Genomic DNA, 461,373 nt, shown 5'->3' on the forward strand with positions numbered 1-461,373 from the left:
AGTGGCGGGCCAGATAGACCTGATAGGGGTCAATCATGAAATCTTTGCAGAGCACCGGCTGCGATACGCGACCTCGCACCCGTGGCAAAAAGGCAAAATCCCCCTGAAAGAACTTCTCGTCGGTCAGCACCGAGATGGCGGTGGCGTATTTGCCATAGATATCGGCGATCGCCTCCGGGCTGAAGTCATCGCGGATCAAGCCCTTGGAGGGAGAGGCCTTCTTGCACTCCAGAATAAAGCGGGTAGAGCCTGCCTTGAGCGCCCCGACGAAATCCCGATCGCTTGGGGTCAGCGCGCTCTGGAAGCGCTCCAGCGGCTGGGCCAGCTTGCGGGCGGCAACCCACTCCTGCTTGGCCGCCACGATCTTGCCGAGGATGGTCTGGCTGATGGAGGCCATGTTCAGAAAAGCATGGGGGGCGATAAGGTCTGACATCTCGTTATCCTTGCGAAACTGCGAACTGCCGCTCGGGAGTTCTGCATGAGTGCCCTGCGGGCGTTCTGAATGACTGCTGTGCGACATAGTGGCTGACATCATGCCTCCTGATGGCCCGCATCCTGATGGCTCAAAGTAGCCAGCTGAGCGGCCAGATCCGCTGCCTTGCCGCTCGCCAGCACCGCCAGCACCTCGGCCGCCGCGCTCTTGAGATCGGTCGCCTTGCCCGCCATCAGCAGCAGCGGCGCCACATTGGCGGCGATGGCGGCGTTGTGAGCCGGAGTGCCACGCCCCTCCAGAATGGCGGCGGTGATGGCGCGGTTCTCTTCGGGCTCGCCACCCTGAATGGCGCTGACCGGATAGGTCTCCAGGCCAAAGTCAGCCGGGGTGAGCAGAAACTCGCGGATTTCGCCGTCACGGATCTGGGCCACCTGGGTCGGGCCGTGAATGGCAATTTCATCCAGCCCGGCGCCGTGCACCACCATACCGGTTTTCAGTCCCAGAGCCAGCAGGGTTTCGGCGATGGGGCGCACCAGCTCGGGGGCATAGACCCCCATCAGCTGATAGGTGGGGCGAGCGGGGTTGATAAGCGGCCCCAGCACGTTGAACAGGGTGCGGGTCTTGAGGGCCTGACGTACCGGCATGGCGTGGCGCACCCCGGCGTGATACTGGGGGGCGAACAGGAAGCAGATGCCGAGCTCATCCAGGCAGCGGCGCGCCTGCGCCGGGCTCATGTCGAGCTTGATGCCCATTTTGTCGAGCAGATCGCTCGAACCAGACTTGCTCGAGACCGAGCGGTTGCCGTGCTTGGCCACTTTCAGGCCGCAGGCGGCGGCGACCAGCGCCGAAGTGGTGGAGACGTTGATGGTGTTGAGGCCATCGCCACCGGTGCCGACGATGTCGCAGAAGGCATAGTCCGGACGCGGGAAGTCGCGCGCTTCTGCCAAGAGGGCCTCGGCGGCGCCGGCGATCTCCTCCGGCGTCTCCCCCTTGATCTTGAGGGCGGTGAGCAGGCTTGCCAGCACTATGGGGTCCACTTCGCCACGTACTACCTGGCCGAAGGCGTCGCGGGTACTTTCACGGCTCAGAGACTGACCCTGATAGAGGGTGTTGAGATGATGATGCATGTTGGTCTCCTTACCGCACACTGCTAACTGGACGGGTGATGTGGGCGAGCGCCTGGGTCAGCAGACGGGCCCCTTCCGAGGTCATGATGGATTCCGGGTGGAACTGGAAGCCCAGCACCCGCTCATCCTGCTGCTCGATGGCCATGGGCATGCCCTGATAGTGGGCAATCACCGTCAGCTCTTCCGGTACATAGGTGGCGACTAGCGAGTGGTAGCGTGCCACCGGCAGCGGGCTCGGCAGACCGGCGAAGGCGCCGTGGCCGTTGTGCTCAATCAGCGAACGCTTGCCGTGGACGATTTCACCTGCCGCGCCAACGGTGCCGCCGTAGGCTTCGCACAGGGCCTGATGACCGAGGCAGATACCGAGGATGGGCACCTGACCACGGGCCAGTTTGATCAGATCAATCAGGCAACCCGCTTCGTGGGGGGCGCCCGGGCCCGGCGAGAGCACCAGCACGGCGTCCCCTTCGCAGGCGGCGATCTCGCTCATGATGCGGCTGGCCGGCAGGCTGTTGCGGTAGATCCGCACCGGATAACCGAGGGAGCGGAACTGATCTACCAGGTTGTAAGTGAAAGAGTCGAAGTTATCGAGCAGGAAGATATTAGTGGCTGTTGATCCGGTACTCATAGGCTCACGTCCTTATGTTGCTCCTGCTGGGCGCTCAGGGCTTGCAGAGAGGTGCCATGGCTGGCTGCAATGGCGGCCAGCACGGCCGCCGCCTTGGCGCGGGTCTCGTCCGCTTCGGCTTGCGGCTTGGAGTCATAGACCACCCCGGCACCGGCCTGTACGTGGGCCACGCCATCTTTCACAAAGGCGGAGCGGATGACGATGCAGGTATCCATCTCGCCAGCGCCGTTGATGTAGCCGACGGCGCCGCCGTAGCTGCCACGGCGTTTGCCTTCCACCATGCGAATGAGCTCGCTGGCGCGGATCTTCGGCGCGCCGGTGAGGGTGCCCATGTTCATGCAGGCCTGATAGGCGTGCAGGGCGTCAAGGTCGGAGCGCAAGGTGCCGACCACCTTGGATACCAGGTGCATCACGTGGCTGTAGCGATCCACTTTCAGCAGCTCCTTGACGTAGCGGGTGCCGGGCTCCGAGATGCGGGCGATGTCGTTGCGGCCCAGATCCACCAGCATCAGGTGTTCGGCCACCTCTTTCTCATCCTGACGCAATTCGAGCTCGATGCGGCCATCGAGATCCCGGTTGATGCTGCCATCGGGGTTGAAGCCGCGGCGGCGGGTGCCGGCGATGGGGTACATCTCCACGTCGCGGCTGGCGGCGCAGAATTTCACTGCGCTCTCGGGGGAGGCGCCAAACAGGGTGAAGCCCTCATCCTGCACGTAGAACATGTAGGGGCTGGGGTTGGTCTGCTTGAGGCGGCGATAGGCGGCCAAGGGGTTTGGGCAGGGCAGGGAGAAGCAGCGGGACGGCACCACCTGGAAGATGTCGCCACGGCGGATAAAGCCCTTGAGCTTCTCTACCTCGGCGCAGAACTGCTTGTCGCTCTTGTCCACGCTCATGCCGCCGGTCAGGGGCGGGGTGGCCGGGGCCTGCGCGGGGGCCTGCTGGCAGGCGAGCTTGAACTGGACGAGGCGCTCGCTCAGGCGGTGGTATCTGTCTTCCACCCGGCTCTCGTCGCTGTCTCCGCCAAAGATGCAGGCGAGCAGCGCAGTAGATCGCGCGATGTGATCGATGGTGATCAGGGTCTCGGCCACATAGAAGCAGTAGTCGGGGCAGTGGTTGCTCCCTTCCGGCACCTCGGGCAGATCCTCGAAGGAGGCGATCAAGTCATAGGCGAAGCTGCCCGCCATAAAGAGAGCTTCGCTGTTCGCGCTAGCGTCAAGAGGGCCGAGCTGGCAATCGAGCTCCCGTTGCAGGGTGCGTAGCACGTCCAGCACGCTGCTCCCCTTGAGGCGGGAATCTTCGTCCAGCTCCCGATCGGAGGCTGGAAAGTCGAGCTGCAGCTCGCCATCTACCAATGAGCGGGCCACCACGGCAGGCAGGCGCTCGGTCAGCAGGCATTGCAACTGGGCGCCGTTGTCGTTGAGGCTGCGCACCCGCACGGTGCGGCCGCGGCACTCGATGCGCAGGCAGGCATCGACCAGCAGCAGGCTCTGTTTGCCCGCTTTGGAGTCGATTTCGACCGATTCCAGCAGCAGGTTGTTGGGGCGACCCTGGCAGAGCTCGCTGTAGAGCGCCAGCGGATCGGCCACATAGGGGGCGTTGAGTTTGAGGGTATCGAATTCACCCAGAGGAAGGCGATGTGTGGCTGTCATAATGCGTTCCCTTGCGTGTGATGCGGTTTACCGATGTTCATGCGTCTAATCCCTTTAAAGAAAGCCTTGAAAAATGCCATGGAAATTAGGTTGGTTTGGGCGATTTCATCAGGGTCGCCATCGCCAGGTCATTGCGCTTGTTTGAATTCTCGGTTTCATCACAGGTTCATTTGCCGGATAATAAAAAAGCCCGCTGGGGTGAGCGGGCTTTCTCTTTGGGTTCTTAATTCGCTGTCAGATTACAGGTACAGCAACGACCACACGCCCGCATGTCAGGGAGTGTGCCACCACCAGATGGTCAGGATGGACGTCGTTTGCATGATAAAGTCCTGTAAAAAGAGGTTTGCAATGAATTGCCTACAGAAAACGATAAAGCCGCGGCCAAGTCAAGTCGCTTTTAGCCTTCTTTCACTGCGCTGCGACGAACAGTGACCTGACCACGAGAGCGGAATAACCTGATGAGATTCGATCTTCACTGCCATACCACGGCCTCAGACGGAGTGCTGAGCCCCGCCGACCTGGTGCGCCGCGCCGCCGAAAAAGGGGTCGAAGTGTTAGCGGTTACTGACCACGATACCCAAGCCGCGCTTGATGAGGTGCGCTGCACCATCGAGGCCGAGCAACTGCCGCTGCGACTGGTGAGCGGGGTCGAGATCTCCACCGGCTGGGAGCATCACGAAATTCATATCGTGGCGCTGGGGGTGGATGAAAAAAATCCGCAGCTGACCGACTTTCTGGCCGGTCAGCTGGCTCGCCGTGAGGCGCGTGCGCTGGAAATCGGGCGTCGTCTGGAGAAGTGCCTCATTCCCGGCACCTATGAAGAGGCCAAACAGCTCGCCGGTGACGCCGCTGTGACCCGCGCCCACTTTGCCCGGGTGCTGGTGGCGCGCGGGGTGGCCGACAACATGCAGAAGGTATTCAAGAAGTACCTGAGCCGTGGCAATAAAGGCTATGCCCCGGCCGAGTGGCCCGAGATGAGCGAAGCAATCACTGCCATTCACGCCGCTGGCGGGCTGGCGGTGCTGGCCCACCCCAGCCGTTACGATCTCACCGCCAAGTGGATCAAGCGGCTGCTGGTGGCCTTCAAGGCGGCCGGTGGCGATGCCATGGAGGTGTCATTGCCCCAGCAGAGCCCGCAGGAGCGGGCCAATCTGGGTCAGTGGGCCAAGGAGCACGACCTCTATATCTCGGTGGGATCGGATTTTCACTTCCCCTCCAACTGGACCGAGCTGGGCCGCCACCTCTGGTTGCCAAAAGAGGGCATGCCGGTCTGGCTGGCCTACCCCGGTCACTTTGGGCTCACCACCGAGCAACATGCAGAGCTGCTGGCGAGTCGCTAACGGCGTCAGCGAAATCAGGGTGCAAACCGGGCAAGAGGGGATGGCCATCGTGTGGCTGGCCTATCCCGGTCACTTTGGGCTCACCACCGAGCAACATGCAGAGCTGCTGGCGAGCCGCTAATGGCACCAGCGAAGCGGCCACAAACAGGTTAAGGTAGTGTCATGGGTTTTTGACCCGTGACCATACGAGCGGGCAGGGTTTGCTGCCCCCATTGCGAGAACAAGCTATGAGTCAGCATTTTTACGTACATCCGGAAAACCCCCAGGCCCGTCTGATCGGTCAGGCGGTACAGATCATCCAGAACGGCGGCGTGATCGTCTATCCAACCGACTCCGGTTATGCGCTGGGTTGCCAGATGGGTGACAAAGGGGCGCTGGAGCGCATCTGCCGCATTCGTCGCCTCGATGCCAACCACGACTTCACCCTGGTGTGCCGCGATCTCTCCGAGATCGCTACTTACGCCAAGGTCGACAACAGCGCATTTCGCCTGATCAAGAACAACACCCCGGGTGCCTACACCTTCATCTTCAAGGCGACCAAAGAGGTGCCGCGCCGCCTGATGAACGAGAAGAAGAAGACCATCGGCATCCGTATCCCGGACAACAAGATCGCCCAGGCGCTCTTGGAAGCCCTCGGTGAGCCGCTGCTCTCCACCACATTGATCCTGCCGGACTCCGAGATGGCCGAGTTTGACCCGGAAGAGATCTTCGACAAGCTGGGCAAACAGATCGATCTGGTGGTCAACGGCGGTTATCTGGGCGAGCAGCCCACCACTGTGGTCGATTTCTCTGACGACGAGCCGGTATTGCGTCGTCGCGGTGCCGGGGATCCGACTCCGTTTGAGTGATGTCGCTGAACCGGTGACAGTCCCTTCCGTCGAGACGGGTGCTGGCTCCACGCTACCCATCGCGAAAGTCCTGGGGCAGCCCTATCACGAGCTGCCCCAGGACTTGTTCATCCCGCCCGATGCGCTGGAGGTGTTCCTCGATACCTTCGAGGGACCGCTGGATCTGCTGCTCTACCTCATCCGGCGCCAGCAGCTCGATATCCTCAACCTGCCGATCCTGCAGATCACCGCCCAGTACATGGAGTACGTGGAGCTGATGCAGGGGCTCAACCTTGAGCTGGCGGCGGAGTATCTGCTGATGGCGGCCTGGCTGGCCGAGATCAAATCCCGCCTGCTGCTGCCCAAGGCGCCGGAGCTGGAGGATGAAGAGGAGGGGGAAGACCCGCGGGTGACGCTTATTCGTCGCTTGCAGGAGTACGAGCGGTTCAAGGTGGGGGGCGAGCGCCTCAATGCCTTGCCACGAGTGGAGCGGGAGATTTATATCGCCACCGCCCTGCCCCCCGATTTTGGCGCCCTCAAGCCACTGGCGCCCGATGTTTCGCTGGTTGAGCTCGCCCTTTACATGCAAAGTGTGGTAAAACGCGCGACTCATTTCGAACATCACCAGATCCGCCGCGAACAGATCCCGACCCGGGTGCGCATGGCGGAGATCCTCGCCATGCTCACGCTGGGGCAGACCCTGCGCCTTGAGCAGGTGCTGCGCGCCGAAGAGGGGCGCATGGGAGTACTGGTGACGTTTCTGGCCCTGCTGGAGCTGTGCAAGGAGCAACTGATCTGGATCTTGCAGGCAGAACCCTTGGGTCCAATCCATTTCGCATTGGCTGCAGAAGAGAATGAGAAACGTGAACAGACCCATTGAGCGTGCATCCCGTCTGTTGCGTTGCAGCCAGAACCCTTGGGTCACAGTGCATTTCGCATTGGCCGAGCAGAGCGAGGAGGGCAACCGTGGCGCTGCCCACTGAACGACTCAAGACCCTGATCGAAGCTGCGTTGTTCGTGGCCGGTCGTCCGCTCAATGTCAGTGAGCTGAAAAGCAGCGTGCTGGCCGATTATCCGGTGACCAGTCGCTATGTTCAGCTGCTGTTGGCCGAGATCAGGCAAGATTACAACTCGCGAGGGGTCGAGCTCAAAGAGGTCGCCTCCGGCTGGCGCTTTCAGGCGCGTCAGGAGTATGCCGAAGAGCTTTCAAGGCTCTGGAGCGAGCGGGCGCCGCGCTATTCGCGCGCCGTGATGGAGACGCTGACGTTGATCGCCTATCGCCAACCCATCACCCGGGCCGAGATCGAAGCGATCCGCGGGGTGGCGGTGTCGAGCCAGATAGTGAATACCCTGAAAGAGCGTGGCTGGGTGCGCAGCATTGGCCACAAAGAGGTGGCCGGTCGCCCCGAGCTGCTCGCCACCACCAGAGAGTTTCTGGATTACTTTAATCTGCAGAGTCTGGAGCAGCTCCCCGAGCTGGATCCTGAGCTGCAACCCCTGTTGCCCTCGGCGGTGGACGGGGAGAGCGATGCCCGGTGAATGGCGCCCAAGCGTGCCGATTTCACCGAGATATACATTTTTCAACTGTGGCGAGCGCTTCAACCGGCGTTTGTTACAGTTAACCCCGTTGCCCCTCTGACGAGTGGGCAGCGATCAACAATCAGGTAACCCCGATGAGTGAAAAACTGCAAAAAGTGTTGGCCCGCGCGGGTCACGGCTCCCGTCGTGAGATGGAGGCCCTGATCACCGCAGGTCGGGTCAGTGTGGATGGCAAGGTCGCCACACTGGGGGATCGCGTCGAAGTGAACGCCGTGATCCGGGTGGATGGTCACCAGGTCAAGACCCGCGGGGCAGAGGAAGTGATCTGCCGCGTACTGGCTTACCATAAGCCGGAAGGGGAGATGTGTACCCGTCACGATCCGGAAGGACGTCCCACCGTGTTTGATCGTCTGCCCAAGATGGAAGGTGCCCGCTGGATTGCGGTCGGCCGCCTCGACGTCAACACCTCCGGTCTGTTGCTGTTCACCACCGACGGTGAACTGGCCAACCGTCTGATGCACCCGAGCCACGAAGTGGAGCGGGAATACGCGGTACGTGTCTTTGGCGAGATCACCGAAGCCATGCTGCAGCGTCTGCGCAAGGGCGTGCAGCTGGAAGATGGCACCGCCAAGTTCAACAAGATCAAACCGGCTGGCGGTGAGGGTCTGAACCAGTGGTTCAACGTCACCCTGACCGAAGGTCGCAACCGTGAAGTGCGCCGCCTGTGGGAATCCCAGGAAGTGCAGGTGAGCCGCCTGATGCGGATCCGCTACGGCGACGTCAAGCTGGACCGCGGTATCCCGCGCGGCGGCTGGCAAGAGCTGAAACTGCCGGAAGTGAACTACCTGCGCGGTCTGGTCAACCTGCCGCCGGAGACCGAATCCAAGGTCGATCTGCAGCAGGATGGCAAAACCAGCCGTCACAAGCAGGCCGCCCAGATCCGTCGCGCCGTGCAGCGTCACAAAGAGATGCAGGGCAAAGAGCCGCGCGCTCGCGCCACCACCGCCCGTCGCAAGCCGCAAGCCTCTACCCGCAACTCAGGTACCGGCAGCAAGTAAGTGACAATGCGTTGCGAACTGCGTGCTGTCAAAGAGCGCGCAGTCGGCCAATAGAAAGGCCCGCACCAGATGGTGCGGGCTTTTTTTGTATCAAATGATCTTCATCGCTTGAAAAAGGGGAGACTGGCAAGACGTTGAGTGGCATTTCCGTCGGCTGCTTGCCCGCAGACTCGCCGCTGTGGTTGCTCTGCTCCGGTGAGCTTGTTAGCAGACGCCCCGTAAACCCTCGCCCAATCGAGCGGGGATATAAGGGGAGCTAATCTGGCGAGTTCTGCGAGGCTACATACGCCTTGAGTGTTTCGATAGTGGCCCCGCCAGCACTACAAGCAAAATAAGAGCGTGACCACAGCACCCCGCTATTACTCTGCTTTTGCAGGTGTGTATTCAAGATGCGAACGTGGCGACTGCTGATCGACTTCAAATTGTTGACCAGTACGCTTATTGCCAGCTTTGGCGGATAGGCAACCAGAAGGTGAACGTGATCAGCTTCGCCATCCATCTCCAAAACATCGATCTCCAGCTTCTCTGCTGCGGATAAAAATGCGCTGCGCATCTGCTCGATCATGGTGCCATCAAGCAGTTTGCGGCGGTACTTCGTGGTGAAGATTAAATGCACAACTAGCTTGCTGACGGAATGGCGGCGGCGTAAATACCCCTCAAAAGATTCATTGTGTACACTCACTTGAAATACCCCAAACAAAGCCTTATTGTGAGCTTACTTTATATCAGAGCGCCCAATGTGAAAAGAGCCACGAAAGTACGCATTTACCCCACCGGCGAACAAGCGGCATTCCTCAATGCCCAGTTCGGCGCGGTGCGGTTCGCGTACAACAAAGCCCTTCATATTCAGCGGCACATGTTCCAGCGCCACGGGGTTTCACTGAAACCCAAACGCGACTTGAAACCCCTGCTCGCTGTGGCAAAAAAATCGCGCAAATACAGCTGGCTGAAAGAGTACGATTCACAAGCCTTACAGCAGGCGGTGATCAACCTGGATAAGGCATTCGCCAATTTTTTCAACCCCAAGCTCAAGGCCAGGATGCCCACCTTCAAGAGCAAGCGAGGCAGGCAATCGAGCTACCACCCCAATGGCAAAGTGCTGACCGATGCCATCCTGTTACCGAAGATGACGCCCATCCGAGCTGTCATTCACCGAGATATTATCGGCGTGGTCTCCAGCATCACGGTCAGCCGTGGCCCGACAGGGAAATACTATGCCTCCATCCTTTGCGATGATGGCCGTGAGGCTCCCGCCAAGCCCTCCCTCATCACAGAGGTGACAGGCTATGATATGGGGCTGTCCCACTACCTCATTGCGTCGAGTGGCAAAAAGATGGCCAACCCGCGTCATCTTATCAACGCCAGTCGCAATCTGCGGCGAAAGCAAAAAGCACTGTCTCGCAAGAAAAAAGGCAGTGCCAATCGTAGTAAGGCCAAATTACAGCTGGCCGCCCTGCACGAGCGGGTAGCCAATGCTCGCGCTGATTTTCAGCACAAACTCTCTCGCACGATAGTTGACGATAACCAAGCGATCATCGTGGAGACGCTTAAAACAACCAATATGATGAAAAACCACAAGCTGGCCCGCGCCATTGGCGATGCTGGCTGGCATGGTTTTATCATGAGGCTGGAGTACAAAGCCCAAGCGGCGGGCCGCCACCTAATCAAACTCGATCAGTGGTTTGCCAGCTCTAAACCATGTAGTGAGTGCGGCCACAAGATGCCGGATATGCCACTTCACCAGCGACAGTGGGTATGTCCAGCGTGTGGGGCAGAGCATGACCGCGACATCAACGCGGCCATAAACATTCGACAGCAAGGAATATTGGAATTAAAAGCGGCGGGGCTCGCCGTTTCTGCCCATGGAGGCCAGCGTAAATCCGTCAATCTGACGGTAGCGGCCTAAGAAGTGGGAAGCCTCGCCGCTTGAGGCGGGGTGCAGTCACCCTGTGCGGCTCTGATAGAGGAGTGAACGATGAGCAAGGTACTTGATGAGCTGCTGGCGTTGCTGGCGCTGGAAAAAATAGAGGAGGGCCTGTTTCGGGGCCAGAGCCAGGATCTCGGTCTGCGGGCCGTGTTTGGCGGACAGGTAATGGGGCAGGCCTTGTCAGCCGCCAAGCAGACGGTTGAGACCGGCCGTCAGGTTCACAGTTTTCACTCCTACTTCCTACGTCCGGGGGATGTGACCCGTCCTATCGTCTATGACGTGGAGAATATCCGCGACGGCCAGACCGTCTCCACCCGCCGGGTCAAGGCGATCCAGGGCGGCAAGCCCATCTTCTATCTCAACGCCTCGTTTCAGGTGCCGACCGATGGCTTCGAGCATCAGGCGCAGATGCCCACCGGCATCACGGCGCCGGAAGCGCTCAAGAGCGAGCTGGAGCTGGTGCGCCCCTACGAGAACCTGATCCCGGCCTCCCTGCGCGACAAGATCCTCTGCGAGCAGCCCATCGAGATGCGCCCGGTGACCCTGGTCGATCCTATTCGGCCGACGGTGCAGGATCCGGTGCGTCACGTCTGGTTCAAGGCCAATGGCCAGATGCCGGACGATCTACGGATCCACAAATACCTGCTGGCCTACGCCTCCGACTTCAACTTCCTGCTCACCTCGTTGCAGCCGCACGGGGTGTCGTATTGGGAGCCGGATATGCAGGTGGCCACCATCGATCACTCCATGTGGTTCCACCGGGATTTCCGCTTCGACGACTGGCTGCTTTACGTGGTAGACAGCCCGAGCGCCAGCGGCGGTCGCGGTCTGGTGCGCGGCCAATTCTTTACCCGTGATGGCATGCTGGTGGCGAGCACCATGCAAGAAGGGGTGATCCGCCGTCGCGGCAGTTAAGTTGCGCAGCGGAGTCAAAACGGGGTGGCACTGGCCACCCCGTTTTCGTTGCTGCGATGTGCGCGGGCTCTTTGTGCGGGCTCTGCGGGATCAGCCGCCGCGCTGGTATTTGAAGCGCTTCTTGCGCCGGTAGGGATAGACATCCTCGAATACTCCCACCTTGATGTTGCTCTGCAGCATCTTCCAGTAGTTGGCGTCAAACATCTCCTTGTGCAGCTGCAGCATGATCTCCCGCACCTGCGGCTTTTGCAGCAGGAAGGTAGCGAACTCCTCGGGGAAGATGTCGTTGGGGGCCACCGAGTACCAGGGCTCGGCGCTCCACTCATCCTCGGGGTAGCGCGGCGGCGGGATCTGGCGGAAGTTGCACTCCGTCATGTAGCAGATCTCGTCGTAGTCGTAGAAGACCACCCGGCCGTGGCGGGTGACGCCGAAGTTCTTGAACAGCATGTCCCCCGGGAAGATGTTGGCCGCTGCCAGCTGCTTGATGGCGTTGCCGTACTCCTCCAGCGCGAGCCGGGTCTGCTGTTCGTCCGCCTTGTCCAGATAGAGGTTGAGCGGGATCATCTTGCGCTCGGTATAGAGGTGCTTGATCACCAGCTTGTCGTCGCTGATGGTGAGCGCCGACGGTGCCACCGTCTTGAGTTCGGCAAGGAGCTCTGGCGAGATGCGATCGAGGGGAAACTCGAAGTTGGTGAACTCCTGGGTATCGGCCATGCGGCCAACCCGGTCGTGCTGTTTTACCAGCCGGTATTTCGCCTTCACCTGCTCGTGACTCACATCCTTGGGCGGCGTGAACTCGTCTTTTATCACCTTGAACACCACATCGTAGGAGGGGAGGGTGAACACGCTCATCACCATCCCCTTGATGCCGGGAGCGATGATGAACTGATCCCGACTCTGGGCCAGATGGTGGCGGTAGTGGCGATAGAGCTCGGTCTTGCCATGCTTCTGGCAACCGATGGCGTTGTAGATCTCGTAATCGGGCTTGTGGGGCATGATCTGGCGCAGGAAGGCGACAAACAGCGCCGGTTCGCGGGCATAGACCATAAAGTAGGCGCGGGCGAAACCAAACACGATGGAGGCGAGATCCGGCTCGAAGATAACGGTATCCACATAGATGCTGTGGCCGGTGCTGAGCAGGGGCAGGATAAAGGGGAACACCTGATCCTTCACCCGGATCAGTCCCACCAGATAGGCCCCCTTGTTGCGGTAGAACACCTCTTTCAATAGCTCGATGGCGAAGGGCTCGTCATGAAGAATATGCGGGCCGTTCTCGGCAAGATGGCGGTGGATGTCGACAATATCCCGCTGCTTGTCCTCGTAGGGAAGGGTGAAGCTGTAATCCCCCAAAAGCTGGCTCAAGGTCTGCGGCAGATGAGCCAGATCGGTGCGATAGACCCGCAGCAGGGCGCTCAGGTCCGGTTTTTCGCCACGGCTGACAAAGGGGTGGATATAGAGGTTCTCGTCGCGGATATTGCGATGGCGAAAGATCCGCCGATAGACGGAGTTGAAGAAGGACTCCGCCACCTCGAAGTTGTCACAACGGGGCAGCAGATCGCTGAAGGCGCTTTTGACCCGCTTGAGCAGCTCTTGAGTGGCGTGGTGCTCCCCCATCATCTGGCGGATGGAGCTGGCGGTGGCCCCCACATGGTGGTCATAGAGGCGAATACGCTCCCGTCCGGCGAGCTGTACCCCCAGCCAGTCACTGTTCTCGAAGCGGCTCTTGCTGCCCTGAGTTATCTCGAGAAACCGGCTGTAAAACGACTCGAAGCGTTGCAAGATAGTCTCGGCGACGGCCTGTTCCAATGGCTGCTGCATCTCTCTCTTCCTTGTGATCTGTCGGGCCGATAGCGCGAAGGATTGGGTGTAATTTGTTCACACGTCAGGCCACTATGGCAACATTGAAACATCTGTTCAAGTGGCAATTTTCGCGGATAAACGGTAGATTGCGCCCCTGTTTTGGCGATGGTTTAGCGACTGTTTGCCGTCTGTTTGAGAGGCCGTCCGGCCTGTGAGGAAACCCGATGAAGCTCTATTTTGTCCTGGTGGCACCTGCCCGTCCTGCGAATGTGGGGGCGGCTGCCCGCGCCATGAAAACCATGGGATTCGATGCCATGCGACTGGTGGCGAGCCGGGTACACGAAGAGGAGGAGGCGAGCTGGGTGGCCCACGGCGCCCAGGAGATCCTGACTCAGGCCGAAGCGTTCGACACCCTGCCCGAGGCGCTGGCGGACATGGATCTGGTGATCGCCACCACCGCCCGTGAGCGTGGTCGCTACCAGCACTACCTCACCCCGGGGGAGATCCGCGAGCAGATCCGTGCCAAGCCTTCACTCAACAAGGTCGCCATCGTCTTTGGCTGCGAGGAGTCGGGGCTCTCCAACGAGCAGCTGGCCGAGGTCGATCTCATCAGCTATTTGCCCCTCAAGGTGAGCTACCCCTCCCTCAATCTGGGGCAGGCGATCATGCTCTACGCCTACGAGATGAGTCAGCTGATGGATGAGCTGAACGCCGACGGCGGCGCAGTGGTAGCAGAAAATTTTGATAACGCCGGGCAGGTTAGGGTGTTGAAAAGCAAAACAGCAGAATTGCTTGGTGAACTCGGAGTTTCGCAGGATGAAAAACTGCATCAATGGGTGATGGACCGGGTGCCCATGCTGCCGCAGCGGGATTTGAACATGCTCCACCTGCTCTGCAAAGACCTCGCGCGCCGCTTTGGGCGTGAGTAGGAAAGAGGTTTAAGTTGACAGCCCATCGCCCGCCGCGGTATTGCTAAAAGCCAGCTTCGTCAACGAGTGTTCGTCATGCAGTTATTCACCAACGTCATCACCACCACCATTATTACCGGTACCACCACAGGTGGCACTGGGGCCGGTTGATGCGCTGACGAACAAGCACAGAAATCAAAAAAGGCCCGTACCCACCCAGTACGGGCCTTTTTGTTGGATTGGTTTTTAGATTGAATTTCATAGATTTACAGGGAGAGAAAGCGATGAGAGTGTTGAAATTTGGCGGGTCTTCACTGGCCGATGCAGAACGTTTTTTACGGGTGGCTGATATCGCGGTCAACACCCACGGCCAATCTCAGGTAGCCCTGGTGCTCTCTGCTCCTGCCAAGGTGACCAATCATCTGGTGGCGCTGGTGGAGCAGACCAGTCGCGGCATGGATGCCAGTTCCACCCTGTTTGAAGTGAATGGCATCTTCTCCCGCCTGCTGGCCGGGTTGAAGGCGGCCTATCCGGCGCTCGATGACAAGGCATTGCTGGCCCGTCTCACCGCCGAGCTGGATCAGGTGGAGCGGTTGATGCAGGGCATCCGTCTGCTGGGCCTCTGCCCGGACAACGTGCAGGCGCGCATTCTGAGCCGTGGTGAAAACCTCTCCATCGCCTTTATGCACGAGTTGCTGCGGGTGCGCGGTCTGGAAGTGGATCTGATCGTACCGGAAGAGCTGCTGGTCACCGATGGCGGCTATCTGGAAGCTCACGTCGATATCGAAGCCTCCCGCCTGCGCTTTGCCGCCAAGGGGCTGCGTAGCGATTGCCTCTACCTGATGCCGGGCTTTACCGGTGGCAGCGACAAGGGCGAGACCGTGCTGCTGGGTCGCAACGGCTCCGACTACTCCGCAGCCGTCTTGGCCGCCTGTGTCGATGCCGAGTGCTGCGAGATCTGGACTGACGTCGAAGGCTGTTACAGCTGCGACCCCCGTCTGGTGCCGGATGCCTACTTGCTGAAAACCCTCTCCTACAAGGAGGCGATGGAGCTCTCCTACTTTGGCGCCAAGGTGCTGCACCCGAAAACCATCGCACCTGTGGCCCAGTTCCACATTCCCTGCCTCATCAAAAACAGCTTCAACCCGCAGGGGCCGGGCACCCTGATCGGCCCGGAGAGCGGCGACGATGACCTGAAAGTGAAGGCCATCTCCGACTTGTCCGGCATGTGCATGTTCAACGTCTCCGGCCCCGGCATGAAGGGGATGGTCGGTATGGCCGGTCGCATCTTCTCCGCCGTCTCCCGCGCCGGGGTCAGTATCGTGCTGATCACCCAGTCATCTTCCGAGTACAGCGTCAGCTTCTGTATCCACAGCTACGACCAGGACAAGACCCGCAAGGTACTGGAGCGCGAGTTCGAACTGGAATTCAAAAACCAGCTGCTGGAGCCGCTGGATATCATCAGCGATCTGGCGATCATCTCCCTCATCGGTGACGGCATGCGCACCAGTAAAGGGATGGCGGCCCGCTTCTTCACCTCGCTGGCGCAAGCCTCCATCAATATCGTCGCCATCGCCCAAGGGTCGAGCGAGCGCTCCATCTCTGCGGTGGTGCGGGATCGCAAGGTGGCGGAAGCCATCAAGGCGTGTCACCAGAACTTCTTTGGCAGCCAGCAGTTTATCGATCTCTTTGTGGTCGGGGTCGGCGGCGTCGGTGCCGCGCTGGTGGATCAGATTGCCCGCCAGCAGCCGGTACTGGCCGAGCAGGGTACTGGCCTGCGGGTGGTCGGCATCGCCAACAGCCGCCAGATGGCGGTCAACAAGGATGGCCTGAACCTCGCCAACTGGCGGGAACAGCTGGCGGAAGCCCGCGACAGCTTCTCGCTGGAAGGGGTGAAAAAGCTGGTGGAAGATAGCCACATCATCAACCCGGTGATCGTCGACTGCACCTCCTCCGAGGCGGTTGCCGTCCAGTACGCCGACTTCCTCGCAGCCGGTTTCCATGTGGTTACACCGAACAAGAAGGCCAACACCGGTTCGCTCGATTACTACAAGGCGCTGCGCCGCACTGCCCGCCAGACTCGCCGCAAGTTCCTCTATGAAACCAACGTGGGCGCCGGCCTGCCGGTTATCGAGAACCTGCAGAACCTTATCAAGGCGGGTGACAAGCTGCGCGCCTTCGATGGCATTCTTTCCGGTTCGCTCTCCTTTATCTTCGGCAAGCTGGACGAGGGGATGGCCTTCTCCGAGGCGACCAAAATCGCTCGTGGCAACGGCTTTACCGAGCCGGATCCCCGCGACGATCTCAACGGCATGGATGTGGCGCGCAAGCTGCTCATTCTGGCTCGCGAAGCCGGCATGGCGCTGGAGCTCTCCGATGTCGAAGTCGAGCAGGCGCTGCCGCCCGGCTTTGACGTCAGTGGCGACGTGGAAGCCTTTATGGCCCGTCTGCCGGAGGCTGACGGCTGGTTCCGCGACCAGTTCGCCGCCGCCCAGCGTGAAGGCAAGGTGCTGCGCTATGTAGGTTCCATCGAGGGTGGCAAGTGCAAGGTCGCCATCAAGGCGGTCGGTGGCGACGAGCCGCTGTTCAAGGTCAAAGACGGGGAGAACGCGCTCGCCTTCTTCTCCACCTACTACCAGCCGATCCCGCTGGTGCTGCGCGGCTATGGCGCCGGTACCGAAGTGACTGCGGCGGGCGTCTTTGCCGACGTGCTGCGCACCCAGAACTGGAAGCAGGAGCTATAAGCATGAGTTCAGACATGTACCCCTCTTATATGACTGAAGGTGGCAGCGTAGTCGCCTATGCACCCGCCTCCAGCGCCAACCTGAGCGTGGGATTTGATGTACTGGGGGCGGCGCTCGCCCCCGTGGATGGCTCTTTGCTCGGCGATCGGGTGCAGGTAAAAGCGGCTGACGTGCCGTTCGCCCTCTCCGCCGTGGGCCGCTATGCCCACAAGCTGCCGGACGATCCGAAAAAGAATATTCTCCATGACTGCTGGGTCGCCTATGGCGAGGCGCTGGAGAAGCGGGGCCTTAGCCTCAAGCCGCTCGAAATGGTGCTGGAGAAGAACCTACCGGTCGGCTCGGGTCTGGGTTCCAGCGCCTGCAGCGTGGTGGCGGCGCTGGAGGGGCTCAACGCCTTTCACGGCGCGCCCCTCGACGAGCACGACATGCTGCTGCTGATGGGGGAGATGGAGGGCAAGATCTCCGGCTCCGTTCACTATGACAACGTGGCCCCCTGTTATCTGGGCGGCATGCAGCTGGTGCTGGAAGAGCACGGCGTTATCAGTCAGGGCATTCCGGTGTTTGACGAGTGGTACTGGGTGGTCTGCTATCCGGGTACTGTGGTTTCGACCGCCGCGGCCCGCGCCATTTTGCCGGCCCAATATCGCCGTCAGGATTGCCTCACCTATGGTCGTCGCCTGGCCGCCTTTGTCCACGCCAGCTACACCGGGCAGGAGGGGCTGGCCGCGAGCGTCTTGAAAGACGTGATTGCCGAACCCTACCGCGCGGCGCTGATCGAAGGCTTTGCCGAGGTGCGGGCGCAGGCGGCCCAGAACGGGGCGCTGGCCACCGGCATCTCCGGCTCCGGCCCCACCGTGTTTGTGGTGATGAAGGAGCTGGCGCAGGCCGAGCGGATGAAGGATTGGATGGAAGCACATTTCGTGCAGAACGAAGATGGATTTGCCCGGGTCTGCAAACTGGACATGGCCGGGGCACGGGTAACAGGAAGCGAGCTATGAATCTCTACAACATCAAGGACAACAGCGAACAGGTGAGCTTCGCGCAGGCGGTGCGTCAGGGCTTGGGTCGCGAACAGGGGCTCTTCTTCCCCGAACAACTCGAGCCGCTCGCCGATGTGGATGCCCTGCTGGATCTGCCGCTGGCCGAGCGCTCTGCCCGCATCCTGAGCCACCTGCTGGGGGACGAAGTGCCCGCCGCCAAGGTCAGCGAGCTGATCGACGCCGCCTTCACCTTCCCGGCGCCGCTGGTGAAGCTCAAGGATGGCACCTATGCCCTCGAACTGTTCCACGGCCCGACCCTGGCGTTCAAGGATTTCGGCGGCCGCTTTATGGCCCAGTGCCTCGCGGCGTTTCGCACCAACGACAAAATTACCATCCTCACCGCCACTTCGGGCGACACCGGCGCCGCCGTGGCCCACGCCTTCTTCGGGCTGGAGGGGATCGAGGTAGTGATCCTCTATCCCAAGGGCAAGATCAGCCCCTTGCAGGAGAAGCTCTTCTGCACCCTCGGCGGCAATATCCGCACCATCGCCATCGATGGCGACTTCGATGCCTGTCAGGCGTTGGTAAAACAGGCCTTTGACGACGAGGCGCTGAAAAAGGCCATTGGCCTCAACTCCGCCAACTCCATCAATATCAGCCGTCTGCTGGCGCAGGTTTGCTACTACTTCGAAGCGGTGGCCCAGCTGCCCAAAGCTGACCGCGCCAAGGCGGTGATCAGCGTGCCGTCCGGCAACTTTGGCAACCTCACCGCAGGCTTGATTGCCAAGGCGCTGGGGCTGCCGGTGAAGCGCTTTATCGCCGCCACCAACGCCAACGACACCGTGCCGCGCTACCTGAAAACCGGTCAGTGGGAGCCACACCAGACAGTGGCAACCCTGTCGAATGCCATGGATGTCAGCCGCCCCAACAACTGGCCACGAGTAGAAGAGCTCTGCCGTCGCAAGGGCTGGGCGCTGGAGACCCTGGGTTCCGGCATGCGTGACGACGCCCAGACCCGCGACTCCCTTAAACGGCTGCATCAGCTGGATTATCTGTGCGAACCCCACGGCGCCATTGCCTGGGATCTGCTGGGGCAACAGCTGGCCGAGGACGAAGTGGGGGTGTTCCTCTGCACCGCCCATCCCGCCAAGTTCAAGGAGTCGGTGGACGAGATCCTCAATCTCGATGTACCGCTGCCCGGCCCGCTTGCCAAGCATGCCGAACTGCCGCTGCTCTCCGTTAATTTGCCCGCGGAGTTTGCCCGGTTAAGGGAATTTTTGGTTGAGTAAGGCTGGTTGAGCAAGATAGCCGGGTGCTGAATGGCAGCCATAAAAAATCCCCCGATGTCGGGGGATTTTTGTTTTATAAATACAGATCGAATCAGTAACTTAGAGTCTGGATTTGGACACCAACATTTTTGTCTGCGACGTCTAAACAGCGGTTTGTCAGGTAAAAACCGCTCGATTGCCCAACTGTTACTGTTTTCCTGGGGTCAGTATTCATGATTGCAGAGATAGCCAGCCGAGCAGTGGCTGACTCAGAAAGGTGGGTGTCCTAATTTCCTTATTCTGCATTGGGAAAGGTGGCGCTGCGAGTGTGTAATGTCCATATGCTTACTATCTATTTTGAAGGTGTACCTTCAATCCTGAGTGAACTATTAAATATGACACTCTATCAAACTTGTATTCCATAGAGTCTTTTTTTGATATTTTATGTTTGAACCTAACAAAGTTAGTGTCTTTATCAATTAAGCCTATATAGGAGCGTAAAAATAAATCTTCCAATACAGCATCTGCATTCACATCTTTACAATGGCTACTAATTGCAAATTTGGCTACGCCGTAAGGGCAGTTATGCTTGTTGCTAATGTTCTTTAATGCATTAAATATATTTTGAATTTGAGTGTGAGTATAAAAAGACGAAAGCTCATTACTTAGCTCTTTTGCAAGCTCAGATGAATAAATTCCGAGTAAGTTGTTAATGTTATACTTATTTAATGGTAATTCATACCCGCCACTCTCAAGGGGTTTGAAAAATAAAATAAGATCTCTTGGTCTTAAAAATGTATGGTCACATATATATTTAAAAGCTGATTTTTTATTGAAGGCCTCTTCAACGAGACTTGCCCAAGCAGAGCTTTTATTAGGTGTTATATTTGCTGATTTAAACGCGTTCTGTGCTCTTTTCTCAATTAGCTTTTTAAGGCCAAGTTCATCCTCTCGCTCATGCTTTATATATTCTTCCTGATACCAATCTAAAGTGGCTGAATATGATGTAAATATTTTTGCTATATCCGACTCTCTTGGTGAAAGTAATCGTTCAACATCATCCCTTATTAAAATTATTGCTTTTGCAGAGATGTTATTTTTCGCAAATACATTATTGTTTATATACTTTGCTGTGCGAATTAAGTTGACTATAGTGTCTACCGATTCGTCATTTTCAGCATTAAATCCAATATCTAGATCATCGAAGAAAACAACATATGAATTTTCATTTTCTGTGTTTTCTTTTGATGATAAAACGGCTGAAACAACTTGCTCTAAATGTGGCAAAAGTTTGTAGTAAGGGGCTTTTGATTCCTTTATTTCAATCTCTTTTCCAAATTTACCTTTAAAGAATTGTTTGAGCTTGTCGATACTTATTTCGAATTTATATTTTTTTACTAACTCGATAATTTCACCTTTATTGATATCAATGTAACCAGAGTTATTTTTTATAAATTCGTTTAATAATGAAAGGTTTTTGTCGTGTGCTATGGCTTCATTGTTAAAAAAAAGCTTAAGGATGTGAGTGTAAATCAGCCACTTAAATAAATGTTCTTTGCTTTTTGTTATATCATCTGGCGTTTGGCCTAGTTGCACTAAAGTCTCCATATTCACTGTGTCTTGGCGTACGAATGAGCAAAATAAATTGGCGTTATTTTTAGATAAACCATAAGTGTACTCTGCGAACGCGCTTTTACCACAGCCTTTTCTACCGACTAAAATGAATTTCTCATTTGATAGTTCATGAAATAAGTTATGGTGATCTTCATATACATCAAAGAGAGATACTTTTGATGTTGGCAAAGATTCGGCTTCGGCTTCTGGTGCACCAAAATATAGTGAGTTTGGCCTTTGGTTTTGAGTCAGACTTTTAAAAACCACATATACTCCAAAATTAAAAGTTAATGTTAAAACTAAATGGCTGACTAGAATAGAAAAAATGCCAAACTAGGACGGCCACCTTTTTGAATGAGGTGTTACCTCCTCCAAACTCACATTACATCATCACGTATGTTTGGCTTCGCTGTGCTCAGCGCCAACCTACGAACTTCATCAATCACTGTTCAAAACCCACGCTACCGCCCGTGGATTACAGCTTCCAATATGCTCCATTAACCAGCGAGGGCAGCAGCCCATCGCAGCAATAGGCACCGGATGGCTATGATAGGCCAATCGAATCTGGTCTCACCAGTCAAAAAGTGACGTAACTATCAGAAAAATCGCCTTTTTTGCGCTGGCTCAACAAATCGCCCTGACTGGGCACAGGATTCCCATGGCCCTTGATTTTATTGGGGTTGGCTAGTGAGGCAGGAATGGATACGGCTGGCTTGCCGTCGGGGAAGGGCTGGCTGGGCGCAATCCCGCGCTGCCAATCGGCGCTATAGTGCGGGCGATGGTTGCCCTGTGCTCCGCTCCCAAGCTGGCGAGGCGGGGGATCTGCGGCAACAATCAGCTGTTGCAATCACAGCCATTTGCAACACATCGTCATGCAAATATGACCATGCAAACACATCACCAGATAGAGAGGACATCTCCCATGAAGCGTACCATCCTGTTCGGCCTGCTCTGCGGCAGCGTGCTGCTGGCCAATCCAGTCTTTGCCAACGACGCAGCCCAGTTGCAGTGCGAGGCGCAGGCCGCTGCCAAAAAACTTGCGGGCGCCGCCAAGACCAGTTTTATTGGCAAGTGCGTCAAGGGTGCTGCCGCTAAGGAACCAGCCAACGGCAAGGCAGCCCAGTGCGAGAAGGCCGCCGCCGACAAGAAGCTGGCCGGCGCGGCCAAGAACAGCTTTATCCAGAAGTGCGTGAAGACGGGCGCGGCGGTGGATCCGGCGGCCAAGTGCGAGAAGGCGGCGGCCGACAAGAAGCTGGCTGGCGCGGCCAAGAACAGCTTTGTCCAGAAGTGCGTGAAGGATAGCGCCGCCAAGTAAGGCATTTTCTCATCCGGTGTGTTTGCGGGGGCCATCAGGCCCCCGCGCTGTTTGGGGGCACTGATGGCGCAACGCACAAGCCTTGTATCGGGGCGGCAATAGCGACACTATTGACTCCTTTTATGGGTTCCGCAGAGGCGCAGCCATGACCTGCCGTGACCGGACGAGGCGTTGGCGAGCCCTGTTTGTGCGGGATTACGCGCGATAAGGGAGCAAAGCAGGATGATGGAAGGGATGGAATGGCGCTGGCTCAATGAACCGGCCGAGTGGCACCAGACAGACGACGGTTTGCAGGTGGTAACGGACCAGCAGACCGATTTTTGGCGCAGCACCTGGTATGGCTTCGAGCGCCATAGCGGGCATCTCTATGGTTGCGATGTGGCGGGGGAGTTTACCTTTCAGGTCTGCGTCGAGGGGGAGTTCACCACCCTCTACGATCAGGCGGGGCTGATGCTGCTGCAAGACGAGGCGCACTGGCTGAAAGCGGGCATCGAGTACAACGATGCCCAGCCGATGATCGGCAGCGTGCTGACTAATCCGCGATCTGACTGGGCCACCGGTATTTTCTCCGGCAATCCGCGCCGCTTCTGGCTGCGGCTGACCCGGCTGGCCGATTGCCTGCGTTTGCAATACTCCATCGATGGCAAGGTGTGGCCGCTGCTGCGCCTCGCCCCGTTCCCGCCAAGCGAGCGCTGTTTTATCGGGGTGATGTGCTGCACGCCGGAGCGGCAGGGGCTGGCGGTGCGCTTCTCTGATCTGCGACTCACGCCGCCCCTAGGCAAGGCGCTCCATGATTTGAGCTAGGCCAGCGGTTTTGCCTGCGTCATTCAAGCAATAAAAAAGCGCCCGCAGGCGCTTTTTTCATTTGGCTGGTAAAGCCTCAATTAGCTGATCAGGCTGGCCCACAGGTCATATTCGTCGGATTCATCGATCCGTACCTTGACCATGTCCCCCGGCTTGAGGCCGGTTTCGCCGTTGAGGTAGACCAGACCGTCGATCTCCGGTGCATCGGCAAAGGAGCGGCCAGTGGCGCCCTCTTCGTCCACCTCGTCGATGATAACGGTCATCTCCTGACCCACTTTACGGGCCAGCTTGCGGATGGAGACCTGCTGTTGCAGCTCCATAAAGCGCTGGAAGCGCTCTTCCTGAATCTCTTCCGGTACCGGATCCGGCAGCTCGTTGGCCAGCGCCCCTTCGACCGGGCTGTATTTGAAGCAGCCGACCCGATCCAGCTCCGCCTTGTCGATAAACTCCAGCAGCATCTGGAACTCTTCCTCGGTCTCGCCCGGGAAGCCGACGATAAAGGTGGAGCGCAGGGTGATCTGCGGGCAGATCTCGCGCCACTTCTGGATCCGCTCCAGGGTGCGCTCGACAGTACCCGGGCGCTTCATCAGTTTGAGGATGCGCGGGCTGGCGTGCTGCAGCGGAATATCGAGGTAGGGCAGGACCTTGCCATCGCGCATCAGCGGGATGACGTCATCCACGTGCGGATAGGGGTAGACGTAGTGCAGGCGCACCCAGATGTCGAGCTTGGCCAGCTCTTCGCACAGGGCGACCATGCTGGTCTTGACCGGCATGCCGTCGTAGAAACCGGTGCGGTGCTTCACATCGACGCCGTAGGCGGAGGTGTCCTGGGAGATCACCAAGAGCTCCTTTACGCCCGCCTCTTTCAGGCGCTTGGCTTCGGCCAGCACGTCGCCGATGGGACGGCTCACCAGATCCCCGCGCATGGAGGGGATGATGCAGAAGGTACAGCGGTGGTTGCACCCTTCGGAAATCTTCAGATAGGCGTAGTGGCGCGGAGTCAGCTTGACGCCGTGGGCCGGCACTAGGCTGGTGAAGGGGTTGTGGGTCGGCTTGGCCACGTATTTGTGGACGTGACCCAACACCTCTTCATAGGCGTGGGGGCCGGTGATCTCGAGCACCTTGGGGTGGATCTCGCGGATCTGGTTCTCTTTGGCGCCGAGGCAGCCGGTGACGATCACCTTGCCGTTCTCGGCCAGCGCTTCGCCGATCGCTTCCAGCGACTCTTGCACCGCGCTGTCGATAAAGCCGCAGGTGTTGACGACGACCAGCTCGGCATCGTCATAGCTGGGCACCACATCGTACCCTTCGGTACGCAGCTGGGTCAGGATGCGTTCTGAATCGACCAGGTTTTTGGGGCAACCCAAGGAGACGAATCCTACTTTGGGGGCCTGTTTTGTGTTGGACATCGCTCAATCACTCTTAGGTGGCTCTTCTTTAAGGGCGCGGATTTTACCGGAATGGTTAACCAAAAACTATACAGCCAGCATGGCAGAACCGAACAATATCTCCGAGTAGGCAGGATTGGGTTGCACCAACAGCCGGTGATGGCGCGCCCTTGGTGGGGCTATTGCTCCTTTCCTGCAGGCTTGTTACGGGGAAGCTGCTTTGTTGATTTTCCTGTCTATTTCGACTCAATGGCAGCGAGGAGAGTACCGGGAGTCATATACTCCCTGCACGGGGCGGGAGATGATCAACCGGATGATCAACGAGTTTGGTCTCGATGGCATTCACCACACCGATATGCTGACCACTCGCAGCGTCATGCATAACGGGGAACAACAAGAGAGGGGCACCAGCAGGTGCCCCTCTCTTTTATGCGCTTTTCTATTCCATGCGCCTTTATTTTGCCGATGTTGTGTTTGTGGCTATGGCATTCGCGGCCTGATTACTTTTTGGGCGGCGGCGCGCTGATTTGATCGAGGTGATCCGCGCTGGCGCTGGAGCAGCCACAGGGGCGCACCTCTTTATCTTCCCGCTTCTGGGCTAGCTGGTATTGGCGCCACCAGATGATGGTGCCCATGGCCAGGATCAGCACGAACGAGGCGAACAGGCTCAACAACCAGATGGACATGATCTCTTCTCCTTGGTGGTGATGATATGCACGGCGATCGCATCAGTGATGATGGCAGCAACCGCCCTGCTGGCTGGCGCCCTCACTGTCGTGACAACAAGTATGGCCTTGTCGTGAGCTATCTGCCTGCCTTTGATACGTTAACGCCGAGTTAAATATTGTCGATAGCCAAGATCGCCGACTAGCTGTCGGCTTGGCGTTGAGCTGGAAAATTCGTGATGAATTAGCCCGTTAGGTGGCCTGATGATCGCCACGCAGCAACATGACGTAGTGACTGGCGTGTTGACCTGTGCATGATGGCGTGTTGGTCGAGGCGGTTTCCATCGGCGCCAGTTGCAGCGCTATCCCGGATGTGGTGACAAGTTGTTGTAGCTGAGCGTGACCTATCTTGCCGCTTGGCGGCAGGGGGAAGCAGAGCGGTGCGCCCGCTTTGAGCAGGGTCGCCAGCTGTTGCAACAGGGGGACAAGTGTAGCCGCGTCGCTATCAAGCGGGCGGCTCAGCCAGATGCCATCGTAAGGCAGCACCGAGTGCATCTTCGCCAGCGGGCAGACCCGTACTGCTTGTCCGGATTGCTGCGAGGCGACTCTGGCGTCAGCCAGTACCGCTTCACAGGCGGTGACCACATACCCCTCGGCCCGCAGCCAGCACAGATCCTCCCCCGTACCGCACTGACCATTGAGCAGGTGAGCGCCGGGTTTGAGGCGCGCCACAAAGGCAGCCCGGATGCGGGCGTGCTGGTCGTTCAAGGGCTGGGAAGCGGGGAGGGCGTCAGAGTGTGGCACAGGGGTTACCTCAAGCAGGGGGCGCACAGGTTAACAAATCGTGGTCTGACTGCCAAAGCGGGCGGCCAGGCCCCGGTTTGCGGGGGCATATTGGGGTTGTTGGTTGCTGTTAGCGGCCGCAAGCATGGGGCTGGGCCAGCATGGTGAACATGCTCTCTATCAGGAAGGCGGATTCGCCTTGCAGGTCGATCCGCCCCGGAAAGTGGAGCCAGTTGATGATGTAGCCATCCAGGGTGCAGTGGAGCAGGGTGGCGGCGCGCTGCAGATTGAGGTCGGCGGGCAGCTGGCCCCGCCGTACCGCGTTGGCCAAGGTTGTCTCCAAGTCCCGGAAGAAGTTGGCGGACTGGCTGCGGATATGCTCGCGCAGTGAGATGGCTTCCCCCTCCAGCGATTCGAGATTGAACAGGATGGTGAACATCTGCCGCTGGGCCGGATTGTGAATGAAGCTGTGGAGCACCCCTTCGAAGAAGAGGCGCAGTTGCCCCAGCGGATCCGGCTCGTCGGTATTAAGGCAGGCATCGAGCTGGTGGGCGAGGGGGCTGCAGAGCTCCTGCCAGAGCGAAATGAAGAGTTCATCCTTGTTCTTGAAGTGCCAATAGATGGCCCCGCGGGTCAGGTCAGCCGCCCTGGCGATGTCGGTCAGGCTGGTCTTGGCCAGGCCCTGAGCGCAGAACAGATCCAGCGCCGTGCTCATGATGTGGCAGCGGGTTTGCTGCGCCTCTTCTTTGGTTCGTCTGGCCATCGAAATTTGTGCCTCATGCAAGCAAAAAGTCACTTACATACATTTATGAATGTATGTATATTGCCTCATCTTTCGACTATTTACCAACAGGGCCCATGTGGCCCTGATTGTTCATTGACTGGCAAAGGCTCAGGTGTTTCATGCATAAACATATTCTTGCTCGTTCAGTTGGTCTTGCCTTGCTGGCTACAGGCTTGCTGGCAGGTTGTGGTGACAAGGGGGGGGCACCCCAGGGACAGGGCGGCATGCCACCCGCAGCGGTCAACGTGGTGACCCTGCAGAGCAGCCCGCTGATGTTGACCACCGAGTTGACCGGCCGCAGCGCCCCGCTGCGGGTGGCCGAAGTGCGTCCGCAGGTGAGCGGCATCATCCTCAAGCGCCTCTTTACCGAGGGGAGCGATGTGAAGGCGGGCGATCTGCTCTATCAGATCGATCCGTCTGTCTATCAGGCGGCGGTCGCCAGCGCCAAGGCCAATGTGGCCAAAGCCGAGGCCAACGAGCAGAGCGCCCGCCTCAAGGCGCAGCGCTATCAGGAGCTGCTCAAGGTCAAATCCATCAGCCGTCAGGACTATGACGATGCCGACGCCAGCTGGAAGCAGGCCAAGGCGGAGATCATGGCGAGCAAGGCGGCCCTGCGCACTGCCGAGATCAATCTCGGTTACACCCGCATCACGGCCCCCATCAGCGGCCGCATCGGTAAATCCGCAGTGACCGAGGGGGCGCTGGTGACTGCCCAGCAGGCTGACAGCCTGACTTCTATTCAGCAGCTCGATCCCATGTATGTGGATGTGCGTCAGTCTACCGCCGATCTGTTGCGCCTCAAGCGTTTGGTCGCCGAGGGCAAGCTGACTCAGGACGAGCAGAAGGGGACCAAGGTGACCTTCCAGCTGGAAGATGGCAGCACCTATGGCGAAGAGGGCTCGTTGCAGTTCTCCGATGTGACAGTGGATGAGACCTCCGGCATGGTGACCCTGCGGGTGATTGTGCCCAACCCTCATCAACTGCTGCTGCCGGGCATGTTCATGCGCGCCACCCTGCAAGAGGGTGAGCGGGCGCAAGGGCTGCTGGTGCCGCAAACCGCGGTCGCCCGCACACCCAAAGGTGGCGCCAGCGTGATGGTGGTGACCGCTGACAACAAGGTAGAACAGCGCAACGTGCAGCTGAGCCGGATCGTCGGCAGCAACTGGGTGGTGGAGTCAGGGCTCAGCTCCGGCGAGCGGGTGATCGTGGCGGGTTTGCAGAAAGTTCGACCGGGCGCCGTGGTCAATCCCGCTGAGCAGGGTGCCGATGCACCGTCTGCTCAAGCTGCGTCCAACACCCCGGCCAACAAGTAGGATGGAGTAGTCGCCTCATGGCTCGATTTTTCATAGACAGACCCATTTTTGCCTGGGTGATCGCGCTGGTGATCATGCTGGCGGGCAGCCTGGCCATCATCAAATTGCCGGTCGCCCAGTATCCGAGCATTGCGCCGCCCGCTGTCGGCATTTCCGCCAGCTATCCGGGCGCATCCGCCAAAACGGTGGAAGACTCGGTGACCCAGATCATCGAACAGAACATGACCGGGCTGGATCACCTGCTCTACATGTCCTCCCAGTCTGACTCCGCGGGGCGGGTGTCGGTGACCCTGACTTTCCAGCCGGGGACCGATCCCGATATCGCCCAGGTGCAGGTACAGAACAAGCTGCAGCAGGCGATGTCGCTGCTGCCGCAAGAGGTGCAGCAGCAGGGGATCCGGGTACAGAAGACCTCCAGCAGCTTCCTGATGGTCGCAGCGCTCATCTCCAGCGATGGCTCGATGAACAACGAAGATCTGGCGGACTATGTGGTCTCCAACATCAAGGAGCCCCTGAGCCGTCTGGACGGGGTAGGGGATATCACCCTGTTCGGCAGCCAGTACTCGATGCGGGTGTGGCTCGATCCCAACAAGCTCAACCGGGTGCAGATGACCCCGGGGGATGTGCAGGCGGCCATCAAGGCGCAGAACGCCCAGGTGGCGTTCGGCAAGCTGGGTGGCACCCCGTCGGTGAAAGATCAACAGTTTACCGCCACCATCATGGGGCAGACCCGCCTCTCGACCGTGGAGCAGTTCAACGACATCCTGCTGCGGGTGAATCAGGATGGCTCCAAGGTGCGGCTGAAAGATGTGGCCCGGGTCGAGCTGGCGGGCGAAAGCTATGACGCCGAGGCGCGCTACAACGGTCAATCCACCGCCGCGGTTGCCATCAAGCTGGCTACCGGCGCCAACGCGCTGGATACCGCCGAGAAGGTGCGTGCCAAGCTCAATGAGCTGTCGGAGTACTTCCCGGCCAACATGGCGATCGTCTACCCCTACGACACCACGCCTTTTGTGCAGATCTCCATCGAGGAGGTGGTGCAGACTCTGATCGAGGCGATCTTGCTGGTGTTCTGCGTCATGTATCTGTTCCTGCAGAACTTCCGCGCCACCCTGATCCCGACCATTGCGGTGCCGGTGGTGCTGCTCGGTACCTTCGGCGTCATGGCGGCGTTCGGCTTCTCCATCAACACTCTCACCATGTTCGGTATGGTGCTGGCCATCGGCCTGTTGGTGGATGATGCCATCGTGGTGGTGGAGAACGTGGAGCGCCTGATGAGCGAGGAGGATCTCTCCCCGCTGGAAGCAACCCGCAAGTCGATGACCCAGATCACCGGCGCACTGGTGGGGATCGCCCTGGTGCTCTCCGCCGTGTTCGTGCCGATGGCCTTCTTCGGCGGCTCGACCGGTGCCATCTATCGCCAGTTCTCGCTGACCATCGTCTCGGCCATGGTGCTGTCGGTGCTGGTGGCGTTGATCCTGACTCCGGCGCTCTGTGCCACCCTGCTCAAGCCGATGAAACATGGCGAATTTGGTGCCAAGCGCGGCTTCTTTGGCTGGTTCAACCGCGTCTTTGATGCGGGTACCAACCGCTATCAGAGCGGCGTGCGCAAGGTGATCAAGCAGGGCGTGCGCTACAGCCTGATCTACGGCGCCATGCTGGCGGTACTGGCGGTGCTGTTTATGCGGATGCCCACCTCCTTCCTGCCGGAAGAGGATCAGGGGGTCATCATGTCCATGGTGCAACTGCCGGTGGGGGCGACCAAGCAGCGCACCGAGGTGGTGCTGGCGGACATGCGCGACTACTTCCTGAAAAACGAGAAGGATAACGTCGACTCCGTACTGACCGTGGCGGGCTTCAGCTTCGCCGGTAGCGGCCAGAACAGCGGTATGGCCTTTATCAAGCTGAAAGACTGGAGCGAGCGCAACAGCCCGGATCGCAGCGCCAACGCCATTATCGGCCGCGCCATGGGCTATCTGTTCAGCATCAAGGAGGCGCAAGTGTTCGCCTTCAACCTGCCTCCGATCCCGGAGCTGGGTACGGCGACCGGTTTTGACTTCTTCCTGCAAGATCGCGGCGGCATCGGTCACGACAAGCTGATGGCGGCGCGTAACCAGCTGCTCGGCATGGCGGCGCAGGATCCCAATCTGGTGCGGGTGCGCCCGAACGGGATGGAAGATACGCCGCAGCTCGATATCAAGATCGACTACGAGAAGGCACTGGCGCAGGGGCTCTCCATCGCGGATATCAACAACACCCTGGCCACCGCCTGGGGCTCGTCCTATGTCAATGACTTCGTCGATCGTGGCCGGATCAAGAAGGTCTACCTGCAGGCGGATGCCCCCTTCCGGATGAACCCGGAAGATCTCAAACTCTGGTATGTGCGCAACAGTGCCGGTCAGATGGTGCCCTTCTCCGCCTTTGCCAGCACTGAGTGGAGCTTCGGCTCGCCGCGTCTGGAACGTTACAACGGCGTACCGGCGATGGAGATCGTCGGGGAAGCGGCGCCCGGCAAAAGTACCGGTGATGCGATGGCCGCCATCGAACAGATGGTGAAACAGCTGCCGGAAGGGGTGGGCATCGAGTGGACCGGGCTCTCCTTCCAGGAGCGGCAGGCCGGTTCACAGGCTCCTGCGCTCTACGCCATCTCCTTGCTGGTGGTGTTCCTCTGTCTGGCTGCCCTCTACGAGAGCTGGAGCATTCCGTTCTCGGTGATGCTGGTGGTGCCACTCGGGGTACTGGGGGCCATTGTGGCTGCCACCCTGCGCGGATTGGAGAACGACGTCTACTTCCAGGTGGGCCTGCTCACCACCATCGGCTTGTCGGCGAAGAACGCGATCTTGATCGTGGAATTTGCCAAAGAGCTTTATGACAAGGGGATGGGCTTGGGTGAAGCGGTGGTGGAGGCGGCGCGCCTGCGGCTGCGCCCGATCCTGATGACCTCGCTCGCCTTTATCCTCGGGGTGTTGCCGCTGGCCATCAGCTCCGGCGCCGGTGCCAGCAGCCGTAACGCCATCGGTACCGGCGTGATGGGGGGAATGATCAGCGCCACCGTGCTGGCCATCTTCTTCGTGCCGCTGTTCTTCGTGTTGGTGATGCGCTACTTCACCAGCCACCAGAGCAACAAGGTGCGCATGGCGGCAGCGGTTGAGCCAAAAAATGACTGAGCAAAAGCGGGCAATGTGACCCTGAGAGACAGGTCACGAGGTGATAAAGGGGTCAGTTAACGCTGATCGCCAAATGGGGCAACCTGAGCGGTTGCCCCATTTTTTCGTCCAAAAAACAGCAACGTGCTATGATCTGTTCGATATTTAAACGTGGCGTTCATTCGATCACCAAGCATTCACAAACCAGAATCGGTTCTCTATCGAATCTTAATTAAAGCCATCGAGGAAGGCATTTTTTGCTGTGCAGGTTTACCGGAAAAGAGGTAGAATCCGCGTCTTATCGGGCTGATAAACGGTATTGTCTCTGACAAATACAGACCCTCTTTTGTTGTACTGGCAGAAGGAGGTTACAGGGTGATGTACCACCAAGAGATAAAGGGCTGGAGGGCATGATGACCAACAGCAAGCAAAATCCGGTTAAAAGCAGCAAGCTGGGGGCTGTAACCCAGGGGCGGTAGCCATGATGTTTGTCTGATTTTTGTTTAAATTTCAAACGGCGTTGTTGTGTGATCCTGCCTTGGTGTTATATGTGAACGATATGTGCGACAGGCTGATGTTTAGCGTTAGTCAACGCAACGCCGCGCTTCATACCCCCGATATCCCATGTCGTATTCACTTCCTCGCAAGAGAGTTATATCGATGAAAATACTCGTGACCGGAGGCGCCGGTTTTATCGGCTCAGCCGTGGTGCGTCATATCATCAATAACACCACCGACTGCGTGATCAATCTCGACAAACTCACCTATGCCGGCAATCTGGAATCCTTGGCCGATGTATCGACCAGCGAGCGTTATGCGTTTGAGCAAGTGGATATTTGTAACCGCGCCGAGCTGGATCGGGTGTTTGCTCTGCACCAGCCGGATGCCGTAATGCACCTGGCCGCCGAGAGCCATGTCGACCGCTCCATTACTGGCCCCGCCGACTTTATCGAGACCAATATCGTTGGCACCTATATGTTGCTGGAAGCGGCTCGTGCCTATTGGAACGGGCTGGATGAGGTGCGCAAGGCGGCGTTCCGCTTCCACCATATCTCCACCGACGAGGTGTATGGGGATTTGCCGCACCCGGATGAGCTTATGTGTGACATGGCGCGTGACGCAGGACTCGTGACTGGTGATTTGAATTCCGACTCCCGAATCCCGAATCCCGAATTACCGCTCTTCACAGAGACTACCCCCTACGCCCCCAGCAGCCCCTATTCTGCCTCCAAGGCATCGAGCGACCATCTGGTGCGCGCCTGGCGTCGTACTTACGGCCTGCCGACCATCGTCACCAACTGCTCCAACAACTACGGCCCTTATCACTTCCCCGAGAAGCTGATCCCGCTGGTCATCCTCAATGCGCTGGATGGCAAACCGCTGCCTGTCTATGGCAAGGGCGACCAGATCCGTGACTGGCTCTATGTGGAAGACCACGCCCGTGCGCTCTATAAAGTCGTGACGACAGGCGTTGTCGGCGAAACCTACAACATCGGCGGCCACAACGAGAAGCAGAATCTGGAGGTGGTACACACCATCTGCGATCTGCTCGATGAGATGGTACCGCTTGCAGGAACTGCGGGACTCGGGACTCGGGAATCGAATCCCGAATCCCGGATCCCGAATCCCGGTTCCCGCAGCTACCGCGATCAAATCACCTATGTGGCCGACCGCCCCGGTCACGATCGCCGTTACGCCATCGATGCTAGCAAGATAAGCAGTGAGCTGGATTGGCAGCCAGAGGAGACTTTCGAATCAGGCATTCGCAAAACCGTGCAGTGGTATCTGGATAATCAAGCCTGGGTGGCGAATGTACAAAGCGGCGCTTATCAGCAAGGGTGAATTCCAAAGTGGCTATTGCTTAGTAAATCCAGTATTTAAGCAATGGGTATTTGTGATGTGGATGTTGGAGTTTAATTATAAATTAAAGGCCAGACTCCAATTTCATTTATGACTTTAAATACAGATTGGCGCTTAAATTTACATGTCCCTCTTAAGAAAAAATATTCTGCTCTTGTTACTGATGCAAGGAGCTAATTATCTGATCCCTTTAGTGACATTTCCTTATCTGACTCGTGTGCTTGGTGTGAGTCAATTTGGTGTCTACGCTTTTATTTTAACTTTGTCACAATATTTTGTGTTGGTAACTGATTTCGGATTTAACCTCAGCGCATCCAAAAAAATTGCACAGGCTAATGGGGATAAAAAAATAATCAGCGAGGTATATTGGGCAACGATATCGGCAAAATGCTTAATTGGCATTTTATGTGCCTTGATTGTATTAGGGCTTTACTTTTACAATATCGACAATCCTGATTATCATGGTGTGATTTTTATTTTATTTACTATCGTGGGTTCGGTATTTACACCGATCTGGTTTTTTCAGGGGATTGAGAAAATCTCGGCGCTGACGCTAACTAATATTCTTTCAAGAGCCTCGGCGATCCCATTAATTTTGTTATTAGTAAAAACGGCTGAAGATGTAAATTTGGCAATATTAGTTCAGGGGGCTGTAGCCTTACTGGCGGCAGCGATATCACAAGTGTTGGTGTACCGAGTTGGATTTATTATCAAGGTTAGGCTTAGCTTGGCAGCAATATTGGCACAGCTAAAAGACTCATTGCCTTTATTCATTTCAACGGTGGCAATCAGTCTTTATACTATGAGTACGCCCGTGATTCTAAATCTAGTGAGCAATAGTTATGAAATTGGTTTGTACGGCAGTGCCGATAGATTAAGAGGGGCATTAATTGGGCTCTTCTTAGTCATAGGTAGTGCAATCTACCCCAGAATTAATAATTTGTTCGTAACTGACAAAGTGGCGATGTACCAATTACTGCGTAAAATTATCATTGCCAAATGTAGCTTCGCACTCACTATTATTGCTGGTGTGTGGATATTTGCTCCACAACTGGTGGCCTTGTTACTGGGGGCTGAGTTTGTTGCTGCCGCGGATGTGCTGAAAGTTATGTCAGTGCAATTTTTTACGGTATTGATGTCAGTCGCTATTGCGAATTACTTGTTGCTGCCCTTTGGCTATCGTCGTGAATATATGTTGTTACCTATTTTCACCTGCATCTTGCATGCAGGGTTGTGTTTCTTCTTGGCTACAAAATTTGGCGCGATGGGTGGTGCAATATCGGTTACCTTTGTTGAAACATTTACAATGGTAGCGTTAATATACGTGGCATATAGCAAAGGCCTTTTTAAAGGCTTTAAAAGCTAGGGAAAGTGCGAACAAGTCCTTGGTGTGAGATCATGACCCTCACTTGGCATCATGAATGGGGTTCGGAATGCGTCACCAGCTTACCTTCGCGGATTGCGAGTTCAATGGCAAACGCTGCAAAACCCGCAAAGAGATATTCTTGGCCCCCATGGAGGATCTGCTCCCATGATCAAGGATGCTGGGGGTTATCGAGCCCGTCTATCCCAAGGCTGGTTACCCACTCGACATCATGCTCCGCATTCACTGCATGCAGCAGTGGTACAACCTCAGCGACGGCGCCATGGAAGATGCTCTCTACGAGCTTGCCTCTATGCGTCTGTTTGCCAAACTCTCCCTTGACCAGGCCATCCCTGACCGCACTACCATCATGAACTTCCGTCATCTGCTGGAGCAGCATCAACTGGCCCGCCAGCTCTTTGAAGCCGTCAACCAGTGGCTTTCTGACGCCGGCATCATGATGAAGCAAGGCTCGCTGGTCGATGCCAAGAGTGGCCTGACTCACAGCCTGGAGACCATGGCCGCCAACGAGCACGACCTCAATCAGGTGGGGAATCTGCTCCATGGCAAGCTCAGGGAGCTCAAGAAGCATCCTCGAAAAAACAAGGCAGTCATTGCCGTTGAGAGGCTCAAATCCAGCATCCGCGCTAAGGTGGAGCACCCGTTTCGGATCATCAAATGCCAGTTTGGCTTTGTGAAGGCTCGGTTCAAGAGGCTACGCAAAAACGACAACCAACTGGCAATGTTGTTTACGCTGGCGAACCTGTTTCGAGTGGACCAGATGATACGGACATGGGATAGCTGTGCCCAAAAATCGAAATAAGCCTCGAAAATGAGGCGAAATGGTGCTTAAAAGCCCGTTTTTGGCGGTAAAAGTCAAAATTTCGGAGTAATGAGCATTTAAAACTTGGGCACAAGGGGGTCATGATGAAAGTACGACCCACTTGTTCGCACCTTCCCTTATGGGGCGCGGGGTTTCGTAATCTTGCCCTGGAAAGTAAAGAAAGATTTATTTTACTTCACTTTTATAAAGAGATAAAATTTTGTATAAACTAACGGTTATTGTTGCCCTGTATAACGTAAAAGAGTACGTAGTTGATTGTATTAATTCCTTTGTGAATGCAAACCCTCAAAAGAATGAAGTTCGATTAATTATTGTGAATGATGGTTCAACTGATAACTCCAGAGAGTTAATTGAGTCTTTCGAGTCTCACCCTAATATTGTCATTTTGGATAAAGTTAACGGTGGCGTGAGTTCTGCTAGAAATGCGGGGCTGGATTATGCGCTAGGGACAACCGAATACGTTGGATTTTTGGATGCAGATGATCTGCTCTCCCTCGACTATTTCACTGAATTTGATCGGATTTATTTGCAGCATAAGCCGGATATAATCGAATTCAATGCCAACTTTTTTTCAGATTGGCGCACTATTAAATTTGACGTCAGCCAAGGGCATGATGAACTCGCTGATGTTAATGATGCTTTTCTTGCTCGCATTGTAAATAATGGAATGTGGTTTGCTTGGTCAAGAATATACAAGGTCGAGTTATTTGAGCATTTACGATTTTCCAATGGTCGACGTTATGAAGATATGATTTTAGTGCCTTCTTTGTATGTCAGAGCAAAGCAAGTTTATTCGAGTAGTAAGGTATTATATTTATACCGTGCTAATAGTAATGGCATCACCCATAATGGAAAAGCATCGGATGTAGATGATATTCTGTATGCTGTGAAAGTGTTTGGGCTTTTAAAGCTATCTGAAAGTTTTAATAATAAATTTAAGCGAAAAGCATTGAATGTATTGATGCCAATCTTAGTAAATATATCTCACTCAACAATAAAACCAAGTGTTTTTAGAAGAATTTCAGAATCACTAGATGTTAGTACTAACACGGTATTTTTTCTTTATTCAAAAGCAAGTGTAATGAAGCCTATTAAAGATACTGTTAAATTCATCGCTCGCTTTTTCAAGCGTGGATAAATTTGTTCCTGATTACCCATGATTAGCAGCCACCACGAACTATACTGATCTTACATGGCGCGGTTCCCTTTACGTGTGGGTGAGCCGAGTGACTCCGCCAAGCAGCCATGAACAGGATGTATTCGGCTCCTGGTTCACCACTCGAAACCAAGCAAGGTAGTTTTCCAGGTAGTCTGTCCCTACTCCGTGAAATTTGGCCATCCATTCCCGCCAACGACTCACGTAGTTATTGAGGGTCTGGATGTGGAAAACATCATCTTCTACTCGATGATGAGCGCTGGCGATCAACCGCTTATGGATCACGCCCGGCGCGTTCTGTGCAATCGTGCTGTAACTTAGATTGCCATCCGTGCACAGGATTGTTCCCGCCGTGAGGAGTGGTTTTAGGGAAGGTTCGATTTGACTCAAGCTTTTATCTAACAACACAGCATCACTTTCTCGACCATATCGATCTAGCGCGATTAAGAGCGGGACCAAGGGTATATGCCCACGTTTTTTACCCTTCGCGCCCCGGCGTCTTGCTGGACGATCCAGATGACGTCGTCCCTTAAATGATTCGGCTACAAATACCTCATCGGCCTCGACGATCCCGGCCAATTGCTTGGCTCGAGTGGTCAGTGCGTAGCGCAGAAAGCGATGGCGCCAACGAAATGCGGTCTTCAGGTTGATGGCGCACTCTCTGGCTGCGGCTCGCAGCGACAACCCACGACTGAGGCAGTCAGCATAGGCAGCCCACTTGTGCTTGTGATGAAGCCCCGCCAAAGCAGAACCATCCAATTGATTGAATGTTTTGCCGCATGCCTTACAACGGAACCGCTGCTGACCACGAGCACGTCCCCAATGAATGACACGGGAGGAATTGCAACAGGGGCATGCTGCGACAGCCTCGCTCTGGTTTGCCAATGCCTGATGGAGTTGATCACGTTGCAGATGGTGACGAAGTTGTTCCTGGGCGCGTTCTAGTTGGATTGGGTCGAGCTGGGCAAAAGAACGCAGCATTGAGGAAAACGCTTGGCTGTCCATGGCAAGCTCCTTACTCAAATAACCTGAAATAAGTATAACGCTTGCCACCAATACGGCTCTGGAACAGCGCCTCTTACGTACAGTTACTGAGGTGCGAGATCATGGCCAAAAGCAAAGTCCAATTCCAGAAAGGCTACAGCCTGTTTGAGTTTTTCAAGGACTATGGCACTGAAACGCAGTGCGAAAACGCGCTGCTCGCTTGGCGTTTTCCACACGGTTTCGTCTGTCCTGAGTGCGCCAACAAGACCTGTTGTCGCCTGAAAAGTCGGCCACGCGTGCTGCAATGCAATCACTGCCGTCACCAGATGTCATTGACTGGGAACACTATTTTCGCAAACACCAGCTCCCTCTGACCAAGTGGTTTCTGGCAATGCACCTGTTATTGCAGACCAAAACAGGCTTGTCAGCGATGGAGCTAAAGCGCCAGTTGGGCGTCAAATATGACACCGCCTGGATGCTCAAGCACAAGCTGCTGCAAGCCATGAAAGAGTCCGATGACAAGCAGCCCATCAGCGGCATCATTCAGCTCGATGATGTCTACTGGGGTGGCGAGCGCCGTGGTGGCAAACGGGGTCGGGGCGTGGCAGGCAAGACGCCATTTGTGGCAGCAGTGGCCCTGAATAAGGAAGGGCATCCAATCAAGATGCGGATGACGGTGGTCGATGGTTTCAAAACCAAGTCCATTGCGGATTGGGCAAAACGGCATGTTGCCAGTGGTAGCGCGGTGATATCCGATGGATTGGCCTGTTTCAAAGCGGTCAAAGAGGCCAATTGTGAGCACCTGGGTGTTGTCACCGGGGGCAACCTTGATTTGCTGGATCATCCGGCATTCAACTGGGTAAACACGATGATAGGGAATGTGAAGAACTCGCTGCGGGGCAGTTGCCATACGCTCGGAGCGAAGCATTTACCGAGACATCTTGCTGAATACTGCTTCCGGTTTAATCATCGTTTTGACCTCAAGAGCATGTTGGTTGAATTGGGGCATGCAGTCGTGGCCAGCCCTCCGATGCCATATCGACTCTTGAAGCTGGCTGAGGGTCATGGGTAATCAGGATTTATTTTTACAATGTTATTTAGTGGTGAATGTCGACTTTAATAGAGGGGTAGCTAAGATAACTTCAGTGAAAGTTATAGATTAAATGAATTCCTGATTCATGAATTCAGATAATAAATGCAATGTCCATGGTGCATTGGAGAGAAGAGGCCAACCACTGATTCTGGTACGCTTCTTCTCGCCAAAGAAACAAAGCGGTACACCATTAGATACCAGCAGTTGACCGAGGGGCTACGATACCAGATCGCCTGCCTCTATGACCATGGCCTGACGCAGGCTTGCATTGCTAAACGGCTCGGCGTTCATCCATCCACCATCAGTCGTGAGCTGCGTTGTAATCGGGATGAGCAGGGCTACCAGCCGCAACAGGCTCACCTGCGGGCTATGACGCGACGACGGACCAGTCAGAAACGCACGCTTCCCGCGGCTACCATCGACTTCGTGTCCATGGCGTTGGTCGCAGACTGGCCCCCCGAACAGATAAGTGGCGTGGGCAAACTCATCGACTGCCCAGTCAGCCATGAGTGGATATACCGCTATGTGGCACGCGATAATGCCAACGGCGGCACGCTCTACCGATATCTGCGTCAGGGCCATAAACGTTATCGCAAGGGCCGCAACAGCAAGCGCAGCGTCATCCTCAATCCGGTGTCAATTGATGAACGGCCAGCGATAGTTTATGAGCGCAGCCAGTCTGGGAGGTCGATACCGTGCTGGGCAAACAAGGCCGCGGTGCCCTCGTGAGCCTGCTGGAGCGTAAAACCCGACTCTATCTGGTGAGATACGTCCCCAGTAAGATGGCCAGCGCGGTGGCTGACGCCATTATCAACATGCTCACCCACTACCGGGAGCATGTCCATACGATTACCGCCGACAATGGCAGAGAGTGTGTCGAATATGAGCAGGTTGCGGTAGCGCTGGAAGCACAAGTTTATTTTGCCCACCCCTATTGTTCATGGGAGCGGGGGCAGAACGAGAACAGCAATGGCCTACTGCGGCAATACGAAAGGCAGTGATCTGAGCGAGGTGAGCATGGAGGCTCTTGCCGGCTTCGAAAAGCGGCTTAACTTCAGGCCACGCAAATACCTGGGGTTTAGACAACCGCAGGTGGTTTTTGACGAATTGTTCAATACAGCCTGATTTTTAACCGGACGTTGCACTCCAGTGTTGAATCCGCCGTTTCGTAATCTTGCCCTGAAATAGCCACTGAATTGAAATGGTTGCCGAAGGAGAGTTTTGAGTCAGGATTATCCAAGACGATAACTTGGCATATCTCCCAAATAAAAGACCTTGACTGAATTTACCATTGATATATTTGCATGTCCTGCGTGAACTGAACTTGAGATTGGTATTTTTTATATGAAGAATAATATTTTGAGTCTCATTGGTCGTAATAAAGACCTGTTCGTTGATGATATTGGTAAAAATGAACAAAAGCTGTCGGATGTCGTTAGCCAGTCCCGGTTCCTTGTCCTGGGGGGGGCCGGTTCCATTGGTCAGGCGGTGACCAAAGAGATCTTCAAGAGAAATCCACGCAAGTTGCATGTTGTCGATATCAGCGAGAACAACATGGTCGAGCTGGTGCGCGATATCCGTAGCTCATTCGGGTATATCGATGGTGATTTCCAGACGTTCGCCCTGGATATTGGTTCCATTGAGTATGATGCCTTTATCAAAGCCGACGGCGCCTATGATTACGTGCTCAATCTTTCTGCCCTCAAGCATGTACGCAGCGAGAAAGACCCCTTCACCTTGATGCGCATGATCGATGTCAACGTGTTCAACACGGACAAAACCATCCAGCAATCCATCGACATGGGGGTGAAGAAGTACTTCTGTGTCTCGACAGACAAGGCGGCGAACCCGGTCAACATGATGGGGGCTTCCAAGCGCATCATGGAGATGTTCCTGATGCGTCGCAGCGAGCAGATTGCCATTTCAACCGCGCGCTTTGCCAACGTGGCCTTCTCCGATGGTTCCCTGCTGCACGGATTTAACCAGCGCTTGCAAAAGCGTCAGCCCATCGTCGCCCCCAACGACATCAAACGTTACTTCGTGACACCTCAGGAGTCCGGGGAACTGTGCCTGATGTCCTGCATCTTCGGTGAGAACAGGGATATCTTCTTCCCCAAGCTCAGCGAGTCCCTGCACTTGATTACTTTCGCCGAAATCGCCGTGAAGTATCTGGAGCAGCATGGTTACAAGCCGTATCTGTGCAAGGACGAGGATGAAGCCAGAGCCCTGATGGCAAGCCTGCCTGAGCAGGGGATGTGGCCGTGCCTCTTTACCGAGAGCGACACAACGGGTGAAAAAGACTTCGAAGAGTTCTTCACGGACAAGGAAATGCTGGATATGGCCCGTTTCGAGAACCTGGGCATCATCAAGAATGAACCCTCATATCAGAATGATCTGCTGAACCATTTCGAGCAGACCATTGCAGCCATGAAAACAAAACGAGCCTGGGACAAGAAAGAGATCGTCGAGCTGTTCTTCGCCATGATCCCGGATTTTGGTCACAAAGAAACGGGCAAATATCTCGACGGCAAGATGTAAGGAATCGGTATGCATACTCAATTGATACGTTTTATTCGTGATACCTACAAAACCGATGACTTCATCCCTCTTCACGCCCCGACCTTTGCCGGCAATGAACGTCAATATGTGCTCGATACCCTCGAAAGCACCTTCGTTTCCAGTGTCGGTGCCTATGTTGAGCAGTTCGAGCAGCAAATAGCCACCTTTACCGGTTCAGCCCGTGCCGTTGCCACCATGAATGGCACGGCGGCGCTGCATATCGCGCTCTACATGGCAGGTGTGCAGGCAGGCGATCTGGTGATCACCCAGCCCCTGACCTTCGTGGCGACCTGCAATGCCTTGTATCACATGGGCGCAGAGCCCGTGTTCGTCGATGTATCACGCCAGAGCCTGGGTCTGTGCCCCATTGCCCTGGCCAACTGGCTGGAAGAGCATGCCACTCGCACCGAGACAGGTGCGATCCACCAGGCAAGCGGACGCCGCCTCAAAGCTGTCGTGCCCATGCACACCTTTGGTCATCCGGTTGAACTCGATGAGCTTCAGGCTGTGTGCGAGGCGTGGGACATCGCCTTGGTGGAAGATGCTGCCGAGAGCCTTGGTTCCTTCTACAAAGGCAAACATACAGGGACGCTGAGTGCGTTTTCCGCCCTGAGTTTTAATGGCAACAAGATCATCACCACGGGTGGCGGCGGCATGGTGCTCTGCCAGAATGCTGAACAGGGGGCGCGCACCAAGCACATCACCACCACCGCCAAGGTGCCCCATCCGTTCGAGTTCTATCATGATGAACCCGGTTTTAACTACCGAATGCCCAATCTGAATGCGGCCCTCGGATGTGCCCAGATGGAAGCCCTGCCGCAATTCCTAGCGCAAAAGCGGGCTCTTGCCATGCACTACGCCGAGTTCTTCAAGGGACAGGCATGCCAGTTTGTAACCGAGCCTTCCTATGGATGCTCCAACTACTGGCTAAATGCGATTGTCTGTGAAGATCAAACCCAGCGGGATACGTTGCTGAGCGAGCTTAACAAGGCTGGCGTCATGACCCGGCCTGTATGGAAGCTGATGCATCGCCTGCCCATGTTTTCTCATACCTTGCGTGGGGAGCTTAACAATGCCGAATGGTTGGAAGCCCATCTGGTCAACTTGCCTAGTTCACCGATCGAGGTTACATCATGAGAAAAATTGCTGTATTTACAGGTACTCGAGCTGAATATGGACTCTTGTATTGGATTATTAAGGGACTGCATGAGTCTTCTGAAGCTGAGCTTCAGTTGCTTGTTGGTGGAATGCACTTGTCCCCAGAATTCGGCAAAACAATAACGCAAATCGAAATAGACGGTTTTCCTGTAACTGATAAACTGGAATTTCTTTTATCTTCGGATACACCTGTCGGTATTGCGAAATCTATGGGGCTGGCTCTTATCTGCGCTGCGGATGTGTTTGAAAGAGCAAAACCTGATCTATTAGTTGTTTTGGGTGATAGATTTGAATCCATGGCGATTTGTCAGGCTGCGATGGTGGCACAAATACCGATTGCGCATATTCACGGTGGAGAAACAACGGAGGGGCTGATTGATGAGGCTGTACGTCATTCGATAACGAAAATGTCTCATCTGCACTTTACTGCTACTGAAGAATATAGACAGCGTGTTATTCAACTCGGTGAAAATCCCGCGTGCGTATTTAACGTCGGTGCACCGGGAATTGATAGTATAAGGGCATTAGATCTTTTATCGCGTGGAGAATTATCGGAGTCTATTCAGTTTGACCTCACTGACGCTCCATACATGGTTGTAACTTATCATCCAGTGACATTGAGTCGTGATGGTGCAGTAGAAGATCTAAAACAACTCTTGGCTGCGTTGCGTGAGTATACGGAGCATAAGTTTTTGATAACTTACCCTAATGCGGATACTCACGGGCGCGCATTGATTCCATTGTTGGATGATTTTGCACGCGAATATCCAGGAAGGGTGTTGTTAGCTCAGTCTTTAGGACAGTTGAGATATTTGAGTGCACTGAAGCATTGTGATTTGGTAATCGGAAACTCATCAAGCGGTCTTATTGAAGTCCCTACATTCAAAGTTCCAACCATAAATATTGGGGATCGTCAGAAGGGGCGCATTGCTGGAAATTCGGTGATTAGTTGCAATGGTAGCAGAGGCTCAATACAGGGAGCAATCAGGGAAGCTTTGAGTACTTCCTTTAGAGAGAAGTGCCGTAATTCAGTAAACCCTTATGGTGAGGGTGGTGGCTCCAGCAAGATTGTCAATATTATTCTAAGCGAGAATCTGAATGATCTCATTTTTAAATCGTTCTTTGATATTAAGTAGAGTGTGATGAAAGTTGGCTTTATAGGGTGTGTCGATTCGAGTCGAGCAGCACTTAAAACGTTACTTGGTGTAGATGGCTTAACTGTTTCTGCTGTAGTAACTCGTGAGCAATCGACAGTTAATGCAGATTTTTGTGATTTAACAGATCTTTGTTACGTAAATGAAATTCCAGTGCATTTTGAAAATCCAAAAGCGCGTGCTGCGTCTGTTAAGTTTTTAGAGTCTTTTGAGCTTGACGTCATATTTTGCATTGGGTGGAGCTATCTGCTTGACGACAGTGTTTTGGCACTTCCTCGTATAGGGGTTATCGGTTTTCATCCGGCAAGTTTACCCCGTAACCGTGGTCGGCATCCGATTATCTGGGCATTGGCATTAGGCTTGGAAGAAACGGCATCAACTTTTTTTTTGATGGATGCAGGCGCTGATTCTGGACCAATTGCCAATCAAGTCACAATATCAATCGAACCAGATGACAATGCAACGAGCTTATATGAGAAAATTTTGGGGGTATCTAAGATACAGCTCGCGAAGATTTGTGAAGATCTAGTCAATGGAATGGTAACCTTCGAAGAACAAGATCATAGTCAAGCAACATACTGGCGCAAGAGAAATCGGAAAGACGGTATGATCGATTTTCGAATGAATGCTGAACAGATCCATAACCTAGTCCGAGCCTTGGCACCGCCATATCCCGGCGCAGAGCTTATCTTTGGTCAAAAGTCCATCGTCGTTCAAAAAAGTAGGATCGCTTCGGTAAGTTATCCTTTAAACATCGAACCTGGAAAGGTTCTGGATAAAGCTTGCGATGCTCTATTAGTTAAAACAGCTGGCACTGAGGCAATTTGGTTGTTTGATATCGAATGCGGTGATATAGCAATAGGGGATTATTTATGAAAACGGTTCTAGTTGTTGCTCCCCATGCAGATGATGAGACACTGGGGTGCGGTGGCACAATCTTAAAGCTCATCGAGCAAGGCTACCAAGTGCATTGGTTGCTCGTTACTGGGATGACGAAAGAGACTGGATATTCAGTTGCTCAGATCGAATCGAGACGTGAAGAAATTATAAAGGTGTCCAAACAATATGGTTTCAGTGCGACTCATGAGTTGAACTTACCTCCAGCTCGTTTAGAAACCTTAGCTAAGGGAGAGGTGATTAGACCAATTTGTAATGTTATAAACGACATCAAGCCAGAGATTGTGTTCTCAGTTTATCGAAATGATGCGCACAGCGACCATGAAATTGTGTTTGATGCGGTCATGTCGGCAACGAAGTCATTTAGATACCCATTTGTAAAAAAAATCATGGTGTATGAAACGATGTCTGAAACTGACTTCGGTATGAAGCCAGAGGATAGTGGTTTTAGACCAAATGTTTTTATCGATATAGAACCATATTTAGCTAAAAAACTCGATATTCTCGGGGTTTTTGAATCTGAAGTTGGTGACTTTCCTTTTCCTCGTTCAAGGAAAGCTTTGCAATCTTTAGCTTATGTTCGTGGTGCCCAATGTAATGCCGAGGCCGCTGAAGCCTTTATGTTGATCAAGGAAATAATATGACACTTATTATTGCCGAAGCCGGCGTCAACCATAATGGCGACGAAGCACTCGCCGTGGCACTGATCGATGCCGCCCACCAGGCAGGTGTCGATGTCGTCAAGTTTCAGACCTTCAAGGCGGCCAATCTGGTGACCCGCCAGGCCAAGCAGGCCCCTTATCAAATCGCCAACACCGGCAAGGAAGAGAGCCAGTTTGCCATGCTCTCCCGCCTTGAGCTTTCGTTCGATGCCCATCTTCGTCTGATCGCCCATTGCGAGTCTCTCGGTATCGCGTTTTTGTCTACCGCCTTCGATATCGAGAGCTTGGACTTTCTGGTGAACCGGTTGAAGTTGCAGACCCTCAAGATCCCGTCCGGGGAACTGACCAATGCGCCTTTCGTTCTGGCCCATGCTCGCACCGGTTGCGAGTTGATCGTCTCGACCGGTATGGCCACGTTGGCAGAAGTGGAGGCGGCCCTGGGGGTGATAGCCTTCGGATTGACCGCTCCGCAGGATGCGCAGCCCGGTGAGGCCGCCTTCATGGCTGCCTATGCCAGCGAGGCTGGTCAGGCCGCTCTTGCCAACAAGGTGACCCTGCTGCATTGCACGACCGAGTATCCGGCGCCCATGGTGGATATCAACCTCAAAGCCATGGATACCCTGTCGCACGCCTTCTGGTTGCCGGTCGGTTATTCGGATCACAGCCTGGGCATCACCATCCCGGTGGCTGCAGTCGCCCGTGGAGCCTGCCTTATCGAGAAGCACTTTACTCTGGATCGCAACATGGAAGGGCCTGATCACAAGGCTTCTCTTGAACCCGATGAACTGGCTGCCATGGTGAAAGGGATCCGCGATGTGGAGCTGGCACTGGGAGATGGCATCAAAGGGCCTCGCCCGAGCGAGATCAAGAACAAGGAGATCGCACGCAAGAGCCTGGTGGCTGCCTGCGACATTGAGGAGGGCGCCAGCCTCTGTGCCGACAACCTCGCCATCAAGCGCCCTGGCGATGGAATGAGCCCCTATGCCTACTGGCAGCTCCTGGGGCAACCTGCTAAACGTGCCTATCAGGCGGGTGAGCCTATCCGTGAATAAACCGGTCATCGTCCTCGGGGCAGGCGGGCATGCCTCGATGCTGGTCGACATGCTGCGCAGCCAGGGAGTTGTTCCCATCGCCTTGGTTGCGCCCGCCGCAGGTACACCGCGCGCCGCGCTGGTCGATATTCCCCTCTGGCATGATGAGGTAATACTGACCCACCATCCGGATGAGGTGGTGTTGGTCAATGGCATCGGCTCCCTGCCGGGCAACCCGCTGCGCGCCACGCTGTTTGCTCGTTATCGCGCCCTTGGTTACCGCTTTGTAAGCGTCGTCAGCGCACAGGCCATAGTTTCTGACTACGTTGTGCTGGAAGAGGGTGTCCAAGTGATGGCGGGGGCCATCATTCAGGCTGGTACCCGGATAGGTGCCAACAGCATCATCAATAGTGGCGCCATCGTGGATCACGACTGCCATCTGGGGGGCGACAATCACGTCGCACCGGGCGCCGTGTTATCCGGGGGGGTGGTAACGGGTGAGAGAGTCCATATCGGTACGGGAGCTGCTGTGATCCAGGGCATATCAATTGGCTCTGATGCCGTGGTCGGGGCCGGCGCCACGCTGACGCGCCCTCTTGGAGAAAAGCAGATTGCATACGTTGCCCGGGGCAGCGTGATGCCTATCAAGCAGTAAAGGATGGATTGGATGAGCAAAAATTGGGAAAAAGTGGTGTTGTCGCCGGCACACTCGGTGCGTGATGCCCTGGCCGTGATCAATGAAGAGGCACTGCAGGTTTGCCTGGTCGTGGATGACGCGCGGCACTTGCTGGGCGTCGTGACCGATGGCGATGTTCGCCGCGCCATCCTGAACAATGTCTCCCTGACGCAAAGCGTCACGGCCGTGATGAACCCCACCCCCATCACTGTCTCGGCCAAACTGACCCGTGCGCAGTTGCTGGAAACTATGCGAGCGCGAAGCGTTCTTTCCCTGCCGGTGGTCGACGATGCAGGCAAGCTGATTGGGCTGGAAACCTGGGAGCAGGCGGCAAAAACGCCGAGCTATGACAATCCCGTCTTCATCATGGCGGGGGGGTTTGGTACCCGGCTACGCCCGCTCACCGACAGCTGCCCCAAGCCCATGCTCAACGTGGGGGACAAACCTATTCTGGAAACTCTGCTTAGTCAGTTTCTCAAGGCGGGTTTCAAGAACATCTACATCTCCACCCACTATAAGCCCGAGCAGATCACCGGCTATTTTGGTGATGGTTCTGCCTGGGGAGCCAATATTCGCTACGTGCATGAAGAGAGGCCGCTTGGTACAGGTGGTGCGCTGGGTCTGCTGCCTGCCGACATCCCCACTCTGCCACTCATCATGATCAATGGTGACGTGCTGACCACGGTGGATTTCAATCGTCTGCTCGATTTCCACAACAAATACCAGCCTGTGGCCACCATGTGCGTTCGCGAATATGACTATCAGATCCCCTATGGGGTGATCAGCGGAGACGGACACCGCATCCTCGAGATGCAGGAAAAACCCATTCAACGCTATTTTGTCAATGCGGGAATTTATGTGGTCAGTCCGGAATTATTCATGAATGTCCCAAGGCAAGAGCGAATCGATATGCCAACCCTGCTTGAGCAGCAAATCGCCAAGCAGGAAGACGTATTGATGTTCCCCATTCACGAATACTGGCTCGACATTGGCCGTATGGATGACTTCCACAAAGCGCAGCTCGATATCAAGGGGGTGGTTTAATGTCCCTCAAAATTGCAATTATTCCGGCACGGGGCGGGAGCAAGCGTCTCCCTAATAAGAATATTTTGCCCTTGGATGGAAAACCATTGATCGTCTGGACAATAGAGGCTGCTCTGGATAGCCAGCTGTTCGACATGGTATTGGTCAGTACCGATTCTCAGGATATTGCCGATATATCAATAAGTGCCGGGGCTATGGTCCCTTTTTTACGGCCGGTGGAATTAGCCAGCGATACGGCAACTACTAATGATGTTATCAGCCATATGGTGAAATGGGTGGAGGCTGAGCACGATGTTGTTGAACTAGTTGCTCTTCTGCAACCCACATCACCTCTACGTGATGCGGATAATATCAAAGACGCCATGAAGTTGTATGAGGAAAAAAATGCTGCTTCTGTAATTTCAGTGTGTGAGTTGGATCATCCTATTCAATATTGCAATCGCCTTCCTAGTGACCGCAGCATGAATGGATTTATTTCTGTCACAGAAAATAAACGAAGCCAGGAACTAGAGCCTTATTACCGTTTGAATGGTGCTATTTATATTTTCGCTCGTCGCTTTGTTGGCGCCCTATCCGAAATTTATTCGGACGGAGCATTTGCTTATGTGATGGATAAAAACAGTTCGGTTGATATTGACGATGAATTTGATTTCAAAATGGCGAGGTTTATCAAATCTTGTTTCAAGTATTAAATTCATATGTATTTATATTTTCGCCAACAATCTCTCTTTCTAAAAAATGAAAGATGGTTTTTATTTTATAAATTGAGTTTGACATGGGATTATTAAAACGCTCCAGTATCTATTTATTATCAAACATACTTAATGCATTAGTCCCATTTCTGCTGTTGCCGGTATTGACTCGCTATCTGACCCCTGATGAATACGGTCAGATAGCCATGTTTCAGACACTGATCACAGGTCTGGCCGCACTCACGGGGGTAAACGCGGTAGGGGCCGCCAATCGTAAATTCTATGACAAGCATGATTGCTCCTCCCTGGCCCAGTTTAATGGTACCTGCCTGCATATCCTTCTGCTCAGCTCATTGACTCTGGGAGTTTTTTGTTTCTTTCTGTCGACAGAGGTCAGTCAATGGCTGAATATACCTACAACATGGGTATATCTTGCTCTTATTATTTCAAGTGCAAATTTTATTATCCAGTTCAGATTGGGACAGTGGCAAATCAGGGAGAATGCTGTTTCTTTCGGCGTCATGCAAGTCAGCCAAAGTGTCTTGGTATTGATATTGTCTCTGGGCTTGATTGTCGGGTTGCAGCAGGGGGCCTCCGGACGTGTTGATGCGCTCATGGTAACCAGTGTCGTGTATGCTGGATTAGGGCTGCTGTTACTTTATCGGGATCGCTTGCTGGTTTTATTGCCTCTGAAGAAGGCGTTTTTCAAAGAGGCTCTTTCTTTTGGGGGTCTGCTAGTTCCACATGTGGTTGGGATATTCTTGTTGAGCTCGATAGACAGGTTTTTTATCAACCGGCAGTTGGGGGTGGCAGAGGCAGGTATCTATATGCTTGGCGTACAGCTCAGTCTTGGGATGGCTGTCGTATTTGATGCCATCAACAAGGCGCTGGTACCCTGGCTTTTCAGAACCCTGTCGGACAATAACCCTCATCAGTTGCAACGACTGGTCAAGCTCACTTATCTGTTCTTTGTCATTGTTTCCGGTCTGGGGGCCCTTTCATTCATCGTCGGCCCCTGGGTGGTCACATGGGTCGCAGGCGCCGAGTATCAAAGGGCAACAACGGTCATCGGCTGGCTATGCTTTGGGCAAGCCTTTGGCGGAATGTATCTGATGGTGGCCAATTATATCTTCTATGCCAGAAGAACCGGTGCCTTGTCTGCCGTCACTATCTCCACCGGATTGTTGAACATTGCGCTGCTTGTCTACCTGATTGAGCATATGGGCATAGTGGGCGTTGCAATGGCTTTCGCTATCTCGATGTGCATTCGATTTTTTGCCACATGGTGGCTGGCATCACGGGTCAGTGCTGTTTCCTGGCGTATCACCTATAAAAAATAATATTGCAATAAACTCAGCGGGTCTCCAACAATGAATCTTTTTGTCTGTTACACCCATCTCCAGTTGGTTATTGCATCACGCATTATTGCACACCGGAATCTTCTTCCTGACGATGTGGAAATATTTTATATCAGTAAAATAGATAATGATGTCACAAAAAACACACTGCAGGACATGAGAGAAATTTGCGGTAAAGTGACGTTTATTCATATGAAGTTGAAATATCCGCTCTACTTCCCGGCTATTTTCAGACATTTCTTTAAGCGACGCTATGACGCTGTATTTGTTGCATCCATCGATAATGTGTTAATTCATTTTATTCTATCGAGAGTTAGCTTTAATCATCTATTTACATTTGATGATGGTTCGGCAAATATCATTCCTGGCAGTATCTACTATCAATCACAAAAAGTGGGGGTGATAGGAAAGGTTTGTAGAGCAGTATTGATGATACAGTTAGATATGGAATCAATAAAGAAATCCAGTCAATGTCATTATACAATTTACGGTAGCCATAAAAACATCATACCTAGAACAATGAGCATTAATATGTTCTCTTCGGGTGATAAGGATTTTGCTGAGGCTGAAGCCAACACAAAGATAAGTGCTTGTAATGTTATACTCGGATCTGTCTATTCTGATATTTTTTGTTCCGGGGTTGATATAATATATAGTCTGGATAAGTGTTGTCAGGTGGTGAAGGATACTGATAGAGAGACTTTTTATTTACCACACCCAAGAGAAATAAAATATTCTCCACCATCATATCTGAAAGTAATAAAAGCTAGATTTATTGCAGAAAGAGAAGTTTCTGAATTATTAAAGAAATATCAGTATGTACATGTCTATGGTTTTTTGAGTTCTTGTCAAATAAACCTTATTGGGAATGAAAATATAATTAACCATGTCTTTTATTTAAAGAACTTGTCACCTATTTTTAAAGAGGCTATCTCTGGTAGTATTGCCTTAAAGAACATGAATGTTATTCATATCGACTAAGTTATCTGGTTGCGAATTTAAATATGTCATTTAAGTATAGTTGCAATATTGTTAAATATATAGACAATTTATGAGAGTTAGCATGACGCTAAGTTTATTAATTCTTCCATTAGCACTCTTCTTATCCAGTCTGGATACTTATTTTAGAGAACGAGGGTTATTATCTTTGTTGTTATTGGTGATTCTTTTGATTGCCAATAGAAAATCTATGCTCAATAAACGGTACATCCCCATTGTGTGCGTATGCACAATAGTGTTTGTCGTCTATACAGTGTTGGCATTTTTAATGCCATCAATCTATCTTGAAATTAATGCTGATAAAGCGAATTTTTTCTTGAAAATATTTGATAGATTATCTGTTTTAGCTCTTATAATTATTGCCGTGATTGCGTATAACAGAGATAGCTTGATTAAGTCAGTTATTTTGGTAGCAAATGTACATGTTGTATTTTTTATAGTGCAATTCTTTTTCTATTATGCATTGAGAGTGCCTGTAGATTATTTAAGTTTTTTCAGTAATGAATTGGCTCAACGGAATTGGATGGGATTTGGTGGCGAAAATGTATTCAGAGCATCAGGCCTTTACTTTGAACCATCAAATTACGCAGCCTACATGTCTTGCTATATCGCAATATTGATCCTTTTAAAATCGGAAATAAAGGGTTATAAATTTTTATATCCAGTATCAATGATGCTGACCCTCTCTAGCGCAGGTTTTATTATGGGAGCGATATCATTCTTAGCAATTATACTGGCTAAGGATTCTTATGTTTCCAATCTAAAAAAAATATACTTGTTTGTGCTTTTTATGATCGCCGTCACTGCTCTAGCTATTCCACAGATGAGTCGATTCTCAGGGACAGGTGTACAAGACAATGCGAATAGCAATTTGAGAATAATGCTGATTGCCAGCATCATTGAGTCAGCATCCTCATCAACTCTAAAGGCTATTGCGGGTACAGGTATATACTCATATAGTCAAACTATATATGATAAGGAAAATTCAATAGCTGGTCGAGAAATCGCATCAGTGCAAGATGCATCAATGGTAGTTTACTTCTTCATGTGCTTTGGATTGTTTGGTTTGGCTTTTATTTCATGGTTGTTTTTCACTGTGTCAGGATTAGGTGCAAAGTTAGCAATGTTCTCTGTATTACTATCAAAGTTATCGTTTCTATTCCCAATATTCCCATTCTTATTAGTCGCCATAATTCTTACTAAGACATCCGACTTCAATGAGAGGGTATAAATGAAAAATGTATTAGTAGTTATTGATGATATAACAAAGTCCGGTGGCACGGAGAGGGTCGCAACATTTATCGCGAATAGCCTCTCCAATCATCAATATAATGTCAGCATTGTTTCCTTGATGGGCAAGAATACAACTCCCTATTATTCATTGTCGGCTGATGTAAGTTATGATATATTGGATGGGGCTTCACTGATAAATCTGGCGCGTGCATTGTATCAGCATAAAAACGATACCATTATATCCGTCTCTATGGGCAGATTGTCGTTCAAGCTGTCACTGCTACATGCACTGTTGAGATTAAAAGGGAAGCTTATCTTAAGTGAACATATTGCCTATGAGACCTCACCCTGGTGGATTCGTGCTTTAAAACGATTAAGCTATCATCTTGCGGATGAGTTGGTGTTATTGACACAACATGATCAATCCATTCTCGATGGAAAGGTCAAAGCCAATGTGAGTGTTATTTCCAACGCCAGTGCATTTCCGGTGCAAGGTGCAGATAGCCTGGCACAAAAGAAAAAAGTCGTCCTGGCGGTTGGTCGTCTCACCTATCAAAAAGCATTTGATCGTTTATTGCATATCTGGTCTGCTATCGACGATAAAAAGGGGTGGGAGCTGCGTATCATCGGAGATGGAGAGGATCGCGACAAGTTGCAAAAGATTGTCGATGATCATGCGCTTGCTGACACAGCTTCATTGCTCCCCGCGGCCAAGAACATTGACATTGAGTATGCCAATGCGAGCATTCTGGCGATGACCTCCCATTATGAAGGTCTTCCTCTGGTATTGATAGAATCGAAGTCTTTTGGATTGCCGGCGATTGCATTTGATTGCAAAACCGGGCCAAGAGAAATTATCAGCGAAGGTGTTGATGGATTCCTGGTATTGGATGGTGACATGGAGGCATACAAGGACAAGTTGGTCTATTTAATGAACTCGGATGATGCACGAAGAAACATGCAGATCGCAACCTTGTCTGCAGCAGAACGCTATTCACCCGAGATCATTGTCAAACAGTGGATGAGGTTGATATAAATGGCATTTGAATCAGTGTCTATTATCATGCCCGCATATAATTCAGCAAGATATATACGGCATAGTATTGAATCTGTATTGTCCCAATCATTTGGTGATTGGCGCCTCTATATTGTTGATGATGCATCAACAGATGACACAGCGAATGTTGTGGCAGATATTCATGATGATAGAATCGAATATATTCTGCTCAAGGATAATGGTGGTGTAGCCAATGCCCGCAATGTCGGCATTCAATCTGCCAAGGGCAAGTATATTGCTTTTCTGGATAGTGATGATCTCTGGGAAGCGAACAAACTGGAAAAACAAATATCTTTGCTGGAGCAAGGGTATGCTGTGGTGTGTGGCAACTACTCTACTTTTCTGTCTGATGACATTGAATGCCTAGTTTCAGTGCGGACCAGTCAGATGGAGTTCAGCTATGGGGATATGCTTAACAGCAACCGGATAGGAAATCTGACAGGAATATATAACCGCGACCTGCTTGGGACATTTTATCAGGAGTGCTGTGGGCATGAAGATTACTTGATGTGGCTTGCAATAATGAAGGTTGCAAAAAAGGCTGCCTGCGTTCAAGACATCGTTGCTCGTTATAGATTGAGTTCAAACTCATTATCTGCAAATAAATTGATCGCTGCTAAATGGCAGTGGCATATTTATCGCCACAAGTTGTTGTTAAGTTTGCCAGATAGTTTGTATCATTGGCTCAGCTATGTCGTCATCGCGTTGAAAAAACGAATTCGCGAGTAGAATTAGAAAGTTATATATTTATTTGACATTTATTTCGATCTCTGGGGGTAACTTTGTCCTTTCAACGCCGTCACTCACGCTGGTATGAGCGTGTCTTATTTAGCACTCCTGCCCTCTTCATCTTCGGGGCCTTGCTGGCTGTCTGCTTGCCTGCCATCGAACGTTGGGGCTGGATGTTTTGGACCAATGTCGATGCTGTCAGGACCCATACCCTGAGCGGTGCCTTTTTGGCTTTTCTGCTGACCGGGATCGTGCTGCACCGCTTCCTGCGCTACCCGGGGGCCAGTCCGGTTGCCTATATGATCCCCACGGTGACCACCCTCTATGGTGCTCTGGTCGGGCTTCTCTTCTTTCTGCGTCTGCCTTACAGTCGCCAGGTATTGTTTGAGTCGTATCTGGTGGCGCTGCTCTGCTGCTGGCTGGCCTACTTTATCGGCCGCCGTTATCGCACCCCCAAATATGCCTTGCTGCCTTTTGGCGATTATCAAGCTCTGACACAGCACGCCAACGTACAGTGGCGTCTGCTCGACAAACCCGATCTCGGTGCCGTGCGCTTTGACGCCGTGGTGGCAGATCTTCGTGATGAGAAGCTGGCAGGGGAGTGGGAGCGTTTCTTGGCGCGCTGTGCCCTAGCCCATATCCCCGTCTATCACATCAAGCAGATCAGCGAGAGCCTGACCGGGCGAGTTAAAATCGATCATCTTCACGAGAACCAGCTTGGTTCGCTGCTGCCCTCTCCTGTATTTGCTTTCTTTAAGCGAGGCTTGGATATATTGGCCGCTTTGATCGCAATCCCGCTGTTCTCCCCCTTGATGTTGGTGACTGCTATTTTTATCAAGCTGGAGAGCCCGGGCCCCGTGATGTTTCTGCAAAACCGGGTGGGCAAGGGCAACAAGGATTTTTGCATCTACAAGTTTCGCAGCATGTGCAAGGATTCGGAGAAGGGGGGGGCCCAGTTTGCCCGGGATGGCGACATGCGCGTCACCCGGGTGGGCAAGGTGATCCGCAAGCTGCGCATTGATGAGCTGCCGCAGTTTTTCAACGTTCTTAAAGGGGACATGAGCCTGATAGGGCCGAGACCGGAACAGCGCACTTTCGTCGATCAGTTCGAGCGGGAGATCCCTTTCTATATGTATCGTCATATCGTGCGCCCTGGTATCAGTGGCTGGGCGCAGGTGGTGCATGGTTATGCCGCCGATGCCGATGATACCCGCATCAAGATTGAGCACGATTTTTACTACATCAAGCACTTCTCCCTCTGGCTAGATGTGCTGATCGTCTTTAAAACCATTAGGACAATTCTCACCGGGTTTGGTGCTCGTTAAGTGAGTATTGTCTTTCTTGGCGCGGGGCAATTGGCTCGCGCCTTGTCATTGGTAAGTCACCACTCTTCCCCCTGTATTTCTCTGCCAAGAGCCTATTATCCACTGGCTCATGACGATTTATTACGGGGGGCCTTATCGCGTTATCGTCCTGATATCATCTTCAACGCCGTAGCCTATACCGATGTCGCAGGTGCTGAACAAGAGCCTGAACTGGCAATGGCGGTTAATTGCGATAGTGTCGCGCGGCTAGCAGAATTGGCCAAGCAGCATAATGCCTTGCTGGTCCATTTTTCGACGGATTATGTCTTCGATGGTGCAGGTGAGCGCCCTTGGCGGGAATCTGATAAGCCTGCACCGCTCAACGTCTATGGTAAGAGCAAGCTGGCGGGCGAGCAGGCTATTTTGGCCAGCGGTTGTCGCCATTTGATCATTCGCACCAGCTGGCTGCATAGCCCTTGGCGCAATAATTTCCTCAAAACCATGTTGCGTGTGGCACAACGCCGCGATGAGTTGCGAGTGGTATGCGATCAGGTTGGGGCTCCTACTTCGGCGGCACTGCTGGCCGATGTGACAATAAAGGCTATCGCGCGCGTATTGGAAGACCCAGCGTTGGGGGGACTCTATCATGTGGCGGCGTCTGGCGCTGTCAGCTGGTATGATTACGCCCGCTTTATATTTAATGAGGCGTATGCGCTCGGCCTGATAGATAAATTGCCGCTGCTTAAGCCTATTACCAGTGCAGATTATGGCGGTGTGGTCACGCGCCCGCTTAATTCTCGCCTCGAAACCAGCAAATTCCAACGCACCTTTGATCTGGTGCTGCCGGACTGGACTGTCGGTGTAGAGCGGACGTTGGTTGAGATCCTGGCGGCTGGTGATTCGTGATTGGTGGATCGTGACTGGTGACTGGTGACTCGGGATTTGTTGAGCTGTCCCGAATCCCGAATCCCGAATCCCGAATCCCGAATCCCGAATCCCGAATCCCAAATCCCAAATCCCGACCAAGGAAGGTCTGAACGATGAAAACCCATAAACAACTCGATGTGTGGCAGCAAGAGCCATGGTGTTGGTCAAAATGGTCTATGACATCACAGCCAGCTTTCCTCGTGAAGAGATGTTTGGGCTCACTAGCCAGATGCGCCGTGCAGCAGTTTCTATTCCATCCAATATTGCTGAAGGTTGCGCTCGTAGCTCAGCAAAAGAGTACCTGCATTTTGTCGTAATCAGTCGTGGGTCGTTATCTGAACTGGATACACAGATCGACATTGCCATCATGCTAGGTTACTGCGATCAAACAAGCTCAATCGTCATGCAAGTTCAACGAGTGGGCGCACTTGTTGGTGGGTTGCATAAACGTTTAAGAGAACAGATTAAATGAAGATCTGTAGCAGCGAATTCCGAATCCCATATCCCGACTCCCGAGTTACTCGAAAGGGCATCATTCTGGCCGGAGGCTCTGGTACCCGTCTCTATCCGGTTACCATGGTGGTGAGCAAGCAGTTGCTGCCCATTTATGACAAGCCGATGATCTACTACCCACTCAGTACTCTGATGCTGGCCGGTATTCGCGATATTTTGATCATCAGCACGTCGCAAGATACCCCCCGTTTTGAGCAATTGTTGGGGGATGGCAGCCAGTGGGGCCTGAACTTGCAATACAAGGTACAGCCAAGCCCGGACGGGTTGGCACAAGCCTTTATTTTGGGTGAAGAGTTTATCGGTTCAGACCCCTGCGCGTTGGTGCTGGGTGACAACATCTTCTACGGCCACGGTCTGCAGAAACAGCTGGAGGCGGCAGCGGCCAAAGAGAGCGGTGCTACCGTCTTTGCCTACCACGTGCATGATCCGGAACGTTATGGGGTGGTGGAATTTGATAAAGAGGGAACCGCTATCTCTCTGGAAGAGAAGCCACTGGAGCCCAAGAGCAATTATGCAGTGACGGGCCTCTATTTCTATGACAACAGCGTGGTAGAGATCGCCAAGAGCCTGAAGCCATCGTCGCGTGGTGAGCTGGAAATAACGGATCTCAGCAATCACTACCTTGCCGCAGGGCAATTGACCGTTGCCATGATGGGGCGTGGTTATGCGTGGCTGGATACTGGTACCCATGAAAGCCTGATTGAAGCGAGCAACTTTATTCAGACCATCGAAAAGCGTCAGGGATTAAAGATTGCGTGTCCAGAGGAGATCGCCTTTCGCAAGGGATTTATCGATGCCGACCAGTTGCGATCGCTTGCTAACCCACTAGCAAAAAATGGATATGGTCAATATCTGCTTCGGTTACTCGTCACGCAACCGGATCGGGATGTGTAACCTGCAGCGGATTTGCGAGTAGGCGGGGGGCAAGCTACAGCGCTGGCACGCTATTGTGTTGCCAAGCTATTGTTCGGCCAAACAATACGTCAGCCAGCAGTTAGCTGATTTTTTGCAGGGATTGATCAATGCAATATAGTACTACCTCGTTGGCGGGGGTGATGATCCTGACGCCGACCACCTTTTCTGATCATCGCGGCCAATTTCGTGAGTGTTTTCGCCAAACAGAGTTTGAACAGCACTGTGGTTATTATCCGCTGGTGCAAGATAATCTGAGTCGCTCGGTTGGGGGGACGTTACGCGGCTTGCATTACCAACGCAGTCGGCCACAGGGTAAACTGGTGCAGGTTATCAGCGGGACCATTTTTGATGTGGCGGTTGATATTCGACCCGCGTCGCCCACGTACGGGCAATGGCTGGGTTATCGATTAAATGCCGAACTCGGCGAACTTATCTGGATCCCGCCTGGTTTTGCGCATGGCTTTTATGTGCTAAGTGACAGCGCGGATGTTTTTTACAGATGCAGCGATTATTATCTTCCCGGTGATGAAGCATCTATTCATTGGGATAGCCCCACGCTGGCGATAGATTGGCCATTATCTGAGCGATGGCCATTATCATTGTCTGATAAAGATCGTGTAGCGCCCTGCTTTGCAGGCGACCTTTCACTGCGTTCGTCAAGATAAGTTGGGCGCTGTAGTTGCGAGATATTTTTAAACCTTGATAGTCAAGAGAGAACAGATGAACGAAAAAACGCCGGTTATTCCTAATCAGTGGGTACAAGCACCAGCATCAGACGAGATCGATCTGCGTGAGTTGATTCTGGTGTTATGGCGGCAGAAGGTATTGATCCTGCTGGTCACAGTTGTATTTGCTGTTGCGGGTATTGGCTATGCCCTGTTGGCACCCCAGGTTTGGGTCAGTCAGGCCGAGATTAAACAGCCCACCCTCAAGGAGGTGGAATCACTCGAACTCAATATCAACCAGCTGATCAATGCGCAGGTACCGGCAACAGCCTTTGCCTCCTTTGACAAGAAGGCGCTCTACGGTGATTTTGTAAATAGCTTCAACAGTTTTAATAACAAGCATCAGTTCCTGACAGAGAAAGGCTATCTGGATGTCGAAGCTGCGCAGTCAGGGATCACTGACGTGAAAGGCAAGCGGCTGCTGCTCAAGAAGATGACCGAGGGGATTAGCGCCAAAGCACTGGAAAAAGAGAGCGAAGATGTGACCCTATCCTTTGCTGCAGACACGGCGACCGAGGCGAAGCAGCGTCTGGAACAATATATCGATTTCATCCAGCAGCAGGAGTTGACGGCCAAGGTCAAGGAGCTCAACACCATCTGGCAGAACCGGATCAAGACGCTGCAGACCCAGTTTGAGAGCGCTAAAATCGATACCCTAAAGCAGTTGCAAGACGACATCCTGCGTACCGAATATAGCCTGCGTATCACCCAGGCGGCCGGGATCGATGCGCCGGTACAGAATCTGCAAAACCAGGGCAGCTTGGCGATTGACCTCGGTGCCCGCGCCTTGGCCGAAAAGCTCAAGATCCTTAAAGAGATCAAGAATCCCGAGTTTATGAATCCGAGTATTGGTGCGCTGCGTCTGCAACTGAGCAGCCTCCAGGCTATCAAGACCGAGACGCTGCCATTCCAGTCCTTCGCTTACCTGGCCTCGCCGAGCGAACCCCTGAGCCGCGACAAACCCAAGCGCCCCTTGATCGTGGTATTGGCTACCCTGCTTGGTGGCATGCTGGGAGTGGGCATCGTGCTGGTGCGTCATGCGTTTCGCAGGCCGGAACAGGTATAGCCTGATTCATGTACAGGATCTTTAGCGGCAATCAATTGAAATAGATATGAAAAAGGCTTCGTTTGTGATCTGATTTTATCGCCAAACAAAATCAACACGCGCGAAGCCTATGACCATTATCAATGCTAATCACTATCTGGAGCAACTCCCAGCACCGAGCAGGCGTTGCGTTCAGAGACGTTGGCAGGCATCGGCTCATCGAGCAACAGCGTCACGAGGCGTTCTCGTCGAAGTAACTGTTCACCCGCAGGGTATTGACAGGCAAATAATGATACGATCGTCTCTTGATCCACATTTGCTTCTTGTTTGATCCTGCCCATCAGGCAACCTTGTCTTCATGAACAGGAACAACACGCCTCCACCAGGATTGCCGCTCACGCTGGAGCAGGCCAATGAGCTGATTTACAAGCTACTCGACCGTATTGCCGAGCTGGAGGATCGCCTTAATCAACACAGCGGCAATTCATCCAAGCCGCCATCCAGCGATGGCGCAGCGGCCCCACGCTCTGAGCGCAAACGGCCTGCTTCTGGCAAGAAGCGGGGGCACAGCCCGGCCACAAGGGGAGCCGGCGCGAACTGCATCCCCATGATGCCCGGCTGACGACAACGGCTCACTATCCGGCGTCGGAGTGCCTCTGTTGCGGTGGCAACGTCTTGCCTCATGCCAAACCCTACCGCGTGCATCAGGTGTTTGAACTGCCCGAGGTAAGCTACTTCGTCACTGAGCATCGGCTGTTTCGGGGCACCTGCACTCACTGCGTGACCAGTGCCCAGGCTGAGCTGCCCGAGACGATCAGCAGCTGCCAGATGGGCACCCATTTACTCAGTTACATTGCCCTGCAAAGTGGCCAGTTCCATCAGAGCATCAGCCAGATACAGCAGCAGCTTAAACAGCACTTCGGCCTGACCTTCAGTCGCGGTGCCATCAGCGAGGCGCAGGGCCGGGTGAGCGCCATGCTCACCCCCACGCACCAGGCCATCAAGCGGCAGGTGCAGTCGGCAAGCCATATCCATGCCGATGAGACCCGGCACCAGCGCGGTGGCGAGCGGCGCTGGATGTGGTTGGCGCTGAGCAAGATTGCGGTCTGCTTCATGACCGCCTACGGGCGTGGTCAGGATGCCGCCAAGCGGTTGCTGGGTTCTGAACTCGATGGCGTGTTGGTGACAGATCAGTACGCCGGTTACCGCTTCATCGATGCCAGTCAGCGTCAGCTGTGCTGGGCCCATGTGGCGCGCAATGTGGCCGCAATAGCCGATAGCAGTGATGACGTTAATCAGCTAATCGGAGCCCGCCTGGTCCTGCTGGCAGACAGCGTGTTCAGGGCCAGGCACCGATGGGAAAACGGTCTGCTGAGCAAAGAGCGTTATCTGCGAAGGCTCAGGCGATACAGGCAAAACTGGCGCAAGCGGTTGGAATTGGGAGCGTTATGGTGCACCAAGCGTTACCGTGGGCGCTGTGAACTCTTGCTCCGGGATGACGAGATGCTGTGGCGGTTCATGAACGATGATGAGCTCGCCTTGACTAACAACGAGGCGGAGCGAGCCCTGCGCGGTTATGTGCTGTGGCGTAAGGGAAGCTTTGGCGTTTGGTCTCATCGAGGGGAACAATTTCGCCAGCGCATCCTGTCATTGGTGGAGACCGCCAAAAAACTGGGTCGTTGTCCTCAGGAGTGGTTGCGAGCAGTTGTTCGTGCTTGCATCGAGAAAACAGATTACCCCATTCCTGTCGAATTGTGTGTGTCAAGCCCCTGTCGGTGAACGCTTACGTTTATGAATCCGAGTATTGGTGCGCTGCGTCTGCAACTGAGCAGCCTCCAGGCTATCAAGACCGAGACGCTGCCATTCCAGTCCTTCGCTTACCTGGCCTCGCCGAGCGAACCCCTGAGCCGCGACAAACCCAAGCGCCCCTTGATCGTGGTATTGGCTACCCTGCTTGGTGGCATGCTGGGAGTGGGCATCGTGCTGGTGCGTCATGCGTTTCGCAGGCCGGAACAGGTATAGCCTGATTCATGTACAGGATCTTTAGCGGCAATCAATTGAAATAGATATGAAAAAGGCTTCGTTTGTGATCTGATTTTATCGCCAAACAAAATCAACACGCGCGAAGCCTATGACCATTATCAATGCTAATCACTATCTGGAGCAACTCCCAGCACCGAGCAGGCGTTGCGTTCAGAGACGTTGGCAGGCATCGGCTCATCGAGCAACAGCGTCACGAGGCGTTCTCGTCGAACGCATCCAGCAGTGCCAAGGCTTTTTTGGAGCATCAGGCAGCCATCTTTGACGTTGAGCTGCTTACGTAGTCGTTCGCTCTCTTTTTCCAGCTGCTCGATACGCTTCTGTTCAGCGGTCTTTCTGGGTGCCGGGCCGGGAGTAGATTTTTTTAATCCGTCTACTCCTTGCTCAGCCATTTCACGACGCCACTGCTGTAACTGGTTGGAATAGAGTTTTTCGCGTCGCAACAATTCGCCGATCTCACCATGCCTGCAAGCATCAGCTTGCTGGAGGATGGATAGCTTGTACTTGCTGGTAAATGAGCGGCGTACTCGTTTTTCGAGAGCGGGGGCAGGCTCAATCTTGGGATCGACTGGGATCGACTGGGATGACTGGCTTTGGCATGTTCATTCTCCTGAAAGCCCTGATTTATATGTTATCTCAAAATCAGTTGGTTCAGGCTTAGGTTGACACACAGGGGCAGTTACACAGAATTATTTACAGGCTCTAATCTTGCCCTGATAGCGGTAATTTTCATAGCGGTCGCCTCTCTACCATCAGTGGGAACATATTAGCCACATTGGCACGTTAGATGACGTTTGGGGAGGGGCGATCATCCCATTAATACATGAGGAACTTTAATAATGAACGAAAAAATCATCAGGTATCACGCTTGCTTTTTATATGTATTGGCATTTGCCGTTATCTTTTTGTTGCTATTTAGCGTTCAAATTGTGACACCAATGCAATCTGATGATTATAGTTACCTTGCTATGGGAGGAAACATAGATAGATATTTTCATCATTACATTTCGTGGAGTGGAAGAATTTCAGCTGATGTTACAAGTAGCTCTCTGCTTTATTTTTTTAGTAAGAAGTGGTACTCAGCTCTAAACTCTCTAGCACTTACATCTCTCATATTTATGATCTCCTATCTACCAACACATATATCAAATAGGAGATTGGCATTAAGCAATGTGTTCGCGTTCGTTGTTTTGTTTCTTATTTATTGGATTGCCAATACTAACCTTGGTCAGACAACATTTTGGATTGTTGGTTCAGCTAATTATTTGTGGACTAACCTATATATAATTGCATACATTTATTTGTTGGTTTTTTTTGCAAGGCGTTTTTTTGTTTCGCTTGTCGTATCATATTTTTCATTGTTGTGCGTTTTTTGTGTTGGTGCGATAGCTGGGTGTTCAAATGAAAATACTGGCGTATTCGCTTTTCTTTTTACTGTGTTCGCATGGTTTTTATATCGCCGGAATAATAGTGAACTGAGGTCGTCAGTTTTTTTTGTCGGTTCAATAGGCGTTTTATTTGGTTGGATTATTCTTGTTTGCAGCCCTGGCAATGTAATAAGAGCGAACTACTTTAGTGCATGGTACTCACAGTCACTATCTTGGCGTATAGATGAACATGTATACAGCCGGTTTCCTAGTATGATGGAACAATACTGGCTAGTATTTCTAGTCGCTATTCTTGCTATGTTGACAATATTTATTAGTGAGAAAGAGGAAAATGAAACAGGAAGTTTCTTTGCCAAATTTTCAATGTTTTTCTTTTTGTCTGCAATACTTGCAGCCTTGCTGATGGTGGGTGCGCCAGCCATCCCGTCAAGGACTGGAAATGGTTCTTTAGTTTTTTTTCTCATCATGTTGTCATTCATATTTAGCATTCAATCTTGCTATAACGAAAATGCGGCCAAGAATGTTTTTACCTTTTTTATTCTGTCTTTGTCTATTTATTTTGTACCTTCATACAAACTTGTTTATAGCGCTTACAACGAAACTGCCTATCAAGAAGAAGTCAGAAATGATATAATTGAAAGTTCAAAAAGGAACGGTAAGGTAAATATATCAATCCCTGATTTTAACTTCTCTAGGCTCATCAGGAGTGTCGATGCTTTCGACCTTTATCACAACCCTGATGCTATGGGTAAATACTGGGGTGTCAATACCGTAAATGTTTTTAGCATCCCATTCAATTATGGAGCTATTGCGAAAGATAACAATAACTTAGATGTTAATAAGGAAATAGGTTATGGCATGGTTCTGCATAAAATTTATTTATATAAAACACCATCAAAGCCATTCTATAGAAATCAAACTCGCTTAATTTTTGAGCTTAATAAAAACCCACAAGATCTACCTAAAGATATTAAGATATATGTCCATCTAAAGGGGGTTGGCATCAATTCCAAGGCGGATGACTTTGTTAGTAAATACAAGTTTATTAACGCTGACATTGGTCAATCAAAGGGTTATATGATTGGTGAAAAGTACTATGTGGAACAAGGTATCTCGCAAAACATTAATATTGAAGATATTGATGTTGTTGATGCTGGAACATTCAAGTAGCTGAATAGTTTCAGATTGCTGAAGAACCCCCTCTTTTTTCAAAGAGGGGGTTCTTTTTCGGCGCTGTTCTTGTTCTAGAGCCGTATTGGTGGCAATGTTTCTGCTTAACTCCAGAAACTCCGAGGAAAGGAACTTGCCATGGATAGCAATCAGTTTTTTTCACTGTTTCGCTCTTTTGTGCATTTTGACCCCATACAACTGGAGTGCGCTCAGGAGCACTGGTTAATAGAGGCGCCATTGCATTATCGATTAGATGTAGGGATGCGGGAAGATGAATGTCGAATTCGTCGAAAGGAGTCAGGAGAGAGCCTTGCAGTGTACCGCCACATCGCGTTGAGCCTGCTGACGGAAGAAGAGAGTTTCAAGGCCGGGATCAAAAGGAAGCAGAAATGGGCGAACAGAAACAATGAGTATCTTTCGCAAGTCCTTATGGGGCGCGGGGTTTCGTAATCTTGTCCTGATTCCCTGACTAATTAATATGATAGCTTGAGTAAAGCGCCCTGAATATGGTTGTATTAAGCACCATTTTTTTCAGAGCGCTTTTTTTATGCCTACATTTCCGCCCAGCGGGTCATCCGCGCCATCAGCCAATCGGGAAAAGCGAGTGTGCTCTCTCTTTTGGGGGATAAACATACTTTGGCTGGGGATTGGCATGCATTTCTTCATGCACAACCCGGGGGGCGCCGGGCTCTATCTGCCGTTCAACGCCTGGGGCTGGATATTTGCCAGCCTGGTCATCGCCCTCGGCCTGTGGCAGGTGACATTGCGCCTGCGTCTGGTCTTTTCGCCTTTGCAAGCGGGCTTATGGATAGGGGCACTCTTGCTGTTGCTCCCGATGCTCTACCCGGGATTTGCGCTCAAGGATTATGCTATTCCCCGGTTGCTGGGGCTGTTTGCTGGTCTGTTGTTTTTGTTCGCGCTCTATCAATGGCGCTTTCATCGGTTGCAGCGTGATCGCTTGCTCTATCTCATCTTGATGGCGATCGCGATTGAGGCGGTATTGGGGCTGGTGCAGTTCTATCTGTTGACACCGGGTAACTGGATTGGCTATGACACCAAGGCCAATCGTCCTTACGGGATCTTTCAACAGCCAAACGTGATGGCGACGTTTATGGCGACCGGGATTGCTCTCGCCAGCTGGCTGGAGTTGCGTCGCGAGGGTGGGCGCGTGCTGATGGCGCTGCGTTATGGCGTTATTCTGGCAGCGACGCTGTTGCTGGTTGTGTTGCAATCCCGGGTGGGGCAATTAGGCGGCCTGCTAGCCCTGCTTTTACTGGTGCCGCAACTTCATCGCCAGCATCTGTTATTCCGTGTGTTGGCGCTGGTTATTTTTGCGGTGGCCATCGGCCTGTTATCACAATATTGGATGGCGGGAGCAAAGCGCGGGCTGGAGATCTATCAGTCTGGTGGGATGCGGTCTATTTATTGGCCTTATGCCGCTAAACTGATTGCACAGGCCCCCTGGATTGGTTGGGGATACGGCAGTTTTGAATCTGTTTTTCTTCATCACTACATGGCTGATAAAGCGCTGAATCCAGCTATGGTTCAGATTGAGTACAATCTCGACCACCCCCACAACGAATTTCTCTATTGGGCTGTTGAGGGGGGCATTGCACCCATGATCGGCATGGTGATCATGGGCGGCACATTATTATGGCGTCTGGCGAATGTGCGCTGGGTAAATGCCATGGGGCTGCTGGCGCTGGTTACACCAATATTGCTCCATACCCAGACAGAATACCCGCTCTACCACGCGATCGTGTTGTGGTGGCTGTTGTTGACGCTGATTTATATCATCGATACCGAAATCGAAGAGCGCAGCCTTGCGCGTGATGGTGGCGCATCATGGTGGGACATGGAGTGCCGCCCTTGGTTGTTGCTGCGATTTACGGCGATCGTTATTCCGCTGTTGGTTGTTCCTTTTATGCTCACGGCCATTCACACCGCCTGGGTCGTCACCAAATATGAAAGGGGCGGCTATAAAGAGCCGACCTTGCTCCTTGATATCGTCAATCCCATGGCTTGGTTGACCCGAGTCGAGTTTGATGTGAATTCGGTGCGGCTGATGGTGGGGTTGCAGACAAGCAACAAGGCGGAACTGGACGCGTACCTGGCGTGGGGGCAGGCATTCGTGCGTCATACACCACGCGCCAACATATACGCCAATATGGTGATGGCGCTTAATGCATTGGGTCGTACAGATGAAGCCAATGCGCTGCGAGCAGAAGCACTCAAGCTCTATCCAGCCGAGCCCCTTTTAACGGGATCGGCTGCAACGGGAGTGATTACCGATGTTGATCAATCAGGCAAGAATATAACCAAAAATAAATAGTGCTATTTGGCTACATAGAAAGCCAGCCTCTTCACAGAGGCTGGCTTTTTTATTGTTTGCCGGCTGGATCAGCCGTATCTGAACCGTGAGTTTGCTGGTACACATCATAGTGATGGGCATTCGATCTTGACGGTGAAAATTAAGAAAAAAAAGCGCGTTAATATAGAAAAACGGTATGTTGTCGGGAATAGTCCATGCTATTCTGAAAAGGTATCCGTGTAACCGACTTTTTGTGAGGAAATAATGAACGAGTTTCTGAAAGTGCTGCTGAACATTCGTAGTCTACGTGCGGCTATTCGTGAGCTGCCGTTTGAGCAACTGCTAGAAGCTAAAGAGAAGTTTGACCTGGTTTACCAAGAGCGCGCCGATTCTGTTGAGCAGGAGCGTGCTGAACAAGAAGAGCACCAGCGCAAGCTGAATGAATTCACCGAAATGTTGCAGCAGGCTGGTATTGATCCTCGTGAACTGCTGACTATTGCGGCGGCTCCGACTGCTGCGGCTGGTACTGCCAAGAGCAAGCGCGCTCCGCGTCCGGCTAAATACAAGTATGAAGAAGATGGCCAGGAAAAAACCTGGACCGGTCAAGGCCGTATGCCGAAAGCCATCGCCGCTCAAGTTGAGCAGGGCAAAGATCTGAACGATTTCCTGATCTAATTAATCAGGTTCTGCGATTGAATAATGCCGCCCAGTTGTAAAACCGGGCGGCATTATTTTAGGTTCATCGCGTCTTTCCCAGGGTGAGAGCGTGAACTTTTTGTTAACTGACAGTCAATTTCTGGATGCCTGCGGCCAAGACTGCTTCCAAATATTCACTGCTCATACTCGCAATCTTTTGCTTTCGCCGGATGCTTGCTTTCCGTGATGTCTCGGCCCTGAGCATGTTCAGGGCCATATGCCTGATGCACGCTAGGATCTTGGCGGCATCACCACGATCAATCAGCAGGATACGCCACCTCTTCTATCCATCCGTACACCAGAAATCACCATAACTCGGCTTTCACTTACTTACTCGAATTCATGTTTCACTTCACTTCCCACATTCTTCTCACGAATCACCGTATAATGCTGCGCAATATTGGCTCTAAAACTTTCTGGAATAGTATCCCAAACGAGGAGATCGACGCGAAATGGTAATGCGCTTTCTTCCAGTGCTTCTTTGAGCGCAGAGAGGGCATCATGTTGAGTCGGGTCGCTAAAAACCACGAGGTCCAGGTCTGAATGACTACGTGCAGTGCCTTTTGTCCGTGAGCCGAATGCCCATACTTGAACACCAGGCAAGTAATGACCAAGCAAATATGTCAGCTCTGAATATTGTGCTGGGCTGATGTCTAATTCGGTCGTTATTGCCATGTATCCCCACTCATTTTTTGGTACAAAGCAATTGCATCAGCAATAAAATCTGGCACTAGAATCAAACATAGTGCAGCTTTCTTGTCGTCGTAATCATGAGCCGTACCAATCCGGGTATCGGCATAGCGTAGCCACTGTTCTACTGGGGAGATAAACAACAAATTTTCGCCCCCTAAGCGGAAGATCGGTTTAGGACTGTTAGGTACGTCGGGTAAACCTAGCTCGGAGATCAAATAGCGTTTTAGCAACTTCCAGAGCACGTCATAACATGTTTCGAAGCGCTGTATGGTGGACTCTGCAATCCCCTCCTTATCAAGTTCATTAAGCTCGGGGCGTTGTTGGCTGGCGCAGTAATTGAGGTATTGCAGTTCCAGATGCTTGAGGGATTTTTGTAGTTTACTGTAGTCAATCATTGTATCGCGCCTCGTTCTTATGTCAGTGGCAGCACTGAGCTTTTGATATCCAGCATCCAGTGATGCCTGCATGGATGAATGTTATCGCAGGGACTCTTTGAGTAAAGAGAAAGGAATGCGTTCCTGCTCGAGTCGTACTCTGGGCTGCCAGTAGTCCTTGAGTCTTTGAAATACCTGTTGTTCTGCCTCGGTCAGATGGGGGAGTTGATCTGCCGCGTGAACGGTGGCAGCCGGCTCAGTGCCCCATAACGTTCGGCAGGCAAGCAAGGTTTCTTCGTCCATCAGTAGCGAGCGAGCATGTGGGAAATAGCTGCGCAGTTGCGACAGCATGGCAAAGCCGTGGCTGTCGATATCCCCCCAGTAATGAATAGAACATGCGCTGAGCCAGGTGGCCTCTTTGAGCAGTTGCACGCCATACCCCAAGCCGAAGATGACCAACCCATTGCGCACGGGAGGGAACGTCAGGCCGTTTAGCTTGTTTTCGGTGATGAACACCCGATCAACCAGCAGATCGAGTTTAATAAAGTCACTGAGCGTGAGAGTGATATCGCTGGCCCCGCAAAACTCTGCGGCCAGTTGCACGTCCAGTAAGCGAAAACGGATCTGCGGCTCTTCGTACCGAAACCCAAAGCGTCGCTCGAAGCCGTGCTCATTCAGACCGGTTACCCTCTTATCAATGGCCTCTTGCGGCAGCAGCTCATCGAGCAAACTTTTTAAAATGGCCCGGTGTTGTTCGATGAACTTGGTGTCAATGCCAGGTATATCCAACTGGCGTAGGTAGCAGTTCGAGTGTGGATGGGCACACAAGTAGCGACATACAGCGATCAGCGAAGGCCAATACCCATTCTGCTTTTCAAGCTGCCCGGTATTGTCGAGTAGCCAATCTATCAGCTGAGGGAATGCGCCGAGTAGTCGCTCACTCTCATGACAAAAATGACGCCATGCCTGTGCTTGCCCAACAAAGCGTGCCAGCGCCGTCATATCGATGAACTCAATGGCGCAAGGGAGCCGCTGGCGCCCCATGGTCGCAAAGTGGATCTCCTGCTGCTGCAACGTGATGCCGGGCTGATCGGACAGAAGCGCCTGCAACTGAGTGATCTGCTGGTGTAGATCGGCAAAGTTGTGCAGCAGCTCCTTATCCGTAGGGCGAGGTAGTGTCACCGCCAAGGGGAAGACGGCATCTCCTTTCAGCCACGCTCGGTGCAGAGCATGGCTTTGCCACTTTTTCAGCAGCTTTTGTCTTAGCGTCTTGGGGTCGAGCATGTTCAATCTATTCTGCCTCAGACACCATCGTGCTATAGGTGCTCTGGGTTTGATGCTGAGCCAGGCGTTGCCGGTATTCCTCTATGGTCATGTTCAGCAGCATTGAGCGATTCTGTTTTTGATCGACAAAGTGAACGTGGCGGACATAGTGCTCGATCACGTCGAGTTTTTGCAAAGGTGTCACCAGCAGTAATTGCAGCCCCAGTTTTTTAAACAGTTCTAACCCGAAACGGGTACTGTCTTTAGACCCACGGGCAAAGGCCTCATCAATCACCACCAGATTGAAGCGGCGTTCGCTGCGCCCTTCCTCGGTCGGGCTCCCAACCAAGCGGTATTGCAGCAAGATAGCGGCAGCCAGAATCGAGTAAGCCAGCTTTTCTTTTTGTCCGCCTGATTTTCCGCCAGAATCGGAGTAGCACTCTTTCTCGCTGCCATCTTCCCGATATCGCTCGATCACATTGAACAGATGCCAGAAACGCACATCGACCACCTTTTGAGTCCATTTGGGGTCTTGGCGCATTTGCTCTATCAAGGACTTGACCTGCTCGAATTTTTGCTCCGAGTAGAGATTGTCATCAAGCGTATGCTCAACACACTGTTTTAGCCGTTGCTTGAACTCGCGGATCTCCACATCAGAGGAGGAGACTCTGTCGATCTCGATAAAGGTGCCGACTTGGTAGTCCAGGCTGAATAAGGACTGGTTGATCAGCGCGATGCGGGCACCGATCTCTTCTTCGTGTTTGTCGAGCTGGCTACGAAACAGCGCCATGGCACGGATTGTGTCGCGGTTGAGCATCTCTTTGAAGCGAGTTTCGTGGCGAGGTAAATCCTCTTGCTGCAACTGTGTGAGGATCTGTTGGTACTCATGCAGTGCGGCAAGGCTTTTGTCCAGTTCATTGGCATCGTTGGGGAAGCTATAGTGGAACTTGCCCATGGCATCGAGCATCTGCGTCTCTTTCTTACGCCGTTTCTCTTCCAGATGCTGGACGCGGTCATTGAGCTTGCTACGAAGTGTGCTGGACTGATTGGCCAACATATCGATGCGAAGGCCAGTAGTGACGCAATATTCCTGATAAAACAGATCGAGCGTCGGAAAACAGTCTGCACGAACGCCAGGCGCAACACTGGCTAACTGCGCCTCTTTCTCTGCCAGTACCTGAGTGTCTGCCTCGATATTGCTCTGTAGTTTACCCAGGCTCTCCAAAAGGGTATCGCGCTCGGCCCGAAGCCCTGATAGCGATGCGTGAACACGATTCAGCTGTTGCTGCAAGGTGTGCAGCAGATCAGAACTTTGTTCGAGCAGCGTAACCTCATGCTGCAATTGTTCGATTTGTTCACTAAAACGCGGCCAGTTGATCTGCTCAAACCCCAGGGTGAAATCGGCGAGATTCAGTGCCTGGCGGCGCAAATCGCTCAAGGTATGACGACGTAGTTCCAGTTGTCGTAACTGCTGCTGCAGTTTGTTAATGTGCTGCTGCCACTGACTATATTGCTGGGCCAGCAGCTGGATCTTCTCCTTATTGCTCCATCCAAGCACATAACGGCTTTTGTCCTGTAGCGCATGCCTGTCATCCTTCTCATGGCGAGAGGGACCGGATTTAATCTGGCCATTAAGCGTGAGCGCTTTGTCACTTCGGCGAAAGGTGGCCAAATCCTCACAACAGAGATAGTCAAAGCGCTGCAACTCTTTGTGCAGCCAATCGTATTGCTCACATTCCGGTTTGATTTCCAGCTTGCCCAACAATGAGCCCGGCGCTGCAGGCTCGGGCAGATAATCTGCTGGCTGCCGTACCCGATAATAGACGAGGCGACTGCCCAAGTGGGTCTGCTCAACCCATTCGCTGATAGCTGCGTAGAGCCGCTCCGGGACCAGTAGACTCAGGGCAAAATTATGCAGAACGCGTTCAATGGCACCTTGCCAAATCAGCTCCTTGCCTTTCACCTGCAGCAATTCGCCCACAAAGGGGAGTTGCGATTCATCCAGTCCCAACTCGGCACATAACCGTTCGCGAATAGCCAGCTGCAGGCCGGGGATATTGCTTTGCCGTTTCTTCAGTGCAGTCAGCTCATTGCCCAATTGCTGCAGCCGGGTGTCCTGCTCCCATTCCTGCTGCTTGATGGTATCCCGTTCTTGCTCCAGCAGCGTCTGTTCACCCTGCAAGGATTCCGCTCTTTCCTTGGCTGCGGCGAGGTTGCTGATAAAGCACTCGGGATCCAGTGTGTCGGGTAGCGCCAGTGCCATCGTCAGATCACGATAGCTTTTATAATTGTGCCGGGTTGTATCACGCTCCTGACTGAGGCGGCTCATTTCTCCTTGTAACTGCTGCAAACGACTGCCGCCATTTTCCAGGATCTGTTGGTGCAGCGTAGCGACCTGTTGTTCTTGCTCGGTCACCTGCCTATCAATATGTATGCGTTGCAGTACCAGCTTATCGTGCTCTTGGCGGCTGCGTTGCAGTCGCTTCCCATACAGGCTAATGGCGTGTTGCGCCATAAACGCATCCGTTTGCTCCCGGCACAGGTGAACGTGCAGCTTCTCTTGCTCGGTCTGCACAACATCCTCGCCCAATCGGCAGATCGGCTCTAGCAGTTCAACCTTTTGCCGAGCGGCAACGACAGCATCATGTAGACGCTTGAGGTCATCATAGTTGCGCTCCAGCTCTTGGATCAGCACTTCGACATCAGGTTGCGCCAGCATGTTTTGCCGAACGAAATCTGTCACTGAACCGACCGATTTCATCGAAATGGTCTGGTTAAACAGATCCAGCGCCTTGCCATCGCTACCCAGCCCCAGCGCTTTGCAAAAAGCCTGTTGGTAAGGATTGAAGCCCTCAAACAGCTCGCATTTCTCCAGTTGTTTGAGTCGCTTTTTCAGTCCGGCAATCTTGTCACCAAAACCGGTAAAATGGCTGGCAATATCGAGTGGGTGTTCGGCGACCAGAAACAGACGCTTGACCTTCTTTTCGCTAGGCGGCAGCCAGCAGACTTGGGCTAGCGTGACACTCTGTTGCAAGGCACGAGAATGAAATTGGGCCAACAGCACAGTGTAATGATCCTTACCGCGTAAGCCGATAGGGCGAGCCTTGCCGTAGTCATCCTGTTGAGAGGTATAAAATCCGTGAAAGTAGGACTCTAATGAGCGCTCTTTGTCCTCGGCGCCAGCAGCTTTGTTAAAGGCTAGCTTGCGGGTCGGTACCAGCAGTGTCGTCAGCCCATCAACCAATGTCGATTTACCGCTACCGATATTACCGGTCAGCAAACTGTTGTCGCCTTCTACCGTTAAATGCCAGATCTGCTGATCGAACGTTCCCCAGTTGAGTACTTCAAAACGCATGAGTCGAAAGCCCTGTCGGGCTGCGGCCGGCAGGTGGGGTAGGGGACTGGATTGAGCATTCAGGTCGGTATTCATTCTGCCTCCTGATTGTTCATGTCCACAGCCAGTTTCTGTGTTAGCAGCTCATTGAACTCAACGATCTGCTCTGCGGTCACGAAAGCCTTGAGAATGCGTGGTACCTCAAAGTCATCCGGGTGGTTGGGGAGTGCAGATAGAAAGCCCATTTCATCGATTTTTTTGATGAGCGCATCCATGTCACGGCGCTGTTTGACCTCGTTACCAACCTCACGAAAATAAGGCAACAGCCATTGGTGGATTTCCTGGCGGGTGACGATGAGGCGGGGAGCACTCTCCTCACTGTCATGTTCTGCCAGACGCTTGCGCAAACTGACAACCAACAGTGTCTGCGAGAAACTCAAGCTGCGGCGGCTGATAAGCCGGGGCCACTCCTGACTAGGATCATCCCCGTCATGTTCCTGTTGTTTTAAAAAGGCGTAACCCTCTGCCTCATCAATCAGCAATGAGAGCCCCAACTGTTGGAAATACTCACGGATTGTATGCTGCTCGCGTAACAACACTTGCCAGAGATCCCGTTGCCGATGCAGGTAAAGTGGCCCCTTGAGCAGGCGAATGAGCACGGCAGAGCGATCGCGCTGGTTATTCCCTTCCGGCGAGCTGGGTTGATTAACAAGCGACATAGTCATAATTTCCTGACAAAGGTGATAGCTGGAATGCGCAATACCCGCTGCAATTCGGGCTCTGCCTGCCAGTGGATCCGTTGTTCACGAGTGGTATCAACATGAGCTGGGACGGTCTGTTCGCAGGCTAACTTGATATAGGTGAGCACCTCATCGAGTCCGTACTGAATAGGATAACGTTCGATGACTTGAGCAAGCGTTGTCTGACCCTGGTATTCGTTGAGGCACACGTGGATCTGGCGTTGTAACTGCTGTTCATCGATGTGACTCATTTCAAACAGGGTACGCAGATCGACGTCCACATCTGCGGCGACGTCAACGGCAGTACTGTTTAACTGTTCACTTTGCGGGAGTTGGTAAAGGTTTCGGCTCAGAAGCAGTGACAGGGTTGCCTGCTGCTCTGGCAACGCAGCAAAATCAGGGTAACTGCGACTATCGAGCTCCTCCAATTGATGAGCCTTGGCCTCAAAGTCGCGGATAAGCTCCAGAATGCGTCTGTTGTCTTGCGACTGTTCCTGTATATAGCGGCGAAGCTGATCCGTAATCTGTTGGCGGGTGGTGTTGACCTTGGTCCCCGCATCCAGCAAATAGCTGTAAAGGTGGCTGAGCAGCGTATCTTGCTGTATTAACGCTCTGGCCTCATCGTGTGCCAACAAGGACTGTAAATCCTGGCGCATAGCACTGCGCATTTGTGGCGTCATCAGCAGCTCAAAAAATGCGCTAAATGACTGCCCTTCATCTGAGCTGTCGATGACATCCTGATCGCCAAATACCTGATCCAATACCATGCCCTTATGAAGCGCACTTTGGGTGATGGTTTTACGTGTCTCTTTGTCCAGCGAACGGAAATTGGCCTCTACCTGGCGAAAGTCGCCAAGTAGTTGGCGTGACAAGTCGCCAAGCAGAAATAAACGTTCCCGGATCTGTGTCGCGGACATTCCGCTATCTTGCCCCTGCTCTACCGCATTGATGGCTTGCTCGATCTCGGTTTTACGGGCGCGCAGTGTCATTAACTTGGTGGCTGCGTCCTCGGTTGTGCCATGCACCAGATCACCGATAAGCTCTAACAGAAGCTTCAAACGTGACTCGGTGCCGACAAAGCGGCGCCCCTGCATCTCCTCGATCCAGCGTAACGCTTTCTCAATGTCTGGCAGCAGGTCACATTCGGGCTCATCGCTGTGCTGGGGTAAGTATTTGCGCAGGTAACCACACCGGCTGTTTATCCAGTCATCTATATAGGCGCGAGCACTTTTTACAAAGAGATCCGGACCATGGTTGTCTGCAATATCTTGCAGATGGTATTCCAGCAGCGTAACCAGCTCTTGGTAAGGGATCGCCCGGCGGTTGGTGGCCAAAAAGGCCCGGAACAAAAAACTGCCAAGCAGCGCAAAGTGTGGGGAGCGCAATAGACGCAGAGCGACGCTTTGCTCTTTGAAATGCTCCAGAAAGTCAAAGCTGAGATCATGGTTCAACGGGGGCATTCTCCTGCGTGTTGACTGCATCGCCGCTCACGCGAGCGTACTCGCAGCTTTCTCGAAATCATACCATCGACATCTGCCAGCTCGAAACGGTGTAGCGATTGCGGCCACAGGATGCTGGATACACGAATCTACGAACTGCGGGAGCGGTTGCTGGTGATCCGCGGGGCGGAATGTCTGGCGAGAGCCGTGTCTGGTGATGGCATTCCCCACTCTGCAGCAGGGTGGGGAATAGCCGGGTGACGCGTTATCGGGGGGGCACGTTATCGCTGCCACCCAGGGCGCGATAGATTTTGGCGGTGGTGGTGAGCTGCTCTTTTTGCTGGGCCAGCAGGCTTTGCTGGGCATCCCACAGCCGGTTTTGCTCATCAAGCCAGGCCTGCACACCGGTCGCACCCGCCTGGAAGCGAACCTTGGCCAGCCGTTCGGCCTCCTGGGCATAACTTAGCTGCTCCTGCAGATAATCGAGTCGCTGCTGACCATAGTGGCGGGCGGCCAGATTGTCTTCCACTTCCACCAGCGCGGTGTAGAGCTGTTTGCGAAACTCGGTTTCGGCAATCTGGTAATCCAGCGCTGAGCTTTCGATGGCGAGTTGGGTGCTGTGGTATTCGAGGAAGGGGAGGGCAAGGCTGGCTCCCAGCGTACCGACCGGATTTTGCAGCACCTGTGCCAGTCTATCGGATGCGGTGCTGGCACTGCCGGTCAGGGTCAGGCTGGGGTAGAAGCTGGCGCGGATCTCGTCCCCTTTTGCCAGCGTCTTGCGCAGCCGCAATTCGGCCGCTTTGACGTCGGGGCGGCGGGCCAGCAGATCGGCCGGGATACCCACTGCCAGTTCAGGAATGGTCTGGTTTGCAAGGGTTGCGGGTGCATACTCCAGCGGCCCGCTGCTGCGGCCGAGCAGCAGGCGCAGGGCATTGCGAGCCTGCTCCTGCTGCGCCTTGAGGGAGGCCAGCTCGGCCTGTTTGCCTGCCAGTTGCTGGCGGGCCTGCGCCAGATCGAGCCGGGTGATGGCGCCGGCCTGGTATTTGGTCCGGGTCAGTTGTTCGGTGCGCGCCAGGTTGGCCAGCTGCTGTTCCCCAAGGGTGATGGCAGAGCCGAGATAGCCGAGCTGCCAATATTGCTCCAGGGTATTGCCGATCAGCAGCAGCCGGGTGCTGGCGAGATCCTGCTCGCTCGCTGCTGCCTCCCAGCTCGCCTGATCCCGCACCGACGCCAGCTTGCCCCACAAATCCACTTCGTAACTGAGCCCGAGCGAGGGGCCCATGCTGTGGGTCGATGTACCACTCTTCAGATCCTTGTTGCCACTGGCGCCGATAGTACCAGTGATCGAAGGGGTGAGGTTGGTATCGGCTTGCTCGGCGCCTAACTGGGCGTTTTTGAGCTTGAGGGCCGCCACACGCATGTCCGGATTGGCGGCCAGTACCGCGTCGACCAGTTTGTCGAGCCGGGGATCATGAAATTGCCGCCACCAGGGGCCAGCCTGCGCTGCCAGTTGGGCGCCGTCTGCCTGTTGCCATGCGGGGGCGATCGCCAGCTCGGGTCTTTGATAGGTGCTGTGCTGACTGCAGCCGCTGAGGGCGATACAGAGAGCCAGCCAGGAGAGTTTGTGCATTGTTATTCCCTCGCCAGTGCGACAACAGGGTCGAGCCGCGCCGCATTGCGTGCGGGCAGGTAACCGAACAGGATCCCGATGAGTGACGAGCAGCCAAAGGCCATCAGGATGGAGAAGAGCGAGAACTGCATCTTGATGGAGTCCACCAGCAGTGAAAACAGCGCGCCGATGCCTAGCGAGAGGCCGACGCCGAAGAGCCCCCCCAGCAGGCTAACCATCACGGCTTCAATCAGGAATTGCTGCAGGATGTCTGACTGGCGGGCGCCCACGGCCATGCGAATGCCGATCTCGCGGGTGCGCTCCACCACCGATACCAGCATGATGTTCATCACGCCCACCCCACCGACGATCAGCGAGATCACCGCGATGGCCGAGACCATCAGGGTCATGGTGGCCGTGGTTTTTTCCACCGATTTGACGATGTTGTCACTGCTGAAGGTGAAGAAATCCTTCGTGCCGTGGCGCTGGGAGATCAGCTCGTTCACCGCCTGATCGGCCAGTGCCGGTTGTACCCCGTCCTTGACCCTAAGGGTGATCTTGCTGAAATGGTGCTGCGAGATGAGGCGACTCATCACCGCGCTGTAGGGCAGCCAGAGATTGATCGATTGGCTGGAGGGGCCGAAGCCGGTCTCTTGCGAGACCACCCCGACGATACGCACCGGCAGGGTGCCTATCAGCACTACCTTGCCGACCGGATCATCCTGGCCAAGCAGGCTGGTGATGCTCTCCTTGTCCACCACGGCGACAGCGGCACGCTGCTGAATATCTTGCCACTCCAATAAGCGACCACTGACCAGCGTCATCCCCTTCACCTTGAAATAGTCGTTGCCAACCCCGGTGACGCTACCGCTGCTGGTCTTGTTGCGATAACGCAGCTGGCCGGAGCTGCCAATCTCGGGGCTGGCGCCTGCGAGATAGGGCTGACCCAGCAGGGCATCCAGGTCTCCCTGGTTGAGGGTCTGGATACTGGCCCCCTTTTCATCGCCCCATCCCATGCCCGGGAAGATATCGATGGTATTGGTGCCCATCGCATTGATCTGGTCGACCACCTTGGTACGTGCGCCCTGACCAAGGGCGACCACACTCACCACGGCAGCGATGCCGATGATAATGCCGAGCATGGTGAGGAAGGTGCGCATCCGGTGGGCGAGCATGGCATGCATCGCCATGCGTCCCGCCTCCCGATAGCGATCCCAGTCGTGGCCCATGGCGCCTTTATTGGGCGCTATTTTTTTCGGGTCTGCGGCGGTGGTCGGGGCTAATGCGCCCGTTTGGCGCGGGCCGCTGTCTTGCTCTATCCGACCATCCTTGAGGGTGATGATCCGATCGGCGTGGCTGGCCACCTCCATATCATGGGTCACCAGAATGATGGTGTGGCCCTGAGCGTGCAGCTCCTTGAGGATAGCCATCACCTCCTTGCCGCTCTGGCTATCCAGCGCGCCGGTCGGTTCATCGGCGAGGATCACTTCGCCGCCGTTGGCCAGCGCCCGGGCGATACTGACCCGCTGCTGCTGACCGCCTGAGAGCTGACCCGGGGTATGGTGGCTGCGATCGCTAAGCCCCAGCCTGCCTAGCAACTGACGGGCGCGCGTCTGGCGATCCGGGCGGCTGGTACCGGCATAGATGGCGGGGATCTCCACGTTGGCGGCGGCATCAAGATGAGGCAGCAGGTGGTAGCGCTGAAAGATAAAGCCGAAGTGGTGGCAGCGCAGCCGGGCCAGCGCCAACGCATCCATGGTGGCGGTATCCTGACCGCGAAACAGGTACTGGCCGCTGCTTGGGCTATCCAGACAGCCCAGCAGGTTCATCAGGGTGGATTTGCCGGAGCCGGACGCGCCGACAATGGCGAGCATCTCTCCTGCCGCGATAGTGAGGTCGAGGGGGTGGAGCACGGTGACCTCGCTGTCGCCGCTCTGGTAGCGTCGCTCGACCCCTTTCAGCTGGATCAATGGCAGCTGGCTCAGGGGCTCACTCATAGCATCACCGCCATCTCGTCGTTAGCTGTGGGGCTGCCATGATTGAGCAGCACCTCCTCCTTCTCGGTCAGGCCGCTGATCACTTCAATGCGGATCTCGTCTTTCATGCCGGTCTTGATGGTGCGGGTCTCGGTCTGATCGCCCTCCTTGACCAGGGTCACCTCATACTCATTGTCGGCCAGCTTCTTGCCAAGGGCGGCTTGCGGCACAGTGAGTACCTGCTTACGCTCGTCGAGCACTATGGTCACCTGGGTGGTCATCGCCACGCGCAGGGTATGGGCGGGGTTGGGCACATCAAACAGGGCGTAGTAGTAGACGGCTGCATTGCTGGTGGTGGTGCTGGTGGTCGTCTGCTCGTTGATGTTGGTAGGTGCTAACTCCACGGCCTTCAAGGTGCCCTGATAGCGGGTATCCGGATCGCCGATCAGGGTGAAGTAGACCGGCATGCCGGCTTTGACCTTGGTGACATCAGCTTCGGAGATCTGCGCCTTGATCGTCATGGTATCCAGATTGGCCAGTTTGAGCACGGTCGGCACCGTTTGGCTGGCAGCCAGCGTCTGGCCCTGACGGGTCACAATGCTGATGACGGTGCCATCCATCGGCGCCAGGATCTTGGTGTAGCCCAACTCTGTCTTGGCCCGATCAACCTTGATCAGGGCGTTGTCGATATTGGCCTGACTGTTTTGGAGTTCGGCGCGGGTGACCGCCAGCAGTGCTTCGGCACTCTCCAGATCGGCCCGGGAGCTTGCCTCCTGCTTGAACATCTGCAACTGACGTCGCCAGGCGAGTTCGTTCTGTTTGAGCTGTGCCTGCTTGATCTTGAGCTGGGCGCGGTTGCTGGCGAGTTCCGCCTCAGCCGTCTTGAGGTTGTTCTGGGCAATCAGGGGATCGATCTCGGCCAGCAGATCTCCCTGCTTGACCCGATCACCATCCTCAACCGCCAACTTGGTGACCTGACCGGAGACCTGGGCGCCGACATCCACCTGCTCAGCGGCCTGTAGCACGCCACTGGCTAATACGGTCTGGGCAATATCTTCACGAGTGACTTGAGCTGTCAGCATCGCCTTGGGGGGGGGACTGGGCCAGAGTAGCCAGCCGAGGAGCACCACGGCGATCAGGATGGTGATGGCCAGGGTTCTCTGCTTGCGGGTTATGTTCATCTATCACCTGAATGGAAGCGAAAAGGTTGTGCGTGGCGTCTATCCTGCAGCAAAGCTCGGATAAATAACAGCCGCGAAATAAGTAAGCAAAGTTATGGCGTTAACTGTCAATAAGCTGTGGCGGGGATACTCAAGACGCCGGTGTTGTCAGCAAGAGGCGGACGAGATGTAGGTTGGCGCTGAGCGCAGCGAAGCCCAACATGCAGTCGGTAGGTTCGATTAGCCGCCAGGCGTAATCGGACGTTCGCGTAACGCTATCGTCTTGCGATAACGGCCGACCGATTCCCTTTCTGCTGGCAGCAGCTGACGCGCAGGCATAGCCGGACAACAACCGCTCGATCGTCGTGTTGGTTCACGGTAAACGTTGGGCTTCACTGCGTTCTGTACCAACCTACGATTTAACCCGTCGGGTGGTGTAGCGCAGCGAAGCCCAACATGCAGAGTAAGACGTATCCACCTGCAACCGGTTTTCGCGAATGTTTGATTACGCTTCGCTAATCAAACCTACAGCCCTGCGTGTAGCCAAGGCCACGCGGTATCGTGTAAAAAAGCCAATAAAAACAATGCCAGTCAGGATTAACTGACTGGCATTATGCACAGAGGCAGGGCGTTGGAATAGGTGATGGGGCGTGAGGCTCAGGCCTTGGCCAGCAGATCCATCACCCAGGGCAGACCCTGCTTCTTGCGGCTGACAAAGCCCGGGTGGTAGCTGGACTCTGCCGGTACTTTCGGGTGTGCGGTAAAGTAGATGCGGCTGGCAGCCGCAGTCAGGTCAGTCACCATCAGCACGAAGAAGTCGAGCCCTTCGCCTTCAACGCGGTGTGCCATCTCTTGCTGCAGAGTGTCGATCTGGTCGGCAAGCTGTTGTTCGCTGCCCACTTCAATCTGGCTCATGATGAAGTTCAGACCTTCGGCCTGGAATGCTTTCTCATCCTGCTGCAGCAGCTGCGCCGGAGTGAGGCCGCTCAGGTCGGTTTTTGCCATCAGCAGCTGTTGGCCGAACTCGGCCAGTGAGACCTCTGCCAGCGGTGCCAGACGCTCACAGGCGATCTTGTCCTGCTCGGTGGTGGTCGGCGAGGTGAGACAAAGCGTGTCGCTCATGATGGCACCCAGCATCAAACGAGCCTGGCTGCGGGTCACGCTACCTTGCTGACTCAGCAGATCGAAGGCGATGGTGCAGGTGCAGCCGACGGCACGGATCCAGGCATCCAGCGGAGACTGGGTGACCAGGGTGCCGAGACGGTGGTGATCCACCAGACCCAGGACATTGGCTTGTGCCAGTGTGGCAGGCCCTTGTTCCAGATCACTGAAATCCACCAGCCAGACATCTTCCCCGGTCAGATCGTGGGTCAGCAACTCGGGTTCGCTGACGCCTGCCTGCTCCAGAATAAAACGGGTTTCGGTGCGCAGGTCACCCAGACGCCATGGGGTGGCCTGACGGCCCTGGCCATTGAGCCAGTCGGTGATAACCAGCGCACTGCAGATACTGTCGCTATCAGGATTCTTGTGACCAAAAACGTGGATCATAGACAAAGCCTCACAATTGGATACCCATAAAGGGGGGCGACACTATGCGAAATCCGCTGCATGAAGGCAACCGGATCCACGCCCAGGTTGCTGTCAGCTTCGCCTAACTCGCCATTTTATTGATCTGGGCCGGTGATCCTGACGGCTGTGCGAGGTTCACGGTGGGGGATTCGGGATACGATTCACCGTTAGTCGTGACTGGTGACTCGTTACTCGATTCCCGATTCCCGATCCCCGATCCCCGATTCAGCGACGCAGCAGCTCGCGGGCATTGGCCAAGGTATTGTCGGTGATCTGGTCGCCACCGAGCAGGCGTGCCAGCTCATTGAGACGGGCATTCTGGTCGAGCGCATCCATCCGGGTTTCGGTGGTTTTGCCATCGGTATGCTTGCTCACCACCATATGCTGGTGGCCGTTGCCTGCCACCTGAGGCAAGTGAGTGACCACCATCACTTGAGTGGACTCCCCGAGCTGGCGCAGCAGGCGACCCACCACGGCGGCAGTCGGGCCGCTGATCCCCACATCCACCTCATCGAAAATCAGGGTCGGGGTGGAGATCTTGCGGGCGCTGATCACCACGATGGCGAGGCTGATACGCGACAGTTCACCCCCTGAGGCCACCTTGCCAAGCGGCTGGATCGGTTGGCCCGGGTTGGTGGTGACCATAAATTCCACCCGATCTATACCCAGTGGAGAGAGGCTGCTCTGGGCATCGGGGCGCACCTCGATGGCAAAGCGACCATCAGGCATCGCCAGCTCGTGCATGCTGCTGGTCACTTTGGCACCCAGCTCCTGGGCGTAACGCTGGCGGCTCTGGCTGAGGGCTTCGGCGGCCTGGACAAAAGCCTGACGGGCCTCGGCCAGCTCATCTTCCATCCCCTCTAACCGCTCCTCATCGGAGTTGAGGCGAGCGAGATCCGAGGCCAGCTCCTGATGGTGCAGGGCCAGATCCGCCGGTTTGACGTGGTGCTTGCGGGCCAGATTGATCGCCTTGGAGAGACGGGCTTCCAGCTCGTTGAAGCGTTCGGGGTCAAGCTCCAGCCGATCGAGATAGCTGCGCAGTTCGCTGTGACTCTCCTGCACCCCGATCAGCGCTTCGTTCAGCATCTCCAGTACCGGGGTGAGGCGGCTGTCCATGCTGACCAGCCCCTCGGTCCGATCGACGGCCGATTGCAGCAGCCCTGCGATAGTGGTCTCTTCGTTGTCATAGAGCAGATCGAGGCAGGCACCGCACTCCTGCATCAACTCGGTGCCGTTGGCGAGACGCTGGTGCTCCTCTTCTATCTCCTCAAACTCCCCCGGTTGCAGGGCAAATTCGTCCAGCTCCTGCACCTGATACTCGATCAGCTGGCGGCGGGCCTCCCGCTGCTGCTGCTCGGCCTTGAGCCGGTTCAGTTCGTTTTGCAGTTGGCGCCACTGCTGATAGTGCTGGCGCACCTCGTCGAGCAGCAGATGGTGACCGGCATAGCCGTCGAGCAGGGCGAGCTGGTAGTCCGGTTTGAGCAGCATCTGGTGGGCATGTTGGCCATGCACGTTGACCAGCAGTTGGCCCAGATTCTTGAGTTGGGTGAGGGGGACGGGCACGCCATTGATATAGCTGCGCGAGCGCCCTTCGGCGGAGATGACGCGCCGCACGATACACTCACCTTCATTTTCCAGCTCGTTGGTGGCGAGCCAGGCACGGGCGGCCGGGTTGTTCTCTAGAAGGAAGCGGGCGCTGACCTCGCTTTTGTCGCTATCGGGTCGCACCATGCCCGCTTCGGCCCGCTCTCCGAGACAGAGACCGAGGGCGTCGATGGCGATGGATTTACCGGCACCGGTCTCACCTGTGATGCAGGTCATGCCCGGTTGCAGATCGAGTTCGAGAAACTTGACGATGGCGAAGTTGTTGACGGTCAGCTGGGTCAGCATGGTCTCATCCTGTATGGGCCAACATTACTGTGTATGCATCCAGTATATACTGGTTTTTCATACAGTAAAGAGTCGACCCGCAACAGGATGCGCAGGCACGTCAGGTGCGTCTCAGAACAGCTTGCTGCCCCAGCCGAGCTTGTTGCGAAGTACGTGGAAGTAGCTGTAGTCGAGCGGATGCACCAGATGAAGCTGGTGGTGGCTCTTCTTGATGAGGATCTCGTCCCCCGGGTGGACCGCCAGCGTCACCTGGCCGTCACAGCTCACCTGCATGGCATCGTCCTGATTGTCTGGCGAGACCAGCAGCCGCACTTCGCTGTCGGCATCGAGTACGATAGGGCGGCTGCTCAGGGTATGCGGGAACATCGGCACCAGCGCGATGGCGTTGAGCTTGGGGGTGAGGATGGGGCCGCCCGCTGACAGCGAGTAAGCGGTGGAGCCAGTTGGGGTGGCGACTATGATGCCGTCCGAGCGCTGGCTATACATAAAGCTGCCATCGATATAGACCTCGAACTCGATCATGTGGGCGATCTTGCCCGGGTGCAGCACTGCCTCGTTGACCGCCAGATTGCTCGACTTGCGCTCGCCATGGCGATAGACCGAAGCTTCCAGCAGGAAGCGGTGTTCGCTCTTGTAGTGTCCGGAGAGCACCTGCTCCAGCGGCAGCAGATAATCCTGCGGTGAGAGGTCGGTCAGAAAACCGAGGTTACCCCGGTTGACCCCAATCACCGCCACATCGAAGCGCGACAGCACCCGCGCCGCCCCCAGCATATTGCCGTCACCGCCGACCACGATGGCGAGATCGGCCTGCTGGCCCAGCTGCACCAGATCCATCACGTTTTCATCGAGGATGCTCAGGGTCTGGGCGACCCGGCTTTCGACCAGTACCCGAAAGCCGCGGGCGGTCAGGTATTGATGCAGGCCGGTCAGCGTCTGGTTGGCCCCCTCATGGTGGGGTTTGCCAATCAGGGCGATGGTTTTGAAGGGAGAATCCATAGTCTGTCGGGTCTGGGATGAGTATTGCGGGCCAGTATACAGTGCTTTGCTCCGCTTGTGACGCTCTCCCGTGTCACGGGGGCCGCTATCCCCTTGAGTCAACTGGTTAAACGGTGAGCGGCAACCCGGATAAACCGCCGGTTGCGGCAGATCAGCCACCCTGATTGGCCTTTTACCCCTTGAAAGCCGGGGATGCATCCCCATAATAGCGCCAACATAGTCGGTCTGTGGTCGTCCGGTCGCTCAACCAGACGTCAGGGCCCTCATAAGTAACCCCGGAATTGGAGATGTCATGAACCACGAAGAGCAAAAGGTTGAAGCGATGGAGCAAGTGGAAGTCCAGCCAGTCGAGCCGACCGATGTAGACAGTGAAGTGACAGCCGAGCAGGCCCGCATTGCCGAACTGGAAGCACAGCTGGAAACCGCCATCCAAAAGGCGGCGGAAGAGCGTGAACGCGCCCTGCGTACCGCCGCCGAAATGGAGAACCTGCGCCGCCGTACCGAGCTGGATGTCGAGAAGGCGCACAAGTTCGCCCTGGAGAAGTTCGCTGGCGAACTGCTGCCGGTGCTGGATAACCTTGAGCGTGCCATCGAACTGGCCGACAAGGAGAACGACGCTCTCAAGCCGATGATCGAAGGGGTCGAGCTGACCCTGAAATCCATGCAGAGTGGCGTCGCCAAGTTCGGTCTGGTGGCGCTCGACCCGCTCAACCAGCCGTTTGACCCGAACGCTCATCAGGCGATGAGCATGGTGCCGAGTGCCGATGTGGCCCCGAACACCGTGATCGCCGTGATGCAGAAGGGCTACGACCTCAACGGTCGGGTGATCCGTCCGGCCATGGTGATGATCGCCAAAGCGGTCGACTGATTGGCTGTGGGTGCCCGAGCCCGCCCCGTGGCGGGCTTTTTGTTTCGCAGTGCAGCACCCGCTCATGGTGCCCGGTTTCACCGTTGAAGGTGACCGCGCAACCATGACAAAGGGTGTGGTTTTTTAGGGGCGGGGCTTGAAGCTGTGTCTGGCGACCCCATATAGGGTGCAAGGCCGCGGCGGCACAAAAAATTTGATGCCGGGAGCTTGAAAGCCAGATTGGCAGCCCCCACCTAGCCGTTAACGCATTAAGGCGAGTTCCTCGCCAGTTTATTCAAAGTATTTGGAGATTCGTCAAATGGGTAAAATCATCGGTATTGACCTGGGTACTACCAACTCCTGCGTCGCTATTCTGGATGGCGACACTGCTCGCGTGATCGAGAACGCAGAAGGCGATCGTACTACTCCGTCCATCATTGCCTATGCCGATGATGGCGAGATCCTGGTTGGTCAGCCGGCCAAGCGTCAGGCCATCACCAACCCGAAAAACACCCTGTTCGCCATCAAGCGTCTGATCGGTCGTCGTTTTGAAGATGAAGAAGTGCAGCGTGACCTGAAAATCATGCCGTACGCCATCGCCAAAGCTGACAACGGCGATGCCTGGGTTGAAGTGAAGGGCAAGAAAATGGCACCGCCGCAGATCTCTGCCGAAGTGCTGAAAAAGATGAAGAAGACCGCCGAAGACTACTTGGGCGAGCCGGTAACCGAAGCCGTTATCACTGTTCCGGCCTACTTCAACGACGCCCAGCGTCAGGCTACCAAGGATGCCGGTCGCATCGCCGGTCTGGATGTAAAACGCATCATCAACGAACCGACTGCAGCGGCTTTCGCCTATGGCGTGAACAAGGTCAAGGGCGAGCGCAAGGTTGCCGTATATGACCTGGGTGGCGGTACTTTCGATATCTCCATCATCGAGATCGACGAAGTGGAAGGCGAAACCACCTTCGAAGTACTGGCGACCAACGGTAACACCCACCTGGGTGGTGAAGACTTCGACAACCGCGTCATCAACTATCTGGTAGACGAGTTCAAGCGTGAGCAGGGCATCGACCTGCGCAACGACCAGCTGGCTCTGCAGCGTCTGAAAGATGCCGCCGAGAAAGCCAAGATCGAGCTCTCTTCTGCCCAGCAGACCGACGTCAACCTGCCGTACATCACTGCAGATGCCACCGGTCCGAAGCACATGAACATCAAGGTGACCCGCGCCAAGCTGGAATCCCTGGTAGAAGACATGGTGAAAGACTCTCTGGAGCCGGTTCGTGTTGCCCTGAAAGACTCCGGTCTGGCCGTTGGCGAGATCGACGACGTGATCCTGGTGGGTGGTCAGACCCGTATGCCGCTGGTTCAGAAGACCGTTGCCGAGTTCTTTGGCAAAGAGCCGCGTAAAGACGTCAACCCGGACGAAGCCGTGGCCATGGGTGCTGCCATCCAGGGTGCCGTACTGTCCGGTGACAAGACCGACGTACTGCTGCTGGACGTTACCCCGCTCTCTCTGGGTATCGAAACCATGGGCAGCGTGATGACTGCGCTGATCGAGAAGAACACCACCATCCCGACCAAGAAGTCCCAGGTGTTCTCCACTGCCGAAGACAACCAGTCTGCCGTGACCATTCACGTGCTGCAGGGTGAGCGCAAGCGCGCCAGCGACAACAAGTCTCTGGGCCAGTTCAACCTGGAAGGCATCCGTCCGGCACCGCGTGGTCTGCCGCAGATCGAAGTGACCTTCGACATCGATGCCAACGGTATTCTGCACGTCTCTGCGAAAGACAAAGAGACCAACAAAGAGCAGAAGATCACCATCCAGGCCTCCTCTGGTCTGTCTGATGACGAGATCGAGCGCATGGTACGCGAAGCCGAAGCCAACGCGGCCGAGGACAAGAAGTTTGAAGAGCTGGTGCATGCCCGCAACCAGGCTGATGGTCTGGTCCACTCCGTACGCAAGCAGATCACCGAAGCCGGTGACGCCCTGCCTGCTGACGAGAAGAGCAAGATCGAAGCCGCGGTGAGCGAGCTGGAAGCGGCCCTCAAGGGTGACGACAAGGCTGACATCGAAGCCAAACAGCAGGCTCTGCTGGAAGCGTCCCAGAAGCTGATGGAAATTGCCCAGCAGCAGGCTCAGGCCCAGGGCGCAGCCGGTGCTGATGCCGGTCAGTCCTCCTCTTCTGCCAAGGCTGACGACGACGTAGTCGACGCCGAGTTCGAAGAAGTGAAAGACGACAAGAAGTAAGCCCTACCCAGATGGGCGGAGTCCGCTTCGCCCATCGGCTTGGTCAATGAATTCACGGGCGTTGGGTAACCAACGCCCGTCTGCGTAACCACAGGATGAGTATGTCGAAGCGCGATTTCTACGAAGTGCTGGGTGTGGCGAAAGATGCCGATGATCGCGAGATCAAGAAGGCGTACAAGCGCCTGGCCATGAAGTATCACCCGGATCGCAATCAGGGTGATGCCGCATCCGAAGAGAAGTTCAAAGAGGTCAAGGAAGCCTACGAGGTCCTGACCGATGCCAACCTGCGTGCCCGATACGATCAGTACGGCCATGCCGGTGTTGACCCGAGCCAGGGTGGCGGTGGCCACGGTGGCTTTGGTGGCGGCGCTGATTTTGGTGATGCGTTCAGTGATATTTTTGGCGATATCTTCGGCGGTGGCCAGCGTGGCGGCGGTCGTCGTGGCCCGGCCCGCGGCTCAGATCTGCGTTACACCATGGAGTTGACGCTGGAAGAGGCGGTGCGCGGGGTCTCTAAAGAGGTCAAGGTGCCGACTCTGGTTCACTGCGAAGTCTGTAACGGCTCCGGTGCCCACACCGGCAGCAGTGCCCAGACTTGCCCAACCTGCCATGGCTCCGGCCAGGTGCAGATGCGTCAGGGCTTCTTCGCGGTGCAGCAGGCGTGCCCGCACTGTCACGGCCGCGGCAAGATCATCAAGGATCCGTGCCGCAAGTGTCACGGTGAAGGTCGCTACCAGCGCACCAAGACCCTGTCGGTGAAAATCCCGGCGGGCGTCGATACCGGCGATCGCATCCGTCTCTCCGGCGAAGGGGAAGCGGGGGAAGCAGGGGCACCGGCAGGGGATCTCTACGTACAGGTGCACGTCAAAGAGCACGAGATCTTCGTGCGTGACGGCAACAACCTCTACTGCGAAGTGCCCATCAGCTTCACCGCAGCTGCGCTCGGTGGTGAGATTGAAGTGCCGACCCTGGATGGCCGGGTCAAGCTCAAGGTTACTCCGGAGACCCAGACCGGCAAGATGTTCCGCATGCGTGGCAAGGGCGTCAAGTCCGTGCGCTCCGGTCAGGTGGGGGATCTGATGTGCAAGGTGGTGATCGAGACCCCGGTCAACCTCACCGAGCAGCAGAAAGAGCTGCTGCGCCAGCTGGACGAGTCATTCAGCGGTGCCGCTGCCAAGACCCACAAGCCGAAATCGGAAGGCTTCTTCGAAGGGGTGAAACGCTTCTTCGACGATCTGACCAGCTGATTCCAGCCACCCGAATAAACAGAGCCGGCCTTGTGTCGGCTCTTTTTTTGCTCGCCATTTAGTCAGGTTCCGCCCTATTGAGTGGATCGCTGATGAGCGATCTTCCTCACAACTCCCGCCGATTCTCGCTGTACAAATGTTATCCCGCTCACACTGTTGCTGAAACGGTTTAGTTGCCGTATTGAGTTAGCTAAAGCGGTTTAGCTATGCTCTGGCTGTCGATAACAACAGCGCCCGTTCGGGCCACAGAGGACAGGTGAGGAAGATGATGATGTTCAAGAGCAAGTTGGCGCTGGCGGTAGCGCTGGGATTGGGGATGAGCAGCCCGCTGTGGGCGGCAGAGGGCGGTATCGAGGCCAGACTGGCGGCGCTGGAGGCGCGGGTGCAGGCGGCCGAAGCGAGAGCCGTGGCGGCAGAGAGCCGCGCCAGTCAGGCCGAGGTGAAGGCAAGTGCGGCCAGCGAGCAGGCGCAAGTTGCTGACAGCCGTAGCCAGAAGGTGGATGCGAAGACCGCCGGGGCCCAGGGTTTCGAGTTTCATGGCTATGCCCGCTCGGGCCTGTTGGTCAACAGCAATGGCAATGGCGGGCGCGGCGGCCCCTACATCACCCCGGCCGGTTCGGTGGGCGGGCCCGTGGGGCGCCTTGGCAACGAGGATGACACCTACATGGAGGCCAACCTGCTGAAAACCCAGACCTTCGAGGATGGCAGCTGGGCCCGCTACAAGCTGATGCTGGCAGACGGGGTCGAGACCAGCAATGACTGGACCGCCAGCGATTCGAGCCTCAATACCCGTCAGGTGTTTGCCGAGATCGGCAATCTGGCGAGCTTCGATGGCCCCTTCAAGAACGCGGTGCTGTGGGCGGGCAAGCGCTTTGACCGCGACAACTTCGACATCCACTGGCTCGATTCCGACGTGGTGTTCCTGGCTGGTACCGGTGCCGGTGTCTACGACGTGCAGCTGGCCGACAGCTGGAAGGCCAACTTCTCCCTCTATGGCCGCGATTACGGCGACATCAGCGCCAGCGGTCTCTCCGACATCGAGAGCTACATCCTCACCATGAATAACCGCGTCGGCAACTGGCAGTGGATGGTGAACGGTCTCTCGGCCAAGGACAATGACGCCCGCATCAATGACAAGGGGGCGGGCAGCGCGGCGGCGGACAAGGGGGCCCACACCCTGCTGGCCTACCACGCCGACAGCTTCTTCGGCGTGCGTCCGGGGATGAGCAAGGCCGCACTGCTTTACGGTCACGGTCTGGGTGCCGAGGTCAAGGGGCTGGGCTCTGACAGCGAGCTGCTGCCGGATGCCGATGCGGTGCGGGTCGCCGTGTTTGGCGCCACCGATCTCAACTCGCGCTGGCGTTTTGCCCCGGCCCTGCTGGCCGAGCAGAGTCAGGATCGCTACGTGAAAGGGGACGAGTACCGCTGGCTCACCGTCAATACCCGGGTGGCACAGGTGCTGAGCCAGAACGTCGAGCTGGTCTACGAGGCGGCCTGGCAGTACATGGATCTCGATCCCAAGGGTTACAAGGGGCGGCAGGCGGTGAACGGCAACTTCACCAAGCTCACCTTCGCCCCCACCTTCAAGGCGCAGACCGCCGGATTCTTCGAGCGGCCCGAGCTGCGGGTGTTCGCCAGCTGGATGGACTGGTCCTCCGAGCTCGACAACTACGCCAGCGACGATGCCATGGGCAAGAGCAACTTCACCGCCGGTGGCGAGTGGAACTTTGGCGTGCAGATGGAAACCTGGTTCTAGTTCGTTATCCCGATCACAAAAATGGCAGCCGGTGCCGAGATCTGTTGGTTGGCTAAAACGGTTTAGCTGATAATGCCAGCCAACAGAACAGAGTCCGGGTTTGACCGTGGATCCGATGCAGCAGTGGAGTAGCAAGGTGACAAATCGTGTGTGGGTAATGGGGGATGCGGTGGTGGACTTGATCCCGGAAGGGGCGTTGCACTACCTCAAGTGTCCGGGTGGCGCGCCCGCCAATGTGGCGGTTGGCGTGGCACGGCTGGGTGGCGATGCGGCCTTTATCGGCCGGGTCGGTGCCGATCCGTTCGGCCGCTTTATGGCCGACACCCTGTGCGGGGAGGGGGTGAATATCGCTGCGCTGCGGCTCGATCCTGACCATCGCACCTCTACCGTGCTGGTGGCACTGGATGACGAGGGGGAGCGCAGCTTCACCTTTATGGTGCGCCCCAGTGCCGACCAGTTCCTCACTCCGGATGAGTTGCCCCGCTTCGATGCCGGTCAGTGGCTGCTCACCTGCTCCATCGCGCTCGCCAACGAGCCGGTGCGCGGTAGCTGCCTGCAGGCCATGGCAGCTATCAAGGCGGCAGGCGGACGGGTCTGCTTTGATCCCAACCTGCGCCCCGAGGTGTGGGGCAACCCCGCCGAGATGCTGCCGCTGGTGCGTCAGGCCATCGCGCAGGCGGATGTGGTCAAGCTCTCCATCGAGGAGCTGCAACTGCTGAGCGGCGAGGTTGAGCTGGCTGCCGGGCTCGCCACGATCTCTGGCCCGGCGCTGGTGCTGGTGACCCGGGGGGCGGCTGGTGTGGTGGCCCGCCTCGATGGTGAGCTGCTGGAGTGGGTGGGGCAGAAAGTCACCCCGCTCGACACCACGGGGGCGGGGGATGCCTTCGTCGCCGGACTGCTGGCGGCGCTGGCCGGGCGTTCGTCGCTGCCGACCCTGGCCGAGTTGCCCGCCATTCTGGCGCAGGCCCACGGCTGCGGGGCACTCGCCACCACCGCCAAGGGGGCGATGACGGCGCTGCCGACTCGCAGCGAACTGGATGAATTTTTGCGATCAGGCACAAGCGGCTGTTGATCTGCGGCTAGAAGCCCGGCTCGACAGCCCCTACTCTCATGTGACAAGGGCCCGCCAATGTGGCGGGTCATAAGAGGAAGAATATGAATATCAGTGCGATAGCCAAGGATCTGGTGCCCCTGCTCGGGGGCAAGGAGAACATCGTCAGCGCCGCCCACTGCGCCACCCGGCTGCGGCTGGTGCTGGCCGATGACAGCAAGGTGAACAAGGCCGCCATCGACAAGCTGGAGGGGGTCAAGGGGTGCTTTAGCAACGCGGGCCAAATTCAGGTGATCTTCGGTACCGGTCTGGTCAACAAGGTCTATGCCGAGTTCGTGGCGCTGACCGGCACCGGGATGGCCAGCAAGGCGGAGCTGACCGATATGGCGACGGCCAAGCTCAATGTGGCCCAGCGGCTGGCGCGAACCCTCTCCAACATCTTCGTGCCGATCATTCCGGCCATCGTCGCCTCCGGCCTGCTGATGGGGCTGCTCGGCATGGTGCGCACCTACGGCTGGGTCAATGCCGACAGCGCCCTGTTTGTGATGCTCGACATGTTCAGCTCGGCGGCCTTTATCATATTGCCGATCCTCATCGGTTTTACGGCTGCGCGGGAGTTTGGCGGTAATCCGTACCTCGGGGCGACCCTCGGCGGCATTCTCACCCACCCGGCGTTGACCAACGCCTGGGGCGTGGCCGGTGGCTTCAAGACCATGGACTTCTTCGGGCTCGATGTGGCGATGATCGGCTATCAGGGCACCGTCTTCCCGGTGCTGCTGGCGGTCTGGTTTATGTCCCATCTGGAGAAACAGCTGCGCAAGCGCATTCCGGATGCACTGGATCTGATCCTCACGCCGTTCCTGACCGTCATCATCACCGGTTTCGTGGCGCTGCTGTTTATCGGCCCGGCGGGTCGGGTGCTGGGGGATGGCATCTCGTTCGGTCTGAGCGCCCTCTATGAGCAGGCCGGCTGGCTGGCGGGGCTGGTGTTTGGCGGCACCTATTCGCTGATCGTCATCACCGGCATCCATCACAGCTTCCACGCCATCGAGGCAGGATTGCTGGCCAATCCGCAGATTGGCGTCAACTTCCTGCTGCCCATCTGGGCGATGGCCAACGTGGCGCAGGGCGGGGCTTGCCTCGCGGTCTACTTCAAGACCCGTGATGTGAAGATCAGGGCCATTACCGTGCCTGCGGCCATGTCCTGTCTGCTCGGTATCACGGAAGCGGCCATCTTCGGGGTTAACCTGCGCTACATCAAACCCTTCCTCGCCGGTCTGTTTGGCGGGGCCTGCGGCGGCGCCTATGTGGTGGCTGCCAAGGTTGGGATGACGGCGGTGGGGTTGACCGGTATTCCCGGCATGGCCATCGTCCAGCCCATGAGCCTTATTAACTACATCATCGGGCTGGTGATCGCCTTTGGCGCCGCCTTCGCCGCTTCCTACCTGCTCAAGTACAAGGTGGAGTGATGAAGGAAAGTCATCTCCTGAACCAGATTGTCCGGTCGTTGCTGGCCGGACAGCTCAAGGCGGCGGCCGATCCCCATCGGCCCCGCTGGCATCTGGCAGCCCCGGTGGGGCTGCTCAACGATCCCAACGGTTTTATCGAGCATGACGGGCGCTACCACCTCTTCTACCAGTGGAACCCGCTCGGCTGCGAGCACCGCAACAAGGGCTGGGGCCATGTCACCTCCACCGATCTGCTGCATTGGCAGCATGAGCCGGTGGCGCTGTTGCCCACCGAAGCCTATGAGAGCCACGGCTGCTATTCCGGTTCGGCGGTGAGCGACGAGCAGGGGCGCCTGACCCTCATCTACACTGGCAACGTCAAATACCCGGATGGCAGCCGCACCGCCTATCAGTGTCTGGCCCGTGCCGACGGTGAGGGTGGTTTTGCCAAGCTGGGCCCCGTGCTGGATCTGCCCGTTGGTTACAGCGGCCATGTGCGTGACCCCAAGGTGTGGCACGACGGCCAGCAGTGGCTGATGGTGCTTGGGGCGCGCACCCTGGATGACAAGGGCGAAGTGCTGCTCTATCGCGGCGACACCCTGCAAAGCTGGCAGCTGGTAGGCCCCATCGCCGGTAGCGGGCGCGGCGGGCTCTGTGAGTTTGGCTATATGTGGGAGTGCCCGGATCTGTTTGCGCTTGGTGAGCGCCATGTGCTGATCAGCTGCCCGCAGGGGATTGCCCCGGTGGGGGAGGATTATCGCAACCTCTACCAGTGCGGCTGGTTGGCGGGTGACTTCGACGGTGAGCACTTCGAGCACGGGGCTTTTCACGAGCTGGATCGGGGCTTCGAGTTCTATGCCCCCCAGACCACCCAGGACAGTCAGGGGCGGCGTTTGCTGTTTGGCTGGCTGGGGCTACCGGAGGAGAATGAGATGAGCCAGCCCACAGTCGCTCACGGCTGGATCCACCAGATGAGCTGTCCGCGGGAGCTGTTCTGGCAAGATGAGTGGCTCTGCCAGCGGCCGGTGGCGGAGCTGGCGGCACTGAAGGGGGAAATGACCCATATCGAGGGGACACCTGGCGAGTTTACTGGGCTGGCCATCGACTCGGCCTGGCTCGATCTGGATCTGTGCGGTGAGGGGAGCCTCTGGTTCGGCGCCGTGGCCGAGCTGGTGTGGCAGCCGGGGCGCATCACCCTGCGGCGCCAGAATTGGCAGAGCGGCGCATGGGAAACCCGCAGTAGCCCATGGGCTGGCGGGCGGATCACCGTGCTGTGCGACAGCTCCAGTCTGGAGTGTTTCATCGATGACGGCCGCCACAGCCTGTCGGCGCGCTACTTCCCCGGGGAAAAGCCGCAACTTTCATCGGGTAACGGCGATGATGGCTGCAAAATTTGCCTCAATCACTGGCCGCTGGCGGCGTGCCTAGTACAATAGCCCGGTTCTAGTCAGCCGGGAGGCCAGGTGGAGAAGAAGAAACGGATCACGATTGCCCAGATCGCCGAACTGGCGGGGGTGTCCAAGGCGACCGCCAGTCTGGTGCTCAACGGGAAGAGTGCGGAGTACCGCATCGCCGACGATACCCGCAAGCGCATTCAGGCTGTGGCGGATGAGTGCCACTACTTGCCGAGCTTTCACGCCCGCTCCCTGCGCGAGACCCGCAGTTACACCTGGGGCCTGGTGATCCCCGATCTCACTAACTTCGGTTTTGCCCGCATCGCCCGCGCCCTCGAAGCGCACTGTCGGGAGGCGGGCATCCAGTTGCTCATCGCCTGCTCCGAGGATGATCCCGCCCTCGAGCAGCGGGTGGTGGACAACCTCATCAGCCGTCAGGTGGACGGGCTGATTGTCGCCTCCAGCGGCCACAGCGATAACACCTATGCCCGCATTCACGACCGCCTGCCGGTGGTGCAGCTCGACCGCCATATCGGCGAGTCGCGCCTGCCCATGGTTATTTCCGATGCCTGCAAGGCGACCGCCGAGCTGGTGCGGGACATGGCCAGCGAGTGTGGCGAGGAGATCTACTACTTCGGCGGTTTGCTGGATCTCTCCCCCAGTCGTCACCGGCTGGCGGGGTATGAGCTTGGGCTTCATCGCGCCGGTTTGGAAGCCGATGCAGCCCGAGTGCGCCATCGCGACTACCAGCCGAGCTCCGGTTATCAGCTGATGGCCGAGCTGGTGGCCGAGTTGGGGGCGCCCCCCAGGGGGCTTTTTACCGCCTCATTTACTTTGCTGGAAGGGGTACTGCGCTACCTCAACGAGGCGGGGTTGATGGAGACGGGGATGCGGCTGTGCACCTTCGATGATCACGACCTGCTCGACTGCATTCCCATGCGCATCGACTCGGTGGCGCAGGATTGTCCGGCGCTGGCCCGCGCCGCCTTCGAGCTGATGCAGCAACTGATCGCGGGCAATCCCCCGGCGCAGACCGCCCAAGTGATCACCCCCAGGGTGCGCTGGCGCAGTCGCCGCTAGCCACGCCCTGTCACCCTCACCCATCCCATATGAGAAGCCCTGCCATCGCTGGCGGGGCTTTTTGCTGTCTGCGGATGGTTCGTTCCTCTGACCGACAGATCAATCTGTGGTGCTGGTACGCCAGAACACCTGCTCGATATGGGGGGGATGGCCAGCCTTTGTATCAGGGCATCCAGCTCGTCGCCATCGATGGAGGTGGCGAGCAGCACCGCCGAGATCTCCAGATCCCCCTCGCCAAACGGCTCGATATCGAGTTCGCTCAAGGGGTAGTTGGCCTGCTCCAGCATCTCTTCGAGCCAGTGCAGCACCTCTTTTTGATGCTCGCGCTGGGTCAGCGCCGTCACTTTGTAGGTCACTTCGGTGTCGGTATTGTCCACCGGGCGGCGGTTGTTCTGATTGACCAGCGGTCGCAGCAGGGTGTTGGCGGCCAGCACGAACAGGGCGCCCAGAATTGCCTCCATCGCCAGCCCTGCGCCACAGGCGGCGCCGACCGCAGCTACCCCCCACAGGGTGGCGGCGGTGTTGATGCCGCGGATATTGCCCTACTCGCGCATGATGACGCCGGCGCCGAGAAAGCCGATGCCGGAGACGATATAGGCCACCACATGGACCACGTTGTAGTTGCCGCCGTGCAGGTCATAGATACGCTGGGCCAGACTGACAAACAGCGCGGCTCCCACGGCGACCAGCACGTTGGTGCGAAGGCCTGCGGTACGTTGGCGGTACTGGCGCTCCAGCCCGACCAGACTGCCAAGCACAAAGGCGAGCAGCAGGCTGGCCAGGGTGTCGAGCAGGGAGATCATGTCAATTTGTTGCCACATCTTCATGGCGTACTCCTTCTGATAAGCGCTGGCTTGGCGCAATCCATGATGAAACGCCGGGAGGCGGATGGATCAGGGGATGATTGCGTGGATGGCCAGCAGACAAACAAAACGCGGCGTCCCGGGGCGCGAGCATCATCAGATGCCCTGACGCTCAGAGAGGACGCAACAAGCGGGGCCAGCGTGGCTGGCCCCTTTCACTGTGGTTAACGCAGGTGTGCGGTCAGTTGAGTTCGGGATCGCAGTCGATGCGCGGGCGCAGTTGCCAGCGCACCGGATGTGCTACTCCGACCTGATGAACGAACTGCACCAGATAGCGTCGCTGGGGCGGGGTGCACTGCAGGTTGAGCACCAGCTCTCGCCCGCCGCCGCGACCCGGCTTCATCGATTGCATCGGTTGCAGCCCAGCGGGTTGCAGGGTGTGGTTCACCAGAGCCAGCACCTGCTCCATATCGGCGCGATCCTCACAGCGGATCTGCAGCCGGTAGTGGTGCTGACGCGGTTTGCCGCCCAGCCAGCGTGGCAGCATGCCACGGCCGAGCCGGCTCAACAGGGGATGAGCCCGGGTAGCAACAGAACCTGTTGCTACCGCGCGATCCGCAGCCGGTTTGATTGAGATAAAACGCATAGCAGCCTCCTTGTGGGAAGCAGAAACGTAAAAAGGGAGAAGAGGGGAGTGGATTTCCGCTTCTCGCAGGGTTGCGAGCATGCGGCAGAGAAAGACCTGCGGCTAGCTCGCGACCTTGGTACCGACGATGAGGGTCGGTCTACAACTGTCACTTGATGAGTTGCCCACTGATGGTCTCCGCTATTGATAAGAGGCTCGAATGATAGCCGAGGCGGCGGGCAGGGTAAACCCCGCGCCGCTTGCAGCAACATCTTGAAACATAATCGAAAGCCCCGTTTTGCCGCGCAGGGCCGTAAAAAGCAGACCCGGCGAGGGCCGGGTCTGCGGGGTCATTCGGTCTTGTCGATGCCAAGGTATTTGAGCATCAGTTTTTCGTAGATGGGCTCGGTATCGCCCACCTGCATTTTGTGCAGGAAGTACTTCTCGAAGGCGATCTTGGCCAGATGGACCCACTTTCCTTTCTTGAACCAGGCGACGTTGCGCGGCGGGATCTGCGGCATGGCGACGAAGGCGGCACCTGTGTCCCCCATGTCTGCCAGACAGATGGCATTCCACACTGCCTTGGTCACCGGCGGCTGGCCGTTGAGCTCCGCCTTGATGTTGTGGCTCAGGGTGCGCACCATTGCCTCAATCATATAGCCGGTCTTGGGCACCCCGGTCGGTACCGGCGTCTTGTGCGGCGGTGCAATGGCGATGCAGACACCGGCGGCGTAAATCTGCGGGAAGGCGGGGTTGCGCTGGTGTTCGTCGACGATGACAAAGCCGCGGGGATTGACCAGCCCCTCGATACCCCGCAGCGGTGCAATGCCGACAAAGGCGGGCAGCATCATGGCGTGTTTGTAGGGCAGAGTGTGGGTGCGCTTGATGTTGCCCTCATCGTCCAGCTCCTCCACCGTCATCTGGCCATCTTGCGCCGCCACGGTGCGGGCATTGCAGATCCACTGCACGTCGCGCATCCGCAATTCGCTCTCCAGCATCCCCTTGGAGTCCCCCACGCCGTTGAGACCAAGGTGGCCGATGTAGGGCTCGCTGGTGACAAAGGTCATGGGCACATTCTTTCTCACCTTCTTGTCGCGCAGGTGGCGATCGAGGATGAACGCATACTCGTAGGCGGGGCCGAAGCAGGAGGCGCCCGGCATGGCGCCGACAATTACCGGGCCGGGCTCATCGACCAGTGCGCTGACACTGTGGCGGCACTCTTCGGCGTGGGAGAGGGTACAGACGCTGGTGGTGCCACCGGATTCGGGGCCAGCCCCTGCCACCTCGTCAAAGGCGAGGGCCGGACCGGTACAGATCGCCAGAAAGTCGTAACGCAGGGTCTGGCCATCAGAGAGGGTGAGCTGCTGCGCGGCTGGTTGCAGCTCGGTCAGGGCGGCATGGATAAAGCGGATCCCCTTTTTCTTCACATGGGGTTCGATGGGGATCGAGGTCTCCTTGCGCTCCCGCCACTGGACGGCAATCCAGGGGTTGGAGGGGGTAAATTCAAAGTCCGGCTTGTCATTGATGAGGATCACCTCATGCTGCTTGCCCAGTTCGGCCTTGAGTTCGTAGGCGGCAGACATGCCCCCGAGACCCGCGCCGATGACGATTACCGTTGCCATGTTCAGCCTCCTGCGTTTATTACACGCTCATGTGAGCCGGGTCATCCGACCCTGTTATTTAAATCCTATCCGTTTGAGGATCATCGCTGCCGGGCAGAAACCGGTGAAGGCGCTCTGGATCAGGTTGACCCCGACAAAGGCACTCAACCAGACAAAGCCCGGATGAACCCAGGTGGTAAGGATCAGCGAGAGCAGCAACATGCAACCCGCGACGATTCTGACTCCGTTATCTACTGTCATGGTCTTTCTCCTTCTCTACTTTAGATGTTGCTAATTTAGTGTTGTTTTATACAATAGAACAAATATCAGCAATTGCTAATTTACTCTTATGAGCCAATTCGACGAGATGAACAGACATGCGACAGCCGCCGCCTCCCTGCTCAAGGCGTTGGCTCATCCCGAACGCCTGATGGTGCTCTGCCAGCTGGTGGAGGGGGAGAAGGGGGTCGGGGAGCTGCTGGCCCATAGCCAACTCGGGCAGTCGGCCTTCTCCCAGCAGTTGTCGGTGCTCAAGCGCTACGGCCTGATCCGTTCGCGCAAGGTCTCCCAGCAGATCTACTACTCGCTGGTGAGCGAGGCGGCCGCCGATGTGCTGGGGGCGCTGCAAACCCATTTTTGTCACTCGGAAAATAAGGAATCTTGATGATGGAAAGCCAATGGCTGCTCTCTTTGGGCGGTGGCATGCTGGCGGGGCTGTCGGCCCTGATCTTGATGTTGTTCAACGGCCGGGTGGCCGGGATCAGCGGCATTCTGGCCGGTGCGCTGCAACACCGTGCGCCGTGGCGGGTGCTGTTTCTGCTGGGGCTCGGGGCGGGCGCCTGGTTGGCGCTGACTCTGGGTTGGGCCACTATACCCGCATTCACCACCTTGCCCGGCTGGCCCGTTGTGCTGCTGGCCGGTCTGCTGGTCGGGGTCGGTACCCGTCTTGGCAATGGCTGCACCAGCGGCCACGGCATCTGTGGCATGGGGCGGCTCTCCCTGCGCTCCATCGTCGCCACCCTGACCTTTATGGCGGCTGGCTTTATCACCGTCTTCGTCACTCATCATCTGCTGTAAGGGGCTGATTGCCATGAAGTTGCTGACAAGTTTGTTTGCGGGTGTGTTGTTCGGACTGGGGATGGCCATCTCCGGCATGATGGATCCCGCCCGGGTCACCGGTTTTCTCGATCTGGCCGGGGCCTGGGATCCCAGCCTCGCCTTCGTGATGGGAGGGGCCCTGCTGGTCTTTATGCCGGGTTATTTTCTACTGGTGAAACCCCGTCGCCAGAGTGTGCTGGGGGAGCCCATCGTCGCCGTACCGGCTCCCAGACTGGAGCGCCGGCTGATCGGCGGGGCGGCGCTGTTTGGCATCGGCTGGGGGCTGGTGGGCATCTGCCCGGGGCCTGCTCTGAGTCTCATTTCCAGCGGGCAGCCCATGATAATGTTGTTTATAGCGGCCATGGTGGCCGGGATCTTGCTGTTTGACAAAGGACTGGCCAGGGTGCTGACCAAGGCGCCAGCTCGGGGAGTGGATAAGGTGCGCCAGTCCCATACCGCCTGATCCCGTGAAGTGACAGATTACGTCAGGGAAGGAGAGTAATGATGGAAAAGATCCGGTTGCTGGGGATCACCTTATTGGTGATGACATCGCAGGCCATGATATCCCCCCGGGCCTTTGCCGCAGACGGGGAGCCAGAGCCCCCGTTGACAGTGGCGCCACAGCCGGTGACCGACTGGCTGACGCTGGATGGCACTGTCAGTGCCATCAATCAGGGGACGGTGGCGGCCCAGACCAGCGGCCGGGTCTCCCGCATGCTGGTGGATGTGAACGATCAGGTGCAGGCGGGACAGCCGCTGCTGGAGATCAGCGGCAAGGAGCAGTTTGCCGCCGTTTCCGGTGCCGAGGCGCGGCTGGCGCGGGCACAGGCCCAGCAAGTGGAAGCCGAGCGCCAGCTCGCCCGCTTTCAGGCGCTGATTGCCAAGGGAGTGATCACCCGGGCCCAGCTCGACAATGCCCAGGCGACGGATCGCGCCGCCCGCGCCGAGGTGAACGCTGCCGATGCGGCCCTCACTCAGGCCCGCGAGGCCTACGGTTATACCCGCATTCTGGCTCCCTACGCCGGAGTGGTGACCAAACGGCTGGTGGAGTTGGGGGAGACTGTCGCCCCCGGTACCCCGCTGCTCTCCGGCTTCTCTCTCGACACCTTGCGGGTGGAGGTAGAGTTGCCCCAATCCGCCCTGACGCTGGCTCGTGAGCCTGCGGATGTGCAGGTGCTGCTGCCGGATGGCAAGTCTGTTACCCCGGTCAAATTGACCCGCTTTAACTATGCCGACAGCCAGAGCCACGCCTTCAGGTTGCGCCTCGACTTGCCGCCGCAAACTGCCGGGGTATTGCCCGGCATGTGGCTCAAGGTGCAGCTCAAGCAGGGTGAGCGTCAGGTGTTGCAGGTGCCGGATCGCGCCCTGCTGCGGCAAGGGGAGTTCAACGGCGTCTATCTGCAGCAGCCCTCTGGCTGGGCCCTGACGCCGGTGCGGGTCGGCCATTGCATCGAGGGACAGTGCGAGATCCTGGCCGGGCTGCAAGCCGGTGACAAGCTGGCCCCCGATGGCTGGGCGCAGCAGCAGGAGGTGGCCCATGAGTAGCGAGCTGAACGGCAACAGCGGTAGGCTAGGGCCTGCCGGTCGGCTGGCTGCGCTGTTTCAGGGCTCGGCCATCACCCCGCTGCTGGCGCTGGTGGGGCTGTTGCTCGGCCTGTTTGCGGTGCTGGTGACCCCCAAGGAGGAGGAGCCGCAGATCGATGTCACCTTCGCTGATGTCTATATTCCCTTCCCGGGAGCCACCCCGGCAGAGGTGGAATCCCTCGTTACCACCCCTGCCGAGCAGGTGGTCTCCCAGATAAAGGGAATTGATACCCTCTACTCTTTTTCCCAACCCGATGGTGCCCTGCTGGTGGTGGTGTTCAAGGTGGGGGTGAGCCGCGAGCAGGCTATCGTCGATCTCAACAACCAGCTCGACTCCAACCGCGACTGGTTGCCACAGGGGATCGGAGTCGGTCAGCCGCTGGTGAAACCCCGGGGGATCGATGATGTCCCCATCGTCAGTCTGACCTTATGGAGCAAAGAGTGGAACAAAGAGGGGAGCAAGCAACTGGGGGCTCCCGAGCTGACCCGGGTCGCCCATGAGCTGGAGACCGAACTCAAGCGCATTCCCGGTACCCGCGATATTTACACGCTGGGCAGCCAGAGCGCCGTGTTGCGGGTGATGCCGGATCCGGTAGCCCTCAGCGCCCACGGCATCAGCTGGGGCGAGCTGAGTCAGCGCCTTTCGGCCGCCAATCAGGTAGGCACGACACAGGCCATCGAGCAGGACAACAGTGAGATCAAGGTGCAGGTGGGGCAGTTCCTGCAAAGCGAGCAGCAGGCCCGCGAGCTGGTGGTGGGGCTGCACGACGGCAAGCCGGTCTATCTGGGGGAGGTGGCCAGGGTCTCTCTGGGTCAGGAGACTCCGACCAAACGCAGCTGGATGGGGCAGGGGCAAGCCAGTTATCCGGCGGTGACTCTGGCCATCGGCAAGCAGCCGGGTCAGAACGCGGTCGATGTGGCCAAGCGGGTAGAGGCGCGGGTCGAAAGTTTGCAGAACCGGCTTATCCCTGCCGGGGTCGAGGTGACGGTGACCCGGGACTACGGCGTCACCGCCGAGACCAAATCCAACACCCTGATCGGCAAGCTGATTTTTGCCACCACGGCGGTGGTGCTGCTGGTGCTGGTGAGCATGGGTTGGCGCGAGGCGCTGGTGGTGGGCGTTGCCATCGTCATCACCCTGGCACTGGCCCTGTTTGCCAGCTGGGCCTGGGGCTTTACCCTCAACCGGGTGTCGCTGTTTGCGCTGATCTTCTCCATCGGCATTCTGGTGGATGACGCCATTGTGGTGGTGGAGAACATCCACCGCCATCGCGGCCTGGACAAGGGGGCGCTCAAGGATCTGATTCCGGGGGCGGTGGACGAGGTGGGGGGGCCGACCATACTGGCGACCCTGACCGTCATCGCGGCCCTGCTGCCGATGGCTTTTGTCAGCGGCCTGATGGGCCCCTACATGAGCCCCATCCCCATCAATGCCAGCATGGGGATGCTTATCTCCCTGCTGGTGGCCTTTATCTTCTCCCCCTGGCTGGCGAGCCATTTGCTCAAGGGGGAGGCGCACGGGGCCCACGGCGAGGCCAAGGCGGGTCTTTTTCACCGGCTGATGACCCCTTTTCTGATCGGTGATGGCGCCAAGCGCGCCAGACGCAAACTCTGGCTGGTGGTGTTGCTGCTGGTCGGGGCCGCCACCGCCATGCCGGTGGTGCAGTGGGTGGTGCTCAAGATGCTCCCCTTTGACAACAAATCTGAATTTCAGCTGGTGCTCGATATGCCGGAGGGGGCAACGCTTGAACAGACTGAGCGCACCCTGCTGGTGGTCGGGCGGGAGCTTGCCAAGGTGCCCGAGGTGAAGGATTACCAGATCTACGCCGGCAGTGCGGCCCCCATCAATTTCAACGGCCTGGTGCGCCACTACTTTATCCGCAGCGGCGCCAACGTGGGGGATATTCAGGTCAATCTGGTGGACAAGCATGAGCGGGATCGCAGCAGCCACCAGATTGCCCAGTCGGTTCGGGAGCCGCTGCAGGCCATCGCCAGTGCGGCAGGGGGCAACCTGAAAGTCGTTGAGGTGCCCCCCGGCCCGCCGGTCTGGTCCCCCATCGTTGCCGAAATCTATGGCCCGACTCAGGCCGCCCGCGAAGCGGCTGCGCGCGCCGTACAGGCCCGTTTTGTGGCCACGGCGGATCTGGTGGACGTGGATATCTATCTGACCGACCCGCAGCCCAAGTGGCGGCTGGTGGTGGATCGCAGCAAGGCGGCCCTGCTCGGGGTCGATCTCGGGGATCTGGTGAACACCCTCAAGGGCGGGGTGGGTTATCAGGATGCCAGCTGGCTGCAGGGTCACGGCGCCAAGTATCCGGTGCCAGTACGCATCGAGCTGGCTCCCGGTGACAAACGGGATCTGGCGGGCGTACTGGCCCTCAAGGTGCGCAGCCAGAGCGGCCAGCTGGTGCGAGTCTCCGAGTTGGTGAGTCGTCGTGATGAGGTGGCCCCCAGCTATATCATGCACAAGAACATGCAGCCCATGGTGATGGTGGTGGCCGACATGGGTGGCCATACCGACAGCCCGCTCTACGGCATGTTTGCCGCCGGTGCCGATATCGACCTGCCCCAATATTACGTGCAGCAGCCCGACAAGCTGGGGGAGGTAGCGCTGTTGTGGGACGGGGAGTGGAAGATCACCTACGAGACCTTCCGCGATATGGGCATCGCCTACGGGGTGGGGATGATCCTCATCTACCTGCTGGTGGTGGCCCAGTTCCGCTCCTATCTGGTGCCGCTCATCATCATGGCTCCCATTCCGCTCACCCTCATCGGGGTGATGCCGGGTCACGCCCTGCTGGGGGCCCAGTTTACCGCCACCTCGATGATCGGGATGATCGCCCTGGCCGGGATCATCGTACGCAACAGCATCCTGCTGGTGGACTTTATCGAGCAGCAGCGCCGCGCCGGAGTGGCATTCGAGCTGGCGGTGATCGAAGCGGCGCAGGTGCGGGCCAAACCCATCCTGCTGACAGCGCTGGCGGCAATGATCGGGGCCCTGTTTATCCTCGATGATCCCATCTTCAACGGACTGGCCATCAGTCTGATTTTCGGGATCCTGGTCTCCACCTTACTCACCCTGGTGGTGATACCCTTGCTCTATTATGCCCTGCTCTCCCGACGCTCATGACGGGAGTCACTAGCGAAAGGATGCGCGATGAAGAGAGGTTGGTTGTGGTGGGGAAGTGGTGCCGTGGTAGCGGTGGCCGCTCTGGCATGGTGGTGGCGACCACAGCCGACGCCGATCAGACTGGCTGAGGTCGGGCGGGGGGATGTGCTGGTCACTGTGGTCAACACCCGGGCTGGCACCATCAAGTCTTGTCAGCGGGCCGGACTCAGTCTGCCCGGTGGTGGCGTGGTGGAGCAGATCGCCGTCAAGGCCGGAGAGCGGGTGGCGCAGGGAGATCTGCTGCTGACCCTCTGGAGTGACGATATTCACGCCGATCTCGCCCGGGCCCGCGCCCAGCAGGCCCTTGGCAAGACCCAGCGCGAGGAGCGTTGCAGCGAGGCGGCCTACTACGAGCGGGAGGCCAACCGGCTGGCCACCTTGCTGGCCAAAAACCTCACCTCCCGCACCCTCGCCGAGCAGGCCCAGAATCTGGCCGATACCCGCCGCTATATCTGCCGCGCATCCCGTCAGCAGGAGCGGGTTGACGAGGCTCAGGTCGCCCAGGTGGAGGCACGCTTGAGCGAGCGCCGCTTGCTGGCGCCGTTTGCCGGAGTGGTGGCGGAGGTCAACAGCAAGCTGGGCGAATACATGACCCCCTCACCGCCCGGAGTGGCCATGCCCCCCGTTATCGATCTCATCGACGATCGCTGTCTGTATGTCTCAGCACCCATCGATGAGGTGGATGCTGCCCGCCTCAAGGTGGGGCAGTCTGCCCGGGTACTGCTCGACGCCATGCCCGGGCGCGATTTTGCCGCCACCGTCACCCGTATCGCCCCCTATGTGAAGGAGCTGGAGAAACAGGCCCGCACCGTCGAGGTGGAGGCGGCGCTCACTGCCCTGCCCGCCGATGTCCCCCTGCTTATCGGCTACAGCGCCGACCTTGAAGTCGAGGTGACCCGCGCCACCGATGTGCTGCGGGTAGCGGCCAGCAGCCGGGCCGACGATGGCAGTGTGCTGCGGCTGGAAGGGGATAAGCTGGTGCGGGTGGTGCCCCGCTGGGGCGTGGAGAACTGGAACTGGATTGAGGTGGCCGAGGGGCTCGCTACCGGTGATCGGCTGGCAGCCCAGCCCGGACAGATTGTCGGGGAGGGCCCTTTCAGCGCCGCCACGGAGCAGACGGATGAGTGATCTCATTCGCCTTGATGCCGTCAGCCGTCGTTTCACTCTGGGGGGGAGCGAAGTGGCCGCCCTCGATCGCGTCTCTCTGCGAGTTGCCGAGGGGGAGTATCTGGCGGTGATGGGCCCCTCGGGCTCCGGCAAATCGACTCTGCTCAATGTGCTGGGGCTGCTCGATCGGCCCGATGAGGGGCGTTACTGGCTGGGAGGGGAGGATACCGCCACCCTGTCAGAACCGGCGCTGGCCCAGCTGCGTGGCCATCGCATCGGTTTCGTGTTCCAGTCGTTTCACCTGATCTCCCGCCTCACCGCCCGTGAAAACGTCGAGCTGCCGCTGATGCTGTGCGGGATCGCCCCCGCCGAGCGCCATCGCCGCAGCCAGCAGTTGCTGGGGGAGCTGGGGCTGGAGAACCGGGCCGGACACCGCCCTGCCGAGCTCTCCGGTGGTCAACGTCAGCGGGTAGCCATCGCTCGGGCCATGGCCATGTCACCGCGGCTGATCATGGCCGACGAGCCCACCGGCAATCTCGACTCCCGCTCTGGTGAGGAGGTGATTACCCTGCTGGAGGGGCTCAACCGGGAGCAGGGGATCACGCTGGTGGTGGTGACCCACGATCCGCGCCTCGGTGAACGGGCGGGCAGGCGGATCCTGATGAACGATGGCCGCATCAGCACCGATAGCACTCATAGCGGCGGTGGCTGAATGCGGCGACCCGATGTTATCCGCTTTGCCGCCGTGGCGTTATTGCGTCAGCGCTCGCGGGCGCTGGTCTTGATCCTGGCGGTGAGTCTGAGCGTCACCTCGGTGCTGCTGCTCACCGCGCTGGGGGAGGGGGCGAGGCGCTATGTGGCCGACCAGTTCAGCTCCCTTGGCAAGGATCTGCTGGTGATGTTCCCGGGCCGCAAGGAGACCACCGGCGGGCTGCCGCCGGTCACCGGCAACAGTCTGCGGCAGATCACTCTCGATGATATGCACTACCTTGGCCAGCATCAGCCAAACGTGCGGCTGGTGCCGCTGGTGATGGGCTTTGCCGAGGCCAAACAGGGGGCGCGGCTGCGCCAGACCATGCTGCTTGGCAGCAGCAACGGGCTGCGCGATACCCACGGGCTGGAGCTGCTCTCCGGCCGCTGGTTGCCGGGGGATGCCGCAGAGGATCGACCGGCCGTCCTGCTCGGGGCCAAGGTGGCCCATGAGCTGTTCGGTCAGGCCGATCCGGTCGGCCTGTGGCTGCGTTTTGACAATCGCCGCTTTCGGGTGGTGGGGGTCTTCACCAGCCAGAGCAGCAATCTGGGGATGGATATGGCCGAGGCCGCGCTGATCCCGGTCGGTAGCGCCATGCGGCTGTTCAACACCGAGGGGCTGTTTCGGCTGCTGATCCAGCCGCTGGCAGGGCAAGCGGTGCCCCCGCTGGTCAAGCGACTGGAGCAGCTGATGCAGGGGCGTCACGGGGTGCTCGATGTGACAGTGGTGCGCCGCGACGCTATGCTGGCCACCTTCTCCACCATTCTCTCGACCCTCACCCTGGCCGTCGCCGGTATCGGTGCCATCAGCCTGCTGGTCTCTGGCATCATGATGATGAATCTGGCGCTGATCAGCACCCGCCAGCGCACCGGCGAGATCGGCCTGCTCAAGGCGCTGGGGGCCGACAGTCGCCAGATCCGCCAGCTGTTTTTGTGGGAGGCGCTGTTGCTGAGCGGCAGTGGCGCGCTGTTTGGCACTGTGTTGGGCTATGCCTTGGTGGCCCTTGCCGCGCTGATCTGGCCCGGTTTTCCGGCGGCGGTCCCTCTGCTCGCGACCCTCTGCACCATACCGGCGGCCCTGCTGACCGGGCTTTTCTTCAGCTGGCTGCCCGCCTCCCGGGCGGCACGGCAAGATCCGGTCAGTAGCCTGCGCAGCGGGCAATGGAGCGGTGGCTGATGCGCGCCGCCGATCTGCTGTTCTGGTTATGGCGCGCCTTGCTGGCGGGGCGCAGTCGCAGCCTGCTGTCGGCGCTGGGTATCGCCATCGGGATCGCCTCGGTGACCCTGCTCACCGGCATCGGCGAGGGGCTCAGGCTCTATCTGCTCGACAGCTTCTCCCAATTTGGCACCCGGCTGATCGCCGTGACCCCGGGCAAGACCGAAACCGCCGGCGGCCCGCCCGGCATCCTCTCCAGCAGCCGTCCCCTGTTGCTGGAGGATGCCGATGCTCTCGCCAGATTACCGGGTATTGAAGCGGCCCTGCCGGTGGTGCAGGGGCAGGGGGAAGTACGCAGCCGCGGGCTGACCCGCAGTACCGCCATTCTGGGCACCGGTTCGGCTGCGCTCTCCGGCTGGCGACTCACCCTGGTGCAGGGGCGTTTTCTGCCCGCGGACGACAGTGCCATGCCCCGAGCCTATGCGGTGTTGGGTGCCAAGGTGGCGGCAGAGCTGTTTCCCGGTGGCGATGCGCCGGGGAGCCTGCTGCGCGCCGGTGATCGCCGCTTTCGGGTGGCTGGGGTGCTGGCCCCCAAGGGGCAATTTCTCGGCTTTGATCTGGATGACATGATCTATCTGCCCGCCGCTCACGCCCAGGCGCTGTTCAACAAGGAGGGGCTGCAGGAGATCGACGTCATCTATCGCGCCGGACAGACGGAAGCCGATATCACAGCCCAGATCCGGCGGCTGCTGATCGCCCGCCACGGCGCCGAGGATTTCACCCTCACCTCCCAGCAGGACATGCTGACCAGCCTCGACAAGATCCTCTCCATCATCAAGCTGGCGGTTGGCGGGCTCGGCATTATCTCGCTGCTGATCGGGGCGGTCGGCATCTTCAGCATCATGAGCATCGCCCAGCAGGAGCGGATCCCCGAAGTGGGCTTGCTGATGGCGCTGGGGTGTCCGCGACGCCGTATCCTACTGCTGTTCCTGCTCGAAGCCGTGGTGCTTGCGCTGCTGGGCGGGGCTATGGGACTGGCCCTGCTCGGCGGGCTCAAGCTACTGCTCGGATTGCTGGCGGCCGGCTTGCCGCTCACCCTCCATCCTCTCTATCTGCTGCTGGCGCTTGGTTGCAGCGCGCTGGTCGGTCTGCTGGCCGGGGTCGCCCCCGCGCTGCGGGCAGTGCGTCTCGACCCTGTGGTTGCCCTGAGAGGGGAGTGATCCCTACCCAGTTTCTGTTGACACTCGTACCAACAGGACTGGTTGCAAGATGTGTCTCTGCGACTCTCACGATCCTCTGTGCAATCTGTCGGTGTTTGCACAGGGTGGCCGCCCCGTGTTACGGGTTGCGCTGATGGTTCACTTTTAGCACTGAGCGCGCTGTCAGCCAGGATGGGAGCAAGATCACGAAATATAAAGAGGCGCCTCAGGGGCGTCTGCTTGCCAGCCCTTGTCATGGCTGAGACATAATAAAAAGTAGGGCAGGCGATTAGATATTGTCGCTGTTTGCCCCCCTGATACCGGGGTATAACAGCCGCACACTTGCTGTGCTAATGGTATAAAAATGAGTGACTTAGTTTATCTGAAAGACGAAAGCGTCAATGCCGTCCGCCCCGAGTTCTCCAGTCGGTTTGCCACTGTCAAAGCCAACTTTTTCTCGCGCAATCCCGATCTCTGGCCGGTTTTTCGCGAACCCGGCTTTGCCACCCTCAACGAATTTCGGGCTCGTGGCCTGGCCCCGGATGCGCGTCTGAACGCCTGGCCAGATGGCCGCGCTCGCCTCGCCGATCTCTGCGAGACCGTGCCGGTGCCCGCCACCATGCGCATCCCGGGTGAGCCGATGGCCGAGCTGCTGTTCGCTGGCGCCTTGTCGAAGGATTGGGAGAACCCCTCCAGCGTCGAGAACGTCATCACCATGTCGGCGGATCCTGCCATCTACGGTGCCCAGCTGGGGATCCTGGCCAACCCCAATCTGGTCTACTCCGAGTATGCCGGGGTGGCCGAGGAGCTGGAGAAGAAGGTGGTGCGCCAGATAGCGCTGCTGGCGGGTTATGATCCCGAGCGGGCCACCGGTATTTTCACTCAGGGTGGGACCTTTTGTAACCTCTACGGCTACCTGCTCGGCATTCGCAAGAGCCTGCCGGATGCCAAGCAGAAGGGGCTGGGTCACTATCAGGATTACCGCATCATCAACTCCCAGGGCGGCCACTACTCCAACATCACCAACCTCTCCCTGCTGGGGGTGGACATAGAGCACAAGACCATCCGCATTCAGGTCGGCGAGAACAACGATATTGATCTGGTGGATCTCGAGCGCACCCTGACCGCTTGCTTTGCCCTGAAGCACGTGGTGCCGACCATCATGCTGACCATGGGCACCACCGACACCTTCGGGGTGGATAGAGTCAAGCCGGTCTATGAGTTGCGAGACCGGCTGTGCGAACGGTTCGAAGTGGCGGTCAAGCCACACATCCATGTCGATGCCGCCATCGGCTGGTCGATGATCTTCTTCCTCGATTACGACTTTGCTGCCAACCCACTCGCCATTAACAGCGCCACCCTGGCGGGGATCGAGCGCAACGTGGCGCGCTTTGCCGAGCTGAAATATGCCGACTCCTTCACCGTCGACTTCCAGAAGTGGGGCTATGTGCCCTACACCTCCAGTCTGGTGATGATTAAGGATCAGGGCGATCTCAAGGCGATGGAGAATGACCCGGAGAACTTCTCTTACTTTGAGCGGGACATTCAGGGCCAGACTCACTTGCAATCCACCATCGAGTGCTCCCGCGGCGCGAGCGGTCTGTTTGGTGCTTATGCTGCGCTCAACTACATGGGGGTGGAGGGGTATCGCACCGTGCTGGCCCACTGCCTGCAAAATGCCAACTATTTCCGCTTCCGGTTAAGTCAGCTTGGCAACGTCAAGCTGGTGGCGCAGGAGAATCAGGGGCCGAGCGTCGGCTTCAAGATTTACAACCCCGAGTGGGTGAGCGATCCGGAGGCCGAATTCGCCTTCGAGCTGGCTCGCTCCAGCGATCCTGCTTACAAGGCGCGCTTGCAGCGCAACACCGATTACCACCGCAGCCTGTTCAAGGGGCGCGGCAAGGTGGGGCTCTACACCAACTGGGTGGAGGCGGTGGCCCACTCCGAATACGACGCACGGGGCAAGTACTCCTACATCGCCGGGGAGAAGGCAGTCTTTATGAACCCTGCCTGCACCCGCGAACAGATCGATGCCTTTATCGACCATATTCGCGGTTGATGGCGCTCGCGCTGACTGCTGATGGCGGCCAATAGTGCCAGTGGTGGTTGGGGTGTCTCACGCCTACAGATAAACGAAGGGCAAGCCGGTTGGCTTGCCCTGCTGTTTTAACGGTTGTGTGTAACGGCTGTGGTGCTGACGGTGGGAAAACGATGGGGAAATGGCCGGGTTCAGAGGGCCAGCAGTTGCTCATTTTCGACAATCTCGCACCCGGCGGGCAGGGTCGAGAGCACGATCATGGCGTGGGCCACCTGACGGGCCTCGATGGCGCGCCAGCGGGCGAGCTTGCCCACCAGCAGCGGTCGAAACAGCGGGTAGATGGTCTGAAAGATCTGCTCGGAGAGGCGCGGTGGCTGGCGATCCCCCAGCAACATGGCTGGCCGCACGATGGCGAGCCGCGGCCAGGATTGGGCCAGCAGTGCCTGCTCCATCTCCCCCTTGGTGCGCGGATAGAGGACCGGGGAAGATGCGTTGGCGCCCATGCTCGAGACCACGATCAGCCGCTGACAACCGTGGCGGCGGGCCAGCTCGGCAAAGGCGAGTACATAGTCGAGATCGACCCGGCGGAACGCCTCGGCAGAGCCTGCCTCCTTGCGGGTGGTGCCGAGGGCACAAAAGGCGATATCGACCGGGCGGGAGAGGGTGACGCTGGCCAGATCATCAAAATTGACCGGCAGCCAGTGGTGCGCCTCCTTGCCCGGTTTGCGACAGAGCAGGGTCAGTTCAAGTTCGGCAGGCAGTTGCTGCACCAGTTCGCGACCGATCAGGCCGCTGGCTCCGGCAATCAGGATCCGGCTCATGGGGGCTCTCCCTGTGTCATTCGATGATGTTGATCCAATGGTGGCTGCTTATCAGCATCAGTCAATTGGTGGGGCCTTGTTGTTTCTGGCTGGTTTGTTGATCCTCGGGTCGATTAGCGAAGCGTAATCGGCCGACGCCAGCCCCCTCAACCGGCCATTTAGCTCAGGCCGACTATCTCTCCGTTCTCATCGACGTCGATATGAAACTCAGGGAAGGCTGGCTGACAACTGACTCTAGCTCAGACCGACTATCTCGCCATCTTCATCGATATCAATATGACGATAGGCAGGGAGACTGCCCAGCCCCGGCATGGTCATGATGGGGCCCGCCAGCGCATAGACGAACCCGGCACCGGCACAGAGTTTCACTTCGTCGATGGGCACCGCGAAATCGGTCGGCACCCCCTTGAGGGCGGGGTCATGGCTGATGGAGAGCGGCGTCTTGGCCACGCAGATGGGCAAGTGATCCCACCCCTCGGCGGAAAGTTGCGCCAGCTGCTGGCGGGCTCTGTCGGAGAGCTGCACCCCGCGGCCACCGTAGCCGCACTCCACCAAGGTTGCCAGCTTGGCATCGAGGCTCATCTCGTCGGGGTAGAGCAATTTCACCTTGCCGGGCTGATCGCAGGCGGCGACCACGGCGCGGGCCAGCTCGCTGGCACCGGCGCCACCCTGGGTGAAGGCGTTGGAGATGGCTGCGCCACAGGCACCGGCCTGCTGCGCCTCATGGGCCAGCAGCGCCAGCTCGGCTTCGCTGTCGGTGGGGAAGCGGTTGATGGCGACCACCACGGGGACGCCGTAGCGGCGTGCGTTCCGGATATGCCAGGCGAGGTTGGCGCAGCCCTGCTTGAGGGTCGGCAGATCCTCCCCTTGCAGGCTGACTGGCAGCGGCTGGCCCGGGCGGATATCGAGCAGGCCGCTGTTGGCCTTGAGGCCGCGCACCGTGGCCACCAGCACCACACAGGCGGGGGTAATGCCGGATTGGCGGCTCTTGATGTTGAAGAACTTCTCCAGCCCCATGTCGGAGCCAAAACCCGCTTCGGTCACCACATAGTCGGTCAGGCCAAGGGCGATGCGATCGGCGATCACCGAGGAGTTACCGTGGGCGATATTGGCAAAGGGGCCCGCGTGTACCAGCACCGGCGTCTGTTCGGTGGTCTGCATCAGGGTCGGCTGCAGGGCATCCTTGAGCAGCACCGTCATGGCGCCAGCCACTTCCAACTGCTGGGCAGTGATGGGCTTGCCGTGGATATCGCGGGCCAGCTGGATGCGGCCGATGCGCTGGCGCAGGTCTTTAAGATCGCTTGCCAGCGCCAGAATGGCCATCAGCTCGGAGGCGGCGGTGATGACGAAGCGATCGCTGCGTTCCACACCATCGGCGACGCCACCCTGACCGATGGTGAGGTGGCGTAGGGCGCGGTCATTCATGTCGAGAGTGCGCGGCCAGAGGATATGGGCCGGGTCGATATCGAGCCGTGGCAAACCGGTTTTGGCGGTGAACGCATCCCCCAGTTTCTGCTCGTGGAACAGGCGGGCATCGAGGGCGGCCGCCGCCAGATTGTGGGCCGCGGTCAGGGCGTGAAAATCGCCGGTGAGGTGGAGGTTCATCTCCTCCATCGGCACCACCTGGGCGTGGCCGCCACCGGCTGCGCCCCCCTTGACCCCGAATACCGGCCCGAGGCTCGGCTGGCGGATGGTGGCAATGCTGGGCTGGCCGATATGGTTGAGCCCCATGGAGAGGCCAAGGGTGGTCACCGTCTTCCCTTCACCGAGCGGGGTGGGGGTGATGGCGCTCACCAGTACCAGCTTGCCGCTCTGTTTGGGCTGAGACTTGAGCAGGTCGAGGCTGAGCTTGCCTTTGTCGTGGCCGTGAGGGCTGAGCAGGTGCTGGGGGATGGCGAGGCGTTCGGCCAGCGCGTGAATGGAGAGACGGGGGGACTGGCGGGAGATCTCGATATCGCTTAGCATCAGCACCTCGTTGGCATTTCGGGGTAAAATATGCGGCGCAGTCTAGTGGAATATAACGGGTAATCCAATGACGAAAACGATTTTATTTGGCGGGGATGAGGTTCGTCAGAATCCTGTTCTGCTGGATCTCAACGCACTCTATCATCCCCCCAAGCAGCCGATGACGGCGCTGGGAATTGTCAGTGCGCTGGTGCCGTTGTTCGGTTTCGGCTGGCAGGCGATGACCCAGGATCCCGAAACCCAGTTGCGCCACGAGATCCGTAAACGGGTCAACAAGCACAAGACCGACGAGGCAAACCTCATTTTGATCCTGCAGCTGGCCGCCATGTTTGACTGCCCCGAGCTGGAAGTCGCGCTCCCCTATGCCCTCAGTGAGCCGCAGTTGTCGGTGATCCGCGCCCGACTGCCGCGCTGGCAGTTAAGCCTCGAGCAGGAACGTCTGCTAGCCAAGCTCACTCCTGTCGCCGCATCCACCGCCGCCCCCGGCCAGCGCTAGGTTTCAAGCCGGGCCAGCAGGCCGGACATTCAGGTAGTCCCCTCCGCTTTGGCAATCAGGTCGGCGCATCCCACTGTTGTGGGGCGAGATAGCGCTCCTGCACGAACTCGATAAAGCAGCGCACCTTGGCCGAAACGAAGCGGCGGTGCGGATAGACCGCATAAAGTCCCACATCTCCCTTGTCCCACTCCGGCAGCAGGCTCACCAGTTGCCCTGTCCGCAGGGCTTCCCCCACGATAAAGGTGGGCTGCAATATGATGCCCTGATCATCACAAGCGGCGCGGGTCAGCGCCACCCCGTTGTTGGCCCGCAGCGGCCCCTGCGGTCGGATGCTCTGCGCCTCTCCCTTCTGTTTGAAGTGCCACTCCGGCTGGGTCAGGGTGTAGATCAGACAGTCGTGCTGCTTGAGATCCTCGGGTTTTTCCGGTCTGCCCTTGCGCGCCAGATAGGCGGGGCTGGCGCACAGTTCCAGTTTGATGGTGGCCAGCTGGCGTGCCACTAGCGAGGAGTCGCTGAGGTGGCCGATACGCAGCGCCAGATCGAACCCCTCCTCCACCAGCGCCACTCGCCGATCGCTGTACTCGATGTCGAGTTTGAGATCGGGAAAACGCTGGCGAAACAGCGGCAGGGCGGGGGAGAGGTGCAGATAGCCAAAATCCATCGGCACCGAGAGCTTGAGGGTGCCGTTGGGCTGCTGGTTGTGGTGGGTCAGCTGGCTGTGAGTCTCTTCCAGCTCCGCCAGCAGGGCGAGGGAGCGCTGGTAGTAAAATTGGCCCGCCTCGGTGGGATTGACCTGGCGGGTAGTGCGCGACAGCAGCCGCGTGGCGAGGGACTCCTCCAGCTGTTGCATCAGTTTGGAGGCCATGGCGACCGAGATGCCGAGCTGGTTGGCGGCCTTGGTAAAGCTCTGGCACTCCACCACCTTGATAAAGGTGCGCATGGCGACGATCTGGTCCATTTTCCATCCTCAGTAAATAATGTATTTAATAAATCACTGATTATTCATCTTCATAACGAGGTTAGCATTTTAGCCACTGATGTGAACCCCAAGATGAAGGAACGAACGGATGAAAATGACCAAGGCTCTGCTGGCCTCCTGCCTGTTTATGGCCACCCCCCTGATGGCGGCAGATTACGATGTGGATGCGGCGCACACCACGGTGCAGTTCAAGGTGGGTCACCTGGGCTTCTCCGAGTTGGTGGGTCGCTTCAACACCTTCAGCGGCACCTTCAGCATGGATGACGCTAACCCGGCGGCGGCCAAGGCGAGCTTTGAAGTGGATGCCGCCAGCGTCGACTCCAACCACGAGGCCCGCGACAAGCACCTGCGCAGCCCTGACTTCCTCGACGTGAAGCAGTATCCCAAGATGACCTTCGTCAGCTCCGCTTACGAGGGCACCAAGGATAAAGGTGTGCTGAAAGGGACCCTGACCCTGCACGGCGTCGCCAAGGAAGTGGCCTTCGATCTGGTCAAGATCGGCGAGGGCAAGGATCCCTGGGGCGGCTACCGCAGTGGCTTCAACGCCTCCACCACCATCAAGCGCAGTGACTTTGGCGTGAGCTACATGCTGCCCGGCATTCCGGACGAGATGAACATCAACCTGTTTGTCGAAGGCGTGCGCAAGTAATGGGCGCGGCACTACTGCTGCAAACCCTGGCGGCTCCTCTGGGAGCCGCTTTGCTATCGTGGCGCTGGCCGCGACTGGGGTATCTGTGGGGTGCACTGGCGCTCTGGCTGGTGGGATCCTGGCTCGGCGGCCTCTATGGCATGCCGGAAAAGGCGTGGCAGTGGCTGCCGCTGACCCTGCTGGTCCCTGCCATCGCGGCTCAGGTGAACGATCTGCGCGGCTCGCTGCTGCTCTTTGCCGTTATCAGTGCGCTGGTGTGGTGGCAGGGATTGGCCTCTGTGCTGGCCAGCGAACCCGGGATCTGGCTGGCGCTGCTGCCCGCCATCCTCTGGTTTGGCTGGAGCACCTTGCGCTGTGACAGCCGCGAGGGGCTCGGGTTTGCCCTCGGCTTTATCTGGCTGGCGCTGGTGATCGGCATCGATGGCAGTCTGCTGATTGCCCAGCTGGCCGGTGCGCTGGCCGCTTTTGCCGGTTTTCGCGCCCTGCTCGCCACGTTCGTGGGTATCAAGGTGGCTCCTGCCGGACTGGCGCTGGCCCTCGCCTTCGTCCAGATGCTCGCCTGGCAGTATGTGGAGGTGCCGCTGCTGGTGTTGCTGCCGGTCTGGTTGCTGCCGCTGCTGGAGTGGACGTTGCGCGACAAACCGTGGCCAGTACGCTGGGGGGCTCTGAGCCTGCTCGCCGTCGCGGGAACCGGACTCAGCCTGTGGTGGGTGTGGCCTGCTGCTTCTTTGTACTGATTTTTGCATGAGAAACAGGCAATTACAGTCATTTTTGCATACCCGCTCATACTCTTGGCAGATAATGATTGAGCCCCCTATGTGTTTCAGATAAAAAGGATTTTCATTTTATTTGGACACACACAGAACCCGGCCGCGCCGGGTTCTGTTTGCCTGCTTTGCGGCACATAAGGAGGCCACAGTTGCGCAGTCAAGGATCTGAGCATCTGTTTTTTCGCCATTTCACCGGACAGGGACGCATCGATGGTCTCTGCATTCTGCTGGTCACTCACCTGCTGCCCGATCGCCCCCGTTTTATCGAAGCGCTTGCCCAGATTGGGCGGATCGGCGCCATTTTGCCCAAACCGAAATCGGTACACGGCCCGACCCTGGAGTGGGTATCCCAGCACTATCCGGTATTGCCCCTTAACCGGCACTGGACCAATGATCCTGACAGCATCATCCAGCAGATTGTCCCGCTGGTGGCCCACCACGAACGGCTGTTGATCCTCGATATAGGCGGTTACTTCGCCAAAACCCAGGTGATCTTGAGCGAATACTTCGGCCCCCGTTTCCTCGGGGTGGTGGAGATGACCGAGAACGGCCATCAGCGCTATGAGCAGGAGGTGCTGGCGACCCCGGTGGTGTCAGTGGCTCGCAGCCCCCTCAAGCAGGCCGAGGATATCCAGATTGGTCTGAGCGTGGTCTACTCCGCCGAGTCGCTGGCCCGCACCCTCAACCGCACCTTCAACGTCTGCGAAGCCGTGCTGTTTGGTTATGGCAAGGTGGGGCGCAGCATCGCCCGCGACCTGCGCTGCCGCAACCTCCATCTCGGGCTGGTGGAGACCGATGTGCTGCGACAGGTCGACGCGCTCTCTCACGGTTTTCGCCTGATCACCAAGGCCGAGGCCCTTGGCCGCGCCGAGCTGGTGATCTGCTCCACCGGCAATGGCTCGCTGGACTTGGCGGATCTGCAGGCGCTGCGCCCCGGCACCATGGTGGCCTCGGTCACCTCTGCCGACGACGAGTTCGCCTTCTCGCTGGCCCAGTTGCCGTGGTCGAGCGAAGAGGTGTGCCCCCACGTGCTGGCCCTCAACCGGCCGGATGGTACCCAAATCTACCTGCTCAATCGGGGCGAGGCGGTCAACTTCGTCCATGGCGCCGTGATTGGCGAATATGTCTATCTGGTGCTGGCGGAGATCATGGAAGGGATCCGGATGCTGGCGGTAGCCCCTCTTGCTCCCGGCCTGTTCGAGCTGCCAGAATCGGTGATGCGTACCATTGCCCGCCATTGGCTGGCCGATTTTCATGGGGTTGAGCAGCACTGATTTGACCAAACCGGGATCGGCCATTGGGCGACAGGTACGCCACGTCCCGCCATTGTCCGTTTTTTATGGAGTCACTGATGACCGAGTCTGAAACCCTGATCAGCAAACCCCGCATCGAAATCCGCTACTGCACCCTCTGTCGCTGGATGCTGCGCGCCGCCTGGCTGGCGCAGGAGCTGCTCTCCACCTTCGACAGTGAGCTGGGGGAGGTGGCGCTGGTGCCGGCCAGCAAGGGAGAGTTCCGCATTCTGGTGGGCGGGGTGCAGGTGTGGGATCGGGTGGTCGATGACGGCTTCCCCGAGGCCAAGGAGATCAAGCAGCGGGTGCGCGATCTCATCGCCCCTGAGCGGGATCTCGGCCACTCGGATCGCAAGGCGGCCGAGTAACGCCAGATGTGCCGAGCGCCTCGAAAAGGTGTTCAGCATGAGAGAAAAAGGAGAGGGAGGCCATGGCCTCCCTCTCCTTTGTTGTCGTGGTCGGGTCGTGAGGACGACTCGATTAACCGCGCCAGGCCGCGGTGAGGCGCACCAGCTCCACCAGGGTGGCGACCGATTTTTCCATCGATTGCAGCGGGATGAACTCGTGCTTGCCGTGGAAGTTGTGGCCACCGGTGAAGAGGTTGGGGCAGGGCAGGCCCATAAAGGAGAGGCGGGCGCCATCGGTTCCGCCGCGAATGGGCTTGATCTTGGGCACCACGTCAGCGGCCTCCATGGCGGCGCGGGCCAGCTCGACGATGTGCATGTGCGGCTCAATCTGGCTGCGCATGTTGCGATAGCTGTCGGTCAGGGTCAGCTCGATGCGGGCCTTGGGATACTCGGCCTGCAGGGCGGCGACCCGGTTCTGCATCTCAGCCTTGCGCGCGGCGAAATGTTGGTCGTCGAAGTCACGGATGATGTAGTGCAGGCTGGTCTCTTCTACGGTGCCACTCATCTGGGCCAGATGGAAGAAGCCCTCATAACCATCGGTGCACTCTGGCGTCTGCTCGGCAGGCATGGCGGCGTGGAAGTGGGCGGCCAGGGTTTGGCTGTTGATCATGCTGCCCTTGGCGGTGCCGGGGTGGACGTTGTTGCCGACAAAACGCACCGTGGCGCTGGCTCCGTTGAAGTTTTCATACTCCAGCTCGCCCAGCTCGCCGCCATCCACGGTATAGGCCCACTTGGCCGGGAATCTGTCCAGCGGGAACAGGTTGGCGCCACGGCCGATCTCTTCATCCGGGGTGAAGCCGACCCAGATATCGCCACGCGGGATCTCGGGGTGGGCCTGCAGGTGATCGATGGCGGTGAGGATCTCGGCAATGCCGGCCTTGTCGTCGGCGCCGAGCAGGGTGGTGCCGTCGGTGGTGATGAGATCCTGACCCAGATAGTTTTTCAGGAAGCGGTAGTCACGGATGGCGAGCACCTCGTCACCCTTGCCAAGACAGATGTCGCCGCCCTGATAGTTCTCGATGATTTGCGGTACTACGTGCTCCGCCTCGTAGTCAGCGGTATCCATGTGGGCAATCAGGCCGATGGCTGGGGCATCCGGCTGGTTGCCGGGCAGGTAGCCGGTGAGGTAGCCGTGCTCATCCAGAGTGACCTGGGTCAGCCCCAGCGCCTTCATCTCCTCTTGTAGGGCACGGGCAAAGATCAGCTGGCCTTCGCTGCTGGGGCAGGCTGGATTGGTCTCATCGGAGCGGGTATGAAAAGTTACGTAACGCAGAAAACGCTCAAGCAGGGTATCCATTAGTCAGCCTCTAACCGGTTGTGAGCGGCCATTGTGGCCAATCCGTGCGGGGCACTCATTGCGTCAGCGCAGGTTTTTCCCATTTTTTGACGCAAGGTGAGGGCGGGGAATGTGCGGAGCGTGGCGCAACCTCGGGGAGGGGCAGCGCATAAATGTTGTATTTATCGCGATATTTAGGCGCTGGCGGTGGCGGTCAAATGCCCCACAGCTACCGCACCGCAAGGCGTCAGCCCCATCACACCGTTTTCACATACTTTTCAAGGGAAAACCGGGCTGTCGCATAACCTGCGCCATCCCAGAGCCCGCCTGCCCGCCAGCAAGATTTGAGAGGCTTATTAAAAGGGGATTTTGAACACTATTTTTTATTGTCACCGCCTGCGGTAAGTGTGTACACTCCGCGCCGATCCGAAGGTAACCCTGAAGCAGGCCGAGCCGCCAGAAACCGGACCGATCATACGCCTATAGGGCGAGGCACGCAGAAACGACAGACACTGCTGGGGAATGGTTTCTTTAATACCGGTTAGGCTCCGGTATCAGGGAGAACAACAGACTCTCATCCTTCATTTGACCGAGTGGGCCAGCGGCTCATCATCTTCCCTTGTCATGGGCGGTCACTGACGGTGAAGTGGGCTGTGTTGTCGTCGTCTATCAACACGCATGCGTGCTGGCGCCTTCGCTTCTCTTCCTTGGAACCCTCTCCTTCTGTCGGGATCGCTGCCGAATGATGAACTGACGGCGTGGCTGATGTCGTCTGTCATCAAAGTACCGCGGCGCCCCGTTTAAGGTGGCACCGCATACCGTTGAGCTTGATGTAAAGCCACCAGCCCCACATCAAGACTCGTTACTTCCCCAAGATCCACCAGGCAGCCTCAGGCTTGCCGCGATGTGCAAAGCGTTGGTTAGTGTGGCTGCGTCTCGTGATGGCAGCGCCCGCCGCACTTTGCGCTAGATGGTCTGGATGTGATTGAGGGTAACGAAGGCGACTTTGGGTCGCTCATTTGCGAGGCATAGCCCATGACTAACTGGTCCAGCAAGGACTCCTTGAAGGTCTACAACGTTCCCTACTGGGGTGCGGGTTTTTTCAATATCAATGACGCCGGTCATGTGACCGTCGCCCCCGACAAATCACGCCCTGACGCGCATATCGTCATCTCTGATGCCATCGAACAGCTGCGTCAGTCCGGGCTGACCACCCCCGTGTTGCTGCGCTTCCCCGACATTCTCAAGAGTCGGGTCGATGCACTGTTCAACGCCTTTGGTCAGGCCATCGAGAAGTCAGGCTATGAAGGGGACTACCTCTGCGTTTACCCGATCAAGGTAAACCAGCAGCGTCGTGTCATCGAGACCATCAGCCAGTCCTACAGCGACAAGCCCCGGCTTGGCCTGGAAGCTGGTTCCAAACCGGAACTGCTGGCCGTGTTGTCCCATCACCATGAGCAAGGCTCGGTGATCGTCTGCAACGGTTATAAAGACCGCGAATATATCCGCCACGCTCTGCTCGGCAACCTGATGGGCCACAAGGTCTACATCGTGGTGGAGAAGCCCTCCGAGCTGGAAATGGTGCTGGACGAGTCAGCGCGTCTCAACATCAAGCCCAACATCGGGGTGCGTGCCAAGCTTGCGTCCACCGGCTCCGGCATGTGGGAATCGAGCGGCGGCTCCATGTCCAAATTTGGTCTCTCCGCCTCCCAGATCCTGGCGCTGATCGAGCGTCTGCGCGGGCTGGGCAAGCTGGATTGCCTGCAACTGCTGCACTTCCATCTGGGCTCCCAGATCGCCAACATCCGCGACATTCAGGGTGGCATCCGCGAGTGCGGTCGTTTCTACGCCGAACTGCGTCGCCTCGGTGCCAACATCGACGTCGTTGACGTCGGCGGCGGTCTGGGGGTGGACTACGAGGGAACCCGTTCCCAGAGCCACTGCTCCGCCAACTACAGCCTCTCCGAGTACGCCAACAACGTGGTGTGGGGCATCGGCGATGTCTGCCGCGAGTTCGACCTGCCGCATCCGACCATCATCAGCGAGTCTGGCCGAGCCCTGACCGCTCACCACGCCGTGCTGGTCACCAATATCATTGGTGCCGAAGGGGTGGAGATGAATGACATCAGCGCGCCGGATGAAGATGCACCGACCATTCTGCAGAACATGTGGAAAGGGTGGCTGGATCTGCGCAGCGAAGATCCCTCCCTGTTGGAGATCTTCCACGACTCGGTAGCCGATCTGGGTGACGTCAACACCCAGTACACCATGGGCCTGCTCGACCTTGAACAGCGCGCCTGGGCAGAGATGCTGCACCAGAACACCTGTCTGGCGCTCAAAGAGCTGCTCAATCCGGTCAACCGCAACCACCGCGCGCTGGCTGACGAACTGAGTGAAAAGCTGGCGGACAAGTGCTTTGCCAACTTCTCCCTGTTCCAGTCCCTGCCGGATGCCTGGGGTATCGGGCAGGTGTTCCCGGTGATGCCGCTGGCCGGCCTCGATCGTCCGCTCAGCCGTCGCGGCATCCTGATGGATATCACCTGTGACTCCGATGGTCAGGTCGAGCACTACGTCGACGGTCTGGGGGTCGAAAGCACCCTGCCGATGCCGGTGTATGGCGAGAACGAAGAGTGCCACGTTGGCTTCTTCCTGGTCGGTGCCTATCAGGAGATCCTGGGGGATCTGCACAACCTGTTCGGTGATACCCACTGCGCGGAAGTGTGGCTGGACGAGGAAGGCAAGATGGACATTCGCAACGTGGTGCGCGGTGATACCGTTGACCAACTGCTGCGTTACGTCAACATCGACCCGTCCGTGATCCGCGAGAACTACCAGCGCATCGCTTCCCACCCGGCGCTGGACGACGCGACTCGCAAAGCCCTGCTCGACGAGCTGGAGCTGGGTCTGCAAGGCTACGCCTATCTGGAAGACGAATAAGTCTTCGGCTTGACCCTCGCTTTTGAGGGAAAATGAAAAACGGCGCCTGCGGGCGCCGTTTTTGTTGCCGTCTCTTTTCTCTGTCACTGCAGGAGCAAGGGTTGGCTTGTTCCCAAGAGAGGTGATGGGTCGCTATATGGTGAAGCTCCCGCCATTCCCTTGATCTGCATCAAGCCAGCTCCGCGCCGGTTACTCTACGGTCAGGAGTGATGTTGATGGGATGTAACAAAAGGATGTGCATATGGAACTGAAAAGGGACCCGAGATGCTATACCGACGTCTGTATCGACGGTAAGTGGTATCACTACGACCACTGCAGCACCCACGTCTACATGCTGATGGGAGGCGCCGCCCCGAGCCTTCAGCTGGCCTATGAGCCGAGCAGCGAAGAGGAGCTGATCGAGATGCTCCAGCAACTGGGGCGCTTCTGAGTCACTGGGTATCAATGAGGTGACGCTGGTGTTATCTGTGGCTCGCAGGCGGCTTGGTGTGCCTCACATCGCAGACAGTGCGCATCGGGATGTTCTGGATGAGTTGCTCATCAGGGATGCGTGGACAGGCGCGATACCGGGATAATGCCGGGCTCATATTGAGCCCGGCTTGTCAGTGCGCTGTCACAGCACGAAGCTCTGTACCATGGCGCGCAGCTGGTCGGTGAGCTGGTGGATCTGGCGGGCAGCATCGCGGGCGGCGTTGGCCACTTGCAGCGCCTCGTCGCTGCCATCAGAGATGCGCACCACATTGCGTTCGATCTCGTTGACCACGGCGCCCTGCTGTTCGATGGCGCTGGCGATGATGGCGTTGGTATCGACCATCCGATCCACCTTCTCGGTGATGGCGCCGAAGGCTTGTTTTGCCTCCTGCGCCAGACCGACCCCCTCCTGCGCTTCATGGCTGGCCGCCGACATGGCGCTGACCGAGGCGCGGGCGCCGGATTGCAGCTGTTCAATCATCTGCTGGATCTCGATGGTGGCCCCCTGGGTGCGGTTGGCCAGGGAGCGCACCTCGTCGGCCACCACCGCAAAGCCGCGTCCCTGTTCACCCGCCCGGGCCGCCTCGATGGCGGCGTTGAGGGCCAGCAGGTTGGTCTGCTCGGCGATGCCGCGGATCACGCTGATGACGCCGCCAATCTGGCTGCACTGCAGCTCCAGCTGACCGATGCTCTCGGCGGTGCGCAGCACCTCGCGGTTGATATGGTCGATGGCCTTGATGGTGCGCTCCACCACATCCTCGCCCTGACCAACCACGTTCTGCGCCTCTTGCGTCATGCGGGCGGCTTGCAGAGCGTTGCCCGCCATGTCCTGGGAAGTGGCGGCCAGCTCCTTGATGGCGGTGGCGACCTGATGGGTCTCCCCTTGCTGATCGGCAATCACCTCCTGCGAGCGGCAGGTGCGCGCTTCGATGTTGGTGGCGCTCTCCACCACGGTGACGCCATTTTCCCGCACCCGCAACATCAGGGTGCGCAGTGTCTCCAGGGTCACGTTGTAATCCCGGCTGATAGCGGCCAGCTCGTCCTGACCGACGATCTCGATATGCTGGCTGAGATCCTGGGCGTTGACCCGGGCAGCAATATCACGCACCCGCCCCACAGTTTCGCGCAGGGAGAGATAGGCGCCGATCATCAGGTAGAGGTAGAGCAGCAAGCTGGCGGTCAGCGGCGCGGTGACCCACCAGAAGTGGCGTTCGTTGGCGGCCAGACGTTGATGCAGATCTGCCTCCAGCCGCTGGCGCACATGGTCTGCCAGCGCCGTGATGGCGGCATCCAGCCCATCCCCCAGCACCAGCACCTCCTTGCTGGCGAGCTGCACCTGCTGGTCCTTCATCATCTTGTTTTCCAAAGTGTCGACCCCCTGATGGGCCTGCTGCAACAGGGCGTCAGTCTGCTGGCCTAGCTCGGCGCGGTAGGCGGGTTCAATCTGGTAGAGCAGGGTCAGGTCGGCCTCCAGCTCCTGCAGAGTGGCGCTGATCAGGTCGAGACGAAAACGCAGGCCGCTGTAACCTTCCGCCTGAAATAGGCCAAAGTCGGCGATGGTGGCGGCGCGATCCCGCACCTGGGCCAGCAGGTCGCGCAGCTGCGGCAACCGCTCGCTGGCGAGGATCACCATGTAGTAGGTACCGAGCGCCGGATCCTGGATCAGGCTGCTGCTGGCGGTGATGTGCTTGTAGAGGTGGCGTACCTCAGTCAGCAGCTTGTCGTGGCGCAGGTTGCTCTGCTCCACCTCCAGCTTGCTCGCGTCACTCTGCAGGGCGGCCCAGCCCTGCTTGAGGGCATCAAAGGAGGGGTTGTTCTGGCGAGTGTCGGCAAAGGCTTGCAGGCTCTGATCAACTGCTTGTGCGGCAGCCTTGACCTGATCGTCACCGACCGGGTCCACCTCATAGGCGTGACGGGTCACCAGATTGCGATGGGTCAGCAGCGCCTGCTCGATAGCGGGCACGGGGGCAAGATTGACCACCCCCGCCAGCTCCCGGTTGGCCTGCGCGTTGTCATCCTGCAGTTGCCCCAGCAGATTGGTCATGCTGTAGGCCAGTGGCAGCAGCATGAGGCAGGACCAGAGCAGGAATTTGTATTTGAAGGAGAGCTGATTCCCCAACCGGATCGCCGGGTTGAAAATCCATTTCATGTAAGGCCTCGATACCTGATATGCGGGTGTATGCGGGTGTATGCGGTGATGCCTGCATATTACTCTGCGCAGGCCCCCTTGGGGGAGGTAGCATTGCAAGTTGTGATCTCTCTGGCCTTTTGCCTTGGCGCATCCGCAGGCGCAATAGAAAACGGGCCATCCGAAGGAGACTCGTGGTCGATAAGAGGATACCCGGTTACAACCGGCCACTAGACCGCCGACGCTCTGCAAGAAAGAGGCGCAGGAACACGTACTTTTTTGGCAGGGAAGTGGAAAATTGGCACAAATGAAGTTGAATTAAATTCTCATAAAAATACTCATATGAGTGCTTTTGTTAAAATCAAGATGGCGGTTACGGTTTTAATTGAGGCTGAAAGGTGGCTTTTAACACCATTTTTTATCTTTTTGTTGAATGGATAAAATAAAAGACAAATAATCTTGAGCTAAATAAGGCTCGTGATTGCAAAAAAAATTGCACAAACAGGTGTGGCTATATGAAACGCATCATCACAGCGGCACCTGATGCCATCGGTCCCTACAGTCACGGCACGGCTTATGGCGACCTCATCTTCACCTCTGGCCAGCTGCCGGTGTGCAAACAGCAGGGTGGCGTGGTGGAAGGGAGCATTGAAGCCCAGAGCCGTCAGGCGATGGAGAACCTCAAGCATGTATTGGGAGCCGCCGACGGCTCGCTGGATACCGTGCTCAAGACCACCTGCTATCTCGCCGAGAACAGTGATTTTGCCGCGTTCAACGAGGTTTATAAACGGTATTTTCTGAAAGATTTCCCGGCCCGCAGCTGTTTTGCTGTGAAGGAACTGCCGATGGGTGTCAGGGTGGAAGTGGAAGCGATCGCTCATATCGCTCGTTAATGCTGATAAAAAGGTTCAAGTGATGAAGCAAGCGTGGCAGCAGTATCTGCAGATTATTCAACAGGTTGTCAAACCGGCGCTGGGCTGTACCGAGCCCATCGCCGCCGCTTATGCTGCCGCCGTCGCCGCCCGGCAACTGGGCTGCAAGCCCGGTCGCCTCGAGGTCGCGGTGTCGGACAATCTCTATAAAAACTCGATGGGTGTCTATGTGCCGGGCACCGGCAAGATCGGTCTGGCCATTTCGGCCGCAGCCGGTGCCATCGGCGGTAACGCCGATGCCGGGCTGGAGGTGCTGGCCGCGATCCAGCCAGCACAGGTGGATCGTGCCCAGCAGTTGATCGATGCCGGCAAGGTGCAGGTGAGCCGCACCGCCGCCCCCGAGTTTATCTTCTGCCGCGTGACCGTTTATGGCACTGATGACAAGGGTGAAGAGCACAGCGCCGAAGTGACCCTGTGCGGTGGCCATACCCGCATCGTCGAACAGCGCCGTGATGGCGAAGTGACCTTCACCGCCGATCAGAGCCAGGGCGGTGCCACCGGTTCCATCTGCGATGGCGTCGATATCAGCATCGCCGCCATCTACGAGTTCGCCACCCAGGTGGAGTTCGAGCAGATCAAGTTCATCCTCAAAGCCTCGGAGCTTAACGGCAAGCTCTCTGCCGAGGGGATGAACAACCCCTATGGTCTCGAGATCGGGCGCACCATGCAGCAGAACATCAATGCCGGTCTAATCGGCGAGGATGTGATGAACCGCATCGTGATGATGACGGCGGCTGCCTCCGATGCCCGCATGGGGGGCGCGACCCTGCCAGCCATGAGCAACTTCGGCAGCGGCAACCAGGGCATTGCTGCCACCATTCCGGTGATGGTGATTGCCGAGCGCTTTGCGGCCAGCGAAGAGCAGCTGGCTCGCGCCCTCATCATGAGCCATCTGGGCGCCATCTATATCAAGTCCCACTATCCGCCGCTGTCGGCCTTCTGTGGTAATACCGTGACCAGCGCGGCCGCCTCCATGGCCATGGTCTATCTGGCGGGCGGCAGCTTCGAGCAATCCTGCTTCGCCATCCAGAACGTGCTGAGCGACAGTGCCGGCATGGTGTGCGACGGGGCGAAAGCCTCCTGCGCCATGAAGGTGAGTACCTCCTCCGGCGCGGCGGTGCGCGGTTTCCTGATGGCCCTCAACAGTCACTCGGTGTCGGGGCAGGGGATCGTGGCGGGCAATGTGGAGCAGACCATTCGCAACGTCGGCCAGATGGTGAAGGAGGGCATGTCTGCCACAGACAGCACCATTATTGATATCATGTCTGCCTGATGTCCCTGTCGGTTGCTGTACTGCCATCCCTCCGCGTGCAGCAACCCTTGCAAGAAGGTCCCATTGTGAAGCTGCAAGAGTTGAGTCCGAGCGATTTTGAGATCCTCAAGTCGATGGAGAACATAGTGGACGGCATCGCCGCCATGTATGGTCAGCACACCGAAGTGCTGCTGCACAGTCTGGATGCGCGCAATCCGTCGATCGTCAAGATTGCCAACGGCCATATCACCGGTCGCAGTGTCGGCGCCCCCATCACCAACCTGGCGATGATGAAGCTCAAGAGCGGGCAGGATATCTCCAGCCCCTACATGACCAAGTGCGCCACCGGCAAGACGCTGCGCTCCATCACGACAGTGATCCGCAACGGGGAGCACAGGGCCATCGGGTTGCTCTGCATCAACAGCGACATGGATGCCCCGCTGCAATCCGTGCTGCGGACCATGATGCCGGAGTGCATGCATCCCCACGAGAGCCATGCCACCCCGGAGGTGTTCGCCCGCAACATCGATGAGGCGCTCAACAGCACTATCGACACCGTCAGTGCCGAGGTGCGCGGCAACGAGGCTGTGCCCCCGTCCCAGAAGACCCGGGTCATGGTCAACCAGTTGCACGAGCTCGGCATCTTCGAGCTCAAAGACAGCGCCCAGATCGCCGCCCGCCAGCTCGGCATCTCGGTCCACTCCATCTACCGCTATCTGCGGGAGATCAAAAAGGGCTGAGCCCGTCCTGCGCAGAGAGCCTTGCCGATCACGGCCAGGCTCTCCGGCTGGGACGAGCGGCAGGCGCTTGGCGCAGCGCCATTAAAAAGCCGACCCAGAGGTCCAATGCTGATCAGATAAGCACTTTTTTGACTGATTATTCATAAATTAGATTTGAGTTGGGGGGGCAAGGCTGTGTCCAGTCGAGCTTCCTCCAGCCTTTATCCAGCGAGGCTTGCAATAGAAAGAGGGAGGCATCATGCCTCCCTCGCTTTTTCGTCCTGATACTACGTGGACTGGAACTCAAATTCTCTTAAGTGAACAGCATTGGACCCAGAGGTCGGCTTTTGCAATGCAGTGGCAAGATGCCGCTGATCAGAACTCGGCGGTACGCGGAGTACGCGGGAACGGGATCACGTCGCGGACGTTGCCCATGCCGGTCACGTAGACCACCAGACGCTCGAAGCCCAGACCGAAGCCGGAGTGCGGCACGGTACCGAAGCGACGCAGGTCACGGTACCACCAGTAATCTTCCTTGTTCAGGCCCATCTCGGCCAGACGGGCATCCAGCACGTCCAGACGCTCTTCACGCTGGGAGCCACCGATGATCTCGCCAATACCTGGTGCCAGTACGTCCATCGCGGCAACGGTCTTGCCGTCGTCGTTGAGGCGCATGTAGAAGGCCTTGATATCTTTCGGGTAGTTCTTCACTACGACCGGTGACTTGAAGTGCTCCTCGGCCAGATAGCGTTCGTGCTCGGAGGAGAGATCGATACCCCAGGAGACCGGGAACTCGAACTTCTTGCCACAGTTTTGCAGCACTTCGATGGCATCGGTGTAGTCGATCTGGGCGAAGTCGGAAGAGACGAAACGCTCCAGACGGTCGATGGCATCCTTGTCCACGTGCTGGGCGAAGAACTCCAGATCGTCGCGACGTTCGGTCAGCACGGCGTTGAAGACATACTTCAGCATGGCTTCGGCCAGCGCGGCGTTGGCGGCCAGATCGTTGAAGGCCACTTCCGGCTCAACCATCCAGAACTCGGCCAGGTGACGGCTGGTGTTGGAGTTTTCAGCGCGGAAGGTTGGGCCGAAGGTGTAGACCTTAGAGAGGGCGCAGGCATAGGTTTCGGCGTTCAGCTGGCCGGATACGGTCAGAAAAGCCTCTTTGCCGAAGAAGTCTTTGTCGTAGTCCACCTTGCCGGCGTCGGTGCGCGGCAGGTTTTCCATGTCCAGGGTGGAGACGCGGAACATCTCGCCGGCACCTTCGGTGTCAGAGGCGGTGATGAGCGGGGTCGCAACCCAGAGGAAACCCTCTTCGTGGAAGAAGCGGTGGATGGCTTGCGCCAGGCAGTGGCGAACGCGGGTCACGGCGCCAACGATGTTGGTGCGCGGACGCAGGTGGGCCTGTTCACGCAGGTATTCGATGCTGTGGCGCTTGGCGGCCATCGGGTAGGTGTCCGGATCTTCGACCCAACCGACTACCTTCACCTCGGTCGCCTGCAGTTCGAAAGCCTGGCCGCTGCCCTGAGAGGCGGCAACCACGCCGGTCACTTCCACGGAGCAGGCAGTGGTCAGACGCAGCACTTCATTCTCGTAATTGGCCAGGGTATTGGGGACAACCGCCTGTACCGGATGGAAACAGGAGCCATCGGATACGGCCAAAAATGAGATCCCCGCCTTGGAATCACGGCGAGTCCGGATCCACCCTTTGACAGTTTGGGTGGTGCCGACCGGATACTTACCGGCCAGCACATCTACTACGGATGCGTGCGTCATCGAAATATTGTCTCCAGCTTGTTCTTGCAGCGCTATTTGCAACACTAGGGAGTCTGGCCCGGGCACAGATGGCCCACCATGGCAGACTAAGCCGTCAATCTTACCCGCGCGGGTTTGATAAACAAGCAAAAATGTCGGACTCTGGTGGGGTTTTCGGCATGGTTCACTCAACAAGAGTGTCACGGGCGCAGGAGAGGTGGGTGAAAGATCGGCGGCATGGGCCAGATTGGCTGACACGGGTGTTGCAGGGGCTGGTGATGCTCTGCTGGGGCGGCTTTATCGTGCTGCTCTCCCTTTACCACTATGCCCGGCCCGAAATTGCCTACGGTTTTCTGGTCTATGGCGGGATCGAGGTGCGCGATTATTGGGACCCGGCTCTAACCCCCTGGCTGGTCTACGGGCTCTGGAGCTGCTGCGCCCTGACGCTGGCGGTGTTGCTGCTGGAGCGCAAGCGCAGCCGCCGTCGGGATGATGCCCTGCATGTCAATCTGGTGATCCTGTTGCTGGTGCTGATCGCCGGATTGCTCTTCTATTACGTCGGTTGATTGCTCCGCTCAACGGGGCTGACCCGGCTCCTGCCTGCTGGCCTTGGAACGCTTGCCGAGCTGGCGCTCCACGCTGTCGAGCATCTGGTTGTAGGCAACCGCCACCCGGCCAATCTCGTCGCCGTCATCCCCCTCCAGCCGGTGGCTGAAGTCGTGCAAGTCGGTCGCCTCTTCTATGGAGCGGGTCAACTGGTTGAGGGGGCGCACGATCCAGGTGCGGATCACCCAGAGGGTCAGCAGCAGCCCCAGCCCGAAGATGCCGGTGAGAATGAGCGCCGAGGTGAGGATGTTCTGCTCGACCCGGGTAAACAGCGAATCGAGGGCGTAGTCAAAGCGCACCGCGCCGAGCACGGTATTTTCCGGCACCAGATGGCAGCTGGTGCAGTCGGTGCCGCGAAAATCCTTCTTGGCCAGCAGCGGTCGGGTCACCACCAGACGGCTGTGCATGCCATCGTGCACCACCTCCAGGCTCCCTTTGCCCGCCAGCGCCAGCTGGTCATAGTCATCCTTGCCCTGCTCTGCGGGGCGCCCCGGCCCGAACTGTTTGCTCACCGCCTCGCCACGGACGATACGGGCATCCTCCACATGGGCGTGATCGAGAAACTTGCCGCGCAGGGTGTCGCGGGCATCCATCTTGCCGGTCAGCATCAGCATGTTGAGGCCGTCAAAATAGGCTTCGGTCTGCTCACGGCTCTGCTCCTTGATGAGCGTCAGGATAAGATCGCGCTCGCGCACCGCCTGATAGGCGGCGGAGAAGACCAGTACCATGGAGAAGATGAAGAGCAGGAAAAAGTTGATTTTGGCAGCAATGGAGAGGCGCATGAGCAGTCTTTCTTGATGGTAAAACCGCAGCAGTTTACCCCTCTTGGCGCTTCAGGTCTGGTGTGTTGCTCACATTACGGCAAGTGAAACCGCAGTGACGGGGATATAGTTGCCCTCTTTATATATCAAATGCGGGTAGTCAAAAGGGCGGCCGCGATGGCCGCCCGCCGCTTGCCTTAAAACTCGCCCTCGGCAATCGCCTGACTGATGGCGCCGGTCAATACCCTAAGCTCTTCCGGGGTGATGACGAAGGGGGGCATCAGGTAGACCAGCTTGCCAAAGGGGCGGATCCAGGCGCCCAGTTCGACAAACTTGCGCTGGATGCGCGCCACATCCACCCGCTCTTTCATCTCCACCACTCCGATGGCGCCGAGCACCCGCACATCGGCGACCGCCGGGTGCAGGGTCAGCTGCACCAGCTCGGTACGCAGTTGATGTTCGATGGCTCGCACCCGCTCCTGCCACGGCGAGGCCAGCAGCAGATCGATGGAGGCGTTGGCCACCGCGCAGGCGAGCGGATTGCCCATAAAGGTGGGGCCGTGCATAAAGACGCCCGCCTTGCCGTCACAGATGGTGCGGGCGACATGCTCGGTGGTCAGGGTCGCCGAGAGGGTGAGATAGCCGCCGGTGAGCGCCTTGCCCAGACACATGATGTCGGGGCTGATCCCCGCCCAGTCACAGGCAAACAGCTGGCCGGTGCGGCCAAAGCCGGTGGCAATCTCGTCGGCAATCAGCAGCACGCCGAATTCGTCGCACAGGGCGCGCACCCACTGCAGGTAGCGGGGATGATAGAAGCGCATGCCGCCAGCCCCTTGCACTATGGGCTCGAGCGCGATGGCGGCAATCTCCTCGTGATGATCGGCCATGAGCGTCGCCAGCTCCACCACGCACTGTTCATCCCACTCGGCGTGGAAGCGACAGCTGGGGGCCGGGGCGAAGTAGTGCTCCGGCAGGAAGCCCTGGTAGAGCTCATGCATACCGCCATCGGGATCGCAGACGCTCATGGCGCCAAAGGTGTCGCCGTGATAGCCGCTGCGCAGGGTGAGGAACTTGGCTCTGGGCGTCCCTTTGGCGTGCCAGTACTGCAGTGCCATCTTGAGCGCCACTTCCACTGCCACCGAGCCGGAATCGGCCAGAAACACCCGATCCAGACCCGCCGGGGTGATCTCCACCAGTTTGCGGCAGAGCTCGACCGCCGGAGCGTGGGTCAGGCCGCCAAACATCACGTGGGACATCTTGCCGAGCTGGGCGGTGGCCGCTGCGTCCAGTTCCGGCACCTGATAGCCGTGTACGCAAGCCCACCAGGAGCTCATGCCATCCACCAGTTCACGGCCGTCGCTGAGGGTGAGGGTCACGCCCTTGGCACTGGCCACTTCATAGCAGGGCAGGGGGTGAGTGAGGGAGGTATAGGGGTGCCAGATGTGGTGCAGGTCGAATTCTTGATTGGTCATTTGTTGTTCTGTTGTCAATTAGTTTGATCTGGTCGGTGTTGACAGTCTACGCGTGCTCTCTACACTAGCCAACAATTTCAGCCACTTGGCACTGCGCATCACCCTGAGCGCGCGGGCCCGGCGGCGGGTTTTGTAGCTGACCATCCCAAGATGGCGGGCGCAGGATCTCACTAATAACAACCGGAAGCCATGTATGAATGCTCTCACCGCGGGCGGTCACGCCCTTCGTCATGACTGGACCCTCGCCGAGGTTCAGGCCCTGTTTGCCCTGCCATTCAACGATCTGCTGTTTCAGGCCCAGAGTGTCCACCGCGCCCACTTTGACCCGAATGAAGTGCAGGTGAGCACCCTGCTCTCCATCAAGACCGGCGCCTGCCCGGAAGATTGCAAATACTGCCCCCAGAGCGCCCGTTACCACACCGGTCTTGAGGCCGAGCGGCTGATGGAGGTGGAGAAGGTGCTGGAGCGGGCCCGCGAAGCCAAGTCCAATGGCTCGTCCCGTTTCTGCATGGGGGCCGCCTGGCGCAACCCCAAAGAGAAGGACATGCCCTACATCATCCGGATGATTGAGGAGGTGCGCGGGCTCGGTATGGAGACCTGCATGACGCTGGGCATGCTGACCGCCGATCAGGCGGCGCGCCTTGGCGCTGCTGGGCTCGATTACTACAACCACAACCTCGACACCTCGCCGGAGTTCTATGGCGAGATCATCTCCACCCGCACCTATCAGGACAGGCTCGATACGCTGGAGCATGTGCGTGACGCGGGCATGAAGGTCTGCTCCGGTGGCATCGTCGGCATGGGCGAGCAGGCGAAAGATCGGGCGGGCCTGTTGATGGCGCTGGCCAATTTGCCCCGTCATCCCGAAAGCGTGCCCATCAACATGCTGGTCAAGGTGAAGGGAACGCCGCTGGAGGATCAGGAGAACCTCGATCCGTTCGAATTTATCCGCACCATCGCCGTGGCACGGATCATGATGCCTGCCTCCCATGTGCGCCTCTCAGCCGGGCGGGAGAAGATGAACGAGCAGATGCAGGCGATGTGCTTTATGGCCGGGGCCAACTCCATCTTCTACGGCTGCAAACTGCTGACCACCCCCAACCCGGACGAGAACAGCGATATGCAGCTGTTCAAGCGGCTCGGCATTCGCCCCGCCCAGCGCGCCCAGAAGCCGGATCAGGTTCAAGAAGAGGAGTTGCTGGCCGAAGTGAGCCGCCAGAGCGAACCGGCCGAGCTGTTTTATGATGCCACCCGCCCCCGAGCAGAGACTGCGCGGTCATGACTGGCCCTGCTGTAACGGGCCCCTTTGCATTGGGCGCAGCGCTGGCCGGGCGCGAACAGGCTGGCCTGCTGCGCAACCGCATCGCGACCGACGGGGTGAGTGGCGGGCGGCTCGGGGTAGCGGGGCGCGACTACCTCAATTTCTCCGCCAACGACTATCTGGGGCTGGCTGATCATCCCGCCATCAAGGCCGCCTTCAAAGCGGGGGTTGAGCGTTATGGCGCGGGCTCCGGCGCCTCGCCGCTGGTGACCGGTTACAGTCGTGCCCACCAAGAGCTTGAGGAGACGCTTGCTGACTGGTTGGGGTTGGAGGCTGTGCTGCTGTTCAACTGCGGCTTTTCCGCCAATCAGGCGGTGCTCAAAGCCCTGCTTGGCAAGGAGCACCTGCTGTGGCAGGACAAACTCAACCACGCCTCCTTGCAGGAGATGGGCAGCCAGCTCCCCTGCAAGATGAAGCGCTTTACCCACAACGATATGGCGGCCCTTGAACGGCAGCTTGAGCCAAATCGCGGGCTGATTGTCTCGGAAGGGGTGTTCAGCATGGACGGGGATCAGGGCCCTTGGCGCGAGCTCGCAACCCTTGCCGCCCAAAGCGGCAACTGGTTGATGATCGACGATGCCCACGGCCTCGGCGTGCTGGGTCCCGAGGGGCGCGGCACCCTGGCGGCGCAGGGGGTTGTTCCTGCCAGCGTACACATCCAGATGGGCACCTTTGGCAAGGCGCTCGGCGTCGCTGGCGCATTTGTCGGTGGCAGCCACGAGCTGGTGGCGTATCTGGTCAACTTTGCCCGCCACTATGTCTACAGCACCCATATGCCCGCCGCGCAGGCTTGCGCGGTCAGCAAGAGTATCGAATTGGTACGCGCCGCCGATGAGGCCCGCGCCCAGCTTGGTAAACTGATCACCCGTTTTCGGCAAGGGGCGCAGGCGCTGGGCTGGCAACTCGGTGCGAGCGACACCCCCATCCAGCCGCTGCTGGTGGGGGAGAGCTGTGTCGCCCTGCAACTGGCCGAGCGACTGCGGGATCGCGGCGTCTGGGCTGGCGCCATCCGCCCGCCCACGGTGCCGGTCGGTACCGCGCGGCTGCGCATTACCTTGAGCGCGGCTCACCGCGAACAGGATGTGGATCGTCTGCTCGATGCCTTGGGAGTCTGCCCTACAGCGACAACGATTGGGGAGACTCATCATGGCTGAGCGTTTTCAAACGGTCGACAAGGCGCAGCTTGCTCGCCGTTTCGGCGCCGCCGCTCGTCATTACGATGCCCACGCCCGCTTTCAGCAGGAGGTGGGTCAGGCGCTGCTGGGATGGATGCCGAGCAGGCCGGTTGCCACTGATCTGACGGTGAGCGGGCTGGATCTGGGCTGCGGCACCGGCTTTTTCTTGCCCCAACTGGCGAATCGTTGTCACCAGCTGGTTGGGCTGGATCTCGCGCCCGGCATGCTGGCGCAGGCCGCCCTGCGCGGCAGCTGTGCTCGCCTGCTCTGCGGCGATGCGGAGCAGCTTCCTTTTGCCGATAACACGTTCGACTGGGTTTTCTCCAGTCTGGCGCTGCAGTGGTGCGAGCGTCCGGCTCACGCCTTTGGCGAGTTGCTTCGGGTGGTCAAACCGGGCGGCCAGATCTTTTTCTCGACCCTGCTCGATGAGTCGCTCTGGCAGTTGCGGGCCGCCTGGCAGCAGCTTGATGGTCGCGCCCATGTCAATCGCTTCCTCAGCCTGCCACAATTGGAGCAGGCGTTGGCTAGCGCCGGGGTAGCTGCTCCCGAGCTGCGTTGTATCACCTGGGATCTCGCCTATCTTGAATTGCCGCAGCTGTTGCGCGATCTCAAGGGGATTGGGGCCAATCAGGTCAACGATAATCAGGGGAGTGCCGCCCCGGCCGGTCTGAGCGGTCGCGCCAGATTGCAGCAGCTGGCTCAGGCGTATGAGGTGTTTCGCCAGCCCGATGGCAGGCTGGTCGCCAGTTATCGGGTGTGCCTCGGCCGCCTCAGCAAGCCTCGCTGAGCGCCGGGAATCGCAGTGTGTGCAGGGCAGTGTGCCACTCCCTGCCAAGGAGAGAACCGTATGAAATCATTCTTTATCACCGGCACCGATACCGATGTGGGCAAGACGCTGGTGGCGCGCACCCTGCTGCGTGAATTCAGCGCACAGGGGATCAAGTGCGCGGGCTACAAGCCGGTCTCGGCGGGGTGTGCCCGCACCCCGGACGGGCTGCGCAACCTCGATGCCGTCCTGTTGCAGGAGGCGGCAAGCCTGCCGCTGCCCTACGAGGTGGTCAATCCGTTCGCCTATGAGCCGCCGATTGCACCCCACATTGCCGCCAGCGAGGCGCGGCAGCCCATCACCATGCAGGGGCTGAGCGAGGGGCTGCGCAAGATTGAACAGGCCGGGGCCGAACTGGCGGTAGTGGAGGGGGCGGGGGGCTGGTATCTGCCGCTCGATCGCAAGCATCTGCTGTCGGACTGGGTGAAACAGGAGAACATGGCGGTGATTATGGTGGTGGGGGCCAAGCTGGGCTGCCTCAACCATGCGCTGCTCACCTTTGCCGCCATTCGCCACGATCAGCTGCCGGTGGCGGGCTGGGTAATTAATCGGCTCCATGGTTTCATGAGCCATTACCAGGAAAATCTGGACACTCTGAGGGGCTTGCTACCAGCCCCCTTCCTCGGCGAAATTCCGTTTATAAACAATCCGCTTGAAGCCAATTTGCAGGGGCGTCTCGATATCTCGCCGCTACTGTGACGGCATATTCAGCGAACATTCATCGAATCTCCCTAGAATGTCGACATTAACATGAGCAGGTGGGGATCCCGAGTGGTCCCCGGTCATGTCCCTTATCTTCACAAGGAGTCTATATGAAGCGAATTATGCTATTCCTGGTGACCAACCTGGCCGTCATGCTGGTGCTGGGGGTGGTACTCAATATCCTGTTCTCGGTTCTGGGGATCAACAAGTCCAGCATTTCCGGGCTGTTGGTGTTCTGTGCCGTGTTCGGTTTTGGGGGTTCCTTTATCTCCTTGCTGATGTCCAAGTGGATGGCCAAGCGCAGCTATGGCGTCCAGGTCATCGAGCAACCCCGTAACGAGACCGAGCACTGGCTGGTGAGCACTGTGGCCCGTCAGGCTCGCGAAGCGGGTATCAAGATGCCGGAAGTGGGGATCTACGACTCTCCCGAGATGAACGCCTTTGCGACCGGTGCCCGCCGCGACGATTCGCTGGTGGCGGTCTCCTCCGGCCTGCTCTACAGCATGAGCCGTGACGAGGCAGAAGCGGTGCTGGCCCACGAGGTGAGCCACGTTGCCAACGGCGACATGGTGACCCTGACCCTGATCCAGGGGGTGGTAAACACCTTCGTGATGTTCTTTGCCCGCATCGTGGCTGGCGTTATCAGCAACTTCTTCAGCTCCAACAACGAGGAAGAGAGCAGCAGCACCGGCGGTTTTGCCTACATGATCACCGTGTTCGTGCTGGAGATGCTGTTCGGCGTGCTGGCCTCCATCATCGTCATGTGGTTCAGCCGCCAGCGTGAATTCCGCGCCGACGCCGGTGCCGCCAAGCTGGCCGGTCGCGACAAGATGATTGCCGCCCTTGAGCGCCTCTCCCGCGGTGCTGAGCCGCAGCTGGAAGGTTCCATGATGGCCTTTGGCATCAACGGCAAGCGCTCCATGAGCGAGCTGTTCATGAGCCACCCGCCCATCGAGCAGCGCATCGCCGCCCTGCGCAGTTAATCTAGCCAGTTTCTACCAAGCAAAACGGCTGCCTCGGCAGCCGTTTTTTATTGTCCGCGTGTTATCGCGGCTCGATCACCTTATTTGATGACGAGATCGGTGAGCGGCACGGCGCAGCAGGTGAGGATCTTGCCCTCGGCCCGTTCGGCGGCGGTGATGGCGGGGGCATCGGGGTGATCCACCTCGCCCGAGACCAGCGTCTGCTTGCAACTGCCGCAGATCCCCGCGCGGCAGCTCCAGGGCAGATCCACCCCCTGCTTGTGGGCCTGATCGAGGATGGTGCCCTGATTGTTGCCGGCAAATCCCCGCTCGCCGATGCGCAGTTGTACCGCCTGATGGGGGCGGGCCACCGAGAGAATGGCGCCGCCAAAACTCTCCTGCTTGATCCGTTCGGCCGGAACGCCGAGGGCCGCCACTTTGGCGGCCGCATCGGCCATAAAGCCGTGGGGGCCGCAGATAAAGACCTCTTTTTCGGCCAGCCCTTTGACCCGTCGCAGATGCTCATCATTGAGTCGCCCTTGCAGCCCCTGCCAGTGGCTGGCCGGTTGGCTCAGGATCAGGGTAAGAGTCATCCCCTGCTGCGCCATGGCGTGTAGTTCGCTGGCGGCAGGAATGTCCACTTCGCTGCGGCACAGGTGCATAAAGTGAACATCTTCCAGCTCCCCGCGCAGCGCCAGGGTGCGGGCTATCGCCAGCATGGGGGTAACGCCGGAGCCTGCGGATAGCAACAGGAGATTGCGCTCGCGGCCCAGGTGAAACTCGCCAGCGGGATTGGCGGCTAGCAGCCGATCACCCACCTGCAACTGCTGGTGCAGCCAGTGGGAGATGTGGCCACCCTCCACCTTCTTGACACTGATGCTGCAGCGCTCCGGGTGATCCGGCGTGGAGCTCAGGGTATAGCGCCGCTGGATCCGCTCGTGTTTGATATCGAGGCTGATAGGCAGATGCTGGCCCGGCAGGTAGTCGGGTAGCGGCTCACCATCGGCCGCCTCGAACCAGAAGGTCTCCAGATCCCGCGCCAGCGGTTCGCGGGCAATGCAGACCAGCTCGCGTTTTTTGGGGGCCGCGTTGGGGTAGACAGGCGCGCGGGCGCGCTCCAGTACCTCGATCTCGCTACCTGCCTCAATCCAGCCCTCGTTCAGTGCCACCAGATTCTGGCCGAAATAGACCTCGCCATCCTCGCCGCGGCGATAGCGGGTGAGGGTGGCCAGCGGCTCCTTGAGGCCGTTGAAACGATCGGTACCCGGCTCCACCGTGGTCATGATGCAGCGGCTGCAGGGCTTGTCTACCCTGAACTCCACCTCGCCGATGCGGATCCGCCGCCAGCCGTCCTCCTCGAAGGGGCGAGTGCCGCTCGCCACCAGGTTGGTGCGAAACTGGCTCATCTGGTGCAGCGCATCGGATCTCAGATTGAGATCCTCGAGGGAGGCCTGGCTTATCAGCAGCAGCGGGAAACCGTCGGCAAAGCTGACCCGGGTGCCGGTCTTTTCGCGAAAGCGGTCTGACTCTGCGCCGAGCCAGAGCAACTGAACCGTTTCCCCTGCCACCCGGCTTAGCCACTGATCGGCCTGGGGCTGGGTCTGCAGGGCGCTGAAGCGGTCGCCCCAGACCCCGGTGGCCTGCGGCGTGAGACTGAAAGTGCTCTCCTGCAGGATGAGTGGGTCAAGGCCCGGATAGCGCAACTGCAGGCCGCCCTCGATGGGGCTGGCCACGACTTGTTGCAACTGGGGGTGGGTGCGGGCGGTAATGAAGGTGCCGTCCGGCTTGGCCACCATGTAGCGGCGATCCCCGGCTAGCCCCTCCTGGGTGACCTGCGCGCGGGTCAGCGGCATGCCCGCCGTCGACTTGATGGGATAGAGATGTATGCTGACGAGGCTGGGCATGACCGGGTCCTTATGCTGTGACGATTTCAGTGAAGAGGGCAAGATAACGGAGGGCCGCCGCTTGCGGAGCGCGAGCGGTGGCTCCTGCAGATGGGCAAGATGTTACACGGGTCACGTAGTGCACTCCACACCTCATAAAGTGCAACATTTTTTGATCCTGATTCGCTAATCAGTACAAAAAAGCGGCCATTATCGACTCAGTTCCCAGTTTCTAACGCTTTCGCTTCTTCCCTCTCTGGCCACCGTCCGCTTCGGCTACACGGTATCAAGTGCTATCTGAGCGGGCCTGTTACCCAACAAGAAGAAAGCAATGTATGAGCAAACAACTGGACATGACCCCATTGCCGGATCTCACCCTGAAAACGGGAACAGGCCCGGTGCGTACCCGGCTACCCGTCTGGCGGCCGGCCCTGCCACCCTGTAATCACGCCTGCCCGGCCGGAGAAAATATCCAGGCCTGGCTCTCTTTGGCGCAGGCCGGTCGTTTTGAGGCGGCCTGGCAGACCCTGATCGAAGAGAACCCCTTGCCCGCCATTCATGGCCGGGTCTGCTATCACCCCTGCGAGAGCGCCTGCAACCGCGGTCAGGTGGATGAATCCGTCTCTATCCACGCCATCGAGCGTTTCCTCGGCGACGAAGCGCTGGCCCGTGGCTGGCAGCCTGCAACCCCCGCACCTGTTAGCGGCAAGAAGGTGCTGGTGATTGGCGCCGGGCCCTCCGGCCTCTCCTGCGCCTGGCACCTCAACCGGCTCGGCCATCAGGTGGAGATCCGCGAAGCGGGGCCGCTCGCCGGCGGCATGCTGCGTTTCGGTATTCCCGCTTACCGCTTGCCCCGCGATGTGCTGGATCGGGAGGTGGCCCGTATCGTGGCGGCCGGAGTGACGCTGACCCTCAACCACAAGGTGGAGGATGTGCTGCGCGAGCGTGACGAGGGGGGCTTTGACGCCGTCTTTATGGCTATCGGCGCCCATCTGGCCAAGCGGGTCGATATTCCGGCCCGGGAAGCGGGCAAGATCCTCGATGCGGTGAGCTTCCTCGAACAGGCCAGTCTGGCCGAAGAGCAGGGCTTGCCGCCCCCCAAACTGGGGCGGCGAGTGGCCATCTACGGCGGCGGCAACACCGCTATGGACGCGGCTCGCACCGCCCGCCGCCTCGGTGTGGAAGAGGCGATGATCATCTATCGCCGCGACCGGGACCATATGCCGGCCCACGCCTTTGAAGCCTTTGATGCCGAGGAGGAGGGGATCAAGATCAACTGGCTGCGCAGCATTCGCCAGCTCGACAACACCAGCATCGAAGTGGAGGTGATGGCGCTGGATGCCGAGGGCAAGCCGGTGCCCACCGGCAAGTTTGAAACCCTCGAAGCAGACTCCCTGATCCTGGCGCTCGGTCAGGAGGTAGACCTCTCGGTGCTGGAGAATATTCCCGGCGTGCGGGTCAACAAGGAGGGAGTGGTGCAGGTGGCGGGCAACCTGATGACGGATGTGCCGGGTCTGTTTGCGGGCGGCGACATGGTGCCCTCCGAGCGTACCGTCACCATCGCCACCGGCCACGGCAAGAAGGCGGCGCGCCATATGGATGCCTGGCTGCGCGGTCGTCACTACCACAAACCGCTTTCCTATCCATTGGTGGGGCCTGAGCAACTGCAGCTCTGGTTCCAGACCCACGCCCCGGCCAGCAGTCAGCCGGTCAAACCGGCGTGGGCGCGGGACGACTTTGGCGAGATCATCGGCGGGCTGGATGAGGTGGCCGCCCGCTACGAGGCGGCGCGCTGCTACTCCTGCGGCAACTGCTTCGAGTGCGATGGCTGCTATGGCAGCTGTCCCGAGCAGGCCATCGCCAAGCTGGGGCCGGGCAAAGGCTATCAGGTGGATGCCGAGCGCTGCACCGGCTGCGGTGCCTGTCATGACCAGTGCCCCTGTCACGCCATCGAGCTGCGCCAACCGGAGGAGTCCCAATGAAACATGAACTGATCATGGTCGATGGCAACGAAGCCGCGGCCCGGGTGGCGTATCAGCTGAGCGAAGTGTGTGCCATCTACCCCATCACCCCGAGCTCAACCATGGCCGAACTGGCTGACGCTTGGGCTGATGAGAAGCAGACAAACCTGTGGGGCAACATTCCCACCGTGGTAGAGATGCAGAGCGAAGGGGGGGCCGCCGGTACGGTACACGGCGCCCTGCAGGCGGGGGCGCTCGCCACCACCTTCACCGCCAGTCAGGGGCTGATGCTGATGCTGCCCAACATGTACAAGATCGCCGGTGAATTGACCTCGGCGGTGTTCCATGTGGCGGCCCGCTCGCTGGCGGCGCAGGGGCTCTCGATCTTTGGCGACCATCAGGATGTGATGGCTGCGCGCAGCACCGGCTTTGCCATGCTCGCCTCCGGCTCGGTGCAGGAGGCGCAGGACCTGGCCTTGGTCGCCCACAGCGTCACCCTGCAGTGCCGGGTGCCCTTTATCCACTTCTTCGACGGGTTCCGTACCTCCCACGAGGTGAACAAGATCACCGCGCTGCACAAAGATGAGATCCGGGCGCTTATCGACAACGACTGGGTACGCGCCCACCGCGCGCGGGCCCTCAACCCGGATCATCCGGTGATGCGCGGCACCGCCCAGAACCCGGATACCTATTTCCAGTCCCGCGAGAGCGTCAACCCCTTCTACGAGGCGGTACCGGCGCGGGTGCAGCAGTGCATGGACAATCTCGGCGAGCTGACCGGTCGCCACTACCGGCTGGTGGAGTATCACGGCGCGCCCGATGCCACCGATGTCATCGTGCTGATGGGCTCGGGGGCGGCCACCGCTCGCACGACTGTGGATTGGCTCAATCGGCAGGATCGCAAGACCGGGGTACTGGTCATTCGCCTCTATCGCCCCTTCCCGGTGCAGGCGCTGCTCGATGCGCTACCGCAGAGTGTGCGGCGCATGGCGGTGCTAGATCGCACCAAGGAGCCGGGGGCCGGTGGCGAGCCGCTGCTGTTGGATGTGCAGAGCGCCCTGATCGACGGTTTACAGCGCGGCCTTATCAAGCGGCTGCCCTGGCTCAGCGGCGGTCGCTATGGCCTCTCCTCCAAAGAGTTCACCCCCGCCATGTGCGCGGCGGTGTTCGAGGAGCTGGCATCCGATGCGCCGCGCCCCCGCTTTACCGTGGGGATAGTGGATGATGTGTCGGGCCTCAGTCTGGCCTGGCATCCCATCGGTGATCTGGAGCCCGCCAGCCGGGTGCGGGCACTCTTCTTTGGCCTTGGTGCCGACGGTACGGTGGGCGCCAACAAGAACAGCATCAAGATCATCGGTGAGCTGGAGGGCTTCCACGCTCAGGGCTACTTCGTCTACGACTCCAAGAAGTCGGGCTCGCGCACCGTCTCCCACCTGCGCTTTGGCCCTGAGCCCATCGATGCCCCCTGGCTTATCGAGCAGGCGAGCTTTATCGGTTGCCACCAGTGGGGCTTTGTCGAATCGGTGGATCTGCTGGAGTTCGCCGCCGAGGGGGCGACCCTGCTGCTCAATGCCCCCCATGAGCCCGAGCGGGTCTGGGCCGAACTGCCCGAGCGGCTGCGCGCCCGCATTCGCGCCCTCAATATCCAGCTCTACTGCATCGATGGGGATCGGGTGGCCGAGCAAAACGGCATGGGCAATCGCATCAACACCATTATGCAGACCTGTTTCTTCGCCTTGGCCGGCATCTTGCCGCGGGACGAGGCCATTGCGCTGATCAAGGAGAGCATCGAGAAGAGCTATGCCCGCAAGGGGCCCGAGGTGGTCGAGCGCAACTTCGCGGCGGTGGACGATACCCTGGCTCACTTAAGCAAGGTGGCGATCCCGGCCGGTGACGAGCAGATCAGCGACTATCCGCTGCCACTGGCACCGGGTGGCAGCGAGTTTGTCCAGCGCGTCACCGGCGAGATGCTGGCGGGGCGTGGCGATCTTATTCCGGTCTCCATGTTGCCGGTGGATGGCACTTACCCCACCGCCACCAGCCGCTTCGAGAAGCGGGATATCGCCCGCGAGATCCCCATCTGGCACTCCGATATCTGCATCCAGTGCGGCAACTGCGTCTTTGTCTGCCCCCACGCGGCGCTGCGGGCCAAGTTCTACCATCAAGACTGGCTGGAAACCGCCCCCGAGGCAGCCCAGTCGGTGCCCGTCACCGCCAAGGGTTTCCCCGACAGCCGTTACACCTTGCAACTCTACCCGGAGGATTGCACCGGCTGCGGCCAGTGCGTGCAGGCCTGTCCGGTGCGGGTTGGGGCGGATGAGGAACACGAGGGCGAGCGCGCCATCACCATGATGGACAAGGCGCCGCATCTGGCTGGTCAGAAGCAGGCGCTGCGCTGGTTCGAGAGTCTGCCCTGGCCTGCCCGCGAGCGGGTGGATTTCTCCACGGTGCGCGGTGCCCAGTTCCTCGAGCCCCTGTTCGAGTTCTCCGGTGCCTGCGCCGGCTGTGGCGAGACCCCCTATCTCAAGCTGCTGACCCAGCTGTTTGGCGATCGCATGCTGGTGGCCAATGCCACCGGTTGCTCTTCCATCTATGGCGGCAACCTGCCGACCACCCCGTGGGCCAAGAATGGCGAAGGGAAGGGACCGGCCTGGTCTAACTCCCTGTTTGAGGACAACGCCGAGTTTGGCTTTGGTTTTCGTCTCACCGCCGATCAGCATCACGGTCAGGCGGTGGCGGCCCTCGAAGCAATGAAGGGGGAGCTGGGCACAGATCTGGTCGATACCCTGATTAGCGCCCCGCAGCGGCTGGAGTCGGAGATCCGCGCCCAGCGCACCCGGGTGGCGCAAGTGCGCGAGCGGCTGGAAGAGGTGAAATCCGGCAAGGCCCGCGAGCTGCTCTCCTTGATTGATCAGCTGGTGCGCCGTTCGGTCTGGATCATCGGCGGCGATGGCTGGGCCTATGACATCGGCTCAGCGGGGCTCGATCATGTGCTCGCCTCCGGGCGCGATGTGAACGTGCTGGTGATGGATACCGAGGTCTACTCCAACACCGGCGGCCAGATGTCGAAATCGACCCCGCTCGGTGCCGTCGCCAAGTTCGCGGCGGGGGGCAAGACGCTGGCCAAGAAGGATGTAGCCTTGCAGGCCATCTCCTACGGCAACGTCTATGTTGCCCGCATCGCCTTTGGTGCCAACCCGCAGCAGGCGCTGCAAGCGTTGCGTGAGGCCGAGGCCTATCCGGGCCCGTCGCTTATCATCGCCTACAGCCACTGTATCGCCCACGGCATCGACATGGAGTTTGGCCTGACCCAGCAAAAACGGGCTGTGGCCTCCGGTCACTGGCCGCTGATGCGCTACAACCCGGTATTGCGCAGCGCGGGGCAGAACCCCTTCAGCCTCGACAGCCTGCGCCCCTCCATCCCCCTCGCTGAATACCGGCAGGAGGAGACCCGTTATCGGGTGCTGGCCCAGAGCCATCCGGAGGAGGCCGAACGGCTGATGCAGGTGGCACAAAAAGTGGCGTGGCAGAAGTGGGCCACCTACGAGGAGATGGCTACCCGCGAGGCCAGTCAGTTCCATCCGCCGGTGTGAGGATGGGGTTCATTCTGTATCATGTACAGGATATTTAGCGGCAACCAATTGAAATAGATATAAAAAGGCTTCGTTTGTGATCTGATTTTATCGCCAAACAAAATCAACTCGCGCGAAGCCTATAACCATTATCAATGTTAACCACTATCTGGACTGGAGCAACGCTTGGCTCCCGCTCAGCTTGACCCCATTGCCGCCTATGAATAACTCATTGGTTTAAAACGAAAAAATATAGCCTATCTACGCTCTGTACAAAACTTTGATCAGGTGAAAGCCGAACTTAGTGCGCACCGGCCCCAGCACCTTGAGCAGTTCGCCCTTGAATACCGCATCGTCAAAGGGCTTGACCATATCCCCTTTATTGAACTCCCCCAGATCGCCGCTGCGTTTTGCAGAGGCGCAGGTGGAGAAGCGCTTGGCCATCTGGCCGAAGTCGGCTCCCTTCTCGATCTTCTCCTTGATCTCCAGACACTGTTTTTCGGTCTTGACCAGAATGTGCTGGGCACAGGCTTTTTTCATCGGGGCGCTCCTGGGAGTGATGGCGAAGGTTATTAATGCTAAGGGGTGACAAATCGGGGCGCAAGAGTACCCCAATTTGCCACCGGCGTCAGCCCTCACAGCCCGCCGTTTACCGGCGCTCGTCAGCCCTATTGTTGGCGAGCGCGGGTGGCTAGCACGGCGCGGGGGCGAGCTTGCCAGATGATCTCCAGCCCGAGCAGGGCGTAGAGGCTCCAGATGGCCAGCGGATTAAGCCACTCCCCTCCCAGTTGCAGGGTCATCAGGGCGCAACCTGCCAGCAGCAAGGTGATCCCCGGCAGCCGCCAATGGGCGGGCAGCGGGGCCAGCATCGCCATCGCCAGCAGAATACCGAGGCCAAACGGCAGGTTCAGGGCGGTAAAGGCCAGTGCCTGTTGGCCACTCATGCCGGTCAGCAGAGCCAGCAGGGCACTGCAACAGGCGAGAAAGGTGATGAACTCGAGACGATCGGCAATATAGTCAGCCATCTGTTCGCTACGTGCATGCATGATGTGTCTCCTTCAGTTGATGGTTCAAGTGTGAGGGAGGGGCGCTTGCAAAGGCAGCGGGATAATTCGATTGTGCTGAACGAGCAATTCTTAATCACGCTGTGTGGTGGGGCGGGGCGATGCCGACAACCCCTGTCGTGGTGGATTGCTGGCTGTGAGGGATGAGTGTTGAGTGACAAATGAAGCCTGTCTAGGTGGTGAGTCTTGCTCAGGGTGGGTCCGTTCGCCGACATCGAAAAGCGGGGTGTCGCAATTGTCACCAGAATGTGTGATTTGTGGTCAACCTCTTAAAAGATATGGCGAATTGGACAAGTGCGCCGCGCTGTTGCTGACCGATGGCTATGTTAGGATAAGGTTCGCCATTTTTCTGGCGCGCCTTTTTGTGTCACGGCCATGCACCCCATGGCGTGCTGCGCCGCATTCGGGTTTGGCCCGAAAGGGCGTTGGTTTCTTTCACCACAGATTCAGGAATATTGACCTTTGACAGGATGCATTTCATCCCTGCTGGCAGGGCGTTTACTGTCCGGCTCTGCGTTTCGCCGCGGCCTGCGGGTACTGGGCGTGGGCTTGTTGCTGTCGCTGTTGGCCTCGCCCGCGTTTGCCGCCAAGCTCACCTATCAGGTCAAGGGGTTGAAAGGGGACAACAAGGATAACGTTGAAGCCTACCTCAATGCCCTGCCGGTCTATCAGGAGCGGCAATACCGCCCGGCCCGTGCCAAAATCACCGAGAGCGTGCAAAAAGCGCTGCAGGTTTATGGCTACTACCAGCCGAAAATCACCCTGAGCCGTGACAAGAAAACCCCGTCCAACGTGGTGATTGAGGTGGACAAAGGGGAGCCGGTCATCGTCTCCCGCCTCGATATTCTGCTGGAGGGGGATGCGGGCAGCGACGAGCTCTACAGCGCCCTGCTGGACAAGTTGCCCCTCAAAGAGGGGGAGCCCCTCAATCACGCCAAATATGAATCCATCAAGGCGGATCTGGGCAGCCTCGGGCTGGCCCGCGGTTACTTTGATGCCAAGCTGAGCAAGAGTCAGGTCAAGGTGTTCCCGGACAAGGGGACGGCGGAGATCTTCATTTTGTTCGAGTCGGGCCATCGCTACCGTTTCGGCGAGATCCGCTACGATGCTACCCCCGAAGCGCTCCAGCTGATCCGCCCCCTCATCAATATCAAGAGCGGCGACCCCTATCTCGCCATCCGCCTGGCCGAGATGTCGCAGGATGTCTCCTCCACCAAGCTGTTCCGTCAGGTCGATATCAAGCCGGTATTGAGCGAGGCGAGTAACTATCGGGTGCCCATTGCGGTAACCCTGGCTAACCGGGTCGATCACGAAATCGAGACCGGTATCGGTTACGCCACCGACGTAGGCCCGCGGATGAGTGCCACCTGGGAGAAACCCTGGGTCAACCGCTACGGTCATCGCCTCTTTGCCACCGCCAAGGTCTCCCAGCCGAAGGCAGAGCTCAGCCTCGACTACCAGATCCCGGTGGGTAACCCGCTGCGGGACTACTACTCCATCCAGACCGGTTACCAGTACAAGGACAACAACGATACCCGCTCCGATCTGACGACTATCGGTGTACACCGCTGGACGCTGCGACCACAGAGCTGGGATCGGGACGTCTTTATCCGGCTGGAAAACGAGATCTATACCCAGGGCGCCGATGAGGGGAACAGCTTGCTGCTGATCCCCGGGGTTTCCTGGTCACGGCTGCGGGTGCGCGGCGGTCTGGTCCCCGACTGGGGCGATCGCCAGCAACTGACGCTGGAGTTCTCCGACCCCAGATGGGGCTCCGACATCAGCTTTATGCGGGTGTGGGGGCGCAGCAAGTGGCTGCGTACCCTCGGCGATGACCACAGATTCCTGATGCGGGCCGAGCAGGGGGCCATCATAGGTGACAGTTTCTCGCTGGTACCGCCATCGTTGCGGTTCTTTACCGGTGGCGATCAGACGGTGCGTGGTTTTGGTTACGAGACCATCTCCCCCACCGGGCCGGATGGCAAGCTGATCGGTGGCCGCTACACCAGCGTGGCGAGTCTGGAATACAACTACCGCTTCAGCGAGAAGTGGCTGGGGGCCATGTTTGTGGATGGCGGCACCGCCACCACCGATTACAGCGAGCCCTGGAAGATAGGTACTGGCGTCGGTGTGCGCTGGGTCACCCCCATCGGTCAGATCAGGCTGGATCTGGCGGTCGGGGTATCGGAGGAGGAGAAGCCCTTGCGGCTGCATTTCGCATTGGGGCCTGAATTATGATGTTGTCTAATTGCTTTTTTCTTTGGCCGCTGCGGCTGCATCTTTCGCCGGGGTCTGCATTGTGATCTGGCTAAAACGCATTTTTCTCTGGCTGATGGGGCTGGTGTTCCTGCTGCTCATCGGCGTCAGCCTGCTGGGCTTTACCCATCAGGGCAACAAGTGGCTGTGGCAACAGGCCAAAGGGGCGCTGCCCTCCCTCAAGGGGGAGCTGGTGGCCGGTCAGCTTGGCTACGGCTGGACCCTGGAAGGGGCGGGCTGGCAGGATGATCTGGTGGATGTCACGGTCGATCGCGCCGTGCTCGACTGGGATCTGGGCAAGTTGCTGCAGGGCAAGCTCTGGATAAAATCCCTGACGGTGACCCATCCGGTGGTGAAGGTAGCCGACTCTGAACCCGCACCGGAAGAGCCTTCCGAACCCTTTGTCTGGCACCCGCTGCCACTCAAGATCCAGGTCGATAGCCTCAAGGTGGCCGATCTCGATCTGGCGGTGCCCGGCGTGGCAGTGACCCTGGGGTCCCTCGATATCGGCGCCACCCTCAATCGCAAGGGGCTGATTGTACGTGGCCCGGTGCTCGATAACCTGAAGGTGACGCTGGATGATGCGGCACCCGCCAACACAGGGGCCAAATCCGCCAAGCAGCCGGTCGCTAACGAGAAGCAAGCCGGAGCTGCGGTGGCGCGCAACGACAAGGCCAGCGCTAAGACCGTCAAACAGGGCAAAGGGGCGCCAGCAGCAAGCACGGCAAAGGCAGCCCCCATTGTCCTGCCCGCCATTCACCTTCCTTTCCCCATCCAGCTGGAAGGGGTCAGCGCGACTCGGGTGCAATACCAGCAGGGCGAGTTGATCGAAGGGCTCGACAAGCTGCAACTCTCGGCCACCGCCACCGATGATCGCATCGAGGTGCGCGAGCTCTCGCTGCGCCACGCCATGGCCGACCTGGCGCTCAAGGGCCATATCCAGCTCAGTGACGACTACCCGCTGGCGGTGACGCTGGATGCCAAGGCCCGCAAGGGACTGCTGGATGGCGAGCTGCAAGGGGAGCAGGCCACGCTGGCGCTGAGCGGTTCGGTCGGCAAGCTGGGGCTGGCGTTGTCGGCCAAGGGACCGATCGCCGCCAATCTCAAGGGCACTTTGGCCGCGCTCGACCCGGATCTCCCTTTTGAACTGGCCCTCGACTGGAAGAGCCTCGGCTGGCCGCTGCACCATGCTACAAAACAAGCCGCCAAAGATGAGCCGAGCTATCGGCTGGATAAGGGGAGCCTGACGGCCAAGGGCAAGCTTTCCGGCTACCAGTTTGCTCTCAATACTTCCGGCAAGGGGACCGATGTGCCCCCTTTCAAGCTGGCGCTGGACGGGAAGGGGGATCTGGAGCGGCTCAGCAAGATCGCTCTGCAGCTCAACGCTCTCAAGGGGGAGCTGACGCTCGATGGCAAGCTGGCCTGGCACAAGGGGATCGAGTGGCAGGGGACCACCCTGTTCAAGGGGATCAATCCGGCCGAGCTGGTGCCTGAGCTGAAAGGGACGCTGGCCGGGGAGCTGGAGAGCCGTTTCGTGATGAACGAGGCGGGTCACTGGGAGCTGAAACTGCCGACGCTCAAGGTGGATGGCAAGCTCAATCAGTATCCGCTGGCCCTCAAGGGGGAACTCAGCGGTAACGACAAGATGGAGTGGCAGATTCCGGCGCTCTCTCTGCAAAGTGGCCCCAACCAGTTGCAGGCCAAGGGCAGTATCAGTCGCGCCCGGTGGCAGCTCGATGCCAATCTGCAGGCTCCCCAGCTGGGGGGCATCTATCCCGGCCTGAAAGGGGATATCAAGGGGCAGGTGAAGGTCAGTGGCAATCAGCAGACCCCTAAAATCGATGCGGATCTGGCCTCCGAGCGGCTCTACTATGCCGGTACCAACCTGAAGGGCATTAGTCTCAAGGGCAATGCCACGATCGGTGCCAAACCGGCCGGCGAGCTCTCGCTGTGGGTGGCGCAGCTGACACAGGGCGAGACCAAACTCAGTCAGCTGGCCCTGAACCTCAGCGGCGATATCAGTCAGCACCTGTTGACCCTGACCATGAAGGGAGATCCGCTGGCGGCCAACCTCAAACTGGGTGGTGGCGTGCGCGGGGATCACTGGCGCGGAGCGCTCTCAGAGCTGCAACTGAAAACCCCGCTGCGTCGTTGGGATCTGAGCGCCCCCTGGGCACTGGATCTCGATCTGCCGCATCAGCGGCTGGCGTTAGGGGATCTCTGCCTCGGCTCCCAGGGTGCCAGCCTCTGCGTCAAGAGGAGCCAGATCTCCGCCGCGCAGGGCTCCCTGGAGTTTGCCCTGAGCGAGTTTGATCTCAAGCGGTTGCGTCCCTTGTTGCCGGACAACTTCCGCTGGCAGGCAATACTCTCTGCAGACGGCCGTGCCAGCTGGCGTGGCAATCAGCCGACCCTGCATGCGGTGGTGCGCACCACGCCGGGCACCTTTGTCGCCGATGGCCTCAAGACCGACTATCAGCAGCTGGCACTGGCCCTGGATTTCGAACGCCAGCAGGCGGCAATCCGCCTCGATTTTGCCTCGAAGCAGATCGGCAATATCGATACCGATCTGCTGATCAGGGAGCCTGCCGGTCGCGGTCTGCTCGGCGGTCAGCTCAAGTTTGACGATCTCAAGCTCAATACCTTCGCGCCGCTCATTCCGGAGGTGCGCTCCCTGCAAGGGATCATCTCCGCCGATGCCCGTTTCGACGGCACGCTGGCAGCGCCTCTGCTGTTTGGTCAGCTCAACCTGCGTGACGGTGAAGTGCAGACCCACTCCGACATGGTGACCCTGACCAAACTGGTGACCCGTCTCAAGATCGAGGGTAACCGCGCCGAGCTCGATGGCTCCATGCTGGTGGGCAAGGGGCCGCTGGCGTTGGGCGGCTGGCTCAGCTGGGCCAAGATGCCGGTCAGCGGCAGCCTCACCATTCAGGGCAAGGATCTGGAGGCGCAATATCCGGGCATGGGCCGGGTCAGGGTCTCTCCCGATATTGCAGTGTCGCTGGGGGAGGAGACCCGCATTACCGGTCAGGTGGATATTCCTTGGGCGCGCATTCTGGTCAAGAGCCTGCCGGATTCGGCAGTGGCGGTCTCCGACGATGTGACCGTGGTCTATGACGATCTGCCCCCTGCTCCCAAGCAGGCCAGCCTGCCGCTGGCGATGAAGATGGCGATCCGCCTTGGCAACGATGTGAAGCTCGATGCCATGGGGCTGAAGACCAATGTTTCCGGCGGCCTCAATATCCGTCAGGATCCCGAGAAGCCGCTGGCAGGCAATGGCCAACTGGTACTGACCAACGGCCGCTTCAAGGCCTATGGCCAGAACCTGATCATCAAGGAGGGGCGGATCCTCTTCTCCGGTCCGCTGGATCGGCCATTCCTCAACATCGAGGCCAACCGGGATCCCGATACCATCGAGGGTCAGGTGACGGTCGGGGTGCGGGTGACTGGGCCTGCCAGCAAGCCGGAGATCACTGTCTACTCCGAGCCGCAGATGGCGCAATCGGAACAGCTCTCCTATCTGCTGCGTGGCAAAGGGTTGCAGACCGGCGGTGAGGATGGCGGTTTCAACGGCCTGCTGGTGGCCGGTGCGGTGAGCCAGGCCAATGGTGTGGTGTCGAGCATCGGCGAGTCGCTGGGGATGAGCGATGTCTCCCTCGATACCGCGGGCAGTGGCGACAATACCCAGGTCACCCTGTCGGCCTATCTGCTGCCGGGCTTGCAGTTTCAGTACGGGGTCGGGGTCTTCAGCCCCATCGCCGAATTCAAGCTGCGCTACGAGGTATTGCCACGACTCTATCTGCAGGCGATGAGCGGGGTGGCCCAAGCGGTCGATATCTTCTATCGCTTCACCCTGTAACGCGTCGCCCTGTAACAGGGTCGGCTGGAGAGTAAAACGGGAGGCGCAGGCCTCCCGTTTTTATTGCGCGATCGGCCACATTCAAACGGCGATAAAGGCCAGGAGTGCAGAGGAATAACGGATTGGGCAGGCCAGAAATGCGAAAACCCGACACAAGGCCGGGTTTTCTGAATGATGGTGGAGGGAGAAGGATTCGAACCTTCGAAGGCAGAGCCGTCAGATTTACAGTCTGATCCCTTTGGCCGCTCGGGAACCCCTCCACGGGGTATTGCTTTCAACTTGTCGCACTTGAAATGGTGGAGGGAGAAGGATTCGAACCTTCGAAGGCAGAGCCGTCAGATTTACAGTCTGATCCCTTTGGCCGCTCGGGAACCCCTCCACGAGTGCGAGGCGCATACTAACAGATCTTCTGATTTTGGGAACCCCCAAGCAGGATTTTTCCATTAAAAGAAGTGGATTTGTGGCCGATAACCAGTGAAATAGCCATTTTAGAGAGTTATCTCATGCTGCCCAGTTCAATCCGTAATCACCTGCTCGTCGATGAGGGCCAGTTGGGGCAGCGCCTCAACCGTGACCTGCAGCATGGCGATCGGGCGGATTTCCGGTTGCATCTGGCCCTGCTGACCGACGCGGTGGAGGAGCAGCCCTGGTTTGATGCCAAGCCGGCGGCCAGTTCCCAGAGCCGTGACTGGCGTCTGTACTTTGAGCTGAGACCGGCAGAGGTGCTGGTGGCTGAGGGAGCGGGGAGTGACTGCAGTGCCATCAATGAGCGGTTGCAACAGGGGGGAAGCATGGTGGATGTGCGGCTCTGGCTGGCGCTGCAATCGCCGCCGCTGGCGGTCAAGCAACCGTTGCTGGATGAGGCGGTCTACGACAACCTGTCACCGCTGGCGCGGGAGCGGTTGCAAGGAGAGCTGGCCGATATGCCACGCCAGGAGGATCCGCTGGTACTGTTGCCGATCCTCGATCGTTTGCAACAGGGGGTGGATACCCGGTTGCACTGGCTCAGTTGATGGTGCCTGTTCAATGCCGTAACGCAGCGCTGGTCGGGAAATCACAGGCAACAAAAAGGCGGGTGACCCCGCCTTTATGCTCTTTGGAATTTTTAGCCTTGCGGCATGCTATAAAGCGTCGGCTTCATCCGGTTGCGGCTGCTCTTTGAGCGCTGCATTGGCACGACGGGCAATCGGCTTCTCGGTGTGACGGTTGAGTTGGCGCTCCAGTTTTTGCCCCAGTTCGTTGATGGCGGCGTAGAGATCCTCATGCTCTGCCTGGGCAAACAGTTTGCCGTTGGGGATGCCAGCACTGGCTTCGACAATGAACATCAGACGCTCTTTGGAAACAATCACATGGGGTGTGATGAGAGGCACCTGAAGACGTTCGAGCTTTTCAAAACGGGATTCGATGCGCTCGCGGATAGCCGGGGTGATGTCGATGATTTTGCTGGTAATTTCGATTTTCATATTGGCCCCCTTCGGGTCGTCTTGCTTGTGTCTTCACCTTCAGATTACTCATTGGTAAAGATTGAAATGTGATCTTTGTCACATAAACTTCCCTTGGCTATTCAGCAACTTATAAATTGTGATCTTTTCCGGTTTCGTGCCAAAAACAGCTTGAGCTCCATGAAACTGGCAGGCAGTATGACGGGAATAGGATCGTTTCTGTCCCTTCTTGGCAGCACTTCGTGTCGACCTCATGTCCGGTTTCCACTGCTTGATATCGCATGTTTGTACTCTTCCCTCGCAACCTCTGATCTCATGAGCGGATGCAGGGGGCGTTGCTATGCCTGATTGGACATCAAACGTGGTTGGTTGTTGTGTTGGAGTGGTAAATGAAGCAGCAAGCCACGCAAGTCATGTGGTTTTTCGATCGGCAACATGATCAGTGGAGTCTCTCTGATCAGGGGGCCTACCAGCAGTGGCAAGGGGAGGGCAATCATCCCTGGGCCGCTCGCCTGTTACCGGAGGATGAGGCAGGCTTTGCCGACTTTCTCGTCCGGCTTCATGAATCACATTTGCCAGAGCAGTTCATCGGTCATCTGAAAGATGATCAGGGGCAACTCAACCACGTGCTCTGGAGCGGTCAGTTTGTGCCCACCCAGCAGATCTGCTGTGGCTGGCTGGCCACTCTCGACAGTGCCAACAGTGCGGTCTCCTCCCTCAACCTCTCTTTGCCGTTGCTGCAAACCACCCTGCTCACTCAGCTGGCGCAGGCGCTCTCTGCTCGCACCGGGCTCGATTTTTTCAATACCCTGGTCAGCCAGCTGGCCCATATCCTCAAGGTGGATGCGGTCTGGGTGGGCGAGCTGTGCGGTGCCGACCGGGTCAGAGTGCTGGCCGCCGACGGGCTGGTGCAGAAGGACTACCCGCTGGCGGGCTCCCCCTGTCAGGAGCTCTACAAGCAAGGGGCCATCTGTTTCGAGGTGATCGATGCGTCGCAGGAGTATCAACCCTGGCTGGCAGCTGGGCAGACTTATTATGGTCAGCCGCTGTTTGATGCCAGAGGTCAACTTCTGGGTCATCTGGCGCTGCTCTATTCGGCCCCGGCAGATACCAGCAACCTCACTTCGGTGCTCAATACCTTTTCGGTACGGATGGTGGCCGAGCTGGAGCGGTTGCAATCAGATGCCCAGATGAGACTCTCTGCCGTTGCATTCGAGACTCACGAAGGGATCATCATCACCGATCCGGGGTTCAAGATCTTGCGGGTCAACAACGCCTTCAGCCAGATCACCGGTTTTGACAGCCAGTCGGTACTGGGCCTGCATCTGGAAGAGGATCTCTGGCCCAATCTTGGTGGGCTGGGCTACGAGCTCAACACCCTCAGCCGCTGGCAGGGCGAGACCCTGCGTCGCCACGTCGATGGTCGCTCCTATCCCCAGTGGGAGATAGTGACGCCGGTGCAGGATGAAAAAGGGGTGATCAGCCACTTTGTTATCTGCTTTGAGGATATCTCCGAGCGCAAGGCGGCCGAGCGGCGCATCCAGGATCTCGCCTATTACGACGAGCTGACCGGACTACCCAATCGCCGCCAACTGCACGAGACCCTGGTACAGACCTTCAACGAGGCGATCCGCGATGGCCTGATCGGTGCGCTGCTCTTTATCGATCTCGATCACTTCAAGACCATCAACGACTCCCTCGGCCACGCCACCGGCGACTGGCTGCTCAAGGAGGTTGCCGCCCGCCTCAAACGGCTGGTGCGACAAGGGGATTGTCTGGCGCGCCTCGGTGGCGACGAGTTTGTGCTGCTGCTGCCGTCGCTCTCGGCCAGCCCGCCCCAGGCGCAGATGCAGGCCGATATCATTGCCGAGCGGCTTATCACCGAGATTGCCGCTCCTTATACCTATGTGGGACAGGTGCTGCACATCGGCGCCAGCGTCGGCATTACCTTGTTTCCGGATCGGGAGCAGGGGGTCGATGATCTGCTCAAGCAGGCGGACACCGCCATGTATCAGGCCAAGTCCGCGGGCCGCAAGACCCGTCGTTTTTTCGATGCCTCGATGCAGCAGCAGGCGGATCGCCGTCTGCTCATTCACAACGAACTGCGCAATGCCCTCAGTCAGCAAGAGCTGACCCTCTACTATCAGCCCCAACATATGGTTGATGGCGGCGATATCATCGGTGTCGAGGCGCTCATTCGCTGGCAGCCGGCCGGTCGCTCGCTGGTTTCGCCAGCCGAGTTTATCCCCATTGCCGAGGAGACGGACCTGATTGTCGATATCGGCAACTGGGTGCTGCACGAGGCATGCGCCCAGTACGTGCTGTGGGAGGAGAACGGCATCCATATTCCGCAGATCTCGGTCAACGTCAGTGCCAAGCAGTTCCATGCCACCGATTTTGTCGAGCGGATCCACGATGTGCTGGCGCAAACCGGCATGGACCCGGCCCGCCTTAATCTGGAGATCACCGAATCCGTGGTGCTAGGCCACGCCGAGGACACCATCAGCAAGATGACCGACCTCAAAGAGCTCGGCATCAGCTTTGCCATCGATGATTTTGGTGCCGGTTATTCCTCCCTGAGCTACCTCAAGCGGCTGCCTGCCGATGAGCTCAAGATCGATCGCTCCTTCATTCAGGACATCCCGAAAGACGGCGACAACATGGCCATCGTCGAGGCGGTGATTGCCATGGCCCGCCATATGGGGTTCAACGTCACGGCGGAAGGGGTGGAGTCCCGTCAGCAGCTGGAGTTTCTCAAGGCGCAGGGGTGCAGCTTCTATCAGGGCTACCTTGCCTCTAAGCCGTTGCCGGTGCCCTATCTGGAGAAATATGTACAGCGGCTGACCAGACCGGAGCAACTGCGCGAAATACAGCTGAGCGAGGCAGAAAAATAGTCCCAACTCCCCGCTGTAGCGCTGCCCGGCAACGGGTAGAATGAGAGGCAGTAGACCCACCGACACCGGGCGGTGTATTGCCCTCAATGGAGATGTTCAGTGAAAGCTGTATGGGGAATTGTTTTGTCGGCGCTGTTCGTGCCGACCCTGATGGCGCAGACTGCCGACCAGACGCTCTACCGTCAGGCGTATGACGCCGTTCGGGCCAATGACCAGGCCCGTTTCCAGCAAATTCGAGCCCGTTTGACCCATTATCCGCTGCTGCCCTATCTCGATTACTATCAGCTCGCCTTTCGTCCGGGGGCGGCCGATTACAACGATGTGACTCACTTTATCCGCCAGCATGGGGATACCCCCCAGTCCAACCGGCTGGAGCGCAGCTATCTGACCTATCTGGCCCAGAGCCAGCAGTGGTCGCAGTTCTTGCACTTCTATCCGGCCAAGCCGAGCTCCACCGATCTGCTCTGCATGCACTATCAGGCGCTCTATTACACCGGCAAGCCGAAAGAGGCGTTGCAGGGGGCGGGCAAGATCTGGATGAGCGGTCAATCGCGGCCCGATGCCTGCTCACCGTTGTTCCAACTGTGGCAGGCATCCGGTCAGCGTACCCAGGAGAAGATCTGGCAGCGGATGACGCTGGCCTTCGAGGCAGAAAACCCCAATCTGATCCGTCACCTTGGCGCGACCCTGGGTAGCGGTTTGCAGAGCTATGGCGATCAGATGGTGACCCTGTTCGAGCAGCCAGCCAAGGCGATGGACCCGGCCTATTTCAGCAGTAACACCTACTCACGCAAGCTGCTCTCTCTTGGTTTGACCCGCTATGCCAATCAGGAGCCGGAGTCGGTGCTGCGCCAGCTGGCGCTGTTTCGCAGCCGTTTCGGGCTGACCCAGGCCGAGGTGAAACCGGTGGAGCGCGCCATTGCTCGTCGCCTGTTACTGGATCGCGCCATTGCCCAGCGCAGCTGGGTCGACAGCACGGTGAAAAAGCTGGCGGATCCCGACATCACCGAGCTGCGGGCACGACTGGCTATCTGGGAGCAGGATTGGCGTGGCCTCTCCGGCTGGCTGAAGATGATGCCGATGGCCCGTCAGAAAGAGGATCGCTGGCGCTACTGGATGGCGCGCTCCCTTGAAGTACAGGGACAGCAAAAACCGGCGCGGGATCTCTATCTGGAGACTGCCAACCTGCGCGGTTTCTACGGCTTTATGGCCGCCCAGCGCACCGGTGTGCCCTATCGCATGAAGAACCAGAGCGTGGCGAAGAAGGTGCCGGACTGGCGCACGGCCAGCCAGCGCTGGCCGTTCCTGTTGCGGGTGCGCGAGCTGTTGTCGATGAACGAGATTGCGGCGGCCCGCTCGGAGTGGATCCACAACATGGATCGCAACCCGGTGGCCCAGCGCATCGAGTTTGGTCATATCGCCCTCAATCAGGGGTGGCACGAGCTGGCCATTCTCGCCAGCATTCGCGCCGAAGCGTGGGATGCCCTCGACCTGCGCTTCCCGCTGCCGCTCAAGCGAACCTTCTCCCAGATGGCGCAAGAGCGCACCATGAACACCAGCCTGCTCTATGCCATCTCCCGTCAGGAGAGTGCCCTCTATCCGCTGGCCCAGTCGCCGGTGGGCGCGCGCGGCCTGATGCAACTGATGCCGTCCACCGCCAAAGAGACCGCAGGCAAGCTGGGGGTGCCTTATCGCAACGAGCAGCAACTGTTTGATCCGGCAATGAATATTCGTCTGGGGAGCGCCTATCTCAAGCGCTTGCTGGATGTCTATGACGGCAACCGGATCCTGGCAGCGGCCGCCTACAACGCCGGGCCGGGCCGGGTAAAACGCTGGCGTGAGCAGAGTGACAACAAGCCGATGGACGTGTGGGTCGAGAGCATCCCGTATAAGGAGACCCGCAACTACGTCCAGAACGTGTTGTCGTTCGATCTCATCTATCAGCACAAGTTGCAGCAGCCGCTGCGCTTCATGTCAGAGCGGGAGCTCAATCACGCCTATTGAGTCGGGGGCCGCCAGCCGGCCCCTGTTTTCAAATTTCCCTGCCGCCGGGTATCATCGGGTAAGGTTCTGTTACCAAAGGAAACAAGCCCGGTGACCTAGCTCCGGGAATTGCATCAGGCCGCAGGGTATACTCGGGCGTCGGCACCGACAGGTTCCCCCACAATAAAGGAATTGATAGTGGCAACGATTAAAGACGTTTCTCAGCTGGCAAATGTGTCTATCTCCACCGTGTCGCGGGTTATCAACAACACGGCACAGGTAGCACCGGAAAAGCGTGAGGCCGTAGTGGCGGCCATGAAGGAACTGAATTTTCGACCCAACAGTTTTGCCCAGGCACTGGTCAGCAAGCGTTCCAACTGCATTGGCGTGCTGGTTGGCGACCTCTGCGGTGGCCCCTTCTTTGCCCAGATGATGCGTGGCATCGAAACCATGGTCGATCAGGCCAACAAGTTCACCATCGTCATGTCTGGCAACCACGATATCGCGCGCGAGCGTCATGCCATTCAGGCGCTGCTGCAGCGTCAATGCGATGCGCTGATCCTGCACAGCAAGGCGCTCCCGGACGAGGAGCTGAGCGAGCTGGCGGCAGGCTCTACCCCCATCGTTTTCATCAACCGTCAGGTACCTGGGGCGGAAGAGCGCTGCGTTTGGCTTGATAACCAAGCGGGGATCACCACCGCGTGCCAGCACTTGCTGGATGCCGGTCATCGCAACATCGCCTTTATCACCTCCGATGATGAGGAGTTTGTCGATGGTCAGCAGCGGATGGCCGGTTACACCCAGACCCTGGCCAGGGCCGGGATCGCGCTGGAGCCTGCGCTGATTGGCCGTGGCTTTGCCGACGAGAACGGCGGTTATGTGGCGATGTGCGAACTGCTTGCGCGCGGAGTGGCGTTCACTGCCGTGCTTGGTTTCAACGACGCCATGGTGGCGGGGGCGATCTCTTGCCTGCTGGAGCGCGGCTACAAGATCCCGCAGCAGGTGTCGGTGGTGGGGTTCGATGATATTCCCTACGCCCGCTACATCTATCCCAAGCTCACCACGGTACGTTACCCCATCGAGGAGATGGGCAGCCGCGCTGCCGAGCTGGCGCTGCGTCTGCTCGATCACAAGCCGGTGGATGGCCTGGCCCTCAAGTTTGAAGCCCAACTGGTGGAGCGTGAATCGGTCGCCTGACGTGCGCCAAACCGCGAACAACAACGTGGCCCATCGGGGTCACGTTTATTTTGGCTATGTCCCAATTACGTGTTGCATGGGGTGCCCCAGCGCCGCTTGTTAAGCCGCATTCACCTGCTGCCAGCTGGCATGGCTGGTGTAACCGCTGACTGTTGTAACCTAAGAGGGAGCCAGGCTCCCCTTTTCAACATTTGGCATCCTGTCTTCAGCACTGCAAAGTTGCACCATTTACGGCATACATTGCCACGCATCGCCGAAAATTCAGCTCCTTCGCTACTTTAAAGAAGTTTCTACTGGTCTTACCTGAGTAAATCCCTTTGCTTTTCATTTAACAAGGTATTTACATTTGAGTGTCACCAGCATCGGTGACGTTCACAACGGCAAGGAGCCAGTTATGACCCATGTCGACATCCCTTTCCTTCGTTACCTCGATGCGGAAGGGTGCCCGGTCGCCACCTTACCGACCTGGCTGGACAAGGCGATACTGCACACCTTCTACCGCAATATGGTGATGGTGCGCAGCTATGACAAAAAAGCGATTGCGCTGCAACGAACCGGCAAGCTCGGTACTTTTCCCTCCCATCTCGGCGCAGAAGCCGTGGGGATTGGCATTGGTCTCGCCATGCAGCCGCAGGATGTCTACGTTCCCTACTATCGGGACATGCCCACCCTCTATGTGCGGGGCGTGCCGATGGAGAAGAACCTGCAATATTGGGGTGGTGACGAGCGGGGCAGTTATTTTCTCAAACCCGATGGGACTCCCTCTGAAGATCTCCCCATCTGCGTCCCCATCGCCACCCAGATCACCCACGCGTGCGGCATTGCGTCCGCCTTCAAACTGCGTAATCAACCGCGCGTCGCCGTGGTCACCATCGGCGACGGCGGCACCTCCAAGGGGGATTTTCTGGAGGGGCTCAACTGCGTCGGGGTGTGGCACCTGCCGATGGTCATCATCGTCAACAACAACCAGTGGGCCATCTCGGTGCCACGCAAGCTGCAATCGAGCGCCCCAACGCTGGCCCAGAAGGGGATTGGCGCCGGGGTGCGCAGCCTGCAGGTGGATGGCAACGATGTGGTGGCGGTCTACGATGCTGCCCGCAGTGCCGTCGAGCGGGCCCGCAACGGCAAGGGGCCGACCCTGATCGAGGCGGTCAGTTATCGTCTCGGCGATCACACCACTGCCGACGATGCCACTCGCTATCGCGATGGGGCCGAGGTCGAGGCCGCCTGGGCCAAGGAGCCGGTCAAGCGGCTGCGCCAGTTTATGCACAGCCAGGGCTGGTGGGATGAAGAGCAGGAGCAGAGCCTGTTGGCAGAGGCCGCCCGAGAGGTAGATCAGGCGGTCGCCCGTTATGAGGCGATGGCGCCCCAGCCGCCGGAGGCGATGCTCGACTATCACTATGCCAGCCTGCCCGCCGAACTGTTGCCCCAGCGCGAGCGAGTGATTGCCAAGGGGATGAAGCAGGAGGTTGGCCATGAGTGAGATCAGTCTGCTGGAAGCGGTCAACATGGCCCTTCACTACGAGATGGAACACGACCCGGATGTGGTGGTGCTGGGCGAGGATGTGGGGGTCAACGGCGGGGTGTTTCGCGCCACCGTGGGCCTGCGCGATAAGTTCGGTTTCAAGCGGGTGATCGACACGCCGCTGGCCGAGGGATTGATCGCCGGGGTGGCGGTCGGCATGGCGACCCAAGGGCTCAAGCCGGTGGCGGAGTTCCAGTTTCAGGGGTTCATCTTCCCCGGGATGGAGCAGATCATCTGTCAGGCGGCGCGGATGCGAAACCGTACCCGTGGCCGTCTCTCCTGTCCCCTTGTCTATCGCTCACCTTATGGTGCAGGCATTCACTCGCCGGAGCATCACAGCGAGAGTGTCGAGGCGCTGTTTGCCCATATTCCGGGGCTACGGGTGGTGATCCCCTCCAGCCCGAGACGCGCCTATGGCCTGCTGCTCTCGGCCATCCGCGATCCGGATCCCGTGATGTTTTTCGAACCGGACCGCATTTATCGCTCGATGAAATCCGAGGTGGTGGATGACGGTGTCGGCCTGCCGCTGGATGTCTGCTTTACCCTGCGCCCGGGCCGGGATATCACGGTAGTGGCCTGGGGAGCCTGCATTCAGGAGGTGATGCGGGCGGCGAACCTGCTGGCCGAACAAGATATCCAGTGCGAGGTACTTGATCTGGCCACCATCAAGCCGCTGGATATGGAGACCATCCTCACCTCGGTGCGCAAGACCGGTCGCTTGCTGGTGGTGCACGAGGCGTGTGGCAGCTTCGGGGTCGGCGCCGAAATCGTGGCGCGGGTGACCGAGCAGGCACTTCCCAGCCTCAAGGCGCCGCCCAAACGGCTGACCGGCGTGGATGCTGCCGTCCCTTACTATCGCAACGAAGCGTATTACCTCATCACCGAGCAGGATATCGCCGATGCGGCTCACCAGCTGATGGAGAACCAGTGGCTATGAAATTTTTCAAATTACCGGATCTGGGTGAAGGGTTGGCCGAAGCCGAGATCGTCGAGTGGAAGGTGAGCGCCGGTGATACCGTTGCGGTCGATCAGGTGCTGTTGTCGGTGGAAACGGCCAAGGCGCTGGTGGATGTACCCTCTCCGGTGGCCGGGGTGATCGCCCGTCTTTGCGGCGCCGAGGGGGATATCCTCCATATCGGTGCGCCCTTGGTGGAGTTCGAGGGGGGCGAGGATGATGGCACAGTGGTGGGCAAGGTAAGCGCCCATCAGCAACATATCGAGGATCACTTCGTGGTGGGGGCCATTGCCCCGGGTGGCGCGCTGGTACAAGCCATGCCAGTGGTGCGGTTACTGGCACAAAAACTGGGTCTGGATATCGACCGGCTCAAGGGAAGTGGCAGCGGCGGCATGATCACCGAGCTGGATGTTCAGCAGGCATTCGAGGCCCAGCAGAGCAGTGGCAACGAATTCCTCAAAGGGTCACGGCGGGCCATGGCCAAGGCGATGGAGCTCTCTCATCAGACGGTGGTGCCGGTCAGCATCACCGACGAGGTGGACTTGCGTCTCTGGCGCCCTGATGAAGATGTGACAGTGCGCCTTATCAAGGCCATTGGCGTGGCGTGCCGTGCCGAGCCCTCGATGAATGCCTGGTTTGATGGCGAAACCCTGTCACGGCGGCTGTTCAAAGAGGTCAATGTGGCCATCGCGGTGGATTCGAAGCATGGCCTTTATGTGCCGGTGATGGAGAACGTGGCCGAGCGGGAGGGGGCAGATATCCGGCAGGGGCTGGATCGGATGATCGCCGATGTGAAGGCGCGCGCCGTGCCCCGCGAGATGTTGCAGGGGGCGACCATCACCCTCACCAACTTCGGCGCCATCGCAGGCCGCTATGCCAGTCCCATCGTGACACCGCCGCAGGTGGCTATCATAGGGGCAGGCAAACTGTTCGAAAAAGTGGTGTTCATCCATGGCGAAGCACGCCCCGTCAGGGCATTGCCGCTGTCGATGACATTTGACCACAGGGCTTGTACTGGCGGGGAGGCGGCCCGTTTTCTCAGAGCGCTGGTCGACGCGTTGGAAACGGCCACCTTATAACGGTTTGTGCCCTGTCATTGGCAGGGCACAAATTTGTTTGCGTAATCGACAAAGCCACGTATAATCCAAACCAGCTTGAAAGGGCGATAGTTATGTCAATGAATACGATGTTTTACATCTTGTCCTGTTGTTCATAAGTTAATCCCGTTTTTTGAGCTTTATCCGCTGAAAAGCATAAGTAATTATTTTGAATACAGGTTTAAAAGATATGTCTAACATGATCACCGGTACCGTTAAGTTTTTCAACGAAACCAAAGGTTTTGGCTTCATCCAGCAAGAAAACGGCCCGGACGTTTTCGTTCACTTCAGCGCTATTCAAGGTGCCGGTTTCCGCACCCTGGCTGAAGGTCAGCGTGTACAGTTCTCTGTGACCCAAGGTCAGAAAGGCCCGCAGGCTGAGAACGTAACCGCTCTGTAATTTTTACAGAATTTAAGAAAGCCGTGGTACCTATGGTGCCGCGGCTTTTTGTTTATCTAGCTTCCGCTACTGACTTCCATGGTGCTGAATCATGCTGCTATCGCTTCTGATTGTTGCCACCCTGAATCTGACCTCTGACGCGCCGGTACCGGTTCAATCCGCGATGGAAGCACAGGTGATCTGCCAGCAATTTGTCCAGGTTCGGATGGGTGCTGCGCTACAACCCGATGAGGTGATTGCGCGGCTGGTGCCTGATAGGGAAGGGGAGTGGCTGGTGGATGGCAAAGTAAAAGGACCCGAAGGTCCTTTGCTGTTTGCCTGTCATCTTCACCAAGGGAAGCGCTGGGAGCTACTTAACTTTTCGCTCTGGGCACCACTGCCTGTCAAAGCGGTTTAAGTGCAACCAGCAGATGTTGCAGGTGTTCAACCATGGTCATGCCAAACGGGGTGAGATAGCCGCCATCTTCTGCGCTGATGAGCCCCTGTTGATGCAGGCGGGCTGCCGCTTGGCACAATTCTTCAGACATATCGCTGCGTAATTTAATCCCCAAGCTCATGTTGGCCGGATCAAAGCATGCCAGTATTTTCAAATCGTTCACGAATTCGTTAGAAACCTGGTCGATCCCAATCATGGATTTACTCCTTACGCTAAAGATGTATGCAAACTAGCATCCCCGGATCCACTTTAGTGGGCGCTGGCTCAAATTATTGATCTTTGGCTGGATGCCGCGTTTCAAATGCTGTTTTTTTCGGCGTAATCAAATGGTTGGCTGACTGCTTCGCCGAGGGCCGAGCCGGACCAAACGTGATAGGATAGGGCACTTCTTTATATCGGACGGTCTATTGGTGGCTGTTCGCCCTGTTCAAGGTATCGCTCATGGTCAAGATCACTCTGGTATCCCTGCTGCATTCACTTTGTGCCCGCTTTCCTGTCTACCCCGCTGCTTCGTTGACGTCACTGCTGGATGCCCATCAGGGCGAGGTGTGGTTGCCTGCGCGCAAGGGGGCCGACATTGCGCTATTGCGCAAGCATGCCAAGGGGTCTCATGAGCTGGTGTCACTCGATGCAGGCTGGTGTGATTTTGCCGCCAGCGACAGCGGTGATACCCCCGAGCTGGATGCGCTGGCCAACTACGACACCGAGATGATGGATAACCTGCTGATGTACTGGCACAGCGCTGCCAAGATCAACAGCCCGATCACCGATAACCTGTTTGAGCTGCGTCGCGAGGTGGTGGATGAGGCCCACGGGGCCGAACTCGCTGCCGCCTGGGAGCAGCAGCAACAGTTGCGTTTTGAACAGCTGATGGCGATGGTGGCTAATGGCCAGGATCTGCTCTGTTTTGTCGAGGTGGAGTCCGCCTACTGGCTGCGGCAAAAGCTGAGCGAGCAGCCTGATGTGGAGCTGATCACCCCTGCGTTGTAAAAGGGGCAATATGAAGGCTGGTGGTCTCGTTATCGAGGAGGCTGCTCTATCCTTAGGGGCGTCATTGTCCTCCCCATCCGGTGCCAAGGGGCTGCAAGCTGGACAAGCTGACGACAAGATGTGAACATGGCGCCCTTTATCGAGAGAGAGACTTGGCCAATGAGCTATGAACTGAGCGACACCGAGCGCAACGCCGCGCTGCAACTGAACGCTGATTACCGTTACGATCACTTCATCAGCAAGCTGGTCGAGCATGAAGAGCTGTTCGTCCTGACTGACGAGCATGGTGTCATGATGCTGACCACCGACGATGAAGATTGCATTCCGGTATGGCCGCACCCGGAGTACGCCAAGGCGTGGGCCGAAGGCGAGTGGGCCGATTGCAAGCCGCAGTCCATCACCCTCAAGGTATGGCTGGAGCGCTGGGTTGACGGTATGGAGCAGGACGAGCTGTGTGTTGCCGTGTTCCCGACCCCGGATCAGGAAGGCATCGTACTGGAGCCGGCTGACGTGGCTGACGCCATTGCCGAGAAGCAGGCCAAACGCGGCTGAGCACCGCTCGATTCGCAACACCGGTTGCCAACAAAGACCCCGCTATCTGGCGGGGTCTTTTGTTTTAAGGACTTTTGCCGATGGGCTGATGCAATCAGGGCTGGCGATAAGTGGTGTCGATGATAGGCTCGGCCGGGAAAGTCTTGCCGCTCTTGATGGCTGCCCTGGTCTCGGATTTTAGCTCTTCATCAATCCATAGCAGACCGCCATAGCTGTAACCGCTGTTGTCGCCACCGAGGGGCCAGTAGAGCTGCTCGCTCTTTGGGGTTGCGGGCACCTTGGGCAGTTTGATCCAGCGCCAGGCGCCTTCCCGGGTGTAGGGCACCTGATAGGCGGGGACGAAGCTGGCCAGCTCATAGAGCCGCTGCTGGATCTGCCGTGACAGGGCCGCCTTTTTGGCAAAGTCGAACTCCTTGTCGTACTGCTCCACCAGCGCTGTGATGGCGTCGTCATCGATGTTCATGATGTTGTTGGTCTGGGGTTTGTTGGCGTTGATCTTGTGGAAGAACTCCCAATAGGCGGGATAGCGGCTGCCAGCCCAGGCCATCCAGGCGCTCTGGTGCTTTTTCTCCAGCATCGATTTGAAACCGGCCGAGGCATCCATCAGGTTGAGCTCCAGATTGAGCCCCGCCTTCTTGGCCTCTTCCCGCAACAGCGTGAGCCGCTGGGCGTGCTCTGCGGTGGTGTAGGTGATGGCGAGGGTCAGCGATTGCCCCTTGTCGTTTTGCAAAATCCCCTGTGGCCCCACTTTGTTGAACCCGGCCTTGGTAAAGTACTCCCGTGCCAGCTTGGGATCGAACGGACGGGCTTTGAGCTCGCTGTTGGTAAACTCCCCCTGACCCGAGCCATAGCTGTTGAGGCGCTGGTAATCCCCCCTCAGCAGGGTGGTGAGCATTTTGTCGAGGTTGAGGGCATGCTGGATCCCGAGTCGCACATTGAGGTCTTTGAGCAGCGGATCGGCGGTGTTGAGATAGAGCCCCATCGGTGATTGCGGGGTCTGGTTGTAGAACCAGGTACGCGCAATATAACCCTTCTCGAACTCGGCGGTTTTGGTCTTGTCGTGCCACCAGTTGGGCATTACCAGCGGGAAGGTGTCGAGATCGCCGCGCAGGAAGTGTTGCCAGGCGATGTTCATATCCCTGAGCACCTTGATCTCGATCCGCGCGGGATTGAAGCGATGCTGGAAGTAGCGCTCATCATCCCCCCACCAGTTTTCAATCCGCTTGAAGGTGACCGACTTGCCCTTTTTCACCTGATCGAGCTGATAGGGGCCGGTCACCGGCAACACCTTCCAGTTGTACTCCTTGACCCAGTTGGCGGTGAGCGTGATGGCGTGGCTCGGCTCCGGGCTGATGGGCAGTGATTCGAGCAGATCCTGGCGGCTCTTTTCGGTGCCGCTGGTGATGGCCAGGGTGTGATCATCAAACTTGGTGATGTCTGCTATCTGGGTGCTGTAGTAGTTGTTGTACCAGGGGTCGTTGATCTCCTTGCTGCGCATCATCTTGAGGGTAAAGAGCCAGTCATCGGCGGTGACCGGTTGGCCGTCTGACCAGCGCGCCTTGGGATTGATGCGAAAATAGAGGGTCTTGTTGTCGGCGCCGAAGGCCCACTCGTTTGCCAGCATTGGCATGGGGTTGCCGGTGACGGGATGAGTGCTCAGCAGAGGCAGGTTGGTTTCCCGCACGTAACCGGCAAAGCCGCCGTTGGAGTCGGGGCCATATTTGCGCAGGGTCAGGGGAAAGCTGGTCATAAAGGTGCGAAAGGTGCCGCCGCGCTTGGCGGCCGGATCGGCATAGATAGGATCCTGGTTGTTGCTCTCCCACTTCAAGTCAGCGGGCAGCGTGGCACTCCAGCCAAAGGGGCTCCAGCACAGGGTCAGGGTGATGGCGGTGGCGCGAATGATAGGGGAGAGTCGGCGCTCCCCGGCGGTGATGGTCGATGGCATGTCCTTGCTCTCCTGAAGTCTGCTTCCTGCAGATCACACACTGATGATGTCAGTCCCGATGGGGACTGGCTCATCATGAAAATTTTATCCTGTCAGGTCAATGAAATAGCGTAAATTGGCAGATATTCATCATGTCACTCTCCTGGGGGGGGAACCTGCGCAGGGCACCCAGCAGCAGGGGAGTCCCCTCCAGCTCTCACTTGATGGTAACGCGCCTTCGGCCGCTAATTGCAGTGACAAGATGATGAAATGATGGAGAGGAGAGGGTGAAGAGGTGCGGGTGATAAGAATTGACGACTAGACTGGAAAGAGGTGGCCATATTCACTGGCCGCCCTGCAGCCTACCGGAGGTATTCCATGAGCGACCATCTGCTGCTCCCCCATGGTGAAGATCTGCGTCGTGCGGTGCGCTGGCTCAGCGAGCATCACCAGCACGATATCGCCGCCATTGAAGAGGCCAGTCTGCGTTTTGATCTCTCGCCGCTGGATGAGGAGTTTCTGATCCAGCACTGGCTCGACAGCCAGCGGCCATCATGAAGTGTGAGGTAGGGGATTAGAAAAAGTTGGCGAGGTTGATGCCAAACTCTTTCGGGTCGACCGTGTTTTCGATGCTCTCCTGCACCCCTGACTTGGCCAGATCCAGCCACTGTACGTCGAGGTAGTGACGCTGGGTGGCGTGATAGATCACCTTGACCACCGGCTTGAGTGGCTGCTGCTCGTTGCGCTGCATCACGATAGCCAAGCGCTGGTTTGAGAGTTGCACTAGCGTTCCCACCGGATAGACTCCCATGCACTTGATGAACTTGGTGACCAGTTCGGCATCGAAGTGCTGATTGATCCCCTTGAGCAGAATGCGGAAGGCCTGGGTCGGCTGCATGCCGGCTTTGTAGACCCGATCCGCGGTGATGGCATCATAGACATCGACGATGCCGCTCATCCGGGTATAGAGGGAGAGCTGATCCCCCTTGAGTTGCTGCGGGTAGCCGGTGCCATCGAGCCGCTCGTGGTGGTTGGCGGCCACCTCCAGCATGGTGGGGGTGATGCCAGCGGTATTGCTGAGGATCTCGTAACTGTGCACCACATGCTGGCGCATGATGGCGAACTCCTCATCGGTCAGCTTGCCCGGTTTGTTGAGCACCTCGTCCGGGGTCATGATCTTGCCCACGTCGTGCAGCAGGCCACCCAGGGTCAGCTCCTTGAGCACGCTGCGTTCCAGGTCGAGATAGCGGCCGAAGTTGGCCAACAGAATGGCCACGTTCATCGAGTGCTCCATCAGGTAGGCATCCTTGGCACGAATACGGGCCAGACAGAGCATGGCATCGCCGTGGGTGAACATGGTGTCTACCATCTCTTCGGCGACTTCGGCCAGCGGGGTGATGTCGATGGGTTCACCCGCCTTGAGCTGGCGAATGAATTTGCCTTGCAGTTCGCGCGCTTCCTGATAAAGGCGGCGGATCTTCAGCTCCCGCCCTTCGCCGTTGGCAGTGGCCCGGCGTCCCACCTGGGCACTGTTGGCATTGAGGTCGGGGGAGGTAACGGCGTCACTCTCGGCGCTGCCCAGTTTGCTGCGGGCCAGATCGATGCGTACCGTGATCACCCCCTGGCGCACCAGATTGGCAATTTGCGCCACGCTGGTCACCATGCCCATCTGGGCGATCGCCATCCCACCTGTCTGGCTGGCGATAGCGATGACATACATGCCGGGTTTCAGCTGGTTGACGGGAATGACGGGATAGGATGCTTGAGACTTCATGATGGCTTCCTGATGTTTATTATTATCAGTATCGTGCGGATGGGGCACACCGGGGAAGTGTACCATCGGATGACCTGTTCGTCATAATTGGCAACCCCTTAACAGTGGCGTTGTCGCCCCCGCCCGATATAATGACGCCCCTTTACTTGTTGGACTCCGAGGTTGTGAATGCGGCTTGATAAATTTCTGTGCGATTGTTCCGATTTGACCCGCTCGCTGGCAGGCAAACTGATCCGTCAGGGCGAGGTCATGGTAGATGGCATTGTGGTCAAGCAGCCCGCCTTTCATATCAATGAGCAGAGCCAGATCGAGTTTGACGGCGTGCTGCTGACGCTGGAGCAGCGCAACCGCTATTTCATGCTGCACAAGCCGGAAGGTTACGTCTGCTCCAACGAGGATCCGGATCACCCGACCGTCTTCTTTTTGATGGACGAACCCGCCATGGGCAAGCTGCACGTGGTGGGTCGCCTCGACCTCGATACCACAGGGCTGGTGCTGGTGACCGACGACGGCCAATGGTCCCACCGCATTACCTCGCCGCGCCACGAGTGTGCCAAGACCTATCACGTCTGGTTGGCCGATCCGGTGAGCCCGGATGCGATCGCGCTGTTCGCCGAAGGGGTCTACCTGCGTAACGAGACCGATAAAACCCGCCCTGCCCAGCTGGAAATTCTTGCTGAGTGCGAGGCCCGCCTGACCATTCACGAAGGCAAGTACCATCAGGTCAAGCGGATGTTTGCTTCTATCGGCAACAAGGTTGTTGGCTTGCATCGCGAGCGGGTGGGTGGCCTGACGCTGGATGAAGAGTTGGCCCCCGGTGAATACCGCGAGCTGACCGCTGAGGAGATTGCCCTGTTCTGATCAGGGATGGTGCCGGGTGTCAGTGAGTGCTGAAACCCAGCACCAGCGCGGTGCCCAGGGTGGCAATCAGCGCCCCCGCCCAGGCGGCAACGGATGGCCGCTCCCCCGAGTGCCACCACAACAGCGGTAGCAGCAGTACCGGCGTGGTGGAGGAGAGAATCGCCACCATGCCCACCTCGCCCTGCCGCAGCGCCATCAGGATCAGTGTCATACCCAACCCCATCGCCAGAAAACCGTTGGTGGCAATCATGGCGAGGATCTGGCGATTGACCGGTTTGAGCGGCATGGCCAGCGGCAAGCGCCCCAGCCGCAGGACGCAGTGGGCCAGCAGGGCGCTGCCCATCCGGATACCCGATGCACTCACCGCATCCACCTCACCACTCATCATCACCGGCTTGGCGATGATGGCTCCCACGCTCTGACACAGTGCCGCCGTGAGACCAAGGCCAATCCCCAGCGCCAGATTGCCACGGATCTGCTCCCACTCGTTACTGCTACTGCGTCTGCCAAACAGGATCGCCAGCATCACGCCGGCCAAGACCAGCATGGCCCCCAGCAGTCGCCAGCCCGTCAGCTGCTCATTAAAGAGCCACAGCCCAAGCAGAGCGGAAAACAGCGCATGGCAGGAGAAGAGCAGGGCACTGCGTCTTGGCCCCAGCCGGTTCATGCAGGCAAACAGCGCCGTGTCGCCGACGAAGATGCCGACCAGTCCCGAGATGGCGAGCAAGGGCAGGGCGCTTGCGGTGAGGGTTTGCCAGCCACCGGTGAGCAGACTCATGGTGCCGAGCATCAGGCTGACCAGAAACATGCGCCAGCGACTGTAGGCAAATGCGCCGAGATGACGGGCCGGTTTGACCGAAATTAGCGCTGCAACTGCCCATAAACTGGCCGATGCGAGGGCCAGCCACTCATAACCCATAAAAACTCCTGAAAAAATTAACCCGAAAGACTCCATCTCCCGGGCAAGCCCGATACAATACGGGGCGTTTTCGGGGATAACAAGAACGGCATCAGGCATTCATCAGGCGCGCCGTCGGCCTTCCCCTCCTGCAGTGGTTTTATTCGAGGTTTTGTCATGAGGTATGGTTTCTTCCCCAAGCTGGCGCAACGCTGGCTCTCCCCGCTGTTGCTTGCCGTGCTGGCAGGGCCCCTGGCCCATGCCACCACAGTTGAGCAGCAGCCTCTGCTTGCTGATCGGCAAACCCTGGTCAAGGGCAACGGTGCCGAGCCGGAGTCGCTGGATCCGGCGTTGGTGCGCTCCGGTTTTCCGGGGGAGGCAGTACTGGTCGATCTGTTTGAAGGACTGGTCAGCGATGATGGTAAGGGGCATATCGTACCCGCTCAGGCACTGCGCTGGGAGGTGAGTGACGATGGGCTGGAGTGGCGATTTTTCCTGCGACCCCAATTGAAGTGGTCCAATGGCGAGCCGCTGGTGGCCGCTGATTTTGTCTATGCCTGGCGCCGTCTGCTCGATCCGGCCATCAGCTCCCCTTCTGCCGGGTTGCTGCTAGCCACGGGGATCAACAATGCGCAATCCATCTATGCCGGCGCGCTGGAGCCCGACAATCTGGGTATTGAGGCGCAAAGCGACCAGATCCTGAAAATCACCCTGGAGCGCCCTGCCCCCTATTTCCTGCAGCTCATCAGTCAGCGCCCCTTTGTGCCCGTCAATCAGAAGGCGATAGCCCAGTTTGGCAAACAGTGGACCGAGCCTGGCAAGCTGGTGAGCAATGGTGCTTATCGGTTGGCAAGCTGGGCGCCGAACGAGCGGATCGAAGCCGAGCGCAATATCCACTACTGGGATGACATTCACACCCGTATCGAGCGAGTCACCTACCTGCCGATCTCCTCGCAACATGCGGAACGGCTGCGTTATGAGGCCGGTGAAATACAGCTCACCAACAAGGTCTCCCTCGGCTATTACCAGAAGATGAAGCGCGAATCCCCGGAGCGGCTCTGGGGCTTGCCGCTGTTTGGTACCTATCTCTATACGTTCAATTTGAAACGCCCCGAACTGCAGGATGTGCGGGTGCGTCAGGCGCTGTCCATGGCGGTTGATCGACAGCAGCTCATTGGTGCGGTGAGCGGGCATGATGAACAGGCTGCATGGTCGCTGTTGCCGGAGATGCCGGGTTATCCCCGGGTGGTATTGCCTGTGGCGCTTGAGGATATGCCGACCCGGCAGGCCAAAGCGAAAGCCCTGCTGTCAGCGGCCGGGTATAACAGTGCAAATCCACTAACGCTAAGCATTACCTACAACAGCGCCGACACCCACAAGCAGATGGCAATGGCCATTGCCGCCATGTGGCAGAAGCTGGGGGTACAGGTCACCCTCAACAGTCTGGAGTGGGGCGCCTATCAGGTGGCCAAGGATAGCGGTGATTTTCAGGTGGCCAGAAGCTTCCTGTTTGGCGATTACGTGGAGCCGTCAGCCATGCTGGGCAGCTTCCGTTGTCAGGATCTGCGCAACGAGAGCGGCTACTGCAATCCCGAATTTGATCTGCTGCTGGAGCAGGCTGCCAACACGCTGGACAGTGCGAGCCGGGGTGAACTGTACCGGCATGCCGAACAGTTACTGCTTGAGGAGGCGCCGATCCTCCCCCTGTATCATTACAATCAGATGAGACTGGTTGATCCCACCCTGCGGGGACTGCCCAGCCAGAATTTGAAAGGGACGATTGCCACCAAGGATCTCTACTTCAGCCCGCAGTGAGGCGCATTTCATGAAACTTGCCATCATTTCCGACATCCACGGCAGCATCATTGCGCTGGAGCGGGTGCTGACCCAACTTCAGCCCTGGCAGCCGGATCACTATCTGCTGCTCGGCGATCTGCTCAACCATGGCCCGCGCAATCCTCTGCCGGAAGGGTATAACCCGGCCGCGGTGGCCGATCGGCTCAACGAGCTGGCGCCACAGATCATCGCGGTGCGGGGCAATTGCGATTCCGAAGTGGATCAGATGCTGTTGCACTTTCCCATCACAGCCCCCTACAACCAGTTGCTGATCGATGAGCGGCGCTGGTTTGTCAGCCACGGTCATCGTTATCGCCCGGATGAGGTACAACTGCCGGAGGGCAGTCTGTTCCTGAGCGGCCACACCCATGTGCCGGTGCTGGAGTGGCAGGGGGAGCGGGTATTGATGAACCCGGGATCGATCTGTTTCCCGCGCGGCGAGTTGCCTGCCAGTTACGGGAGCTATGAGGACGGGGTACTGCGCGTCAATGCGTGTGAGGATGGGCGGGAATTGCTAGGCCTGGCGCTTTAAAACGAAGATCAAAAATGCGAGGCCTGATAAGAGATGTCAGGCCTTGATACCGTAGGAGCGGGTGCCAGAGCGAGTGTTGCCCTTGGCGTCATAGGTCAGGCTGTTGCGATCGCGCAGCTGACTCAGAAAGGTTGCCAGACGACGGTTGGAGACGATGCTCAATTCAAGCAAGCGACCGTTGAGATCATTTTGTGCCTGGCAAGCATCCAGCTTTGCACGAAGCTGCGCCATCTCATCGGGATAGGCTGCCAGCTGCAGTGCCAGCTCCGGCATCTCTGCCAGCGTTTTGTCCAGGGTTTCTATCGCAGCAAGCAACTGCTGTTTGCGCTCGGTCAGCGCAGGCAGGGCCAGTGCCTGATGCTGCTCGAGCAATCTGAACTCCTCTTCCAGAATGCCTTGCATCTGGCTGAGGTAATCATCTTGGGTGTGCAGTAACGAAGGTAAATCCATCATCCCAGAACTTTGTCCAGATTGGCCTCGAAACTGAACATCTTCTTGGCAACAGCGTCGCTGTTGACCTGATATTCACCACTTGCGACGGCTTTTTTCAGCCGTTCAACCTTGCTCTCATTGCCGGTCGAGGCGGTATTGAGATTTTGTTGCATTTTTTGCAATTGTTGCGCCTCACTGGTCAAGGAGACGGAGTCCAGCTTGACAGTAGCCGCTTTGTTTTCGGGCGATGAGGTGACTGACTTGCTGCCTGTCCCCTGGCTATTAGCGGTATTTTGCAACCGATTATTCGCCAAGTTGTTGATATTGTTGATGGCCATTTTAGTTACCTTCGTCTGCTTTAAGGTTTGCTTACCTGTTTATCGGTGCGGCAGGTCAAAACTTTAGAAAAAAGTTGTCAAGGATCCCGATTTAAAAAGTGACCGATACGGCGCCCACAGCACTGACTTTACCCTCAACGGTTTTGCCGGAGCGGATATTGACGAGTTTGATGATCTCTCCGAAGCTGCCATCTTGCAAGGCTCGGGCCATGGTTTTGATCTGGAAGTTGCTGTTCTCTGCTGTCAGGGTGACCTGATCCCCTTTGCAAACCACACAAACCTGGCTCAAACGGATGGGCTGCCCCGGTTTTAGCTCCCGCTTGCTGCGTACTCCGATAAGAGGGGCGGTGTCAGTCAGGTAGTCTCCGCGGATCAGGGTCTGATCCTGATAGGCCAACACCAGTTGGCTTTCACTCAGCAGATCCCCCTTGGCGATGGGGTTGGTCACCGTGACATAGGGTTTTTGAATACTGACCCGCACCGGGAGATACACGTCCCAAGGTTTGTCTTCCTCACATCTAATGTAAACTGTTGTATTACGGCGAATTTCCATTTTTGCTGGTAAGCTGATAGTGAGCAGATCTTCGCAGCGGGTCAGTGGGAGCCGTTCATCCAACGTGGCAGAAGTGACCTCAGCTCTGGCATCCAATGGCACATCTAACTGGCTGTAAACGAACTCTTGTGCCTTTTCTTGCAGATAAGTCGTGACGTCCGAGGCGTAGCTGGAAGATATGCTGCCAAAAAAGAGGCTGATGAGTAAAAGTCGGTTAATCATTTTCGCTCGTTGGTCGATAAGATAAGTTGTTCACGCATATCACCATATTTAACAACTATGATTGCTTCAGAATCTGTTCGTTGTCACATCGATAGTCTGACGCAATCCATCGCGCATGCATGATTAGTGCCAAGCGTTTTTAGGGAGTGTTTATGGCCAGTATCCTGGACTCGGTCAACCAACGTACCCAGCTAGTGGGGCAAAACCGGCTGGAGCTGTTGTTATTTCGTTTAAATGGACGTCAAAGATTTGGCATCAACGTATTCAAAGTGCGTGAAGTGTTGCAGTGTCCCCCCTTGACCGTGATTCCCAAATTGAACTCCTGCATTCGCGGGGTCGCCCACATTCGTGGCCAGACTATCTCGGTTATTGACCTCAGCATGGCGATGGGCAAGCGTCCGATCGAAGATTTGAGCAAGTGTTTCATTATCATCTCCGAGTACAACCGCTCCATTCAGGGTTTTCTGGTGCACTCGGTTGAACGCATCATCAATATGAACTGGGAATCCATTCTGCCTCCGCCCAAGGGTGCGGGTCGTATCAACTACATGACGGCGGTCACCGAGGTTGATGGCGAGTTGGTCGAAATTCTAGACGTTGAACGCATTCTCAACGAGATCTCTCCGGTCTCCACCGAGGTCAGTCGGGAGTTGGTTGAAGCGAGTGTTGAACACCCCACGCTGGGGCGTCCTGTTCTTGTTGCCGATGACTCCTCTGTGGCACGCAAACAGGTGCAACGTGCGCTTGAGGCCATCGGTGTCGAATGCGTGTTGGCAAAAGATGGCCGTGAAGCATTGAACATGCTATTGGGCATGACCAAAAATGGTCCCATCAAGGATCAGATTGCGCTGGTTATTTCGGATATCGAAATGCCGGAAATGGATGGCTACACCTTCACTGCCGAGATCCGGAATAATCCCAATCTCAAAGATTTGCATGTTATTCTGCATACCTCGCTTAGTGGCGTATTCAACCAGGCAATGGTGCAGAAAGTTGGTGCGAACAATTTTATCGCCAAGTTCCAGCCTGATGAATTGGCCAAGGCCGTACAAAACGCACTCTAATTAAGAAGAACAGCTGCATGAAGACACTTTCGGACGACTTATACAAACAGTTCAGCAACTTTCTGGCAGTACAGAGCGGAATTGTGCTGGGGGATAACAAGCAGTATCTGGTGAAGAGCCGTCTTTCACCTTTGATGGCTCAGTTTGGCATCGAGAGTCTGTCTGATCTGGTTACCCGTGCAATGAGTGTGCGAGAGCGTGACCTGAAAATGGCCGTAGTGGATGCCATGACGACCAACGAGACCCTCTGGTTTCGTGATACCTATCCGTTCCAGCTTCTTACCGACAAGATTTTCCCCGAGTTGGGGAAAAGTGGCCGGCCCATCAAGATCTGGTCTGCTGCCTCCTCGTCAGGTCAGGAGCCCTACTCCATTGCCATGACGGCGCTGGAGCAGCAAATGAAAAAGCCGGGTACCTTGCCAGGTGGCGTTCAGATCGTGGGGACAGATATTTCGACGACCATGCTCAATCAGTGCAAGGAGGGGGTCTACGATAGCCTTGCCCTTGCGCGCGGTTTGTCACCCGAGCGTAAGAAGATGTTTTTTGAACCTTATGGCGACAACAAGATGCGGGTCGCTGAGCGAGTCAGAAAATTGACGACCTTCAGGCCACTCAACTTGCTGGAGAGCTATAGTCTGCTCGGTAAGTTTGACATTATTTTTTGCCGCAACGTGCTTATCTATTTTGCGCCGGAAGTGAAGTCGAAGATCCTCAACCAGTTTGCTGCCAGCCTCAATCCTGGTGGATATCTGATGTTGGGCGCGTCGGAGTCACTGGCCGGGTTAACCGACCGATTCGAGATGATCCGCTGTAATCCGGGGATTGTCTACAAGGTCAAATAGGCCTGACGGCCTTGATATTCGGAGTTTTGCCGGATATTGCCAGTTCACGTAAAGAGGGAAGCGGCCAGCTTCCCTCCTTCTTTATCCACAGTTCTATCTCTCTATTTAACTGCCATCTCCCGCCACTGCAAAAATGGTTGAAACCCAATGGTGGCCAGAAGCGGCCGCCTGGTCGTGGGCACGAGAGGCTTCTGTCGTTTTCGGTCTGAAATGTGCTCATACCCACACCATCGATTTGAGTGACTTGCTTGTGGCATACCTCTTGCTAACAACTTGTACCAAGCAGGAGGTGTGCTATGGCTCTTTCATTTGACAAGGCATTCGGTGTGCATCAACACACGATCAGCGTTCGCGCCAAGCGTGCTGAAGTGCTTTCCAGCAATATTGCCAACGCGGATACCCCGGGCTTCAAAGCCAGGGATATCAACTTCGCTCAGGCATTGCAGGAGGCCCAGTCGCATCAGGGTTTTGGTCTGGCAACGACCAGCGAAAAGCACTTTGCCTTGAATATGGACGCTCCGGGTACCGTGCAATATCGCAACCCGCTGCAGCCGGATACCGGTGACGGCAATACGGTCGATGTGCAGCAGGAGCGCAGCGAATTTCTGCGCAATAGCCTCGAGTATCAAACCTCCCTTGAATTTATGAATAGCAAGATCAGTGGCCTGCTCAAGGCCCTGAAAGGAGAGCAGTGATGAGTTTGTTCAAGGTCTTTGACATAGCAGGCTCGGCTATGAGTGCACAGTCGGTGCGGCTCAACACGGTTGCCAGCAACATGGCCAACGCGGACAGCGTCAGCTCCAGTGTGGAAAATACTTACCACGCCAGGCGGCCAGTCTTTGCCGCCCAGCTCGATCAGGCGATGTCTGACAAGCAAGGCTCGGTCGGGGTTGAAGTGAAGGGGATTGTCGAGAGCAAGGCGCCACTGCTCAAGGAGTACAACCCCAACCACCCGATGGCAGACAAAGACGGCTTTATCTTCAAGCCAAACGTCAACATGGTCGAAGAGATGGCAGACATGATCAACGCTTCGCGCAGCTACCAGACCAACGTACAGGTTGCAGACTCGGCCAAGAAGATGCTGCAGCAGACGCTCCAGCTTGGCAAGTCCTGATAGGAGGGATGCAGCATGGTCGATACAACCAACAATGTGAACGGTATCAGCCGTACCACAACCCAGACGACAGGCACCACTACGACGCCCAAGAAAGAGCTGGATCAAGCTTCATTTATGAAGCTGCTGACCATGCAGCTGTCATATCAGGATCCCTTCAAGCCTGTAGATAACGCCCAGATGCTCTCCCAGATGGCATCCATGTCGACATCCGAGGGGATCAGCAGTTTGTCCAATCAGATGGGTAAGCTAAATGAACAGATGATTTCCAGCCAAGCACTGCAAGCCTCCGCATTGGTGGGACAAAATGTGTTGCTGCAGAGCAGTACGGGCTATTTGGATCAGGAGGGCGCTCTCTCTGGTGTTGTGGCTGTGGGGACATCGAATAAATATTCGGGCATCAAGATAACCGTAGAAGACGAGAAAGGTCAGGTTATCAAGGAATTTCCCCTCGAAGGAGACAAGCAAGGCAACATCGAGATTGCCTGGGATGGCAAGGACAAAGATGGAAACCGAGCAGCGCCAGGGAAATATGTCCTCAAAGCAAGCGGCACCCTGGATGGCAAATCGGAAAGCATCGCAACATTTGCTTATGGCAAGGTTGATAGCGTTGCCCTGGGCAATGCAACAAACCCGACAATGCTCAATGTGAAAGGCCTTGGCAGCACATTGTTGAACAGCATCCTGCAAATTTCAGGAACCAATTCAAACTCGACAGTCACCCCGTCAACAGCATCGATTTAAGGAGCTGGATATGTCATTTAACAATGCCTTGAGCGGTGTCAACGCGGCACAAAAAGACTTGAACGTCACCGCCAACAACATTGCTAACGTTAACACCATGGGCTTTAAAGAGTCCCGTGCCGAGTTTGCGGATGTCTACGCCAACTCTATCTTTGTCAATGCCAAGACTCAGGTCGGTAACGGTGTGGCGACCGGTGCGGTGGCCCAGCAGTTCCATCAGGGGGCGCTGCAATTTACCAATAACGCGCTGGATCTGGCGATTCAGGGGAACGGCTTCTTTGTGACCTCTGATGGCTTGACCAACCTGGATCGTACCTACACCCGTGCCGGCGCCTTCAAGCTCAATGAAAACAGCTATATGGTCAGTAACTCCGGCGGCTATTTGCAGGGGTACGAGATCAATTCTGATGGCACCCCCAAGGCGGTCAGCATCAACGCGACCAAGCCCATCCAGATCCCGGACAAGGCCGGCGAGCCGACTAAAACCTCTTTGGTGGATTCGAGTTTCAACCTGCCATCATCAGCAACGCCGATCGATGTGACAGCAACACCGCTTGATACCACCAACGCTAAGACTTATTCCTCTTCTACCTCAGTAGTCGTATATGACTCACTTGGTGAGCCACATACCATCACTCAATATTTTGTGAAAAAAGGGGACACTCAAACACCTTCACAAGCATTGAATCCCCCTACTTGGGAGATGCATTTGTATGAGGGTACAAAGCCTATTATGCCTGGTGGCACACCAGCCACTCTGACGTTCGGATCTGATGGCAAGTTAACCGGCACGTCGCCTGATCCCATCGTCACCGATACGTTGGGTACACCTGGTGCAGGTGTCATAACTAATGGAGCGGATCCGACCCAAAAGTTTGAGTATCGGTTAGGTACTGTTACTCAATATTCCTCACCATTCGAAGTCAACAAATTGACCCAAGATGGCTCCACCGTCGGCCGTTTGACCAAGGTGGAGATCACCCCGGATGGCATTGTGTCTGCAACTTACAGCAACGCCACCACCGTCAAGGTGGCCATGGTGGCCATGGCCAAGTTTGCCAACTCGCAAGGCTTGACTCAGGTTGGTGATACCTCCTGGCGACAATCCCTGCTCTCTGGTGATGCCTTGCCGGGAACGCCAAATTCGGGAACATTTGGCACCATCAAGTCGTCGGCGCTGGAGCAGTCCAACGTGGATTTGACTTCCGAACTGGTGGACCTGATCACGGCCCAGCGTAACTTCCAGGCAAACTCCCGTTCGCTGGAGGTCAACAGTTCGCTGCAGCAGACCATCCTGCAGATCCGTTAATAGCGCAATGAATGATAATGAGAGGGGGCTTGGCCCCCTCTCTGTTTCTGTCGCGTTCCCGCCTTACTCATCCCCATCTATTTCTGCTGTTGGCACTCTAATTGCATTTCTCCGGTCAGAGTCATCTGTTTGACGGAGAATTCCATGGATCACCTGCTTTATATCGCCATGTCCGGGGCCAAAGAGACCATGAACAGCCTGGCTGTTCGTGGCAACAACCTCGCCAATGCCAATACCACCGGTTTCAAGTCCGATTTCGAGCAGGCCAGAAGCATGCAGGCGTTCGGAGAGGGATTGCCAAGCCGGGTGTTTGCCATGGCTGAACGTCCGGGTCAGAACCTGCAGCATGGCATGCTGATGACCACCGGACGGGATCTGGACGTGGCGGTGGATGGTCCGGGCTGGATTGCCGTACAAGACCCCAAGGGCGGCGAGGCCTATACCCGCATGGGCAATTTGCAGGTCAATGCGACCGGTAATCTGCAGACCTCGACCGGCCTGAATGTGGTGGATGACGGTGGTCAGCCCATCGTGCTGCCGATGCCGATGGAGAAACTCGAGATCAATCGGGATGGCACCATCAGCGGTCGACCGGAGGGGGCTGCCGCCAACTTGCCGGAAGATTTCCAGCGGATCAAGCTGGTCAATCCGGCCGCCGATGCGGTGGAGAAGGGGCAAGATGGTCTGTTTCGCCGCAAGGATGGCCAGAATGAACCCGCCTCGGCCAATGTCGGCCTGATTGCCGGCTCCCTTGAGGGGAGCAACGTCAATGTGGTGGATGAGATGACCAACCTGATCCGGCTGCAACGCCAGTTCGAAACCCAGGTCAAAATCATGAAGACGGCCGAAGAGAATGATGAAGCTCAAACCCAACTGCTGCGAATCAGCTAATCAAGGAGTTACCTATGAATCCCGCACTCTGGATCAGCAAGACCGGGTTGGATGCACAGCAGACCAATATTTCGGTCACCTCGAACAACCTGGCGAACGCCAGCACCGTGGGCTTTAAAAAGTCACGGGCCATCTTTGAAGATCTGCTTTATCAAAACATCAATCAGCCCGGTGGTCGATCCTCTGCCGATACCGAGCTCCCCTCCGGCTTGATGCTGGGGGCGGGGGCCAAGGTGGTGGCGACCCAGAAAAACCACAGTCAGGGTAACGTGCAAACCACCGACAACTCACTGGATTTGATGATCAGTGGTCGTGGTTACTTTGAAATTCAGTTGCCGGATGGCAGCGCGGCCTATACCCGCAACGGTCAGTTCACCCTCAACGATGAAGGGACCATAGTGACGCCGGGTAATGGCTACCCGCTGCAACCGGAAATCCAGATCCCGGAAAACGCCCAGAGCGTCACTGTGGGTGAAGATGGCCAGGTCTCGGTGCAGCTCAAGGGGGATGGCGCCTCGCAGGTCGTCGGGCAGATCAATATCTCCGACTTCGTCAACGCCAGCGGCTTGCAGCCGATGGGTGAGAACATGTTCGTCGAGACCCAGTCCAGCGGTGCTGCCGCGCAGGGGACGGCCGGTGCCGATGGTCTAGGGGTGATCAAGCAGGGGATGCTGGAGACCTCCAACGTCAACGTGACCGAAGAGCTGGTGAATCTCATCCAAGCTCAGCGGGTCTACGAGATGAACTCCAAGGTGCTCTCGGCGGTGGACGGCATGATGTCCTTCCTGATCCAGCGTACCTAATTAGGAGGTGCATGATGAAAGCCGTATGGATGCTGGGATTGCTGGTGCTGGGAGGGTGTAGTAGCACGCCCAATACCCCCAAGCCTGATGATCCCGAGTTTTCCCCCGTCTACGGGGAGTCGGAGCCGGTGTCGGTGCGGCCGACAGGGGCGATTTTCCAGCCAGATCAGGTCAATGGCATCTATTCGGATATCAAGGCGCACAAGGTAGGCGACATCATTACCATCGAGTTGTCGGAGTCGACCTCCGCCTCGAAAAAGGCCAATACCCAGAGTGGCAAGAATAACAAGTTCAATCTGGACCCGGTCAAGTTGGGTGGCGTGCCCGTGACCGCCAGCCCCTATGATCTCTCAGCCTCCATTGCTCAAGACAGCGCGTTCAAGGGCCAGGCCAAGGCGGATCAGAGCAACAGCCTGCAGGGCAATATTTCGGTCAGCGTGGCCAAGGTGCTGCCCAACGGCAATCTGGTGGTGCGTGGTGAGAAGTGGATCATGCTCAACAATGGCAATGAATATATCCGGATCACCGGCCTTATTCGCCCGGAGGATGTGACATCTGATAACAGCGTTTCGTCCCAGAAAGTGGCCAATGCCCGGATTTACTACGGTGGTACCGGCGATCTGGCCAATAGCCAGGAGCAAGGGTGGCTTACCAGCTTTTTCAATGGTCCCTGGTGGCCGCTCTAGGAGATGTTATGAAGTCACTCCGTCTTGTCACACTGCTCTGCTGTCTGCTGCCCTTGGGCGTGGCCAATGCGGCCCGGATCAAGGACATCAGCTCGGTTGAAGGGGTGCGTAACAACCAGCTGATTGGTTACGGTCTGGTGGTGGGGTTGCCCGGCACTGGCGAGAAGAACAACGCCTTCACCGAGCAGACCTTCCGTACCATGCTCAACAATTTTGGCATCAAGGTGCCGGATAACATCAAGCCCAAGATCAAGGATGTGGCGCCGGTGGCGATCCATGCCGACCTGCCCCCCTTCTCCAAGCCGGGCCAGACCATCGACGTGACGGTCTCTGCCATTGGCGAGGCCAAGAGCCTGCGGGGCGGCACTCTGCTGCAGAGCTTCCTGAAAGGGCTCGATGGGCGGGTTTATGCGGTCGCCCAGGGCAGTCTGGTGGTCGGTGGTCTGGGGGCCGAGGGGGCTGATGGTTCCAAGGTGGTGATCAATACCCCGACCGTCGGGCGGATTGCTAACGGTGCAACCGTGGAGCGGGAGGTGCCCAACTCCTTCAGTCAGGGGGACACCATCACCTTCAACCTTAACCGCCCCGACTTTACTACTGCGCGCCGTCTGGCCGATGTGGTCAACGATCTGGTGGGGCCAAATACCGCTCAGGCGCTCGATGCCACCTCGGTCAAGGTCTATGCCCCGCGGGATCCGGGTCAGCGCGTCTCCTATCTCGCCACCATCGAGAATCTGGAGGTGGATCCGGCCAACGAGGCGGCCAAGATCATCGTTAACTCCCGCACCGGCACCATAGTGATCGGCAGTCAAGTCAAGCTCAAACCGGCGGCCATCAGCCATGGCGGGTTGACGGTGACCATCGCCGAAAACCAGCAGGTCTCCCAGCCCAACCCGTTGGCGGGAGGAGAGACGACGGTGACCAACAACTCGACCATCAATGTTCAGCAGGAGCCGGGGCGGATGTTCAAGTTTGATACCGGTGCGACCCTGGACGATCTGGTCCGGGCGGTCAATCAGGTCGGGGTTGCCCCCGGTGATTTGATGGCCATCCTTGAGGCGCTGCAGCAGGCAGGCGCCATCGAGGGGCAACTGGTCATATTGTAACAAGCGGCAAGTGGTTGCCACGGGTGGCAATGAGGTAAGCAAAATGGCGGAGTTTGACAGCAACAGCGGCATGAATCTCGGGATGGTACAGGACATCAAGAACCTGGACCGTCTGCGCCAGATGAGCCAAAGCAAAGAAGGGCAGGCCGAAGCGCTCAAGAGTGCGTCACGCCAGTTCGAGTCAATCTTTACCCAGATGCTGTTTCAGAGCATGCGTCAGGCCAATGGGGTGTTGACTCAGGACAACCCGATGAACAGCAGCTATACCCAGTTCTATGAAGGGATGCTGGATGAGCAGCGAGTTGCTGACATGTCCAGCAAGGGAGGGCTGGGATTGGCTGACATGGTGGCCAAGCAGCTCTCTCCCGAGACCTTTACCCATCAGGATGGACGGGTGCTCAAGATGCCGCAGCGTACCGAACGGACCTACAAACCCTATCAGCCACCCACGGCCGCTGCCGATGATTTGATCGCGGCATCAAAAGTTGGCAAAGATTTTGCTGAAAGAGAAATGACCGAGGGGGTCAAGGAGAGCCACGCACTCACTATGCCCCGTCGACCGCACCGCAGCATTCCGCCCATGGGACGCATGGCCAGCGAAGAGGGCAGTGCCACCGGTAGTGGGGGCAAAGAGTTCGATACACCGGAAGAGTTCGTCAATCGCCTGATGCCGCTGGCCAAGAAAGCGGCCGACAAGCTGGGGTTAAGCCCGGCAGTATTGGTCGCCCAGGCGGCACTGGAGAGCGGTTGGGGCAAGCGGGTGATCAAGGATGGCGAGGGGCAGGTGACCCATAACCTGTTTGGCATCAAGGCCGATCCGCGCTGGGAAGGGCCCAAGGCTGTGGTCAGCACGCTCGAGTATGAGCAAGGCGTCGCCTCCCGCCAGAAAGCGGCATTTCGCTCCTATGAGTCGTTTGAAGAGAGCTTCAACGACTATGTGGATTTCCTCACTTCCGGCTCTCGCTACAAGGGAGCCCTGGCGAAGGTGGATAGTCCTGATCGCTACTTTGAGGCGCTGCAACAGGCGGGTTATGCCACCGACCCGCACTACGCCAGAAAATTGAAACAGGTATTGCGCAGTGACGCCATTGCCCAATACAACGAGATGGAGCTGTAACGTATGGCAAGCGACCTGCTTGGGATTGGTTCATCGGGCGTGCTGGCACAGCAACGCCTGCTGCAGACCACCAGTAACAACATAGTGAACGTCAATAGCCAGGGCTATGTGCGTGAGCGTACGCTGGTGTATACCAATACCATCGGTCTGGGGACCGGTGACATCAAGACCCAGCGGGTAATCAACGACTATATGCAGGGGGAGGTGCGCCGTGATACCTCCGCCTATCATGCCTCCCTGACCCATTATGAACAGCTGGCTGGCGTTGACAGCTTGCTTGGGGATACCAGCAACAGCGTGGGGGCGGCCATCACCTCCTACTTCAAGTCATTTCACTCTGCCAATGAATCGCCTGCCGAGATCGGTGGGCGCAAGGTGGTGATGACGGAGTTGAGTGGCATGGTCAACCGTTTTCATACCCTCTCGGCGCAGCTCGACAAGCAGAGCGATACACTCAACACCCGCATTGAAGATGAAACCAAGCAGGTCAACAGCCTGCTCACCAGCATCAATGATCTTAATCAGGCCATCATCCGCACCCAGGGGTCACCCGAAGAGAACCTGATGCTGTTTGATCAGCGGGATGAGGCGATCCGCCAGCTGTCGGAGAAGATGGATATTCGCACCGTAGCCCAACCCAACGGCAGCATGCTGGTCAATATGAGCACCGGCCATTCGCTGATCCTCGATGGGGGCGTCGCCCAGTTCAAGGTGATTGCAGGAGATCCTGACTCCCGGGATCAGGAGCTGCAGCTGACCCTGGGGGCGAACAAGGCAACCATCGATCACGATACGTTTGGTGGTGCCATGGGGGGGCTGTTCAAGGCGCGTACCGACCTTGAGCCGACCAAGCGCGAACTGGGGCAGCTGGCCGTGGCGATGGCCGATGCGATGAACCAGCAGAACCGCCTCGGGATGGATCTGGATAACGAGATTGGCGGCGATATCTTCACTCTGCCAACCAGCAAGGGATTACCTTACGGTGGCAATACGGGTACCGCAGGGGCTTCGGTCAGTTTTTTACCTGGCAAGGGTACTAATGTTACGCCGTTTGACTATGAAGTTAGATTTAGTGCGACAGGATATGAAGTGTTTTCCTTGGACAAAGATGGAAATGGCACTTCTTTAACGACCGGACCTTTACCTGCCTCTTCCATTTCTATTGAGGATCACGGGATAAAAATCGACTTGACCGGTACTCCTGCTGCCGGTGACAAATTGTTGTTGCAACCGACCAAGAGTGCTGCGGCGGGCCTTGGCCAGCTGATCACCCGACCGGAAGATTTGGCCTTGGCCTCTCCGCTTAAAGCGGAAAAGACCACCAACAATGGCGGCGGGGCTGATATCAAACTGGGTGGCGTATTCAATACCGGTGCGGGGTCAGGTTTTGGTACTAATAGTCTGAGCCCGACAGCGCCTCAGGTGGTCAAAATCGATGCCAGTGGTAACTATCAGGTGTTTCAAGCCGATGGTACCACCCTGATAGGTACGGCCCCCGCGAGCAGCAAGGGACAGAATTTGATGGCTGCCTTGCAACTGCCACCCCCCACTGGTGGACCAGCCTATCCAGACCCGAAACAGGCGCCCGGCTACGAGTTCAGCATCACCGGAACGGTGGATGCCGGTGACAGCTTCAAGCTCAGTTACAACAGCAATGGCTTTGCCGATAACAGCAATGGCTTGGCTCTGGCCGAGCTGCAAAACAAGGATCTGGTGCGCAAGAGCACCAATGGTGGGACGACCAACGACAAGATGACCTTTAATCAGGCTTATTCCGGGTTGGTGATGGAAGTGGGTAACAATACCAGTCAGGCAAAAACCTTGCTTAAGGCCAATGAGTCCAAGCTTATTCAGAGTACCGGCATCTTTGAAAGCGTGTCAGGGGTCAATCTGGAGGAGGAGGCGGCCAATCTGATCCGCTTCCAGCAATCCTATGCGGCATCGGCGCAAATCGTCAGCACGGCCAAAACCATTTTCGATACACTGCTCTCTTCCGTGAGGTAACGCCATGCGCATCACCACCAACATGATCTATGACCGGAATATCTATTCTCTCAACAGTGCCAATGAGCGTCTGAGCAAAGCCTATCAACAGCTGCAAACCGGTAATAAATTTCAGACTGCCGGAGAAGATCCGGCGGGGATGAGCCAGAAGATGGCGCTGACCAAGGAGATCGACCTGTTCAAGCAGTATGGGGTCAATGGCAGCTTGTTGGAAAACAGCCTGGGGCATGAGGAGACGGTATTAACCTCGATCAATAATGCCATGTTGAGTGCCCAGACCCTGATCCAGAAGTCAAATAACGGTTCTATCAGCATGGATGATCGCAAGGCTATTGCCAGCGAGCTGGAAGGATTGCAGCAGCAGATGTTCGACCTGATGAATAGCAAGAACTCGTCTGGTGAATTTATATTTGGCGGCAATCAGAGCAAGACCCAGCCCTATATCAAAGACGCCAACGGAAAATATATTTATCAGGGCGATCCTGGCCAGCGAAATATCCAGGTGTCACCCACAGTACAAATTGCTGCCAATGATTCCGGGCAGGATCTGTTTGAAATTGTGGCGACCAGAAGAACTGCCAGTGCAACCACCGCGAATATCAAGGTTGGCATTGGCGATCAGGGTAATTTTGATAATTTTTTCAAATCCAATTATAACTCGGCACTGCCCAGTAACTCCTATACTGTATCAACCACCATTGGCCCACCGGATACCTATGATATCAAGGATGCCGGTGGCACTACCCTGCAAACAGGTAACTATACTCCCGGCACCAAGATCCCCTTCAATGGTCTCGAACTGACATTGGATCAGCCGGCAGGTGCTGCAGCACAGCAGTTTGATCTCAACCCCCCCGAGAATGACAACGTGTTGAACGGGATGTCAGACTTCATCACTGCTCTGCGTGACCCCAATATTTCAGCCGAGAGTTTTGAGCAAAACGTGGCCGATGCCACCGTTCATATGAAAAATGCCCGCTTGAATATCGATCATGGGTTGGGTGAGCTGGGTGGCCGGATGAACAGTCTCGAGGCGGTAATGGGTTCCAATGAAGGGCTCAGCACCCTCAACGCAGAGGCGAGAGCCAAGGTGTCGGAAGCCGATCTCTATGAAGTTATTTCCGCGCTGTCAAAAGAAGATGCGGCATTGAGTGCCTCGCAACTCTCTTTCAGCAAAATAAGTCGTTTGACGCTGTTTGACTATATCCGCTGATAAAGGCATATCGACAACTGGCGGTGCCGGATGCTGGCAGGTGGGGATCGGCTATTGCGGGGTGAGCCGTTAAAGAACGCGGCGCAACAGCTGACCGTCGCCCACAAAGGGGAGTTCGACAAGCGACCGTCATACCGATTTCCACTGTTTGTGCCGGGTGAGCAAGAACGGCCTTGGGGTGGCTCATTTGGCGCCGAGCGATGGTTTCTTGTGGATAGAAAATTGAAACCGTTTTCAGAAATCCTTTTCAACTGTGATCCGCTTCAAAGCTTTTTCGGGCACCAACCTTTAGCATTGGCTCCAAGAATTAGGGGCTAGCGCTCCCGATTTTCCCGCTGTGGGAGGTAACCGGATGATCCGGCTATTTCCTTCGTTACTTTCGACGGTCATCATGGATGGCCGTTTTTTTTTGAGTTATTTCACGGTAAAGGGTCGAGCCGCTGGCGCTTTACCGTTAAAATTCCGCTTTTGCACTTGCCCGTGAGTCTTAATGTCTGCGTCCACCCTCTCTTCGGATAGTTATGCCCTGCTCGCCACCCTGCAATTGCAGCGCGTTGCCAGTCCCCGTTTGCTGCAAGAACAACTGGCGATGGGCCATGCCCTGCTCGATACACTGACCCGACTGCAGGATGCTGGGTTGGTCAGATTGCGCGGGGAGCAGCAGTGGTGCCTGACCGCCGAGGGGACGCTGGCGCTGATCCTGGGGGTACGTGCCGGTCTCTGCCCGGCGCCGGACTGGAGCCGGGTGCCCTCATTGACTGGGCAGGATCTCACCCATGCGGTGGTGCGCGAGCTCTGTCGTGGCAAGGCGGGGGAGATCCCGACCTATTTCTCGGCCAGCGATCTGCTGACCCTGCTCGATACCCCGGATGCTCACCAGTTGCTGGCGGGCTCCAGCCCCGCCTGGCAGCAACTGCTGCTGGAACACTTCTCGCTGCAACTCTTGCTTGATGCCCCCTATGAAGAGCGCTGGCCGCTGGCCAATGCGCTGGTGCGCTGTGCCCCCGAGGTGCAGGCCCGGGCCAAAGCGTTCGAGGCGGAGTGGCGCTGGCTCTGCGGGGATGGCGAGAGCACATCGCCAACCGGCGAGGGCAACGATGCCGTGCCCGGCTGGCCAGCCCTGCAGGCGCTGGCCCAGCAGCGCCAGAGCGGCCCGCTCGGCGAGCGACTGCTCACCGCGCTGGGTCAGTGGCAGGCCGCCGATGAGGGCGAGGCGGGCCAGTGGCCCCGTTCATTCAGCGCCCTGCTCTGGCTTGGCTGGTTGCAGCAGGCCGATCCCGTCATCGCCAGCGAACAGCGCAAGAAGTGGCAGCGCAGTCTGACCGGTCAATTCCCTCTGCTTGCCGACCTGCTCAGCCAGTGGGCGGGCGATCGCCACGGTCAGGCGGTCGGCCTGTTCGATACCCTGCAACTGCCGGTGGAGGAGCTCCACTGGGGCTATCTCTGGCTCGATCTCTGCGCGCTGGCCCGTCACGGTGCCCAGAGCCCGCAGGTGGCCATGTTGCACAAGTGGGATCTCTCCCATCTGCTCGATGCCGAGCCCCATCATCGCCTGATGGCGTTTTGTCAGGATCTGCTGCGCATCTTGTTGGGCGAGGCGGCCAAAGGGGCGCCCCTGTGCCAGCTGCGCGGCAGTGAGGATAGTGCGCCAGAGAGCAGTGACGAGCAGGATGATGACGGGGACGAGGACAAAACTGCGGCCTCGGCCAGCTGGCTCAACTGGCTGCAGGGGTTGGGACGCTCCAGTGGCGTACGCAAGCCGCAGGAACGGCTGGTGTGGCTGCTGCATGCCGAGGGCCCCGAGCTGGAGTGCAAGATCCAGAAGCTGAGCACCAAGGGGGAGTGGACCGCCGGTCGCCGGGTCGATCCGGCCCTGCTCTCTACCCAGTATGCCGCCATGCTCGATGAGCACGACTGGGCACTGGTTCGCACCCTGCCACGGGTGATGGGACGGCTGCCGCGGGATGTCTGGGCGCCGCTGGCCGATCACCCCCGTTTGTTCAACGCCAAGGGGCAAAAGCTGCAACTGGCCATCAGCGCCCCCCTGCTGCAGGTGGTCGCCACCGAACAGGGGATGAGCGCGCAGCTCTGTCCCGATGCGGCCGCCCGCGGGGCCCATATCATGCCGCTGGCTCAAGATCTGTGGCAGCTGATCCTCACCCCGCAGCCGCTGCTCGACCGCTTGCCAGCGCTCGAATCCATCCCGCTGCTGCCAGCCGAGGGGCTGACCGAGCTGCAACGCACGCTGGACGCCATTCCCGAGCTGCCCTGGCACAGTCAGGTCGAAGGGCTTAGCGGCAACGCCGAACTGGCTCCCTGGCCGGGCATTCCATCGGTGCAACTGGATTGGCAGGATGGTCAGCTGTCGGTCAAGCTGGTCACCCGCTTTGACGATCTGCCGCCCCAGCCCCTTGGCAAGGGTGAGCCCATCGTGCGGCAGGGGATCAAGGCGTACCACTACTGGCAGCGCGATCTCGCGGCCGAGAAGGGGCAGGCCCAACTGCTGCGCAATCAATTGCCCATCGGCCTGCCCGGCAGCGAGTGGCTGCTGCAGGGGGAACAGGCGCTGGCGCTGGTCAATGCCCTGCCCGAGCTGGTGGATGCCGGTGTGGTCATTCACTGGCATCAGGACAGCGCCCGCCTCAAGAGCCTCGATGAAGCGGCCTTGAGCCTGCGCATCGAGCGGCGGCAGGACTGGTTCCAGGTCGAAGGGGCGCTGGCGCTCGATGAGCACCAAATCCTCGACCTACGCCTTATTCTGCGCCAGATGACCCCGGGGCAGCGCACCGTTCAGCTCGACGAGAAGACCAGCCTGATGCTGAGCGACAAGCTGGTGGAGCGGCTCACCATGCTGGGGGCCATGCTCGATGAAGAGCAGCGCATCAACAACAAGCTGGCCTATCCGCTTACTCGCCTGCTCTCTGTCGTCACCACCGAAGGGGATGCGGCGTGGCAATCCTTGCAGCAGGAGTGGCAGCAGGAGGTCGAGTGCCCGGACGAGCTGCTGACCTCCCTGCGGGACTATCAGAAAGAGGGGGTGCGCTGGATGGCGACCCTGGCCCACCACGGTTTTGGTGCCTGTCTGGCCGATGACATGGGTCTGGGCAAGACGCTGCAGGCGCTCATCGTGCTGCGGATGCGCCAGCACCTTGGCCCTGCGCTGGTGGTGGTACCCAAGTCAGTGGTCACCAACTGGCAGGAGGAGGTGGCCCGTTTCGCCCCTGAACTGGATGTGGTGGTGTTCGAGAATCCCGCCGAGCGGGAGGGGATCATTCGTGAGGCCAAGGCCGGTCAGGTGATCCTCATCAACTACGGCATGCTCGGCAGCCTGGCGGAGGCGCTCAAGTCCCGCCGCTGGTCCAGCATGGTGCTCGATGAGGCGCAGCAGATCAAAAACGCCGGCACCCAGCGCGCCAAGCTGTTGTTCCAGCTCGACGGCGATTTTCGCCTCGCCCTCTCCGGCACCCCCATCGAGAACCATCTGGGGGAGCTGTGGAGCCTCTTCACCTTTATCAACCCGGGGCTGCTCGGCAGCCTTGGCGAGTTCAAGCGCCGCTTTGGCAAGGCGGTCAAGGATCCCCAGCACATGGCGCTGCTGCGGGCGGTGATCAGCCCCTTCATCCTGCGCCGTCTCAAGCAGCAGGTGCTGACCGAGCTGCCGGACAAGACCGAGATCATCCACCACATCAGCCTCTCCCCCGAAGAGCGCCAGCTCTACGAGGCGACCCGGCGTGAGGTGGTGCAGCAGGTGCAAAGCGCCGATGGTCGCGCCCTGATGCATGTGCTGAGTGGCCTGACCCGGCTGCGCCGCCTCTGCTGCTCGCCGGAGCTGGTGATGCCCGAGTGGTCGCAGACCAGCAGCAAGCTGGACGAGGCGATGGCGCTGCTGGAAGAGGCGATCGACGGCGGTCATCGGGTGCTGGTGTTCAGCCAGTTCGTCGATCTGCTTAGCCTGCTGCGGGCCCGCATCGAGCAGAAATCCTGGGATTACTGCTATCTGGATGGGGGCTGTTCCGCCAAGTCCCGTCAGGACTCCATCCTGCGTTTTCGCCACGAGGAGGTGCCGCTGTTCCTCATCAGCCTCAAGGCGGGGGGGACCGGCCTCAACCTCACCCAGGCCGATACCGTGCTGCACCTCGATCCCTGGTGGAACCCGGCGGTGGAAGATCAGGCGAGCGATCGGGCACACCGGATGGGCCAGACCCAGCCGGTGACCGTTTACCGGCTGGTGTGCGAGCAGACGGTGGAGGAGAAGATTGTCGCCCTGCACGACGAGAAGCGGGCGCTGGCCGATGGGTTGCTGAGCGGCCAGTCCGAGGTGCGCGGGCTGGATGTGGAGAGCCTGCGGGCCCTGCTGATGGGCTGATTGGCGAAGCCACCTTTCATACCGCCTATCGATACAAAAAGGGGAGAACATCCAGAGATGTTCTCCCCTTTCTCGTTTGGGATGCTGATGCGGGATTCATCGTTTATTGCGGCAAGGCGGCGCAGTTATCCCTGAATCAGCTATCCCTGATCCAGTCACCCCTGATAGAGATAGAGGTGCAGCCGCTCGATGATGGGTTCGCCGCCAATCTTGCGATCCCGCCGCGCCTGTCGGCTCTTGGGGGGATAGTTGCCCAGATGGGTGACCGCGGGCGGGGTATCGGAGCAGAGCAGTAGTGGCAGGCTCGCCTTGATCTGCTGCTTGCGCGGGGTGCGCTCCAGCCAGAGCAGGTTGATCATCGGGTGGGTCTTGACCGGGCGGCGGATCCGCAGCTCGGCATCGGCGGGCAGACGGCGAATGTCGTACACCTCCTGATCCACCATCTTGCTCCACTCCTCGTTGTTGGAGAGGGCCGGTATGTAGCGGCGGCTGCGCTCCAGCATCTCCAGCACCTGCTCGCGACTGAGGCGATTGATGGTCTGCTTGTCGGCCCAGGTAAAGCCGAGGGATTGCAGCTCCCCCGCCAGCAGGGTCAGCTTGCGGTAGACCTGCAAGGTGATCACGCCGGGCAGGGCGGTATGTACCAGCTCGAACTTCTCGTCCCGCCCGCCCGCCTGCTGCACCAGCGCCTTGAAATCGAGCTTGTGCTGGTTGATTTGGTCGATCAGCGGTTGCAGCAAGGGGGCTGCAGCGGCAGGAAAGCGCAGCCAGCCGGGCAGCCGGTGAGTCGCCTTGGTGGAGCAGCCGGGGCGGGCGCTGTGATCCCGATAGGCGGCAAGGGTGGCCGCCAGTGCGGCTTCACCGTTGAGGTAACCCACCTCAATCTGCGCGATCGGGTCGTGCTCTTCCCCCTGCGCAACCGGGGGGAGGGGGTAGACATGGCCCTCTTGCAGCTCGAGCTGGCCAAGCAGATCGGCCAGCTGGTTGAGAGAGGCTTCAATGGCGGCCATCTGTTGACGCAGGGCGGCGGTCGGGGTAAAGGTATGCATCGATGATCCTGTGGTTTCATCCGCCGTTGACGGCATAAGCTATGGCGTCAGGGCAGGGGAGTAAACTACTGTATAAATAAGGCGCTGTTCCAGAGCCGTATTGGTGGCAAGCGTTATACTTATTTCAGGTTATTTGAGTAAGGAGCTTGCCATGGACAGCCAAGCGTTTTCCTCAATGCTGCGTTCTTTTGCCCAGCTCGACCCAATCCAACTAGAACGCGCCCAGGAACAACTTCGTCACCATCTGCAACGTGATCAACTCCATCAGGCATTAGCAAACCAGAGCGAGGCTGTCGCAGCATGCCCCTGTTGCAATTCCTCCCATGTCATTCATTGGGGACGTGCTCGTGGTCAGCAGCGGTTCCGTTGTAAGGCATGCGGCAAAACATTCAATCAATTGGATGGTTCTGCTTTGGCGGGGCTTCATCACAAGCACAAGTGGGCTGCCTATGCTGACTGCCTCAGTCGTGGGTTGTCGCTGCGAGCCGCTGCCAGAGAGTGCGCCATCAACCTGAAGACCGCATTTCGTTGGCGCCATCGCTTTCTGCGCTACGCACTGACCACTCGAGCCAAGCAATTGGCCGGGATCGTAGAGGCCGATGAGGTATTTGTAGCCGAATCATTTAAGGGACGACGTCATCTGGATCGTCCAGCAAGGCGCCGGGGCGCGAAGGGTAAAAAACGTGGGCATATACCCTTGGTCCCGCTCTTAATCGCGCTAGATCGATATGGTCGAGAAAGTGATGCTGTGTTGTTAGATAAAAGCCTGAGTCAAATCGAACCTTCCCTAAAACCACTCCTCACGGCGGGAACAATCCTGTGCACGGATGGCAATCTAAGTTACAGCACGATTGCACAGAACGCGCCGGGCGTGATCCATAAGCGGTTGATCGCCAGCGCTCATCATCGAGTAGAAGATGATGTTTTCCACATCCAGACCCTCAATAACTACGTGAGTCGTTGGCGGGAATGGATGGCCAAATTTCACGGAGTAGGAACAGACTACCTGGAAAACTACCTTGCTTGGTTTCGAGTGGTGAACCAGGAGCCGAATACATCCTGTTCATGGCTGCTTGGCGGAGTCACTCGGCTCACCTACACGTAAAGGGAACAGCGCCATAAATAACCATACCAGTATGCCGGTTGCGCGCCAAGGGGCGCGTTTATGGGTCGTCATCGAGGGAGCTGCGCGGGAAGAAACGTAAGTTTGTTTTATGTTTCATGGTGTTAATTGCAGATCACCAAGAGATCATTGAATTAACAATCGAATGTAATGACGGGGTTGCCAGCCATAGCGCGTCCATTGGTGAGTGCATAGGCAATGCGGTAAATTGCATATGTAAGATGGTGCCATGCAGCACAATATGCTGCGGGCAGTGGATGGTCGAACGGTGACTTAATTATTCTTTATAAATCAAAGTATTAAAATTTTATCAGTCAGTTTTTTACTATTAGTTTTACTAATGTGACGTATCAAAATTCGTCAATTGAGTCGGCCCTGCTCCCTGACTAAGCTTTGCGCATCAAATAAAGCCCAGTGCGTAAACACATATTCCGAGGAGCCACATTATGGCCAACATGACTTATACCGAAGCCGGTTACCAGCATTCCAGCCAATTGAATCTGGTTGCTCGCGTTAAAATGACCGTTCTGACCTGGCTGGAACGCAGCCGCAGCCGTCGCCAGCTCTCCGAGCTGCCCGAGTACTTGCTCAAAGACATCGGCCTGAACGAAGCTGACCGTTATCAAGAGACCACCAAGCCGTTCTGGCGTGGTTGATCAGCCGGGCATGGATGCCTCGTTTTTCTGCTAATCCGTTTGCTGCTCTGCCCCTGTGGCGCCCGGCCATCAGGCGGGTAATAGTCTGTTTTATCTCCCCCGTTTTCCCCCTGTTGTGCGTTGATCCTCTTGCCTCTCTTCTTTATTTCACATTGCTATAGCCCCTCGCTGTCGTCGCTCGATTGTTATCACCATTGTGTTGTTAATGTTTGAATTTGTTTAAAAAACGATTTTAAGCCGCGATGCCTTGCGTATAATCCGGCCATAGTGTTCCAGAGCAAGAGGGTGAGACGGATGATTCCCCAGCACGATTTTTTGGCCTTGACCCGCAGCCATGAGTGGCAGCTTGAGCCCTTTGAATTTGCCCTGCCCGATGGTGCGCGGGTCAGCGTCTGGGATACCGGCGTGCTCTGCCTGGAGCCTGCAAGGGGGGCTGGCGATCAGCCCGGGGGATACAAGGATATCGTCCTTTCCTGCGGCATTCATGGTAACGAGACCGCTCCCATCGAGATCTGCAACCAGCTGCTGAGCCGTCTGCTCGCTGGCGAGCTGAGTGCCCGTCATCGGGTGCTGTTCCTGTTTGGCAATCCGGCGGCGATGAATCTGGGGCTGCGGGAGGTAGAGGAGAACATGAACCGACTCTTCTCTGGCGCACACAGCAAGGGGGAGGGGCTGTGCAATCGGGAGCGGATCCGCGCCATGCGCCTCGAGCAGTATGTGAGCCGCTTCTTTGCCGATCCGGCTCGTCCCCGCTACCACTACGACCTGCACACCGCCATTCGCGGCTCGCGTCACGAGAAGTTTGCCGTCTACCCCTTCCCCCATGAGCGGCCCCACTGCCGAGAGCAGGTGCAGTTCCTCGGCGCCTGCGGGGTGCGCACCATTCTGCTTTCTGCCAGCCCAACCACCACTTTCAGCTACTACAGCTCCCGCCAGCATGGCGCCCACGCCTTTACGGTGGAGTTGGGCAAGGTACGGCCATTTGGCGAGAACGATATGACTCGCTTTATCGAAACCCGGCAGGCACTGCAGGAGCTGGTCACCCAGGACGAGGTGGCGCTGGAGCCGTGGCGGGCGGACGATTTCACCCTGTTTGCCATCGTTCGGGTGATCACCAAAAAATCGGCGGACTTTCGCTTCCTGTTCGCCAGCGATGTGGACAACTTCACCGAATTTCCCCAAGGGTTCGTGCTGGCCGAGGATGGCGAGCTGCGCTACACGGTCGAGCAGCCGCGTGAGGCGGTGGTCTTCCCCAATGTCAACGTGGCGATTGGCCAGCGCACCGTGTTGCTGGTGGTGCCGACAAGGCTCTGGGAATAGCGCTTTGCCCGCAGAACGGCGAGGCGTCCGCAGGTGGCGCCAAGCCATTGTTTGAGTGGGGGCTCGGATACAGCGGTTAGCCGCAGGAATAAAAAAACCGGCTTGCGCCGGTTTTTTTATCTTGGTGAATACTGGGGAACTGGCTTATTTGGCCAGGGACTCCGGCAGCTCTTCACGGATCTTGCCGAGCATCTCTTTCAGGACGCGCGGGTTGGCAACCACGATGTTGCCGGAGTTTTCGTAGTTGTGACCACCAACGAAGTCGGTGACGATGGCGCCGGCTTCTTTGGCCAGCAGCTCACCGGCGGCAGTGTCCCACGGCTTGAGGCCGATTTCCCAGAAACCGTCGACGCGACCGGCAGCCACATAAGCCAGATCCAGCGCGGCAGAGCCAGAGCGACGGATGTCGGCACATTCGATGAACATGCTCTGGAACATCTTCAGGTAGGGCTCGATGTGGTGCTTTTGCTTGTAGGGGAAACCGGTGGCCAGTACGGTGCCAGCCAGCTCTTTGGCTTTGCCGACACGGATGCGGTAGCCGTTCAGCTGGGCGCCGTTACCACGGGTAGCCGTAAACAGCTCGTCACGAATGGGATCGTACACAACGGCTTGTTCGGTTTTGCCTTTCACACGCAGGGCGATGGAAACGGCAAAGTGCGGAATGCCTTTGACAAGGTTGGTCGTGCCATCCAGTGGGTCAATGATCCATTGGTAGTCCGGATTGGTACCGGCAATCTCACCAGACTCTTCAGCAACAATGCTGTGCTCCGGGTAAGATTTTTTGATGGTATGAATGATGGCCGCTTCGGCTTCACGGTCAACGTTGGTCACGAAGTCATTGCTGCCTTTCTGGATAGCCTCAATGTTCTCGGGCTGGGAGAAGGCTTTTACTACAACTTGACCGGCGTTGCGCGCAGCGCGCACGGCGATATTCAGCATCGGATGCATAGGTTCACCACTGGATGTTAAAGAACGGGGGATAAAAGGACGCGGTATGATACCAGTATTTGGTGCGATGGCAACGGTTATCCCCTACGACCGATGGATGACCGCTGTCAGCGCAAGCCGATCGCCATGCTCAACTAGCATTTATTATTGCCTGAGCGCACCAGCGGTGCATCCTGTGCTTTTTTGGCCAGTAGTGCGCCGCTTTTAATGGTCTGGAGCAAGCCACTTGATGCAAGATGAGGTGGCTATGGTGTTGTACCCGGTTAATACTGTGCAATCTGGCTATGACCAACAAGGAGTGAATCATGATCGATTTTTACACCGCCGCGACCCCCAATGGTTTCAAAGTGGCAATCGCCCTCGAAGAGCTGGGTTTGCCCTATCGGGTCATTCCCCTCGATTTGTCGGCGCTGGATCAGAAACAACCCGCGTTTCTCGCCATCAACCCCAATGGCCGCATTCCGGCTATCGTCGACCGGGATAACGACGATTTCGCCGTGTTCGAGTCGGGCGCCATCCTCATCTATCTGGCAGAGAAAGCCGGCAAGTTGCTGCCTGTCGATCCCAAACGCCGCTCTCAGGCCATCCAGTGGTTGATGTTCCAGATGGGGGGCGTGGGCCCCATGATGGGGCAGGCTAATGTCTTTTACCGCTACTTCCCGGAGAAGATCCCCGCCGCTATCGAGCGTTATCAGAAGGAGGGGCGCCGCCTGTTTGAGGTGCTCGACAGTCATCTTGCCCACCACGAATATCTGGCGGACGAGTACAGTATCGCCGACATTGCCACTTGGCCCTGGGTGCGCATTTATGACTGGAGTGGCATCTCCATCGAGGGATTGCCCCATCTGCAAGCCTGGATGGCCCGCATGGCCGAGAAGCCAGCCTGTCAGAAGGGGATCAACATACCGCCGCGCAAGGAGCAGCCTGATGAGCTGATCAAGCAGGCGCAGCAGATGGTAACGCGTTGATTTTTAACTACGGATGGGGCACCACGCCCCATAATATTAGAAAAACTAAGGCAAGCCGATTATAAAGATTCGTTCGTTTTTTGTGAGCTGAATCACTATGATGCCCCCATACCACCAAACGTCCTGTGCGGTGGTCTGGCGGGCTCCCCGCCTATTGTTTCCAACGCTGTTTTTGATTGCATCACAGCCTCTGTGATCGGATTCCTCTGGGCTATTTTGTGCCAGAGGGGCGGCCGCATTTTTTCGATTTTTTGGGACTGATATGGATAGGCACAGTTTTTATCCGTTGTTTTTATTGACCATTCTGATGGTTGCTGTGGGCCAGATGACCCAGACCCTTTATGTTCCCTCCATTCCCATGATGGCGGGGGACTTCAATGTGGCCTCGGGCCAGTTGCAGGCGGTGATGGCCTGTTACCTGATCCCCTATGGCCTCTCCCAGTTTGTCTACGGGCCGTTGTCGGATCGTATCGGCCGTCGCCCGGTGTTGATCGTCGGCATGATGGTGTTTCTGGTAGGCACCCTGACCATCCAGTTCATTCCGCACTTCACTGCTTTGCTGGTGGGCAGCTTTATTCAAGGGCTGGGGACCGGTGCCGGTGGCGCCATGAGCCGTACCGTGATGCGCGACCGCTACAACGGCGCCGAGCTCAACCGCGCCAACAGTCTGGTGAGCATGGGGGTGATCTTCTCCCCGCTGCTGGCGCCGGTGTTGGGTGGCTGGTTGACCGAGCTGTTCAACTGGCGCGCCGGTTACTGGTTCCTGTTTGGTTTTGGTGCCGTAGCAACTCTGGCAATCATGACCTGGTTTGCTGAAACCTTGCCAGCTGCAGCTCGTCAGCCGTTGCGGGTGGGGGCGGCCTATCGCCACGTGCTGGGCAACCCCAAGTTTCAGGGCAACCTGCTCTGCTTGATGGCGACTTTTGCCGGACTCGCAGTGTTTGAAGCGGCGGCCGGGGTGCTGCTGGGCGATGTGCTGAAACTGAGTGCCCGTACCGTGAGCGTGCTGTTCGTGCTGCCGTTGCCCGGCTATCTGTTCGGTGCCTGGCTCTCTGCCAAGCTGAGCTTTCGCCTGAGCCAGGGCAAGCTGATGCGTCTGGGGATCACCTTTCTGGCGCTCGGCTCCCTGATCATTCTGGTGCCGGGGTTGCTCGGGGTGGTGAGTGCTGCCTCGCTGGTCGGTGGTGCGGCGGTTTACTTCATTGGTAGCGGCATCCTCTACCCGACCGCCACGTCCTGTGCCATCGAGCCCTTCCCGGGTCAGGCGGGGACGGCCGGTGCCATTCTCGGCGGGATGCAGAATCTGGGGGCGGGCGTGGTGACCCTGCTGGCCGCCGGTTTCCCGATGACCGGTCAGGTGACCCTGGGGGCCATCATGACGCTGATGGTGCTGATCGTGGCGTTGAGCTTTGTCTGGCTGCGCCACCACGGTTCCCCCCACGAGCAGATGGCCATGTGACTGCTCCCCGCCGCAAGCGGCGAGGCTTCCCACTTCTTAGGCCGCGACCGTCAGATTGACGGATTTACGCTGGCCTCCATGGGCAGAAACGGCGAGCCCCGCCGCTTTTAATTCCAATATTCCTTGCTGTCGAATGTTCATGGCCGCGTTGATGTCGCGGTCATGCTCTGCCCCACACGCTGGACATACCCACTGTCGTTGGTGAAGTGGCATCTCCGGCATCTTGTGGCCGCACTCGCTACATGGTTTAGAGCTGGCAAACCACTGATCGAGTTTGATTAGGTGGCAGCCCACCGCTTGGGCTTTGTACTCCAGCCTCATGATAAAACCATGCCAGCCAGCATCGCCAATGGCGCGGGCCAGCTTGTGGTTTTTCATCATATTGGTTGTTTTAAGCGTCTCCACGATGATCGCTTGGTTATCGTCAACTATCGTGCGAGAGAGTTTGTGCTGAAAATCAGCGCGAGCATGGGCTACCCGCTCGTGCAGGGCGGCCAGCTGTAATTTGGCCTTACTACGATTGGCACTGCCTTTTGTCTTGCGAGACAGTGCTTTTTGCTTTCGCCGCAGATTGTGACTGGCGTTGATAAGATGGCGCGGGTTGGCCATCTTTTTGCCACTCGACGCAATGAGGTAGTGGGACAGCCCCATATCATAGCCTGTCACCTCTGTGATGAGGGAGGGCTTGGCGGGAGCCTCACGGCCATCATCGCAAAGGATGGAGGCATAGTATTTCCCTGTCGGGCCACGGCTGACCGTGATGCTGGAGACCACGCCGATAATATCTCGGTGAATGACAGCTCGGATGGGCGTCATCTTCGGTAACAGGATGGCATCGGTCAGCACTTTGCCATTGGGGTGGTAGCTCGATTGCCTGCCTCGCTTGCTCTTGAAGGTGGGCATCCTGGCCTTGAGCTTGGGGTTGAAAAAATTGGCGAATGCCTTATCCAGGTTGATCACCGCCTGCTGTAAGGCTTGTGAATCGTACTCTTTCAGCCAGCTGTATTTGCGCGATTTTTTTGCCACAGCGAGCAGGGGTTTCAAGTCGCGTTTGGGTTTCAGTGAAACCCCGTGGCGCTGGAACATGTGCCGCTGAATATGAAGGGCTTTGTTGTACGCGAACCGCACCGCGCCGAACTGGGCATTGAGGAATGCCGCTTGTTCGTCGGTGGGGTAAATACGTACTTTTGTGGCTCTTTTCATGATTAAAAACACAGTCTGTATATAAGTACAGTTATAGCGCGTGCCAGTGAAATCAACAACCGCTGCTGACGTGCGGCAGGCGCGACTATCGAGACACTGAAGACATAGGCGGGCTCGCAAACGCATCAGATTAGCTCCCCTTATATCCCCACCCGATTGGGCTAGGGTTTACGGGGCATCTGCTAAACGTGCTTGCCTGCTGCAAAACGAAACCCGCCTTTTGGCGGGTTTCGTCGTTATGGCCGCTGGCGGGTGGCCTGCGCGCCAGATCGAAAACGAGCCAGGCAGTGATCATTACCCGGCCGGTTGAGTGCGCACGGTACTCACTATGTTATTAAAGAGCTTTTTATCAAAAAGGTGAGGTAGGGCGACGCAACAACAAGCCATATCAGGCAGTATAGCAAGGTCATCTGCTTGTCCCGGAGATGGTTTGCGTGAGGGACATACGCTGCGAGTCATGTGACCCTGACATTTGGTTGGATTTGTCTGGGTCACTATCTTGTTCAAAATAAGCGGTGAATCGACTCACTCATGTGCATCTTAATCGTTTTATTAGATTGGATTGAGCTTTTTAATTTAATTTTTAAGGCATCTCTATGGGAGTAGGCTAGTCTCAACTGCGAAGCAAAGGATTTCGCCGTCATGATGACCACAATCACAATGAGGATCTGATAGATGGATAAACACGCTAGCGGGGCCGGTCAATGCCCCTTTGCCCATGGTGCCAATACTTCCGCCAGTCAGGAGCCGCAAGTTTGGTGGCCCAATGCCCTTAACCTCGACATTCTGCATCAGCATGACAGCAAGACCAATCCGATGGATGAGGCTTTCGATTATGCCGATGCCTTCAATAGCCTCGATTTCGCCGCTCTCAAAGCGGATCTGCACACGCTGATGACCGACAGCCAGCCCTGGTGGCCGGCCGACTGGGGCCACTACGGTGGCTTGATGATCCGCATGGCCTGGCACTCGGCAGGCAGCTACCGCGCCACCGACGGGCGTGGCGGTGCCAATACTGGAAACCAGCGTTTTGCTCCCCTCAACAGCTGGCCCGATAACGGCAACTTGGACAAGGCGCGCCGTCTGCTGTGGCCGATCAAGCAGAAGTACGGCAACAAGATCTCCTGGGCCGATCTGATGATCTTGGCCGGTAACGTCGCCTATGAATCCATGGGACTCAAGACCTTCGGTTTTGCCGGTGGTCGTGAAGATATTTGGCATCCGGAGAAGGATGTTTACTGGGGCTCCGAGAAGGCGTGGCTGGCACCGAGTGGCAGCGAAGGCACCCGTTACAGCGGAGAGCGGGATCTGGAAAACCCGCTGGCGGCGGTGATGATGGGCCTTATCTATGTTAATCCGGAAGGGGTGGATGGCAATCCTGATCCCCTGAAAACCGCTCAGGATATGCGCGTTACCTTCGCCCGTATGGGGATGAATGACGAAGAGACGGTGGCCCTGACCGCGGGTGGTCACACCGTCGGTAAGGCCCACGGTAACGGTAGCGCAGCCAAATTGGGGCCAGCCCCCGAGGGTGCGGATGTGCATGAGCAGGGGCTGGGCTGGATGAACCACGAGACGCGCAGTATCGGTCGCGATACGGTCACCAGTGGTATTGAAGGGGCCTGGACCAGTAATCCGACCCGCTGGGATAACGGCTACTTCAAGATGCTGCTCGGCCACGACTGGTGGCTCAAAAAGAGCCCGGCTGGTGCCTGGCAGTGGGAGCCGGTGGTCATCAAGGAGGAAGATCGCCCGGCAGATGTGGAAGATCCATCCATCCGCTGCAACCCCATCATGACCGATGCCGACATGGCGCTGCGCTTTGACCCGGCCTACCGGGTTATCTCCGAGCGTTTCGCGGCCGATCAGGATCTCTTCTCCGATGCGTTTGCACGCGCTTGGTTCAAGCTGACCCACAGAGACATGGGGCCGCGCAGCCGTTACCTTGGGGCCGAGGTGCCGAGCGAAGTGCTGGTATGGCAGGATCCGGTTCCGACTGTTGATTACACCCTCAGTGATGCCGAGATCGATGAGCTCAAGGGCAAGCTGCTGACCTGCGGTGTGGCACCTGCGGATCTTATCGTTACCGCATGGGATAGCGCTCGTACCTTCCGTGGCTCCGATTTCCGCGGTGGTGCCAACGGTGCCCGCATCCGCCTTGCGCCGATGAAGGATTGGGAAGGCAACGAGCCGGCTCGCCTCGAGCAGGTGCTCAATGCCCTGATCGCTCTGCAGGCTAGCTTGAGCAAGCCGGTCAGTATCGCCGACCTGATTGTGTTGGGCGGTAGCGCGGCTGTAGAGCAGGCCGCCAAGCGGGCCGGTATCGATATCACCGTGCCCTTTGCAGCGGGCCGTGGTGATGCCAGCGTCGAGCAGACCGATGTCGAGTCGTTTGCCTATCTGGAGCCGGTACATGATGGTTTCCGCAACTGGCAGAAGGGGCACTACCAGGTGCAACCGGAAGAGATGCTGCTCGATCGCGCCCAACTACTGGGGTTGACCGCGCGTGAGATGACGGTGCTGGTGGGCGGTATGCGGGTGCTGGGCACCAACCATGGCGGCTTGGCCCACGGAGTCTTCACCGACCGGGTCGGGGTACTCAGCAACGACTTCTTCGTCAATCTGACCGATATGGCCTATAGCTGGCAGCCCACCGGCCGCAACAGCTACCAGATCGTGGATCGCCAGAGTGGCGCGGTGAAGTGGACCGCGACCCGGGTTGATCTGGTGTTTGGCTCCAACTCGGTGCTGCGTGCCTATGCTGAGGTTTATGCCCAGCACGATGGCAAAGAGAAGTTCGTACGTGACTTCGTCAAGGCCTGGGTCAAGGTGATGAACAACGATCGCTTCGACCTGAAGTAAGCCGTCATAAAGCAGCAACGCCAGCCATCAGGCTGGCGTTTTTTTGGTCAAAACCGGGGGGGGCTGCGGTGTGTCCTCTCGCTGCTGCGCTGACGCTCATCTGTTACAGCAAAAAGAGCTCCCGCTGCATAAAAAACGCTCCTCATCAGCCTGCCTGAAAAAAAGCCAGCCCGTGAAGACGTGTGATCAGGATCTTGTTCTGTTGGCTCATATGGGCGTAACGGGCCGTCAGTTTGCCAGAGTAAGTGGATAAAACCATATTAAATCAGCACGTTAAATTGATATTTGTGTAAGCGGCAACGGGTTGATATTGATGGATGGAGCATGAATGTATCCGCTGGATACGCCACACGGAGGTGGCATGCTCCGCCCGGCCCCTTGGCTGGGCGTTTTTTATACATGGCCAGATGGCAACTTTTTAATGGGGGTTCGAGTAATTATTCCGGTTTGTCCAATGAGTTATCCCCAGAATCTGGGGATAACTCAGAATGCAAAGTAGTAGCAGAAGCGGCGGGTCAGGTTGAAGAACTGCCGCTGTCCTTCATCCAGCTCTTCCTGTTTGAGAAAGGAGGAGATGGTACGCTCATCTTCCCGCAGGTCGATCATCGGCACTGCTTCCGGCCGCTGGGCCTTGATATAGGGCAGGATCTTCGGTTTGAGCGGCATGGTGGGCTCGGTAGAGAGCACCAGCGCGATGTTATCGTCGGAGAGTTTCACCAGGGATCCCGGCGGATAGACCCCCAGCACCTTGACCAGCAACTTGACCAGATTCTGGTCGAACTTCTTCTGGGATAACTTGTAGAGCTGGCTGATAGCCTGACTCGGTGCGGCCGGGTTACCGCTATTGCGGGGATGGAGCAGCTCGTCGTAGAAGTCGACCAGCCCGATCAGCCGGGCCAGCGGCGGGATTTCCCCACCCTTGATCCCGAGCGGAAAACCGCTGCCGTCGAGTCGCTCATGGTGCAGATGAGCGACCTGACGAATTTTCGGCTCAAAGGCATTAAGCTGGGTCAGCATCTCCAGCCCGTATTGCGGGTGCATGTTGAGAAAATTTTGTTCGGCCTTGCTGAGATCCCCGCGTTTTTGGGTGATCTGACTCGGGATTTTCAGCTCGCCGATGTCGTGGATCAGTCCCGCAAGCCCGGCCTCCTCCAGCTCGATGGGGTTCATCCCCAGCTCGCGCGCCATCAGCATGGCGATAAAGGCAACGTTGAGGCTGTGCTGCAGCAGGATATCGGTGTGGGGGCTGCGGATTAGGTGCAGCCCAAGGGGGCCTTCGTGTTGACTGATAGTGAAGGCGGCATTGCGGACGATCTGGGCGGTGTTGGCTAGCCCCTCATCCGGTTTGAGGTTGAGCGCCCCGAGCGCGTCGCGCAGCTCGCTCATGGATTGGCCAAAGGCCTTGTCAGCGGCGCGCATGGAGCGGCGAAAGGCCTTTTCGTCAAAGGAGGGCGGGCCCGAGGCAATCGGCTCTTCCAACGCGTCAAGGTCGGGCCCTGCATCCGGGATATCTCCGCGCAGCAGCGGCTCGATGGGCAGATCGCTCTTGTCGGGGTCGACCATCAGCAAGGTGAGATCAAGATGGCGGAGAATGTCGAGTTGTTGCTGATCCTTGATCTTGAAGGTATTGAACATAAAAGGGTGGCTAGTCCATCCGGTGGGGAGATGGATATAGTGGCCTATTCTCAACTGCTCTATCGAGGCTTGGATCAGTGCCATCGGTGAACCTGCATTTCGTGAATGCCTACTCAACAAGCTAGCAAAATCCGATGGATAGACAACTAAAAATCCATTTTGAGGGAGCGGCTTACCCCGTGCTGTGATGGGGCGCACGAGCACTGCCCTCTTCCCTGTGGGCCTGTCTTAATTCTGTCTTAATTCACGCTTAAGTTTTGTTTCCTACTCTGGCCGGGTTCTTTCTGTGGCTTGACCGGCCTCCTGCGTAGCAGGCCGGTATGTAGGAGTTGTTTATGCAAGTGACCCTCGGTGTGCTTAAGACCAATTTTCTGCTGGTGCTTTTTTTTGCGCTAGTGCTGAACTGGCCGATCTTGTTACATTTCTACACCGCGCTCAGTGGCTTGTCGCATGTGAAAGCTGGCTTTGCTATCTCGATCCCGTTGGTGCTTATCGCGGCGCTCAATGCCGTGTTTATTCCCTTCACGTTCCGGTTTGTGCTCAAGCCCTTTTTTACCGTGCTGATCCTGAGCGGCTCCATCGTCAGCTACGCCATGCTCAAGTACGGCGTCATCTTTGATGCCGGTATGATGCAGAACATCGTGGAAACCAATAGTGGTGAAGCAGAGGCCTATTTGAATGGCTCGGTTGCGATCTGGTTTCTGCTGACCGGGCTGCTGCCCACCCTGGTGCTCTGGTCACTACGGATCCACTATCCGGCTCACTGGTATCAGGGGCTGGCGTTGCGGGCCGGTGCACTGGCCCTTTCCTTGCTGTTTATTGGGGGCGTCGCGGCACTTTATTATCAGGATTACGCCTCGGTCGGCCGCAATAACAAGTCGCTGGCCAAGGAGATTGTGCCCGCCAACTATGTGCACGGCCTCTACAAATATGGGCGGGATGTGCTGTTTGCCACCCCGATCCCCTACCAGCACCTGGGGACCGATGCCAGGGTGGTAGCCCGGGGAAGCAAGCCGACCCTGATGTTCCTAGTGGTGGGGGAGACGGCGCGCAGCCAGAACTACTCCCTTAACGGGTATAGCAAGGCGACCAACAGCTTCACTGCCAAAGAGCAGGGGGTGGTGTCGTTCAAGGATGTGCGATCCTGCGGTACGGCCACTGCCGTGTCGGTGCCCTGCATGTTCTCCAACCTCACGCGCCGTGGCTACGATGATAAGCTCGCCAGCTCCCGTGACGGCCTGCTCGATGTGCTGCAACATGCCGGGGTATCAGTGCTGTGGAAAGAGAACGATGGCGGCTGCAAAGGGGTGTGCCGCAATGTGCCGACCATCGAGATCCCCCCCAAATCCTATCCGGCGCTCTGTCAGGGGGAGTCTTGCTATGACGAGGTGCTGCTGGAGGGGCTGGATCAGCAGATTGCCGGGATGAAGGGCAACAAGCTGGTGGCTTTTCACCTGATGGGCAGTCATGGCCCGACCTATTTCCGTCGTTACCCTGCCAGCGAGCGCGCCTTTATGCCGGACTGCCCGCGCAGCGACATCGAAAACTGCAGCAATGAAGAGCTGGTCAACACCTATGACAACACCATCCGCTACACCGACAAGGTGGTGGGGCAGCTCATTGCCAAACTCAAGACCCTGGAGAGCCAATACAACGTGGGGCTGGTCTATCTCTCCGATCACGGCGAATCTCTCGGGGCCATGGGACTCTATCTGCATGGTACGCCCTACAAGTTTGCGCCGGATGATCAGACCCGGGTGCCGCTGCTGACCTGGTTCTCGCCCCAGTTGCAGGCCGATCGGCAGCTGGATATGAGCTGTCTGGCGGCGGAGGCGAGCAGCCAGCGTTTCTCCCACGACAACCTGTTTCACTCCATGCTGGGGATCATGGATGTGCAGACAAGTGTCTACGACAACAAGCTGGATCTGTTCAAGCCGTGTCGGGCGGGCTAAACCGCCAGCAATCACACAATAGAAAACGGCAGCCAGTGGCTGCCGTTTTGTTATCTCTCAATGTAAGTGACTTACTTCTGCTCCATGATGATCTGCAGCAGATCTCCTTCCAGCAGGGCCCGCTTCACCAGTGCGAAACCGCCGACGGTGGGCTGATTCTGGAAGCGCGCCTTCATGATGGGCAGGCCGCGATGGAAGCTCGGCAGAGACTGGTGCTCCACGCAGCGGCGAATGGCCGGGAACAGGATCTCTTCGGCGGCGGTGATTTCGCCGGCGATCAGTACCTTCTGCGGGTTGAACAGGTTGACCGTGATGGCCACCGCCCGTCCCAGATGCTCACCCACGTTCTCGATGACGCTGCGGGCCAGTTCATCGCCTGCCAACGCCGCCTTGCACACCTCCTGAATGGTGATGTGCTTCTCCTGCAGCGCGCTCTGGTGGCCGCGGCTGATGAGCTCCTTCACCTTGTCGACGATGGCTTCGTTGGAGGCGATGGTCTCGAGGCAGCCGAAGTTGCCACAGTGACAGCGCTTGCCGAGCGGCTCGACCTGAATATGGCCGATCTCGCCGACGTTGCGGTTCTGACCGAGGAACACCTGACCCTTGGTGATGATCCCGGAGCCCGTCCCTTGGTGGACACTCACCAAAATGGAGTCCATGCAGTCGCGGGACTCGCCGAAGAAGTGTTCGGCCAGCGCCAGCGAGCGGGTGTCGTTACCCACGTAGCAGGGGAGGTTAAAGTGGTTTTCCAACAGCTTCGCCAGCCCCAGATTACGGATCTGGTACTTAGGGGTATAGATGACCATACCGGATTCCGGGTTGACCAGGCCCGGCATGGTCAGCGCGATGCTGATCAGGTTACGGCTGCGTTCGCGGTTGGCATCGATAAAGGCGCCAATCTCCCGCAGCAGCATGTCGACCACGGGTTGCTGGTCGATCTCGGTCACCTGAGTGACGTGCTGGTCGAGCTCCTTGCCATCGAGATCATAGAGACTCAGTTGCAGGTAGCCACGGCCCAGCTTGGCAGAGACAAACTGAAAGCGTTGTTTGATGGTGGTCAACGAGATGGCGCGCCGCCCGCCGGTAGAGGCTTGCGGTGAGGTCTCCTTGATCAGGCCATGCTCGATCAGTTGCCGGGTTATCTTGGTCACGCTGGCTGGGGCCAGCTGACTCAACTCGGCAATCTTGACCCGGGAGATGGGGCCTTGCAGGTCAATGAGCCGATATACGGCTGCACTGTTCACCTGCTTGATAAGATCTACGTTTGCTATTTGTCCGCCAGTCATGATGTCACTGTTGTGTGTAGTGTCCGTTAACCACGGTCCCACGGACCGTGAAGTCCTGATCGAAGACAGTGAGGTTGGCTATTTTACCGACCTGGATACTACCGAGACGTGAATCCCATCCAATGGCGCGAGCAGGGTAGAGGCTGGCCATTCTCAGTGCTTCATCGAGCGGTAATCCGACCTGCTTGACCAGATTTTCCACCCCCTCAATCATGGTGAGGGAGGAACCGCCGAGTGTACCATTCTCGTCGACACACTGACCATCGCGTAAAAAGACGGTGGTGCCACAAAAATCAAATTTCTCAAAGCCTTCCGGCGCCCCGGCGGCGGCGGTGGCATCGGTGACCAGCACCAGTCGCTCGCCAAGAACCTGGTGTGCCAGACGCACGTTGGCCCAGTGCACATGGTGGCCATCGACGATGATGCCCGCATAGACATCCTTGCGATCATAGATGGCGCCCACGACGCCCGGCTCACGACCGTTGAGAGTCGGGGTCATGGCGTTGTAGAGGTGGGTCGCAAAGCGAATGCCGTTATCGAACCCGGCCATCGCCTGATCGTAACTGGCGGCAGTGTGACCGGCAGAGACCAGAATGCCCGCGTCCACCAGACGGCGGATATGGGCCGGCTCGTTGCGCTCCGGTGCCAGAGTGATCTTGGTGATGGCATCCGCGTTGGCGCAGAAGAAGTCGATCATCTCGTCCGCTGGCTGGCGAATTTGCGCGGCAGGGTGGATCCCCTTGCGCTTGAGGTTGGTATAAGGCCCTTCCAGATGGACACCCAGCACCTCATTGGGGTTGGCCGCCATGTAGTCGCGGGCGACCGCAACGGCCTGCTTCATGTCGGCATCCGGACTGGTGATCAGGGTCGGCAGGAAGCTGGTGGTACCGGATTTGAGGTTGGCGGCCTGCATGGTGGTCAGCGTCTCGCCCGTGATGTCGGTGTTGAACATCACCCCGCCACAGCCGTTGAGCTGCACGTCGATAAAACCAGCGGTCAGATTGGCACCCTTGAGGTCAATCTGCTCGATACCCGCAGGCAGTTCTGCCAGGTGAGAGATGGCGACAATCTTGTCGCCCTCGATAAGTACCCCGTAGCCGGTCAGCACGCAGCTGCCGGTGTAGAGGGTGCAGTTGGTCAATGCGTACATGACGGCTCCTTACAGACGGCCGATGTTGGCGGCTTCCAACTGCTGGAAGTAGCGAACGGTCTTGACCTTGAGTTCCATGGTGGAGGGCTCATCGCACACCATCATTCCCTTCGGATGCAACTGCAGGGTGGAGATGGTCCACATGTGGTTGACACTGCCTTCGACGGCGGCCTGCAGCGCCAGCGCCTTGGCGTGACCGGTGACCAGGATCAGGATCTCTTCGGCATCCATCAGGGTGCCGACACCCACGGTCAGGGCCAGCTTGGGCACTTGATTGACGTCATCACCAAAGAAGCGGGAGTTGGCTATGCGGGTATCTTCGGTCAGGGTCTTGACCCGGGTGCGCGAGGCCAGCGAAGAGGCCGGTTCATTGAACGCGATGTGGCCGTCATTGCCCACGCCACCCATGAACAGGTGGATACGGCCGTAGGACTTGATTTTGTCTTCGTAGCGCTTGCATTCGGCCACCAGATCCTCGGCATTGCCGTTGAGGATATTGATGTTCTCGGGGCGGATATCCACGTGATTGAAGAAGTTATTGTGCATGAAGCTGTGGTAGCTCTCCGGGTGGTCTGCCGGCAGGCCAACGTACTCGTCCATGTTGAAGGTGACCACGTTCTGGAAGCTCACTTCACCGGCTTTGTGCAACTCGATCAGGCGCTTGTAGGTATTGAGCGGGGTGCCACCGGTCGGCAGGCCCAGTATGAAAGGGCGCTCGGCAGTGGGTTTGAACGCGTTGATGCGGTCAACGATGTAGCGGGCAGACCACTGGCCTACTTGGCTGGCAGATTTCAACGGGATCAGGCGCATGAAGGATACCTCTGTGTCGGGTTGCGACCGGTTTGGCGGTGGCAATGGGCTAAGACGGACTCAAGTTGTTTTATAGCGTAAATAAAGATTGCAAACTAAGCCACTTCTATCCGCCACCTTTATCTTGTTTGGGTGATAACGATCACGTTTATTGGTTTATTAATTTGTGCGGCGAAATAAATGCCCTAGACTGCCAATCAAGCCTTGATGGCTTATGCGTCAAACGTGATAAGCACTTAATTTCTGAAAAAACATTAACTAAGGAGAGGAACCGTGAACATTCTCGGTTATTTGCAAAAGATCGGCCGTGCGCTGATGCTACCGGTGGCGACGTTGCCGGCCGCTGCAATTCTGATGGGGGTTGGCTACTGGATTGACCCTACTGGTTGGGGGGATAGCGCCCTGGCGGCGTTCCTGATCAAGGCGGGTGCTGCCATTATCGATAACATGTCGGTGCTGTTTGCTGTCGGTGTGGCCTATGGCCTATCCAAGGATAAAGACGGTGCTGCTGCGCTGGCGGGTCTGGTCGGCTTCCTGGTGCTCACCACCCTGCTGAGCCCAGCCGCCGTGGCGATGATCCAGCACACCCCGGTCGATCAGGTTTCGCCGGCCTTTAACAAGATCAACAACCAATTCATCGGGATCCTGTGCGGTATCATTGCGTCGGTGATCTACAACCGCTACAGCACTGTCGAGTTGCCCAAGGCGCTGGCCTTCTTCTCTGGCCGTCGTCTGGTGCCGATTGTGACCTCAGTGGTGATGATCCTCGTCTCCTTTATCCTGATGTATGTCTGGCCGGTGCTGTTTGGTGCCCTGATCGCCTTTGGTGAGTCGATCATCAATCTGGGGCCGCTGGGCGCGGGTATCTTCGGTTTCATCAACCGTCTGTTGATCCCGGTCGGTCTGCACCACGCCTTCTACCCGGTATTCTGGTTTGACGTAGCCGGCATCAACGATATCCCGAACTTCCTCGGCGGCGCCAAGTCGCTGGCTGAAGGCAAGGCGGTACTGGGTGTAACCGGTATGTATCAGGCGGGCTTCTTCCCGATCATGATGTTTGGTCTGCCGGGCGCTGCATTGGCCATGTACCATGCCGCCAAGCCGGAGAATCGTGACAAGGTTGCTGCCATCATGCTGGCTGCCGCACTCTCCTCCATTTTTACCGGTATCACCGAGCCGCTCGAGTTCTCCTTCATGTTCGTGGCACCGCTGCTCTATCTGCTGCACGCCATCCTGACCGGTATCTCCCTGTTCATCGCGGCTAGCATGCAGTGGATGGCTGGTTTCGGCTTCAGCGCTGGTCTGGTGGACATGGTGCTCTCCAGCCGTAACCCGCTGGCCACCCACTGGTACATGCTGCTGGTACAAGGTCTGGTGTTCTTCGGCCTCTACTACGTGGTGTTCCGCGTCGTCATCGCCAAATTCAACCTGAAAACCCCGGGTCGTGAAGATGACGAAGAGAGAGCTCCGGCTGCCGCTCAATCTACCGACCGTACCGAGCTGGCCAAGCAATACCTGGAAGTGCTGGGTGGTCAAGAGAACCTGGTCTCCATCGATGCCTGCATCACCCGTCTGCGTCTGACCCTGAAAGACCGCAGCATCGTCGATGAGCGCAAGCTGAAAGCCCTGGGTGCGGCCGGTGTGGTCAAGCTCGGCGAGCAGAACCTGCAGGTGATTCTGGGCCCATTGGCCGAAATCATCGCCGGTGAGATGAAAGCCCTGCGTTAATCGAGCGACTCGCTCACCTCAAGTCTAAGTCCATTGTTGACATAACTAAGGGCCCCGCTCAGGGGCCCAATATAAAAAAGCCAAGAAAATCCAACCTTTACTTCAAATGAGAGCAGCAGTTATGAACTTGAAACATTCTCTGTTAGCCATTGCCATGTCTACCGTTTTTGCCGGCCCCGCGCTGGCAGCCGATGCCGCCAAGCAGGCTGTGGTCGACTCCCTCGCCAACAACCTGGTGGTCAAGTATGAAGTGGTCACCAACGACGGTGCCGGTGCCGGCCTCGATTGCCAGGCGCTCGGTTCCGAGTGGGCGAGCTGTGGCGTTGCCAAGCTGCACCTGACCAATACCGGTGCGGACGTGACCTCCAAAGACTGGAGCATCTACGTCTCTTCCATCCGTCGTATCCAGCGGGTGGATAACGACCAGTTCACCATCACTCACCTGACCGGCGATCTCTATCGTTTGACGCCAACCGAGAAGTTCCAGGGCTTTGCCAAGGATGCTACGGTCGAAGTGCCGCTGGTGGTGGAATACTGGGTACTGTTCGAATCTGACATCATGCCGAACTGGTATGTCGCCAGCGAAGGTGCCGAGCCGAAAGTACTGGCCAGCATGAGCAACATCAATGATGCCAGCACCTACGAGAAGCCGATGCCGGCCGATGGCTGGAAGCGCACCAAGGATGACAACAACATCCTGATGAACAGCGAAACCCGTTTCGCGGCCAACCAGACCAGCACCCTGCTGCCGGCTGGCAAGATTGACAACCAGATCCTGCCGACCCCGATGAAGCAGGTAGTCAAGGCCGGCCCGCAGGTTGACTTCTCCACCATCAAACTTAATGCCCTGGACTTGCCGAGCGATCGCGCCGAGGCCCTGAAGGCTCAACTGACCAAGCTGGGTGTTACCCTCTCCGACACCGGCTACCCAGTGACCATCAAGCTCGGCAGCAAGCTCAAGCAGGCTGAAGGCTATGACATGACCATCGGTCAGAAAGGCACCGTGATCCAGGGTCACGACATCGAAGGCGCCTACTGGGGTGCTCAGTCCCTGATCTCGCTGCTGGGCGTCAACGACAAGATGGTCAGCCCGATGACCGTCGAGGATGCGCCGCGCTTTGAGTACCGTGGTATGCAAACCGACGTGGCCCGTCACTTCCGCAGCCTGGAGACCATGAAGAAGCTGGTTGACCAGATGTCTGCCATGAAGCTCAACGTGCTGCACCTCGGCCTGACTAACGATGAAGGCTGGCGTCTGGAGATCCCGGGTCTGCCGGAGCTGACCCAGGTCGGTAGCCAGCGTTGCCACGACGAGTCCGAAACTAAGTGCCTGATGCCGCAACTGGGCTCTGGCCCGACCAGCGACAATCAGGGCTCCGGCTTCTACAGCAAGTCTGACTACGTGGATCTGGTTCGCTACGCCAAGGCCCGCGGTGTGACCGTGATCCCCGAGATCAACATGCCGGCTCATGCCCGTGCTGCCGTGGTCTCCATGGAAGCGCGCTACAAGCGTCTGATGGCGGAAGGCAAAGAGGCGGAAGCCAACCAGTTCCGTCTGACTGATCCGGCCGATACCTCCAACGTCACCTCCGTCCAGTTCTACGACAAGATGTCCTTCATCAACCCTTGCCAGCCGGGTGCTGCCACCTTCGTGGCCAAGGTGATGGATGAAGTTGCCCAGATGCACCAGGCCGCCGGTCAGCCGCTGACCGCATGGCACTACGGTGGTGATGAGGCGAAGAACATCATGCAGGGCGGTGGCTATCAGGATCCGGCCGTCACCAAGAAAGAAGAGCTGGTCGCCTGGAAAGGTAACGTCGACTCCAGCAAGCAGGACAAGCCGTTTGGCAAGTCCCCGATGTGCCAGAAGATGATCGACGAAGGCAAGATCAAGGAAGTGGGCGAGCTGCCGGTTTACTTCGCCAAGGAAGTGGGCCAGATGGTCAAAGACCGCGGCTTCTCTACCCTGCAGGCGTGGGAAGATGGCCTGAAGTACGCCAGCGGTGCCAAAGACTTCGCCACCGACAACACCCGTGTCAACTTCTGGGAAACCCTCTACTGGGGTGGCTTCAACGAAGCGATGAAGTGGGCGCACAAGGGTTACCAAGTGGTGCTGTCCAACCCGGATTACCTCTACTTCGACTTCCCGAACGAAGTACATCCGGCCGAGCGTGGCTACTACTGGGCAACCCGTTTCAACGACACCCGCAAGGTGTTCGCCTTCGCCCCGGAAAACCTGCCGCAGAACGCCGAGACCTCGGTTGACCGCGACGGCAACGCCTTCGTGGCCAAGGGTGACCAGGATCCGGTCAAGTTCAAGGGGATCTCCGGTCAGCAGTGGAGTGAAACCGTGCGTACCGATGCTCAGTACGAGTACATGGTCTACCCGCGTATCTTCTCCGTGGCCGAGCGTGCCTGGCACAAAGGTGGCTTCGAGCTGGATTACGTGAAGAACCGCGAGTTCTCCGGCGAGACCAAGTTCGTCAACAAGGCCACCCTCAACAAAGAGTGGAACCAGTTTGCCAACGTACTGGGTCAGCGCGTGCTGCCGAAACTGGATCAGGCCGGTGTTGAATACCGCCTCTCCGTACCGGGTGCCAAAGTGGTGAACGGTGTGCTGGAAGCAAACGTGGATCTGCCGGGTCTGCCCATCCAGTACAGCCTGGACGGCTCCAACTGGAGTGCCTATGACGCCGCGGCCAAGCCGAGCGTGAATGGCAAGGTCTACCTGCGTACTACCAGCTTCGATGGCAAGCGCACCAGCCGCGTCACCGAACTGAACTGATAGCAGTCAACCGTTAACATGAGGTGGGTCGCAAGACCCGCCTTTCCCAAGGCTGATGGCGCATCGGGTTTGGGAAAGGTTGACTGTGCGTGTGAGCCTTTGTTGTGTGTGTATTGTCTGATTTATTTTTCATCACTTTCAGCCCCGCCTTGTGCGGGGCTTTTTTATGCATTTGCTGCGCAATGTGCCAACCCCTTCCGTTTTTAGCGGTGCAATGGCCGGGAAATGGTCCGGGATTGCCAAATTCAGGTTGAGACAGCGCCCGTAATAAGGGATCATACTCGGCTTGACGGCGGGGGGTTGAGGGTGCCAGCCGGCACAACTTCCGCCAGTGACGCTTTTTTGAGGTGAGCCATGAGTCAGGCGAACAGCCCAACTAACTTTATTCGTCAGATCATTGATGAAGATCTGGCCAGCGGTAAGCACAGCAGCGTGCATACCCGTTTTCCGCCCGAGCCGAACGGTTATCTCCATATCGGCCACGCCAAGTCCATCTGCCTGAACTTCGGTATCGCCCGTGACTATCAGGGCCAGTGCAACCTGCGTTTCGATGACACCAATCCGGTGAAGGAAGATATCGAGTACGTAGAGTCCATCAAGCAGGACGTGCAGTGGCTCGGCTTCCAGTGGAGCGGCGAGATCTGCTACTCCTCCGACTATTTCGACAAGCTGCACGGCTACGCCATCGAGCTGATTGAAAAGGGTCTGGCCTATGTGGACGAGCTGACGCCCGAGCAGATGCGCGAGTACCGTGGCACCCTGACAGAAGCTGGCAAGAACAGCCCGTTCCGCGATCGCAGCGTGGCAGAGAACCTGGCGCTGTTTGCCAAGATGAAGAACGGCGAGTTTGCCGAAGGCACCGCCTGCCTGCGCGCCAAGATCGACATGGCATCCCCCTTCATGGTGATGCGTGATCCGGTGATCTACCGCATCAAGTTTGCCCACCACCACCAGACCGGCGACAAGTGGTGCATCTACCCAATGTATGACTTCACCCACTGCATCTCCGATGCGCTGGAAGGGATCACCCACTCTATCTGTACCCTGGAGTTTCAGGACAACCGTCGTCTGTACGACTGGGTGCTGGACAACATCACCATCGACTGCCACCCCCGTCAGTACGAGTTCTCACGTCTGAACCTCGAATACACCGTCATGTCCAAGCGCAAGCTGAACCTGCTGGTGACCGAGAAGCACGTCGATGGGTGGGATGACCCGCGCATGCTGACCGTCTCCGGTTTGCGTCGTCGTGGTTACACTCCGGCCTCCATCCGCGAGTTCTGCAAGCGCATCGGCGTCACCAAGCAGGACAACATCGTCGAGATGAGCATGCTGGAAGCCTGCATCCGCGAAGACCTCAACGAGCATGCGCCGCGTGCCATGGCCGTGCTGCATCCGGTGAAAGTGGTTATTGAGAACCTGGCTGCCGACGAAGTGCTGACTGCCCCGGCCCATCCGAGCAATGCCGAGATGGGTTCCCGTACGCTTCCCTTCACCCGCGAAATCTTCATCGACGAAGCGGACTTCAAAGAAGAGGCGAACAAGCAGTTCAAGCGTCTGGTACTGGGCAAGGAAGTGCGTCTGCGCAATGCCTATGTGATCAAGGCCGAGCGCATCGAGAAAGATGCCGATGGTAAAGTCACCTGCATCTACTGCAGCTACGACCCCGAGACGCTGGGCAAGGATCCGGCCGATGGTCGCAAGGTGAAAGGGGTGATCCACTGGGTCAGCGCCACTCACTCCCTGCCAGCGGAAGTGCGTCTCTACGACCGTCTGTTCAAGGTACCGAACCCGGGTGCCGAGGATGACTTCGAAGCCGCGCTGAACCCGGATTCACTGGTGATCATCGAGGGGGCCCGTGTCGAGGCCTCCCTGAAGAACGCCAAGCCGGAGCAGGCTTACCAGTTCGAGCGCGAAGGTTACTTCTGCGCCGACAACAAGCTCTCCAGCCCGGAGCATCTGGTGTTCAACCGCACCGTTGCCCTTCGCGACTCCTGGGGCAAAGTCGAAGGCTAACTCAGTGGGGCAGGGGAGACCCTGCCCTGTGTGATGCCAGACGGCCTGCGCCGGACAATAAAAAAGCCAGCTGATGCTGGCTTTTTTATTGTCTGTTATCTGCAAGCCGCGGCCGACTTATTCGTTGTGCTTGCACTCACCGGTAGTACAGTGACCGTAGAGGTAGAGGCTATGGTTGGTGAGACGGATATTGAATTTCTTGGCGATCTCGCGCTGGCGCTGTTCGATCACCTCGTCGGAGAACTCGATCACCTTGCCGCAGTCGAGGCAAACCAGGTGGTCGTGGTGCTCCTGCGTGGCCAGTTCGAATACCGACTTGCCACCTTCGAAGTGGTGACGGGTAACGATACCGGCATCATCAAACTGGTTGAGAACGCGATAGACGGTAGCGAGACCAATCTCTTCACCCAGGTCGATCAGTCGTTTATAGAGATCTTCGGCGCTGGTGTGCTGGCAATCCGGCTGTTGCAGGATTTCCAGGATTTTGACCCGGGGCAAGGTGATCTTGAGCCCGGCCTTTTTTAACGCTTGGTTGTTGTCTGCCATATTCTACTTATTCGCATTCTCGAAGGTGGGGTTATTCTGATGGACTGCCGCAGGAATGGCAACCTTGAACTCGCTTGGCCTGTCATTATAGGTCGGAGCCTCCCTAAAAATAAACCCAGCAATTCAATGGGTTTAGTCATAAATGGCCGATTGGATTGAAATAATCAATCGTGTCTTCCGACTTGCTGGCATGGCAGATGTTGATAAGATGTAACTTTCATATTTCTGGTCGGATGAGATCCATGGATTGGCTTTTTGACAATGCGGCCTGGGTGCGGCGCGCACTCAACGCCTGGCCCCCCTTCTGGGGTGCCGGTATCAAGATAGAAACCCTGAGCGATGACTTTCGCTACTGCCGGGTGACCCTGAAATCCCGCTGGTGGAACAAGAATGCCAACCGCACCCAGTTTGGCGGCAGCATGTTTGCCATGACTGATCCCATCTATCCGCTGATGCTGATGGGCTACTTCAAGAATCGCTACTACGTCTGGGACAAGGCGGGCAGCATCAACTACATCAAACCCGGCAAGGGCAAGCTGGTGGCCGAGTTCAACCTGACCGAGGGCAAGCTGGCCGACATCGTGGCGGCGACCGAGGGGGGCAACAAACACTTCCCCGAATTCGAGGTGACGGTACAGGACAAGAGCGGCGAACTGGTGGCACAGGTCAAGCGCACCCTCTATGTGCGAGCCAAACCGGAGCACAGAGGTGAATAACAGGGGAGAATAAAGGCAGGCATCGCAACAAGCAGATACAACAAGGGCCCCGTCGGCTGTCTCTTATACACAAATCCCCAAGCATCGCTTGGGGATTTTTTTGAACCTTTTCCCTTCTCCGTGATCTGACTCTTTTGCCATCCCTTATCACGGCTCTAATATGCATCTCACCCAACTCGAACAATGGGCATTCGACCAGTTTGGCCATGCCAATCTCAAGGACCCCAGACGCACTGAACGTCTCGTCAAACTCGCCACCGCCCTTGCTCAACAACCCGGAGATTGCGTGTCACAACTTCCCCTCTCACCCGCCGACATGGAAGGCTCATATCGCTTTATTCGCAACCACCATGTCAATGCCGATGCCATTGCTGATGCAGGCTTTGCCACCACCGCAGCCCTAGCCAGGGACTACGACCTGTTGCTGGCACTGGAAGATACCACGGCCCTGACCTTCAACCATGCCAGCGTCCATGATGAGCTGGGGCACACCAATCAAGGCAGTAGTCGCGCTCTGCTGGCTCACTCCGTCTTGTTGTTTGCTCCGCATAAATCGCAGGTGGTCGGCATGATTGCACAGCGTATCTGGACCCGTGATGTCAGCAAGCGGGGAGAGAGCCACCGGCATGCCACCCGGCCTTACAAGGAGAAAGAGAGTCGCAAGTGGGAGGAGGCATCCGTGGCCTTTGCCGCCCGTCTCGGCACTCAGATGGCCAACGTTATCTCGGTCTGTGACCGGGAAGCGGATATCTACGAATATCTGCATTACAAGCAGAGCAACCAACAACGCTTTGTGGTGCGCTCGATGCAAAGTCGCTGTATCGAAGAGCATGACCACAAGCTCTACGACTATGCCCGGCAGTGCCACTCTGCCGGCACCAAGGTCGTCAAAATACCGCAGCGGGGCGGCAGAAAAGCCAGAGAGGCCGTGCTCGACATCAAGTTTACCAAAGTCACCCTAAAGGCTCCGGCCAACAAGCGTAACGAGCCGGATATCCCGCTCTACTACGTGGGATGCATTGAGCAGGGCGATGCCTCTGACCGGCTGGAGTGGCACCTGCTGACTAGTGAAGCCGTGACCGACGATGCACAGGCCCGCAAGGTTATCGGCTATTACGAGCGGCGCTGGCTTATCGAGGATTATCACAAGGTCTGGAAGAGTGCCGGCACTCGGGTAGAAACCTTAAGGATGCAGAGCATGGATAACCTGAAGCGGATGTGCGTCATCTTGTCGTTTATCGCGGTGCGTCTGTTGCAATTGAGGTTTATCAACGAGGAGTCATCGGCACAGAATCAAAGCTGCGAAACGGTGATAGGCCCGACGGGGTGGAAGCTGCTTTGGCGAAAGGTAGAGAAAACGCCGTTGCCAACCAAGGTGCCGGATATGAGATGGGCGTACCGGAGCCTGGCCAAGCTGGGGGGCTGGAAGGACACTAAACGAACGGGGCGGGCTTCAATAGCGGCATTATGGGAGGGCTGGTTTCGACTCCAGACCCTCCTGGAAGGCTACGAACTGGCGCAGTCTCTTGAGCACCAATAGTTGTGATCAAGAGACAGCCCGTCGGGGCCCTTGTTGTCAGAGAGAAAAGGGGAGGCGGATTACTCCAGCTCGCCCAGGCACATCTCTTCATGCAGCTGCTTGCACCAGCCCTTGACGCGCTCGGCAGTCAGCTCTGGCTGGCGATCTTCATCGATACCCAGACCGACAAAGTGCTTGTCATCGACCAGCGCTTTGGAGGCTTCAAACTCGTAGCCGGCAGTCGGCCAGTGACCGATGATGATGGCGCCTTTGGCTTCGACGATGTCACGCAGGGTGCCCATGGCGTCGAGGAAGTACTCGGCGTAGTCTTCCTGATCACCGCAACCGAAGATGGCGACCAGCTTGTTGGTGAAGTCGATTTCGCCCAGATCGGGGAAGAAGTCGTCCCAGTCGGCCTGGGCTTCGCCGTAGTACCAGGTCGGGATGCCGAACATCAGCAGATCAAAGCTCTCGATGTCGGCCTTGCTGCTCTTGGCGATGTCACGGACTTCAATCAGGTTTTTGCCCAGCTCTTTCTGGATCATCTTGGCGACAGCTTCGGTGTTACCGGTATCGCTGCCAAAAAACAGACCTACACTTGCCATAGTGTTTAGTTACCCGTATTTGGTGTTAATGCTCAACGCTCAGACTGCAATGTCCACCGCAAAGGCGGAATCAATCTGTTGTTTCAGAATAGATTGGATCAGCTCGGCTCGGCTGATGTTCTGTTGTAACGCAAGTTGGTTCAGGCGCTCCAGCAACTCGGCCTCCACCTTTAACTCTACCCGCTTCAGCCCATTTTCCCGATCGCGCTTAAGCTGGTTACGCTTGTTGATCTTGAGCTGGGTCTCGCGGGGGAGTGGATTGGTCTTTGGCCTGCCGGGGCGCTTCTCATTTGCGAACAGATCCAGTGTTGTTCGATCAGTTTGCTGTTTGGCCATACATCACAGATGAAAATAAGTTAGCCGAGTCCTGAGCCTTCCCAGCCCAGTTCGATCAGCCCCTTGGCGACAAAACCCGCACAACCCAGAAACAGTACCAACCAGACGATAAAACGGCCGAAACGGGGCACATTGCCGCGCTTGAGCACGTCATGAATGGCAAGACCAATCAAGATGAAAATCGCCAGAAAAAATAATTTCAGGCCCAAACTTTCGATCAGGTCGATATGTTCACTTAGCATGGATTGCGCACACTCCTTATGACGGGCGCACTATATCACAAAGGATTTGAAACTGTTAACCGCCTGTCGACAGGAAATCCACAACCAATTTGTTGAACAGAGCCGGTTTTTCCGCATGCAGCCAGTGACCGGTGCCGGCGATGACACGCACCTTTGCCGCCGGGAATTGGGCCAGTGCCGCCTCGCTGTATTGCGGCTGCATATAGTCAGAATCGCCCCCCTTGATAAAGAGCACCGGCCCCTCGAAGCGGCGATCATCCTCTGGCCAGCCCATGATATTGGCGTAGTTTTGCTCAAGCGCGGGCACATTGCAGCGCCAACCCCAGCCATGCTCGCCTCTGGCGAACGACTTGAGCAGGAACTGGCGCACCCCGGCGATCTCGATGTACTGCGCCAGCATGGCCTCCGCTTCGCCGCGGCTTTGTGGCGGCGTGTGCAGTGTGGCGTTGAGTCCGGCGAACACATTCTGGTGGCGGGAGTGGGGATAGGCGACCGGCGCCATGTCGGCCACTACCAGCTTGGTCACCCGCTCTGGCGCCAGCTTGGCGAGCTGCATCGCCACCTTGCCACCCATCGAGTGGCCAATCAGGGTCGCTTCGGCAATATTCAGCCGATCCATCAGGGTCAGGATATCGGCCGCCTGGGCTGGATAGCTCATCTCGCTGCCATGAAAGGAGGCGCCGTGGTTACGCAGATCGACGCTGATGACCCGGTACTGCTCGCAGAGGGCACGGGCCAGCAGGCCTAGGTTGTCGAGGCTGCCAAACAGGCCGTGGATCAGAATGACGGCCGGGCCCTGACCCTGCTCCTTGAAGTTCAATATGCTGTTTTGTTGCAAAATGACACCTTGTCGGTCGTGGGTGCGTAGCGCTTTTTTATTTAACGCACTGGAAAGAAAAGGATTTCATCTAACGGATGGGAAATTTATGTGGTTTTTTTTCTAAAAAATCCCGTCCGGATCGGCTATCAGTGCGGCTGATCACACACTTGGCCCGCTATTATGCCGTATTCTCGATGAGATTCATGTACATCTGTCCGCCCCTTGCTTGGGCTGTCGGGTTTGCCTATGTATAATCGCCGCATCCGAATTTCGACGAGTCCAGCGCATCCCTATGAAAACCATCGAGCTTGATGACGATCTCTACTTCTATATCGCCAGCCAGACCCGGCACATTGGTGAGAGTGCCTCCGATATCCTGCGCCGTCTGCTGGAACAGCCTGCTCACCAACGTGTGCCGGTTGCCGAGCCCGTTGCCGTCGCGCAGCCCAGTGCGGTCGCCACCCAGCAAGGGCTGCAAGCTCTGCTCGATTCCGGTGAGCTGCAAAAGGAAGAGAAGTCCATCAACCGCTTTATGCAGGTGCTCAGTACCCTCTACCGTGACGATCCGGTCGGGTTTACCCAGGCCACCGAAATCAAGGGGCGCAAGCGCGTCTATTTCTCGCGGGATCCCGAGGCTCTGCGCGCCAGTGGCAGCACCACCAAGCCCAAGCCGGTACCGGACACCCCGTTCTGGGTGATCACCAACACCAACACCAGCCGCAAGCAGAACATGGTGGCCCAGCTGATGGCCAGCATGGGCTATGGCGAAGAGGTGATCGCGCAGGTGTGCGGCGCAATCTAACGGTTTTTCAAGACTCAGGCCTTGCCCGGCAAGGCCGCCATTACGCAAGGAAAACGCCATGGCTCAGCATTCCCACGCCGGTCAACCGGCCCGTTTAAGCGACCTGACCAATATCCCCCGTCTGGTCAGTGCCTACTACCTCAACAAGCCGGACATGAGCCGCCCCGAGCAGCGGGTTGCCTTCGGTACCTCCGGCCACCGTGGCAGCGCCCTGCACAATGCCTTTACCGAATCCCATATTCTGGCAGTGACCCAGGCACTGGTGGAGTATCGCCAGCAGGCCGGTATCACTGGCCCGCTGTTTGTCGGCATGGATACCCACGCCCTCTCCGAATCCGCCTTTGCCAGCGCGATCGAAGTGCTGGTCGCCAACGGCGTCGAAACCCGTATTCAGGCGGGCCTCGGTTTTACCCCGACCCCGGTCATCTCTCACGCCATCCTGCGCTACAACTCTGGCAAAGAAGGGGCCAGCAAGCCTGCTGCCCGTGCTGACGGTGTGGTGATCACCCCGTCTCACAACCCGCCGGAAGATGGTGGCTTCAAGTACAACCCGCCCCACGGTGGCCCCGCCGAAGGGGAGATCACCAAGTGGGTAGAAGACCGCGCCAACGCCATTCTGGAAGCGGGTCTGGCTGGCGTGAAGCGCATGCCGTTCGCCGAGGCGCTCAAGAGCCCGTTCGTGGTCGAGCACGACTATGTCACCCCTTATGTGGATGATCTGAAGAACGTGCTGGACATGGATGCCATCAAGAACGCAGGCATCAAGATCGGTGTCGATCCGCTGGGCGGCTCCGGCGTCGCCTACTGGGACGTCATCGCCAAGACCTATGGCCTGAATATCGAGGTGGTGAACTACAAGGTCGATCCGACCTTCTCCTTCATGACCCTGGATAAAGACGGCAAGATCCGGATGGACTGCTCCAGCCCGTTCGCCATGGCGAGCCTGATTGCCCTTAAAGACAAGTTCGACATCGCCCTTGGCAACGACCCTGACTACGACCGTCACGGTATCGTCACCAAGTCTGGCCTGATGAACCCGAACCACTATCTGGCGGTGGCAATCCAGTATCTGTTTACCCATCGCACCGGCTGGTCTGCGGATGCGGCTGTCGGCAAGACGCTGGTCTCCTCGTCCATGATCGACCGGGTGGCCAGCGAGATTGGCCGTACCCTGAAAGAGGTGCCGGTCGGCTTCAAGTGGTTTGTGGATGGCCTCTATAGCGGCGAGTTCGGCTTTGGCGGTGAGGAGAGCGCGGGCGCCTCCTTCCTGCGCAATGATGGCACCGTCTGGACCACCGACAAGGATGGCTTCATTCTGGCGCTGCTGGCGGCGGAAATTTTGGCGGTGACCGGCAAGGATCCGCAGGCTCACTACGACGCGCTGGAAGCCAAGTTTGGTCGCTCCAGCTATCGTCGTATCGACGCCCCGGCCAACAGCGCCCAGAAAGCGGTGCTCTCCAAGCTGGATCCTGCTCTGGTGGAAGCCTCCACCCTGGCGGGTGAGCCCATCATCGCCAAGCTGACCAAGGCGCCCGGCAACGATGCCGCCATCGGTGGCCTCAAGGTGGTAACCGAGAACGGCTGGTTCGCGGCGCGCCCCTCCGGCACCGAGTCCATCTACAAGATCTACATGGAGAGCTTCAAGGGCGAGGCGCACCTCGACCTCATCCAGCAAGAGGCCCAGCAGATCGTCTCCGCGGCGCTGGCTAAAGCAGGCGTCTAAATCAGGTCGTCACCCTTGAGCCGTGATGGGGTTGAACGTTGGATATAACAAAGGAGCCATAATGGCTCCTTTTTCATTGTCTGTTTTATGCCTGCGCGTGGTCAGCGCGCCGCCTTCACCGCCAGCCCCAGTTGCCACACCGCCATGGCGTAGTGGGTGCTGTGGTTGTAGCGGGTGATGGCGTAGAAGTTGGGCAGGCCGTACCAGTATTGGTAGCCGGTGCCCACATCCAGGCGCAGCAGGCTCGACTCGCTGTGGTTGCCGAGGCTGCTGGTGGGGGTGAGCCCTGCGCGGCGCAGGGTGGCGACCGGGTAGCGGGTCTGGAAGCCGTGCTCATAGCCGGGCAGTTGGCCCTGACCGCGCACCGCCACCGGTTGGCCTTTCTCCCAGCCGTGAGCCTTGAAGTAGTTGGCGACGCTGCCGATGGCATCCACCGGATCCCACAGGTTGGTGTGGCCGTTGCCGTCAAAGTCCACCGCATAGCGCTGGAAGCTGGAGGGCATAAACTGGCCATAGCCCATGGCGCCGGCGAAGGAGCCTTTGGGTTCTGCCGGATCCATCCCCTCATCGCGGGTCATCACCAGGAAGGCTTCCAGCTCGCTGGTGAAGAACTCGGCGCGGCGTGGGTAATCAAATGCCAGCGTGGCCAGCGCATCCAGAATGCGGGTCTTGCCCATCACCCGGCCCCAGCGTGTCTCGACTCCGATAATGCCGACGATGATCTCCGGCGGTACCCCGTAGATCTGCTCCGCTCGGTTCAGCTCGCTTGCGTATTCACGCCAGAAGTTGACGCCGTTTTGCAGGTTGTCGGGGGTAATGAACTTGGCGCGATAGCGGTTCCAGGCACCGGTCGGGCCGGTGGGCTTGGTGGTGGTCGGCGCCTGGGCATCCATCAGGCGGATGATCCAGTCGTAACGCTCTGCCTGTGCCAACACCTGATGCAGCTGGGCGCTGTCAAAACCGTGCTTCTCGACCATCTTCTGGACGAACCTGTCCACATTGGGGCGATTGGCGAAATCCCCCTTGCTAACCCCTTGTGTGTAAACGGGTTTGCTCGATGGAGCCTGATTGATAAAGGCGCTGTTGGGCTGGGGCTTGACCACGGGCTTGGGCGTTGGGGCACTGCTGCAGCCAGCGAGCAGGGGGAATAACGACAGAGTGAGAAGAGAGGCAAGGCGACGCATAGGGTTCTCAAAGAGACTGACAAAAGTGTCGCCATGGTAAAACATTGTCATTCCCGTGCAAGTGTTCCGTGCGCCTTGCTGGCAGCCAATTCATCGTGCGATGGATTAGCCCTCCCATGGGGCTAATCTGTTTAGCGCTGGGGGGGACGCAGGGTGTGGTAACCGCTCCAGAGCCGGGTCAGGGTGGTGATGGCGCAGAGCAGGGCAAAGCCGTAGGCGAGCGGGGCGAAGGCGGCGGGCCACAGACACATCAGCACAAAGAGGGCGATAGTCTCGCTCCCCTCGGTGAGGCCGCCCAGATAGTAGAGGGACTTGTGGTGGTAGACCGGATTGTCGATCCCCCGCTTGCCCGCCATGATGGCAAACGCCAGAAAGCTCGAGCCGGTGCCCATAAAGGCAAACAGCAGGGTGGCGGCGGGCAGCGCATTGGCGGGGGCGGCGAGGGCAAAGCCCAGCACCACGGCGGCGTAGAAAATAAAGTCGAGCGTGATGTCGAGAAAGCCGCCGCAATCGGTGATGCCGGTTTCCCGCGCCACGGCGCCATCGAGCCCGTCCAGCAAGCGGTTGATCAGGATCGCCGCGAGCGCCCATTGATAGCAGCCAAAGGCCAGCAGCGGCAGCGCCAGCATGCCGATGGCAAAGCCGGTGAGGCTCACCTGATTGGCACTGATCCCGGCGCGGCAGAGCGGCTTGGCAAGCTGGGTGAGGGGGCTGCGGATCACGGGGATCAGGTGGCGGTCAAACAAGGTGAACTCCTCGGTTAAAAACAGGATTCGGTGAGGTGGAGTATGGTGCCCGGCGCGTCTTCCGCGTCGTGGGTCACCAGGATGGCGGGGATGGCCAGCGCCTTGATCTGGGCGAACACCAGCTCGCGAAAGGCGGCCCGAAGTGGCTTGTCGAGGCGGGAGAAGGGCTCGTCCAGCAGCAGGGCATCGGGTTCGGCCAACAGTGCCCGCAGCAAGCTGACCCGTGCCCGCTGACCCCCTGAAAGTAACTGCGGCAGCTTGTCAGCCTGATCCGCCAGCGCGACCTGTGCCAATGCGGCCAGTGCCTTTTCCCGCCGCGCGCGTTTTCCGTTGATGGTCGCAGGCATGCCGAACATCAGGTTCTCCGCCACCGTCAGATGGTCAAACAGCAGATCATCCTGAAACAGCATACCAATGCGTCGCGCCTGCGGTGGCAAGGTGTTGAGTGGCCGCTCGCCGAGTCTTACCTCCCCCTCCAGCCGGATTGGACCATTTCCTGTCAGCGCGCCCGGCAGTACCCCGGCGAGCCCTGCCAACAGGGAGCTTTTGCCACAGCCGCTGGCCCCCATCAGGGTCAATATCTCGCCGGGGGCCACCTGCAGGGCGGGCAGTGAAAGCAGCAGATTTTCATCAAGGTAAAGTCGAAGAGGCGTGGTGCTCAGCATATGGTTGTTTCCATCATGAGAGTTCATCGTGAGCCGCTCCCCTTGAGCGCCGGATTGATCCGCGCCGGCAGCCAGAGTGCCAGCAGATAGATAATGAGCGGCAGCAGCAGTTGCAGCAGGCCGTAGAGCCCCGCCAGCCGCCGGTTGAGGCCGCTGCCGATGGCCACCGCTTCGGTGGTGATGGTGACCACCCTGCCAGCGCCAAACAGCAGGGTTGGCAGATACTGGGCCAGGCTCACCGCCGCCCCGACGCTGAAGGCAAACAGCAGTGGGCGCGCCAGCAGCGGCGCTTTGACCTGCCACCAGGCTCGCCATGGCGTTGCCCCCAGCAGCAGGGCGCTCTGGGTGAGCCGCGGGTCGAACTGGCGATAGGGGCCGTGCAGGCACAAATAGACATAGGGAAAGACAAACAGCAATTGGCTCCAGAGCACCCAGCCCCAGCCAATGCCGCTGCTTATCGAGTCATGTGCAAGCCAGTCTAGCCCGAGCCGGATACCAAACAGCAGGCTGGCCTGCGGCAGCAACAGTGGCAGGCAGATAAGCCAGAGTGGCCAGGGGCTGCGCCCCGCTTGCACCTCCAGACTCAGCACCGCCATCACCAGCGCCAGCAATCCGCTCGCCAGCGCCAGCAGCGCGCTGGTTGTCAGCAGTGGCAGCAGGGTTGGCAGCAGATCCAGCCAGTAGTGACCGCTCCACTGGCTGGGCCAGAGGGCGGGAAAGGGCCAGCGGCGCGCCAGCGACCAGAGCAGCAGGGCCGCCAGCACCGCCAGATTGAGGGTGATAAGGGTTAATGCCAAGCCTGCTGCGAGCCGGTTGGCAAAGGAGTGGGGCTTTGCTCGTTTGCCATCGAGCCAGCAGCCTTTGCCCATCTCTTGATGAAGCCACTCCAGTAATCTGAGCAGGGCGATGAGCAGCGCCGTGATGGCGAGCAGCAGCAGGGCGCCGCTGGCGGTGGCGCCGCGCCAGAGCAGGTCCGGGTCCTGATACCAGAGCCACAACCGCACCGCCAGCGGGGCGGGGGCGTCTGGCCCGAGCAGCTGGGCGAGATCCACCACAGCCACTCCGTAGGCCGCCACCGCGTAGATGGGCAGGCGCAGGGCTGGCCAAAGCGCCGGCAGCAGCAGGCGCCACCAGATCTGGGGGGCGCTGAAGCCGAGGCTCGCCCCCAGCCACTGCTGGCGTGCCAGCTGGATGGGCTGTTGCGCGGCCATCGCCATCAGCAGTAGGAAGGGGGTCTCTTTGAAAACGAGCAGGGTAATCAACCCGAGCCCCAGAGGGTCGCGAATGGTCTGCCAGTCGGGGGGCAGTTCAAACCCGGTCAGAGTTGGCGAGACGAGCCGCAGCAGCCAGCCGGAGGGGGCGAGCAGAAAGGCAAAACCGATGGCAAAGGCGACGTGAGGCATGGCCAGTATGGGCGAGAGCAGGCGACGGAGCAGCTCGAAGGCCCGGCTATCGCTGTGGGCCAGCAGCAGGGCGGTCAACAGCAGAGTGCCGAGGGTCGAGGCGGCGCCAATCCACAGACTCAGCGCAGCGGAGTGCCAAAGGCCAGGCTGAGCCAGCAGCAAGGCAAGATGAGAGGCGGTCATCCCCTCCGCCAGCAGTTGCCACAGCCCCGCCAGCAGGGGGATGACTAAAACTGCCAGATAAATGACCGCCATCCCCATATTCATACTGGGGTGGCGCGTCAACCGGCGCGACGGTCGGGAGCGGGCAAGCGGGTGACCAGCGGCACTCATCAGTGACCGTAACGCTCGGCCCAGGCCGCTTCCAGTTTGAGCTGCCAGCTGGGGTGAGGCTCGGCCACCGCTTTGAAGCGCAGTGCCGGTTGCCCCTTGGCTGAATCAGGCAGCGCATCGGCCCGCAGCACGCTGGGATCACCCCAGAAGGCTGGATTGGCTTTTCGCGCCTGCGCCGCCGGGCTCAGCAGGAAGTTGGCCACCACCTTGGCACCCGCACGGGCGCTGGCGTTGAAGGGGATGGCGAGAAAATGGCTGTTGGTGAGCGCCCCTTTTTTCATGGCGACCGCTTCCACGCTGGGGGGCAGGGCGCCAATCTGGGCGGCGCTTTGCGCCTCCTGCGGATTGAAGCTGATAGCCATGGCCAGTTCGCCATCATCGAGTAGCTGACGGGTCTCGGCGGCGCTGGTGGGGAACAGTTTGCCCTTGCGCCAGAGTGCCGGGTGCAGTTCATCGAGCCAGGCCCAGAGCGGGGCGGTGAGCTTGGCAAAATCGGCATCGGTCGCCTCCCGATAGAGGGGGGCGGGATCCGGGGTCAACTCCAGCAGGATCTGCTTGAGAAAGCTGGAGCCATGGAACTGGGGCGGCTTGGGATAGGTGAAGCGGCCGGGGTGGGCCTTGGCCCACGCAAGCAGGGCGGCTGCCGAGGTGGGCGCTCTGGTGACCTCTTCGGTGTTGACCATCAGATTGAGCTGGCCGATGCCCCAGGGGGCTTCCAGTCCCTCTACCGGCAGGGTGAAGTCCTCACTCACCGGCAGGCTGCTGTCGACCAGCGCCATGTTGGGCAGCTCGGCGGTAAAGGGAGCGCCGAGCAGCCCCTGCTCCTTGAGCGCCTTGAAGTTCTCGCCGTTGACCCAGAGCAGATCGATGGGGCCGCCAGCTTGCTTGCCCGCCTGCTTGTTGGCCAGCAGCTGGCTGACGCTCTGGGCGATGTCATCCACCTTCACCTGCACCAGCTTGACCTGATAGTCGCGCGCCAGCTCCTGCCCGGCCCACACCAGATAGGCGTTGATCTCCGGGCTGCCGCCCCAGGCGTTGAAGTAGACGGTCTGCCCCTTCGCCTCCTCAAGGGTCTGCTGCCAGCTGTTATCAGGGCTGGCAAACAGAGGGCCGCTGGCCAGCAGTGGCAGGGCGCACAGCAGGGCGTTTAGCTGCTGTTTGAGCCGAGAGTTGCGGTGCGAGTTGAGGTGTGAGCCGAGCAGTGAGAATGGCTTGAACATAAACGTTTCCCTGGTTGTCAGGCGCCACGGCGCCAGCGGTGATAACGGGCCAGCAACGCCAGCACCCGGGTGGGCTGGTGGGCCCGTTTCCATTCACCGGCCACATATTTGTTTCCCTCCATCAGGGTGGGATAGGCGTGAATGGTGCCGAGGATCTTGCCAAGGCCTAGGCGGTGGCGCATGGCGAGCACGAACTCGGCAATCCGCTCACCGGCGTGAGTGCCTACTATGGTGGCGCCAAGGATAGTATCTTTGCCCGGCACGGTCAGCACTTCGACAAAACCGTGGCGCTCGCCATCGGCGATGGCGCGATCCAGCTCGGCCAGCTCGAAACGGGTCGCCTCGAAGGGAGTCCCCTGCGCCTCGGCCTCCTTGCGATTGAGGCCGACCCGGGCAATCTCCGGCATGGTGTAGGTGGCCGCCGGAATGACCCGATAGTCGGCCCGAAAGCGCTTGAACTGGCCAAACAGGGCATTGATCGCCGCATACCAGGCCTGATGGGCGGCGAAGTGGGTGAACTGGTAAGGGCCCGCTACGTCTCCCACCGCCAGTATGCTGGGGAAGTTGGTGGCAAGAAAGCCATCGACCGCTATGGTGCCGCGGGGGGCAAGCTCTACTCCCAACGCTTCGAGCCCGAAGCCGCTCACATTGGCGACCCGACCCAGTGCCAGCAGCAGTTGATCCCCTTCAATCACCTGCGTCTCATCGCCCCGGCGCAGTTGCAGCCGGATGGGGAGATCCCCCTCGGCTGCGGGCAGATAGTCGGCTCGTTCGGCGCGCCAGCCGGTGAGTAGCCGCACGCCATCGCGGCTCATCTGCCCGGCCAAGGCGTCGGCTACTTCTCTATCTTCGCGGGGCAGCAGTTGCTCCGAGAGTTCCACCAAGGTCACGGGAATGCCGAGCAGGGCGAAACTCTGGGCCAGCTCGCAGCCGATAGGGCCGCCGCCCAGCACCAGCAGGCTGCGCGGCGGGGTGCGCAGCTGCCAGAGGCTATCCGAGGTGAGGTAAGGCACCTGATCCAGCCCCGGCAACTTGGGCACCAACGGTCGGGCGCCGGTGGCGATGACGATATGGCGGCTAGCAAGGCGCTGGCCGTTCACCTCCACCTCCCAGGGGGAGACCAGTCGTGCCTCTCCTTCGATGCACTCCACCCCGAGCCCCTGATAGCGCTCGATGGAGTCGTGGGGCTCGACCTCCTTGATAACCTCTGCCACCCGCTCCATCACGGCGGCAAAATCGGCGCGCAATTCGGTGTGCGATTTGGTGCATGAGTGGCTTGGGCGAAAGCCAAGTTCTTCGGCTCGGCGCAGCTCTGCGGCAAAGCGGGCGCTTCGGATCAATGCCTTGGAGGGGACGCAGCCGCTGTTGAGGCAATCGCCCCCCATCTTGTGTTTTTCGATGAGTGCCACCTTGGCCTTCACCGCCGCCGCGATATAGCTGGTGACCAGCCCACCGGCGCCCGCACCGATCACCAGCAGGTTGTAGTCATAGCGAGCGGGTTTGCGGTAAGGGGCGAGCAGTCGGCGCTGCGCAAGGTGTGCGGTCAATTTCTTGACCAGCCAGGGCATCAGCCCCAGCAGGGTCAGCGCGACCATCAGGCCGGGGGAGAGGATATTGCCGGTGCTGGTTAACTGGCCAAGCTCGCTGCCCGCCAGCACATAGACGAAGGTGCCGGGCAGCATGCCAAGCTGGCTGACCCAGTAGTAGGTGCTGACTCTGATAGGGGTGAGCCCCATCAGCAGATTGACCAGAAAGAAGGGGAAGATGGGGATGAGGCGCAGGCTCAGCAGATAGAAGGCCCCCTCCTTCGCCATGCCGGACTGAAAGGTGGCCAGCTTGTCGCCAAAGCGGGCAGTGACCCAGTCGCGCAGCAAGAAGCGGGCGCTGAGAAAGGCCAGGGTCGCGCCTATGGAGCTGGCAAAGGAGACCAGCAGCAGCCCCCATGCGACGCCGAACACAGCGCTGCCCCCCAGGGTGAGCAGGCTGGCGCCGGGCAGGGAGAGGGCGGTGCTCAGCACATAGATAAGCACGAACAGCAGGCTGGCCGAGACAAAGTGGCTGTCGACCCATTGCGCCACTGCCGCCTGCTGGGCCTGCAAGGCGTCCAGACTGAGGTAACGGCTAACATCGAGGACAAAGAAGGTGCCGATAAGGCCCCCCATCACCAGTGCAAGCAACAGGCGGGTCCGGTTCATCAGGCGTCCTTGCTGTCGGGCTGGGCGGGGCGTTCCGGTTGCACCGGCAGCTGGCAGAAGCCCTGCGGCGCGATATCGAGGGCGGCGTTGAACTTGGCCGACATGTTCTGGAAGGCGATAAGACCGGTCAGCTCCACCATGGCATCGTTGTCGAACCAGGGCTTGAGGCGGGCCGCCTGTTCATCGCTCACCCCATCCAGCCCGGTCATCGCTTCGGTGTAGTCGAGCACCGCTTTTTCCCGCTCATCAAACAAGGGGCTTTCGCGCCAATTGGCCAGCGCCTCCACCTTCTCGCTGGAACCTGCTCTCTTTACCAGGGTCATGGCGTTGATGTCGACGCAAAAACGACACCAGTTAAGCTGGGAGACCCGCACCGTCACCAGCGAGCGCAGCACGGGATCGATGGGGGAGCGCTTGCGGTTGATGACGCCATAGAGGGTGGCGACGGCGGCAAACAGGCGCGGCGAGCGGCCCCAGCACTTGCCCGGAATAAGCACCTGACCATAGTTGCGCTTTTGCAGCCAGAAAAAGGGGCGGATAAACCAGGCATATTCCCGGTCGGGTTTGACCTCAACGCGCATCAGTGACCTTCTTGTTGTTTCACACTTACGGTTTCAAATTGGGTTTGTAGGCTTGGCCGAGGCGCTCGTTCAGGCGGATCAGGAAATCCTCGATCCGCGCCCGGTTGGTACCCAAGTCGCTGCGCCCCTGACGGGAGGCCGATCGCATATCGATGCGGGTCTCTTTGGGGCCGGCAAAGACCCGCAGCGCCACATCATCCTGAAAGCCGAACCAGCCGGTGGTGACCACTGCATCCAGACCATCGGGGCTGGGTTGTACCTGCCAGCCCAGCTCCTGCATCAGTTCGCTGGCTTCAATCAACACTTCGGCAGGAGAAGCCCTGGTAAAGAGAGGACCGGGTTTTGCCTCAACTGCTTTCAGCGGGGCGCTATTTATTGGCAGATCCTGCGCCGTTCTAAGCTCTGCCGCCCAGCGCAGCTGGGGGGGATTGTAGGGATCTGTGCTCACATCATTGATCAGCGGCATCCGCAGCGCCTGTGCCACAAATGTCAGGGGTAGCAGTAGCGGCAAGGCGCCAAGGCTGTTGGCGTAGCGGTTGCGGCTCCAGGGCAGGCGCACCAACAAGATAAGGGAGACAAGCGCTCCGATGAGACAGATCGCTAAACCGATCCACCAGGGCCAGAGATGAAAGCGGCTGCCGAGGGCGCCAGCGAGCGGGAGTAACCAGGCCAGCAGGGGCCACAAGCAAAAGCGGGGCATAGCACGGGATCCATCGTCGAATGTGGACAATACCGAGAAGGATAAACTTAATTGCCTGATAACGTTAGTAAATTGATGAGGGTTTGGCGTGGTTTTGGCCAGTTTTGCGAGGGGGATGCAGAGGGAGATGAAGCCCGCCTGATGGGAGCTTCACCGAGAAAATGGTCAGTTGCGATGGCGTAGGGCGCTTTCAAGCAGGGGTTGCTGCGTAACCATTCATCGGCAGGGGCTTGACGCACACAACTCGGAGGGGTTGGGGTAATCCGTTTTCTCGATAGAGGCTCGGACGATCGCGCGCAGCCACTCCTGGGGACAACGACCCAGCCGTTTGGCCGTCTCTGCCAACGACCGTATGCGTTGACGAAACAGCTTCCTACGGAGCCTGTAAATAATTCTGTGTCACTGCCCACTCCATTACAGGTGATCGTTTACGCTCAACCGCTGAGCTCGTAGTCATGTTCTTTCTCTATGGGGAAAAGATCTGGCCCACTGGATACTTGCTAATTCATAGTCGTTGCGTCTATAAAGACCAATTACTCTTGTCCGGATAGCAGCAATGAAGACCCATTCTGATGAACTGACCCTGTTTGTGGCGGTGGTGGAGGCGGGCAGTTTTCGCCAAGCGGCGGAGAACCTCGGCATGGATAACTCGGTGGTGAGCCGCGGTATCAAGCGGCTGGAGGAGAAGCTCGCCACCGTGCTGCTCAATCGCACCACGCGTCGGGTCAGTCTGACCGAGGAGGGGAGCTGGTTCTATCTGCGGGCGGTGAAGATCCTGACCGAGATGAGCGAGGCGGAGGGGCATCTGCTGATGCGCCGGGAACAACCCGAAGGGGTGTTGAGAGTCGATGCCGCCACCCCGTTTATCCTGCACCGGCTGGTGCCGATCATCGGCGAGTTTCGCCGTCGCTACCCCGCCATCGAGCTGCAACTGCATAGCTCGGAGGGCTTTATCAATCTGATGGAGCGGCGGGTTGACATGGCCATTCGCATCGGCGAGCTGACGGACTCCTCTTTGCGTGCGTTGCCGCTGGGCCGTTCGCGGTTGCGGCTGCTGGCTTCCCCCGCTTATTTAAGCGAGCGCGGCACCCCGCGCCAACCGGCGGATCTGCTGAGAGGCCACGAGCTGCTCGGTTTTTTGCATCCCGATCACCTCAACCACTGGCCGCTGCTCAGTGCCGAACTGGGGGATCGCTTTGTCATCACCCCCAGCCTGCGCGCCAGCAGCGGCGAAACCTTGCGCCAGCTGGCGTTGCGCGGGGAGGGGATCGTCTGTCTGTCGGACTTTATGACCGGGCCGGATCGAGCGAGCGGGGCGCTGGTGGAGGTGCTGGCCCGTAGCAACAGCGGCGCTTCGCGCCCCATCAATGCGGTGTACTACTCCGATGCCCAGCGGGATATCCGGCTGCGAGTCTGGCTCGATTTCCTTAAAGAACAGCTCGGCAGTCAGATGCTCTAGCGCCTGCTCGCTGGCCGGGTAGCCCGAGAAGGGGGTCGCCGCGCATGGGGTTGCCTAGGGAGGATAGGAATTATCATCAGGGCGCTGCTAAAAGCCGCGATGAACCAAAAAAGAAGAGGCCGACATCGCTGTCGGCCTCTGCATTTTTTTCAGCTCAAGGCGGTGTCGGTTGCCCGATCACTCCTCTTCAGCCCAACGGCGTGAACGCTCAACCGCTTTTTGCCAGCCGCTGTAGCGTTTGGCGCGATCGTCTCTGTCCATCTGCGGGATGAACTCGCGGTCCACGCTGAACTTGTCTTCCAGCTCGTCGGAGCTCTTCCAGAAGCCGACTGCCAGACCCGCCAGGAAGGCGGCGCCCATGGCGGTGGTCTCGATGCGAGTCGGACGTACCACCGGAGTGTGCATCATGTCAGCCTGGAACTGCATCAGGAAGTCGTTGGCCACGGCGCCGCCGTCTACCTTGAGGGCTGCCAGCTTGATGCCGGAGTCCTGCTGCATCGCATCCAGCACATCGCGGCTCTGATAGGCGATGGATTCCAGCGCGGCACGGATGATGTGGTTGCGGTTCGCGCCACGGGTCAGACCGACCATGGTGCCGCGAGCATACGGATCCCAGTAGGGCGCGCCCAGACCGACGAAGGCCGGTACCAGATAGACGCCGTTGGTGTCACCCACCTTGGAGGCGAAGTAGTCGGTATCGCGGGCGTCGTGAATGATCTTCAGCTCGTCACGTAGCCACTGGATGGTGGCGCCACCCATAAACACCGCACCTTCCAGCGCGTAGTTCACTTCCCCTTTCGGGCCGATGGCGACGGTGGTCAGCAGGCCGTTATTGGAGCGAACCGGTTCGGTGCCGGTGTTCATCAGCATGAAGCAGCCGGTGCCGTAGGTGTTCTTGGCCATCCCTTTTTCAAAGCAGAGCTGACCAAACAGGGCAGACTGCTGGTCACCGGCAATACCGGCGATGGGGATGCGGGAGCCGCCGCCACGGGTGGTGTAGCCGTACACTTCGGAAGAGGGTTTCACTTCCGGCAGCATGGACATCGGGATGCCCAGCTCGTCCAGCATCTTCTCGTCCCACTTCAGGTCGCGGATGTTGTAGAGCATGGTACGGGAGGCGTTGGTCGGGTCGGTGACATGCACTTCGCCATTGGTCATCTTCCAGACCAGCCAGGTGTCGATGGTGCCGAACAGCAGCTCGCCGTTCATCGCCTTCTCGCGGGCACCTTCCACATTGTCGAGGATCCACTTCACCTTGGTACCGGAGAAGTAGGCATCCAGCACCAGACCGGTGTTCTCGCGAACATACTCTTCCAGACCGCGTGCTTTCAGCTCTTCGCAGATGGCGGCGGTGCGGCGGCACTGCCAGACGATGGCGTTGTAGATGGGCTTGCCGGTGGCTTTTTCCCAGACAACGGTGGTTTCACGCTGGTTGGTGATACCGATGGCGGCGATCTCTTCGCTACGCAGGCCAGTCTTGGCCAGCACTTCGGTAAAGACGGAAGATTGGGTCGCCCAGATCTCCATCGGGTCGTGCTCTACCCAGCCCGCTTTCGGGTAGTGTTGGGTGAATTCGCGCTGGGAGGTGCCGACAATGTTGGCATCCTGATCAAACACGATGGCGCGGGAGGAGGTGGTTCCCTGGTCCAGAGCGACGACATATTTCTTTTCAGCAGACATGATGTTCTCCACGTTTATTTTCTACGTTGGGTGCCGTCTTATGCGGCAGCCTCTTCTTTGGTGGTTTGGGTAGCTTGCTCGGCGGCGGCAACACGGTTGCCCGGTACACAGGGAGCCAGCACTTTGATATACAGAGCGGTACCAAGCTGGGCGCCAACGATGGGGCCAAGGATCGGAACCCAGAAGTAGGGGTTGTCACGACCACCGGTCAGGGCGACATCACCCCAGCCAGCAAAGAACGCGAACAGTTTTGGACCAAAGTCACGGGCCGGATTCATGGCAAAACCGGTTAACGGGCCAAGGGAGGCGCCGATCACCGCGATCAGGATACCGATCAGCAGGGCGGCCGCGAAACCTTTGGGGGCGCCGTTGTTGTTGTCACCCAGCGCCATGATGCCCAGCATCAGGACGGCGGTGATCACCAGCTCGACGGCGAAGGCTTGTATGTTGGTCAGCAGGGCATTGGGGTAGGTGGAGAAGATCCCGGCGGAGCCGAGGCTCTCGACGCTGCCGCGCACCACGTTATGGGTCACTTCCCACTGGGTGAAAAGGTTACCATAAAGGAAGTAGACAAGGGCCGCGAAGCAGAAGGCACCGGCCATCTGGGCGATGATGTAGGGCACCACCTTGCGCTTGTCGAACCCGCAGAAGGTCATCAGCGCCAGGGTCACGGCCGGGTTCAGATGGGCACCTGAAATGCCGCCGGTCACATAGATGGCGATGGCCACGCCCAGACCCCAGGTAATGGAGATTTCCCATTGCCCGAAGTTGGCGCCTGCCAGCACCAAAGCGGCGACACAACCGACGCCGAAAAATATCAGCAAGCCGGTTCCGATAAACTCGGCGATGCATTCGCCAAGCAGGGTATTGGGTCTTTGTATGCTCATACTTTTGTTCCTTATATCCACCCGTAGAGGTTTGATGTTCTATCTCGTTATGTTTTGGTCCCATCTATTGCGCCCAAAAACGTTTTTTCTTGTTTGAGTTTGCGCAAACTTAATGCTCGTTTTCGCTCGTTCTTGGACGTGAGAGAAAATAAACCTTCTGTGGCAATACACCATCCCCCTGCCATTGGAAATGTGGACAAGATCCCACTCATTGCTAAGGAAATGTGATGAAAAGCAATCATCATCGCTGCAATTACTCATTATGGGGTATCGCGATGCCTGGCTACACAAGGGCTGGATTTCAATGTTCGATCACTCATCTGATGATTATTTTGTAATGAAATTGCAACAAGTTCGTCTCTGTTATTGATTAAATGCTCATATATGAGCGCAATTGGCTCGCTTACGAATGGGGGATTATCTGGTTATCTGTACGACCGGGGCGCTCTCCATCGCCCTGCTGGCGATGACCCTCAAACACGAGAACATTGCCGTTGCGGCCAAGAAAGCGGCTGCCAATAAGGCATAAAACGTGATCGTCAGCTTATTGATCCCAAAGGGGATCAGGTAAACTGCCAAAAGGCCCCGCATCTGCCGGGGCCTTTTTTCGTTTCATCATCGGAGTGCAAGCGTGAAGCAAACCCAACGACATCTGGAGATCCTGGACGTCCTGACGCGGCAGGGATTTGTCTCGACCGACGATCTGGTGACCCACTTTGACGTCAGTCCCCAGACCATTCGCCGGGATCTGAACGATCTCGCCGAACAGAACAAGATCCGGCGCCATCATGGCGGTGCCTCCCTGCATTCGAGTACCGTCAATACCGCCTACAGCGCCCGTAAAGTGATGCAACTCAAGGAGAAAGAGCGCATCGCCCGCGAGGTCGCGGCCAATATCCCCGACTGTTCCTCGCTGTTTATCGACATCGGTACTACTACCGAGGCGATCGCCCGTGCCCTGCTCGATCACCGCGAGCTGCGCATCGTCACCAACAACCTCAACGTGGCCAGCATCCTGACGGCCAAGGATGACTTCACCGTCATCATCGCCGGTGGCGAGATCCGCAACCGCGATGGCGGTATCGTGGGGGAGGCGACCCGCGACTTTATCGGTCAGTTTCGCATGGACTATGGCGTCATCGGGATTTCGGGGATCGACAACGACGGCTCCCTGCTTGATTTCGACTATCACGAGGTGAAGATCGCCCAAGCCATCATCGCTCACTCCCGTCAGGTGTTCCTGGCCGCCGACCACACCAAGTTCGGTCGCAATGCCATGGTCAATCTGGGCAATCTCAACCAGATCCACGCGCTCTTTACCGATCAGGAGCCACCGGAAAAGCTGACGCGATTGATGGCGCAACACCAGATAGCCTGCCACATCTGCTGACGGCGAAACACGCCAAGGCTGTGCCGGTCGCCCGTTCGGGCGGCCTCCTTTCTTTTTTTGTCTCCCATCCCTGCACCCATCTCACCCCTTTATGGGTATTGCCAAAACCACTATTCAATCTGGTTTTTTTGGCTATTAACCCGCCGATTCTGGCCCGACGCCATTTGCTCCGCTGACCTGTCCCCTTTGCCACCTCTGGCGGGCTGTGGCGATCACACTTTCGCCATAAAATGTTCGTTTGTTGTATTTTCATGTTCTAAAATGAGCGAAATCAAACATTGCTGTTATAGCAATCATAAAAATGAAAGTAGGTGAACATGAGCGAACATTATGATCTGGTCGTCGTCGGTGGCGGCATCAACGGGGTCGGCATCGCAGCCGATGCGGCAGGACGGGGTCTGAAGGTTGCCCTGTTTGAGGCGCAAGATCTCGCCTCTGCCACCTCGTCCAACTCCAGCAAGCTGATCCATGGCGGTTTGCGCTATCTCGAACATTACGAATTCCGGCTGGTGAAAGAGGCGTTGGCGGAGCGTGAGGTGCTGCTCGGTATGGCGCCTCACATCGCTCGTCCCATGCGCTTTCGCTTGCCGCATCGTCCGCACCTGCGTCCGGCCTGGATGATCCGTGCCGGTCTGTTCCTGTATGACAATCTGGCCAAGCGCGACAAGCTCAAGGGGAGCTGCGGTGTGCGCTTCCTGCCGCAAGATGGCCTCACCGCCGGTATCAACAAGGGGTTTGAGTATTCGGACGCCTGGGTCGACGATGCCCGGCTGGTGGTGCTCAATGCCATAATGGCCCGTGACAAGGGCGCCGACGTGCAGACCCGCACCCGTTGCATCAAGGCGGTGCGCGGTTCCAAACACTGGACGCTCACTTTGGAGCGGGAAGGGGGCGAGCAGTTCACCGTCACCTGCCGTGGTCTGGTCAATGCGGCCGGCCCCTGGGTCAAGACCTTCTATGACGAAAGCCTGAACGAAAAATCTCCCCGTGGCATTCGCCTTATTAAAGGCAGCCACATGATAGTGCCGCGCATCCATGAGCGCGAAGAGGCCTATATCCTGCAAAACGAGGACAATCGCATCGTCTTCGTCATCCCTTATCAGCAGGACTATTCCCTCATTGGCACCACCGATGTGGAGCACCACGGCAGCCCGCGGGAAGCGAAGATCAGCGAGGCCGAGATCAATTACCTGTGCAAGGTGGTCAACGCTCACTTCACTCGCCAGATCGCCCCGAAAGATGTGATCTGGACCTATGCCGGGGTGCGTCCGCTCTGTGATGACGAATCAGATTCACCGCAGGCGGTGACTCGTGACTACACCCTCGAACTGTCTGGCGAATCGGACGGCGCGCCGCTGCTCTCGGTATTTGGCGGCAAGCTCACCACCTATCGCAAGCTGGCTCAGGCCGCCTGCAACAAGCTCAAGCCCTGGTTCAGCCAGATGGGGGATGACTGGACGGCGACCAGCCGTCTGCCCGGTGGCGAGTTTGACTGCTCGGTACGCGAGCTGGCGCGCGCCTTTGCGCTGGAGTTTGACTGGCTCGATGATCGCAGCGCCCTGCGCATTGCCGAAGCCTATGGCGCCCATGCCCGTCTCTGGCTGAAAGAGGATCGCGGCATTCACTTCGGTGGTGGCCTGTACGAGTCGGAAGTGCGCTATCTCATCGAGCGGGAGTGGGCCTGTTCACGGGACGATATCCTCTGGCGCCGTAGCAAGCTGGGGCTGCGCCTGAACGAGTCAGAGCAGCAGATGCTGCACATCTGGCTCGACCAATATCACTGCGCTCTGCGCAAGGCGAGCTGATATCCGCCATGGGCATGGATCTGAAACGAGTGAAGCCGATGGCCGAGATCGGCTGGAACGAGACCACGGCCTACCATATCTTCCTATATCAGATCGATGTAGACGGGTTGTTAAGTGGTGTCCCCGACAAGGCGGTAGCCGTCATCAAAGCCCATGAATGGGTGGCTAAAATAGCCACCAGGCGCCATTTGAATGCAATGCGAGGCCAAGTGGCCTCGTTTTTTGTTTGGGGTTCCTGTAGCGGGAGTGTGCCCCTTGTCAGAAAATAGCCAGATGACATCATTGTATGCCTGATCTGCATCGTTTTACGCAGTTTTTACGTAGCAGATCGCTGGCATGAAATCGGCAGAGCGGTTAGTCTAGCGGCGTTGAACCAACCCCATGAGGTACAGATGAAAACCGTATTGCGTTTTAGCCTGCTGGGCGCCTTGTTGTTGGGTGGCCATGCCTTCGCCGCCGAGCCGAAAAAATTTGATATCAGCATGTTCCCAGCTGCTGACGTGAATCAGGAACGTGTGGTGATCCGCCTGCCTGAAGTCGAGAAAGAGGCCGACATGATGGTCGAGCTGCAGGTCGGCAAAAAGATGATGGTTGATTGCAACGTACCGCGTTTTGCAGGCAACCTGGAACAGCACAGCGTCAAAGGCTGGGGCTACAACTATCTGCAACTGGGCAAGGTCTCCGATCCCATCAGCACCCTGATGGCTTGCCCGGATAACCAGCAGAAAGAGGCCTTCGTCCAGATCTACGGTCAGGGCTTTTTCGTCAACTACAACTCAAAACTGCCGTTCGTGATCTACGTGCCGCAGGAGTATGAAGTGCGCTACCGTCTGTGGCGTGCCGACAACCTGGCCCAACCGGCCATGATTGAGTAAGCATGTTTGAACCAAGGGTTCAGCTGGTTCATCTGATGTGAAAAATAGAGCGCCATTTGGCGCTTTATTTTTGCCTGTGTAGTCCAAAAAGTGACGTGCAAATTGGCTGCGCGTTTACATAAGTTTATTATTTATCAACGTTTATTGTGTGTGATGCCACAAAATCAGTGTCAGCGATGGGGCAAAGTGACTTCGATAAAGGATATTTATTAATATAGTGAGAAAATTGATTTTGCACTCGGCGATGGCCTGATGATACTTGCCCGCAAAGGTCAAACTAACCAGTAAAAAGAGCACTATGAGCTTCGAATCAGACAAGCGTTTCAACGACTTCAAACATTTTCCCCGTGGCCTGCGTCGCAGTGGTGAATTCACTGTGGCCGAAGCGGACAGTCTGGAACAGTATGGTACCACCATGCTGGCACTCTACCAGGGCACCCAGGCTCCCCGTGACGATGTCGAGTCAGCCTTCGTTGAGCAGGTCAAATCCGGCGTAGCCGGTGCCAACCCCCATGCCAAGGTGTGGTTCAAGTACCTCAAGGTGATTGGTCCCAAGCGCGTTCATCGCCTCTGCACCATCGTTGGTGGCGCCAGCGAAGAGAGCAGCGGTGGCGGCAGCTTTGATGTCGGTGGTGGCAGCGGCGGTGGCAATAGTGACGAGTCCATCGATTAATGGATACCGAGCTGCTTCGGACCTTTATCGAGGTCAGCAAGACCCGGCACTTTGGCCGGGCTGCTGAAAATCTCTACCTGACCCAGTCGGCAGTGAGTTTCCGGATCCGTCAGCTAGAGCAGCAACTGGGTGTCAGTCTGTTTGCCCGTCATCGCAACAATATCCGCCTGACCGCCTCCGGTGAGCGTCTGCTGCCCTACGCAGACGCCATCTTGCATACCCTCGGTCGTGCCAAGCAGGATGTGGCGCTCTCGCCGGGATTCAGCCAGCAGTTGGCCATCGGCGCGCCCGCGGTGTTCTGGGAGCTCGATTTCAACGACTGGCTCAATCACATCTATGCGCTGGCGCCCGGTTTGGCGGTGCGGCTTGAAACGGCCTCCCGCGAGCACCTCTGCCGTCAGTTGCTGGAGCGCTCCCTCGATCTGGCCCTGCTCTCCGAGCCCACCAAGATCGACGAGATCGCCCTGCATCCCATCGGTGAGTTGGTGTTCGAGCTGGTGAGCCGGGATCCGGCCGCCAATGCCGACAACCTGATGCAGATGCCACACATCCACCTTGACTGGGGCACCAGCTTCGAGCCGCAGCCCAGCCGCTTGCAGAGCCTGCAAAAGACCCCGGTGCTGCACTCCAGCTCCGCCAGCATGGCGTTGCAGTTCGTGCTGGCCAACGGCGGTGCTGCCTACCTGCCGCGGCGGATGGTCAGCCCTTTCCTCGAGCAGGGGGCGCTCCATCTGGTTGAGGGGGGCCAGCCGCTGAGCCGTCCGCTCTATCTCGCCTATCTGGAGAAATCCGATCGCCGGGAGCTGATCGATCAGCTGCTGACCCTGCCACTGGGTTGGCACGACGCCGAGCTGCGCCTCAACGTCGAATAAGCGTCGAGTGTTATCCAAGGAAGAGCCCACCCCCACGGTGGGCTCTTCTGTTTGGGGAAAATTGCAGGGAGCAAGGTCACGTAATTGGTGCGGGATGCTTGGCGTCATCGGCCGGTAACGGTACCTTTTCAGGCTGTTTATCCGATTGAGCACTGACAGGGATGGATTGCAATTGATCGACTTTAGTCACCCCGAATGGCGGGCGCTGGCGCAGCAGTTGCTGAGCCACTCACCGGTGGTGATCCGTGGCCGCCAGTGGCAACCGCTGGTGGGCCTGCTCAAGGATAACCAGCTGCTGCTCGCCCATGACAGCCACCGCTATGAGCTCACCCCGGCCGGACGGCGCTATCTCACCCGCGAGCTGATGCTGGCGGAGATCGCCTCCGCCCCCCCCGAGCCCGAGGAGTGGTTGCATGCTCAGGGTTGGCAATTGGGTGCGCAGGTCAACGAGCGGGTGCTGGCGGCGCTCTATCGCAAGAGCGAGGTGAACTTCACCCCCAACGAGCAGATCGATTTTGAGGACAAGGGGATCCGGCTCTGTGCCGATCAGCTGTTGCGCTTGCGCGCAGCCCAGCCGTTCAGCCTCTTTTTCAGCGGCGGCACCCTGATCGATGCTGCGCCCTGGTTGCAAGCGCTGGGGGAGGTGGCCCTGCCCGAACGTACTCTGGCTGGTCTTGGCAAGATCCTGTGGGGGGTGGGGAATATTGAGCGGGTGATCACCACCGACAGCGTTGGCGCCTTTGCCGAGCTGCCTCTTGAACCCGGCACCTTGCTGGCGTGGGCCCCCCCATCGGCTCCTCTTGCCTTGCAGCAGGTGGTGGCCGCCTTGCCGCCCAATGTGCTGTGGAGTCATCTCACCGCCCTCGACCCTGCCGGGGTTGATCGACTGCAGGCGCTGGCCCAGCGGCTGGGTCGTCCGGCCAGTTGGTGGTTGCCCCGAGATCTGGCCCCCATCCTCAGCGCATATGCCCAACCGTTGACTGAGGCTCGGCCGTGGGAACCGAGCCGGCTCCCCAAGTCATTGTTAGCGGTTTGTAGCCGTTTGGTTGAGTCCAATGGTGGCTTGTCGGCCGAGGTGTGCGCACTGGCGCCAGCGTGGCATGCCGTTGGTTGAAATTGGCCTGAAAGCGAGCCAAAAAGCGGTTTTCCCCCATTGAACGCGGTGATATAAAGAGTTGACGAAGCGCTCGCCAGATGAGCGCTTTTGTTTATCAAGCCGCTTTGCCACCCAACGAACTCAACGGAATACAGGGAATACCATGTTTGAAAAGGTTGTTGCCGCCCCAGCGGATCCGATCCTGGGCCTGACCGAAGCCTTCCGTGCTGACTCTCGCAGCCACAAGATCAATCTGGGCGTAGGGATCTACAAGGACGAGTCCGGTGCCACCCCCATTCTTCACTGCGTCAAGAAAGCCGAGCAGAAGCTGCTGACCGACGAGAAGACCAAGAACTACCTCGGTATTGAAGGCAATATCGAATATGGCCGCATCGTGCAGCAACTGTTGTTCGGGCAGCACTCTGCGCTGGTTGCCAGCGGCCGCGCCAAGACCGCGCAAGCGCCGGGCGGTACCGGTGCCCTGCGTATCGCGGCCGAATTCGTGGTGCGCAACGGTCTGGCCAAGACCATCTGGATCTCCGATCCCACCTGGGCTAACCACGTCAGCGTATTCCAGGCCGCGGGCCTGACCGTCAAGTGGTACAAGTATTACGATGCCGCCACCAAGGGGCTCGACTTTGCCGCCATGCAGGCTTCGCTGGCCGACGTGCAGCCGGGTGAGCTGGTGCTGCTGCACGGCTGCTGCCACAACCCGACCGGTATCGATCCCACTGCCGAACAGTGGCGCGCGCTGGCCAAGCAGAGTGCTGCCGCCGGCTGGTTGCCGCTGTTTGACTTCGCCTATCAGGGTTTTGCCCGTGGTATCGAAGAGGATGCCGAAGGTCTGCGTATCTTCGCCGAATGCCATGACGAACTGCTGGTGGCGAGCTCTTTCTCCAAGAACTTCGGCCTCTACAACGAGCGGGTCGGCGCCTTCACCCTGGTCAGCGCGACCAAAGAGATCGCCGACGTGGCCTTCACTCAGGTCAAGACCGTGATCCGTGCCAACTACTCCAACCCGCCGTCACACGGTGCGGCTGTGGTCACCGCCGTGGTGAGCGATCCGGCTCTCTATGCCGAGTGGGTCGAAGAAGTGGCTGCCATGCGGGTGCGTATTCGCGAGATGCGCGAACTGCTGGTAGAGAAGCTGGCGGCCCTCGGCGTGAGCCAGGATTTCAGCTTTATCCGCGAGCAAAACGGCATGTTCTCCTTCTCCGGTCTCTCCAAGGATCAGGTTGAACAGCTCAAGAGCGAGTTTGCTATCTATATCGTCGGCTCCGGCCGGATCAGCGTGGCCGGGATCACCCGTGCCAACATCGATCCCCTGTGCGAGGCCATCGCCAAGGTGCTGTAACCGCATCTGGCACTATGCCATGAAAAAGCCCGTCACCTTGGTGACGGGCTTTTTTGATCGCCAACGGCTGATCGCCAAACAAGGGGAAGGGCGACTCAGCGGTGGCGGGCGCCTTGCCACTGTTTGCGCAGTTGCAGCAGCAGCGCGGTCAGGGCGCCGCCGCTCAGGGCGGTGAGCACCGCCAGCAGCAGGCTGCCGAGCAGGAAGGGAGGCACCAGGGTGGCCGCTTCCTGCTCCAGCCAATGGAGGGTCCAGGTAAGGTGGAAAGGCTCCGGCGTCTGGTGCAGTACCAGACAGCCGGTGCGATAGGCGTAGAGATACATGAACGGCAAAGTCAGCGGATTGTTGAACCAGACCGCCAGCAGCGCCAGCGGCAGGTTGAGGCTGAATGCCAGCGCCAGACCGACTGCGATGAGCGAGTGCATCGGGATGGGGAACCAGCAGGCGAAGATCCCGGCAGCCACCGCGCCGCTCAGGGCGCGTGTGCCCCCTTGCCAGAGGGCAGGGGCAAGCAGTCGCTCACCAAACAGGGCAAACCACTTCTGCTGGCGCAGGGTGTCGGGATCGAGCTTGAAGCGGGCAAACCAACGACTCAGCATGGGCGGGCCATCTTGCGTTTTTGCCACTGGCGCACCGTGCTGATCCGCCAGAAGGTGCGGATCAGGGTGTAACCGATAAGGGAACTGAGCAGGGCCAGGATCAGCGAGCCCAGCAACAGCGGCGGGGCGACTGTCCCCAGCACCGAGACCAGCCACTCCCAGGTGAACTCAATCTCTATCTGCTGCGCCGAATGTCCCAGCAGCTGACAACCGACCAGATAGGCACCATAGAGCAGGGGCGGCATGGTAAAGGGGTTGGAGAGCCAGACCAGTGCCACCGAGAGCGGCAGATTGACCCGGCACAGGATGGCGCCACCGGCGGCCAGCAGCATCTGGCAGGGGAGCGGCACCCAGGCCATAAACAGACCCACCGCAAATGCCCCGGCTGCCGAGCGGCGGTTGAGGTGCCAGAGGTTGGCATCGAGCAGCAGTTTGCCGAACAGCCGCAAGTGCTTGTGTTCTTTCAGGGTTTGTTGATCGGGCATCCAGCGTTTAATGAGTCGTTTGGGCATATTGAAACCTTGCTAAATACTTGCTCCATGGATCTGCGTCTGTTGTCGTTTGCCTTGGGGGCAAGCTCCTCACTGCTCTGGCCATGGTTACCTTCACTCGCATGGGGGGGCCTGTTGCTGTCCCTGCTGATCCCCCTTGCATATTGCCGTGCCTGGCGATGGCTGTTTCTCCTGCTCGGCATCCTCTGGATGCAGGCCAATCTTGCCTATCGGCTGGCCTGGCTGGAGCGGTTGGGCGATCAGACGAGCCACATGATAACCGCACAGCTGCAAAGTGCAGAGCCCGAGGGGGATAAATTTGTCCGACTGTTGCTGCGGGTGAGCACCCTAGACGAGCAACCGGTGACACCTGAGCCCCTGATCCGGGTCAATGCCTATCAGGCGTTGCCCACCATGACAGTGGGCAGCCGGATCATCCTGGTGACCTCGTTGAAACCGGCTCATGGCCTTGCCAACGAGGCGGGGCTGGATGGGCGGCGTCAGCAGCTGGGCAAGGGGATCACCGCCACCGGCAATTTGCGCCGGGTGATCGACATTCAACAGGCACCTGCGGGCTGGCGCGAACGCTGGATGGGCGCCGCGACCGGGAGTTGGCGTCAGCTTGACCATGCCCCCTTGCTGGCGGCGCTCACCTTTGGCGAGCAGAACGGCATCACGGATGCCCAGTGGGAGCTGTTTCGCGGCAGCGGTCTGACTCATATCATCGCTATTTCAGGGCAGCACATCGCGCTGGTGGCGGTGCTCGGGTGGTGGTTGGGCAGGCTGTTTGGCCTGCGCGGCGCCATCATCACCTCCCTGCTGTTTGCCGCCGTCTACAGCGCATTGGCGGGGTTTGCGGTGGCCACCGAGCGGGCCCTGATCATGGTGCTGGTGTGGAGTGTGTTGCGCTGGAGCCGGCGAGAGTGGCCTGCCTGGCGCATCTGGCTGTGGGCCTTTGTGGTATTGACCCTCTGGGATCCCTTTGCCCTCTATTCGGCCGGCTTCTGGCTCTCGTTTCTGGCGGTGGCCATTTTGCTGCTGGTGGGATATGTCCACGACAAGCCGGGGCTGTGGCAGATCCAGCTCTGGCTGCTGCTCGGTCTGCTGCCGCTGCAGCTGGCACTGTTCGAGGGGATAGCGCCGTTGGCCATGGTGATCAACCTGCTGGCGGTGCCGCTCTTTTGTCTCGCCATCATTCCGCTGGCGCTGATCGGTGTGCTGCTGGCGCCGCTCTCCACCGCGCTCGCCTATGTCCTGTTCTGGCTGGCAGATCTGGGGCTTGGGTGGGTGCTGACAATCCTGAATTGGCTTTCTGATCAACTGCAACTATGGTGGCCACTGCCCGGCTGGTGGCTGCCGCTCTGCACCATGCTGTTGCTGCTCTGGTTCGCCGCACAGTGGCGCCCGGCACGCTGGCTCTGGCTACCGGGTCTGTGTGCGCTGTTATTGGCGCTCTGGCCAACGCCTGTCCGCTGGCAACTGCGGGTGCTGGATGTGGGGCAGGGGCTGGCGGTGCTGATCAGCAAGGGGGAGCGTGCCATCCTCTATGACACCGGTGATCGCTATCCCGGAGGCTACAATATGGCGGACGCGGTGATCCTGCCCCAGCTGAGCCACCTGGGGATCCGGGTCATCGATCGCCTCATCATCAGCCACAAGGATCGGGATCATGCCGGCAATCGCAAGCGGCTGCTCAGCGCCATGCCGGTGCGCCGCGAGCTCTCCTCTTACCCCTTCAGCGAGGGAACCACCCTTTGCCAACGTGGGCAACAGTGGCACTGGCAGGGGCTCTCGTTTACGGTGCTCTGGCCCGAACGTCCCGGCGGCGCGCGCAATAACGATGGTTGCGTGGTACGTATCAGCGATGGCGAGCGCAGCGTGCTGCTCAGTGCCGATATCGAACGGCAGGCCGAGCAGCGACTGGTGGCGCTGGAGGGGGAGGGGTTGGCCAGCACCTTGCTGGTGAGCCCCCATCATGGCAGTCGCACCTCCTCCACGCCGCCGTTTGTCGCGGCGGTGGCGGCGCAGGAGGTGATCCACAGCGCCGGCTTTATGAATCAGTGGGGCTTTCCCCGTCCCGATGTGGTGGCCCGCTATCGGGATGCCCGCCAGTGGATCACCGGTCAACAAGGGGCGCTGTTGGTCGAGCCTGCAGCCGCGGGATTGAGCGTGACTGCCGAGCGCAATCAGGGCCCCTGGTACCGGCGGGGTGGCGAGTGGTGGCGGCCGCGACTGTGGTTTGAGCAATAATCCGTCATTTCCGCAGCGGAGGGATGCTATATCGGTGGCGGCGCTTGGTGTAAGCCTGCGCTTTGGCTAGAATAGCCCGTCATTTCCATTACTAACGGCTATTCATGCAACAAGAAACCTCACAAGAGAGCTGGCCAATATTCAAACGCCTGCTCGGTTATGTCCGTGATCGCAAGTTGGGCCTGGTCGGTGGCATCATCGGGATGTTGGGCTACGCCGCCGTGGATACCACCTTTGTCTACTCCATCAAGCCGCTGATCGATCAGGGCATTAATGGTAACGACAGCACTGTATTGAAATGGATGCCCTTCTTCGTCCTCGGCATCGTGGCCCTGCGCGGTGTTGCCAACTTTCTTTCCAACTACTGCATGGCCTGGGTCGGCAACCACGTGGTGATGCGTCTGCAACAGCAGGTGTTCAACCACATGGTGGCGATGCCGATGAGCTTCTTCGACCGTCAGAACACCGGTCATCTGCTCTCCAAGGTGACCTATGACGCCAGTCAGGTCTCTTCGGCTGCGAGCACCACGCTAGTGACCCTGGTGCGGGAAGGGGCGACCGTGGTTGGCCTGCTCGGCCTGATGTTCTGGCACTCTTGGCAGCTGTCGGTTATTTTTCTGGTGGTTGGCCCGTTGGTGGGGATCATCATTGGCCTGATCAGCCGCCGTTTCCGTAAGATCAGCCGTCACATCCAGCAGGCGGTAGGGGATATCACCACCTCCACCGAGCAGATGCTCAAAGGGCACAAAGAGGTACTGATGTTTGGTGGCCAGAAGGTTGAAGAGAAGCGCTTCTTCCAGGTCAGCAACAACATGCGTCAGCAGACCATGAAGATGGTCGCCGCCGATGCCATCGGCAGCCCGGTGGTGCAGATGGTAGCCTCCATCGCGCTGGCAGCCTTCCTCTACGTCGCGACCATTGACAGCGTCAGATCAACCCTGACTGCCGGTACCTTTACCGTCATGATCACCTCCATGATGATGCTGCTCAAACCGCTTAAGAGCCTGACCGACGTTAACAACCAGTTCCAGCGTGCCATCACCGCTTGCCACAGCCTGTTTGGCCTGCTCGACAGCGAGCCGGAACAGGACAGCGGCACCCGCACTCTGGAGCGTGCCCGTGGCGAGATCGAGTTTCGCAACGTCACCTTCACCTATCCGACCAAAGAGACCCCGGCGCTGCACAACGTCAGCTTCAAGGTCGAGGCAGGTAAGTCGGTGGCGCTGGTGGGCCGTTCCGGCTCCGGCAAGAGCACCATCGCCAGCCTGTTGACCCGCTTCTACGACATCGATCAGGGCGAGATCCTGCTGGACGGCATCAATATCCGCGAATACAAGTTGAGCGAGCTGCGCAAGCAGTACGCGCTGGTCTCCCAGCATGTCCACCTGTTCAACGACTCGGTGGCCAGCAACATCGCCTACGCGGCAGAAGACAAATACAGCCGCGATCAGATCGTGCAGGCCGCCCGCATCGCTCATGCCGACGAGTTCGTTAGCAAGATGCCGCTGGGGTACGACACCGTGGTTGGTGAGAATGGAGCCTCTCTTTCCGGTGGTCAGCGTCAGCGAGTCGCCATCGCCCGCGCCCTGCTGCGCGATGCGCCGGTTCTGCTGCTGGATGAGGCCACCTCGGCCCTCGATACCGAGTCCGAGCGCCACATTCAGGCTGCCATCGACGAGCTTTGCAAGGCCCGTACCTCGCTGGTGATCGCTCACCGCCTCTCCACCATCGAGAAGGCGGACGAGATCCTGGTTATCGACGAAGGCCATATCGTCGAGCGCGGCAACCACGAAGCATTGACGGCGCAGCGCGGCACCTATGCCCAGCTGCGCGCCATTCAGTTTGGTAACCATGCGCAGGGAACCCAGAGCTGATGCTGCAACAGCTCTGGTTCGGTAAAAGTGGCTGGCACTGGTTGCTGGCCCCTTTTGCCCTGCTGTTCGCCATCATCAGTGGCACCCGCCGCTATGCCTATCGTCACGGCTGGCGCAAGGGGTATCGCTCCTCCTTGCCGGTGATGGTGGTGGGCAATATTTCGGTGGGGGGCAATGGCAAGACGCCGGTAGTGGTCTGGCTGGTGGAGCAGTTGCAAGCTCGTGGCTATCGCCCCGGGGTGGTGAGCCGTGGTTATGGCGGCAAGGCGCCCCATTATCCGTATCGGCTCGATGCCGCCAGCACTCCGGCGCAGGCGGGTGATGAGCCGGTATTGATTGCCCGACGCTGCGGCTGTCCGGTAGTGGTAGCCCCGAAACGGGCCGATGCGGTACGACTGCTGGAGCAAAGCGGTGAGGTGGATATCATCATCACCGACGATGGCCTGCAGCACTATGCGCTGGCCCGCGACATTGAGCTAGTGGTGGTGGATGGTGCCCGCCGTTTTGGCAACGCCTGCTTGCTGCCGATGGGACCGCTGCGCGAGCCGGTCACTCGCCTCAAACGGGTGGATGCCATCATCTGTAACGGCGGCGAGCCGGGCAAGGGGGAATACCCCATGCAACTGGTTGCCGACACCCCGCGTCGGGTGTGCGACGATGCGCCGCTGGCCGCTCCCTTGTCGGGGCCGGTCGATGCGTTGGCTGGGATTGGTCATCCACCTCGCTTCTTTGCCACCCTCGAAGGGCTCGGCTACCAGCTGGAGCAGCAGGTTGCCTACGGCGATCATCACCCCTTCGATCGGGATGAGCTGCTGGGTCGCTTTGCCCGCAAGCCGCTGCTGATGACCGAGAAGGATGCGGTCAAGTGCCGCTCGTTTGCTCTCGAAACCTGGTGGTATCTGCCGGTCAGCGCCGAGTTGCCAGCATCTCTGCTCGATACCCTGCTGCACAAACTCGGTTCGATGGCGCCCTCCCGTGCGAAAGAACAAGGTTAATCTTTTCTGCCAAGGCGGGGGAGCCGGGGCGCTTATCGGTCCCGCATAGTTACCGTATATAGTTGTCCTAAATGGAATATCTGGTTGCTCGACATCCATCGCTGGCATGCTGAAGGCCAGCGCGACATCGTTGAAGGAGTATCGTTTTGGCTTTGGACATCAAGTTGCTCGACATCATCGCCTGCCCGGTCTGCAAGGGTAAGCTGCACTATCATCCGCAATCTAACAAGGCAGTTCATGAGCTGGTCTGCCGCTTTGACAAGCTGGCCTATCCGCTGGAAGAGGGGATCCCGGTGCTGCTGGAGAATCGAGCCCGTCCGCTCAATAGCGATGAGCTGCCGTCATGAGTTTCGTCGTCGTGATTCCTGCCCGCTATGCGTCAACCCGTCTGCCGGGCAAGCCGCTGGCCGACATCCATGGCAAGCCCATGGTGCAGCATGTGGTGGAAAAAGCCCTGCAATCGGGTGCCGATCGGGTGATCGTCGCCACTGACGATGCCCGGGTACAGCAAGCGCTGCAGAGCACCGGCGTCGAGGTGTGCATGACCTCACCGGATCACCAGTCCGGCACCGAACGTCTGGCGGAGGTGTGCCGCCACTACGGCTTTGCCGCCGATACCATCATCGTTAACGTGCAGGGGGATGAACCGCTCATTCCGCCCACCATCATCCGTCAGGTGGCAGATAATCTGGCCGCCGCCACGGCACCGATGGCGACCTTGTCGGTGCCGATCAAGGATGCCGAAGAGGCGTTCAATCCCAATGCCGTGAAAGTGGTGACTGACAAGGATGGCTACGCCCTCTACTTCAGTCGCGCCAGCATTCCCTGGGATCGGGATCGCTTTGCCAACAGCCATGAGCAGATTGGCGACCACTACCAGCGCCATATCGGCATCTACGCCTATCGCGCCGGATTTATCCAGCGTTATGTCGACTGGGCGCCCAGCGTGCTGGAGCAGGTCGAGGCGCTGGAGCAGTTGCGGGTGCTCTGGTACGGGGAGAAGATCCACGTCGCCCAGGCCCTTGACGCGCCGCCGGTCGGGGTGGATACCCAGGCCGATCTGGAGAAGGTGCGCGCGTTTTTGGCCATGTGATGGCCACAGCACGAAAGTCACAAAAAACGGTGTCGCAAGGCACCGTTTTTTGTTTTGAATATTTATATAATTATTTGATTTTAAAGGCTAAATATGGGTTTTTTTAAACTTTTGGCGCGCATGGTTTGCCAAAGCGACGAGTTTGGTTATGATGCAAGACGCCCAGTTAACCCTAACCGGGCGGCTAAAACGAGATAACAACGGGGTGTTTGGGTGATAAATGTATTCCTGGTCGATGATCATGAACTGGTGCGTACAGGGATAAGACGCATTCTTGAAGATGTGCGCGGGATCAAGGTGGTGGGCGAGGCACAGAGCGGCGAGACCGCAGTCACTTTCTGTCGCCAACACCATCCGGACGTGATCCTGATGGACATGAACATGCCGGGTATTGGTGGTCTGGAAGCGACCCGTAAAATTCTGCGGATCCGCCCCGATGTGCGCATCATAGTGCTGACCATTCATTCAGAAAATCCGTTCCCCACCAAGGTGATGCAGGCGGGCGCAGCCGGTTACCTGACCAAGGGCGCAGCCCCTGACGAGATGATACAGGCGATCCGGCTGGTGCACTCCGGTCAGCGCTACATCTCCCCGGAGATTGCCCAGCAGATGGCCCTCAGCCAGTTTGCCTCCGCTGACGAGAACCCCTTCAAGTCCCTCTCCGAGCGCGAGCTGCAGATCATGATGATGATTACCAAGGGGCAGAAGGTGACCGATATCTCTGAGCAGCTCAACCTGAGCCCGAAGACGGTCAACAGCTACCGCTATCGTTTGTTCAGCAAGCTGGACATCAGCGGTGACGTGGAACTGACCCATCTGGCCATTCGCTATGGCATGCTGGATGCCGATACCCTGTAATCGGGTGGCGTGTAGTCACAAAGGCGGCGAGTGCCGCCTTTTTGCTTGTCATCGTGCGGGGGCAGTATGCTCTGCCCGTCAATTTTTGCCTTTGTGTAAGCCGAGTAGCTGATGCCCCTCTCTCCCGAACCTATCTTCGACAGCAAGGCGTTTCTGGGCGCCGTTACCCATCAGAGCGGCGTCTACCGCATGTATGACAGCGGTGGTACCGTGATCTATGTCGGCAAGGCCAAGGATCTGAAAAAGCGGCTCGCTTCCTACTTTCGCACCAACGTCGACAGCATCAAGACCCGCACCCTGGTGCGCCAGATCGCCGATATCCAGGTCACCGTCACCCACACCGAGACCGAGGCGCTGATCCTCGAGCACAACCTGATCAAGCAGTACCAGCCCCGTTACAACGTGCTGCTGCGGGACGACAAATCCTACCCCTGGATCATCATCACCGCGCACCAGCATCCGCGTATCGGCGTCCATCGCGGCGCCCGCAAGATCAAAGGGGAGTACTTCGGCCCATACCCTTCCGGCGGTGCGGTGCGTGAGAGCTTGCATCTGATGCAGAAGATCTTTCCGGTGCGCCAGTGCGAGGATGCGGTCTATGCCAACCGCACCCGTCCCTGCCTGCTCTATCAGCTCAAGCGTTGCGCCGGCCCTTGCGTACCTGGGTTGGTTAGCGAGGCTGAATATGCCCAGCAGGTGGAGCTGGCCAAGCTGTTTCTGGCGGGCAAGAACCAGCAGGTGATTGGCGAGTTAGTGGGCAAGATGGAGTCCGCCAGCGGCGATCTGCGTTTTGAAGAGGCCGCCCGCTATCGGGATCAGATCCTGGCGCTGCGCCGGGTCACCGAACAGCAGTCGGTGAGCGGCAACGTGCTGGACGAGCTCGACGTGGTGGGGGTCGCCTTCGAGCAAGGCGCTGCCTGCATCCACGTGCTCTTTATTCGCCAGGGCAAGGTGCTCGGCTCGCGCAGCTACTTCCCGAAAGTGCCTGCCGACACCCAACTCGACGAGGTGGTGCAATCCTTCCTGCTGCAGTTCTATCTGTCGGGGCAGGGGGGACGGCAGATCCCGAGCGAGGTGCTGCTCGATGTGGCGCTTGAAGACGAGAACGTCATCGCCGAGACTCTGAGCCAGACCGCGGGCTACAAGGTGCGGGTGGTGAGCCGTACCCGCGCCGAGCGGGCCCGCTTTATCAAGCTCGCCTCCATCAACGCCGAGACGGCGCTGCGATCTCGGCTTGCTCACAAGAGCACCATCACCGCTCGCTACGACCAGCTGGAAGAGTTGCTGGAGCTGGAGCGCCCCATCGCCCGTATGGAGTGTTTCGATATTTCCCACACCATGGGGGAGCGCACCGTGGCCTCCTGCGTGGTGTTCAACCGGGAGGGGCCGCTCTCATCGGAATATCGCCGCTTCAATATCGATGGTATCACCGGCGGCGATGACTACGCGGCGATGGAACAGGCGCTGGAGCGCCGCTTTGGCAAACAGCAGGAGCCGGACAAGGTGCCGGACGTGCTGTTTATCGATGGCGGCCTCGGCCAGCTGCGCCGGGCCGAAGAGATCCTGGCGCGCCAGCTGGAGTTCCTCGGCGGCAAATATCCGCTGCTGGTGGGGATTGCCAAGGGGGTCACCCGCAAGGCGGGGCTGGAGACCCTGATCATGGGGGAGAGCCACGAAGAGCTGCATTTGCCGGCAGATATGCCCGCTTTGCACCTGATTCAGCATATTCGCGATGAATCCCACCGTTTTGCCATTACCGGCCACCGGGCACGGCGAGCCAAGGCCCGCACCAGCAGCAGTCTGGAGGATATCCCGGGGGTGGGTCCGAAACGGCGGCAGGCGCTGCTCAAATATCTGGGGGGCCTGCAGGAGGTCAAAAAGGCGAGCGTGGATGAACTGGCCAAGGTGCCCGGCATCAGTCAGGAGCTGGCCCAGACCATCCACGATGGCTTGCACAGCGCCTGAGCAGGGTTAGCGGCATGGCAACATCGCTAACTCCTTGATGCACAAGAGCCGTGACGCGGGGGGGCCGTAAATGCCATAATGACCCCGCATTTTGAGAAGATTAATGGATTAAAAAGACCAAGACGGGCGCCAGTGCGGTTGCATCGCAAATCGGCTTTGGCGCACTATGTAGCGACGTACAAGAAGTGGCTGAAAATAATGACAAACATACCTAACCTGTTGACGTTTTTCCGGATTTTGCTCATTCCCGTCTTCGTCATCCTGTTCTATCTGCCTTATCAATGGTCCTATCTGGCTGCCGCCATCATCTTTATTCTGGCCGCAGCCACCGACTGGTTTGATGGCTATCTGGCCCGCAAACTCAATCAGTCCACCGCCTTTGGCGCCTTCCTTGACCCCGTTGCCGACAAGATCATGGTTGCCGCCGCACTGGTGGTCATCGTCGAACACTACAACACCATCTGGGTGACCATCCCCGCCATGACCATGATTGGCCGCGAGATCATCATCTCCGCCCTGCGCGAATGGATGGCCGAGCTGGGCAAACGCTCCTCGGTGGCGGTCAGCTGGATTGGCAAGTGGAAGACCATGATCCAGATGGTGTCGCTCACCGGCCTTATCTGGCAATACAATGTCTGGATGGTGTGGCTCGCCTATGTGATGCTCTATGTCGCCACAGTGCTCACCTTCTGGTCGATGTTCCAGTACATGAAGGCCGCCTGGGGCGATCTGACCCACCACGCCAACCTGTGAGTCACCCAAGCCGCAAGGTGAGGTTTGTGCTGATTTGAGGCAGGAAACGGCTAAAGGTGCTAAAAATGTTCAAAATGGGCAAAAAATGCCCGAACGATCAGGTAATTAAATATTTCTGATTGACTGGGCGAGGAACATCGCTAGAATGCGTCCTCGTAGTCAGGCAGCCAGCCAGACCAGTGCGGGAATAGCTCAGTTGGTAGAGCACGACCTTGCCAAGGTCGGGGTCGCGAGTTCGAGTCTCGTTTCCCGCTCCAAATTCAGACAATAGAGAGCCAACTCTCTTTTGCATGGCGCGTTAGCAAAGCGGTTATGCAGCGGATTGCAAATCCGTTTAGTCCGGTTCGACTCCGGAACGTGCCTCCATATTGACAAGCCCGCCACGCGAGCTTGATACCGATTGCGGTGCCCGAGTGGTGAAATCGGTAGACACAAGGGATTTAAAATCCCTCGACGTTCGCGTCGTGCCGGTTCGATTCCGGCCTCGGGCACCATTACTGAATATCGTATCACTACATATTGCAAACCCGCATGGCATAAGGCTTTGCGGGTTTTTTGTTATATTTTTTCCTGTCCAATCTAGTCACAACATCCCCCAGCTTTGGGGGTACTGGTTCTGATAGGGTAAAAAGTACCCCCACTGATACCTAACCTACGCCCTGTCCAAAAATGAGGGGATCAGTAAGGGTTAAATATCATATTCGTGGGGTTCATCAATGCCGATATTTTCTATGACCAGCGACAGGCTCAACACCTGGATGCCAATGAAGCCATGATAGGTGGAAATAGCGTAAAGATTGGAGTTATTGAATCATTTAACTACAATTATTCAGTTTTGATATGTTTATCATGACTATTTAATCAAAAAACTTGCTATAAGCTGCCACCTCGATAAAATGTGCGGCGAATACCTTTAAGTAGAGGCGCGCTGCCTATGACTACTTGTGCGGAGGGTGATGCCTGTGATGCACAAGGAAAGGAGTCAGCGCCGAAGTGGCCAGGCCATCATACCGGGCTGCTGGTTCTGCATCTAATAGGTGCAGGACTGCCATAGTCATCCACTATGGAGCGCTACCTGAAGGGGCTGAGGAGTATAACCTCCCCATAGGTTTTGTTTCTTTAGATCCTCTCGGTAGATCTCCACCTGTAATCTTTAGGTGCAAAGAGATCATGGACATTAGTCATTTCGCCGACTCCGGTTGGTCCGTACTTCCCCCTCTGTTGGCTGTCGCGCTGGCGATCATGACCCGCCGCGTACTGCTGTCCCTTGGTGTGGGCATCGTCACCGGCAGTCTGCTGCTCAATCAGTTTTCGCCTCTCCAATCCCTGCAATACATGTTGAATACCGTGCTCAAGATCTTCTGGATCGATGGCGCGCTCAACCGTGACAACGTCAACATGATCCTGTTTATGCTGCTGCTGGGTGGTCTCATCAGCCTGATGAGCGTCTCCGGGGCGACCCGTGCCTTTGCCGAGTGGGCCGAACGTCGTGCCAAGACCCGCAAGGGCGCCAAAGCGCTGACTGGCATGATGGTGTTTGCCTTCTTTATCGATGACTTCTTCCACAGCCTGTCGGTGGGGGCCATCTGCCGTCCGGTGACCGACCGCTTCCAGATCTCCCGTGCCAAGCTGGCCTATCTGCTGGACTCCACCGCGGCGCCGGTCTGCGTGCTGATGCCCATCTCCTCCTGGGGCGCCTATATCATCGCCCTGGTTGGCGGCATCCTGGCGGCCCACGGTCTGACCGAACAGAGCCCCATTGCGGCGTTTGTCGAGATGATCCCGATGAACCTTTACGCCGTCTTCACCCTGATCATGGTGCTGGTGGTGATCGGGTGTCAGCTGGATATCGGCCCGATGCGTCAACACGAAGAGTGGGCGCTGGAAGGCAAGCTGTGGGATGAGTCCAAGGGTCGCCCCATCGGTCTGGATATGGAGAGCCCGGAAGAGAGCAATGGCGGCATGATCGACATGGTGTTGCCGATCCTGACCCTGACCGCCGCCACCATCTATTTCATGATCGATTCCGGTGCTGCGGTGCTGAGCGAGAAAGGGCTGCCGTTCAGCGTGCTCGGCTCGTTCGAAAACACCAACGTTGGCTCTTCGCTGGTTTACGGTGCCCTGTGCAGTCTGGTGGTCTCCATCGGTCTGGCGATGCGCTTGAAGCTGGGTGCCAAGAACTGGATCAAGGCCGCGCCGCAAGGTGTCATGGCCATGCTGCCGGCCATCAACATCCTGCTGTTCGCCTGGACCATCGGTGCTGTGGTGCGCGATGTGGAGACCGGCAAGTACCTGGCTTCGCTGGCTAACGGCAACCTACCGATCGAAGTGCTGCCCGCCGTGGTCTTTATCCTCTCCTGTGCCATGGCATTTGCCACCGGCACCAGCTGGGGCACCTTCGGCATCATGCTGCCGCTGGCCGGTGACATGGCTGCCGCCAGTGACATCAGCCTGATGCTGCCGATGCTGGCCGCGGTACTGGCTGGCTCGGTGTTCGGGGATCACAGCTCGCCCATCTCCAGCACCAGCATCCTCTCTGCCACCGGTGCCGGTTGCCATCACATCGATCACGTGATGACCCAGCTGCCCTATGCGCTGGCCATCGCCTTCGGTGCAGCCATAGGTTATCTGGCGATGGGGGTGATGCACTCCAGCCTGGCCGGTTTCAGCGTCAGCGCCCTCTGGTTCGTGCTCTTTACCGGCTATCACCTGAAAAAGGCCAAAGCGCGGCCAGCGCTGGCCACCGCGTAACATTTATAGAGCAAGGGGCCCGCGGGCCCCTTGGTTTTGTCAGGGGCTTTGGTTAGCATGCGCCCCATAAATTCAGTATCGGAACAGTATCATGGCTTCACTGCACTACAAATTTGCCACCATGAATTCAGGCAAATCCACCCAGCTCATTCAGGCGCACTTCAACTATCTGGAGCGGGGCATGCATCCTCTGGCGATGACGCCAGCCATCGATGACCGTTTCGGGGTAGGGGTGATAAGTGCCCGGGTTGGCCTTGAACTGAAGGTGGACGTGTTCAGCGACAGCTGTGATCTGTTTGAAATGGTGAAAGAGCGCCATGCGAAGAAACATATCGATGTCTTCATCGTGGACGAGGCCCAGTTCCTGACCCGTGAGCAGGTCTACCAGCTGGCCCGTATTGTCGATGAGCAGGATATTCCGGTGATGGCCTATGGCCTCAAGACCGATTTTCGCGGCGAGCTGTTCCCCGGCTCCTACCATCTGCTCTGTCTGGCCGACAAGTTTGAAGAGCTGAAGAGCATCTGCTGGTGCGGCAACAAGGCCCACATGAACTCCCGGGTCAACGAAGCGGGTCAGGTGATGCGCGATGGCGAACAGGTGGAGATCGGTGGCAACGATCGCTATGTGTCACTGTGCCGCAAACACTATCTGGAAGGTCGCGCCTACAAGTAATCCGGCTGCGATATTTGAATCGTCGAGAAGAACGCCAATCTGGCGTAATGCCAGTCAGTTAAGCCTGACTGGCATTGTTTTTATTGGCTTTTATCACACTGTACTTCTGTGGCCTTGGCTTCACGTCGCGTGGTTAACGTCGCTCCCGTCGCTCCCTTAGTGCCGGCAGCACAAACTGCCCCGCCTCTTTTTCCAGCTTCATCACCATTTATAAGTATAAAAAGCCAAATAAATCAATATGTTGTTGATTTTCGGACATCAGGAGAGGCGGTCAATAGGTCCTTAACTGATCGGCATAGAGCCTTGGGCTCCCTCATTTTTTTCGCTATGGTATCACCTCATTTTGGAGGTGCCATGAATCAGACTATCGATCTTATCCTTTCCCATCGCTCCATTCGTCAGTTCACTGCCGAGCCGATCGCCCCGCAGCAGCTGGATGCCATTCTCGCCGCCGCCCAGTCAGCCTCGACCTCGAGCTTCTTGCAGGTGACCAGCATTGTGCGAGTCAGCGAACCCGAGGCGCGTCAGCAGCTGGCCATGCTGGCGGGCAATCAACCCTATGTGGTGCAGGCGGCCGAGTTTTTGGTGTTCTGCGCCGATTACCATCGCCACAGCCAGATCGTGCCCGAGGCCCAGACCGGTTATGCGGAGCAACTGCTGATCGGTGCCATCGATGGCGCCCTGATGGCGCAAAATGCCCTGCTGGCGGCGCAGTCGCTGGGGTTGGGTGGGGTCTATATCGGCGGCATTCGCAACCATCCGGTCGAGGTGAGTGAACTGCTGGGTTTGCCCCATCAGGTGATCCCGCTGTTTGGCCTCTGCCTTGGTCATCCTGCCCAGCTGCCGGAGCAGAAACCCCGTCTACCCAGGGGATTGGTGGTGCATCAGGAGCGCTACCAGCACGAGCTGGATCGTGACCTGCTGGCCCAGTACGATCAGCAGATCGCGGACTACTATCAGGCCCGCAGCAGCAACAACAAACAGCAGACCTGGAGTGGCCAGATCCGCGCCATTCTGGGTAAGGAGTCCCGTCCTTTCATGTTGGGGTTCTTGCAGTCACGGGGCTTTAACCTCAAGTAATGACACTGATGGGCGATACAATGGGGAGATGGCCACCATGGTCATCATCCACTGATCCTGCAATCTCTCCCTGAGACCGGGGGCACAGCTTGGCGACAAATCGTGGGCAAGGGGGGATCTGCAGGCTACCTTAAGTGGGTAAGCTGTTGTAGGATCACGTAATTAGATAGGAACAGGGGTTTGGATATCCTATGATTTTAACTTTGATATTGCTGTCTATCGGCGCACTCCTGTTTTTGGTTATCGCCTATAACGTGGTGCAGCAATATAAGCAGAAGGCGGAGGCGGACAAGCGTCACGCCGTTGCCAGACACAAGACGGTGGCCGACGAGACCGAACAGGTGTTGCTGAACGTCAATCTGGTGCCTTTCTCCAAGAATATGGTGCTGCTGTTGCAGCACCGGATCCTCGATGCCTATCGCGCCATCGCCCAGGTGATGCCCAACAACCAAATTAAGCAGCGCATCGCCGATGTGCAGACCCAGATCAAGAATGTGCAGGAGAACTACAGCGTTCAGGATGAGGGGCATTTCAAGACCCCGGAGTCCGACCGTCAAGCGATCCAGATGCTGCAGCTGGTCAAGAAGATGCGGGCGGTGCTGCGAGTCGAGCACAACAAGGGCAAGATTGACCCCCAAGGGTTCGCCCAGGAAGAGCGCCGCCTCGAGTTGATGCAGCTCAAGATCAACATCTCCAATCTGGTCAAGCGGGCGATGGATGCCCGCATTCAGGGCCAATATGGTACTTGCCGCCAGCTCTATACCAAGGGGCTGTCGGCAATGGCGAGCGTGGCCGACAAGGATCCCTATCTGCTGGCCCGTGAAGAGGATATGCGTCAGGGGCTCAAGGAGCTTGAGGAGCAGCAGCAGCAGAACAGCGCGCAGGATCTGCAGAACATCAGGGACAAGGAAGCCGACGAGCTCGATATCCTGTTTCAACCCAAGAAGAAATGGTAGGCATGTCTCATCCACTCGATTCCACACTGGGGCCAATGGCCCCATTTGTTTCTCAGCTGTTGGCCGAATTGGCCGCCACTGGCATCAATATTCCCCAGCCAACGGTCGATCACCTCTGTTATCGGGCGGACACCTTGCAGGAGTATCGCGCGCTATGTGCTGTGCTGGCTGAGGCGGGCACCTTGCTGGTGGAGGGGATGATCGGCGGTCGTCCTATCGCCACTTATCAGTTGCATCAGCCGCTGCTGGTCGGTGAGGTGCAGGTGCCCTGTATCGAACTGGCGGCGCCGAAACCGGGTCGTGTCCATCAGGCGGGACTGGAGCATATCGAGCTGGTGATCGCCTCACTGCAGGCGCTGGTGGCCTGTTATCCCGAGCTGCCATTCAAAACTGGCAACATGCAAGATACCCGCAACCCCGATATCGGCCTGATGTTGCCCTCTGGTCAGATCAAGTTTCACCTGCGTCCGCTGGCTGAAGTTATCGCCGAAGAGGTAGCGACCGGCGCGGTGGTGGCGGTGCCTGCGGGTTTTGTCGAGCAAGATTGATTGTGCATACAATGCCGTGCGAGCCTGACTGGCTCTTGAATAACGCAGCAAAAGGGGTCACCGGTGTGACCCCTTTTGCTATCTGGCAATACTTGGCCGTGAGATGGTTATCGGGTCGTGGGTGACCCGGTTTACGCGGATCCCGTTACCCGTGCCGGTGGGGTTGCTGGGCGGGCAGTGGCGATTGGCTTCGCTGCTTGAGACGGCCGAGCCAGAGGCTCAAGCCGGCCGTCAGGATGAGGACCAGCTCAATCCCCATGACCAGCCCGCCCAGCTCGCCTTTCTCCCAGAACGGGTGCAAGTAAAGCCCACCCAGACTGGCTCCCAGATAGTAGGCCACCAGATAGAGGGAGGAGGCGAGGGCCCGGTGGTGTTCGACATGCTGACCGACCCAGGCACTGGCGCAGGCGTGTGCCAGGAAAAAACCGAAGCTGGAGACCAGCAAGCCGCTCAGGAGCCCGAGCAGACTGCCCTGTAGCAGCCACAGACTGCCGATGGCCATCAGCGCGATCCCGACCAACAGCATGCGTTGTGCCCCCCAGCGGTTGGCGAAGCGGCCGCTCAGGGAGGAGGCCACCGTCCCCGAGAGATAGGTGAGAAACAGCATGCCGAGCCACTGAGTGGGCAGGGAGAAGGGGGGCTTTGCCAGCAGGAAAGTGAGGTAGCTGAACTGGTTCAGAAACACCATAAAGTTGAGGCCGCCAATCAGATAGGCCCCTACCAGCAAGGGGTTGGTCAGGTGTTGCTGCAAGGCGCGGACAAATTGACCGCGAACGGGGGCGCTCGCCACAAAGCGGGTCTGATAGGGCAGCAGCCAGAAGACCAGCGGCAGCAGCGACAGGCTGATCACACCAATCCCCAAAAAGGTGTGCTGCCAGTCGCCAAACCAGCCCGCCAGCAGGCCACCGACCACCCGACCGGCAATGCCACCGAGGGAGTTGGCGGCAATATAGACCCCCACCGCCGAGAGCAGCGCCCGTTTGCTGAACTCTTCCCCCATGTAGGCGATGGCGGTCGCTGGCAGCCCCGCCAGCAGTGCCCCCTGCAGGATGCGCAGCAGCAGCAGGGAGTTGAACTGCTCAACCAGCGGGATCAACAACGAGAGCAGGATCGCCAGGGTGAGGGTGCTCAGCATGACTTGCCGACGGCCATGGCGATCCGCCAGTCTGGCGCAGATCAGCAGGGAGGCGGCGAGGCCTGCGGTACAGCCTGCCAGGGTCCAGCTGGCCGATAGGGAGTTGACCGAGAAGACCTCGGCAATCAGAGGTAACAGGGGGTGGGTCTGGTAGAGGTTCAGAAACACCAGAAAAGAGCCCAGGCTGAGGGCCAGGGTTGCACGTATCCACTCGCGACTTCCGACTTCAATCATTGTGTATGGTCCTGACGGCTTTTGGTCAGGGTAGAGTCCTTGCTGTTATAAATATAATATATTTAAGTTATCCATCTCATAAGATGAATTGATATATGGATCTGAAACAGCTCACCTATCTGCTGGCGGTCAGGGATGCCGGCTCATTTACCAAGGCAGCCAACAGTCTGCATGTGGCACAACCGGCCATCAGCATGGCCATCGCCAAGCTGGAGCAGCAGCTCGAGTTGCGGCTGTTTGATCGGCAGGACCGGGCGGTACGGCTTACCCCGGAGGGGGAGGTGCTCTGCCGCCATGCCGAGCGCCTGTTGCTGCAGATGCATCAGGCCGAGGCCGAGATGGCCGAGCTCAAGGGGTTGGAGCGGGGGGAGGTGCGGATCGGGATCCCCTACATGATGGGCTCCTACTATTTTCCCCCTCGTCTGATGGCCTTCAAGCACCGCTACCCCGGCCTCAAGATCCGGGTCGAGGAGGCTGGTACCCGTGAGCTGCTCAGCCGGATGGTGGATGGTTCCCTCGATCTGGCTATTCTCATCACCAGTGATCTGCCGCCCGCCATCGAGGGGGCACATCTGCTGAGCGAAGAGATGTTGATGGTGGTGGGGGAGGATCACCCACTGCGCGGCGAACCGTCGGTCACCCTCTCGCAGTTTTTCGCTCAGGAGTTAGCATTGTTCCGCCGCGGTTTCTATCACCGGGAGCATATGGAGGCGCTGGCACAGTGCCTGGGCGTCGAACCGGATATCGCCTTCGAGAGTAATCTTATCCCTCTGCTCAAGGCGGTGGTGCGGCAAGGCTTTGCGGTGACCACCTTCTTGCGAATGGTGCTGGAAGAGGAGCCCGATCTGAGCGGTGTGCCCTTCGACCCGCCCATCTACCTCGATCTCTGCGTGGCGTGGCGGCGTGGCGATCCGCTCTCCATGGCCAATCGCGCCTTGCGCGATTTCCTACTCAAGGATCGTCCGGCCTGATAGCGGCGGGCCATTGCTGAAAGTTTGTTACTATTAACGGTGGGTTCGCTTGAGGGCTACACCATGAAACTGCAGCAATTGCGCTATATCGTCGAGGTAGCCAACCACAGGCTGAATCTGTCGGTCACCGCCGAGAGCCTCTTCACCTCCCAACCCGGGATCAGTAAACAGGTGCGAATGCTGGAGGATGAGCTGGGGATCCAGATCTTCGAGCGCAGCGGCAAACACCTGACCCAGATCACCCCCATCGGTCGGGAGGTGATCAAGGTAGCCGCCGAGGTGCTGGACAAGGTCGCCACCATCAAGTTGATGGCCAAGCAGCATGTGCATCCGGAGCAGGGAACCCTCACCATTGCCGCCACTCATCTGCAGGCTCGTTATATTTTGCCCGCCATCCTCAAGGGCTTCATGGCCCGTTTCCCCAACGTGGAGGTGACTGTGGTGCAGGGGAGTACGGCGCAGTGCCGTGCGGCCGTGCATGATGGTACTGCCGATCTGTTGCTGATCGATGAGCCGGAGGAGGGGAGCGATCTGCTGATGCTCCCCTGTTTTCAATGGCAACGGGGTTTGGTGCTGCCAAAGGATCATCCCTTGGCCAACGCGACAGTATTGACCCCGGCCGAGCTGGTCGAGTTTGCGTTGGTGACCGATGGCAGGGCGCTCTCTGCAGCTCATGGCATCGATGGCGCCCATGCCGAGAGCCGGATCGCCTGCTGTGCGAGCGACAGCGATGTGCTCAAGACCTATGTCAGACAAGGGATGGGTGTCGGGGTGATGGCAACCTTTGCGTGGGAGCAACAGCGCGATGGCGATCTGGTGCTCAAGGCGGTGCCCTGGCTACCTGGAGGAGTGGCCGCTATCGGTCTGCGCAGAGGGGCATTTTTATGCGGCTATCTGTACGATCTGATTGCACGTCTCGCGCCGCAATTGACCCGGGAGCAGGTCAACCAATGCTGCGCTACTCGCACTGGCGAAGAGCTTGAAGCACTGCTGGTCAATCTGACCGTACCACAGCGATAGCCTGGGTTGATGTGCGGCCGTTACAAGAAAAACGCCTCCGAATTGGAGGCGTTTGACTATCTGGTATTCGTCAATGCAGGCTCACTTCTTCAGCATGTGATCCAGCTTGTTGGCCTTGGTTGATAGATAGAACTCGTTGTGGGGATTGCGCCCTTCCTGCAGGGGCACCCGCTCCGCCACCGGAATGCCAAAGGATTCCATCGCCTTCATCTTGCGCGGGTTGTTGGTCATCAGTTTGAGGGACTTGACCTCAAGCTGCTTGAGCATGTCGGCGCAGATGGTGTAATCGCGCATGTCAGCGGCGAAACCAAGGGCCACGTTGGCCTCAACGGTATCGGCCCCCTGATCCTGCAGGTGATAGGCACGGATCTTGTTGAGCAAACCGATGCCACGGCCCTCTTGACGCACATACAACAACACGCCACGACCGGCTTTGGCGATATTCTCCATGGCCGCCTGCAACTGGAAACCACAGTCACAACGCAGGCTGAACAGGGCATCGCCGGTCAGGCACTCTGAGTGGATCCGGCCCAGCACGGGCTCTTCACCGGTAATGTTGCCCATCACCAGTGCGGCGTGATCCTTGCCTGTGCCGGTTTCCTGAAAACCTACCAGCGTGAAGGTGCCCCAGGGGGTTGGCAATTTGGATTTGGCCACGAGGGTAACGCTGCTCATTGGTTGCTCCTTACTACTAACGGCTCAAAAAAGGGGGCCAGTTTAGCGCGCCTTGTCAGGTACGACCATAAGAACAAGTCCCTGCATTGCTTAATGAAATGTCCAAATGAGATACAAGCACCACTGCCCGCCGGGGTTTTGGCCCTTTGTGCGGATTGATGACTGCCAGGCTCACCACATTCGGGTATAATCGGCGCCCATTAATCCACCCCTTCGGGATGGGAGCAACACAGTGCAGGAGAGAAGTTATGCCTCAGATGGCCCCCGTAATGACAATTGATGGCCCCAGTGGTGCAGGTAAAGGCACCTTGTGTCAGCTGCTTGCTGAGAAGCTGGGTTGGCACTTGCTGGACTCGGGCGCCATCTATCGGGTGTTGTCCCTGGCCGCCCTGCATCACGATGTAGAGTTGGACAGTGAAGCCTCACTGGTGCCGCTGGCCGCCAATCTGGATGTGCAATTCCAGGTTGAAGGGGAGTTGGTCAAGGTGATCCTGGAAGGGGAAGATGTCTCGCGCACCATCCGCACCGAAGAGGTGGGCAATGCCGCCAGTAAAATCGCTGCCTTCCCCCGCGTGCGCGAAGCCTTGCTGCGTCGTCAGCGGGCATTTCGTCAGGCCCCGGGTCTGATTGCAGACGGTCGTGACATGGGCACAGTGGTATTCCCTGAGGCCGAGGTGAAGATTTTCCTCGACGCCAGCGCCGAAGAACGGGCTCAGCGTCGCTATAAGCAGTTGCAAGATAAGGGCTTTGATGTTAGTTTTGAGCGTCTTTTAACCGAGATCCGGGAACGTGACGATCGCGATAGAAATCGCGCTACCGCGCCCCTGAAACCGGCTGAAGATGCTCTGGTGGTAGACTCTACCGCCATGACCATAGATGAAGTGCTGGCGACAGTGCTCGCCTATGCAGAGCAACAACTTGGTGATGTCAGCGCAAGCTGACATCCGGTCGTCTGCACCAAGGATGGCGCAGATTATTTAAAACAGCCCCGCTTGTGCCGGATTGCAAGTGGATGTTTCATTTGTGACATAAACAATGATCGAATCTTTTGCTCAACTCTTTGAAGAGTCCCTGAACGCCGTTGAAACCCGCCAGGGTTCCATCGTCAAGGGTACTGTCGTTGCTATCGAGAACGGTTTCGTACTGGTTGACGCCGGTCTGAAATCTGAGTCCGCTATCCCGGCTGAAGAATTCAAGAACGCCATGGGCGAGCTGGAAATCAACGTAGGCGACTCCGTTGACGTGGCTCTGGACTCTATCGAAGATGGTTTCGGCGAAACCAAGCTGTCCCGCGAAAAAGCCAAGCGCCACGAAGCCTGGCTGCAGCTTGAGAAGGCATACGAAGAGCAAGCTACCGTTATCGGTATCATCAACGGCAAGGTCAAGGGTGGTTTCACCGTTGAACTGAACGGCATCCGTGCCTTCCTGCCGGGTTCTCTGGTTGACGTGCGTCCGATCCGTGACACCGCTCACCTGGAAAACAAAGAACTCGAGTTCAAAGTCATCAAGCTGGACCAGAAGCGCAACAACGTTGTTGTTTCCCGTCGTGCCGTGATCGAGACCGAGAACACCTCCGAGCGCGAAAGCCTGCTGGCTAACCTGCAAGAAGGTCAAGAAGTTAAGGGTATCGTCAAGAACCTGACCGACTACGGTGCATTCGTAGATCTGGGCGGTGTTGACGGCCTGCTGCACATCACCGACATGGCGTGGAAGCGCGTTAAGCATCCTTCCGAAATCGTCAACGTTGGCGACGAGATTGCTGTCAAGGTTCTGAAGTTCGACCGCGAGCGTACCCGTGTATCCCTGGGTCTGAAGCAGCTGGGCGAAGATCCCTGGGTTGCTATCGCCAAGCGTTACCCGGAGACCACCCGTCTGTCTGGCCGCGTGACCAACCTGACCGACTATGGCTGCTTCGTTGAAATCGAAGAAGGCGTTGAAGGCCTGGTACACGTATCCGAGATGGATTGGACCAACAAGAACATCCACCCGTCCAAAGTTGTTAACGTTGGCGACGTGGTTGACGTGATGGTTCTGGACATCGACGAAGAGCGTCGTCGTATCTCCCTGGGTCTGAAGCAGTGCAAATCCAACCCGTGGCAGCTGTTTGCCGAAACTCACGCCAAAGGCGACCGTGTTTCCGGCAAGATCAAGTCCATCACTGACTTCGGTATCTTCATCGGTCTGGATGGCGGCATCGACGGCCTGGTTCACCTGTCTGACATCTCCTGGAACAACCAGGGCGAAGAAGCCGTGCGTGAATTCAAGAAAGGCGACGAGATCGAAGCCGTTGTTCTGCAAGTGGATCCGGAGCGTGAGCGCATCTCCCTGGGTGTCAAGCAGATCGAAGAAGACCCGTTCAACAAGTACCTGGCTGACAACAAGAAAGGTGCTATCGTGAAGGGTAAGGTTACCGAGGTTGATGCCAAAGGTGCCGTTATCGAACTGGCTGACGGCGTAGAAGGCTACCTGCGTGCCTCCGATGCTGCTCGTGACCGTGTAGAAGACGCCACTCTGGTGCTGTCTGTTGGTGACGAAGTAGAAGCTAAATTCATGGGCGTTGATCGTAAGAACCGCACCGTAAGCCTGTCTGTCCGTGCTAAGGACGAGGCTGATGAGCGTGTTGCTATCGATAGCCTGAACCAACAAGAAGAAGTTGTGTTCAGCAATGCTATGATGGAAGCGTTCAAAGCCGCCAAGGGTGAGTAATCCTTGATGCAAGAAAAGGGCGGCATTGCGCCGCCCTTTTTTATCCTGGCAAAAATGACTATTGCATGTGATCGGGGAAGGAGATTTAACGTTATGACCAAATCAGATCTCATCGAACAACTGGCATCCAGCCGCATGCATATGCCGGCCAAGGATGTCGAAGCCGCCATCAAGGAGATCCTTGAGCAGATGGCATCGACCTTGCAAAACGGCGACCGGATTGAAATCCGCGGATTTGGCAGTTTTTCACTGCACTATCGTGCGCCCAGAGTGGGCCGCAACCCCAAGACTGGGGACAAGGTTGAACTGACCGGGAAATATGTCCCTCACTTCAAACCTGGTAAAGAGTTGCGCGAGCGCGTCAACATCGCTGAATAATGCAGAAATGGGCATACCTCGGGTATGCCTTTTTTGTTTGTGGCACTGATTCCTGTGCCAATCGTCTTGTTTCTTAAACTCTTTTCCCATTCACTCTAGAGTCTGCCTGTGATTTTAAGGATAATCAGCCTCTCATTAGATACTGACAGGGAGCTCATATGAAGCGTATTTTGGCCCTCATTCCGCTGGTGCTGGTGTTTGTTCTGACCTTGGCGCTGGGCTCACAAAATGGCCAGCTGGTTCAGTTCAATTACCTGATCGCTCAGGGTGAGTTCTCACTCGCGATGTTGTTGGGTTTCTTCTTCGCTGGTGGTTTTTTGCTGGGCTGGCTGGTCTTCGGCCTGCTGTTCCTGCGCCTGAAAATGCAAAACCGCACCCTCAACCGCACCATGCGTCGTCAATCTCGCGAGTTGGAGCTGGCCCGGTCACCGGGTAAGGAATAATGTTCCTCAATGCTTGAACTGCTTTTCCTGCTGTTGCCCATCGCAGCCGGTTACGGCTGGTACATGGGTCGCAGGAGTGTTCGCCAGGACACCCAGAAACAGAGTAACCAGTTTTCCCGCCAGTATGTGGCGGGCCTCAACTATTTGCTGTCCGATGAATCCGACAAGGCGGTGGATCTCTTTATCCAGCTGCTTGAGGTGGACAGTGAAACCATCGAAACACACCTCTCCCTCGGCAACCTGTTTCGCCAGCGGGGGGAGGTCGATCGTGCCATCAAGATCCACCAGAACCTGGTGAGCCGCCAACTGACCCTGGAGCAGCGTCAGCTTGCTTTGCAGGAGCTGGCGCGCGACTTTCTGGCTGCCGGTCTGCTCGATCGGGCCGAAGCACTCTGGAATGAGCTGTGTGACGACAGCGATTTTGAGGAGACGGCGCTGGCACAGCTGTTGATCATCCATCAGCAGCTGCGGGATTGGGACAAGGCCATCGATGTGGCGGTTCGTCTGCAAAAATTCCAGGGCAAGAAGCTGGCCGGCCCCATTTCCCACTTCTATTGTGAACAAGCCGAGATCGCGCTGCGGGACGGCAATAAAGGGGAAGGGCTCGCCAAGCTCAAACGGGCGCTCAGTATCAATCCGGCCTGTGCCCGGGCCAGTTTGCGTCTTGCTGAGCTCGCCATGGCAGCGGGGGAGTATGAGCAGGCCAGCAAGGAGTTGCTGCGGGTGTTCGAGCAGGATATCGACTTTGCGTCTGAGGCAATGCCCAAATTGCTCGAGTGCTATCAGCAGCTGGGCCGCACGCCAGCGTTGATCCCGCTGCTTGAAAAGGCGGTGGAAGATCACGCCGGCGTCAGCGTGACCCTTGCCCTTGCCAAGCTGGTTGAAGAGCGTGATGGCCTGAGCCAGGCTCGTTCACTGGTGCTGCGTCAGCTGCGTCGTCATCCGTCGATGAAAGGTTTTTACCAGTTGGTGGGTTTTCAGCTGGCCAGTGCGGAGGAGGGGCCTGCCAAGGAGAGCCTCGAACTGTTGCAGCAGCTGGTCGGCGAGCAGATCAAAATCAAGTCAACCCACAAGTGTCGGCAGTGCGGCTTTGCCACTCACTCGTTGTTCTGGCAGTGCCCGTCTTGTCGCCAGTGGGGTTCCATCAAGCCGATCCGTGGTCTGGACGGTGAATAACAAGCAATAGGATGTGAGATGCAAGATCCCAAAGTACTGGTAGCGCTGGATTATCAGCACGAGGCAGCTGCCTTAGCGTTTGTTGAACGTATCTCTCCGGCCCAGTGCCGTCTCAAGGTGGGCAAGGAGATGTTTACCCTGTTTGGCCCGCAGTTTGTACGCCAGCTGGTGGCCAAGGGATTCGATGTCTTTCTGGATCTGAAATTTCACGATATTCCCAATACCGTTGCCAAAGCGGTGGCAGCCAGTGCCGAACTCGGTGTCTGGATGGTCAACGTGCATGCCAGTGGTGGTGAGCGGATGATGCGCGCTGCCAAAGAGGCGCTACTGCCTTATGGCGACAAGGCGCCGCTGCTGATTGGGGTCACCGTGCTGACCAGCATGGAGCAGTCCGACATGATCCCCCTCGGTCTGGATGTGAGCCCCGCCGAGCAGGTGATCCGGCTGGCTACCTTGACCAAGGCATCCGGTCTGGATGGGGTGGTCTGCTCTGCCAACGAGGCCCATGAGCTGAAAGCCTTGCTGGGCGCCGAGTTCAAGCTGGTGACCCCGGGCATTCGCCCGACCGGTGCAGCGGCCGGGGATCAACGCCGGGTGATGACACCCAAAGCGGCGGTCGAAGCGGGCGCCGATTATCTGGTTATCGGTCGCCCCATTACCCAGGCTGCCGATCCGGCCGCCATGCTGGCCAGCATCAATGCCGAGCTGGCTGGTGCGTAACAGGCGCACTCAATGAGACGTTAGTGATACAGGGTGCAGGCCGAGCAACAGGCCTGCACCAGCCCCGATAAGATGAGAACCTATGTGTACCCTGGCATTGATCAGGGTGGCGATCGGGCTCTCTCCTGCGTTGTAGACGTCCATCACCAGCTTGAGCCCCATCCCTGCTAGCAGCAGCCAGCCCGATGTGCGGCGTCCATGGCGAATATCCTGCATCGCCCCCCAGACAAACAGGCCATGCAGCGAGCCGGATAGCCCCATGTACCACTGGGTCTGCGGGCACCACCACCAGATCCCCAAGCCCACGGCCAACCAGAGCAGCAACATCAGCAGCGGCAGGCGAGCCTGACCCAGATAGTCGCGAAACAGGCTATAGAGGATGGCGAGGCCGCCCAGATTGAGCAGCAGGTGCCACAGATTGGTATGGGCCAGATTGCCTGTTATGATCCGCCACCCTTCGCCCCCGGCGATCAAGGGCCGATCGAAGGAGAGCTGAAGATTGGGAATGGTAAAGAAGAGGAGCAAGCTGGTGAGAGAGAGCGTGATAACCCAGAGCAATCCAGATTTGTCTGACAACATGAAACAGTCCAACGACAAGAACAGTCGATACTGTACACGTTGCACCCGAGCCCTCAAAGCCTGCCTGTGCGATTATATTGTGCCGGTTGACAACCACACGCCCCTCACCATCTTGCAGCACCCCAACGAGGTGGCACATCCCAAGGGCACCGCGGCGCTGCTGGCGGCCTCTTTGCAGCAGTGCGAGATCCATGTGGGGGAGGACTTTTCCCGCGATGAGTGGCTCAATAGGTTGCTCGCAGATCCTTCCCGTCGCTGCTATCTACTCTGGCCGGATGAGGATGCCATTGCGCTGACCGATCTGCGCCAGCAGCGGGAGAGTGAATCCTCTGGCGAAACGTCCGTCGCCTTTATCTTGCTCGATGGCACCTGGCGCAAAGCCTACCGCATGTTGCAGAGCAACCCGGCACTGGCCCGCTTACCTCGCATCGGCATTGGTGCCATTGCCGGTCAATATGCCATTCGCAAGAAACCCTTTCCCGATGCCCTCTCTACCATAGAGGCGGGCTATCACCTCTTGTCCCGGTGGGAGGGGAGGCCGGAGCGCTATGCGCCCTTGCTGACCCTGTTCAACCGGTTGAATACCCAGTGGCAGGACTTTGCCGAAGGCCGCCGCGCGTGACATTTCAAGGAGTTATCAAGATGAAAAAAGCAGTCGTGGTTTTCAGTGGCGGTCAGGACAGTACTACCTGTCTGGTGCAGGCATTGGCTCAGTATGATGAAGTGCACGCCATCACCTTCGACTATGGGCAACGCCATCGGCAAGAGATCGACACCGCGCGCCGTCTGGGCCGTGCGCTGGGGATCGCCGCCCACAAGGTGATGGATGTGACGCTGCTCAATGAGCTGGCGGTCTCTGCCCTGACCCGTGAAGACATTCCGGTCAGCTGCGAGCTGCAGGATAACGGGTTGCCCAACACCTTCGTGCCGGGCCGCAATATCCTGTTCCTGACCCTGGCCTCCATCTATGCCTATCAGGTGGGCGCTGAAGCGGTGATCACCGGGGTGTGCGAGACCGACTTCTCCGGCTATCCCGATTGCCGTGACGAGTTCGTCAAGGCCCTCAATCAGGCGGTGTCGCTGGGGCTGGATCGCGGCATCCGTTTTGAAACTCCCTTGATGTGGCTCGACAAGGCCGAGACCTGGGCGCTGGCGGATCACTATGGTCACCTCGACACGGTGCGCCAGCAGACCCTGACCTGCTACAACGGCATTGCTGGCGACGGTTGCGGCACGTGTCCGGCGTGTGAACTGCGCAGTCGCGGCCTGAACAACTATCTGGCCGACAAGGCGGGCATCCTGACCAGGCTGTTTGAGAAAACCGGGCTGGGTGAGAAAAGCGCAGAGTGAGCCTGCGTCTTGCCGTGGCTTGGGGTATAATCCGCGGCTTTTGCAACAAGCCGTGATCGAGATGCACTACCCAATCAACGAGATTTTCCAGACCATCCAGGGGGAGGGCATCTTTACCGGCCTGCCCGCCATCTTTGTTCGCCTGCAGGGTTGCCCGGTGGGCTGCCCCTGGTGCGATACCCGTCATACCTGGGTTGTTGATCCGGCTCGTGAAGTGGGTAAAGAGGCGGTGCTGGATCGCGCCAATGAATCCGATTGCTGGAGCACACTCAGCACCACGCAGATTATCAAGAGCTTTAGCGATCTGGGTTATCAGGCGCGCCATGTGGTGATCACCGGTGGCGAGCCCTGCCTCTACGATCTGCACGAACTCTCGTCAGCCTTGCTGGCGGCGGGTTATCAGGTGCAGATTGAAACCAGTGGCACCAGCGAGATCAAGACCCATGAGCAGACCTGGGTCACTGTTTCGCCCAAAATAGGCATGAAAGGGGGGCTGCCTGTGCTGGTCTCGGCGCTGGCGCGGGCCAACGAGATCAAGCATCCGGTGGCCACCGAGCACCATATTGAAGAGCTGGATGCGCTGCTCGCTACTGCGACCCTGCGCCCTGATGTGGTCATTGCCTTGCAGCCGATCAGCCAGAAGCCCAGGGCCACCCAATTGGCGATGGATACCTGTATCGCCCGTAACTGGCGACTCTCCATCCAGACTCATAAATATCTGGATATCGATTAATATGGATTGGCTCTCCGACCAGCAGGTGCTGCTGACCCTGACCAACAAGATGCTTTACGGGAAATATCAGGGGCGGCGTATCATCGATATTCCCGAGCCCTATCTGGTGTGGATGGCGCGCAGCGTTTTTCCGGCGGGTAAATTGGGCCAGACCCTGGCGTTGGCTTACGAAATCAAACTCAATGGTCTCGAGTCCATGATTATTCCCATTATTAACAGGATGTCGGTATGAGAATATATACGAGGCAGGGCGACAAGGGCATGACCCGGCTGGCCGATGGTATCTCATTGCCCAAGGATCATTTGCGGGTCGAGACCTACGGTTATATCGATGAGCTCAACTCCCATATTGGCTTGCTGATGTGTGACGTGCCGTCACAAGAGGTCGGCTTATTGGCTGATTTACAGCTGTTGCAACAGGAGTTGTTTGATCTGGGGGGCGAGTTGGCATTCTCCAGCGATGCCCAGAATGAATCGATTTGGCAGGTTAATGCCGCCTGGACTACTCGCCTTGAACAGCAGATAGATCGTTATAGCGAGCCATTGCCACCGCTGCGCCAATTTATATTACCCGGTGGTGCCCGTGCCGCGGCGCAAGCGCATGTGGTGCGAACACTGGTGCGTCATTGCGAGCGCTTGCTGCTGACCTTGAGCCGGGAAGAGCGGATCAATCCCGAGGTGCTGCCCTATTTGAACCGGATGAGTGACTGGTTCTTTACCGTTGCCCGCTATCTCATCTGCGTGGCAGAGGCGCGTGAAGTGCTGTGGGTAAAGGCAGCTGATCGCCCGCAATCGACTCTCTGAGTGGAGCCTGCGGGCTCATAGGGGCCATCTATTTTCTCGACCCGGATCAGAACCTGAGCGAGCTAGGTCGCTACCTTTGAATTGGGCACGACAGAGGGGAATGGGGTTGCCGTATCAAGGGTTTGCCCCGGCCGCCGGGTCTTGCGCTGTGAGCTGGCCCGCAATAGTGTCGCTGGTGCGGCGGAGGTGGTGATAATCCGGCGTGCTGTGGCAGGCGATGTGGTAATGTGTCGCACTTTTTTGCCGGATAGGCCGGCATTGGCCTCGTTGAAATGGGAGCCGTATGCAGAAAATCGACGTAGTGGAGAGGGTGATGCCGCAGATCATGTGTCCGGCATGGCCAACGCACGCAACCGTACAACAGGATCGGGTTCATCCCCTCAGGCAGGTGACCCATGCTGACTAACGAATCCATGCGCCTGAACAAATACATCAGCGAGAGCGGTATCTGCTCGCGCCGCGAGGCCGACCGCTTTATCGAGCAGGGCCACGTCTTTATCAACGGCAAGCGCGCCGGGATTGGCGATCAGGTACAGGTTGGCGATCTGGTGAAGGTGAACGGTCAGGTGATCGAGCCGCGCGAGGCGGACAGTCTGGTCTTTATCGCCCTCAACAAGCCGGTGGGCATCGTCAGTACCACAGAGGCGGGCGAGAAGGACAACATCGTCGATTTCGTCAACCACAGCACCCGGGTCTTCCCCATCGGGCGTCTCGACAAGGATTCGCAGGGGCTGATTTTCCTCACCAACCACGGCGATCTGGTCAACAAGATCCTGCGGGCGGGCAACGATCACGAGAAAGAGTATCTGGTGACCGTCGACAAGCCGGTGACCGACGAGTTTGTGCGCGGCATGGCGGCCGGGGTGCCGATCCTTGGTACTGTGACCAAGAAGTGCAAGGTGAAGAAAGAGGCGCCGTTCGTCTTTCGCATCACGCTCGTGCAGGGGCTGAACCGCCAGATCCGCCGCATGTGCGAGCACTTCGGTTTTGAAGTGACCAAGCTCGAGCGCATCCGCATCATGAACGTCAGCCTAAAGGGGCTGCCGGTGGGCGAGTGGCGCGATCTGACCGACGACGAGCTGATCGATCTGTTCAAGCTGATTGAGGACTCCTCCTCCGAGGTGAAACCGGCCAAAGGTGACAAACCCAAGGCAGCCAAGGCCCCTGCGGCGCCAAGCGCCAAACCGGGGCAGGGCAAGAAGCCGCGCCGCGATGATGATCACGAGATTGGCGGTCGCCCCAATGTGCCGGGCCCGGAAGCCTTCGAGAAGAAGCCTCCGGTGGGCAAGGTGGGCGCGGGCAAAGGGGCGGCCAATAAGGGCGGCGCTGGCAAAAGCAGTGCAGGCAAAGGCGCCCCCAACAAGGGTGGCAAACCGGCCGCAGGCAAGCCGCGCACCGCTAACGTCGGGCGGCAAAAGAAGGGGCGCTGAGTTTTCCCCCTGAGCAGCGTCAGCCTTATCTTCTTATCCGCAACACACCGGCCTCAGGCCGGTGTGTTGCGTTGAGCGGCTCTGATCGCCCGCGGCGATGAGGTGATGGGGCCGCAGTGAGTGGCTGTATGGGGGAAACTGACGCCGGAAAAAGCGCAACAAAACGCGGGATTGGATCAGTGATCCTTCCCCTCTGCCAGCTTGCGCTCGTAGTCATTTTTCACGATGGTCAGCGCTGCCAGCACCAGCTCGGGGGCCAGCTGGTTTGTTTCCAACAGTTCGATCAGATCCACCGCGAGTTTCACCTCGGGCGGGGCAGTGTCCAGTGACATGGGCAGTTTCCGGTTGCGGGAATAAGGGGCGAGTATACAGGGACGCCGCCGTTGGCTGAAAGCGCCCCGCTGTGTCGGGGAGGGGGATCAGCAAGGTCAGAGGTGCTGACGCATCTCCTTGTCGATCTCCTCGCGCAGGGCAATCAGCTTTTTGGCGTACTGCTGTAACTGCAGATCGCTCTCGCTCACCGGTTGCCACTGAGGCACCGGGGTCGGTTTGCCCTGCTCATCCATCGCCACAAAGATGATAATGCAGTGGGTGGTCTTGTGGCGTTCGGTCTCGGTGGGGTGGCGGCTGTAGACATCCACCGCCAGATGCATGCTGGTGGTGCCGGTGTGGATGACCTGAGCGTGCACCTCAACCAGCTGCCCAATCTGGATGGGGCGCAAAAAACGGATCCCCCCCACATAGACGGTCACCGCATAGCCGCCACACCAGCCGGCGGCGCAGGCGTAGCCCGCCTGATCGATCCACTTCATCACCATACCGCCGTGTACCTTGCCGCCGAAGTTGACGTCAGAAGGCTCGGCCAAAAATTGCAGGGTCAGTTCGCGGGGTGAGGCCATGGGTCCTCCTTGGTTTGGCGTCATTGCCGGTAGCTCTTGCGATAGGCATCTGCCTGTTGGCAGGGGGCCAGGTTGTTGAGATCGGGCCGCTTGTTACCTTCGCGCTGGCCGAAGCTGGCGAACTCCTGCTGGCATTTGCCGGTCTTGCCGCCCGCCTTGACGCAGGCATCGATCCGCTGCTGCTTGCCCTGTTCGACCAACTGCTGCTGGGCCTGCTGGCAGGCGGCATCCAGCTTGGCTTGCTGGGTAGAGCGATCGAGCTCGCTGGCGGCATTGGCGGGGCCGCACAGCAGGGCCAGGCCGAGGGGGATCCATGGGGTGAGGGTACGCATCCGGTTGCTCCTTGTTGACCTGTTTCAGGTATACCGCGAATGGCGGCAGGATGCACTGAGGCCGGCGCAATAATGGGGGCCCATTCACTGTTGGTTCATGAGTCTGGCGCCAGCATGGGCCGAACAATAGCGAGGTGTCACCATGAAACAGATACTGGAACAGTTGCTGGGGGCTGGCAAAGGCTGGCTCAACGACGGGGGCGACAAGCGCAAGGGGCAGATGCAGGGGGCGCTGGCCGGTGGCGCGCTGGGTCTGCTGCTGGGCAATAAAAAAGTACGCAAATATGGCGGCACAGCGGCTGCCGTGGGCGGCGCTGCGGCCCTTGGCGGGTTGGCCTTCAAGCTCTATCAGGATTGGCAGGCCCAGCAGTCGGCCCCAGCCCAGCCCACCCATCCCGTTAGTACGCTGGAAGGCAATGCGCTGGATGCCCGCGCCGCTCTGCTGGTACGCGCCATGGTGGCGGCAGCCCGGGCCGACGGCCATATCGATGGCGCCGAGCGCCAGAAAATTCAGGAGTACCTGACCGAACAGGGCCAGAGCGATGCCGCCCGCTGGATTGACGCCGAGCTGGCTCGCCCGCTCGATCCCCACGCACTGGCGCGGGAAGTGACCGATATGGAGCTAGCCACCGAGGTCTATCTCGCCTCCCTGCTCGCCATCGAGGTGGATCACTTTATGGAGCGCGGTTATCTCGACGAGCTGGCCCGTGCCCTCAAGCTTGATGACAACCTCAAAGGCAGCATAGAGCGGCAGGTGGCCCAACTTAACGCTCCAGCCTGATACCGCCTGCAGCCATGGAAATCGAGTTGAGCTATCGGGAGATAAAGCACAGCCTGCAACCGCACCGGTTGACCCTGCGCAGCCAGATGGTAAAGATGGCGGCGAGCCTGAAGGGGGACACAGCGAGTCGGCCGGTTCACATGGCGTCGGTTTATCTCATCCATGATGAGCGGCATGCCGTACATGTCACCGGGGGCTATCCCGAAGCGAGTGGCGGAGCGGAATAAGCAGGCGGGAACGTTTGTCTTACCGGATCGGAGGGCGCGACGTTACCTCTGCTTCGTGAAGCCAAGGCCACAGAAGTAAAGTGTGATAAAAGCCAATAAAAACAATGCCAGTCAGGCTTAACTGACAGGCATTACCATCAATTGACAGCCCCTTTCTCTTGATGACGGCGATGCAGGTAATGGTTAAGCGGGATCAGGGATAGATGCTGACCTCAATCAGGTTCTGATCCGGGTCGAGGAAATAGACGGATTCTATCGTTCCGCAAGCCCCGCTTTTGGTCACCGGCCCCTCGACAATCTCCACCCCGTAGCAGGCAAGTTGAGCCATTACCTGCTCCAGCGGCCAGCGGGTGATCAGGCAGACATCTCCCGACCCCACCTGCGCCCGATTGCGCGGCTCCTGCCCCAACAGTTGCAGATTGATCTTCTGGTTGCCAAAACCCACCGCCCGGCGCCCCGCACCGAAGGTGATGGCCTCCATATTGAGCACCGAGCTGTAAAACGCCACGGCCCGTTCGATATCGCTGACCGTCAATACCAGATGGTCGATATGGCTGATCATGGTTACCTCCTGGTGGTGATCTGGCTGATGTGACCGACATATACCCGCAAACATCCGACTGCTGCCGCCACGGCGGGCAACCCCATCATACCCGGCAAGGGAGAGCCCATTTGTGCCGTGGCGCGCAAAGAGGGCGCAAATGGTGATGTAATTTTTAAGGGGTGTTCAGTTGGGCGTTGTGATGGCTGCTATTGTCGCGTTCGGCTAACTCTTCACTGGCGTTAATGCTTCTGGAGTCATCACAATGAGCGGGATGGCCAGCGCCTGACTCAACCGCTCCGCCAGTTCGTAGGCAGGGCCGATGGTGTCGTAGTCTGCCACACAGGTTGCCAAGGCACAGCCGCTGCTCTCTTCGACTCGCAGGTAAACGCTGTAGCCTTGAACGGTCAGACCGCTGTCACGCACCACCTGTATCTCACCTTCCTGATTGATGGCCTCCAGTTCAACCGCTACCGGTTTCTTGAACATCTGTACTCCTCAGTCACTGCAGATAGTGGCAGTAATAAAGTCCAGCTGGGCGTAAGAAAAAAATTATGCTGCCACATCTTGAATCTGTGAGCCACGTGAAAAAATTAATAATACGGGCTCCATAACCAAACATGCCACCGATAATAACATGCTGATTTAGATGAAAAAATGATATTATCTCTTTCTTCTATAGACAATGTTCGAGGCTCGTGCGTGATGCAACAATGCGGTATTTATGAACAACTCATGACTCAACTGCTGACATCTCGACTCGACCGCGAGCGCTTTTACATAGGGGAACGCCAGCTTGAACCTGCCGAAGCGGCAGTCTGGTTATCCAGATTTCTGAGCCGGGTTTTGGAATATGCGGTGGGTTCGGTCACTGGAGAGGAGCAGCTGCAACGGCAGATTGAGCTGGCTAACCAGTTATTGCTTTGGCTAAAGGATCGCACCCAAGACCCAGACTTTATTGGCGAGAACCTCATCGATAGTCAGGGAAAAATTCTGACAGCGCTCTACCAGTTGGATAACCCCATCTCCGCCAATTTAAAGCAATATGCCGAGGATATTTTCCCTCTGACCGGTCTAACGCAAAGTGAGCTGTTCTGCGGCAGCAATGCGGGTTTGTCGATGGAGTCGGAGATTAAACGGGAGATATTATCGGCAGATAGCATCTGCTGGCTGGTCTCATTTATCAAATGGGCAGGTATCCGTATTTTCCGTCATGAGCTGGAAGAGTTCACCCACAGCGGCCGCAAATTAAAAGTAATTACTACCTCTTATATGGGGGCAACCGACGCCAAGGCAGTTGAATTTTTAGCCAGCCTCCCAAATACCGAAGTCAAACTCAGCTATAACACCCAGCGCGAGCGGTTGCATGCCAAGAGCTATCTCTTTTGCCGAAATACCGGCTTTCATACCGGCTATATAGGTTCCTCCAATCTCTCTCACTCTGCCCTCACCAGTGGTTTGGAGTGGAACCTAAAAATCACCTCGCAAGAGATCCCGCATATTATCGAGAAATCCCTGAGTACCTTTGAAACCTATTGGGAATCCGATGATTTTGAGCTGTTTGATGGCAAGCTGGAAAGCCGTACAAAATTGCAGCATGCGCTGCAAGAGGCCCGTGGCGATGGGGACAAAAATAGCACTGCCTATTTCTTTGATATCACGCCGTTCCCCCATCAACAGGAGATCCTTGAGCAATTGGCGATGGAGCGCGCTTTACACCAGCGCTTTCGTAACTTGGTGGTAGCGGCTACCGGTACAGGAAAAACTCTGATCTCCGCCTTTGATTTCGCGCGTTTTTTGAAAACCAAACCCGATGCCAAGTTTCTGTTTGTCGCCCACAAAGAGGAGATCTTGCGCCAAGCATTGGCCTCATACCGCGGTGTGCTCAAGCAATCCAATTTTGGCGAACTCTTGGTCGGCGGCGCCGTGCCAACCCACTACCGTCAACTATTTGCCTCAGTGCAATCCTTGAATAACCAGCTGGCTAATTTGCGTCTTAGCCCAGACTATTTCGATTACATCGTCATTGATGAGGTTCACCATATTGCGGCGGCCAGTTATCGCGGTCTGCTCGCCGCCTTTGAACCTCACATTCTGTTGGGATTAACCGCAACGCCAGAGCGCCATGATGGCGGTGATATTCTCGCTGACTTTTGTGGTGTGATCGCCGCTGAAATCCGCTTGCCAGAGGCCATCAATCGTCGCCATCTCTGCCCATTCCAATATTTTGGTATCGATGATGATACTGACTTGCGCCAAGTGGCTTGGAAAAATGGCCGTTATGACATTACTGCACTGACCAATATTTACACTAAAAATAACAGCCGGGTTCAGAAAATCGTCCAGAGCCTCGCTGAGATCGTCACCGATATTACCAAGATCAAAGCACTGGCATTTTGTGTGAGCCGTGAACATGCCGATTTTATGCGCAAGGCCTTTTTATTGAAGGGCATCAAGGCTGACATCCTCACCAGCGATAACCGAGACGAGCGTCATAGCAAACAACAGGATTTGCGTACCGGCGTTATCAACATTCTCTGCGTGGTAGACATCTTCAACGAAGGGGTTGATATCCCAGAAGTCGATACCTTGCTGTTTTTACGACCAACGGAAAGCCTCACCATCTTTTTACAGCAATTAGGGCGAGGTCTGCGGCTGGCGAGCGATAAAGAGTGCTGCACCGTGTTGGACTTTGTTGGCAATGCCCGTGCTGAGTATGACTTTGCCCAGAAATTCCGGGCACTGGTGGGTAAAACTAATAAGGCGATCAGCCACGAAATCAAACAGGGCTTTCCTCACGCCCCCTTGGGCTGCCGCATCGAACTCTCAAAACAGACCCAAGAGTTCATTCTGAGCAATATCAAGAGGGCGACCCTCAATACCTCGCGCCTCATGGGCCTGATCCGCCGTTTCTCACAAGATTGTGATTTACCGCTGACGCTGGCGAATTTTTTGAAGTTCTACCCTCACATCAGCCTTGAGGAGATCTACAAGCGCGGTAACTGGAGCGCCTTGGTCAAACAGGCCCGCAACCACACCGTTTCTGAAATGAGCGATGAGAAGCTGTCGACCCTCTACACCCGGGCCATCAAAACCCGGCTATTGGGCTGCGATGCACTCCATTACTTGAAATTCTTACAAGCCTTGGTGGAAAGCGCCTTTACCTTAACGGCCGAACACGATGAACGAATGGCCTTGATGTGCCACTACGACTTCTGGCAACAGAGCGGCCCCACTGCAGGCTTTAGCTCCTTGGCGCACAGCCTGAAACAACTCAATCAACCTGAATTAAGGGCCGAGCTGGCAGATCTGTTGCCCATGCTGATCAACCGGGTGCAGCACGACCAACGAGCCATGCCCGGTCTTCCCGGTAACCCGCTGCAACTGCATGCTCGCTATGCCAGAGAGCAGGTGCTGGTTGGCTTTGGCGCGACCACCTTCGCGCAGCAACCCACTGCTCGCGAAGGGGTCTATGTCATCGCAGAGCAAAATATCGAGTTGCTGTTCGTGACCCTAAACAAAACGGGGCAGCACTTCTCCCCCACCACCCGTTATCACGACTACGCCATCAACGAGTCGCTGTTCCATTGGCAGAGCCAAAACAGCGCTCGCCCCGAGCGGGGTAAGGGTCTGAGTTACATAAATCACAGAGCAGAGGGTAAGCGCTTGTTTTTGTTCGTCCGCGAGCAGAGCAAAGATGAATTTGGCCGCACCCTTGGCTTTGTGAACTTTGGTGAGGTGGAGTACGTATCCCACACGGGCAGCCAACCGATGAACATTAAATGGCGTCTCACTACTCCGATGCCGCCATTTATGTGGAAAGAGGCCGCCAAACTGGCTGTTGGTTAGTAGGGATCGTCGCCCGGTGGGGATATGACGCAAAACCCACCGGATTCTGGCCAAAAACCCCGGCTAAATTATCCAGTTGCATAATAACCATGCGGCCTTGCGGTTGTTTAACTGGCCCTAACGTCAGATAATACCGCCCGCCTTCAACCCCCGATAACCCGACTTTCAGTGACGGTAATTGATGACTGAGTACCTGCTTTTATTGATCGGCACCGTGCTGGTTAACAACTTCGTGCTGGTGAAATTCCTCGGCCTCTGCCCCTTTATGGGGGTCTCCGGCAAGCTGGAAACCGCCATCGGCATGGGGCTGGCGACCACCTTCGTGATGACCCTCGCCAGTGCCAGCTCCTATCTGGTGGAGCACTATATCCTGCTGCCGCTGGATATCGCCTATTTGCGCACCCTCGCCTTTATTCTGGTGATCGCCGTGGTGGTGCAGTTTACCGAGATGGTGGTGCGCAAGAGCAGCCCGACCCTCTATCGCCTGCTGGGGATCTTCTTGCCCCTCATCACCACCAACTGCGCGGTGCTCGGGGTGGCGCTGCTCAGCATCAATGAGCGACACAACTTTATCCAGAGCGTGATCTACGGCTTTGGCGCCGCCACCGGCTTCTCGCTGGTGCTGATCCTGTTTGCCGCCATGCGCGAGCGTCTGGTCGCCGCTGATGTGCCCGCGCCGTTTCGCGGGGTGTCGATTGCCATGATCACCGCCGGTCTGATGTCGCTGGCCTTTATGGGCTTTACCGGCCTTATCAAGATATAGCGCTATGACTCACATACTCTTTGCCATTCTGGTGCTCACCCTGCTGGCGCTGGCGTTCGGGATTATCCTGGGCTTTGCCGCCGTCAAGTTTCATGTGGAAGCAGACCCCATCGTCGATCAGCTCGATGCCCTGCTGCCCCAGACACAGTGTGGCCAGTGCGGCTATCCCGGCTGCAAACCCTACGCCGAGGCGCTCGCCAACGGCGATCAGATCAACAAGTGCGTACCCGGTGGCGAGGCCACCATGCGCAAGATTGCCGAGCTGATGGGGGTCGAGCCCCAGCCGCTGGGGGGCAGTGACGAGGCCGCAGTGCCAGTCAAAAAGGTCGCCTTTATCCACGAAGATCAGTGCATCGGCTGTACCAAGTGCATTCAGGCCTGCCCGGTGGATGCCATCGTCGGCGCCACCAAGGCGATGCATACCGTGATTGCCAACGAGTGCACCGGTTGCGATCTCTGTGTCGATCCCTGCCCGACCGACTGCATCGAGATGATCCCGGTGCCTACCACGGTCGATAACTGGAAGTGGGATCTCAATAACGTGCATGTTCCGGGCAAGATTCCGGTCAAGATAGTGGAATAAACAGCGGAGCAACCATGCATTCCTTACTCGAACGTATCAAAGCCGGCACGCTCTGGGACTTTCACGGTGGCATTCACCCCGCCGACAACAAGCTGCAATCGAGCCAGAGCCCGGTGGTGGACGCCGGTCTCCCGCCGCAACTTATTATTCCGCTGCGCCAGCACGCTGGCCCCGCCGGCGATCTGCTGGTGCAGGTGGGCGACAAGGTCAAAAAAGGGCAACCGCTGACCCGTTACGCCAAGGGGCGCACGGTGCCGGTGCATGCCTCCACCTCGGGCACCATCACCGAGATTGGCAACCACACGGTTGCCCACCCCTCCGGACTCGGCGATCTCTGTGTCATCCTCACTCCCGATGGCGAGGATGAGTGGGGCGAGCGCAATGGCAAAGCCGATTACTGGAATCTGGAGCGGGGCGAGCTGCTCGAGCGCATTCAGCAGGCGGGAGTGGCGGGCCTTGGCGGCGCCGTGTTCCCGACCCACAGCAAGCTCGACGGCCGCGGCCAGCTCACCGAGATCCTGATCGTTAACGGACTGGAGTGCGAACCCTATATCACCACCGACGATCGGCTGATGCAGCAGTACTCAGGCGAGATCATGGATGGCATCCGGGTGCTCAAGCACCTGCTCAAACCGAAACTCACCCTGATCGGGGTGGAAGACAACAAGCCCGAGGCGATCGAGCAGCTGACCCGCCACGCCACAGACCCGGACGTGCTGGTCAAGACGGTGCCGACCAAGTACCCCTCGGGCGGCGCCAAGCAGACCATCGAGCTGCTCACCGGCCGTCAGGTGCCCAAGGGGGGCCGCGCGGTCGATATCGGCATCATGGTGCTCAACGTCGCCACCGTGTTTGCCATCAAGCGCGCCATTATCGACGGCGAACCGCTGATCGAGCGGATCGTCACCCTCACCGGCGACAGCTTCAAGAAACCCGGCAACGCCTGGGTGCGCCTCGGTACGCCGGTACGCTGGCTGCTGCAGCGTTTCGAGCTGCAACCGGAAGCGGAGCAGCGGGTGATCATGGGTGGCCCCATGATGGGCTTTACCCTGCCCCACGCCATGGTGCCTGTGGTCAAGGCCACCAACTGCCTGCTGGCGCCGACGCAAGCCGAACTGCCTGCCCCCGGCCCGGAGCAGGCCTGCATCCGTTGCAGCGCCTGCGCCGATGCCTGCCCGGCCAGCCTGCTGCCGCAAGAGCTCTACTGGTACAGCCGGGCCAAGGAGTATGACAAGGCCGAGAAGCTCAACCTGATGGACTGCATCGAGTGCGGCGCCTGCGCCTGGGTCTGCCCGAGCGAGATCCCGCTGGTGCAGTACTACAAGATCGCCAAGGATGACATTCGCGAAGCCCGTGCCGAGGCCGAAAAAGCCGAGCGCGCCAAGCAGCGTTTCGAGGCCAAGCAGGCCCGCTTCGAGCGGGAGAAAGCGGCCCGCGAAGCGCGCCATGCCGAAGCTGCCGCCCAGCGCCGTCAGACCATGACGACCGCAGGCGGGGAAGATCCGGTGGCCGCGGCGCTGGCTCGTATCAAGGCCAAGCAGGATGCCCCCATCACCGCCATTGTCGCCACGGCGCAGGGCATGCCCGACAACAGCGCGATGATCGCCGCCCGCGAAGCCCGCAAACGGGAAGCGGAAGCGCGCCGCGCCGCCAAGCTGGCGGAGAGCGCAAACAGCGAAACAGCTGCTGCGCCGCAATCCGCCGAGGCGGTTGACCCCGCCAGCGATCCCAAGAAAGCGGCCATCGCCGCCGCACTGGCCCGCGCCAAGGCCAAGAAGGCGGCTCAGGCTGGCGAGAGCGCCGAATCTGTGACTGCCGAAGTCATTGCGGCGCCTGTTGCAGACGCAGACCCGAAAAAAGCAGCGATTGCCGCCGCCATTGCCCGTGCCAAGGCCAAAAAGGCCGAAGCCAGTGGCGAGCCGGTCAGCGCAGATAACAGCGCGGCAACCGACGCCGACACGCAAAGCGATGCGCTCGCCGATCCCAAGAAGGCGGCAATCGCTGCCGCCATCGCCCGCGCCAAGGCCAAAAAGCTGGCGCAGCAGGGGGAAAGTGCCGGTGCCGAAAGTGCTGAGAGTAAGCCAGCAGCCAGCGCGGAGACCCGCGACGTGGCGCTAGCCAAGAGCGAAGCAACCATCAGCCAGAGCGATACTGCTGTTGTTGGAAGTGAAGCGGTCGATCCCAAGAAAGCGGCTATTGCCGCAGCCATCGCCCGTGCCAAGGCCAAAAAGCTGGCGCAGCAGGGGGAAAGTGCCGGTGCTGAGAGTGCGGGGAGTGAGTCAGCGGCAAACGCGGAGACCCGCGACATGACGCTAGCCAAGAGCGAAGCAACCATCAGCCAGAGCGATACGGCAACTGCTGCAAGTGAAGCGGTCGATCCCAAGAAAGCCGCTATCGCCGCAGCCATCGCCCGTGCCAAGGCCAAAAAACTGGCCCAGCAGGGCGCAAGTACCAGTGCTGAGGTAGCAAGTACCAGTGCAGAGGTAGAGAGTGCCGGTACTCAGGTAGATAGAGCCGAAACTGAGGGTGAGCGCGCACCGGCTGAGCAGATGCAAAGCGATGCAGCCAGCAGTGAGCAACCACTTGCCGTCACTGCCGCGCCTGAAGCGAGCGCCCCTGCGGCTGATGCCCCGGTTGATCCGAAAAAAGCGGCCATTGCAGCCGCCGTGGCCCGCGCCAAGGCGAAGAAGCTGGCGGCCGAGGCGGCCAGAGCCGCCGGGACCGCCGCTGAAGATGCCCCGTCAGCCGACCGAACAACCACAAGGTAATCGACAGACTCATGTTCAATATTGCGACTGCGCCGTTTGCCCATAACCGCAAACAGACCCGAACCCTGATGCTGCTGGTGATCCTGGCCTGCGTGCCGGGCTTGCTGGCCCAGACCTGGTTCTTCGGCTGGGGCTCCTTTATCCAGATCCTGCTGGCGCTGGTCACTGCGCTGCTGTGCGAGGCGCTGGTGCTCAAGCTCCGTGGCCGCGCCATCAAGCCTGCCCTGATGGATGGCAGTGCGGCGCTCACCGCCGTGCTGATTGGTCTCTCCCTGCCGCCGCTGCTGCCGTGGTGGATGCTGGTGGTGGGCACGGCCTTTGCCATCATTGTCGCCAAGCACCTTTACGGCGGGCTGGGCCAGAACCTGTTCAACCCGGCCATGGTCGCCTATGTGCTGCTGCTGGTCTCCTTCCCGGTGCAGATGACCAGCTGGCTGCCACCAGAGAGCGTGCGCGCCTACAGCCTCGGTTTTGGCGATGCGGCGTCGGTCATCTTCACCGGCTTTAGCCTCGATGGCTACAGCATGGCCCAGCTCAAGCAGGGGGTGGATGGTCTTACCATGGCGACTCCACTCGATACCCTGAAAACCGGCCTGACTCAGGGGCTCACTACCGGCGAGATCCTGAGCGGCCCGCTGTTTGAGGGGTGGGGCGGCATCGGCTGGAGCTGGGTCAACCTCGGCTACCTGCTGGGCGGCCTGTTCCTGTTGCAGCAGAAGGTGATCAACTGGCGCATTCCCACCGCCATTCTGGGCTCCCTGCTGGCGGCGGCGACCCTCGGCTATCTGGTGAGCCCGGATGCGACTGCCACCCCCATGCTCCATCTCTTTAGCGGCGCTACTATGCTGGGGGCCTTCTTTATCGCCACCGATCCGGTCAGTGCCAGCACCACGCCGCGCGGCCGACTGGTCTACGGCGTGCTGATCGGGGTGCTGGTCTACATCATCCGCCGCTTTGGCGGCTATCCGGATGCGTTCGCCTTCGCCGTGCTGCTGGCCAACCTTTGCGTACCCTTTATCGATAGCACGACTCGCCCGAAGGTATACGGAGCCCGTCGCCAATGATGTTTCTGCCATTTTTCCCCATCACAGCAGACGGAGCCCGGACATGTTAAAGAGCATGCGCAAGAACGGCCTTATTCTGGCGATGTTCGCGCTGGGCTGTACCGCGCTGGTGGTACTGACCAACGAGCTGACCAAGGATAAAATCGCCCAGCAGCAACAGCTGGAGAAGCAGCAGACCCTCTCGGTATTACTGCCACAGGGGAGCTATGACAACGATCTGGTGGCCAGTTGCAAGCAGGTGACCAGCAGGAAGTATCTGGGCAGCGATCAGCCGCAGGCCCTCTATACCGCCAGCAAGAATGGCGTGGTGACCGGCTATGCGCTGGAGGCGATCGCGCCGGATGGCTACAGCGGGGCGATCCGCATCGTGGCAGGCTTTGATGCCAAGGGCACCATCACCGCCGTGCGCGTGCTCGCTCACAACGAGACCCCGGGCCTGGGTGACAAGATCGAGCTGAAGAAATCAGACTGGATCAACCGCTTTGCAGGAAAATTCCTGACCCATGACAACGAGCCCCAGTGGGCGGTGAAGAAGGATGGCGGCGAATTCGATGCCTTTACCGGCGCCACCATCACCCCCCGTGCCGTGGTCAAGGCGGTGAAGAACCTGCTGAAACTGCAGCAGGAGCAACCCGAACTGCTCAGCAACGCCCCGGCTTGTCCGGCGGCTAACTAACGGAGGCGAGCCATCATGAACCAGATGGAACAGATTGAAACGGGCGCCGCCCCGATTGCCGAGCTGGCAAGCCGCAAGGGCGAGCTCAAGGAGCTGATGAGTCAGGGGCTGTGGAAGAACAACCCCTCGCTGGTGCAGGTGCTGGGGCTTTGCCCGACGCTGGCCGTCTCCTCCACCTTTACCAATGCGCTGGGGCTGGGCCTTGCCACCATGGCGGTGCTGGTCTGCTCCAACCTCGCCGTCTCGCTGGTGCGCAACTGGGTGCCGAAGGATATTCGCATCCCGGTCTATGTGATGATCATCGCCTCGCTGGTGACCAGCGTGCAGCTGCTGATGAACGCCTACACCTATGGCCTCTATCAGGCGCTCGGCATCTTTATCGCCCTCATCGTCACCAACTGCGTCATCATCGGCCGCGCCGAGGCCTATGCCTCCAAGAACCCGCCGCTGCTGGCGGCCCTCGACGGCCTGATGATGGGCCTTGGCTTTACTCTGGTGCTGCTGGTACTGGGCGGCATGCGCGAGATCATCGGCATGGGCACCCTGTTTGATGGCGCCGAGCTGCTGCTGGGCGAGTGGGCCAAATCCCTGCGCATCGAGCTGTTCCACGCCGATGCCAGCCTGCTGCTGGCGATTTTGCCGCCGGGCGGCTTTATCGGGTTGGGGCTGCTGATCGCCGGCAAGAACGCCATCAACGACTGGCGGGATCGCAAACAGGCGACCACTGTGGCCCACTGCAACGTTGCCCCGGCTCGCGTCCGGGCGACCGAACTATGATCGGACGCAAGGCATGAACAACCAGAAACGCAGAGAGATCCTGGAGCGACTGCGGGAAAACAACCCCCAACCCACCACAGAGCTCAACTTCAACTCGCCGTTTGAACTCTTGATCGCCGTGCTGCTCTCGGCGCAGGCAACCGATGTCAGCGTCAACAAGGCGACCGACAAGCTCTATCCGGTGGCCAACACCCCGCAGGCGATGCTGGAGCTCGGGGTGGACGGGCTCAAGGAGTACATCAAGACCATTGGCCTCTTCAACACCAAGGCCGAGAACGTCATCAAGACCTGCGCCATCTTGCTGGAGCGCCACGGCGGCGAGGTGCCGGAGAACCGCGAAGCGCTGGAAGCCCTGCCGGGCGTCGGCCGCAAGACCGCCAACGTGGTGCTCAACACCGCCTTTGGCTGGCCCACCATCGCCGTCGATACCCATATCTTCCGGGTCTCCAACCGCACCGGCTTTGCGGTGGGCAAGAATGTGGATCAGGTGGAGGAGAAGCTGCTCAAAGTGGTACCCGCCGAGTTCAAGCTGGATGTCCACCACTGGCTCATCCTGCATGGGCGTTACACCTGTCTCGCTCGCAAGCCCCGTTGTGGTTCCTGTATCATCGAGGACTTGTGCGAATACAAAGAGAAGGTCTATCCGGAAAACTGACCGCTCTACTTTTAGCCTCACGGCATACGAATCACCAACCCGGAGAACTGAGCAATGAGAATTCTGCATACCATGCTGCGTGTCGGCGATCTGCAACGCTCCATCGACTTCTACACCCGCGTGCTCGGCATGAAGCTGCTGCGCAAGAGCGAGAACAGCGAGTACAAGTACACTCTGGCCTTCGTCGGCTACGGTGACGAGAAGGATGAAGCGGTGATCGAGCTGACCTACAACTGGGGGGTGAGCGAGTACGAACTGGGCTCTGCCTACGGCCATATCGCGCTGGAAGCGGACGACATCTATGCGACCTGCGATGCCCTGCGTGCCGCCGGCGCCAAGATCACCCGCGAGCCGGGCCCGGTCAAGGGTGGCACCACCGTCATCGCCTTCGTTGAAGATCCGGACGGTTACAAGATTGAACTGATCGCCAAGAAAGATGCCGGTACTGGCCTGGGTGACAGCGTCTAAGCTGCTCGACTCCCGCTGCCAAATGGCAGGATCAAAAAAGAGCGCACATGCGCTCTTTTTTATGCTCGGCTGTCGTTGAGGTGCTAGATCTCGCCGTTGCGCCCCATGCTGATCACCACCCGCCGGTTCTTGGCACGGCCCTGTTCGGTTTCGTTGGAAGCGACATGCTGCTTCTCGCCATGCCCCTCTACCGAGATCTTGCCGGGCTCCAGCCCCAGATCGACAAACACCTTCTTGATGGCATCGGCCCGCTGCTCTGAGAGTTTCTGGTTCGACCAGCGGCCACCATAACTGTCGCTGTAGGCGTCGATCACCACCACATCGATGCTCTTGTCCGCCTTGATAAACTCGTTGATCATCGCCAGTCGCCGTTTGGAGGGGATGGAGAGCTGATCGCTATTCTTGTCATAGGTGAGCACGCTAAAGGCAATATCGTTGAAGCTGTAGGGCAAAAGCCCGCTCAGACAGTCGATAAAGGCCTGATATTTCACCCGAAAGTTGACAGACGAAAGCGACACCCGCACCGCGCGGTTCTGGCGATACCAGTCCCGATACTGGAAGGTCGGCATTCGTCCCCCCTCCAGTTCGTCGAGCATGGTCCAGGCGGTTTGCCCCTCCACCAGCCCATCGAACTGCTGATAGAAGCGCAGCTGGCTCACTTCTCGCCCGACTATCCCCGGGCGCCATACCGGCGGCATGATGCCAAGGCTCACCGTCTGGGTCTGGGCCTGCGGCCGCTTGCCCTTGAGCTCGAAGTCGAGGTTGATCTTGCGACCGGCACGACTGACAAAAGCCCCCGTTCCCCAGTTCGGGATCGGGTGTTCGAGGCGACACTCAATCTGGGTATCGGAGGTCAAACGCCAGACGGATTGATCCAGACCGGCACCAAATTCGGTCACCCCAGCCTGTAACTGCATACTCACGGATATGCTGACCAACCCCAACACCCAAGCGTTCAATTGCCTGTCCTCCACACGATCTCTGTTCAGGTATCGGCAAGGGCAGGCCAAGCTTTAGGTATTAATGATTAGTGGGAAGCGGGGGCTCCATAGGCCGGGCATGCACCATCTCCTGTGACACTCGATAGCGGTCATACCCATATTGACCGGCGAAAAAAACAGTAGCGCCAATAACGGCAGGCAAATTGCCAGCAACATCTTGCCTGCCAATCCGGGTCTGTTCTTCCCGCACACCGGTCATTTCAATCAAGGTGTTTATGATATCCAGCCTGTTCGCTTATGCCGCTTGCGACATCAGCCATTGGCCAGAACCATGAGCTGTATCAACCTTTTTTTGCGGGCAGCCAAGCTGCCGCTATCCATCATCTAGACCAATGGTCAGGTCGAGATCGCCAGCGAGAAGCTCGCTACAGTAGAGCAGGGCGACAGGAGGTCGCTTGTTTGGGGGATCCCCCCGCTCTGCTCGCTGTTTCGTCTGGGTTGCCCCCTTCACGGCGACCCTGCCTAGAGGGTAGGCAGGTTGAATGGGGCGCACGGTTGTTGCAACGCCTGCGAGGCCATATCGGTTCGTGATACTGGCTGAGGGTAATCAGTAAATAAAAAGCCCTTCACCATGGTGAAGGGCTTTTTGCTATCTGACGTATCCGCCCGGGTCGACCTATTCGGGCTTAGTAGCCTTGCTGGTGAACGTCCATCACGGCGCGGCCGGACGGGTCGGCCATCTCTTTGAACTTGGCATCCCATTCCAGCGCAGTGGGGGTGGAGCAGGCGACTGACTTGCCGTATGGCACGGTGCGGGCGGCGGCTTCCAGCGGGAAGTGCTCGTCGAAGATGGCGCGGTAGAAATAGGCTTCCTTGGTGAGCGGGGTGTTGATGGGGAAGCGGAATGCAGCCGCCTCGAACATCTGATCCGTCACCTCTTGTTCTACCATGGCTTTCAGGCTGTCGATCCATGAATAACCCACGCCATCGGAGAACTGCTCTTTCTGGCGCCATGCCACTTCGTGGGGCAGCAGCTCCTCGAACGCTTCGCGCAGGATGTGTTTCTCGATCTTGCCGTTGCCGCACATCTTGTCGGCGGGCTGCAGGCGCATCGCCACATCCATGAACTCCTTGTCGAGGAAGGGCACGCGACCCTCCACCCCCCAGGCTGCCATCGACTTGTTGGCGCGCAAGCAGTCATAGAGGTGCAAAGAGGCGAGCTTGCGCACGTTCTCTTCGTGGAACTCTTTTGCGTTGGGCGCTTTGTGGAAATAGAGGTAGCCACCGAACAGCTCGTCGGAGCCTTCGCCCGAGAGCACCATCTTGATCCCCATCGCCTTGATATAACGGGCCATCAGATACATGGGCGTGGAGGCGCGGATGGTGGTGACGTCATAGGTCTCGAGGTGATAGATGACATCGCGCAGCGCATCCAGACCCTCTTGCACGGTGAAGTGGATCTGGTGGTGGATGGTGCCCAGATGGTCGGCCACCTTGCGGGCAGCAGCGAGATCAGGCGACCCTTCCAGGCCGACGGCGAAGGAGTGCAGTTGCGGCCACCAGGCTTCGCTCTTGCCATCGTCTTCCACCCGACGGGCGGCGTAGATCTTGGTGATGGCGGAGATCACGGACGAATCCAGCCCGCCGGAGAGCAGCACGCCGTAGGGGACGTCACACATCAGTTGGCGCTTGACCGCCGCTTCCAGCGCCGCTTTCAGCTCGGCCTTGTCGCTGACGTTGTGCTCGACCGCTTGATATTCCATCCAGTCGCGTTTGTACCACTGTTTGAGTTCGCCATCCTTGCTCCACAGGTAGTGTCCCGGCGGGAAGGTTTCGACGCTCTTGCAGACCGGTACCAGCGCCTTCATCTCGGAGGCGACATAGAAGTTGCCGTGCTCATCGCGACCGGTATAGAGGGGGATGATCCCCATGTGATCGCGACCGATCAGGTAGGCATCCTGCTCGGCGTCATAGAGGATAAAGGCGAAGATGCCGTTGAGATCGTCGAGAAACGCCGGGCCCTTCTCCTTGTAGAGGGCCAGCAGCACCTCACAGTCGGACTTGGTCTGGAACTGGAAGTCGACCTTGAGGCTCTTCTCCAATTCCTTGTGGTTGTAGATCTCGCCGTTGACGGCCAATACGTGAGTACGCTCGGGGTTGTAGAGCGGCTGGGCGCCATTGCCCGGATCGACGATGGCCAGGCGCTCATGCACCAGAATGGCTTTGTCAGAGCTGTAGACGCCGGACCAGTCAGGCCCGCGGTGACGGAGTCGCTTGGACATCTCCAGCGCCGATTTGCGTAGGGCAGCCGCATCGGACTTGATGTCCAGAATGCCGAAAATAGAACACATTGGCGGTAATCCTCATTGATTTTTATAGAGCCCCCCACGTTTGGGCTCGAAACTTCATTTACATTCCTCGTCAGACACAATGCCTAGCGGAAAAACCTTTTGCAAGCGGGAAAACCGCAGAAAATCATGCCGTACACGTCAACCCGGTCGGCCTGAAAAAAGGGCAGCCACGGCGGCTCAGGTTAACGCAAACGTCAGGTTGCAGCGGGCTCGAAGATCACATAGAGCTTGCGGCAGGGGGTGAGGGTCTCCCACTCCCCAACAAAACCGGCGGGAATGACAAATTGATCCCCGGGCTTGAGGGTCAGACGCCCCCCTTCACCGTCGTGGATCACCGCCTCACCCTCCAGCAGTTGGCAATACTCGTGCTCGGTGTAGTGGATAGCCCAGCGGCCCGGCTCGCAAGCCCAAAAGCCCACGTGAAACTGCTGGCTGGGGTCGGAGTAGTGATTCCACACCGTTTGCGCCGGGCTGCCTGCTTTAATGCGCTCGGGGGCTGGCATCAGCGGGGTGGGGGTTGCCTCGTGGTGACCGAGCAGGATCCAGTCGTTAAGGGTCTTCATGGTGCCTCCTGGCAATGGGGATATAAAAGCGGGGCCATCCCGGCCCCGCGTTTGTTTTATTAAACGAAGTTGAACATAACTTAAACGATACGTATCCCCTTGCCAAGTGCCGTAATCCTAATGGTCAGAGCGGCTGCAAGCGGCGGATCACATGACGGGCGAAGCCGCTGCCCGCTTCGTTATAGACGTTGAACACCGCATCCACCCCCTGTTCCTGCAGGGAGGCGATATCATCCTCGAAGCGGACGATGGCGGCGATCTTGCCGTTGAAGCCGTGGCTGCGCAGCTTCTCAATGGCGTAGAGATTCCCCGAGTGGTGGGGCATCGCCAGCAGTACCAGATTGACCTGATTGGAGAGCAGCACCTTGTCCCAGAAGTCGGTATCGGTGGCGTCGCCCTCGATGACGTTCATTCCCTGGGCGCGCAGGGTGGGCAGCTTCTCGCTATCGTTCTCCACCCCGAGGATGACGTTGCCGTATTTGTTCTCCAGCTCGAAGTAGGCCCCCTGACCGATCCGCCCCATACCGAGGATGATCACCTCCGCATCGCCAAGCTCAATGGGCCTGTCTTCCGGATGGAGGTTGCTCGCCTGCAATCCCCGCAGCCAGTGGCCGATGCGGTGGTAAATGCGCTCGCTCTGGGCATTGAGCGGGGCGGAGATCATAAAGCTCGCCGCCAGTGCCAGCGAGACCGCTACCAGCCACTCGTGGGATAGCCAGCCTGCCTTGGCGGCGATGGCGGCGACAATGAGGCCAAACTCCGAGAAGTTGGTGAGCGCCAGGGTAGAGAGTAGGGCGGTACGTACCCGCAGGTGGGCGCCGCTGTAGACCAGATAGTAGAGGGCGCTTTTCAGCGGCAGGGCCAGCACCAGCGCCAGTGCCAGCAGCATGGTCTCTTGGGTCGGCAGCCCGTTGAGGCCGATGGTGAGAAAGAAGCAGACCAGAAAGAGGTCTTTGAGGTTAAAGAGCGCCTTGGCCAGCCCCGCTGCCGCCGGATGGGAGGCGAGCAACATGCCGATGATCAGCGCCCCGAGATCCGGCTTGAGGCCGACCACTTCAAAGCCGGCGGCCCCCACCACCAGCGCCAGAAACACCCCGAACAGCACCTGCAACTCGCCGTGACCGGCCCGCTCCAGCAACTTGAACAGCAGCGGACGCAGCAGTGGCAGCCCCAGCACCCAGAGCGCCCAGATACTCGGCAACTTGCCGCTGGAAAACGCCAGAAACGCCACCGCGAACACATCCTGCATCACCAGTACCCCGATGGCGATGCGGGCGTAGAGGGCGTTCATGTCGCTGCGGTCTTCCAATACCTTGACCGCGAAGACGGTGCTGGAGAAGGAGAGGGCAAAGCCCAGCAGCAGCGCCAGTTTCCAGTCCAGTGACAGGGCGAGGTGGAGCCCCAGTCCCTTGCAGACCAGCAGTACCACGGTAAAGAGCAGGGTGGAGAGCAGCAGGTGCAGGCTGGTGGTGCCCCACACATCGCGCCGCATCAGGGTCTTGATATTGAGCTTGAGGCCGATGGTGAACAGCAGCAGGGTGACGCCGAGATCGGCCACTGTGCTCAGGGCCGGGCTATTTTCATATCCCATGCCGTTGAGGATAAAACCGGCGGCCAGAAAGCCGAGCAGGGGGGGCAGGCCAATCAGATTGACTACCATGCCGCAGCCAAAGGCCACGGCGATCAGAATGGGTTCCATAACAGATCCTGCAAGGGCAGTTGAGACCTGCCCTGTTTAACGCTTGGGTGTTGATTAGACGATATCGATGTCGACCACGGAGTCGAAAATATGGTTCGGGCGAAACGGCATGCGGTCGATATCCGCCACCTTGCTCACCCCGGAGAGCACCAGCACCGTCTCGAGACCGGCCTGAAAGCCCGCCAGAATGTCGGTGCGCAGGTTGTCGCCAATGATGATGGTGTCGTCGGAGTGGGCCTCCATCCGGTTGAGCGCCGCACGGATGATCCAGGCGCTCGGCTTGCCGACATAGAACGGCTTCTTGCCGGTCATCCGCTCGATGGGGGCGCACAGGGCGCCGCAGGCCGGGTGCATCATGGGGCCGTGGGTATCGGGGTTGGTGGCGATAAAGCGGGCCCCCTGATCGACGAACTTGGCCCCCTGCTGCATCATGGTCCAGTTGTAGTTGCGGGTCTCGCCCACCACCACGAAGTCGGGGTCGATGTCGGTGATGGTGAAACCGGCCTTGTAGAGCTCGTGGGTCAGCGCCCCTTCACCGATCACATAGGCCTTCTTGCCATCCTGACGCTTGAGGAAGTCGGCGGTACCCATGGCGGAGGTGTAGAAGCACTCCTCCGGCACTTCGATCCCGGCGGAGCTGAAGCGGTTTTGCAGATCTTTCTGGGTCTGGGCCGGGTAGTTGGTCAGAAACAGCAGCTTGCTACCCTGTTCCAGCAGGCGATGAACGAAGTGGTCGGCGCCGGGCACCAGATCGTTGTTGTGCAGTATGACGCCGTCGATGTCACAGATGACACTTTTCTTCATGGGGACTCCTTGTGTAGGCGCAAGAGGCGGCGGAAAGTAGCGCCAACTCTTAATATCTTCAATCAGTTATGTTGTTTTTGTGACGCCATTATAAGTCTGTTTGATGACAAGTCTCCCCCACAATCAGAGATAGGTGCACAATGAGCAGAAGAGGGGAGGGATCCGCTCTGCGAGTGGCAGATCCCGCGGTCTGTATGTTGATGGAGCCGTCATCATGGATAACTTTATTGCCGGTTTGCCCAAGCTGGAGTTGCACCTGCATATCGAAGGAACGCTCGAGCCTGAGCTGATGTTTGCCCTGGCCAAACGTAACGGGGTGGCCCTGCCCTGGCCCGACGTGGCCAGCGTGCGAGCCGCCTATGATTTTGACTGCCTGCAATCCTTTCTCGACCTCTACTATCGCGGCGCCAGCGTGCTCATTACCGAGCAGGACTTTTTCGACCTCACCTGGGCCTATCTTGAGCATTGCGCCGCCGACAAGGTGGTGCATGTGGAGATCTTCTTCGACCCGCAGACCCACACCGCCCGCGGCGTCCCTTTTGCTACTGTGCTCGGCGGCATCGAGCGGGCGTTGCAGAGCGGGGAGAAGGAGTTTGGCATCAGCTGGCGCCTTATCATGAGCTTTTTGCGCCACCTGAGCGAGGAGGAGGCCTTTGCAACGTTGGCAGAGGCTATGCCCTTCCTGTCGCGCATTCACGGCATCGGCCTCGACTCGGGGGAGAAGGGCAATCCGCCCAGCAAGTTTGCCCGGGTTTTTGCCCGCTGCCGCGAGCTGGGGTTGCCGGTGGTGGCTCACGCGGGTGAAGAGGGGCCCGCCGACTACATCTGGCAGGCGATCAACGAGCTGCAGGTATGCCGCATCGATCACGGGGTGCGCTCGGCCGACGATCCCGAGCTGCTGCGCTATCTGGCCGATACCCGGCTGCCGCTCACCGTCTGCCCCCTCTCCAACACCCGGCTCAAGGTGTTCGGCAATATGGCCCTGCACAATGTGTTGCGGCTGCTGGAGCAGGGGCTGTGCGTCACCATCAACTCCGACGATCCCGCCTACTTTGGTGGCTACATGGGGGCCAACTTTGCGGCGCTGTCGGATGATCTCGGCGCCACCCCGGATCAGCTCTGCCGCCTCTCGCTCAATGCGGTGGAGGCGAGCTGGCTGAGTCTGGCCGACAAGGCGCGGCTGACCCGTGATATTCGCACTCATGCCGCCCGCCACGGGGTGCAACTGCACTGAGTCAGGAGCCAGTTAATCCCGGATGAAGAAAGAGAGGCCCGCCATCACTGGCGGGCCTCTCTCATTTCAAAGGCTGGTGTGGTTGCTGGAGGACGGCAGCATTACGCCACCCGCACCAGAAACTTCTCGCCCTGTCCTTCGCGCTTGAAGCGCTCGAGCAGAGTGGGCAGCGCCTCGAAATTGCCTACTACCAGCGGCGGCAGGGTCAGCTCGCCGCTCGCCATCTGTGCCATCATGGCGACACCGGCGGCCACCAGTCGGCTCCACTGCTTGTCGGTGCCAAAGGCGTGCTGGGCACCCAGCGCAATCTCGTGCAAGGAGTGGCAGTGGGCAAACGCGGGCAGCGGATTGTGCGGGATGCGCCCGAGCACCGTCACCATGTGACCGTAGTAACCCAGGGTGGGCAGCAGGCTCTCTGCCTGCAGGCTGGAGACCAGATCGATGATCCCCTCGAACGGCTCATTGCCGTTGGCGGTCTGCAAGGTGGCCAGCCAGTCGGAGTCCCGATAATCGGCTACGCCCTGCACGCCGATCTGCTTGAGCCATTGATGGTGGCGTGGGCTGGCGCTGGCAAAGACCCGCGCCCCCTGCTGGAGGGCGAGCTGCACCGCAAAGCGGCCGACACTGCTGCCGGCACCTGTGATGAGCAGCGCTTCGCCGTGCAGGCGTGGCAGCTTGGCCAGCGCCTGCCAGGCGGTGAGGCCGGGACAGGGCAGGGCGGCCGCCGCCTCGTCACTCAGGGCATCGGGCACCGGCAGCAGGGCGCGGGCTGGTACCCGGGTGTGGCGGGCAAAGCTGCCGTGGTGGCGCAGATCGGTGTGGTAGGCGACCCGGGCGCCGAGACGCAGATGGCTGACGTTGGCGCCGAGCGCCACGATAGTGCCCATGCCATCAACGCCGGGCACCTGACCATCCTGCCAGTTGGAGTGGCCATATTCGATCAGCTTCCAGTCCACCGGATTGAAGGCGATGACCCGGTTGGCCACCAGCACCTCGTCAGGGGCGAGAGGCGATAAAGAAAGTTCGGTCAGGGTGAGCTGCTCTGGCTCGCCCGGGGCATGCCAGCACCAGGCCTGGGTGTGATTCATGGGGACTCCTTGCGAAAGAGTGGGGGAGAGCTGAACGAGATCAGGCAACAGTAAGATAACCATAACTATCACTGTTGCGAATGGGCAACAATGCAGCAGGCCCCAACCTGTGGGGCCTGCTTCAAGTTACCGATTGGCTATCGGAAATCAGCTGCTGGTGGTTGCGTCATCTGCCTGATAGACGGGGTAGTCGGTCAGCCCTTTCTCGCCGCCGCCAAACAGGGTGGCCGGATCGTGGGGGGCCAGCGGATAGCCGTGGCGCAGCCGGTTCGGCAGATCCGGGTTGGCGACGAACGGGCGGCCAAAGCCAATCATGTCGGCCCAGCCCGCGTCGAGGGCGGCGCGTGCACGATCACCATCATATTTACCGGCATAGATCAGGGTGTTGGGGAAGGCATCCCGCAGACCCTGCTTGAAGTTCTCCGGCATCAGGGGCGCATCGTCCCAGTCCGCTTCGGCAATGTGCAGATAGGTGACATTGAGCTGGCCCAGCAGACGGGCGGCCGCCAGATAGGTCTCCTGCGGGTTGGCATCCACGGTGCCGTTGAGGGTGGTGAGTGGCGCAAGACGCACCCCAACCCGATCGGCGCCGATTTCACTGTTGACCGCCTCGGTCACCTCCTTGAGGAAGCGCAGCCGGTTCTCCAGCGAGCCGCCGTAACTGTCGGTGCGGGCGTTGGACTCGGAGTCGAGGAACTGGTTGATCAGATAACCGTTGGCGGCGTGCAGCTCGATGCCGTCAAAACCGGCGCTGATGGCGTTGCGGGCCGCTTGGCGGAACTGGCCCACCACCGCATCAATATCGGCTTGAGTCATGGCGCGCGGGGTGACGGTCTCGACAAAGCCCGGCGCATCGCTGCCGTTATCGACGAACACCTTGACGCCCACTGCTGGCAGGGCTGAAGCGGAGATGGGCTGGGCGCCGCCGATGTTGTCCGGATGGGTGACCCGGCCCACGTGCCAGAGCTGGGCGAAGATGGTGCCCCCCTTGGCGTGCACGGCATCGGTCACCAGCTTCCAGCCAGCGATCTGCTCGGCGCTGTAGATGCCCGGCGTCCAGGCATAGCCTTTGCCCATGGGGTCGATTTGGGTGCCTTCGCTGATGATCAGCCCCGCCTCGGCGCGCTGGGCGTAGTAGCTCGCCATCATGGCGTTGGCTACGTCACCGGGCTGACTGGCACGGGAGCGGGTCATGGGGGGCATGACGATGCGGTTGGCAAGGTGCAGCTGGCCGAGGCGCAGCGGGCAGAACAGGTGATCGTGGCTCATCTTGAGTTCCTCATGGTGGAAGTGAGGCTACTTTATGCCGGTATCTTGTTGTGAAAAAGAGGGGTAATTGCACAAGAGAATTGTGCTTGATGCAGCAATCAGTGCAAACCGCCGGGAAAGAAGGCGCTGAGGCATAAAGTTGAAGCATAGAAAAGAGGGCCGTATGGCCCTCTTCTGTTTTCTGCTGGTGGCAGGCTCAAGCCGCGCCCGGCATCACTCTCACCCGTTCGATGCGCCGCTCGCTTACCTCGATCACCTCGAAGTTGAGCTGCTGCAGTTGCAACTGCTGGCCCGGGGTGGGCAGGGTGCCGAAGTGGGAGAGCAGCATGCCCGCCAGGGTCACGTATTCGTCGCTCTCGCTCACCAGCCCTTCGTGCTCCAACACCTGCTCTACATGGTGGATGTTGGTGCTGCCGTTGATCAGCCACCCTTCGCCATCGCGCACAATATCCGGGGTTTCGTCCTCGTCCGGCAGCTCGCCGACGATGGCCTCCAGCAGATCGTGGGTGGTGACCAGCCCCTGAATGACGCCAAACTCGTCTGAGACCAGAATAAGGCTTCCCTTGGCTTTGCGCAGCTCTGCCAGCAGGCGGATCACGTTGATGGTCTGCGGCACGATAATGGGATCGTTCTGCTTGGCCAGTTCGCTCAAAGATTGCCCTTCGTTGAGGGCAAACAACAGATCCCGCGCCTTGACCACCCCGATCACCTCGTCCAGATCCCCGTCACAGATGGGGAACAGACTGTGGGGCTCGCGCTGCAGCAGGGTGCGGATCTCGTCGCTGGAGTCGTTGATATCGATCCAGGCCATCTCCGAGCGCGGGGTCATGATGGTGCGAATGGATCGCTCGGCCAGCGACAGTACGCCGGTCACCATATAACGCTCCTCCTCGCCAAAGCTCACCGGTTCGGCGGCTGGGGCGTCCAGATCGTCGTCCGGCTGATCCTGATAGGCCTTGCTGCCCATCAATTTGAAGATGGCGGCTGTAGTGCGCTCGCGCAGCGGCTGTTTGGATTCGTGGCGCTCGGCGCTGCGCTGGGCCAGCTGGTTGAAAAACTCGATCAGCACCGAGAAGCCGATGGCCGCATAGAGGTAGCCTTTCGGAATGTGGAAACCGAAGCCCTCCGCCACCAGGCTAAAACCGATCATCAGCAGGAAGCTCAGGCAGAGCACCACCACTGTGGGGTGGGCGTTGACGAAGCGGGTCAGCGGCTTGGAGGCGAGCACCATCACCACCATGGCGATGGTCACGGCGGCCATCATCACGCCCAGGTGTTCCACCATGCCGACGGCGGTGATGATGGAGTCGAGCGAGAAGACCGCATCGAGCACCAGAATTTGGGCGATCACCACGCCGAAGCTGGCGTAGGCGCCGACCGGGCCATCATCCTGGGGTTTGGCTTCCAGCCGCTCATGCAGCTCGGAGGTGGCCTTGAACAGCAGGAACAGGCCGCCCCCCATCAGGATCAGGTCCCGACCGGAGAAGGGATGATCCCACAGGTGCAAAATCGGGGTGGTCAGGGTGACCAGCCATGACATGACGCTCAGAAGCCCAAGTCGCATCAGCAGGGCCAGCGACAGGCCGATGATGCGCGCCTTGTCCCGTTGGGCGGGGGGCAGTTTTTTCACCAGAATGGCGATAAAGACCAGGTTGTCGATCCCCAGCACGATTTCCAGAATGATCAGGGTAAACAGACCGATCCAGATATGGGGATCCAGCAGCAATTCCATTGTGACGACCTCAATAAAAACAGACAGAGCAGAGAGTGATCACGGCGCAAGATGGCCGCAGTAACAGCAAGGCAAAGGTGTTATTCAGAGGCGCTGATTAAGCAGAAAAAGATAGGCTTTGACAGAGAGAGACGAAGGGCAACTTCGGGGATTGTCCATGATGGGCAATAAAACCTCGGGTGAAAAATGAGCCCTGATGATAGCGGCTGGCGCCAATTTGGCAAGAGCAGTGTCAGCGGGGCGTGATGGGGTTGTGATGCGACAGGGGGAGGCGGTCGTGCCACGCTCCCCCGTGCAGTCGTTACAACCAGCGCTTTTCGCGGGTGAAACAGACCGAGAGCCAGGCATCCCCCAGGGTGTCGCCGAGGCGAGACCAGAGCTCCTGACGCAGGGCATCCTGACGTTCGACGGGCCACTCCTGACCCGGCGCTACCAGAATGTTCAATTCCAGATCGAAGCGGCGACCGCTTTTGGCCAGATGGCTGTAGCACTCGATGCCGTGGCGCTGGCGCAGCGCCTCGATCTCCTGTTCTACTTGCCGTGGCACATCTCCCTTGGGGGCGATCTTCAACACTTCCCGCAGGTTGCGACCGAGCACCTTGATGGGAATGAGAGTGGCGCAGAGGGCCAGCAGCGAGACCAGCACCGGATCTATGTAGCGGTTGTATTGGCCGTAGCCGATGGCATCAAGGCCAATGGCGACTACGAAACCGATAAGCAGGGTGGCGCTGAGCAGGGTATCCACCAGCCACTCCTTGGAGTCGACCCGCACCAGCTCGGAGTCTACCTGCTCGGCGACCTGGGCTTCGATACGATAGATGATGGCGCAGAAGAAGGTGGAGACGGCGGCATAGATGAGAGCGTGGCCGAGATCGATCTCTCGTCCGCCATCTAGCAGGGTGGTGATGCCGCTATAGAGAGCGCCAAGGCAGAGCAGCAGAATAATGGTGCCATTGATGACGTTGGTGATGGGCTCGAAGTGGGCGTAGCCATACTGGAAGCGCGCATCGGAAGGGCGGGTAACGAGATAGGCGGTAACAAGACCGAGGCCTGTCATGCCCATGCTGAACAGGGTGAAGATACCATCGAGCATGATGGCGTTGGAACCGACGAAGAGGCCGTAGCCGATGCCGAAGATGGCAAAGGTGATACAACCGAACAGCGACAGGGTAAGCGCCTGTTTTTCGGTGGTGACCAGCGTACTGATAACATGGCTGTGGTGAGCCATAAAAGTCCTCCTTTCAAATGGTGAATATTGCCAAGCGCAAGCGGTTTTCTAGCTGATATACTGCCCGCTCACATGTGAGCGGACTGGCCTGATTGCCATTGACAGGCGGCTGGCCAGTCGTTGTCGCCGGCGTGCCGGCATCAAGCAAAGGATGGGAACAAGGATTCATGATCCCGAGACTCGATTACCAGGACAGTTTGTCACCCACAACCCTGCAGTTTCTTGAGTTGCTAGAGCGCAGCGCATTTCGTGGTGATATCGAAAAGTCTTATGCAAGCCGGTTGGCGATGGCGACGGATAACAGCGTCTATCAGGTAGTACCTCAGGCGGTTCTCTATCCGCGCAGTGCGGACGACATAGCAGCAATGCTCAAGCTGGCCGCAGAGCCGGCGTTCGCCTCCTTGAGTTTTTTCCCTCGCGGTGGCGGTACCGGCACCAATGGTCAGTCATTGGGCGGCGGCATTATCGTCGATCTCTCCCGTTATATGAACCAGATCATGGAAATTAATCTAGAGGAGGGGTGGGTGCGTGCCCAGGCCGGGGTGGTGAAAGACCAGCTCAACGCCTATCTCAAGCCCCATGGCTACTTCTTCTCGCCGGATCTCTCCACCTCCAACCGCGCCACCTTAGGGGGCATGATCAACACCGACGCCTCGGGGCAGGGGTCACTGGTTTACGGCAAAACCTCGGATCATGTGCTGGGGCTCAAAGCCGTGCTGGAGAATGGCGACATCATGGCCACCGAGCCGCTGACCGGTGAGCGACTGGCCGACAAGCTGGCGCTGGAGAGTCGGGAAGGGGAGATCTATCGCACCCTCTATCGCATCGGCAAGGAGCGCCGCGCCGACATCGAGGCGACCTTCCCCAAGCTCAACCGCTTTCTGACCGGTTACGATCTCAAGCACCTCTATCAACCCGATACCGACACGCTGGATGTGAGCCGGGTGCTGTGCGGATCTGAAGGGTCTCTCGGCTTTATCACCGAAGCCAGACTCAACATCACCCCCATTCCGCGCTACCGCACCCTGGTCAACGTCAAGTACGACAGCTTCCCCTCCGCCCTGCGCAACGCCCCCTTTATGGTGCAGGCGCAAGCTCTCTCGGTGGAGACGGTGGACTCCCGGGTGCTGGGGCTGGCCCGCGCCGACATTATCTGGCATTCGGTGAAAGAACTTATTCAGGATGTGCCCGGCAAGGATCTGCAGGGGCTCAATATCGTCGAGTTTGCCGATACCGATGAAGCAGAACACAAGGCCAAGGTGGCAGAGCTCTGCCGCCGTATCGACGACCTGCTGGCCAAGAGTGAAGCCGGGATTATCGGCTATCAGGTATGTGACCACCTGCCGAGCATCGAGACCATCTACACCATGCGCAAGAAGTCGGTGGGGCTGCTGGGCAACGCCGAAGGGCGCAAGAAGCCGGTGGCCTTCACCGAAGATACCGCCGTGCCGCCAGAGTCGCTGGCCGATTTCATCATGGAGTTTCGCGCCCTGCTGGATGCCCACGGCCTCGACTACGGCATGTTCGGCCACGTCGATGCCGGTGTGCTGCACGTGCGCCCGGCGCTGGATTTGTGCGATCCCGAGCAGGAGGTGCTGCTGCGGCGCATCTCCGATCAGGTGGTGGCGCTCACCGCCAAATATGGCGGCCTGATGTGGGGCGAGCACGGCAAGGGCTTTCGCTCCGAATACAGTCCCGCCTTCTTTGGCGAGTTGTGGGAAGAGCTGCAGCGGGTCAAGGGGGCATTCGACCCGGCCAACCGCATCAACCCGGGCAAGATCTGTATCCCCTACGGTAGCGGCGCCGAGCTGGTGTCGGTGGATGGCCCCAAGCGCGGCAAGTATGACCGCCAGATCCCGCTCGCCGTGCGCACCAGCTACACCCGCGCCATGGATTGCAACGGCAACGGCCTCTGCTTCACCTTCGAGACCGACTCCCCCATGTGCCCCTCGGTCAAGATCAGCCGTGATCGCCGCCACTCCCCCAAGGGGCGGGCGGGCCTGATGCGTGAATGGTTGCGTCAGCTGGCGGAGCAGGGCTTCGATCCGCTGGCGGAAGAGGTGGCGCTGCAATCCGGTGGTGTGCGCTTCAAGCAGCTGGTGGACAAGGTGCGCAACAGCTGGGCCAAACAGCGCGGCGAATATGATTTTTCCCATGAGGTGATGGAGGCGATGGCCGGCTGTCTGGCCTGCAAGGCGTGCACCAGCCAGTGCCCGATCAAGGTGGATGTGCCCGATTTTCGCGCCCGCTTTATGCAGCTTTACCACAGCCGCTACCTGCGCGCGCCCAAGGATTACTTCGTCGGCACGGTGGAGAGCTATACGCCGCTGCTCGCCAAGGCGCCTAAGCTGGTCAACTTCTTCCTCGAAAAAGAGTGGGCCCAGAAGGCGACCGAGAAGAGTATCGGCATGGTGGATGTGCCGCTGCTCTCGGTGCCGACCCTGGCCGAGAGCCTGCACGACAACCGCGCCCGCTATTTTGATCTGCCGGGACTGGAGCGGATGAGTGTCGAGCAGCGCAAGCAGGTTGTGCTCATCGTGCAGGATCCCTTCACCAGCTATTACGACGCCCCCGTGGTGCGCGACCTGGTGAAACTCGCCAGCAAGCTCGGCTTCCAGCCCTATTTGCTGCCCTTTAAACCCAACGGCAAACCCCAGCATATCAAGGGGTTCCTGCGCGCCTTTGCCCGCACCGCTGCCAACAGTGCCCAGTTCCTCAACAAGGTGGCGGCGCTCGGCATCCCCATGGTGGGGGTGGATCCGGCCATGGTGCTCTGCTATCGCGACGAGTATGCCAAGGCGCTGGGGTCGGCCCGCGGTGATTTTCAGGTGTTGCTGCCACAGGAGTGGCTGCTGTCATTGCCGGCAGATCAGCTGCCCGTCAGCGCCGATAAGGCAAAGCACGAGGAGGAGCGCGATCCCGAGCCTTGGTATCTCTTTGCCCACTGTACCGAGAAGACCGCCAAGCCCTCGACCCACGGTGACTGGAGCACCCTGTTTAGCCGCTTCGGGGCCAGCTTGCAGCCAGTCTCTGTGGGTTGTTGCGGCATGGCGGGCACCTATGGTCACGACGTCAAACAGGTGGAGAATTCCAAGGGAATTTATGGGTTGAGCTGGGCTGACCCCCTTGCTCGTTTGCCCAAAGCGCGCTGCCTGGCGACCGGCTATTCGTGCCGCAGTCAGGTCAAGCGGATGGAGGGGGAGAAGCTTAAACATCCATTGCAGGCCCTGCTGGAGCTGCTCTGATGCTGACGTTTCCCAAGCGGTTTCGGGTGCCGAAGGCCTATCGGCACCCGCGCTTCTTGTTGTTGCCCGCCACTCCCGCTCAGGCGGTGGTGGAATTTGTCGCCATGTTGCGCGAGTGCGAGCAGCTCCATCAGCTGTTTCGCCCGAACGATATCTGGCCCTCCGCCCACTTCAGCCTGAGTCAGCACGAAGGGGATCTGGAGTGGCAGCAGTCGGAGTTTCTGGCCAAGCGCTCGTTTGCCTATGGCCTCTGGAGCCCGGATCGGGAGCCGCAATTTTGGGGCGGGGTTTATCTCTACCCCTCGGTGTTGCCGGAGGTAGAGGTGGAGCTCTTCTTCTGGAAGGTGGCCGAGGCGCCCATCACGGATGAGGAGCTGGAGATTCAGCTGCGCTACTGGCTCGCCAAGGTGTGGCAGTGGCCAGAACCCCGCCTGCCGGGGCGAGATGTGCCCTGGGCTGAGTGGCCCGGCGTTACCTACCCCTGGTGACATCCAGCTTAAGGGCATGATTGTGTAACACGCAGCTCCGGGTGGGGGCTGCGTTGTTACCACGTCACCTGGTAACCAACAACTCATATAACCGAACCATTTTGCCGATGGAGGGCGTTTCACTCATATCGGTACGCATTCATCGCTTACATAAGGAGTCTGCTCGCAATGAGTCACGATATTGCGCCCATCTGGCGTAAACCCATGAGTCTGGAGGGGCTCAACGCCACCTCTCGCAACACCCTGATGGCCCATCTTGATATCGTCTACACGGCTTTTGGCTCCGATTGGCTGGAAGCGACCATGCCGGTGGATCACCGCACTCACCAGCCCCTGGGCATGCTGCATGGCGGCGCATCCGTGGTGCTGGCGGAGACGCTGGGTTCCTTGGCGGCCAATATGGCGGTAGGACCAGATAGCTACTGCGTGGGACTGGAGGTGAATGCCAACCATCTGCGGGCCAAGCGGGAAGGGGTGGTGACCGGTCGTTGCGCGCCGCTGCATCTGGGGGCGACGACTCAGGTGTGGCAGATTGAAATTCGGGACGAGCGGGAACGTTTATTGTGTACCAGCCGATTGACCATGGCGGTGCTCAAACACAAGCGGGACAAGGACTCTGGCGAAGCGTGATCTGCAATCACGCACTATGGCTGAAAAATAAGCAAGCCATAGTCGCAAGATCCCTCTATAATTGCCAAGGTCTTGAGAGGCTTATCACATTTTTCAAGACAGCAGAACAAAGTGGCGCTATAATCGCCGCCTTTTTGCTATTCCGCGGTGTTAGCCGCCTGCCTTAATCTGGAAGAATCTATGTCTGATACCGAACAACTGCCCCTTTTTAGTGAGCTTGGACTGGCCGCGCCTGTATTGAAAGCGCTGCAAGACGTGGGCTATGAGCGCCCGTCACCGATCCAGGCCGCAGCAATTCCCCACCTGATGGCGGGACACGATCTGCTGGGGCAGGCGCAAACCGGTACAGGGAAGACCGCTGCTTTTGCCTTGCCTCTGTTGTCTCGTCTGGAAGCTGGTAACCGCAATACCCAGGTTTTGGTGCTGGCACCGACCCGTGAACTGGCGCTGCAGGTTGCCGAAGCGTGCCAACGCTACGCCCACCACATGCCGGACTTCCACGTACTGCCGATCTACGGTGGCTCCTCTTACGAAACCCAGACCCGCGCGCTGCGTCGTGGTGCCCAGGTGGTTGTCGGTACCCCGGGTCGTGTGATGGACCTGATCCGTCGCAAGAACCTGGACCTCTCCGGCCTGAAAGCGCTGGTACTGGACGAAGCCGATGAAATGCTGCGTATGGGCTTCATCGACGACGTGGACTGGATCATGGAGCAGTGCCCGAGCACGCGTCAGGTTGCCCTGTTCTCCGCCACCATGCCGGACCAGATCCGTCGCGTTGCCCAGAAGCACCTGAAGCAGCCCAAAGAGATCAAGATCATCACCAAGACGTCCACTGCACCGACCATCCGCCAGCGTTACTGGCAGGTAACTGGTCTGCACAAGCTGGACGCCATGACCCGTCTGCTGGAAGTCGAACCGTACGAAGCCGTACTGGTCTTCGTGCGCACCAAGAATGCTGCCGAAGAGCTGGCTGGCAAACTGGCCGCTCGTGGCCACGCCTGTGAAGCACTGCACGGCGACATCCCGCAGAAACTGCGTGAGCGTACCGTCGACAAGCTGCGTCAAGGCCAGCTGGACATCCTGATCGCCACCGACGTCGTCGCTCGTGGTCTGGACGTTGAGCGCATCACTCACGTAGTGAACTACGACATTCCGTATGACACCGAATCCTACGTTCACCGTATCGGTCGTACCGGTCGTGCTGGTCGTAAAGGTGAGGCCATCCTGTTCGTCGCTCCCCGCGAGCGTCGCATGCTGCGCGCCATCGAGCATGCAACTCGTCAGGCTATCGAGCCGATGAAGATGCCGAGCACCGATGACATCAACCAGCATCGTCTGGCCAAGTTCAAAGAGCGCATCCGCGAAACCATGATGGGTGAAGAGCTCGAGATCTACGTGAACCTGGTTAACGAGCTGATCGAAGAAGATTCTGCCGACCCGCTGGAGCTGGCTGCCGCACTGGCCAAGCTGGTACAGGGCGACCAACCGTTACTGCTGGATGACTCCATTCCGGATCCGCTGCTGAATGCCAGCAACGATCGTGGTGGTTTCGAGCGTCGTGACTTCAACGACCGTGGTGGTCGTGACTTTGCCGACCGTGGTGATCGTCCTGCCCGACGCATGCCGTCCCTGGAGCCGCGTCCGCTTAAAGACAACCCGGATGTGGAGATGGAGCGCTACCGCGTAGATGTGGGTGCTCATCACGGCGTCAAGCCGGGCCAGATCGTGGGCGCCATCGCCAACGAAGCGAATATCGAGAGTCGTTTCATCGGCAACATCGACATCGCTGATGACTTCTCCACTGTCGATCTGCCGAAAGGCATGACTGCCGATGTATTGGAAGTGATCAAGAAAGCCCGTGTTTGCCAGCGTCCGCTGCAAATCACCCGCTATACCGAAGTGCCAGCCGGCAGCAACACTGCCAGCCGTCCGCCCCGCGGTGATCGTCCGTTCCGTGGTGACCGTCCTTTCAACAAGGATCGCCGTCCCCAGGGTGACCGTCCGTTCAACAAGAACGGTGAGCGCCGTGAAGGTGGCTTCAACAAAGATCGCAAATTCGGTGGCAAGCGTCGCGAAAGCTGATTGCTGACGCCATGATGAAGTAGGCCGCTCATGGAGTGGCCTCTGATTTGCAAAGAACCCACTCTTTTTAAAGAGTGGGTTCTTTTTTTGGCTATTTCCTTCCTGATTACGTCCTATCCCGCATCCAGCGAAGAGGTTGTGCAACTACCAGGAGTCCTTGTTTTACTTGGGCAAATTCGCCATCCGCTCCTTGTGGTGGCATAGTGAATTTGGCCGCCATCTGGGGGAAACGTGATGAGGGGCGTATTACCGTTTGGTCAAGTCACCGCCGGTTGATTATTCTGATACGCTCTAAGCAAGATAACTCTCCATGGAATGGGCGATGAGCTACTTGATCCTCGGTAGTGGTGCGCTGGGCTCGGCGCTGGCAAGAGAGCTGATGGCAAGGGGGGAGTCCTTCCTGCTGGCTGGGCGTACCTATCCAAAAGGGATCGAGATGGGGGCCTTCTTCCCGTTGCCAGAGGTCGATGCGATCTCGTTCGATGCCCTGTTTACCCTCTACGATACCGATCCGCTCCCTACCGTGGTCATCAACACCATCGGCTTGTTGCACGATGTCAGTTTTATGCCGGAGCGTCGGGTCGAAGAGGTGCACCCCAAATGGCTGTGCGACAGCCTGCTGGCTAATGCCTGGCCAACGCTGGCGCTGGCTGCCCGTTTCAGCCGGTTGATGGGCAATGACCATCCGTTGTGGCTCTGCGCCATCTCCGATCTGGCGGGTTCCATTGCCGCCAATCAGGAAGGGGGGCGTTACAGCTACCGGATGAGCAAGACGGCCCTCGACATGGGGGTGAAAACCCTGGCTCTTGAGTGGGTGCAACGTTTCCCGCAAGCGGGGGTGGTGGCAGTGGCGCCCGGCTTGATGGACTCCCCGATGAACGCTCCCTTTCTGAGCGAGTTGCCTGTGGAACAATTGCAGGATCCTGCCGAGGTGGCGGTGAAATTGCTCAATCTCATTGCTGGGTTATCGTTGACCCAATCGGGCCAGCTACTGGATCTCCACGGTCAGCCGCTGCCCTGGTAAATCTCGCCAACGGCTTAGCCAGACGCCCATTCGCTTCACATTCTGCTCATGCGCCCCTTGCCAAGCGAGGGACGCATGGCTAACGTCACTCTCCTGTTTCAGGAGGGATCTCATGCGCTATATCGATTTACGAAGTGACACCGTCACCCAGCCTACTGATGCCATGCGTCAGGCCATGCTCCACGCCGAAGTCGGTGACGATGTCTATGGTGAAGATCCGGGCGTCAACGCGCTGGAGGCCCATGGGGCCAGATTGCTGGGTAAACAGGCGGCGCTGTTTGTGCCATCGGGCACCATGTCCAACCTGCTGGCGGTGATGAGCCACTGTCAGCGTGGGGAGGGGGCCATCCTCGGCAACGCCGCTCACATCTATCGCTATGAAGCGCAGGGGAGTGCCGTGCTGGGCTCTGTGGCCCTGCAACCCTTGCCGATGCAGCGTGACGGCACGCTGGCCTTCGATGATATCAAGGCCGCGCTGGCCCCTGATGATGCCCACTTCGTTCAGACTCGCCTGATCTGCCTCGAGAACACCCACAATGGCAAGGTGCTGCCGCTCTCCTATCTGCAGGAGATGGGGGCATTCGTTGCCGAACGCGGCTTGAAGCTTCATCTCGATGGTGCCCGGCTCTTTAACGCTGCCGTGGCCAGCGAGACCCCGGTCGAGGTGATCGCCGCGCCGTTTGACAGTATCTCGATCTGCCTCTCCAAAGGGCTGGGCGCACCGGTGGGTTCGCTGCTGGTGGGCAGTCACGACTTCATCGCCCGGGCGCGCCGTTTGCGCAAGATGCTGGGGGGCGGCATGCGTCAGGCGGGCAGTCTGGCGCAAGCCGGTCTGTTTGCTCTCGAGCAGCATGTGACCCGTCTGGCCGATGATCATCGCCGTGCCAAACGGTTGGCCGAAGGGTTGGCTGCGCTGCCGGGCATCGAGCTGGATCTCTCGCTGGTACAGAGCAACATGGTATTTCTGCGCCTTGCCAAAGGGGAGCCGACACAGCTGCTCGCTTTTATGAAGGAGCGGGGCATTCTCTTCTCCGGTTATGGCGAGCTGCGCCTGGTGACTCATCTGCAGATCAACGATGACGATATTGAAGAGGTGATCGACGCCTTCACCGAGTATCTCGGGGCGCGTTGAGACGGCTTGGTGAGGTAGCCGTTATACCGAGACCTGTTTATACCGAAATAACAGAGGGCGTCGCGGCGCCCTCTGTTATTTGCTGCAAGCTCAAGCCTGCCGCTGGCCGCTCATCAGCATGGCCTCATCGGTGGCATCGTAGATCATCACCGCGATGTGGGTTACCTGACCACCGAAATCGGCCAGTGGTACCAGCGTCAGGTTCTGGAACATGTGGGGGGCTGAGCCGGTAATGGGGCGGTAGTTGGAGAAACGCAGCAGGTAGGGCTTCTGCTCCCAGGTGCTGAAGGCGCGGTTGTTGAGCTTGAAGACCATGTTGGCCTTGCGCTCGAACCAGGCTCTGTCCACATCGGGGAACAGCTCGAACAGCACGCCGTCGCGCACCTCACCGGCCAGTCGGCCGCTGTGGCTCTCCATAAAGCCGTTCCACACCTGTACCTTGTACTCCTTGTCGAGCACTACCAAGCCAACGTCCAGATTCTGGACTATGTTCATCAGCCAATGAAATTCGCGGATTTCCATAGTCACTCCTAGAGCATGTGCATGATTTTGTTGTTCATGGTGGTGATGGAATCTTCGGTAAACAGCAGCAGCAGATCACACTGCACCGCGTAATCCTGGATCCGGTAGTTGATCTCGATGGCGAGCGTGCGGCGCCAGCGACTCTTGTTGGTGTTGATCAGCTCGTTGATGGGTCTGTGCTGGCCGAGCACCACCGGATGGCCCTGACTGAAGGGGGTATCGAGCTGGTTGGCGTAGCCGCGCAGGAAGGCGCCGATCAGCACGTTGGCGGTATCCATCAACAGCTCCAGTTCGGCGGAGCGATCCAGCGTCCCCTGATGGCTCATCAGCTTGGCCAAATCTTTGAAGCTGGAGTCATGGAACAGGATCAGCGCTTCGCCAGCGATCCCTGCCCCGATAAACCCCTGACAGACAGCGGAGAGGGTATCTGAATCCGCAGCCGCCGAGAGGGCCATGTGCAGCTCGGAGACCTCCAGCACGTTGACGTTGGGGATAGGCAGCACCACGAAGGCGTTGAGCAGACGGGCCAGCAAGTCGGCAGCCTGACCCATGGAGACGTTGGCCAGCTCCTGATAGACATCGCGAATTTCGGGGGTGATCTTGACGCCCGCATCGGCTATCACGCCTCTGGGCAACGGCTCGGTGGCGCTTGGCTGACCGCTCGGGGTGGCACTCCAGAAGCCGTGCTTTTTGAGCAGGGCGAGCAGGGTATCGGGGTCGGCGGGTTTCTTGATGAAATCGAGCGCCCCCAGCCCCATGACCCGCTGATAGGCCTCTGGCTGGATATCGCCGGAGACCACGATCACCTTGTTACGCAGTCCTTCCCGTTGCAGGGTCTCCAGCACGCCGTAACCGTCCATTTCCGGCATGGTCAGATCGAGGAAGATGAGATCGCCATGACCCATCAGCACCTGTTCGATCCCTTCAAGACCGTTGGCTGCGTAGTGCACATCTACTTTCCAGTCGGGCGGGAACGCCCGTGCCAGCTGTTTGCGGGCGAACCCGGAGTCATCACATATCAATACATTCATGGCGTTCGGCAGGCTCTGTTGGCAAGAACGGCTATAAGTGTGGCCCTAATATTCAGATGCAATGGGTGAGGCTGTCACCTGGTGAAAATTGGTTATCCCATTGCCGATTGCGATAGCGCGCTGCATATGTTTCAGCAAATTCCGAGAACATCTTAACACGCAACGGAGCGAACTGGTGCTGGCAGCACAACATGTAGAAGGGCCGATTGCCGGTTTGCCAGTCAGTCAGGACCGGGACCAACTGTTCATCGCGCAGGAAGCGGTTCAGATAGTGCAGCGGGGCATTGACGATCCCCAGATGGCGTCTGGCTGCCCGCACCGCGGCCTGGGTCTGGTTGACAGTCAACTTGGCAGGACGTTTGATGCAGACACTCTGGCCATCCTTGTCGGTCAGCTGCCAGTGCTGGTGTGGCCAGCAGTAGATGAGATCGTGCTCTTCCAGCTGGTTGGGATGGGAGGGGGTGCCCTTCTTGGTCAGATAAAGTGGCGAGGCAAACAGGCCGTACTCGATATGGCCCAGACAGATCGCATTGGGTAGCGATTGGGGCAGTTCGCCGTTAAAGAAGACCAGATCCCGATCATTGTCAAACAAATGCTGGTGATCATTGGTCTGGATGATCTCGAACTGTACTTCGGGATAATGGAGCCCGAATTCGACCAGCATATCGATGAGGATGGTGTTGGAGAGCGCGATCGGTGCGGCTATCCGGATAAGTCCGGTGATGTCGGCTTCTTTGCCCCGGATCTCGCTGGTGGCCTGTTCGATTTGCGCGAGCGGTGTGCAGAGGCGCTCGTAGTATCTAAGCCCCTCATCGGTAAGACGGAGTTTGCGGGTAGAGCGGTGTAGCAGGGAGCAACCCAGTTGCTCTTCCAACTGGGAAATGCGTCGACTGATGGTGCCTGTTGGCATGCCCAGTGCGGCTGCAGCGTGGGAGAATCCTCCCTCTTGCACCACCTTGACGAACAGGTAGAACTCTTCAATGTGCTTCATAAACGCTGTTCTGGGTGTAACAAGAGGGCAACCATAAAAAGAGCGTTCCGGGTTGGCAAGTGTAATTCAGCATTTAATTGATCTGGGTTCGATTTCTTCTGATACTAATTTTACATCCGCCAGTCATCTCCGTTTTGCTGTGAACAGGGTTATCCCGGCACGATGCAAGTGGTGCTGCGGCAGTGATTTTAGCCATCTTCCCGGTTTCGTTTTGCCACAGACCGATATTGCAACGTGATGAAGGGGGGGCGTTGTCCGGCGCACTCAGCAGGAGCGGCTTGTTATCCATATGTAATGTGAGGAATATCACGTATTATGTTTTTGCTGATTGTCTGTTGAAAAATGAATTTAGGTATATCAGTTCCTTCTTAATGAGCTATTTTTGTCCGTTTTGGCATTTTTTTGGCTGTTTATCCATCAACTTGTTTAATTAATGAAAGCGTTGTGACGGAGAGTGATGATTTTTTTGCCATTAATTTGAATGCTAATAACAAGTTTGTCGTAGCAAATACGCAATGAGTGTTTCAAAGCCTCGAGTGGATAACTCTTAGTGCTTGTTTTTGCAGGGGAAAAAAGTTAAAAATCGGAAGTATGATATGCTTGGATTAACATAGTTCTTGGCTGAGTCCGTTTTTGTATCGCTGGATCGGCTGCTCTGTTGTTGATATCTGAAATAGTTTTATCTGCTCTTGGCCATGTGAAAAGGGATAATGGCTGAGAGGTTTTGCACCTTGCATTCTGCGGCTAGCGGTTTGCCAGATCTGTTTTCCGGTTAACCAGTGACCATCCAGCATGAATAACCTTGACCAGATGAATACGCTTGACGAACGGTCTCTGAAGACGATGGATGTTCTGCATACCCCGATCTGGGTTTATGACATCGAGCATCACCATATTTTCTGGGCAAACAGCGCCGCGCTCTCCGTGTGGGAGGCGACCTCTCTTGACGAGCTCTGCTCCCGCGACTTCTCCGCCGATATGGCGACCGCTATCGATCTGCTGTTGCAGCGCTATCTAGGTGATTTTCAGCAGGGGCGCAGTTACAACGAGTGGTGGACGCTCTCCCCGAAGGGGGTAAAGAAACAGATCTATCTGCGGCTCTCCGGCATCCAGCTGGCTGGACGCCTGATGATGATGACCGAGGCGGTCCTCGACTCCGATACCCTCTATCAGGAGTCCTCGCTGGCAACCGGCGACACCCTTGCCTGCCTGTTCGATAGCCGGGGTGTGTTCGAGAGTGGCAACTATCACTTCGAGATGTGTTTCGGTCACCAGGTCGCCAAGCTCTCGCAAGTGTTCTCCGGTAATGACGAGAGTTTTTACCAGAAGCTCTCCCGTCTCGATGAAGTGGTGACTGAGGGGGAGTGCCGAACCCTCAAGGGGATGCGCTGGTTTCAGTACCAGTTCCGCTATATCCAGCAGGGGGCACGGATCCTGCTCACCATGCGGGACATTACCGATCGCAAACTCGAGGAGCTGGAGCATCGCCACCTCGCCTGGCACGACTCCCTGACAGGGTTACTCAACCGCTATGGTCTGATGAAATCCCTCGAAGCCTATTGCGGTCTGGGTGAACGTTTCGCGCTGGTGTTCATGGATTTGGACAACTTCAAGCTGGTCAACGACAACTACGGCCACAAGGCGGGAGATCGCCTGCTGGAGCGGGTCGCCGGTCGCCTCAGACAGATTTGTCCGCGAGATGTGGAGCTGGCTCGCCTCGGTGGCGATGAATTTACCGCGCTGGTGCCACTGGGCAATCAGGGGGAACGGGCACAAGAGGTGGCCGATCAGATGCTCTCCCAGATGACCAAACCGCTGCAACTGAGCGGGCTGCCGGAGGTGACCATCGGCGGCAGTATTGGTATCGCCATCTATCCCGATGATGCGGATGACGGGGATAACCTCATCACTCGTGCCGACATGGCCATGTATCAGGCCAAGCAGATGGGGCGGTTGCGCTGGCAGCGTTTCACCCTCAGCATGCAACAGACCCTGCAGCGCAAACTCAATCTCAAACAGTTTTTGGCCAAAGCCATCGGCCGTCAGGAGTTGAGCCTCTGTTATCAGCCGCAGGTCGATGCCGCCAAACAGCGTCTGATCGGTTACGAGGCGTTGCTGCGCTGGTACAGTCCGGTGCTCGGCCATGTGTCGCCGGTGGAGTTTATTCCGCTGGCCGAAGAGATGGGGCTGATCCGCGAGATCGGCAGCTGGGTGCTCTCCACCGCGCTGGCCCAGATGGCCAGCTGGCAGAAGCACTTCCAGCAGCGAGTGCCGGTCTCCGTCAATCTCTCCGGTTTTCAGCTCTCGTCGGCGCTGCCCGGGCAAGTACGCCAGCAGTTGGAGCTGCACGGAGTGGATGCCTCCCTGTTAACGCTGGAGCTGACCGAAACCGTACTGATGCTTGATATGAAGGGGTGCCTCGGCATTCTCGACGATTTGAGCGAGCAGGGGATCAAGATTGCCATCGACGATTTCGGTACCGGCTACTCTTCGCTGGCCTATCTCAACCGCTTGCCGATCAACACCATCAAGCTGGATCGCTCCTTCGTGGTCGGCCTCAACTTGCCGGTGATCCGGGCAACCGCGGCTATGGCTACCAACCTGGGGTTGGGGATCATGGCGGAAGGGGTGGAGGAGCCTCACGAGCTGGCTGCACTGCAGAACCAAGGGTGCCATGTGTTTCAGGGATATCTGTTCAGCAAGCCGCTGACGGTGGCGCAAGTCGAGGCGAGCGGGTTTGTGGTGGAGTCGCTGGTTGGGTGTTATCCACTGGTTAGTGCATAAAATTAAGTGTAAAGAGTGTGCGCTATGCCACAATTTGGCATTTTATCTTGCCAAATTTAATCTAATTTAATCATCCTTTGCGTCTAGTCATAGGATGAGTGGGGAGTGATTGCTAGTATGCGGCCTCATTTCTAGGGAAAGGAGTATCGCAATAATGAGTCATTCTGCTGTCACGAACAGTCCGGTCAGCCCTCCCAAGGGCTGGCTGAACCGTTTCCTCAATGGCGTCGAGAAAGCCGGGAACAAATTACCCGACCCCGCCATGCTGTTCCTCTACGCCTTGCTGATCGTCTGGGTTGGTTCTTGGGTGTTGTCACAATTCCAGTTTGATCTGGTCAATCCCCGCACCGGGGAGGCTGTGGTGGTCAACAATCTGCTGACCGGCGCCGGTCTGGCCGAGTTTCTCTCCACCATGGTAACCACCTTCACCGGCTTTGCTCCGCTGGGTATCGTGCTGGTGGCTATGTTGGGGGTCGGGGTAGCCGAGCAGTCCGGTTTTATCAACACCGGCTTGAAAAAGCTGCTCAAAGTGACACCCGCTCGTTTTCTGACCCCCATGCTGATCCTGGTGGCCATCGTCAGTCATACCGCCGCAGATGCGGGCTATGTACTGGTGATCCCCATCGGTGGCATCATTTTCCACGCGGCAGGGCGCCATCCGTTGGCCGGTATTGCTGCGGCATTTGCCGGTGTTTCCGGTGGTTTCGCTGCTAACTTTTTGCCCTCCGGCGGGGATGCGCTGCTGCAGGGCTTTACCCAGTCAGCCGCCCAGATCCTCGACCCTGAATACATGGTCAACACCCTGTGCAACATCATCTTTACCGGCGCCTCTTCGCTGCTGATCATCTGTGTCGGCTGGTTTGTCACCGAGAAGGTGGTCGAGCCACGTCTCAAGCACGTTGCCCTCAATGACGATCTGGAGAGCGCCGAAGAGATGGGGCGCTACAGTGCAAAAGAGAGCCGGGCATTCAACTGGGCGGGCTTTGCCATGCTGGCGGCCATCGTGCTGCTGGCGCTGGCCCTGTCACCGACCGATTCGCCGCTGCGTGCAGCGGATGGTTCTCTGACCACGTTTGCCGCCCCGGTGATGAAGTCCATCGTACCGCTGATCTTCTTGCTCTTTATCCTGCCGGGGATTGTCTACGGCTTTGTCGCAGGCAGCTTCAAGAGCGGCAAGGATGTGATCGACGCCATGTCGGCCACCATGAACAAGATGGGCTCCTACATGGTCATGGCCTTCTTCTGTGCACTCTTTATCAAGGCGTTTGGTGACTCCAATCTGGGGACCCTGCTCGCGCTCTCTGGTGCAGAAGTGCTCCATGCCATGGCGCTGCCCGGTGAGGTGACCATCGTCGGGATGATCATGCTCACTGCTACAGTCAATCTGGTGGTTGGCTCAGCCTCGGCCAAGTGGGCGCTGATCAGCCCCATTCTAGTGCCCATGCTGATGGCTGTGGGGATCTCTCCCGAGCTGACTCAGGCCGCTTACCGGGTAGGGGACTCCGCCTCCAACATCATAACTCCGCTGATGGTCTTCTTCCCGCTGGTAGTGGTCTATTGCCAGCGCTATGTGAAGAGCACCGGTATTGGCACCTTGGTCTCCATGATGCTGCCATACTCGCTGGCCTTCCTGGTGAGCTGGACCATCTTCCTGCTGCTTTACTGGTCGCTTGGTTTCCCGCTCGGGTTGCAAGCTCCTTACGTCTATCCGGCCCCTTAAACAGGGTTAGGTGAGGGTAATGCCAGTCAGTTAAACCTGACTGGCATTGTTTTTATTGGCTTTTTTGTACACTGTATTTCTGTGGCCTCGGCTTAATGCAGTGGGGGTAACATCGCGCCCCTCGTTCCGGTAAGACAAACTGTCCCGCCTGTTGCTCCAGTTCTCCCACCCGCTTCGGGATAGTCCCCCGGCGACATATACGGCATGCAGCTCAGTTCATGGATGAGGTACGCCGATGCCATGTGAAAACTCAGCTGACTCGCTGTGTCCCCCTTCAGACTCGCGGTCATCTTTACCATCTGGCTGCGCAGCCGGTTGTCCCCCAGCAGCACGTCCCACCGCGCTTGCCGTATCCCCCGCCGCCTTCTTGCGGCGCAGGGCAGCAACGCCCTCTTTGTGGAGGATGGTAATAATGAGCTCAGGGAATGAGGCCGACGAGTGATTCGAACTGGGCGGCATTGCTGGCGTGAAGGAAGTCGAAAGCCTGTTCTATACACCTAAAAAATCCGAAACCCAGCAACAGGTTTCGGATTTTTAGACATCAGGATAGGCGGTCAATGGATCTTTAACTGATCGTCATTAGCCAATCTGGTGCCCTTTTTCTTTTCCTGCTTGTTTCTCCCGCTTGGTTCTCTGAGGTTCAGTCGATCTCGATATCCACCGGCGCAATGATGGGGTCGGCCACCGGCAGGCGTTGAAATAGCTGGCGGAAATGGTGCTGTACCCGGCCGATATCGACCAGTGACATGCCGGAGGCAAAACCGAACCAGACATAGAGGCCAGTGAGATCGCGAAACATCGGCGGCAAATAGCGGGGAGCGGCGATCAGCCCCTCCAGATAGTGCTGATAGAGCACTGGAATGTCATCCAGTGTCACCTTGCCGACAAACAGCATCGGCAGGATCTCGGGCACCCCTTCCAGCACGGCACTGCGGATAAAGTTGACCGTCTCCACATAGCCACGCACGTAGGAGAGATCCTTGGTAAAGCAGGCGCCGCCGCCCACCATGCCGCCACGAAAGACCCGCTGGGTGATCTTGTAGGCGTCGTGCTCGCTGGTGCCCTGCCGCACGAAGTGCTGAAACACCTCGATAAAATCGGCGCCGCGCTCGGCCATGTCGATGGCCATCACCCGATCGGAGATACGCTTGGCCCGATCCGGAAAGGAGCTGAAGGTGAGGGTCTCTATCAGAACGGCCAGCCCCTCCTGACAGGCGGTGATCCGCGGTGAACCGGCGCTCAGCCAGGTGGCATAAGGCTGCTGGCGACCGTTGAGGGTGGTGCCGACATGGACCCACCCCTCGTGTACCTCCAGCACCTGCAAGTCCAGCTCGGAGAAACGGGCGTGGGAGTTGAGCTTGATGTAGTCGCCACCGGCAGCGGCATCGGAGACGATGCCATCGCTCAGCTTCACCTGCACAGTGCCGTCACTGAAGTAGCTCGACAGCTTGCCCTGCAGTTTGGCGACCGCGGCCTCTCCTTCGAACTCCTTGGGGTAGGGGCGCACCAGATGGCGGGCGCCGGGCAGGGAGAAGATATCGCACAGGCGGGCGCCCAGCTCCTTGAGAGTCTTGCGATCCCCGCGCAGGTGATCGCTGGCAGAGCCATAGAGCAGCTGGCTGTAACGCTGAAAATCGGGTTGGCCGCGCTGGCGCAGCATTTCGATCACCACCATGTACTGATCGACGGTCTCTTGCAGGATCCGGCCAAGATCGTCCTGCGGTCCCAGCTTTCTGCGGATCCTGTCCCGCAGCTCCTTGAGCTCCAGATACTTGTTGCGCGGATCGAAGCCAAGGGGGAGGGCATCATAGAAGTGCCTGTCGATAGCGGGCAGCTCTCTGCCACCGCTTGCCAGAAAGCGCTCTTGCAGATGGCGTGGCCACTTGATGGCATCCAGAATACGGATGGGTTTTTGCAGGGCTAGCAACTCATCCGAGAGTGATTTCAGATGAAGGCGATACTTTTCTTGGATGGTCATGGGGCCCCCTGTGGGGCAAGCGTCATCGTGGATTTGGCTGAGTATATGCATAGCGCTTGCCAAAAAGAAGCGAGCCGCAGGGTTATCGGGTTGGCGTGCTTTTTGTTGATAGCAAATTGGTTTAGACTGCGCCCCTTGATCCCAATCTTGTCGTGGAAATGATGAATATCCCCAGCTCCGAAATGATCATGCGTTGGTTGCAACAGGCTCGTATCGAGCACTATGTCTGCGACCAGTGTCACGGTATCCACATTGTCTCTTTGCAGTCGGTCGATGGTATTCAGGAGAGCCGGATCTTCGTGGAAGAGGAAGGCTTGCTGTTCTCCTCCGAGCTGGAAGTGCGCCCCTCCGCCATGCTGCCGCTGGTCGCCGAACTGGGCCGACTCAATATGCAGTACCCCTCCCTCAAGGTGTTCCTCGATATCATCGATGACAACCTGCCGCGGCTGGTGGTCGGCCACACTGTCTTTACCAAGGCCGGACTCAGCGTCGAGCAGTTCCTGCTGTTCGTGCAAAGCACCATCGCTGCCACCCATGAACTGGTTGCTGAATGCGAACGTTCCGGCTTCCTCAACCTGCCGGAAATCCATGTTGCACCGGAATCTGTGCATTAAGTGTTCGAACGGTTCGTCTGGTGAAAAATAGCCGTTGACGCGGGCGGGGCTTTCCCCTAAATTACGCCCCGTTCCAGCGCAGCAGCGCCGCGAACTCCGTGTCGGCTGAACACGTTAAACCACAGACCAAAATTTGGTGAGGTGCCCGAGTGGCTGCCCACCGACGAAGTCGGCAGAAAGCACGCGTAGCGTGCTCCGAAAGCCACTTAAAAGAAGTAAAAAATTTGGTGAGGTGTCCGAGTGGCTGAAGGAGCACGCCTGGAAAGTGTGTATACGGCAACGTATCGAGGGTTCGAATCCCTCCCTCACCGCCAAATTATAAGCCCAAGCAATTGAATTGCTTGGGCTTTTTCTTTATGTGCAATTTTTGCTATGCCATCTGATGCTGGCTGGTACGGGACTATCTCGTACCCCGTTGGACAATCTTCCCATGTTCTTCCCCCATCACTCGGAACTGGCGGGGTCGCTCACCCTGCTGCCGTAGCGGCGGGTACCCACCGGGGCTGTGCAGATCAGCCTGGATCCGGTGGCTGGGCTGTCGGCGGCGCTAGCCGATCCCCGTCACGCCCTCACCCGGCAGCCTCGGAGGTGGGTGTCGCTAGCGTGAGCCCCAGGTCTACGGGGGCGCGAGCTGGCCCTGCTCAAGCCTCTGACTAAGTCGCAGCTCTTCTTCTGCCCGCCCGCCAACTCCTATCGCTGCTTCTTTGCCGAGGTGGGGGGAGCAGCACTGGCGTTGGTATCGGGACACGGTTTAGGGAGTGGGCGCCGCAAGGCACCCTTTTTCTTTGCATAACTTTTATGTAACATCAACTGGTCATATCACTTGTCGCCACCCGGCGGCAGTGCCCCACCCACACTCAGGAGAGAGTCATGCTTAACCCATGGACGGGATGGCTGCGCCTGTTTGCAACGTCGGCCCGGTTGGACAGGGCCGCCCAGCGCCAACAGGAGACACGCCTTTTTTTCGGTTTTATCGCCTTTCTGGTCGGCCTCTACAGCCTCATCAAGTGGAGCCACCACGGCCACGACGAACTGGCCTTCACCTCCCTGCTGTTGATGGGAGGCGCCCTGGCCTCGGGCCTGTGTGGCCGGCTCGGGCTCGGGGAACTGTTGGCCGGCGCGCTGGCTATGGGCGCCATGTCTCTGCACGCCCTCAACATCATCTGGCAGTCGGGGGGCGTGCCGCACTCTTCCCAGCTCTACTGGATCCCGCTGCTCATCCAGGTGAGCTTTCTGCTGCAGGGGCGCCTCGGTGCCTTGGGATGGTGCCTTCTGCTGGTGGGCTGCGCCGCCCTGATGGTGGCCCTCAACCGCAGCGGTTATCCGGTGCCCCGGCTCGTGTTGCCCGAGCGGGCCATGGCGGTCGAGACCTGGTCCGGCGCCCTATTGCCCCTGCTGCTCGGTGCCTGTGCCCAATACTTCACGGTGCGCCAGCGCGACCGGGCCCTGGCCGAGGCGAGTCTGGCCCTGGGCGAGAGCGACCGGGCCGCTCAACTCGCCACTCATGGCCGTGAGCAGCTGGGGGCCGTGGTGAGCCGCGCCGAAGAGGGGGCCGGGCGGCTGGTGAGCTCGGCGGCGGCCCTCGGCCACACCTCACGGGCCCTGGCCGATTCGGTCACCTGCCTGCATCGGGGGGCCTCCCAGCAGGTGGATGCGAGCGATCAGATCCAGAATCAGCTAGAGCGCATGGGGGCGGATCTCGGTGCGGCCAATCGCTTCGTGGGTGAGGTGGCCGTACGCACTCGCCAGGCGAGTATCCTGGCCGAGCAGGGGGCCGATGCCCTCGGTCGCAGCGAGCGGGCCATGAACCGTATCCTGGCGAGTCACGACGAGATTGCCGCCATGACCGGCATCATCACGGGGATCGCCGATCAGACCAATCTGCTGGCCCTCAACGCCGCCATCGAGGCGGCCCGGGCCGGGGATCACGGACGCGGCTTTGCGGTGGTGGCCCAGGAGGTGCGCGAGCTCTCGGCCCGCAGTCAGTTGGCGGCCAATGAGATCCGGGCCCTGCTCGTGCGCAGCCATCAGGCGGTGAGCGAGGGGCAGGCCATCATAGGCGAGTCGGGAGCCCTGATTGGGCAAATCCTGGAGCGGATTGGGGTGGTGGCTCAGGACGTGGGACGACTCGAATTCCTGATGGCGAGTCAGGATGCGAGTCTGGCCCAGGTGGCGGCCGCCGGGGTCCAGGTGGCCGATGTGGCCCGCGAGACCGCCTCCACCTCGGGGCAGATGCGTCAGCGCGAGGCCGAGCTGGCCCAGCTCACCGCCGGGCTGGAGCACCTCTCCCGCGAGCTGAGTCAGGTGGTGGCCGGCACCGCCGCCTAAAAACCAAGGCCGCAGCGGCTCTTTACATCGTGCCCGACAGGCCGTGCTTATGAGGGGTTGGCGATACCTTACCCTGGTCCCTAAACGAGAGCAGGCCACCCCGGGACGGGATGGCGAGGCGCACCCACTGGCGCTGAACATTGACCACGGGCTTGCGAGTTGAGCGAAGAGAAATAGATGTAAGAAAATTATGATTTCAGAAGGGTAGACAAATGCCGCTATCTTGGCGGCATTTGTCTATCTGTAGGAAGTAGAGGTGTTGGTGCAGGCTTTCTTTTCCTTCCAAGGCAGGTAAGCTGCGGGGCAAATCGTGTCAAGCAGGAGATGGGATGATGACAGAGCAACATATAGCCGGGACGATCGGTATTCTGGGGGCGGGGTGGCTCGGACTGCCGCTGGCGCGGGCTTTGTTGGCGGCAGGCAAGCGGGTGGCGGTGACGGTCAGTAGCGCCGAGAAGGCGGCCCGTCTGCAGGGGGAGGGAGTCAATGCCTATCCGCTGACGATTTCTGCCGATATGCCCGTCGCTGATAAAAAAGAGCCGTGGCCCATCCCCTGCGAATCGCTGGTTATCTGCGTACCGCCCAGCAAGACCGATGACTATCCGCAGGCGGTGGCAAAGGCCTGTCAGCTTGCCAAAGCGAGCGGCACCCGGCGGGTGCTGTTTGTCAGCGCCACCTCGGTATGGGGCGCGGGGCAGCAGGAGGGGGACCAGCCCAAACCGGGCCATGCCCGTGGCGAGCGGATGCTGGCGGCGGAGCAGGCGGTGCTGGCCGCCGGTTTCGAGGCGGTGATGATAGTCCGCCCCTCCGGCCTTTATGGCCCGGATCGCCATCCCGGCCGTTTCCTGGCGGGCAAGACACTGGATGGCGGCGCCCAATCGGTCAATCTGGTTCATCTGGACGATGTGGTGGCGGCTTGCATCTTGCTGCTGGCGCGGGGCAAGGACGGGGACGTTTTCAACCTGAGCGCGCCAGTGCATCCGCGCCGCGAGCAGTTCTACCCCTTTGCGGCGCGCCAGCAGGGGCTGCCTGTTCCGGTCTTTATCGAGCCTGCCGGGGAATTTCAGCCCATCGACGGTCAGCTGATTTGCCAGCAGATGGGATTCAACTATCGCTGGCCCGATCCGGCCCACTGGTTTGCCGAGCTCGCCGCCTCGGGCAATTGAGGTTTGCCAAGGGGGTGATCGCCCCCTATCATGCCGCCATCCATGAGAGAGAGGCGGTAATGATGGTAGATACAAAACGTCACCCCGATGGGGAGTTGTTGCTGAGAACCCTGGCAATGCCAGCCGATACCAACCCCAATGGCGACATCTTTGGTGGCTGGATCATGTCCCAGATGGATATAGGTGGGGGCATCATGGCCAAGGAGCTGGCAAAAGGACGTATTTGTACCGTATCCGTTGAAGGCATGACGTTTCACAGTCCGGTCAAGGTGGGTGATGTGGTCTGCTGCTACGGCCGCTGCATCAAGATTGGCCGCAGCTCCATGCAGCTCAAGCTGGAGGTGTGGGTCAAGCCGGTATTGCGGGAGAACGATGCCCAGCGTTACTGCGTGACCGAGGGGGTCTTTACCTATGTCGCCATCGACGACAGCGGCAAATCCCGCCCGGTTCCGGTTAGCGTCTGATCAAATCAGCCGGGCATTGATGATGGATATTTCCTGCTCAAGCCCGGTTTTTTGCCGTATCATGCGTTCCAGCATCTCTTCCGACCCCACATATTGCAGGGTGTCAAACAGGCAGAGATCGCACTGCGGGTCCCGTCTGATGTGGTAGATGGTGGCCAGCTCCACTTGATGACAATTTCCTTGTTGATCATAAAACGTCACGTTGTACCGAAGTTCTTTCGCCATAAGACAGTGTCCTTCTGGTTGAGTGGAACAGGGACTATCAGCTTAGTCGGCGCGGCTGACGTTTGTGATGGTCACAACGCAACACAATGCAACACAATGAACACAACGCAAAGGTGGGCGGTTGTTAGCCAATGAAAAATAGTTATCGCATTCTTGGCTCCTCCCTGCTGACCCTGGGGTTGGTAGGCTGTTTTGAGGTGCCGGATCAGAATCATCTGGTCACTGCTCAAGGGATTGTGCCGGGACTCGATTGCCAGCGCCCGCCGCTGGTGGCGCTGGCGACCACGGCGCTGCCCCGTGAATTCGGGGTGACGGTGTGGAATCTCTACAAGGGTCAGCGCAAGAACTGGCGTGAAGGGATGGACAGTTATGCCAAGGGGCAGGATCTGGTGCTGTTGCAAGAGTCGGCCACCCGTCCCGAGATGCTTGACTGGCTACGCGCCGGTGATTTCCAGTGGCAACAGCTGCAAGCTTTTACCCAGGGCGGCGTCTCGTTCGGGGTTATGACGGTGGCCAAGACCCCGCAGGCGTTCGTCTGTGGCGTGCGCTCCCCCGAGCCCTTGCTGCGCATCCCCAAATCCGGACTGGTGAGCCTCTATCCTCTGCAGGGTGACCCTGACGGCGTGTTGGTGATCAATCTCCATGCGGTCAACTTCGAACTGGGGATGGCCACCTTCCGCGAACAGCTCAATGAGCTGACCGCGCTGGTGCGCCGCCATCAGGGGCCGGTTATTCTGGCCGGTGATTTCAATACCTGGAGTGACAAGCGCCAGTTCTGGCTGAACAAACTGGTCGACGAGCTGGGCCTGCAGGAGGCGCTGCCGGTGCCTGATCTGCGTCGTACTGCCTTCGGTCGCCCGCTGGATCACCTCTACTACCGCAATCTGGACTTGGTCGAGGTGAGCTCACCGGTGACCGATTCCTCCGATCATAACCCCATCATTGCGCGCTTTGCCGCCCAGTCAGTGACCCCCTGAGTGGGGATGAGGTGCGCGTGTCGCTCATAAAAATCCGGCGCCTGATGGCGCCGGATTTTTATACACTCTGGCGGTAAACCCGCACGGGGTGAGCCGCAGGCATTACTGCTAGAGGCCCAGATTCGCTTTGGCGTAGGCTTCGAAATCGGTGCAGCCACCGATGTGCTGCTCGTCCAGGAAGATCTGCGGCACGGTATTGACCGGCTTGCCGGCGCTCTTGGCCAGATCTTCTTTGGTGATGCCTTCGGCATGGATATCCACGTAGCGGAATTGGAAGTCATCGCGCTGTTCGGTCAACTGCTCGGCGATCTGTACGGCACGGACACAGTAGGGGCAACCCGGGCGACCAAAAATCACTGCAAACATCTTTTCTCTCCGTTTTTTAAGCCGTTTTGGTATGGCCGTTGATATGAGGCAGGCAACAGCATAGCCCTGCCTCGTGGTGACTTGAAGCCGAAATTATCGATACCCTGATTCGAGTGGGTCAATTGGTCAGCTCTCATCGGCGATGTGGCGATGGCAGGCTCCCGATATCTAGCCGCTTATTGCGGCTCGGCGATCTGGATCGGCTGCTGCTGATAGATGCTCTCCAGCACGCCTTTCTCAAATACGGTCCAGGGCCAGGGGGCCTTGCTGGCACGGTAGCGCTCATGGGTGGCCGGGTCTTGCGACAGGCCGCGCTGGAACATCACGAATGCCTTGCGCTGGCCGCCCGCTGTGTCGATAAAGCCCACCAGATTGGAGGTGCCGGTGATGGTCCCCGTCTTGGCGTGGACCTTGTTCTTCATCATGGGGGCGGTGACGCTGCGCCGCCACGCCAGGGTGCCATCCACCTGGGAGCTTGGCAGCAGCTTGATCAGGCCAAGCTCGGCATCGTTTTTCTGGATAAAGTTGAGCACCGACAGCATCTGACGGGCGCTGATGAGATTGTGAGCAGAGAGGCCGGAGCCGTCGGCCAGGGTCGCATTGCCCAGATCGATACCGTTCTTGGTCAGGATGGCGCGCACCGCCATGGTGCCGCTGCGATAGCTGCCCGGCTTGTTGTAGTAGTGACGGCCCACGGTTTTGAGGAAGGTATCGGCGTAGAGGTTGTCCGATTTCTTCAGCATCTTGGCGAGCATCACCGGCAGGGAGACCGAGTAGTGGGTGCCCAGCGTCTCGGCATTGTCCGGGGACTTGTGGGTGACCCGCAGCAGGCCGTCATGCTTGATACCCGCTCTGTCCATCGCCCAGCGGATGTTGTCCCAGCCCCAGGCCTCCACGTCGTGGATGGCAAAGCGCAGCCCCTGCGGATCCTTGTTCGGGGTGATGCAGCCCTTGAGCTCGTAGAAGTTGCCCTTGGCCATGTCTACTTCCAGTGCGCAGAACTGGCGAGCCATGTCGGCGTAGCTCATCACCTCCACGTTGTCGGCACCGATGCCGATGGGCACGCCGGTGGCCACGTTGCCGGTGGCCGGTTTGCCAATCTGGGTGGCAGTGATGGTGCCGTAGGCGCAGTTCTTGTCGATGATGACCGAGGAGACCGGTGCGGAGAAGCAGAGGGTTTGATCCCCCCATGACCAGCCGTTGCCGCGCTCATAGCCGTTGTAGGCGCCGGTGTTGACGTAGACATTGCCCTTGATGCTGCTGACGCCGAGCTGTTTGAACAGGGCCAGCAGGTCCATGCGGGAGAGGGTGGGGTCGCCGACGAAGTTGATCCAGATATCGCCGTTGATGGTGTCACCCTGTTTGGCACCGGGTTGGGCCTGAATGTCGGTGGCAAAGCGGAAGTCGGCACCCAGCTCGAGGCGGGCTGCCAGTGCGGTGAGCACCTTCATGGTGGAGGCGGGGGCGATCATCTGATCGGCGTGGCGGGCGAACTCAACGCCGTTATTACCCTGCACTATGATGGCGAACTGGCCACCCTGAGGGGGCGTCAGCGGAGCGGCCTGAGCCGCCAGAGAAAAGAGAGCACAAAAACCAATCAACAGCCGCTGCATAGCATCCTCTAACGTGACGAAGGGCTCGGCAGTGGTGCCGGCCCTGATAATTCAACCTGCCGATGCGGGATCGACGGGGGTAACGCAATTTATGCCGGCCACCATCACGCCATCGAGTTGGCGGTGCGGTAGCGACCCTCATAATCAAAAATCTTCTCTTTTATCTGCCAAAAACGGCCCGATTTGCGGGCGATGACAAAATCCGGATGACGGAACTGGCTTTGTGCGGCCAGCACGCTCGCCAGGGTGGCAAATGCGGGCTCCAGCCCCGGGGCGGGCCAATGATGACGCACAAAGCGCTGTTGAAACAAGCGTTGTGCGCCCGGTGAGTGAAAACCGAAGTATTCGCTGAGGGTCAGACCATCCTCATCGTGGTAGGTCACCTCCAGCCGCTCCCCCTGTTTGCCGCGCCCTGCGGTGAGGGTTAGCCCTGCGCAGCGAATGACCATGCAATCCTTGAGATTGAGCGCCTCTTTGAGTTTGTCGTCAGGGTCCACCAGCAGCTGATCGCAGCTCTGGCAGCGGCGGGCGGCGATGTCGTTCTCCGCGCCGCAGCCGGGGCAGATCTTGGCGCGAAAGCGGTAGTCGCACTCCTCGCGGTTGCCCTCGTCATCTTCAAGCCGCCCCTGACAGCGGCGGCCGTAGTGCTCGATCACCTTGCCATCCTCGTCGGTCTTGCCCCAGAAGGTGTTGGCAAAGCCGCAGGCGGGACAGGGCACTTGCACCGGTTCGGTGCCGGCGTGGGGGCGAGGCTTCCCCACTTCGGGGGCGAACAGGTTGAAGTTGTTGCCTGCATAGTCGAGCACCAGACAATCGCTCTTGCCCGGCGAGAGGCGCAGGCCCCGCCCGACGATCTGCTGATAGAGGGAGACCGACTCGGTGGGCCTGAGCATCACGATAAGATCGACATGGGGGGCATCGAAGCCGGTGGTGAGCACCGCCACGTTGACCAGAAACTTGAGCTCGCGCGCCTTGAAGGCGTTGATGAGGGCATCGCGCTCCGGCCCCGGCGTCTCACCGGTGATAAGGGCCGCCTGCTGGCCTCTGGCGCCAAGCAGTCCGTGAATTTCGCGGGCGTGTTCGACGGTGGCGGCGAAGATCATCACCCCTTGCCGGTCGGCAGCATACTCCAGCACCTGGCTCAGGATATGGGGGGTGACCCGCTGCTGGCGCTTGAGCTCGCCGTTGAGATCCGCCTCGCTGAAGAGGCCATTCTCCCGTGGCACCAGCTTGCTGAAGTCGTAGTGGACTATGGGGGCATCGACCATGCGTGGTGGCGTCAGGTAGCCGTTTTTCACCATGAAACGCAGAGGAAGTTCGAACACGCAGTCGCCGAACAACCGCTCGCCGTGACTCTTGACCATGCCGTGGTAGTGGCGCCGGTAGATCCAGCCCAGCCCGAGCCGATAGGGGGTGGCGGTGAGGCCGAGGATCTTGAGCGCCGGATTGGCGGCCTTGAGGTGGTCGATCACCTGATGGTACTGGCTGTCGTCATCCAGCGAGACCCGGTGACACTCGTCGATGATGAGCAGCGAAAACGCCCCGTCGAAGGCCGCCAGATTGCGGGCGACCGACTGCACCGAGCCAAACACCACCTGGGCGCTCGCCTCCTTGCGATCCAGCCCGGCGGCGAAGATGTCGGCCTTGAGCCCCCACGCCTCGTACTTGCCGTGGTTCTGCTCCACCAGCTCCTTGACGTGGGCCAGCACCAGTACCCGACCGCGTGCCTTACGGGCCAGCTCGGCGATCACCAGACTCTTGCCGGCACCGGTGGGCAGCACCACCACGGCGGGATCCGGGTGCTGGCGAAAGTGGCTGATCACGGCGTTGACGGCGTCGGTTTGATAGGGTCTGAGAACGAACATGAGGGTGTGACGTTTGGGCATGGTGCGGCGCAGGATGGCGCCATTATAAGGTGCTTGCTGCCACAAAAACAGCGGGCCGGCATGATGCCGGCCCGCTGGGAGCTTGGGTGCTGATTAATGGAACGGGAAGATGTAGTTCATCCAGCTTGCCATGCGCAGCAGCACTTTGCGCATCACCGAGACATGGTGGAAGTAGTGGGTGTAGACAGCGGCCTGCCCGCTGGCACCGGCAATCACCTGATACTTGGCCCACTCGGGGTCGGTGATGGAGATCACCACCGGCAGACGACCCGGGCGCACTGCGGTGGTCTGATCCAGCAGACCGGCGTTGGCCTGCACGTTACCGGCGGGAATAGCCGGAATCACAGCCGTCACCTTGCCTTTGAAAATTTTGCCGGGCACGCCATCGATCACCACTTCCGCCTCGTCGCCCACCGCCAGACGCTGCATGCTGTTCTGCCAGAACCAGCCGACGTAGGCGGTGTCATCCTTGTGGATGAAGGTCATAACCGGACGATACATAAAGGGGGTGGCGATCATGCCTGGGCGCAGGGCCAACTGCACTACATGGCCATCGCTCGGGGCATAAACCACGGTTTGGGACTGCTGGTATTTGGCTTCCAGCAGTTGGGCCTGCAGATCGTTCAGGGTGGCTTTCTGCTGGTCAATCTGGGCCACGATATCGTCCACGTTGGCTTGGGTGACGTCGAGGTCGCGCTGCTTGCCCACGCCACGGCGCATCAGGTCGCTGGCGCGATCCCGATCCAGCCTGGCGGAGCGCAGTCGCGCATCGATGGACTTGAGGTGCTCGCGGTTGGATTCGACCCGCGCGCTGAGGCTCTCCACTTTCAGGCGGAACGGCTCGTCATCGATGCGAAACAGCACATCTCCTTTTTTCACCGGCTGGTTGGCCTGCACCGGGACCTCAACCACCCGGCCCTTGACCAGTGGCACGATGGGGGTGGAGACGTAGTAGTTGCGTGCCATCTCGGAGTAGGGGTGGTTGTAGTTCATCAGCATGATCAGGGTGCCGATGAGTACCACGCCACCGAGTGCTGCGGTGGGAACCGTCCACTTGTTGAGCGGGATACGAAAGATTTTGAAGATGGCCACGCAGATGGCCGTGTAGGTCAGGATCAGTAGCAGGTCCATGGTTTATCCCTGTTGCTCAGTCTGTTCGATAGTGCTGATACGGCTCTTCAGATCCGCCAACTCCTGCTTGAGGGCAGCCAGATCGTCTTCATCTTTTTGCAGCCGCTGACTAAAGCCCCAGCCGCGATCGGGGCGATAGAGGGTGGCCCAGATCCAGAGGAAGGGCCACAGCACATGCAGGGTAAACAGGCTGACCCAACCTGCCACGTGAATGGCATCCTGATGGGGATGTTGACGATGCTTGGCTATTTCATACGGGATGTCGTGAATAACGATAACCCCGTAAAAAATGGTTCTTCGCGGAAGCGTGGGGAAGAGTAAGTTGACAGACAGGGTTCGGGTAAACTGGTAGTCGCCAAACAACCGGACTCCCTTACCCTGCTGTCGCTATGCATCATATTGATTTTGCCTCGTTCTGGCCAGGTTACGACGTTTCTGTCCATCGCCGCTCTGCCACACAAATCACATTGGCTCTTGAGCCTCTCGCCAATCATCTACCGCTCTGTGGTCAGTGCCATCAACCCTGTCCACTCATCCATGACCGCCGAATGCGCACAGTTCGTGACCGTGACCTCCTTGAACTTCGCGTACATCTGCAAGTCCCCGTCCGTCGGGTTGACTGCCTGCGTTGTGGTCGGGTTTCTGAGCATATCGATTGGTTACCCCCAGCTCCCGGCTGACACAGCGATTGCTGCGCTGGGTAGAGGCCTTGCTTGAGCTGATGCCTATCAGTCATATCAGCCAGCTCACCGGACTGCACTGGCATACCATCAAGGCCATCGACAAGCGTCGGCTACAGGCCAGTGTTGGCACCTTTGAGCCCGGCTCGGTGCGGCGGCTGGTGATGGATGAATTCGCCCTGCATAAAGGCCACCGCTATGCCACAGTGATCATGGATGCTGAACGGACTCGCGTTTTGTGGGTGGGGCATGGCAACAGCCGAGAGGCTATTCGCCCCTTTTTCGAGCTGATGGGCGAACGATGCCAACAGATTGAAGCGGTGGCCATGGACATGAACTCCGCCTTCGATCTGGAAGTGAAACAGCACTGTCCACAGGCCGAGGTGGTGTATGACTTGTTCCATGTGGTGGCCGGTTATGGCCGCAAAGTGCTCGACCGAATTCGGGTGGATCAAGCCAATGCATTAAAGCATGACAAGCCGGCTCGCAAGGTCGTCAAGCTGGCGCGTTGGCTACTCCTGCGCAATCGAGAAAATCTCAAGGAAGACCAGGCGGTGAAATTACAAGAGCTATTGGAAGCCAATAAGCCCTTGGCGACAGCATATGTTCTCAAGGAGGCCCTGAAGGAAATCTGGTACGCCCCGAGCGTCAGGGAAGGTTGGCGACGATGGAAGGCCTGGATGCGGCAAGCGAAGGAAAGTGGCCTGGAGCCCTTAGAGCGTTTTGCCAAAAACCTTCGCCGTTACACCCGGGGGATTTTGGCCAGCGCAATCTTTCCCATGCACACCAGCCTGCTGGAGGGCGTGAATAATCGGATCAAAGTGATCAAACGCATGGCTTATGGATTTCGGGACTCAGAATACTTTTTCCTGAAAATCAAGGCCGCCTTCCCCGGAAAGACGCGATGAACCTAAAAAATAACCAAACCCACAAAAATGAGCAGACCAAGAGCAAAATAATCGAGTGCCATTTACGCCTCCATTGGCTTGTGACGTACCGCCTTGTCATTGGATTCCATTCTTCAATAAGCAATCAGCAACCGGATGAGCATCCTTTCTGGGCACCAAATCTTAAGCAATTTTGTTGTCGTGAAGCTTAAGGGGGTTCTATGTTGTCAACATGAGTGCCGATGTTATTGGGGTAAGTCCGTAAAGTCCTATCGATGACAAGGACTTACGGTATTAGTATGGCATTAGTGAGATGAAATGATCATGAAAAAGGAGCCTCTATGGCCTGTCTCTTATACACAAATCCCCAAGCATCGCTTGGGGATTTTTTTGAACCTTTTCCCTTCTCCGTGATCTGACTCTTTTGCCATCCCTTATCACGGCTCTAATATGCATCTCACCCAACTCGAACAATGGGCATTCGACCAGTTTGGCCATGCCAATCTCAAGGACCCCAGACGCACTGAACGTCTCGTCAAACTCGCCACCGCCCTTGCTCAACAACCCGGAGATTGCGTGTCACAACTTCCCCTCTCACCCGCCGACATGGAAGGCTCATATCGTTTTATTCGCAACCACCATGTCAATGCCGATGCCATTGCTGATGCAGGCTTTGCCACCACCGCAGCCCTAGCCAGGGACTACGACCTGTTGCTGGCACTGGAAGATACCACGGCCCTGACCTTCAACCATGCCAGCGTCCATGATGAGCTGGGGCACACCAATCAAGGCAGTAGTCGCGCTCTGCTGGCTCACTCCGTCTTGTTGTTTGCTCCGCATAAATCGCAGGTGGTCGGCATGATTGCACAGCGTATCTGGACCCGTGATGTCAGCAAGCGGGGAGAGAGCCACCGGCATGCCACCCGGCCTTACAAGGAGAAAGAGAGTCGCAAGTGGGAGGAGGCATCCGTGGCCTTTGCCGCCCGTCTCGGCACTCAGATGGCCAACGTTATCTCGGTCTGTGACCGGGAAGCGGATATCTACGAATATCTGCATTACAAGCAGAGCAACCAACAACGCTTTGTGGTGCGCTCGATGCAAAGTCGCTGTATCGAAGAGCATGACCACAAGCTCTACGACTATGCCCGGCAGTGCCACTCTGCCGGCACCAAGGTCGTCAAAATACCGCAGCGGGGCGGCAGAAAAGCCAGAGAGGCCGTGCTCGACATCAAGTTTACCAAAGTCACCCTAAAGGCTCCGGCCAACAAGCGTAACGAGCCGGATATCCCGCTCTACTACGTGGGATGCATTGAGCAGGGCGATGCCTCTGACCGGCTGGAGTGGCACCTGCTGACTAGTGAAGCCGTGACCGACGATGCACAGGCCCGCAAGGTTATCGGCTATTACGAGCGGCGCTGGCTTATCGAGGATTATCACAAGGTCTGGAAGAGTGCCGGCACTCGGGTAGAAACCTTAAGGATGCAGAGCATGGATAACCTGAAGCGGATGTGCGTCATCTTGTCGTTTATCGCGGTGCGTCTGTTGCAATTGAGGTTTATCAACGAGGAGTCATCGGCACAGAATCAAAGCTGCGAAACGGTGATAGGCCCGACGGGGTGGAAGCTGCTTTGGCGAAAGGTAGAGAAAACGCCGTTGCCAACCAAGGTGCCGGATATGAGATGGGCGTACCGGAGCCTGGCCAAGCTGGGGGGCTGGAAGGACACTAAACGAACGGGGCGGGCTTCAATAGCGGCATTATGGGAGGGCTGGTTTCGACTCCAGACCCTCCTGGAAGGCTACGAACTGGCGCAGTCTCTTGAGCACCAATAGTTGTGATCAAGAGACAGTCTATGGCTCCCTTTTTTTAATTTCTCGAGAAGATCAACTTTCGCTGGTTTTACTCATTAGCTTGTTTGGCGACGGGTTGGGCCTGAATGTCGGTGGCAAAACGGATGTCGGCACCCAGTTCAAGATGTGCTGCCAGTGCGGTGAGCACCTTCATGGTGGAGGCGGGGGCGATCATCAGATCCGCATGGCTGGCAAATTCAACGCCGTTGTTGCCGACCCTGATAATTCAACCTTGTGTCACCCGCCGATGCAGGCGTGGTTCTTCGCCACCTGCTCCTTGACGTGGGCCAGCACCGACACCCGCTTACGGGCCAGCTCGGCGAGCACTTGATACTTGGGCCATTCGAGGTCGGTGAACGAACTCAACCAAGGGATCGCCGGGTTACGGACGTAGCCCAATCGAAAACCATTTCAGTTGTTTGAGAGCGTGGCAGGCGTGGATAGTCGTCATGGTTTCGGGCGTGGCGGTCTTGTTTGACGATAGAGTTGGCTCGTGAATGAAGCATTTTTCATAGTTATTTCAAATGGTTGACGCTAAATAAAATCCTGTGCATGAATCTCTGTTTCAGTCGATTCACTTAGCCTGAATACGACAATTTTTGACAATGTGTCGGAATTTTGGCACTTTGTCTGCCGGTCATGACATCGCCCAACAGCGTTTTATGACCCAATAAAACAATAAGTTAGATCAGGATATCGCGAGGAATGGATATGGTGGAGATGGGCGTGTTGATTGTTGATGCCGATGCGCAGCGGCGCCAACAGTTGGGAACAGTGCTCTCGTTTATGGGGATCCCGTGGCAGGAGGTGGCACAAAGCGATCTGGATGTGGCCATCGAATCCTCAGGCCCGCTGCAAGGGGTGCTGGTGGGTGAGCTGACCGACCGTCCCTTGTCAGAGCTGCTGGCTGCCTTCCCTCGCATGCCATTCCTCTCGCTGGTTGAGGCCGAGCTGCCCAACAGCAACTTTATCGGGGTGGCGCTCTCGCCCTTTACCTATGAATCCCTCACCCGCCACCTGCACTTCTGTCAGGCCTTTGTCTCCTTGCATCCCCGTCAGCAGACCCATGACAAGGGTCAGGCGCTGCTGCGCTTGCTGGTGGGCAAAGGGAAGGGGATCCAGGAGGTACGCCGCCTTATTGGTCAGGTAGCCGAGACCGATGCCAATGTGCTGATCCTCGGGGAGTCGGGTACCGGTAAAGAGGTGGTGGCTCGCGCCATCCACGAACTCTCTTCCCGAAGTCAAGGCCCCTTTGTGCCCATCAACTGCGGCGCCATTCCGGCCGAGCTGCTGGAGAGCGAACTGTTTGGCCACGAGAAGGGGGCCTTTACCGGCGCCATCGCGGCCCGTCGTGGTCGCTTCGAGCTGGCGCAGGGGGGCACTCTGTTCCTCGACGAGATCGGCGATATGCCAATGCCGATGCAGGTCAAATTGCTGCGGGTATTGCAGGAGCGGCTGTTCGACCGGGTCGGTGGCGGCAAGCCCATTCAGGCCGATGTGCGCATCATTGCGGCGACCCACCGGGATCTGGAGGCGATGATCCGCACTCAGGGTTTCCGTGAAGATCTCTACTACCGCCTCAATGTCTTCCCGATTGAGACGCCGCCCCTGCGGGATCGCATCGATGACATCCCGCTGCTGCTGCAGGAGCTGCTCAACCGCCATGCCGAGCAGCACCACGGCTTTATCCGGCTGACCCAGCGGGCGCTGGAGTCGCTGATGCAGTACCCCTGGCCCGGCAACGTGCGTGAGCTCTCCAACCTGCTGGAGCGGCTGCTGATCCTCTACCCGCATCAGATCGTCGATGTGGCGGATCTGCCGAGCCGTTATCGCCTGCTGCCGAGCGAGCCACGGGATGAGCGGCTGACCGAGATGGATGAGCGCGATGCGCTGGCGGCGGTATTCCAGGAGCCGCCCGAGCTGGATCACGCCCTCGCCTCGGCCCGTACCATGCAGTTGCCGGAAGAGGGGGTCAACCTCAAAGAGATGCTGGCCGACCTCGAAGTGGAACTGATCCGTCAGGCGCTGGAGTCTCAGGACGGGGTGGTAGCCCGCGCCGCCGATCTGCTCGGCATGCGCCGTACCACCCTGGTGGAGAAGATGAAAAAGTACGGGATGAGCAAGGACGTCTAAGGGTCAAAGCCTTGACGCCAATACGCAATTCATTGTTTTAATTCACATAATTTAGTGGCATGGAAATTGAATAACCTGACCCAATAGCCAGTTTGAGGTCAGGTTTATGACAATCCAGCAGCAGGACATGCCACTCCAGTCCCACGAAGTGAGCCAGCTCTATGCCATCTTCAAGGCGCTCCCCACCGGAGTGTTGCTGCTTGACGGGGCAGGGGTGGTCACCCGCGCGAATCCGGCGGCCATCTCCCTGCTGGGGGACCCGCTGGAAGGGGAGCTCTGGCGTCACATCATTGCCCGCTGCTTTGAGCCACGCGAGGATGATGGTCACGAGATCTCCCTGCGCGACGGGCGCCGGGTGCAGCTCTCGACCCAACCGCTGCCGGATCAGCCCGGCCAGCTGGTCTTTATCAACGACCTGACCGAAACCCGCAAGCTGCAAGACCGCATCAACCATATGAAGCGGCTGTCGGCGCTCGGCAATATGGCGGCCTCGCTCGCCCACCAGATCCGCACGCCGCTCTCCGCTGCCATGCTTTATGCCGCAAACCTGGCCAACCGCACCCTCAAACCGGAATCCCGCACTCAGTTTCAGCAAAAGCTGATGGCCCGTTTGCAGGATCTGGAGAAGCAGATCAACGACATCTTGCTGTTTGCCCGCAATGGCGACAATCAGGTGGTCACACCCATCTCGGTACAAGGGCTGCTGGCCGAAGTGCAGGCCGGAGCCGAGGCCTTCTGCCAGCAGCAGGGCTGCGAGCTGCACATGGAGGCGCCGGAGCCCGATCTCTGCCTGCTGGCCAACAGCAGTGCGCTGGCGGGGGCCATCAACAACCTGATTGCCAATGCCCAGCAGGCAGGGGCCACGTCACTCTTGGTCAGCGCGGTGCGCAGTGGCGCCCGGGTGGAGATGCGGGTCATCGATAATGGCAAGGGGATCCCTTCCCATCAGCTCGGTCAGGTATTCGAACCCTTCTTTACCACTCGCTCCCAGGGCACTGGTCTCGGGCTGGCGGTGGTGCAATCTGTAGTGCGTGCCCATCAGGGGGAGGTCGGTGTGGCCTCGGTTCCCGGTGAAGGCACCTGCTTTACTCTGTCGTTCCCCCTGCATCAGCAACCGGTGCAGCTTGGAGGTGTAGCATGACACAGGCCAGGATCCTGGTAGTTGAAGATGACAATGGCCTGCGCGAAGCGCTGGTGGATACCCTTTTGCTCGGCGGTTATGAGTGCCGTGAAGCGGACAGCGGCGAGCGGGCTCTGCTGGCGCTCTCCCGTCAGCCGTTTGACATGGTGATCTCCGATATCCAGATGGGGGGGATGGATGGTCTCACCCTGCTGGGCACCATCCGCCAGCAATATCCGCAGATACCTGTACTGCTGATGACCGCCTACGCCAATATCGACGGCGCGGTGCGCGCCATGCGTGAAGGGGCCATCGACTATCTGGCCAAGCCGTTTTCGCCGGAGGTGCTGCTCAATCAGGTCAGCCGCTATGTGCCCGCCCAGAAGGTGGAGAAGCGCGCCGTGGTCTACGGGGATCCCAAAACTGCCGAGCTGTTCCAGCTGGCGACCCGGGTGGCCAGAAGCGAAGCGACCGTGATGGTGACCGGCCCGAGCGGGACGGGTAAAGAGGTGTTGGCCCGTTACATTCATGACAACTCCAACCGCGCCGAGCAGCCTTTCGTCGCCATCAACTGCGCCGCCATTCCGGAAAACATGCTGGAGGCGACCCTGTTTGGCTACGAGAAGGGAGCCTTCACCGGTGCGGTGCAGGGGTGCCCGGGCAAGTTCGAGCAGGCGCAGGGGGGCACCCTGCTGCTTGACGAGATCACCGAGATGGATCAGGGGCTGCAAGCCAAATTGCTGCGGGTGTTGCAGGAGAAAGAGGTGGAGCGGCTTGGCAGTCGCAAGATGATCCCGCTGGATGTGCGGGTCATCGCCACCAGCAACCGGGATTTGAAAAAAGCGGTGCAGGATGGCCTGTTTCGCGAAGATCTCTACTATCGCCTCAATGTCTTCCCGCTGCGCTGGTCAGCCCTTTGCGAGCGGCCCGGCGACATTCTGCCGCTGGCGGAACATCTGCTGGCCCTCCATGCCAGCCAGCAGGGGTTGCCAACACCACAGTTGACGGATGCCTCGCGGGAGCGGCTGCTGGCTCATCCCTGGCCCGGCAACGTACGTGAGCTGGACAACGTGGTACAGCGTGCCCTGATCCTCAGCCCCGACGGGGTCATTGACTGTGATCACCTCATTCTGGAGGAGCTGGACGAGCAGGAGATGGAGTTTGTCAGCGTGGATCGCAGCTATGGCGGCGATCGCCTCGGCAGCGAGCTCAAGCAGCAGGAGCACCAGATCATTCTCGATACCCTGCAAGATTGTAACGGCAGCCGCAAAGCGGTGGCCGACCGGCTCGGCATCAGCCCGCGCACCCTGCGCTACAAGCTGGCCCAGATGCGGGAGGCGGGGATCGACCTGCCCGCCTGAGGCCGGGAGGGAAACCGCACTGTGTGGGGGCTGTCATGGTCTTGACGGCCCGGCTCGATTATCATGGGGCCCTTGGCGCTTTGAGCCTGGGCCCTGTTTTTATTGGTAAAGCAGGGGACCGAGCCTTAATAAGGGACCCCTATGATCTCTCATCGAAAACTCGAAACCGTACTGAATCATCTGCTCGAACCGCACGCCATCAAGGATTACTGCCCCAACGGCCTGCAAGTGGAGGGGCGCGAGCGTATTCGCAAGGTGGTGACCGGTGTCACCGCCAGTCAGGCGCTGATCGACGCGGCGGTGGCTGCCGAGGCTGATGCCATTCTGGTCCATCACGGCTACTTCTGGAGCGGTGAACCAGCCCAGATCACCGGTATGAAGCAGCGTCGGCTCAAGACCCTGCTGACCCACGATATCAACCTGTTTGCCTACCACTTGCCGCTCGACGTCCATCCCGAGGTGGGCAACAACGCCCAGCTTGCCAAGCTGCTGGATATCAAGGTACGCCGTGGTCTGGAGCCATGGAACAGCAAGAGCGTTGCCATGGTGGGCAAGCTGGAAGAGCCGATGAGCGGCCGCGATTTTGCCAAGCTGATTGCCGAGCGTCTCGGTCGTGAGCCGCTGCACTGCGGCGATACCGGCCCCGAGCTTATCCGCTCCGTGGCCTGGTGCACCGGCGGCGGCCAGAGCTACATCAATCTGGCGGCGGAGCAGGGCATCGATGCCTTTATCTCCGGTGAAGCCTCCGAGCAGACCATTCACACCGCCCGCGAGATGGGGATGCACTTCTACGCCGCGGGCCATCACGCCACCGAGCGTTACGGCGTCAAGGCGCTGGGGGAGTGGCTGGCGACCGTGCACGGGCTGGATGTCACCTTTATCGATATCGACAATCCGGTGTAGGGTCGCTTCATGTACAGGACCTTAAGCGGCGAGTCCATTTAAAACGCCTTCCAAGGTCCTGTTTTTTATCGACTTTCTCTGCTTGGTTCGGCAAGCATTCTTGGACAAATAATCGGCCGCCCATTCCAGTCTTTCCCTTATTTCTGTCAGCGCCCTATGGGCCACTGCTTCCAATAGCGGTAGCCACCACGTCGCACTGTTCTTCGTCGCTTTCAGCATCGATATCGCCCCACTCATCACACTCTGCGCGACCCGTCTCTTCATCACCAGCGACAGCAGGCTCGTCCACACCAACCCCTCCGCAATCGCTTTCTCGCCCGTCACAAACCCCTTGAGCCGGTTGTGCGATTTCCACTCTTTAAATAACAACTCCACCTGCCAACGGCAGCGATACAGGCTCATCACCTGCTCTGCTGACCATGTGGCTCGCGGTAGGTTCGTCATCCACAGACAGAACCGTTTTTCCTCGGCAAACCAGCGCCGGATCAACCGGTACTCGACCTAGCCGGACTTCACCACCATATCCAGTACCTCGGCCCGACAGCGTCGCCGTCCGGCCTCTTTCAGAGACAGTCCCGCCAGCTTGGGTACTTCCCGTCCATCACCGCGCCAGGCTTGGATTATCTTGGGGTTCAGGCTTTTCGTGCCGCGCACCAGATAAAATCCGCCAGCGTCGTTCACCTGCTCAAACCAAGCCCTATCAATGTAACCTGCGTCAGCCAGCAGCAGGCAGTTGGTCAGCGTGTGGGCTTCAGGCAGAAATTGCCGTTCCCCTGCGGTATCGGCAGACACACTCATGCACAACGGGCTCTGCTCCGACAGCGACATGGTCATATGGCACTCGATAGCTGCCGGACTGATGGTCCTGAACCGGCCGGGAAAATCAGCAGCAAGGCGCCGATGCACCGCAAAGGAGGTGCCATCGTGCAGTAACACCTGTTTGAACGCGCCGAGGGAAGCCGCTTTGAGTTGATGGTCGATACGCAAGGCGATCGCCCGTTCGACCAGAGCTTTCATAAACAGGGGAAAGCTCTCTTTGCGCAGCTGATTGTGAAACGGTTTGTAGGAAACCTGATGGGTGTTCACCAGTTGCAAGGCATTGAAATGGCGGTGTAAACCGGCAATGTCATTGACCTGATCGCCGCCCATGGCCCGCAGCAGTGCAGGGACGAGCGTGGCGGGTGTAATAGCGCGCTGGCGCAGGCAAAACTTGCATAGCCGAGCAATGCGCTCGAGTACGGCGGGAGCGAGGAGTTGCTCCAGATAGTGATTAGCATTGATAATGGTCATAGGCTTCGCGCGTGTTGATTTTGTTTGGCGATAAAATCAGATCACAAACGAAGCCTTTTTTATATCTATTTCAATTGGTTGCCGCTAAAGATCCTGTATATGAGGGTCGCTTAGCTGCGTAATCGGATCTGAGTGCTGCCATCGTGCGGATAGGTAGAAATGACAAGGGAGGCCTAAGCCTCCCTTGTTGTATCTGACATGCAGTTGTTAGCGGTTACTCGCTGGCATAACCCGCGGGGCCCAGCAGGGCGCCATCCAGTTGCACGGCGCTATCCACCATCTGCAGCCTGCCTTCGCAGAACCAGCGCACCACCAACGGGTAGATGCTGTGCTCCTGCGCCTGTACCCGTGCCGCTACCTCATCCGCCGTATCCCCTTCAAAGATGGGCACGCGGGCCTGCAGGATCACCGGCCCACCGTCCAGCTCTTCGGTGACGAAGTGGACGCTCGCACCGTGCTCGCGCTCCCCATCGTCGATAGCGCGCTGGTGGGTGTGCAAGCCCTGATACTTGGGCAGCAGGGAGGGGTGGATATTGATCATTCTGCCGGCGAAATGGCGCACCAGATCGCCGCTCAATATCCGCATAAACCCGGCCAGCACCACCAGATCCGGCTGATAGTCTGCCATCAGCGCCAGCAGGGCAGCGTCATACTCCTCCCGGCTGGCAAACTGCTGCTGGGCCAGAATGGAGGTCGCCACACCCGCCTCTTTGGCACGAACCAGACCATAGGCATCGGCCTTGTTGCTGATGACACCGACCACTTCCCCTGCAATCTTGCCGCTGGTGCAGTGGTCGAGGATCGCCTGCAGATTGCTGCCGCTGCCGGAGATGAGCACCAGGATGCGTTTCATAGAGGAGGTCATTTAATGACGACCTGCTCCTCACCATCGGCGGCCTTGGCGATATGACCGATGTGCCATGCGTTCTCGCCTTGTGCCTTGAGCAGGGTCAGCGCCTTCTCCAGCTGGTTGGCGGGCAGGGCGATGATCATGCCGACACCGCAGTTGAAGGTGCGATACATCTCGTGACGGGTGACGTTGCCAGCCTGCTGCAGCCAGCTGAACACTGCCGGCCACTGCCAGCTCTGCTCATCGATCACCGCTTGAGTGTTGGCAGGCAGTACGCGCGGGATGTTCTCCCAGAAGCCGCCGCCGGTGATGTGGGAGAGGGCGTGGATCTCGCACTCCTTGATGAGTTTGAGCACAGGTTTCACATAGATGCGGGTCGGCTCCAGCAGAGCGTTGGCCAGGGTGGTGTCACCCAGCGGCTGATGCACGTCGGCTTTGGAGACTTCCAGAATTTTACGGATCAGGGAGAAGCCGTTGGAGTGAGGGCCGCTGGCGGCCAAGGCGATCAGGGCATCCCCTTCACCGACCTTGCTGCCGTCGATGATGTCGCTCTTCTCCACCACACCGACGCAGAAACCGGCGATGTCGTAGTCTTCCCCTTCATACATACCCGGCATCTCGGCGGTCTCGCCGCCCACCAGGGCACAGCCTGACTGCTCGCAACCGGCACCGATCCCGGTGACCACCGCGGCCGCGGTGTCCACGTCCAGCTTGCCGGTCGCATAGTAGTCGAGGAAGAACAGCGGTTCGGCGCCCTGTACGATCAGGTCATTGACGCACATGGCCACCAGATCGATGCCCACGGTGTCGTGCTTCTTCAGGTCGATGGCCAGCCGCAGCTTGGTGCCCACACCATCGGTACCGGAGACCAGTACCGGCTCCTTGTAGCCCGCAGGGATTTGACACAAGGCCCCAAAGCCGCCAAGACCACCAAGGACTTCAGGACGACGAGTGCGCTTTGACACGCCCTTGATACGTTCAACCAGTGCATTGCCGGCATCGATATCTACGCCAGCATCCTTGTAGCTCAGTGAGGTTTTGTCAGTCACGAGTATTCCCCGTCATATAAAGAAGTGGAGGGTAAAATTCGGGGCGTATTCTAACAGTGGCGGTGAAAAACCAGAAAGGAAATCGTTTGCGCGTTTTTGCGCGGAAATGCTCTACAAGCGGTGGCTTTTGTTGTATGATTCCGCGATTTTTTTTGCGGCAGGTTAGAGGAGATAATAATGAAAGTCGTTGAAGTCAAACACCCCCTGGTCAAACACAAGATCGGTCTGATGCGTGAAGGCGATATCAGCACCAAGCGTTTCCGTGAACTGGCCAAAGAAGTGGGCAGTTTGTTGACCTATGAAGCGACCTCTGACTTCGAAACCGAGAAGGTTACCATCGATGGCTGGAATGGGCCAGTAGAAGTTGACCAGATCAAGGGCAAGAAGGTCACCGTCGTACCTATCCTGCGTGCCGGCCTTGGCATGATGGATGGCGTGCTGGAGCACATGCCGAGCGCCCGCGTCAGCGTGGTCGGTATCTACCGTGACGAAGAGACCCTGCAACCGGTTCCCTATTTCGAGAAGATCGTCAGCAACATCGAAGAGCGTCTGGCGCTGGTCATCGATCCTATGCTGGCCACCGGTGGCTCCATGATTGCCACCATCGATCTGCTGAAGAAGAAAGGCTGCCAATCCATCAAGGTGCTGGTACTGGTTGCCGCGCCGGAAGGGCTCAAGGCGCTGGAAGCCGCTCACCCTGATGTAGAGCTCTACTGCGCCTCCATCGACCAAGGCCTGAACGAGAAGGGCTACATCGTGCCGGGTCTGGGCGATGCGGGCGACAAGATCTTCGGTACCAAGTAATAAGTTGATGCCTTGACCTGCTTCCCATGTGGAAGGGGGATCGGAGCCGGCGCATCGCCGGCTCTGCTGTTTGTGGCCGCTTGTGCCAGCCTTGCCGTAGGGCGCGCCTTGCCGCTACCATAAGCACACTCTCCCATTTCGAGACTCTATTCATGTTCAAACGTGTTATGACGGCCCTCTGCTGCGGTTTGTCATTCATGGCCTCGGCCGCTCAGGTGACCGACCTTTATCAGGGCAAGGCTCCGACCAATGGTGACATGGTGGCCGCTCAAGGGATGGCGCTGGGTCAGGTGCTGATCAAGGTGACCGGCAAGCGCGACATCCTCACCCAGCCGGTGGTGGTCAAGGCGCTGGCGGCACCGGGCGACTATGTCAAAAGCTATGGCTATCAGGATCAGGACTCGGTCAAGTATCTGAAAGCCGAGTTCAAGAGTGACAAGGTCAACCACCTGGTCTCCGAGAGCCAGTTTGCCCTGCTTGGCCCGGCGCGTCCCCAGATGGCCGTCTGGCTGGTGGTGGATCAGGGTGATCGTCACCTGCTGGCGGATCAATCCAGCGATGGCTGGGCGTACGCTTTGCGCGATCAGGCCCAGACGCTGGGGCTGCCGATCAGTATTCCGTTGATGGATCTCGATGACAACATGGCGGTCAGTGCCACCGACGTCTGGGGACGGTTTGCCGATCCGATTTTGCAGGCGAGCCAGCGCTATGGCGCCGAGATGGTGGTGTTGGGCAAGCTGACACCGGAAGGTGACAAGTGGAGCATCGACTGGGGACTCTATGGCCCCAAAGCGGCTGGAGAAGTGACCGAACTGACTCGTGGCAACAGCACGGGCACTCAGGCTGAAGTGGCGCAAGGATTTGCCGATACCTTGGCGGCCTGGCTGGTGAAAAACTACGGTGCCCGCATCTCGGGCCCGGCAACCAGCCAGACCCTGGTGGTGGATGGCCTCTCTGAAGTGGACAGCATGATCGCCGTGCAGAAGATGCTGCAGGGGATGGCCAACGTCAGCAAGGTGGCCATCGGCAAGCTGGAGGGGGAGCAGGTCACCTTCAACTTCACCCTGCAAGGGGAGCTGGCCGAGCTGGTGCGGGCGCTGCGGCTCGAGAGTCGTTTGCACAAGGTTGACGATAATGGCAGCGGTTTGCGTTACCAATGGTCGCAGCCCTGATTTTATAAGGTTTTTGTAGACCGCCCGGCTTGTCCGGGCGGTTCTCTATCTGCCATTGCGATGATACACTTAACCACAAATGTCACAGTCAAAGCCCAACGAGTGAAGCAACCGGCCCAACTGTCTTTAGCCGTACAACTACCGGATGATGAAACCTTCGTCAGTTTTTATCCCGGTACCAATGCTCATCTGATCACCGCCCTCAAGAATGCGGCCATCGGTCAGGGATCGCCTTTCCTCTATTTCTGGGGTGCCAAGGGATCCGGACGCTCTCATCTGCTGCACGCCACCTGTGCCGAGGTCAACGCCCGCGATGCGGCGGCGGCCTATCTCTCCCTCGATCAGTTTGAACAGCTCGATCCCAGCATGCTCGATGCCCTCGAAAGCCTTCCGCTGGTTTGTCTCGACAGTCTCGAGGCTATCGCCGGAAATAACGTGTGGGAGCGTGCGCTGTTTGACTTTTACAATCGCTGGCAGGAGAAGGGCGAGGGGACGCTGGTGGTCACCGGCTGCAGCGCACCGCGCAAACTGGGGCTGCAACTGCCGGATCTCGCTTCGCGCCTCGATTGGGGGGTGAGTTTCCATCTCGACGAGCTGGATGATGAAGGCAAGCTCAGTGCCCTGCAGTTGCGCGCCGAGCTGCGGGGCTTCAAACTGCCCATCGATGTGGGCCGCTTCCTGCTCAACCGACTCTCCCGCGATATGCGCACCCTGCTCACCACCCTCAATCAGCTCGACAACGCCTCTTTTCGCGCCAAGCGCAAACTGACCATCCCCTTTGTCAAAGAGATCCTCGAGCTCTGATCCTGTCGATGGGGTGTGGTGATGCGCCTGACCGACGTTTGAATTGCAGATAAGCAGATAAAAAGAAACCCCGGCTTCAGGCCGGGGTTTTGCTATCTCAAGGGGGCTCTGCCTATCAGTGGAACTGATCTTCTTCGGTGGATCCGGTCAGCGCGGTGACCGAGGATTGGCCACCCTGGATGACGGTGGTCACCTTGTCAAAGTAACCGGTACCGACCTCCTGCTGGTGTGCCACGAAGGTGTAGCCACGGCTGGCGGCGGCAAATTCCGGCTCCTGCACCATCTCGACGTAGTGCTTCATCCCTTCGCCACGGGCGTACTGGTAGGCCAGTTCGTACATGTGGAACCACATGTTGTGGATACCCGCGAGGGTGATGAACTGGTACTTGTAGCCCATGTCGGAGAGCGCCTGCTGGAAGCGGGCGATGGTGGCATCGTCCAGATTCTTCTTCCAGTTGAAGCTCGGAGAGCAGTTGTAGGCCAGGATGCGATCCGGGAACTTGGCCTTGATCGCTTCGGCAAATTTACGCGCTTCGTCCAGATCCGGCTTGGCGGTTTCACACCACACCATGTCGGCGTAGGGGGCGTAAGCCAGACCGCGAGCGATGGCCTGATCGATACCGGCACGTACCTTGTAGAACCCTTCGGCTGTGCGCTCGCCCGTCAGGAAGTCTGCATCGTACGGGTCGGCGTCGGTCGTCAACAGGTCAGCGGCGTTGGCGTCGGTACGGGCGATCACCAGCGTGGTGGTGCCGCACACATCGGCTGCCAGACGGGCGGCAACCAGCTTTTGCACCGCTTCCTGAGTCGGTACCAGCACCTTGCCACCCATATGGCCGCACTTCTTGACGGAAGCGAGCTGATCTTCGAAGTGCACGCCGGCGGCGCCCGCTTCAATCATCCCCTTCATCAGTTCGAAGGCGTTAAGCACACCGCCGAAACCGGCTTCCGCATCGGCCACGATCGGCAGGAAGTAGTCGATAAAGCCCTCATCCTGCGGCCCGACCTTGTTGGCCCACTGGATCTGGTCGGCACGAGCGAAGGAGTTGTTGATGCGCTCCACCACGGACGGTACGGAGTTGGCCGGGTAGAGGGACTGATCCGGATACATGGTGGAGGACAAGTTGTTGTCCGCCGCCACCTGCCAGCCGGAGAGGTAGATCGCCTCGATCCCCGCCTTGGCCTGCTGCACTGCCTGACCACCGGTCAGGGCGCCGAGGCAGTTGACATAGCCTTTCTTGGCGTCGCCGTGGATCAGGCCCCACAGCTTGTCGGCTCCACGCTGGGCCAGGGTGTGCACCGGCTGCAAGCTGCCGCGCAGGTTCACCACATCTTCGGCGCTGTAGCCGCGCTTGATCCCTTTCCAGCGGGGATTTTCCGCCCAGTCTTTCTCGATAGCCTGGATCTGTTGCTCACGGGTCAGTGCCATATCAGTTCCCTCTTTCATTGATTTCACGTTTCCATTGACTTGTTATTGGCGAGCCCCGCTGGGGGCTCGTGATTCAGAGCCGCTCGTAACCGGGCAGCGTCAGAAAATCGATCAGGGTATCGGCGCAGGTGATCTCTTCCATCAGCTCGCTTGCCTCGGCAAAGCGTCCTGCCTGCCAGCGTGCGGCGCCCACCTCGGCTTTGACCACCTCCAGCTCCTCGGCCAGCATCTGGCGGAACAGCTCTTTGGTCACTACCTTGCCATTAGACAGGCTCTTGCCGTGGCGGATCCACTGCCAGATGGAGGTGCGGGAGATCTCGGCGGTGGCGGCATCTTCCATCAGACCGTAGATGGGCACGCAGCCGTTGCCGTTGATCCAGGCTTCCAGATATTGCAGGGCGACCCGGATATTTGTACGCATGCCTGCTTCGGTCCGCTCGCCCTCACAGGGGGCCAGCAGGTCGGCGGCAGTGATGGGGGCATCCTGCTCGCGCAGTACGCCGATCTGGTTCTTGGCGCCAGCCGCAATGGTGGCGTTGAACACCGCCATGGCGGTGTCGGCAAGGCCAGGGTGGGCGACCCAGGTACCATCGTGGCCGTTGTTGGCTTCGCGCTCTTTATCGGCTTTGACCTTGGCAAACACCTGTTCGTTGATGGCGGCATCCTTGGCCGGAATAAAGGCGGCCATGCCCCCCATCGCCAGCGCGCCGCGCTTGTGACAGGTCTTGATCAGCAGCCGCGAGTAGGCGGAGAGGAATGGTTTGTCCATGGTCACCACCTGACGATCAGGTAGTACCCGATCCGGATGGTTCTTCAAGGTCTTGATGTAGCTGAAGATGTAGTCCCAGCGGCCGCAGTTCAGCGCCACTATGTGATCCTTCATCTGATAGAGAAGCTCATCCATCTCGAACACTGCGGGCAGGGTTTCAATCAGCACGGTGGCCTTGATGGTGCCGCGGGGCAGACCGAACTTGTCCTCGGTCCAGGCGAATACTTCGCTCCACCAGCGCCCTTCCAGATGGCTCTGCAACTTGGGTACGTAGAAGTAGGGGCCCGAGCCTTTGGCCAGCAGCGCCCGATAGTTGTGAAGGAAGTAGAGAGCAAAATCGAACAGACCGCCTGGGATGGGCTCGCCATCGAAGGTGACATGTTTTTCCGGCAGGTGCAGACCGCGCACCCGGCAGATGAGGACGGCCGGGTCGGGGTTCAGGGTATAGGCCTTTCCTTCCGGACTGGTGTAGGAGACGGTGCCATTGACCGCATCGCGCAGGTTGATTTGACCCTCGATCACTTTATTCCAGGCGGGGGCCAGTGAGTCCTCAAAGTCCGCCATGAATACTTTAACGTTGGCGTTGAGGGCGTTGATCACCATCTTGCGCTCGACCGGGCCGGTGATCTCCACACGGCGGTCTTGCAGGTCGGCGGGAATGCCGCGAATGGTCCAGTCACCTTCACGGATGTGCGCGGTTTCCGGCAGGAAGTCCGGCAGCTCGCCACCATCGATACGGGCTTGACGTGCCACACGTTGTTTCAGCAATTCCCCTCTTTGGGGAGCAAAACGTTCCACCAGTTCGGAGACCAGAGCCACCGCGTCCGGCGTCAGAATTTGCGCGTATTCGGGCAGCATCTCGCCCTGGATGCGAAGGCGGGCGCTGCAATGGGTCTGAGCCGGTGCCGACATAAGGTTCACTCCTTTGAGAATTACATTTTGAACTTACTAACTACGACTAAAGTCGAATCCCTGTTCCTGAAACGTTCCCGCAACAACGGGGCAACACGATTGATAAGGTGCGAAATATTGTTGATTACGTCAACAGTTTTTTTTAAACACCTGTTTTCTCGCTATGGCTAAGTTTATGTTTTTTATTGTTTTATTGGATTGGTATAAAAGCTCTATGCAGATGGTTATGCTCCTGCTTTTTCCCATCGGACAACGGCTAATTTGGGCCGTTACCTCGCACCTCGTTTCGTAACTTATTACGTAATAAAATTACAAATGCAAAAACAAATCCCGACCTAACTCCAGGCTTTACCAAAACAGCTGTATAAAGTGCGTTTGAATATGGCAATGAAGGTTTTGCTATCGCTAGACCTGGTTGGTGAACGTGCGTTTTAAACTTGGGGTGGTGATGTGATCTCTGTTGGTACCAGCGGCTGCAGCGATGGAAAGTGAAGCGCAATAACGTAGGTTTGTATCAGTTGTCGGGGGGAATGCCGAGGAGGGAGGGGGAGAAGCTTCAGTCAATAATACTGCCATCCTCGATGGAATTAGCAGTTTGTCGTTTTTTGCTGATTTCTCGCCAAGGGCGGGAAACGAAGGGCGTTGAACAGGCGATGCGCCGGGGATTGAGCGGCCATCTGGCCGGGCTCAATAGTCATCATCCGGTTCGGCAAGATCGATCACATCGAGCTGGACGACCTGTTCATCTTCGTTTTCGGTATGGCAAGGGGTGTCGTGAGGAACGGAATAAAGCGCATTGGCGGGTGTGACATCGGTGGTCTGGTGCATGCCTGGTCCTGTGTTGAACGCAAGCCGGACAGTGATCCCTTCACTGGTGTTTCCACCTCCCTGTTTCGTCTACCGGCGGAAAGGTGCGCATCTTAAAGAGTTCGGCAAAAAGATTCAAGTGGTTCTGAGTGTTTTTTGTTCTTGATGGGCAGGCCGCGTCAGGAGGATAAATCGGAGGCAAAAAAATAGCCCAGTCGTTTGACTGGGCTATTCTCGGGGAAAATGGTCGGTGTGAGAGGATTCGAACCTCCGACCCTCTACACCCCATGCAGATGCGCTACCTGGCTGCGCTACACACCGACGGAGTCAGACTCGGCTGACGGGGAGGAAGTCTAATAGTATGGCCAAACGGGTGCAACTCCTTTTTTATCATAGAGATGCCGATTGCTTCTTTATTGCTCACTCGGGATGCGGCTTGGGTCTGACGCGCAGATTTGGCATAATCGCCGCCCTGTCACCGCGAGCTATCATGCCTGCTATCTATGGATTCATTTGACAGGTATGGATAGCGGGAATGCAAACAGCATAATTGAACAATATAAAGAGGGGATGGGCGTGAAACCATCAGAGGTCCCAGAAATACCGAGTCTGGCACAGAGTCAAACCGAGCAGGACGAACAGTGGATGCGCCATGCCATGGCACTGGCCGCCCGGGCCGAAGGGATTGGCGAGATCCCGGTCGGTGCCGTGCTGGTGCTGGATGGTCAGGTGGTGGGCGAGGGGTGGAACCGCTCCATCAGCGAACACGATGCCTGTGCCCATGCCGAGGTGATGGCGATCCGGGCTGCGGGCAAGCAGCTGGCGAACTACCGGCTGCCGGGCACCACCCTGTATGTGACGCTGGAGCCCTGCTGTATGTGTGCCGGTGCGCTGATCCATAGCCGGATCAAGCGAGTGGTTTATGGTGCCCGGGATCTCAAGACCGGTGCCGCGGGGTCGGTGTTCGAGATCTTGCAGGACCCGCGCCACAACCACAGAGTCGAGCTGACCGGCGGCGTGCTGGCCGATGCCTGCTCGGCCCAGTTGTCAGCCTTCTTCAAGCGCCGCCGTGCCGAGAAAAAGGCAGCCAAACTGGCGCTGCAACAATCAAACGATACCCTTTCCTGAATCAATCGGGGGCAGCGCAGGCTGCCCTTGTTGATTATCCTCATAAATATCTTTTTATAAACAATGTGTTGCGATTACATTCCTTCAAAATATCCCCCGCTCATTTTTCCGCTAACAACCTCGGTTAAAGCGTTCTCGATGTAACAAAACTGTCATGCAACCGCCATATAATGCCGCCAAGCCTAGCTTACATTGAGGTCTTGCATGTCATCGGAATCGTTAAACCTAGTCATGGCGGGCAGTAGAAAACGCCGGATCAAGGATAAATTGGCCAAATATGGCGTCACCACAGGCGGAGCCCTGGTACTGGTGGCGCTGCTGCTTATCTTCTTTTATCTGCTCTATGTGGTGAAACCCATCTTCAATGGCGCCTCCATGGAGCCGACCGCCTCGTTTACCCTGCCCGCCGCAGGGAAGACCGCCTGGCTCGGCGTGGAAGAGCAGAACGAGATCGGCTATCGCTTCAGCGATAAAGGGCAGGTCAACTTCTTTGCGGTGCAGGGAGATGACAAGATCAAGGTTGGCCAGTCACTGGGTCAGGCCCAGGTTGCTGGTGACATCACCACGGTGGCGACCCCGGCACCGGGCCAGCGGCTGATCGCCTACGGCTTTGCCGATGGCAAAGCGCAGGTCGTCCAGCCAGCGTTCAAGGTCTCCTATCCCAACGATGTGCGGGTGATTGAACCCAGCCTGCAATATCCCTTCGGCGAAGAGCCGGTGGTGATCGACCCGCAAGGGAAGGCGCTGCAGCTGATGGTGTTCGAAGCCACCAAGGACAAGATGGCGACCGCCGCCGTGACCGAAGATGGTCGTGGCGTGATGACGGTGATGAGCGGCGAGGAGAACTTCATCTCCGGGGAGATTGAGTGGAGCAGTGAAAACTACACGATTCCCTCCCTGCCGCGCCATGTGGATCAGATGCTGCTGACCCCCAATCTGCGGATCCTGTTCGTGCGCGAGGGCAATCGCCTCTCCGTCTATGACATTCATAACCTGAGCGACATCTCCCTGCGCAACGTGCTGGAGATCAATGCCTCCAACGCCAACGTGACCCGTGTTCAGCTGCTCTCCGGCGCCTCTTCGCTGCTGGTGGGTAATGACAACGGCGTGATTTCCCAGTGGTTCGAAGTGGCGAAGGATGGCAAACGCCAGTTCACCCAAATTCGTAACTTCAAGGGCGATGGCGCGGTAGATCTGCTGACTCCCGAGCACTTTCGCAAAGGCTTCATCAGTGCCGACAAGGACGGCATCATCAGCTTCTTCCACGCCACCGGCGAGACCAAGCTGCTGACCGAGACGGTAGAAGGGGGCGAACTCTCTGCCCTGGCCATCTCCCCCCGTCACAACCTGTTGCTGATGCAGCAAGGGAATACCTTCAAGCTCTTCTCGGTAGAGAACGAACACCCCGAAGTGACCTGGTCTGCCCTCTGGCAACAGGTGTGGTACGAAGGGTATCCGGAGCCCCAGTATGTGTGGCAATCCACCTCCGCCAGCAACGACTTTGAAGCCAAGCTGAGTTTGGTGCCGCTGGTATTCGGTACGCTGAAAGCCTCTTTTTACGCCATGGTGTTTGCTGTGCCGCTCGGCGTGGCCGGTGCCATCTATACCGCCTACTTCATGTCGGCGGGGCTGCGCAAATACGTCAAGCCGACGGTCGAGATCATGGCGGCGCTGCCGACCGTTATCCTGGGCTTCCTGGCGGGTCTGTGGCTGGCGCCCATCATCGAGGGGGCGCTGCCAGGGGTGATCCTGCTGCTGGTGCTGCTGCCGATGGGGATGCTACTGACTGCGCTGCTCTGGAACTATCTGCCGGAGCGGGGCAAGTCCTGGCTGCCGGAGGGGTGGCACGCCATCCTGCTGATCCCGGTGCTGCTGCTGATTGGCTGGGGGGCCTTCGCCCTGAGCCCGCTCATCGAGAATGCCTTTATGCACGGTGATTCGCGCATCTGGCTGACCCACGAAATGGGCATCAAGTTTGACCAGCGCAACTCGCTGGTGGTCGGTATCGCCATGGGCTTTGCGGTCATCCCCACCATCTTCTCCATCGCTGAAGATGCGGTCTTCTCGGTGCCCAAGCACCTGACCCAGGGCTCGCTGGCGCTGGGGGCCACCCCGTGGCAGACCCTGAGCCGGGTGGTAATCCTCACTGCCAGCCCGGGCATCTTCTCTGCGGTGATGATGGGCCTTGGCCGCGCCGTGGGCGAGACCATGATCGTGCTGATGGCTACCGGCAACACCCCCATCATGGACTTCTCCATGTTCCAGGGGCTGCGCACCCTCGCCGCCAACATCGCGGTGGAGATGCCGGAATCGGAAGTGGGCAGCTCCCACTATCGGGTACTGTTCCTCGCGGCCTTCGTCCTGTTTGTGTTCACCTTTTTGTTCAACACCCTGGCCGAGTTTGTCCGTCAGCGGTTGCGTGAAAAATACAGCTCGATGTAAGGGGCGACTCTGTAATGGACAAGGAATCGACAATGGGTAAGTGGTTTAAATCAGGGGCCCCCTGGATCTGGATGACCGGCGGTGCCGTCAGCCTGAGTCTGGTGGCGGTACTGGGTCTGCTGCTGCTGATCGGCTGGCGTGGTCTGGTCTACTTCTGGCCGCACCCCATCTATGAGTGGCAGCTGGAAGATGCCAGCGGCAACAAGAGCGTACTGATCGGCGAGATCAACGATCGCGAGCAGGTACCGGTGGAGCGACTGCGCGCCGCAGGTCTGCCGCTGGAAGGGGAAGAGCGCGAGCTGCTGACCCGCTATCTGGTCAAGACCGGCAACCGTGAGTTCGTTGACCTCGATTTTCGCTGGGTGCTGGAGACCGACATCAAGTCCCAGAGCCAGCCAGCCGAGCTGGCCATGGTTGAGCGTGCCACCAACGGCAACTTCTATGGCTATATCGTCGGGGTGAAAGAGGATGGCCGCGAGCTCACCTCTGATCTGCATCCTGCCCTGCAGCGGGTGCTGGCGCGAGCCAATGCCCTCTCCGAACAGGCCAACGATCTGCAAAAAGGGGACATCGGCAGCATCAACTATCAACTGGAGCGGCTGCGCCTGAAAGAGCGCAAGGCCGAGCTGGATGACAAGCTGACCGAGCAGCTCAAAGCCGAACTGGCCAGCGAGCGTCAGGCCCTCAACGATCGTTATCAGGTGCTGGAAAAAGAGCTGTTCTCCCTGCGCAGTCAGGCCGATCGCGACGCCATCACAGTCCGGGATATGCGTGGCGAGCTGGTGACCATGCCGATGTCCAAGGTACTGGATGTGGTATGGCCCAACGACATGAGTCTGCTGGCCAAGGTGGGTCACTGGTTCCACCAGATCGGCAAGTTCGTCTCTGACGATCCCCGTGAAGCCAACACCGAGGGCGGGGTGTTCCCGGCCATCTTCGGCACCGTGTTCATGGTGTTCCTGATGGCGATCATCGTGACCCCGCTGGGGGTGGTGGCGGCAGTCTACCTGCACGAGTATGCGGGCAAGAACAGCCTGACCAAGATCATCCGCATCGCGGTGATCAACCTGGCGGGCGTGCCTTCCATCGTCTACGGCGTGTTTGGTCTGGGCTTCTTCGTCTACACACTCGGTGGTTCGCTGGATCAGCTGTTCTACCCGGAAGCGCTGCCGAGTCCGACCTTTGGCTCACCTGGCGTGATCTGGTCGGCGCTGACGCTGGCCATCCTGACCCTGCCGGTGGTGATTGTCTCCACCGAAGAGGGGCTGGCTCGGATCCCGAGCACCATCCGTCAGGGCTCGCTGGCACTGGGTGCCACCCAGGCCGAGACCCTGTGGCGCATCGTGCTGCCGATGGCGAGCCCGGCCATCATGACCGGCCTTATTCTGGCAATTGCCCGTGCAGCCGGTGAAGTGGCGCCGCTGATGCTGGTGGGGGTGGTAAAACTGGCACCGACCCTGCCGATGGATGGCAACTTCCCGTATCTGCATGTGGAGCGCAAGTTCATGCACCTGGGCTTCCACATCTATGACGTCGGCTTCCAGAGCCCCAACGTCGAGGCGGCCCGCCCGCTGGTCTACGCCACCTCCTTCCTGCTGGTGACGGTGATCGTGGGCCTGAACCTGACCGCTATCGGTATTCGTAACCACTTGCGCGAGAAATTCCGGTCGCTGGAGCATTAATCCGGCGCCGCATGAGTGATACAAGAGTGAGATAACAGAGGGGCGGCCGAGCGCGAGCCGCCATCTCTCTGCACCAATACGTGAGGGGCGCCGGCAGCTGTCCGGCCACTCCAGATAGATTTTGAGGTAACAGATGATCAACGTAACGACCACGTCTACCCAGCACACCGCGCTGGACCTGCTCAACCTGACCCCGGAGCAGACCGCGCTGGAGGTGAAGGATCTCAACCTGTACTACGGCAGCAAGCAGGCGCTGTTCAACGTCAACATGAAGATCCCCAAAGGGCAGGTGACCGCCTTTATCGGCCCGTCCGGTTGCGGTAAATCGACCCTGCTGCGCTGCATCAACCGGATGAACGATCTGGTGGAGATCTGCCGCATCGAGGGGGAGATCCAGCTGCACGGCCACAACATCTATGACAAGAGCGTCGATGTTTCCGCCCTGCGCCGTCAGGTGGGCATGGTGTTCCAGCGCCCGAACCCGTTCCCCAAGTCCATCTACGAGAACGTGGTCTATGGTCTGCGGCTGCAGGGGATCAACGATCGTCGCACGCTGGATGAAGCCGCCGAGCGCTCCCTGCGCGGTGCGGCCCTGTGGGACGAGGTGAAGGATCGTCTGCACGACAACGCCTTCGGTCTCTCCGGTGGTCAGCAGCAACGTCTGGTGATTGCCCGTGCCATCGCCATCGAGCCGGAAGTGTTGCTGCTCGATGAACCGACCTCGGCGCTCGACCCCATCTCCACCCTCACCATCGAGGAGCTGATCAACGAGCTCAAGAGCCAGTTCACCGTGGTGATCGTGACCCACAACATGCAGCAGGCGGCACGGGTGTCGGATCAGACCGCCTTCATGTATATGGGCGAGCTTATCGAGTACTCGGATACCAACACCATCTTCACCACCCCGGCCAAGAAGAAGACCGAAGACTACATCACCGGTCGTTACGGCTAAGGAGAGAAGAGGATGAACCTCAGCAAACAGATTGGCAGTCGGTTCCACGACTAGGGCATACTCGGAGCATCAAGGATTATTTGTATGGACAATATGAACCTCAATAAACACATCTCCGGTCAGTTCAATGCCGAGCTAGAGAGCGTGCGCAACCAGGTACTGGTGATGGGCGGTCTGGTGGAGCAGCAGCTCACCGACGCCATCGCGGCGATCCACGATCAGGATCTCGATGCAGCGCGCAAGATCGTGGCCAACGACCACAAGGTCAACGCCATGGAAGTGGCGATCGACGAGGAGTGCACTCGCATCATCGCCAAGCGTCAGCCGACAGCCTCCGACCTGCGACTGGTAATGGCCATTATCAAGACCATCACCGATCTGGAGCGCATTGGCGACGTGGCGGACAAGATCGCCCGCATGCTGACCGACAACGCCAACAAGCCGCAGCCGCCGCTGGTGTCGCTGGAGAACATGGGCCGTCGCACCATCAAGATGCTGCACGATGTGCTCGATGCCTTCGCCCGTATGGATCTGGATGCGGCGCTGGCGGTCTACAAGGAAGATGACAAGGTAGACCGGGAGTACGAGTCGATCATCCGCGAGCTGATGACCTACATGATGGAAGATCCGCGCACCATCCCCCAGGTGCTCAACGTGCTGTGGGCGGCGCGGGCCATCGAGCGGGTCGGCGATCGCTGCCAGCATATCTGCGAGTACATCGTCTACTACGTGAAAGGCAAGGATGTGCGCCATACCAAGGCGGATGATCTGGGCACCTTGCTCGGTAAAGGGTGAGTCTGAGATGAATAAAAAGGCGCTTTGAGCGCCTTTTTTGTTGCCTTTTCGGTCAGTGCAAGATATCGCCACCCGATCGGCGCTTTTCTGCTAGAATATGCCCCCTGTGTGAGTCCCGGATGGACTCACGGTCCGGTCTCCCGGGCCCAGTTTGCCGTCTTGTGCTAAGACGGGTGTAGCAATAGGTTAATCATGAGTTTTGCCGATAGTTTGTTCTTTTTAATGCTGCTGGTTGGCGGCAGTGTGTTTTTCTCCCTCTCCGAGATCTCTCTCGCCGCATCTCGCAAAATCAAATTGCAGGTGATGGCGGATGAAGGTAATCGCCAGGCCGAAAAGGTGCTGGCCCTGCAGGCCCAGCCGGGCAACTTCTTCACCGTGGTGCAGATTGGCCTCAACACCGTCGCCATTTTGGGTGGTATTTTGGGCGAGTCAGCGCTTAACCCCGCCATCAAGGGGATTGTCTCCCAGTTCTACCAGGGCCCCTGGCTTGGCGAGATCAGCTCCGGTGGCTCCTTCGTGTTTGTCACCGGTATGTTTATCCTGATCGCCGATCTGATGCCCAAGCGTCTGGCCATGACCATGCCCGAGCAGATTGCCGTGGTGGTGGTGCGCCCCATGCTCTTCTTCGTCACCGTGTTGATGCCGCTGGTGTGGGTCTTCAACGGGTTGGCCAACTCCCTGTTCCGCCTGATGCGCATCTCCACGGTGCGTAACGACGAGATCACCTCCGACGACATCTATGCGGTGATGGATGCCGGCGCCGAGGCGGGGGTTATCCAGCGTGAGGAGCACCAACTCATCGAGAACGTGTTCGAGCTGCAGTCCCTTGGCGTCACCTCCGCCATGACGGCCCGCGAGAGCCTCATCTACTTCACCCTGCAAGAGAGTGAAGAGAGCATCAAAGCCAAGATCGCCGAGCATCCCCACAACAAGTTTCTGGTCTGTGACCACAACCTCGACAGCATCAAGGGCTTTGTCGATGCCAAAGAGCTGTTGATCCGCGTTATCGGCGGCCAGAGCATCGACCTTATCGGCGGCAATCTGGTGCAGAACGTCATCATCATCCCCGACACCCTCAACCTCTATGAGGCGATGGAGTACTTCAAGAATCATCGTGGCGACTTTGCCGTGGTGATGAACGAGTACGCGCTGGTGGTGGGTATTGTCACCATGAACGACCTGATGAGTACCGTGATGGGCGAGTGGGCGACCCACGTGGTGGAAGAGCAGATCGTCCAGCGCGACGAGAACTCCTGGTTGGTGGACGGGGTGACCCCCATCTCTGACGTGATGCGCGCCTTCGATATCGAAGAGTTCCCGGAAAACCAGAACTACGAGACCATCGCCGGCTTTATCATGTATATGCTGCGCAAGATCCCCAAGCGCACTGATTCAGTCAAATACGCCGGTTACAAATTCGAAGTGGTGGACATCGACAGCTACAAGATTGACCAACTGCTGGTTACCCGGGTAGAGCCCACGCCGGCCGAAAAACCCGCTCTAGAATCGTAAAAGGAGCTCATTAGCAATCATGAAGATGCAGTCTCATTCCCGTGCGTTGGCCAGTGTCGCGCTCGCCCTGGCACTGGGTGCCTGTAGTCAGAGTGCGCCGCGCAAAGCCACAGTGGCAGCCAAGCCGGTTGCCCCCAAGCCTGCCGTGGTCGTGCCGCAGCCGGATCCCGATGCGGTGGTGCAAAGCGGCATGGCAGAGCCAAGCCCGGTCTTTGACGAGCAGTACCACGGCCCGGATCAGGGGTCGCTGGAGTCGGTGACTGCCCTGTTTGCCCGTGGCTACATCGAGTCCGCCATGCGCGAGACCATGCTGGCGGCGGTGCACAACGACTATCCGCTGCTCGGCATGCGGGATGTGCGGTTGACCGATCCGGTCTCCAAATTCCTCACCTCCAGCCATGCGGCCACCACGGCCCATGACTACCTCTATGCGGGGGTGCAACGTCGCCTCGGTCGTCCGCTCAGCCCTGCCCAGTGGGAGCAGATCTGGCGTGGCTTGCCGCAGCAGGGGCGGGTTTCCGACTGGGTCAAACAGATCAAGCGAGTGCTGGCCGGGCGTTAAGTCGCCAGCGGATCAAGATTGTGATGAGGCCACCTTCGGGTGGCCTCTTGCATTTCTGCGTTTGCCTCGCCGTTTGCACGCTGATTTCTGCTGATACTGATTGCCGCCCGTGGCGCTTTGTTTTATTCTGTTTTAGCCATCTAAACATCCATATGTTTTTATGGCTGAATAATAACAGGACTTCACCGGGATGAAGCCGGACGATCAGCAGCGATTCGACGCAAAACCGCAGATCAACAAGACAAACAGATAAATACGCAAATAAACAACGCACATAACAAAGAGACACGACAGATGGAAACCAGGGAATTGTGGGTGCTGGATGGGGGCATGGGGCGCGAGCTGGCACGGCGGGGGGCACCGTTTCGTCAGCCCGAATGGTCGGCGCTGGCCTTGATTGAGGCGCCTGAGACGGTGCGTGAGGTGCATCAGGCCTATGTGGCGAGCGGAGCCCGGGTCATCACCACCAACAGCTATGCGCTGGTGCCTTTTCATATCGGCGATGAACGTTTCTTTGCCGAAGGGGAGGGGCTGGCGGCGCTGGCTGGCCAACTGGCCCGCGAGGTGGCTGACGAGCAGAAGGGCGCCGTGCAGGTGGCGGGTTCGCTGCCGCCGCTGTTTGGCTCTTACCGTGCCGATCTGTTCAAGGCGGACAGGGTGAGCGAGCTGGCTACGCCGCTTATCCGGGCGCTATCCCCTTGTGTGGATATCTGGCTGGCCGAGACCATGAGCCTGATTGCCGAGCCACTGGCCCTGAAAGCGCTGCTGCCTGACGATGGCAAGCCGTTCTGGGTCTCTTTCACGCTGGAAGATGAGGCGCCGGGCAACGAGCCCACGCTGCGTTCCGGCGAGCGGGTGGCCGATGCGGTGACCGCGCTGGTGGCGGCCGGGGTCGATGCCATCCTGTTCAACTGCTGTCAGCCCGAGGTGATTGAGGGAGCCCTCGAGGTTGCTCGCGCCAGATTGCAAGCGCTGGGTCGCGCTGACATACGCCTCGGTGCCTATGCCAACGCCTTCCCGCCGCAACCGAAAGAGGCGACCGCCAATGACGGGCTGGACGAGATCCGCGGCGATCTGGGGCCGCTGGATTACCTTGGCTGGGCAGAGCGTTGGCGCGTAGCCGGCGCGGATCTGATCGGCGGTTGCTGCGGCATCGGTCCCGAGCATATTCAGGCGCTGAGCAGCCGGTTGCGCTAAGGAGCACCCATGAAAGAGAGCAAGATTGGGCTCTTGTCCCTCACCGCGCTGGTGTTCAGCTCCATGGTGGGGGCGGGAATTTTCAGCCTGCCCCAGAACATGGCCGAGGTGGCGGGAGCGCGCGCCGTGCTGATCGGCTGGGGCGTAACCGGGGTGGGCATCCTGGCGCTCGCCATGAGTTTTCTCTATCTGTCGCGGCTCAGGCCGGATCTTGACGGCGGTATCTATAGCTATGCCCGCGCCGGTTTTGGCGATCTGGTGGGCTTCTTCTCCGCCTGGGGCTATTGGCTCTGCGCCACCATCGGTGTGGTAGGTTATCTGGTGATCGCGTTTGCGGCGCTGGGCAGCTTTGTCGATACCCCCGAGCAGATCTGGTTTGGTGACGGCAATACGTTGGCGGCTTTTGTCGGCGAGTCCTGCATCCTTTGGGCGGTGCATCTGCTGGTAGCCCGTGGCGTGCAGCAGGCGGCGCTGTTCAATCTGGTGGCCACCCTGGCCAAGAGCCTGCCACTGCTGCTGTTTATCCTGTTTGCCTGTTACTGGTTCGACCCGGTCACCTTCGCGGCGGATCAGCAGGGCAGCACGTTGGCGGTGCCGGTCTCCGAGCAGGTGCGCAACACCATGTTGATCACCCTCTGGGTCTTTACCGGCATCGAGGGGGCAGCGGTGCTCTCGGCTCGCGCCAGAAACCGGCGGGATGTGGGTACGGCCACCGTGCTTGGGGTCGTGTTGGCACTGCTGCTCTATGTGCTTATCTCGGTGCTGGCGCTGGGGATCTTGAGTCGCCCCGAACTGGCGGCACTGCCCAATCCCTCTATGGCGGGGCTGATGGCCCAGATGACCGGATCCTGGGGCAAGCTGCTGATCAGCGTCGGCCTTATCGTCTCTGTGCTCGCCTCGTATGTTAGCTGGACGCTGTTCTCGGCCGAGGTGCCGTTTAGCGCGGCCAGACATGGCGCGTTTCCTGCCATCTTCCGGCGCCAGAACCGCAACGGGACGCCTATCGCCTCGCTCTGGCTCACCAGCCTGACGGTACAAACATGCTTGCTGCTGGTGTGGTTGCTCGGCAAGGGCTATACCAGCCTGCTGCTTATCTCGACCTCGATGATCCTGGTGCCCTACCTGCTGATCGGTCTGTTTCTGCTCAAGCTCTCGTTCAGCAGGAAGGGTGAGGGCGGGCAGGGTCGGGGCTTGATGCGGGCGGTGGCGCTGGTGTCGAGCGGTTACGGCTTCTGGCTGCTTTATGCTGCCGGGGTAGAGTATCTGTTGCTGTCGCTGTTGCTCTACGGGCCGGGTCTGCTGCTGTTTCTCTACAGCCGCCGTCAGCTGGGCACAGATCTTTGCCTGAGCGGTCGCGAGCGACTGTTGGCCGCCGTCACCTTGCTGAGTCTGATCCCCGCCGTCTGGTCGTTCGCCCATCTCTGATATCGAAGATGTGACTGACCATCAAAGAGAGCGCCACCGTGGCGCTCTCTTGTTTTCAGGGAGTTGCTATTCGAGGCGAGGGCTCAACGGCTCGTTGGCCCGGCCGGTTTGCCAAACAGCACGGCGAGTTTTTGTCGCCAGGGCTGGTCACGGGCGTCGCGCAGCATGTCGCGCCACTCGTGGAAGGTGAGAGTGAGGGGGTTGAAGCTGTGGATCGGCTTGGTGATGCCAAAGCGACACGGTTCGGCCGGATCTTCCTCGACAAAGGTGCCAAACAGCCGATCCCAGATAATCAGCACGCCGGCAAAGTTGCGGTCTATGTATTTGGCGTTGCTGGCGTGGTGCACCCTGTGGTGGGAGGGGGTGTTGAAGATCCACTCAAGCCGGCCGAGTTTGCCCACCACCTGGGTGTGGACGAAGAACTGAAAGCCCAGGCTCAGCAGCACGGTGGCGACCACTGCCTCGGGTGGGAAGCCGATGACAATCATCGGGATCCAGAATAGCCACATGCCGGAGATGGGATACATCAGGCTCTGGCGAAAGGCGGTGGAGAGGTTGAGCCGCTCCGAGCTGTGGTGCACTACATGGGAGGCCCATAGCCAGCGCACATGGTGGCTGGTGAAGTGGAACAGCCAGTAGCAGAGATCCTGCAACAGGAACAGCAGCAGCACGCTCCAGAAGGTGAGCTCGATATCGAACAGCCGCCAGCCCCAGAGGGTGTCATACAGATAAACGATGGCGATGGCCGCCAGCGCATCGCCCCCCTGATGCATCAGGGCCAGCGCGGCGTTGGCGAACAGATCCCGCCACTGGTAGGTGGCAGTGGGAAAGGCGGCGCCATGTTTGCGCAGGTAGAGCATCTCCCAGCCGATAAAGGCCAGAAAAACCGGGGAGAGGTAGAGCAGAAGTAGTTGCACATCCATGTGAGCCATCCGGTTGGACCAGTTGGATTACAGCATACCGAATGAATTTATAATTTCATTAACATACTTCCTCCATTCGTGGGGCGGACAACCAGATGGCGAGAGGCTGCCACAGGGGATGCGTCAGGGGGGATCATGGGCAAGGTGGGGATGAAAGAGGGAGCCCTGGGCTCCCTCGGTCGTACTTACAGCACCTGGCTTAGGAACTGGCGCAGACGCGGGGAGGGGGGATTGTCGAAGAAGTCGGCCGGTTTTTCATCCACCAGCAGTTCGCCACTCTCCATAAAGAGCACCCGATCTGCCACCTCGCGGGCAAAGCCCATCTCGTGAGTCACTACCACCATGGTCATCCCCTCGCGGGCGAGGCCCTTCATGACATCCAGCACTTCCCCCACCATTTCGGGGTCGAGCGCACTGGTCGGCTCATCAAACAGCATGATGCGCGGCTGCATGGCGAGCGCTCGGGCGATGGCCACCCGCTGTTGCTGACCGCCGGAGAGCTGGGACGGGTAGCTGGCCGCTTTCACCGACAGGCCCACTTTCAGCAGCAGCGCCTTGGCTCTGTCTTCGGCCTCACGGCGCGACAGGCCGCGCACTTTCTGCGGGGCGAGGGTGATGTTGTCCAGCACCGTCAGGTGGGGGAAGAGGTTGAAGGACTGGAACACCATGCCTACCTCTTCCCGCAACTTGTTGACATCGCCCGGCTCGGTCAGGCTGATGCCATCGACCACTATGTTACCATCGTTGATGGTCTCCAGCTGGTTGAGGGTGCGCAGGAAGGTCGATTTGCCGGAACCGCTGGGGCCGACGATCACCACCACTTCCCCTTCGGCCACCTGGGTGCTGACGTTTTTCAGGGCATGCACCTCGGTGCCGTAGAACTTCTCTACGCCGGTCGCTTTGATAATGGGATCAGTTGCTGCGCGCATATTTCACCTCCAGACGCCGTACCAGGAAAGAGAGGGTGCCGGTGAGCACCAGATAGAGCAGGGCCACGGTAAACCACACCTCGAACGGGCTGAAGGTGGAGCTGACCACCTCGCGCCCCGCCTTGGTCAGATCGGTGATGGAAATGACCGAGACCAGCGAGGAGTCCTTGATCAGGTTGATGAACTGGCCCGCCAGCGGCGGCAGCACCCGCTTGAACGCCTGCGGCAGAATGACGTAGCGCATGGTCTGGGCCGAGGTCATGCCCAGACTGCGACCCGCCTCCATCTGCCCCTTGTGGATGGAGCTGATACCGGCGCGGACGATCTCCGCCACATAGGCGCCGGTAAAGACCGCCAGTGCGGCGACCCCGGCGGTGAAGCGGTCGAGGTTCAGCACGGTGCCGATAAAGAAGTAGACGATAAAGATCTGCACCAGCAGCGGCGTGCCGCGGATGAGCTCCACGTAGGTGACCGCCAGATTGCGCAGGGCGGGATTGGGGGAGAGACGCGCCAGCCCGGCGAGGGTGCCAAGCAGGATGGCGAAGATACCGGCCACCAGCGAGAGCTTGACGGTGACCCAGACGCCCCAGGCGATGGGGCCAGCGGTCCAGCTCAACTGGGTGTCGAGGGTATCACCACGAAAAATGGTATCCCCTTCGGCGACTTGTACGCCGGTGCTGGCAATGGCTTGCCGCACATTGGGGTCGAGATCGTCTTGCAGGAACAGCTTGCCCTTCTCGGCTTCGCTGGTACCTGCAATCACGGTGCCGTCAAATTCGGCCAGATTCTTCTGCTCTGCCTGATAGGCGATGTATTGGGGAATGCGTTCCCAGCGCCAGGTGTAATCCACTGACTGGACAGCCTTATAGATGCCGAATACGGCAACCAGCAGCATCAGCAGGAAAACCCCATGCCAGAGTAGCTGATTGGGCTGTTTTTCCATCTGTCTTGTCGGTTTGGGTGTGTGCACAGTCACAACCTCTTCTCGTTATTGGGTGGGGAGCTGCGTGGTGCAGGGGCGGCATGCGCCGCCCCCAGAGGCTATTTGAGTTGGTTCAGCCAGGTATTGGATTCGAACCACTTCTTGTAAAGACGGTCGTAGCTGCCATCGCCCTTGATCTGGCGCAGGTAGTTGTTGAACCAGTTGAGGGTGTCCTGATCCCCTTTGCGGATGGCCCAGGCCAGCGGCTCGAAGGTGAACGGCTTGTCGAGGTGCACCACGGCCCCCTGATTCTGGGAGGCAAAAATAGCGTTGTAGGGCAGGTCATAGACGAAGGCATCAACCTTGCCGTTGATCACTTCCAGCTTGGCGTCATCCTGGGTTTCAAACTGCAGCAGGGTTGCTTTGGGGATCAGGCGCTTGACCGCCTGCTCGCCGGTGGTGCCGAGCTTGACCGCGATCTTGTACTTGGGATCGTTGAGGTCGGTGAAGGATTTGATTTCGCCCGCCTTCTCTTTGCGCAGGACGATGGTCTGGCCGACCACGATGTAAGGATCGGCGAAGTTGACCCGCAGGTTGCGCTGGGGAGTGACGGTCATGCCGCCCATGATGACGTCGAACTTGTTGGTCAAGAGCGCCGGAATGATGCCATCCCAGGCGGTGTTGACGAACTCGACCTTCACGCCCATCTCTTTGGCGACCATCTTGGCCAGATCCACGTCAAAGCCGATGTATTGGCCCTGCTTGTTGGTCATCTCGAAGGGTTGGTAGCCCGCATCGAAGCCGACCCGCAGCACGCCACGTTCGAGCACGGCATCCAGGGTGGAGGTAGGGGCTGGGGTCGGGGCCGCCGTGGCGATCCCGCAAAACAGCAGGGTAGAAAGAATCAGTTTTTTGATCATAAGTGACGTCTCTGTCGGTGGTGTGTTCAGCCTTGAACCTGATCCCGTGCGACTCCGTGGCACAAGAGACTGCTGCATCCGGCAACAGGCAAGACAGGATGAATGTCTTGAACGGGACAAAAGCCCCATATGAGATGCTATGAATAGTGGTTGAGTGAAAAATGTACCAAAAACAGGTTGTGTCAGAAGACTCAACAGGTTAGAGACATTTATTGCTCATGGCTTCATTCATGAAATCACACGAAAACAACATATCTATCTAATGGGGTGGGTTCAAGCCCAAATTGTGCTCAAGACATTTTGTTACACAGTGAGGGCCTCGAATGTGACTTTATCTGATGGGGCTCATCCGCGGAGATGATTCGAGCCTTTGGTGACGAAATGGCGCGAGTGATATGGCAGCGCGAAAACTGGGTGAACAGGATGTTTTTATTGTGAAAATAGTCAGAGTCCTCTGGGTCTTGGCAAAGGCTTCTCATATACTCAGTTACCCTCTCTACATGGCTTTGGTATGGACGCCTCACTACTGCTCAAGCTGGATATTTTTACCTTGATGATCATGGCCTTGTGTGGCTATTGTCTCGGTTTTCTCACGCTTACCATCATTCGTATTACCCACCATGATATTCCCGGTGTCGGGGTCTGGTGGTGGTCCAGCCTGTTTGCCATGCTGGGTCAGGCGGGTTTTGCCAGTTTGCTGCTGACCCCCACCCCCTATGGTTCCTGGGTTGGCAATGTCTTCCTGATTTTTCATGTGTTGTTGCTGCTGGTCGCCCAGCGCTGTTTCTTTCGGCAATCGCCCGGCTGGCGCACCTGTTGGGGATTCATCCTGCTGTTTGCCATCATCATGACCTGGTCGGTCGCCATCGATGGCCGGATTGCGGTGCGGGTGATGATCAGCAGTTCTACCTTCCTGGTGCTCAGTACGCTGATCATCTGGCAGCTCTGGCGTCACGGCCGACCCGATTATCAGGTGGCGGTCTGGGTGCTGATTGGCCTCAATCTGGTGCTGATCGCCATGACATTGATGCGGATGTTTGCCGTGTGGGGCGAGGTGATCGAAAGCCCGTTCCAGCGTCAGCTGTTCAATGTGTTGCCCTATGTCTCCATGCTGGTGGGCAGCTCCATGCTCACCTTCGGGGTGCTGTTGCTCTGCAACCAGCACCGGGCGCTAGAGCTGCGCTATCAGGCCAGTCATGACTTGCTGACCGGGTTGTTCAATCGCCGTGGTTTTATGGAGCGTCTGGCCCGGGGACGCCCTGCACAACAGGGGGCGCTGGTGGTGCTCGATCTGGATGACTTCAAGCAGATCAACGATAGGCATGGTCATGAGGTGGGCGATCGGGTGCTGGCGTGGGTCGGATTGGCACTGCGCGAGCTGGAGGGCGTATTGGCCAGCCGCTTTGGGGGCGAGGAGTTTGTGCTGCTGTTTCGTCATGCCACCGCAGACGAGGCGATTGCCCGATGCCAGTCACTGCGGGCTCAGTTCGCGGCCAGCGAGGTGGAGGGGATCCATATTACCGTCAGCATGGGGGTCGCCCACTGGCAGGGAGAGTGGCATTTCGACCACCTGTTCAGCCACGCGGATGACGCCCTCTATCGGGCCAAGCGAGAAGGGAAGAACCGGGTCTGTCAGGCTGCCTGATGTTCCAGAGGCAAAACCAGCCGGCGGTAGAGATGAAGCTGGCTACCAGCGGGGGCTTGGCAGGGGGTGAGCAAATGCGAGGAAATAGCGAGTATTTTCATCGGGCTGCCATAACTATTCTGGTCAGCCTTGGCAACCGAGATTGAGTGACTACTCAGGAAACTGATAGTGATACTTACGGATGATCCGCGTGAGCGAGCCATCACGGCGCATCTCGTCGATCACGGCTTGCCAGCGCTGCGCCTCTTTGACGGGGAAATCCTTGTGAGCGGCCAGGAACAGTTGGGTGTTCATCAGTACTTCCCCGCGAACCAGTTGTTGTGACGATCGCTTGTCCTGTTGTTGGGCATAAAGGATGACATTCCATGCGGCGACCCAGGCATCAATGCGACCGCGATGGAGTTTATGAGCGTTCAGTTGCTCATCTGCCACTGTCTCGCCCTGGATCCCGATGCGTTGTTTGAGCAGGTGTTGACTAAATGAGTAGCGCAGCACGCCTACATCAAGGGTTTTCAAATCGCTGCTTTGCAGTGCTTTTGGGTGAAAACGGCGATCACTGACGATCAAAAACTGCTCATCGAGGATGGGTGTTACCCACTGATAGAGGTGCTCTCGCTGGCTGCTGCGTACGGGGGGGATCATCAATACATCCCGGCGGTGAATTGCCTGGGTCAGTGCGCGTGGGAAGGGCATCAGCTCGATGGTGAGCGGCTCGCCTAGACGGCGAGCCGCTTCTTCCATGATCTCGATGCCCACACCGGTTGGCTTACCATGGGCGGACTGGATGACGTAAGGAGGCAACTCGGCCGCCACCAGCACAATAGCCTGGGCACCGGTGTTCACCAGTAATAGCAGCAGGGCAAAAAAAGGCAGGCAGAGAGCGCGCATCAAGGTCGTGAGCCAGAGTCGAATAGTCAGAGTGTAACATTCCTGCCTGCGTTGTCTCTCTACCCGCTCAGGGGTTGGGATCTCAGTCGAAGAAATCCCGCAGATCGCGTACTTCGTAATCGGCTAGTTGCAGCCAGGGGAGCCGAGCGGGCAGTTTGCGCAGGGTGACCTCCATCCGGTAGCTGCGATAGCCGTCGAGACTGGCCGACTCCACCACCAGCGGGATCTGCCACTGATGCGACCAGAGAATGCGGGTTCGTTGCCGCCCTTCGCGTTTTTGATACCAGCGGGCTTGTTCGGGGGCGGCCTCATCCAGCGGGGTCATCCCCTCGATCAGCGCCGGGTTGATGAGATGGCGGATCCGCCGCCAGTCGGGCTTGAAGTCCACCTGGCCATACTCTTCCATCGGCACCTCTACCAGCTGGTTGTGCCAGCTATCGGCATAACGCAGTTGCAGCTCACCCTCATCACTGCGACTGACCCAGCGGGCCGCCATCTGGTGGGTAAAGTGCTTGTGGCCGGGCGTGGCGTCGTGAGTGGCGTGATAGGCACGGGCAAGGGGCAGGGGAATGAGCCGCTGGCTCCACACCTGATTGCCCACGCGCAGCCACTTCTCTTGCCAGATACTCTCTCTGGCGATGCCATCGCTGCCGGTGTTCCGGTCGTGATAGCTGATCCGGGCGGCGAGATCCGGGGGCGTGTCATCGGCATAAAGGGGGAGGGAAGTCAGGGAGCAAAGTAACCATATAAATAGAGATGATCGCATCATGTATCGTCGCTCGAAAGAGCCGGGGCCCGGGGTGCTGAGTCAATTGCTCAGCTGCACCCGGGCCCCCGCTGCTTACAGGCCGAGCGCCTCCCGCAGTTTGCCAAACACCTTGGTGTTATCCAGCGTGCCCTTGAAGCGGTTGCTGCCGGCGCCATCGGCAAACAGCATCACATCGCCGCCGCCGTGGGTTTCCGATGTCAGTTTGACGCCGGTCTCCTGCAGGTAGTCATTGGCCATCACCTGATCGCTGGTGAGGACGGGGCGCACGTCCGCACGGTTGGGGCCGTTACCGAACACCAGGGTGGTGAAGGGCTTGCCATCCACGTCGTTCTGGGTCGAGCCGTCGCCATTTTTCACCAGATCCAGCACCGGATTGCCCTTGGCGGCGTAGCCGTTGATGGTCATGGTGTGGTCATGGTCGGCAGTGACCACGATCAGGGTGTTGTTGAGATCCACTTTACCCCGCGCCGTCTTGACCGCCTCGTCCAGTGCCACCGCGTCGGTGAGCGAGCGCTTGGCATTGGTGCCATGCAGGGCGTGATCGATCCGGCCACCCTCTACCATCAGGAAGTAACCCTGACTGTTCTGGCTCAAGAGATCGATCGCCTTGGCGGTCATCTCGGAGAGCGACGGCTGGGTATTGGCCGCCCCCTTGGCGACCCGATCCAGCTCGTAGTCGAGATGGGATTTGCTGCTAAACAGACCGAGCAGCTTGCCGCTGGTGACCTTGGCCAGATCGCTTTGGGTGGTGACATAGCTGTATCCCTGCGCGGTCATCTCGGCGGTCAGGTCGCGGTTGTCGTTGCGACCGCCCTTGTTGCTGGCGCTGTAGGGGGTCCAGTGGTTGGCACCACCGCCCATCAGCACATCGACCCCATCCTTGAGGGCACTGTTATAGCCAGCGCCCCCCGGAACGGCCTGTACGGCGATATCATAAGCTGCATCCCGATGGCAGATGTGGGCGTAGGTAGCCGCCGGGGTCGCGTGGGTCAGCTCGGTGGTGGTGACGGCTCCGACCGATTTGCCTGCCGCCTTGGCCAGCTCCAGGATGGTGGGCACCGGCTTGCCGTTATCGCTGCTGCAATTGTTGACGGTTTTGTTGCCATTGACGTCTTTGCCGGGGGCGACGGCTTTGGTGTCGCTGCTCATGGCGATCACCTCGTTGTTCATCTTGACCCCGGTGGTGTAGGCCGCCATGGAGGGGGCCGAGTCGGTGGTCTGGGCATCGTTGGAGAAGGTCTTGATGCGGGCACTGTGCGGCAGTTTCATCATCTCCAGATTGCCCTCTTCCCCCACCTTGAACAGGCGGGTGGCGGTGAGCACGGTGGGGCCCATGCCATCACCGATAAAGAGAATGACGTTTTTGGCATCACCGGCCTGTGCCTGGGAGGTTGCGCCCAGCGCACTGAACAGGGCGGCGCAGACCAGCGTGTGCTTGATGGATGTGTTCATCTGTTTGCTCATGAAAGTGCTCCTTACAGCTTGGCCGCAGCCTTGATCTTGCCGAACACGGCGGTGTTATCGAGTGAGCCATGGAAGCTGTCAGCCCCCTTGCCGATGGTGCCGAGGAAGACATCTGTGCCGCCGTGGGTCTCGTTGCCGATCTCGCCCACCTTGACCACCACTTCCTGGTGGTAGTCATTGGCGGAGACGGTGGCATCATCGAGCGGGGCGACGCTGCTGCGCGGGCCATCCACCCGGTTGTAGCCGTTGCCAAAACCTATGATGGTGTAGGGCATGCCCTCGCTATCCTTGCTCGATTCGCCCGTCTCGTAGTTCTTCACCAGCCCGAGTACGCCGGGGTTGTCGGCGGTGGTCTTGCCGGTGCGCTTGGCATAGCCGTTGAGCACTAGCGTGTGGTCGTGATCGGCGGTGACCACGATCAGGGTGTTTTTCAGCTCGGGGTCGCTCTTTTTCACCTCGTCGATGGCGGCCTTGATGGCGTTGTCGAAGGCGAGGGTGTCCTGCAGCGCCCGCTTGGCGTTGGTGTCGTGCAGGGCGTGGTCGATACGGCCCCCTTCCACCATCAGGAAGTAACCTTTCTCCTTACCCTTGAGCTGCTTGATGGCGGCCAGGGTCATCTGGGCCAGTGACGGCTCGTTGGCGGGGCGGTCAAGGTCATATTTCATGTGGCTTGCACCAAACAGCCCCAGCAGCGGCTTGCCCGCATCGGCCTTGTTCAGCTCGTCCAGATTGCTGGCAAACTGGTAGCCCTTGGCCTGCATTTCGCTGATGAGGTTGCGGCCATCCTCCCGCTTGCCTTTGTCAGCTTTGGGCAGGAAGAAACTGCTGCCGCCACCGAGCACCACATCCAGCCCCTCCTTGAGGGCGCTGTTGTAGCCTTTGCCGCCCGGTACCAGCTGGGCGGCGATATCTGCCTCCAGATCCCGGTTGCAGATATGGGCATAGGTTGCTGCCGGGGTGGCGTGGGTCACCCGGGTGCTGGTCACCACGCCGGTACCGCGGCCATCGGCTTTGGCCAGCTCCAGCAGGGTGGTCACCGGCTTGCCGGCGCTCTTGCTGCAGTCGCTTTCATAGGTAGCGTCGCCGTCCATGCTGATGACGCCGTTGTTGCTCTTGACCCCGGTCATGTAGGCCGCCATGGAGGGGGCCGAGTCAGTGACCTGGGCATCGTGGGAGAAGGTCTTGATAAAGGCCGTCTCTGGCAGGGTATCGATGGTGAGATCACCCTCTTCGCCGACACCGTAGATGCGGGCCGCCGTCAGGGTGTTGAGGCCCATGCCGTCACCGAGGAAGAAGATGACGTTGGTGGGTTGGGCTGCGGGCTTGGTCGCCACCGTGTCATTGTCTGATTTGCAGCCGGCAGCCAGGGCGGCGCCGATCATCACTGCAAGTCCTGCCATTTTTCTCATTGGGGTTCGCTCCTTGTAAAACCTGAGCGCAGCCTAGAGGGGGCAGATGACACTTTTACTGACTATCGGTGACGGTTGTGTGAAAAGAGGATAAAAATGTTACTTTATATCAATGTGTTATCTGTCAATTGTTCTGACTGGTCTGGTCGCTTCCGGCAAGGTTGCTCCGCTTCAACGGTTTGCTGATTTGATGAGGTGATGGCTAGAATGACCTGTCAAAATAGGCCCGCAGCAGTTAAAATGCGCCCCCTTCGTTCGATGCCCGCGGCAGAGCGCCTGTTGTTCCATGCGCCCGCCCGCAGCCCCCACAGAGAGTAACGGATATGTCCATCAACTGGTTCCCCGGTCACATGCACAAGGCCCGCAAAGAGATTGCCGAGGTCATGCCCCAGGTCGATGTGATCATCGAGATGCTCGATGCCCGCATCCCCTTCTCCAGCGAAAATCCGCTGGTGCCCGAGCTGCGTGGTGATACCCCGGTGATCAAGGTGCTGAACAAGGCGGACCTCGCCGATCCGGCGATCACCGACCTGTGGGTGGCGCACATGGAAAAAGAGAAGGGGATCAAGGCGCTGCCGCTGACGCAACAGGAGCCGGAGAAGATCAAGCAACTGCTGACCCTCTGCCACGAGATGTTGCCGGAGCGTAATTTCGACCTGCGTGGGGTACGGGCGATGATCATGGGGATCCCCAACGTGGGTAAATCCACCCTGATCAATACCCTGGCGGGGCGCATCATAGCCCGCACCGGCAACGAGGCGGGGGTGACCAAGTCCCAGCAGCGGATCAAGCTGGAGAACAACGTCATCCTGACCGATACCCCGGGTTTTCTCTGGCCCAAGCTCAACCCGCCCTCCTGCGGTTATCGTCTGGCCATCACCGCGGCCATCAAGGATACGGTGTTCGACTATGCCGATATTGCCATGTTCGCCGCCGATTACTTCATCAAGGCCTATCCGGAGCGGATCAAGGCGCGCTACCAGATAGCTGAACTGCCCGAGACCGAGATCGAACTGCTGGAGATGATTGCCCGCCAACGCGCCTTCGTGCGTAAAGGGGGTCTGGCTGACCTGCACAAGGCGTCCGAGATCCTGATCAACGAGTTCCGCTCCGGCCTGCTGGGGCGCATCTCGCTGGAGACGCCGGAGATGGTGAGCGTCGAGATTGTCGACGCCGCAGAAGAAGCCGAGCAAAAAGCCAAAGAGAAGGCCGAGCGGGAAGAGGAGCGTCAGGCCCGCGCCCGTCGCAAGTACGCCCGCAAGCGTCAGAAATAGTTATCCTCAGTCATACCGAGTTTGCCTGGCAAGGCGGCGCTTTCTGTCTATGAAATCAGCACATGCATGCCCTACATAAGAGGGAAAAGACAAGTGCGCAAATCAAGACGAGGGGTGATGAAACGGCAGGATATAGAAAAGGGGAGCTTGGCTCCCCTTGTCATTCCTGACGGATCAGAATGCACGTATCAGATTACTGCTGCTGGATAACCCAGATCTGGAACGCTTTGCGGGTCTCCGCGTCCGCCTTGTTGTACCAGTTTTGCAGCTGGGTCAGGGCTTCCGGATTGCTCTGCGCCTTGCTGGGGGCAACCTGAACCGGCGCGCTGGCGGCAGCCATCACCGCAGCAGAAGAGACGGCAACGGTTTTGGGCTGGTTGAAGGCTTTGCCCATGTTGATCAGCTCTTGCTGATAGTCACGGGTCAGCTGGAAGCCCTCAACTTTTGGCATCACGAACTGTTCGCTACTCACTTGTTGACCACTGACCTTGTCTTTCAGCGCCACTTTCTGATCTTTCAGGAACTGTTTGGCTTCGGTTTCGTTGCGTGGCTTCTTGTAATCCAGCACCAGTTGCTGATTGTCGGCGGCGGTGAAGTTCAGCACCAGCGGCTCGGCGGTCACCAGTTTGATTTCGTTACGGCTGGAGTAGTTGCCTTCAAAGGCGACGACCAACTGGTGCTTGCCGGCAGAGAGGGGGAAGGTGCTGGTTTTGTCGAGCAGCTTGGGGTTGATGGACTGACCATCGATCAGCTGGACGACATAAGGATTGGACACTTCCAATTGGGCATTAGCCAGGGCGCTACCGGCCCACAACAGACCAGCCAGCGCCGGTACCAGAACAGTCAGTTTCATTTCATCTCCTTGAACAGTCAGGCGATTGCCCACTGAAAACAGGGGCTCATTTTTACAGGTTTGGCCTACTGCGGCAATGGCTCTTTCTGGGGGCGAAAGTTCGTGCCGTTGCCACTTGGTTTATCAATAAAGGCAGGCTTATTTACTCGATCCGCCGTGTAAACGGCGGGAGGGCATCGAGCAACCCCTTGCCATAACGTTTGGTCAACAGACGCCGGTCAAGAATGGTGACCCGTCCCCGATCGGCCTCTTTGCGTATGAGACGTCCACAGGCCTGGATCAGTTTGCGCGATGCCTCCGGCACCGTCAGTTGCAGGAACGGATTGCCCCCTCGCTGCTCCACCCATTCGGCGGTGGCCTCCTCGACCGGCGAATTGGGCACCGCGAAGGGGAGCTTGGTGATCACCAGATTGGTGAGGTAGTGACCCGGCAGATCCAACCCCTCCGAGAAGCTGCCGGTACCACATAGAATACTGGGCTGACCGCCATCGCATTTTTGCTTGTGCAGGGTGAGCAGGGCATTGCGGGACGCTTCCCCCTGCACCAGCAGTGACAGCCCCTTGGCACGCAGGCCTGCCACCACTTCATTCATCTGCCGGTAGGAGGAGAAGAGCACCAGACTCGCTTCCTTGCCAGCCAGAATGCGCGGCAGCACGCTGACAAGCTCGCTGGTAAAAGCAGGCGAGTTGGGTTCGTGCGCCATTTTGGGCAGATAGAGCTCGGCTTTCTGATAGTCAAAGGGGGAGCGCAGACGCAGATAGCGAGTGCCATCGTGCTCTTTGAGCCCCACCTGATGGCGAAAATAGCTAAAGGAGGAGAGGGCGGTGAGGGTCGCCGAGACCAGCACGGCCCCCAGACATTTCGACCAGAGCCACTCTTCCAGCAGATAGCCCACTTCTATCGGTGAGGCATGCAGCCAGATATCGCCATCGTCGCTCTTGGCCATCCAGCGGGCGAGCGGGGTCTTGCCGGTCGGAACATGGCGCCCCAGCATCTCCCACAGGGCGCAGAAACTCTCCAGCCGCTGCAGATGAAAACCGCTCTCGGCCAGCAGGGGTTCGGCCTCCTTGCGACGGATCTCGCCATCTTTCAACGCTTCTCCGATGGCCCCCTGCATCCGGTCCAGTGCCCGCAGTGCCTTCTTGCTCGACTCCTTGAGGTTTTCCGCCAGCATCGGCAGGGGGTCTGGCAACACCCCTTCGGCGAAGCGGTAGTGGGGTTCACTACCAAACAGCCTATCGTTGGCGCCGAGCCACTGCTCTATGGCCTTGAGATCAGGCTGAATAGAGGCCAGCGCATCCTGCAGTTTGAGTTGGGGGTCGAGCAGGCTTTCCTTATTAAGCGTTCGCGCCAGCTTGCCTGCACTTTGTACCAGCTTCTCCAGCCAGCGGCGTGAGCCTTTGACGCTGGCCGATGCCGCGCCGTGATCCCGGGCGATGGTGGGCAGGTGATGGGCCTCATCCAGCACATAGATGCACTCATCAGGGGGCGGCAGAATGATGCCACCGCCCATGGTGAGATCGGAGAGCAGCAGCGCATGGTTCACCACCAGCACATCGGCACTGTCCATATCGTTGCGGGCGCGATGAAAGGGGCAGTGCTGATGATGGCTCAGCGCCTTGTTGCAGGTGTGGCGGTCGGCGGCGATGCGATCCCAGCAAGTGTCGGGAATGGGCTCTGGCCAGTTGTCCCGATCCCCGTCCCACTTGCCATTGGTGTAGGCCTGCCACAGCGCCTGGTAACGATCCTTGTCGCTCTCCGATGGTTTGTGCTTGCTCAGGGAGCCCGTATTTTGCAGCAAAAAGTCGAGCTCGAAGTTGGCCATCTCGGCGCCGCTGGCCGCCTGCTCCAGCAGGTGTTCGCAGCAGTAGCGCGCTCGCCCCTTGACCAGCATAAAGCGAAACGGCAGCTCACTGTGGCGGTGGTAAAAGGGGAGGTCTTTGTGGATCAACTGCTCTTGCAGCGCCACGGTGGCGGTGGAGATCACCAGCTTCTTCTGGGTGAGCCGCGCGACCGGGATAGCGCCCTGCGCATAGGAGAGGGATTTGCCGATACCGGTTCCGGCTTCGGCCACCAGGATCCGACGCTGTTTGTCGTACTCACCGGTCAGGGTTTTGGCGATCTCGGCCACCAGAAAGTTCTGCTCTTTGCGCGGCACAAAACCGGGTAACCCATCGGCAATCTGGCGATAGGTGTGACGAATGGTGGCTTTGAGGCGAGTAGAGAGCATGAAGAGCAGACCAAATTGGGAGTGAGTCGAGGGATAAGGATACCCGCAACCCCTTGGTGAGGTCGAGGCAACGGCCATTATCACGGCCGTTTTACGCTGATCAGACCACATTGGTGGTTTATCAGGGGGTTAGCCTGGTTTGCATAAAAAACAAACTATTTGAGTCCAAATAATCAGCAGGTTCGATTGTAAACGTTTTCCCATCATCTCGCCGCAGGGTGAGAGCTTGCTCACATTTTTGCCTCCATGACTATGGTTTCCGTAAAAAGTTCCAAGTTTTTTCATTGCGGTTCAAAAAATCCGGTGCTAGTCTCGGCGGCATAGTGATGCAAAGAACATCGCTAACACAGGGAATAACAACAACTTAGTGTTTAATTACAGTAGGCATTGGAAACTATGAAAAAGACAATTCTGGCTATTGCTATCCCGGCTCTGTTTGCTTCCGCTGCTAACGCCGCAGTGATCTATGACAAAGACGGTACTCAAGTAAGTGTTACCGGCAACCTGCGCACTCAGTTTGTGAGCGACCATGACCAGAAAAGTGAAGATCTGGCTGGTCGTGCTCGTGTTGGTCTGGGTGCTAAAGTCGCCTTGAACGATACTTGGTCTGGTCTGGCCAAGGGCGAGTGGCAGTTAACTGCCAATAAGTCTGGTGAAAATACAGCTGCTGACGACATCACTTCCCGTGAGGTGTATGTCGGCCTGGATGGCTCCCAGTATGGCATGATCCGTTTCGGTCAGCTGGACACAGTCTTCAACGATGTCATCGGCAAGGCCGATATCGCCAATGAAAACTCTGGCGGAGCCAGCGTTTACGATGGTCGTCAGGAAGGTCAGGTTCGTTACGACGGTCAGTGGAATGGCGTCTCTTTCGGTGCGAGCTATATCACTGCAAACAGTGGTTATGACGCTGGCAGCAATAACGGTATCGTGAGTGTTAAAGGTGACTTGGATCGTGGTTATGCTGCCAAGCTGGCTTATGATGCGCCGTTCGGTCTGTCAGTAGCTGCGGGCCTTGAGCAGAAAGAGTTTAACGAAACTTCAGCCTCTAGCACTGATAGCAAGAAGGATTGGGGTCTGGGTGCTTCCTACACTTTGAGTGGCCTCTATCTGGGTGCCTCTTATAGCGACTCGAAAGTTAAAGACTTTGCTGGTACTGAAGAGAAGACTCGTGGCTACGAATTGGCAGCTTCTTACAATGTTGATGCATGGACTCCGTATGTGGTCTACAACAATGCAGAAACTAAAGAGACCAATGCACGTTCTATCTTCACCACCTTGGGCGTAACCTACAACTTCACTAGTAACTTCCTGGCTTACGGCGAATATAAGTTCGACAACGCCACAGTTAACAGTGATGACGTAGTGTATGCAGGCCTGCTGTACGCATTCTAATTAATGCGCAGATGATGCAACCACAAGGTTGCCTTCCATCAGCGTGAAATGGGCGGTCAGAGTTCACACTGACCGCCCGTTTTTTATTGGATGTTTTTTGGTAGATAGCTCGTGATTCACCAAGTACAAAGTAAAAGAGGGAAGATGCTGAACATCTTCCCTCTTTGCATATCTGCGCAGGTGCAAGCGCTATTTCATCTTAACTCTGCCGGCGGTCGTTGGCCTGGGCCAGCAGCATGCGGCTTTCCCGCAGGAACTGGTCGGCGTGCTCACCGAAGAAATCGGAGACCTGCGAGAAGGCGTCGATAAATCCGGCTCGGTCACCCTGCTCCAGCAGCGCCAGCGCGTCGCCGAAGTTTTGATAGTAGCGGCGGATCATCGCCAGATTCTGCGGTGACGACAAAATGATGTCGGCATAGAGGTGGGGATCCTGGGCAAACAGTCGTCCGACCATGGCGAGCTCCAGCCGGTAGATGGGGGAGCTCAAACTCAGCAAGCGATCCAGATTGGCCTGCTCCCGGGAGAGGTGCCAGCCATAGGCAAAGGTGGCGAAGTGACGCAGCGCCTGAATGAGGGTCATCGCCTCATCGTGGGCCTTGGCTTCCACCTGTTGCAAGCGGGCGCCCCAGATGGTCATCTGATCCAGCAGCCACTGGCTGGCGGCGGGATCACGACCCTGACAGCAGACGATCACCTGCTTGGCAAGGCTCGCCACATCTGGCCCGAACATGGGGTGCAGCCCCAGTACCGGCCCCTGATGTACCGCCAGCATGTGCTCGAGCGGCGCTGATTTGACGCTGGTGACATCCACCAGCAGGCAATCTGCTGGCAGGTTGCCGAGCCGGTCGATGATCTGGCAGGTGATGTCGATGGGCACTGCCACCATCACCAGACCGGCACCGGCGAGGATCTCGTCTGCGCGCGGCCAGTCGGCTTGCTCCAGCGTCTCGACCCGATAGCCGGAGAGGCTGAACATATGGCCAAACAACCGACCCAGCTGGCCCTGACCGCCGATGATGACCACCTTGCCAAGATCCGGCTTTATGCATTTGAAGCCAGTGTCTTTCTCGCTGGCATAAGATTCGCGCATCACCCGGCGCAGCACATCCTCGATGAGATCGCCGGGCACGCCCAGCAGTTCGGCCTCGGCGCGACGGCGGGCCAGCATGCTCGCCTCCCGATCCGGCGCATAGATAGGCAGGCCGTGGCGGCTCTTTACCTCACCCACTTCGCCCACCAGGGCCAGACGAGCGGCCAGCAGATCGATCAGCTGCTTGTCCACCGCATCTATTTTGTCCCTGAGTACATTCAACTCTTCAGCCATATCCAGCCCCTGCTAGCACCGCTGGCGGCGCCCTGAAATTCAAAATGCAACAAGGTATCACGGCATGAAAGGCTTGCTGCCTCATGCGGTGATACCCCGACTGTTCAATAGGTTACGACAAGATAACACGGCTTACCGTGCAGTTCTGCCCTTAAGAGGGTCAGCCAGCTGGTGGTGGCAGCGGGCCAGCAGAGCGGCTGTGCTATCCCAGTCGATACAGGCATCGGTGATGGAGACCCCGTAACGCATCTGCTCCTTGGGCTGCTCGCTGGACTGGTTGCCCTCGAACAGGTTGGATTCGAGCATCACCCCTATGATGGAGCGGTTGCCCTCCTGGATCTGGTGGATGACGTTGTCGGCCACCTTGGGCTGCAAGCGGTGATCCTTGCTGGAGTTGCCGTGACTGCAATCCACCACCAGACCGGGCAGCAGGCCCGCCTTTTCCAGTGCCTCTTCCGCCAGCGATACGTTGACCGAATCGTAGTTCGGGTGCTTGCCGCCGCGCAGGATCACGTGACCATCCGGGTTGCCCTGGGTCTGCAGCAAGGCAACCTGGCCCTGCTGGTTGATCCCCATGAAGGCATGAGGGGAGGAGGCCGCCTGCAGCGCATTGATGGCGGTGCCCAGGTTGCCGTCGGTGCCGTTCTTGAAGCCGACCGGCATGGAGAGGCCGGACGCCATCTCCCTGTGGGTCTGGGATTCGGTGGTACGGGCGCCGATGGCCGACCAGGAGAAGAGCTCCGCCAGGTATTGCGGGCTGATGGGATCGAGCGCCTCGGTGGCCAGCGGCAATTCCAGCTCGGCCAGCCAGCAGAGCAGCTCACGGGCGCGGTGCAGCCCCAGCTCCACATCGAAGGTGCCATCCAGATTGGGGTCGTTGATAAAGCCCTTCCAGCCGACCGTGGTGCGCGGCTTCTCAAAGTAGACCCGCATGACAATGTAGAGAGAGTCCTGATAGGCGTCATGCAGCGCTTTGAGTCTGGTTGCGTACTCTTTGGCGGCGTCCATGTCGTGGATGGAGCAGGGACCACAGATCACCAGCAAGCGGTGATCGCGGCGGTGGATGATGTCGGCGATGGTAGTGCGGGCCCCTTGCACGAATGCCAGCGCGCGATCGGAGATAGGCAGTTTCTCCTTGAGCTGGGCAGGTGTGATCATCACTTGTTCGGACTGGATATGGATGTTGTTCAGGGGGTCTCTTTGCATTTTCTCATTCTCTCTACTGTATTAAGCTAAAAGCGATTGTACCGAAATGTTTACGATGGTACCTGCTTTGTTACGCAACCGCCCTCACCTTACCAAGTAAAAATAAACAATCAAGTGAAACTAGCGAATCTATCGCTTTGAATTCAGATAAAGGAGCCTTTATATAGCACTGACAGGAATAATTTGGATGATTTAGCGGAGGTGTTATGGTTTTTGTGTAATTAAATATTTACACATTAATAGTGTGGGGGAAGGTAGCGTTGTGTTGCCCAGGCTTTCGCCCACAGTGAATGTTATCTCTGCGAGAGTGCGCCCGATAGCGTTGCTAGTGTGAGGTACCTAGCCAAGCCATACAAGCTATAGAAAGAGGGAGCCAATCTGGCTCCCTCTGTTATTGGAAGGGGTATCCCCGTCTGGCTGCGGATCAGCGCTTTTGTTGCGTCTTTAGTTCTTTGTTCAGGCGAGTGAGCATCTCCTGAGTGACCAGCACTATGCCCTGCTCGGAGCGGTGGAAGCGGCGCGCATCTTCATCGGCGTTTTCACCAATCACCGTGCCTTCCGGCAGTTTGCAGCCCTTATCGATCACCACCCGGCGCAGTCGGCAACCGGCACCGATCTCCACACCCGGGAAGATCACGGCCTGATCCAGGGTGCAGAAGGAGTCGACCCGCACATTGGTAAAGAGCACCGAACTCAGGATGAAGGAGCCACTGACGATGGTGCCCCCGGCAAACATGGAGTTGATGGTCATGCCGTGCTGGCCGTTTCTGTCCTGCACGAACTTGGCAGGGGGAGTCATGTTCTGGCTGGTCCAGATGGGCCAGTCCTGATCGTAGATATCGAGCTCCGGCGTGACTGAGGCGAGATCCATGTTGGCTTCCCAGAAGGAGTCCACGGTGCCCACATCGCGCCAGTAAGGGCGACGATCCGGACAGCAGCCGACACAGGACATGCCAAACGGGTGCGCGAATGCGGAGCCCTCTTTCACCACGCGGGGGATCACGTCCATGCCGAAATCGTGGTGGGACTGCTCGTTGGCAATGTCCTCTTCCAGCAGCTGATAGAGATACTCTGCATCGAAGATATAGACCCCCATGGAGGCCAGCGCGGTGTCGGCCTTGCCCGGCATGGCGGGCGGGTTGGCGGGCTTTTCGACGAAGGCGTTGATCTTGCGATCATCATCCACCGCCATCACCCCGAAGGCGCTTGCTTCACTGCGTGGCACCTCGATGCAGGCCACGGTCACCTTGGCACCCATATTGACGTGGTCGAGCAGCATGGCGGCGTAATCCATCTTGTAGATGTGATCGCCAGCCAGCACCACCACATATTTGGGGGCATGATCGCGGATGATATCCAGATTCTGGTAAACCGCATCGGCGGTACCGCGATACCAGTTCACCTCATCCACCCGCTGCTGGGCAGGGAGCAGATCGATAAACTCGTTCATCTGGTAGCGCAGGAAAGACCAGCCCGATTGGAGATGGCGCAACAGGCTGTGGGATTTGTACTGGGTCACGACACCGACCCGACGAATGCCGGAGTTGATGCAGTTGGAGAGCACGAAATCGATGATACGGAATTTGCCGCCGAAATGGACGGCAGGTTTTGCACGGTTATCGGTTAACTGTTTGAGGCGACTCCCCCGCCCTCCTGCGAGTACCAAAGCCATGGTCTCGTTCAGCAACTGTCTGGATTTTGCTGTATTGGCAGGTTGTAACAACATCTCATATCCCTTTGTAGATAAATTACTACAATGCTGCCTCCGTTGGGGATCCAAGAAAGTGCTTTCAGTCACATTTTAGGGTTTTCATGTAGTAAAATGACCTTTTTGTTATTAAAAATGACGGGTTGATCCGTCATTGCTTTTAATATGGTCAGTTGTCAACTTGAGGTGAGTGGGCGACAAAAGGGTGGTGAGAGATTGGGGAGAGGGATGGAAAAAGCCCCTGCCAATGGTTGCTGGGGCCCGGTTCGTTGAGACCCGGTGAGCCGGGCCTGATTAACAAGGCTCAGGTCACTCTTCTGCTGGTAGGCCAGCGGGGTGAGGTTCAGCAGCTCCTGCACGGTCGAGGCGACGGTGATGGAGGGGACTGTGCCCACCAGGATCCCGGCAAATAGAGTGAAGAGGACGTCGTAGAGGGCGTCACCACCAAATAGCAGCAGAGCGCCCACGGTAAACAGGGTGGTACCCAAGGTGATTATGGTGCGACTGAAGGTCGCCTTGTCAGCCTCCGGTCATCTGCTCGAAGTCGCGGGCGTAGCCCTTGAGCAGGGAGTAGAGATGGGCCCGCTGGGAGATATCCAGCGACTGGCTCATGGCGCTCAGCCAGTTGACGGTGCGCTGGCGCGATTGCTCGGTATAGCCGGTAAAACGGCCATCCATCATACCGTCCCCTTGTGCCAGCAGTTCGGTCAGCTCGCGGGTGAAATCGGGGCTCTGGCGTTGCCTCATCAGCCTGTCCAGCTCTTTGGTCCAGGAGGTCTGGAACTCGAGCCAGGGGGGCATCAGCTCGTATTGCCACTCGGCCCACTGGGCGACCAGCGGCGCCTGCGCCGGTTTCACCTCGCCAATCCAGTATTCGAGGCGCTGGTTCATCTTGTCGCGAAACTCCGCCAGCATCTGCTCTTTGGGCTGGGTGGCAAAGTCGTGTTGCCGCTCCTGCTGGCGCTTGAGCCGATCGGCCATAAAGCGGGTCACCTGCTCGTCGCTCAGGGTGCGCGCCAGCCTGACCGTGCGGGGAATGGCGTTTTCCAGCGTGCGGGTCAGGCTCTGCTGCACCGCATCGAGATTGGTCGAGATCTGCGCCGGGGTCATGGGGCTGGCCACCGCCTTGGCCAGTGCGTCGAGATCGTTGGCGTAGCGCGGCAGCTCATGCTGGCGGTGCCAGGCCATCAGCCCCTTCACTTCGCGGCTGAGCAGATCCTTCTGCGAATAGGAGAGGGCGAAATAGTCATCCAGCTGCCAGATGATGGCGGTATCGAGCCAGTAGTAGATCACCCGGGTCGAGCAGCCGGTCAGCAGCAGGCCGATCAGCAGCAGACCCCAGGTTTTCGGCTTGTGCCAGCGCACCTTGTTTATCATCTGTTACTCCAGTCGTTGCCGGTTGATGGCGATCAGGGTGTCGTAGTCGGGTGAATCGTCGGGTGAGGCCTGTTGCTCTGCCATCAGCAGGGCCCAGAGCAGGCCGATATAGTCGACCCAGGGTAAAAATGCCTCGCTCTGAAAATCGGGCCACTGGTGGCGCGGCAGGGCCTGCAGATAGTGCGCTTCCAGCGCGTCGCGCCGCTCGGCGGACCACTCATGGGTACGCTGGATGCTGGCGAGCTCAAAGCCGGGGTGACCTGCCGCGCCATACTCCCAGTCGATGACCCAGGGTTTGCTTCCCAACAAGTTAGCCGGATTGAGATCATGGTGGCAAGGGCGCCAGCAATCATTTGGCTCACGATTGGCGAGCAAGCCCCGCTCCAGTGCGGGCAGCCAGGAGGGAATGTGGGCCAGTCGGGCGCGATAGCCTGCGGCGTGAGCCCGCACCGCCATCACCACCGCGGGCAGCGGCAGGCGATGGAGCTTGCGCAGCACCTCTGCCAGCAGACGGGGCTGATCGGCTGCCGGTGGCGCCGCGTGCGTCCAGTTGGGCTCATCACACCATTCGAGTAGCATCAGGCCGCTGGCAGGATCACCATAGTGGCAGGGCAACGCCCACCCTTCGGCCATCGCCCCCTGATAAAGCTGCCACTCGGTGGAACGGTCGATGCCAAGGCGCAGCGGATCGGGATGGCCCTGCCGCAAAAAGTAACTGCGCCCCGAGGGGAGGCGCAGTCGATAGTTGCAGTTGGTCAGACCAAGCCCGAGTGGTTCCAGCTGCCCCTCCCGCCAGGGGGCGGGCAGGCTGGCCAGTAGCGGATCACCGTTGCTCGTTACCGGGAGCCTGTTACCAGCCAAAGGTGGATTTCTTCGCCTGTTTGCGGATCTCTTTCTGATCGGCCCACAGCAGTTCGCCGTTTTGCAGATCCATCAGGTTCATGGTCATCTGGTAGTAGACATCCTTCACCTTGCCATTGTCCTTGACGATGCTGGCGAGGTTGCCATAGACCATGTAGCGGGCACCGGTCTGTTTGCCCAGACGCACCATGGAGGCCGGGTCTACCATGCCGCTGCTCTGCTGGTATTCGAGCTGCTGCTTGACGGCGGCCACCTTGCTCATGTCAACGAAGCGGAACTTGCCGGCCCGCAGCAGCTTGGTGCGGATGGTGTCGGTGATCGCTTCAGTATCGATGTGCTCAGAGGTCTTGTTGCGGATGGAGTCCATAAACATCACCGGACGACCGCCAGCGGTGATCTCGCTGGTGGCGGGGGAGGCGAGCATGGAGTCCGCCATCTTGTCGGCGATGGCCTGCAGATCGCTTGAGCCGTAATCGACGGTGACGGTTTCGGTTTCAGTGGGATCGCCATAGCTGACGGTAGTGCTGGAGCAACCGCCCAGCAGCAAGGCGCCGGTCAATATCAGCAGGGCATGATTCATTTTCATCAGTTGGATTCCTCAATCACTTCGCGTACGTAAATCCGGTAACCCTGTGCCGCCGGGCTGGGCGCCAGGGCCGAGAGGGTGCGGGTCTGATAGCCATGCAGCTTGAGCGGTGTCCAGCCGCGGCCATCGCTGGCGACCTCCTGACCGGCCTCATCATACCAATAGAACATATATTGCAGCTTGTTATCGCCGCGCTGGGTGCTGGCGGCGGCCACATTGACCTGCAGCAGGCCATTTTGTTCACGGCGGCTCAGCTCGGTCAGGGTGACGTTGACGTTTTGATGCTGCTCTGCCACCGCTGCGGCGCCCGGTGCCCCATAGAGCGCAATGCCGGAGGTATTGGTGGCGCAGCCGCTGAGCAGTACTGCGAGCCCGAGGGCCAACCCGTATGCTTTCATCTTGCTCTCCTTAATGAGGTGAGTGGGGCAGCGAGTGAGCCTACCCATTCATCGTCTCTTTTATCTGTATTCGCGGCGTGCTCAGAGCGGCATCACCCGGGTGGTCAGACCGGCGCCGAGGCGCTGAACCCAGACCAGGGTGGTACGGCCGCTGTGAATGGTCAGTGGCAACTGACGCTGGGCAGCACCCGCGCCCAGGGTGAGGTTTACGTCGCCCGCAGGCAACATCCCCTGCCAACTCGATGCCTGCGCCGGCAGCGTCAGCCAGCTGCGGGTATCGGCCCGCTCGGAGAGAGTATTGAAGAGCCCCACCACAATATTGCCCACATCACCCCCCTCTTTAGCGGCGGTGTGGCGCAGTTGCTCCTTGGCCATCAGTCGCAACACCTGACGGGTTAGCATGCCGGGCAGCCGCTCTTGCAGATCTTTGGCGGCCAGTGCTTCCAGTCGCACCAGCTCGCTGGTCTGTTCGACCCGTTTGCCGACCTCTACCGTCAGCGGGCCGGTATCGCTGGCCCGATTATCGTAATAGGGGATAGCAACGGTAAAGGTGCGAAAATCGCCGCGGGAGGTGGAGATGGGCAGCGGCAGAAACAGTTCGCGTCGTGCCGGGATCAAACCATCTTCAAACAGCACCACCAGTTGGCCTTGATCTTTTGCAAGCTGCGGCGCTTTGCGGCCTACCTTTTTCTCGGTCTCGCGGATCTCGTCCGGTGCGCCACGCAGCCGCGCCAGACGCAGCAAGGCATCTTGCAGGCTGCGGTTGTCCGGCGCTATCTGGTAGCCGCGCTGATAGTCGACCCAGGCATCGTTGAGATCCCCGGCCGCCTCATAGAGCACGGCGGAAAAATAGAAGGTGTAGGCGTTCTGAAAACCGTTTTTGACCCGGCCGATCAACCGATCGAGATCCGGTGCGCCGCGCGACATCAGCTGGCGCATCTCGCCTTCTGCCTCGGCCTCTTCGCTCTCATCCTTCGCCTTGTTCACCTCGTCGGCACGCCGTTTCAGCGCCTGCTCCTGCACCTGATTGGCCCGGCGTACCTCCACCAGGGCGCCATCGGCATCCCCCCGTTGCAGGTAGTTGAGGGCCAGATAGTGGTGCAGCATGGTGCGTTCGTAATCGGGAGTACGATAGGCCATCGACTGATCGTTGGTGAGCAGGCTACCCACCTGATCGAGCCCGTGGCTCAGCCGGTATTCGGCCTGATTGTCTTCCCACTGAAGGCGGCTGTCGGCGGCGGTGAACGCCTGTTTGCTGCCGGCATCCTGACCGGCGAGCCAGGCGATGCGCCCCTCTTCAAGGCGATCGAGGACAAAGGTGTCATCCCCAAGGGTCGAGTCACGCACCTCGGGCAGCGCCTCGGCGGCATGGCCCAGCAGCAGTTGGTTGCGCAGCGGCACCATCTGATCGGAGTAGGAGACGAACATATCCTGCCAGCGGGAGGCGCAGCCCCCCAGCAACAGCAGGGCGCCGCAGAGCAACAGGGCGCGGCGGCAGGTTGCGGTGTGGCGATTCATTACAGGCTGAGCAGCGGCCCCAGCGGCTGGCCACCGACCAGATGCATGTGGATGTGGTAGACCTCCTGCCCGCCATGGCGGTTGCAGTTCATGATGAGGCGGTAGCCATCTTCGGCAATGCCCGCATCGCTGGCCAGCTTGCGGGCCACGGTGAACATCCGGCCAAGGGCCAGTTCATGTTCGGCTTCCACGTCATTGACGGTGGGGATCAGCACATTGGGGATGATCAGAATATGGGTCTTGGCCTTGGGCTGGATATCCCGGAATGCGGTGACCAGATCGTCTTGATAAAGGATGTCGGCGGGGATCTCTTTACGGATGATTTTGCTGAAAATGGTTTCTTGCGCCATGGCTAACTCCCTTATATGAAACAGAAAATTGAACTAGAACCCCAAGCGGCTCCCGAAAGGGGGGCGAGCAGCACGCCAAGTGTGACACAAGCCGACATTTGACACAGCTGATGTCCCATTCCCTTCAGTAATTGTTAAAAATACCGATAGCCAGAGGGACGTCATCTGCAGCGCCTGTTCAGGGTGGTCTGCAGGGTATCAAAAGGACGGGGTACTCAGGCAAGGGACTTTTGCATATACAGCGGGACAATAATGAAACAAACAATGTCGGATCTCTCCATCTTGCAGCGAGTCTACCTTGGCTTCGCGATCCTGGTGGCCGTGATGGTGGCCAGTTCACTGCTCACATTTCGTAGTCAGGAGACCCTGGGGAATGCGCTGGAGCAGGTTACCCAGCAGTCCATGCCGCTGGTGATTGCCAGCAGCCAGACCCAGATCACCCTGCTCAGCGCCAACAAGTGGCTGGGGGATGTGCTCACCGAGCAGGATCCCAAACTGCTGCCGGCCGAAGTGGCCGAACTGAAACAGGCCAAAGCCGCGGTGGGCAAGAGCCTTGACGCCTTGCGCCAGCAGGTCGCCCACCACCCCGAACTGCAAGGGGAGATGAGCAGCCTTAGCCAACAGGTTGACAGCTATCTGCAACTGACCGACACCCTGCCCGGCGAACACGAGGCGCTGCTCACCCGGCTGCACAAGGTCAATCTGGCCAAGGGGCAGTTTCAGGTCAGCCTGCCCCAGTTCAAGAAGAGTCTGGGGGACATGATGCTCACCATCGACGACAGCTTCATCAAGATGCTCTCCGAGACCCTCACCACCAAGCTCTCCGCCATCGAACTCTCTACCATGGACGCCCTCAACCAGACCATTCCGGCCCCCATCGAAGGGGCACTCAAGCGCAACAAGATGCAGATTGAGGGGTTCAACAGCACCATCAAGGATCTGCAAGGGGAGCTCAAGAACTTCGAAAACGACATGGGCCACTATGTTCACGGCTTCGTGCGTGACACCACCGCGAGCGAAGGGGTGCTCTCCCAGTATCTGGCGCTGATGAAGCAGCAGGAACAGATGCGGGAGCAGAGCAAGCAGGCGAGCGCGCTTATTGTGGCAATTCAGGATCGGCTTGAGCGGATCACCGCTCAGAGCCAGCAACTGATGAACCAGAGCATTCAGCATGCCAAAGCCGCACAGAGCCAGAGCACCCTGACTCAGGGAGCCAGCATAGGGGTCGCCATCCTGATTGCCATGCTGGTGGCCTACACCCTCGGCAAAGCTATTCGCCGTCCCCTCAAGGAGCTGCTGCGGGTGCTGACCGAAGTGACCCAGGGCGATATGACCCAGCGCATCGGTTTTCGCAGCAAGAACGAATTCGGTCAGCTGGGCAGCCAGATCAACCTGCTGATCGCCCAGATGGGGGAGGTGCTGGCACAGCTTTCACACGCGTCGGCCCAGCTTAACAATGCCGCTCACGGCAACCGCCACACCACCGAATCGGTGCGGGCGGATCTGGAGAAACAGCGGCAGGAGACCGCCTCGGTCGCCGCCGCCATGACCCAGATGGAGGCCTCGGTGCGGGAGGTGGCGCAGGCTGCGAACCAGACCCTGGAGCGGGTGCAGGATGTGGAGAAGGCCTCCGAGATGGGGCGCAAGGTGATGGCAGGCAATATCACCACCACTCATCAGCTGGCGGGCAAGCTGCAGCAGACCGGCAAGGTGATTGGCGATGTGAGCGCCATGAGCAGCCAGATCGGCAACATCCTCGACGTCATTCGCGGTATCGCCGAGCAGACCAACTTGCTGGCCCTCAACGCCGCCATCGAAGCGGCGCGGGCCGGCGAGCAGGGGCGCGGCTTTGCGGTGGTGGCGGACGAGGTGCGCAGTCTGGCGGGTCGTACCGCCCAGTCCACCAGCGAGATCCAGACCATGATCGAAAACCTGCAGCAGGGGGTTGCCAAGGCAGTGATCGTGATGCAGGAGTGCTCTCGCGAGATGGACAGTTGCGTGGATCAGAGCTCTCACGCCAACAACGCCATGGAGGAAGTGCAGGGGATTGTGGTGCTGATCAGCGACATGTCGAGCCAGATCGCCTCTGCCGCCGAGCAGCAGCAGGCCACCAGCGCCGATATCGCCACCAACCTCAACCGCATCTCCGATATCTCGGATCTCAACTATCAGGGGATTGAGCGGGTAGCCGAGACCAGCCAGCAGCTGGACTCCCTTGCCGAGCAGCAGGAGAGCCTGGTCAAGCGCTTCCGCCTCAGCGCCTGATGGTCGAGAGTTGAAACAACAAGGCCCCGCAGCTGCGGGGCCTTCTCTTTATTGCGGCCGTGACAAGGGGATCAGGCGTAGGCAATCGCGCCCTTGCCGACCCCTTCATAGGCGACAATCTTGACGAACTTGTCGCCCACCATCTTCTTCACTTCTCGGGCGATATAGCAGGCCAGCAGCTCGACCGTGGTGTCGGTGTCGATCATCTCCACCTCGGCGGTGGGGATGGCCAACTGGAACAGCCCTTGCGGCGCCACATATTTGAAGCCGCTGTGCTGCTCGCCAAGCTGGGCATTGGCGCGGGGGCTCAAGGCGAGCTCGGTCAGCGCCACCTTGTCCTCCTCGGTGCCGAGGTAGATATCGCCCCAGCGCTCGGCCCAGTTGAGCTCAAGCTCCTGGTCGCGCATCCCATCGACGTGGATCTCGATGGGAGAGCGGTGGCCGTGGGCGATGCGCTGGCAGTTGCCATCGTGCTTTTTCAGGCCGTGGCTGTAGTGGTAGAAGGCACCGGTGATCGCCTCCTGGCGCAGGGTCAGGGAGAGATCCTTGATATTGCCCGGCAGCCGTTTGGCCAGCACCGCCAGCAGGTAGCGAGTCACCGACTCTTTATCGACTTGCGGGGCAGGGATAAAGGCAAAACCCTGGGTCGGGCAGCGCAGGTGGATGGAGCGCCCCGGGCGCAGCAGATCCACCGTGCTCTCGCCACCGTCCAGTGTCTCGACGTGGATCAGCGGGCACTCGGTCGGCACCAGCAGCTTGTGGTCCACCTCTTCATCGATGATCGACTTGATCAGCTTCTTTACCCGGCCAAAGTCCAGCAGCATGCTCATTTCGTTGAGCTCACCGCTCATTTCGATATCTACCAGCCAGCTCTCGCCGACCATGCCGCGGCGTTCGCACAGGTAGCTGGAGTCGATCACGGTCAAATCTCTTACAAATAGCTTCATCAGTCAGGCCTTGCTACAGAGAAAGGGCAGTTTTGCGCTATTATGACCCGCGATTATCGGCAAAGGAACTGGAACCCCCATGAACAAACTGCTTATCAAAAATGCCACCCTGGTCAACGAAGGCCGCATCTATGCCTCCGACGTGTTGATCGAGGGGGAACGGATTACCCGCATCGCCCCGGATATCGAGGCGCCCGATGCGCAGGTGTTAGATGCTGCAGGTCGTCACCTGATCCCCGGAATGATCGATGATCAGGTCCACTTCCGGGAGCCGGGATTGACCCACAAGGGAACCATCGCCAGCGAATCCCGCGCCGCCGTCGCCGGTGGCACCACCAGTTTCATGGAAATGCCCAACGTCAATCCCCAGACCACCACCCTCGAAGCCCTCGAAGCCAAATACCAGATCGCCGCCAACTCCTCCGTCGCCAACTACAGCTTCTATCTCGGCGCCACCAACGACAACCTGGAAGAGATCAAACGTCTCGATCCCAAGCAGTCCTGCGGGGTCAAGGTGTTTATGGGCTCTTCGACCGGCAACATGCTGGTGGACAATCAGGAGACCCTGGCGGCCATCTTCCGCGAGAGTCCGGTGATGATCGTGACCCACTGCGAAGACACCCCGACCATCGCCAAGGCGGAAGAGGCGGCGCGGGCCAAGTGGGGCGAGAATGTGCCGATGGGCGAGCACGGCCGTATCCGCAGTGACGAGGCGTGCTACAAATCCTCCAGCATGGCGGTGGCGCTGGCGGAAAAATACGGCGCCAAGCTGCACGTGCTGCATCTGACCTCGGCCAAGGAGCTGTCGCTCTTTACCGCCAGCCATGACCTGAGCGAGCTGAAGGACAAGAACATCACCGCTGAGGTGTGCGTGCACCACTTGTTTTTCAACGAAGCCGATTACGACACGCTGGGCAGCCAGATCAAGTGCAACCCGGCGGTGAAGAGCGCGGCTGACCAGCACGCCCTGCTCGATGCGGTGCGCAACGATGTGCTCGACATCATCGCCACCGACCACGCCCCCCACACCTGGGAGGAGAAGCAGAATAGCTACTTCAAGGCGCCGTCCGGCGTGCCGCTGGTGCAGCACTCCCTGCAGGCGCTGCTGGAGCTCTACCACAACGGCGTGTTCACTCTGGAGACCATTGTCAAGAAGACCTCCCACGCGGTGGCCGAGCGTTTTCAGGTGGAGGATCGCGGTTACATCCGCGAGGGGTATTTCGCCGATCTGGTGCTGCTGGATCTGGGCAAGCCCTATGTGGTCAACGATGACAACATCCTCTACCACTGTGGCTGGTCGCCTTTCAACGGTTACCGTTTCCACAGCACGGTGGAGATGACGCTGGTGAACGGCCAGATTGCCTGGCAAAACGGGCAGGTGACTGACCAGATCCTGGGCAAGCGGCTGACCTTTAACCGCTGATTGTTCGCAAAGCAGGCGAACGCACCGTGACCGGGAAATTGGCGGCGTTTCCCTGTTGACAGGGCAGGGTCATCTCCATAAACTCTGCCCCCGTCAGCCGAGCTGACTCCGTCGGTGTGTAGCGCAGCCAGGTAGCGCATCTGCATGGGGTGTAGAGGGTCGGAGGTTCGAATCCTCTCACACCGACCAAATTCCCCGGGAAAGGCCTTGTCAAACGACAAGGCCTTTTCTTTTGCGCGCAATTCGGCGCCGGTGTGTGACCCGGACAGGCAGATCAGGCCGGAAGGGCGGGCAGAGGCAGCAGCGAACAGAGACGGCGAGAAGAAACGGAGAGCGGAGATGGCCACTGTGATTGTGCAGTCACCGGGGTTTGTGCTGTAGTAACAACGCTGTTGCCTATTTGCCTGTCGAGGCCCCTCGTGTCTGCATCCGTATCTAAACCCTGTTGTCTGCTGATGCTCACCCTGCTGCTGGTGGGTTGCGCCACTCCTTATGAAAGTGAAAAGTCATTCTGGAACGGCCAGACCGGTTTCTCCCAGACCCGGCTTGGCCCGGACACGTGGCAGCTGGAGTTTGTCGGCAACGATCTGGTGGACAGGGAGACCGCCCGCAAATATGTGCTCAAGCGGGCAGGGGAGTTGGCGCTGGCAGAGGGTTACTCTTGGCTCAAGGTCGATGAGCTGACCATTACCCGCGATGCCGTCAGGGTGACCCCATCACGGCCGATCTTCGGGTTTGACGAGGATGAGCCGGATCTCTTTATGGCCCAGATGCAGGTGCAGCACCGCATCTCGGCGCTGCTCACTTTTCGCCTGTTGCCACGGGCAATGGATGAGCGAACGCTGGATGCTAAATATCTCGCCGAAATTAAATAAACAGTGATTAATATCGGCGTTTTGCAAGATTCATATCTCATACACCTAATGGCAGGATAAAATTCTGGATAAAGCCTCTGGATTTACCCCCTGCTTTTAGGCATTCTCCCAGCATACCAGCTGCCAGGAATCAACGGCTCGGATCACAAAAACGGACTGTAGTGGCTCCCATGCCACCGTTTACGGCTTGCACCAATCAAAACCGGGACTCCCCCATGAAAATGAATAAACTGACGGTCGCCATCCTCATAGCGATGTTGTTTGGCATCCTCACCGGCCAGGCCTATCGGCTGTTTGCCGCCGATCAGGCTGCGGACTTTGCCAACAACATCACGATCCTGACCGATATCTTCCTGCGACTGATCAAGATGATCATCGCGCCATTGGTCTTTACCACCCTGGTGGTCGGTATTGCCAAAATGGGCGACACCCGTACCGTGGGTCGCATCGGCGCCAAAACCCTCGGCTGGTTCATGCTGGCCTCCCTGCTGTCACTGACCCTGGGTCTGGTGATGGTCCACCTGATGCAGCCCGGCATGGGGCTCTCGCTCTCGCTGCCCAATGACACAGCCAGCTCGGGCATTGCTGCCGGCGCCATTACCCTGAAAGATTTCGTGACTCACGCCATCCCCAAAAGCGTGGTCGAGGCGATGGCCACCAACGAGATCCTGCAGATCGTGGTGTTCTCCCTCTTCTTCGGTTTGGCTGCCGCTGCGCTCGGCGATCTGGCCAAGCCGGTGGTGGTGTTGATGGCCAGCGCTGCCGAGATCATGCTGAAAGTGACCGGTTACGTGATGAACTTTGCGCCATTCGCGGTGTTTGGTGCCATCGCCGCCATGGTCGCCAAAGAGGGGCTGGGTATTCTGGTTACCTACGGCAGCTTTATGGCCCAGTTCTACATCGCGCTGGCCTGCCTCTGGCTGCTGCTGATCGCCATGGGGAGCGTCTTCCTGCGTGGTCGCGTCATCAAACTGCTGGCGCTTATCCGCGAACCCATCCTGCTGGCCTTCTCTACCGCCAGCTCTGAAGCCGCCTATCCCAAGACCCTGGATCGTCTGGAGAAATTCGGGTGTGACAAGCGCATCGCCAGCTTCGTGCTGCCGATGGGTTACTCCTTCAACCTCGACGGCTCCATGATGTACTGCACCTTCGCGGTGATGTTCATCGCCCAGGCTTATGGCATCGAGCTCTCCATGGCCCAGCAGATCACCATGCTGCTGTTGCTGATGGTCACCTCCAAGGGGATGGCCGGGGTGCCGCGTGCCTCTCTGGTGGTGATTGCCGCCACCCTGAACCAGTTCCATATTCCGGAAGCGGGCATCCTGCTGTTGCTGGGGATCGACCACTTCCTCGATATGGGCCGTTCTGCCACCAACGTGCTGGGCAACGCCATCGCCGCCAGCGTGGTTGCCAAGACCGAAGACAGCCTGGGCGAAACCGTCGCGCTGGGTGAGAGTGAACCCGCCAAGGCGTAACAAAGGTTTAGGCTGACCGCAGGGTTGGCAGGTTGAACGAAAAATCCCCGTCATGACTATGACGGGGATTTTTATATGGCGAGTCTCAGAAGCCGGTGCCCGGTTGTTGCAAAAAATCCGTCTCTTCCAGCGTGCAGGTGCGACCCAGTAGGTCGTTGCGATGTGGGAAGCGGCCAAATTGCTCGATGATCACCTGATGACGACGGGCAAAGTCGGCAAAGCCCGCGAAGGTCTCGTTTGCATGAGAATGTGCCTGCTCGGCGGCAAGCTCCTCGAACAGGGCCACGCTTCTGGTTTGCTGCTCGCGGGACTCCGCGTGTTCCAGCGGCAGATAGAAGAAAACCCGCTCCAGCGGTGAGAGATGCCGATCCATGCCAAGGGATAGCCCCTTGAGGCACTGCTCGCGGGCAAGCGGATCCCGGGCAAAGGCGGTGGGTGTGCCGCGATGGATATTGCGGGGCAGCTGGTCAAGCAGCAGGATCAGCGCCAGCCTGCCATGAGGCAGATCGGCCCAGTCGGCCAGCTCCCCGTTGGCGGCCGACTCTGCCTGTGCGCCAAAGCGCCGGGCGAGCAGGGCATCCGTTTCGCTGCTTTTTCCCCACCAGAGGCTGTCTCTTGATCACAACTATTGGTGCTCAAGAGACTGCGCCAGTTCGTAGCCTTCCAGGAGGGTCTGGAGTCGAAATCAGCCCTCCCATAATGCCGCTATTGAAGCCCGCCCCGTTCGTTTAGTGTCCTTCCAGCCCCCCAGCTTGGCCAGGCTCCGGTACGCCCATCTCATATCCGGCACCTTGGTTGGCAACGGCGTTTTCTCTACCTTTCGCCAAAGCAGCTTCCACCCCGTCGGGCCTATCACCGTTTCGCAGCTTTGATTCTGTGCCGATGACTCCTCGTTGATAAACCTCAATTGCAACAGACGCACCGCGATAAACGACAAGATGACGCACATCCGCTTCAGGTTATCCATGCTCTGCATCCTTAAGGTTTCTACCCGAGTGCCGGCACTCTTCCAGACCTTGTGATAATCCTCGATAAGCCAGCGCCGCTCGTAATAGCCGATAACCTTGCGGGCCTGTGCATCGTCGGTCACGGCTTCACTAGTCAGCAGGTGCCACTCCAGCCGGTCAGAGGCATCGCCCTGCTCAATGCATCCCACGTAGTAGAGCGGGATATCCGGCTCGTTACGCTTGTTGGCCGGAGCCTTTAGGGTGACTTTGGTAAACTTGATGTCGAGCACGGCCTCTCTGGCTTTTCTGCCGCCCCGCTGCGGTATTTTGACGACCTTGGTGCCGGCAGAGTGGCACTGCCGGGCATAGTCGTAGAGCTTGTGGTCATGCTCTTCGATACAGCGACTTTGCATCGAGCGCACCACAAAGCGTTGTTGGTTGCTCTGCTTGTAATGCAGATATTCGTAGATATCCGCTTCCCGGTCACAGACCGAGATAACGTTGGCCATCTGAGTGCCGAGACGGGCGGCAAAGGCCACGGATGCCTCCTCCCACTTGCGACTCTCTTTCTCCTTGTAAGGCCGGGTGGCATGCCGGTGGCTCTCTCCCCGCTTGCTGACATCACGGGTCCAGATACGCTGTGCAATCATGCCGACCACCTGCGATTTATGCGGAGCAAACAACAAGACGGAGTGAGCCAGCAGAGCGCGACTACTGCCTTGATTGGTGTGCCCCAGCTCATCATGGACGCTGGCATGGTTGAAGGTCAGGGCCGTGGTATCTTCCAGTGCCAGCAACAGGTCGTAGTCCCTGGCTAGGGCTGCGGTGGTGGCAAAGCCTGCATCAGCAATGGCATCGGCATTGACATGGTGGTTGCGAATAAAGCGATATGAGCCTTCCATGTCGGCGGGTGAGAGGGGAAGTTGTGACACGCAATCTCCGGGTTGTTGAGCAAGGGCGGTGGCGAGTTTGACGAGACGTTCAGTGCGTCTGGGGTCCTTGAGATTGGCATGGCCAAACTGGTCGAATGCCCATTGTTCGAGTTGGGTGAGATGCATATTAGAGCCGTGATAAGGGATGGCAAAAGAGTCAGATCACGGAGAAGGGAAAAGGTTCAAAAAAATCCCCAAGCGATGCTTGGGGATTTGTGTATAAGAGACAGACCAGAGGGGGGCTTGCCGTGTGGCACGCAGGGCGTCGTCGGCCGGGTCGCCAAACCAGAAATCGAGCAGAGGCTGCCTGGGTTGCATGGGGACTCCTTGCTGGTGTGTTGAGGAGGGCCAATAACAAATGGCTCCGGGGTGCTGCCGAAACGGTAGCTTCTCGTTACACTGTGCCATCTTTTGCCCGAAAGAAGTCACCCCAGATGGCGAGCGACTGTTGCCTGGCTCGGCCGATGATGGCCTGCGATCGCCATGAGGTGGCCCTGCTGACCTTGGTGGTTATCAGACCGCACACCTCTCTCCCGGGGTTGTTCTCACTGATATAAGGAATCTCTAATATGGCCGGAACCAGTTTGTTGGCCCTGCTCGATGATATCGCCAGCGTGCTCGATGACGTGGCGCTGATGACCAAGGTCGTGGTGGACAAGCGCGAGACATTTTCGGGAAGACGTTTCTCACTGATATAAGGAATCTCTGATATGGCCGGAACCAGTTTGTTGGCCCTGCTCGATGATATCGCCAGCGTGCTCGATGACGTGGCGCTGATGACCAAGATGGCGGCGAAGAAGACCACCGGGGTGCTGGGGGACGATCTCGCCCTCAACGCGGAGCAGGTCTCCGGGGTGCGCGCCGAGCGGGAGCTGCCGGTGGTGTGGGCGGTGGCCAAGGGCTCATTTCGCAACAAGCTTATTCTGGTGCCTGCCGCCATCGCAATCAGTGCGCTGGTGCCCTGGCTTATCACCCCGCTCTTGATGTTGGGTGGCGCCTACCTTTGCTTTGAGGGGGCCGAGAAGCTGGTGCACAAGTTCCTGCCCCATGGGGCGAGCGAGGGGGAGGTACAGGCCGCCCCCATTCCCGAGGATTTGGTCGCGTTTGAGCAGCAGAAGGTGAAAGGGGCGATCCGCACTGACTTCATTCTCTCCACCGAGATCATCGTCATCGCCCTTGGCACGGTACAGGGGGCGAGCATCGCCCTGCAGCTCTCGGTGGTGGCGGGCATCGCCGTGCTGATGACCATCGGGGTATACGGGCTGGTGGGGCTGATCGTCAAGCTTGATGACATCGGTCTGCACCTGCTGCAAAAGCCCGATGGCAGCGCCCTGCGCCGCGCAGTAGGGCAGGGGCTGCTGGTGACGGCGCCCCGTCTTATGCACCTGCTGGCACTGGTCGGCACCATCGCCATGTTTATGGTGGGCGGTGGCATTTTGGTGCACGGCTGGCCTTTTGCCCATCACCTGATTGAAGGCGCAGCCGCAGTTGTCGCCACCCTGCCTGCGGTCGGTGCAGCCCTTGCGGTGGTGACACCGACCCTGCTTAACGCCGTGGTCGGGGTGGTGGCGGGTCTGCTGCTGGTTGCGGTGATGACGCAGGTGAATCGCCTTGCCCCGGCCAAAGGATAAGTGAGCTCGCGGGCCATGCTCTCTCTTTTTTCCTCTTTTCATTTTTCTGCCTTCGGGCTTTTTTTGCCTGAGGGAGACCGAGCTTCGGGCTTGCTGCCCGCAGGCCTGTTGCTCCTCCCGGTGAAGGACTTTGCGAGAAGCTATGTATCAACAACAGTGGAATAACGACCATATCTACCCGGGCCTCGACAGCCCCGAGCTGGAAGCGGACATGCGCGCCGCCCGCCACGCGCTGGAAGAGCTGGCCAGCTATATGGCAGGTCTGGACGGGGTGCGCGGTGATGACGCCGCGTTGCAGGATTTTTTGCGGGAGGTGCGGCTGCGCGCCCGAGATATTCGCCATATCGGCTGGAACGTCGCCATTCTGGCGGCGTGTCGCGGCAGCCAGGATGCGCGGGATCCGCAGGCCAAACAGCTGGCGTCCCGTGCCCGTGCCCTCAACGCCGATCTGTTCAAGACCCTGGCGCCGGTGGACGATCTGATGCTGGCGTTGCCGGAAGAGAAGTTCGCCGCGCTGATGGCGGATCCGCTGCTCGGTGAGGAGGCATACCGCCTGCGCCATGAGCGTCGCTTGCAGGATCAGCGCCTGCCGGTGGAGGCGGAGCAACTGGTGATCGGTCTGGGCACCGATGGCCTGCACGCCTGGGGCAACCTCTACAACGATCTGGTGGGCAAGATCCGCTTGACCATTGATGGCCGCGAGATGGGGTTGGCCGAGGCGAGCAATCTGCTCTCCAGCCCGGTGCGGGCATTGCGCCTTGAGGCGTTTGATGCCATCAGCGCCGGTTGGCAAGGGGAGCAGGAGACGGTTGCCGCCATCCTCAACGCCCTCAACGGCTGGCGGCTGGAGCTGGCCCGCCAGCGCGGTAAAACCCGTGTGCTCGATGCGCTGGATCTCTCCTGTCACCAGAGCCACATCGAGCGTGCCACCCTCGATGCCCTGATGAGCGAAACCTGGCGGGCCCGTGGGCTGGGCCAGCGGGCCTTGGGGCTGATGGCTGCGCGGCTCGGACTAGGCGAGCTGGGGCCGGAGGATCTCTTTGCGCCGCCGCCAGCCTCCAGCAGCCGCGATATTCCTTTTGCCGAGGCGATCGAGTTGATTGCCGATGCCTTTAGCCGTTTCGATACCGAGATGGGGGCGTTTGTCCGTATGATGGCCGAGAAGGGGTGGATTGATGCGGCGCCCACGCCAAATCGCCGCACCGGTGCCTACTGCACCAAGTTTGCCGCGCCGGTCGAGCCGCGGGTCTTTGTCACCTATGCCGGCACAATGGATAACGTCATCACCCTGGCCCATGAGCTGGGTCACGCCTGGCACAACTGGGTGATCCGCGATCTGCCGATGAGTCAGCGCAGCTACCCCATGACGTTGGCGGAGACCGCCTCCATCTTCGCCGAAACCCTGGTGCGCAGCGCCCTGTTTGAACAGGCGCAAAGCCCGGAAGATCAGCTGGCCATCGCCTGGGCAGAGGCCGACGGCGCTGCCACCTTCCTGGTCAATATCCCGGCCCGCTTCGATTTCGAACAGGCGCTGGTGGCCGAGCGGGCGCAGGGGTATGTACCCGCAGAGCGACTCAAGGCGTTGACCAACGAGGCGTGGGGACGCTGGTATGAGGGGAGCCTGACCCGCTACCACCCCATGTTCTGGGCGGCCAAGGCGCACTTCTCCATCGCGGGGCTGGGCTTTTACAACTACCCCTATCTGTTCGGTTATCTGTTCAGCCTCGGGGTCTATCAGCAGTTGATGGGCCGCAAGGCGGCGGGGGAAGCGGGAGTGGCCGAGGCATATCGTGCCTTGCTGCGCGATACCGGCCGGATGAGCGCCGAAGACCTGGTGGCCAAACATCTGGGGCAAGATATCCGTGAGGCCGCCTTCTGGCAGGAGAGTCTGGCACAGGTGGCGCAGGCGGTTGAACGCTTCGAGCAGTTACCTGTCTGATGTTGGCTAGGCTCCTGCCTGCATGTGCTGGCGGGAGCGGGCCAGAGGGGGCAATCAGGGGTGGGGCGTGATCCAAAGCAAGAAAGTTGGATGTTTTGGTGGCGCGCGGGGCCGCCGCTGGGGTAGTTTCGATAAAATCGACACAGATCCTGAGGTCTTATCCATGATCATCTATCTGCATGGCTTCGATGCCACCAGCCCGGGCAATCACGAGAAAGTGCTGCAGTTGCAATTTATTGATGATGATGTGCGTTTCGTGCACTACAGCACGGTTCACCCCCGTCATGATATGAGCCACCTGCTCAAGGAAGTGAAGAAGCAGCTCGACATGAGCACCGATCCCAAACCGCTGATCTGCGGCGTGGGGCTAGGTGGTTACTGGAGCGAGCGGATCGGCTTTCTGTGCGGCATTCGCCAGGTGATCTTCAACCCCAACCTCCATCCAGAAGAGAACATGCAGGGCAAGATCGACCGGCCGGAGGAGTATGACGATATCGGTACCAAGTGTGTAACTGAATTTCGTAATAAAAACTCAGGAAACTGCCTGTGCATCCTTTCCGTTCAGGATGAAGTGCGCGATAATCGCGACACTGAACGTGAATTGAAGAACTATTACGACATCGTGTGGGATGAGCGCGAGACCCATAAATTCAAAAATATCTCGCACCATCTGCAGCGGATGAAGGCCTTTAAAGAAGCCTGATCCATCACGTCGACCGATTTCGTTTTAGGGAGCCAATGGCTCCCTTTCGTTTTGAGGAACCAAGGAAAATCATCATGATGAATATTGTCGTTGTAGGCGGCGGCGCCGGTGGCCTGGAGCTGGCCACCAGTCTGGGTCGCAAGCTTGGCAAAAAGAACAAGGCCAAGATCACCCTGGTTGACCGTAACCGCACCCACCTGTGGAAACCCCTGCTGCACGAAGTGGCCACCGGCTCCATGGATGCGGGCATCGATGCCCTGAGCTACCAGTCCCATGCCAAGAACCACGGTTTCGACTTCCAGCTCGGCACCCTGACCGACATCCAGCGCGATGAGAAGCGCATCGTGCTGGCCCCGATCCACGACGACAATGGCGACATCGTGGTCAACGAGCGCGCCGTGCCTTACGACATCCTAGTGATGGCCATCGGTTCTGTCTCCAACGACTTCAACACCAAGGGGATCAAGGATCACTGCATTTTCCTCGATAGCCCCTCCCAGGCGCACCGCTTCCACAACAGCATGATGAACCGCTTCCTGCAGTTCGCCACCGAATATAAGCCGGGCGACAAGGTGAAGATTGCCATCGTTGGCGGCGGCGCCACCGGTGTAGAGCTCTCTGCCGAGCTCTACAACGCGGTCGAGCAGCTCTACGCCTACGGTTTCAAGAACCTCACCACCGACAGCCTGAAGGTGACCCTGGTGGAAGCGGGCCCGCGCATCCTGCCGGCCCTGCCGGAGCGCATCAGCGGTGCCGCCCATCAGGAGCTGGTCAAGCTGGGTGTGGATGTGCGTACCGCCACCATGATCACCGAAGCGACCAGCGATGGTCTGCACACCAAGGATGGCGAGCTGATTGAAGCGGACCTCATGGTGTGGGCGGCCGGTATCAAGGCGCCGGACTTCATGAAGGATATCGCCGGTCTTGAGACCAACCGCATCAACCAGCTGGTGGTGAAAGAGACACTGCAGACCACCCGTGACGAGAACATTTTCGTTATCGGTGACTGCGCCGCCTGCCCGCAGCCGGATGGCAAGTTTGTGCCGCCGCGCGCCCAATCTGCCCACCAGATGGCCAGCCAGGCGTTCAAGAACATTCTGGCCAAGATGAACGGTGGCGAGATGAAGCCCTACCTCTACCACGACCACGGTTCGCTGGTGTCGCTCAGCCGCTTCTCCACCGTGGGCAGCCTGATGGGCAACCTGATGCGCGGCTCCATGATGGTTGAAGGCTACATCGCCCGTCTGGTCTATATCTCGCTCTACCGGATGCACCAGATTGCATTGCACGGCTATATCAAGACCGGCCTCATCATGCTGGTGGGCCGCATCAACCGGGTACTGCGCCCGACCCTGAAGCTGCACTAAGCCAGTAACTGGCACAATTCGGAAGATCAAAAGGAGAGGCGATGGCCTCTCCTTTTTTATGGGCGAAAATCAGGGAAGAGAGAGTTACTGGCCCAGATAGGTGCGGTCGAAGAAGGTATTGACCCAGTGGGGGCGGTAGATGGCCAGCACCGTCATCGCCATGCCGTTGAGCAGGGCTTCGGGAAAGAGCAGCAGTGGCCAGATGGAGAGGTAATCCGCCGTGATGGTGTGCCAGGGGTAGCTGTCGCTCAGCCCCATCAGCAATGCGCTGGCCACCACCTTGACCGAGATGGCGAGGGCGCCACCGAGAAAGGCTGCAACGAAGATATAGACAAAGAGGTGGCGCGGCAGCCAGGCCCAGCTAGCCAGAAACAGCAGCCAGCTGGTGGCCACCGGCAGGGCGATGCCAATCAGCGCCTGCCAGCCAAAATCGGCCAGATTGGTGACGCCGAAGTAACCGAGCACCAGCAGGGTCAGACAGGGGGCGAGCAGCGCCAGCCGCCAGCCCAGCAGCAGGGTGAGGGAGGTGAGCCCGAGAAAATGGACCTCCAGCCCCTCATGCAGACCGGCCCGCAACGTCCAGATCGGCACCAGTGCGATGGCACTGCCCAGCAGCAGGTGCTGATAGAGGGGGTTGTCATGGAGGGTTTGCCACAGGGAGCTGCGCAGGCTAAAGGCCAGCAGTATCAGCCAGATCAGGAGGGCGGCGAGTTGTCCTTCACTCATCTTGTCGTCCATTCATGCAGTAGCGGTGAGTCCCGACCGCCCCATAGCAGAGCAGGCTGACGAATCAGCCTGCTTTTATACCATCAATATTTGACGTTGTTGTGGTACTTGCCGAGGATGCCCTTGACCCGTTCCATGGTCTCCTTGCTGGGGGGCTTGATCCCGCTCAGCTCGTACGGGTCGCCCAGCACGTCCCACTTGTGTTTGCCAAGTTCGTGGTAGGGGAGCAGTTCCACCTTCTCCACGCTCTCGCCCAGCGCGGCGATAAACTGACCCAGCCCTTCGGCGCTCTCATCGTCGTCGCTCCAGGTCGGCACCACCACGTAGCGGATCCACATGGTCTTGCCTTTGGCCGCCAGATAGCGGGCAAACTCCAGGGTGTACCTGTTGCTGACGTGGGTCAGCGGAATGTGTTTTTCGTCATTGATCTGCTTGATGTCGAGCAGCACCAGATCGGTCTGGTCGAGCAGCTTGTCCACCTGTTCGTCTAGATGACGGACGAAGCCGTTGGTATCGAGACAGGTGTGGATCCCTTTCTCTTTGCAGGCGGTAAACAGTTCGGTAATGAAAGCCGGTTGCAGCATGGCTTCACCGCCGGACGCTGTCACGCCACCGCCGGAGGCATTCATGAAGTGGCGATAGCTGGTGATGTCACTCATCAACTCCGGTACGGTCACTTCACGGCCACCCTCGGTATCCCAGGTATCGCGGTTGTGACAGTACTTGCAGCGCATCAGGCAGCCTTGCATGAATACGATAAAGCGTATCCCCGGACCATCGACAGTGCCGCAGGTTTCGACGGAATGGATCCGGCCAATGGTGCCGTGAGATCCTGCTGGCTGGCTGATTTCAACGACAGGGATCCGATTAATGACAGACATAAACAACTCCAACGATTCGAGCAGGCCGTTATTTTATGACATAAACCCCTATTGATCCTACACCTTTAGTCCGGTGCCCGGCTGCCAAGCAGCTGCTCCAGCGCCTTGACGGTGAGCGGCCGACTGGTGAGAAACCCTTGATAATGCTGGCATCCCAACGTTTTGAGGATAGCCAGCTGCGCCTCCTCTTCCACCCCTTCGGCGGTGACGGTAAAACGGAAGACCTGGGCCAGATCGAGTATCGCCTTGACGATAGCTCTGTCCTGTTCGCTGTGCACCAGGGTCTGAATGAAGCTTCTGTCAAGCTTCACCTCATCGGCGGGCAGATCCCGCAGATAGGCCAGCGACGAGTAGCCGGTACCGAAGTCGTCGATGGAGAGGAGGATGCCGAGCTCCTTGAGCTGGCGCATTCTGGCGATGCTCTCGCGCCGATTCTCCAGTACCACCGATTCGGTCACCTCCAGCAGCAGGCGGGAGGGGGGCACGCCGGTGTCGCGCAAGATGTATTCTACCTGTTGCACGAAGCCCTGGGTGTGGAACTGGCGGGCACTGACGTTGACCGACAGATGGGGGATCTGCAGGCCACGGTTGAGCCAGAAACTGTATTGGGCACAGGCGGTCTTCATCACCCAGTAGCCAATTTCCAGAATGAGGCTGGTTTCTTCGGCGATGGGGATGAACTCTCCGGGTGGCACCATGGTGCCGTCGCTGCGCTGCCAGCGCAGCAGCGCCTCGATGCCCGACAGCGAGCCATTGTCGACCCGGTATTGCGGCTGATAGTGCAGTTGCAGCTCGTGATGGCGCAGGGCATCGCGCAACTGGTTGGTGAGGGTCAGCCGGTTCTTCTCGTGCCGGGCCATCGCCTCGGTGAAGAAGACGTAGTGGCCCTGACCCACCCGCTTGGCCATGTGGGTCGCGGTGTCGGCCTGTTGCATCAGGACCAGATGGTCCGTCTCGTTACCGGAGAAGAGGCTGATCCCCACCGAGGCGCTGCAGTGCAGTTTGTGATCACCGATGTCGAACGGGGTCCGAAATAGCCCCATCAGTTCGCGGGCGAAGTGCTCCGCCAGAATTTTGGCGGTGACTTCCCCTTGTCCCAGCTGGGTAAAGAGCAGGGCAAACTCATCCCCCGAGATGCGCGCCTGCACCAGATTGTCCTGGGGCAGCTCCTTGAAACGTAGCACCACGGCCTGCAGCAGCTGATCGCCGCAGGCGTGACCGAGGGAGTCGTTAATCGACTTGAAGTTATCGAGATCCAGCAGCAGCAGGGCACCCCACTGGCCGTTGGGAGCGCTCAGGGTCTGCTGCAAAATATGGTTGAGGCTGCGCCGGTTGTGCAGGCCGCAGAGATCGTCGTAGTAGGCGAGCTGTTCGATGTGTCTGGCGGCCTCTTTTTCCTGGGTGATGTTGTAGAAGCTGCAGATGAAGTGGCTGAGCTCCCCCTGCGCATCCTTGACCCCGTTCACCATCAAGCGTACCGGAAAGAGGTGACCATCCTTGTGCAGGCAGCGCTCTTCCCCGAGCCAGAACTCCTGCTCGTTGACGGTGCGGTTAACATCCTCCTTGAGATGATCCCCGTAGTAGGTGGGGCGCAGCTTGCGAATGGAGTGACCGATCACCTCTACCTCGCCAAATCCGGTGATCCGGCTGAAGGAGTGGTTGACCTTGAGGATGATGCCGTTGTGATCCATCACGATCAGCCCATCGTGGGTATTGAAGGCCACTTCAGCCAGCCGCAGGGCGTCGTCGGCGGCGAGGCGTTTGAGCTCGATGGCGGCCCGCTCGTGCTGATTGCTCAACAGATCCAGCAGCTGTTCGGGCTCCTCAAGGGGGGTATCGAGCAGCAGGGTGATCTGGCCAATGGGGGCACCGCTTTGACCATGGAGCGGAATGCCGATGTAAGCGCTGGCATTGAGGGCCAACAGCCGGGTTGCCTTGGGATAACGCGCGGGCAGATCTTCCACATAGATGGCCTGACCATGCTGGAGTAACTCCTGAGCGGGGCCGGGGTCGAGCTGGATGGGCTTGAGGGTGGAGAAGTGCTCCCCGTTAAACACACAGCGGGGAATGATCCAGAGCTCCTGACCACGGGGCTGGAATTCGCCGATCCAGCCCACTCGGGCGCCGCTGGCGTTCATGGCCCAACTTACTAAGGTCTTGCAGTAGTCGATGCCGGTCTGCTGGTGCAGCTCGGGCGGGAGGGCCAGTTCGGCGCGGCGCTCTTCCGGTTGTGGCTGCCAGTGACCGAGCAGCTGGGCGCTGCTGCGCACCAGTTGCAGCATCTCCTCGCTGAGCGGGGTGGGGTCGAGATACTCGAGACTCAGCACCCCGAATAGCTTGTCCTGCTCCAGCAGGGCGCCATCCAGACGTGAGCGCACACCAGCACTGGTCAGATAGAGGTGATTGCTCAGCATTGGCTGGTGGGCCGCTTCCGAGAAGCTCAACGATTTGCGGGTACGCAGGGCGCGGATATAGCGGCTGTCGCCGCGAATGGGGTAGAGCGCCTCGACCCCCAAGGTGAACACCGGGGTGAGCTGCTCGCAGCCCAGCTCGCCGTTGGCCTGATAGTGCCAGAGGATGAGCCGATCGGCCCCCAAACTCTCTTTCAGGGCCTCGAGCAGGGGCGCATACTGCTGCTGGCTCGCCATCTGGCTGAGGCGCGGCAACTGCAATGCCAGATCGGCGATGGGCTCTTGGCGAAGGTTCTGCAGACAGATGAGCCAGAAGCCATCCTGCTCGTGGGCGAGGGCGATGTGCCACAGCTGGCTGGCAAAGCGCACGGTGATCTTGCCGCCATGACCGTTGGCCAGCAGTTGTTCGATGGGCAGACGCAGGGCATCGGGCAGCTGGGCAGGCCAGGGGGCGTGCGGCTCGTCGAGCCAGTAGAGCGGGGTTTGCATCACGTCGGTCAGGGCGACCAGCCGTTGACTGCGCAGATCCAGACGGAAAAAGAGCGGCGTCTGGAGAGCAGGAGGAAGATGACTGAGAGCGGTAGACGACATGAACAAACAACATCCTGTTAAGCAACCGTCGGGGTTGCAAGAATACTGCAAAATGGTGTGAAACAAAATTTCATTGAATTCTAAATTAGAAAAGTCTAATTTATTGCCCATTATCATGAATGAGGAGTCTTGCAGATGAAACGGATCCTGATTATCGGTGGTGTCGCGGGGGGCGCATCGGCGGCGGCTCGCGCTCGTCGTTTGAGTGAAGAGGCAGAGATCGTGATGTTTGAGCGGGGCGAATTTGTCAGCTTTGCCAACTGCGGTCTGCCCTACCACATCGGGGGCGATATCCCCGACCGGGATGCCTTGCTGCTGCAGACTCCCCAGAGTTTCAAGCGCCGTTTCAACGTCGATGTGCGGGTCTTCCACGATGTGATCGAGATCGACAAGGCGGGCAAGACCTTGCTGGTGCGCAACCTGCAAACCGGTGAAGAGCAGCGCGAGCATTACGATGTGCTGCTGCTGAGCCCGGGGGCGGCGCCGATCCGTCCTCCTTTCCCCGGTATCGACAGCCCCCATGTCTATACCTTGCGCAACATCCCGGACATGGATCGCATTCTGGCGGCCCTGCACCACGATCAGCCGCGCCATGTTACCGTGGTGGGCGGTGGTTTTATCGGGCTGGAGATGATGGAGGCGCTGCACCAGCGCAAGCTGGATGTCACCCTGCTGGAGCTGGCCGATCAGGTGATGGCGCCGGTGGACAAGGAGATGGCCAACATGCTCCATGCCCGCATCCGGGAAGAGGGGATCGATCTGCGCCTGCGCACCGGCCTCACCGCCATCGAGAGTCTGGATCTGCCTGCCGAGAAGACCTCTGCCGTGCCGACCGCCAACAGCGGTGGCCTGCGCCTGACCCTCAATGATGGTTCACATCTCGACACCGGCCTGCTGATCCTCGCCATCGGCGTCAAACCTGAAACCCTGCTCGCCGCCAAGGCGGGGCTGGAACTGGGCCCACGCGGCGGCATCAAGGTGGATGCCGGCATGCGTACCTCGGATCCCTTTATCTTTGCGGTGGGGGATGCGGTGGAAGAGATTGACTTCGTCACCGGCGAATCTGTGCTGATCCCGCTGGCGGGCCCCGCCAACCGGCAGGGGCGCATCGCCGCCGACAACATGCTGGGCCGAAGCGAAACCTACAAGAAGACCCAGGGCACTGCCATCTGCAAGCTGTTCGATCTGGCGGTGGCCAGCACCGGCCTCAACGAGAAGCGACTGGTGCAGCTGGGATTGCCGTTCGAGAAGGTCTATGTCCACCCGGGCAGCCATGCCGGTTACTACCCGGGCGCCCATCCGGTCAGCCTCAAGCTGCTGTTTGCCCCGGATGGCAAGATTTATGGCGCTCAGGCCATCGGCAAGGATGGTATCGACAAGCGCATCGATGTGCTGGCGGTGGCCCAGCGCGCCGGTCTGACCGTGTTTGACCTGCAGGATCTGGAGCTCACCTATGCGCCGCCGTTCGGCTCGGCCAAGGATGTGATCAACATGGCGGGCTTTGTGGCCAGCAACCACTTGAAGGGGGATACCTTGCTCTGCCACGTGGCCGAGGTGCAGGCTCGCCACCCGCACCAGCTGGTGGTGGATGTGCGCAATGGCCCCGAGCTCGACAAGCTGGGCCGCATTCCGGGGGCGCTGCATATCCCCCTCGACGAATTGCGTGGTCGCCTGCATGAGCTGCCCAAGGACAAAGAGCTGCTTATCAGCTGTCAGGTCGGGCTGCGCGGCCATGTCGCTTGCCGCCTGCTGAGCCAGCACGGCTTTAAAGTGAAAAATCTCTCCGGCGGCTTCAAAACCTGGCAGATGGCCACCGCCGAGTAACCGTTTTATTTCTGTGCCTGTTTGCCCCTCTCCCTTGTGCGTGCAAGCTGAGGGGCTTTTTCTCTGCGCCGATCGCCCTCTTTGCATCTCCCTGCTGTAGCAATATTTCGACACACTTTTTTTTCGGTGCCGGACAAAATTAACGTTTTGTTCAGGGGATCGGTGCTATAACCCCTGCCTCGTTCATGATGAACCGTGTAGTAGGGAGAGTGACATGCTGGATATGCTGATGGCCATTTGGCATCAGGATTTTGACGCCCTGGTTCAGATGCAGGCGGTGCCCCTGCTGATCAGTTGCCTGATGCTGGTACTGCTGCTGGAGTCCGCATTCGTCTTCCTGCCCCTGCCGGGGGACAGCCTGGTACTGCTGGCCGGTGGGTTGGTGGGCATGGGGGTATTTGGCCCCGAAGTGACCCTCTGTTTTCTACCGCTGGCGGCGGGGCTGGGATCCGTGCTGGCGTACTGGCAGGGGCGGGCTCTGCAGCGCACCCGCTTTATGGAGCATATCGAGCGGATGTTGCCGCCCGACAGTCTGCCCAAGGCGACCCGGCTGCTGAAAAAGTACGGTTTTCTGGCGATGTTCTCCTCCCGCTTTATCCCGTTCGTGCGGGTCTTGACCCCCATGCTGATGGGGATTGGCCGCCTGAGCGTGCTGCGCATGTGCATGGCCAGCTTTGCCAGTGCCTTTATGTGGGCGCTTTGTCTCAGTTTGGTGGGCAAGCTGGCGATGAATACCCCCTTCTTCCTCCACCACAGCGAGCTGTTGACCCGGGCGCTGATTATTACTTCGCTGGTGCTGTTTCTGGCGGCCGTCATGGCCATCCTGTTTCGCTGGTTCAAAGGCGGAGCAAAAAACGAGACCAGCCACGACTAGATGACAACCCTTGCCGCACTGAATCAGTGGGCAAGGGGGGTCTCGTGCAGCAGGGACGCGGAATTGTGCCCATTCGGGTAATGCGCTTTGTGTCGGGTGAGCAGGATGCCTTATCCTGTTTCCTGCCACGCTGCGTTTGCAGCGCTCCAACTCGGGATGGAACCTATGCGCCTCTTCGACTCTCCCTCTCACCGCTCTACTGCTGGAACCTGCGCCCTACACCACCGCTGGCCGGCCCTGCTGCTGTCCGGGTTGGCCGGTTTGCTGCTGGCCGGTTGCGGCCCCAACAAGCCTGTCGTCAATGGGCCGACCACAGATTCCGCAGCCCGGCAGGAGGCCGGAGCGCCAGCTACTGTGGTGCAGGCCAATGCCCGTCAATATCGCGATGCCCCGGCACTGGCGCTGGTCTTCTCCGGCCCATTGGCGCCCAAGGCAAACTGGCAGAGCTGGCTAGCGGTGAGCGAGGGGGGCAAGCAGCTGCAGGGGGAGTGGATCCTCGCCGACGATGGCCGCACCCTCTATTTCCCGAACGTCCAGCCCGATAAAAGCTATGAGGTGAGTCTCAAGACAGGGCTGGGCCCATCCCCCCAGAGCTGGACTCTCAAGACCCGGCCGCTGGAGGCGGGGGCTTCGTTTACCGCCAGCGGCATGGTATTGCCGCTGCGCGACGAGCTGCGCCTGCCCATCAGCGCGGTCAACGTGGACGAGGTCAATATCGACTTCTTCCGGGTCGAGGCCGAATATCTGCCCCGCTTTCTTGCGGAATACCGCCCCGGTGCCGGCATGGGCAACTGGGAGCTTGAACAGATCACCCAGCGGGCCAAGCGGGTATTCAGCGGCCGCTACGCATTGGAGCTCGATGCCAACCGGCGTGAGACCCGCCTTATCAATGTGAAGGAGCCGCAGCTGGCCGAGGCCGGTGTCTACTTTGCGGTGATGTCCCCCCTTGGCAACTACGACTGGCGCAAGGAGACCACCTATTTCGCGGTGAGCGACATGGGGCTCAGTGCCCGCCGTTACCGCGATCAGCTGGAGGTGTTCGTCAGCTCGCTGGCTACGGCTGATCCGCTCAAGGATGTGCAACTCTCCCTGCTCGACGAGAAGGGCAACCGGCTGCAGGTGCAAACCACGGATCTGCAGGGTCATCGCCGTTTCGATCAGGTGCAGGGTGCTCGCCTGCTGCTGGCCGAGCAGGGCAACCATCTGGCGGTGCTGCGCCTCGATGGCGCGGCGCTCGATCTCTCCACCTTCGATCTCGGCACCCAGCCCTGGCAGGCCCAGCAGCTCTATCTGTTCAGCGGGCGCGACCTCTATCGTCCCGGCGAGCGACTCGACAGCGAGATCCTGCTCAAGGGGCAGGATGGCCAGCTGCTGCCGGGGATGGCGGTGGAGCTGGAGGTGAAGCAGCCGGACGGCCAGCTGCTCGAACAGAAACGGCTGCTGCCGGATAGCCTTGGCGCCGCCCACTACGGCCTGCGTCTACCGGATGATGCGCCGCTCGGGCGTTGGACCATCAACCTCAAGACCGCTGCCGGCAGCCGCTTCGAGTGGCCTTTCCTGGTGGAGGAGTTCTTGCCGGAGCGATTGAAACTGCAACTTGGCAAGGGGCCGGATGGGGATGTGACGAGTCTGGACGCCGCCCTCACCCTGCCGCTGCAAGGGGACTATCTCTATGGTGCGCCAGCGAGTGCCACCAAGGCGAAGGCGGAGGTGAAGTTAAGCCGCGCCACCATGCCCTTTACCCAATGGCAGGAGTTCACCCTGGGTGACGTGCTGCTCGCCGAGCAGGCCAAGGATCTCGAGGCGCGCAGTCTTACCCTCGATGCGCAGGGGCGGGGGACTTTTTCACTGCAAGATGAGCTCGACGGGGTGCGCGGCCTCGGGCCGCTGGAGGTGGCCTATCGGGTGTCGCTCTCAGAGCCCGGTGGCCGCGCCGTCAATCGCAGTCGCACCCAGTATGGCTGGCCTGCAGGCAGCCAGTGGCCGGCGCTCAAGGCCGACTTCGTGGCCGATCGTGTGGAAGGGGGCAAGCCGCTCCCCTTCCAGATCCTCAACCTCGATGACAAGGGCCAGCCGGTGGCGGGGGCGGTGAAGGTGCGCCTTATCAACGAGTACCGCGACTACTACTGGCACTACGCCGATGGCGAGGGGTGGAAGTACGAGTTCAATAGCCAGCCCTATCTGGAGCAGGAGCAGACCCTGCAGCTGGACGGCAAGGGGCCGGCCCCGCTCATGCTGCAACTGGCGGCGGGCTGGTATCGGTTGGAGGTGGAGAACAGTCAGGGCCATCAATCGAGCCTGCGGGTGGAGATCGGCAGTTACGCCTGGGGCGGTGGTGGCGAGCAGGCACGGCCTGACAAGATTGCCATCACTCTCGACAAACGCGCCTATCAGGCGGGCGACAAGGCCAAAGTGACTCTGGTAGCCCCGCGCCCCGGTAAGGGCTTGCTGCTGGTGGAAGATGGCGACGGCCTGCGCTGGTGGCAGCGTATCGCGCTCAAGGGGGCCGGTGGCGATGCCAAGGATGCCCGCGGCGAGTTCGAGATCCCGGTCAGTCCCGAGTGGCAGCGCCACGATCTGCATATCTCGGCTCAGATCGCCGCGCCAGACAGCGCCTCCAAACCGGTCAGCAGCCAGCAGGGACAGAGCTTGCGCTCGGTCGGCTTGGTGCCGCTCACCCTGGATCGGGAAGCGCGCCGTCTGCCGCTTACCCTGAGCGCACCTGATAAAGCGGTGCCGCTCACCCGGCTGGAAGTGACCGCCACCTCCACCCCCAACAGTCAGGGGCGGGTGGTGCTGGCGGCGGTGGATCGGGGCGTGCTCAACATCAGTGACTACCAGCCCCTCGACCCGTTCGAGATCTTCTTTGGCCGCAAGCGCTTCTCCCAAGATTTGTTCGACAACTACGGCCAGGTGATCCCGCCGCAAGATGGCAAGCTGGCCCGCCTCAACTACGGGGGCGATAGGGCGCCGCTGAAAAAGGGTGGCGCGCTGGAGAGCCGGGTCGAGATCGCCGCACTCTGGAGCGGCGAGGTGAGTTTTGATGAGAGCGGCAAGGCGGTGATCCCGCTCGATCTGCCCAACTTCAACGGCGAGCTGGCGCTGATGGCACTGGCCTGGAACGAACAGCAAGTCGGTGAGGCCGAGCGCGCCGTCAAGGTGGTGGCGCCCTTGGTGGCCGAGATCGGCTGGCCACGCTTTGGCGCCAGAGGGGATGAGACCCGGGCGCTGGTGCAGCTGCGCAACATGAGCGGCGAGGATCAGAGCCTCTCCCTTGCCTGGACCCTCAGCGGCGGGCTGAAAGCAAATGGCGAGTTGCCCGGCACCCTGTCCCTTAAAAATGGCGAGGAGCAGTGGTTGACCCTGCCGCTCACCGTGATCGGGGCGAGCGGTGTGGCAAGCCTGCAGTTGGCGGCCAGCGGCAAGGATTTTGCCATCAGCCGCGACTGGACTTTGCCGCTGCGCTCCCCCTGGCCGGCCGAGACTCGCCAACGCTACCAGATGCTGGCCCCCGGCCAGCAGATGAGCTTTGCACCAACGGAGCTGGCCGGGCTGGATCGCGCCAACCTGCAGCGGCTGCTCAGCCTCTCCGGCACTCCGCCCTGGGATCCGGCAGCCCAGTGGCAGGCGCTGGCCGACTACCCCTACGCCTGTCTGGAGCAAACCATCTCTCGCGCCTGGCCTTACTTGCTGACCACGGCCGATGAGCGCACCGCCTGGCGCAAACCCGCAGAGGGCAAGAAAGCGATGAGTGAGGCGGACGTGCAGCGCGCCCTGCTGCAACGGCTGCAGCGGTTGCAACTGCCAAGCGGCGGCTTTGGCCTTTGGGATGGTCGCTCTGACGAGGAGCCGTGGCTCACCGCCTATGCCGCCGACTACCTGCTGGCCCGCAAGGAGGTGGGCGATACGGTGCCGGAGGCGATGCTCAATCAGGCGCTAAACCGGCTGCAGAGCTATCTCACCGACAGCCAGTACGGCGAGCGCTGGAGCAGTGCCCCCGAGCACAGCCGGTTGGCCTATCAGGCCTACAGCGCCTATGTACTGGCCCGGGTGGGCAAGGCGCCGCTCGCTACCCTGCGCCTCATATGGGAGCAGCAGGCTGATCACGCTCGCTCCGGTTTGCCGCTCTTGTACCTCTCGCTGGCGCTCTCGGCCATGGGGGATGAGCAGAACGCCGCCAAGGCCCTCAGCCGTGCATTGGCGACCGAGCGCGGGGACGACTATCTCGGGGATTACGGCTCGCCGCTGCGTGATCAGGCCCTTGAACTCTCCTTGCTGCGCCAGCACAAGCTGGCTGCGGAGCGCTGGCCTGATCTCAGCGCCAAGGTGGCCGATACCCTGGCTCACCGTCAGTGGCTCAGCACTCAGGAGCGGCTCGCCCTGCTGCGACTCGCCCGCTTCGACCCGGCCGTCGACTGGCAGGCCAGGGTCGCCTCATCCTCTGGCATTGAAGCCTTGAGCGGTTCGGCCGCCTTGCAGCAGAGCGCCCCCGAGGCACTGGCCGCGAGTACCGTCACCAACGAGGGCAAGGGCTCCCTCTATGTGCAGCGCACTCTGATCGGCTACCCCAAACAGGCTCCTGCCCGGTTGAGTCAGGGGATAAGCGTGACCCGCAGTTGGTTCAATAGCGACGGTCAGCGTTTTGATCCCGCCAAGGTGAAGGTGGGGGATCTGGTGGTGGTGCGGCTCAATGTCAGCAGTGAATCGGCGGTGCCCGATGCCCTGCTGGTGGAGATGGTGCCCGCTGGCTTCGAGCTGGAGAACCCAGCCCTTGGCCGCAGCATCAAGCTCGAAGAGCTCTCCATCGAGGGGAAACCGGCGTGGCAGAGCGAGTGGAACGACTATCTCAAGCATCAGGAGTTTCGCGACGATCGCTATACGGCGGCGCTGGATCTGAGCGAGGGGAGCAACCAGCAGCTGGTCTACCTGATGCGGGCGGTGACGCCGGGTCGCTATCAGGTGCCGCCGACCCAGGTGGAGGATATGTACCGCCCCGAGCTGCGTGCCGTGGGTGAGGATATCCATGAGGTGATCATCTCTGAGTAACATTCCCTCCCTTGAGCGGGTTCGCCCGCTCACTTTCTGGCAGCGTGGCTGGCTGAAATTGGGTCGCACTGGCCGCGCTGGCTGGCGCTGGCTTGGTCGTTTGCCACGCTGGCTGCGTGTCTCGGTGCTGGGAGTTGTCGCACTGCTGCTGTCATTGCTGGCGCTGGATCGTATTTTCCCACCGCCACCGCTCGACCCTGCCTACGCACGGGTGGTGCTCGACATGAAAGGGCGGCCGCTGCGCGCCTTTGCCGATACCAGCGGCGTGTGGCGCTACCCCGTGACCCTGGAGCAGGTCTCCCCCCGCTATATCGAGGCGCTACTGGGCTACGAGGATCGCTACTTCTGGCGTCATCCCGGGGTCAATCCGGTGGCCATGGTGCGCGGGGTCTGGCAGTGGCTGCGTTACGGGCGCGCCGTGTCGGGCGGCTCGACTCTTACCATGCAGGTGGCCCGCCTCATCGAGCCCTACCACAGGAGCGTGCCCGGCAAGCTGCGTCAGATGGCCCGTGCGCTGCAACTGGAGTGGCACTACGACAAGCGCACCTTGCTCACCGTCTACCTCAACCGGGCGCCGTTTGGCGGCAACCTGGAGGGGGTGCAGGCGGCAAGTTTTGCCTATCTCGGCAAGAGCGCCGCCAAGCTGACCTATGCCGAGGCGGCGCTGTTGGCGGTGCTGCCGCAGGCTCCCAGCCGCAACCGGCCGGACCGGCATCCCGAGCGGGCCCGCGCCGCCCGCGACAAGGTGATGCAGCGACTGGTGGCGCAAGGGGTCTGGCCCGAGCCGGTGTGGTTGGAGGGACGCATCGAGCCGGTGCTGGTTCGCGGCCATTTCACCCCGATGGAGGCGCCGCTGTTTGCTCGTCTGGCCGCCGACAGCCATCCGGGCGCCCTGGTGCACACCACCATAGACGGCGATCTGCAGCGCTGGCTGGAGACGCGGGTGGCGAGTTATATCCGCCGCTTCCCCGAGCAGACCTCTGCTGCGCTGCTGCTGGTGGACAACAAAACCATGGCGGTGCGCGCCTATGTGGGTAGCGCCGAGTATGGCAATTTGCGCCGCCACGGTTATCTCGACATGGTGCAGGCAATCCGCTCTCCCGGCTCCACCCTCAAGCCCTTTATCTACGGTCTGGCCATGGATGAAGGGTTGGTGCACTCGGCCTCCCTGCTTTCCGATGCGCCGAGGCTGGGCTCGGATTACAGACCCGCCAACTTTTCCGGCGCCTTTCAGGGGCCGGTGACGCTCGCTCAGGCACTGCAGCAATCCCTCAACGTGCCGGCGGTGCAGGTGCTGGAGGCGCTCGGGCCCGACAAGCTGGTCAGCCGCCTCGACAACGCTGGGGTGCGGCTGGCGCTCTCCGACAAACCCAATCCGGCCATTGCGCTGGGGGCGGCGGGCATTCGGCTCGAGCAGTTGGTGGCGCTCTACAGCGCGCTGACCCGGCAGGGGCAGGTGGCGATGCCGGTCTGGCTGGCGGGGCAGCAGGCGGTGTCACGCCCCTTGCTGAGCCCGGGCGCGGCCTGGATCATCTGGCAGATCCTGAGCGCGCAGGGACGGGCTGATCAGCCTTTTGCCAGTGAGGCGACCGGCCGGGTCAACCGGCTGGCCTGGAAGACTGGTACCAGCTATGGCTATCGCGACAGCTGGGCGATGGGGGTCTCCGGTCGCTGGACCATCGGCGTCTGGCTGGGGCGCCCCGACGGTACCCCCATGCCCGGTTTTTACGCCCAGAGCGCAGCGGTGCCGCTGCTGCTCTCGGTCTACTCGCGGCTCTCGGACAACAGCCCTCTGCCGGCACAGCCCAATACGGTGAGCGAGGCTGAGGTCTGCTGGCCGCTGGGGCGCAAGGCGAGCGCGACCCTGCCTGAAGCCTGTTTGCAGCGCCAGAGTGCCTGGTTGCTGGAAGGGCGCGATCCTCCCACCTTGCCGGATCCCATGGACTGGCCCTCGCCGCTGCGCCAAGTGGCGCTGACCGCCGAGGGCAAGCCGACCCTGGCACGCTGCCAAGATGCGGCGCAATCCGGTTTTCGGGCGCTCTGGCCATTGTCACTGGAGCCGTGGCGAACGCCCGGCGAGCGACGACAGGCGCTGCTTGCAAGTGGTTGTGCTGGGGAAGGGCAGAGTGCCGAGCTGCAGGCCCCTATTCGCATTGTGGCGCTGGGGGAGGGCAACCTTATCCGCAGCCAGCGCTATCGGTTGCAGCCCAAGGTGCTTGGCGGTGTCGGCAAGTCGGCCTGGTTTCTCAACGGCCAGCGACTACGCTGGGACGGGGATCAGGTATTGAGCGAGGCGGGGCGCTATCAGCTGGTGGTGGTGGACGAGGCGGGCAACAGCGATCGTATCGAGTTTCATTTGGAGAATCCCTCCTGAGAGCTGCACTATCTTTGGGGGGTCAGAATTCAGAATAATATTGACGACATCGGGGGATGGCTTCGATGCCGTCAGCTGATTGTCGATTCCCTAGCAGGGCGTTGCGGACTCAGGGCTTGACCTGACCCAGCCGGGTGAAGAAGTGCTGACTCTTGCGCTGGTGGAAGTGGCTCTTCTTGATGGGATGAAAGATGAGGTCGCTCTCCGGATGGCTTGCCTTGAGGCGGTGGATCATTGCCATGGCCGGTAAGCCAGTACTGACGAGCGTGGTGAGCGGCAGGCTCTGGGTCTGCGGCCCCAGCAGTTGATTGAGCCCCTGCTGGGCCTGCTCGAAGCGGGTCAGTGCGGCGGGCTCGGCGTAGCCGCTGCCCAACATGGCGAGCAGCTCATCGAGGGCTTGATGAAACTCGGCCAGTTGCTGGCGAAAGCCGCTGCGGGCTCGCAGGGCGATCAGCTCTGCAAACGGAATATCGGCCAAGTGATTGGGCACTTGCAACGGGATCTCGAGGTGGAAACAATCCTGGCCGCCCCGGTTGTGGTAGCGGGATTCGAGCAGATGGAGCAGCCGGTCCAGATAGTCGTGATCGGTGATGAGGGCCCCCTCATTGGCGAGCGCCCACTCGCGGGCGAGACGCATGGAGAGCAGATTGGCAAAGCGCCGTGCCATCCTGATCCCTCCCTCGTCCCGGCTGGCAAAGCCGTGGGTCAGACAAAAGCTGTGCAACTGTTCCAGCCCCGCCTGGGTCGGGCAGAAGCAGTCGTGGTTGGTGCGTTGGCGCCAGCGCGTGATCAGCTCCTTGTTGCCAAACACCTTGTGGCGGACAAAGTCGGGGGCAATGAGGCCGCTGATCTGGCTCTCCAGTTGGGGTGTGATGGCAGAAAAGAAGGTGGCATCGGGCCGCTCGGTCAAGAGATCGGTCTCCTGCTCGAGGGTGTGCAGCAGGGCGGTGAGGCCGCTCTTCTCACTGACGGTGAAGACGAAGGCGAGCCGCTCCAGATAGAGCAGAGCGAACTTGAGCCAGAGCTCGTCGCGTACCTCCATGCCGGGATAATAGATATAGGTCTTCATCGGATCAGTCTGTTGTCAAAAATCTGGCGAGGCGCAGAGTCGGGAATATACGCAAGATTGCCTTGGTGCGGCAAACATTGCGTGGGGGAATGTGTGCAAACGCTCATCCAGTAGGCGATGACCATAAAGTTCTGGTATAATCCGCGCCCTTAAATCAAGGTCACCCGAGTCATTACCATGAAGTTCATTATCAAGCTGTTCCCGGAAATCACCATCAAGAGCAAGTCGGTTCGCCAGCGCTTTATCAAGATCCTGCAGGGCAATATCCGTAACGTCCTGCGCCGCTTCGACGACGATGCCCGGGTGCGGATGGATTGGGACAAGCTGATCGTGAGCTCGCGCAATGACCAGTTCCGCGAGCAGGCCATCGAAGCCCTGGCCTGCATTCCCGGCATTCAGGCGTTCCTCGAGGTGCAGGCCAGCAAATTTACCGACCTGCACGACATCTTCGAGCAGGTGAAAGCGGTGTGGGGTGATCAACTCGAGGGGAAAACCTTCTGCGTGAGGGCCAAGCGCCACGGCAAACACGAGTTCTCCTCACTCGAAGTGGAGCGCTACGTGGGCGGTGGCCTAAACCAGCACTGCGCGAGCAACGGCGTGCGCCTCAAGAACCCGGATGTGAAGATCAACCTCGAGATCGATGGCGAAGAGCTCTTCATCGTCAGCGCTATTCATCAAGGCCTGAATGGTATGCCTATCGCCACCCAGGAGGATGTGCTGAGCCTTATCTCCGGTGGCTTTGACTCCGGTGTGGCGTCGTTCCAGTTCATCAAGCGTGGCTGCCGGGTGCACTACTGTTTCTTCAATCTGGGCGGCGCCGCTCACGAGATCGGTGTCAAGCAGGTGGCTTACCACCTGTGGAGCCGTTTCGGCTCTTCTCACCGGGTGCGTTTCACCGCGGTGGACTTCGAGCCGGTGGTGGCTGAAATCCTTGAGAAGATCGATAACGGCCAGATGGGCGTGGTGCTCAAGCGCATGATGATGCGCGCTGCCGCCAAAGTGGCTGACGAGTTCCAGATCCCGGCGCTGGTGACCGGCGAGTGTGTGGGCCAGGTCTCCAGCCAGACCCTGACCAACCTGAACGTCATCGACCGGGTAACTGGCAAGGTGATCCTGCGTCCGCTCATCACTTGGGACAAGCCGGACATCATCAGTGAAGCCCGCCGCATCGGCACCCTGGAATTCGCCGAAACCATGCCGGAGTACTGTGGCGTCATCTCCAAGAAGCCGACCGTGAAGGCCGATCTGACGCGCATTGAAGAGGAAGAGGGCAACTTCGACTTCGCCATTCTGGACAAGGTCGTGGCCGAGGCCCGTTACCTCGACATTCGTCGTATCGGTGAAGAGACGGCGGCCGAGGTTCAGGAAGTGGAGACCACCGCCGAGACCGGTGACAACGAGGTGATCCTCGATATCCGCTCTGTCGATGAGCACGATGAAAAGCCGCTGGTGGTGGAAGGACGCGAGGTCATGCATATCCCTTTCTTCAAGCTGGCCACCGCATTTGGCGATCTGCCCAAGGAGAAGACCTACCTGCTCTACTGCGATCGCGGCGTGATGAGCAAGCTGCAGGCGCTCTATCTGAAAGAGAAGGGCTTTGCCAACGTCAAGGTGTACCGCCCGTAAGCGGGCTTTTAGCGCCCATAAAAATCCGGCCAATGTGCCGGATTTTTTATTTCACGGAGTCAGTGATGACCATCAGGGGCAGGGGACCGGGGTGAAGGAGTCTTGCCCCTGGCAACGCCAGCCCATTTCAGCCTCCCGCATCTGCCACAGGTTGTTGCTGCGAAACAGAGTCAGGATATAGATCATGTCGCTCTTGCTACCATCGAGGGCGACCGAGAGCACCAGATCATTGTCCAACTGCTGGGCATGGATACGACTGGGGATGTCGCCATGGCCGACGAATCGCAGGGCGACTTCACGGTAGTCATTGACCCAGCTCTGCTGGGCAGTGCTTGCCTGGCGGATCTGCTGGTTGAACTGCTGCACCGGGGTGGAAGCGAGCCGTCCAAAGAGTACCTGCGCTTCGGCGTGCACCGTTGCTACATTTATCAATAGCAGTGATGTGATGAGTCCAAGTTTTTGCATGAGGGATTCCGGCTTACAACACTGGACCTTATGACAACAGAAAAGCCTGTTTGGTTCAACGCAAGGCCCACCGCGACATAATGGCGCGGTGGGCCTGAACTCAATTGCGCTGCAGCGAGAAGGTGGGCAGTGACAAATGCCAGTAAATGGCCGCCACCCGCAAACTGAACACTGCCGTCATGCAGATGAGCATGGCGGTCACCCGGTCCATGTCAATTTCTAACGCCAGGGTATAGAGGATGCCCCCCAGAATGCAGGCGGTAGCATAGATCTCTTTTTGCAAGACCATGGGCACTTCTCGCGCCAATACATCCCGGATCATGCCACCGGCTACGCCGGTCATGGTGCCCATCAATACGGCGATCAGCCCTGATGTACCAAAGTTGAGGGCTTTTTGCGCCCCGATCACGGTAAAGAGCGCCAACCCGAAGGCATCGGCTACTGGCAGCACATACCAGGGCATCCTGCGAGGCAGTTTGACCATCCACATACCGATCAGCGCCGTCGCGATGATGACCCAGATATAGAGCGGATCGCGCACCCAGAATACCGGGGTGGCCCCCAGGATCATGTCACGGATGGTGCCGCCGCCGATGGCGGTGACTGCCGCCAACACCATGACGCCAAACCCGTCCATTCTGAGCCTGCCCGCCACCAATACCCCTGAAAACGCGAATACCGCAGTACCAAACATGTCGCTGATGTAAACAATCTGCTCAACCAGTGTCTGCATGGAGAACAACTCACGCCAAATTGTTGATGGGGCCGCGATTCTAGAGGCAAGGGGGGCGTATGAGCAATGCCGGTATGCAAAAGTGGGAGCCAGCGCGGGTTTCTGGATGCGGTGCCGGGATGGCCGATTGGGCAGTCTCAGGCGGCAATACGGCCATGGTGGGATGCAGGACAGATTTATCCTCCTGGAGGCGAAAAATCTTCTAAAGCATCGGACTGTGGTGCCGTTACTAAAGGGGAAGCAAATGGAAGGGTGTCAGGAAATCCAACTTTTTGCAGTGCTGCGGATCTGGTCATCACCACGTTGAATCAGATCTGCCTCAGTCACCGGCAGCGGATTGGCCCTGCGGACTGACGAAGGATCTCAATCGCCGTGCGCCCTGGGATCCGCAGTTTTAGACTTATCAGGAGAATTCATTATGTCCATGTACATCAGCACCAACGTCTCGTCCCTCAATGCCCAGCGCAACCTGATGAATTCCGGTAAGTCGCTGGATACCTCCTATACCCGCCTCGCTTCAGGGATGCGTATCAACAGTGCCAAGGACGATGCGGCCGGCCTGCAGATCTCCAGCCGGATGACCTCCCAGATCAATGGCCTGGACCAAGGCAACCGCAACGCCAATGACGGGATCTCCCTGGCTCAGACTGCAGAAGGGGCCATGGACGAGGTGACCTCCATGCTGCAACGCATGCGCACCCTGGCTCAACAATCTGCCAATGATACGAATAGTACTGACGATCGTGCCGCTTTGCAGAAAGAGGTAGTTGCACTGCAGAAGGAAATTACTCGGATCGGTAGTGATACCACCTTTGCAGGCACGAAGCTCTTTACTGCGGATAAAACATACAAGTTCCAAGTTGGAGCGGATACTAACCAAGTTATCAGCGTAGACCTCAAAAAAATGGATGCTACCAGCTTGGCGGTTGACGCATTCGACATATCAACTGAGGCTGGTGCTCAAACTGCGCTGGGCGCCGTCGATGCCGTGATTAAAACTGTAGATGGCTATCGTGCCGATCTGGGTGCGGTGCAAAACCGGCTGGACTCCACCATCCGCAACCAGGCCAATATCTCGGAAAACGTCAGCGCCGCTCGCTCCCGTATCCGCGATGCGGACTTTGCCACCGAAACCGCCAATATGACCAAGCAGAATATCCTGCAGCAGGCGGCCTCCAGCATCCTGGCCCAGGCCAACCAGCGTCCGCAGTCGGCTCTGTCGCTGCTGGGTCGCTAAGACGGTCCGGATTAACCTCATAATAAGGAGCGACAGATGGCCAATGAACCCATTGTCATGGCTTCTACCTTGACGCTCACTTCCCATGGCGGCCCTCGGGCCGCCATGCCTGTTTCTGTGCCGCCAACATCCGGCGAGGAGCAAGCCGTCGAGCAGGGAAGCGTCGACCCGGCAGCCAAGACGCTGAAAGAGGAGCCTTCGAAGGCCACAGCGTCATCAACCAAAAATAATGATGAAACCGAAAAACAGGCCCAAGAATTGCAAGAAAGATTGAGCCGCTTGGGGCAACTGAAGGGGTGGGCTATCCATTTCAGCCTAGTGCCCGAGTTTGATCGACCGGTAATCAAGGTGATCGATGCCGAGACCAAGCAGGTGATCCGCCAGATCCCGAGCGAGGAGATCCTCCAGATGAACAAGCGGTTAAAGGCGATGGCGCAGGACAATGGTGAGGGGGTTAGCCTCTCCGGGCTGCTGTTCGACGGTCAGGTATAGGTTTTTAACGAAATAATAAGAGGAGCATGTTATGGCGATTACCTCCGCCGGAGCGGGGTCGGGCATCGATCTCGAGAGCGTGATCACGGCGAGCGTGGCCGCCAGAAAGGCGCAGCTACAGCAACCCATTACCACCAAGCAGAACAGCACCAATATCACCTTGTCTGGCATCGGCCAGCTCAAGTCCTCCCTCACCGCCTTCACCGATATTTTGGATACCTTGAGCAAGCCCGGTGCCTTCAATAAGCGGGCCATCAATATCACCCAGAATAAAGATGATCCTGTGCTGACCGTGGAGAGCAAGAGCGGCACCTCGAACGGCCAGTACAATATCACCGTCAACAAATTGGCAACCACCAGCCGCCAGGAAGGGATCTTTGACAGCTCGACCACGCCGCTGGTCACCCAGGATGGCCAGCTGACTTTCAAGGCGGGTGACAAGGAGTTCACGGTCGACGTCAAGGCGGGGGATACCCTGCAAAACATTCGTAAGCGTATCAACAATGATGGCGATAACTTCGGGCTCAGTGCCAACATCGTCAATACCGCCGATGGCAAGGCCAAGCTTGTCATCGACTCGGGCGTGTCGGGAGATGGCAAGGATCTGGTCATCACGGGTAGCACGACCGAACTGCAAGATAAGTTCACGGGCAAAATGGCAGAGACGCAACAGGCGTCCAGCGCCGAGATCCTGGTCGATGGCAATGTGCTCAAGAGCGATACCAATGTCTTCGATGACGTCATTCAGGACCTGAAGCTGACCGTGCTGCGGGTCTCCGATGCCGACAGCAATGGCGACCTCAAGTCCAACAAGGTGGATATCACCACCGACAAGACCTCTGTTCAGGAGACAGTGCAGAAGTTTATCGATGGCTACAATGCGCTGCAGGAGAAACTGAGCGGCTTGGGCAAGCGCAACAGCATCGTTGGTGGCGTCAGCCAGGATGATGGCGGGGCCTTGGCGGGGGATTCCGTTACCCGGGCCATCAGCAACTTCATGTCCAATTTAATTACCACTCCCTCCGATACCAGCACCACCTATTCCACCATCTTCGAGATGGGCATCAAGATGGATAACAAGGGCAAGCTCTCCCTCGATAAAGAGAAATTTGGTGAGGTGGTCGACAAGAACTTCGATCAGGTGGCAGGGCTGTTCGGCGGTGAGGGTGGTCTGGCGGCCAAGTTGACGAATGGTTTGAAGGAATATACCAAGACCGGTGGCATGCTGGCGCAACGGACCGATACCCTTAATTCAGATCTGCGCAGCCTGAGTCAGAAGCAGGCCACCACCAATGAACAGCTGGTGAAATATGAAGCCGCCTTGCGCGCCCAATACGGCAGCCTGGATGCCCTGCTCGTGAAAATGAATAACTCAGCGGCAGCACTGTCAGCATTGCAAATAAACAATAACTGAGACTGATGTTGTACGGGGATTGATGATATGTACCACCGGAATCTGAAAGCGTATAAGACAACCAGTATTGAAGCGGAATTGGCGGTGGCAGATCCCCATCGGGTCATTCAGCTAATGATGCAAGGACTGTTGGAGTGCCTTGCACAGGCGAAAGGAGCCATAGAGCGGAAAGATATGGAGGCAAAGGCCAGAACCATCGCCAAGGCTCAGGGACTGGTGCATGGTCTTCAGGATGCGCTGGATATGACACAAGGGCAGATCGCGGAGGATCTGTTTGCGCTCTATGCCTATATGGATGAGCGTATCTGGGACGCCAGCGTGCGGCGTGACGTTCAGCCCCTCGATGAGGTCATGACACTGATGTTGACGATCAAGTCGGCTTGGGATCAAATCACCGACGCGGATAAGCAGCAGGGATTTCAGCTAAAACAAGCGTCAGGGAGTGTGTAGTGAAGGCGCTGAACGATTATGGTGATGCGTTGACCGATAATATCGCGACCTTGCAGCGATTGTTGACGAGCCATCAATATGAAGAGGCTTTGGCTTGTATGGATGAGCGTCTGGCAATCATCACGGTACTGACGGAGCTTTCTCGGCAGCAGAAGCTGGCGTCAACGGCAATGGCTACCTTGGTCAGAGACCAACTAGCACAAGAAGAGAGGCTGAGAAGTCTGGCTGAGACGTTTAAGAATGAGATTGCGATGCAGCTAGTGACCCTTGGCAGGGCCAACAAGGCAAAGTCTACTTATCGTGGAAATAGGTAAGCTCTAGCCCGCCGAGGCAGCGTGTTGCATTGTTTGATAAACGTCACGGCTGAGTGATCAATCATTCGTACTGTTTAGATTGTCGAGTGTTCATCTGATTTTTCTTATATGAAGTGAACATGAATTGTACGCAAGCACTTAGGTTTAATATGCCCTCATTTATTGTTGAGTTTTGGTCGAGCATCTTCGGCATACTGGCGAAAGTGTCGGTATTCACTCTGGTAAGGAAAGTGTTCCCCTCAGCAATCACCGCTCGATTTGTCGATGTTTGGGTGTTGAGTCACCTCGTCCTGTCCATGGTGGCGGTAGTGGTCGCCGTCTACTCACCCTATCCTGTTCTTGGATATCTTTTCATGGGGTATGGATTTCTTCGAACCTTTGAAATCGTCGTATACCAGACGAATGTCCTGCTGTTTGATGAGTATCGGGTAGTAAAAGCGGGTGGTGAATACCGACTGGAGGGTTACCGTCGTATCGTCTTGCTGTTACTGCATAATTATTTCGAAATCATACTTTGGTTGGCGTGCACATATACGGTCATGGCCGCTGACTTCGAACATAAATGGCTACCAGGCACAGGTACTGTCTTTGGTGGTATTTATAGCAGTTTTATCACAATGACCTCATTTGGTGATTTCGATTTATTGCCAAAAAGCACTATGGCTGCCTCTGTGCTGCTTTTTCACGCGACAGTCGGCCTGTTCATGACACTGCTAAGTCTGGCCAGATTTATTAGCTTGATACCTGCACCGAAGACTCGTGATCTCGTAGAGATGAAACAAATAGACAGTTCCAACGATAGCCAGTAATTAAGGCTGGGATTAATAAGGATTTAGCGCTGTCCTAATACCCGTTAGGTGATGATGGCCTGCTATGTAGGCATCCACTTTGCATTTTAATGAAACCTACGTTCTTGAAAGAGGTAGGTGTATCCGAATTATTTTCTTGAGGACACCGTCATGGCTCATACCCTGGTAACCCCCAGGTACTACCAAGATTTTCAATGTATTGGCGATAAGTGTGAGGATAATTGCTGCCATGGATGGACGATTTCGATAGACAAGAAGACTTATCGTAACTATGTCAGTCATCCGGATCCGCTGATTCAAAGCACGGCCAAGCAGCATATTGAGAAAGTGAAAAATTCAGACGCTCACTGGGGGACTATCCGTATGGATGAGTCTGGCGTCTGCCCCTTTCTGGATGAGGTCGGACTATGCAATGTGCACAAAAAGATGGGTGCCGAGGCGCTGAGCCACACCTGTAAGACCTACCCTAGGCAACTGCAGCAATTTGGTGTCCAGCACAGGCGAAGCCTGATGCTCTCCTGCCCGGAAGTGAGCAGACAGGTACTATTGAATCCAGATGCCATGGTGGTTGATGTCACCCCATTCAAGGGGCAGGCCAAGGCTTCTACTGTACCCAGCACCATTGATACCCTGCATTCATTGAGTATCGATGTGTTGCTTACCGATGGTATGACGATAGAAGATAAACTATGGCTGATCGGTATGTTGGTGCACAGGGATGAAAGCAAGGGCTCAAACCAGGCATTTATCGAACAATTAATTCCCATGATCAATGATGGCCAGTTGAGTGCCGCCTTCTCTCAAATTCCGTTCATTGGTAAAGTGCAGTGGTGGGCCTTGCGTACCCTGACGCATCTGTTAATACAAAACCAGCAGCGTCGTGGCAGGGCTGTGATGCTCCGTTGTTTGAATAAAATCAATCAGGTATTAGAAGGTGAATTTTATGAGGATAAGTTACTGCTGATACACCAAAGCTGGCACCAAAAGGTCGTGCCATTTTTGATGGAGCGTCCCCATATTCAACAGAACTATCTGCTTTATCATGTCTACCACAACCAGTTCCCAGCGGGGTATGACTCCCCACAAGTAGCCTATCAGGTTCTCATTGCGGACTATTTCTTGCTGCGCAGCTATTTATCCTTGATCGCGATGGATGAAGAACTGCTTACCGAAAACAATGTTACAGATTTGTTTTATAGCTACCATACACTCCGCCAACACAATCCTAAATTCTTGACCGTTTTGACACAAGGCCTGCAGCAATCAGGGCTGGCCAATGATATTACGCTTTATGCTCTATTAAAGACCGGCCATGATTAATACTGGGGGAATATTTATTATGGCAATGATGCGCTACCTGCAAAATGGTGTAATAGATCAGAACCGCCGATCGCCGTCAAGCTGAGAAAAACCGGAAATGAGGTGCGCAATGACGGGGAGTTCTTCCGGTAATCGGTGGGGGTGATCCCGCCCACTACCGGCATGTCGTACAGCTGAAACTGGGTGATCCATCCCTTGTCGAGCGCCGCCGGAGCCGGTTTGGACGGGGAGGGGCGTCAGGAAAAATTCGGCAGAAATTGAGAGGGAGGCATTTGCCTCCCTCATTGCTATCCAGTGACCGGTTGGCTCACTTGGTTTTCGGTGCGACTTTGACGGCCGGGGTCTTGGCGTGGGTGGTCTTATGGTGTTTTTTCACCACCTTGGTCTGGGTCGCCTTCGGTGCAGCGGTCTTGGTCGGGGTGGCCGCCATGGTGAAACCAGAGGTGAGCGCGAAGACGGCAGCCAGGGTCAGGGGAATGATTTTTTTCATGTTCAATTTCCTTATTCGGGTTGATGTTATGGAGCACTCTCCATGACAGTCATCCTATGACGGTTGCGGCGGCCCTTCAGTGAGCGGTTGGTGACGGTTTGTATCCAAATGTACCGGCAGGGTGAGGCAGAAGCTGGCGCCGTGGTCACTGGCCAGCAGCGCCACATCCCCCCCGTGATGACGGGCAATGCTGCGCACGATGGCCAGTCCCAGTCCGGTGCCGCCGGTGCGACGATCCCGGCTCTGATCAAGGCGCACGAACGGTTCGAAGATCTGGGGCGCCAGCGCCGGATCGATCCCCGGCCCATCGTCGCTCACCTCCAGCAGATAGTTATCCTGCAAGCGCGAAAGCGAGAGGGTGACCCGGTTTTCGGCATAACGCAGGGCATTGCCGATCAGGTTCTCCACCGCGCGCGTCAGCAGACGCTGATCGCCGCACCAGGGCATGTGGCGTGGCGGCAGATCGAGGGAGAGCCTCTTCTCGGGGGCCAGCGCCTGCCAGTCGCCGAGATGCGCTTGTGCCCAGTGGCTGAGCTCCAGCGCGTCCCGCTGCAACGGCAGCTCCGGCCTGTCCAGCTTGGCGTAGGTGAGCATCTCTTCGATCAGGGCGTCCAGCGCTCCCAGATCCCGCTCCAGCGCCTGCTGTTCCTGCTCGGCAGGGGCAGGCTCCAGCATGGCGAGTCGATAGCGCAACCGGACCAGCGGGGTACGCAACTCGTGGGCGATGGCATCGGTCAGCTGCTTGCGGCTGGCGATCATGGCCTGCAATTGGGTCGCCATCTGATCGAAGGTGCGCCCCACCTGGGCCAGACTGCTGCCCGGTGGCAGATTGGTTCGGCAGGAGAGATCCCCGTCTCCCACGCGACGAGCGGTCTGTTCCAACTGCTGCAGACCGCGCCAGTGGGGCCGCAGCCAGAGCAGGATAGGCAGGCCGAGGGAGAGGCCAATCAGCAACAGCAGTCCCACATCGACCCAGTGCAGTTCATGCAGGTAAGAGAGATAGGGGACGGGGCCGACAATGAGCACCCGGTCTGTATCTGGGATGCGCTGCAGGAAGGTGTCATCCTCCTCGACGATGACAATGTTGCCATCGGCCAGAAATGCCTGATCCTCGCTGGCCAGGGGCTGGCGCGCCAGCTCGCCGATCTTGAGGGGGAGGGTAAACTGGCTGCTCTGCTCGGCCAATCGATCGGGCCAGTGCTGTGGCGGGGTTCTTGCCAATTCGCCGGTCAACAGGCCAAGAGAGCCCTGCATCATTCGCTCGAGATAGCGGTCACCCGCCCGCTCGGCGGTCACCTGATAGACCATACCAACCAGCAGAATGGCAAGGATGAAGCAGCCGATCAGCAACAGATAGAACTGGATAAAGAGACGGCGCATGGCGGTGCTCCCAAAAGAGGATTATTCCCAGGCGTGGGGGACGAAGAGGTAGCCTTTCTGGCGCACCGTCTTGATCCGGGTCGGGTTGTCAGGGTTATCCCCCAATTTTCGGCGCAGGCGGGAGATGGCCACATCCATGCTGCGGTCCTGACCGTCATACTCCCGGCCGCGCAGGTTGCGAAAGAGGACTTCCCGACTCAAGATTTGGCCCGCGTGGCAGGCGAGTTCCCACAACAGATCAAAGTCGGCGGTCGAGAGGGCAATGCTCTCACCATCGAGCCGCACATCTCGTCCCGGGCCATTTACCCGCAGCCGACCAAATTGCAACTGCTGGGGGGCATTAGTGGTGACGACCGGTTGTCCGGCACTCTGCTGGTGCTGGCGAAACTGAACCCGCAGGCGGGCAAGCAGCACCGGCGGCGGCGTCGTTTTGAGGATGTAATCGTTGGCACCCAGCTCCAGACTCAGGATCTGGTTCATGTCGCTGTCCAGCGAGGTGAGCATCACGATCGGGCCGTCGAAGTGCGGGCGCAGATCCCGACAGAGGGACATGCCATCTTGTCCCGGCAACATGATATCGAGCAGCACCAGATCGGGTTGTTCGGCCTCGACCCGGGCTAGCGCCCTGTCCCCTCGGGGCTCGAGGATCACTTCCATATCGTGGCGACCAAGCCAACTGCTGATGAGCTGACCAATCTCGGGATCATCTTCGACAAAAAGAATGCGTTGCATAGAAAAGCTCCAACGGGAAGCAGGAGGGAAGAAGAGCGTTCAGCATATCAACGGCGCTTGGGAAATACAGAAAAAGAACCGGGCACGATGTGCGGGGGAGTGTGGCAGTGCGTATCGATGGGGAGGTATAAATCGTGACGAATCGGCAGAATCGCATTGATCGACCAGAGGGCTGGGGCGATGGTTACGCGGATCAGGCTGGACGCGCATCAGGTTTCCTACAAACCGTTTCACAATCAGCTGCGCAAAGAGAGCTTTCCCCTGTTTATGAAAGCCCTGGTCGAGCGGGCCATCGCCTTGCGTATCGACCATCAACTCAAAGCGGCTTCCCTCGGCGCGTTCAAGCAGGTGTTACTGCACGATGGCACCTCCTTTGCGGTGCATCGGCGCCTTGCTGCTGATTTTCCCGGCCGGTTCAAGACCATCAGTCCGGCAGCTATCGAGTGCCATATGACCATGTCGCTGTCGGAGCAGAGCCCGTTGTGCATGAGTGTGTCTGCCGATACCGCAGGGGAGCGGCAATTTCTGCCTGAAGCCCACACGCTGACCAACTGCCTGCTGCTGGCTGACGCAGGTTACATTGACAGGGCTTGGTTTGAGCAGGTGAACGACGCCGGCGGCTTTTATCTGATGCGAGGAACGCAAAGCCTGAACCCCAAGATAATCCAAGCCTGGCGCGGTGCGCCCAGGAACAACTTCGTCACCATATTGATACAGTCATTATAACGGCCAATGTTTGCATCAACGCAAGTTTGGGTTGGCCAGGATTGCGTAGCATGGCCTCAATCGGTAACGAAATGGTCAATGGACGATGACGGATCCCAAGAAATATATCTGCCCGGCCTGCGGGCAAAAGAGCGGTGTTGATATCGTCTACGGCATGCCGTCTGGGGAATTGATCGCGATGAGCGATCGCCATGAGGTTGTATTGGGGGGCTGCTGCATTGAGAACGGCTACTCGATGGAGCGGTGTTGCACCCTCTGTCAGCATGAGTGGCGCATTAAACGCAGAAAGCCGGCTGCGCAAACGGAGTAATCCACCGTTAGCGGGGAGGGGAGTGGGTGGCTAGCGCCTGCAACCGGTATTGCTGCAATTGGCTGCAACATGCTCGCAGCAGAGCCGCGAACATCTGCCTGAAAATGGTACATGTGCAAAACCTCAGTATCGGAGCCGGGCGGCGAACAAGGTATCCTCAACCGGGTACACATCAGAGGAAACTGGCGATGGACCGCAGACAACCGCATCGATATCACGTTCACCTTGGCCGACTGTCACCGCGAGCATGGTGGCGTGGGTTTGCCCTGTTCGGCGTGTTGGGGGGCGGGTTGTTTGTCCATACCGCGCAAGCGGCCAACTGCACCTATCGCGAAGATGCCCTGGGCCAGACTCGCTATCAGTGTGATAACGGCAAGCGTGGCACCCTGCGTGAGGATGCGCTGGGGCATATCAGAGACTCCGGCACCGGCACCCGCTGGCGCAAAGATGCGTTGGGCAACCTCAAGGGCAGCGATGGCACCACCTATCGGCAAGATGCACTGGGTAATCTTCGTGGCAACAATGACAAAACCGGCGAGCGGGTGACGTGGCGGAAGGATAGCTTGGGCAATCTGCGCGCCTCGGATGGCACCGTGTGCCGAACCGATGCATTGGGCCAGCTGCGCTGTAGCGGCGAGCGCACACCGCCGGGGCTGTTGCAAGGTAAATAACACGGGTGCCTGGTCTGCCTTCGGGGCTGGCTTGAACAAGCCAGTCCCGTTCCACCCCGTCACGGTTGCGCACAGGGTGGCAGGATTAATGGTTTGTAGTGGCAACGACCCCTTTTAACCGCGCAAAGGTGCGCATGCTGTCACTGGTGGGCAGTTCTGGATAGTCACGGTTATGAGCCTTGAGCCGATATTCGCCAGTGCTGTTTTTGGTCACTACCCGCAGCAGATACCGGTTAACGCCACTCTCGTCTTCTTGTTCAATCGCCATGATATTGCCGGTGATCGCCCCCGCGCGCTCGGGGTTGATCCACTCCAGTAACAGCAGGTCCCCATCCACAATCGGCTGTTTGCCTCCGTTCATCGAGTTACCGCTGGCGCGGGCCAGAAAGTAGCGGGCGGGATCAAGCGGGCCCCAGACAGGGTCGATCATCATCAGTTCCCTGTCGCTGTCGTCCCCCTGTTTGAAGTGGCCGCAGGCAATTTTAAGATTGGGGAAATAGGGCAGTTGTACGCAATCCGTCTGCGGCTCTGGCGCATTGGCAGGGATGGCGGTGGGCGCTCGGGAAGTGTGTGCGGTCAAATCAATGATCTCGCCTGCGGGCTCGGCCATCGGTGCCATCACGGCAAGCGTCGCCATCGCATTGTCCGCTGTCGTCGTAGTCGTATGCGATGGCTTGCGTGCCAGATACTGAGCCATGCGCAGGTCGAGCAGCTCTTGCATCATGGGTTGCAGCAGGTCGATCTCGTCGTCGGTGAGGGCAAAATCGGCAATAAAGCGATCATCTTTAACGACAAACCAGTAGCGACGCTGCTCGCGGTCATTTTGACCGGTCGTGTGTTTGATGGGGTTGGCACGCCAGTAGCGCAGCCAGCCGGTGCTGTCAGCGGCCAGCTGTTGTTGTGCGGCAGGCAGATCCCGCGCCAACAGTGCGGGATGACGCTCCAGCAAATAACGGGAATGGCGTGCCAGTGCAGCCAGGGTTGGTGGCTGGCGTAAGCCATCCAGCTCCAGTAAGGCTTGCAGCAAGATAATCTTGAAGCATTTGGTCAGTGGGGTGGTTTCAAGCGCCTGGTGGAGAAACGCCCGGTGTGTTTGCCATACCCCATGGCTGGCCTCATCGAGATCCTCTTCTTGCGCTACCAGCTGGAACCAGCCGCCGATGGATTGGGTGCTGAATTCAAGGTGTTGTTGCTGCATGGCAGACCACACCTGATGGGCGGTTGGCCGATAACCCAGCGTTTCCTTAAGGTCACGATACATCTCGGGCAGGGGCGGTTTGCTGATGGCTTTTAGCCGCGCCATCATCGGTAGCAGGGCGGGATCCAGATTGATAAAGCAGCCATCGACCAGGGTAGGAACGCCTCCCTCACCACGGCGGGTAGTCAACTGCTGTTGTAGTAGCAAGGGTTTGCCAAGACAGGCTTTGTGGTTACCGACCAGATCGATCACCTGCAACCGCGCTTTACCTGAATGCAGACGCAGCCCGCGCCCCAGTTGCTGCAAGAAGACAATTTTAGATTCGGTCGGGCGCAGCATCAGCACGGTGTCGATGGCGGGCAGGTCAGTGCCTTCATTAAACAGATCGACCGAAAAAATGATGTCGATAGTGCCGGCGGCCAACTGTTGCAATACCGTGTGGCGATCCAAGGATGAGCGGGCATGGATGGCAACCGCCCGGATCCCGGCTTGGGTGAAATAATCGGCCATAAACTCGGCGTGACGCACCGAGATGCAAAAAGCCAGCGTACGTTGTTGTCTCAGGGCTTGCCAATGCCGCAAGGCATGTCGCGCTCGCCGCTGACTGGCAAACGCATGATCCAGTGCGACGGGATCAAACTGGCCGTTGCGCCACGGCAATGCGGCATAGTCGATGGTGTCATCATGGATGCCGTGATAGGTCAGCGGGACTAAGAAATGCTGGGCGATGGCGTCGGCCAGGTGGCATTCAAAGACCTGATTGTTATCGCACAGGGAGAGAATATCGGCCTGATCGGTGCGCTCCGGTGTCGCCGTCAAGCCCAGCAAAAAGCGGGGCTGGAAGTGATCCAGCAGCCGCCGGTAGGAGTCCGATGCCGCATGATGAAACTCATCGACCACGATGTAATCGAAATGATCCGGAGCAAAACGGCGCAAATGATGGCGCTTGCCCAGCGTCTGGATCGAGGCAAACAACCAGTCAGCCTCATCGTGCTGCTGACCCTGATAAATACCGGTTTGGGCTGTGGGGCACATATGCAGGAAAGTGGCCCTGGCCTGATTCAGGATCTCTTCGCGGTGGGCCACAAACAGCAAACGGGCCGCCTGCATCTGGCGCACATCAAAGGCTGCCAGCCAGGTTTTGCCAAGGCCGGTCGCCATCACCACCAAGCCTCTTTTGTAACCTGCATGGCGGCTGGCATGCAGTGCCGCCAGCGCCTCCTGCTGCACCTGATTGGGCATGGGTGCTTCACGCAATGCCTCGGTATCGTGCTGCTGGTCACCGGTGAGCAGCCGTAACCCGTTGAGGTCACTTTGCTGGTAGCGGGTCAGGTATTCATCGATCCAGGCGTGGGTCAACGGCACTATGCGAGGGTCCCGCGCCAGCTGCTCGACCTGTGCTACCAGCTGCTGCAGACTGGCTTTAGCCTCATCGCAGGTCTGTTTATCTACAGTGAGCGACCAGTTCCACTCCAGCGAATCATTGAGCGCAGCCGCTGAAATATTGCTTGAGCCGACAAAGGCCTGTCCACAAAGCTGCCGGTGGCCTTTTTCAGCGGGGGCTGGGCGCACAAACAGATAGGATTTAAGGTGAAAACCGCGATTGCCTCGACTCTGATAAATGTGTGCGCTGGTGTGGGTCTGATCGAGTTTGAGCAACTCGCGCAGCGCCACCGGCTCGGTGACCTCCAGATAGTCCGAGGTGATCACCCGCAAGGTGGCACCACGGGCCAAGGCTTGTTGCAGCCCATCGCGCAGCAGCCGCAACCCGCTTTGCCGGATAAACGACACACACAACTCGATTTGTGATCCTTCGCGACACTGTGCTAGCGCCTTCAGCAGATGAGGAAGCAGGGGATCGGTAAAATGGGGATCATCGGGGTGGCCACCCCCTACCAGTCGCAGAGGGCTCAAGCGTGTTGGGCCCGCAGCACGGCATTGAGCCAGCGTTCATCGGCGCGGCCCGGACGCAGATCGGCGGTCTGCCACACCTCTACGGTGACTAGCGGCAATGTATGCAGTAGCGCGTCCAGCGCAGTTTCATCAAGTTGGGTGAAGACCCGTCCATCACGCACCTGTTCGCCACAGCCGTATTTGAATGAGCAGTAAAAATGGCCACCCGTTTTCAGCTGGCGGGCAAGATGCGCCATCACCGCCTGCAAGTCAGCGGCGGGCACATGGAGCAGGCTGGCGCAGGCCCAGATCCCATCCACCGGCTGGTCTGCCTGAAACTGCTCGAAACGGCACACCGTGACCGGCTGGCCAATATAGTCGCTGGCCAACGCTGCCAGTTGGTCGCTGCCATCGAACGCGCTGACCGCAAAACCGGCGGCCTTAAAATAGTGGCTGTCGCGACCGCTCCCACAGCCTGCATCAACAATATGGCCACCAGGTGGGATCAAGGGCAGAAAATGGCGATAAAGAGGCTGCATATCGACACCTAGGGTACTTTCCGCGAAGGCGTTGGCATGCTGGTTGTAGTAATCAAGGGACATGGTGGCTGCATCAGGCTGAAAAAGTGAAATTACCCTATCAAAAACAGGGGAATGATGGAAATTTTTGGTATGGCTCCACCGGTCGCAACGCCATGTTGCAGGCTTGGCTGCAGAAAGGATATCGCCTACGCAATTCGTCAAGGTGAACGGGTGGTGGGGCGTATCACATTCAACATGTAAACGGATACCACCACCGGTTGAAAGAGTGGATGGTGCGCTTTCATGGCGTGGCGACTCACTACCTGAGGAATTATCTGGGTTGGCGCAGGATGCTGGAGCGTTACGGGAAGGGGTGAATATCAAAGCGTGTTTGCATGAGGCGCTGGGGCACCCCATGCAACACGTAATTGGGACATAGCCATCTGATTGGCCAGCGATATTGCGGTTGAGGGGGGTGAATAAAGCAGCAAAATGTGGCGGTGATCACATCGCTGCACGGGCAGCACGCCCAAAACAAACAACCGGCACAGGGCCGGTTGGGTGAAGGTGATGAGAAACGTGGCTGATCCAGCGGGCTAGTGTGGGATGAAAATAAAGTGTCATCCCTGAAAATAGAGTTTCATCCTTGAAAATAAAGTCTCACCCTAACTTTCCGTGAACACCAAAGCTGGCCTGCCTTGCTGGCATGATCACCAGGAGGCTCGCCCTTCACTCTCTCGGTACTCTGCCTGATTTCGGCCATAAACAGAGATAGCCGCTATGTACTACCACCCCAAACCAACCGCCAGTCATGCCGAGGCTGATCATGTGTGGCCATGGCCATGCCTAGATGCTTGCCGGATGTTGCGCTGTGATTGCACGATGTGAGCTGATAATGCACACTATTTCAGATAGTGAGCAAAATTAGCACATATTGAGGCTGTTATGACTACCCATTCCGTTGATGATCTGTCGGCTTACTGCAAGGCTCATTGCGGCCTGGATGCCAAGGCCGTTGCTGACATAGCGCTTGTGTCTCGCCGAACACTGTACAACTGGTGGCAAACCAGACGCCGCACGGTAGAGCTCATCGTGTCCGGTGTGAATACAGAATTGGAAAGTAAAAATATGAGCAATATCGGCTCATAATGCTTGTATGGTGTGCCAATATGGCGCACTATAAACCTATGCACACAGCAACTTGGAGCAACAAATGACAGCAATCCCCTTTGATACTCATAAGGCCATCAAGGGCCTGCAAGAGGCAGGTATTGATCCGAAGCAGGCGGAAGCAATGGTGAATCTGTTCGGTGAGGTATATGGCAACGAAACCGCGACCAAAACAGATTTGAAAATGCTGCATGAAGACCTCAAGACCGATCTGGCTGGCATTAAGACGGATTTGGACTGGATCAAGAAATTCATGTTTGCGGTTGGCTTGGCCGTGGTGATCGCTGCGCTCAAGTACATCTTTATCGGTTGAACCATGCAGGCCGGGAGTCCGGGCCCATTTTTCGAGGAAAATCGTGATGAACGTCAATATCAAAGTCACAGCCACGAACGAAAACACCGCCGCTCTGCTGGCCCACCTCAATGAGCTGAATATGCCTGCGCTTGGCTGCTTCCATGAGTCTGTGTACTGCGTAATGGTGCCCGTCAAGAACTTGTCTGAGGCAATGAATCTGGGGATGAGCCTTGGCGATAAGTACGGCAAGATCACTCATTTCAACAGCCCTCAAGGCATTGTGTTTACCGACACTCGTTGTCAGGCAAGATAACCAGTCAGAGGAAAAACGACCTTGAATATTACGGATTACGTCAATGAGCGCCTGAATGGCGCGTCACAGGAAGAACTACAGTCCATCGTAGCAAGTGACATGTCTCATGTGGACGATGACCCTATGGCCGAGGCAATTGCCGCAGCGCTTGTTGCTGAGGCGCAAGAAAGGTTGTCGGCCATTCAGTCAAACTGATCGAGGAAAAAGGGGACGTAGCCAGTAGGATGAAACTTTATTTTCACCTAGCTGGTGTCGATAGCCCCCCCCCGCACAGATACAAGGATGATACTTTACCCCGCGAAGGGAACCAAATGCCGCCTATTATGGCGGCATTTTCCTATCTATAGGATGACATTTTATTTTCATCCCACAGCTAGCGCGGTGGTGCAGGAGGGGGCTTACCGAAACAGCCTGTCGAAATCGGGGTCATCTTCCCAGATCGCCTCTTGAGCTTGGGCAAAGCGTGCCGCCAGGTAGGGCTTAAGGTTTTTGAGGGAGGTGATCTCGGCCAACATCTGATTTAGGTCGGTAATGTCTTGCGCCAGATAGTCACGATGGTCAGCAAAGGCCGCTTCGGTTTTTTGTTTGGATCCCTGTTTGAAGCGTCGCAACACCATGGCCATCACCCCCTCTTGGGAATCGAGATAGTACTGGCGTTCGAGCTCGCGTAACCGGCGTGTGAGCAGCGGGTTGATATAGGCCAGATTATCGGCACTGAGCAGGCTCTCTGATCCAGGCAGGTGGGTGTGAGCCAGCTGTAGCAGAGTGAACATCTCTTTATGTTCCCAGGCGTGGCTCAGCTGTCCCATCAGCTGATTTTTCAGCTCGCGCTGGGCCGGATCGGGCTCGCGATCGGGATGGAGCGCCATCGCCAGTTTGCGATAGAGCTGCTTTAAGCTGGATTTGTTAAACAATGCTTCAATGCGGGCGTCGTCTGCCGCATCGTGGTCGTCCCATGGTACCTGCCCGAACGGATCGTCCTCATCGGTGGCGTGGCCGTCAGCAAAGCGGTCGTCATCGAAAGTTTCGTCATCAATGGATCCGTGTTGCCCATCCTCAGCCATCCGCGCATGGGCCTGTTCGACATAGTCGCGCAGCTTGACCGGATCCTGCACGAAGGCCAATAAGGTCTCATGGTCGTCAGGCGCGTGGCCACAGAGTTCCATCAGCATGGTGCGGATGAAATCACACTGCTCATCGAGCGTCTCTGGGTCCATGTGGCGGGCGGTATTGGTCTGCAGAGCGATGGCGATGACGCTGAGGTCGAGATCACCGCGAAAAGGATTGGACTCAAGATAGTTAAATAACTCGTGGATCCAGTCATGCAACACTTCGCGTTGCCACTCGGTGAAGCTCTTGCGGGCGGAGAAGGCGGTGAGGCGCTGGCAGAATTGATAGATGAGGGCACATTGCTGGCGCTCGAGGGGGTCGATCTCCTGGGTAAAACGGTCGTAGAGCGCGCGGCCATCGCGGGCAAACTTGTCTAGCTTGGCTTGTTGCTTCTCGATGGCTTGCCATTGGCGATGAAACAGGTCGAGGGCGGGGTTACCGCTTTGGTGCGGACGAGCAGGGGTCTTACGTGCTGATGGTTTGCTGCGGGTTTTACTCAAGGGCATAGCGGTCGCCTCCTTATGACACGAACCAGATTGCCAGATAACAAAAAACCGGCACAAGGCCGGTTGGGGTTGTGCGAGTGAGCACAGTGTCAGAGTTGACTGACAGGACTGGGTGGTGGGCAACGCGGCGCAACAACCAGTGAACATGAAAGAGTGGGGTGGCTGATGGGGCTCGAACCCACGACAACCGGAATCACAATCCGGGACTCTACCAACTGAGCTACAGCCACCACAAAAACTATTGCCATCTGTGTCTGCCAAGTGCTTGCCAAGGCTAGCAAGGGTTAGCGTATCGAACCGGGCGTAATCGCCACTCAACACTCATAACCACTTGATTTGAGACACATATTAAATGGCACGCCCTACAGGATTCGAACCTGTGACCCACGGCTTAGAAGGCCGTTGCTCTATCCAACTGAGCTAAGGGCGCTCTGTATCAACAGGTCTTGACGACCTGTCGATGAACATGGTCGGTGATAAAGGATTCGAACCTTTGACCCTCTGGTCCCAAACCAGATGCGCTACCGGACTGCGCTAATCACCGAAAATCCTCGATCAGCATATCGACAAGCGGCGTGCTGAGCAACGGGCGGGCATCATAGCCAAGCGTACGGGCCAGCGTCAACGACTTTTTCCCCCAGTAAATTCAAGTGCCTACTTATTGCCCGCTACAGGTCTGGCGTGCGTCTGCTGCTAACATCCCGGCTAAAAAAATGCGACAATGCGCGGCAGTTGAACACATGGTGAGTGGAGAACGATGTCTGCCAAAATCATAGATGGAAAACAGGTTGCGCAAACGATTCGCAGCCAGGTCGCGGCGCAAGTCCAACAGCGGTTGGCGGCAGGGAAACGGGCTCCAGGGCTGGCAGTCATTCTGGTGGGGGCAGATCCCGCTTCTCAGGTCTATGTCGGCAGCAAACGCCGGGCGTGTGAGGAGGTGGGATTTATCTCCCGCTCCTATGACCTGAGTGCAACCGCCAGTCAGGAAGATCTGCTGGCGCTGATCGACCAGTTGAATGCAGATAGCCACGTAGATGGCATTCTGGTTCAGTTGCCGTTACCGGATCACTTCGATACCACTCAGGTGCTGGAGCGGATCCAGCCTGACAAGGATGTTGATGGTTTCCACCCCTATAACGTAGGCCGTCTGGCCCAGCGTATTCCGGCGCTGCGCCCCTGCACCCCGAAAGGGATCATGACGTTGATTGAGGCCACTGGCGTCAAGACGCATGGTCTGCATGCTGTCGTGGTGGGGGCGTCCAACATAGTGGGGCGTCCCATGACCCTCGAATTGCTGCTGGCGGGCTGCACGACCACGACCTGCCACCGCTTTACCCGGGATCTGGAAGATCAGGTACGCCGTGCCGATCTGCTGGTTGTCGCGGTCGGTAAGCCTAACTTCATTCCAGGCGAGTGGATTAAGCCGGGGGCACTGGTCATCGATGTGGGCATCAACCGTTTGGCAGATGGCTCGCTGGTCGGGGATGTGGAGTTTGAGACGGCGCGCAGCCATGCCTCCTTCATTACCCCAGTACCCGGTGGCGTGGGCCCGATGACGGTGGCCAGTCTGATGGAAAATACCCTGATCGCTTGCAGTGAATATCACGACTGATCATGGTTGGCGATAACCCTGTGATCCCGTGAGGAGCAGGATGCGCCAAAAACCTGACAATAAAAAACCGGTTGCTCAACGAGAAACCGGTTTTTTATTTATCCAACGGGTGTTATTTACATATTTTGTGCTTCGTTTGGCACAATCACAGAAGCGTGATTTCCTTTCGGCCCCTGTTGCAGTTCAAAATTGACGGCCTGACCCGCTTTCAGGGTCTTGTAGCCTTCCATTTGAATCGTGGAGTAGTGAGCGAAGATATCCTCACCGCCCCCTTCCGGACAGATAAACCCAAATCCTTTTGCGTTGTTAAACCACTTAACTGTGCCGGTTGCCATACTTCTACATCCTTTTATTGATTACCCAGAAGTCGTTGAGTAACCTGCGCCAGCCCTTTATAACTAGGGACATAAGCCCATAGCAGACGGGTACAGATTAGCAAGTAACCAATCTAGTCCAACTTTTGAACGAGTCAAGAAGTTGTTAACAATTGATGTGATCTGGTTAACAAGTCTATTGACAAGCTTGTGTTAGACGGTAGTAATCTAGAGGTACCAAAGCGCGATTATGAGCAAGCAGAAAGAACTCTTTGCTAATGAAGAGATTGCAGAAGCAGAGAAAACAAAGCTGCAGCCGCCACCCATGTATAAGGTTGTGTTGAACAACGATGACTACACTCCAATGGAGTTTGTGGTGGAGGTGCTGCAAAAGTTCTTTGGTATGGATTTGGACAAGGCGACTCAGGTCATGCTGAGTGTGCATTATAGTGGTAAGGGGGTCTGTGGCATGTTTACCGCAGAGATCGCCGAAACCAAGGTTGTCCAGGTCAACACCTATGCACGTAACAATGAACATCCACTGCTCTGTACTATGGAAAAGGCTTGAATCTGATGACTTGATGGCAAGTGTGACACCACATTGTAGCTGTACTAGGGGAGGTGCCTATGTTGAATAAAGATCTAGAAAAGACGCTGAACGAGGCGTTCAAACTGGCCCGTGACGAGCGCCACGAATTCATGACTGTCGAGCACCTGTTGTTAGCCCTTCTGGATAACAGTTCAGCCCATGAGGCGCTGAGCTCCTGTGGTGCCGATGTCGAGCTGATGCGCAAGGAGATCCGCGCATTCATCACCCAGACTACTCCGCTCATTCCGCGCGAGGATGAAGATCGTGAAACCCAGCCGACATTGGGCTTCCAGCGCGTGTTGCAGCGCGCCGTCTTTCATGTGCAATCTTCCGGCAATACCGAAGTCAGCGGCGCCAACGTGCTGGTCGCTATCTTCAGTGAGCAGGAGTCACAAGCTGCCTATTTCCTGAAAAAAGCCGAGATCAGCCGTCTCGACGTCGTCAATTTCCTCTCCCACGGGGTGCGCAAGGACAGCAAGCCTGATCTTGGCAGCAATAACAATCCCGAGTCTGATGATGATGTCTCGGCCGCCCAGATCGAGAGCTTTGCCACCAACCTGAACCAGCTGGTGCTGGAAGGGCGCATCGATCCGCTGATTGGCCGTGATCAGGAGCTCAACCGTACCATTCAGGTGCTCTGCCGCCGCCGCAAGAACAACCCGCTGCTGGTGGGTGAAGCTGGCGTGGGCAAAACCGCCATTGCCGAAGGGCTGGCCTATCGCATCGTCAAGGGGGATGTGCCCGAGGTGATTGCGGGCAGCACCATCTATTCGCTCGATATGGGCTCTCTGTTGGCAGGAACCAAATACCGCGGTGATTTCGAGAAGCGCCTCAAGGTACTGCTCAAGCAGATTGAGCGTCAGGAAGGGGCCATCCTCTTTATCGACGAGATCCATACCATCATTGGTGCCGGTGCGGCATCCGGTGGTCAGCTGGATGCGGCCAACCTGATCAAGCCGCTGCTCTCCAATGGTTTGCTCCGCTGTGTGGGATCCACCACTTATCAGGAGTACGCTCAGATCTTCGAGAAAGACCGTGCGCTGGCGCGTCGCTTCCAGAAGATTGATATCGTCGAGCCGACTATCGATGACACCACTCGTATTCTGATGGGGCTCAAGAGCCGATATGAGGCCCACCACGGCGTGCGCTACACCGCCAAGGCGATCCGTGCGGCTGCCGAACTCTCAGCCAAGTACATCAATGATCGTCACTTGCCCGACAAGGCGATCGACGTGATCGACGAGGCGGGTGCCGGTCAACGGTTGCTGCCGGCGAGCAAGCGCAAGAAAGTGATCAATGTGCAGGAAATTGAGTCCATTGTGGCCAAGATTGCCCGCATTCCGGAGAAATCAGTCTCCTCCTCTGATAAAGAGGTGCTGAAGCATCTGGAGCGCAATCTCAAGATGGTGGTCTTTGGTCAGGATAAGGCGATTGAAGTGCTGGCTGATGCGATCCGCCTGTCACGTTCAGGGCTCGGCAACGAGCGTCGCCCGGTTGGCTGCTTCCTGTTTGCTGGCCCCACCGGTGTCGGTAAAACGGAGGTGACCCAACAGTTGGGCAAAGCATTGGGTGTGGAGATGCTGCGCTTTGATATGTCCGAGTACATGGAACGCCATACCGTATCCCGTCTGATTGGCGCGCCTCCCGGTTATGTCGGTTTTGAACAGGGTGGTTTGCTGACCGATGCGGTGATCAAGCATCCTCACTCGGTCGTGTTGCTCGATGAGATTGAGAAAGCGCACCCGGATGTGTTCAACCTGCTGTTGCAGGTGATGGACAACGGTACCCTGACAGATAACAACGGGCGCAAGGCGGATTTCCGTAATGTGATTCTGGTGATGACCACCAACGCCGGTGTGCAGGAGACCCAGCGCAAGTCCATCGGCTTCCAGCAACAGGATTTGAGCCACGATGCCATGGCGGTGATCAACAAGACCTTCAGTCCGGAGTTTCGTAACCGGCTTGATCACACCATCTGGTTCAACCATCTCGATATGACGGTGATCCATCAGGTAGTCGACAAGTTCATTGTCGAGTTGCAGGTTCAACTGGATGCGAAGGGAGTCTCTCTCGAGGTGTCTGAGCGTGCCCGCCACTGGTTGGCAGAGAAGGGATATGACAGAGCCATGGGTGCCAGACCGATGGGTCGGGTAATCCAGGAGCACCTCAAGAAACCCCTGGCCAACGAGATCCTGTTCGGTTCACTGGTTGACGGGGGGATAGTGAAGGTTGAGTTGGTAAATGACAGCCTCAGCTTTGATTTTCAGGTCAATGTTGAAGCTGTTTCCCACTAAGCGTCAGTGATCAGAAAACGACAAAAAACCCCAACCGACAGGTTGGGGTTTTTTGCTGAATTCCTGGCTTAGCGAGAGCGGAAAACAATACGTCCCTTGGAGAGATCGTAGGGAGTCAGTGCTACCGTTACTTTGTCTCCAGTCAGGATACGAATGTAGTTTTTGCGCATCTTGCCTGAAATATGAGCGATAACCACGTGACCATTCTCCAGTTCCACACGGAACATGGTATTGGGCAGGGTTTCGAGAATAGTGCCCTGCATCTCAATACTGTCTTCTTTAGCCATTGAATCCTCTTGATAAGCCACAACAAAAAACCGCTGGATCATGCCGGATTTAAGGCTATGTGTAAAGTTTACTCGGGCTTGGTGTCGATATTTTTCCATTCCCCCTGAATGAGCTGTTCGTGCGGGAGGTAATTGCGCTTGTAATTCATCTTGCGGCACGCCTCCACCAGATAGCCAAGATAGAGCCAGCTCCGTCCGGTACGCCTGGCCAGATCGAGCTGGCAGAGGATGGCAAAAGTGCCCAGGGAGCGATCGGCATAATCCGGATCGAAGAAGGTGTACATGGCACTCAAGGAGTGGGGCAGCAGGTCTGTGGTGGCGACACCGATCAGGCGGCCCTCTTTGCGCATCTCCAGGTAGAGTGGTGGCATCCAGTCACAATGGAGAAACCCGCGATACTGGCTGCGGTTGGGGGGATACATGCTGCCATCGTGATGGCGTTCGCGGATATAACGTTCGTAGAGCAGGTAATACTCGGGTTTGTCATCGTAGCTCAGGACGATCTCGATATCTTTGTTGAGTTGGCGGATCCGCTTCTGGCCACGGCTGGGGCGAAAGCGCTCGCTGTGAATACGAAGGGACTGGCAAGCATGGCACGCCGGACAGTGGGGGCGATAGATGTCGTTGCCACTGCGGCGAAAACCTGCAGTCAACAATCGCTCGTAGCCGTTGGCGTTGAGCAGATTGTGATCCATCAGTACCAGTAACTGCTCCTGTTCATGGTCCAGATAACTGCAGGGATGCTTGGGAGTCAGCCCTACTTTGAGGATCACTTCTTCAGTCATAGGCTGATCTCCCCCTCTTGCCAGCAGGAAGCCAACAGTGGTTGATTGGCAAGGCGCGCCAGTTCTGCTAGAAAACGGGCCCTTGGCCACTCCTCGATACCCAGGGTCGCCAGAAATGGGTTCTGCATCTGGCAATCGATGAGGGCACCGCGATGGCGGGCGAAGTGGCGACAGAGTGCCACCATGGCCAGCTTAGCGCCGTTATCAATCCGGCTGAACATGGATTCACCGCAAAACAGTCGGCCGATAGAGAGGCCATACAGTCCCGCTTGCAGCTCTCCCTCCTGCCAGATCTCGATAGAGTGGGCATGACCCAGCCGGTGCAACTGCTGGTAGGCCTCGATCATGGGTTGGCTGATCCAGGTGCCATCAGCGGTACGACGAGGGGCGGCGCAGGCGGCGATGACTTCATTAAAGGCGCGATTGACGGAAATATCGAATGGGGTACGGCGGATAATCTTCTGCAATGTCCGCCCCACATGGAGTTGGTCTGGGCGGATCACTCCGCGGGGATCTGGTGACCACCACAGGGTCGGCCGGTGGGGTTCATTCCACGGGAAGATCCCCTTGTGGTAAGCTGCCAACAATCTGGCAGGGGAGAGATCACCGCCGATCGCCAGCAAGCCGTTGGGCTCTTCCAGCGCATGACTGGGGTCGGGAAACCAGCAAAGCTCATCATCCAGTTGGGTAAGATAGCGAGACATAAGGCAACGAGGTTCATAGATGAAGGCCATTATCCTGATAGTATCCAGCTTGCTCTGCTTTGTCACGGCGCCCGCCGGGGCGGAAGTTTACCAGCGCAATACCGCGCGGGCGGTCAATCAGGTGGTGTTTGGCCAGGTCGAAACGGTGCGCAATATAACCCAGCGCCAGATCCTGGAGTCCGAGCACTCTGGCTGGAAGACGCTGGGCGGAGCCGTGCTGGGCGGCCTGCTTGGCAACCAGTTTGGCGGCGGTCATGGTCGTGAAATCGCCACCGCCGTGGGGGCGCTCGCAGGGGCTGCGGCTGCCCAGCAATACCAGTCCGGGGGAACCGTGGTGGAAAACAAGCTGGTGGAGCTGCTGATCCGCAACGAGCAAAATGACCTTATCAACGTGATCCAGGATTATGATCCCGCCATGGTCTTTGCCAATGGGGACAAGGTGCGCATTCTCTATTTCGATGATGGGGTGCGGGTCGACAAGACTTACTGAGTTGCGACAGATATTGCTGATTGGGAGACTGTGGCAGGAAAGGAACCCGCAGACTCTCCTGCTGGAAAGTCTGTCGGGCGGTAATACACGGGACTGATGCCCTGAGGATTCAGATAGCCGTCTCTTGAGAGACTATCTTGTCGCGACCGGTGTTCTTTGCCTGATAAAGTAGCCGATCCGCTTCGCTCAGCGCCTCGTCCATGGATACCCGCCCGACACTGATCACGCCGTAACTGGCGCGAACAAAGAGCGGGATCTCCGATGACAGGGGTTGCTGGCGCAGCTGCTGACGCAGCCCTTCAAGACGCTTGATCAACACGGGAACCGTACAGTGGGGCACCATCATGGCAAATTCTTCTCCGCCAAAGCGGGCGATCATGGCATCGGGGAAGAACTGGGTCAGTAGCCGGGTCAGATGGCAGAGCAGTTGATCGCCGATGGCATGACCCCAGTGATCGTTGACCTGCTTGAAGTGATCCACATCGAGCACACAGAGTGCGAGAGGCGTCTGCTGGCGCTGATGTTCTTCAAACCATTTTTGCCCTTCGTTGAACCAGTAGCGCCGGTTGTAGAGACCGGTCAGGTAGTCACGATTGGCTGACTCCTGAATGCGGTTGAACTGCTCGAGCGCCTCCAGATTGTGGCTAACCCGGCACTGCAGCTCTTCCGGCTCGAACGGCTGGTTGAGAAAGTCGTTGGCGCCCTGCTTGAGGTAGCGAGCAGAGAGACCGCGCTTGTCCGAGACCGAGATCCCGATAATCGCCAGCTGCTGCTTGCTGTAACGCTCTCTCAGCATTCGCACCAGACTGATGCCATCGATATCCGGCATGTAGTAGTCGACCAGTACCAACCGAATGTCCGGGTGTTGTTCCAGCATCGCCATCGCTTCACGGGCATGACTGGCCTCGTGCACCTGCAACAGCTGTTTGCGCAACTGAGCCATGGTGCGGTGACGGGAGGTGCGTGAGTCATCGACTACCAGCACTTCGATGGACTGGTTGAGATAGAGGCGGTGCACCAGACTGACGGCATATTGCAGCGAGTGGCGCGAATCCTTCATCACATAGTCCAGCACGCCGGTCTCCAGCCAGGCGGCACGTTTATCCTCGTTGATGTCGGCGGTGAGGATCACTACCGGCAAGCCTCGCTCCAGCAGCTCGTTGACCGCTTCGCCACGGGGGGCATCCGGCAAGGTCAAGTCCACCAGCGCGACCACATACGCCTCGCCCCGGCAGTGACGGGCGCCTTCGAGGGTATCGAAGGCGTCAATCTCGAGGCCAGTCTGCTGGGCTATGGCCTGAGTCAACATACGGCGAATAGTCAGGCTATCTTCGACAATCAATATCTTCTGTTTCATTAGACTCCTTAAATGAGAAAAGGCATACCGACTGGTATGCCTTATATCACATCTTGCGCGCGTTTATTGTGCGTCGAGATAACGCTCGGCATCGAGGGCTGCCATGCAGCCGGTACCGGCCGAGGTGATGGCTTGACGGTAGTTGTGGTCAGCCACATCGCCGGCAGCGAAGACACCTTCAATGCTGGTCTGGGTGGCAAAACCATCGAGGCCACCACGTACTTTCAGATAGCCGTTTTGCATCTCCAGCTGGCCATCGAAGATCTGGGTATTAGGCTGGTGGCCGATGGCGATGAAGACGCCCATCAGTGGCAGCTCGCTGGTGCTGTTGTCCTGGGTGTTGCGCAGGCGCACACCTGTGACGCCCATCTGATCGCCCAGCACTTCATCCAGGGTCTGGTGGGTGTGCAGCACGATGTTGCCGCTTGCGACCTTGTCGTGCAGACGCTTGATCAGGATCTTCTCGGCACGGAACTCGTCGCGACGGTGGATCAGGTGCACCTTCTTGGCGATGTTGGCCAGATACAAGGCCTCTTCCACGGCGGTGTTGCCGCCGCCGATCACCGCCACTTCCTGATTGCGGTAGAAGAAACCGTCACAGGTTGCACAGGCAGAGACGCCTCGGCCCTTGAAGGCCTCTTCGGAGGGTAGGCCCAGATACTTGGCGGAGGCGCCGGTCGCGATGATCAGGGCATCGCAGGTGTACTCGCCGTTGTCTCCTTTGAGGCGCAGCGGGCGCTGATTCAATTCGACACTGTTGATGTGATCAAACAGGATGCGGGTATCGAACTTCTCTGCATGCTCTTTCATGCGTTCCATCAGGGCCGGGCCGGTCAGACCTTCCGGATCGCCGGGCCAGTTCTCCACCTCGGTGGTGGTGGTCAGCTGACCACCTTGTTGCATGCCGGTGATGAGCAGGGGATTGAGGTTGGCGCGGGCGGCGTAGACGGCTGCGGTGTAACCGGCCGGGCCTGACCCTAAGATCAGCAGTTTGCTGTGAATGACTTGGCTCATGTTGTCAGTTCCGGGAAGTGATGAGTTTGCGCGATTGTAGGTAATTCGTGATCCGGGGTCAAAGGCTGGTGAGTCGATTGCATTAATCGTGTGCGCAAGGGGTGACGTGCAAAATAAAGGGATAAAAAACCGCCCATCGCGGGCGGATTTTCACTCATACCGAGCTGGCGAAGGCCAGAAGGTCAGCGCAGATCAGTTCAGCAGGGCCAGGGGATCCGTGTAGGCAAGGCCGTGTGCCACGGCGACTTCCTGGCAGGTGAGCTTGCCCTCCATTACATTGAGCCCGTGCAGCAGGTTGGGATCGCTCAGCAGTGCCTGACGATACCCTTGTTGAGCCAGCTTGATGATAAAGGGGAGGGTGGCATTGTTGAGCGCTACGGTCGAGGTGCGGGCCACCGCCCCCGGCATATTGGCGACACAGTAGTGCACTACTTCATCGACGATAAAAGTAGGATCTTCATGGGTGGTGGCGTGGGAGGTTTCCACACAACCGCCCTGATCGATCGCCACATCGACGATGGCAGAGCCCGGCTTCATGCGCGCAATATGGGCACGGCTGACAAGTTTTGGCGCAGTGGCACCCGGTACCAGCACGCCGCCGATGACCAGATCGGCCGCCAGCAGATGGCGCTCCAGCGTCTCGCTGTTGGAGTAGACCACCTTGGCTGCTCCATGGAACTCGTTATCGAGACGGCGCAGGGTATCGACGTTGTTGTCGAGGATGGTGACATCCGCACGCAGGCCAATGGCCATGCGGGCCGCATTGGAGCCAACCACACCGCCACCGATGATCACCACCTTGGCTGGCTCGACACCGGGTACGCCACCGAGCAGCACCCCACTCCCGCCGCGTGATTTCTCCAGCGCCTGGGCACCCGCCTGAATAGACATGCGTCCGGCCACTTCCGACATGGGGGCCAGCAGCGGCAGGCCGCCACGACCGTCGGTGACGGTTTCATAGGCGATGCAGATGGCGCCGCTTTGCAGCAGGGCTTCGGTCTGGGGCAAGTCTGGCGCCAGATGCAGATAGGTGAACAGGGTTTGACCCGGACGCAGCATGGCACATTCGACAGGCTGAGGTTCCTTGACCTTGACGATCATCTCGGCTTTGGCGAAAACCTCTGCGGCAGAGGCCAAAATTTCGGCGCCAACAGCGATATAATCTGCATCGCTGAAGCCAATGCCGTTTCCGGCACCGCTTTGGACGAAAACAGTATGGTTTCGTGCTGTCAGTTCACGTACACTGGCCGGAACCATGCCTACGCGGTATTCATGGTTTTTTATCTCTTTAGGTACACCGATAATCATGCTATCCCTCGTCTATAGATTGGTGTTTCATGTTGCCAAAATGTTGATCAACATTTGCGCCTAGTATATTCAGGTATTGACAGGATTTGTGACCATAATTATAAAACGACTGGTGATTCTTACCAAAAAATAGCCAAAGGATGGAATAAAATGATGGAAGCTAAGAGTCGGCTAAAGGATTTGGACAGGATTGACCGCAACATTCTCAATGAACTGCAAAAGGATGGCAGGATTTCGAATGTTGAGTTGTCCAAACGGGTTGGCCTGAGTCCTACACCGTGTCTGGAACGGGTCCGTCGCCTCGAGCGACAAGGTTATATCGAAGGATATGCCGCTATTCTAAACCCTCATTATCTGGACGCATCTCTGTTGGTGTTTGTAGAGATAACCCTCAATCGCGGGGCGCCTGATGTGTTTGAACAGTTCAACAAGGCTGTCCAGGTGCTCGAAGAGATCCAGGAGTGTCATCTGGTCTCCGGTGACTTCGACTATCTGCTCAAGACCCGAGTCAGCGACATGTCGGCTTACCGCCGTCTGTTGGGGGAAACCCTGCTGCGTCTGCCCGGTGTCAACGACACCCGCACTTACGTGGTGATGGAAGAGGTCAAGCAGAGTAGTCGTCTGGTGATCAGCACCCGATAACGCAGGTTATGCCGTGGTATCTTTTTTCATATGGGACACCATGACAGTCAGAAACGAGCGGCTGGTCCGCTCGTTTCTTCTTGTAAAGATAATTGCAAATATGGCCCCGTCCCATCAGGCTCTGGCTGACAATCGATGGGCTTTTCGGGGATACTAGGCCCCCTTATTTTCCCTGCATTACATGTTTTCAGAAAGGAGCCGGAGTTTGGCCGATAAAAAGCTGTTTACTCCTTTATCAGGTACACAACGGATCTTCGAAGCCGTCTTGGTCGCCATCACTCTGATGGCGGCTTATCTTCTGCTTGCCCTGTTGTCCTATCATCCCGCTGATCCCGGCTGGTCCCAGACCTCCTGGCAAGGGGAGGTGAATAACCTCGCCGGTAGTGCCGGCGCCTGGCTCGCCGATATCACCATGTTTACCTTTGGTGCTTTCTCCTATCTGGTGCCGCCGCTGACGGTACTGCTGGGCTGGAGTCTGTTCTGGCGCCCGAGCCGTCTGCTCGATGTGGATTACCTTACCCTGGGGGTGCGGATCATCGGCTTTATCCTGACCGTGCTCGGCATGTCGGCCATTGCCAGCATGAACTTCAACGACATGCAGAACTTCTCCGCCGGTGGCCTGGTGGGGGATGTAATAGCCTCAGCCGTAGTACCACTGTTTGGCGGCGTTGGGGCCAACCTGATGCTGCTCTGCTTCGTGGCAACCGGCATCACCCTGTTTACCGGCTGGTCCTGGCTGACCATCGTCGAGCAGATCGGCGCGGCCTGTACCGGTTCGGTCAGCGCTGTTTACCACTTCCCGACCACCCTCGGCCGCTGGCTGACCGGTGGCTGGCGTCAACCCCGCAACGAGGGGCCGGATCCCTTGCTGGAAGGCGGGGTAGGGGCCATCGCGTTTGATGACGAGGAAGATGAGGCTCACACCAGCTGGACTCGCCGACCCAAGGCCAAGAATCAGCAGGCCGCCGCCGAAGAGTGGCTGCCGGAACTCGACGACGATACCTTCGAATTTGATCCCAAGTTTGATGATGAAGATGACGAGCCGGCTCCGGCTGCCAAGCCCAAACGTGCGGTGGCGGCTGCCAATGGTCGCCGTCAGCCGGTGTTGGCTGTGGCCGATGACGATGATGAGGACGATCTGGATCTGCCCTGGGCCGAGGGTGACGATGAGGTCGCCGCGCCGGTTGCCGTTGCACCGACCAAGCCCAAGCGTCGTCCGCTATCTACGCTGCCGCCGTTGCCGAGCATCGAGCTGCTGGACAGGCCGCCTGCCAAGACCCAGATGATGAGCAAAGATGAGCTGGATCGCATGGGCCGGCTGGTGGAAGCGAAACTGGCCGACTACAACGTGCAGGCCAAGGTGGTCGGCGTCTATCCGGGCCCGGTCATTACCCGTTTCGAGCTGGATCTGGCGCCGGGTATGAAGGCGAGCAAGATCACCAACCTCTCTCGCGATCTGGCCCGTTCCCTCTCTGCCAGCAGCGTGCGGGTGGTCGAGGTGATCCCTGGCAAGACCTTCGTCGGGATTGAGCTGCCCAACCGGGTGCGCCAGACCGTGTATTTGCGCGAGACCCTCGACTGCGATGCCTTCCGCGATAGCCGCAACCCGCTCACCATGGGGCTGGGTCAGGATATCGCCGGGGAGCCCGTGGTGGTGAACCTGGCCAAGATGCCGCACCTGCTGGTGGCCGGTACCACAGGTTCCGGTAAGTCGGTGGGGGTGAACACCATGATCATCTCGATGCTCTACAAGTCGTCCCCCGATGACCTGCGCTTCATCATGATCGACCCCAAGATGCTGGAGCTGTCGGTCTACGAAGGGATCCCGCACCTCCTGACCGAGGTGGTGACCGACATGAAGGACGCCGCCAACGCCCTGCGCTGGTGCGTGGGCGAGATGGAGCGTCGTTACAAACTGATGTCGGCGGTCGGGGTGCGCAACCTCAAGGGTTACAACGACAAGGTGCTGGCCGCCATCGAGGCTGGTGAGCCGCTGCGCGATCCGCTGTGGCGTCCTGGTGACTCCATGGATCAGATGCCGCCGGAGCTGGAGAAACTGCCCCATATCGTGGTGGTGGTGGACGAATTTGCCGACATGATGATGATCGTCGGCAAGAAGGTGGAGGAGCTGATTGCCCGTATCGCCCAGAAGGCGCGGGCGGCCGGTATTCACTTGATCCTCGCGACCCAGCGTCCGTCGGTGGATGTGATTACCGGCCTTATCAAGGCCAACATCCCGACCCGGATCTCGTTCCAGGTATCGAGCAAGATCGATTCCCGTACCATCATCGATCAGGGCGGTGCCGAATCCCTGCTCGGCATGGGTGACATGCTCTACATGCCGGCCGGTACCTCCAACCCGACTCGGGTGCACGGCGCGTTCGTCGATGACCACGAAGTGCACAAGGTGGTGGCGGACTGGAAACTGCGTGGCGAGCCGAACTACATCGAGGAGATCCTCTCCGGTGAATCCGGCAGCGAGGGCGGCAGCGGCGAATATGGCGGCGGTGGCGATGAAGAGCTCGATCCCCTGTTCGACGAAGCGGTCGCCTTTGTGGTGGAGTCCCGTCGTGGCTCGACCTCCAGCGTTCAGCGCAAGTTCAAGATTGGTTACAACCGGGCAGCCCGTCTCATCGAGCAGATGGAGGATCAGGGCATCGTCAGCTCACCGGGTGGCAATGGTCAGCGCGACGTGCTGGCGCCGCCGCCAGTGCGGGACTAAGCCTCACCGCATCATACAATCCCTGGCCATGCCCTTTGCGGGCATGGCCTTTTATCGAGAGCGTCTTTATGAAAAGCGTGATGAAAAAACAACTGTTGATGGGTACCGTGCTGCTGATGGCCAGCAGCCAGGTGTGGGCTGATGCGGCCAACGATCTCAAACAGAAGCTGGCGGGGGTGAGCCTCTTCTCCGCCAAGTTTGCCCAGACCGTCTATGACAGCAAGGGCAAGGAGCTGCAAAAGGCCAGCGGCTCCCTGCTGGTGCAGCGGCCAAACCGTTTCAACTGGCACACCACCTCGCCGGACGAGAGCCTGATCGTGGCCGATGGCAAGGATGTCTGGGTCTATGATCCCTTCGTCGAGCAGGTGACCGCCCTCAAGATGAAGGATGCGGTGCTCAACACCCCCTTCGTGCTGATCGCCGGCAACGACAACAGCCTCTGGAAGAACTATGACGTGACCCAGCAGGGAGATGTTTACACCGTGACCAGCCGTAATCAGGATGAGTTGATCGCCTCCTTCCGCATCACCTTCGACAGGCAGAACAACATCAGCCGCTTCGATGTGAAAGAGACACAAGGGCAGTGGAGTGAATTCACCCTGAGCAGCTTTAACCGCAAGCCGGTGCTCGAGGGCAACGAATTTGTTTTCAAGATCCCCAAGGGGGTTGAGCTGGACGACCAGCGCTAATGAGCTGGCTGTCGTTGGATTGCTCGTCACTGCGCCAGTCAAAGGCGAGTGGCGTGACGCTGGGTGGTCAATACAGATGAGCAATCTCTTGTTGGATTTCTCATCGGACCGTTTTTCCATGGCGGTATCCGTGATACTGAACGGTCAATACAGATGAGTAACTTGTCGCTGGATTTCTCATCGGACTTTCGTCCGCTGGCGGCCCGGATGCGGCCGCAAAACCTCGATCAGTATATCGGTCAGCAACATATCCTGGCGGCTGACAAGCCCTTGCGTAAAGCCATTCTGGCGGGGCACTGTCACTCGATGATCCTGTGGGGGCCACCCGGTACTGGCAAGACTACGCTGGCGGAGCTGATGGCGCATTATTGCCAGGCGGAGGTGGAGCGGCTCTCTGCGGTCACCTCCGGCATCAAGGAGATCCGCGCCGCCATCGACAAGGCGAAGGAGAACAGCTGGCGCGGGGTGCGTACCATCCTGTTTGTGGATGAGGTGCACCGCTTCAACAAGAGCCAGCAGGATGTGTTCCTCCCTCACATCGAAGATGGCACCATCACCTTTATCGGTGCCACCACTGAAAACCCCTCGTTCGAACTCAACAACGCACTGCTCTCCCGAGCCAGGGTCTATCTGCTCAAGCGGCTGGAAGAGAGCGACATCCTCGCCATGATCGATCAGGCGATGACCGATCCCCGTGGTCTCAATGATCCGGCGCTCACCTTCGCCCCCGGCATCAAAGAGGCGCTGGCCAAGGCGGTGGATGGGGACGGGCGCAAATCCCTCAACTATCTGGAGCTGTTGGCCGACATGGCCGAAACCGACAGTGCAGGGGCGCGGGTGATCGACAGTGCCCTGCTCGCCGCCGTGGTGGGAGAGCATGTGGCCCGCTTCGACAAGGGGGGCGATCACTTCTATGACCTCATCTCGGCGGTGCACAAATCCATTCGCGGTTCGGCGCCGGATGCAGCGCTCTACTGGTATGCCCGCATGGTGAGCGCCGGTTGCGATCCGCTCTATATTGCCCGTCGCCTGTTGGCGATTGCCTCGGAAGATGTGGGCAATGCCGATCCTCGCGCCATGCAGGTCGCCCTGTCGGCCTGGGATTGCTTCCATCGGATCGGCCCGGCGGAAGGGGAGCGGGCCATCGCGCAGGCGATCGTCTATCTCGCCTGCGCCCCGAAAAGCAATGCAGTCTATACCGCCTGGAAGGCAGCGCTCCATGATGCCAAACACCTCCCTGACTTCGAGGTGCCGGTGCACCTGCGCAATGCACCGACCAAACTGATGAGCGATCTGGGCTATGGCGCAGAGTATCGCTATGCCCATGACGAGCCGGGCGCCTATGCCGCAGGCGAGCAGTATTTCCCGCCCGAGCTTGCCGGCAAGCAGTACTACCAACCCACCGATCGCGGCCTTGAAAAGCAGATCGGCCAGAAGCTCGATTATCTCCATGAGCTGGACCGGCAGAGTCCGCAGCAACGGGGTAAATAGATCCTTGGTTACCCCGCATGGCTGAAAATTGGTCAGGCGTTTGAATATGCAGGACGGTTTGCGTGCCAAAGTCGGTCAAAACGACACAAATAGTCCCTGTTCGGGCGGGGGGGCGGTCTGCTACACTGCCCGTCTGACCCCGCTTGTCTTGGCCTTGCGCCATCTTCTTGATCTCGAAGGCCTGATTGTTAAGGCCCGATTCTGAAGACGATTGGGGTGCGCCAACCGATGTTAACTTCCGGATCTGTTTTCCAGCCCGTCATGATGACTCAGGCCCAGATCCCATTTTAAAATAGTAGGTAAACCATGCTGGATCCCAAATATCTGCGCAGCGATATCATCGATGCTGCCGCTCGTCTGGCGACACGTGGCTACGTTCTGGACGTAGCGGCTGTCAACGCTCTGGAAGAGAAACGCAAGGATCTGCAGTCCCGTACCCAGGAGCTGCAGGCCGAGCGCAACGCCCGCTCCAAATCCATCGGTGAAGCTGCCCGTCGTGGTGAAGATGTTGCCCCGCTCAAGGCCATCGTTTCCAAGATCAACGACGAGCTGGAAACCAGCAAGGTCGAGCTGGATGCCCTGCTGGCCCAGCTGAAAGCCATTGCCGACGCCATCCCCAACCTGCCGAGCGAGACTACTCCGGTGGGTCGTGACGAGAACGACAACGTGGAAGTGCGCCGCTGGGGTACCCCGCGTCAGTTCAGCTTCCCTGTGCGTGATCACATCGATCTGGGTGAAGCGGCCAAGGGCGTTGACTTCAAGAATGGCGTCAAGCTTTCCGGTGCCCGTTTCGTGGTGATGAAGGGGCAGATTGCCCGCCTGCACCGCGCGCTGGCCCAGTTCATGCTGGATCTGCACACCCTGCAGCACGGTTACACCGAGTGCTACGTGCCCTATCTCGTCAACCCGGATAGCCTCTACGGCACCGGCCAGTTGCCCAAGTTCTCTCAGGATCTGTTTAATACCGGGATTGAGGGCGAAGGGGAAGATGAAGGCAAGATGCGCAAGTTCTCCCTGATCCCGACCTCTGAAGTGCCGCTCACCAACATGGCCCGTGACGAGATCTTTGACGCGCAAGAGCTGCCGATCAAGATGACCGCTCACAGCCCCTGCTTCCGCTCTGAAGCCGGTTCCTACGGTCGTGATACCCGTGGTCTCATCCGTATGCACCAGTTCGACAAGGTTGAAATGGTTCAGCTGGTTCACCCGGAGCAATCCTGGGAAGCGCTGGAAGAGATGGTGGGTCACGCCGAGAAGGTGCTGCAACTGCTGGAGCTGCCGTATCGCGTGATGGCGCTCTCTACCGGTGATATGGGCTTCTGCGCCGCCAAGACCTACGATCTGGAAGTGTGGCTGCCGGCCCAGAACACCTACCGCGAGATCTCCTCTGTCTCCAACTGTACCGACTTCCAGGCGCGCCGCATGCAGGCTCGCGTGCGCATCGACGGCAAGCCGCAGCTACTGCACACCCTGAACGGTTCAGGTCTGGCGGTGGGTCGTACCCTGGTTGCCGTGATTGAGAACTACCAGCAGGAAGATGGCCGCATCGCCATCCCGGCTGCGCTGCAATCCTACATGGGTGGCCTGACCCACATAGGGTAAGCGGTCGTTGCAGACGACAACGCCATGGCATTGCCATGGCGTTGTGCATTCTGGCGCCGGTCAACCGTGTTAGTACTGAAAAAATTCGGCTTTTCGGCGCCGCGTTGAACAGTTAACACATTTTTATCAAGCAATGCGCAATCGTTTTTGTTAGACTGCGCCGCAATTTCGCAGGACATCTTTTTCTATGGTCTGGATTGATTACGCCATCATTGGCATCGTCGGTTTTTCTGCTCTCATCAGCCTGGTGCGCGGCTTCGTCAAGGAGGCCATGTCTCTTGTCACCTGGTTTATCGCCTTCTTTATTGCCAGCCATTTTTATCCCGATCTCGCCGTCTATTTCACCTCGTTCTCCGATGCGCTGGTGCGCAACGGTCTGGCCATCGCCGCGCTGTTTGTGGCGACCCTGATCCTCGGCAGCGTGGTCAACTATGTAGTGGGCCTGTTGGTGGACAAGACGGGTCTCTCCGGTACCGATCGGGTGCTGGGGGTCTGCTTCGGTGCAATTCGCGGGGTGCTGATCGTCAGTGCCCTGCTTTTTTTCATGGATACCTTCACCAGCCTCTCCCAGAGCGACTGGTGGGTGGCGTCCAAGCTGGTGCCGGAGTTCAAGCCGGTGATCCAGTGGTTTTTCGGGTTCATGTTGAACTCATCCAGTTTTCTTAAACAGGTATAGTGACTTCGAGGTAGCAAAGACATGTGTGGTATTGTCGGTATAGTTGGCACCACCCCCGTCAATCAGGCCCTCTACGACGCCTTGACGGTGTTGCAGCACAGGGGACAGGATGCCGCCGGGATCGTGACCATTGATAGTGGAAACTTCCGGCAACGCAAGGCCAATGGCCTGGTGAAGGACGTGTTTGAAGTGCGCCACATGCAGCGTCTGCAAGGGAACATCGGCATAGGTCATGTCAGATATCCCACCGCAGGCAGCTCAAGTGCCGCTGAAGCCCAACCTTTTTATGTGAACTCTCCCTACGGCATGGTGTTGGCCCATAACGGCAACCTCACCAACGCCAAGGAGCTCAAGGAGCAGCAGTTCAAGGTCGCCCGCCGCCACATCAACACCACCTCCGACTCGGAAGTGTTGCTGAACGTGCTGGCCCATGAGCTGGACCGCTGTGACAAGATGGCCCTGCGCCCCGAAGATATCTTCGCCGCGGTGCGCAGAACCCATCAGCAGATCCGCGGCGCTTATGCGGTGGTCTCGCTGGTGATTGGTCATGGCCTCATCGGCTTTCGTGATCCCAACGGCATTCGCCCGCTGATCCTCGGTCGTCGTCAGGACGAGCAGGGCCAGGTGGAGTACATGCTCGCCTCCGAGAGCGTGGCGCTCGACGCCATCGGGTTCGAGACGGTGCGGGATATTGCGCCGGGTGAAGCCATCTACATCACCGAGCAGGGCCAGCTCTTCTCCGAGCAGTGTGCACAGAACCCGCAGATGAGCTCCTGTATCTTCGAATATGTCTACTTCGCCCGTCCCGATTCGTGCATCGACAAGGTCTCGGTCTACGCTGCCCGTCTCAACATGGGTCGCAAGCTGGGTCAGAAGATTGCTCGCGAGTGGGAAGATCTCGACGTCGATGTGGTTATCCCCATCCCCGAGACCTCCTGTGACGTGGCGCTGGAGATCGCTCACACCCTCGACCTGCCATACCGTCAGGGTTTCGTGAAGAACCGCTACATCGGTCGTACCTTCATCATGCCGGGCCAGACCCAGCGCAAGAAGTCGGTGCGCCGCAAGCTCAACGCCATCGGCTCCGAGTTCAAGGGCAAGAAGGTGTTGCTGGTGGATGACAGCATAGTGCGCGGTACCACGTCCGAGCAGATCATCCAGATGGCCCGTGAAGCGGGGGCAGCCAAGGTCTACTTCGCTTCGGCAGCGCCAGAAATTCGCTTCCCCAACGTCTATGGCATCGACATGCCCACCGCCAACGAGCTGATTGCCCACGGTCGCGAAGTGGAAGAGGTGTGCAAGCTGATTGGTGCTGATGGCCTGATTTTCCAGGATCTGGAAGATCTGGAAGCGGCAGTGCGGGAGATCAACCCGGATCTGCGTCACTTCGAGACCTCGGTCTTCAATGGCCACTACGTCACCTCCGATGTGGACCAGTCCTATCTGGATCACCTCAACGCCCTGCGCAACGATGACACCAAAGCGGTGCGTGAATGGCAGGAAGGCACCAGCAATCTGGAAATTTTTAACGAAGGCAGTTAAACGTTTGCGGTTTTGCTGGATGGGATAGCGAGATGGGGGCCAGTGGCCCCCATTGTCGTTTCTACCCCGTACGGGTAGAAGGGGGAGGGGATATCTGTTTGAAAAACATCCGTTTATCTTGCCGGATATGGGCATGGCCAGCGGGATCCGCTAGCATAGGCGGCAACATATATGACCGATACGCTTTTAATCGGCGTGTTTAACAAACGAGAGTTTAGATGGATGATCTGCTAGCCCCAGTGCGCCAGTTTTTGCAGTGCGAGACCCCGGATGAGTGGGTAGAGATGGCGCGGGATCCGGCCCGTTTACCGACCCTGCTCATCGATCATGCCAACTGTGAGACCAAGGCCGCACTCACCGCCCACAGCCTGGTGCGCCGCTACTGCCTGCCCAAGGGCAAGCGCCATCTGCTGCCCAAGCTGGAGTTCTATCGCGAGCTGGATGCCATTCCGGAGAAGGCCGAGATCCTGGGCAAACGCAGCATGGGGGAGTCTGATCGCACTGTCTTTGCCGAGCTGGAGCGCAATCCGCTGCTGTTTCCCATGGTGCGACTCATTCAGGAGGAGCTGCATCACTTCGAGCAGGTGCTGGAGATCATGCAGGCCCGCGGCATCGAGTACGGGCCGGTGACGGCCTCCCGCTATGCCCGGCAATTGATGCAGCATGTGCGCACCCATGAACCGGCCACCATAGTCGACAAGATGATCATCGGCGCCTACATCGAGGCCCGCTCTTGCGAGCGCTTTGCCAAGCTGGCGCCCCATCTGGATGAAGAGCTGAGCCGCTTCTATGTCTCTTTGCTGCGCTCCGAGGCGCGCCACTATCAGGATTACCTGAGCCTGGCCGAGCAGTACGCAGGGGAGGATATCAGCGAGCGGGTGGCCTTCTTTGGCAAGCTGGAAGCCGAGCTAATCTGCTCGTCTGATCCGCAGTTCCGGTTCCATAGCGGCCTGCCTGTCACATCTGACAGTTGTTGACGCACGGGGGGCAAACTACTATTGCCCTGTTCCTACTACGAGCGACAAGTAGTTACTTTTGAGCGCAATTCCCGGCCCCGAGCCGGGATCTTTTTTTCTGCCCTACGTCCTTCCTGTATTTGGCGCTCTATGCTGAATCCCTGGCTATTTTTGCGTCTGTCCCTTGCGATGAAATCCTGTTCGATCAGCCGGTTATTGTGGCGATAAAGTGCTCATTCAGCTGGCCCACCCTTGTAGAAACGGGCGAAACCGTGTACTTTTTTGCCTTCGCAAGATTTGAATAACCAATCAATAGGAGCGTGTATGCGCATTGTTCTGTTGGGGGCTCCGGGCGCCGGCAAGGGTACCCAGGCTCAGTTCATCATGGAAAAACACGGTATTCCCCAGATCTCCACCGGCGACATGCTGCGTGCGGCGATCAAAGCGGGCACCGAGCTCGGTCTGAAAGCCAAAGCTGTGATGGACGCAGGTCAGCTGGTCTCTGACGACATCATCATCGGTCTGGTGAAAGAGCGCATCGCTCAGCCGGATTGCGCCAAAGGCTTCCTGTTGGACGGTTTCCCGCGCACCATTCCCCAGGCGCAAGCCATGAAGGACGCCGGTGTTGTGGTTGATTTCGTGCTGGAGTTTGCTGTGCCGGACGAAGAGATCGTCAAGCGCATGAGCGGCCGTCGCGTTCACTCCGGCTCCGGTCGTACCTACCACGTGGTGTTCAACCCGCCGAAAGTGGAAGGCAAGGATGACGTGACCGGTGAAGATCTGGTGATCCGCGCCGACGACGAAGAGACCACAGTACGCAAGCGTCTGGATGTATATCATCAGCAGACCGCGCCGCTGATCGGTTTCTACGGCAAAGAGGCGGAAGCGGGCCACACCCGTTACGTCAAGATCGACGGCACCCAGCCGGTTGATCAGGTTAGCAAGCAGCTTGCCACCATTCTGGGCTGATCTTTGCTGCCGGCACAGTTTCCCGTGCCATCAGATAAATAAAGAGAAGGGCCCTGCGGGGCCCTTTTTGCATAATGACAGAGAGACAGGAAGCCAACGTGACCACGAAAACCGGAATATTGCTGGTCAATCTGGGTACCCCAGCCGCACCGACCACCGCTGCCGTCAAAGCGTTCCTCAGCCAGTTCCTGCACGATCCCCGTGTGGTGGACCTGCCCCGTTACCTCTGGTGCCCGCTGCTCCACTTCATCATCTTGCCGACGCGCTCGCCCAAAGTGGCCAAGCTCTATCAGCAGGTGTGGACCGAGCAGGGCTCGCCGCTGATGGTGATAAGCCAACAGCAGCGCGCCGCGCTGGAGCAGGAGCTCAAGCGGGAGGGGGTCGAGGTGCCGGTGGAGCTGGCGATGACCTATGGTTCCCCGTCAGTGAATGATGGCTGGCAGGCGCTCAAGGCCAAAGGGGTCAACCGGGTGATCCTGTTGCCGCTCTATCCGCAATATTCGGTCAGTACCACCGCCTCGGTCTTCGATGCCTGGGGCAAGGCGATGAAGAGAGAACGCAATCTGCCGGTGGTAAGGCTCATTCGTGACTATCACGCCCATCCCGAATACATTCAGGCGCTGGCCATGAGCGTGCGCCGTCACTGGGAGCAGCACGGCCAGGGTGATCACCTGCTGATGTCGTTTCACGGTATTCCCGAGCGCTATGAGAATGAAGGGGATCCCTATGGTCACCAGTGTCGCCATACCGCCAGCTTGCTGGTCGAAGCGCTCGGGCTGGAGGCCGGGCAGTGGACGGCCAGCTTCCAGTCCCGCTTTGGCAAGGAGGAGTGGCTCAAGCCCTACACCGACGTGACCATTGCTGGACTGCCGGCAGCGGGCATCAAGCGGCTCGATGTGATTTGCCCCGCCTTTGCCGCCGACTGCCTCGAAACCCTCGAGGAGATCCAGGTGCAGAACCGGGAGATCTTCATGGAGGCCGGTGGTGAGCGCTTTGAATATATTCCGGCCCTCAACAGCGATCAGGCCCACATCAGGATGATGGTCTCGCTCATTTGCCGCGAACTGGCGTGAGCGGGCCGCAGGTTTTCAGACAACAAGGAGTTGTGTCATGGTACATATCACGTTGATTTACGCAGGCCTGCTGGGACTGCTGTTTCTTGGGCTCTCTTACTGGGTGGTGAGGCATCGGATCCAGTTCAAGGTGATGATAGGGCAGGGAGAAGCACCGCAGATGTTGGCGGCCATTCGGGCTCACGGCAACTTCGCCGAGTATGTGCCGCTGACCCTGTTGCTGATGGCGCTGTGCGAGCTATCCGGTGTCGGTGCGCTCTGGCTGCATGCCGGTGGTGCCATGCTGCTGGTCGGCCGTATCCTCCATGCCATCGGCATCCAGATCCCGAAAGCCCCCAATGTGCCCCGTTTTCTGGGAACCTTGATGTTCTGGCTCGCCCTCGGACTTTTCTCGGTGCTGGCCCTGTTGCAGGGCGTAGCGGCAGTCTGAAAACCGGCGTATTTTTGTGTTTAAGAACCTCACCAGCGGTGGTGTGAGAGGATGGCGGGAGTGATCCCGCCTCTTACTCAATACAAGGTACGAGCTCAGGTTTGGTCGTGGCCCAGCTCATGGGGGGGGAAGTCACCGCGATCGAGAATGTGCAGCCAGGCGTCCACCACTGCTTCATCCAGCTTGGAGCCCCGCATTTGGATTATCTGCTCCCGGGCCTGCGCAATGCCGAGGGCGGCGCGATAGGGGCGATCCGAGGACTTGACATCCTCCCCCACCTTCGCGCTTCGCGTTTCAGGAGGGGGATTCCCATTACTGGGTGGTGACTGCTCGCGCAGTACCGGATTCCTGCTTCATCGGGCGGCCTGATTGCACCGCTCCTCCACAGACTAAAACGGCGTGTCCCGCCGCTAAAATTGAGGCGGTGTGGTGG

The 461,373-nt window shown here is 58.3% G+C and carries 390 protein-coding genes, 11 tRNA genes, 20 pseudogenes and 1 riboswitch (1 of these 422 only partly in view); of the genes and pseudogenes, 257 read left to right on the forward strand and 164 right to left on the reverse strand.

All coding sequences use genetic code 11. The features are described from left to right. The 4 genes in view from trpCF to NMD14_06365 are tightly spaced (at most 10 nt apart) and all read right to left on the reverse strand, a layout consistent with a single transcriptional unit that may run on beyond the window. A protein-coding gene (trpCF, locus tag NMD14_06350; GenBank protein ID XEI34024.1) for a bifunctional indole-3-glycerol-phosphate synthase TrpC/phosphoribosylanthranilate isomerase TrpF crosses the window boundary here: on the reverse strand, positions 1-532 show its 5' portion. Its footprint begins 1,001 nt before the window's first position; the window shows 532 of its 1,533 coding nt (coding positions 1-532); it begins with the start codon at positions 530-532; the stop codon falls past the left edge of the window. Further along, positions 532-1,560: an anthranilate phosphoribosyltransferase gene (gene trpD / locus NMD14_06355; protein ID XEI34025.1), complete on the reverse strand. Its 1,029-nt coding sequence runs from the start codon at positions 1,558-1,560 to the stop codon at positions 532-534. Before trpD ends, trpCF begins: the two co-directional genes overlap by 1 nt. Positions 1,561-1,570: 10 nt before the next feature. After that, positions 1,571-2,188, reverse strand: coding sequence for an aminodeoxychorismate/anthranilate synthase component II (locus NMD14_06360; protein ID XEI34026.1), 618 nt, complete (start codon positions 2,186-2,188; stop codon positions 1,571-1,573). Further along, a complete protein-coding gene (locus tag NMD14_06365) occupies positions 2,185-3,837 on the reverse strand; it encodes an anthranilate synthase component 1 (GenBank protein ID XEI34027.1) in 1,653 nt (550 codons plus the stop codon). The genes NMD14_06360 and NMD14_06365 overlap by 4 nt, the downstream gene beginning before the upstream one ends. Before the next feature lie 458 nt (positions 3,838-4,295). On the opposite strand from NMD14_06365, the gene NMD14_06370 reads away from it, so the two are divergent. The 5 genes from NMD14_06370 to rluB all read left to right on the forward strand — a co-directional run bounded on the left by NMD14_06370 (position 4,296) and on the right by rluB (position 8,601). Further along, positions 4,296-5,177, forward strand: coding sequence for a PHP domain-containing protein (locus tag NMD14_06370; protein ID XEI34028.1), 882 nt, complete (start codon positions 4,296-4,298; stop codon positions 5,175-5,177). 227 nt (positions 5,178-5,404) lie between these two features. After that, positions 5,405-6,025 carry an L-threonylcarbamoyladenylate synthase gene (locus tag NMD14_06375; GenBank protein XEI34029.1) on the forward strand — a complete coding sequence of 207 codons (621 nt, stop codon included), beginning with the start codon at positions 5,405-5,407 and terminating at the stop codon, positions 6,023-6,025. Continuing rightward, the gene (locus tag NMD14_06380) at positions 6,018-6,884 is read left to right on the forward strand and encodes a segregation/condensation protein A (protein XEI34030.1); all 867 of its coding nucleotides are present in this window, start codon (positions 6,018-6,020) and stop codon (positions 6,882-6,884) included. The genes NMD14_06375 and NMD14_06380 overlap by 8 nt, the downstream gene beginning before the upstream one ends. An 86-nt stretch (positions 6,885-6,970) precedes the next feature. After that, positions 6,971-7,543: an SMC-Scp complex subunit ScpB gene (scpB, locus tag NMD14_06385; protein ID XEI34031.1), complete on the forward strand. Its 573-nt coding sequence runs from the start codon at positions 6,971-6,973 to the stop codon at positions 7,541-7,543. Between the two features lie 134 nt (positions 7,544-7,677). After that, positions 7,678-8,601 (forward strand): 23S rRNA pseudouridine(2605) synthase RluB, encoded by a 924-nt coding sequence (gene rluB / locus NMD14_06390; protein ID XEI34032.1) that lies wholly within the window; start codon positions 7,678-7,680, stop codon positions 8,599-8,601. A 256-nt stretch (positions 8,602-8,857) separates the two neighbouring features. Here the strand turns inward: rluB and tnpA are convergent, their stop codons facing one another. Further along, on the reverse strand, positions 8,858-9,283 hold the full coding sequence (tnpA, locus tag NMD14_06395) for an IS200/IS605 family transposase (protein XEI34033.1): 426 nt from the start codon (positions 9,281-9,283) through the stop codon (positions 8,858-8,860). A 57-nt stretch (positions 9,284-9,340) separates the two neighbouring features. Here tnpA and NMD14_06400 point away from each other — a divergent pair, with 57 nt between their 5' ends. Together NMD14_06400 and tesB are read left to right on the forward strand one after the other, a co-directional pair. Then, positions 9,341-10,507, forward strand: a complete 1,167-nt coding sequence (locus NMD14_06400) for a transposase (GenBank protein ID XEI34034.1) — start codon at positions 9,341-9,343, stop codon at positions 10,505-10,507. A gap of 69 nt (positions 10,508-10,576) precedes the next feature. After that, on the forward strand, positions 10,577-11,443 hold the full coding sequence (gene tesB, locus NMD14_06405) for an acyl-CoA thioesterase II (GenBank protein XEI34035.1): 867 nt from the start codon (positions 10,577-10,579) through the stop codon (positions 11,441-11,443). A gap of 90 nt (positions 11,444-11,533) precedes the next feature. Here the strand turns inward: tesB and aceK are convergent, their stop codons facing one another. Beyond that, complete coding sequence (gene aceK / locus NMD14_06410; GenBank protein ID XEI34036.1) at positions 11,534-13,261, reverse strand: bifunctional isocitrate dehydrogenase kinase/phosphatase; 1,728 nt, start codon at positions 13,259-13,261, stop codon at positions 11,534-11,536. 206 nt (positions 13,262-13,467) lie between these two features. On the opposite strand from aceK, the gene NMD14_06415 reads away from it, so the two are divergent. The 4 genes from NMD14_06415 to thrC all read left to right on the forward strand — a co-directional run bounded on the left by NMD14_06415 (position 13,468) and on the right by thrC (position 19,164). Then, positions 13,468-14,172 carry a tRNA/rRNA methyltransferase gene (locus tag NMD14_06415; protein ID XEI34037.1) on the forward strand — a complete coding sequence of 235 codons (705 nt, stop codon included), beginning with the start codon at positions 13,468-13,470 and terminating at the stop codon, positions 14,170-14,172. A 263-nt stretch (positions 14,173-14,435) separates the two neighbouring features. Then, positions 14,436-16,895 carry a bifunctional aspartate kinase/homoserine dehydrogenase I gene (gene thrA, locus NMD14_06420; GenBank protein XEI34038.1) on the forward strand — a complete coding sequence of 820 codons (2,460 nt, stop codon included), beginning with the start codon at positions 14,436-14,438 and terminating at the stop codon, positions 16,893-16,895. Between the two features lie 2 nt (positions 16,896-16,897). Continuing rightward, on the forward strand, positions 16,898-17,893 hold the full coding sequence (thrB, locus tag NMD14_06425; protein XEI34039.1) for a homoserine kinase: 996 nt from the start codon (positions 16,898-16,900) through the stop codon (positions 17,891-17,893). After that, the gene (thrC, locus tag NMD14_06430) at positions 17,890-19,164 is read left to right on the forward strand and encodes a threonine synthase (GenBank protein XEI34040.1); all 1,275 of its coding nucleotides are present in this window, start codon (positions 17,890-17,892) and stop codon (positions 19,162-19,164) included. The genes thrB and thrC overlap by 4 nt, the downstream gene beginning before the upstream one ends. Before the next feature lie 327 nt (positions 19,165-19,491). Here thrC and NMD14_06435 read toward each other — a convergent pair whose 3' ends face one another. After that, positions 19,492-21,024: a hypothetical protein gene (locus NMD14_06435; protein ID XEI34041.1), complete on the reverse strand. Its 1,533-nt coding sequence runs from the start codon at positions 21,022-21,024 to the stop codon at positions 19,492-19,494. Positions 21,025-21,334: 310 nt separating this feature from the next. Continuing rightward, positions 21,335-21,604: a hypothetical protein gene (locus NMD14_06440; protein XEI34042.1), complete on the reverse strand. Its 270-nt coding sequence runs from the start codon at positions 21,602-21,604 to the stop codon at positions 21,335-21,337. Between the two features lie 75 nt (positions 21,605-21,679). On the opposite strand from NMD14_06440, the gene NMD14_06445 reads away from it, so the two are divergent. Continuing rightward, on the forward strand, positions 21,680-22,072 hold the full coding sequence (locus tag NMD14_06445) for a hypothetical protein (protein ID XEI34043.1): 393 nt from the start codon (positions 21,680-21,682) through the stop codon (positions 22,070-22,072). Positions 22,073-22,294: 222 nt separating this feature from the next. After that, positions 22,295-22,876, forward strand: coding sequence for a DUF1349 domain-containing protein (locus NMD14_06450; GenBank protein XEI34044.1), 582 nt, complete (start codon positions 22,295-22,297; stop codon positions 22,874-22,876). 80 nt (positions 22,877-22,956) lie between these two features. On the opposite strand, the gene rimO is transcribed toward NMD14_06450, so the two are convergent. The 4 genes from rimO to NMD14_06470 form a co-directional block, all read right to left on the reverse strand. After that, entirely contained in the window at positions 22,957-24,285 is a 1,329-nt protein-coding gene (gene rimO, locus NMD14_06455) for a 30S ribosomal protein S12 methylthiotransferase RimO (protein ID XEI34045.1), read from the reverse strand. 479 nt (positions 24,286-24,764) lie between these two features. Continuing rightward, on the reverse strand, positions 24,765-24,950 hold the full coding sequence (locus NMD14_06460; protein XEI34046.1) for a hypothetical protein: 186 nt from the start codon (positions 24,948-24,950) through the stop codon (positions 24,765-24,767). 231 nt (positions 24,951-25,181) lie between these two features. Beyond that, positions 25,182-25,733, reverse strand: a complete 552-nt coding sequence (locus tag NMD14_06465; GenBank protein ID XEI34047.1) for a hypothetical protein — start codon at positions 25,731-25,733, stop codon at positions 25,182-25,184. A 109-nt stretch (positions 25,734-25,842) separates the two neighbouring features. Next, positions 25,843-26,475: a TetR family transcriptional regulator gene (locus tag NMD14_06470; GenBank protein ID XEI34048.1), complete on the reverse strand. Its 633-nt coding sequence runs from the start codon at positions 26,473-26,475 to the stop codon at positions 25,843-25,845. 140 nt (positions 26,476-26,615) lie between these two features. On the opposite strand from NMD14_06470, the gene NMD14_06475 reads away from it, so the two are divergent. The 6 genes and pseudogenes from NMD14_06475 (at position 26,616) to NMD14_06500 (ending at position 36,160) form a co-directional block, all read left to right on the forward strand. Continuing rightward, positions 26,616-27,809 (forward strand): efflux RND transporter periplasmic adaptor subunit, encoded by a 1,194-nt coding sequence (locus tag NMD14_06475; GenBank protein XEI34049.1) that lies wholly within the window; start codon positions 26,616-26,618, stop codon positions 27,807-27,809. 17 nt (positions 27,810-27,826) lie between these two features. Then, positions 27,827-30,976 (forward strand): efflux RND transporter permease subunit, encoded by a 3,150-nt coding sequence (locus NMD14_06480; GenBank protein ID XEI34050.1) that lies wholly within the window; start codon positions 27,827-27,829, stop codon positions 30,974-30,976. A gap of 639 nt (positions 30,977-31,615) precedes the next feature. Beyond that, positions 31,616-32,797, forward strand: a complete 1,182-nt coding sequence (locus NMD14_06485) for a GDP-mannose 4,6-dehydratase (GenBank protein ID XEI34051.1) — start codon at positions 31,616-31,618, stop codon at positions 32,795-32,797. Between the two features lie 142 nt (positions 32,798-32,939). After that, positions 32,940-34,181: a flippase gene (locus NMD14_06490; protein ID XEI34052.1), complete on the forward strand. Its 1,242-nt coding sequence runs from the start codon at positions 32,940-32,942 to the stop codon at positions 34,179-34,181. 67 nt (positions 34,182-34,248) lie between these two features. Next, positions 34,249-35,001: pseudogene (locus NMD14_06495) on the forward strand (transposase). A 220-nt stretch (positions 35,002-35,221) separates the two neighbouring features. Then, positions 35,222-36,160, forward strand: a complete 939-nt coding sequence (locus NMD14_06500) for a glycosyltransferase (GenBank protein ID XEI34053.1) — start codon at positions 35,222-35,224, stop codon at positions 36,158-36,160. A gap of 69 nt (positions 36,161-36,229) precedes the next feature. On the opposite strand, the gene NMD14_06505 is transcribed toward NMD14_06500, so the two are convergent. Continuing rightward, complete coding sequence (locus NMD14_06505; protein XEI34054.1) at positions 36,230-37,183, reverse strand: IS1595 family transposase; 954 nt, start codon at positions 37,181-37,183, stop codon at positions 36,230-36,232. 101 nt (positions 37,184-37,284) lie between these two features. Here NMD14_06505 and NMD14_06510 point away from each other — a divergent pair. Then, positions 37,285-38,234: pseudogene (locus tag NMD14_06510) on the forward strand (IS1595 family transposase). A gap of 210 nt (positions 38,235-38,444) precedes the next feature. Continuing rightward, a pseudogene (locus NMD14_06515) lies at positions 38,445-39,380 on the forward strand (IS30 family transposase). Between the two features lie 3 nt (positions 39,381-39,383). On the opposite strand, the gene NMD14_06520 reads toward NMD14_06515, so the two are convergent. After that, positions 39,384-39,785: a hypothetical protein gene (locus tag NMD14_06520; protein XEI34814.1), complete on the reverse strand. Its 402-nt coding sequence runs from the start codon at positions 39,783-39,785 to the stop codon at positions 39,384-39,386. Here NMD14_06520 and NMD14_06525 point away from each other — a divergent pair. From NMD14_06525 to NMD14_06620, 20 genes are all read left to right on the forward strand, one after another. After that, positions 39,732-40,793, forward strand: coding sequence for a UDP-N-acetylglucosamine 4,6-dehydratase (locus tag NMD14_06525; protein XEI34717.1), 1,062 nt, complete (start codon positions 39,732-39,734; stop codon positions 40,791-40,793). The genes NMD14_06520 and NMD14_06525 overlap by 54 nt on opposite strands. A gap of 9 nt (positions 40,794-40,802) precedes the next feature. Further along, entirely contained in the window at positions 40,803-41,951 is a 1,149-nt protein-coding gene (locus NMD14_06530) for a LegC family aminotransferase (protein XEI34055.1), read from the forward strand. Next, positions 41,948-43,108 (forward strand): UDP-N-acetylglucosamine 2-epimerase, encoded by a 1,161-nt coding sequence (neuC, locus tag NMD14_06535; GenBank protein ID XEI34056.1) that lies wholly within the window; start codon positions 41,948-41,950, stop codon positions 43,106-43,108. Before NMD14_06530 ends, neuC begins: the two co-directional genes overlap by 4 nt. Positions 43,109-43,114: 6 nt before the next feature. After that, complete coding sequence (locus NMD14_06540) at positions 43,115-44,002, forward strand: hypothetical protein (GenBank protein XEI34057.1); 888 nt, start codon at positions 43,115-43,117, stop codon at positions 44,000-44,002. Then, positions 43,999-44,667, forward strand: coding sequence for a PIG-L family deacetylase (locus tag NMD14_06545; GenBank protein XEI34058.1), 669 nt, complete (start codon positions 43,999-44,001; stop codon positions 44,665-44,667). Before NMD14_06540 ends, NMD14_06545 begins: the two co-directional genes overlap by 4 nt. Next, positions 44,664-45,737: an N-acetylneuraminate synthase gene (gene neuB / locus NMD14_06550; GenBank protein ID XEI34059.1), complete on the forward strand. Its 1,074-nt coding sequence runs from the start codon at positions 44,664-44,666 to the stop codon at positions 45,735-45,737. Before NMD14_06545 ends, neuB begins: the two co-directional genes overlap by 4 nt. After that, a complete protein-coding gene (locus NMD14_06555) occupies positions 45,730-46,371 on the forward strand; it encodes an acetyltransferase (protein XEI34060.1) in 642 nt (213 codons plus the stop codon). Before neuB ends, NMD14_06555 begins: the two co-directional genes overlap by 8 nt. 12 nt (positions 46,372-46,383) lie before the next feature. Continuing rightward, positions 46,384-47,436, forward strand: a complete 1,053-nt coding sequence (locus NMD14_06560) for a nucleotidyltransferase family protein (GenBank protein ID XEI34061.1) — start codon at positions 46,384-46,386, stop codon at positions 47,434-47,436. Continuing rightward, positions 47,436-48,128: an acylneuraminate cytidylyltransferase family protein gene (locus NMD14_06565; GenBank protein ID XEI34062.1), complete on the forward strand. Its 693-nt coding sequence runs from the start codon at positions 47,436-47,438 to the stop codon at positions 48,126-48,128. Before NMD14_06560 ends, NMD14_06565 begins: the two co-directional genes overlap by 1 nt. Before the next feature lie 83 nt (positions 48,129-48,211). Continuing rightward, entirely contained in the window at positions 48,212-49,468 is a 1,257-nt protein-coding gene (locus NMD14_06570; protein XEI34063.1) for an oligosaccharide flippase family protein, read from the forward strand. Positions 49,469-49,498: 30 nt separating this feature from the next. After that, positions 49,499-50,467, forward strand: a complete 969-nt coding sequence (locus NMD14_06575; GenBank protein XEI34064.1) for a glycosyltransferase family 52 protein — start codon at positions 49,499-49,501, stop codon at positions 50,465-50,467. A gap of 82 nt (positions 50,468-50,549) precedes the next feature. Next, positions 50,550-51,716 (forward strand): hypothetical protein, encoded by a 1,167-nt coding sequence (locus NMD14_06580; GenBank protein XEI34065.1) that lies wholly within the window; start codon positions 50,550-50,552, stop codon positions 51,714-51,716. Continuing rightward, complete coding sequence (locus tag NMD14_06585; GenBank protein ID XEI34066.1) at positions 51,717-52,754, forward strand: glycosyltransferase family 4 protein; 1,038 nt, start codon at positions 51,717-51,719, stop codon at positions 52,752-52,754. Next, entirely contained in the window at positions 52,755-53,504 is a 750-nt protein-coding gene (locus NMD14_06590; GenBank protein XEI34067.1) for a glycosyltransferase family 2 protein, read from the forward strand. A 173-nt stretch (positions 53,505-53,677) separates the two neighbouring features. Continuing rightward, positions 53,678-54,829, forward strand: a complete 1,152-nt coding sequence (locus tag NMD14_06595) for a sugar transferase (GenBank protein ID XEI34068.1) — start codon at positions 53,678-53,680, stop codon at positions 54,827-54,829. Next, positions 54,830-55,714 (forward strand): dTDP-4-dehydrorhamnose reductase, encoded by an 885-nt coding sequence (gene rfbD / locus NMD14_06600; protein XEI34069.1) that lies wholly within the window; start codon positions 54,830-54,832, stop codon positions 55,712-55,714. Between the two features lie 175 nt (positions 55,715-55,889). After that, on the forward strand, positions 55,890-56,207 hold the full coding sequence (locus NMD14_06605) for a four helix bundle protein (protein ID XEI34070.1): 318 nt from the start codon (positions 55,890-55,892) through the stop codon (positions 56,205-56,207). Then, entirely contained in the window at positions 56,204-57,142 is a 939-nt protein-coding gene (rfbA, locus tag NMD14_06610; protein ID XEI34071.1) for a glucose-1-phosphate thymidylyltransferase RfbA, read from the forward strand. Before NMD14_06605 ends, rfbA begins: the two co-directional genes overlap by 4 nt. Before the next feature lie 128 nt (positions 57,143-57,270). Next, a complete protein-coding gene (gene rfbC, locus NMD14_06615) occupies positions 57,271-57,828 on the forward strand; it encodes a dTDP-4-dehydrorhamnose 3,5-epimerase (GenBank protein ID XEI34072.1) in 558 nt (185 codons plus the stop codon). A gap of 55 nt (positions 57,829-57,883) precedes the next feature. Continuing rightward, entirely contained in the window at positions 57,884-58,954 is a 1,071-nt protein-coding gene (locus NMD14_06620; GenBank protein ID XEI34073.1) for a Wzz/FepE/Etk N-terminal domain-containing protein, read from the forward strand. 125 nt (positions 58,955-59,079) lie between these two features. Here the strand turns inward: NMD14_06620 and NMD14_06625 are convergent, their stop codons facing one another. Continuing rightward, a complete protein-coding gene (locus NMD14_06625; protein ID XEI34074.1) occupies positions 59,080-59,274 on the reverse strand; it encodes a hypothetical protein in 195 nt (64 codons plus the stop codon). Positions 59,275-59,291: 17 nt separating this feature from the next. Between NMD14_06625 and NMD14_06630 the strand changes: the two are divergent. After that, positions 59,292-60,712: pseudogene (locus NMD14_06630) on the forward strand (IS66 family transposase). 12 nt (positions 60,713-60,724) lie between these two features. Further along, positions 60,725-60,955, forward strand: a complete 231-nt coding sequence (locus tag NMD14_06635) for a hypothetical protein (GenBank protein ID XEI34075.1) — start codon at positions 60,725-60,727, stop codon at positions 60,953-60,955. Between the two features lie 125 nt (positions 60,956-61,080). On the opposite strand, the gene NMD14_06640 is transcribed toward NMD14_06635, so the two are convergent. Next, entirely contained in the window at positions 61,081-61,419 is a 339-nt protein-coding gene (locus NMD14_06640; GenBank protein ID XEI34076.1) for a hypothetical protein, read from the reverse strand. Positions 61,420-61,812: 393 nt separating this feature from the next. Here NMD14_06640 and NMD14_06645 point away from each other — a divergent pair, with 393 nt between their 5' ends. The 4 genes and pseudogenes from NMD14_06645 to NMD14_06660 all read left to right on the forward strand — a co-directional run bounded on the left by NMD14_06645 (position 61,813) and on the right by NMD14_06660 (position 66,517). Further along, positions 61,813-63,531: a DUF6056 family protein gene (locus NMD14_06645; GenBank protein ID XEI34077.1), complete on the forward strand. Its 1,719-nt coding sequence runs from the start codon at positions 61,813-61,815 to the stop codon at positions 63,529-63,531. A 198-nt stretch (positions 63,532-63,729) separates the two neighbouring features. Beyond that, a pseudogene (locus NMD14_06650) lies at positions 63,730-63,981 on the forward strand (ISAs1 family transposase). A 202-nt stretch (positions 63,982-64,183) separates the two neighbouring features. Further along, positions 64,184-65,863, forward strand: coding sequence for a Wzy polymerase domain-containing protein (locus NMD14_06655; GenBank protein ID XEI34078.1), 1,680 nt, complete (start codon positions 64,184-64,186; stop codon positions 65,861-65,863). Between the two features lie 243 nt (positions 65,864-66,106). After that, entirely contained in the window at positions 66,107-66,517 is a 411-nt protein-coding gene (locus NMD14_06660; GenBank protein ID XEI34079.1) for an H-NS histone family protein, read from the forward strand. A gap of 103 nt (positions 66,518-66,620) precedes the next feature. Here NMD14_06660 and NMD14_06665 read toward each other — a convergent pair. The 13 genes and pseudogenes from NMD14_06665 to nadK all read right to left on the reverse strand — a co-directional run bounded on the left by NMD14_06665 (position 66,621) and on the right by nadK (position 83,581). Then, positions 66,621-66,794, reverse strand: a pseudogene (locus NMD14_06665) (ISAs1 family transposase). 74 nt (positions 66,795-66,868) lie between these two features. Next, a complete protein-coding gene (locus tag NMD14_06670) occupies positions 66,869-67,213 on the reverse strand; it encodes a nucleotidyltransferase domain-containing protein (GenBank protein ID XEI34080.1) in 345 nt (114 codons plus the stop codon). Continuing rightward, complete coding sequence (locus tag NMD14_06675) at positions 67,204-67,626, reverse strand: nucleotidyltransferase substrate binding protein (protein ID XEI34081.1); 423 nt, start codon at positions 67,624-67,626, stop codon at positions 67,204-67,206. The genes NMD14_06670 and NMD14_06675 overlap by 10 nt, the downstream gene beginning before the upstream one ends. 81 nt (positions 67,627-67,707) lie before the next feature. Next, the gene (locus NMD14_06680) at positions 67,708-68,889 is read right to left on the reverse strand and encodes a DUF2220 family protein (GenBank protein ID XEI34718.1); all 1,182 of its coding nucleotides are present in this window, start codon (positions 68,887-68,889) and stop codon (positions 67,708-67,710) included. Between the two features lie 7 nt (positions 68,890-68,896). Then, positions 68,897-72,298 carry a hypothetical protein gene (locus NMD14_06685; GenBank protein ID XEI34082.1) on the reverse strand — a complete coding sequence of 1,134 codons (3,402 nt, stop codon included), beginning with the start codon at positions 72,296-72,298 and terminating at the stop codon, positions 68,897-68,899. Further along, a complete protein-coding gene (locus NMD14_06690) occupies positions 72,295-72,921 on the reverse strand; it encodes a DUF4194 domain-containing protein (protein XEI34083.1) in 627 nt (208 codons plus the stop codon). The genes NMD14_06685 and NMD14_06690 overlap by 4 nt, the downstream gene beginning before the upstream one ends. Before the next feature lie 2 nt (positions 72,922-72,923). Then, complete coding sequence (locus NMD14_06695; GenBank protein XEI34084.1) at positions 72,924-74,393, reverse strand: DUF3375 domain-containing protein; 1,470 nt, start codon at positions 74,391-74,393, stop codon at positions 72,924-72,926. Positions 74,394-74,646: 253 nt separating this feature from the next. Further along, positions 74,647-76,011 (reverse strand): efflux transporter outer membrane subunit, encoded by a 1,365-nt coding sequence (locus tag NMD14_06700; GenBank protein ID XEI34085.1) that lies wholly within the window; start codon positions 76,009-76,011, stop codon positions 74,647-74,649. Between the two features lie 2 nt (positions 76,012-76,013). Beyond that, a complete protein-coding gene (locus tag NMD14_06705) occupies positions 76,014-77,987 on the reverse strand; it encodes a MacB family efflux pump subunit (GenBank protein XEI34086.1) in 1,974 nt (657 codons plus the stop codon). After that, a complete protein-coding gene (macA, locus tag NMD14_06710) occupies positions 77,984-79,147 on the reverse strand; it encodes a macrolide transporter subunit MacA (GenBank protein XEI34087.1) in 1,164 nt (387 codons plus the stop codon). The genes NMD14_06705 and macA overlap by 4 nt, the downstream gene beginning before the upstream one ends. Positions 79,148-79,783: 636 nt before the next feature. Beyond that, a complete protein-coding gene (locus NMD14_06715; protein ID XEI34088.1) occupies positions 79,784-80,674 on the reverse strand; it encodes a manganese-dependent inorganic pyrophosphatase in 891 nt (296 codons plus the stop codon). A gap of 246 nt (positions 80,675-80,920) precedes the next feature. Then, entirely contained in the window at positions 80,921-82,585 is a 1,665-nt protein-coding gene (recN, locus tag NMD14_06720) for a DNA repair protein RecN (protein ID XEI34089.1), read from the reverse strand. Between the two features lie 111 nt (positions 82,586-82,696). After that, positions 82,697-83,581 (reverse strand): NAD(+) kinase, encoded by an 885-nt coding sequence (gene nadK, locus NMD14_06725; protein XEI34090.1) that lies wholly within the window; start codon positions 83,579-83,581, stop codon positions 82,697-82,699. 292 nt (positions 83,582-83,873) lie between these two features. Between nadK and grpE the strand changes: the two genes are divergently transcribed. From grpE to NMD14_06765, 8 genes are all read left to right on the forward strand, one after another. Then, a complete protein-coding gene (grpE, locus tag NMD14_06730) occupies positions 83,874-84,449 on the forward strand; it encodes a nucleotide exchange factor GrpE (protein ID XEI34091.1) in 576 nt (191 codons plus the stop codon). Positions 84,450-84,747: 298 nt separating this feature from the next. Continuing rightward, positions 84,748-86,676 (forward strand): molecular chaperone DnaK, encoded by a 1,929-nt coding sequence (gene dnaK, locus NMD14_06735; GenBank protein XEI34092.1) that lies wholly within the window; start codon positions 84,748-84,750, stop codon positions 86,674-86,676. A gap of 101 nt (positions 86,677-86,777) precedes the next feature. After that, positions 86,778-87,923 carry a molecular chaperone DnaJ gene (gene dnaJ / locus NMD14_06740; protein XEI34093.1) on the forward strand — a complete coding sequence of 382 codons (1,146 nt, stop codon included), beginning with the start codon at positions 86,778-86,780 and terminating at the stop codon, positions 87,921-87,923. 265 nt (positions 87,924-88,188) lie between these two features. After that, positions 88,189-89,679, forward strand: coding sequence for a carbohydrate porin (locus NMD14_06745; protein XEI34094.1), 1,491 nt, complete (start codon positions 88,189-88,191; stop codon positions 89,677-89,679). A 115-nt stretch (positions 89,680-89,794) separates the two neighbouring features. After that, a complete protein-coding gene (locus NMD14_06750) occupies positions 89,795-90,751 on the forward strand; it encodes an aminoimidazole riboside kinase (protein ID XEI34719.1) in 957 nt (318 codons plus the stop codon). Positions 90,752-90,834: 83 nt separating this feature from the next. Continuing rightward, entirely contained in the window at positions 90,835-92,199 is a 1,365-nt protein-coding gene (locus NMD14_06755; GenBank protein XEI34095.1) for a sucrose-specific PTS transporter subunit IIBC, read from the forward strand. Further along, positions 92,199-93,614, forward strand: a complete 1,416-nt coding sequence (locus NMD14_06760; GenBank protein XEI34096.1) for a sucrose-6-phosphate hydrolase — start codon at positions 92,199-92,201, stop codon at positions 93,612-93,614. The genes NMD14_06755 and NMD14_06760 overlap by 1 nt, the downstream gene beginning before the upstream one ends. Positions 93,615-93,641: 27 nt before the next feature. Then, complete coding sequence (locus NMD14_06765; GenBank protein ID XEI34097.1) at positions 93,642-94,652, forward strand: LacI family DNA-binding transcriptional regulator; 1,011 nt, start codon at positions 93,642-93,644, stop codon at positions 94,650-94,652. Between the two features lie 99 nt (positions 94,653-94,751). On the opposite strand, the pseudogene NMD14_06770 reads toward NMD14_06765, so the two are convergent. The 4 genes and pseudogenes from NMD14_06770 to NMD14_06785 form a co-directional block, all read right to left on the reverse strand. After that, a pseudogene (locus NMD14_06770) lies at positions 94,752-95,479 on the reverse strand (MgtC/SapB family protein). A 217-nt stretch (positions 95,480-95,696) separates the two neighbouring features. Beyond that, positions 95,697-96,101, reverse strand: a complete 405-nt coding sequence (locus tag NMD14_06775; protein XEI34098.1) for a hypothetical protein — start codon at positions 96,099-96,101, stop codon at positions 95,697-95,699. Between the two features lie 329 nt (positions 96,102-96,430). Continuing rightward, the gene (locus NMD14_06780) at positions 96,431-97,702 is read right to left on the reverse strand and encodes an NAD(P)/FAD-dependent oxidoreductase (GenBank protein ID XEI34099.1); all 1,272 of its coding nucleotides are present in this window, start codon (positions 97,700-97,702) and stop codon (positions 96,431-96,433) included. 54 nt (positions 97,703-97,756) lie between these two features. After that, positions 97,757-97,942 (reverse strand): DUF2892 domain-containing protein, encoded by a 186-nt coding sequence (locus NMD14_06785; protein ID XEI34100.1) that lies wholly within the window; start codon positions 97,940-97,942, stop codon positions 97,757-97,759. A gap of 88 nt (positions 97,943-98,030) precedes the next feature. On the opposite strand from NMD14_06785, the gene NMD14_06790 reads away from it, so the two are divergent. The 10 genes from NMD14_06790 (at position 98,031) to NMD14_06835 (ending at position 109,803) form a co-directional block, all read left to right on the forward strand. Next, positions 98,031-98,345 (forward strand): metalloregulator ArsR/SmtB family transcription factor, encoded by a 315-nt coding sequence (locus NMD14_06790; GenBank protein XEI34101.1) that lies wholly within the window; start codon positions 98,031-98,033, stop codon positions 98,343-98,345. After that, positions 98,345-98,758 carry a YeeE/YedE family protein gene (locus NMD14_06795; GenBank protein XEI34102.1) on the forward strand — a complete coding sequence of 138 codons (414 nt, stop codon included), beginning with the start codon at positions 98,345-98,347 and terminating at the stop codon, positions 98,756-98,758. The genes NMD14_06790 and NMD14_06795 overlap by 1 nt, the downstream gene beginning before the upstream one ends. 13 nt (positions 98,759-98,771) lie before the next feature. Continuing rightward, entirely contained in the window at positions 98,772-99,242 is a 471-nt protein-coding gene (locus tag NMD14_06800; GenBank protein XEI34103.1) for a YeeE/YedE family protein, read from the forward strand. Between the two features lie 41 nt (positions 99,243-99,283). After that, positions 99,284-100,324 carry an efflux RND transporter periplasmic adaptor subunit gene (locus tag NMD14_06805; GenBank protein XEI34720.1) on the forward strand — a complete coding sequence of 347 codons (1,041 nt, stop codon included), beginning with the start codon at positions 99,284-99,286 and terminating at the stop codon, positions 100,322-100,324. Next, positions 100,317-103,493 carry an efflux RND transporter permease subunit gene (locus tag NMD14_06810; protein XEI34104.1) on the forward strand — a complete coding sequence of 1,059 codons (3,177 nt, stop codon included), beginning with the start codon at positions 100,317-100,319 and terminating at the stop codon, positions 103,491-103,493. The genes NMD14_06805 and NMD14_06810 overlap by 8 nt, the downstream gene beginning before the upstream one ends. A gap of 27 nt (positions 103,494-103,520) precedes the next feature. Continuing rightward, positions 103,521-104,660, forward strand: coding sequence for an efflux RND transporter periplasmic adaptor subunit (locus tag NMD14_06815; protein ID XEI34105.1), 1,140 nt, complete (start codon positions 103,521-103,523; stop codon positions 104,658-104,660). Next, positions 104,653-105,351, forward strand: a complete 699-nt coding sequence (locus NMD14_06820) for an ABC transporter ATP-binding protein (protein ID XEI34106.1) — start codon at positions 104,653-104,655, stop codon at positions 105,349-105,351. The genes NMD14_06815 and NMD14_06820 overlap by 8 nt, the downstream gene beginning before the upstream one ends. Next, the gene (locus tag NMD14_06825; protein ID XEI34107.1) at positions 105,352-106,566 is read left to right on the forward strand and encodes an ABC transporter permease; all 1,215 of its coding nucleotides are present in this window, start codon (positions 105,352-105,354) and stop codon (positions 106,564-106,566) included. Continuing rightward, complete coding sequence (locus tag NMD14_06830; protein ID XEI34108.1) at positions 106,566-107,765, forward strand: ABC transporter permease; 1,200 nt, start codon at positions 106,566-106,568, stop codon at positions 107,763-107,765. Before NMD14_06825 ends, NMD14_06830 begins: the two co-directional genes overlap by 1 nt. Before the next feature lie 343 nt (positions 107,766-108,108). Then, positions 108,109-109,803 (forward strand): pyridoxal-dependent decarboxylase, encoded by a 1,695-nt coding sequence (locus NMD14_06835; GenBank protein ID XEI34109.1) that lies wholly within the window; start codon positions 108,109-108,111, stop codon positions 109,801-109,803. A gap of 170 nt (positions 109,804-109,973) precedes the next feature. Here NMD14_06835 and NMD14_06840 read toward each other — a convergent pair whose 3' ends face one another. Next, positions 109,974-110,603: an NAD(P)H-binding protein gene (locus NMD14_06840; GenBank protein ID XEI34110.1), complete on the reverse strand. Its 630-nt coding sequence runs from the start codon at positions 110,601-110,603 to the stop codon at positions 109,974-109,976. Between the two features lie 234 nt (positions 110,604-110,837). Continuing rightward, entirely contained in the window at positions 110,838-112,568 is a 1,731-nt protein-coding gene (locus NMD14_06845) for a formate--tetrahydrofolate ligase (protein ID XEI34111.1), read from the reverse strand. Positions 112,569-112,635: 67 nt separating this feature from the next. Between NMD14_06845 and NMD14_06850 the strand changes: the two genes are divergently transcribed. Further along, a complete protein-coding gene (locus NMD14_06850) occupies positions 112,636-113,064 on the forward strand; it encodes a hypothetical protein (GenBank protein ID XEI34112.1) in 429 nt (142 codons plus the stop codon). Positions 113,065-113,119: 55 nt separating this feature from the next. On the opposite strand, the gene NMD14_06855 is transcribed toward NMD14_06850, so the two are convergent. Then, a complete protein-coding gene (locus NMD14_06855) occupies positions 113,120-114,022 on the reverse strand; it encodes a LysR family transcriptional regulator (GenBank protein XEI34113.1) in 903 nt (300 codons plus the stop codon). Positions 114,023-114,131: 109 nt separating this feature from the next. Between NMD14_06855 and NMD14_06860 the strand changes: the two genes are divergently transcribed. The 4 genes from NMD14_06860 (at position 114,132) to NMD14_06875 (ending at position 117,122) form a co-directional block, all read left to right on the forward strand. Then, positions 114,132-114,692, forward strand: coding sequence for a YceI family protein (locus NMD14_06860; GenBank protein ID XEI34114.1), 561 nt, complete (start codon positions 114,132-114,134; stop codon positions 114,690-114,692). Continuing rightward, positions 114,692-115,429, forward strand: coding sequence for a hypothetical protein (locus NMD14_06865; protein ID XEI34115.1), 738 nt, complete (start codon positions 114,692-114,694; stop codon positions 115,427-115,429). The genes NMD14_06860 and NMD14_06865 overlap by 1 nt, the downstream gene beginning before the upstream one ends. Positions 115,430-115,611: 182 nt before the next feature. Beyond that, a complete protein-coding gene (locus NMD14_06870) occupies positions 115,612-116,736 on the forward strand; it encodes an adenosylhomocysteinase (GenBank protein XEI34116.1) in 1,125 nt (374 codons plus the stop codon). A 77-nt stretch (positions 116,737-116,813) separates the two neighbouring features. Then, positions 116,814-117,122, forward strand: a complete 309-nt coding sequence (locus NMD14_06875) for a SelT/SelW/SelH family protein (protein ID XEI34117.1) — start codon at positions 116,814-116,816, stop codon at positions 117,120-117,122. Positions 117,123-117,234: 112 nt separating this feature from the next. Here the strand turns inward: NMD14_06875 and pepT are convergent, their stop codons facing one another. Continuing rightward, positions 117,235-118,458, reverse strand: a complete 1,224-nt coding sequence (gene pepT, locus NMD14_06880; GenBank protein ID XEI34118.1) for a peptidase T — start codon at positions 118,456-118,458, stop codon at positions 117,235-117,237. 1,014 nt (positions 118,459-119,472) lie between these two features. Between pepT and speA the strand changes: the two genes are divergently transcribed. Both speA and NMD14_06890 read left to right on the forward strand, forming a co-directional pair. Continuing rightward, positions 119,473-121,374, forward strand: a complete 1,902-nt coding sequence (gene speA, locus NMD14_06885; protein XEI34119.1) for a biosynthetic arginine decarboxylase — start codon at positions 119,473-119,475, stop codon at positions 121,372-121,374. Positions 121,375-121,615: 241 nt separating this feature from the next. Then, entirely contained in the window at positions 121,616-121,804 is a 189-nt protein-coding gene (locus tag NMD14_06890; protein XEI34120.1) for a hypothetical protein, read from the forward strand. A gap of 183 nt (positions 121,805-121,987) precedes the next feature. On the opposite strand, the gene NMD14_06895 is transcribed toward NMD14_06890, so the two are convergent. Further along, positions 121,988-123,994 (reverse strand): methyl-accepting chemotaxis protein, encoded by a 2,007-nt coding sequence (locus NMD14_06895; GenBank protein XEI34121.1) that lies wholly within the window; start codon positions 123,992-123,994, stop codon positions 121,988-121,990. A 494-nt stretch (positions 123,995-124,488) separates the two neighbouring features. Here NMD14_06895 and NMD14_06900 point away from each other — a divergent pair, with 494 nt between their 5' ends. The 3 genes from NMD14_06900 (at position 124,489) to NMD14_06910 (ending at position 126,897) form a co-directional block, all read left to right on the forward strand. Continuing rightward, positions 124,489-124,866 (forward strand): Rid family detoxifying hydrolase, encoded by a 378-nt coding sequence (locus NMD14_06900; GenBank protein ID XEI34122.1) that lies wholly within the window; start codon positions 124,489-124,491, stop codon positions 124,864-124,866. Positions 124,867-124,888: 22 nt separating this feature from the next. Next, positions 124,889-126,178, forward strand: coding sequence for an L-serine ammonia-lyase, iron-sulfur-dependent, subunit alpha (locus tag NMD14_06905; protein ID XEI34123.1), 1,290 nt, complete (start codon positions 124,889-124,891; stop codon positions 126,176-126,178). A 65-nt stretch (positions 126,179-126,243) separates the two neighbouring features. Then, positions 126,244-126,897, forward strand: a complete 654-nt coding sequence (locus NMD14_06910) for a PAS domain-containing protein (GenBank protein XEI34124.1) — start codon at positions 126,244-126,246, stop codon at positions 126,895-126,897. 354 nt (positions 126,898-127,251) lie between these two features. On the opposite strand, the gene asnS is transcribed toward NMD14_06910, so the two are convergent. Beyond that, complete coding sequence (gene asnS / locus NMD14_06915) at positions 127,252-128,652, reverse strand: asparagine--tRNA ligase (GenBank protein ID XEI34125.1); 1,401 nt, start codon at positions 128,650-128,652, stop codon at positions 127,252-127,254. A 200-nt stretch (positions 128,653-128,852) separates the two neighbouring features. Here asnS and NMD14_06920 point away from each other — a divergent pair, with 200 nt between their 5' ends. Continuing rightward, positions 128,853-129,197 carry a hypothetical protein gene (locus NMD14_06920; GenBank protein XEI34126.1) on the forward strand — a complete coding sequence of 115 codons (345 nt, stop codon included), beginning with the start codon at positions 128,853-128,855 and terminating at the stop codon, positions 129,195-129,197. A gap of 9 nt (positions 129,198-129,206) precedes the next feature. On the opposite strand, the gene NMD14_06925 is transcribed toward NMD14_06920, so the two are convergent. Further along, the gene (locus NMD14_06925; protein ID XEI34127.1) at positions 129,207-130,019 is read right to left on the reverse strand and encodes a HAMP domain-containing protein; all 813 of its coding nucleotides are present in this window, start codon (positions 130,017-130,019) and stop codon (positions 129,207-129,209) included. Between the two features lie 176 nt (positions 130,020-130,195). Continuing rightward, positions 130,196-131,470 carry an adenosylmethionine--8-amino-7-oxononanoate transaminase gene (gene bioA / locus NMD14_06930; protein XEI34128.1) on the reverse strand — a complete coding sequence of 425 codons (1,275 nt, stop codon included), beginning with the start codon at positions 131,468-131,470 and terminating at the stop codon, positions 130,196-130,198. Between the two features lie 193 nt (positions 131,471-131,663). Here bioA and bioB point away from each other — a divergent pair, with 193 nt between their 5' ends. The 5 genes from bioB (at position 131,664) to htpX (ending at position 136,477) form a co-directional block, all read left to right on the forward strand. Then, positions 131,664-132,752 carry a biotin synthase BioB gene (bioB, locus tag NMD14_06935; protein ID XEI34129.1) on the forward strand — a complete coding sequence of 363 codons (1,089 nt, stop codon included), beginning with the start codon at positions 131,664-131,666 and terminating at the stop codon, positions 132,750-132,752. Next, entirely contained in the window at positions 132,749-133,945 is a 1,197-nt protein-coding gene (bioF, locus tag NMD14_06940; protein XEI34130.1) for an 8-amino-7-oxononanoate synthase, read from the forward strand. Before bioB ends, bioF begins: the two co-directional genes overlap by 4 nt. Next, positions 133,938-134,753 carry a malonyl-ACP O-methyltransferase BioC gene (gene bioC / locus NMD14_06945; protein ID XEI34131.1) on the forward strand — a complete coding sequence of 272 codons (816 nt, stop codon included), beginning with the start codon at positions 133,938-133,940 and terminating at the stop codon, positions 134,751-134,753. The genes bioF and bioC overlap by 8 nt, the downstream gene beginning before the upstream one ends. A 60-nt stretch (positions 134,754-134,813) precedes the next feature. Continuing rightward, on the forward strand, positions 134,814-135,491 hold the full coding sequence (gene bioD, locus NMD14_06950) for a dethiobiotin synthase (protein ID XEI34132.1): 678 nt from the start codon (positions 134,814-134,816) through the stop codon (positions 135,489-135,491). Positions 135,492-135,604: 113 nt separating this feature from the next. Then, positions 135,605-136,477, forward strand: a complete 873-nt coding sequence (gene htpX / locus NMD14_06955) for a protease HtpX (GenBank protein ID XEI34133.1) — start codon at positions 135,605-135,607, stop codon at positions 136,475-136,477. An 80-nt stretch (positions 136,478-136,557) separates the two neighbouring features. Here the strand turns inward: htpX and NMD14_06960 are convergent, their stop codons facing one another. Further along, a complete protein-coding gene (locus NMD14_06960; protein XEI34134.1) occupies positions 136,558-138,360 on the reverse strand; it encodes an MOSC domain-containing protein in 1,803 nt (600 codons plus the stop codon). Positions 138,361-138,674: 314 nt separating this feature from the next. On the opposite strand from NMD14_06960, the gene NMD14_06965 reads away from it, so the two are divergent. Further along, complete coding sequence (locus NMD14_06965; protein XEI34135.1) at positions 138,675-140,321, forward strand: NAD(P)-binding protein; 1,647 nt, start codon at positions 138,675-138,677, stop codon at positions 140,319-140,321. Beyond that, complete coding sequence (gene nifJ, locus NMD14_06970; GenBank protein ID XEI34136.1) at positions 140,318-143,893, forward strand: pyruvate:ferredoxin (flavodoxin) oxidoreductase; 3,576 nt, start codon at positions 140,318-140,320, stop codon at positions 143,891-143,893. Before NMD14_06965 ends, nifJ begins: the two co-directional genes overlap by 4 nt. Positions 143,894-144,133: 240 nt before the next feature. On the opposite strand, the gene NMD14_06975 is transcribed toward nifJ, so the two are convergent. Both NMD14_06975 and NMD14_06980 read right to left on the reverse strand, forming a co-directional pair. Continuing rightward, positions 144,134-144,412: a peptidylprolyl isomerase gene (locus tag NMD14_06975; protein ID XEI34137.1), complete on the reverse strand. Its 279-nt coding sequence runs from the start codon at positions 144,410-144,412 to the stop codon at positions 144,134-144,136. A 128-nt stretch (positions 144,413-144,540) separates the two neighbouring features. Next, the gene (locus NMD14_06980) at positions 144,541-144,918 is read right to left on the reverse strand and encodes a hypothetical protein (GenBank protein ID XEI34138.1); all 378 of its coding nucleotides are present in this window, start codon (positions 144,916-144,918) and stop codon (positions 144,541-144,543) included. A gap of 480 nt (positions 144,919-145,398) precedes the next feature. Between NMD14_06980 and NMD14_06985 the strand changes: the two genes are divergently transcribed. Beyond that, positions 145,399-147,174: an autotransporter assembly complex protein TamA gene (locus NMD14_06985; protein ID XEI34139.1), complete on the forward strand. Its 1,776-nt coding sequence runs from the start codon at positions 145,399-145,401 to the stop codon at positions 147,172-147,174. A 61-nt stretch (positions 147,175-147,235) separates the two neighbouring features. Beyond that, positions 147,236-151,051, forward strand: coding sequence for a translocation/assembly module TamB (locus NMD14_06990; GenBank protein XEI34140.1), 3,816 nt, complete (start codon positions 147,236-147,238; stop codon positions 151,049-151,051). A 175-nt stretch (positions 151,052-151,226) separates the two neighbouring features. Here the strand turns inward: NMD14_06990 and NMD14_06995 are convergent. Both NMD14_06995 and NMD14_07000 read right to left on the reverse strand, forming a co-directional pair. Beyond that, positions 151,227-151,311: transfer RNA gene (locus NMD14_06995), tRNA-Tyr, on the reverse strand. Between the two features lie 34 nt (positions 151,312-151,345). Further along, positions 151,346-151,430, reverse strand: a tRNA-Tyr gene (locus NMD14_07000). 124 nt (positions 151,431-151,554) lie between these two features. On the opposite strand from NMD14_07000, the gene NMD14_07005 reads away from it, so the two are divergent. Then, the gene (locus NMD14_07005) at positions 151,555-152,064 is read left to right on the forward strand and encodes a hypothetical protein (protein XEI34141.1); all 510 of its coding nucleotides are present in this window, start codon (positions 151,555-151,557) and stop codon (positions 152,062-152,064) included. A gap of 108 nt (positions 152,065-152,172) precedes the next feature. Here the strand turns inward: NMD14_07005 and raiA are convergent, their stop codons facing one another. Further along, entirely contained in the window at positions 152,173-152,514 is a 342-nt protein-coding gene (gene raiA / locus NMD14_07010) for a ribosome-associated translation inhibitor RaiA (GenBank protein ID XEI34142.1), read from the reverse strand. Between the two features lie 368 nt (positions 152,515-152,882). Here raiA and NMD14_07015 point away from each other — a divergent pair, with 368 nt between their 5' ends. The 8 genes from NMD14_07015 to NMD14_07050 all read left to right on the forward strand — a co-directional run bounded on the left by NMD14_07015 (position 152,883) and on the right by NMD14_07050 (position 162,941). Continuing rightward, positions 152,883-155,387, forward strand: coding sequence for an EAL domain-containing protein (locus NMD14_07015; protein XEI34143.1), 2,505 nt, complete (start codon positions 152,883-152,885; stop codon positions 155,385-155,387). 99 nt (positions 155,388-155,486) lie between these two features. After that, positions 155,487-157,391 carry a transglycosylase SLT domain-containing protein gene (locus tag NMD14_07020; protein ID XEI34144.1) on the forward strand — a complete coding sequence of 635 codons (1,905 nt, stop codon included), beginning with the start codon at positions 155,487-155,489 and terminating at the stop codon, positions 157,389-157,391. A gap of 177 nt (positions 157,392-157,568) precedes the next feature. After that, complete coding sequence (locus NMD14_07025) at positions 157,569-158,567, forward strand: LacI family DNA-binding transcriptional regulator (GenBank protein ID XEI34145.1); 999 nt, start codon at positions 157,569-157,571, stop codon at positions 158,565-158,567. Between the two features lie 394 nt (positions 158,568-158,961). Beyond that, positions 158,962-160,050 (forward strand): pyruvate dehydrogenase (acetyl-transferring) E1 component subunit alpha, encoded by a 1,089-nt coding sequence (pdhA, locus tag NMD14_07030; GenBank protein XEI34146.1) that lies wholly within the window; start codon positions 158,962-158,964, stop codon positions 160,048-160,050. Further along, positions 160,043-161,029 (forward strand): alpha-ketoacid dehydrogenase subunit beta, encoded by a 987-nt coding sequence (locus NMD14_07035; GenBank protein ID XEI34147.1) that lies wholly within the window; start codon positions 160,043-160,045, stop codon positions 161,027-161,029. The genes pdhA and NMD14_07035 overlap by 8 nt, the downstream gene beginning before the upstream one ends. Further along, positions 161,026-162,126: a 2-oxo acid dehydrogenase subunit E2 gene (locus NMD14_07040; GenBank protein ID XEI34148.1), complete on the forward strand. Its 1,101-nt coding sequence runs from the start codon at positions 161,026-161,028 to the stop codon at positions 162,124-162,126. Before NMD14_07035 ends, NMD14_07040 begins: the two co-directional genes overlap by 4 nt. A gap of 217 nt (positions 162,127-162,343) precedes the next feature. Continuing rightward, the gene (locus NMD14_07045) at positions 162,344-162,544 is read left to right on the forward strand and encodes a cold-shock protein (protein ID XEI34721.1); all 201 of its coding nucleotides are present in this window, start codon (positions 162,344-162,346) and stop codon (positions 162,542-162,544) included. A gap of 91 nt (positions 162,545-162,635) precedes the next feature. Further along, entirely contained in the window at positions 162,636-162,941 is a 306-nt protein-coding gene (locus NMD14_07050) for a hypothetical protein (GenBank protein XEI34149.1), read from the forward strand. On the opposite strand, the gene NMD14_07055 is transcribed toward NMD14_07050, so the two are convergent. Continuing rightward, positions 162,928-163,176, reverse strand: coding sequence for a TIGR02647 family protein (locus tag NMD14_07055; protein XEI34150.1), 249 nt, complete (start codon positions 163,174-163,176; stop codon positions 162,928-162,930). The genes NMD14_07050 and NMD14_07055 overlap by 14 nt on opposite strands. A gap of 245 nt (positions 163,177-163,421) precedes the next feature. Between NMD14_07055 and NMD14_07060 the strand changes: the two genes are divergently transcribed. Together NMD14_07060 and NMD14_07065 are read left to right on the forward strand one after the other, a co-directional pair. Next, a complete protein-coding gene (locus NMD14_07060; protein XEI34151.1) occupies positions 163,422-163,970 on the forward strand; it encodes a hypothetical protein in 549 nt (182 codons plus the stop codon). 159 nt (positions 163,971-164,129) lie between these two features. Then, a complete protein-coding gene (locus tag NMD14_07065; GenBank protein XEI34152.1) occupies positions 164,130-164,522 on the forward strand; it encodes a DUF2750 domain-containing protein in 393 nt (130 codons plus the stop codon). Between the two features lie 94 nt (positions 164,523-164,616). On the opposite strand, the gene NMD14_07070 is transcribed toward NMD14_07065, so the two are convergent. After that, positions 164,617-166,467 carry an extracellular solute-binding protein gene (locus NMD14_07070; GenBank protein ID XEI34153.1) on the reverse strand — a complete coding sequence of 617 codons (1,851 nt, stop codon included), beginning with the start codon at positions 166,465-166,467 and terminating at the stop codon, positions 164,617-164,619. Between the two features lie 357 nt (positions 166,468-166,824). Here NMD14_07070 and NMD14_07075 point away from each other — a divergent pair, with 357 nt between their 5' ends. Beyond that, a complete protein-coding gene (locus tag NMD14_07075; protein XEI34154.1) occupies positions 166,825-167,004 on the forward strand; it encodes a hypothetical protein in 180 nt (59 codons plus the stop codon). A gap of 16 nt (positions 167,005-167,020) precedes the next feature. Here the strand turns inward: NMD14_07075 and NMD14_07080 are convergent, their stop codons facing one another. Then, positions 167,021-168,220: an HD-GYP domain-containing protein gene (locus NMD14_07080; GenBank protein XEI34155.1), complete on the reverse strand. Its 1,200-nt coding sequence runs from the start codon at positions 168,218-168,220 to the stop codon at positions 167,021-167,023. Between the two features lie 168 nt (positions 168,221-168,388). Here NMD14_07080 and rsuA point away from each other — a divergent pair, with 168 nt between their 5' ends. Beyond that, complete coding sequence (gene rsuA / locus NMD14_07085) at positions 168,389-169,081, forward strand: 16S rRNA pseudouridine(516) synthase RsuA (protein XEI34156.1); 693 nt, start codon at positions 168,389-168,391, stop codon at positions 169,079-169,081. Between the two features lie 19 nt (positions 169,082-169,100). Here the strand turns inward: rsuA and NMD14_07090 are convergent, their stop codons facing one another. Then, entirely contained in the window at positions 169,101-170,000 is a 900-nt protein-coding gene (locus tag NMD14_07090) for a DMT family transporter (GenBank protein XEI34157.1), read from the reverse strand. Positions 170,001-170,156: 156 nt separating this feature from the next. Here NMD14_07090 and NMD14_07095 point away from each other — a divergent pair, with 156 nt between their 5' ends. Then, positions 170,157-171,794 carry a peptide ABC transporter substrate-binding protein gene (locus NMD14_07095; GenBank protein XEI34158.1) on the forward strand — a complete coding sequence of 546 codons (1,638 nt, stop codon included), beginning with the start codon at positions 170,157-170,159 and terminating at the stop codon, positions 171,792-171,794. 10 nt (positions 171,795-171,804) lie between these two features. Next, positions 171,805-172,347, forward strand: a complete 543-nt coding sequence (yfcE, locus tag NMD14_07100) for a phosphodiesterase (protein ID XEI34159.1) — start codon at positions 171,805-171,807, stop codon at positions 172,345-172,347. Positions 172,348-172,383: 36 nt separating this feature from the next. Here the strand turns inward: yfcE and NMD14_07105 are convergent, their stop codons facing one another. The 3 genes from NMD14_07105 to flgA form a co-directional block, all read right to left on the reverse strand. Beyond that, the gene (locus NMD14_07105) at positions 172,384-172,800 is read right to left on the reverse strand and encodes a flagellar protein FlgN (GenBank protein ID XEI34160.1); all 417 of its coding nucleotides are present in this window, start codon (positions 172,798-172,800) and stop codon (positions 172,384-172,386) included. Then, the gene (gene flgM, locus NMD14_07110; GenBank protein ID XEI34161.1) at positions 172,797-173,117 is read right to left on the reverse strand and encodes a flagellar biosynthesis anti-sigma factor FlgM; all 321 of its coding nucleotides are present in this window, start codon (positions 173,115-173,117) and stop codon (positions 172,797-172,799) included. Before flgM ends, NMD14_07105 begins: the two co-directional genes overlap by 4 nt. Before the next feature lie 91 nt (positions 173,118-173,208). Further along, positions 173,209-173,892 (reverse strand): flagellar basal body P-ring formation chaperone FlgA, encoded by a 684-nt coding sequence (flgA, locus tag NMD14_07115; GenBank protein ID XEI34162.1) that lies wholly within the window; start codon positions 173,890-173,892, stop codon positions 173,209-173,211. Between the two features lie 152 nt (positions 173,893-174,044). On the opposite strand from flgA, the gene NMD14_07120 reads away from it, so the two are divergent. The 14 genes from NMD14_07120 (at position 174,045) to NMD14_07185 (ending at position 191,151) form a co-directional block, all read left to right on the forward strand. Beyond that, a complete protein-coding gene (locus NMD14_07120; GenBank protein XEI34163.1) occupies positions 174,045-174,956 on the forward strand; it encodes a chemotaxis protein CheV in 912 nt (303 codons plus the stop codon). Between the two features lie 17 nt (positions 174,957-174,973). Continuing rightward, positions 174,974-175,798, forward strand: a complete 825-nt coding sequence (locus tag NMD14_07125; protein XEI34164.1) for a protein-glutamate O-methyltransferase — start codon at positions 174,974-174,976, stop codon at positions 175,796-175,798. A gap of 296 nt (positions 175,799-176,094) precedes the next feature. Then, positions 176,095-176,493, forward strand: coding sequence for a flagellar basal body rod protein FlgB (gene flgB, locus NMD14_07130; GenBank protein ID XEI34165.1), 399 nt, complete (start codon positions 176,095-176,097; stop codon positions 176,491-176,493). Beyond that, on the forward strand, positions 176,493-176,912 hold the full coding sequence (gene flgC, locus NMD14_07135; protein XEI34166.1) for a flagellar basal body rod protein FlgC: 420 nt from the start codon (positions 176,493-176,495) through the stop codon (positions 176,910-176,912). The genes flgB and flgC overlap by 1 nt, the downstream gene beginning before the upstream one ends. Before the next feature lie 15 nt (positions 176,913-176,927). Then, complete coding sequence (locus NMD14_07140; GenBank protein XEI34167.1) at positions 176,928-177,656, forward strand: flagellar hook assembly protein FlgD; 729 nt, start codon at positions 176,928-176,930, stop codon at positions 177,654-177,656. A 10-nt stretch (positions 177,657-177,666) separates the two neighbouring features. Beyond that, positions 177,667-178,965 carry a flagellar hook protein FlgE gene (flgE, locus tag NMD14_07145; GenBank protein XEI34168.1) on the forward strand — a complete coding sequence of 433 codons (1,299 nt, stop codon included), beginning with the start codon at positions 177,667-177,669 and terminating at the stop codon, positions 178,963-178,965. A 144-nt stretch (positions 178,966-179,109) separates the two neighbouring features. Beyond that, positions 179,110-179,856: a flagellar basal-body rod protein FlgF gene (gene flgF / locus NMD14_07150; GenBank protein ID XEI34169.1), complete on the forward strand. Its 747-nt coding sequence runs from the start codon at positions 179,110-179,112 to the stop codon at positions 179,854-179,856. A gap of 14 nt (positions 179,857-179,870) precedes the next feature. Further along, positions 179,871-180,659 carry a flagellar basal-body rod protein FlgG gene (flgG, locus tag NMD14_07155; GenBank protein ID XEI34170.1) on the forward strand — a complete coding sequence of 263 codons (789 nt, stop codon included), beginning with the start codon at positions 179,871-179,873 and terminating at the stop codon, positions 180,657-180,659. 14 nt (positions 180,660-180,673) lie between these two features. Then, positions 180,674-181,345, forward strand: a complete 672-nt coding sequence (gene flgH, locus NMD14_07160; protein XEI34722.1) for a flagellar basal body L-ring protein FlgH — start codon at positions 180,674-180,676, stop codon at positions 181,343-181,345. Positions 181,346-181,353: 8 nt separating this feature from the next. Then, the gene (locus NMD14_07165; protein ID XEI34171.1) at positions 181,354-182,451 is read left to right on the forward strand and encodes a flagellar basal body P-ring protein FlgI; all 1,098 of its coding nucleotides are present in this window, start codon (positions 181,354-181,356) and stop codon (positions 182,449-182,451) included. A 43-nt stretch (positions 182,452-182,494) separates the two neighbouring features. Next, positions 182,495-183,568 (forward strand): flagellar assembly peptidoglycan hydrolase FlgJ, encoded by a 1,074-nt coding sequence (flgJ, locus tag NMD14_07170; protein XEI34172.1) that lies wholly within the window; start codon positions 182,495-182,497, stop codon positions 183,566-183,568. 3 nt (positions 183,569-183,571) lie between these two features. Next, the gene (locus NMD14_07175; protein XEI34173.1) at positions 183,572-185,572 is read left to right on the forward strand and encodes a flagellar biosynthesis protein FlgK; all 2,001 of its coding nucleotides are present in this window, start codon (positions 183,572-183,574) and stop codon (positions 185,570-185,572) included. Positions 185,573-185,576: 4 nt separating this feature from the next. After that, positions 185,577-186,785: a flagellar hook-associated protein FlgL gene (gene flgL, locus NMD14_07180; protein ID XEI34174.1), complete on the forward strand. Its 1,209-nt coding sequence runs from the start codon at positions 185,577-185,579 to the stop codon at positions 186,783-186,785. A 490-nt stretch (positions 186,786-187,275) separates the two neighbouring features. Next, positions 187,276-191,151, forward strand: a complete 3,876-nt coding sequence (locus tag NMD14_07185) for a DEAD/DEAH box helicase (GenBank protein XEI34175.1) — start codon at positions 187,276-187,278, stop codon at positions 191,149-191,151. A 155-nt stretch (positions 191,152-191,306) separates the two neighbouring features. On the opposite strand, the gene NMD14_07190 is transcribed toward NMD14_07185, so the two are convergent. Next, positions 191,307-192,200: a DNA replication terminus site-binding protein gene (locus NMD14_07190; protein ID XEI34176.1), complete on the reverse strand. Its 894-nt coding sequence runs from the start codon at positions 192,198-192,200 to the stop codon at positions 191,307-191,309. A gap of 151 nt (positions 192,201-192,351) precedes the next feature. Here NMD14_07190 and NMD14_07195 point away from each other — a divergent pair, with 151 nt between their 5' ends. The 3 genes from NMD14_07195 to astE all read left to right on the forward strand — a co-directional run bounded on the left by NMD14_07195 (position 192,352) and on the right by astE (position 195,299). Further along, positions 192,352-193,305, forward strand: a complete 954-nt coding sequence (locus NMD14_07195; GenBank protein XEI34177.1) for an IS1595 family transposase — start codon at positions 192,352-192,354, stop codon at positions 193,303-193,305. Positions 193,306-193,769: 464 nt separating this feature from the next. Continuing rightward, positions 193,770-193,979: a DUF1127 domain-containing protein gene (locus NMD14_07200; GenBank protein ID XEI34178.1), complete on the forward strand. Its 210-nt coding sequence runs from the start codon at positions 193,770-193,772 to the stop codon at positions 193,977-193,979. A 294-nt stretch (positions 193,980-194,273) separates the two neighbouring features. After that, positions 194,274-195,299: a succinylglutamate desuccinylase gene (gene astE / locus NMD14_07205; protein ID XEI34179.1), complete on the forward strand. Its 1,026-nt coding sequence runs from the start codon at positions 194,274-194,276 to the stop codon at positions 195,297-195,299. A gap of 144 nt (positions 195,300-195,443) precedes the next feature. Here astE and suhB read toward each other — a convergent pair whose 3' ends face one another. Next, positions 195,444-196,247: an inositol-1-monophosphatase gene (suhB, locus tag NMD14_07210; GenBank protein ID XEI34180.1), complete on the reverse strand. Its 804-nt coding sequence runs from the start codon at positions 196,245-196,247 to the stop codon at positions 195,444-195,446. 305 nt (positions 196,248-196,552) lie between these two features. On the opposite strand from suhB, the gene NMD14_07215 reads away from it, so the two are divergent. Further along, entirely contained in the window at positions 196,553-197,215 is a 663-nt protein-coding gene (locus NMD14_07215) for a glutathione S-transferase N-terminal domain-containing protein (protein ID XEI34181.1), read from the forward strand. 262 nt (positions 197,216-197,477) lie between these two features. Continuing rightward, entirely contained in the window at positions 197,478-198,674 is a 1,197-nt protein-coding gene (emrD, locus tag NMD14_07220; GenBank protein ID XEI34182.1) for a multidrug efflux MFS transporter EmrD, read from the forward strand. A gap of 36 nt (positions 198,675-198,710) precedes the next feature. On the opposite strand, the gene NMD14_07225 is transcribed toward emrD, so the two are convergent. Next, entirely contained in the window at positions 198,711-199,877 is a 1,167-nt protein-coding gene (locus NMD14_07225) for a transposase (protein ID XEI34183.1), read from the reverse strand. A gap of 675 nt (positions 199,878-200,552) precedes the next feature. On the opposite strand from NMD14_07225, the gene katG reads away from it, so the two are divergent. Then, positions 200,553-202,739, forward strand: a complete 2,187-nt coding sequence (katG, locus tag NMD14_07230) for a catalase/peroxidase HPI (protein XEI34184.1) — start codon at positions 200,553-200,555, stop codon at positions 202,737-202,739. A gap of 483 nt (positions 202,740-203,222) precedes the next feature. Here katG and NMD14_07235 read toward each other — a convergent pair whose 3' ends face one another. After that, positions 203,223-204,458, reverse strand: a complete 1,236-nt coding sequence (locus NMD14_07235; protein XEI34185.1) for a DUF3391 domain-containing protein — start codon at positions 204,456-204,458, stop codon at positions 203,223-203,225. Positions 204,459-204,709: 251 nt separating this feature from the next. On the opposite strand from NMD14_07235, the gene NMD14_07240 reads away from it, so the two are divergent. After that, a complete protein-coding gene (locus NMD14_07240) occupies positions 204,710-206,326 on the forward strand; it encodes a phosphoethanolamine--lipid A transferase (GenBank protein ID XEI34186.1) in 1,617 nt (538 codons plus the stop codon). A 71-nt stretch (positions 206,327-206,397) separates the two neighbouring features. Here NMD14_07240 and NMD14_07245 read toward each other — a convergent pair whose 3' ends face one another. The 3 genes from NMD14_07245 to nagB are packed head-to-tail and all read right to left on the reverse strand — an operon-like array spanning position 206,398 to position 209,572. Continuing rightward, positions 206,398-207,612: an ROK family transcriptional regulator gene (locus NMD14_07245; GenBank protein ID XEI34187.1), complete on the reverse strand. Its 1,215-nt coding sequence runs from the start codon at positions 207,610-207,612 to the stop codon at positions 206,398-206,400. Positions 207,613-207,616: 4 nt separating this feature from the next. Then, positions 207,617-208,762, reverse strand: coding sequence for an N-acetylglucosamine-6-phosphate deacetylase (gene nagA, locus NMD14_07250; GenBank protein ID XEI34188.1), 1,146 nt, complete (start codon positions 208,760-208,762; stop codon positions 207,617-207,619). 9 nt (positions 208,763-208,771) lie between these two features. After that, positions 208,772-209,572, reverse strand: coding sequence for a glucosamine-6-phosphate deaminase (nagB, locus tag NMD14_07255; GenBank protein XEI34189.1), 801 nt, complete (start codon positions 209,570-209,572; stop codon positions 208,772-208,774). A gap of 273 nt (positions 209,573-209,845) precedes the next feature. On the opposite strand from nagB, the gene nagE reads away from it, so the two are divergent. The 3 genes from nagE (at position 209,846) to glnS (ending at position 216,101) form a co-directional block, all read left to right on the forward strand. Next, positions 209,846-211,300 (forward strand): N-acetylglucosamine-specific PTS transporter subunit IIBC, encoded by a 1,455-nt coding sequence (gene nagE / locus NMD14_07260; protein ID XEI34190.1) that lies wholly within the window; start codon positions 209,846-209,848, stop codon positions 211,298-211,300. Between the two features lie 121 nt (positions 211,301-211,421). After that, positions 211,422-214,085 carry a carbohydate-binding domain-containing protein gene (locus NMD14_07265; GenBank protein ID XEI34191.1) on the forward strand — a complete coding sequence of 888 codons (2,664 nt, stop codon included), beginning with the start codon at positions 211,422-211,424 and terminating at the stop codon, positions 214,083-214,085. Positions 214,086-214,439: 354 nt separating this feature from the next. Then, positions 214,440-216,101, forward strand: coding sequence for a glutamine--tRNA ligase (gene glnS / locus NMD14_07270; GenBank protein XEI34192.1), 1,662 nt, complete (start codon positions 214,440-214,442; stop codon positions 216,099-216,101). A gap of 117 nt (positions 216,102-216,218) precedes the next feature. Here glnS and fur read toward each other — a convergent pair whose 3' ends face one another. Continuing rightward, on the reverse strand, positions 216,219-216,647 hold the full coding sequence (gene fur, locus NMD14_07275; protein XEI34193.1) for a ferric iron uptake transcriptional regulator: 429 nt from the start codon (positions 216,645-216,647) through the stop codon (positions 216,219-216,221). A gap of 242 nt (positions 216,648-216,889) precedes the next feature. Here fur and NMD14_07280 point away from each other — a divergent pair, with 242 nt between their 5' ends. Both NMD14_07280 and NMD14_07285 read left to right on the forward strand, forming a co-directional pair. After that, positions 216,890-217,363 carry a DUF4442 domain-containing protein gene (locus NMD14_07280; protein XEI34194.1) on the forward strand — a complete coding sequence of 158 codons (474 nt, stop codon included), beginning with the start codon at positions 216,890-216,892 and terminating at the stop codon, positions 217,361-217,363. Between the two features lie 160 nt (positions 217,364-217,523). Beyond that, complete coding sequence (locus tag NMD14_07285; GenBank protein XEI34195.1) at positions 217,524-218,903, forward strand: IS4 family transposase; 1,380 nt, start codon at positions 217,524-217,526, stop codon at positions 218,901-218,903. A 59-nt stretch (positions 218,904-218,962) separates the two neighbouring features. Here NMD14_07285 and fldA read toward each other — a convergent pair whose 3' ends face one another. The 4 genes from fldA to NMD14_07305 are packed head-to-tail and all read right to left on the reverse strand — an operon-like array spanning position 218,963 to position 220,903. Beyond that, positions 218,963-219,487: a flavodoxin FldA gene (gene fldA, locus NMD14_07290; GenBank protein XEI34196.1), complete on the reverse strand. Its 525-nt coding sequence runs from the start codon at positions 219,485-219,487 to the stop codon at positions 218,963-218,965. Between the two features lie 39 nt (positions 219,488-219,526). Further along, a complete protein-coding gene (gene ybfE / locus NMD14_07295; protein ID XEI34197.1) occupies positions 219,527-219,823 on the reverse strand; it encodes a LexA regulated protein in 297 nt (98 codons plus the stop codon). Positions 219,824-219,843: 20 nt separating this feature from the next. Then, entirely contained in the window at positions 219,844-220,065 is a 222-nt protein-coding gene (locus NMD14_07300; GenBank protein ID XEI34198.1) for a DUF2788 domain-containing protein, read from the reverse strand. 55 nt (positions 220,066-220,120) lie between these two features. Continuing rightward, complete coding sequence (locus NMD14_07305) at positions 220,121-220,903, reverse strand: alpha/beta fold hydrolase (GenBank protein ID XEI34199.1); 783 nt, start codon at positions 220,901-220,903, stop codon at positions 220,121-220,123. A 274-nt stretch (positions 220,904-221,177) separates the two neighbouring features. Here NMD14_07305 and seqA point away from each other — a divergent pair, with 274 nt between their 5' ends. Continuing rightward, the gene (seqA, locus tag NMD14_07310) at positions 221,178-221,687 is read left to right on the forward strand and encodes a replication initiation negative regulator SeqA (protein ID XEI34200.1); all 510 of its coding nucleotides are present in this window, start codon (positions 221,178-221,180) and stop codon (positions 221,685-221,687) included. Between the two features lie 58 nt (positions 221,688-221,745). Further along, entirely contained in the window at positions 221,746-223,410 is a 1,665-nt protein-coding gene (gene pgm, locus NMD14_07315) for a phosphoglucomutase (alpha-D-glucose-1,6-bisphosphate-dependent) (GenBank protein ID XEI34201.1), read from the forward strand. 101 nt (positions 223,411-223,511) lie between these two features. On the opposite strand, the gene mltB is transcribed toward pgm, so the two are convergent. The 9 genes and pseudogenes from mltB to NMD14_07360 all read right to left on the reverse strand — a co-directional run bounded on the left by mltB (position 223,512) and on the right by NMD14_07360 (position 232,827). After that, positions 223,512-224,594: a lytic murein transglycosylase B gene (mltB, locus tag NMD14_07320; protein XEI34202.1), complete on the reverse strand. Its 1,083-nt coding sequence runs from the start codon at positions 224,592-224,594 to the stop codon at positions 223,512-223,514. Positions 224,595-224,725: 131 nt separating this feature from the next. Continuing rightward, positions 224,726-225,340, reverse strand: coding sequence for a CDP-alcohol phosphatidyltransferase family protein (locus NMD14_07325; protein ID XEI34203.1), 615 nt, complete (start codon positions 225,338-225,340; stop codon positions 224,726-224,728). A 14-nt stretch (positions 225,341-225,354) separates the two neighbouring features. Next, the gene (locus NMD14_07330) at positions 225,355-226,005 is read right to left on the reverse strand and encodes an ATP-binding cassette domain-containing protein (protein ID XEI34204.1); all 651 of its coding nucleotides are present in this window, start codon (positions 226,003-226,005) and stop codon (positions 225,355-225,357) included. 23 nt (positions 226,006-226,028) lie between these two features. After that, positions 226,029-227,663 (reverse strand): ABC transporter permease, encoded by a 1,635-nt coding sequence (locus tag NMD14_07335; GenBank protein ID XEI34205.1) that lies wholly within the window; start codon positions 227,661-227,663, stop codon positions 226,029-226,031. A gap of 77 nt (positions 227,664-227,740) precedes the next feature. Further along, positions 227,741-228,961, reverse strand: coding sequence for an ABC transporter substrate-binding protein (locus NMD14_07340; GenBank protein ID XEI34206.1), 1,221 nt, complete (start codon positions 228,959-228,961; stop codon positions 227,741-227,743). Between the two features lie 17 nt (positions 228,962-228,978). Next, positions 228,979-231,156, reverse strand: coding sequence for an FAD-dependent oxidoreductase (locus NMD14_07345; GenBank protein XEI34207.1), 2,178 nt, complete (start codon positions 231,154-231,156; stop codon positions 228,979-228,981). Next, positions 231,156-231,737: a carboxymuconolactone decarboxylase family protein gene (locus NMD14_07350; protein XEI34208.1), complete on the reverse strand. Its 582-nt coding sequence runs from the start codon at positions 231,735-231,737 to the stop codon at positions 231,156-231,158. Before NMD14_07350 ends, NMD14_07345 begins: the two co-directional genes overlap by 1 nt. Before the next feature lie 25 nt (positions 231,738-231,762). Continuing rightward, the gene (locus NMD14_07355) at positions 231,763-232,437 is read right to left on the reverse strand and encodes a DUF1499 domain-containing protein (GenBank protein XEI34209.1); all 675 of its coding nucleotides are present in this window, start codon (positions 232,435-232,437) and stop codon (positions 231,763-231,765) included. Positions 232,438-232,653: 216 nt separating this feature from the next. Next, a pseudogene (locus tag NMD14_07360) lies at positions 232,654-232,827 on the reverse strand (IS66 family transposase). 166 nt (positions 232,828-232,993) lie between these two features. Between NMD14_07360 and NMD14_07365 the strand changes: the two are divergent. Beyond that, positions 232,994-233,896 (forward strand): LysR substrate-binding domain-containing protein, encoded by a 903-nt coding sequence (locus NMD14_07365; GenBank protein ID XEI34210.1) that lies wholly within the window; start codon positions 232,994-232,996, stop codon positions 233,894-233,896. A 177-nt stretch (positions 233,897-234,073) separates the two neighbouring features. On the opposite strand, the gene glpK is transcribed toward NMD14_07365, so the two are convergent. Both glpK and NMD14_07375 read right to left on the reverse strand, forming a co-directional pair. Next, positions 234,074-235,576: a glycerol kinase GlpK gene (gene glpK, locus NMD14_07370; GenBank protein ID XEI34211.1), complete on the reverse strand. Its 1,503-nt coding sequence runs from the start codon at positions 235,574-235,576 to the stop codon at positions 234,074-234,076. Positions 235,577-235,614: 38 nt separating this feature from the next. Then, positions 235,615-236,463 (reverse strand): aquaporin family protein, encoded by an 849-nt coding sequence (locus NMD14_07375; GenBank protein ID XEI34212.1) that lies wholly within the window; start codon positions 236,461-236,463, stop codon positions 235,615-235,617. A gap of 631 nt (positions 236,464-237,094) precedes the next feature. Here NMD14_07375 and NMD14_07380 point away from each other — a divergent pair. The 7 genes from NMD14_07380 (at position 237,095) to NMD14_07410 (ending at position 244,528) form a co-directional block, all read left to right on the forward strand. Continuing rightward, positions 237,095-237,853: a DeoR/GlpR family transcriptional regulator gene (locus NMD14_07380; protein ID XEI34213.1), complete on the forward strand. Its 759-nt coding sequence runs from the start codon at positions 237,095-237,097 to the stop codon at positions 237,851-237,853. Positions 237,854-238,170: 317 nt separating this feature from the next. Then, positions 238,171-239,658, forward strand: coding sequence for a glycerol-3-phosphate dehydrogenase (glpD, locus tag NMD14_07385; GenBank protein ID XEI34214.1), 1,488 nt, complete (start codon positions 238,171-238,173; stop codon positions 239,656-239,658). Between the two features lie 392 nt (positions 239,659-240,050). Beyond that, the gene (eco, locus tag NMD14_07390; GenBank protein ID XEI34215.1) at positions 240,051-240,533 is read left to right on the forward strand and encodes a serine protease inhibitor ecotin; all 483 of its coding nucleotides are present in this window, start codon (positions 240,051-240,053) and stop codon (positions 240,531-240,533) included. A gap of 298 nt (positions 240,534-240,831) precedes the next feature. Further along, the gene (locus tag NMD14_07395; GenBank protein ID XEI34216.1) at positions 240,832-241,206 is read left to right on the forward strand and encodes a DUF413 domain-containing protein; all 375 of its coding nucleotides are present in this window, start codon (positions 240,832-240,834) and stop codon (positions 241,204-241,206) included. Continuing rightward, positions 241,206-242,078, forward strand: a complete 873-nt coding sequence (hdfR, locus tag NMD14_07400) for an HTH-type transcriptional regulator HdfR (protein ID XEI34217.1) — start codon at positions 241,206-241,208, stop codon at positions 242,076-242,078. The genes NMD14_07395 and hdfR overlap by 1 nt, the downstream gene beginning before the upstream one ends. Before the next feature lie 172 nt (positions 242,079-242,250). Next, positions 242,251-243,192, forward strand: coding sequence for a hypothetical protein (locus tag NMD14_07405; GenBank protein XEI34218.1), 942 nt, complete (start codon positions 242,251-242,253; stop codon positions 243,190-243,192). A gap of 145 nt (positions 243,193-243,337) precedes the next feature. Continuing rightward, positions 243,338-244,528: an aspartate/tyrosine/aromatic aminotransferase gene (locus NMD14_07410; protein ID XEI34219.1), complete on the forward strand. Its 1,191-nt coding sequence runs from the start codon at positions 243,338-243,340 to the stop codon at positions 244,526-244,528. A 95-nt stretch (positions 244,529-244,623) separates the two neighbouring features. Here the strand turns inward: NMD14_07410 and NMD14_07415 are convergent, their stop codons facing one another. Both NMD14_07415 and NMD14_07420 read right to left on the reverse strand, forming a co-directional pair. Continuing rightward, the gene (locus tag NMD14_07415) at positions 244,624-245,127 is read right to left on the reverse strand and encodes a DUF2062 domain-containing protein (protein ID XEI34723.1); all 504 of its coding nucleotides are present in this window, start codon (positions 245,125-245,127) and stop codon (positions 244,624-244,626) included. After that, positions 245,121-245,639 carry a DUF2062 domain-containing protein gene (locus NMD14_07420; GenBank protein XEI34220.1) on the reverse strand — a complete coding sequence of 173 codons (519 nt, stop codon included), beginning with the start codon at positions 245,637-245,639 and terminating at the stop codon, positions 245,121-245,123. Before NMD14_07420 ends, NMD14_07415 begins: the two co-directional genes overlap by 7 nt. A 27-nt stretch (positions 245,640-245,666) precedes the next feature. Here NMD14_07420 and NMD14_07425 point away from each other — a divergent pair, with 27 nt between their 5' ends. The 13 genes from NMD14_07425 (at position 245,667) to NMD14_07485 (ending at position 258,830) form a co-directional block, all read left to right on the forward strand. After that, complete coding sequence (locus NMD14_07425) at positions 245,667-247,868, forward strand: DNA internalization-related competence protein ComEC/Rec2 (GenBank protein ID XEI34221.1); 2,202 nt, start codon at positions 245,667-245,669, stop codon at positions 247,866-247,868. Positions 247,869-247,972: 104 nt separating this feature from the next. Next, a complete protein-coding gene (msbA, locus tag NMD14_07430) occupies positions 247,973-249,742 on the forward strand; it encodes a lipid A ABC transporter ATP-binding protein/permease MsbA (GenBank protein XEI34222.1) in 1,770 nt (589 codons plus the stop codon). After that, positions 249,742-250,737, forward strand: coding sequence for a tetraacyldisaccharide 4'-kinase (lpxK, locus tag NMD14_07435; protein ID XEI34223.1), 996 nt, complete (start codon positions 249,742-249,744; stop codon positions 250,735-250,737). Before msbA ends, lpxK begins: the two co-directional genes overlap by 1 nt. Before the next feature lie 146 nt (positions 250,738-250,883). Further along, a complete protein-coding gene (locus tag NMD14_07440; protein XEI34224.1) occupies positions 250,884-251,084 on the forward strand; it encodes a Trm112 family protein in 201 nt (66 codons plus the stop codon). Then, the gene (kdsB, locus tag NMD14_07445) at positions 251,081-251,830 is read left to right on the forward strand and encodes a 3-deoxy-manno-octulosonate cytidylyltransferase (protein XEI34225.1); all 750 of its coding nucleotides are present in this window, start codon (positions 251,081-251,083) and stop codon (positions 251,828-251,830) included. The genes NMD14_07440 and kdsB overlap by 4 nt, the downstream gene beginning before the upstream one ends. A gap of 213 nt (positions 251,831-252,043) precedes the next feature. Continuing rightward, on the forward strand, positions 252,044-252,688 hold the full coding sequence (gene uvrY, locus NMD14_07450) for a UvrY/SirA/GacA family response regulator transcription factor (protein ID XEI34226.1): 645 nt from the start codon (positions 252,044-252,046) through the stop codon (positions 252,686-252,688). Positions 252,689-252,799: 111 nt separating this feature from the next. Next, positions 252,800-254,653: an excinuclease ABC subunit UvrC gene (uvrC, locus tag NMD14_07455; protein ID XEI34227.1), complete on the forward strand. Its 1,854-nt coding sequence runs from the start codon at positions 252,800-252,802 to the stop codon at positions 254,651-254,653. Positions 254,654-254,851: 198 nt separating this feature from the next. Further along, positions 254,852-255,406: a CDP-diacylglycerol--glycerol-3-phosphate 3-phosphatidyltransferase gene (gene pgsA / locus NMD14_07460; protein XEI34228.1), complete on the forward strand. Its 555-nt coding sequence runs from the start codon at positions 254,852-254,854 to the stop codon at positions 255,404-255,406. 181 nt (positions 255,407-255,587) lie between these two features. Further along, positions 255,588-255,663 (forward strand) — tRNA-Gly (locus tag NMD14_07465). 35 nt (positions 255,664-255,698) lie between these two features. Continuing rightward, positions 255,699-255,772: transfer RNA gene (locus NMD14_07470), tRNA-Cys, on the forward strand. A gap of 41 nt (positions 255,773-255,813) precedes the next feature. Beyond that, a tRNA-Leu gene (locus NMD14_07475) sits at positions 255,814-255,900 on the forward strand. Between the two features lie 416 nt (positions 255,901-256,316). Further along, positions 256,317-256,488: riboswitch (Lysine riboswitch) on the forward strand. 88 nt (positions 256,489-256,576) lie between these two features. After that, a complete protein-coding gene (locus tag NMD14_07480; GenBank protein XEI34229.1) occupies positions 256,577-258,157 on the forward strand; it encodes a Na+/H+ antiporter NhaC family protein in 1,581 nt (526 codons plus the stop codon). Between the two features lie 91 nt (positions 258,158-258,248). Continuing rightward, the gene (locus NMD14_07485; GenBank protein XEI34230.1) at positions 258,249-258,830 is read left to right on the forward strand and encodes a thymidine kinase; all 582 of its coding nucleotides are present in this window, start codon (positions 258,249-258,251) and stop codon (positions 258,828-258,830) included. Positions 258,831-258,888: 58 nt separating this feature from the next. On the opposite strand, the pseudogene NMD14_07490 reads toward NMD14_07485, so the two are convergent. Then, positions 258,889-259,035, reverse strand: a pseudogene (locus tag NMD14_07490) (IS4 family transposase). 149 nt (positions 259,036-259,184) lie between these two features. Between NMD14_07490 and nfsA the strand changes: the two are divergent. The 3 genes from nfsA (at position 259,185) to NMD14_07505 (ending at position 261,414) form a co-directional block, all read left to right on the forward strand. Next, a complete protein-coding gene (gene nfsA, locus NMD14_07495; GenBank protein XEI34231.1) occupies positions 259,185-259,910 on the forward strand; it encodes an oxygen-insensitive NADPH nitroreductase in 726 nt (241 codons plus the stop codon). A 191-nt stretch (positions 259,911-260,101) separates the two neighbouring features. Further along, the gene (locus NMD14_07500) at positions 260,102-260,866 is read left to right on the forward strand and encodes a DNA repair protein (GenBank protein ID XEI34232.1); all 765 of its coding nucleotides are present in this window, start codon (positions 260,102-260,104) and stop codon (positions 260,864-260,866) included. Continuing rightward, complete coding sequence (locus NMD14_07505; GenBank protein XEI34233.1) at positions 260,860-261,414, forward strand: VOC family protein; 555 nt, start codon at positions 260,860-260,862, stop codon at positions 261,412-261,414. Before NMD14_07500 ends, NMD14_07505 begins: the two co-directional genes overlap by 7 nt. A gap of 145 nt (positions 261,415-261,559) precedes the next feature. Here the strand turns inward: NMD14_07505 and NMD14_07510 are convergent, their stop codons facing one another. Next, a complete protein-coding gene (locus NMD14_07510) occupies positions 261,560-262,783 on the reverse strand; it encodes an MFS transporter (protein ID XEI34234.1) in 1,224 nt (407 codons plus the stop codon). A gap of 95 nt (positions 262,784-262,878) precedes the next feature. Between NMD14_07510 and NMD14_07515 the strand changes: the two genes are divergently transcribed. Beyond that, positions 262,879-263,754, forward strand: a complete 876-nt coding sequence (locus tag NMD14_07515) for a LysR substrate-binding domain-containing protein (protein ID XEI34235.1) — start codon at positions 262,879-262,881, stop codon at positions 263,752-263,754. A 63-nt stretch (positions 263,755-263,817) separates the two neighbouring features. Then, a complete protein-coding gene (locus tag NMD14_07520; GenBank protein ID XEI34236.1) occupies positions 263,818-264,774 on the forward strand; it encodes a LysR substrate-binding domain-containing protein in 957 nt (318 codons plus the stop codon). Between the two features lie 81 nt (positions 264,775-264,855). Here the strand turns inward: NMD14_07520 and ribA are convergent, their stop codons facing one another. Beyond that, on the reverse strand, positions 264,856-265,449 hold the full coding sequence (gene ribA, locus NMD14_07525; GenBank protein ID XEI34237.1) for a GTP cyclohydrolase II: 594 nt from the start codon (positions 265,447-265,449) through the stop codon (positions 264,856-264,858). 248 nt (positions 265,450-265,697) lie between these two features. On the opposite strand from ribA, the gene cmk reads away from it, so the two are divergent. The 6 genes from cmk to pyrF all read left to right on the forward strand — a co-directional run bounded on the left by cmk (position 265,698) and on the right by pyrF (position 270,872). Continuing rightward, on the forward strand, positions 265,698-266,390 hold the full coding sequence (gene cmk / locus NMD14_07530; protein ID XEI34238.1) for a (d)CMP kinase: 693 nt from the start codon (positions 265,698-265,700) through the stop codon (positions 266,388-266,390). A 94-nt stretch (positions 266,391-266,484) separates the two neighbouring features. Beyond that, positions 266,485-268,155 carry a 30S ribosomal protein S1 gene (rpsA, locus tag NMD14_07535; protein ID XEI34239.1) on the forward strand — a complete coding sequence of 557 codons (1,671 nt, stop codon included), beginning with the start codon at positions 266,485-266,487 and terminating at the stop codon, positions 268,153-268,155. 93 nt (positions 268,156-268,248) lie between these two features. Continuing rightward, complete coding sequence (ihfB, locus tag NMD14_07540) at positions 268,249-268,533, forward strand: integration host factor subunit beta (protein XEI34724.1); 285 nt, start codon at positions 268,249-268,251, stop codon at positions 268,531-268,533. Positions 268,534-268,691: 158 nt separating this feature from the next. Further along, positions 268,692-268,976: a lipopolysaccharide assembly protein LapA domain-containing protein gene (locus NMD14_07545; protein XEI34240.1), complete on the forward strand. Its 285-nt coding sequence runs from the start codon at positions 268,692-268,694 to the stop codon at positions 268,974-268,976. Between the two features lie 9 nt (positions 268,977-268,985). Beyond that, entirely contained in the window at positions 268,986-270,152 is a 1,167-nt protein-coding gene (gene lapB, locus NMD14_07550) for a lipopolysaccharide assembly protein LapB (GenBank protein ID XEI34241.1), read from the forward strand. 18 nt (positions 270,153-270,170) lie between these two features. Further along, a complete protein-coding gene (gene pyrF / locus NMD14_07555) occupies positions 270,171-270,872 on the forward strand; it encodes an orotidine-5'-phosphate decarboxylase (GenBank protein XEI34242.1) in 702 nt (233 codons plus the stop codon). Between the two features lie 9 nt (positions 270,873-270,881). On the opposite strand, the gene rrtA is transcribed toward pyrF, so the two are convergent. Then, positions 270,882-271,451, reverse strand: coding sequence for a rhombosortase (rrtA, locus tag NMD14_07560; protein XEI34243.1), 570 nt, complete (start codon positions 271,449-271,451; stop codon positions 270,882-270,884). On the opposite strand from rrtA, the gene NMD14_07565 reads away from it, so the two are divergent. The 6 genes from NMD14_07565 to rluF all read left to right on the forward strand — a co-directional run bounded on the left by NMD14_07565 (position 271,450) and on the right by rluF (position 275,768). Continuing rightward, positions 271,450-272,073: a DTW domain-containing protein gene (locus NMD14_07565; GenBank protein ID XEI34244.1), complete on the forward strand. Its 624-nt coding sequence runs from the start codon at positions 271,450-271,452 to the stop codon at positions 272,071-272,073. The genes rrtA and NMD14_07565 overlap by 2 nt on opposite strands. A 20-nt stretch (positions 272,074-272,093) precedes the next feature. Further along, on the forward strand, positions 272,094-272,801 hold the full coding sequence (gene queC / locus NMD14_07570; GenBank protein ID XEI34245.1) for a 7-cyano-7-deazaguanine synthase QueC: 708 nt from the start codon (positions 272,094-272,096) through the stop codon (positions 272,799-272,801). 61 nt (positions 272,802-272,862) lie between these two features. Continuing rightward, entirely contained in the window at positions 272,863-273,534 is a 672-nt protein-coding gene (queE, locus tag NMD14_07575) for a 7-carboxy-7-deazaguanine synthase QueE (GenBank protein ID XEI34246.1), read from the forward strand. 1 nt (position 273,535) lies between these two features. Next, positions 273,536-273,766 (forward strand): DUF3820 family protein, encoded by a 231-nt coding sequence (locus NMD14_07580; protein XEI34247.1) that lies wholly within the window; start codon positions 273,536-273,538, stop codon positions 273,764-273,766. Next, positions 273,763-274,338 carry a cob(I)yrinic acid a,c-diamide adenosyltransferase gene (locus NMD14_07585; protein ID XEI34248.1) on the forward strand — a complete coding sequence of 192 codons (576 nt, stop codon included), beginning with the start codon at positions 273,763-273,765 and terminating at the stop codon, positions 274,336-274,338. Before NMD14_07580 ends, NMD14_07585 begins: the two co-directional genes overlap by 4 nt. Positions 274,339-274,733: 395 nt before the next feature. Beyond that, positions 274,734-275,768: a 23S rRNA pseudouridine(2604) synthase RluF gene (gene rluF / locus NMD14_07590; protein ID XEI34249.1), complete on the forward strand. Its 1,035-nt coding sequence runs from the start codon at positions 274,734-274,736 to the stop codon at positions 275,766-275,768. 176 nt (positions 275,769-275,944) lie between these two features. Here the strand turns inward: rluF and rsmS are convergent, their stop codons facing one another. The 3 genes from rsmS to NMD14_07605 all read right to left on the reverse strand — a co-directional run bounded on the left by rsmS (position 275,945) and on the right by NMD14_07605 (position 276,999). After that, positions 275,945-276,100 (reverse strand): pleiotropic regulatory protein RsmS, encoded by a 156-nt coding sequence (rsmS, locus tag NMD14_07595; protein XEI34250.1) that lies wholly within the window; start codon positions 276,098-276,100, stop codon positions 275,945-275,947. A 96-nt stretch (positions 276,101-276,196) separates the two neighbouring features. Next, entirely contained in the window at positions 276,197-276,667 is a 471-nt protein-coding gene (locus NMD14_07600) for an acyl-CoA thioesterase (GenBank protein XEI34251.1), read from the reverse strand. 20 nt (positions 276,668-276,687) lie between these two features. Beyond that, positions 276,688-276,999: a hypothetical protein gene (locus NMD14_07605; protein XEI34252.1), complete on the reverse strand. Its 312-nt coding sequence runs from the start codon at positions 276,997-276,999 to the stop codon at positions 276,688-276,690. Between the two features lie 142 nt (positions 277,000-277,141). Here NMD14_07605 and NMD14_07610 point away from each other — a divergent pair, with 142 nt between their 5' ends. Continuing rightward, positions 277,142-277,780, forward strand: coding sequence for a tellurite resistance TerB family protein (locus tag NMD14_07610; protein ID XEI34253.1), 639 nt, complete (start codon positions 277,142-277,144; stop codon positions 277,778-277,780). Positions 277,781-277,797: 17 nt separating this feature from the next. Beyond that, positions 277,798-278,086 (forward strand): annotated as a pseudogene (locus NMD14_07615) (IS4 family transposase). Positions 278,087-278,200: 114 nt separating this feature from the next. Here the strand turns inward: NMD14_07615 and NMD14_07620 are convergent. After that, a complete protein-coding gene (locus NMD14_07620) occupies positions 278,201-278,569 on the reverse strand; it encodes a VOC family protein (protein ID XEI34254.1) in 369 nt (122 codons plus the stop codon). Between the two features lie 204 nt (positions 278,570-278,773). Continuing rightward, positions 278,774-279,037: a hypothetical protein gene (locus NMD14_07625; protein XEI34255.1), complete on the reverse strand. Its 264-nt coding sequence runs from the start codon at positions 279,035-279,037 to the stop codon at positions 278,774-278,776. 246 nt (positions 279,038-279,283) lie between these two features. Between NMD14_07625 and NMD14_07630 the strand changes: the two genes are divergently transcribed. From NMD14_07630 to gloA, 9 genes are all read left to right on the forward strand, one after another. Then, the gene (locus NMD14_07630) at positions 279,284-282,397 is read left to right on the forward strand and encodes a DUF3427 domain-containing protein (GenBank protein ID XEI34256.1); all 3,114 of its coding nucleotides are present in this window, start codon (positions 279,284-279,286) and stop codon (positions 282,395-282,397) included. Positions 282,398-282,578: 181 nt separating this feature from the next. After that, on the forward strand, positions 282,579-283,160 hold the full coding sequence (gene rsxA / locus NMD14_07635) for an electron transport complex subunit RsxA (protein ID XEI34257.1): 582 nt from the start codon (positions 282,579-282,581) through the stop codon (positions 283,158-283,160). Positions 283,161-283,164: 4 nt separating this feature from the next. Next, positions 283,165-283,743, forward strand: coding sequence for an electron transport complex subunit RsxB (rsxB, locus tag NMD14_07640; protein XEI34258.1), 579 nt, complete (start codon positions 283,165-283,167; stop codon positions 283,741-283,743). Positions 283,744-283,757: 14 nt separating this feature from the next. Further along, positions 283,758-286,511 (forward strand): electron transport complex subunit RsxC, encoded by a 2,754-nt coding sequence (rsxC, locus tag NMD14_07645; GenBank protein XEI34259.1) that lies wholly within the window; start codon positions 283,758-283,760, stop codon positions 286,509-286,511. A gap of 11 nt (positions 286,512-286,522) precedes the next feature. Further along, entirely contained in the window at positions 286,523-287,575 is a 1,053-nt protein-coding gene (rsxD, locus tag NMD14_07650) for an electron transport complex subunit RsxD (protein XEI34260.1), read from the forward strand. Between the two features lie 43 nt (positions 287,576-287,618). Further along, entirely contained in the window at positions 287,619-288,251 is a 633-nt protein-coding gene (gene rsxG / locus NMD14_07655; protein ID XEI34261.1) for an electron transport complex subunit RsxG, read from the forward strand. Positions 288,252-288,275: 24 nt separating this feature from the next. After that, the gene (locus NMD14_07660; GenBank protein XEI34725.1) at positions 288,276-289,028 is read left to right on the forward strand and encodes an electron transport complex subunit E; all 753 of its coding nucleotides are present in this window, start codon (positions 288,276-288,278) and stop codon (positions 289,026-289,028) included. A gap of 13 nt (positions 289,029-289,041) precedes the next feature. Next, positions 289,042-289,683: an endonuclease III gene (nth, locus tag NMD14_07665; GenBank protein XEI34262.1), complete on the forward strand. Its 642-nt coding sequence runs from the start codon at positions 289,042-289,044 to the stop codon at positions 289,681-289,683. Between the two features lie 54 nt (positions 289,684-289,737). Further along, positions 289,738-290,151 (forward strand): lactoylglutathione lyase, encoded by a 414-nt coding sequence (gloA, locus tag NMD14_07670; GenBank protein ID XEI34263.1) that lies wholly within the window; start codon positions 289,738-289,740, stop codon positions 290,149-290,151. A gap of 83 nt (positions 290,152-290,234) precedes the next feature. Here gloA and NMD14_07675 read toward each other — a convergent pair whose 3' ends face one another. The 5 genes from NMD14_07675 to NMD14_07695 form a co-directional block, all read right to left on the reverse strand. Next, a complete protein-coding gene (locus tag NMD14_07675; protein XEI34264.1) occupies positions 290,235-291,110 on the reverse strand; it encodes an OmpA family protein in 876 nt (291 codons plus the stop codon). Between the two features lie 668 nt (positions 291,111-291,778). Further along, entirely contained in the window at positions 291,779-293,443 is a 1,665-nt protein-coding gene (gene asnB, locus NMD14_07680; GenBank protein XEI34265.1) for an asparagine synthase B, read from the reverse strand. Positions 293,444-293,637: 194 nt separating this feature from the next. Beyond that, entirely contained in the window at positions 293,638-294,006 is a 369-nt protein-coding gene (locus NMD14_07685; protein XEI34266.1) for a cupin domain-containing protein, read from the reverse strand. 124 nt (positions 294,007-294,130) lie between these two features. Then, positions 294,131-295,705, reverse strand: coding sequence for a cation:proton antiporter (locus NMD14_07690; protein ID XEI34267.1), 1,575 nt, complete (start codon positions 295,703-295,705; stop codon positions 294,131-294,133). Positions 295,706-295,759: 54 nt separating this feature from the next. Next, on the reverse strand, positions 295,760-296,509 hold the full coding sequence (locus tag NMD14_07695) for an HAD-IIA family hydrolase (protein ID XEI34268.1): 750 nt from the start codon (positions 296,507-296,509) through the stop codon (positions 295,760-295,762). A gap of 214 nt (positions 296,510-296,723) precedes the next feature. Here NMD14_07695 and NMD14_07700 point away from each other — a divergent pair, with 214 nt between their 5' ends. After that, positions 296,724-297,743 (forward strand): adenosine deaminase, encoded by a 1,020-nt coding sequence (locus NMD14_07700; GenBank protein XEI34269.1) that lies wholly within the window; start codon positions 296,724-296,726, stop codon positions 297,741-297,743. A gap of 101 nt (positions 297,744-297,844) precedes the next feature. Here NMD14_07700 and NMD14_07705 read toward each other — a convergent pair whose 3' ends face one another. The 4 genes from NMD14_07705 to NMD14_07720 form a co-directional block, all read right to left on the reverse strand. Further along, a complete protein-coding gene (locus tag NMD14_07705) occupies positions 297,845-298,831 on the reverse strand; it encodes a zinc-binding dehydrogenase (protein ID XEI34270.1) in 987 nt (328 codons plus the stop codon). A 147-nt stretch (positions 298,832-298,978) separates the two neighbouring features. Next, positions 298,979-300,100 (reverse strand): alkene reductase, encoded by a 1,122-nt coding sequence (locus NMD14_07710; protein ID XEI34271.1) that lies wholly within the window; start codon positions 300,098-300,100, stop codon positions 298,979-298,981. 196 nt (positions 300,101-300,296) lie between these two features. Then, entirely contained in the window at positions 300,297-301,832 is a 1,536-nt protein-coding gene (locus tag NMD14_07715; protein ID XEI34272.1) for a TerC family protein, read from the reverse strand. Between the two features lie 301 nt (positions 301,833-302,133). After that, the gene (locus NMD14_07720; protein XEI34273.1) at positions 302,134-303,060 is read right to left on the reverse strand and encodes a cation diffusion facilitator family transporter; all 927 of its coding nucleotides are present in this window, start codon (positions 303,058-303,060) and stop codon (positions 302,134-302,136) included. Positions 303,061-303,227: 167 nt separating this feature from the next. Between NMD14_07720 and NMD14_07725 the strand changes: the two genes are divergently transcribed. The 6 genes from NMD14_07725 (at position 303,228) to ltaE (ending at position 311,661) form a co-directional block, all read left to right on the forward strand. Beyond that, positions 303,228-306,305, forward strand: coding sequence for an FAD-binding oxidoreductase (locus NMD14_07725; GenBank protein XEI34274.1), 3,078 nt, complete (start codon positions 303,228-303,230; stop codon positions 306,303-306,305). Beyond that, positions 306,305-306,793: a hypothetical protein gene (locus NMD14_07730; GenBank protein XEI34275.1), complete on the forward strand. Its 489-nt coding sequence runs from the start codon at positions 306,305-306,307 to the stop codon at positions 306,791-306,793. The genes NMD14_07725 and NMD14_07730 overlap by 1 nt, the downstream gene beginning before the upstream one ends. Before the next feature lie 168 nt (positions 306,794-306,961). Further along, complete coding sequence (locus NMD14_07735) at positions 306,962-307,423, forward strand: hotdog fold thioesterase (GenBank protein XEI34276.1); 462 nt, start codon at positions 306,962-306,964, stop codon at positions 307,421-307,423. A gap of 180 nt (positions 307,424-307,603) precedes the next feature. Then, positions 307,604-309,505 carry a DEAD/DEAH box helicase gene (locus NMD14_07740; protein ID XEI34277.1) on the forward strand — a complete coding sequence of 634 codons (1,902 nt, stop codon included), beginning with the start codon at positions 307,604-307,606 and terminating at the stop codon, positions 309,503-309,505. Between the two features lie 322 nt (positions 309,506-309,827). Then, complete coding sequence (locus tag NMD14_07745) at positions 309,828-310,529, forward strand: short-chain dehydrogenase (protein ID XEI34278.1); 702 nt, start codon at positions 309,828-309,830, stop codon at positions 310,527-310,529. A 112-nt stretch (positions 310,530-310,641) separates the two neighbouring features. Then, a complete protein-coding gene (gene ltaE / locus NMD14_07750) occupies positions 310,642-311,661 on the forward strand; it encodes a low-specificity L-threonine aldolase (protein ID XEI34279.1) in 1,020 nt (339 codons plus the stop codon). Between the two features lie 90 nt (positions 311,662-311,751). On the opposite strand, the gene NMD14_07755 is transcribed toward ltaE, so the two are convergent. The 3 genes from NMD14_07755 to NMD14_07765 are packed head-to-tail and all read right to left on the reverse strand — an operon-like array spanning position 311,752 to position 314,205. After that, positions 311,752-312,183 carry a PAS domain-containing protein gene (locus NMD14_07755; GenBank protein XEI34280.1) on the reverse strand — a complete coding sequence of 144 codons (432 nt, stop codon included), beginning with the start codon at positions 312,181-312,183 and terminating at the stop codon, positions 311,752-311,754. A gap of 8 nt (positions 312,184-312,191) precedes the next feature. After that, positions 312,192-313,214, reverse strand: coding sequence for a response regulator (locus tag NMD14_07760; protein ID XEI34281.1), 1,023 nt, complete (start codon positions 313,212-313,214; stop codon positions 312,192-312,194). Positions 313,215-313,266: 52 nt separating this feature from the next. Further along, on the reverse strand, positions 313,267-314,205 hold the full coding sequence (locus NMD14_07765; protein ID XEI34282.1) for a LysR family transcriptional regulator: 939 nt from the start codon (positions 314,203-314,205) through the stop codon (positions 313,267-313,269). Positions 314,206-315,048: 843 nt separating this feature from the next. Between NMD14_07765 and NMD14_07770 the strand changes: the two genes are divergently transcribed. Both NMD14_07770 and NMD14_07775 read left to right on the forward strand, forming a co-directional pair. Further along, a complete protein-coding gene (locus NMD14_07770) occupies positions 315,049-316,989 on the forward strand; it encodes an EAL domain-containing protein (GenBank protein ID XEI34726.1) in 1,941 nt (646 codons plus the stop codon). A 154-nt stretch (positions 316,990-317,143) separates the two neighbouring features. After that, a complete protein-coding gene (locus NMD14_07775) occupies positions 317,144-318,709 on the forward strand; it encodes an AbgT family transporter (protein ID XEI34283.1) in 1,566 nt (521 codons plus the stop codon). A 30-nt stretch (positions 318,710-318,739) separates the two neighbouring features. Here the strand turns inward: NMD14_07775 and NMD14_07780 are convergent. Beyond that, positions 318,740-319,080 (reverse strand): annotated as a pseudogene (locus NMD14_07780) (IS4 family transposase). 269 nt (positions 319,081-319,349) lie between these two features. After that, positions 319,350-320,687, reverse strand: a complete 1,338-nt coding sequence (locus NMD14_07785) for a flavohemoglobin expression-modulating QEGLA motif protein (GenBank protein XEI34284.1) — start codon at positions 320,685-320,687, stop codon at positions 319,350-319,352. Positions 320,688-320,845: 158 nt separating this feature from the next. Here NMD14_07785 and NMD14_07790 point away from each other — a divergent pair, with 158 nt between their 5' ends. From NMD14_07790 to yciA, 5 genes are all read left to right on the forward strand, one after another. Beyond that, positions 320,846-321,301 carry a YbjN domain-containing protein gene (locus tag NMD14_07790; GenBank protein XEI34285.1) on the forward strand — a complete coding sequence of 152 codons (456 nt, stop codon included), beginning with the start codon at positions 320,846-320,848 and terminating at the stop codon, positions 321,299-321,301. 226 nt (positions 321,302-321,527) lie between these two features. Next, positions 321,528-321,615, forward strand: a tRNA-Ser gene (locus tag NMD14_07795). A 556-nt stretch (positions 321,616-322,171) separates the two neighbouring features. Next, entirely contained in the window at positions 322,172-323,629 is a 1,458-nt protein-coding gene (locus tag NMD14_07800) for a methyl-accepting chemotaxis protein (protein XEI34286.1), read from the forward strand. Between the two features lie 332 nt (positions 323,630-323,961). After that, the gene (locus NMD14_07805; protein ID XEI34727.1) at positions 323,962-324,795 is read left to right on the forward strand and encodes an NAD(P)H-binding protein; all 834 of its coding nucleotides are present in this window, start codon (positions 323,962-323,964) and stop codon (positions 324,793-324,795) included. A gap of 59 nt (positions 324,796-324,854) precedes the next feature. Then, a complete protein-coding gene (gene yciA, locus NMD14_07810; protein ID XEI34287.1) occupies positions 324,855-325,259 on the forward strand; it encodes an acyl-CoA thioester hydrolase YciA in 405 nt (134 codons plus the stop codon). On the opposite strand, the gene NMD14_07815 is transcribed toward yciA, so the two are convergent. Beyond that, on the reverse strand, positions 325,260-325,484 hold the full coding sequence (locus NMD14_07815) for a hypothetical protein (GenBank protein XEI34288.1): 225 nt from the start codon (positions 325,482-325,484) through the stop codon (positions 325,260-325,262). It abuts the gene before it with no gap. Between the two features lie 131 nt (positions 325,485-325,615). Between NMD14_07815 and NMD14_07820 the strand changes: the two genes are divergently transcribed. Then, positions 325,616-326,461, forward strand: coding sequence for an endonuclease/exonuclease/phosphatase family protein (locus NMD14_07820; GenBank protein XEI34289.1), 846 nt, complete (start codon positions 325,616-325,618; stop codon positions 326,459-326,461). A gap of 108 nt (positions 326,462-326,569) precedes the next feature. On the opposite strand, the gene NMD14_07825 is transcribed toward NMD14_07820, so the two are convergent. From NMD14_07825 to NMD14_07845, 5 genes are all read right to left on the reverse strand, one after another. After that, on the reverse strand, positions 326,570-326,827 hold the full coding sequence (locus NMD14_07825) for a GrxA family glutaredoxin (GenBank protein XEI34290.1): 258 nt from the start codon (positions 326,825-326,827) through the stop codon (positions 326,570-326,572). 176 nt (positions 326,828-327,003) lie between these two features. Beyond that, complete coding sequence (dacB, locus tag NMD14_07830; protein XEI34291.1) at positions 327,004-328,440, reverse strand: D-alanyl-D-alanine carboxypeptidase/D-alanyl-D-alanine-endopeptidase; 1,437 nt, start codon at positions 328,438-328,440, stop codon at positions 327,004-327,006. A gap of 104 nt (positions 328,441-328,544) precedes the next feature. Beyond that, positions 328,545-330,305: a DEAD/DEAH box helicase gene (locus NMD14_07835; protein XEI34292.1), complete on the reverse strand. Its 1,761-nt coding sequence runs from the start codon at positions 330,303-330,305 to the stop codon at positions 328,545-328,547. Between the two features lie 114 nt (positions 330,306-330,419). Beyond that, a complete protein-coding gene (locus tag NMD14_07840; protein ID XEI34293.1) occupies positions 330,420-331,457 on the reverse strand; it encodes an HlyD family secretion protein in 1,038 nt (345 codons plus the stop codon). Positions 331,458-331,460: 3 nt separating this feature from the next. Further along, positions 331,461-331,790 carry a DUF3302 domain-containing protein gene (locus tag NMD14_07845; GenBank protein ID XEI34728.1) on the reverse strand — a complete coding sequence of 110 codons (330 nt, stop codon included), beginning with the start codon at positions 331,788-331,790 and terminating at the stop codon, positions 331,461-331,463. 56 nt (positions 331,791-331,846) lie between these two features. Here NMD14_07845 and NMD14_07850 point away from each other — a divergent pair. Continuing rightward, a pseudogene (locus tag NMD14_07850) lies at positions 331,847-333,045 on the forward strand (ISL3 family transposase). A 429-nt stretch (positions 333,046-333,474) separates the two neighbouring features. Continuing rightward, the gene (locus NMD14_07855; protein XEI34294.1) at positions 333,475-334,854 is read left to right on the forward strand and encodes an IS4 family transposase; all 1,380 of its coding nucleotides are present in this window, start codon (positions 333,475-333,477) and stop codon (positions 334,852-334,854) included. Between the two features lie 79 nt (positions 334,855-334,933). Here the strand turns inward: NMD14_07855 and NMD14_07860 are convergent. Together NMD14_07860 and NMD14_07865 are read right to left on the reverse strand one after the other, a co-directional pair. Continuing rightward, positions 334,934-335,086 (reverse strand): annotated as a pseudogene (locus NMD14_07860) (D-alanyl-D-alanine carboxypeptidase). 23 nt (positions 335,087-335,109) lie between these two features. Continuing rightward, entirely contained in the window at positions 335,110-335,271 is a 162-nt protein-coding gene (locus NMD14_07865) for a hypothetical protein (protein ID XEI34295.1), read from the reverse strand. A 312-nt stretch (positions 335,272-335,583) separates the two neighbouring features. Here NMD14_07865 and NMD14_07870 point away from each other — a divergent pair, with 312 nt between their 5' ends. The 4 genes from NMD14_07870 (at position 335,584) to NMD14_07885 (ending at position 340,389) form a co-directional block, all read left to right on the forward strand. Beyond that, on the forward strand, positions 335,584-337,005 hold the full coding sequence (locus NMD14_07870) for a sigma-54 dependent transcriptional regulator (GenBank protein ID XEI34296.1): 1,422 nt from the start codon (positions 335,584-335,586) through the stop codon (positions 337,003-337,005). A gap of 106 nt (positions 337,006-337,111) precedes the next feature. Next, complete coding sequence (locus NMD14_07875; protein ID XEI34297.1) at positions 337,112-338,146, forward strand: ATP-binding protein; 1,035 nt, start codon at positions 337,112-337,114, stop codon at positions 338,144-338,146. Then, positions 338,143-339,486, forward strand: a complete 1,344-nt coding sequence (locus tag NMD14_07880; protein ID XEI34298.1) for a sigma-54 dependent transcriptional regulator — start codon at positions 338,143-338,145, stop codon at positions 339,484-339,486. Before NMD14_07875 ends, NMD14_07880 begins: the two co-directional genes overlap by 4 nt. A 144-nt stretch (positions 339,487-339,630) precedes the next feature. Continuing rightward, positions 339,631-340,389: a Nif3-like dinuclear metal center hexameric protein gene (locus NMD14_07885; GenBank protein ID XEI34729.1), complete on the forward strand. Its 759-nt coding sequence runs from the start codon at positions 339,631-339,633 to the stop codon at positions 340,387-340,389. 21 nt (positions 340,390-340,410) lie between these two features. Here the strand turns inward: NMD14_07885 and NMD14_07890 are convergent. The 3 genes and pseudogenes from NMD14_07890 to purM form a co-directional block, all read right to left on the reverse strand. Further along, positions 340,411-341,679: pseudogene (locus NMD14_07890) on the reverse strand (IS4 family transposase). Positions 341,680-341,893: 214 nt separating this feature from the next. Next, a complete protein-coding gene (purN, locus tag NMD14_07895; protein XEI34299.1) occupies positions 341,894-342,532 on the reverse strand; it encodes a phosphoribosylglycinamide formyltransferase in 639 nt (212 codons plus the stop codon). A gap of 8 nt (positions 342,533-342,540) precedes the next feature. After that, positions 342,541-343,578, reverse strand: a complete 1,038-nt coding sequence (gene purM / locus NMD14_07900; GenBank protein XEI34300.1) for a phosphoribosylformylglycinamidine cyclo-ligase — start codon at positions 343,576-343,578, stop codon at positions 342,541-342,543. Between the two features lie 177 nt (positions 343,579-343,755). Between purM and upp the strand changes: the two genes are divergently transcribed. The 3 genes from upp to hda all read left to right on the forward strand — a co-directional run bounded on the left by upp (position 343,756) and on the right by hda (position 346,358). Beyond that, the gene (upp, locus tag NMD14_07905) at positions 343,756-344,382 is read left to right on the forward strand and encodes a uracil phosphoribosyltransferase (protein XEI34301.1); all 627 of its coding nucleotides are present in this window, start codon (positions 343,756-343,758) and stop codon (positions 344,380-344,382) included. Positions 344,383-344,534: 152 nt separating this feature from the next. Then, complete coding sequence (locus NMD14_07910) at positions 344,535-345,554, forward strand: DUF2066 domain-containing protein (GenBank protein XEI34302.1); 1,020 nt, start codon at positions 344,535-344,537, stop codon at positions 345,552-345,554. A gap of 102 nt (positions 345,555-345,656) precedes the next feature. Continuing rightward, on the forward strand, positions 345,657-346,358 hold the full coding sequence (gene hda, locus NMD14_07915) for a DnaA inactivator Hda (protein ID XEI34303.1): 702 nt from the start codon (positions 345,657-345,659) through the stop codon (positions 346,356-346,358). Between the two features lie 115 nt (positions 346,359-346,473). Here the strand turns inward: hda and aceA are convergent, their stop codons facing one another. The 4 genes from aceA to NMD14_07935 all read right to left on the reverse strand — a co-directional run bounded on the left by aceA (position 346,474) and on the right by NMD14_07935 (position 350,596). Continuing rightward, positions 346,474-347,787, reverse strand: a complete 1,314-nt coding sequence (aceA, locus tag NMD14_07920; protein ID XEI34304.1) for an isocitrate lyase — start codon at positions 347,785-347,787, stop codon at positions 346,474-346,476. Between the two features lie 73 nt (positions 347,788-347,860). After that, on the reverse strand, positions 347,861-349,468 hold the full coding sequence (gene aceB / locus NMD14_07925) for a malate synthase A (protein XEI34305.1): 1,608 nt from the start codon (positions 349,466-349,468) through the stop codon (positions 347,861-347,863). 687 nt (positions 349,469-350,155) lie between these two features. Beyond that, positions 350,156-350,296, reverse strand: coding sequence for a hypothetical protein (locus NMD14_07930; GenBank protein XEI34306.1), 141 nt, complete (start codon positions 350,294-350,296; stop codon positions 350,156-350,158). A 223-nt stretch (positions 350,297-350,519) separates the two neighbouring features. Further along, positions 350,520-350,596, reverse strand: a tRNA-Pro gene (locus NMD14_07935). Positions 350,597-350,851: 255 nt separating this feature from the next. Here NMD14_07935 and tadA point away from each other — a divergent pair. From tadA to NMD14_07980, 9 genes are all read left to right on the forward strand, one after another. Next, a complete protein-coding gene (gene tadA / locus NMD14_07940; protein ID XEI34307.1) occupies positions 350,852-351,403 on the forward strand; it encodes a tRNA adenosine(34) deaminase TadA in 552 nt (183 codons plus the stop codon). 204 nt (positions 351,404-351,607) lie between these two features. Further along, positions 351,608-353,845 carry an ABC transporter permease subunit gene (locus tag NMD14_07945; GenBank protein ID XEI34308.1) on the forward strand — a complete coding sequence of 746 codons (2,238 nt, stop codon included), beginning with the start codon at positions 351,608-351,610 and terminating at the stop codon, positions 353,843-353,845. Between the two features lie 32 nt (positions 353,846-353,877). Further along, complete coding sequence (gene pstA, locus NMD14_07950; protein ID XEI34309.1) at positions 353,878-355,527, forward strand: phosphate ABC transporter permease PstA; 1,650 nt, start codon at positions 353,878-353,880, stop codon at positions 355,525-355,527. 133 nt (positions 355,528-355,660) lie between these two features. Beyond that, positions 355,661-356,479 (forward strand): phosphate ABC transporter ATP-binding protein PstB, encoded by an 819-nt coding sequence (gene pstB, locus NMD14_07955; GenBank protein XEI34310.1) that lies wholly within the window; start codon positions 355,661-355,663, stop codon positions 356,477-356,479. An 84-nt stretch (positions 356,480-356,563) separates the two neighbouring features. Beyond that, positions 356,564-357,274 (forward strand): phosphate signaling complex protein PhoU, encoded by a 711-nt coding sequence (phoU, locus tag NMD14_07960; GenBank protein XEI34311.1) that lies wholly within the window; start codon positions 356,564-356,566, stop codon positions 357,272-357,274. A 192-nt stretch (positions 357,275-357,466) separates the two neighbouring features. Further along, positions 357,467-358,786: a hemolysin family protein gene (locus NMD14_07965; GenBank protein ID XEI34312.1), complete on the forward strand. Its 1,320-nt coding sequence runs from the start codon at positions 357,467-357,469 to the stop codon at positions 358,784-358,786. Between the two features lie 19 nt (positions 358,787-358,805). Further along, complete coding sequence (locus tag NMD14_07970; protein ID XEI34313.1) at positions 358,806-359,348, forward strand: hypothetical protein; 543 nt, start codon at positions 358,806-358,808, stop codon at positions 359,346-359,348. Between the two features lie 294 nt (positions 359,349-359,642). Next, positions 359,643-360,545, forward strand: a complete 903-nt coding sequence (locus tag NMD14_07975; protein ID XEI34314.1) for a homocysteine S-methyltransferase family protein — start codon at positions 359,643-359,645, stop codon at positions 360,543-360,545. A 9-nt stretch (positions 360,546-360,554) separates the two neighbouring features. Next, on the forward strand, positions 360,555-361,970 hold the full coding sequence (locus NMD14_07980) for a basic amino acid/polyamine antiporter (GenBank protein XEI34315.1): 1,416 nt from the start codon (positions 360,555-360,557) through the stop codon (positions 361,968-361,970). A gap of 83 nt (positions 361,971-362,053) precedes the next feature. On the opposite strand, the gene NMD14_07985 is transcribed toward NMD14_07980, so the two are convergent. The 4 genes from NMD14_07985 to NMD14_08000 all read right to left on the reverse strand — a co-directional run bounded on the left by NMD14_07985 (position 362,054) and on the right by NMD14_08000 (position 365,664). Then, positions 362,054-362,893, reverse strand: a complete 840-nt coding sequence (locus NMD14_07985) for a sterol desaturase family protein (protein XEI34316.1) — start codon at positions 362,891-362,893, stop codon at positions 362,054-362,056. A 185-nt stretch (positions 362,894-363,078) separates the two neighbouring features. Beyond that, the gene (locus NMD14_07990; GenBank protein ID XEI34317.1) at positions 363,079-363,822 is read right to left on the reverse strand and encodes an amino acid ABC transporter ATP-binding protein; all 744 of its coding nucleotides are present in this window, start codon (positions 363,820-363,822) and stop codon (positions 363,079-363,081) included. Continuing rightward, positions 363,806-364,765, reverse strand: a complete 960-nt coding sequence (locus NMD14_07995) for an amino acid ABC transporter permease (protein ID XEI34318.1) — start codon at positions 364,763-364,765, stop codon at positions 363,806-363,808. Before NMD14_07995 ends, NMD14_07990 begins: the two co-directional genes overlap by 17 nt. Before the next feature lie 98 nt (positions 364,766-364,863). After that, positions 364,864-365,664: a transporter substrate-binding domain-containing protein gene (locus NMD14_08000; GenBank protein ID XEI34319.1), complete on the reverse strand. Its 801-nt coding sequence runs from the start codon at positions 365,662-365,664 to the stop codon at positions 364,864-364,866. A gap of 511 nt (positions 365,665-366,175) precedes the next feature. On the opposite strand from NMD14_08000, the gene NMD14_08005 reads away from it, so the two are divergent. After that, on the forward strand, positions 366,176-367,309 hold the full coding sequence (locus NMD14_08005) for a GGDEF domain-containing protein (GenBank protein ID XEI34320.1): 1,134 nt from the start codon (positions 366,176-366,178) through the stop codon (positions 367,307-367,309). Between the two features lie 150 nt (positions 367,310-367,459). Here the strand turns inward: NMD14_08005 and NMD14_08010 are convergent, their stop codons facing one another. The 4 genes from NMD14_08010 to NMD14_08025 form a co-directional block, all read right to left on the reverse strand. After that, entirely contained in the window at positions 367,460-368,197 is a 738-nt protein-coding gene (locus NMD14_08010; protein XEI34730.1) for a transporter substrate-binding domain-containing protein, read from the reverse strand. A gap of 82 nt (positions 368,198-368,279) precedes the next feature. Further along, positions 368,280-368,966, reverse strand: a complete 687-nt coding sequence (locus tag NMD14_08015; protein XEI34321.1) for a hypothetical protein — start codon at positions 368,964-368,966, stop codon at positions 368,280-368,282. Between the two features lie 72 nt (positions 368,967-369,038). Next, positions 369,039-370,430, reverse strand: coding sequence for an alkaline phosphatase (locus NMD14_08020; GenBank protein ID XEI34322.1), 1,392 nt, complete (start codon positions 370,428-370,430; stop codon positions 369,039-369,041). A gap of 11 nt (positions 370,431-370,441) precedes the next feature. After that, entirely contained in the window at positions 370,442-371,839 is a 1,398-nt protein-coding gene (locus tag NMD14_08025; GenBank protein ID XEI34323.1) for an alkaline phosphatase, read from the reverse strand. A 323-nt stretch (positions 371,840-372,162) separates the two neighbouring features. On the opposite strand from NMD14_08025, the gene ylqF reads away from it, so the two are divergent. Further along, positions 372,163-373,113, forward strand: coding sequence for a ribosome biogenesis GTPase YlqF (gene ylqF, locus NMD14_08030; protein XEI34324.1), 951 nt, complete (start codon positions 372,163-372,165; stop codon positions 373,111-373,113). A gap of 193 nt (positions 373,114-373,306) precedes the next feature. Here ylqF and NMD14_08035 read toward each other — a convergent pair whose 3' ends face one another. Then, positions 373,307-373,966, reverse strand: a complete 660-nt coding sequence (locus NMD14_08035) for a DUF2057 domain-containing protein (GenBank protein XEI34325.1) — start codon at positions 373,964-373,966, stop codon at positions 373,307-373,309. Positions 373,967-374,108: 142 nt separating this feature from the next. Further along, positions 374,109-376,196, reverse strand: coding sequence for an ATP-dependent DNA helicase DinG (gene dinG / locus NMD14_08040; protein ID XEI34326.1), 2,088 nt, complete (start codon positions 376,194-376,196; stop codon positions 374,109-374,111). Positions 376,197-376,592: 396 nt separating this feature from the next. Here dinG and NMD14_08045 point away from each other — a divergent pair, with 396 nt between their 5' ends. Further along, a complete protein-coding gene (locus tag NMD14_08045) occupies positions 376,593-377,591 on the forward strand; it encodes a porin (protein ID XEI34327.1) in 999 nt (332 codons plus the stop codon). Positions 377,592-377,790: 199 nt separating this feature from the next. On the opposite strand, the gene tyrA is transcribed toward NMD14_08045, so the two are convergent. The 10 genes and pseudogenes from tyrA to hinT all read right to left on the reverse strand — a co-directional run bounded on the left by tyrA (position 377,791) and on the right by hinT (position 386,919). Beyond that, positions 377,791-378,915: a bifunctional chorismate mutase/prephenate dehydrogenase gene (tyrA, locus tag NMD14_08050; GenBank protein XEI34328.1), complete on the reverse strand. Its 1,125-nt coding sequence runs from the start codon at positions 378,913-378,915 to the stop codon at positions 377,791-377,793. Between the two features lie 132 nt (positions 378,916-379,047). Beyond that, complete coding sequence (locus NMD14_08055) at positions 379,048-380,121, reverse strand: 3-deoxy-7-phosphoheptulonate synthase (protein ID XEI34329.1); 1,074 nt, start codon at positions 380,119-380,121, stop codon at positions 379,048-379,050. Between the two features lie 424 nt (positions 380,122-380,545). Beyond that, positions 380,546-381,847, reverse strand: a complete 1,302-nt coding sequence (gene glgC, locus NMD14_08060; GenBank protein XEI34330.1) for a glucose-1-phosphate adenylyltransferase — start codon at positions 381,845-381,847, stop codon at positions 380,546-380,548. A 290-nt stretch (positions 381,848-382,137) separates the two neighbouring features. After that, a pseudogene (locus tag NMD14_08065) lies at positions 382,138-382,347 on the reverse strand (protein translocase subunit SecF). A gap of 1 nt (position 382,348) precedes the next feature. After that, positions 382,349-383,206, reverse strand: a complete 858-nt coding sequence (locus tag NMD14_08070) for a DUF6279 family lipoprotein (protein XEI34331.1) — start codon at positions 383,204-383,206, stop codon at positions 382,349-382,351. Between the two features lie 3 nt (positions 383,207-383,209). Next, a complete protein-coding gene (locus NMD14_08075) occupies positions 383,210-384,067 on the reverse strand; it encodes a choline kinase family protein (GenBank protein XEI34332.1) in 858 nt (285 codons plus the stop codon). Further along, positions 384,057-384,653: a penicillin-binding protein activator LpoB gene (lpoB, locus tag NMD14_08080; protein ID XEI34333.1), complete on the reverse strand. Its 597-nt coding sequence runs from the start codon at positions 384,651-384,653 to the stop codon at positions 384,057-384,059. The genes NMD14_08075 and lpoB overlap by 11 nt, the downstream gene beginning before the upstream one ends. Further along, positions 384,653-385,051 (reverse strand): YcfL family protein, encoded by a 399-nt coding sequence (locus NMD14_08085; protein XEI34334.1) that lies wholly within the window; start codon positions 385,049-385,051, stop codon positions 384,653-384,655. Before NMD14_08085 ends, lpoB begins: the two co-directional genes overlap by 1 nt. Before the next feature lie 81 nt (positions 385,052-385,132). Continuing rightward, positions 385,133-386,569, reverse strand: a complete 1,437-nt coding sequence (locus NMD14_08090) for a hypothetical protein (protein ID XEI34335.1) — start codon at positions 386,567-386,569, stop codon at positions 385,133-385,135. Next, on the reverse strand, positions 386,569-386,919 hold the full coding sequence (hinT, locus tag NMD14_08095) for a purine nucleoside phosphoramidase (protein XEI34336.1): 351 nt from the start codon (positions 386,917-386,919) through the stop codon (positions 386,569-386,571). Before hinT ends, NMD14_08090 begins: the two co-directional genes overlap by 1 nt. 252 nt (positions 386,920-387,171) lie before the next feature. Between hinT and NMD14_08100 the strand changes: the two genes are divergently transcribed. Beyond that, positions 387,172-389,184, forward strand: coding sequence for a methyl-accepting chemotaxis protein (locus NMD14_08100; protein XEI34337.1), 2,013 nt, complete (start codon positions 387,172-387,174; stop codon positions 389,182-389,184). Between the two features lie 71 nt (positions 389,185-389,255). On the opposite strand, the gene NMD14_08105 is transcribed toward NMD14_08100, so the two are convergent. Next, positions 389,256-390,131, reverse strand: a complete 876-nt coding sequence (locus NMD14_08105; GenBank protein ID XEI34338.1) for a 6-carboxytetrahydropterin synthase — start codon at positions 390,129-390,131, stop codon at positions 389,256-389,258. Between the two features lie 79 nt (positions 390,132-390,210). Between NMD14_08105 and NMD14_08110 the strand changes: the two genes are divergently transcribed. From NMD14_08110 to NMD14_08125, 4 genes are all read left to right on the forward strand, one after another. Further along, complete coding sequence (locus NMD14_08110) at positions 390,211-391,554, forward strand: dihydroorotase (GenBank protein XEI34339.1); 1,344 nt, start codon at positions 390,211-390,213, stop codon at positions 391,552-391,554. 112 nt (positions 391,555-391,666) lie between these two features. Beyond that, positions 391,667-391,743 (forward strand) — tRNA-Pro (locus tag NMD14_08115). 266 nt (positions 391,744-392,009) lie between these two features. Next, positions 392,010-392,429 carry a hypothetical protein gene (locus NMD14_08120; GenBank protein ID XEI34731.1) on the forward strand — a complete coding sequence of 140 codons (420 nt, stop codon included), beginning with the start codon at positions 392,010-392,012 and terminating at the stop codon, positions 392,427-392,429. A 215-nt stretch (positions 392,430-392,644) separates the two neighbouring features. After that, complete coding sequence (locus tag NMD14_08125; GenBank protein ID XEI34340.1) at positions 392,645-393,904, forward strand: dicarboxylate/amino acid:cation symporter; 1,260 nt, start codon at positions 392,645-392,647, stop codon at positions 393,902-393,904. A gap of 85 nt (positions 393,905-393,989) precedes the next feature. Here the strand turns inward: NMD14_08125 and NMD14_08130 are convergent. From NMD14_08130 to NMD14_08140, 3 pseudogenes are all read right to left on the reverse strand, one after another. After that, positions 393,990-394,511: pseudogene (locus tag NMD14_08130) on the reverse strand (DUF924 domain-containing protein). Positions 394,512-394,592: 81 nt separating this feature from the next. Next, a pseudogene (locus tag NMD14_08135) lies at positions 394,593-395,909 on the reverse strand (IS4 family transposase). A gap of 105 nt (positions 395,910-396,014) precedes the next feature. Further along, a pseudogene (locus tag NMD14_08140) lies at positions 396,015-396,101 on the reverse strand (DUF924 domain-containing protein). A 392-nt stretch (positions 396,102-396,493) separates the two neighbouring features. Here NMD14_08140 and NMD14_08145 point away from each other — a divergent pair. The 4 genes from NMD14_08145 to NMD14_08160 all read left to right on the forward strand — a co-directional run bounded on the left by NMD14_08145 (position 396,494) and on the right by NMD14_08160 (position 401,423). Next, positions 396,494-397,414, forward strand: a complete 921-nt coding sequence (locus tag NMD14_08145; GenBank protein ID XEI34341.1) for a DUF808 domain-containing protein — start codon at positions 396,494-396,496, stop codon at positions 397,412-397,414. Between the two features lie 142 nt (positions 397,415-397,556). Beyond that, complete coding sequence (locus tag NMD14_08150; GenBank protein ID XEI34342.1) at positions 397,557-399,353, forward strand: M3 family oligoendopeptidase; 1,797 nt, start codon at positions 397,557-397,559, stop codon at positions 399,351-399,353. A gap of 163 nt (positions 399,354-399,516) precedes the next feature. Beyond that, complete coding sequence (gene ycfP / locus NMD14_08155) at positions 399,517-400,056, forward strand: alpha/beta hydrolase YcfP (GenBank protein XEI34732.1); 540 nt, start codon at positions 399,517-399,519, stop codon at positions 400,054-400,056. A gap of 74 nt (positions 400,057-400,130) precedes the next feature. After that, complete coding sequence (locus NMD14_08160; protein XEI34343.1) at positions 400,131-401,423, forward strand: NAD(P)/FAD-dependent oxidoreductase; 1,293 nt, start codon at positions 400,131-400,133, stop codon at positions 401,421-401,423. An 84-nt stretch (positions 401,424-401,507) separates the two neighbouring features. Here NMD14_08160 and NMD14_08165 read toward each other — a convergent pair whose 3' ends face one another. The 3 genes from NMD14_08165 to NMD14_08175 all read right to left on the reverse strand — a co-directional run bounded on the left by NMD14_08165 (position 401,508) and on the right by NMD14_08175 (position 406,032). Next, positions 401,508-402,149 carry an energy-coupling factor ABC transporter permease gene (locus tag NMD14_08165; protein ID XEI34344.1) on the reverse strand — a complete coding sequence of 214 codons (642 nt, stop codon included), beginning with the start codon at positions 402,147-402,149 and terminating at the stop codon, positions 401,508-401,510. 83 nt (positions 402,150-402,232) lie between these two features. Then, positions 402,233-403,030: a pyruvate formate lyase 1-activating protein gene (gene pflA, locus NMD14_08170; GenBank protein ID XEI34345.1), complete on the reverse strand. Its 798-nt coding sequence runs from the start codon at positions 403,028-403,030 to the stop codon at positions 402,233-402,235. 65 nt (positions 403,031-403,095) lie between these two features. Then, positions 403,096-406,032, reverse strand: a complete 2,937-nt coding sequence (locus NMD14_08175) for an EAL domain-containing protein (protein XEI34346.1) — start codon at positions 406,030-406,032, stop codon at positions 403,096-403,098. A gap of 135 nt (positions 406,033-406,167) precedes the next feature. Between NMD14_08175 and NMD14_08180 the strand changes: the two genes are divergently transcribed. The 4 genes from NMD14_08180 (at position 406,168) to pbpC (ending at position 416,150) form a co-directional block, all read left to right on the forward strand. Next, positions 406,168-407,856 carry an FAD-dependent oxidoreductase gene (locus NMD14_08180; GenBank protein XEI34347.1) on the forward strand — a complete coding sequence of 563 codons (1,689 nt, stop codon included), beginning with the start codon at positions 406,168-406,170 and terminating at the stop codon, positions 407,854-407,856. Positions 407,857-408,070: 214 nt separating this feature from the next. Further along, on the forward strand, positions 408,071-408,730 hold the full coding sequence (locus NMD14_08185) for a DedA family protein (GenBank protein ID XEI34348.1): 660 nt from the start codon (positions 408,071-408,073) through the stop codon (positions 408,728-408,730). 165 nt (positions 408,731-408,895) lie between these two features. Then, the gene (locus NMD14_08190; protein ID XEI34349.1) at positions 408,896-413,776 is read left to right on the forward strand and encodes an alpha-2-macroglobulin family protein; all 4,881 of its coding nucleotides are present in this window, start codon (positions 408,896-408,898) and stop codon (positions 413,774-413,776) included. A 52-nt stretch (positions 413,777-413,828) separates the two neighbouring features. Next, positions 413,829-416,150, forward strand: coding sequence for a penicillin-binding protein 1C (gene pbpC / locus NMD14_08195; protein ID XEI34733.1), 2,322 nt, complete (start codon positions 413,829-413,831; stop codon positions 416,148-416,150). Between the two features lie 109 nt (positions 416,151-416,259). On the opposite strand, the gene NMD14_08200 is transcribed toward pbpC, so the two are convergent. Then, positions 416,260-417,219: a hypothetical protein gene (locus NMD14_08200; GenBank protein ID XEI34350.1), complete on the reverse strand. Its 960-nt coding sequence runs from the start codon at positions 417,217-417,219 to the stop codon at positions 416,260-416,262. Positions 417,220-417,396: 177 nt separating this feature from the next. Between NMD14_08200 and thiI the strand changes: the two genes are divergently transcribed. Next, complete coding sequence (gene thiI, locus NMD14_08205; protein XEI34351.1) at positions 417,397-418,845, forward strand: tRNA 4-thiouridine(8) synthase ThiI; 1,449 nt, start codon at positions 417,397-417,399, stop codon at positions 418,843-418,845. A gap of 72 nt (positions 418,846-418,917) precedes the next feature. Here thiI and NMD14_08210 read toward each other — a convergent pair whose 3' ends face one another. Both NMD14_08210 and NMD14_08215 read right to left on the reverse strand, forming a co-directional pair. Further along, a complete protein-coding gene (locus NMD14_08210; GenBank protein XEI34352.1) occupies positions 418,918-419,310 on the reverse strand; it encodes a hypothetical protein in 393 nt (130 codons plus the stop codon). Between the two features lie 100 nt (positions 419,311-419,410). Beyond that, positions 419,411-420,043 (reverse strand): trimeric intracellular cation channel family protein, encoded by a 633-nt coding sequence (locus NMD14_08215; protein ID XEI34353.1) that lies wholly within the window; start codon positions 420,041-420,043, stop codon positions 419,411-419,413. Between the two features lie 418 nt (positions 420,044-420,461). On the opposite strand from NMD14_08215, the gene NMD14_08220 reads away from it, so the two are divergent. The 7 genes from NMD14_08220 (at position 420,462) to fliB (ending at position 426,079) form a co-directional block, all read left to right on the forward strand. Then, on the forward strand, positions 420,462-421,280 hold the full coding sequence (locus NMD14_08220; GenBank protein XEI34354.1) for a flagellin: 819 nt from the start codon (positions 420,462-420,464) through the stop codon (positions 421,278-421,280). Positions 421,281-421,316: 36 nt separating this feature from the next. Further along, positions 421,317-421,772 (forward strand): flagellar protein FlaG, encoded by a 456-nt coding sequence (locus NMD14_08225; protein ID XEI34355.1) that lies wholly within the window; start codon positions 421,317-421,319, stop codon positions 421,770-421,772. Positions 421,773-421,803: 31 nt separating this feature from the next. Next, positions 421,804-423,186, forward strand: a complete 1,383-nt coding sequence (gene fliD / locus NMD14_08230) for a flagellar filament capping protein FliD (protein ID XEI34356.1) — start codon at positions 421,804-421,806, stop codon at positions 423,184-423,186. A 27-nt stretch (positions 423,187-423,213) separates the two neighbouring features. Continuing rightward, positions 423,214-423,636 carry a flagellar export chaperone FliS gene (gene fliS, locus NMD14_08235; GenBank protein ID XEI34357.1) on the forward strand — a complete coding sequence of 141 codons (423 nt, stop codon included), beginning with the start codon at positions 423,214-423,216 and terminating at the stop codon, positions 423,634-423,636. Next, positions 423,636-423,950, forward strand: a complete 315-nt coding sequence (locus NMD14_08240) for a hypothetical protein (GenBank protein ID XEI34358.1) — start codon at positions 423,636-423,638, stop codon at positions 423,948-423,950. The genes fliS and NMD14_08240 overlap by 1 nt, the downstream gene beginning before the upstream one ends. 119 nt (positions 423,951-424,069) lie before the next feature. After that, the gene (locus NMD14_08245; protein XEI34359.1) at positions 424,070-424,759 is read left to right on the forward strand and encodes a hypothetical protein; all 690 of its coding nucleotides are present in this window, start codon (positions 424,070-424,072) and stop codon (positions 424,757-424,759) included. 150 nt (positions 424,760-424,909) lie between these two features. Continuing rightward, positions 424,910-426,079, forward strand: coding sequence for a flagellin lysine-N-methylase (fliB, locus tag NMD14_08250; protein XEI34360.1), 1,170 nt, complete (start codon positions 424,910-424,912; stop codon positions 426,077-426,079). A 307-nt stretch (positions 426,080-426,386) separates the two neighbouring features. On the opposite strand, the gene NMD14_08255 is transcribed toward fliB, so the two are convergent. From NMD14_08255 to rstA, 3 genes are read right to left on the reverse strand one after another with little or no spacing between them, the layout of a single operon-like run. Continuing rightward, positions 426,387-426,569, reverse strand: coding sequence for a hypothetical protein (locus NMD14_08255; protein XEI34361.1), 183 nt, complete (start codon positions 426,567-426,569; stop codon positions 426,387-426,389). A 54-nt stretch (positions 426,570-426,623) separates the two neighbouring features. Next, a complete protein-coding gene (rstB, locus tag NMD14_08260) occupies positions 426,624-427,949 on the reverse strand; it encodes a two-component system sensor histidine kinase RstB (GenBank protein ID XEI34362.1) in 1,326 nt (441 codons plus the stop codon). 21 nt (positions 427,950-427,970) lie between these two features. Continuing rightward, positions 427,971-428,681 (reverse strand): two-component system response regulator RstA, encoded by a 711-nt coding sequence (gene rstA / locus NMD14_08265; protein ID XEI34363.1) that lies wholly within the window; start codon positions 428,679-428,681, stop codon positions 427,971-427,973. Positions 428,682-428,879: 198 nt separating this feature from the next. On the opposite strand from rstA, the pseudogene NMD14_08270 reads away from it, so the two are divergent. From NMD14_08270 to NMD14_08280, 3 genes and pseudogenes are all read left to right on the forward strand, one after another. Further along, positions 428,880-429,362: pseudogene (locus NMD14_08270) on the forward strand (transposase). A gap of 130 nt (positions 429,363-429,492) precedes the next feature. Further along, entirely contained in the window at positions 429,493-429,717 is a 225-nt protein-coding gene (locus NMD14_08275; protein ID XEI34364.1) for a hypothetical protein, read from the forward strand. 188 nt (positions 429,718-429,905) lie between these two features. After that, positions 429,906-430,388, forward strand: coding sequence for a hypothetical protein (locus NMD14_08280; protein ID XEI34365.1), 483 nt, complete (start codon positions 429,906-429,908; stop codon positions 430,386-430,388). Between the two features lie 85 nt (positions 430,389-430,473). Here NMD14_08280 and NMD14_08285 read toward each other — a convergent pair whose 3' ends face one another. Continuing rightward, entirely contained in the window at positions 430,474-433,377 is a 2,904-nt protein-coding gene (locus NMD14_08285; protein XEI34366.1) for a DEAD/DEAH box helicase family protein, read from the reverse strand. Positions 433,378-433,496: 119 nt separating this feature from the next. Further along, a complete protein-coding gene (locus tag NMD14_08290; protein XEI34367.1) occupies positions 433,497-434,081 on the reverse strand; it encodes a class I SAM-dependent methyltransferase in 585 nt (194 codons plus the stop codon). Positions 434,082-434,216: 135 nt separating this feature from the next. On the opposite strand from NMD14_08290, the pseudogene NMD14_08295 reads away from it, so the two are divergent. From NMD14_08295 to NMD14_08315, 5 genes and pseudogenes are all read left to right on the forward strand, one after another. Further along, a pseudogene (locus tag NMD14_08295) lies at positions 434,217-434,439 on the forward strand (IS1595 family transposase). A 506-nt stretch (positions 434,440-434,945) separates the two neighbouring features. Continuing rightward, complete coding sequence (locus tag NMD14_08300) at positions 434,946-435,149, forward strand: YfdQ family protein (GenBank protein ID XEI34368.1); 204 nt, start codon at positions 434,946-434,948, stop codon at positions 435,147-435,149. Between the two features lie 64 nt (positions 435,150-435,213). Beyond that, the gene (locus NMD14_08305; GenBank protein ID XEI34369.1) at positions 435,214-435,483 is read left to right on the forward strand and encodes a CCDC90 family protein; all 270 of its coding nucleotides are present in this window, start codon (positions 435,214-435,216) and stop codon (positions 435,481-435,483) included. Positions 435,484-435,529: 46 nt separating this feature from the next. Beyond that, complete coding sequence (locus tag NMD14_08310) at positions 435,530-435,778, forward strand: hypothetical protein (protein XEI34370.1); 249 nt, start codon at positions 435,530-435,532, stop codon at positions 435,776-435,778. A gap of 21 nt (positions 435,779-435,799) precedes the next feature. Beyond that, on the forward strand, positions 435,800-435,973 hold the full coding sequence (locus NMD14_08315; GenBank protein XEI34371.1) for a hypothetical protein: 174 nt from the start codon (positions 435,800-435,802) through the stop codon (positions 435,971-435,973). A gap of 203 nt (positions 435,974-436,176) precedes the next feature. On the opposite strand, the gene NMD14_08320 is transcribed toward NMD14_08315, so the two are convergent. From NMD14_08320 to NMD14_08335, 4 genes are all read right to left on the reverse strand, one after another. After that, on the reverse strand, positions 436,177-437,394 hold the full coding sequence (locus NMD14_08320; GenBank protein XEI34372.1) for a J domain-containing protein: 1,218 nt from the start codon (positions 437,392-437,394) through the stop codon (positions 436,177-436,179). A gap of 154 nt (positions 437,395-437,548) precedes the next feature. Next, positions 437,549-437,624, reverse strand: a tRNA-His gene (locus NMD14_08325). 123 nt (positions 437,625-437,747) lie between these two features. Beyond that, positions 437,748-437,824: transfer RNA gene (locus tag NMD14_08330), tRNA-Arg, on the reverse strand. A gap of 37 nt (positions 437,825-437,861) precedes the next feature. Next, positions 437,862-437,938: transfer RNA gene (locus NMD14_08335), tRNA-Pro, on the reverse strand. 213 nt (positions 437,939-438,151) lie between these two features. Between NMD14_08335 and folD the strand changes: the two genes are divergently transcribed. Next, positions 438,152-439,006: a bifunctional methylenetetrahydrofolate dehydrogenase/methenyltetrahydrofolate cyclohydrolase FolD gene (gene folD, locus NMD14_08340; protein ID XEI34373.1), complete on the forward strand. Its 855-nt coding sequence runs from the start codon at positions 438,152-438,154 to the stop codon at positions 439,004-439,006. 116 nt (positions 439,007-439,122) lie between these two features. Here folD and cspD read toward each other — a convergent pair whose 3' ends face one another. After that, positions 439,123-439,341 carry a cold shock-like protein CspD gene (gene cspD / locus NMD14_08345; GenBank protein ID XEI34374.1) on the reverse strand — a complete coding sequence of 73 codons (219 nt, stop codon included), beginning with the start codon at positions 439,339-439,341 and terminating at the stop codon, positions 439,123-439,125. Between the two features lie 229 nt (positions 439,342-439,570). Between cspD and clpS the strand changes: the two genes are divergently transcribed. Further along, a complete protein-coding gene (clpS, locus tag NMD14_08350) occupies positions 439,571-439,888 on the forward strand; it encodes an ATP-dependent Clp protease adapter ClpS (protein ID XEI34375.1) in 318 nt (105 codons plus the stop codon). Between the two features lie 59 nt (positions 439,889-439,947). Next, positions 439,948-442,203 carry an ATP-dependent Clp protease ATP-binding subunit ClpA gene (gene clpA, locus NMD14_08355; GenBank protein XEI34376.1) on the forward strand — a complete coding sequence of 752 codons (2,256 nt, stop codon included), beginning with the start codon at positions 439,948-439,950 and terminating at the stop codon, positions 442,201-442,203. A gap of 68 nt (positions 442,204-442,271) precedes the next feature. Here the strand turns inward: clpA and infA are convergent, their stop codons facing one another. The 3 genes from infA to aat form a co-directional block, all read right to left on the reverse strand. Continuing rightward, a complete protein-coding gene (infA, locus tag NMD14_08360) occupies positions 442,272-442,490 on the reverse strand; it encodes a translation initiation factor IF-1 (protein ID XEI34377.1) in 219 nt (72 codons plus the stop codon). A 68-nt stretch (positions 442,491-442,558) separates the two neighbouring features. Further along, positions 442,559-443,275, reverse strand: coding sequence for an arginyltransferase (locus NMD14_08365; GenBank protein ID XEI34378.1), 717 nt, complete (start codon positions 443,273-443,275; stop codon positions 442,559-442,561). Next, the gene (gene aat, locus NMD14_08370) at positions 443,272-443,979 is read right to left on the reverse strand and encodes a leucyl/phenylalanyl-tRNA--protein transferase (GenBank protein ID XEI34379.1); all 708 of its coding nucleotides are present in this window, start codon (positions 443,977-443,979) and stop codon (positions 443,272-443,274) included. The genes NMD14_08365 and aat overlap by 4 nt, the downstream gene beginning before the upstream one ends. A gap of 19 nt (positions 443,980-443,998) precedes the next feature. Here aat and NMD14_08375 point away from each other — a divergent pair, with 19 nt between their 5' ends. Next, positions 443,999-444,469 carry a glycine zipper 2TM domain-containing protein gene (locus NMD14_08375; protein ID XEI34380.1) on the forward strand — a complete coding sequence of 157 codons (471 nt, stop codon included), beginning with the start codon at positions 443,999-444,001 and terminating at the stop codon, positions 444,467-444,469. Between the two features lie 109 nt (positions 444,470-444,578). On the opposite strand, the gene NMD14_08380 is transcribed toward NMD14_08375, so the two are convergent. The 3 genes from NMD14_08380 to ald all read right to left on the reverse strand — a co-directional run bounded on the left by NMD14_08380 (position 444,579) and on the right by ald (position 448,148). Further along, positions 444,579-445,826, reverse strand: coding sequence for a diguanylate cyclase (locus NMD14_08380; protein XEI34381.1), 1,248 nt, complete (start codon positions 445,824-445,826; stop codon positions 444,579-444,581). Positions 445,827-445,889: 63 nt separating this feature from the next. Beyond that, positions 445,890-446,840 carry a thioredoxin-disulfide reductase gene (gene trxB, locus NMD14_08385; GenBank protein ID XEI34382.1) on the reverse strand — a complete coding sequence of 317 codons (951 nt, stop codon included), beginning with the start codon at positions 446,838-446,840 and terminating at the stop codon, positions 445,890-445,892. Positions 446,841-447,032: 192 nt separating this feature from the next. Then, positions 447,033-448,148 carry an alanine dehydrogenase gene (gene ald / locus NMD14_08390; GenBank protein XEI34383.1) on the reverse strand — a complete coding sequence of 372 codons (1,116 nt, stop codon included), beginning with the start codon at positions 448,146-448,148 and terminating at the stop codon, positions 447,033-447,035. Positions 448,149-448,298: 150 nt separating this feature from the next. On the opposite strand from ald, the gene lrp reads away from it, so the two are divergent. The 11 genes from lrp to NMD14_08445 all read left to right on the forward strand — a co-directional run bounded on the left by lrp (position 448,299) and on the right by NMD14_08445 (position 460,940). Further along, positions 448,299-448,790: a leucine-responsive transcriptional regulator Lrp gene (gene lrp / locus NMD14_08395; protein XEI34384.1), complete on the forward strand. Its 492-nt coding sequence runs from the start codon at positions 448,299-448,301 to the stop codon at positions 448,788-448,790. A 205-nt stretch (positions 448,791-448,995) separates the two neighbouring features. Continuing rightward, positions 448,996-451,512, forward strand: a complete 2,517-nt coding sequence (locus NMD14_08400) for a DNA translocase FtsK 4TM domain-containing protein (GenBank protein XEI34385.1) — start codon at positions 448,996-448,998, stop codon at positions 451,510-451,512. An 80-nt stretch (positions 451,513-451,592) separates the two neighbouring features. Beyond that, a complete protein-coding gene (gene lolA / locus NMD14_08405; protein ID XEI34386.1) occupies positions 451,593-452,201 on the forward strand; it encodes an outer membrane lipoprotein chaperone LolA in 609 nt (202 codons plus the stop codon). Positions 452,202-452,354: 153 nt separating this feature from the next. After that, complete coding sequence (locus tag NMD14_08410) at positions 452,355-453,692, forward strand: replication-associated recombination protein A (protein XEI34387.1); 1,338 nt, start codon at positions 452,355-452,357, stop codon at positions 453,690-453,692. A gap of 306 nt (positions 453,693-453,998) precedes the next feature. Further along, the gene (gene serS, locus NMD14_08415; GenBank protein XEI34388.1) at positions 453,999-455,294 is read left to right on the forward strand and encodes a serine--tRNA ligase; all 1,296 of its coding nucleotides are present in this window, start codon (positions 453,999-454,001) and stop codon (positions 455,292-455,294) included. A gap of 187 nt (positions 455,295-455,481) precedes the next feature. Continuing rightward, a complete protein-coding gene (locus NMD14_08420; protein XEI34389.1) occupies positions 455,482-455,970 on the forward strand; it encodes a CvpA family protein in 489 nt (162 codons plus the stop codon). Between the two features lie 21 nt (positions 455,971-455,991). Next, positions 455,992-457,512, forward strand: coding sequence for an amidophosphoribosyltransferase (gene purF, locus NMD14_08425; GenBank protein ID XEI34390.1), 1,521 nt, complete (start codon positions 455,992-455,994; stop codon positions 457,510-457,512). Positions 457,513-457,730: 218 nt separating this feature from the next. Continuing rightward, entirely contained in the window at positions 457,731-458,489 is a 759-nt protein-coding gene (locus NMD14_08430) for a tRNA isopentenyl-2-thiomethyl-A-37 hydroxylase MiaE (protein ID XEI34391.1), read from the forward strand. Positions 458,490-458,792: 303 nt separating this feature from the next. Continuing rightward, positions 458,793-459,437: an adenylate kinase gene (adk, locus tag NMD14_08435; GenBank protein ID XEI34392.1), complete on the forward strand. Its 645-nt coding sequence runs from the start codon at positions 458,793-458,795 to the stop codon at positions 459,435-459,437. A 98-nt stretch (positions 459,438-459,535) separates the two neighbouring features. After that, the gene (hemH, locus tag NMD14_08440) at positions 459,536-460,510 is read left to right on the forward strand and encodes a ferrochelatase (protein ID XEI34393.1); all 975 of its coding nucleotides are present in this window, start codon (positions 459,536-459,538) and stop codon (positions 460,508-460,510) included. A gap of 37 nt (positions 460,511-460,547) precedes the next feature. Next, entirely contained in the window at positions 460,548-460,940 is a 393-nt protein-coding gene (locus NMD14_08445) for an MAPEG family protein (GenBank protein XEI34394.1), read from the forward strand. Positions 460,941-461,035: 95 nt separating this feature from the next. Here NMD14_08445 and NMD14_08450 read toward each other — a convergent pair whose 3' ends face one another. Beyond that, on the reverse strand, positions 461,036-461,218 hold the full coding sequence (locus NMD14_08450; GenBank protein ID XEI34395.1) for a hypothetical protein: 183 nt from the start codon (positions 461,216-461,218) through the stop codon (positions 461,036-461,038). Positions 461,219-461,373: the final 155 nt, after the last annotated feature.

The organism is Aeromonas veronii (genome assembly GCA_041319085.1).
Taxonomy (GTDB): domain Bacteria; phylum Pseudomonadota; class Gammaproteobacteria; order Enterobacterales; family Aeromonadaceae; genus Aeromonas; species Aeromonas veronii_F.

Coding starts and splice junctions, on each gene's coding strand:
- trpD (XEI34025.1), bottom strand. CDS start 1,560: ATGCATCATCATCTCAACACCCTCTATCAGGGTCAGTCTCTGAGCCGT.
- NMD14_06360 (XEI34026.1), bottom strand. CDS start 2,188: ATGAGTACCGGATCAACAGCCACTAATATCTTCCTGCTCGATAACTTC.
- NMD14_06365 (XEI34027.1), bottom strand. CDS start 3,837: ATGACAGCCACACATCGCCTTCCTCTGGGTGAATTCGATACCCTCAAA.
- NMD14_06370 (XEI34028.1), top strand. CDS start 4,296: ATGAGATTCGATCTTCACTGCCATACCACGGCCTCAGACGGAGTGCTG.
- NMD14_06375 (XEI34029.1), top strand. CDS start 5,405: ATGAGTCAGCATTTTTACGTACATCCGGAAAACCCCCAGGCCCGTCTG.
- rluB (XEI34032.1), top strand. CDS start 7,678: ATGAGTGAAAAACTGCAAAAAGTGTTGGCCCGCGCGGGTCACGGCTCC.
- tesB (XEI34035.1), top strand. CDS start 10,577: ATGAGCAAGGTACTTGATGAGCTGCTGGCGTTGCTGGCGCTGGAAAAA.
- aceK (XEI34036.1), bottom strand. CDS start 13,261: ATGCAGCAGCCATTGGAACAGGCCGTCGCCGAGACTATCTTGCAACGC.
- NMD14_06415 (XEI34037.1), top strand. CDS start 13,468: ATGAAGCTCTATTTTGTCCTGGTGGCACCTGCCCGTCCTGCGAATGTG.
- thrA (XEI34038.1), top strand. CDS start 14,436: ATGAGAGTGTTGAAATTTGGCGGGTCTTCACTGGCCGATGCAGAACGT.
- thrB (XEI34039.1), top strand. CDS start 16,898: ATGAGTTCAGACATGTACCCCTCTTATATGACTGAAGGTGGCAGCGTA.
- thrC (XEI34040.1), top strand. CDS start 17,890: ATGAATCTCTACAACATCAAGGACAACAGCGAACAGGTGAGCTTCGCG.
- NMD14_06445 (XEI34043.1), top strand. CDS start 21,680: ATGAAGCGTACCATCCTGTTCGGCCTGCTCTGCGGCAGCGTGCTGCTG.
- NMD14_06450 (XEI34044.1), top strand. CDS start 22,295: ATGATGGAAGGGATGGAATGGCGCTGGCTCAATGAACCGGCCGAGTGG.
- rimO (XEI34045.1), bottom strand. CDS start 24,285: ATGTCCAACACAAAACAGGCCCCCAAAGTAGGATTCGTCTCCTTGGGT.
- NMD14_06460 (XEI34046.1), bottom strand. CDS start 24,950: ATGTCCATCTGGTTGTTGAGCCTGTTCGCCTCGTTCGTGCTGATCCTG.
- NMD14_06470 (XEI34048.1), bottom strand. CDS start 26,475: ATGGCCAGACGAACCAAAGAAGAGGCGCAGCAAACCCGCTGCCACATC.
- NMD14_06475 (XEI34049.1), top strand. CDS start 26,616: ATGCATAAACATATTCTTGCTCGTTCAGTTGGTCTTGCCTTGCTGGCT.
- NMD14_06480 (XEI34050.1), top strand. CDS start 27,827: ATGGCTCGATTTTTCATAGACAGACCCATTTTTGCCTGGGTGATCGCG.
- NMD14_06485 (XEI34051.1), top strand. CDS start 31,616: ATGAAAATACTCGTGACCGGAGGCGCCGGTTTTATCGGCTCAGCCGTG.
- NMD14_06490 (XEI34052.1), top strand. CDS start 32,940: ATGTCCCTCTTAAGAAAAAATATTCTGCTCTTGTTACTGATGCAAGGA.
- NMD14_06505 (XEI34054.1), bottom strand. CDS start 37,183: ATGGACAGCCAAGCGTTTTCCTCAATGCTGCGTTCTTTTGCCCAGCTC.
- NMD14_06520 (XEI34814.1), bottom strand. CDS start 39,785: ATGCAACTTGCGTGGATTTCTCTTGAAGATCTCTTTGGTCACCGCCTG.
- NMD14_06530 (XEI34055.1), top strand. CDS start 40,803: ATGCATACTCAATTGATACGTTTTATTCGTGATACCTACAAAACCGAT.
- neuC (XEI34056.1), top strand. CDS start 41,948: ATGAGAAAAATTGCTGTATTTACAGGTACTCGAGCTGAATATGGACTC.
- NMD14_06540 (XEI34057.1), top strand. CDS start 43,115: ATGAAAGTTGGCTTTATAGGGTGTGTCGATTCGAGTCGAGCAGCACTT.
- NMD14_06545 (XEI34058.1), top strand. CDS start 43,999: ATGAAAACGGTTCTAGTTGTTGCTCCCCATGCAGATGATGAGACACTG.
- neuB (XEI34059.1), top strand. CDS start 44,664: ATGACACTTATTATTGCCGAAGCCGGCGTCAACCATAATGGCGACGAA.
- NMD14_06560 (XEI34061.1), top strand. CDS start 46,384: ATGAGCAAAAATTGGGAAAAAGTGGTGTTGTCGCCGGCACACTCGGTG.
- NMD14_06565 (XEI34062.1), top strand. CDS start 47,436: ATGTCCCTCAAAATTGCAATTATTCCGGCACGGGGCGGGAGCAAGCGT.
- NMD14_06570 (XEI34063.1), top strand. CDS start 48,212: ATGGGATTATTAAAACGCTCCAGTATCTATTTATTATCAAACATACTT.
- NMD14_06575 (XEI34064.1), top strand. CDS start 49,499: ATGAATCTTTTTGTCTGTTACACCCATCTCCAGTTGGTTATTGCATCA.
- NMD14_06580 (XEI34065.1), top strand. CDS start 50,550: ATGACGCTAAGTTTATTAATTCTTCCATTAGCACTCTTCTTATCCAGT.
- NMD14_06585 (XEI34066.1), top strand. CDS start 51,717: ATGAAAAATGTATTAGTAGTTATTGATGATATAACAAAGTCCGGTGGC.
- NMD14_06590 (XEI34067.1), top strand. CDS start 52,755: ATGGCATTTGAATCAGTGTCTATTATCATGCCCGCATATAATTCAGCA.
- NMD14_06595 (XEI34068.1), top strand. CDS start 53,678: ATGTTTTGGACCAATGTCGATGCTGTCAGGACCCATACCCTGAGCGGT.
- NMD14_06605 (XEI34070.1), top strand. CDS start 55,890: ATGGTGTTGGTCAAAATGGTCTATGACATCACAGCCAGCTTTCCTCGT.
- rfbA (XEI34071.1), top strand. CDS start 56,204: ATGAAGATCTGTAGCAGCGAATTCCGAATCCCATATCCCGACTCCCGA.
- rfbC (XEI34072.1), top strand. CDS start 57,271: ATGCAATATAGTACTACCTCGTTGGCGGGGGTGATGATCCTGACGCCG.
- NMD14_06620 (XEI34073.1), top strand. CDS start 57,884: ATGAACGAAAAAACGCCGGTTATTCCTAATCAGTGGGTACAAGCACCA.
- NMD14_06625 (XEI34074.1), bottom strand. CDS start 59,274: ATGGGCAGGATCAAACAAGAAGCAAATGTGGATCAAGAGACGATCGTA.
- NMD14_06635 (XEI34075.1), top strand. CDS start 60,725: ATGAATCCGAGTATTGGTGCGCTGCGTCTGCAACTGAGCAGCCTCCAG.
- NMD14_06645 (XEI34077.1), top strand. CDS start 61,813: ATGAACGAAAAAATCATCAGGTATCACGCTTGCTTTTTATATGTATTG.
- NMD14_06655 (XEI34078.1), top strand. CDS start 64,184: ATGCATTTCTTCATGCACAACCCGGGGGGCGCCGGGCTCTATCTGCCG.
- NMD14_06660 (XEI34079.1), top strand. CDS start 66,107: ATGAACGAGTTTCTGAAAGTGCTGCTGAACATTCGTAGTCTACGTGCG.
- NMD14_06670 (XEI34080.1), bottom strand. CDS start 67,213: ATGGCAATAACGACCGAATTAGACATCAGCCCAGCACAATATTCAGAG.
- NMD14_06675 (XEI34081.1), bottom strand. CDS start 67,626: ATGATTGACTACAGTAAACTACAAAAATCCCTCAAGCATCTGGAACTG.
- NMD14_06680 (XEI34718.1), bottom strand. CDS start 68,889: ATGCTCGACCCCAAGACGCTAAGACAAAAGCTGCTGAAAAAGTGGCAA.
- NMD14_06685 (XEI34082.1), bottom strand. CDS start 72,298: ATGAATACCGACCTGAATGCTCAATCCAGTCCCCTACCCCACCTGCCG.
- NMD14_06690 (XEI34083.1), bottom strand. CDS start 72,921: ATGTCGCTTGTTAATCAACCCAGCTCGCCGGAAGGGAATAACCAGCGC.
- NMD14_06700 (XEI34085.1), bottom strand. CDS start 76,011: ATGCACAAACTCTCCTGGCTGGCTCTCTGTATCGCCCTCAGCGGCTGC.
- NMD14_06705 (XEI34086.1), bottom strand. CDS start 77,987: ATGAGTGAGCCCCTGAGCCAGCTGCCATTGATCCAGCTGAAAGGGGTC.
- macA (XEI34087.1), bottom strand. CDS start 79,147: ATGAACATAACCCGCAAGCAGAGAACCCTGGCCATCACCATCCTGATC.
- NMD14_06715 (XEI34088.1), bottom strand. CDS start 80,674: ATGATCCACGTTTTTGGTCACAAGAATCCTGATAGCGACAGTATCTGC.
- recN (XEI34089.1), bottom strand. CDS start 82,585: ATGCTGACCCAGCTGACCGTCAACAACTTCGCCATCGTCAAGTTTCTC.
- nadK (XEI34090.1), bottom strand. CDS start 83,581: ATGGATTCTCCCTTCAAAACCATCGCCCTGATTGGCAAACCCCACCAT.
- grpE (XEI34091.1), top strand. CDS start 83,874: ATGAACCACGAAGAGCAAAAGGTTGAAGCGATGGAGCAAGTGGAAGTC.
- dnaK (XEI34092.1), top strand. CDS start 84,748: ATGGGTAAAATCATCGGTATTGACCTGGGTACTACCAACTCCTGCGTC.
- dnaJ (XEI34093.1), top strand. CDS start 86,778: ATGTCGAAGCGCGATTTCTACGAAGTGCTGGGTGTGGCGAAAGATGCC.
- NMD14_06745 (XEI34094.1), top strand. CDS start 88,189: ATGATGATGTTCAAGAGCAAGTTGGCGCTGGCGGTAGCGCTGGGATTG.
- NMD14_06750 (XEI34719.1), top strand. CDS start 89,795: ATGCAGCAGTGGAGTAGCAAGGTGACAAATCGTGTGTGGGTAATGGGG.
- NMD14_06755 (XEI34095.1), top strand. CDS start 90,835: ATGAATATCAGTGCGATAGCCAAGGATCTGGTGCCCCTGCTCGGGGGC.
- NMD14_06760 (XEI34096.1), top strand. CDS start 92,199: ATGAAGGAAAGTCATCTCCTGAACCAGATTGTCCGGTCGTTGCTGGCC.
- NMD14_06775 (XEI34098.1), bottom strand. CDS start 96,101: ATGCGTTTTATCTCAATCAAACCGGCTGCGGATCGCGCGGTAGCAACA.
- NMD14_06780 (XEI34099.1), bottom strand. CDS start 97,702: ATGGCAACGGTAATCGTCATCGGCGCGGGTCTCGGGGGCATGTCTGCC.
- NMD14_06785 (XEI34100.1), bottom strand. CDS start 97,942: ATGACAGTAGATAACGGAGTCAGAATCGTCGCGGGTTGCATGTTGCTG.
- NMD14_06790 (XEI34101.1), top strand. CDS start 98,031: ATGAGCCAATTCGACGAGATGAACAGACATGCGACAGCCGCCGCCTCC.
- NMD14_06795 (XEI34102.1), top strand. CDS start 98,345: ATGATGGAAAGCCAATGGCTGCTCTCTTTGGGCGGTGGCATGCTGGCG.
- NMD14_06800 (XEI34103.1), top strand. CDS start 98,772: ATGAAGTTGCTGACAAGTTTGTTTGCGGGTGTGTTGTTCGGACTGGGG.
- NMD14_06805 (XEI34720.1), top strand. CDS start 99,284: ATGGAAAAGATCCGGTTGCTGGGGATCACCTTATTGGTGATGACATCG.
- NMD14_06810 (XEI34104.1), top strand. CDS start 100,317: ATGAGTAGCGAGCTGAACGGCAACAGCGGTAGGCTAGGGCCTGCCGGT.
- NMD14_06815 (XEI34105.1), top strand. CDS start 103,521: ATGAAGAGAGGTTGGTTGTGGTGGGGAAGTGGTGCCGTGGTAGCGGTG.
- NMD14_06820 (XEI34106.1), top strand. CDS start 104,653: ATGAGTGATCTCATTCGCCTTGATGCCGTCAGCCGTCGTTTCACTCTG.
- NMD14_06825 (XEI34107.1), top strand. CDS start 105,352: ATGCGGCGACCCGATGTTATCCGCTTTGCCGCCGTGGCGTTATTGCGT.
- NMD14_06830 (XEI34108.1), top strand. CDS start 106,566: ATGCGCGCCGCCGATCTGCTGTTCTGGTTATGGCGCGCCTTGCTGGCG.
- NMD14_06835 (XEI34109.1), top strand. CDS start 108,109: ATGAGTGACTTAGTTTATCTGAAAGACGAAAGCGTCAATGCCGTCCGC.
- NMD14_06840 (XEI34110.1), bottom strand. CDS start 110,603: ATGAGCCGGATCCTGATTGCCGGAGCCAGCGGCCTGATCGGTCGCGAA.
- NMD14_06845 (XEI34111.1), bottom strand. CDS start 112,568: ATGCTAAGCGATATCGAGATCTCCCGCCAGTCCCCCCGTCTCTCCATT.
- NMD14_06850 (XEI34112.1), top strand. CDS start 112,636: ATGACGAAAACGATTTTATTTGGCGGGGATGAGGTTCGTCAGAATCCT.
- NMD14_06855 (XEI34113.1), bottom strand. CDS start 114,022: ATGGACCAGATCGTCGCCATGCGCACCTTTATCAAGGTGGTGGAGTGC.
- NMD14_06860 (XEI34114.1), top strand. CDS start 114,132: ATGAAAATGACCAAGGCTCTGCTGGCCTCCTGCCTGTTTATGGCCACC.
- NMD14_06865 (XEI34115.1), top strand. CDS start 114,692: ATGGGCGCGGCACTACTGCTGCAAACCCTGGCGGCTCCTCTGGGAGCC.
- NMD14_06875 (XEI34117.1), top strand. CDS start 116,814: ATGACCGAGTCTGAAACCCTGATCAGCAAACCCCGCATCGAAATCCGC.
- pepT (XEI34118.1), bottom strand. CDS start 118,458: ATGGATACCCTGCTTGAGCGTTTTCTGCGTTACGTAACTTTTCATACC.
- speA (XEI34119.1), top strand. CDS start 119,473: ATGACTAACTGGTCCAGCAAGGACTCCTTGAAGGTCTACAACGTTCCC.
- NMD14_06890 (XEI34120.1), top strand. CDS start 121,616: ATGGAACTGAAAAGGGACCCGAGATGCTATACCGACGTCTGTATCGAC.
- NMD14_06895 (XEI34121.1), bottom strand. CDS start 123,994: ATGAAATGGATTTTCAACCCGGCGATCCGGTTGGGGAATCAGCTCTCC.
- NMD14_06900 (XEI34122.1), top strand. CDS start 124,489: ATGAAACGCATCATCACAGCGGCACCTGATGCCATCGGTCCCTACAGT.
- NMD14_06905 (XEI34123.1), top strand. CDS start 124,889: ATGAAGCAAGCGTGGCAGCAGTATCTGCAGATTATTCAACAGGTTGTC.
- asnS (XEI34125.1), bottom strand. CDS start 128,652: ATGACGCACGCATCCGTAGTAGATGTGCTGGCCGGTAAGTATCCGGTC.
- NMD14_06925 (XEI34127.1), bottom strand. CDS start 130,019: ATGCGCCTCTCCATTGCTGCCAAAATCAACTTTTTCCTGCTCTTCATC.
- bioA (XEI34128.1), bottom strand. CDS start 131,470: ATGACCAATCAAGAATTCGACCTGCACCACATCTGGCACCCCTATACC.
- bioB (XEI34129.1), top strand. CDS start 131,664: ATGAATGCTCTCACCGCGGGCGGTCACGCCCTTCGTCATGACTGGACC.
- bioF (XEI34130.1), top strand. CDS start 132,749: ATGACTGGCCCTGCTGTAACGGGCCCCTTTGCATTGGGCGCAGCGCTG.
- bioC (XEI34131.1), top strand. CDS start 133,938: ATGGCTGAGCGTTTTCAAACGGTCGACAAGGCGCAGCTTGCTCGCCGT.
- bioD (XEI34132.1), top strand. CDS start 134,814: ATGAAATCATTCTTTATCACCGGCACCGATACCGATGTGGGCAAGACG.
- htpX (XEI34133.1), top strand. CDS start 135,605: ATGAAGCGAATTATGCTATTCCTGGTGACCAACCTGGCCGTCATGCTG.
- NMD14_06960 (XEI34134.1), bottom strand. CDS start 138,360: ATGCCCAGCCTCGTCAGCATACATCTCTATCCCATCAAGTCGACGGCG.
- NMD14_06965 (XEI34135.1), top strand. CDS start 138,675: ATGAGCAAACAACTGGACATGACCCCATTGCCGGATCTCACCCTGAAA.
- nifJ (XEI34136.1), top strand. CDS start 140,318: ATGAAACATGAACTGATCATGGTCGATGGCAACGAAGCCGCGGCCCGG.
- NMD14_06975 (XEI34137.1), bottom strand. CDS start 144,412: ATGAAAAAAGCCTGTGCCCAGCACATTCTGGTCAAGACCGAAAAACAG.
- NMD14_06980 (XEI34138.1), bottom strand. CDS start 144,918: ATGCATGCACGTAGCGAACAGATGGCTGACTATATTGCCGATCGTCTC.
- NMD14_07005 (XEI34141.1), top strand. CDS start 151,555: ATGCTGCCCAGTTCAATCCGTAATCACCTGCTCGTCGATGAGGGCCAG.
- raiA (XEI34142.1), bottom strand. CDS start 152,514: ATGAAAATCGAAATTACCAGCAAAATCATCGACATCACCCCGGCTATC.
- NMD14_07015 (XEI34143.1), top strand. CDS start 152,883: ATGAAGCAGCAAGCCACGCAAGTCATGTGGTTTTTCGATCGGCAACAT.
- pdhA (XEI34146.1), top strand. CDS start 158,962: ATGACCCATGTCGACATCCCTTTCCTTCGTTACCTCGATGCGGAAGGG.
- NMD14_07035 (XEI34147.1), top strand. CDS start 160,043: ATGAGTGAGATCAGTCTGCTGGAAGCGGTCAACATGGCCCTTCACTAC.
- NMD14_07040 (XEI34148.1), top strand. CDS start 161,026: ATGAAATTTTTCAAATTACCGGATCTGGGTGAAGGGTTGGCCGAAGCC.
- NMD14_07045 (XEI34721.1), top strand. CDS start 162,344: ATGATCACCGGTACCGTTAAGTTTTTCAACGAAACCAAAGGTTTTGGC.
- NMD14_07050 (XEI34149.1), top strand. CDS start 162,636: ATGCTGCTATCGCTTCTGATTGTTGCCACCCTGAATCTGACCTCTGAC.
- NMD14_07055 (XEI34150.1), bottom strand. CDS start 163,176: ATGATTGGGATCGACCAGGTTTCTAACGAATTCGTGAACGATTTGAAA.
- NMD14_07060 (XEI34151.1), top strand. CDS start 163,422: ATGGTCAAGATCACTCTGGTATCCCTGCTGCATTCACTTTGTGCCCGC.
- NMD14_07065 (XEI34152.1), top strand. CDS start 164,130: ATGAGCTATGAACTGAGCGACACCGAGCGCAACGCCGCGCTGCAACTG.
- NMD14_07070 (XEI34153.1), bottom strand. CDS start 166,467: ATGCCATCGACCATCACCGCCGGGGAGCGCCGACTCTCCCCTATCATT.
- NMD14_07075 (XEI34154.1), top strand. CDS start 166,825: ATGAGCGACCATCTGCTGCTCCCCCATGGTGAAGATCTGCGTCGTGCG.
- NMD14_07080 (XEI34155.1), bottom strand. CDS start 168,220: ATGAAGTCTCAAGCATCCTATCCCGTCATTCCCGTCAACCAGCTGAAA.
- rsuA (XEI34156.1), top strand. CDS start 168,389: ATGCGGCTTGATAAATTTCTGTGCGATTGTTCCGATTTGACCCGCTCG.
- NMD14_07090 (XEI34157.1), bottom strand. CDS start 170,000: ATGGGTTATGAGTGGCTGGCCCTCGCATCGGCCAGTTTATGGGCAGTT.
- NMD14_07095 (XEI34158.1), top strand. CDS start 170,157: ATGAGGTATGGTTTCTTCCCCAAGCTGGCGCAACGCTGGCTCTCCCCG.
- yfcE (XEI34159.1), top strand. CDS start 171,805: ATGAAACTTGCCATCATTTCCGACATCCACGGCAGCATCATTGCGCTG.
- NMD14_07105 (XEI34160.1), bottom strand. CDS start 172,800: ATGATGGATTTACCTTCGTTACTGCACACCCAAGATGATTACCTCAGC.
- flgM (XEI34161.1), bottom strand. CDS start 173,117: ATGGCCATCAACAATATCAACAACTTGGCGAATAATCGGTTGCAAAAT.
- flgA (XEI34162.1), bottom strand. CDS start 173,892: ATGATTAACCGACTTTTACTCATCAGCCTCTTTTTTGGCAGCATATCT.
- NMD14_07120 (XEI34163.1), top strand. CDS start 174,045: ATGGCCAGTATCCTGGACTCGGTCAACCAACGTACCCAGCTAGTGGGG.
- NMD14_07125 (XEI34164.1), top strand. CDS start 174,974: ATGAAGACACTTTCGGACGACTTATACAAACAGTTCAGCAACTTTCTG.
- flgB (XEI34165.1), top strand. CDS start 176,095: ATGGCTCTTTCATTTGACAAGGCATTCGGTGTGCATCAACACACGATC.
- flgC (XEI34166.1), top strand. CDS start 176,493: ATGAGTTTGTTCAAGGTCTTTGACATAGCAGGCTCGGCTATGAGTGCA.
- NMD14_07140 (XEI34167.1), top strand. CDS start 176,928: ATGGTCGATACAACCAACAATGTGAACGGTATCAGCCGTACCACAACC.
- flgE (XEI34168.1), top strand. CDS start 177,667: ATGTCATTTAACAATGCCTTGAGCGGTGTCAACGCGGCACAAAAAGAC.
- flgF (XEI34169.1), top strand. CDS start 179,110: ATGGATCACCTGCTTTATATCGCCATGTCCGGGGCCAAAGAGACCATG.
- flgG (XEI34170.1), top strand. CDS start 179,871: ATGAATCCCGCACTCTGGATCAGCAAGACCGGGTTGGATGCACAGCAG.
- flgH (XEI34722.1), top strand. CDS start 180,674: ATGAAAGCCGTATGGATGCTGGGATTGCTGGTGCTGGGAGGGTGTAGT.
- NMD14_07165 (XEI34171.1), top strand. CDS start 181,354: ATGAAGTCACTCCGTCTTGTCACACTGCTCTGCTGTCTGCTGCCCTTG.
- flgJ (XEI34172.1), top strand. CDS start 182,495: ATGGCGGAGTTTGACAGCAACAGCGGCATGAATCTCGGGATGGTACAG.
- NMD14_07175 (XEI34173.1), top strand. CDS start 183,572: ATGGCAAGCGACCTGCTTGGGATTGGTTCATCGGGCGTGCTGGCACAG.
- flgL (XEI34174.1), top strand. CDS start 185,577: ATGCGCATCACCACCAACATGATCTATGACCGGAATATCTATTCTCTC.
- NMD14_07185 (XEI34175.1), top strand. CDS start 187,276: ATGTCTGCGTCCACCCTCTCTTCGGATAGTTATGCCCTGCTCGCCACC.
- NMD14_07190 (XEI34176.1), bottom strand. CDS start 192,200: ATGCATACCTTTACCCCGACCGCCGCCCTGCGTCAACAGATGGCCGCC.
- NMD14_07195 (XEI34177.1), top strand. CDS start 192,352: ATGGACAGCCAAGCGTTTTCCTCAATGCTGCGTTCTTTTGCCCAGCTC.
- NMD14_07200 (XEI34178.1), top strand. CDS start 193,770: ATGGCCAACATGACTTATACCGAAGCCGGTTACCAGCATTCCAGCCAA.
- astE (XEI34179.1), top strand. CDS start 194,274: ATGATTCCCCAGCACGATTTTTTGGCCTTGACCCGCAGCCATGAGTGG.
- suhB (XEI34180.1), bottom strand. CDS start 196,247: ATGCATCCGATGCTGAATATCGCCGTGCGCGCTGCGCGCAACGCCGGT.
- NMD14_07215 (XEI34181.1), top strand. CDS start 196,553: ATGATCGATTTTTACACCGCCGCGACCCCCAATGGTTTCAAAGTGGCA.
- emrD (XEI34182.1), top strand. CDS start 197,478: ATGGATAGGCACAGTTTTTATCCGTTGTTTTTATTGACCATTCTGATG.
- NMD14_07225 (XEI34183.1), bottom strand. CDS start 199,877: ATGAAAAGAGCCACAAAAGTACGTATTTACCCCACCGACGAACAAGCG.
- katG (XEI34184.1), top strand. CDS start 200,553: ATGGATAAACACGCTAGCGGGGCCGGTCAATGCCCCTTTGCCCATGGT.
- NMD14_07235 (XEI34185.1), bottom strand. CDS start 204,458: ATGGCACTGATCCAAGCCTCGATAGAGCAGTTGAGAATAGGCCACTAT.
- NMD14_07240 (XEI34186.1), top strand. CDS start 204,710: ATGCAAGTGACCCTCGGTGTGCTTAAGACCAATTTTCTGCTGGTGCTT.
- NMD14_07245 (XEI34187.1), bottom strand. CDS start 207,612: ATGACTGGCGGACAAATAGCAAACGTAGATCTTATCAAGCAGGTGAAC.
- nagA (XEI34188.1), bottom strand. CDS start 208,762: ATGTACGCATTGACCAACTGCACCCTCTACACCGGCAGCTGCGTGCTG.
- nagB (XEI34189.1), bottom strand. CDS start 209,572: ATGCGCCTGATCCCGTTGAAATCTGCCAGCCAAGTAGGCCAGTGGTCT.
- NMD14_07265 (XEI34191.1), top strand. CDS start 211,422: ATGAACTTGAAACATTCTCTGTTAGCCATTGCCATGTCTACCGTTTTT.
- glnS (XEI34192.1), top strand. CDS start 214,440: ATGAGTCAGGCGAACAGCCCAACTAACTTTATTCGTCAGATCATTGAT.
- fur (XEI34193.1), bottom strand. CDS start 216,647: ATGGCAGACAACAACCAAGCGTTAAAAAAGGCCGGGCTCAAGATCACC.
- NMD14_07280 (XEI34194.1), top strand. CDS start 216,890: ATGGATTGGCTTTTTGACAATGCGGCCTGGGTGCGGCGCGCACTCAAC.
- NMD14_07285 (XEI34195.1), top strand. CDS start 217,524: ATGCATCTCACCCAACTCGAACAATGGGCATTCGACCAGTTTGGCCAT.
- fldA (XEI34196.1), bottom strand. CDS start 219,487: ATGGCAAGTGTAGGTCTGTTTTTTGGCAGCGATACCGGTAACACCGAA.
- ybfE (XEI34197.1), bottom strand. CDS start 219,823: ATGGCCAAACAGCAAACTGATCGAACAACACTGGATCTGTTCGCAAAT.
- NMD14_07300 (XEI34198.1), bottom strand. CDS start 220,065: ATGCTAAGTGAACATATCGACCTGATCGAAAGTTTGGGCCTGAAATTA.
- seqA (XEI34200.1), top strand. CDS start 221,178: ATGAAAACCATCGAGCTTGATGACGATCTCTACTTCTATATCGCCAGC.
- pgm (XEI34201.1), top strand. CDS start 221,746: ATGGCTCAGCATTCCCACGCCGGTCAACCGGCCCGTTTAAGCGACCTG.
- mltB (XEI34202.1), bottom strand. CDS start 224,594: ATGCGTCGCCTTGCCTCTCTTCTCACTCTGTCGTTATTCCCCCTGCTC.
- NMD14_07330 (XEI34204.1), bottom strand. CDS start 226,005: ATGCTGAGCACCACGCCTCTTCGACTTTACCTTGATGAAAATCTGCTG.
- NMD14_07335 (XEI34205.1), bottom strand. CDS start 227,663: ATGGCGGTCATTTATCTGGCAGTTTTAGTCATCCCCCTGCTGGCGGGG.
- NMD14_07340 (XEI34206.1), bottom strand. CDS start 228,961: ATGTTCAAGCCATTCTCACTGCTCGGCTCACACCTCAACTCGCACCGC.
- NMD14_07345 (XEI34207.1), bottom strand. CDS start 231,156: ATGAACCGGACCCGCCTGTTGCTTGCACTGGTGATGGGGGGCCTTATC.
- NMD14_07350 (XEI34208.1), bottom strand. CDS start 231,737: ATGCGCGTTGAGGTCAAACCCGACCGGGAATATGCCTGGTTTATCCGC.
- NMD14_07355 (XEI34209.1), bottom strand. CDS start 232,437: ATGCCCCGCTTTTGCTTGTGGCCCCTGCTGGCCTGGTTACTCCCGCTC.
- NMD14_07365 (XEI34210.1), top strand. CDS start 232,994: ATGAAGACCCATTCTGATGAACTGACCCTGTTTGTGGCGGTGGTGGAG.
- glpK (XEI34211.1), bottom strand. CDS start 235,576: ATGTCTGCTGAAAAGAAATATGTCGTCGCTCTGGACCAGGGAACCACC.
- NMD14_07375 (XEI34212.1), bottom strand. CDS start 236,463: ATGAGCATACAAAGACCCAATACCCTGCTTGGCGAATGCATCGCCGAG.
- glpD (XEI34214.1), top strand. CDS start 238,171: ATGAGCGAACATTATGATCTGGTCGTCGTCGGTGGCGGCATCAACGGG.
- eco (XEI34215.1), top strand. CDS start 240,051: ATGAAAACCGTATTGCGTTTTAGCCTGCTGGGCGCCTTGTTGTTGGGT.
- NMD14_07395 (XEI34216.1), top strand. CDS start 240,832: ATGAGCTTCGAATCAGACAAGCGTTTCAACGACTTCAAACATTTTCCC.
- hdfR (XEI34217.1), top strand. CDS start 241,206: ATGGATACCGAGCTGCTTCGGACCTTTATCGAGGTCAGCAAGACCCGG.
- NMD14_07410 (XEI34219.1), top strand. CDS start 243,338: ATGTTTGAAAAGGTTGTTGCCGCCCCAGCGGATCCGATCCTGGGCCTG.
- NMD14_07415 (XEI34723.1), bottom strand. CDS start 245,127: ATGCTGAGTCGTTGGTTTGCCCGCTTCAAGCTCGATCCCGACACCCTG.
- NMD14_07420 (XEI34220.1), bottom strand. CDS start 245,639: ATGCCCAAACGACTCATTAAACGCTGGATGCCCGATCAACAAACCCTG.
- NMD14_07425 (XEI34221.1), top strand. CDS start 245,667: ATGGATCTGCGTCTGTTGTCGTTTGCCTTGGGGGCAAGCTCCTCACTG.
- msbA (XEI34222.1), top strand. CDS start 247,973: ATGCAACAAGAAACCTCACAAGAGAGCTGGCCAATATTCAAACGCCTG.
- lpxK (XEI34223.1), top strand. CDS start 249,742: ATGCTGCAACAGCTCTGGTTCGGTAAAAGTGGCTGGCACTGGTTGCTG.
- kdsB (XEI34225.1), top strand. CDS start 251,081: ATGAGTTTCGTCGTCGTGATTCCTGCCCGCTATGCGTCAACCCGTCTG.
- uvrC (XEI34227.1), top strand. CDS start 252,800: ATGCCCCTCTCTCCCGAACCTATCTTCGACAGCAAGGCGTTTCTGGGC.
- pgsA (XEI34228.1), top strand. CDS start 254,852: ATGACAAACATACCTAACCTGTTGACGTTTTTCCGGATTTTGCTCATT.
- NMD14_07480 (XEI34229.1), top strand. CDS start 256,577: ATGGACATTAGTCATTTCGCCGACTCCGGTTGGTCCGTACTTCCCCCT.
- NMD14_07485 (XEI34230.1), top strand. CDS start 258,249: ATGGCTTCACTGCACTACAAATTTGCCACCATGAATTCAGGCAAATCC.
- nfsA (XEI34231.1), top strand. CDS start 259,185: ATGAATCAGACTATCGATCTTATCCTTTCCCATCGCTCCATTCGTCAG.
- NMD14_07500 (XEI34232.1), top strand. CDS start 260,102: ATGATTTTAACTTTGATATTGCTGTCTATCGGCGCACTCCTGTTTTTG.
- NMD14_07505 (XEI34233.1), top strand. CDS start 260,860: ATGGTAGGCATGTCTCATCCACTCGATTCCACACTGGGGCCAATGGCC.
- NMD14_07510 (XEI34234.1), bottom strand. CDS start 262,783: ATGATTGAAGTCGGAAGTCGCGAGTGGATACGTGCAACCCTGGCCCTC.
- NMD14_07515 (XEI34235.1), top strand. CDS start 262,879: ATGGATCTGAAACAGCTCACCTATCTGCTGGCGGTCAGGGATGCCGGC.
- NMD14_07520 (XEI34236.1), top strand. CDS start 263,818: ATGAAACTGCAGCAATTGCGCTATATCGTCGAGGTAGCCAACCACAGG.
- ribA (XEI34237.1), bottom strand. CDS start 265,449: ATGAGCAGCGTTACCCTCGTGGCCAAATCCAAATTGCCAACCCCCTGG.
- cmk (XEI34238.1), top strand. CDS start 265,698: ATGCCTCAGATGGCCCCCGTAATGACAATTGATGGCCCCAGTGGTGCA.
- rpsA (XEI34239.1), top strand. CDS start 266,485: ATGATCGAATCTTTTGCTCAACTCTTTGAAGAGTCCCTGAACGCCGTT.
- ihfB (XEI34724.1), top strand. CDS start 268,249: ATGACCAAATCAGATCTCATCGAACAACTGGCATCCAGCCGCATGCAT.
- NMD14_07545 (XEI34240.1), top strand. CDS start 268,692: ATGAAGCGTATTTTGGCCCTCATTCCGCTGGTGCTGGTGTTTGTTCTG.
- lapB (XEI34241.1), top strand. CDS start 268,986: ATGCTTGAACTGCTTTTCCTGCTGTTGCCCATCGCAGCCGGTTACGGC.
- pyrF (XEI34242.1), top strand. CDS start 270,171: ATGCAAGATCCCAAAGTACTGGTAGCGCTGGATTATCAGCACGAGGCA.
- NMD14_07565 (XEI34244.1), top strand. CDS start 271,450: ATGAAACAGTCCAACGACAAGAACAGTCGATACTGTACACGTTGCACC.
- rrtA (XEI34243.1), bottom strand. CDS start 271,451: ATGTTGTCAGACAAATCTGGATTGCTCTGGGTTATCACGCTCTCTCTC.
- queC (XEI34245.1), top strand. CDS start 272,094: ATGAAAAAAGCAGTCGTGGTTTTCAGTGGCGGTCAGGACAGTACTACC.
- queE (XEI34246.1), top strand. CDS start 272,863: ATGCACTACCCAATCAACGAGATTTTCCAGACCATCCAGGGGGAGGGC.
- NMD14_07580 (XEI34247.1), top strand. CDS start 273,536: ATGGATTGGCTCTCCGACCAGCAGGTGCTGCTGACCCTGACCAACAAG.
- NMD14_07585 (XEI34248.1), top strand. CDS start 273,763: ATGAGAATATATACGAGGCAGGGCGACAAGGGCATGACCCGGCTGGCC.
- rluF (XEI34249.1), top strand. CDS start 274,734: ATGCTGACTAACGAATCCATGCGCCTGAACAAATACATCAGCGAGAGC.
- rsmS (XEI34250.1), bottom strand. CDS start 276,100: ATGTCACTGGACACTGCCCCGCCCGAGGTGAAACTCGCGGTGGATCTG.
- NMD14_07600 (XEI34251.1), bottom strand. CDS start 276,667: ATGGCCTCACCCCGCGAACTGACCCTGCAATTTTTGGCCGAGCCTTCT.
- NMD14_07605 (XEI34252.1), bottom strand. CDS start 276,999: ATGCGTACCCTCACCCCATGGATCCCCCTCGGCCTGGCCCTGCTGTGC.
- NMD14_07610 (XEI34253.1), top strand. CDS start 277,142: ATGAAACAGATACTGGAACAGTTGCTGGGGGCTGGCAAAGGCTGGCTC.
- NMD14_07620 (XEI34254.1), bottom strand. CDS start 278,569: ATGATCAGCCATATCGACCATCTGGTATTGACGGTCAGCGATATCGAA.
- NMD14_07625 (XEI34255.1), bottom strand. CDS start 279,037: ATGTTCAAGAAACCGGTAGCGGTTGAACTGGAGGCCATCAATCAGGAA.
- NMD14_07630 (XEI34256.1), top strand. CDS start 279,284: ATGACTCAACTGCTGACATCTCGACTCGACCGCGAGCGCTTTTACATA.
- rsxA (XEI34257.1), top strand. CDS start 282,579: ATGACTGAGTACCTGCTTTTATTGATCGGCACCGTGCTGGTTAACAAC.
- rsxB (XEI34258.1), top strand. CDS start 283,165: ATGACTCACATACTCTTTGCCATTCTGGTGCTCACCCTGCTGGCGCTG.
- rsxC (XEI34259.1), top strand. CDS start 283,758: ATGCATTCCTTACTCGAACGTATCAAAGCCGGCACGCTCTGGGACTTT.
- rsxD (XEI34260.1), top strand. CDS start 286,523: ATGTTCAATATTGCGACTGCGCCGTTTGCCCATAACCGCAAACAGACC.
- rsxG (XEI34261.1), top strand. CDS start 287,619: ATGTTAAAGAGCATGCGCAAGAACGGCCTTATTCTGGCGATGTTCGCG.
- NMD14_07660 (XEI34725.1), top strand. CDS start 288,276: ATGGAACAGATTGAAACGGGCGCCGCCCCGATTGCCGAGCTGGCAAGC.
- nth (XEI34262.1), top strand. CDS start 289,042: ATGAACAACCAGAAACGCAGAGAGATCCTGGAGCGACTGCGGGAAAAC.
- gloA (XEI34263.1), top strand. CDS start 289,738: ATGAGAATTCTGCATACCATGCTGCGTGTCGGCGATCTGCAACGCTCC.
- asnB (XEI34265.1), bottom strand. CDS start 293,443: ATGTGTTCTATTTTCGGCATTCTGGACATCAAGTCCGATGCGGCTGCC.
- NMD14_07685 (XEI34266.1), bottom strand. CDS start 294,006: ATGAAGACCCTTAACGACTGGATCCTGCTCGGTCACCACGAGGCAACC.
- NMD14_07690 (XEI34267.1), bottom strand. CDS start 295,705: ATGGAACCCATTCTGATCGCCGTGGCCTTTGGCTGCGGCATGGTAGTC.
- NMD14_07695 (XEI34268.1), bottom strand. CDS start 296,509: ATGAAGAAAAGTGTCATCTGTGACATCGACGGCGTCATACTGCACAAC.
- NMD14_07700 (XEI34269.1), top strand. CDS start 296,724: ATGGATAACTTTATTGCCGGTTTGCCCAAGCTGGAGTTGCACCTGCAT.
- NMD14_07705 (XEI34270.1), bottom strand. CDS start 298,831: ATGAATCACACCCAGGCCTGGTGCTGGCATGCCCCGGGCGAGCCAGAG.
- NMD14_07710 (XEI34271.1), bottom strand. CDS start 300,100: ATGAGCCACGATCACCTGTTCTGCCCGCTGCGCCTCGGCCAGCTGCAC.
- NMD14_07715 (XEI34272.1), bottom strand. CDS start 301,832: ATGGAATTGCTGCTGGATCCCCATATCTGGATCGGTCTGTTTACCCTG.
- NMD14_07720 (XEI34273.1), bottom strand. CDS start 303,060: ATGGCTCACCACAGCCATGTTATCAGTACGCTGGTCACCACCGAAAAA.
- NMD14_07725 (XEI34274.1), top strand. CDS start 303,228: ATGATCCCGAGACTCGATTACCAGGACAGTTTGTCACCCACAACCCTG.
- NMD14_07730 (XEI34275.1), top strand. CDS start 306,305: ATGCTGACGTTTCCCAAGCGGTTTCGGGTGCCGAAGGCCTATCGGCAC.
- NMD14_07735 (XEI34276.1), top strand. CDS start 306,962: ATGAGTCACGATATTGCGCCCATCTGGCGTAAACCCATGAGTCTGGAG.
- NMD14_07740 (XEI34277.1), top strand. CDS start 307,604: ATGTCTGATACCGAACAACTGCCCCTTTTTAGTGAGCTTGGACTGGCC.
- NMD14_07745 (XEI34278.1), top strand. CDS start 309,828: ATGAGCTACTTGATCCTCGGTAGTGGTGCGCTGGGCTCGGCGCTGGCA.
- ltaE (XEI34279.1), top strand. CDS start 310,642: ATGCGCTATATCGATTTACGAAGTGACACCGTCACCCAGCCTACTGAT.
- NMD14_07755 (XEI34280.1), bottom strand. CDS start 312,183: ATGGAAATCCGCGAATTTCATTGGCTGATGAACATAGTCCAGAATCTG.
- NMD14_07760 (XEI34281.1), bottom strand. CDS start 313,214: ATGAATGTATTGATATGTGATGACTCCGGGTTCGCCCGCAAACAGCTG.
- NMD14_07765 (XEI34282.1), bottom strand. CDS start 314,205: ATGAAGCACATTGAAGAGTTCTACCTGTTCGTCAAGGTGGTGCAAGAG.
- NMD14_07770 (XEI34726.1), top strand. CDS start 315,049: ATGGATGTTCTGCATACCCCGATCTGGGTTTATGACATCGAGCATCAC.
- NMD14_07775 (XEI34283.1), top strand. CDS start 317,144: ATGAGTCATTCTGCTGTCACGAACAGTCCGGTCAGCCCTCCCAAGGGC.
- NMD14_07785 (XEI34284.1), bottom strand. CDS start 320,687: ATGACCATCCAAGAAAAGTATCGCCTTCATCTGAAATCACTCTCGGAT.
- NMD14_07790 (XEI34285.1), top strand. CDS start 320,846: ATGATGAATATCCCCAGCTCCGAAATGATCATGCGTTGGTTGCAACAG.
- NMD14_07800 (XEI34286.1), top strand. CDS start 322,172: ATGCTTAACCCATGGACGGGATGGCTGCGCCTGTTTGCAACGTCGGCC.
- NMD14_07805 (XEI34727.1), top strand. CDS start 323,962: ATGACAGAGCAACATATAGCCGGGACGATCGGTATTCTGGGGGCGGGG.
- yciA (XEI34287.1), top strand. CDS start 324,855: ATGATGGTAGATACAAAACGTCACCCCGATGGGGAGTTGTTGCTGAGA.
- NMD14_07815 (XEI34288.1), bottom strand. CDS start 325,484: ATGGCGAAAGAACTTCGGTACAACGTGACGTTTTATGATCAACAAGGA.
- NMD14_07820 (XEI34289.1), top strand. CDS start 325,616: ATGAAAAATAGTTATCGCATTCTTGGCTCCTCCCTGCTGACCCTGGGG.
- NMD14_07825 (XEI34290.1), bottom strand. CDS start 326,827: ATGTTTGCAGTGATTTTTGGTCGCCCGGGTTGCCCCTACTGTGTCCGT.
- dacB (XEI34291.1), bottom strand. CDS start 328,440: ATGCAGCGGCTGTTGATTGGTTTTTGTGCTCTCTTTTCTCTGGCGGCT.
- NMD14_07835 (XEI34292.1), bottom strand. CDS start 330,305: ATGTTCGTTCTCAGACCCTATCAAACCGACGCCGTCAACGCCGTGATC.
- NMD14_07840 (XEI34293.1), bottom strand. CDS start 331,457: ATGGACCTGCTACTGATCCTGACCTACACGGCCATCTGCGTGGCCATC.
- NMD14_07855 (XEI34294.1), top strand. CDS start 333,475: ATGCATCTCACCCAACTCGAACAATGGGCATTCGACCAGTTTGGCCAT.
- NMD14_07870 (XEI34296.1), top strand. CDS start 335,584: ATGGTGGAGATGGGCGTGTTGATTGTTGATGCCGATGCGCAGCGGCGC.
- NMD14_07875 (XEI34297.1), top strand. CDS start 337,112: ATGACAATCCAGCAGCAGGACATGCCACTCCAGTCCCACGAAGTGAGC.
- NMD14_07880 (XEI34298.1), top strand. CDS start 338,143: ATGACACAGGCCAGGATCCTGGTAGTTGAAGATGACAATGGCCTGCGC.
- purN (XEI34299.1), bottom strand. CDS start 342,532: ATGAAACGCATCCTGGTGCTCATCTCCGGCAGCGGCAGCAATCTGCAG.
- upp (XEI34301.1), top strand. CDS start 343,756: ATGAAAGTCGTTGAAGTCAAACACCCCCTGGTCAAACACAAGATCGGT.
- NMD14_07910 (XEI34302.1), top strand. CDS start 344,535: ATGTTCAAACGTGTTATGACGGCCCTCTGCTGCGGTTTGTCATTCATG.
- aceA (XEI34304.1), bottom strand. CDS start 347,787: ATGGCACTGACCCGTGAGCAACAGATCCAGGCTATCGAGAAAGACTGG.
- aceB (XEI34305.1), bottom strand. CDS start 349,468: ATGTCGGCACCGGCTCAGACCCATTGCAGCGCCCGCCTTCGCATCCAG.
- NMD14_07930 (XEI34306.1), bottom strand. CDS start 350,296: ATGCACCAGACCACCGATGTCACACCCGCCAATGCGCTTTATTCCGTT.
- NMD14_07945 (XEI34308.1), top strand. CDS start 351,608: ATGTCATCGGAATCGTTAAACCTAGTCATGGCGGGCAGTAGAAAACGC.
- pstA (XEI34309.1), top strand. CDS start 353,878: ATGGGTAAGTGGTTTAAATCAGGGGCCCCCTGGATCTGGATGACCGGC.
- pstB (XEI34310.1), top strand. CDS start 355,661: ATGATCAACGTAACGACCACGTCTACCCAGCACACCGCGCTGGACCTG.
- phoU (XEI34311.1), top strand. CDS start 356,564: ATGGACAATATGAACCTCAATAAACACATCTCCGGTCAGTTCAATGCC.
- NMD14_07965 (XEI34312.1), top strand. CDS start 357,467: ATGAGTTTTGCCGATAGTTTGTTCTTTTTAATGCTGCTGGTTGGCGGC.
- NMD14_07970 (XEI34313.1), top strand. CDS start 358,806: ATGAAGATGCAGTCTCATTCCCGTGCGTTGGCCAGTGTCGCGCTCGCC.
- NMD14_07975 (XEI34314.1), top strand. CDS start 359,643: ATGGAAACCAGGGAATTGTGGGTGCTGGATGGGGGCATGGGGCGCGAG.
- NMD14_07980 (XEI34315.1), top strand. CDS start 360,555: ATGAAAGAGAGCAAGATTGGGCTCTTGTCCCTCACCGCGCTGGTGTTC.
- NMD14_07985 (XEI34316.1), bottom strand. CDS start 362,893: ATGGATGTGCAACTACTTCTGCTCTACCTCTCCCCGGTTTTTCTGGCC.
- NMD14_07990 (XEI34317.1), bottom strand. CDS start 363,822: ATGCGCGCAGCAACTGATCCCATTATCAAAGCGACCGGCGTAGAGAAG.
- NMD14_07995 (XEI34318.1), bottom strand. CDS start 364,765: ATGGAAAAACAGCCCAATCAGCTACTCTGGCATGGGGTTTTCCTGCTG.
- NMD14_08000 (XEI34319.1), bottom strand. CDS start 365,664: ATGATCAAAAAACTGATTCTTTCTACCCTGCTGTTTTGCGGGATCGCC.
- NMD14_08005 (XEI34320.1), top strand. CDS start 366,176: ATGGACGCCTCACTACTGCTCAAGCTGGATATTTTTACCTTGATGATC.
- NMD14_08010 (XEI34730.1), bottom strand. CDS start 368,197: ATGCGCGCTCTCTGCCTGCCTTTTTTTGCCCTGCTGCTATTACTGGTG.
- NMD14_08015 (XEI34321.1), bottom strand. CDS start 368,966: ATGATGCGATCATCTCTATTTATATGGTTACTTTGCTCCCTGACTTCC.
- NMD14_08020 (XEI34322.1), bottom strand. CDS start 370,430: ATGAGCAAACAGATGAACACATCCATCAAGCACACGCTGGTCTGCGCC.
- NMD14_08025 (XEI34323.1), bottom strand. CDS start 371,839: ATGAGAAAAATGGCAGGACTTGCAGTGATGATCGGCGCCGCCCTGGCT.
- ylqF (XEI34324.1), top strand. CDS start 372,163: ATGTCCATCAACTGGTTCCCCGGTCACATGCACAAGGCCCGCAAAGAG.
- NMD14_08035 (XEI34325.1), bottom strand. CDS start 373,966: ATGAAACTGACTGTTCTGGTACCGGCGCTGGCTGGTCTGTTGTGGGCC.
- dinG (XEI34326.1), bottom strand. CDS start 376,196: ATGCTCTCTACTCGCCTCAAAGCCACCATTCGTCACACCTATCGCCAG.
- NMD14_08045 (XEI34327.1), top strand. CDS start 376,593: ATGAAAAAGACAATTCTGGCTATTGCTATCCCGGCTCTGTTTGCTTCC.
- tyrA (XEI34328.1), bottom strand. CDS start 378,915: ATGGCTGAAGAGTTGAATGTACTCAGGGACAAAATAGATGCGGTGGAC.
- NMD14_08055 (XEI34329.1), bottom strand. CDS start 380,121: ATGCAAAGAGACCCCCTGAACAACATCCATATCCAGTCCGAACAAGTG.
- glgC (XEI34330.1), bottom strand. CDS start 381,847: ATGTTGTTACAACCTGCCAATACAGCAAAATCCAGACAGTTGCTGAAC.
- NMD14_08070 (XEI34331.1), bottom strand. CDS start 383,206: ATGATAAACAAGGTGCGCTGGCACAAGCCGAAAACCTGGGGTCTGCTG.
- lpoB (XEI34333.1), bottom strand. CDS start 384,653: ATGAAAATGAATCATGCCCTGCTGATATTGACCGGCGCCTTGCTGCTG.
- NMD14_08085 (XEI34334.1), bottom strand. CDS start 385,051: ATGAAAGCATACGGGTTGGCCCTCGGGCTCGCAGTACTGCTCAGCGGC.
- NMD14_08090 (XEI34335.1), bottom strand. CDS start 386,569: ATGAATCGCCACACCGCAACCTGCCGCCGCGCCCTGTTGCTCTGCGGC.
- hinT (XEI34336.1), bottom strand. CDS start 386,919: ATGGCGCAAGAAACCATTTTCAGCAAAATCATCCGTAAAGAGATCCCC.
- NMD14_08100 (XEI34337.1), top strand. CDS start 387,172: ATGAAACAAACAATGTCGGATCTCTCCATCTTGCAGCGAGTCTACCTT.
- NMD14_08105 (XEI34338.1), bottom strand. CDS start 390,131: ATGAAGCTATTTGTAAGAGATTTGACCGTGATCGACTCCAGCTACCTG.
- NMD14_08110 (XEI34339.1), top strand. CDS start 390,211: ATGAACAAACTGCTTATCAAAAATGCCACCCTGGTCAACGAAGGCCGC.
- NMD14_08120 (XEI34731.1), top strand. CDS start 392,010: ATGCTCACCCTGCTGCTGGTGGGTTGCGCCACTCCTTATGAAAGTGAA.
- NMD14_08125 (XEI34340.1), top strand. CDS start 392,645: ATGAAAATGAATAAACTGACGGTCGCCATCCTCATAGCGATGTTGTTT.
- NMD14_08145 (XEI34341.1), top strand. CDS start 396,494: ATGGCCGGAACCAGTTTGTTGGCCCTGCTCGATGATATCGCCAGCGTG.
- NMD14_08150 (XEI34342.1), top strand. CDS start 397,557: ATGTATCAACAACAGTGGAATAACGACCATATCTACCCGGGCCTCGAC.
- ycfP (XEI34732.1), top strand. CDS start 399,517: ATGATCATCTATCTGCATGGCTTCGATGCCACCAGCCCGGGCAATCAC.
- NMD14_08160 (XEI34343.1), top strand. CDS start 400,131: ATGATGAATATTGTCGTTGTAGGCGGCGGCGCCGGTGGCCTGGAGCTG.
- NMD14_08165 (XEI34344.1), bottom strand. CDS start 402,149: ATGAGTGAAGGACAACTCGCCGCCCTCCTGATCTGGCTGATACTGCTG.
- pflA (XEI34345.1), bottom strand. CDS start 403,030: ATGTCTGTCATTAATCGGATCCCTGTCGTTGAAATCAGCCAGCCAGCA.
- NMD14_08175 (XEI34346.1), bottom strand. CDS start 406,032: ATGTCGTCTACCGCTCTCAGTCATCTTCCTCCTGCTCTCCAGACGCCG.
- NMD14_08180 (XEI34347.1), top strand. CDS start 406,168: ATGAAACGGATCCTGATTATCGGTGGTGTCGCGGGGGGCGCATCGGCG.
- NMD14_08185 (XEI34348.1), top strand. CDS start 408,071: ATGCTGGATATGCTGATGGCCATTTGGCATCAGGATTTTGACGCCCTG.
- NMD14_08190 (XEI34349.1), top strand. CDS start 408,896: ATGCGCCTCTTCGACTCTCCCTCTCACCGCTCTACTGCTGGAACCTGC.
- NMD14_08200 (XEI34350.1), bottom strand. CDS start 417,219: ATGAAGACCTATATCTATTATCCCGGCATGGAGGTACGCGACGAGCTC.
- thiI (XEI34351.1), top strand. CDS start 417,397: ATGAAGTTCATTATCAAGCTGTTCCCGGAAATCACCATCAAGAGCAAG.
- NMD14_08210 (XEI34352.1), bottom strand. CDS start 419,310: ATGCAAAAACTTGGACTCATCACATCACTGCTATTGATAAATGTAGCA.
- NMD14_08215 (XEI34353.1), bottom strand. CDS start 420,043: ATGCAGACACTGGTTGAGCAGATTGTTTACATCAGCGACATGTTTGGT.
- NMD14_08220 (XEI34354.1), top strand. CDS start 420,462: ATGTCCATGTACATCAGCACCAACGTCTCGTCCCTCAATGCCCAGCGC.
- NMD14_08225 (XEI34355.1), top strand. CDS start 421,317: ATGGCCAATGAACCCATTGTCATGGCTTCTACCTTGACGCTCACTTCC.
- fliD (XEI34356.1), top strand. CDS start 421,804: ATGGCGATTACCTCCGCCGGAGCGGGGTCGGGCATCGATCTCGAGAGC.
- fliS (XEI34357.1), top strand. CDS start 423,214: ATGTACCACCGGAATCTGAAAGCGTATAAGACAACCAGTATTGAAGCG.
- NMD14_08245 (XEI34359.1), top strand. CDS start 424,070: ATGAATTGTACGCAAGCACTTAGGTTTAATATGCCCTCATTTATTGTT.
- fliB (XEI34360.1), top strand. CDS start 424,910: ATGGCTCATACCCTGGTAACCCCCAGGTACTACCAAGATTTTCAATGT.
- NMD14_08255 (XEI34361.1), bottom strand. CDS start 426,569: ATGAAAAAAATCATTCCCCTGACCCTGGCTGCCGTCTTCGCGCTCACC.
- rstB (XEI34362.1), bottom strand. CDS start 427,949: ATGCGCCGTCTCTTTATCCAGTTCTATCTGTTGCTGATCGGCTGCTTC.
- rstA (XEI34363.1), bottom strand. CDS start 428,681: ATGCAACGCATTCTTTTTGTCGAAGATGATCCCGAGATTGGTCAGCTC.
- NMD14_08275 (XEI34364.1), top strand. CDS start 429,493: ATGACGGATCCCAAGAAATATATCTGCCCGGCCTGCGGGCAAAAGAGC.
- NMD14_08280 (XEI34365.1), top strand. CDS start 429,906: ATGGACCGCAGACAACCGCATCGATATCACGTTCACCTTGGCCGACTG.
- NMD14_08290 (XEI34367.1), bottom strand. CDS start 434,081: ATGTCCCTTGATTACTACAACCAGCATGCCAACGCCTTCGCGGAAAGT.
- NMD14_08300 (XEI34368.1), top strand. CDS start 434,946: ATGACTACCCATTCCGTTGATGATCTGTCGGCTTACTGCAAGGCTCAT.
- NMD14_08305 (XEI34369.1), top strand. CDS start 435,214: ATGACAGCAATCCCCTTTGATACTCATAAGGCCATCAAGGGCCTGCAA.
- NMD14_08310 (XEI34370.1), top strand. CDS start 435,530: ATGAACGTCAATATCAAAGTCACAGCCACGAACGAAAACACCGCCGCT.
- NMD14_08320 (XEI34372.1), bottom strand. CDS start 437,394: ATGCCCTTGAGTAAAACCCGCAGCAAACCATCAGCACGTAAGACCCCT.
- folD (XEI34373.1), top strand. CDS start 438,152: ATGTCTGCCAAAATCATAGATGGAAAACAGGTTGCGCAAACGATTCGC.
- cspD (XEI34374.1), bottom strand. CDS start 439,341: ATGGCAACCGGCACAGTTAAGTGGTTTAACAACGCAAAAGGATTTGGG.
- clpS (XEI34375.1), top strand. CDS start 439,571: ATGAGCAAGCAGAAAGAACTCTTTGCTAATGAAGAGATTGCAGAAGCA.
- clpA (XEI34376.1), top strand. CDS start 439,948: ATGTTGAATAAAGATCTAGAAAAGACGCTGAACGAGGCGTTCAAACTG.
- infA (XEI34377.1), bottom strand. CDS start 442,490: ATGGCTAAAGAAGACAGTATTGAGATGCAGGGCACTATTCTCGAAACC.
- NMD14_08365 (XEI34378.1), bottom strand. CDS start 443,275: ATGACTGAAGAAGTGATCCTCAAAGTAGGGCTGACTCCCAAGCATCCC.
- aat (XEI34379.1), bottom strand. CDS start 443,979: ATGTCTCGCTATCTTACCCAACTGGATGATGAGCTTTGCTGGTTTCCC.
- NMD14_08375 (XEI34380.1), top strand. CDS start 443,999: ATGAAGGCCATTATCCTGATAGTATCCAGCTTGCTCTGCTTTGTCACG.
- NMD14_08380 (XEI34381.1), bottom strand. CDS start 445,826: ATGAAACAGAAGATATTGATTGTCGAAGATAGCCTGACTATTCGCCGT.
- trxB (XEI34382.1), bottom strand. CDS start 446,840: ATGAGCCAAGTCATTCACAGCAAACTGCTGATCTTAGGGTCAGGCCCG.
- ald (XEI34383.1), bottom strand. CDS start 448,148: ATGATTATCGGTGTACCTAAAGAGATAAAAAACCATGAATACCGCGTA.
- lrp (XEI34384.1), top strand. CDS start 448,299: ATGATGGAAGCTAAGAGTCGGCTAAAGGATTTGGACAGGATTGACCGC.
- lolA (XEI34386.1), top strand. CDS start 451,593: ATGAAAAAACAACTGTTGATGGGTACCGTGCTGCTGATGGCCAGCAGC.
- NMD14_08410 (XEI34387.1), top strand. CDS start 452,355: ATGAGTAACTTGTCGCTGGATTTCTCATCGGACTTTCGTCCGCTGGCG.
- serS (XEI34388.1), top strand. CDS start 453,999: ATGCTGGATCCCAAATATCTGCGCAGCGATATCATCGATGCTGCCGCT.
- NMD14_08420 (XEI34389.1), top strand. CDS start 455,482: ATGGTCTGGATTGATTACGCCATCATTGGCATCGTCGGTTTTTCTGCT.
- purF (XEI34390.1), top strand. CDS start 455,992: ATGTGTGGTATTGTCGGTATAGTTGGCACCACCCCCGTCAATCAGGCC.
- NMD14_08430 (XEI34391.1), top strand. CDS start 457,731: ATGGATGATCTGCTAGCCCCAGTGCGCCAGTTTTTGCAGTGCGAGACC.
- adk (XEI34392.1), top strand. CDS start 458,793: ATGCGCATTGTTCTGTTGGGGGCTCCGGGCGCCGGCAAGGGTACCCAG.
- NMD14_08445 (XEI34394.1), top strand. CDS start 460,548: ATGGTACATATCACGTTGATTTACGCAGGCCTGCTGGGACTGCTGTTT.